This is a genomic window from uncultured Shewanella sp. (genome assembly GCF_947501225.1).
Taxonomy (GTDB): Bacteria; Pseudomonadota; Gammaproteobacteria; order Enterobacterales; family Shewanellaceae; genus Shewanella.
Genome location: NZ_CANMUW010000005.1, coordinates 1 through 342939, shown reverse-complemented (window position 1 = coordinate 342939; position 342939 = coordinate 1). Strand labels below are relative to the sequence as shown.

The window sequence follows — 342939 nt, the reverse complement described above, 5'->3', positions numbered from 1 at the left end:
CCGGCCTCGGGTACCATCATTTAAGCCCTGACATATAGTTAGGGCTTTTTTGTATCTGAGATTCAACGATTCAGTTCGGAAAGCATAATCCCTCGCACTGTTGAAATACACGTGCCGGCGCAAGTCCGGCCTCGGGTACCATCATTTAAGCCCTGGCATATAGTTAGGGCTTTTTTGTATCTGAGATTCAACGATTCAGTTCAGAAAGCATAATCCCTCGCACTGTTGAAATACACGTGCCGACTGTTACAGGGATTGGAGTCCGGCCTCGGGTACCATCATTCTTTTCGAGAGTGCGCGATAGGCCCTGACATATTGTTGGTTTTTTTGTATCTGAGGTTTAACGATACAGTTCAAAAAGAAAAAAACCTCGCACGTCGATATACACGTGCCGACTGTTACAGGGATTGGAGTCCGGCCTCGGGTACCATCATTCTCTTCGAGAGTGAGCAATAGGCCCTGATATAGTTGGGGCTTTTTTGTATCCCAAAAATAGTAAAGACACAGATTTAAAATCCCTCGCACTGTTGAAACACACTCCCAATGACAGCCTCTGCTCACGATGTGAGATGACCTCTTTGAGTAATACCTTCAAGTTCCAATTCCTTATCATGATGTAACTTTTGTCTTTTTGTTGTTACTTACATGTGTATTTTATGCTTGTATATTCATCCTCTGTAGCGTTTAACTTGTATTACCCCGCTTGCTGATAGACCATTACCCTGTTTCTGGTGACGCTGGGAAAATGTTCAGGATATAATGTATATCTTGTTGGTTGTAAACGTGATTTAAAGGTATTAGTGCTAATGAAGTCCTTCGTTTCTAAAGGTTTTACTCTGATAGAGCTTGTTGTCGTTATCATTGTTTTGGGGATCTTATCTGTCGTTGCCCTGCCTAAGTTCATGAACTTAGGGCAAGATGCCCATGACTCGGCGGCAAAGGGGGCATTTGGTGCATTTAGTTCGGGCGTGACGCTGTATCACAGCTGCTGGGCTGCATCGGGAGCCAGTGCTCGTGTTGAAGACCTTGCATGTTACGGCGATGGGACCTTAGATTCCAGCAATACGGGTTACCCGTTGAGTACAACCAATGGCGGTGATGGATCAACTTTAACGGGTGAGAGTTGTAAGGAAGTGTGGAGTGGTTTGCTGGAGGGGGATGATTACGTGCTTGCTCCTCATAACAACGCAGCTTTTGGCGGAGACACTGATATTGTCTACTGGTATGGTAATGGGTCATCTGTCGCAGATGGTTCATATTGTTACTTTAACTATATCTCAGATAATCGCAGCATTGGCTCAGAGAACTGGCAACTTCGTTACTACCCAGGCTCTGGTGAAACGACTATTACACGCGCAACCTTAAGTTCCTCCTAATGAGTAAACTCTTTGTTATGCCTACTTAATCTAAGAGGGGTGTAAACTCCCTCTATAGTACTCCACTCAATAGCTTCAATTGTTTGCCATACTTGTATGGACTGCATGAGGAAGTTGAAGAGAGACCCTTACTTGTGTCTGAGAGTTTGGAGGGGAAGTATGTCGTATCGAAGTCCGGCCTGGTTGAGATGCATTGCACTTTTTTGGGCACTGTATGTCGCGTCGGCTCCTGCAATGGACAGGAGTGATGCAGGGTTTAACTCGCTTCTCTACCAACTACAGCTGGTTAATCTGGTCAGGCCAACTGAGCAGTCAGTTGATTCTTATCGGGTGCTGCGTAGTGGCACAAGGCAGGAGAAGTTAGATAGTGCCGAGAGAGCCGAACAGGAGTTGAAGCGTTTTTGGCAAACCGAAAACATCCCTAATGGTGCTGGTAAGGGAGGTGATAACGACGATCTCTATCAACGTGCCACTGCTTTAGAACCAAAGTCAAAAGATTATCTTCCCGTTAGTAACAGGCTACGTTATCTGCTCTGGCTTAGTGAGCACCATTCCTGGAAACCACTTGTTATTGAAGCCTGGCTTAAGGAGGGGGATTATCATGATGCGATACCTGAGATCAGTTTCCGGTTGAATATGCTCGGTGATTTAGATAGTTACGACAAAAATAATAGGCAATTCAATCAAGCGATTAAGAACAGTTTACTTCGTTTTCAAAGGCGCCATGGATTAAAGCAAGATGCAGTTATCGGCCCGGAAACGCTCAGGTGGTTGAATGCATCTCCTGATCGCCGGGCACGTTTGCTGGCAAATAACTTCTTAAAAAAATCCAGTTACCAGGCCTCATTAGATAAGCGGTTTCTGCTGATTAACATTCCGGCATTTGAGATGGTTCTGGTTGACCATGATGAGGTACAGCTTAAGTCAAGAGTCATCGTGGGGAAGCCGTACCGCCAAACCCCTATGTTACGCAGTCAAATATCTAATCTTGTACTCAACCCCAGTTGGCGTGTGCCCAGGCGCCTGATGTGGAGGGATCTGCTGCCGAAAGTGAGAGAGGATGGCCAATATATCAGTCAAAGAAATTTTGATGTATTCGATGCCAAAGGTGAATTGATTCAGAAGAGTCCACAGGAGTGGCAGAAGCTGGCTAATGGGCGTTTCCCATATCGATTGGTACAAAGACCCGGTGCGGAAAATACATTAGGCAGGTACAAGTTTTACTTCGAAAACAAATACAATGTTTATCTACATGATACGGTGGATAAAGCACTGTTTGAAGAGGCCAACAGGGCGCTGTCATCGGGGTGTATTCGGGTCGAGAATGTGGAAAGCCTGGCTAATTGGATGGCATCAAATTTAGTGCGGGATAAACAGACCTGGGTGGATATGCAGGTTGAGAGAGAGAAAACGCAATGGTTTTCCCTCGATGACTCTCTGGCCGTTCATTTAGTGTACTGGACAGCATGGATAGATAGTGCTGGTGACCCTCAGTTCAGGAATGATATTTATAACCAAAATTCAACAGGTAACCTGGCAACAATCAAAAATTGACTACCTATCTTGGCCTTGTAGGTACTCTACAGGTATTGTGCTGACTTGATTTCGTGACGAATAACGTTTAATTTATTGGGATTCGTGATTAAAAAATATACAGCGGTGGTAGAGTGTCAATAGTTTGTCCGGCCCGTAGGCAGTTGTTGTTAGGCCTAAGCGGCGTTGCAATGTTTTCGATGTTACCCACAAAAGTACAGGCAAGTCGATCTACCACAGGAGTGCGTAGTTTAGGGTTTCGTAACTTACACACAGGGGAACGAGGGCAGGGAAGCTATTGGATAGATGGAAATTATCAGAGTGGGATCTTATCAGATTTTAGCCATATTTTAAGGGATCATAGGCGGAATGAGTCTGCGCCTATGGATAAACGTCTTTATGATCTCCTGTTTAAGTTGAAGCAATCCTTAAATGTTGAACAAGACTTCAATGTCATCTCTGGTTATCGCTCACCAAAAACCAATGCCATGTTAGCCTCTAAAAGCAACGGGGTAGCGAAAAAGAGCTATCATATGAAAGGGATGGCGATGGATATCGCGCTCCCCGATGTAAAGTTGAGCCATCTGCGCGATGCGGCGATTGAATTAAAACTTGGCGGGGTAGGCTACTATCCTCAATCCGGCTTTATACATGTGGACACAGGCCCGGTTCGTACCTGGTAAGCCTGACTCACCAGTCGTATGAATTTCAGCTCTAAACAGTTTGTTAGCTTGTGATACTTGTGCTAGAATATGCCCGCTTTAAATGAGTCTTCATTGGTCGAAAATGGAGACAACCTGAAATTTTTTATTTAAGTGAGAAAACTATGTCTTACACTATCGCTGCTGAAATCCGCACTGAAATCGGGAAAGGTTCGAGCCGCCGCCTACGTCATGCGAATAAAGTACCTGCTGTTATCTATGGTGCTGGTAAAGAGCCTATCTCTATCAAGTTTGACCATAAAGATATCATCAACATTCAAGAGAATGCTGACTTCTACTCTAGCGACCTTACTATCACTGTTGATGGTAAAGACGTAAAAGTACGCGTACAAGCAATGCAGCGTCATGCATTCAAGCCTCTTATTGAGCATGTTGATTTCAAATTCGCATAAGTTGCGATATTGAAATTAAAAAGCGCCTGATGGCGCTTTTTTCATATCTGGACCCTGCAATCGTATCGGTGCTGAAGTCCTGTTAAGGGCTACTCATCTGTTTGAACTTCAGGACATGAGGCGATAATGCTTAGGTTTCCCTCCTCGCTGATCTCTTCAAGCCTGACATCAAAGCCCCAGAGTCTATGCAGGTGTTTTACCACTTCGTGGCAACTCTCTGCAAGGGGGACTCTATTGGTGGGTACATGCCTTAAAGTCAATGAGCGATCGCCGGTAATCGCAACCTGCTGAACCTGGATGTTGGGTTCAATATTAGAGAGGTTATACTGTTGCGATAACATTTGACGGATATCTTTGTATCCCTGCTCATCATGGATGGCGGATACAGACATATAATTTTTCTTATCGTCGTCTAAAACTCCAAAAAGCTTAAATTGCCGCATAATATTAGGTGACAGATATTGGCTGATAAAGCTCTCATCCTTAAAGTTTTGCATTGCGAAATGCAGTGTCTCTAACCAGTCGCTGCCGGCAATTTCCGGGAACCACTCCCTGTCTTCGTCGGTTGGGTTTTCACAAATTCGCCTGATATCTACAAACATATTGAACCCTAACGCATAGGGGTTAATGCCACTGTAATAGGGACTGTTATAACTGGGTTGCGCAACCACATTGGTATGGTTTTGTAGGAACTCCATCATGAACCTATCGGTGACAACACCATCATCGTAAAGGTGGTTGAGAATAGTATAGTGCCAAAATGTGGCCCAGCCTTCGTTCATTACCTGAGTCTGTTTTTGAGGGTAAAAGTATTGCCCCATCTTTCTGACTATGCGAACGATCTCTCTCTGCCATGGCTCGAGTAAAGGTGCGTTCTTCTCTATAAAGTAGAGAATATTTTCCTGAGGCTCTTCCGGAAAGTTCAAGGTTTCCGTTTTGGGGTCAACGTGTTGGGTTAAGGGGATTGTTCGCCATAGATCATTGACCTGACTCTGCAGGTACTCCTCTCGTTCCTTCTGTCTGAGCTGCTCCTCTTTGAACGATATTTCACTCGGTCGTTTATACCGATCGACGCCGTAGTTCATTAATGCATGGCATGAGTCGATGATCAGCTCTACCTGTTCGGTGCCATGGGTCTCTTCACACTGGCTGATATAGTTTTTTGCAAAGACCAGGTAGTCGATTATTGAGCTGGCATCGGTCCAGGTTTTGAAGAGGTAATTGTTTTTAAAGAAGCTATTGTGGCCAAAACTGGCATGGGCCATCACCAGTGCTTGCATTGTGATGGTATTTTCTTCCATTAAATAGGCAATACAGGGATCTGAGTTGATCACTATCTCATATGCCAGGCCCATTTGACCTCTTTTGTAGCTCTGCTCAGTTTCGATAAACTTTTTACCGAATGACCAGTGTGTATAACCAATTGGCATGCCGATACCCGCGTAGGCATCCATCATCTGTTCGGCTGTTATCACCTCAATCTGGTTTGGGTAGGAGTCAAGCTTATAGTGAGCCGCCACCCGCTCAATTTCAGTAAGATACGACTGTAGTAGATCGAAGGTCCAATCCGGACCATCATCGAGTGGAGATCTTTTCTTTTTAGCATCCATAGCGCCTCCTTAAACAGCCTGTTTCTTGAATAGTTCTCTGAACACCGGGTAGATATCTTCAGCTTGTTTAATATGCTGTACGGCGATGTTATCGAAGGTTTTCTGGAGGTTTTCATACTCACGCCAGAGAGTTTGGTGCGCCCGGTTAGTGATCTCGATATAACTAAAGTACCTCACAACGGGAAGCAGCTGTTTCTCGAGGATCTGTTTGCAACCCGGAGAGTCATCGGCCCAATTATCGCCATCTGATGCCTGAGCCGCATAGATATTCCATTCGCTCTCGGGATAACGGTCTTTTTGGATTTTGTGCATCAGTTTTAATGCGCTGGAGACTATGGTGCCACCGGTTTCCTGAGAGTAGAAGAACTCATGTTCATCGACCTCTTTAGCCTGGGTGTGGTGCCTAATATAGACGACTTCCAGGTTTTTATAGGTCCGGGTTAGGAAAAGGTAGAGTAAAATGTAAAAGCGCTTAGCCATGTCTTTGGTCGCCTGATCCATAGAACCAGATACATCCATCAGACAGAACATAACGGCTTGGCTGGATGGGATCTCACGTTTAGCGAAGTTGTTGTATCTGAGATCGAAAGTATCGATAAACGGCACCTTGTCTATCTTCTGTTTTAACTCCTCTATCTCCTCCTTAATAAGAAGAATTCTTTCGGCTTCGGCTCCTGGCGTATTTTCCAGCTCTTCAAGTTCATCTTGCAACTCCTTTAACTTCGCCTTCTTCGACGATGTCATAGCGATTCGGCGTGCCAGTGATGAGCGTAGTGAGCGAACAATGTTGATATTTGCCGGAACCCCATCATTGGTAAAGCCCGCACGGTATGTTTGGTACTCAACCAGTTTATTGAGGCGATTATTCTGCAGATTAGGAAGCTCCAGGTCTTCAAAGAGGAGTTCGAGATACTCATCCTTCGAGATTTGGAATACAAAATCATCTTGCCCCTCACCTGAGTCTGAGGCGTCTCCCTGACCTGAGCCCTGGCCTCCACCCGAAGGGGGGCGCTCTATTTTATCACCGCGGGTGAATTGGTCATTACCGGGATGTACCCGCTCTTTCACTCCACCCTGTCCCTGATGAAACGATGGCTCGCTGATATCCTTAGTGGGGATCCCTATCTTCTCACCTTTATCAACATCGGTAACACTCCGCCGAGTGACGGCATCACTGACAGCTTTTTTTATTTGCTGCTTATATCTGTTGATAAATCGTTGACGATTAACCGTGCTCTTTCCCTTAGCATTGAGTCGTCTGTCTATGAAATTCGCCATGCGCACCTCCCAGGTCATAGTAGGGAGCAATTTATGCTCCCTGTATGCCTATTTTAAGAAGACTTTCTCACTCTCAGATACCACTCTGAAAGCAGTCTGACTTGCTTCTTGGTGTAGCCTTTTTCCATCATTCGATTGACAAAGTCATCATGCTTTCGCTGATCGTCGGTCGATGTCTTGGCATTGAATGAGATGACAGGCAGAAGATCCTCTGTGTTTGAGAACATCTTCTTCTCGATCACAGTACGGAGCTTTTCATAACTCGTCCATAATGGATTGTTACCTTCGTTATTGGCTCGCGCCCTTAGGACGAAATTCACTATCTCATTTCTGAAGTCCTTAGGGTTACTGATCCCTGCGGGTTTCTCAATCTTCTCAAGTTCAGAATTCAGGGCCGAGCGATCAAATAACTGACCCGTTTCGGGATCCCGGTATTCCTGATCTTGAATCCAGAAGTCTGCATAGGTGACATAACGGTCGAAGATATTCTGGCCATACTCTGAATAGGACTCCAGGTATGCCGTCTGAATCTCTTTACCGATAAACTCGACGTATTTAGGGATTAGATAACCCTTCAGAAATTCGAGATAGCGCTCGGCGAGTTCAGTGGGGAACTGTTCCTGTTCTATTTGGCGCTCTAACACATAGAAAAGGTGCACCGGGTTAGCGGCAATTTCACTATGATCGAAGTTAAAGACCTTAGAGAGTATCTTGAAGGCAAAACGGGTCGAAAGTCCCTGCATTCCCTCATCAACGCCGGCGTAATCACGATATTCCTGATAGGATTTCGCCTTCGGATCGGTATCTTTTAAGCTTTCACCATCATAGACACGCATCTTCGAATAGACCGAGGAGTTTTCCGGTGCGATGATCCTTGACAGAACACTGAACTGAGCGAGCGTTTCCAGTGTGCCTGGTGCACAAGGTGCTTGCGACAGTTCAGAATTTGCCAACAGTTTATTGTAGATCAGTATCTCTTCTGAAACCCTCAAACAGTAAGGCACTTTTACTATGTATACCCTGTCCAGAAATGCTTCGTTGGTCTTATTATTCCTGAACGTAGTCCACTCCGACTCGTTGGAGTGGGCGAGAATAATACCGTTATAGGGGAGGGCTGACAGGCCTTCCGTGCCGTTATAATTGCCCTCTTGAGTCGCGGTTAATAGTGGATGGAGTACCTTGATCGGTGCCTTAAACATCTCCACAAATTCCATCAACCCTTGGTTTGCGCGGCACAGGGCGCCCGAGTATGAGTATGCATCGGCATCATTCTGCGCGAAATGTTCCAGCTGCCTGATATCGACTTTACCCACTAGGGAGGAGATATCCTGGTTATTTTCATCGCCGGGTTCGGTTTTTGCGATTGCCATCTGATCTAAGATGGATGGAAATACCTTTACGACTTTAAACCTGGATATATCACCACCAAATTCGTGTAATCGCTTCACGGCCCACGGAGACATGATAGATTTAAGGTAGCGAGGCGGAATGTTATATTCACTCTCCAACAGGCCACTGTCCTCTTCGGGGTTAAACAGGCAGAAGGGGTGATCATTAACCGGGCTTCTTACTCCATCGGCACTTAACACATAGATGGGAACTTTCTGCATCAAGGCTTTAAGCTTCTCGGCGAGGGAGGACTTACCACCACCTACAGGCCCTAACAGATAGAGGATCTGTTTCGACTCCTCCAGACTTTGAGCCGAATGTTTCAGGTAGGCGACTATCTGCTCAATAGACTCCTCCATGCCATAAAAGTCCTTAAATTCCGGGAATCGAGAAATCAGCCGATTTGAGAAAATTCGGCTCAGTACAGGATCCTTCGATGTATCAATGACTTCAGGCTCACCAATTGCAATGAGTAGCCTTTCTGCTGCAGATGCATATGCGGAACGATCTTTTTTGCAGATCTCGAGAAACTCCTGGAGTGAATACTCCTCATCAAGCTTTTGTTCGTAGCGCTGTTGGTAATGCTCAAATATGCCCATTTTCCACCCCCTGAAACGCCTAAATTAGATGACAGCGATAACTGAAAACCAGTCTCCTAGTATTAATCTTAGACCTAATAACTGAATTTAGTATTAAAAAAGTTGTATAAAAACAATGGGAAACAATTGCAAATGCAACAGTTGCAAATGTGGGGGGAGTTAAATTATACCGTTGTAATACCAAATAGGTACAAAAAAGGAGCCGTCCAGGCTCCTTAGATTATGGGGGAAATATGTAGCTAATCGGGACTAGCTGAAGTTCTGATTAACGAAGTCCCAGTTGACTAACTCCCAGTAGTGAGCAAGGTAGTCGGGGCGAACATTACGGTAATCGATATAGTAGGCATGCTCCCATACATCGACAGTCATAATTGGGGTTACGTCTTTGTCTGTCAGTGGTGTTTCGGCGTTACTGGTGTTGACAATTGCCACCGAACCATCGGCTTTTTTAACAAGCCAGGTCCAGGCACTACCAAAGTTATTGACTGCAGCGTCGGTGAACTTTGCCTTGAAGTCGTCAAATGAACCAAAGGCATCATCAATCGCTTTGGCCACGGCTCCAGTTGCTGCCCCGCCACCGTTAGGAGATAAGCAGTTCCAATAGAAGGTGTGATTCCAGATCTGAGCCGCATTGTTGAAAATGCCCCCGGTAGAGGATTGAATGATCTCTTCAAGGCTCTTCTGGGCAAGCTCTGTGCCTTCAACCAAACCATTAAGCTTTACAACGTAGGTGTTATGGTGTTTACCATAGTGGTATTCGATGGTTTCCTGAGAAATATGAGGTTCAAGTGCGTTTTTAGGATACGGTAATGCAGGTAATTCAAAAGCCATTGCGATTCTCCACTCATCAATAATTGTAATATATTGCTTCTAAAACTAATTCTATTTGAAAATGCCCTTAAGAGTATGATTAATTTTACGATTATAGCAATCTATAAAAGCGGTTAACTGTATAAATGCACCATTTTTATAGAAATTCAACTGCTTACCTTGCACTATTCTTCGATAAACCGCATCAGATATGGTGAGGGGCGACTGTTCATACTGCATCCGGTTTGTTACAAATTTGATTGGAAAAACCAGTAGCTAAAACCCTACTAAAAGTAGGTTTTTGTTATTGCTGCACCTGAAGTACAATAGGGTAAGTTTTTTAATCATTGTATGCGTAAGTTAGGAATTAAAAATGGAAACAAACGAAACCGTAGAGAAAATTAAGCAGCAGATCGCAGAGAATCCAATCATTGTTTACATGAAAGGTTCTCCTAAATTACCTAGCTGTGGCTTCTCCTCTCAGGTTGCTCAAATCATGATCAACTGTAATGCTCAATTTGCGTTTGTTGATATTTTACAGCATCCGGATATCCGCTCTGAGTTACCAAAATATGCTAACTGGCCAACATTTCCCCAGCTTTGGGTTGAAGGTGAGTTGATTGGTGGCTGCGATATTCTTACTGAGATGTATCAAAAAGGTGAGCTTCAAACCTTGATCAGCGAAACTGCTGCAAAATACCCGTCTGAAGAGCAAGCATAGTAGTTTAAACCAAGGGTTATGAATCCGGACGATACTGCCGGGTAGCAATTGATTTAAGCCGTAATGTAAAAAGCCTTTCTTACGAAAGGCTTTTTTGTTGGTGCATGAAGGAGGAGCTGCAGACTATGCCGTGACTTCCTCTTCAGGCTGAGGAAGCAGCAGATTCATCGTAATTGCGACAATACCGCAGAGGCTAATACCAGTCAGACTGAATGACCCGATGCCGAAAGCCATACCACCGATACCAAATACTAAGGTGACACCCACTATACACAGGTTTCTGGGTTCATTTAGGTCGACACCATTTTTAATCAGAGCATTCAATCCCACTGCCGCGATAGAGCCGAACAGGAGGCACATGATGCCGCCCATAACCGGGACCGGAATGGTCTGCATCATAGCGCCTAATTTGCCAACAAAGGCGAGTAAAATGGCTGTTACGGCCGTCCATGTCATAACAACAGGGTTGAAGTTTTTGGTGAGCGTAACGGCTCCTGTGACTTCAGAGTAAGTGGTATTTGGCGGTCCACCAAGTGCTGAGGCCGCTATGGTTGCCACCCCGTCACCGGCTATGGTGCGGTGCAGTCCGGGTTTCTTCAAAAAGTCTTTACCCGTCACATTTGAGATAGCCAGAATATCACCGATATGCTCTACCGCAGGCGCAATTGCAACCGGGATCATAAACGCGATGGCATGCCAGTTAAATTCCGGTGCAACAAAGTTAGGGATTGCGATCCAACTTGCATCTGCAACCGGACTAAAATCTATGATGCCGAAGCTTAAGCTGAGGCCGTAACCAACAAATATACCTGCGAGAATAGGCATTAATTTCACTAAACCTTTAGCAAAAATGGCAACAGCTACAGTTGTCAGCAGAGCCGACAGAGAGATAATCAGTGCTGTGCTCTGTTCAACCAGTACCAGGCTGCCATCGCCACTCTTACCTAGTGCCATGTTCACTGCAACAGGTGCCAGTCCTAATCCGATAACGATAATCACAGGCCCAACCACGACAGGGGGCAGCAGCCTCTTGATAAAGTTATCCCCTCTGAACTTGATTAAACTGGCAAGGACGACATAGACACATCCTGCAGCCATAAGGCCGCCCATGGTGGATGGGATCCCCCAGGTTTGCACGCCGTACATGATGGGCGCGATAAAGGCGAACGATGAGGCAAGGAAGATGGGAATTTGCCGTTTAGTGATTAACTGGAATAGCAGGGTACCAATACCAGCGGTGAATAATGCCACATTAGTGTCAAGGCCTGTCAGCAGAGGCATGAGTACTAATGCACCAAAAGCAACAAACAACATTTGAGCCCCCTGAAGGGCAAGTGCAATATTTTTCATTATTATTCTCTTGTAGGTAAACCTGTCAATAATAACAGGTTTATGACTGTCAGGTTGAGGTCGCTGTCACTGTTTGTCGATCATCTTTTCGGTTTTTACTATTTTATTGTCTCGAACAAGCGAATTCAGATGCCAGATTACTTGTGGTACAATTTATTTAATTCGTTTTCTTTAGAACAGTCGAACATGCTGAAAACCTTATTAAACTTTTCTCTTTTTTTAGTCAGCTGCTTGTTAATACAGACAAACATCGCCGATGCCGCTGAAGTGTCTAAACTCGATGAGAGTTTAGTTCCTGTGAACTCCCGCTCGGTCGCCGAGCGAAATAAAGCCATCTCTGCTGGACTCAAGAGTGTTATTTTAAAGAATTCCGGTTCTCAATCTGCACTGGCTCATCCGAGTATTCAGGCGGTGGTAAAGCAACCAACCACCCTGATTAGTCAGTATGGTTATCAGGAGCTGGACGGCGAACTTTTTCTCCAGGTGAGTTTCGATCATAAGCGGATTATTCGACTGTTAAGAGAGGCGCAGTTGCCGGTTTGGGGTAAGCAAAGACCCCTGACTTTAGCCTGGATAGTAGAAGACAGTGCGGGTGAGAGAAGAATTATCAATGATGAGTCTCTACTCGATAGCAGAGCGTTATTTGATGTTGAATCCGAAGCTAAAGGTGTGCCGCTTCTATTTCCCTTGATGGATCTTGATGACAATATGAAAGTGTCAGCAAATGATGTAAGGGGAATGTTCGCAGATCAGGTCGCTGCCGCTTCTCAACGTTATCGAGCAGATTATTTTGTTATGGCTTCCATCGATACCAGAGTAAGCCCTTTGAAGTATAGCCTGGCTTTGTACCCGGTTGGCAGTGGTGAACCCATGCACACTTCTCTGGTGAGTAAGCAGGAGCTTTCTGCTGACATCAATACGGCAGTGAATGATATCATCACTACTATCAGTGAGTATTATGTGGGGCGATATGCCATCGCCGATACAGGCGAAGATATCGATAGCTATGTCACTTTTGTCGATATTACCGAGATGAAACAGCTGGTCGATATCGAGAAATACCTATCTCAGTTAAGCGCCGTAAAGGCGGTACAGCTGAGGCAACTCAAGGGAACGAATGCTCAGTATAAGCTGGAGTTGTTTGGTACAGAGGAAGATCTTCATCGCTTGATGGATCTGGAGCCCAGAGTTCATGCTCAGGAGCCACAGATAACAGATCCGTTTGTCAACGGTAACGGAGTTGCCACCATGATGCCGTCACAAGGCTCAGGGCGCGAGTACCGCTGGCAAGGATAGTTAATTTAAATTCATGGATACTCATGTTAAAATGATTATCTAAGTGACATCGAGTGAAATAGAGAAGTATCTGATTGAAATCTAACTCACCTTTACAACTTTCATTACCGGTTCACCTGCCCGATGATGAAACATTTAACAGTTATTATCCGGCGGCTGGCAATGATGAGCTGATTCAGAGTCTGCAAGCCTGCGCCGAAGGCCGTGCCAAGCGAAGTGTATTTCTGTGGGGACCTGAAAAATCCGGAAGAACGCACCTGATGCACGCAGCCTGTGCTCATGCAAACGATCTTGAGCGCAGCAGCTTCTATCTCCCTTTAGGCATCCATGCCAGTATATCCCCCGTTCTTCTCGAAGGGCTGGAGCAACTCGATCTGATCTGCATCGACGATGTCGATGCTATTGCCGGCCACCCTCTGTGGGAAGAGGCCATCTTCGATCTCTACAATCGTGTCTTGGAACATAAGAGTTGCTCTTTGATAGTGAGTGCCAGTGTGTCCCCTACGGATTCCGGTTTTGCGCTACCCGATCTTGTATCACGGATGCAATGGGGGCTTAATTATCAGTTGCAGCCGATGGCAGATGATGAAAAGTTAGCCGCACTTCAACGCAGGGCTGCGATGCGTGGACTACAGCTGCCTGAAGATGTGGGCCGCTTCCTGCTGAACCGTCTGGCAAGAGACTTAAGAACTCTGTTTGATGTGTTGGACAGGCTGGATAAAGATTCACTCGTACATCAGCGCAAGTTAACTATCCCTTTCGTTAAAGAGATGCTGAGACTGTAACTCGCAGCCTGTTTACCGGCAATGTTCGTCTTATGAGTCGGACAAAGAGAAGGGCGCGATACTGCCATTTCCAGAATCGCGCTTCCATCCTTTTGATATGTTATGTGTTACGTACCTGTCATTCCAGAGCTTAAGGTGTCATATCCATTGGAGCCTGAAGGCCTTGGCCCCTCTTATGTCTGTCACCACTGAATCTGAGTTCAGGCACCTTTGTCTCTAATCGGCCACGCTTGACTGAAGCTGCTGAACTCGGGGAGATCGTCAAATTTTCCAGCCAGCTGGATCCTTGTACCATAGGTATCGGTTCAGGGAGCTCCGATATCAGAGTTTTGGCATCAAGTTCGGGCAACATCTCGTTTAATACCAGTACGGCCCTATCTTGAATAGAGTCTTCTGCGATGCGCCCCCTTTGTCCCCAGTTTACAATGATATTCGCTGCAGTGGGGTTATCGGGCTTATCTGTGATGCCTACATCCCGTAGGATTCCATATCTGTGACTCATCATTGCCTCCTCGAGTAACATCGCCGTATCTTCGCGAATTGTGGAGTAGGCATAGTAGTCTGTGGCGCTATCGCCGGTGAAAAAGTGAGATATGTCTGCCGGTGAATAGGCTTTCTGCATGGCGGTAGCCGCTTTGCCGCGAAAACTCACATCTGCCAGCGACTTCAGCTCATCACTATATAGGGGGAATTGAAGCGATACCTTATCCGAGACCAGCTCTCCCGCCATCGTGCGTCTGTTATAGTGGTCGAGTAGGGTGCCGCCTTGAATGCTATCGTGTACCGAGCGTGGAAAGAAATCATTGGCGTGAGCAAGCTCATGGAAAAGTAGTGATGACAGCTCAGGAGACATCTCAGCCAGGCTACGGGCTGTGCGAACTTCTCTGGGGGTACTGTAGGAGACATATTGGTTATCTTTGACATAGCGCCATGGCATTATAAAGTTCAACTCATTCCCGAACATAGCTCGGTGATCGGGAGCCTCATTGATGACATCACGCTCTTCAGCCAGCAACCAAAGATCATTGGGATCCAGGTAGATGGCACCGGTCACGACCCAATAGAAGGAGGGACGGATATCATAACTGATGACAATTGCAGTTACCGATTGTAGCAGGAGCGAAAAATCACTCATGGGATCCATCTCGTTAAGGAAAGTTTCGAAATTTTCCCCCATCCATTGATGTGAGACCAGCAGCCTGTCTATGATCTTCTCTTTCTCTGAGTGATGATCGGTTTGTCCGATTAAAGGTAACTGTGCGATGCTGCATGGTGTTGTCAGCTGGTTTGAATAGATACAGGGCTGTAGCTGGTGGGCATATGGTGAGTCAGTACGGTATGCATGTGTTCTGGCTACAGGCTTGTCGAAGTACTGAGACTCGATTTCCTGTTCATGGGTGATAAGTGCGATGACTTCAGAGCTGCTGTTTGACCCTGCGATGTTAGCGGTTGCTCTGAGGATACTGATGGTATCCGAGCCGACGTCGGGTGCGATGAACCTTGGGCTTTCTATATTACTGATATCGAGGTTTATATCAGGGCCTGAAGCGATACACCAGTTAAGCTCCGGCGGGATCTGTTCATCGACTCTATCTACCCTGTAACTGACATCTCCGCCTTGAACAACCTGGTGATCCGATCGAACATTTAACCTGTTGTCTAGCCCGCCCGTTACCGTCACTTCGATGTTCTGCTCTGCAGCGAGTCCCTTGCCGTTAACCGTTACGGAGAAAGTGTAACTCCCCGTTTCTAGGGGGTCTATAGCAAGCACCGGGCTCGATACCGATTTTAATATCAGCTCCGGGCCCGATGTCTGCTGCCAGTTAAAGTGGAAACCGGCGCTATCCTGGTTGGCAATTCGGGCGATGATAGCTCCGGATTGCGCTATCTGATAACTCGATTCGACCAGGAACTCGATATCTGATTCAGTTGTGATGTTTGTGAGAGTCGACAACTGCTCACATCGGGGTATCGAAGGTAAAGATTCGTCACCTTTCTCCGAGCTTCCTCCACAGGCCACTAAAGATAGCGTACCGGCTAAGAGCAGGTATTTAAAAGAACTCATTGCAGGCTTTTCCATTTGATTATTATTGTATTACCTTCATCTGTAATAAGAAGGCATCAGGTGAGCTATTGGAAAATATAGCATGTGAAATTCACTACAGAAAGGAGAGGGGCAGTTGAGCCGAGTGGGAGAGTCTTGTCGTGTATGGATGAAAACAAGTGCAGCAGGGCACTTGTTTTCACAGATGAACCTTAGGTTACTTACTTCTTTTTTTAAGGCCAAGTCCCAATTCACGTCCCCTGATGCGGGCATAGAAGGGGAAGCCGACCAGTAATGCTCCCAGCAGGGCAACCTCAAACAGTGCAAACCACAGGTATTCGTAGGTTACATAGAGCAGCGTTAGTCCATGTAACATATAAAGACAGATGATGAAGCTGGCCCAGGCATAGGTATAGGGGTTGCCGGTTAAGATCCCCTTAAGCGGAAACAGCAGCGGGATGATCCACAATGACGTAAACGCCACAGAGTACTCTCCGTTGAGCCCTTTATTTATGAACCAAGCACTTAATAAGATGACCAGAGTCAGGTAACCCGTCCGGCATAGTTTAAACAGCGTGGTAGAGTTCATGAGTTGGCCTCAACTTATAGTATAGCGAGCACATTTTCAGGTGGTCTGCCTATGGCCGCCTTATCGTTGGCGAGGACAATAGGACGCTCGAGTAGTTTAGGTGTCTCGACTATCGCCTGGATAAGTTGCGCTTGAGTGAGGTCCTCATTGGCTAAGCCTTGTTCTTTATATTCAGTCTCTTTAGTACGCATCAATTCACGGACACTTATATTCAGTTTGACCAATAAGCCCTCAATTTCACTTCTGACTAAAGGCGACTTAAGATACTCAACGACTTGAATTTCACAGTCTTGTTCCTGTAACAGTGCAAGTGTCTGTCGGCTTTTTGAACAACGAGGGTTATGTATGATAGTTACTTGAGTCATGATATTTTTTCTTCATGTGAAATTTGTCGCTATCATACTTTAAAAGGTGAGCAATGTCACAAAAAAAGTCGTCGATTAGAGTCATGAAATTTTCAGTTTTATTGTTTCTTTCTAAGAAGTTATAGGCTCACTCTTTAAACTGGTGAGCCTGAAGAGTTAAAAACGGGGGGGTAGGCGGAAATAGATAAAATAGTCTGCAGCATGAGCCAACCTGGCAGGGATGTTCCCGAGCCTATGAGGGCATAGGCTCGCGATACACAGAGGGGGATTATTTTAACTCCTCTATGGCCCTGTTCGACAGTTTAAATTGACGTATACGAGCTTCAATTCTTGCCAGTTGCAGCGGGTTATCGGCAGAGAGTTTATAAGCAAAGTTTAACTGGTCTATTGCTCCCTTGTAATCGGCTGCAAGAGCCATAGACTCGGCATTGACAAAGTGCTCCATCGCCTTGTTTCCGGTTTTCTTGTATGCATCACGGAGTAAAAACAGCGGAAGCTGATTCTGCTTGTCCAGAAAGATCATCTCTTCCAGTAACGGAATCGCTTTATCAGGCTGCTCCGATTCGATATAAACGTTCGCCAGATTTGTGTTGATCACCTGTGACGTTGGCTTGAGATTTCGTTGCGTTTCAAGCATGGCGATGGCTTCATCGTTGGCTTTTCTCTGTACCAGGAGATCCGTTTTAGTATCGATATAAAACAAGTTGTTTTTATCGCCCTTCAACAGACCATCGATAATGGTTTCTGCTTCATCGAAACGCTCTACCCGAAAGAGGGCCAGTGCCTTACCATACAGCGCAGCCTCTTTAAATGTGTAGCTGCGTTTCTTAAGTTTCTTCTCAAAAAGCGATAAAGCCGCCTCTTCACTATAACTGGAGAAACGTACCTGAATACGTGCCTTAGCCAACTGGAAGTCGATATTATCAGGTACATATCTATGCGGGTATTGAGCGGCTCTGTTTCGGGCGTCGGTGATACGCGATTCCGGCAGAGGGTGGGTCAGCAACATCTGAGGGGGTTTAGAGGTAAATCGGTATCGGGTGGCCAACTTGGCAAAAAAATCCGCTGCGCCATTTGGATCGAAACCGGCGTCGACCAAGATCTGCATTCCGATCCTGTCAGCCTCTTTCTCATGCAGGCGTGTATAGTTAATCTTTGCCTGGGTTGCTAATGCCTGTGTCGTAGCCAAGGCTGCCATACCGGCCTGCGGGGCGGCGATAGTTAACAAGATTGCCCCTAACATACCAGCCATGGTCGCCGTTGAGCTTTTCTCCTGTGCTTCGAGTGAGCGAGCCAGATGGCGCTGCGTCACGTGGGTAATTTCATGACCCAGGACAGAAGCTATCTGACTTTCGTTATCGGCGTTAAGAAATAAGCCGGTATGCACACCAACATGGCCACCGAAGAAGGCAAAGGCGTTAATCTCATCGTTTCTCAGCAGGAAGAAATAGAAGGGGGTTTTTACACCCGTTGCATGCGCGACGAGTTTGTTGCCCAACTCTGTCAAATATTGACTCAACACAGGGTCGTTGAGTATGGGAGCCGAAGAACGGATCACGCGCATATAAGCGTCACCGTAAACGGTCTCTTTCTCGAGACTGAAGGTGTTCACTGCGGCGGTGCCAAGATCGGGCAGGTCATTGTTAGCAAGACTCAAAGGCGCAGTTGCACAAAAAATTAGTGACATTGCGCCGGCTAGGAGAGATTTTGGCGATGTAATTTTACTCAAACTGATCCTTAAATTAGGGCTATGTTGTCTTTAGTAGACAATCTGATAAATTACCTGCGGCAAATTGATTTTACCCGCACAGCTGGTCTTAATCCATATCTGTTTTAGAATGAGATATGGCCGGAAACAAATTAAAAACTCTGTTGACTTATCAAACATATCAACAACTAAACTATCATTGAAAGTCTGACCCAATTAACATTTGTTTATGAAACCGTTAAAAATACCGATCCTACTCATTCGTTACCTCATACAATCTTATGGCATTGCTTGTGGTTTATCGTTCAACTTAGGATAATGACTTAAGTTTATCCATAACATGATTATTATGGTTTCTATTGATTTAACGGCATTACGTTGCCCATTAGCTCTGGTAAAAGTAAAACTCGCATTAAAACAACTCGAAGATGGAGAGACGCTCTGTGTCTCCTTATCTGACATTGGCTCCAGACAGGATGTTCCCCGTTTTTTAAAAAAAGTTGGATATCGGTACTTCGAGTTATGTAATGATGAAAATGTGTTGAAAATAAAAATCGAAAATCTTCGTTAGAGTGACAGTGTTTTAATTTCAGGAATCTTGAATGTTAAATTTATTGACTACTTGGTATAAAGAGCGGTTCAGCGATCCTCAGGCAGTAACCTTAGTCTTGATCCTGCTGGGAATAGCCCTGGCAATCTACTTTGCCGGTGGGCTATTAGCTCCGCTATTGGTGGCACTCGTTTTAGCCTTCCTGCTGGAATGGCCCGTTGCACAGATGCTCAAATTGGGGATCAATCGTACGACGGCGGCTTCGGCCGTGTTGGTTCTGTTCATCGGAACTATGCTGTTGATCACCTTCGGTTTGGTTCCCAGCATCTGGAAGCAGGGCGTGGCATTGATAACTGACTTGCCAACTATGTTGGATAAAGGACTTCACACCGCACAGACTTACGTCAATAAGTACCCTCAATTTGTAAATCCTGATCAACTCGACAGCATGGTTAGCGAGTTGAAAAAGATGTTAGATACCCAACATCTGCTTGATATCGGTAAACAGATACTTGGCTACTCAGCTTCGTTACTCGTGTTGATGGTTTACGCCATCCTTGTTCCCTTGCTAGTTTTTTTCTTCTTAAAAGATAAAGATGAGCTGATTAAGGGCAGCAAAAGGTTCATTCCGACCAACAGAGAGCTGGCCCGTAAAGTATGGTATGAGATGCACCAGCAGATATTTAACTATATTCGTGGTAAGGTCATCGAGATCATCATCATAGGTGCTGTCAGCTATGTTTTCTTTGCCATCATGGATCTCAGATATGCAGCCCTGCTCGGTGTTCTGACCGGCTTTTCCGTTCTCATTCCCTATGTGGGGGCCACGTTGGTCACCCTTCCCATTGCATTAGTCGCTTTTTTCCAGTGGGGGATCAGTCCCGAGTTCGGTTATGTGATGTTAGGTTATGGCATTATCCAAGCGTTGGATGGAAACGTATTGGTACCTATTCTTTTCTCCGATGCGGTAGATCTGCATCCGGTATTTATTATTGCAGCCGTACTCATCTTCGGTGGTTTATGGGGGGTGTGGGGCGTGTTCTTTGCGATTCCTCTGGCTTCACTGGTAAAGGCGGTACTCAATGCCTGGCCGACGCCGAACTCCAATGGTAACGCCGATGAAGTGAAAACCGAATAGCAGCTGTGGCGATTTCAATAAATAAAGGGGCTATGCCCCTTTTTTATTGCCTGCCATGATGGGCGGAACTCAGCCGGTAGGCTAGCAAAGGGATTGCTTGGCCGTGACAGCCAGAGAGCGGTATACGATGGTGGTTTGTTTCGCCTTTATATTCCAATGTTGCCAATAGAGGGGAACCCGCTTCCTTTTTCCTGGGGTGACCTCCTTGAGTATCCCTTTTTCCAGCAGGGGCTCTGCTTGAAGGTGCCCGACCAGACCATAGCCCAGCCCCTGAATGATGGCATCGAGAAAACTCTCCGACGAGGGGATCTTATGTTCACGCCAGCTCCCCGGTGTCATGTTGAAATATCTTCCTAAGTATTTTTCATGCAGTTTATCTTTGGTTGAGAAAACGACGGCAGGCGCTTTTTCCAATGATGTTTGAGAGATAGTGACTGGGAAATATTCATCGATAAATTCAGGTGTCGCAACGCACAGATACTCCATCTCCCCTAAGTATTCGCTGCTACATCCGGCCAGGGGCTCCTTGGTTGTGGTCACACAGCCGACAGCCTCACCATTTTTCAGTAAGTTATGGGTATATGACTCATCATCGACAATCAACTCCAGTAGCCACTGATGGCGCTTGAACACCTCACACAGTGCCGGAAGAAACCAGGTGGCCAGGCTATCGGCATTCACCGCTATCTTTACAATGGTGGGAAGCTTAGGATCGTCAGCATCCATCTCGACACTCAGTTCACTCTCCAGTAGTTGAACCTGTGAATAGTGTCTGAGTAGTCTCTTGCCCATAGGCGTCGCTTCTACGGGCGTAGAGCGGATGACTAATGCCTGTCCCACACGCTCCTCAAGCTGCTTGATCCTCTGGGAAACGGCAGATTGACTGATACAGAGTACCTTGGCGGCTCGATCGAATCCCCCTTCAGATATGACAATCGAAAGGGCCCTCAAGTGCGCATAATCAAGCAAGATCTCTTCTCCGTAAAATGAATTTAGGTTATAAGAATTACTTATACACTATAAAAAATATTAGTTATATTTATTTTTTCTGTTTAGGTAAGCTTGCAATCAATTCACAGTCTTAAGTTGGAACAACACAGATGCAGGCATTTATTCAAGGTGTAGGAGTTGGCGGAAGCCTTATCATGGCGGTAGGCGCACAAAATGCGTTCGTACTTAAACAGGGACTAAAACGTTCGCACTCTTTGCCCATTGCCGGATTATGTTCGTTGATCGATGCGCTGATGATAACTGCTGGTGTTACAGGGCTTGGTCATCTGATACTGGCTTTTCCGCTGATTAAAGATATTGCCAGCATCGGTGGAGCGATCTTCCTGCTCGTCTATGGAGCAAGAGCATTAAAGTCATCCTTCAATGAACAGGCTATGACAGAGGGGGCGACCAAGGGAACCGAAACACTAAAGGCTGCAGTATTGACAACCCTGGGGATCAGTTTGCTCAATCCTCATCTGTACCTGGATACGGTAGTCCTGCTAGGTAGCATCAGTGCTCAGTTTGAAGGCAGCGATCGCCCGCTGTTTGGTGCGGGTGCCGTGCTGGCCTCTTTTATCTGGTTCTTTAGCTTAAGTTTTGGTGCGAGATACTTAAGCCCTTTATTTCAAAAGCCTAAGGCCTGGTGTTATCTGGATCGATTTATCTGCATGACGATGTGGACGATTGCAGCTGTTCTGCTCTGGCCATACCTGGGCTGATACCGCGACCGATATTAGTCAATCATATAAAAATGCCCGCAATCGCGGGCATTTTTATTGGCTTATGAACTATTCACCTTTCAGGTGGTTAAGCACCACATCATGGTGCTCTTTAGTCTTAAATTTGTTGAAGACATGGCTGACCTTACCGTCCTGGCCAATCAGGAAGCTGAGTCTGTGAATACCGTCATAGACCTTACCCATAAACTTCTTCTCTCCCCAGACCCCGAACGCATCGGCAATAGCATGGTCCTCATCGCTGAGCAGTGAGAAATTGAGTTCCTGTTTTTGAGAGAATCGACTCAGCTTAGCTACGGGATCCGGGCTAATACCTAAAACAGTAACATTCAGCTCGGTAAGTTCATCTTTACTGTCACGCAGACCGCAGGCTTGAACCGTACAACCTGGTGTAGAAGCCTTAGGGTAAAAATAGACCAGTACCGGTCCTTGTTTGAGGCTCTTCTCTAATGAGATCAGTTGGTCATCTTGATCCTTAAGTTCAAAGAGAGGGGCTTTGTCGCCTGTAGTTAACGTTTTCATCTGGAGTCCTGTCGGGTGCAGTTTATTGGGTAGTGATGCCTTGCATACGTTTGATGTGGCAGTTTAACGAGATCTCTTCGGCCAGTTCATTGATGCTGTTTTCCAGTTTTTCTAGATCAACCTTTTCCGGCACATTGATGGTGAGAAAAACATTTTGTGAAGGATCGCCCTGATCATCTTCATCGGCATGGGATCTAACCGCGGCCAGATCCAGAGAGCGGTCGGCGAGGAATTGAGTGATCTTTTTCATGGTGCCGCGTTGATTACTTCCGCTGAAGGTGACTTCGAGTCTGGAGATATAGTTTTGAGGTGTATGTTTAGATGTACGTTTCATTACCGTCATTAACTCGAGTTCGACACTGAGGCTTGGAAGGCTGGTTTCCACCTTAGTGATTGAAGCCCATGAACCGGATAGCATCATGATCAATGTGAATTCGTTGCCAAATAAGGCCATTCGACTATCGACAATATCGCAGTCACATTCACTTGCAAGTCTTGCAAATTTACTGACAATTCCAGGGCGATCGGCGCCCAGCGCAGTAATAACAAGATGGTTGGACATGAATTCTCCTTATCAATTCGAACGATTAAAAAAAACGCAATAAATAGCACCACGTTCAATAACTGCGCCTAATGCTATCATAAGTTACGCAAGATGAGATCCCCATCTTATACCTTGGCGTTGTCAAAGTGTTACGCTTTGAGGTCTGCATATTGAATCGGTTCGCGTATTAACATTCACTTAGCGTGTTGAGCTCTTTTGATGATGAAAAAGTCTTAACGCTAACGAAACGCTGAAATGCTTGTTTTTAGCGGTTAGCATCAGTACCATAGCGAATCCTGAATTCTTGGGGAAGTCACATGATAAACGGAAGCATCGTAGCCTTAATCACACCAATGAATAGTGATGGCTCAGTAGATTATAAAAGTCTTGAAAGTTTAGTTGAGTACCATATTGCTGAAGGTACAGATGCCATCGTTGCCGTAGGCACCACAGGTGAGTCTGCTACTCTACCCATTCCTGAACATATTGAAGTCGTCTCTCAAACCGTCAAGTTTGCCGCCGGTAGAATCCCGGTCATTGGCGGCAATGGCGGTAATGCAACAGCTGAGGCCATAGAGCTAACCAAGGCCCAGTCTGAACTAGGTGTCGCGGCTATGCTGGGCGTAACGCCCTACTATAATAAACCCAGCCCCAAAGGGATCATCGCACACTATAAAGCCGTTGCGGCGAGTACAGATATTCCTCAGATTCTCTATAACGTTCCGGGTCGTACAGCCGTAGATATGTTGCCTGAAACTGTGGCTGAACTGGCTCAGGTCCCGAATATCATAGGTGTAAAGGAAGCGACAGGGGATCTTTCCCGTGTTAAGCGTTTACGAGAGCTGTGCGGGGATGAATTTCTTCTATACAGCGGTGATGACGCCACCGCACGGGAGTTTCTGACTCTTGGCGGTAACGGTGTGATCTCTGTTGCCAATAATATCGTACCGAAACAGTTTAAAATGATGTGTGATGCGGCGTTGGCGGGTGATAACCAAGCGGCCATGGCTGCTGAAGATTCGATGAAAGGGCTTTTTAGTGCGCTCTTTTGCGAAGCTAATCCAATACCCGTTAAATGGGCCGCTCATCGAATGGGTCTGATAAGCCAGGGTGATATCCGTTTGCCTTTAACGGAACTTTCTACTGAGTTTCATGGTCTGTTGTTAGATGCAATGAAAAATGCCCGAATAGAGGTTAAATAATAGATGTTAAAGCAAGTGACTCCTTTAGTTCTCGTCGCAGCCGTTACGGCCTGTAGTTCCCCGGTGGAGCGCAGACAAGCGAACGGTGGGGATGAATATACCAATGTGAATGTTCAACCCGCTTTGATTATTCCCGAAGGGCTGAAAACTCCAAATTACAGTAAAGAGTTTGATATTCCTGAGTTAAACAGCAATGCCGATGCTGGTGTTGTGGGTTTACAGCTGGATATCAGACCACCACTGCAAGTGTTACCTATGGCCGAAGGCACTCATGTAGAGGAGAGTGGTGACAAGATCAAGATTGTGGTTGAATCTATCGATAATGATATTGATCTTAAACAGGAGCTTTATAGTGTTCTGAAGAACTACCTGAGCAGTCAATCGATTGCGGTCCTGAGTGAAGATTATGAGAAAGGTTTAATTGAAACTGACTGGATAGAGAACCAGGAAGTTATTGAATCAAGTTTTTGGGGGAGTGATGAGGTCTATGAGCTTCGTCAACGCTATCAGTTTGAAGTGAATGTCCGTCCCCACGGACGCAGCGGTAACATAGTGATCAACCTGCTTGACCATGAAGAGAGTTTTGACGGTCAGCAACAGGACATCAGCTTAAGTGGTGAAGACAAGCGCCGTTATACGATCGACATGCTAAACAACGCGGTCGCTTATATGAGTGTAAAACGAGCTCAGGCCATTAAGGCGAAGCGCCTGAGAGAGAGTCTTGGTATCGATGTTGATGTGGTTAAAGGTTCTGAGTCTGGTATCGAAGGAGAGCAGTATGAGCAGTCCTATTGGTTAGCCGAAGCACCGTTCCAGCGTACTTGGGATCGTCTCAGAATCGTATTGCCGGAGATGGGCTTCGAAATTGTTGATATGGATAGTAATAAAGGGCTTTATTACATCAATGTAAACGATGACTCTGGTTTCTGGAGCTCGCTATGGAGCGAGAAGAAACTGCCTGTTGAAGAGGGGTCATACCGTATCTTGTTAAAGAGCGATGAGAGTGACAAAACGACTCGCATCGATCTTCATGACTCTGAGGATAAGCCTCTCGATAACAAGATAGTAGAAGCGGTTTATGAAGGCTTCTCTGAACTGATGCAAGAGGATCGAAAGATCCGCTAGTCTGACAGTAAAGGATCACAATAGAAGGAGGCTTATGCCTCCTTTCTTCATACCTGCCGTGTTTACCCGGTTACTTTTTAATATTCCAATTGTAATGTTCAGGTTTTAAATTATCCCCTTGATACTCTAGAGCCTCATATGCGAGCTGCGGTACTTTACCTGCGGCGTAAAAATGTTGCCTTTATTAAAAGGCGTGGCTTCGATTTTTCACAGAGCATGTTACTGACTTACTCCCTTCCCATAGCAGTTACTCTTGCAGCTCCTTCACGATGAGGAGTATTTACGTAGCTTAATTTAAAGTGAAAGCTGTGCTTAATTGTAAGCAAAGGTAAAACAACTTGATGCTGTGTTATGCATCGGTAAACTGTTACGCATCAAAAAAGTAGTGCCTTGGAAAGTAAATGAAAAAAATAATAATAATGATAATTTTGGCGTCTGTGGCATGGTTCGCCTATCAGGAGTTTTCAGCTCCCCCTTCCGCAGGAAAGAGTAAGTCCAGACCTATTGCTAACGTTGTCGTCGCAAAAGCTGCAATGGAACCTGTCCGGGATGAAGTTGAGGCTCTGGGTACCAGCAAAGCCTATGAGTCGATAACGGTTACACCAAAAGTCACTGAGGTGGCGACGCAGATTAACTTCAACGACGGCGATAGCGTAGAGAAGGGACGTTTGCTGGTGCAGTTGCAAGATAGGGAGCAACTTGCCAGAGTCACTGTCGCTAAGGTGCGCGTGAGTGATCATCAGCGGGAACTGGAACGTATCCGCTCTCTGGTGACCAGTCAAACCATCGCCGAGCTGGAGAGGGACAGGCTTCTAACCCTTATCGATACCGCCAAGGCGGAGTTAGTTCAGGCGCAGTCGGCACTAAATGATCGTAAGATCATCGCACCTTTTAATGGTCGATTAGGCCTGCGCCAGATCAGTGTGGGCAGCCTGGTATCCCCGGGAACCATAATCACGACTTTAGATGATATCTCTATAATAAAATTGGATTTTTCAGTTCCTGAGCGTTTCTTACAGTCTCTGGCTATAGGCAAAAATGTTGAAGCGACGGCTGTCGCTTTTCCCGATGAACTCTTCAGTGGCCGGGTCGTCTCTATCGATAGCCGGGTAAACCCGACAACTCGTGCGGTGACAGTGCGCGCAGAGATCCCAAATACGGAACATCGGCTTCTCCCAGGTATGTTAATGAAGGTCAAGTTGATCAAGCAGAGCCGGGAGGCCTTGATATTACCTGAGTCGGCTATCATTCCGATACAGGGCAGGCACTATGTCTATCTTGTTAATGAAGAAGATGTGGTGATTAAAAGAGAGGTGGCACTCGGATTGAGAAAGCGTGGCTGGGTTGAGGTGCTTAAAGGCGTTGAGCTGGGTGAGCAGGTGGTGATCCGTGGGATCCTCAAGGTAAGACCCGGTGATAAGGTCAAAGTCCAATTCAGTGAAAGGTTTAGTTTTCTTGAGGAAGCTAAAGAAGGGCCGACCGCATGATATTAACAGATCTGTCGGTAAAGCGGCCTGTTTTTGCCTCCGTCATCAGTATTCTTCTTATCGCCTTTGGACTCGTTTCATTCGATAAACTGCCTTTAAGAGAGTATCCCAATATCGATCCGCCCGTAGTATCGATTCAGACTAACTACCGCGGGGCAAGTGCATCTGTGGTCGAGAGTCGTATTACTCAACTGGTCGAGGACAGGATCAGTGGCGTGGAAGGCATACGCCATATTAATTCATCGAGTCGGGACGGCCGCTCTACTGTTACATTAGAGTTTGATGTCGGCAGAGATATTGAGGCTGCGGCTAATGATGTTCGCGATCGAGTCTCGGGACTACTGAATAATTTGCCGGAGGAAGCCGAGCCTCCCGAGGTGCGTAAAGCCAATGGCGGTGATGAGGTCATCATGTGGCTGAATCTGGTGTCGGATCAGATGACGACACTACAGTTGACCGACTATGCCCGACGTTATCTGACCGACCGCTTCTCCGTTCTCGATGGTGTGGCAAATATTCGCATCGGTGGGGGCAAGGTCTATGCGATGCGGGTCTGGATCGACAGGCAGGCGTTGGCGGCCCGCGGTCTGACCGTTGCCGATATCGAAAAGGTGCTACGCTCGGAAAACGTCGAACTTCCGGCGGGTTCTGTCGAGTCTAAAGAGCGGCATTTTACCGTTCGGGTTGAGCGAAGCTTTCGAACTGCCGAAGACTTTGCAAGTCTGGTACTTAAAGAGGGAGAGGATGGTTACCTTGTCAAGCTGGGTGATGTGGCAAACGTCGAGATAGGCTCGGAAGAGGAACGTATCACATTCCGCGGGAACCGCGAGGCGATGATCGGCCTTGGTATCTCAAAACAGTCGACCGCCAATACTCTGGATGTAGCCAGAGCGGCTAACGCACTGGTAGATAAGATCAACCCGACCCTGCCAGCGGGGATGGAGATTAAGCGATCCTACGACAGTTCGGTATTTATCGAGGCATCGGTGAAGGAGGTGTACCAAACCCTCTTTATCGCCATGTTGCTGGTTATCGTGGTTATCTACCTTTTCTTAGGCAGTGTCCGTGCCATGCTAATTCCGGCGTTAACTGTACCCGTCTCATTGATGGCAACCTTTATCGTGTTATTTGCATTGGGCTATACGATCAACCTGCTGACTCTTTTGGCTATGATCCTGGCGATCGGTATGGTGGTCGATGATGCGATTGTTGTACTGGAGAATATTCACAGGCGCATCGAGGAGGGCGATTCACCACTGAAAGCCGCCTATTTGGGGGCGAGGGAGGTGGCATTTGCCGTTGTTGCCACGACACTTGTACTAGTCGCGGTATTTATGCCGATCACCTTCCTTGAGGGCGATCTGGGTAAGCTCTTTAAAGAGTTTGCCGTTGCGATGAGTGCGGCAGTTATCTTCTCGAGTATCGTCGCGTTAACTCTGAGTCCTATGATGTGCTCTAAGCTGCTCAAGCCGGCTGGAGACGACCCCTGGCTCGTCAGGAAAGTTGATGCAGGGATGAACTACGTCTCGGCCCGGTACCAGGCATTTGTCATCAGGCTCATGCGTTACCCCTTGGTTGTGAGCTCCTTGGTGTTAATCGCTCTTGGTTTCAGTGCTTTTCTGGTCAAAGAGGTACCACAGGAGTTTGCGCCGCGGGAAGACAGAGGCTCAATGTTCCTAATCGTTAACGGGCCTCAGGGCGCGAGTTACGAATATATCGAGTCCTATATGGATGAGATAGAAAACAGGTTGATGCCGCTGGTGGAAGCCGGTGAAGTTAAGCGATTATTGATCCGCGCCCCCAGAAGTTTCGGCCGCAGTGCTGATTTTTCAAACGGTATGGCGATCATAGTACTTGAAGATTGGGCGCAGAGAAGGAGCGCGTTTGAGATAACCGGCGATATTCGTCGCCGCTTATCCGATCTTGCCGGTGTCAGAGCCTTTCCCGTGATGAGACAGGCGTTTGGTCGCGGAGTCGGTAAGCCGGTGCAGTTTGTATTGGGTGGACCAAGTTATGAAGAGATAGCGCGCTGGCGGGACATCATTTTAGAGAAGGCGAAAGGTAACCCTAAACTGGTGGGGCTGGATCATGATTATAAAGAGACTAAGCCACAGCTGAGGGTCATAATCGACAAAGACAGGGCTGCCGATCTGGGCGTCTCAATATCCCATATCGGTCGCACGCTGGAGTCAATGTTGGGCTCACGCCTGGTAACAACCTTCATGCGGGATGGTGAAGAGTATGATGTCATCATCGAGGGAAATCGTGATAACCAAAATACCGCTTCGGATCTGGAAAATATCTATGTACGTTCTGATCGGAATCAGGCCTTGATCCCGCTGTCGAACCTGATCAGTGTCGAAGAGTTTGCCGATGCGAGTCAGTTAAACCGTTATAACCGTATGCGCTCCATCACACTAGAGGCAAACCTTGCCGATGGTTATAGCTTAGGAGAGGCTTTGGATTACCTGAACGATTTATCGAGTACCTATCTGCCTGCCGAGGCTGTGATCAGCTATAAGGGGCAATCTCTCGATTACCAGGAGTCCGGCAGTTCTATGTACTTTGTCTTTATTCTTGCTCTGGGCATCGTATTTTTGGTATTAGCGGCTCAATTTGAGAGCTTTATCCATCCACTAGTGATCATGCTGACGGTACCATTGGCTACGCTTGGTGCCTTGGTTGGTCTATGGTTAACCGGACAGAGCCTGAACATCTATAGCCAGATCGGAATCATCATGTTGGTGGGGTTGGCCGCTAAGAATGGTATTCTGATCGTCGAGTTTGCCAACCAGCTCAGGGATAAAGGGATAGCGTTTGAAAAGGCTATTGTGCAGGCATCAGCCCAAAGGCTGCGTCCAATATTAATGACTGGTATAACAACGGCTGCCGGTTCACTGCCACTGGTTTTAGCTCAGGGAGCCGGCGCCGAAACCCGGTTTGTCATCGGTGTCGTTGTGTTATCAGGCATTGTGCTGGCGACAGCGTTTACCCTGCTCGTCATTCCCGTGGCTTATTCACTGTTTGCCCGTCATTCAAGCTCACCAGAGGCCGTTGCCCGTAAACTGGAGAGGGAGCTGGAGCAGCAGGGATAATCGGTTAAGCTATCTATTATATTGAGAAATATCGGTCTGTCGGGCGTTACCGGCAGGCCGTTTAATTTTATAGACTCTGATGTTGAAGAGGTTACCTGCCCGGGCTATAGACTGTCTTGGCGCGCCTGATTTTTTGCATCTTATATTTTCTATGCTCTACCATGATCGATATCACCTCCTCAATATCATCGGTCACGGTCAACAGCTCCAGATCTTTTGCTGAGATCAGTCCAAGGTTAAGCGGTTGTGCTTCCATCCATTCCAGTAAGCCCTGCCAAAATTCAGTGCCGTAAAGTACGATAGGGATAGGGTAGATTTTATTTGTTTGAAGCAGGGTCAGTGCTTCAAAAAACTCATCGAAAGTACCGAAGCCGCCCGGCATACAGATATAGCCCATGGAGTGCTTTACAAACATCACTTTTCTGGCGAAGAAATAGCGATAATTCAATGAGATATTTTGAAACGGATTTGGTGACTGCTCCATAGGGAGTTCAATGTTCAGGCCTACAGACTTTGCCTGATACTCATTGGCTCCCTTGTTACCGGCTTCCATGATCCCGGGGCCGCCGCCGGTTATAGTGGCAAAGCCCTCCTGGGCCAGACGCCGGGCCAGTAGTTCGGCTTTCTCATAATAGATGTTTTCTGGAGTTACCCGTGCCGAACCGAATATCGATATGGCGAAACCAAGATCCGATAGGGCATCTATGCCTTCGGTAAACTCTGCAATAATTCGAAACAGACGCCAGGATTCATCACCTTTGAAATCATCAATCATACTTATATTCTCGTCAGTTTATTGAAACGCGCTAAAGAGAGAGCCGATTACTATAAGTCTAGGACAATGAAGTCAAAGCCGCAGGTTTACTAAAGGATAATTGATTCGATGAGCCTGTAGAGAAGTTTGGTGTTATATGAAGGCCATAAAAATTAAGTGATTGGTATTTGTATAAAAAAGCCCATAGTGCCTGCTATGAGCCTTTTACGAATATTCGATTTAAGCTTTTCTGTCCTCATCCTGCTTGTCAGCGGAACCTGTGTCAGCTTGAGTATCGCGCTTAGATGTGTCATCTGTTTTAGGTTTCACTTTGTGATCTTTACCGAACTGGGGCATCTTAAACTTAGCGCTGTATTTAAGTACAGCCAGGTTACTGGCGATGACTCCAACCACTAAGATAATGATGAGCCAGGCTTCCAAGTTTGACATGACACTCCTAATAGATCTTTAGTCAATCGTTTAACAGAAAAAACGATACAAATTATGGTTCGAGTACTAATTCACATTTAACGGCAATTATGGCAACTAGTAATATATTGATGCTTGAGTGAGAAGGTGTTGCTCGATATTCCCCCCCCTGCAGAGCATATAACGCGTTATAAGTAATTTTAGCAAATTTATATGACAAAAAGAGCTGTAACCAACAAAAACAGGGTGAATTTCAAGCAGATGAAATGTTTTGAAACTCTATTTGTATCAAAGCACTGGCCAGCTTGTGATCTTCGTTACATAACTGTATACCACCTTTGAGGTATGCCCCTATTGTTATTACAATGTTTTTTTGTTAGGGGCTAGGGTGTAAAATGAAAAAAATCAAATTGCCTCAGCAATATTATTATTGCTTTCAACTAATGTACTCGCAGATAACAGCAATGACATCAACCGCTCGATAAATGACTCTGTCGTAGAAGCTGGTGATATGCTGCAAATTTTAATTCCTGCGACAGGATTTTTTGCTGCCTGGATGTATGATGATTTTGAAGGGGCCAAACAGTTAACTTATTCAACTCTTAGCACGCAATTGATCGTTCATGGTGCAAAACAGGCCGTTGGACGAAGCAGGCCAAACGAGAGTAGCTGGAATTCATTTCCATCAGGGCATACTGCTGCCGCTTTTTCCGGAGCAACATTTCTACAAAGCCGATATGGGGCTAAATGGGGGATCCCTGCTTATTTAGGGGCAACATTTGTCGGAGCTAGTCGTATTCACGGTAACAGACATTATGCCGGGGATGTAGTCGCCGGTGCCAGTACGGCGTTTATGATGAATCAATTCTTCACCTCTCCATATCGTAAAGATGGGATTTATATAAATGCACAACCGACTGCAGATGGCTTTGCGTTAGGCGTAACCGTAACCGATGAAGTGCTTAAACACAGCAATAAGCACAGTTCGCAACCCTTAAATAAATTGAAACACAGATTAGAGTTAGGCGTCGGGGTGAACTTAGCCGATAGCTCTGCACAGGCGGGTGCTAGTGAATACTTATCTAAAGATGAGTTAATTGATGAGTACCAACCGTTTTCATATATCAACTATCAATATCAATTGGGTGGAGGAGATTCCTACGAGCTGGAGTTTCTCCCTACAGAGACCCGTCGCCGCGGTACCGTTGCAAATGACTTTACTATAGATGGTGTACCCTATAAAGCGGGTGAAGAAGTATTGACCGCATTCCGCCATTGGATGTTGGGAAGTAATATCTACAAGGGGTTACAACTTAGTAACTCTGTTAAGTTAGATGTCGGCTTAGGCCTTTACTTACATATGATTGAATTAGACGTCGATCTTGATAATGGAGGAGGTAAGTACGCTAACGAAGATCACTGGCGTGCTATGCCTGCAGCTACGGCAAAACTCAGCTGGAGTTTAAGTGAGGATGTTTCTGCTGTCTCAAATGTCCAATACCAAAATTGGGAAGGTGATAGCTATATACTGGCTGAAGCCGGGCTCAGGTATCATTTCAATGAGGCGTGGGATGTGGGCATGAAGTACAGCTATACAGAGACAGAGCTGGATAATTCGAAATTTCTCGCATCCTACGATAGTCAAAACATAGTGCTAACCTTTGCTAATCGTTTTTAGCATAGGGGTTTTAAAAACCACCTTCCAAGGAAGGTGGTTTCTTTATTAAGACTAATCTACAGCAAGCCTGGATTCACAAACACGGATATCTTCAGGAGTATCGACCTCCGGAGAGTCGAAAGCGCTGATGGCGACTTTGATTCTGTGGCCATGTTCGAGCGCTCTGAGCTGTTCAAGCTTTTCTAAATCTTCTAAACGACCGAGTGGCAACTTAGCGAATGTCGAGATAAAGCTTCTGGTGTAAGCATAGACTCCCAGGTGTTTGTAGACAGGGTAGTCATTGGTGTCTCTGCCGAAAGGAATACGTGCACGAGAAAAGTAGAGCGCATTGAATTCGTTGTCGAAAACCATCTTCACGTGTTTAGGATCGTCAAGTTCACATTTTTCAGTGATTTCAAAGCCTAAGGTCGCCATGCTAAATTCACCAGGATGACGTTCAAACAGGGTGATGATCTGTTCGATGGAGATAGGATCGATTAACGGTTGATCGCCTTGTAGATTCACCACAAGATCGTCATCCTTCAAGCCTAACTGGGTAATGGCATCTTCGATACGATCGGTACCCGAAGCGGCATCAGGGCTCGTCATGACAACTTTTCCGCCGAAACCTTCGACGGCATCTTTAATGCGAGCATCATCGGTCGCAACATAGATAGCGGTTAAGCCTCTTGCCAGTGAAGCACGTTCGTAAACATGTTGGATCATTGGCTTACCGTTAATCGGCGCCAAAGGCTTGCCAGGGAAACGGCTTGAGCCATAGCGAGCGGGGATTAACAGAGTTACGTTCATTGGTTATACCTATGGTTTCTCTTCAACAAGGGTTTTCTCTTCAACAAGGGGTACTCATCGAAAAGAGTATTCTAATCGAAAGGGTTACTGGTAGAGAAGGGCTCGATATGAGCCCTTCTATAGCAAGTGATTAGATGCGACGGAACAGCTTAGTCAGCATCTCATCGGTCACTTTCTCTTCCCATCCTTCGCCATAGACGTTATCCCATAGCGGGCCCATGCTCTTAGTCACGGCGACCATCTTAGCGATAGTTTCGTCGGGAAGATCTTTACAGATGTTTTTGGGTAGCTTGATGTTATGTTTGTCCATCATTCGACGGAACTCGGCAACACCTTCCGGATAGAACTCTTCCAGTACGTCAAAGGCCAGGCAGTTACCGATACCGTGATGATAGCCTAAGACATAGCCAAGACCGTAGGATACGGCGTGACACGCACCCACCTGACTATAGGCGATACTCATGCCGCCCATATATGAGGCCATCATTAATTTATCATCTTTCTCCGGATGATCGTCTAAGTAGACCTCACGGCAAAGGTCCATAGACTTCTCGGCGAAGGCCTTGGCAAATTCATTGAGATAGGTACCTTCGAGAGATTCAACGCAGTGGATGTAGCAATCCATACCCGTGTAGAACCATTGATCGGTCGGCACACCATCGATGAGCTCTGAGTCCATGATGATCTGATCGAATACTGTGTAATCGGAGTTGAGCCCAAGCTTACGGACCGGTCCACAAAGTACTGCAGTGCGTGAAGCCTCTGCACCTGTACCGGAAACAGTCGGGATGCCGATGTGGTGAATAGCCGGGTTTTTGATCAGATCCCAGCCCTGATACATAGCAGAGCCACCTGGGTTGGTCAGCATCAAGGATACCGCTTTAGCTAAGTCAAGTGTCGAACCGCCCCCAAGGCCGATAACGCTGACCGGTAGTTTGCTGTTGAAGGCCTGTACCTGTTCAGTTAAGGCATCGACCTGCTTCGTCGTAGGCTCGTCATCCACGTTGACATAGATGAGCAGATCATGAGGCTTAGCCGGGACACGGCCACCAAGAGGCTTGTCTTGATGAACGTCGTCGACAAGAAATACGACAAAATCGTCATCAGATTTACGCTCTTCGCTCAAGACTTCGTCGAGTTGAACGAATGACCCGCGCCCGAAGATCATCTTAGGTACACATTTAAAATTCTTGAAACTCATTACAAAACTCTCCATTGAGATAATACCCAAGCTACCTCAAAGTGCGAGGCTCAGAGCTCAGGTAGTACGTCAGAACAAGACACCTTTGATGGCAATGGTTTCCCCTTGTCGATAAAGGTAACGCAGTGCCGACTTGCTACCTGAAGTCCCGAAGGGCAAGCCGACAAGCGGCATTGTTCTGTGTTATGAAATATCGAATTAGAATAACTAGTCCATCAATTTCATGCCTTGACCCCTACCACTTTTCGACTTGCTGAATTCGCATAATGAAGTAGTTTGGGTATTTCACTGTAAAAAGTGAGTCCGTACCTTGACGAATTCAAGGCACGGTAATTGCGATCGGGTTATTTAAGCAAAGGCTTTCTTAATGTTTTCGATGCGCTGTGCAATCTCTTCTTCAGTCCAGGATAGCTTGATCAACATGGAGATCGTACGGCTCATGATTGCATCAGATTTCGGCACCGATACGTTAGTATAGTCAGGGCGCTCTTCTATTAATGTGATCGGTAGGGCAGAGCAAGACTTAAGCTCTTGAATATGTTTCCAATTACTTAGGTAGTGCCAGTTGTTTACATACCAGTAGAAGCAGCCGTCTACACCATTTTCAGCCAGTTTCTTGTTGATCTCTATCGTACGCTCTTCGGTTGGCATCATGAAGGTCAGGAAGCCGGCAGAGTCGCCATCGGCATCAGGAAGTTCGCGAAAAGAGATATCTTTAATATCGGCGATCGCACTCTTGATTGTGTTTTTGTTCTTACGTTGAATATCGATAATGGTATCGAGTTTACGCAGTTGAGCCAGTCCCATTGCCGAGTTCATCTCTGAGATTCGGAAATTAAGCCCCATGATTGGATGGCCTTCGGCACCACGGTCGTTACCGACATGATCATGGCCATGGTCAGAGAACATGTGAGAGTTATCGTAGATGGTTTTGCTATTGGTGATGACAGCACCGCCTTCACCACAGGTGATGGTTTTAACCGAATCGAATGAGTAACAACCTACATCACCGATAGTACCAAGTGCCTGACCTTTATAGGTTCCACCGATCGCCTGGCAAGCGTCCTCTAAAAGCACAAGGTCATGCTTTTCACAGATCGCTTTGATCTCATCAAGCTTACCCATGGAGCCACACATATGAACCAGGTTGACGGCTTTAGTACGCGGCGTGATTGCTGCTTCGATACCTTCCGGCGATAGGCAGAGTGTCTCGTCTATCTCGGCAAAAACTGGCACGGCCCCAGCCATAAATACGGCTTCTACTGAAGCGACGAAGGTGAATGGAGGAACGATAACCTCATCTCCGGCACCTATGCCGGCAGCGGCGAGTGCCGTTTGAAGGGCGGCAGTGCCGCTGGAGAGAAGGTGCGCATGTTTAACGTCCATCTTTTCACATAGCAACTGCTCCATCTCACGCGTTTTCCAGCGGTCATTACGCATATGATCAAAGTTATAACGGAAGGTAAAACCGTTCTCCATTACATCTGCAACTTCTTGCTTCTCTTCAGGACCAAATAATTCAAAACCGGGCATGGAAATTTCCTTAGAATTCGCTGCGCTCTTGGCGCGAGAAATAAAACATAACTAGAGGATTATAACTGGGATAGGTGGAAAACTGCGATGTTTATTAAGCATTATTTAGCTTATTTCGGATTTTTTTTCGATGATAGTATAAAGCGTGTACTAAAGGCCCTTAAATCCGTAGAGTTTAGGGCCTTAATTTCTGACAATTTAGAAGTCACCGGAGGTGAAGCCAGAGGCGGCAGTGACGAGCGAGCTCACTCGCCCCACTTATGCTCTAGGCTTAAACTTATCGTTATCGACTGTGACATCGAGATCTGAAAGAAGTCCGTTTTCGATACTGTAGATCCAGCCATGAACAGACACATTCTCCCCTCTGGCCCAAGCTTCCTGTACTATGTTGGTACTGCTGACATTACCTACCTGCTCGATAACATTGAGTTCGCATAGTCGATCAAACTTCTCTTCACCTTCCAGCTTATCAAGTTCATCACTGTGAAGGCGATGAATATCTCTGATATGACCAAGCCAGTTGTCGATGAGCCCGAGTCTATCGCTGCCCATAGACGCCTTAACGCCACCACAGCCATAGTGGCCGACAACCATGATATGTTTAACTTTAAGTACCTCAACGGCGTATTGCAGCACCGACAGGCAGTTCAGATCTGTGTGGATCACCATATTGGCGATATTTCGGTGTACAAAAACTTCACCGGGCATCAGATCGATGATCTGGTTTGAGGGAACGCGGCTGTCAGAACAACCTATCCATAGATATTCAGGGTTTTGTTGAGTCGCTAGTTGTTCAAAAAAGCCTGGTTTCTCTTTAACGATACGTTCGGCCCAGCGGCGATTATTCTCAAAAAGGGGAGTTAGTATTTTCATTTTTCTCAACAATTCAGTTATTAAGGGTATTCCTTGCTGCAGATTGATAATAGCATTGAAATCCCCCTCGGGTGGTCTATTCAGTAAAATACCTAATAATTATTAATTAAGTATTAATCTTTTTACCCGAATGTTATATGACCCGACACCAAGTTAAGTTCTGCTTAAGCGTCGATAGGATATATGTAATGGCGTTAACCGGGAAACATATGAAAAGAATCTATCTGAAATTGGCTCTTTGAGCCAAAGAGTGAGTCATAGATCCATGACTCACCCATATTCAGAGCTTAGTAGTGTTTAGGGCTTGAGGTGTTTATTGAGGAAGTTTGACAGCTGTTCATTGATAAACTCAGGCTGCTCCAGGCTGGAGATGTGTCCGGCATTGGGAATATGGATATATTCACTGCCATCGATAGCATCATGCATCAGATATCCCTCCAGTACAGGACGTACGCTATCTTCGACACCTGTCATTATCAGGCAGGGGAGTGTCAGCTGCTCTATCTCCTCCATAGTATCGCGTCTTCCGAAGATGATCTTACCTAGCCGGAAAAGCGTTTCTACCTGTTCAGGTTTTAACTCGGCTAGTGAGTGCTTGAAGTGAGCGAAGAGCTCCGGCGTATTTTCTGAGGCATCCTTAGCAAAGAAGAGTGGGGCTATCTGTTCGATTAACGGTGCCGGTACCCCATTACTGGCCTTGATGATATCCAGCATATTGTAATACTTAGTCCTGGATACCTCAGGCTCATAGCCGATAAAGCAGCCCATCATGACCAGAGTACTCACCCGGCTCGGGGCTTTCAACGCCAACTCGGCGCCCCACATGCCACCTACGGAGAGACCTATTACCGAAAAACTCTCTATCTGAAGCGCATCCATGAGGGTCAACATCTGATCGGCAATATGTTGCAATGAGTGGGTACTGTCAGGTATCGGATCTGAGCTCCCATGCCCCCATAGATCGGGGACAATACAGCGGTAGCTTTTTGAGAGGTGGGCAATTTGTGGAGCCCACATCTGTGAGTCCCAAAGGTAACTATGACCGAACAGGAGTACCGGTCCCTCGCCGATATCGAGATAGCTAAGGAGTCTGTTGTCTACCGTTATCTGGTTTCTAAAAGAAGAAAAATTCATATTTCCTGCTGTGATAAAATTCTGATTAATAAATATTATATTTAATTATAGTTGATCGGGAGGAGGTGCAATAGTGTAGACGTACTCATCAACAAGTGCGTCAATTCTCTTCATGATCTCGGCTTTAAGTTCGATCTCTGATTCGTTGATAATGTGCTTTAGTGTCTTGATATCAAAAGATTCAAGGATTTGAGTCGACACCGGGTGATAACTCAGATGCCAAGGTTCGGCACTGACCCCACTTAAGCCAGACTGAAACGGAAAAAAGAAACCAAACTCGGCGGCGTGCTCGACAAGCCAGGTATGCAATTTTGCACAGGGGCCGCCGGCGGCGTATTCGGACGGAATGAGTTGTAACCGGTTCGGTTCAATTGTGTTTTCATCAAAAACATCGATATCCGTCCCCCAGTGATGCCGGGAAGTTCCCGGCAGTGCCGACCACAGTAGGATGAGCTCCAGTAGCTGCGCATCACTTTTATTATTTCGGTCGACAGGAACTGAGTTACTGTCGAGCAGCGGCCTCTCTCCCAGGGCTTTACCGTTCCATATCTTTAATTGTCTGGAGAAATCTCTGTATGCAGAGCATACTCTGAGTTTAATGCCGGCTTGCTCGGCAGCAAGCACCATTCTCTTTAGCGCCTTAGCTGTCTCTTTTTCCAGAAGCTGGCCCTTGTAATCCACAAGGTGTGAACTACTCAGGCCATAAGCCGATGTCGTGTGCGTTAACAAAGTAGCTTTTCCAAAATGAGTTCATAACAGAGTGCAAGTTGCTCCAGATCCGACACACTGACACACTCATTAACCTTATGAATGGTTGCGTTGACCGGGCCGAGTTCGATGACATGGGCACCGGTGGGGGCGATGAATCGGCCATCAGACGTGCCGCCTGTCGTTTGCGGATCCGTATCTGTGCCGGTCACCTGTTTTACAGCTTCCCGTGTGGCATCGAGCAGCGGTCCCTCTCCGGTAAGGAAGGGAAGACCATTGAAGACCCAGTTAATGTCGTAATCCAGGCCATGGGCATCTAAGATGTTGAGAACTCGCTTGATTAACTCTTCGGCTGTCAGTTCGGTAGAGTAGCGAAAGTTGAACATCACCTCTAACGATCCAGGAATGACGTTCGATGCTCCGGTACCCGCATTGATATTTGCTATCTGAAAACTGGTCGGCGGGAAAAATTCATTGCCATTGTCCCATTTCATTCTGGCCAGTTCATCGAGAGCCGAAGCAGCCTTATGAATAGGGTTGTCTGCAAGGTGTGGATACGCGACATGCCCCTGAGTGCCGTGAACCGTTAAGTTACCGGTCAGGCTGCCTCTGCGGCCATTTTTTACGATATCCCCTAACTTATGGGTGGATGAAGGTTCACCGACTAATGCCCAGGTGATCTTCTCGTTACGGGCCTCAAGTGTGTCGATGACCCGGGTCGTTCCGTTGATGAAAGGGCCCTCTTCATCACTGGTGATAAGGAAAGCGATTGAGCCGTTATGATCCGGGTGTTTATCTACGAAGCGCTCGGTGGCAACCAACATGGCTGCCAGTGAGCCTTTCATATCGGCCGCGCCGCGTCCGTGCAGATACCCATCGATAACGACGGGATCGAACGGGGGAGTATGCCAGCGGTTGAGGTCGCCAACAGGAACGACGTCAGTGTGACCGGCAAAGCAGAACACGGGTCCATCCTTGCCACGTCTTGCCCACATGTTGGTGGTATCTTCAAACACCATAGATTCGATGTCGAACCCTTTAGCGCTAAGTCTCTCTCCCATCAGCTCCTGACAGCCCTCATCCAATGGCGTCACCGAGGGGCGAGAGATGAGTTCCTGTGCCAGGGTTAATACGTCTTGATTCATATCTTGAACCACGCTTTATAATCGGCTTCTTTAAAGCCAACCATCACCATATCGTCAGAGACCAATACCGGCCTTTTAATCAAGGTGGGATTTGCCAACATCAGTTCGATAGCCTTGGTTTCATCGATATCGCTCTTATCCTCATCGCTGAGATTTCTGTAACTGGTGCTACGCTTGTTAAACAGTGGCTCCCAACCCAGGCTGGCCACCCAGCTTGTCAGCTGATCTTGAGTCAGGCCGTCAACGCGAAAATCATGGAAAGGAATATTAAGGTCGTTGGCTTCGATCCATTTACGGGCCTTTTTGACCGTATCACAATTTTTAATACCGAAAAGCGTCAAGGTGTTTTCTCCGATGAGGGCGTGTTGATTACGCCAGGTAGGTGAATGTCGTTATTGTCCATGCATTGTGTCACCGCATCCCGGATCTCTCAAGTTTTGAAAGAGTGAATGGTTGAACTTTTTTCATGAACAGATGAAGAGTTTAAGTGTTCGTTAACATGGCTGCGATGCATTGAGGCGGGGACGATGGGAGGGCGATTTATCGGGTTAACCTGTATAAACCGCCTTATGAGTCAGAGTTCTACCGAGAAGATCACATCTTTGCCGGCTTCTATGGAGCCTTGTCGTTTGTCCAGGGTACGAATATCTTCCATATTCGCCAGTACAACAGGAGTAAGCAGGCTCTCCACCTGCTCCTTGAGGTATGCCAGATCGAACTCAAGGATAGGCTCACCTACCTTGACTACCTGTCCCTCCTCGGCGAGTCGCTTAAAGCCATTTCCACGAAGCTCGACGGTACCTACACCAAAATGAACAAACAACTCCAGCCCCTGTGGGGATTCGATACTGAACGCATGATTGGTTTCGAATATTTTTCCTATGGTGCCGTCAACTGGGGCAAGGATCTGACTTCCCTTGGGTTTTATGGCCAGACCGTCTCCCACAATTTTTTCAGCAAATACGACATCGGGCACTTTCTCTATCGGCACGATTTCACCTGATACGGGAGCATAAACATCAATTCCGCCAACCAGGTTAGTTTGGCCCGACATCAGACGTCTTATACGGCTTAAAAATCCCATATTAATCCCCCAGTACAAATACTGTTTTCATTGTAATTCTTATTACCATTAGCATACTGAATAATTTTACCTAGTAACAGTGTGATATGTAATGATTTAGCTCCTCTATTCGCTCTAAAGATAAAGCATGTTCACTACATCGGATGTAAGTGGTGAGGTTTTGGCCACAGATGGTAGACTTCAGCTCCAACAGTGAGTTTACATTGACGCTCAGCTCATCGATTCCCATGCCGATTAAAATTGGTGCCACGAGCGGGTTACTCGCCAGCTCCCCGCAAAGAGAGACAGGGATATCGGCATCCTTGGCAGTATCAACGGTCATCTTTATCAATTTTAAAATTGATGGTGACAGGGAGGGGTAGCTCTTTGTTAAATCCGGATTCGTTCGATCTGCTGCCATAGCATACTGGGTCAGATCATTGGTGCCAATACTGATGAAATCCAGCATAGGTAGCATAGATGCCAGGTTCATCACCGCCGATGGTGTTTCGACTACTATGCCATAGTTTAGTTCGCCGTAGCCTCGCTCCTCATCGACAAGTTCCGCCTTACACTCTTCGATTAAAGCGAAAAGCTCATCCAGCTCTTCAACCTGATTAATCATAGGAAACATGAGTCTGATAGGTCCATGGTTAGCGGCGCGCAGTACGGCCTTTAACTGGGCTTTAAACAGGTCAACATGAGCCAGCGAATACCTTGCTCCACGAAACCCCAGCGCCGGGTTAGTCTCATCGGGGAGGGAGAGGCAGGGGAGTTCTTTGTCAGCACCGATATCGAACGTTCTGATGGTAAAAGTCTTGCCATTTAACAGTTGCACTGCATCGCAGTACAGGGCGTACTGTACATCTTCATCTGGCATCTGCTCCGCATTCATTAACATGAATTCGGTTCTGAATAATCCGATACCATCGGCGCCTACCTCTGAAAGGTGGCTGATTTCACTGAGGCAGCCGACATTGGCGAGCAGAGGCACCCGGTGCTTATCGCGGGTTTCGGTAGGGAGATCTTTAAACTTTTGCAGCCTGCTCTTTCTCAACTTGTCTTCAGCGCAGAGCCGTTCCAGCCGGTTGATAACCTCCTGGTCAGGATTGACATGCAGACAACCCGATAGGGCGTCGAGCGCGATCTGTTGATCATTAGCCATATTCTCATCGAAATCACAGCTCAGTAGCGCCGGGATCCCGGCGCTTCTTGCCAGGATAGCGGTATGACTCGTCAAGCCGCCGGTTTTGAGTACGATGCCGGTGATCTTATCAAGAGGAAGTGTCGCAAACTCGGCGGGAGTCAGATCCGTGGCGAGTAAGATGGTGGGATGAGTCAGATTTTCCAGATCGTGCTCTATGCTGCCATGTATTGCTGCAATCAAACGGCTGCCGAGACAGAGCACATCTTCGGCTCTGTTAGCCAGGTAGGGATCTTCCATTGCCAGCATCTGATTTGCCTGTTGGGCAAACACCCTCTCTACCGCGACACCTGCGGTAAACTGTTGTTCGCTGATACTGCTCAGTAGTTGCTGCGATAACTCTTCATCTTCGAGTAGCAGCATATCGGCTTCGATTAGCTGGTAATTGTCACTGTCTGCTTCGAGACGGTGGAGTCCGGATTGTAATAGCCGCAGCAGCTGTCCAACGGCTTTTGTTAACTTAAGCTGTTCCGCTTTAACTTTGGATAAGGGGAGGAGTTGGTAGTCTAATTCAGAGCTGTGTTGATGCAATATTCTCGATTGGCCAAAAGCGACTCCGGATGAAACTACAATTCCCGACGTGGACATACTCTCTTCCCGTATAAAACAAGTTATAGAGTAATATACGCAAACTCTTTCAAAGTGCAAGATTCAAGCAGTTAGCTCATCGAAGTGGAGAGTCATAAATCTTGCAATAGTTCATGAGTCGTGACGAAGCTTGTTTGGAAAAGTTGAGGTCGAACTGTTGAGCCAGGTTTTATGGTTCTGAAACAGAGATTAGCCCTGTACAATCGGCTCGCTCTCGGAGGAGGTGGGTGATAGGTCTTAGCTGAGCGTGACCAACAACTCAGATACTTTCTCAACAGCCTGTTCTGCCTGAGGTCCCTCAGCAAGAACCCTTACTGTCATGCCATGATACAGGCCTAATGTCTGCAGTTTGAACAGGCTTTTAGCACTGGCTTGCTTACCGTTACACTCTACCAGAACATCACAGTCGTAGGTACGGGCCTCTTTGACCAGCAGCGCGGCCGGACGGGTATGAATACCGTGCTTTGCGGTAATAGTAACCAATTTTTCGTACATAGATTGATACTCGTAATTAGGTTGGATAGAGAGTTTAATACTCGGTTATCTGGTAGTTTTTCTTCTTCAGGGCCGATATCGCGTCTGAAAGTTTATCTTTCTTAACAAGGATATAATCGGTATCGAAGGTCGATATAGCAAAAATACTGATATCTGCGTCGGCCAGAGTGCCCGATACGTTCGCAAGAATACCCGTCATAGAGAACCCCAGCGGGCCGATCACTTCAAGGCAGCGCCAGTTGCTCTCCTCTTCGAGGCTATCGAGAGGGAGATCGGCCGGGACGACCACGGATAACTCATCCTTGGTTTTTCCCATAAAAAACATATCTTGTTGAAATATCTCTGGAGCAATCGCAGCGTCAGGGCTGAAGCTATGAATGCTATAGAGTTGAGAATGAACGGCTAGAGTCATTCGCGCCATGGCTAACAGTCACCTAAATTGAGGGTGGATATCATTTAGCACTAGCTTATCACACTTTATCTGAAAGGATGGGGACGAAACGTCCCCAATTAACTCATTTGAAATTCAGACCTTGAATTGGCTAAGGGTCTGCGCTGTGCCCTGGCTGATATCCTGCAGTGAGATGGCGGCTGCGCGGTTGCTCTCATTTGCCTGAACTGAGACCTCTGTGAGCTCGGTAATGCTGCATATGTTACGGTTGATCTCTTCGGTAACCAGAGACTGCTCCTCCGTAGCACTGGCGAGTTGAGTATTCATGTCGCTGATGTGGGCGATTAGATCCAGTATTTCACCCAGTGCATCTCCGGCTTCTCTGGCTTGAGATTGAAGTTGAACCGAGGTCTGCTGCGTATCGGCGTTACTATCCATAACCGAAGTCACTCCGGTTTGGATCTCTGTGATGATCTTTTGGATCTCATTGGTGGACTCTTGGGTTCGTGTAGCCAGGGCCCTTACTTCATCTGCTACAACGGCAAAGCCTCGACCATGGGCGCCGGCACGCGCGGCTTCGATAGCGGCATTGAGTGCCAGTAAGTTGGTCTGTTCAGCAATGCCTCTGATCACATCCAAAATGCTGCCGATCTGTTGTGAGGATACCCCCAGATTTTGGGTGATTGACTCGGCGGTTTGCAGTGCCTCGACGAGTTGCTCTGAATTTGAAACCGTCAGATCCATCATAGCCTTACTCTGTTGAGCCTGAGTCTTGACGCTATAAGCCGAGTCAGCAGCCTGTTGAGTATTATTGGCCATCTCTTGTGTCGTACTCAACATCTGGTTGATTGCAGTAGCAACGCTACTGGTCTCCTGATGCAGGTTGTCTACGCTGGCATTGGTCTCTTCGACAGCAAATAATAACCTGTCAGCATCCTGATTTAACGTTGAACCAAGGGGCTTAAGGTGCCCGACCGTGTTGCCAATTTTTTCAACAAATCGATTGAAGGCGATAGCGAGCTCAACGACTTCATCTCCCCCCTTAGTCGGCAGGCGTTTGGTGAGGTCACCTTCGCCCATGGCGATATCCTCCATAGCCGCAATAGCCTCCTTAAGAGGTGTGCTGATGGAGTGATTGAGAATTAGGAAAAAAGCAAAAATGGGGGCTGCAATCAGGGTCATAATGACGAGGTAACCAGGAAGTAGATCGTAGGTTGCTGCGTCAATATCACTCATATAGGCACCGGTGAGTAGCGTCCAGTTCCACTGAGGGTAATATCTTGCTTCCATCATCTTCTCTTCGACAATACCCGATACCGGGTTTGAGAAGGCAAATGTTGCTTTGGAAAGGCCATCATCCCTTGCTTCTCTGGCCATATCAGAGAGGCTGATGTGGCCATCCTCTGCACGTATTACATCAGAACTTTGGCCAATAAATTTGGATGAGGCACCATGGGATAAGATACGGTTATCCTGGTTAAGGAGAATAAAGAATCCATCTTTACCAAAATTGATTTTGTTGACTAAATTAGCGGCTTCTGACTGGGCATCTTCCAGGGATATCTCACCATTGGTTACCTGCTGTCGATGCGCTTCAATGACACTGAGAACCGTACTTAACTGAGCATCATTTTGAACCCACTTTTGTTCGATGAGGTTATTTCGCTGCTCAATAATGGAGAAGCTTGCAAAAACAAATGTGCCAATGGCTGCAAGCGCTAACATGAAGATCAAACGGTGAAGAATAGTGAAACGTCTGAGTATGGCTATCATAGATATCCCTTCTAAATTTGGCGTATCGACGGGTAAAATAATACCTTGATAGGGGGCTCGATTGAATGATTTGTTGGCGGTTTTAATCTCTTTTATCAAATTTTAGACCTTGTTCACCTTATGGAAAAATTTATATAAAATTCGTTAAAGATATATAAATTTACCTGTACAAACGGTTTAAGTTGTACGTAAGTTCCATGTTCCGGTGTAGGGCAATTATTTGCTTATATTACAGATGGTTAGCTTTTTATTGTTAACACCTTATTTAGCTAGTGGTTAATATGTTGTTTTATCTTTGATTTTTTGATCGTTTGGGCGCAAAATTAAACATTGTCTTCTTTTGGTTCTGCACATGAATAAATCACCTCAAGTTGTTACCTCCGATGATATTTTATTGAAGTTATGTCATTCGGTGACGCACGTACTCTCAAGCACAACGGCGAGTCAGGTATCCCACGCCGCGATGGTTCAAAATATTACCCGTACCTGCTTAAAGCCCGATCTTGGCTGTTTCTCAATTTTTGATGGTGGCTTCTCCGGTCTCGTTGTTATTAACTTTTCGGCCCCTGCAGCTATCGAGATCTACCGTTCATATATGCAGCAGATGGGAATGCCCGAGGCTGAACTGGCCTTCTCTCATACCTCCGATGAAGTCGGTGATGTTATGGGGGAGCTGATGAATCAGATTTTGGGAGATTTTATCAGTAAGGTGAATAAACAGCTTCAAACCTCTATCAATCAGAGTCAGCCTAAAATGCTGACGATCAATAAAGAGCTTACCATCTCTATCGATACGAACTTAGATGAAGCCGTGGCGAGACGAGTGTCGTTTAAAACCCAAAGTAATCATATCTTTTACCTTGAATTTGCTATGGATAAAACTGAGTTCATTAAATTGGATGAGTTTGATGCCGAGGATGAGTTTGATCCCGATGACCTCCTGGCTGAGCATGGGAAAAAACATGAGAGTAAGGCGGAGCCGTCTCCCTGGACGCAGGCTGCCAATAAAGAGGTTGATGATGCCGATGACCTGCTAAATGAACTGGGCATTTAACGTCAGTGTCAGGTCGTTTGAATTTATGTAATGGCTGTGACGATAGGGCACAGCCATCGTAATGGTTACCAGGTTAACTAGCGTCGATTGGTCGTAGTTAAGAAGGCGTGGACGGCAGACTTTGGTTTTTTCGATATTTGTTGCATCAGGCTAAAGCTTGGGGCTGGGATCCGGTAATCTCTCTCTATCTCTTCAAGCATTTTCAGCCACAGCCTGGCTGTGACTTCCGAGTCGGCGAGGGCTCGGTGAAATACGCCATCATTGTCGATCTGTTTATATTCGACTAACCCACCTAACTTATGATTTGGTGCCTCCTGATAGAGGCGTCTTGCTATGAGCATAGAGCAGGCAAACTGGCCGCCATAATCTCGGTCAATCATGGCGAGCTCAGCATCGAGGAAGCGTTTATCGAATGATGCGTTGTGAGCGACAAGATTGTCATCAGCAATAAAATCTGCAAATTGTTGCATCACCTCCCGGGCTGGGGCCGCCGAGCTCAACATGGTATTGGTGATGCCTGTGTAACCTTCTATAAAGCTACTGATCCTGAAGCCGGGATTCATCAGTTGCTGAAATCTGTCAACCACCTGACCGTCGGTTATCTTTACCGCACCTATCTCTATGGCTCGATCACCTTGATTGGGTGATAAGCCGGTGGTCTCAAAATCGAGGACGATAACTGAATTTGCAGGGCGATTTCTCATCTGTCTGATAGGCCTTTTGTGAAAGTTTGAAAGCAGGAGGTGGTGTTTACCTATCCCCATATCTGCATAACGGCTTAATACACAAAAGCCCGCGAGGTGAGTCGCGGGCTTTTTATGTTAAGAAAGTAGTTAAAAAGTAATATTACTTCTTAGCGTTTCTTTCTTTAACTTCAGCGATAACTTTTTCAGCAACGCTGTTTGGACATGGGCTGTAGTGTGAGAACTCCATAGAGAACTGACCACGACCAGATGTCATTGTACGTAGTGAACCGATGTAACCAAACATTTCTGAAAGAGGTACATCACCCTTGATACGTACGCCGGTAACACCAGCTTGTTGATCTTTGATCATACCACGACGACGGTTAAGGTCACCGATCACGTCACCAACGTTATCTTCTGGGCTGAATACATCAACCTTCATCACAGGCTCAAGAAGCTGTGCGCCGGCTTTTGGCATAGATTGACGGAAAGCACCTTTAGCAGCGATTTCGAACGCGATAGCTGATGAATCCACTGCGTGGAACGCACCATCTGTCAGTTCAAACTCAACGTCTAACACAGGGAAGCCAGCAACAGTACCGGTTTCCATCATGCTTGCGAAACCTTTCTCAACTGCAGGCCAGAATTCCTTAGGTACGTTACCACCAACAACAGAAGAGCTGAAGGTGAAGCCTGAGTTTTGCTCACCAGGACGGATAACGTAGTCGATCTTACCGAACTGACCAGAACCACCAGACTGCTTCTTGTGAGTGTAGCTATCTTCAGTGATCTGAGTGATAGTTTCACGGTAAGCAACTTGAGGCTCACCAACAATCAGGTCAACACCGTAAGTACGCTTAAGGATGTCTACCTTGATGTCCAGGTGAAGTTCACCCATACCTTTAAGGATGGTTTCGCCTGAATCTTCATCAGTCTCTACGCGGAATGATGGATCTTCTGCAATCATCTTACCGATAGCGATACCCATCTTCTCACTGCCGCCCTTATCTTTAGGTGCAACAGCGATAGAGATAACTGGCTCTGGGAATACCATAGCTTCAAGGGTACAAGGGTGCTTAACATCACACAGAGTGTGACCAGTTTGAACATTCTTCATACCAACGATAGCGATAATGTCACCAGCCTGTGCTGAGTCCAGTTCGTTACGCTCGTCTGCCTGCATCTCAACCATACGGCCAACACGCTCAGTCTTACCGGTTGCACTGTTAAGGATGGTGTCACCCTTCTTGATGCGACCAGAGTAGATACGTACGAAGGTCAGGGCACCGAAACGGTCATCCATAATCTTGAATGCAAGCGCTTTTAGTGGAGCTTCTGCATCAACGATAGCGTGCTCGCCTGTTTCGTTACCTTCTTCATCTGTAAGAGGCTGAGGGTCAACTTCTGTTGGTGCTGGTAGGTAATCAACAACAGCGTCAAGAAGAAGCTGCATACCTTTGTTCTTGAAAGCAGAACCACAGTAAGTTGGGAAGAATGCCATTGTGCGGGTACCCTGACGGATACAACGCTTGATGTCTTCCATAGATGGCTCTTCGCCTTCCATGTAAGCTTCCATCAGGTCATCGTCCTGCTCAACAGCAGTTTCGATTAGCATTTCACGGTACTCTTCTACCTGGTCAACCATATCCGCTGGGATATCTTCGATCTTGTAGTTTTCTGCTTGTCCAGACTCGTCCCATACCCAAGCCTTACGGGTAAGCAGGTCAACAACACCTCTGAACTCGTCTTCGATACCGATTGGTAAAACCATAACAAGTGGGTTAGCAGCCAGTACGTCTTTAGTTTGCTTAACAACGCGTAGGAAGTCAGCACCCATACGGTCTAACTTGTTTACGAAGATGATACGAGCAACTTCTGATTCGTTAGCATAACGCCAGTTAGTCTCTGACTGAGGCTCAACACCACCAGAACCACAGAATACACCAACACCACCATCAAGCACTTTTAGAGAACGGTAAACTTCAACTGTGAAGTCAACGTGGCCAGGGGTGTCGATAACGTTAAAACGGTGATCGTTCCAAAAACAACTTACAGCAGCAGACTGAATGGTAATACCACGCTCAGCTTCCTGTTCCATGAAGTCAGTTGTAGATTCACCATCATGAACTTCACCGATCTTATGGATCTTACCGGTTAGCTTAAGGATACGCTCTGTTGTGGTGGTCTTACCCGCGTCAACGTGAGCGAAGATACCAATGTTTCTGTACTTTGATAAATCAGTCATTTTTCTACTCTATTGGAGTTACGTTCTAAAATTCGGGGGGAAGTATATCAATACTTTTAGAATTGTTTTATAGATTTTTATTAAAATCGTTCAATTTTGGCTAAATAACACGATTTAACAGCAGTAGAGAGGTTTTTTTATCTCCCTGAAATGCTTGCTGTATAAGGGCTGCAGATGAAGTCGCTACAATTTTATAAGCCCTGTTTATGCTTATATCATTTTTCCCAAATGTGAGCTTTGTTCAGTACTAAATCGTCTGTCATTGCTTTTTTATCGACTCTGACCTGCGATTGACTGATTTTATCGAGTGGTTTCACGGTCATTAAATTGGTAGCATCACGCAAAATATTTATTGGCTGATTAACTATGCAACTTGAGCTTGGTGAACTAACACCGGAAACCTTTATCAGAGATTACTGGCAGAAGAAGCCGCTGGTTATTAGGCAAGGATTCAATAACTTCCAGGATCTACTTACACCAGAAGAGATGGCAGGTCTTGCATGTGATGAACTTGTCGAATCAAGGCGTATATTTAAGAGTGAAGGGGAGTGGCAGGCCGAGTTTGGGCCATTCGATGACTATGAGCATCTCGGCGAGACGGATTGGACCTTAGTGGTTCAGGCTCTGAACAATTGGTTACCACAAGCCGAGGAGCTGATTCAATGTTTTGATTTTATCCCTCGTTGGCGCTTCGATGATGTGATGGCGAGTTATGCCACACCGGGGGGAGGTGTTGGGCCCCACATCGATCTCTATGATGTCTTTATCTGTCAGGGCTCAGGTCGTCGACGTTGGAAAGTTGGTGACAGGGGACCCCATAAAGAGTTTTCGGCCCACCCGGCGTTACTGCACACAGAAGCGTTTGAGCCAATTATTGATGTCGAACTGCTTCCCGGTGATATCCTATATCTGCCACCTGGTTATCCCCACGAGGGGGTTACTCTGGAAGCATCGATGAGTTTTTCGGTGGGTTATCGCACTGCATCGGCCAAAGATATGGTTAGTGCTTTGGCCGATCACCTTATCGACAATGAAATTGGTTGTGAGCAGATTGCAGATCCCGATCGCCAAGTTAGCACTCACAGTGGTCGTGTGACTGAATCTGATCAAGCCAGAATAAAGGCGCAGATACTCGCGACGCTCGATGACAAGTTGATCAGTGAGTTTTCAGGTCGTTACCTGACTAACTCTAAATGTGAGCTCGACCTGCCCGAAGAGCCGCTCGGTTTTGAGAGTCAAGATATTATCGAGTTGCTTAACGGGCAGGCTTTAACGCGCCTGGGGGGGCTGAGGGTGCTCTATTTCGACTCCACGGTTTCTCAGGGCGTGTTCTATATCAATGGTGAACAGATTAATCTGGCTCCTGAAATTTCGGCCGTTATTCCTCTGTTATCTGATAGTCAGACGCTCAGTTTATCAAGTTTAACCCCATGGTTAGCAACTCCAGAGTTTATTGAGCTGTTAACAAGCTGGGTCAACAGTGGATACTGGTATTTCGAAGAGGAATAAATAGTCAGTAAAATGGAGCCCAATGGCTCCATTTTTGTTACTGTCTCATTAAAGACTCACTCAACAAGAGTCCCCAATATATGGAGTGCCCTTTGATGAGCGAATACAGCGAAATGTGTGCGTACTCAATTTCTCTCAACTGCATGCTAATCCTTTTTAATCAGCTGTCTACAAGCGCAAGATGAATAAAAGAGTAATACTCGAAGCAATACTTAAACGACTCGACGCCATCAAGCTTTCTGCCGTTAAGGCCGCCAATCAAGCTCATGAAACGGCGACTCATAGCGAAACAGTGGCAAAGAGTAAGTATGAAACTTTTGGTCTGGAAGCATCTTACCTGGCACACGGACAAACACAAAGAGTAGCCCAATGTGCGAAAGATATTAGTGATTTTGCGGCGCTGACGATACGCTGTTTTGACAGAAATACACCGATAGGGCTGACAGCTTTGGTCGTCATCATGGATGAGTGCGGTACTGAACAGGTTCTGTTTCTCGGCCCAGGTGCAGGTGGTGTAAAACTCTCCATATCTTCAGAAACCACGGCCTCACTCGATGGGAAGGAGATAATGATTGTCACGCCATATTCCCCATTGGGGCGAGCCCTGTTGGGACGTATGCCGGATGATATAGTGGTCATAAATATCGCAGGTAATCGCAAGGAGTTTGAGATCATTGCCGTATACTGATTACTTTTATTTTCTCTTCTGCTCATGTCTTGTGGCCGATACAAAGCAATTGCTACCGCTAAGGGGTTAAGCATGCATCACGTTAGCGCTATTTTTGTCATGTTTTTCTTAATGGCTGTTAGTTCAACTGTTCATGGTGGCCAGGGGACAAAGTCACCCCTTGAGCGCAAGAATGTCGTGTTATGCGGATCGGCTCTAGATGCCTATTCAGGGCTTAACGAGCTGAAAGGCCTGTGGCGAGGTGTCGGTGAGGGAAAGTGGGGAACCTCAGAGGCTGAAAAACGCTTTGCCTCTATCTTAGATGGGAAAGCTATCTGCAGAGACGGTCGTTCTGTCTATCCTAAGCAGGAAAGTAACCCGGCCGGGGAGACGCATCTGTCTCACTCTCTGTTCTCACTCACCGAAGAGGGGACTGTGCTCTCACTGAGTGAGTATGATAACGAAGGCTTTATTGCTCACTATGCTCTCGACTTGGCGACATCTGTGGCTAACCGCTCCTGGGTTTTTGAGTTGGTAGAGGGGGACAATCTTCCTCCCAACTTTTCGGCTCGTTTGACTTTATCATCCACGGAAAAAGATCAGTACACAGAAACCTTTGAGCTGGATTTTAGCGGCAAAGGGTATGTGACCTACCTGATAAACCGATTTTCGAGGGCCTCAGATCAACTCGCTCCCGGCTGTGGCGTTTATCTGGCAGACTAGAGATTTAATTCGACTTCTATAATAAAGGCAAAATATGAAACAGTTAGAAAGTTATCCAATAGGTATTTCGGGTCAAAGATGGGGAGAAGCAGAGAAACAGCAGTGGCTCGCTCGACAAGAGATCAAGCGGTCATATAAAACAGAGGTGCAGGCAAAGCTTGAGCCACTGAAGGAGCGTTTCGATGTTGTCCAATACGGTGAACTCTCCTATGATGTGGCCAGATATCCACTGTATGTTGTCAGAACCCGTCAATGGGATAGTAACAAGTCGACGGTATTGATCACAGGTGGGGTGCATGGTTATGAAACCAGTGGTGTTCAGGGGGCTATTCGATTCCTTGAAACGAAAGCCGAAGCCTATAGCGCCCTGTTTAATGTCATCGTAGCACCATGTCTCAGCCCCTGGGGGTACGAAACTATTAATCGCTGGAATCCCAACGCTGTGGATCCGAACCGCTCCTTTTATGAAGGAAGCACCTGTGAAGAATCAGCAGCTCTGATGCGGTATATTGCAGCACTCGATCTTAAGATCTTGGCGCATATCGACCTGCATGAAACCACAGATACTGACAACAGTGAATTCAGGCCTGCGTTGGCCGCCCGCGATGGTGGTGTGCACAGTAACTGGAATATTCCTGATGGCTTCTACCTTGTCGGCGATACCGAGAATCCGGTCGTTGAGTTTCAAAGCGCTATTATTGAGGGGGTCGAGGCTGTGACCCATATTGCGCCGCCGGATGACGAGGGCAAACTCATTGGTGTAAAACTTGCCCAGCATGGCGTTGTAAATTATGCGACCAAATCACTGGGCTTATGTATTGGTTTCAGTGACGCAGCTTATGCAACAACTACCGAAGTTTACCCTGATAGCCCTAAGGTGGATGATGAAAACTGTATCTGTGCCCAAGTTGCAGCAATAACAGGTGGCTTGGATTATATCTTAAAGAGACAATAAGAATTTTTCGTCAGGCTTATTCGCCATACTCTGAAGAGGGATGTTTTTGTTGCCTTTTAACTTAGCTTCGACAAGACTGAACATCGAGTCAGTATATTGCAGTACGGTCACTGTTCTATTAATTTTCAGGCAAAATATGCCGGAGGCTACGCTTTGAATCTACGTCATTTAGCACTAAGCTCATTATTGCCGTTTTCGCTGCTGTTGTTAAGCGGTTGCAACTTAGCCAACCATGGGTCGTTCGTGACGCAAACATTTGTAGCAAACGATGGATTAGAGGAGCGTGGCCTGACAAATCTCGGGCCGGTGGAGGGAAGGAGTTGCCAAACGGCTGCGCTTTACTTCATCCCCCAAGGTGAGTCTACATCGACAAAGGCCGCAATAGAAGATGCGAAAAAGCAAAGGGCGGGAACGCTGTTTTTGTCCGATGTCTCCATTGATGACAAGTTATGGCTGGAGGTCGGTTATTCGGTGCAATGTATCTTAGTCAGTGCCACGGCTTACGGCGTCGCGCCTTAATAGGCCTGCCATTGCGGGAGGCCGCTCCCATCAAAGGTTGGAATAGCCAGGTGCCTCATGACATCTGGCTAAATCCAGCCGAGTAAAATTGAGTGCTATACACTCAAGCCCCACATGTCGAAGGTCTCTCTACACAGCTGTTCTCTGAAATCCGGATGGGCTATGTCTATAAGTGCTCTGGCTCTTTCACGCAGCGAACGACCGCGTAGATTGGCAATACCATATTCAGTGACAATATAGTGGACATGGGCGCGGGTTGTTACAACACCTGCACCGGGTGAGAGCACTGTGGCAATCCGTGAAACCTTACCGCCGGCGGCAGTACTTGGCAGTGCTATAACCGAACGTCCTCCCTCAGATAAACCGGCACCTCGGATGAAATCCATCTGCCCGCCTACACCTGAATAGATACGGGTGCCCAGGGAGTCGGCACAGATCTGACCTGAAATATCGACCTGAAGTGCAGAGTTGATGGCCATTACATTGGGGTTTTTTCTGATGATCGAGGTGTCATTAACCTGTTCGATATCCATAAATATGACCGAAGGGTTATCGTCCACATAGTCATAGAGGCGCTGACTTCCGAGTGCAAACCCGGTAACCAGTTTCCCCCTGTGAACCAGCTTTTTACTGTTGTTGATCACGCCGCTTTCAACCAGATTAAGTACACCGTCGGAAAACAGCTCGGTGTGGATCCCCAGATCTTTATGGCCCTTAAGGCAGCTGAGTACCGCATCCGGGATTGCGCCAATGCCCATCTGAAGACAATCACCGTCTCTGACAAGCTGTGCGACGTTATTACCGATTGCCAGGCTGGTCTCGTCGCTTGCAGCGAGTGGGTGTTGAGGCAGAGGGGCACTGGCCTCATAGACTGCGGCAAACTTATTGTAATGGATGAAGCCGTCGCCGTGAGTACGGGGCATCTGTGGGTTTATATGCGCGATGATCTTGCCTGCCATCTGACAGGCTGCAAGTGTTGCTTCCACCGAGATCCCTAAGGAGCAGATCCCGTGTTTATCCGGGGGCGATACCTGAACGATAGCCGTGTCTATCTTCTGTTCGCCCGATCGAAACAGCTTAGGGACTTCGGAGAGAAAGATGGGGACATAGTCGGCGTCCCCCTGTTGCAGTAGCAGACGTGTTGGTAGCCCGCCGAAGAAACAGCGGTGGCGCAAGTGACCCTTGAGTTTCTCGTCGCTAAGGGATTCGGCGCATTCGGTATGGAGTTGAAGCAGAGTGAGATCTTTTTTCGTCAGTGCGTGCTGGGCCAGGGCGTTAAGCAGTAATCTGGGAGTCGCTCCCATGGAATGGGTCCAGAGAATTTCCCCATCCTGGATCAGGGAAACTGCTTCTAGCGCACTCTTACAAATGATTGGTGCCATTAAATATATCCGTTGTTTAAGTTATTGTTTAAGTTCTTATTTAAATTTTTTCAACTTGTTGTTTAGATATTGAAGCTGCCGCAAAATTAGTGAGTAGAGCATTGGGTGTTAAATCACCTGGCAACATGTTCGATTTGAGATACACCATACGGAGAACTCATTTGAGAGTCATTGATTAAGATCAGGCTTGCCGGTTAATGATGGTGGCGTTAACCCTTGTTGCAGCATCTGGTTTCGTACCATGACTAACTCGGCCTGAGAAAGTGGGGCATAACTGCGTGGAAAGCTCCAGCCGTATCCCCAACGAAATGTAGAGGGGAGGTAGGGAGAGCCTCCAAGACGTACTCCCGCCAGCATCAGTTTGCCTAATACGGGTTCTCCCAGGCGGGTGACGCACAGCTTTAACTCAATATCTGCCGCTAGGCGCTGTTCATAGCTACCTCCCTGCCAATAGGCCAGATCGTGGGCCATACAGCAACTTAGCCATAGGGTATTGTCATATAAGCTCCCATCCGGGAACATGCTGCAGCCGTCACTGGTAAAAGGCTTGAGTTCATCACCATGGAGACAGGGGGTGATAATCATACACAAGAGTAGAGTGAAGCCGGATAAGAGTTTGTGAGCGGGGCGTTTTATTATAAGTCCTGAAAATCTCATCGTTAATTCAAAAAATAGCGACTGATATTTGAGTTGTACACTAATAACCGTTAACGGTACAAGTTAAGCTGTCATTTTCTGTCAGGCATCCTGTTAGCTCTAACCATTTCGGTAGATTAACTAACCTCAAGCTGGCGACTGTGTGATGCGCCTCCCGTTTTGGGTTTCGGTTTAAATTGAGTGTCGGCTCATATTTTTGGCAGGTATAGGATTCTTATAGCAGTTTTAAGATTAAAGGTGGTTACATATGTACCTTCAGCTTAGAGTCTAGTAACTTGTATTTATTAGGGAAGGTTTGTTGTCTGTAGATTGTTTGCCCCATGGATATAGCACTGAATGTGTCTATAATGGGTGTTGTAAATGGACTTAATACCAAGGATGAACATACTTTGAGCTTTAATCTTGTTCGGTATGCATTACTTATTTTGCTTTGTCTCTTTACTCAGCTCTCCTATGGTGCTGAGAGGACACTGACAATTCTTAATTGGAGCGAGTACCTGGATCCGGAACTCGTACAACTATTCGAGCAAAAATATCAGGTTAAAGTCTCTGAAGTCTATTACGGCTCCGATGAGCAGCGCTCGGATATTTTGCTGCAAAATAACGCCTATGGTTATGATCTTATTCTCTCATCCGGTGTCGATCTGCAAAGTTATATCAATCGTGGTTGGGTCGCCGAACTGGAAAAAGAGAAGCTCTCCTTTCTTGAGCAGCTAAATCCTAAATGGAGAGATGCATTTCCCGGTGCATCTCAATTTGCGATCCCCTATTTTTGGGGTACCGTCGGCATAGTCTACCGCCATGACTTACTCAAAGAACCTATAACTCACTGGAAGCAGCTATATCAGCCATCGGCTGAGTTACAGGGGAAGCTCGGCATGATTGATGAGCCCAGAGATCTGATAGGTATGGGCCTTAAATCATTAGGTTATTCGGTTAACAGCGAAGTGAACAGTGAGCTCAGTGAAGTTGAGCAAGTGCTGCAATCTCAAAAATCTAAGGTCAACTCCTATATCTATATGACACTCGATGAACACTCCCCCATTATCAGCGGTGAGATCTTAGCCTCGATGATCTATAGTGGTGATGCGTTAATGGTGAAGGAACACAGTGAAGATCTGACCTTTGTCTTACCCGAGGAGGGGGGAGCGATTTGGGTCGATTACCTTACCATAGGAGCTAAGGCGAAAGAGCCGGAGCTTGCCTACGCTTTTCTTAACTTTATCAATCAAGCTGAACATGCGGCTCAACTCGCTCAATATGTATATTACGCGACACCTAATCTGGCGGCGGAGAAATTATTGCCGGAGGAGTTTCTGAATGACAAGGTTATCTACCCCGATGCTGAAAGTTTGCAAAACTCCGAGTTTTATAAGCCATTACCGGCAAAAGTTCAGCGTAAACGTAACATCATCAGCATCAACATATTGCCGTAGGCGCCTATGAAACTAAAGACTAAGCTGCCCTTACTTTTGACATCCCTGGTCTGTACTCCGCTGATTCTGTTGGGGGCTATGGCTTTTGTAGAGTTAAAAAGTGCTGCCGAGGAGAGCAGTGTGACTCAGGTGACAAAGTATCTGGAGCAGGTAGTGGCTCAAACAGACCGCCTGGTGAAGACGGCCCAAGCCAATGTGGAGCTGATCGCAGCGGACTCTCTTCTGCATAACTACATGCTAACCGAAGATGAAGATGAACGATATACGCTGATGCAGCGTCCCCTGCTCCGGAAGTTGAAGAGCATCATGAAGGTATTTCCTCAATACTATGAAATGCGTGTGATACTCCCCGATGGCTTTGAAGATCTCAGATTAACCTCCTATTTTATCGCGAACCTTAAAGATGAAGAGGAGGCTAGTGAACTGTTTATTGCTATGGGTCATGATGATAAAGATGACAAAATACAGTTTCTTACAAACCCGGATAACGATCAGTTCAGCCTGTATGTGTCAAAGCGCGTCAGTATCATCAATAAGGCGGTTGAATCATTCAACGCCACTCCGAAGGTGAGAGGATATTTTGTTATCACCGTGAGTCTGGATGCATTAAATACGGCACTTATGGACTCTCCCTGGAGTGGAGCCCGCTTCATAGTAACAGACCAGTCCGGAGAGGCCGTTTTACCCTATGCAGCCAAATCAGCTTCAGATATAAGTGCGGTGTATCAGGCATTGAAAGAAGATTCTGAACGCCCCTCAAGTTTTACCGTCCATGAACTCGACGGTGAGAGCTATTATCACACCAGTGCGCCGCTTAAGTCAGGGCTCAGGCTTCACGCGTTACTTCCGGAAGATATTTTGTTGCAATACAGCAAAGATATGAGCTGGCTGGTAACAATTATCACCCTTTTTTCGGTCTCATTTTCTATCCCTCTGTTGCTCTTCCTCAGCCATTTTCAAATTATTCGGCCATTAAATAAATTGCATCATGCCTTTTTACGTTTAGGAAAAAATGTTGAATTAATTCAGGTGAAAACGTCTGGTGATGATGAGCTTGATGAGTTGGGGAAAGAGTTTAACCGAATGAGTCTTAAGCTGTTTAAGTCTAATGAGAAGATTCGGGAGCTAGCCTTCAATGACCCGCTGACCGGGTTGCCCAATCGTTTTATGTTTACCAAACACCTGAATCTGTCACTGGAGTCAGCTAAATGTGAAAGTGGAAAGCTTGCGGTGATGTTTATCGATCTGGATAATTTTAAGCATATTAATGACAGCTTAGGCCATCAATGTGGCGATCAACTGCTGCACGAGATCGGTGATCGTTTGCAACGTAACCTGCGAAGTAAAGATATTTGCGAGCACTTCAGCGATAGCGATATGGTTGCCAGGCTCGGGGGGGATGAATTTACGGTTTTTCTGGGGGATCTCCCCTCGATCAAGGTTGCCGAGGACGTTGCTAAGCGGATTTTAGATATTATCTCTCTACCCGTTTCACTAGGGGGAAAAAACTACTATGTCAGTGCCAGCATAGGTATCGCCTGTTATCCGTTTAATGGCCTTACTACGCAAGAGTTAATAAAAAATGCCGATATTGCCATGTACCATGCCAAGAAGAAGGGCAAGGGGGGCTATGAAAATTTCTCCGATAATCTGAGCCGCCAAAATGATGAGATGTCTCTCATTGAGCAGAAGATGCATGAAGCGATAGAGAATGAGTTATTTGAGCTTTATTTCCAACCCATTGTGGACAGCAAGAGTCACCGTATTGTCTCTCTGGAAGCCCTCATTCGCTGGTATGATGACGAATTCGGTTTTATACCGCCTGATAAGTTTATCCCTTTAGCCGAGAAAAACGGACTGATCATGGCTATCGGAGACTGGGTGATTCATCAGGCATGTCGTCAGTTAAGAAAATGGCAGGATCGTGGAGTCGTCGATATTCAGTTGGCCATCAATGTATCGGCGATACAGCTGAATAAACCCGAGTTTGCTCAGGAGCTGTATCAGGCAGTGAGAGAGAGCGGTATCATTCCAGGTACCCTCTATATCGAGCTCACAGAGAGCACGATTATTAACGGAGAGCAGGATATCTTCGTCACTCTGGAGTGGCTGCGTAATAAAGGGATAAGGGTGGCTCTGGATGATTTTGGTACCGGTTACTCCTCCCTGAGTTATTTGAGAAACCTGCCTATCGATATTTTAAAAATAGATCAGAGCTTCATTCGAGATATTAATAACAGAAACAATAATGTGATCTTATCGGCGGTTATTGTTATGGCACATGCCCTCGGATTTAAGGTCGTAGCCGAAGGGGTAGAGGAGCGGGGGCATCTTGCCTTTCTGGTCAAGGAGGGCTGCGACCTGCTTCAGGGCTACATGTTCTGTCGGCCACAACCTGTTAATGAGACAACTCAACTACTACTTACTGAAATCGAAGAGGTTGCACTGAATAAAGAGCTGGGCTAGTCCGACCGAGTCGGCCTGATGCCATAAGCATATGTCAGTTAATCAGACCTCTGTTATCAGGAAAAGTTTGTTTGAACTTTCGTCAAAATCCCGTTAGCCGTTTCAATACTTGAATCCTTTTATTCACCACCTTAAAATTTTGGTCTCTGTTTATAGTCGATTAAGGTTGCTGCTTGATTAAACATACTCTGCTTTGTTTGTTTGTGATTTTTTTACTGAGTGCTTGTGTTGCTTACCCAACGTCTAGAACCTATTTCAAGCCTAATCCAAACGACGGCCAACTCACTCCATCCATGGGCTGCGGTTATCATACAACTAAAAATGATGCTGTTATCAAACAGCTGGGGGATGAAACCATTACGGTGATGCCTGAATATGTATCAGGCGAGAAGTTTAAGATAACCCTGCTGCTGGCAACAAAACCGAAGACCGATATTGTGTTGCTAACCGATCGAATAGCTGTAGAGGTTCTGAATAGTGCGATCAAAATCTATCCGGTCGAGTTAACAGTGACCCAAGTGCCGAGCGTGGATGGTAAAAAAATTAATCAATGGATTACATTGATTTTCCCGCTAACAGCCGATGAGATAGAGGCATTTGATTTGACAATCCCCCTGAGTGGCTCAAGTGAATCTTTGCCGGAGGACGGATTGTTAAACTTTAATTTTGAAAAAGTCGAAGCTGCAGATTTTTACTATAACTCGATAAACTGTTAACCATGATTAACTGGCTGATTTTAAGTATTCGTTGGCTGCAGCAGTAGATATATCAATTTTCGCCGAGCAATATAAGCCGTTCTGCTTGTACCTGGACTTGCGCGAGTAGCCGGTGATAACTTGCAAGCGGAACTTCTGTTATAATCAGCATTAATTTTTCTATACAGGCCTTCGATTATTATCAAAGGCCTACGTCCTTAATTATCGATTATCACTCTGAGATTTTACATGTCATTTTCTACACTCGGACTAAGCGCTCCCATCTTAACAGCCATAAGTGAACTGGGTTATCAGACACCCACGCCTATTCAGGCTGAGGCCATTCCGCTGGCGCTTAAAGGAAAGAACCTTATTGCTGCCGCGCAAACAGGTAGTGGTAAGACAGCCACTTTTGTCCTGCCAATATTAGAGCTATTGGCGAAAGGCGAGACACAACGTAAGAAGCGTGCCAGGGCATTAATCTTAACTCCAACCCGCGAGTTGGCGGTGCAGGTCACCCGAAGTATTGAGCAGTATGGTAAACATCTGGAGTTGAAGGCGATGGCCATCTACGGAGGTGTCGATATGGCACCGCAAAAGCAGATGCTGATCCAAGGTGTCGATATCGTCGTGGCCACACCTGGTCGCTTACGGGATCTCTATACTCAACGAGCGATACATTTCGATGAGATCGAGATGTTAGTACTCGATGAGGCTGACAGAATGCTCGATATGGGATTCATAGAAGATATCACTAAGATTATCGATACCTTACCTGAACAGAGGCAAAGCCTGTTGTTTTCGGCGACACTTTCCAGACAGGTGAGAGAGCTGGCTAAAGAGACGGCCGATAAAGCTATTCAGCTGTCCGTCACAAAAAAGAGTGAAGGTAAACCTAATATTGAGCAGTGGCTCGTGACTGTGGATAAAGACAAGAAGTCGGCGCTGCTGAGTCATCTTATCCAGGAAAACAGCTGGCCACAGGCACTGATCTTTATCGAGACTAAACACGGCGCCGCTAAGCTCGTGACTCAGCTGGAGAAGCGCGGCATCGAAGCGGAGGCGATACACAGTGGTCGTACTCAAGCCATTCGCGAACAGATCTTAGCTGACTTTAAAGCCGGTAAGGTTAAATATCTCATCTCTACCGGGATCTCTGCCCGCGGTATCGATATTGATGAACTTCCCCTGGTGATTAATTACGATCTACCATTTCCCGCCGACGAATATGTACATAGGATCGGTCGAACCGGACGTGCCGGTGCTGCGGGCGAAGCGATCTCATTAGTCTCCAAAGATGATTTCAAGAACTTGTGTATGATCGAAAGCCGGCTGGATCATCTTATTGAGCGTCGCGAAGTCGAAGGGTTTGAACCACGAAAAGCCGTGCCGGTGTCGATATTGAATTATGTGCCTAAGAGCAAGCGCGATGCTAAGGGCGAAGGAAGTAACGAGCGGGTGAAAGCGGGGAATAAACCATCGACAAAGAACAACAAGCGAAAAGTTACCAAACCAAAGGATGCTAAGTATGGCTCTGAATCTGGTGATGCAAAGCTACCGTTAAACCCGTGGAAAAGGTAGCCCTTGCTGGCACCTTTGTACAGATAATGATGGGTTGGCTCGTTAATGAAACGAGCCATTTTGTTTAAGCGTGACACATACAGGACCTTTTATTCCGATTGGTGCAAGAGTTACTTGCGTATTGACTCCTTAACTCCTATGATCCACACGTTTTTATTTCATACATCTACAACAGGCAATTTCATGCTTAACTCTCCGCTTTCTCCCAGCTCGACAGAATTGGTTATCAGTGTCTTAGATATGGTCTTATCTGAAGGTAAACCTTTAGACAGGGCATATTCGGTACACTTTTCAGGTCTGCAACTGGCGCCATCAGAACAGGCCCGTATTACCAAGGTTACCGGAGATATCTTACGTCGATTGAATTTGTACTGTTATCTATCCGATGTAAAGCCTGAGGAGATGTCGCGTCTAGGGACGCGTTTGATGAATGCCTGGCATCTGTTTCATGAGCTTGAATTACCAAAGCTGCAATACTCCCTGCCTCTCGAGGAGGCCGAATATTTTGCTCGTTTGGAAGAGGCCAGGAAGCAACCGGCACTTTGGGATGGTTGTCCCGAGTGGCTGGATAAGATGGGTCAAGCCCAACTTGGTGATGACTGGGCCAAGGAGCGCGCGGCATTAAACACACTGCCTAAGCGCTATATTCGCGCTAACTTACTAAAGTGTACCCGTGAAGAGTTGGCTAAGAAACTACGAAATGAACAGGTTCAAACACAAGAAGTAGAAGGCGTGGATACCGCGCTAGAGGTGACCTCTGATTCGGCGCTGTTTCGCAGTGAAAGCTTTAAAAAAGGGTGGTTTGAGCAGCAAGATGCGGGATCTCAGTTGGTTGCTGCCGCAGTGGATGCAAAGCCGGGCATGCGCGTCATCGATGCCTGCGCCGGAGCGGGCGGAAAGACACTATCCATTGCATCACAGATGAAAGGTAAAGGCCGATTATTAGCGATGGATGTTGAACAGTGGAAGCTCGATAGCCTGAAACAGCGTGCGCGACGTGCCGGTGCCGATAATGTCGAGACTCGAATCATCGCCAGCAGCAAGACCATTAAGCGTCTTAAACTCAGTGCCGACAGGGTCTTACTCGATGTACCCTGTTCCGGACTCGGTGTACTCAAACGTAACCCGGATGCAAAATGGCGTGATACGCCGGAGCGTCTGCCGGTATTGGTTGATTTACAGAAGCACATTTTGCAGAGCTATAGTCGTATGGTGAAAGTCGGTGGTATTTTGGTTTACGCCACATGCTCAATCATGCCGGAAGAAAACCGCGATCAGGTTGATGCTTTTCTTGCCGAAAATGATCACTTTAAGTTTCTTGATGATGAGACCATCAGCGTTGCTGATTCAGGTTTCGATGGTTTCTATTTGGCCAGATTGGAACGTATCGCCGAGTAAACGAAGGTAAGGAATTTTCATTTCTTGTGGTTTTGATCGGCCGAGCCCTGCTTAGCCGATCTAGTTCCCTTATTTTTTACCCTCAATATCTATAGTCTCGTTTATAACACCGTCAACCTTTTGCCTGCAATTTACTGCGAGTGTCACTGTTTCTGGTTAAGATTATTTTCCTTTCAAGATTTTGTTTTTGATTTCTGTAGCTAAAAATAACCAAGTTTCAACTTGACAAACTGACATGTTATTAACACGAGAGTTTTATCGTAAATATCTTATTTACTTAGAGTTTATGATTAGTATATCCTTATTGACATAGGATTTTTAAGGATAGAAATCTGTTATTCAGGGGGCCGCATGAGCCTAAGTTACGAATCCATAATACCCATTTTTCCCAGCCTGACCGATTCAGATATCAGTATAAAACGCTATGGTGCGATACTGACCATGTTGTTAGATGGCTCACCTCTGGAAGATATTCTTATGGCTCTGGTTCTCCTCATTGAGGAGGAGAAACTAGGCACCAAAGGCTCTGTACTGTTACTGAGCGATGATGGTAAGCGCCTGCTTAATGGTGCGGCTCCCAATCTGCCCGATGATTATAATAGCGCTATTCATGGTATTGAGATCGGCGATGGTGTCGGCTCATGTGGCACTGCAGCATATACAGGTCAAAGGGTTATTGTCGAAGATATCGAGACTCATCCGTTTTGGGAGCCCTTTAAAGCACTGCCTTTGGCAGCGGGTCTTCATGCATGTTGGTCCGAACCTATCAAGGGAGGTCAGGGCAAAGTACTGGGTACGTTTGCCATGTACTATGACACGATAAAATCTCCAACCAGGAAAGACCTGTTACTCATCTCAGAAGCTGCCAGATTGGCCAGTTTGGCAATCGAACGGAGCAGGGCGCTTCAGTTTGAACGGTTGACGGGAACTATCTTCAATCACCTACCGCTTGGGCTGGTGATCACCGATATGCACTGGACCGCACTGAATGCCAATCCGGCATTTTATGAGATCACAGCATTTACGCCGGGAGCCGAGGTTAAGTTCGATCCGCAACAATTTTTTAAGCGCTCCGGAGAGGAAACACTCAATAGTATGTTTACCGGCCTGGCTACCAAAGAAGCCTGGCAGGGTGAACTTGTTGGCACCCGAGCGTCAGGTGAGAGTTTTTACCTCGAACTGACGGTGACAATGTTTAAAGAGCGTGGTTCACAAGAGCTTTGCTATTCATGGTTATTCAGCGATATTACCGAACGTAAGCGCGCCTCGGCCCTGATCGATTATCAGGCAAACTATGATTCATTGACGCAGTTGGCCAACCGAAACTACCTGTTTAAAATTGTTCAGGCAGAGATCGATTCTGACAGCTTAACCCCCGGCTTCGGTTTCATGTTGATGGATCTCGATAATTTTAAGCAGATCAACGATACCTTAGGTCACGATAAGGGCGATCAGTTGCTGGTCGAGGTGGCAAAGCGGATCGAGTCCTGCACCAGAGACAGGGCAATGGTAGCCAGGTTAGGCGGCGATGAGTTTGCTCTTTTTCTGCCGGGTATGGTTAAGCACAGTGAGCTTGAGCAACAGGCCAGGGCAATAAACGAGTCTATTGCCGCCCCCTATCTGTTAAGCCGGAGTAAGCGTGTTTCAAGTAGTATCAGTATCGGGATCGCCAGATTTCCAGAAGATGCAATGAGTCTTGAGCAGGTGCTGAACTGCGCCGATCAGGCGATGTATATTTCAAAGAGTGAGGGGCGAAACTGTTTTAACTTCTTTACTCAGCAGATGCAACAGGATGCAGAGCGCACGGCAAAGCTGCATAATGATCTCAAATTTGCCATAGAGTCAGATGCATTCGAACTCTATTACCAGCCGATCGTTTGTCTTGAAGAGAATAAAATTGTTCGTGCCGAGGTGCTATTAAGGTGGGAACATGATGGGGTGTTTATCTCGCCTGAAGAGTTTATACCTGTAGCCGAGAGTAGTGGGTTGATTGTCGAGCTGGGGCACTGGGTGCGTAAAGAGGCAATGGCATCACTGCTTGAATTTAAGCGCAAAGGGATAGAGATCGGTCTGTCTATCAATGTGTCTATGTATGAGTTCTGGTCCCACTCGCTACAAGACTGTCTCGTTAGCTCGATCAATGATATCGCCACGGATTTAACTCCGGAGCCATTTCCTTTCGAAGGCATGACACTGGAGATCACCGAGTCTCTATTGATGAAGCAGCACCAGCATCTTATCAATTCACTTCAGAAGTTAAGAGGGATGGGAATAGAGATTGCGGTCGATGATTTCGGTACCGGCTACTCCTCTCTATCTTATTTGAGTCATTTTCCCGTTGACCATATAAAGATAGATAAATGTTTTATCAAGGATTCCGGTTCTTCGGTTAAACAGCAGGCGTTGGTCAAAGCCATCACAACCTTGAGCCATGCGCTGGAGTTGCATGTGATTGCCGAGGGGGTAGAAACTGAAAATGAACTTGAGTTTGTGCGCTCTGCAGATATCGAAGCGGTTCAGGGTTTTTATTTCTATAAACCTATGACTAAGGCCAGTCTGCTGACTCTGGTGCAATAGACGTGAGTGATGCGATAAAGTCTGTTGGATACATTATTTTAAGTGATTATTTCATTAATGAAGATTCACTGAAAATAGTGTGAATCGGCGCTGCAATTACCTTCAGCTTAGCCGGTGTTATCCAGGCCGAACTATGTTATCAGCCCCTGCAGTCGCGGCTTCAGCACATTGATGGTGCCGAAAATAAGTCACCATTGATGTTAGCTTTAATGCCACCTTGGCTGGAGTTAAAGCGCTAAGGATTTGAATCCTGAACAGCAATTTCCTCTTTGATCATAAGTTGACCCGTTCTCTGACTAAAGGCGACATATTTAAATAAAATTACCTGTGGCCTTTCAAAATCAATGTTATAGTTCTCCCTTTCGGTTTAATTTTAATGGGCCACGATTTTTTCAGCCCTGGTAATCAAGGTTAGAGCAAGGCGATCTCATTGGTACAGCTAGAAGAGTATTTTAGTCAGTCTGCAATTTATATGGGTATGCAGCTGTTATTGGCAGGGCAAATCATCAAGTACGAACACTCAGGCGCTATCATTAATGCCGAGTTTAAGCCCGATGAGGCGATGTGTGGAGCTGGTAGTCAATCATCATCGCCTAGTGCCTTAGTTTCAAGTAAACGCTCTGTCTATACCACTCTCGATTGGTCTGCCGGCCCCGTTGTTGCTTCTGCGCACTCTCACTGTAGCTGTGACAATGCAGAGGAGAAAGCTTGTAAACATCTGGCGGCTGTGGCTATTGCGTGCCTGGCTAAGAAAGACCCAATTTATCCCTATTCCAGTGATCACAAGAGAGCCGATACCGCCAAAAGATTACTTCTAACTGAATTAAACCAACGTTTCGATCCCTATCCGAATATGGCTCGCCATCGGGTCCTCTACATTTTATCTGTTAAGGAAGGGGAGCTACACCTCACACTACATAAGGGTTACCTGAGCAAGAGCGGCGGTTACTCAATTAAGAGTGATTTAGGCCTGGATGTTTTCGCAAAAAGTGTTTTGCCTAAGTTTGTTACCCAGGCAGACAGGTATCTGCTACATAGACTCGGCACTTGTATTGAACAGTTAGATGAACAGCATAGAGAGGAACAACGTGAGTCGGTATCGGTCAAGCTGGGTGCGCTCAAAAAACTCGATTTTATGGGGCACTTAATCTCGACTCAACGATGTTTTTGGGAGAGTTGTAGTAACCCGGCGTTAAAAATTGAACAGCACTATCATCAGGACTTTATTGACCCGGAACCATTTATTGAGATCGAATCCGGTAGCTATCTCGATCTGGCGAGTATGAGTCTGATACGACTCTCCGATGATTTTGTTATGCCTCAAAGCCCACTAGAATCCGACATGGATTGGCAACCTCAATTAAAGATAACTCGGCACCATATTGATTTTCCATGGGAAAACTCGCCGTCACGGTCCATTGAGGTCGCTGACTTCTCCCTGGTGCATGGCGAGTTGGTTTACTCCCTGAATGATGTTTTCGATTACGCACAAGAGGTGCCGCAATGTCTAAAGTCTGCAGCCGAATGGAATATTCAGCTTTCTGAACTGCCACTACTGACCTCTCTGTTCGAATCGCCGGTTTGGCAACGTTTTCCACTCGGTTGTCGCTTACTTCCTGGAGTATTGAGTGAACAGATGGTCACTCTATATCGTCTTTCGCTGGCGGGTTGGCAGATAGAGTTTGAGATGAAGAATCGCTTCACCATAGTGCAAGCCCAGCGATGGTACGGTGAAGTTGCTCAAGAGCCGGATAGTAAAAATTGGTTCGAGCTGGAGATCGGAGTCGAAGTTAATGGGCAGAAAGTTAACCTCTTGCCCTATCTGATTAAAGCGATCCGTTCAGGTTTGACCGAAGATTTTAAAAAACAAGATACCTTCCTGATGGAGCTGGACAGTGGAGAGCACCTTGCGTTACCGACATCGAGGGTCAGACAGATCCTGGCGGTTTTGGTTGAACTCTATGAATCCAGACCCTTGTCAGAGGGGGATACGCTTACACTTCCTATGCATCAGCTTACCCGGCTTGCCGAATTGTCTCCGCAGGAGAATGGCAGGCAGAAGTTGTGGCACTGGCAAGGTACTACGTGGCTAAATAACAAGGCACAGCAGTTATTTACCTATCTTGAACATTCGGGGGATAATAAGTTTTTTGTCTCTCAACCTGATGGTCTCAATGCGAAGTTGAGAGAGTATCAACAGCAGGGCCTCAATTGGTTACAGTTTTTACAAAAACATGCTTTCTGCGGGATCCTGGCCGATGACATGGGGCTTGGGAAGACCATTCAGACACTGGCAAACATCTTGTCCGATAAAGAGTCAGGCCGCGCTAGCCAGCCCAGTTTGGTGGTGGCGCCTACCAGCTTACTGGCCAATTGGTTACATGAGGCGCGGGTGTTCACGCCAGGCCTTAATGCGCTGTTATGGTCAGGCCCCAGACGTCATAAGCTCAAGTCGCAACTTGCAACCAGCGACCTTATAGTTACCAGTTATGGCACCCTACAGCAGGATGCGCAATTTTGGCAGGATAGGCATTTACATTTAATCGTTTTGGATGAAGCACAAACGATCAAAAATGCCCGAAGTCGAATCGCCAGGGTAGTTACTCGTTTGTCATCGACTCATAAGCTCTGTTTAACGGGCACGCCGCTTGAAAATCATCTGGGTGAGCTATGGTCACTGTTTAATTTCCTGATGCCGGGATTTTTGGGAAGCTACACTCAATTTCAGCGTTTATATCAAAACCCGATTGAGAAAGAGCTGGATGAAGAGAGGCGTAAGGCATTGGTACAACGGATCAGCCCTTTTATGCTGCGCAGAATTAAGTCGGATGTAGCCACCGAACTACCAGAAAAAACGATAATAAATGAGTACATTAACTTAACGCAGCAACAGGGCGATCTGTATGAAACTGTACGGCTGACCATGTCTGAAGAGGTGCAAAAAGCGGTGAGGTTGTCAGGCATTAAGAGTAACCGCCTTGCGATAAGCAATGCTCTACTGAAGCTCAGGCAGATCTGTTGCCACCCTCAACTACTAAAGCTGGCTCACAAATCTGCTAGTCCGGCTGATGACAACACATTGCAAGGGGAGGCGGATGCTACAAACGTGCTATATCGGACAAGTAAGACGAGAGAAGCGGCAGTAACGGAATTTGCAACCAGCTCAGGTAAGCTCAATTGGTTAGCCGATAAATTACCCTCTATGCTTGCCGAAGGACGCAGGATCCTCATCTTTTCCTCTTTCACCAGCATGCTCGACTTGATAGCCGTGCAATTGGATGAGCTAGCTGTCGGTTATGTGAAATTAACCGGTAAGAGTCGGGATAGAGCCAGTTTAGTCGAACGTTTTCAAAAGCATGAAGTTCCTGTTTTCTTGATCAGTTTAAAGGCTGGTGGTGCCGGTTTAAACCTGACAGCAGCAGATGTTGTCATTCATATGGATCCCTGGTGGAATCCTGCAGCAGAGCAGCAAGCCAGTGACAGGGCTCATCGTATCGGGCAGGATAAATCGGTGTTTGTCTATAAACTGATCAGTAAAGATACAGTAGAGGAGCGCATACAGTTGTTACAGGAGTCTAAGCAGAATCTGGCACAGAGTATCTACCGACACAAGAGTGCAAGTGTCACAGAGATGAGTGGAGACGACTGGCTTGACCTGCTTAAACCAATCGCCTTTGAAGAGTGATTACATCAAATAAACTGGTTAAAGAGCAATCCTTTTCTCTCCTCCTCATCTTTTTTGGTGAGAACTGCAATTTTTAGTTGGATATCAGCCTTAACCTGTTCCGATGATGATTCAGAAAAATCGGTATCTTGAATTCGGGAACGCGCGGCAGATGTATTAATACTGCTTATCTGATAATTATTGATGCGGCTATCTAAGCCGTTGCTACTGGCCCCAATATCAGCGGCCGATTGTTCGATAACTGCACTGGCATCTGAGATGATTGTTTGAGAGGCTGATGGGTCAGAGGCATCGAGGCCGGAGATAAAATTTGTCTGGCCCAGTGCACTCTCTGCGATGATATTTATCTCATCTGTTAACTGGTCCAGTTCTGCTTGAATCGCGGAGTTATCATTCAGGGGATTACCAGCTTGTATGGCCAGCTCATTAGCGCGCTGCAGGCTATCTGTGATCGATGAAAGCTGTCCAGCTTGAGTATTATAGATACTCTGTTGGTCCCTGGCATTACTTGCACGCCTATCTACCTCGTTGATGGCAGAAGTTAATCTATTTGCTATCTGCAGGCCCGCCGGATCATCGGCGGCCTTGTTGATCTTCAGCCCCGAGGCGAGCTTTTCCGCCTGCTCCTGCCGCCTCTTCTCGAAACGCTCGATAAAATTCAGGGATGATTCAGAACCGGGTAGCTTCATATCAGTCTCTTCGAAATTAATGCATACTTAATTATCTAACTTCGGTGGTTGAAAAACAAACAGCTTAAGGTGGGTATTTAGAGTAATTTGACTTAAACGGGGCGTTAAGTAGAACAATGTGCACTATGTTTATGTACAAGGCTTACCGCCCGGGTCAATGTATGTAACAAAATAAAGATGTGAACTGTATGAGCCTACATATAATTATTTATGTATTGGCACTCAATTTTGCAAACTATGTCGGGTGCAACTAAGGTGTAGAGTCATACTTTTGGAGGGGGGATCGATGTCAAGAATGTCGCTCGTTATTGCCACTCTTATCTTTATCACCCCTTTCATATCACCGCTAAGGGCCGATACTCGTGTCATCACGCTATGGAACTATTACCTTACCCCTCCATTTTTGGTCGGAGATAGTGAAGGTCTTGCCATAGATTTTGTAAATTTGTTGAATGATGAACTTGCCGGAAAGTTTGAATTCAGGCTTATCTCTCTTCCAAGAGCCCGATTGAATAAATATCTGGCAGAGCAGCGACAGGGTGTGGTTCTTTTTGTAAATTGGCGCTGGATGGGAGACGATGCCGAGAATCACTATTTATGGACACCAGCGATATGGCAAGACAGAAATGAAGTGATCTCTTCCTCCCAAACTAGGTTGGTATTCCACGGCCCCGAATCATTGAAGGGATTAACCCTGGTTGCCGTCAGGGGAAGACAATATCAGTCACTGAAGCCTATGCTCGCCAGAAATGAAATTAAGCGTTTCGATGTCAACAGAGAGAAACAGGCGTTGGCTTTGCTATTAAAAGGGCGCGGAGATTTAACGATCCAACCCAGAAGTGTGGCGATGTTTCTACTTGACGATATGAAATTAAAGCAGCAAGTTTACTTGTCGCCAAAGCCCTTTCTCTCTTTCACCAGACATATGATGCTGACGTCGGATCTGCATGAGCTTCACCCGACACTATCTGACTTTGTTTCCAGGCTTGATAAAAATCTCAGGTGGAAAAAGATTTTAAAAAAATATGATTTAGTGGAGGGGAGTGAATAAGCCACTTCCTCTCCACTTAACCAGAGTGTTATTCGCCGTGAATGGTCACTACCAGGTTACGGTTGCCTGCTCTGTCTCTGGGTTCACAGAGGTAGATGCCTTGCCATGTGCCAAGGTTTAATCTGCCATCGGTGACAGGAATCGTCAGCTCACAGCCCAGCATCGATGATTTCAGGTGGGCTGGCATATCGTCGGGCCCTTCATAGGTATGGGTGTAATAGTGCTCATTTTCAGGGGCTAGGCGGTTAAAAAATCGTTCAAAATCTTCCCTTACACTTGGATCGGCATTTTCGTTCAGGGTCAGTGCCGCTGAGGTGTGTTGCAATAAAATGTGCACTAAACCAACTTTGTATTGACTAATTTCAGTCACTGCTTGTTCAATTTCAGAGGTGATAAGGTGAAAACCTCTCCGACGTGCCTTAAGCCTGATTTCCTTTTGGAACCACATAAGAGCCTTCTTCTGTTAGTGAAACAACCTGAATCATAATTTGCCGTATTAGCAGTGAGATTGCAAAGGCTTTATTCTTAGTGAACTTGCCATTAAACCTTTTTGCTTTTCGGTTTATGAAGTAAGCTCAATATCAATTTAACTAAGCCTCAATTAACTTAGGTTTGCAAAGTAATTAGTAAGGGAGAAAATAAAGATTTTAATAAATCCTGGCTACTATGGCGATAATTAAGCCTTAGAATCGTACTTGAGGCATCTTCTCATTGACAGTCCTATTAAGAATCCAAGACCATCTCCTAAAGTAGTAATAATGCGTAATGCGATCGTTAATGAAAGTGCAACAGCTGAGCCATAGATTGGGTCAAGAGCCATGACGAGTATGGCTTCACGTACGCCTAAACCAGCTGGAGCGCCAGGGGTGATAAAACCGACTATCCAAGCGATTGAAAATAGCCCTGTTAGCAACCAGTAATCAGGTTTAACCTGGCTAAATGCTGCATCCGTGAGTAAATACAAAATTGCACCTAGCAACAGGAAGTTCGTTATGTAAAATAAGTAGCACACTAGCAAGTGATATATAGGCTTAATATAAAAAACGTTAGCTTTTGAGCTCTTTATAATCGTATTTTTTATGCTGGGGATGGAAAGACAAAATAATAAAAAGATTAATACAATAACGACAGATAACGCTGATACCAGCTCTGGAGAGGGGAGGTTTAAAAAGTCTGAAACGAGTATTGATTTAGTAAAAGCAACAGCGATTAGTCCTGACGTTCCGGCAGCTAATATAACAAGTATCAGCTCAAATATTAAGGTGGTAGCAATGGATCTCTTGGAAAAGCCTTCATTGCTGGCTAACAAAATACGACCAATATGATGCGCAAAATTTCCAGGTAAGTACTTGGCGAACTGCGAGAGCAAAGTTATCGTTAAGATTGGTAGAAATCTTGGTGTTTCGCCGAAATAAAGCAGTAGCCTATACCAGGCCTTAGATGTTAATAGGAAACAGCTAAGGTAGCAAAGAGTAGTGACTATAAAGGTTGGAGCCATTTGTAATTCAAAGGTGTCTGTAGACAGCAGTGCCCAGTTTTTTACTAAGTACAAGAGGAAATAGATAGTTGCTGCTACAACTAAAATTATGCCCGTTAATCGATATAGCCGATTCAAGTTGCAACTCCTAACTTGCGTTTTCTCAGAGGTTTTTTTGCGGTGATAAATAGTCGAGCTTGAAAAAACTTACCTACGAAAGGTAAGCATGATAGCGGATGTACCAATCGTAGGACATTGTAGTGGGGGATGAATTTCACATTAATATTTTCGAATCCGGCAACTGAAAAAAAATGATGATTTGATTGGGCATTTCGAACTGCGACATGTTCAGGAAATTGTTTGATCAAAAAATTATGTTCTTTCATTCTTTCTAGAAAGAAGCCGGCATTAGGGGTATGCAAGTAAATAATTCCACCAGGGCGCAAGCATTGGTACATAGCGTCTACTATCTCCTGCCACTCCTTGTCGTAAACATGCTCACTCAGATCAAGAGCAAATCCAATGTCGTATGATTCTTTATGAGACTTACAAAAGTTTGCGATAGAATCACATTCAAAATTAACATTATTGGCATTAATCGCCTTTTTCCTACGGTTAGCAACTTCAATAAATGTTGAGGAAAAATCTACTCCCTGATATGAGTTAACAAAATCTTTAATGTATTGGATTATTAATGCATCACCACAGCCAAAATCAATAACATCTGAACCAGGGGCGATATGCATTCTGTCTACTAACTCCCTCAATCGTTTTGGTGATTTCGTTAGGTACTGGTTTACGTAGTCTGCGCCATGAAGTTTCTTACGTTGTTCCAGGTTTAAATGCTTCTTCACAGGCATATATTCCCCAATTTAAATACCCTAAAAATGGTTAGCTGGTAAATTATTAACTGGATTGGCTCTTTTTTAAAATTTGTTCTACAAATACTTTGTCCAGGAGTTTTGCTGCAGTGTCGCCGGTTAAGTTTTTAGCTATATCTCTTCCGTTGTTAACGAGTGAGTTCGCTAGCTCTTTATCTTCTGTAAGGCGTAATACGCTATCGGCGATCTGCTCGGGAGAGCACTCCTCAACAAGTAATCCCGTTTTTTCGTGTTTAATGACATCAACGATTCCGCCGATAGAGGTCGCTATAACAGGTGTTTCTGCTTGCATAGCTTCGATAAAAGTTAATCCTTGCCCCTCTGTACTGCCATCCGGGGTATGTTTTGAAGGTCCAATAAATATATCGGCAGCCGAGATATAGTTAATAACATCTTCAGGCTCAACCCAGCCAGTGAAAAAGACCTGTTTATCGATTTCGAGCTGTGCCGCAAGGGACTCCAACTCTGTTCGCAAAGGACCGTCTCCTAATACTAGCAATCGCAGATCCGAAAAATTTTCTTTCAAGATACTTATTGCATGCAATAGATCTTCAACTCCCTTCAATTGAATTAAACGACCAACAAAAATAAGTAGTGGACCATCATCGCCTTTATGTTGTAAACGCAGGTCGGCACAACGTTTGGTGTCCCGCTGTGATGTCGACACTCCCATAGGTATCAAGCTAAGGTTAGATAGATGAGGAGCAATTGAAAGTATTTTCTGCTTTGTAGCTGAGCTATTTACAGTGACTGCATCTGCGTGATCTAATGTAAACTTTTTGAAACGAGTTAGACATTTTCCATTTAATGAGAAAGCATCACTGCCGTGTACGGTTACCACATGAGGAATGTTCAGAGGGATAGCTGCAAGTACTCCGGTAAAACCCTGAGGGAGGATCCAGTGACTGTGTAAGAGGTCATATTTTCCACTCATCAACTGTTTAATAATTGCAAACCATTGAAATATAATCAGAGCGGGTAATTTAAGGTAGTTCATTCGGTTTTTCTGTAAGTTCATCAAAGCACCACCTTGATAACATATGGTTTGAGCCCGCTCGGGTAGCAGGTACCTGAAGCGTTCAACATAGATCCCATCCAAAATCTCATGCTCTGCAGCCCCTAAAGCATGGGGGGCTAATACATCGACATCCCACCCCAACTTCCTCAAGTCTTGTGCCAGGTTATGTACGAAGGGGGTTGTGCTGTCTCCTTGCCACCTTGGATAATTCGATGTCACACACAGCACTCTCTTTGAAGGGCGTGCATTAGCTTCATTATTGTCTGGTTTTTTATTCAAATTGCCCTCCTGATCTTAGTTATACCCGCTGTTTATTAATCATTTATAACTTTTGTCTTTATCTGTTCTTTTGATTGATGTTGGAACTGGCTTTCAATACAGGAAGAGCGAGTTTCGAAATCGGTAAGCTTCTCGTCCAGCTTCTCCATTTTATGCAGCACCTTCTCTGTTAGTTTACGATTGAAGTTAATGAGATCGGCTATCAGGCCTACCAGTAGTGTCAGCAACCCCAACGTCATCAAAGTTCCACCTAAGATTAGTGATTGCATATGCCCGTCACCATCGCCTTGGAAATAAAAGTTAAGAAAACGGATGATAGGTATTAGCCCGATCAATATAGCCAGCAAGCCTAATGAGAAAAATACACGTAAAGGGCGGTACATGGTGTACATACGTAGTAGTGTAGTTCCTGAAAGATAGAGGAACTGCGGTATCGATTTGAACAATCGTGACTCCCGCTTCTTAGGATTTGTTTGAGTCGGAACTGACTTGATGCTGAGACGTTTCGCACTGGCTTGAACCAACATCTCTATGGTGTAACTAAACTCAGAGACGATATTAATCTGCTGAGCAGCATTTCTCGAAATAGCCCTGAAGCCACTAACGGCATCTTTTATATCCAGTCCGAGTATAGTTTTGATAATGAAGCTGCCAAATACTTGCAGACTACGCTTGAAAAATGAGAAATGGGGGTTACTGTAGCCTCCGCGGTCGCCGACGATGATATCTCCCTCTCCATTTAATAAAGGGGTAACCAACTGTGGAATATCTTCTCCCCGGTATTGATTATCACCATCGATATTCACGATGATATCGGCTCCTTGCTTGAGGCAGTGTTCTATACCCATATGAAATGACCGGGCCAGTCCTTTATTTGATGTGTTGCTTATTATGTGCTCAGCGCCTGCATCAGTCGCAATTTTAATCGTTTCATCAGTTGAACCATCGTCGATTACTAAAATCTCAATAGTGTCGATACCTGCAATACTTTTTGGAATAGCCTTTATGACATCGGCTAAATTTTCAGCTTCGTTGTAACATGGAATTTGAACGATTAGTTTCATCTCTTATGACCTTCCATTGGCGAAAATGGCTGATTTAGTTAAAAGCCGCTAAAGATTGCTCTATCTTCCGGTTGGTAAGTCGGGCGATAAAGTCTATCTCCCCAGCGCAGCGTATAATTCTCATTTTTAAACTCTGATTCAATTACATGATTACCAGAGTCTAAAAAGATTGAGTCGCCCGGAGTAAGAGCAGTACCATCGATAGCCGCTTTTGAACTGCTTTCAAGAGTGTAGAACCCCGGAATAGTAATTGAAAATTCGAGTGTTTCCTGAGTTAAGTATAATCGCTTCCCGGCAACATATAGCTCACCCCAGTGGTGAATGTAGTTGTTTTTTAGGGTTTCACGGTCTTCGGTTAATATGGCGTACTGCTTTATGTAGGGTGTTGCTGTTTGTTGCTCGATGTCCAAAGATCCTATATTGGCGATAAAAAAGGGTGGGGTCTGCTCAATTACTGCACTCTTTAAAATTGGCTGGTTATTGTCGGTATAGTCATCGACTCCCCAGGTACTCATAAAAAAGCCAACTTGTGGAAAGGAGGCTATCATTGAGCATCGATCGAAATAGGGCATTGGCTTCGGAAATGCCCGATGAACCACCTCTATCAACTCTCTTTGCCTATCTAAGTTTTTCTTGTGAGGGACGATGAAGCCATTGTAAATAATACTTAGCCCAAACAAGAACATAACGAATGAAGTAATGGCAACAGACTCCTTAAATCTATGTTTATTCCATTGAATAGAGTGCCAGGCAACGCCACAGATAATGCTCGCAGGGGCGAGCATGAACGGATAGAAGTAGGGAAATGCATTACGATAAAACAGAACTGAACAGAGTGGTAAGATGAGACTAAGCAATATCATAGATGCTTGTCGGCTTAATATTGTTGGAACATAGAGGTTTAAACAGACTGTTTTCAAGCCATAAAGGAGTACCAGCCAATAGACAATATCTAACTTGAATGAGTTAAAAAGATAACGTTCTCTTGGTAATAACTGGTAATGGCTAATGGTTTTATCAAAGCTGTCCGAAATGGTATTCATCGCTTTGGTTGTGTCTATGACTGAAATGCTGCTCTTGTGATACAGGTAAAGCAATGAGAAAGTGCAGATTGATGCGGCAATAATCATCATAATTTTTTGCCAATCTATTTTATTTTTGTCGGAGACAAGCAGAAGTGCCACTGTGATAAAAAAAAATGTTGGCAGGTAGAGTGATGACTTTATCGTTATCATCATGGATATAGCTATTAAGGACCCGGCTAATAACGCCCGTTTATGATTGATACATTTTGTAAGTATGAGGTCCAGGCTTGCCATCAAACAGAATGTTGCCAGAGGATCGGCTCTAAAGCTGGCTCCCATTCGAATGTTGTAAGAAACCGCAAAGTAGGAAAGGGCTGCAAACAGTGCCGCTGGTTTATTGAGGTATCTGCAGCTGATGCGATAGATAATAAAAACTGTTCCCACCTGAAGCAGCAGCATGATCAACCTGGCTGAGATGATCTGGTTTACTTCATTTGAAGTTATCCATGTAAGCCAGGTAAAAAAATGAACATGAAATGTTTGTAGACTAGCGTAAAGGTCGTTGTTGGTAAATTTGTAGATCAAGGAGAGATAGAAAAACTCATCCCAGTTAATCTCATAACGAAACGCGACAAATATTCGGGCAATAGTTGCAAGAACCAGAAGAGCTGAAAGCAAGCTGATTTGATTTAGTTGTATACGGTTGTTTGTTTGCTCTATGCCTAACACTCCCTGTTTTACATATTCATTCGCCATGTGTTTCCTTGCCAAAAAGTTTTTGTGAACTAATTATTGTTTTAATAGTTATAACATTAGTACAAATTATGACAGGCAACTTTATTTATTGATAATATTCATAAAATAGAGAGGTGATTGATACAATAACCAATCATTTATAATCTGGATACAAGTTAGAGTAGCGCGAAAACAACTCTCTACCTCTAGGCGAACCTTAAGTTTGTTACTCTGTTACGGCCTCCATTTTTAGCTCGGTATAAGGCTTTATCTGCAGCTTTCATTACATTTTCAGGTATGGATTCTGAGATGCTGTCTGCAACACCTATGCTGACAGTGATATTTACAGATTCAGCACTCACTGTTTCAGTTTGACCTTTGAGCTGTATGCCTTTTACCTTACGCAAAGAGTAGTCGCGGAGTTTCAGGTCATACTCAGCGACTCTTGTTCTGAGGTTATTTAGATATGGCATACATTGATTAGCGTTCCTGCCCTTAAATAGAATAGTGAACTCCTCACCGCCATACCTGAAAATTTTACCCCGGCCCTTATTCTTACTCATTAATTGAGCAACTAATCGTAGTACTTCATCACCGGTTCTATGACCATAGGTATCATTAAAATGTTTGAAGTGATCGATATCGACCATGGCTATAGTGTATAAGCCGGACAGATGCTTTATTTCAACCTCGAGAGAGCGGCGTCCGGGGAGTTCGGTTAATTGATCGATGAAAGCGAGCTCATGGCTCGAGTTAATAATTGAGATTAGTAGTAGTATTGCCGTAATTGAACTGGTTAGGGCCGGCATCAAGGGCTTATTGAATGAGAAGAGCATAACACTGGTAAACAGCAGAGTGATAAAGATAATCTGGTCAGAGTTCTGCTCCCTACACAAGAGTATTAGTGCGCTAAATGCCGTAATGAAAAAAGATAAGATTATCAGCATTAAGGGGGAGGGAGAGAGAGTCGGTAAAGGTTTCAGGAAAGATTGCCATAACCAACTGATGTCTATTGCCGATAGGTGTTGAAGTAAAATTGAGACCCATACCAATTGCAACAGAATAAAAAGAGAAAAAGTTACCCCAAATCTGGAGAGTATTCGTTTATCGGGTAGAGCATGGATTAGGAGCAAGTTTAAGGGGAGTAGAGTTGCTAATAAAACAAATATAATTTTGTTAATATCATCCAGTGGAACCTTTAACCAGTTGTGGATCATATAGTAACTGACCAGCATCAACAATGAGACTAAACCGGTAGTACCTTGATTAAAAGGCTGGCTCAATAGGATAACCAGTGCAAACAGAATATAGGGAATGACATTAACTAACTCTTGATATGAGGCTAACAGAGAAAATACCTGCTCCTGAGACAGGCACAACTGTATGGCTAAGAGTAATGGAAACCCAATCTGAAAACTTGAGCTTCTTAATAAATTATAGAGTGACATACGTAAGTCCCTTGAATATACGCACAAAAATCCTTTAATGTGGTTTGCAAATGCCCAGCGTTGCAACTCTATATGTATGGCATTCGAAGTTATCATTTAATTGACTACAAAGAAGGATAGTCAATAAATTAAAAACCTGTATTTTTATATGGTGCAAAGTTTACTAATTTACTTGTGCATTTATCGGTTGGGTCGAACCCCGGATCATCGCGGTAATGTTGACATAAACTGCTCAGCATCTTCTTCCAGGGAGCTGGCCCATGGTAGTTTGATATTGAGCTCCATGTTTTATTTTTCGTATCTACCAGAATTAACTCTTCAAAATCAGGCAAAATAGCGAGTTGCCACTGCTTATAATAGATAGCGCGTTGCTTCTTTCCTATTAACTCCTTATAAAAATGTGGCTGCATGACAACGCGACCATTATCTCTAACCTCATACTGTGATGCTGTTTCTGAGAAAACTTTTTTCTCATCGATGAAACTGGCATTGATCGATTTTACCGGCAGGGAGGACTCTACAAAAACTTCACGCTGAGTAGTTTCAGTGCTCAATGAGTGCTTTCCCACCGGAAGAATAATTCCATCGAAAGCTTTATCAGAATTTTCTAAACGCATATTAAGCTCACTGAATATTGTTGGCACAATATCGATCAGAGAAAATATCCCGGATATCTTTTGTGGTTCGGCTTTAGCGCCAAGGCTGAATTTTTTGTATGCCATAAGAACGTTGGATTGTTCCTGACTCAGAATATTAGTGCCATGGCCCCATGCATTGACATTTAACTCTTCATCATTGTTGCCCCCGCTTGCAGCCTGTAGCCTGTCTATTTCCAACATAAATCCTTCGCCATGATCCGATATCAGGTATACCAGCGCATTATCCAGAAAACCCCGACGTTCGAGTTCATCCATCAAGTGGCGGAACTGAGCGTCAACTTTAGATAACATAGCTTGGTACATGAAGTGGTTATAGTTACCTCTCCATTGAGCGCTTTCGATATCGATAAAGTTTCTTGAGGTATATGGCCAGTGAAGTTGACAAAAGTGAACCGCAAGAAAGTTAGGTTGAGTTGTCGACAAACTTTCACTGACCTTTTGGTTAAAAAGTTCAGGACTGTAAGCTTTACCATAGGCGCGGTTGATATACAGATAGGGGAACAAGCTGTCGGAAAAAGGTAAATTGACGAAGAGATTAATCAATGGGATATCAGCCACATTGGAGATGATGGCATCTGCTGCGCCAATTTTGGGCCCTATGACTCGATCGAACCCGTACTCTTCGTCTATTTGATTGAACCGCCTTTCATCCATCGCATAAGTGGTTTTGTACCCTTTTTTCTTTAACTCTCTGATCAATGGCAGCTTAGTTTGAACCAGCTCAGGTGGAGCGAGGTTAAACCTGGCGCCGTTATTTTTCGGGTATTGACCTGAGAGTATACTCATCCATGCCACATATGTTCTTCCTAATGGCGTGTAAGTGTTATCGAATACGCTCGCCTCGGCAATAAACTTGTTGATATGAGGAGTAAAGCGATTATTCGGATCTCTATAACCGAGATGGTCTGGCCTCAGTGCATCAATGCCAATAATAAATACATTTGGATTCTCTTTATCCGCTGGCTTATATGCTTCAGAAAAATTGAGAGTCATGATAAAGCTAAACGTAAGAGCGCATATGATTAGTGAGAAGGTGACGAATTTGCCGAAAAGGTCGTAAACTCCCCATAAAAACAAATACGCAATCAAGCCTGTAAGTATTAATAAACCAATGGGTGACGCCAGTGGAGTATCTCTTAAAAAGCCAAGCAGGGAAGTTGGAAACAGATATGCATTTGCGGCCAGCACCAGAGTAAAGTGCATGAGCGCAATAATGAGCCAGATCTGTGTTTTTATCCCCTCATGCCTGGTAAAGCTGAACCAGGGGCGGCAGGATAGAGTAATAATTACAGACCAGATAAGGTGGAGTGCAATAACGAGTAGAGAAAACTGTATTAAATCAGTCAACATGCCGTGGCTAAACAGGTCATCCTGATTGATATGTGTCATCGCGGTTGCGATGGAAAATGAGGAGTAATATTGCAACAGCTGCCTGAAGTTATAGAGTAAAACCAATAAAAGCAACATTAAGGCGTTCGTTCGCCAAAATGTCCTCATCATAGATACCTCTCCTGTTTTTTCAGGATGCATTGCGTACATAAATTCCCTTAAATTTAATAGCCAAACTCATTGAGCATTAAAGTTATAGAGGTCGTTACTCTTGTTTATCTGTATTTTTATTGGTGGCAGTTAACACTTTGTATTTATTATTGTCCTCAAGGGCGCTGTAGACATCTGAGGCCGGCCAATCACCCAATATCAGGTATCTTTCGGCTAAACTGGAACCGGATGGGCTGTCTGTCGTGATCGCTAGCCTGGACTGGTAAGCCTGCCATGCAGGGATGATGTTTACCCCCAGTAAACATATGATGACGACAGTTAAACTCATCTGTAGTGTGAAGTTCATTCCTGGCTTCATGGAACCTAATTATCCTTTTATGTATCTGCTCATAAATTACGATCATGTTTCCTATCTATGAAAGTATAGTTGGCTTTGTGTTCATTTGGATGAGTTAGGGGGCTTTGAAAACATATCATGATGAAAGTTTGTCCATAGATGTTTTTTGTACTAAATGTTATAGAGGTGATTTGGCAAAAAAATAAAGTTAACACCAGAAAAAGATCTGCAGGATATACCCGCTTTCTAGATTTTTTATGCCTTACTTTCATGTGATTACCTATGTTCGTTTGTATGAAACTTTAATTTTTTCTTATATCTGCTAACCACTGTCTTTTTATGTTGAGTCGTAAGAGATTTTCAGATAGGCATCATGAGTATGAGACTTGTTTCATTGTTATTCGTATCTATCGCCGTGACTATGTTGTTATTTTGTGGTGTGTCAGTGGCAAAGCCATTGAATGATGATGAGATCCTTGTACAAATTTATGCGGGTTCTACCGATAAACCTCTCTGGTTCGATAGAAGAGGCGTGAGTTTAAATGGAATGATGCTAAAAAGCTTACTGGATGATCTTGGAGTTGAGATAGAGCCTCTGGCCACAACAACAGTTAAACAGCGTAAACAGGCAGATATTAACTACACAAAAGCGTTACTGTCTGTTATTAAACGTAAGGTTGCGTTTGGCCATGAAACACTCTATTTGGAACAGGTAAAACTGTTGCAATCAATTGATAGTGAACGTTTAGGTGAGTACCTATATTCGATTTTACCCGAGCTTGACGAGGTTTACCGACTCAGAAGCATGATTGGTGAATATAAGCGAAAGATAAATATACCATGGCCAAGGATTAGTGAGTATCAATTCAGGTTGGGGCAGAGTTCAAACGAGGTTAAGCGGTTAAGGTGGATGCTTACACAGCTTGGCGACCTTGAGCAAAGCGAGCTAACCCGATATCGCGAGTCGATATATGATCCTATGGTTATAGAGGGGATCAAGTCTTTCCAACTTCGTCATGGGTTAGATGTGAATGGTAACCTTGATAGATACACCGTTGAAGCCATAAATGTTACCCCATTGCAACGAGTGGAGCAGATGCAACGGAACCTGTGGCGCTGGATGTCACTATCGAGTCTGAACGGAGAGAGGTCAGTCTGGATAAACCTTCCCGCTTATCAATTGAGCCTCTTCGAAAAGGGGAGTGTGACCCTGCAAATGAAAGTCATTATTGGTAAACCGAGCTCACAAACCCCAATATTATCAACACACCTCACTAACCTAACAATTAACCCCTCATGGAGGCCACCGGCCAGTATCATACAGAGTGAGTTACTGCCGCTGAACAGTAAAGAGCCGGGATATCTCAACCATAAAAAGTTTGAGTTGCATGGTGTAGGTTTAAACAACACGCAAGTCATTAAATTGGCTGACGTTGACTCAAATCAACTCCCCAATCTGTTACACCAATATAGATTGGTGCAAGCTCCCGGAGCCGACAATGCATTAGGTCAAATGCGTTTCACCATTGTTAACAGTCAATCTATATTTCTTCACGATACACCAGCCAAACAGTTATTTAAGAACAGAAATAGAGCATTAAGCCATGGTTGTATTAGGCTGGAAAATCCTGAAGCCTTATCCAAGTACTTTGTGGAAACGGACAAGACTGCAAGGGAGTTAGATAAGGCAATAGGAGGAAAAGAGACCCGGAATTTTCTGCTTACAAGCCCAATCCCTGTGCTTATCACTTATCACACCTCCTGGGTCGATAGAGAAGGCAAACTTCAAATCAGACCCGACATCTACAATCTTGATATGGAGATATAGAGTTATGGCTGAACCCGGTTATGATACTCCCGATTTTATGAAGCTGATTCAACAGGAAAAGAATGCCAGAATGAAGTTAAAACTGCTGGCGCTGCTTCATTTTCAAGAGGGAAAGTCCAGATATCAAATCGCAGACTATCTTAAAGTTAGTCGAACCAGCGTGAACAAGTGGGTCTCAAATTATCTAACCTATGGTTTAGATGGGCTGAAAGAGAAAAAGCATACAGGCAGACCAGCCTCTTTGACAGATGAACAGATACAGCAATTAACACGATATTTAAAACATCGAGCTACAACGCGAAGCACAGATAAACTACAAGGAAGCGATATTCAGGCTTATATTGCAGAGAATTTTGGTGTTAATTATGAAATTTCAAATATTTATCGAATCTTAGATAGACTAGGCTATTCGTGGGTCACACACTCTCCAAGACGAGTCATGATTGATGGCATCTAAGCTTTAGCGTTTATTGTGGTAATCCTAATCGACAAACAAGCCCAGACCTTGTAATGTTAACTTATAGGTTGAGATTTAAATATGCTCATATGAATACAGAGAGCATGTGGCAACTGAAATAATCATTAGATTTTGCTACTGAGGTGTTCAACTGTTTTAACTAACCTTTTTAACTTAATAGGTTAGGGACACTATTCTTAGCCATTTCCTCTATACAAATATCAAAACTGATTAATTAACTGATCTGATTCTACTATTTATCAAAAATATTGACTCGTTATAACTGTTCTGATTATAAGCTTTTGTTTGTTAACTCTTTATTGTCGTATTCTTAATGTTTCCTCTGATGTTATATTCATACTTTCGACTGTGTTCCATTTTAAAAAAGTATTATGTGTACTCTATTTAATGATATGTAGCTTCATCGTTAATAGATCACTAATTTAATCAGCGTGGAGCATCTATGAGACCTTTGCTACTTTTAAGTTAGCTTTAGGGTTCATCTGCTGTGGGCACTAAAAGCAGCTTGGTAGGTAGTAAATACCTGCTACTGACTAAGGGGACAGACAAGCCTTAGTAATGTGTCAATGGACCAGGAGAGAGACATTATGAACATTAAACAGATGCTGACCGAATTTATTGAAGATGAAAGTGGACTTACTGCAGTTGAATATGCTATAGCCGGTGGTTTAGTGGTTGGGGGAATGATCGCGGCCTTTAATCAGTTAGGCGATAATGCAACGTCTAAGATCGATTGCTTGGCGTCGGCAGTGAACGGTGCGAGTACTGATTGTACGCAATAACTAGACACTAATCAGCGATTATGCCCACAGTATCGTGGGCTAGTTGATTGAAATTGATGTTGGGGACAGGATATGTCAGATACTCAACTAACACTGCAATTGATACTTGCCGGACTATTCTTTATTGCTGCTATCAGCATAGATCTCTATAAAGAGAAGATCCCTAATACTCTTAGCCTGTTGGCAATCTTTTGTGGTTTTGCCATCAACGCCTATTATGCCCAATTAGCGGGTGTCTTAATGGCTACTTTTGGCTTTGGATTGGCCTTTATACTCCTTTTTCCAACCTTTCTGTTTCGTATCTTAGGCGCAGGTGATATCAAGCTAATGATGGGAATAGGTGCTTTGATGGGGCCTGAGCTGCTATTCTCCAGTTTGATCTACGGAATTGTAGCCGGAGCCGGAACCAGTTTGCTTCTTATCATATGGAAGACAGGTTTGACCGGCATCTGGAAAACGATGAAAAGGTATTGGGACTGTTTCTACCTGCGAAGTTATTTCAAGCCTGAAGCGGATGAGGCGGCGGGACAGACCGTTCCCTATGCTCCGGCACTGGCTATCGGATGGCTTTGGGCTTGCTCTCTCGATAAAGATGTCGTTGCACTTTATCAAAACTGGACTCTATACCTGGGATTAGGGGCAACCTAGAATGCTCAGATTCAAAAATGGAGACTCTGCGCGTGAGCACAGGGTACAGGATCACTATGCCAATGAAGAGTTGGCACCAAGACCTAAGTCGATTGGGGAGACGGGTATCCAAGAGCCGCTCCTGATTGATCTTATGCTAAAGCACCTGCTCGGTGGCGGCGTATTAACTAAATCTGAGTTAGTCACTAAGATGGGGATCTCCGGTGGCATCATCCAATACCTGCTCGATAGTGCCAAACAGTTGGCCTGGGTTGAAAACAGGCAATCGACTCCCGATGGACAGATGCGCTATGCATTGAGCCATGGCGGAGATGAATATGCGAAACAAGCCTCAGCTAAGAGTGGTTATCGAGGATTAGTACCGGTTCCTCTTTCTCAATACTCAGAAGTTTGCCAAAAGCAGTCCAGTCGCCGAAATCCGGTAACACTTGATATGTTACAAACCGGCTTACAGGCCCTCGTTCTACCCAATGATCTTCTACGTAAGATCGGCCCTGCGCTTAATTCGAGCCGACCAGTATTGATATATGGTCCTCCGGGTACCGGGAAAAGTTATCTATGCCGTAATCTCAATCTTACCTTAGGAGATAATGTCTTAATTCCATATGCAATTGCTATCGGGAACGAAGTGATACAAGTATATGACCCCCAACTTCACCATAAAGTCGAGAGTGATAGACCTGTAAATGCCTTAGATCTTGCTCAAGGCCATGATCCCAGGTGGATAGAGTGTAAAAGACCATTGCGGATCACCGGAGGTGAATTAACGGCTGATATGCTCGAGGTTCAATTTGATAGCCATAGCCGAACCTATATGGCTCCTATTCAGTTAAAAGCCAATAATGGCATTCTATTGCTTGATGATTTAGGGCGTCAAAAAATCAGTGCGAAACAGCTTTTTAATCGGTGGATCATTCCAATGGAGGAGCGAAGAGATTTCCTGTCGCTTCAATCCGGTGAACATTTTGAGATACCTTTCGAGCTAATACTGCTTTTTTCTACTAATCTAAACCCTAATGACTTAGTTGATGATGCTTTTTTAAGACGTCTTGGTTATAAGATTCACTTTGACGCGCTGGATGAACCACTATACAGACGGATCTGGTTTCAGGTGTGTGAAGAGAAAAAACTTAGCTGTAGTGAAGAGATGTTTCAGTATCTGCTTGTTGAATTTCATAAAAAATATGAGAAGCCACTGATCCCCTGTTACCCGAGGGATCTGTTGGGGATCATGTCTGATCAGATGAGTTTTATGGAATTGAAGCCGGAAGTCACCAAGACATTAATTGCTGAAGCATGGTCAATATATTTCGTGTAGGCCACACCGTTTGTCTCAATAAGCGAGAAAGGAGCTCTTGATGAACAATAAAACCATATTATTCGTCCTCTTATCGTTAATATTTGGCGTTGCAGCCGTTTTTCTTGCTCAGAGTTGGCTCAAAACCAATACCGAGGCGACTAACCCGCAAGCTTCTACCAGTGTGATCACTATGGCGACCCTTGTGCCGTTAGGGACTATTCTGGAACGCAAGCACCTCAAGCAGACACCTATGCCTAATGCCGTTATTCCGGAAACTGCCATCAAGACGTTTGAAGAGGCTGAGGGGATGGTGGTTAAACAGAACCTTTACGCCGGAGAGGTGCTGCGTAGCGAACGTCTCACCAAGAAGGGAGAGGGAAGTACGCTGGCAAGCCTGATCTCTCCTCAGATGCGCGCAGTGACCATCAGGGTTAATGATGTTGTAGGCGTGGCAGGTTTTCTCCTGCCTGGTAACCGGGTTGATGTGTTGAACCTTTATAAGAAACAGGGGCGATTACAAACCGATGTCGTGCTAGCCAATGTAAAAATTCTGGCTATCGATCAGCGCTCGTCCAATGATGAAAATAAGCCAAAGTTGGTAAGGGCAGTAACCTTGGAGCTTGATCTCGAGCAGGCGGAGATCCTGATGATTGCAAAAGGGCGGGGTTCATTACAACTAGCCCTTAGAAACCCCAATGATTCAACAAAAGTTGAGCTGGCATTGATTAGTGATGCTGATGATGACTTGAATGTTGAACAGACGGAGACAAAGCCTGTTCAACCCTCTCCGGTAGCGGAGCCTTCTAAACCTGTTGTTAGGGTTACCGCACAAAGTAAGTCCAAAGTTTATCTGCTTAAGGGAATGCAAGAGCAGGTCATAAAGGTGAACAATTAGGTGTTTTTCGGGGTTACCCACACACTGATAAAGGAGTGCATCATGCCACTTTATATAACTAGAATGGTTAAGCTAGCATGTTGTTTTATTGCTTTTTCTCTTTTTTTTATAAATTTTTCTGTCAATGCTGGTGGACCCACCGGTGACGGTCGGGATACTAAGTTAATTCCGATCTTTAAGTCTCGGGTATTAAAGCTTGGGCAACCTATTCATCGGGTATCTGTGGGTAACCCAAACATCGGCGATATCAAGTTGCTTCCTAATAATGAGCTCTATGTGCTTGGAAAGAAGTTGGGCAGTACCAATATCATGGTATGGGATAAAAATGAGCAGCTAGTCGATGTCATTGATATCGAAATAACTCATGACCTCAATGGGTTAAAAACCCGCTTGCATGAGTTTCTGCCAGGTGAAAAGTTAGGCGTACAAACCTCTCAAGGACAACTTCTGATAAGTGGCCAGGCGAGTAACCTGCAAAAAATGAATACCGCAGTCGAACTGGCTCAGGCATATGCCGATGCCGCAACGGTTTCTAAGATTAAAAGTACCGTTTTGAATATGATGACAGTCGGTGGTGATCATCAGGTGATGCTTGAGGTGGTGATTGCCGAAGTTCAAAAAGAGGTTGCCCGTCAATTTGACTCTAAGTTTTTTATCTTTAATAAAGGCGACAAAGGCTTTATAGGCACCGCCGGAGCCGGTGGGACCTTCGATCTGGATCCAGCTGCCGCTATCGATAGTCGTGGCTTCTTTGCCCGCTATCTTGATGGCAACTTGATGATGAATTTCGCACTCGATGTAGCAAAACAAAATGGTCTCGCGAAAGTACTGGCCGAGCCCAATGTGACTGCAATGAGCGGTCAGTCGGCTGAGTTTCTCTCCGGTGGTGAGTTTCCTATTCCTGTACCTGGAACCAATGGGTCTACGACTATTCAATATCGAGACTTTGGTGTCGGCGTTAAATTTGTACCTTCAGTGTTAGATTCGGGGCAAATTAACCTTAACTTGAATGTCATGGTGAGTGAGGTCAGCAATGCTAACTCGGTGACGCTTACGGGGGGCTCAAATACCGCGCTAGTAGTGCCTTCAATTGTGAAGAGAACGACGGCGACAACTGTTGAGCTTGCTGACGGGCAAACCATTGCAATCAGTGGGCTGATCAGTGACACCCTACGTGAAAATATCGATAAATTACCGGGTCTGGGTGATATCCCGATTTTAGGACAACTATTTACCAGTAAAAGCTTTAAGAGTGGTCAGAGTGAGTTGGTTATTTTAGTAACCCCCAGGTTAGTCAGACCGTTTAATAAGAAGCAGATATCACTGCCTACAGACGATTTTGTTCTGCCTTCCGATATGGAGTTTTACCTGTTAGGAAAAATGTCACAAAAACAAACGGAAAAAGATCGGCATGAGACACCTTATGAGGCGATAGAGTCGGATGCGAAATTTGATGACAGTGGTACTCAGCAAAAATATGGACATTCACTATAGTTAATGGAGAGGTGGTGTATGAAAAAGTTAACCGTAAACCTTAGTAGCTATATTAAACTTTTAAGTTTAATTGGCGCTCTCCTGTTGTCGGCGTGCGCTCAAATCAATGACTTTCCTATGGGGGAAAGTTATCAGCAGGTTAAGCAGCTTCAAATTCTTGATCCCGGTGCACCGGATAGAAATGAAGGCATTGTAGGGGTATTAGAAGGGAATTACGGTGAACGAGTCATGCAGGCATATCGTGAAAGTAATGTTCCTCCTAAGGCTGGAAGAGACAATATCTCTATTAAGGCGATAGATTGATTTCTCACTTGTTATGAGGGGATAACAGTTAATTCAGGAGAAACAGAGCGTTTCTGTTTCTATTTCCTAAATGGTGACCAGGATGAATATGAGTCCATATCGTAAACAAGGTGGAGCTATTTTGGTCATGTTTACCATTGGCTTGTTTTCACTTATCGCCGTTGCGGCTTTGGCGCTTGATGGCGGGCACCTGCTTCTTAATAAGGGGCGTTTGCAAAATGCAGTAGATGCCGCGGCTCTTAATGCCGCAAAAGAGCTGCAGGATGGTGCCAGCTTATATGAAGCTCGTGAGGCGGCTACCACTCTACTATTGCAAAACCTTCAGTATCAGGAGAACGGCGAGCTCAATAGCAGCATAGATCTTTCGGCTCCCGATTTTAACTCTACCCAGGTGGCCCCCAATTTGTTTATCGAATTTTCCGAATGGCCCGATCCCTTCTCCCCAATCTTAGTGGAGGGGAGTGAATATGTTCGGGTCAGAGTCGAAAATGTGGGGCTTACAAACTTTCTGGCTCAGATCATGAACTTCGATAAGGCGGTGAGAGCTTCGGCTGTTGCCGGAAGAAGTACAGATATCGAGTGTCTCAACAAAGCCGTCCCTATGATGGTGTGTGCAATCAATGAAGATAAAGAGGATAACTTCGGTTTCAGCCCTGGCGCCATACACGTCATGAAGATCGGTTCAAATACAGATAGCCCAATCGGCCCCGGGAATTTTCAGTTACTCAGAATGGACGGTAGTTCAGGTGGTGCAGACATTCGAAGGGCCTTGGCGGGTGACTTTACCTTAGGTATGTGTGTAGAGGAGGGGGATGATATACCCACAGAACCCGGCAACACTGTAGGTCCGGTGGTTCAGGGGTTGAATACACGCTTTGGAACCGATACCGGTGGCGGTAACTTAGATGAATATTTGAGGGATTTTGATACCTGTCAGGGAGAAAGAATTCAAGTAGACGGTGATGGTAATATTCTTGTGCAACTCGATGAATTCGGGAACCCGGTACTCGACGTTAATGGTCACACCATTCCTGTTGATAATTCAGGAAACGTACTGAGTTATTATACCCATGCCGAATATAGCCCGGCTTCACCGGCGCTTCCCCCTTCAAGTTGTCCCGCCGGGTTCAGCGGGGATATCCTACCTGATACTTCGACAGTGGCGACATCGGGTCGAAGGGAGTTTCCGATAGTTATCGGTGTCTGTGATGGTAATACTAATGGCGCAAATACGATTCAGGCACTGGGAACCGGATGTTTCTTTATGACACAAGATGTATCGCAACAGGGAAGTGAAGCCCATGTGATAGGTGAGTTTGTCAGTGTATGTTCCGGCTCCGGTAGTGCATCGCTCGATCCAACATTCACGAGCAAGGTTTCGACGGTTGTTCTATATCGAGACCCCGATAGTCCGGACTCATAGGGAGATTGAGTATGGTTAAGCAGAAGGGGGTTGCGGCAATCGAGTTTACCATCATGTTGCCTGTGCTTCTTTTAATGGTGTTTGCCACGGCTGAGATCGGAAGAGCAATCTACCAATATAGCTATCTTACCCGCATGGTACGCGATGCAAGTCGCTACCTGTCAGTAACTGCCATTCCCGATACTAGTGGAGAACTTGCCGCCAGTTTTGATGACAATTGTGACCTGGGAGATGATTGTAACTTAGATTGTAAGAACTGTATCTCAGAGACGAAAGATCTGCTTGTTTATGGCAAGGTTGGCGGCACAGTGCCCTTGCTCTCCGGCTTATCAACCAGTGATGTGATCATCTCTGGTTCGCCAGATACAAACATAGTGGCGGTCTCAGTTAACTATAATTGGCAACCATTGTTCAGTGAACGAATTTCGGGGTTCGGAATTGGTGATGGTATAGATTTGAGTTTTAATTTCAGTGTCAGCCATGCGATGAGAGCCGGGTTATGAGGTATCAACGGGGCGTGTATGCCGTAGAGTTTGCCATCGTAGCAGGTGTATTCATGATACTGCTTTTTGCCATCATTGAAGTGGGTAGGTTGATGTATACCTACAATGTGCTCCATGAGGCCTCCAGAAGGGCGGCGAGGATTGCTGTGGTGTGCCAGATAGCCGATACCGATATCAAAAGCATGGGGTTATTTAATGGAGCTGAGTTAATACCAAATTTAACTCCGGCAAACCTGACTATCAGTTATCTCGACAGTGAGGGGAATGATGCCACTGGTATAGGCATTAAGTTGGTTCGCGCCGAGATCGCTAACTATCAACATGAGTTTTTAGTCCCGGGCCTTTATCGGGTGATAAATTCACCAACATTTACGACGTATCTCCCACGGGAGAGTCTTGGTGTATACCATGTAGAGGATGAAGATCCTGGTTCAGGGTATATTGATTGCAATTAAATCATCGCCTTTAGAAAATCCTTACTATAGTAAATATAAGGACTTTTTATCTCAGAAGGATGATTGAATGGATAAGCCACTGGAGTTGCTAGTGTCTAATGATGAAGAGAAGGAGACTAGTTCGTCTGCCAGTACAGCGTCGAATCATATATTACCTTATCCAGTACACGTGCTGCTGATCAATACTCAGCGGGAAGATGTGGCGCAGATAGAGACGAGTCTTGACACCTGTTTGAACCTATCATGGGATAAGGTTCACTCACTCAATCCATTCGCTGCCAGCTCAACGACGGCCAGGCCTTTTAATCTTATTCTGCTGGTATTACCTAACGATGAAGCCAGTGCTGTTCATGCTTTGAAGGCTGCGGCCGCCTACGAAGTCGATATCATCCTATTAGGGCATGATACGCCACAAAGTGTTTTACGTTTGGCTTTTCAGCAGGGAGTCAGTGACTTTATTCCACTCGAAGATCCAGAGTTAGATTTGCTGCAGGCGTTAGAGAAGATTGCACTGAAATTGGCTGAAAAGGCCGACCTTGCTCCGGTAGTCGCCGTTGTTAATGGTAAAGGGGGCTCGGGCGCAAGCTTTATCGCGACGAGTATGGCGGTTGTCGCATCTGATAGGGCCGAGGGGGAGGTCGCACTGCTCGATACCGATCTGCTCCAGGGCACCTTGGCACACATGTTGGGCTTAGAGCCTACCTACTATATAACCGAAGCGATACAGGAGCTAGACTCACTGGATGAAATTGCGCTAAAAGGCGCCATGACGAAGAAAGGTCACCTGCACCTTCTGGCCGCGAAACCGTTTGCTGTGCTCAACTCAACCGAGGAGATTGAACTGCGTAATACCAATGAGCTCCTGCTTAAGTGTCGTCAATACTACGATCAGGTCATTGTCGACCTTTCCCGGGGGCCCGAGGTGTGGAATGCTGATATGTTGACTAATGCGGATATATTATTGGTGATGCAACAGAATGTAATGAGCATTCGGGAAACCAAGGCGGTGGTAAATCAATTGATCAATTTCATGGGGATAGATACTAAGCGAATACACCTGTTAGTGAATCGATATCAGAAGACAAACTCCGGTATTAATCTAAAAGATATACAGGAGACGACGGGTATCGACTCGATTTTTGTGGTTGCAAATGACTTCAGGCTCGCGAGTCAGTGTATCGATCTTGGAACTCCTATTACCGAAGTTGCCAAGAGGGAGCAGATGCTAATGGATCTAAAGTTGGTCACCGAGCACTTTTTCCCCAGACCGGATGATGGTGAGAAGCGTACAAAAGGATTTTGGAATCGACTATTAGGTAAATAATTATGACAGTCCTGAAACAACAAGGGATGACAAGTTTTAAAGCGCTATCCGTTGAGGAGCTGCAGATTAAAGAGCAGCTCTATAATAAGCTGTTGAGCGTGATGGATCTCTCCTTGATTGAGACCATCTCCAAAGAGCAGGCGAAGAGTCAGATTAATGAGATATGCGAAAAGCTGATTAGCGATCTGCACCTACCGATAAACCTATCATCCAGGCAACACCTAATAAAACTCATCATCGATGAGGTGTTGGGCTTAGGTCCACTGGAGACCCTGCTTGCCGATCCCTCTATTTCCGACATATTGGTTAACTCTTTTGACAGGATATATGTGGAGCGACGGGGGAAGCTAGAGCCGGTCTCGATAAAATTTCATAGCAATGCCCATCTTCTTAATATTATTGACCGAATAGTGTCGAGTGTCGGACGACGAATAGATGAGTCATCCCCCATGGTCGACGCACGTCTTGAGGATGGCTCACGTGTTAACGCCATCATTCCGCCCTTAGCGCTCGATGGGCCGGCACTTTCAATAAGGCGTTTTTCGGTAGATAAGCTAAATGCCGAGCAGCTTATCAATATCGGTTCGATAACGCCTGCGATGATAGAGCTGCTGAAGGCTTCGGTGATGGGCAAGTTGAATATTCTGGTATCAGGAGGTACCGGTAGTGGTAAGACGACACTGCTTAATATGCTATCCGGGTATATCCCCAGTGATGAACGTATTGTCACTATCGAAGATTCTGCAGAGCTTCAGCTGCAACAACCCCACACCGTGCGATTAGAAACCCGACCTGCAAACATAGAAGGAAGAGGTGAGATCAGTCAGAGGGATCTGGTAAAAAACTGTCTGCGTATGAGACCGGATAGGATTGTTATCGGCGAGGTACGAGGCGGGGAAGCACTTGATATGTTAACCGCAATGAATACCGGCCATGAAGGTTCCTTGACTACCTTACACGCAAACAGCCCCAGGGATGCATTAGGGCGACTCGAGTATATGGTCTGCATGGCGGGTTTCGATATGCCGGTTAGCAATATCAGGACACAGATCGCCTCGGCAATCGATCTGGTTGTTCAACTTGAGCGGCTAGAAGATGGTGGGCGCAGGGTGACCAGTATTCAGGAGATCAATGGCATGGAGGGAGAGGTGATAACCATGTCAGAAATTTTCCGCTTCGTCCGCGAGGGGCGAGACCAAAATGGCGACATCATAGGTAAGTTCAGCGCTACCGGGGTGATCCCGGGCTTTCATAGCAAGCTTAAACAAAATGGTATCGAGCTTCCGTTCGAGTTATTTAATTCTGGTGATCCTTTCGCAAACTTTTAGAGGTGATAGGGATGTTATCAAATGAAATGATTTTCCTTGGCTTGATTTTTCTCGCCGTTATATTACTTTCCCAGGCGCTCTTTCTGCCTGTCTATAGTCCCCAACGGGCGAACACAGCGTTAGTCAGAAAACGTCTCAAGCAGTTAACTACCGATGGTGAGGAGTCGGAATTTGAAACCTCACTGTTGAGAAAAAGCAAATTACAGAAGTTGAATCGATTTGGACGTGCTCTGGAGAGAATAGAGTTTATCGAAAACCTGAGTTATCGCCTGGAGTTAGCCGACTACAAGATGATGGGACACCAGTTCTTTCTGCTTGGACTTACCGCCTCGCTGGTGGCCGGGATAGTAACCTGGACTCTGGTAAATGATCTATTTGTGGTCGCATTTGTCATGGCCATGACAGTTATACTGTTTTCAATCAAGCTCTCCCGTGACACCAACAAACGTATGGATCAGATTGAAGCGAGTTTTCCCGATGCACTGGATGTTGTTAGAAGAGCACTACAGGCCGGTTACTCCTTCTCCGATGCGATCAAGCTTGCCACCGAGGAGTTGGAAGGGCCCATAGCAAAGGAGTTTAGTTTGATGTTTGCCAACATCAACTACACCAAAGATATCAAGCGTGCCCTGTTGGGCTTTATTGAACGGGTTCCCAGCGTTTCAGCGATGGCTTTTGCCAGCGCCGTCATGGTGCAAAAGGAGACCGGAGGCAACCTGGCTGAAAATATAGAGAGTTTATCTATGGTGATCAGGGAGCGGTTTACCTTCAGGCGCAGAGTAAAGACACTATCTGCCGAGGGGAGGCTATCTGCCTGGATTCTCATCTTGTTGCCATTTGTGTTATTTGCTGTGATCTACCTGCAAACGCCATCTTATGTTGGTGAACTAACAGGAACGGAGGCGGGTAAGAAGTTATTGATGTTGGGGGCTGTCGGTATGACTATCGGTGGCTGGTGGATTAGCAGATTAATTCGAATTGATATGTAATTATGGATTATTTAATTGGACTTTTCGGCTCTCTGTTTGATGACCCTGAACATATAAAGTGGGCAATATTTGGTGTTGCCGGTATTGCCGGTGTCATGTTTGCTATGTCGATTGCTTTTTTGATCAGCGGCATCTATTCGCCAATCAGGCAGAAGCTAAAGATAATCAATAAAGAGGAGACTCAACTGCAGCAGCAAACAGATATAAACTCTACCATCGAACACGGTATCGGGAACATAGCTAAACAGTCTCCTCTTAACTTATCGAATGATGAAACCAGAAGGTTACTCATTCATGCCGGCCTTCACTCTGAAAACGCAATGGCAATCTTCAGCTCTATAAGACTGATCTTGTTTCTGATCTCCGCCATAGCGTCAATAGCCGTTCTCAGTATGTTTCCCGATCTATCGACGGTGATGAGCGTATATATTGTTGCTCTGCTGATCGGTGGTGCCTACCTGTTGCCCTCGTTGGTGCTACAAAACATTGCCGGTCGTCGTATGAGACGGCTACGAACCGGCTTTCCCGATGCGCTGGATCTCTTGGTTGTCTGTTGTGAAGCCGGGCTGGGTTTGATGGCGGCTATGCAGCGTGTGGCAAGAGAGCTTGCGTTGAGTCATCCGAGTTTGGCGAGTGAACTGGAACTCGTCTGCAGTAAGGTGAGGGCCGGCCTTACGGTCAAAGTTGCGCTACAGGAGTTTACCGACCGAACCGGGCTTGAGGATATCAAAGGGTTGAACTCGGCAATATCACAGAGTATTCGTCTGGGGACAGGTATTGCGGAAACCTTACGTGTCTTCTCCGATGAGTATCGTAACAAGCGGTTGCAGGAGGCAGAGGAGCAAGCGGCTAAGATGGCGGTAAAGATGATCTTTCCGATGATGCTCTGTATCTGGCCTTCATTTTTTATTGTTGCGGTAGGACCCGCGGTGCTTAAGGTGATGAAGGTGTGGGGACAGGCATTTTAGGTGAAACGATGTCGATGGAGATAATAATTTTAGGGAGCGCTGATGAAAAGTTTACATCGATTAACGTATAAGAACAGTTACATTTTTTCGATTCTGATAGCTGGAGCTTTTCAACTGCTCGTGGCTTGTAGTGTGACTAACACTGAGGAGGAGTCACTCAGTCTGGAGATGACACCACCGACTCGACAAGATCTCTATGATGGCAGCTCTATGGGGGCTGTTAGTGTTGTAAACCCACCCAGAGACGAAGCTGATGCCTTAGCGCGTGCCAAGAAGGAGGAGGATAAGGGGAACCTTGATCAGGCACTATACCTCTATGTTCAGGCACTGGATTTTAAGCCTGATAATGCATTGACCTTATACAATATCGCCAGGATTCACAGCATTAAAGGTAATATCCAACTCGCTTATCTTACCTATAATGAATCGCTGCTAATAGACCCTGAAATGATGATGTCCCATGCCGGACTCGGCTTGATCAACATGGATAAACGCCAGCACGAACAGGCAAAAATACATCTGGAAAAAGCGGTCAGTTTAGATCAAGCAAGGTTGATTACCGCCAGGACAGACTCCGCACAGGATGGATTACAGCCACTGGACCCTCAATCACCGGTACGTATCTATAACGCGCTGGCGATTCTTTACGATCTGGACAACAGGCATGATGATGCCCGGGAATACTATTCTTTGGCACTGCGCAGAGAGCCGCATTCGGCCTTGATTATCACGAATCTGGGTTATTCATACTATCTTGGTGGGAACATTGCCCTTGCCGAAAAATACCTTAAGCAGGCCATCAAGGAGGATCCTAATTTTGAGCGAGGATGGACAAATCTGGGACTTGTTTATGTAAGAAAGGGCCTGTATGCCAGAGCCTTATCAACATTTGAGCATACGATGGAGCCTGCAGATGCGTTAAATGACTTAGGGTATTTTCTGATGTTAGAGGGGGAGTATGAGCAAGCGATTGAGTTGTTTCAGCGTGCAATAGATAGCTCGCCCAGCTATTTTGAGCAGGCGCAAAAGAACCTGAAAAGAGCATCGATGGAGCTGGAGAGTCAAAGAAGAAACTAGTTTTGCGATTATCGTCAACCAGATTTTGCTGTTTAAATTGATGACATAAAAAAACGCCCGCAAGGGCGTTTTTTAGAGGTAGCTATTAGCTGACAGCCTAGAAGTTTGCCGACTTTGGTGCACGAGGGAATGGGATCACATCACGGATGTTCGAAACGCCGGTGACATATGAAACTAAACGCTCGAAGCCCAGGCCGAATCCGGAATGGGGGACGGTACCATAGCGGCGCATATCACGATACCACCAGTAGTCTTCCTTACTCAGACCCATCTCTTCAAGACGAGCATCAAGCACATCCAGACGCTCTTCACGCTGAGCTCCACCTATGATCTCACCGATACCAGGTGCAAGGACATCCATCGCAGCAACAGTTTTACCATCTTCATTGAGGCGCATATAGAACGCCTTGATATCTTTCGGGTAGTTCTTAACGACAACCGGAGCCTTGAAGTGCTCTTCAGCCAGGTATCTCTCGTGCTCAGACTGAAGATCGATACCCCACTCGACGGGATATTCAAACTTCTTACCACAGCTCTTAAGGATCTCTACTGCATCGGTATAGTCGACTTGAGCAAAGTCACTGCTGACAAATGACTCGAGACGCTCAATAACTGTCTTATCGACACGTTGGGCAAAAAACTCAAGATCATCACGACGCTCTTTTAACACGGCTTCGAAACAGAACTTGAGCATCTGTTCAGCAAGACCTGCAACATCATCAAGATCGGCAAACGCAACTTCCGGTTCAACCATCCAGAATTCGGCCAGATGACGGCTGGTGTTGGAGTTTTCTGCACGGAAAGTCGGACCGAAAGTATAGACCTTAGACAGTGCACTGGCGTAGGTTTCGGCGTTCAACTGACCGGAAACGGTTAAGAAAGACTCTTTACCGAAGAAATCTTCGCTGTAATCAACCTTACCTTGGTCGTTACGTGGCAAGTTTTCCATATCCAGCGTCGATACACGGAACATCTCGCCGGCACCTTCACAGTCAGAAGCTGTGATAAGCGGCGTAGAAACCCAGATAAAGCCCTGTTCGTGGTAGAAGCGATGGATAGCCTGAGATAGGCTGTTACGTACACGGGCTACAGCTCCGATGATGTTGGTACGCGGACGCAGGTGTGCCAGCTCTCTTAAGTGCTCGATAGAGTGACGTTTTGCTGCCATCGGGTAGGTATCCGGATCGTCAACCCAACCTGCAACTTCGACTTCAGAGACTTGTAGCTCATACGCTTGGCCTTTACCCGGAGATTCAACAACTTCACCAGTCATAATCACAGAGCAGCCGGCTGTCAGTTTCAGGATTTCGTTATTGTAATTTTCTAAGCTATTAGGCACTACACCCTGAATAGGGTCGAAACAGGAACCATCATATAAGGCAAGAAAAGAGATACCGGCCTTGGAATCTCGGCGAGTTCTTACCCAACCGCGAACGGTAACTTGCGAACCGATCGCAAATTCACCTTTAAATACAGAAGCGACAGATGTAATGCTCATTGTTGCTTAGTTCTCCAACGAAACGTTTTATAAAAAAATTTGGACGTTCATATTACCCTGCTGACGGCTTTTCTCAAGTGGAAAAGGGGATAATCACGATATAGAAGATAAATAAACTGTAATTCTTAAGCTTATGTTCGATTTTTACCCCTCAAACGCCACCGGTTATAAGATAGCGGAGGTGGTGCCATGGGAACAGAGAGTTATAAATAGGTGTTTCAGCTAGTCATCGATGATTAGATATGGCTTTCATATTAAGCATAAGTTTTTACCGGCGTAATGAAATTTATGAGAGTAAAATTGTAATAAGTAACTGAAACTCTCGGTCATAATACAATATGATTTCGCTCAAAAAATGTTATATTTAAAGTATTAGATGTCAGTAAGGAGAGACTCATTGAAGAAAGTGAAAGTGTTCCAGTTTTTACTTGGGTCTCTATCCATCACAGGCTGGGCATTAGCGGTTTACGCTTTACTGCTTTTCGATAAGGCCAGACCCGATCGCGCCGTCGGTTATTTTCTAAGCCGGGGGGCGTCGGTGCGTTTCGATTGGGATCCAATACAGACCCTTCAGCTCGAATATGTTATCTGGGTATGTGCTGCAATTAGTTTTATCAGTATGATTTTTAATTACTATACGGCTCACCATAGCCGCATGGGCTACTGGTTTAATATTCCCCTGCTTCTGCTCAGTTCTGTTGCGGCGGGTCTGTATCTGCGGTTTTTTGTTTAATTGTGAAACCCACTTAGCTCATTTGGCCGGTAGAAGCCACCATCAGTTCTGTTATTAGCTTAATTGTTTACACAAGTGTTCGATGATTGCGGCCGTCGCTCCCCATATTACATGCTGTTTATAGGGTATAAAGTAGACAGGGTATTCGACACCGTGACGACGGTATAGGTACTGTTTTCTGTTACCTGTGTTTAACAGAAATGAAAGAGGGACAGTGAAGTAGTCTGCGACTTCACCGGGGTCGAGAACCGGTTTGAAACTCTGCTTTACAATGCCGAAAACAGGTGTAATTTCGAAGCCTGTAAAGGTTTTATATCTTGGATGTTGCCCCAGCACCTCAACATTGTTTCTCGTGAGGGCTATCTCCTCCTCGGCTTCCCTCAGTGCGGTGGCGATAGGGGTAATATCATCAGCCTCCACTTTACCACCCGGAAAGCTGATTTGTCCCGGATGGTGTCTGAGATGCCCCGGCCTGCGGGTTAATATCAGGTGAGTGTCACCCTCTATCTGTGTAAAAGCGATCAGCACTGCGGCTTGCTGCAGCACCGAAGATACAGTGGGGCTGGTATGAACAGATAAAGGCTGGAGGTTAAACCTTATCCTTAACTCGACTAAATTCATATCTGCCCCGGTAATGCTGTTTGTGTGTCAATTTGCTCTTTATCAACCAGTGTTGGAGAGAACGGGAAGAATTTTGCTGACCTTGTCGTAAGTTTCCTGATACTCATCATCAACGTTTGAGTCGGCGACAATCCCCCCCCCGGCCCAGCAATGAATATTGTTACCATCTGCAACCAATGTGCGTATGGTGATACTCGTATCCATGCGTCCGTCCTGACTGATATAGCCTATAGACCCACAATATAGACTACGTCTGGAGGGTTCAAGTTCTTCGATGATCTCCATTGCCCGAATCTTTGGTGCGCCGGTTATAGAGCCACCTGGAAATGATGCTCTCAGTAGATCGCTGGCCTGAAACCTGGGATCTAACTCGGCTGTAACTGTGCTGACCAGGTGGTGAACGGCCGGAAAACTCTCGATGTTAAAAAGGTGGGGAACATTTACCGAACCAGCCCTTGCAACTTTCCCTACGTCATTTCTTAGCAGATCGACAATCATCAAGTTTTCGGCCCGATCCTTTTCTGAAGCGATAAGCTGTTGAGCTGAGGCTAAATCTGCTTCGTCATCATCGAATCGGGGTCGTGTCCCTTTAATCGGCTTTGATTGTATATGACCATCACTCAGTTGAATGAATCGCTCAGGGGAGATCGAGAGCATCGCCGAATGTTCCAGACGGATAAATGCCGAGAAGGGGGCTCTATTGGTTTCACGCAATTTAAGGTAGGCGTTCCATTCGTCTCCCTTATAACTGGCTGAAAACCTTTGAGTTAAGTTTATCTGATAACAATCGCCGCTACTGAGATAGGATTGGATCTTATTAAATTTGGTGATGTAGTCGGCCTTTGTTATTTGAGGCTGCCAGCGAGCGGTCAGTGAGAAGGTTTGCTTCTCCGGCCCTTCGTTACTGTCGAGCAGGCTATGGAGTTTGTCCAGTGTCGTTTCGAGCGCGGCATCCCCGTGATAGTGTGTCAATATCCAGCTCCTTTGAAATCGGTCAAAGATCAATGCCCAGGGATAAAGACCTACGTTCATCTCTGGCAGGTCAATGTCTTTGGCGGCTGTATCGGGTAAGGGCTCAATTTGGCGTCCCAAATCATAACTGAAACACCCCACGGCGCCGCCGCTGAAGGGCAGCTTTTCGGGGTATTGAACAGGGAAATAGTGTTTCAACGTGTCATTGAGGAGTGTGAACGGATCACTTGTGTGAATTTCGCTGCTCACGGTCTCACCATTTTGTAGATGACTCACTATGCTCGATTGGCCAGTGGTTACTATCGTCGCGATAGGATCACACACTATAATATCGAACTTAGCATCCGGATGTTCTGCATCAGCCGAGTCGAGAAGCATAGCCCAGGGCTTGTCCGAGAGCCGGGAGAATAGTTCCGCGCTCGTGTATTTCCAATTCAGATGCCTGGTAGCAAGTTGCTGCTGCGTCGAAAAACTCATCGATTAACCTTATCTAAAATGTGATGTTCCCCTAAAAGTCGCGAAAGAGTATCATATACCTATGCCGGGATTAATAAAAAGAACACGCAAGCCTGTTAAGGCTGTCGACGTGGCACATTTTCCCTGGTCCGGGGAGAGTGTATGAAAATTTTCGGCAGGAATTTATAAAAAAAATACGCAAGCCAAAATGGCTAATGGAGCGCACCCTAATGTCTGTTGAGAAGGAAGTGTCTGTGAGTAAAGAAGTCATCATAAAGCAAGCCGATCTAATCGAGAGCGTTGCCGATTCCCTACAATATATCTCATATTATCACCCTAAAGATTTTGTCGATGCTATGGCTGAAGCCTATGACAGAGAGGAGAGTGCCGCCGCGAAGGATGCGATTGCACAGATCTTAATAAACTCTCGTATGTCGGCGGAGGGAAAGCGCCCTCTGTGTCAGGACACCGGCATCGTAACCTGCTTTGTGAAAGTAGGTATGGGGGTGAAGTGGGATAAGACAGATATGACGGTTCAGCAGATGGTTGATGAAGGCGTCAGGCGTGCGTACCAGAACCCCGATAACCCATTGAGAGCTTCAATTGTCTCAGATCCTGCCGGTAGCCGTAAGAATACCAGGGATAATACTCCTTCCGTCGTTCATATCGATATGGTGCCCGGGGATCATATTGAGGTTGCAATAGCGGCTAAGGGCGGCGGCTCTGAAAATAAATCTAAGATGGTAATGCTTAACCCGTCTGACGATGTTGCGGCCTGGGTTGAGAAAACCCTTCCGACGATGGGGGCAGGCTGGTGCCCACCGGGAATGCTGGGTATAGGTATCGGTGGTACGGCAGAGAAGGCTGCGGTACTGGCTAAAGAGTCCTTGATGGATCCCGTCGACATTCATGAACTACAGGCAAAGGGAGCCGAAACGGCTGAAGAGAAGTTACGTCTGGATATCTTCGAGCGCTCTAATAAACTCGGTATCGGTGCCCAGGGACTCGGCGGCCTGACTACGGTTCTGGATGTAAAGATAAAGTCGGCACCGACCCACGCAGCTTCTAAACCTGTTGTGATGATCCCTAACTGTGCGGCAACCCGCCATGTACACTTTCACCTGGATGGCACCGGCCCTGCGGTGTTGACACCGCCGTCTCTGGAAGATTGGCCTGTGATCACACGTGAAGCCGGAGAAAATACACATCGAGTCGACCTCAATACAGTGACACAGGCCGACATAGAGAAGTGGAAGAGTGGCGATACCTTACTGCTTAACGGCAAGATGCTGACCGGTCGTGATGCCGCCCATAAGCGAATTCAAACATTAATTGAAAGTGGTGAAGGTCTGCCGGAAGGGGTAGATTTTACGGGTAAGTTTATCTATTACGTTGGACCGGTCGATCCTGTCGGTGATGAGGTTGTTGGCCCGGCGGGTCCGACCACTGCGACTCGCATGGACAAGTTTACCGATCTCATGCTGGAGAAAACCGGCTTAATGGGAATGATAGGTAAGGCCGAGCGTGGACCCGCTACTGTTGCATCCATCAAGAAGAACAAAGCCGTTTATCTGATGGCTGTGGGTGGCGCGGCCTACTTGGTATCGAAAGCGATTAAAACCTCACGCGTTGTCGCATTCGCCGATCTGGGCATGGAGGCTATCTATGAGTTCGATGTTAAAGATATGCCGGTGACCGTAGCGGTCGACTCAGAGGGGGTTAATGCTCATGAGACGGGTCCGGCTATCTGGAAACTGAAATTGAGTTAATACTCTCTTTTGTAAATAGATAATTAGCCCGTTAATACTTGGCTTAGGCATCTTGCCTAAGCCAAGTTATTTGGGTAGTGTTCAACACCAAGAAAAAATTCAGGCTTGCATGGATGCGGCTGATAATCAGTTTTTATCAGGCCTATTATTCAATTTAAATCGACAAAGATGACAATAACAATGAAAAAAACTGCAATCATACTTGCAATCGCGAGTGCCGGGTTTTCAATATCGGCTCAGGCCACTAACCCAGAGCCTTTCACGGTACAACACCTCGTTAAAATCAATAAGCTTCACTCCCCAGCACTCTCTAATGATGGCAGTAAAATTGTTTATGCTGTTAAAAAATTTGATGCAGAGGGTGAGTCAAGTTCAGACCTCTATATTAAAGATCTGACTCAAGCAGATGCTGAGGCTAAGCAACTGACCTCGGTTAAAGGCACTGAGCATAGTGTTAGCTTTGCAGCAGACGACCAATCTATCTATTTTCTTGCCGGTCGAAACGGTTCAAGCCAACTGTATAAGTTATCGTTAGCGGGCGGAGAGGCGATGCAGGTATCTGATCTCCCCCTCGATGTTGAAGGATTCAAGCTGTCACAAGATGGCACCCAAGTCGCGTTAAATATGCGCGTTTTCCCGGACTGCAAAGACCTGAACTGCTCAAAAGAGAAGTTTAACGCAGAAGAGGAGCGTAAATCGACGGGACGCGAATACAAACAACTTATGGTCAGGCATTGGGATACCTGGAGTGACCACTCAAGAAGCCATCTTTTCGTGGCTCAGCTAAATGGTGAGAAGATCACAACTGCTGTCGATGTGACAGCGGGTTTAGATACAGAAACACCACCTAAGCCATTCTCCGGAATGGAAGAGGTGACTTTTACGCCGGATGGAAAACACCTTGTTTATACAGCTAAGGCGCCGGGTAAAGATCAGGCATGGATCACGAACTACGATCTGTGGCAGGTTCCGGTAACCGGCGGTGATGCAGTGAACCTTACCAAGGATAATAAAGCCTGGGATGCTAACCCGACGTTCTCAGCCGATGGCCGCTATCTGGCATATCTTGCCATGAGCAAGCCTGGTTTCGAAGCCGACAGATATCGCATCATGCTACGTGACACTGTCACAGGACAGGAGAAGGAGGTCGCGCCACTTTGGGATAGAAGTGCAAGTTCACTCACCTTCGGCAAAGACAATCGTACTCTCTATGTCACGGCGCAGGATGTAGGACAGGTGAGTGTGTTCCAGGTTAATACTCAGTTTGGTGATGTGAAAACCGTATACAACGATGGCAGTAACAGCATAGTCGGTGTAACCGGTGATAAGATCGTATTTAAAAATAAAACGTTAGTTCAACCTGGCGATCTCTATTCAATGAACTTAGATGGTCAGGGCCTTAAGCAACTGACCGAGGTAAACCGTGAAAAATTAGCCGAAATCAAGTTTGGCGAGTTTGAGCAGTTCAGCTTCAAGGGCTGGAACAACGAAGAGGTTCATGGTTACTGGATCAAGCCAGTCGATTACAAAGCCGGGCAGAAATATCCTATCGCCTTCCTGGTTCATGGTGGTCCACAGGGCTCATTCGGAAACTCATTCAGCAGCCGCTGGAATGCTCAGCTATGGGCGGGTGCCGGATATGGTGTTGTGATGATCGATTTCCACGGTTCAACAGGCTACGGGCAGGAATTTACCGATTCGATCTCGCAAGACTGGGGCGGAAAGCCATTGGAAGATCTTCAAAAAGGTCTGGCTGCCGTCACTAAACAGCAAAAATGGCTGGATGAGACACGTACCTGTGCCCTGGGAGGCTCATACGGTGGTTATATGATGAACTGGATCCAGGGTAACTGGAGCGATGGCTTCAACTGTCTGGTAAATCATGCCGGCCTTTTTGATATGCGCTCTATGTACTATGTAACAGAGGAGCTATGGTTCCCTGAATACGAGTTCGGTGGTACCTACGAGGACAACAAAGAGTTGTACGAGAAGTTTAATCCGGTCAACTATGTGGAGAACTGGAAAACGCCTATGTTGGTGATCCATGGAGAGAAAGACTTCCGTGTCCCCTATGGTCAGGGCTTAGCAGCATTCAGCTTTATGCAGCGTAAAGGGATCCCCTCTGAGCTGCTCATCTATCCTGAAGAGAACCATTGGATCCTGAACCCGGATAATCTGGAGCAGTGGTATGCCAAAGTGCTCGGATGGATGGATCGCTGGACCGAAAAGAGATAAAGCTTCGTTGATTTAATTACATTGTTTCAGCCGCAGGGGCCAGAATATTTATTCTGGCCTTTTTCGTGTTTAAGGATTAAGTTTAACTTTGAGTATCAGCGGTTTAAACCGCCAGATAACCTTCTGTTCTCATCATACACTTACTTGTTGTCTATGCCTTTAACGGTCTAAAGGGATTGGAAATGCGTTTGATCCAGCTATTTAAGAAGGAGTTGTCTCATGAATCCCGCAGCTGGGTGCGTGACGAATTAGTATCGGAGGAGCAGGCTAATTCAATTCTGGCTCGCTACGGCACGAGTCTGACAGATGACACTGAAACTAACTCCTTCGGTTATTACCTCTTGATGTCACTGGGCGCCTTGTTTATCGGTTTAGCCCTGATATTGATCGTCTCTCACAATTGGGATGAGATCCCAAGAGCCGTCCGTACGTCAAGTCTGCTGCTATTGACACTGGTGACCAACGCGATTGGGATTAAACGCTTTCTGTCCGAACGCACCCGAGCGGGTATCATCTGGCTATTCTTCGGTGGCATCAGTTATGGTGCCAGTATCATGCTTATCGCACAGATCTATCACCTGGGGGAGCATTTCCCGGACGGAATATTCTGGTGGGCTATGGGGATCCTGCCTCTGGTTATTTTTACTCAAAGCCGTTTACTTGCGGCTCTGTCACTGGGCCTGGCAAGCATCTGGTTAGGGGTAGAGAGTGGTGAAGATTTTTTCCCTGCCCTTTATCCCTTATTTGTCTCAGTGACGCTTTGGTTAATCTTGTTTCAGGCACGTTCTCGCCTGTTGTTTATCGCCTGCGTTGTCGGAACTATGGTGTGGATGAACCTGGGACTTGCCTGGATGATGGGCAATGGCCACCACTTCGACCCGGTTGCAGAGCAGCTCCCTCTCTCTCTGGCTATCGGCCTGTTTATCAATGGTGTTGCATGGCGATTGATGCGAAGCGATAACAGTGACTGGCGAGAGTATGGGCTAGTTACTCATATCTGGTTACTCAGGGCGGCGATAGTGACACTGTTGGGGCTAAGCTTCGAAGGTGTTTGGCAAGGTTACACGCCAGGTTCTGATTGGTTATCAGTCGTAAGTGTCATATCTATCCTGGTGGCAGGTGTGCTGGCAATCGTACTTTGTCGTGAGAGCGGCAGATATGCGTCATGGCCGGTCATGATAGTTACAGGCTACCTGACATTTTCATTTATGCTTGTCACCTGGTTTGGCCATATGGAAATTATCGCTGCCATCGCCACTAACCTGATGTTGCTGCTGATGGGGATCCTCCTGATACGCAGAGGGATAGACCAATCAGAAACTCATTACTTCTATACCGGCATTGTCGTCCTGCTGCTAACCGCTTTTCTTCGTTACTTCGATCTCATCGGTGATTATATCGGTGGCGCGCTACTGTTTCTTGTCGCGGCGGGTATCCTGATGGTCGCCGCAAAGTATTGGAAACGTCGTGTTTCACTCATCTCTTTAAAACAGGGAGAGAATAGCGAATGAATACCATGACACTTCACGGTTGGCTGTATAAGAAACCCGGTAAGCGAACGGTACAACTGGGTCTTTATCTAACTCTCTTTTTTCAGTTGTCGGTGTTGAGTGTTGAATACCTGGGCTCAGTGTTACCCATATGGACGGGGGAAGCGATTGTTTTAAAAACTGAGCCGGTGGATCCACGAAGCTTGTTTCGGGGGAATTTTGTACGTTTGAACTATGAGATTAATCGTGTCACCGTCGAGGGTGGCGGCAAAGATTATAAAGAGGGTGAGGTTATCTTTGTTACCTTGATTGAAAAGCAAGGTATATGGCAGGCTGAAACGATAGATATCAAACGGCCTGAACATGGTAGCTATATTCGAGGACGTATTCGCAGTATAGATTCCGGGTCAGTAAGGGTTGAGTATGGTATCGAGGCTTTTTTTATGCCTAAAGAGAAGGCTTTGAAAGTACAAGATGAGATGAGGGGTCATGCACTGGTTCGTGTCTATGTCGCACCCGACGGTAAAGCCAGGGCTGTCGGGTTTAAATGTCTGGGTGAGGCCTGCGGATAAGTCGCTCAGGGAATGGTATTTACAACACAGCCAGACTATTTTCAGGACTCGATGAAAGGGGTGTAGTAATTACCTGATGATTATCATAAAATCTTGTCACTTAACGAGAGTATCCCTCTTCCAATGGCATATGTAACATGCCGTTGCACCTGTAGAAATCTCTGTTCCTACCAAGCAAAAAATAGTAGAAGTTAATCAATGAAATATGACTGGATCCTCTTCGACGCCGATGAAACCTTGTTTCATTTCGATGCGTTTGCAGGCCTGAAATTAATGTTTAGCCGATTTGGTGTTAATTTCAGCCTTGATGATTTTAACGAATACCAACTCATCAATCAGCCACTGTGGGTTGATTACCAAAACGGCATCATATCTGCGGCGCAGCTTCAGCAGCAAAGGTTTACCCAATGGGCCGAAAAACTCAGTGTAACCGCAAGCCAACTGAATAGCGCTTTTCTATCGGCAATGGCGGAAATATGTGCGCTGCTGCCCGGTGCAAAGGAGTTGATTGATGGGCTGAGAGGGAAGGCTAACCTTGGCATCATCACCAATGGTTTTACCGAGCTGCAGACCGTCAGGTTAGAGAAAACCGGTTTAGCGGGGGCATTCGAGCATGTGGTGATATCTGAGCAGGTAGGCATAGCTAAGCCCGATGTTGGTATCTTCGAACATGCCCTGAGCCGCATGGAAAACCCGGATAGAGAAAGAGTCTTAATGGTCGGCGATAATCCCCATTCCGATATTCAAGGCGGGTTAAACGCCGGACTGCATACCTGTTGGTTAAACATCAATAAACAGAGTAGGCCCGAGGGAATTGAACCTCATTACGAAGTCTCCTCACTGCAAGAGTTACAGCAGATCTTAGCGGCTTAAGCTCTGTGGAGAATGAAAAAAAGCCAGAGTATTGCTACTCTGGCTTGGCTCTAGTGGGAAGCTAGAAGGAAATTGAGTTAATCCACTCTGATTAACTGAATTGGTTCATCGTGTTGTCTTTACCCGATGCTTTCAGTGCTTGATCACCGGAGAAGTACTCCTTGTGATCGTCACCCATATCGGAGCCCGCCATGTTCTGGTGTTTAACACAGGCGATACCCTGACGGATCTCCTTGCGCTGTACATTGGCGACATAACCGAGCATACCTTGATCTCCGAAGTACTCTTTAGCCAGGTTATCGGTTGACAGAGCCGCCGTATGGTAGGTTGGAAGGGTGATCAAGTGATGGAAAATACCCGCCTCACGTGCCGCATCGGCCTGGAAGGTACGGATCTTCTCATCGGCCTCTAAGGCAAGCTCAGTTCCGTCATAATCGATGCTCATCAAGTTATCGCGATCGTAAGCCGATACATCTTTACCCGCTTCAGTCATTGCATCGAAGACCTGCTGACGGAAGTTAAGTGTCCAGTTAAATGAAGGTGAGTTGTTATAAACCAGCTTAGCGTTCGGTATGGTTTCGCGGATAGCGTTTACCATGCCTCCAATTTGGGCAACATGAGGCTTCTCTGTCTCAATCCAAAGAAGATCGGCACCGTTCTGTAAGCTGGTGATGCAGTCAAGGACACAACGCTCTTCACCCGTTCCGGCTCTGAACTTAAACAAGCCGTTTGGCAGACGAGCAGGCTTAACCAGCTTATCACCACGCTTAAATACCACATCACCATTTGACAGGTTATCTGTAGATACCTCTTCAACTTCAAGGAAAGAGTTGTATTTATCGCCGAGATCGCCAGGTTCATTTGTTACTGCTATCTTCTGTGTCAGGCCCGCACCTAATGAATCAGTACGCGCTACAATGACACCATCGTCTATGCCCAGCTCAAGGAATGCGTAGCGTACCGCATTAATTTTAGCGAGAAACTCTACATGTGGAACCGTTACTTTACCGTCCTGGTGACCACACTGTTTAACATCGGAGACCTGATTCTCAAGCTGAATACAACAGGCTCCGGCTTCGATCATCTGCTTAGCCATCAGGTATGTCGCTTCCTCATTACCAAAACCGGCATCGATATCGGCGATGATAGGCACTACATGGGTTTCAAAGTTGTCAATCTTGTCTTGTATAGCCGCTTTCTCTGCACCTTCAGCCTTGTCAAGCTCACGAAACAGTCCACCCAATTCACGGGCATCAGCCTGACGTAGAAATGTATAAAGCTCGGCAATAAGACTGGCGACAGAGGTCTTTTCGTGCATTGATTGATCAGGCAAGGGACCAAATTCACTACGCAGTGCTGCGACCATCCAGCCTGAAAGGTATAGGTAACGGCGTTTAGTGGTCAGCAGATGCTTTTTGATAGAGATCATCTTCTGTTGGCCGATAAACCCATGCCAGCAGCCCAGTGATTGAGTGTACTGAGAGCTGTCTGCATCATAGTTAGCCATGTCTTCACGCATTATTTTAGCGGTATACTTGGCAATGTCTAAACCTGTCTTAAATCGGTTCTGAGCTCGCATACGGGCTACTGACTCAGGGTTGATTGCATTCCAGGCACTACCTTCTTTCTCTACTAAGGTTGTTGCTGTATCGATATCTGCTCTGTAATTTGACATGGTAAGTCCCTTCCTACAAAAAATGATTAACAACGATTGCTTCCGTTAAAAATAATAGTAAGATTGTGTTAAATTAGTCTAATTTATAGTTCTTATCTTCGGTATTTACTTTATGAATATATCTCGTATTGACTTGAATCTATTGGTTTATTTTGATGTGTTACTTCGTGAATTAAATGTTACAAAGGCTGCGGATCAGCTCGGGATCAGTCAACCGGCGATGAGTAACGGACTGAAAAGGTTACGTGTTCTGTTTGACGATCCACTTTTAATCAGAACCAGTAAAGGAATGACGCCGACGGAGCGGGCGTTAGAGTTAAAACCCGAGATCCGTCAGCTTCTCACCGGGCTGGAAAAAGCCGTTCAGCCCAAGGCTAAGTTTAATCCCTATGAGAGTGAACAGGTTTTTCGAGTGATGGCGTCTGATTATGCCGAAGCGACCCTCATTCCCTTGCTGATCGCCAGGTTACGTAATGAAGCCCCTAAGGTTATTCTGGATATCATGACACCCAGTGATGTGAGTTTTCCCGATGTAGAGCAGGGAAGGGTCGATATGGTTATCAACCGTTTTGACAGTATTCCGCAATCATTCCATCAGAAAGTATTATGGAAAGATACCTTCAGCTGTTTAATCAACAAGACACACCCGGTTCTTAAGCACTTTAACCTGCAAAGCTACCTTGACGCTCATCATGTGTGGGTGAGTAAAACAGGTATGGGCGTCGGTGTAGGCATGGATCCTGACGATGTTCAACGCCTGGGTTGGGTGGATGAAGCACTGGCCAGGCTCAACGCTAAGCGCAGGATCACAGTATTTACTCGTCATTACCAGGCAGCGAGCTCGTTAGCCGAGCGTCAAGACCTTATAGCGACGGTGCCCAGTAAAATGGCGAGATTGCAACAAGATAACAGTAGGGTCAGTATCGTTCCGCCACCTTTCGATATTCCACCGATTGAACTCACTATGGCATGGAGCCCGCTGCTGCAACATAATCCCGCCCATAGATGGATGCGGGAGCTGATCACGGAAACGGCGCGGATCATAGACAGGTTCTGATGAAACTCCAATAGCAATATAACCTGTGTGAATGCCAATAATAAATACGATAAATTTTATATATGCCGAAGGAGTGAGATAGACTCATTATTGACCCATTATCCTGCTGTGCCGGGTTAGTGGTTCAGCTAATCGGCATCAAAATAGAGGCCGTTGGGCTGCGGGTGCGACTATAAAATGAGACGCAATCAAGTTTACATCAGTTAATAAACAGAAGGGATGCGTTATGACATCACGAATTCAAGTTGGCAATCTGCAAGTGGCGCCTGAGCTGCTTGAATTAATCAATGAGCAGATCATACCGGGAACCGGGATAGATACTGAGAGGTTCTGGAGTAAATTAGAGGATTTGGTCGATAATTTAGCTCCTAAAAACCGGGCTCTTCTGGAAAAGCGTGATGAATTACAGCGCCAGATCGATCAGTGGCATTTGACACACAAAACACATCAACCTGAAGCCTATAAGGATTTTCTTTCAAAGATAGGTTACCTGGTACCTGAAGGTGAACCTTTCTCTGTCACGACTGCCAATGTAGATAGCGAGATTGCCCAGCAGGCTGGCCCACAGCTTGTTGTACCGGTTAAAAATGCCCGCTTTGCCCTTAATGCTGCTAATGCTCGTTGGGGGAGCCTTTATGATGCCCTGTATGGAACCGATGCAATAAGCTTCGATGGTGGTGCGGAGATAGGCTCACAATATAATCCGGTTCGCGGTGATAAAGTCATAGCGAGAGCTAAACAGCATCTGGACACACTGGCACCACTGGCGGTGGGGAGTCATTGTGAAGTTGCTCATTACCAGATTGATGGAAATAGCCTGCTGGTAACGCTGACTGACGGTTGCGATACCCGGTTACGTGAGCCAAACAAGTTTATCGGCTACCGGGGAGATGAGAAGTCACCGACAGCTGTGCTGTTAAAAAATAATGGCCTCCATGTAGAGATACAGATTGATGCAGAACACCCGATAGGAAAAACTGATAGCGCCAATGTAAAAGATCTGCTTGTCGAAGCAGCCGTCACAACTATCATGGATTGCGAGGATTCAGTTGCTGCCGTAGATGCTGAAGACAAGTGTGAGGTTTACCGGAACTGGCTTGGGCTGATGCAGGGAACCTTGTCTGCAGAGCTAACTAAAGGCGGGAAGACCTTTACCAGAGAGTTAAGTGCCGACCGCCATTATACAGATGCTGAGGGAAGGAGCCTTGTTCTGCCCGGAAGAAGTTTGTTGTTTATCCGTAATGTTGGTCACCTGATGACAAATAACGCGATTCTGGATAAGGAGGGCAATGAGATCCCCGAAGGGATTTTAGACGGCATGGTGACGGTACTGGCTGCAATGCATGATCTTCAGGGAAATAACAACAGCAGGTCAAACAGTCGTTCAGGATCGGTGAATATCGTAAAGCCTAAGATGCATGGGCCAGAGGAGGTGGAGTTTACCTGCGAGCTGTTTACTATGATCGAAGATGCACTCAAGTTGTCACGTAATACCATTAAGTTGGGGATAATGGACGAGGAGCGGAGAACAACAGTCAACTTGAAAGAGTGTATTCGGGTCGCTCAAGAGAGAGTCGTGTTTATCAATACCGGTTTTCTGGACAGAACCGGAGATGAAATTCACACATCTATGCTCGCCGGTCCTTTTGTTCCCAAGACTAAGATGAAACAGCAAGCCTGGATCAACGCCTATGAAGATTGGAATGTCGACATAGGCTTAGCCTGCGGTCTTCCCGGAAAGGCTCAGATAGGTAAAGGGATGTGGGCAATGCCCGATGAGATGGCGGCCATGTTGGAACAGAAAAGTGCCCATCCTGATGCCGGCGCTAATACGGCCTGGGTGCCATCGCCTAACGGTGCGACGCTTCACTCTATGCACTATCATCAAATCGATGTGCAAGCCCGTCAAAAGATACTGGCTACACGGGAACGAGCCAGTCTGGATGATATATTAGCTATTCCACTGCTCGAAAACCCGGCCGAGTTGACCCATGAGGAGATCCAGCGTGAGCTCGATAACAATGCCCAGGGGATCTTAGGTTATGTGGTACGTTGGATAGATCAGGGGGTGGGTTGCTCTAAGGTTCCTGACATTAACGATGTCGGGCTGATGGAGGACAGGGCGACGCTTAGGATCTCGTCACAACATATAGCAAATTGGCTCGAGCATGGAATCTGTACCCGGGCACAGGTGATGGAGTCGATGCAGAAGATGGCGGAGGTTGTCGACAAGCAGAATGAAAATGATGTCGGGTATAAAAACATGGCTCCTGAGTTTGACGGTGTTGCATTTAAGGCGGCGTGTGATCTTATCTTCAAGGGTAAAGAGCAACCTTCGGGTTATACAGAGCCACTGTTACATGCCTATCGTATTGAGGCCAAGTGTCTATAAGCTATGTATGGATAATTGGTGATAAAGCAAAGCCCTGACCTCTGGTTGGGGCTTTTTGTTACCCGTGGCGGGAAGTATTCCCGGCTTGCCTTTGATCGTCATCATACTTTTTAACAAAGGTGTGTTTTTTTTCTTCATAATATTGCTTTGTTGTTGCATTCCCTCTACTGTAAAAACTATTAGAGTAAAAGCTCTAAAATATTTAAAGGTAACGATAGTGGAGCGGGTATGACTGAAAAATTACAGGTTGAAGATGTCGATGTCTATGTTGAAGGGATGGGTGACGAAACTATTGTGATGGTCCATGGTTGGCCTGATACCTATCGGGTTTGGGATAAACAGGTTGAGGTGCTTAAAGATAAATATCGTTGCGTTAGGTTTACCTTACCCGGTTACGACAAAAACAAACCCAGGCGGGCATATGATCTGAAAGAGATAGTGCAATTGATCAATACAATTGTCGACACCGTTGGTAATGGGAAGCCGGTGATACTGATGCTACACGACTGGGGATGTTTCTTCGGTTATCAGTTCTATATGAATTTTCCTGACAAGGTCATTAAAATAATTGGCGTCGATATCGGAGATGCGGGTTCAAAAGAGCATGTGTTAACGGCAAAGGTTAAGGCCTTTATGTTTGGTTATCAGATGTGGCTGGCGGCAGCGTGGAAGATAGGCGGAAAACTTGGTGATGCCATGACCCGTAAGATGGCCAAACTGCTTCATGCTCCCGGTGATCCCGATACGATCACCTCTTCTATGACCTACTCATACTATTGGAAATGGAGTCATCTGTTGACCGGTCGTTCACTGGAGCACCTGCCATTGGAGATAAACTGCCCCTTACTCTTTATTTACGGTGAAAACAAGCCTGGGATGTTCCACTCAAAACCTTGGGTAGAGAAGATTGTCGCTGACAAACGAAATAGGGTAGAGCCGTTCAAGACAAGGCATTGGGTTATGATTGAAGCGCCCGAGCGGTTCAATGATGTCATGCTTGATTGGTTGGAAAACAAAGTTTAGATGCCGGGAATAGAAAAGCCAGTTACCGAGGTAACTGGCTTTTACTAAAGGCTTTCACGTGGTGAGGCTGAGCTTATTTATCGCTGTATGCCGTACCATAGAAGCTGGCAAGCAGAACCTGCTTAAGCTCTTCGATCAACGGGTACCTTGGGTTTGCACCTGTACATTGATCATCGAAGGCATCTTCGGCTAGTTCGTCTAGTTTTGCGAGGAAGTCAACTTCGTTGACTCCTGCTTCCTGGATCGAAGCCGGTATGCCAATCGTCTTCTTGAGTTGATCGATCTCTTCAAGGAGAGCTTCAACTTTCTCTTCATCAGTGGTTCCACCAAGGTTTAAATGATCTGCAATTTTTGCGTAACGGCAAAGTGCCTTAGGACGGTCGTACTGACTGAAGGCCGCCTGCTTAGTCGGCATATCAGTCGCGTTGAAACGTATTACGTTATTAATCAGTAACGCATTTGCCAGGCCATGGGCGAGATGGAACTCAGCACCCAGCTTATGGGCCATCGAGTGACAAATACCCAGGAAAGCATTCGCAAAGGCGATACCCGCAATGGTTGCACCATTGTGAACCTTCTCGCGAGCGATAGGCGCTGCGGCGCCGTGGGTGTAAGCATCAGGCAAGTGTTTGAAAAGCAGATCCAATGCTTGCAGTGCTTGTCCGTCGCTATATTCGTTAGCCATTACACTCACATAGGCTTCCAGAGCGTGAGTTACCGCGTCGATACCACCGAACGCTGTTAATGACTTAGGCATATCCATAACCAGGTTAGGATCGACAATTGCCATATTGGGCGTTAGCTGGTAATCGGCAATCGGGTACTTCATACCGGTTTTTTCGTCGGTAACAACGGCGAACGGAGTCACTTCGGAACCTGTACCTGAAGTGGTTGGTATAGCTACCATCTGCGCCTTAACACCCAGTTTAGGGAACTTATAGATACGCTTACGGATATCCATGAAACGCAGTGCCAGGTCGGCAAAGTCTACTTCAGGATGTTCGTACATTACCCAGATGATTTTCGCAGCATCCATAGGTGAACCACCGCCAAGAGCGATAATCACATCAGGTTTGAAACTCTGTGCCATCTTAGCGCCTTGAGTCACGATGCCTAATGTCGGGTCGGCTTCTACTTCATAGAATATCTCAGTTTCAAGTCCCTGAGATTTCAAGATCTTAATAGTTTCATCACAGTAACCGTTATTAAACAGATATTTATCTGTAACAATAAGAGCTCGTTTCTTGTCACTCAACTCTTCGAGTGCAATAGGAAGGCTACCGCGACGGAAGTAAATTGAAGAAGGTAGCTTGTGCCACAACATGTTTTCAGCCCTCTTTGCGACCATTTTCTTATTGATTAAGTGACTTGGACCCACGTTTTCCGAGATAGAGTTACCACCCCATGAACCGCAACCCAGTGTCAGTGACGGGGCCAGCTTAAAGTTATAAAGATCGCCGATCCCCCCTTGAGATGCCGGGGTGTTTATCAAGATACGCGCGGTCTTCATGCGAAAACCAAAAGCCATAACGCGTTCTGTCTGAGTATCCTGATCGGTATAGAGACCGGATGTATGACCGATACCACCTAAGGTGACCAGGGCTTCGGCTTTATCCAGAGCTTCTTCAAAGTTAGCGGCTCTGTACATGGCCAGCAAAGGAGACAGTTTTTCATGGGCGAAGGCTTCAGCCTCAGAAATATCTTCCGCTTCACCTATCAGTACTTTTGTCCAATGAGGTACTTCGATATCGGCCATGGCGGCTATGGTTGCCGCGCTTTGTCCAACGATATCTGCATTCAGAGCACCGTTCTTTAAGATGACATTTTGCATAGCAGCGGTTTCATCTTTAGATAAGATATAACCACCGTGTGTAGCAAAACGCTCTTTTACCGTATCGTAAATCTCGTCGACAACCACGACGGCCTGTTCAGACGCGCAGACTACACCGTTGTCGAATGTTTTAGACATAAGGATTGAGCTAACCGCACGTTTAATATCTGCAGTTTCATCGATTACGATCGGCGTATTACCTGCACCAACACCGATCGCGGGCTTTCCTGAGGAGTAGGCCGCTTTCACCATACCCGGACCGCCGGTGGCCAGGATTAGGTTAATCTTATCATGGGTCATCAACTGGTTAGACAGGGCGACACTTGGCTCACCGATCCAGCCGATTATATCCTTGGGTGCACCAGCTTCTATAGCTGCATTTAATACCAGTCTTGCGGCCGTGGTGGTAGACTCTTTAGCACGTGGGTGGGGAGAAAATATGATCCCGTTACGTGTCTTAAGGCTGATAAGGGCTTTAAAAATGGCAGTCGATGTGGGGTTGGTGGTTGGTACAATGCCACAAATAAGACCGACAGGCTCGGCGATTGTGACGGTACCAAATGTTGGATCTTCATCTAAGATCCCACAGGTTTTCTCATCTTTGTATTTATTGTAGATATATTCAGATGCAAAGTGATTCTTTATCACCTTATCTTCGATGACACCCATACTGGTCTCACTCGCAGCCATCTTAGCTAATGAGATTCTGGCGTCTGCAGCAGCCAGTGCCGCGGCGCGAAAAATCTTGTCTACCTGCTCCTGGCTGAAGTTTGCATATTCAGCCTGAGCATCTGCTACACGTTGTACAAGAAGGTCGAGTTCTTGTTCATTTGTCACAGTCATAATAACGTCCTCGAAAAAAATTTAGCAAAACATGGTGGCTTGGCTAAATCATCTCCATGAAGAAAAATTACACCCAAACACCAATATTATCCGTGATCTTAACCACAAAACCGGTTGTAACTGTAATAAAATAACGATGTTAATAACTTGTTTGCACGTTTAAGCGACAAAAAGACCGTTTGTTGATTAATTATTTTTATCTGAAAATGTGAATTAAATTATAAAATCTCATTTTTACCACAATCAATCATAGGGTAGAGTAGCGGCCTTCGTAGTGATTCAAATATTTAAACAGCACTGCTGTATATTGTAGAGGGTAAGTCGTTGGATTTAACACTTTATGTTAAATTTTTTCTTGGGTTAGTGGCTATCATCAATCCTGTTGGTCTATTACCGGTATTTGTCAGCCTGACCAGTCATCAGACTGAAGCTGAGCGCAATCATACCGGTAAGGTCGCTAACTTCGCCGTGGTTGTGATCTTGCTGGTAACCATAGTGGCGGGGCAACATATCTTAAATATGTTCAGTATTTCGTTGTCGGCTTTCCGTATTGCCGGTGGTACTCTGATTGCCATCATAGCTATGTCTATGCTTCAGGGAAAACTGGGTGAAGTAAAGCGAAACAAAGAGGAAGATCGAGAGGCATCGGCGATGGAATCGGTTGCTGTTGTTCCATTGGCTCTGCCTTTGATGGCCGGTCCCGGAGCTATTAGCTCTGTGATTGTATCGGCCGCAGAACATGACTCTTTTATTAACCTCATCGGCATGTCGCTGACCGTCATCTTGTTTGGCTTAACAAGCTTTACTCTGTTTCGAATGGCACCGATTATCTATAAGATTTTGGGGAAAACCGGGATCAACGTGATCACACGTTTAATGGGCCTATTGATGCTGTCCATCGGAATCGAAGTCATTGCCGCCGGTTTTAAAGGTCTGTTTCCAAGCCTGCTTGGCTAAAGTTCTCACCCGAATTGAAATATTAAAACGCACTTCATGTGCGTTTTTTTATGTATGAAATTTGGTTATCTATCTAAAAAGTGAGGTAATTGTCACAAACTAATCCATAGCTTAACTTAAAAAGCGACTATATTTATTGATGCCAGGTGAAATGCCGGATTCATTGCGTGTACAACTATTACAGGGAAGGTATTTATGGATAGGTTGATCTCCTCTTTAATGCAGGAGTGTGTGATCACGGCTGATGTTGATTCGAGTATTGAGACTCTCGAGAAGATACTACATTTTCATCGTCTTTCATGTGTTCCGGTTGTCGATACCACCGGCAGGTGTTTTGGGGTTGTGAGCTCAACTGATATCGTTCATTTCCATGCGGCGAATAAGGATGCAAGAGCCGAGCGAGCGTGGGAAGTATGCACCCATAAAGTCATCGAAGTCGATACCAAAACTACGATTCGTGAAGCTGCGGAAATTATGGTCAAGCATAATATTCATCACCTTCTTGTCGTGGAGAAAGAGGTCATCAAGGGCATAGTGTCTTCCATCGATTTTATCAGTGAAATCTTGCTGAATAATGCGGACATACGCTGAAGCAAAAACAAGTTGTTATTACATTGACCAAGTTCGGGTTGCAATAACTTGCTACCTGCATGTCTGGTATTGATAAATCCACCGGTTCATTAACTTTGAGAGGTTTAATCATGTTTCGTCACAGGACAACTCAAGGGTTGGATGCTTATGTTTCTCAACATGAGATAATTAAGGTATATGATAATCTTGCGCCTTTATACGACCTCTGGGGAAGCTTGACTGAAACCAAGGCAAGAAGAAGGGCCATGGAGCTGGCGAGTGTGATTGACGGGTCTGTAGTTCTTGAGGTTGCGGTTGGAACTGGACTCACTTTTCGGGAGTTGGTTAAACAAAACCCGCACGGGAAAAATTTTGGAATTGACATCTCGGCCGGGATGCTTGAAAAGGCCAAAGACAGGCTCAATAAGGTAGAAAGCGGGGCGTATCGATTGGAGTTAGGCAGTGCATTTAAACTTGATGCTGCTGACAATAGCGTGGATATTCTGATGAATAATTACATGTTCGATCTTATTGCATTTAAAGATATGCCTGCAATACTCGCTGAATTTCGACGGGTATTAAAGCATGACGGGCACCTTATATTAGTGAATATGACCCGTGGAGAATCCCGACTCAGTGCAGTATATGAGTGGATATATCGTTTATCACCTAAGCTGATGGGGGGCTGTAGAGGTGTAAATCTATCCGGGCAACTTACAGATTCCGGTTTTATCGTCGATAAACGCGAATATATTCAACAGATGCTATTTCCATCTGAAGTCATACTTGCCCGGCCTGGCTGAGTCGGTTTGTCTTTTATCCATTTTATTGGCAGGGTGGCTATAGCTCTCTGTTGAGCTCTATCATAGATCCAGCTTTGGGGCTGAACAGATGTTGATGTAACCTGGCTGCAAACTCATCGGTCATTCCCGATATATAATCGGCGATAACGCGATGACTGTTCAGGCCGGCCTCATGGCTCGCTTGCCAGCGCTCCTGTGTATGGGTAGGCAGCAATCGTTGTGGATCGGATTCAAATGCTTCGAATAGCTCCATCACTATCTGTTGCCCTTTATATTCAAGCATTTGGATCTCTGGTTTTCTTATTACATATTTATAAACAAACTGTTTTAATACATCCAATGCTTCCGAGAAACAGTCATCAAGTCCGGCATTAAAACGTAAAAGCGGTTCGGTAAATAACGCATCTTCTTTGATATCTATAGCTGTCACAAAGCCATTGACTAAGGTACCGATAGCATCTTTTCTCAGGTGATGTTGATGGGAAAAAAGATTGCGCCCTATGCGGGTAAACTCCTCTTTAATCCAGGGATCATCGCTATTGCATAGTCTTGACTCGACATCCTGGTTCCACTGAGATGCAGACACAATGCCCATCACTATCGCATCTTCAAGATCGTGTACGGCGTAGGCGATATCATCCGCCAGCTCCATTACGGAGCAATCCAGTGATTTAAATTGAGTGCGAAGGTGTTTATCGGCGCCGAGATCACGATGAGACAAAAAACGAGCCCGGTCAGCGTCACTTAACGGCTGCAGAACCCATTTTAATATTGCACTATCATCGTCAAATATCCCTTTTACCGGCGTCCACTGAGATGGTTTGAGTTGTCTGATGTTGTTAACCGGTTTGTTACCCGATGCACGAAACAAGCTGGAGTATGGTGCAGGGTATTTTAGGATCCCAAGCAGTGTCCGGCGACACAGATTCATGCCATAACACTCAGTGTACGGCTCAAGGCCGGTAAGGATCCTGAATGTTTGTCCGTTACCTTCGAAGCCGCCATGCTCTCGCATCATATAGTTGAGAGCGACCTCTCCTCCGTGTCCAAATGGAGGGTGGCCAATATCATGGGCGAGACACAGTGATTCAATTAAACTCACTGAATCGAACAGATGATCAAATTCGGGGCGTTTTTGTTTCAGTTGCGCCCTAATTCCGGTTCCGATCTGCGAAACCTCAAGGGAGTGGGTGAGTCGGGTTCGGTAGAAATCGTTCATGCCGACACCCAATACCTGGGTCTTTGCCTGTAAGCGCCTGAAGGCCGCAGAGTGAAGGATCCGCGCCCGATCTCTCTGATAGGGGCTACGATGATCGTTGCGTCTTTTCTTCTCTTCACTAAGACGCCTTTCATGCCATGGGGACTGTGTCATCGGTGACCTTATAAATGTGAGTTAGAGTAGTCGGTTTATGTCGTCTAAGTTTAATTTAAAGCTGGGAATATAACAGTCGATGAAATACTTAACCGCGGGATCCGGGTTGTCGTCCAACATCTGTTCCAGCCTTTTTCTTGCAGTATTGAATTCGTCATTGCCGGCTCTTTGCTCCTCTAAACATTTCAAAAAAGCGCACAGCGTATCGGCCGATTTGACCAGATGTTTGTATTCGCTGTCGGCATATTCACTCGATAACAACGGCTGATATTCACGTTTAAACTCATCCGGCACCATCTCCAAAAGTCGGTGTTCGGCGATAGCTTCAATCTTCTTGTATTCTGCCTCTATCTCTTTATTGAAATACTTTACCGGGGTAGGGAGATCTCCTGTCAAAATTTCACTGGCATCGTGAAAGATGGCGACGGTTGCTGCTCTATCCGGATTAAGTTGCGTTCCAAATTTTTGATTGCTAATTATAGCAAGCGCATGCGCAACCATGGCGACTTGAAGAGAGTGCTCCTGAACATTTTCACTGCGGACATTGTACATAAGAGGCCAGCGTTGAATTAATTTCATTCTTGAGAGGTGAGCGAATAGATGACTCATAGCGTTTTAACAACTTAATTCAATGACTACATGAAGTTACATTAGCACAAGCCCTCACCAAAGAGGCAATTAAATGTCACTTTGCAATGAATTGCCTACCAATAAGGGCCGATGCGAGAATCACAACTTTATCGAATGTTAAATATATTGATATTCGTTCGGGGTTAAGGCAAGCCCGCTCTGTTGCACCCAGCATAGCAGCTGTATGGATCTCCTCATAGGTGGGCTGTGTTCTTACCTGGTTTCTGCATATCGAACAGATAAGCTAACTTTAAGCTTAAACGTAACACCGGACGTACACCTGCTTATTGGATTGGGTTCAAAAAATCGATTTTATAGATACAAGTCCTCTCGAAACTCAGGGAATGGAACATAAGTTAGGCTTCAGAAGGCTGGAACCTCAGGTGATGCCCCATAGTCACTGGCACGGACATACTGAGATCAACTACCTGTTTAACGCTAAGAAAGTAAGTGTTCCCGAAGGGCGTATGTTAATGTTTTGGGACTCATCTCCAAATCTGATGACAGCGACATAAGGAAAAGGAGAGCTGGTTAATCTCTATATACCCCTACAGGCATTCTGAAGCTTCCAGGTCAGAATGAGTGTGTAAGCCAGCTCTTAAATGGTGAATTATTGGTTTCCGATAGTCTATATACATACGATGAGCAGCTTACCGAAATTTGGGGAAAGACCGGAATAAAAACAATCAGATGATGACTATTCAGGTAATTGATGAAATACGTGGGCGAGTACGGCGCATGTCTCTTAGAACTATAGTACCTATCACCAGGCTGATATGGTGTCTGATGTAAGCCACTGATCGACCCTACCGGTTTGACGCATATCCAGACTATGCTGCGTTATATCGCAGACAATTATGAGCAGAAGATCACGATTGCCGATGTTTCGAACTCTACCTGATCACATAAAAATTATGCGATAAAGTTGTTCAGTCATGCGATGAGAGTATCGATTAAACTATATATTAATCGGTTACGCTTACAGCATGCTCAGGCTCTGTTGCTGGAAACGGATGACCCTGTATTTGATAGTGGTCTCGAGGCTGGCTTCGGTTCTGTCAGCCGCTTCTCAGACATTTTTCATCGTGAGTTTAACATGTCACCGGTGGAATTCAGGCGCAGCACGCGTTACCAGTGCATGACGGCACAATTATACCATTACCCCACCCCCCTCTTTTGGAGACCCCGTAACCTTGGCTGCAAGGTGCTGGTGAAAAGTAGTAAAGATCCTTTTCCGGTGGAGCAGCCTCATACTTGTGTTCACGCCGAACTGGTGATTGAACCGATAAATTTGAACCGTTTTATCTTAGCCTCGTGTCTGTCAGGGCTTTGAAACAGGAGATGAATGGAGGTCAATTAATTATTCCCTAATTCATTAGTTATGCATCAACACTGCATAACATTGTACAGCTCTCATATTTCTTCTTTTCCCCTTGATTTTTTATTAAGTTAGACGCTTGTACCGATAATGTTGTTTGAATTGGTTTATCTGTCGGTAATAAGGTGATCAATAGGCGTTTTCAACTGCTTAATAATTGACTTGACAAGGCCAAATATGTAACATGCCGGCCGCTTTTTTAGCTGTCAACGCAAGCTGTGTTACTGGCTTGTTGCGGGTGTTGCTGGCCTGTTTTTTGTCTTTGTGGAGAATTGAATTGAAAAAAGTAGTAATTACGCAGTCTGGAGAAGTTTTACTTGCTAATGGTGAGATCAAGGTTGAAGTTAATAACGTGGTGGAAGATGTCACCCAGGGCAAGCATATACAGGCTGGAGCAATTCTCTTTTTAGATGACAGGGCAGAGATCAATATTGCCTATGAAGACGGCTCCTTTTATAGTCAGACTGAACTTGAACAAAGTGATAGTTATGATGGGGGGAATGGCTCCCTGCCTGATGCTGCAGAGATAGAGTATCTGCAGGAGTTAATTCTGGCCAATGAAGATCCTACCACACAGCTCCCTGAGACCGCAGCGGGCACAGTAGCAGGTAATGAGGGCGATAGTGGATTTATATCGGTAGGGCGAATCGGTGATGAAACCATAGCAGCGGCTGGCTACTCTACCACAGGCGGCGCTCAGGTAAGTTTCGATACAACAGATGGAATCAATGGTAGTGATGTGGATGAGCCATCAGAGCTGGAGAATGACACTAATACCATTGCAGAAGACAGTGTTGCGACCGGCAATGTACTGGACAATGACACCGATGTTGATAGTGAACTTAGTGTTGTTGGCTTTGAAGTCGATGGTAGCACGTATAGTGCCGGCACCACAGTGGCGCTTGAAGATGGCAGCCTGGTGCTTAACGCCGATGGCAGCTATCTCTTTACGCCAAATGAAGACTGGAACGGCAGTGTGCCGGTTATTACCTATACGGTCAATACAGGTTCGAGTGCGACCCTGACCATAGTCGTGACGCCTGTTGATGATGCCAGTGTTCTGGCCGATGACAGCAACGCCATCCCTGAGGACACGGTTGCGACCGGCAATGTGCTGGATAATGACTCTGACATCGACAATGATCTGAGTGTAGTGAGCTTCGAAGTCGATGGCAGCATATATAGCGCCGGAACCACAGTGGCGCTCGAAGATGGCAGCCTGATACTTAACGTAGATGGTAGCTATCTCTTTACGCCAAATGAAGACTGGAACGGCACCGTGCCGGTTATCACCTATACGGTCAATACAGGTTCGAGTGCAACCCTGACCATAGTCGTAACTCCGGTTGATGATGCCAGTGTCCTGGCCGATGACAGCAACACCATCCCTGAAGACACGGTTGCGACCGGCAATGTGCTGGATAACGATTCAGATATCGACAATGAGCTAAGCGTCGTGAGCTTCGAAGTCGATGGCAGCACATATAGCGCCGGAACCACAGTGGCGCTCGAAGATGGCAGCTTAGAGCTCAACGTAGATGGTAGCTATCTCTTTACGCCAAATGAAGACTGGAACGGCACCGTGCCGGTTATCACCTATACGGTCAATACAGGTTCGAGTGCAACCCTGACCATAGTCGTGACGCCAGTTGATGATGCCAGTATGCTGGCCGATGACAGCAACAGCATCCCTGAGGACACGGTCGCGACCGGCAATGTGCTGGATAATGACTCTGACATCGACAATGATCTGAGTGTAGTGAGCTTCGAGGTCGACGGCAGCAGCTACAGCGCGGGCACCACGGTTATCCTTGAAGATGGCACATTGCTACTCAACGCCGATGGCAGCTACGTCTTTACGCCAAATGATGACTGGAACGGCACGGTACCGGTTATCACCTATACGGTAAATACCGGCTCAAGTGCTGACTTGAACATCATAGTGACTCCGGTAAATGATGACTTTACCGATAATAATGAGTTTATCACCATAGCCGAAGATAGCCCGGAGGTAGGCGGTAATGTGATCGACGGTGCCAGTGTCGATGGCGATATCACAGTAACCAGCTTCACCATAGATGGCGATAACACGACCTATCAGGCCGATGGTAGTGATATCAGCATCGCTAATGTTGGCACATTCAGCCTGGACAGTCAGGGAAACTACACCTTCACCCCAACAGCTAACTACAATGGCTCGGTGCCGGTAATTACCTATAATCTGACAGATGGCTCAAGTGGTGACAGTTCGACATTGAGTATATCTGTTACGCCAGTCAATGATGATTTTACCGACAACAATGAAATTCGAACCTTGGCCGAAGACAGCCCACAAGTGGGCGGTAATGTGATCGACGGCAGCAGCGTCGATGGTGATATCACAGTAACCAGCTTCACCATTGCAGGCGATAACACGACCTATCAGGCCGATGGCAGTGATATCAGTATCAACAATGTCGGCACATTTAGCCTGGACAGTCAGGGTTACTACACCTTCACTCCGGTGGCTGATTATAATGGTTCGGTGCCGGTTATTACCTATTACTTGACCGATGGTTCCAGTGGTGACAGTTCGACACTGAGCCTCATAGTGACGCCGGTTAGCGATGGCTTTTCCGATAACAATGAAATTCGCACCTTGGCCGAAGACAGCCCTGAGGTGGACGGAAATGTGATAGACGGCAGCAGCGTCGATGGTAATATCACAGTAACCAGCTTCACCATTGCAGGCGATAGCACGACCTATCAGGCCGATGGCAATGATATCAGTATCGCTAATGTCGGCACATTCAGCCTGGACAGTCAGGGTTACTACACCTTCACTCCGGTGGCTGATTATAATGGTTCGGTGCCGGTTATTACCTATAACCTGACCGATGGCTCCAGCTCGGATACATCAACGCTTAGCATTATTGTCTCCCCCGAGGCCGATCCCTTCGTCGATGGCGATGAGGCGATCACCATCGGCGAAGACAGCGGCGTCACCAGCGGAACCCTGCTTGAGGGTAGCAGTAGTGTCGAAGGCCCGCTCAGCATCCAGACCTTCTCGGTTGCAGGTCATGATTATGATTTCAGCGGTGGCAACAGTGTCACCGTGAACCTGAGTGAAGGTGAGCTGATCATAAACAGCGACGGCGGTTACAGCTTCACCCCGGCCACAAACTACAACGGCAGCGTGCCTGTGGTGAACTACACCGTCAACGACGGTTTCACCACTAACGATTCGAGCCTATCGATCACCGTCACCCCCGAGGCCGATCCCTTTGTGGATGGCGATGAGGCGATCACCATCGGTGAGGACAGCGGTGTCACCACCGGAACCCTGCTCGAGGGTAGCAGCAGTGTCGAAGGCCCGCTCAGTATCCAGACCTTCTCGGTTGCAGGTCATGATTATGATTTCAGCGGTGGCAACAGTGTCACCGTGAAGCTGAGTGAAGGTGAGCTGATCATAAACAGCGACGGCGGTTACAGCTTCACCCCGGCCACAAACTACAACGGCAGCGTGCCTGTGGTGAACTACACCGTCAGCGACGGTTTCACCACTAACGATTCGAGCCTATCGATCACCGTTACCCCCGAGGCCGATCCCTTTGTGGATGGCGATGAGGCGATCACCATCGGCGAAGACAGCGGCGTCACCACCGGAACCCTGCTTGAGGGTAGCAGCAGTATTGAAGGCCCGCTCAGTATCCAGACCTTCTCGGTTGCAGGTCATGATTATGATTTCAGCGGTGGCAACAGTGTCACCGTGAAGCTGACTGAGGGCGAGCTGACTATCGACAACGACGGCAGTTACAGCTTCACCCCGGCCACAAACTACAACGGCAGCGTGCCTGTGGTGAACTACACCGTCAGCGACGGTTTCACCACTAACGATTCGAGCCTATCGATCACCGTTACCCCCGAGGCCGATCCCTTTGTGGATGGCGATGAGGCGATCACCATCGGTGAGGACAGCGGTGTCACCAGCGGAACCCTGCTCGAGGGTAGCAGCAGTATTGAAGGCCCGCTCAGTATCCAGACCTTCTCGGTTGCAGGTCATGATTATGATTTCAGCGGTGGCAACAGTGTCACCGTGAAGCTGACTGAGGGCGAGTTGACTATCGACAGCGACGGCGGTTACAGCTTCACCCCGGCCACAAACTACAACGGCAGCGTGCCTGTGGTGAACTACACCGTCAGTGACGGTTTCACCACTAACGATTCGAGCCTATCGATCACCGTCACCCCCGAGGCCGATCCCTTTGTGGATGGCGATGAGGCGATCACCATCGGCGAAGACAGCGGCGTCACCAGCGGAACCCTGCTCGAGGGGAGCAGCAGTATTGAAGGCCCGCTGAGCATCCAGTCTTTCTCGGTTGACGGCCAGGACTATGATTTCAGCGGTGGCAACAGCGTCACCGTGAGCCTGAGTGAAGGTGAGCTGACGATTGACAGCGACGGCGGTTACAGCTTCACCCCGGTCACAAACTACAACGGCAGCGTGCCTGTGGTTGACTACACCGTCAGCGACGGTTTCACCACTAACGATTCGAGCCTATCGATCACCGTCACCCCCGAGGCCGATCCCTTCGTCGATGGCGACGAGACGATCACCATCGGCGAGGACAGCGGCGTAACCAGCGGGACCCTGCTCGAGGGCAGCAGCAGTGTCGAAGGACCGCTGAGCATCCAGTCTTTCTCGGTTGACGGCCAGGACTATGATTTCAGCGCCGGCAACAGCGTCACCGTGAGCCTGAGTGAAGGTGAGCTGACGATTGACAGCGATGGCGGCTACAGCTTCACCCCGGCGACCAACTACAACGGCAGCGTGCCTGTGGTTGACTACACCGTCAGCGACGGTTTCACCACTAACGACTCGACTCTGAAGATCACCGTTTCACCGGGTAATGATAAGCCGGCTATGAGCGTTATCACAGATGCCGTGGTCTCCGAAGAGGGGCTACCAACGGGTCTTACGGATAACCAGGGCAGCTCTGATACTACGGACTCGGTAACTGCGAGTGGGGTATTTACCCTGCAGGATATCGATGGCGATACCCTGTCTGTCACGCTTTCAGGCCCACAAGGGGTAACCTCCGCTGGACAAGCCGTTCAGTGGACATGGGATGCGGACTCACAGAGCCTAAGTGGTTTTATCGGCACGATCGGTGAGAGTGATTATCAGGAGGTTATGACCATCAGTCTGAGAGCACCTGCCGGAAACTCATCCGGGGATTGGGCGTATGATTTAACACTGAAAGGGGCTGTCGATCATCCAGATGGCAGTACAGAAGATACACTTTCATTGGCAATCGGCGTTGATGTTTCTGATGGAAATGGCGGGACTACCAGCGGTAGCTTCTCTGTCACCGTCGAAGATGATGCCCCCGAGTTTAGTGCTGTTCCGGCTGCTGAGGTCACCTTTAACGATATTCCGGATGCATTAATAGGAGAGACCGATCTCACTCACTCTTCAGGTGTACGTGGTTCGCTGGATTTCGATGGATTTACTATTACCGGAAGAGGCTTTACCTCAGCTACAGATTCAACTCTTATCGACAGGCCTCTGAAAGGAAGCAGTCAGGGAATCGGAGTCGTCAGTGGAGGTTCGCCATACCTACCTTTAGACAACGAAGTTGAGTTTCGTCAATTTGCCGATGGTAGCTCGGCATCCGAAGAGGTCATTATTACTCTGGATCCGGGGACTCTCGCGTTCGGAATGAATATAGAGTTCAGCAAGATGTTCGGCGGTGAACTCGAGGTCGGCGTTGTCGAGTTTTACCGCGATGGTGAGCTGGTTACGAGTCAGAACTTTACCTCAGATGCAAACCATGGTGACTATGCTGCAAACTTTGAGGTACTCGAGGGAGGGTTTGACAGTGTCGTTATCAGGGCGACAGATAACGGTCGTCCGGCTGAGTACGGTGATAACAGCGATCTGACGATTAAATCGATAGAGTTTGTCGGAGTTGAGACCGGCGAGCCCATCGCTTATGCATCGGGAACCGTCACTCCTGAGTGGGGCGCCGATGGTGCAGGTTCTATCGAGCTGACCGGGAGTGATGAGACGGGGCTTGTGACAAGCAGCGGCGAAGCGATCCTTATCACTCAATCTGGTAACACCTTGCTGGGGCAAACTGCATCCGGCACAGTTATCTTCAAGCTGGAGTTTACACCGGGTACCGGACAATGGGACTTCCATCAATATCAGGATATGAAGCCCACCGCCGATGGCGATATCGATTTTAATGTTCTCATCACCGACGGCGATGGTGATAGTGTACAGGGTGAATTTGCCGTAAAACCAAAGACGAGTACGCCACCTGAAACACAGGAGGATAGGTTCGATCTAACCGAGGGCGAGTCTATCAACTTCAATGAGGCGACCCTGTTAGGCAATGACGCCGATTATGACTCAGGTAGCTTGTCTGTTATTTCGTTGGCCGTTGATGGTTCAGGTAATGGTGCAATAGCGACAACAGAACAGGGCGCGAGTTTTACTACGGCGCTCGGTGGCACCGTCACTATCAATTCCGATGGCAGTTATAGTTATCAGGCTCCTGCGAGCCTGGATCACACTGGCAGTGATAACCTGACTGACAGCTTCTATTATCAGTCAACGGATGGTATTGAAAACTCAACCTGGACCAAGGTAACTGTCAATGTTGCCGATACGGCGCCGGTTGCAAATGATGATACCGACAGCATCGGCTTCGGTGGTACGGCTCATGGCAATGTGATTACCGCTGCGGGCAGTGATGGTACTGGCGTCGACAGCCTGGGCGCAGATTCGGCAAGTATCTCTTCTGTATCCTATAAGGGCAGCAGTTACAGTAATTTTGACGCCGAAGGTAATCTCACTATCACGACCGATGACGGTATCTTAACGATAAATCAGGATGGTAATTACAGCTACCAATCGACGCTGAACGAGTTCGTCAATCTGGATTCGGGTGACCTGTATGTTGGCAATGGTGTTCAGCTGTATGGGTTTAACTCATCAACCGATTTTGTTAATGGTAATAATCTGGATAGGTCTATGCTGACCGGTTCCGGTGATGGTACTTACGAATATAACAATCAGGTAGGTGCAGGTAATAACGAATGGATAGAGTACGGTGAGTCCGTAGTTATCGATCTCGAGGCTGATTTCAATGAGGTGTTGTTAGGGTTAAATGGTTGGGCTGGCAGTGCAAGTAATGCACATGGCCAGTGGGCGACATATGACAGTGATGGTCACTTAGTGGATAGCGGAAACTTTGCCGACAGTGATTCATTGAATATCAATTCTGCTCAAGCTTATCAATATGTTGTGATAACGGCAGATTCAGGTGGTTATCTGTCACTGACCTCGTTGCAAACGGCGGTGGTTCACCCACTGACCAGTGATGAGTTTGAATATGTACTGACCGATGCCGATGGCGATAATAGTGCGGCGACACTGACTATCAATCAAGACTCAAACCCGCAAGGGATAAATGATTCTGCAACCGTGTCAGAATCAGGCCTGAGCACGGGTACCAATGCCGGTGATGGCAGTAATATCGCGACCGGTAACCTGCTCGATAACGATTCAGGTATCAGTAGCTCGACACAAATCAGTGAAGTGGAGGGGGTGACAGCGGTAAATGGTGTGATAACTGTCACTACAGCCTTAGGTGAGTTAACTGTCTATAGTCAGGACTCTGGTGATCACAGAGCCGGAGACTATGAATATAAGCTAACGGCAAATAGTACTGATGGTGATAACGCCAGTGAGTCTTTCGATTACACCATAACTAACAGCCTTGGCAGCAACGACAGTGCCAGCCTCACCGTGAAGATCGATGATGATGCGCCAGTTGCCCATGATATCAGCCAGAACCTGCAGGCAAACGCCGATGTAGTGACAACCAACCTGACATTGGTATTGGATGTATCCGGTAGTATGGGCGATCCGGTCGGTAACGGACAGACCTATCTGGAAGTGGCAATCGACGCCTTAACCGCCTTGATAAACGAGGTGGATAGTACGGGCAATGTAAACATTCAGATTGTCAATTTCCACGGCAATACCGGTTCATCAGGTTGGATGATCGATGATGTTGCCGGTGCCATTAACTATCTCGAATCTTTAGTCGCCTACGGGCCTACGCACTATGATGCTGCGCTCAATGCCGTCATGAATAGCGGCCCATTACCTGATGGCGCGGATCAGAGCCTGCTCTACTTTATCTCCGACGGCTCGCCGTCACAGGGACAGGAAGTGGATAGTACATTACAGTCTACCTGGGAGAGCTATCTTGAAACCAGTGGCTATAAGACCGCTTTTGGTATCGGTATCGGCGATGCGGGTCTGAGCGATCTTCTGCCCGTGGCTTACCCTGAGGTCGATGGTGATGAGGCCTATGCGGTTAAACTCGATGACCCGGAAGACTTGGCCAGCACCATACTCAACTATTTCGATGGCGACACGATCAAGGGCAGCTATAGCACAGGTGTCGTATTCGGCGCCGATGGTGGACACATAGAGAGTATCAATGTCGATGGTGTGATCCATAGCTATGATGCCGGCAACCCGGTTCAGGTATTTATGACGGCGCTGGGGGGCAAGTTCACCGTTAATTTCGATACCGGAGAGTATAGTTACTCTATCGATGTGGACCGTGATGTGCTCAATGAGCATGAGTCTTTAGTTGCCGTCGTGAAAGATGCTGACGGTGATACTGCCTCTGTCACCTTAAATCTGGGGGTTGATTATCATGCAAACCTAGATGCTAACTCGAATAATATCATTACCAATCTGGCTGAAGGCACGACCATAGATATTCCGGTCGAATACCTGCTACACGGCGACAAGACTGCCGGTAATGCCGGTATTACTCAAGTTACTGGAGATAATGTAACGCTTAGTGATGGCGTCGTGACACTTTCTTCGACGACAGAAGATTCGAGTTTCAACTATACCCTCAAGGGCAGCACTGGGCAGGGAGAAGATTCGACTCATGTGGATCTCGATTACGCTGAGCAGTTAATCGGCACGGCCGAAAACGATATTATCATCAACTCATCGGCGAGCAGGTTAACACCTGACGATGGACTCATTACGGCGATCGTTACACCGGGAGAGAACAGCAGGGTAGATAACCCCTTTGGCTTCAAATTTGACAGTAACAGCGATGATCTGTCGGTCACCAGTATCAGCGTTAACCTTCGAGGCGGCAGTGATAGTGATGCCTTCATCGAAAATTATGCGCTGGGTGATTCTATCGGTCTGAATCCAAGCAACAGCATTTTCACCCTCTCAGAGGGGAACTCGGTGATTACCGCAAACTTTGCCGAGGGGGAATTTACATCGGGTGATGAGTTCTGGTTCACCCTGGATACCAGTCAACTGAACAGCAACGACAGTAATGTATTTGCGCATCAAGGTGTGACATTTACCGTTACCCTGAGTGATGGTTCAGAAAAAACCGGTGTTTACCTCGCTTATGAGGGCGGCGCGCAGACTAAGCTGGTGTTTGGTGATGTCTTAGACGGCGAAGCCGGAGATGATGTGCTCGTCGGCGGCTCAGGCAGCGATATTCTGCTTGGTGGTGATGGTGATGACATGATGATCGGCGGACTGGGTGATGACATGTTGCGCGGCGGCAGCGGCGCCGATACCTTTATCTGGTCAGAGGGAGAGGAGGGAACCGATCACATTGCCGATTTCAACCTTAACGAAGATAAGCTGGACTTGAGCGATCTGCTTCAGGGGGAAAACAGCGGAAACCTCGATGAGTACCTTAACTTTAGCGTCGACAGCGCCACTCACTCGACCATAATAGATATTGATGGTGACGGTGATGGAGTATTCGAGCAGCACATCGTCCTCGATGGTGTCGATCTTAAGGCTGAGTTTGGCAGTAGCGATGGGCAGATAATCAATGGGCTCTTGGGTGAAAATGGTGATGGCGCTCTGATTATCGACACTCAGGGGGACACCGCGGCTTCACTTTCCAGCGCAGATGGTGCCGTACATTCGATGGATGATGAACCTGTGATTCATTCAATCCCATAAGCCCACCGCTTTTACTGCATATATCCGGCAAACCGATTGCTAATATGAGTTATTTGCAATCGGTGCGCCTGGATTAATTTCGCTACTCAGTGCCGGGAAATATAAGTACAGGCTACCAAACAGGAATTTAATGCATCTTTTCAGGAATGGCAGCCTGCCTATAGAAAGTTAGATTAGACACACAATTTTTTACTCCCGTTGGCGAGTGGGTGTGTCTGGTTTTGAGCAGTTTGATCCCACTGAACATCCTCATCGACGATTTAATCTGTTAACTTCTGAGTGGACTCTGTATGCTCACTTTTAGCCACATCTGTTACGCTCGGCTTCTATAAGAAAATTTATGCTTGGCTATGAGATGATGGCAGAGGTTCAGCGGGATATCACTTCGCAGCAGGCCGCCAAGCGCTTACGTGACATATCATCAATTCACTATAAGAGTTTGACATGAAGCGCGCCGGAGGCGCTCCATATTTGCTTCCGAGAGGGGGATTGTTACTGGCTGTAACCGTCCATAAATTCACCGAACTCGATTAATGCTTTTTCGAGATCCTCTTTGTGGGGTAAAAATACTACCCTGAGGTGATCGGGCTCAGGCCAGTTAAAGGCGGAACCTTGGACCAGAAGAATTTTTTTCTCTTTCAGAAGGTCGAGAACCAGGCGTTCGTCATCACGAATATTGAATTTTTTACTGTCGAGTTTAGGGAAGGCGTACATGGCTCCCTTGGGACATTTAACACTTACCCCCGGGATCTGATTGAGCAGTTCAACGCAGGTATCGCGCTGAACCTTCAGGCGGCCATCATCGACAACCAACTCATTGATGCTTTGGTATCCGCCAAGCGCGGTCTGAATGGCATGTTGATTGGGTACATTGGAGCACAGTCGCATAGAAGCGAGCATATCTAAGCCTTCGATATAGCTCTTGGCATCTTTGAGATTACCCGACAGCATCATCCAACCAACGCGAAAACCCGCCGCCCGGTAGGACTTGGAAAGACCATTGAATGTAACCGTTAAGATATCGTCAGAGAGACTCGCTGCCGGGATATGCTGCGCCTCATCATAGAGTATCTTGTCGTAGATCTCATCGGCAAACAGGATAAGATCGTGTTGTCGGCATATCTCTACAGCTTGTAACAGCAACTCTTTGGAGTAAACCGCTCCGGTTGGGTTATTCGGGTTAATCAGTACTAAAGCCCGGGTGCGGGGTGAAATTTTACTTTTTATATCATTGAGATCGGGAAACCAATCGGAATCTTCATCACAGCGGTAGTGCTGCGCTATACCACCTGACAGATGTACGGCGGCCGTCCACAAGGGGTAATCCGGTGAGGGGATAAGGACTTCGTCGTCGGTGTTTAACAGCCCCTGCATAGCCATGACAATAAGCTCGGAAACACCATTGCCGATATAGACATCTTCAATATCCACACCGAAGATCCCCTGGGATTGATAATGCTGCACAATGGCCTTACGGGCAGAGAATAATCCTTTTGACTCAGAGTAGCCCTGGGCACTGGGCAGATTTAAGATAACATCACGTACAATCTCTTCCGGCGCCTCGAAACCAAAGGGAGCCGGGTTCCCGATATTCAGTTTTAAAATTCTATGGCCTTCATCTTCCAGCCGACGAGCTTCCTTATGTACGGGCCCTCGGATGTCATAACAGACGGTATCTAGCTTGTTTGATTTGATAATTGGGCGCATCTACAACCTCTGAAATGCTTTGTCGATATAAGGGCTATCATATGTATAGCTTAAGTCTAAGAACAATAACGAATTATTTTCACGTTGAGAAGAGGGTAACTGAGCTTTTAACTGATAAATTGGGTATCTGAGCCAGATTAATACACTGAATTGAGCAGCGATTGGATTTTTATTTGGAATATCGTGCTTTGTATGGGTGTTTTATTGGTGCTATATGTTGCTGCGTTATGTGCTGCCATAAAAAAAGCCAGTGGCAGGCACTGGCTTTTGAAGTATTAAGCGTTATGACTTAAGCACGCTTCTTGAACTCACCGGTGCGAGTATCAATTTCAATCATCTCACCGGTCTTGATGAAATCAGCAACGCTAAGTGTCGCACCACCTGCGATAGTTGCAGGCTTCATGACCTTACCAGAAGTATCACCACGTGCAGAAGGCTCGGTGTAAGTCACTTCACGTACAATAGTGGTCGGCAGTTCAACTGAGATAGCCTTACCTTCGTAGAAAGTAACCTGGCAAACCTCTTCCATGCCGTCTGTGATGTAAGCCGCAGCATCACCTAAGTTTCCTGCTTCTACATCGTATTGGTTGTACTCTTCGTCCATAAATACATACATAGGATCGGCAAAGTAAGAGTAAGTACAGTCAAGACGTTCTAAGATGATATCTTCCATCTTATCTTCACCCTTGAAGGTGGTTTCAGTCGTTGAATCAAGCAGTACGTTCTTCAGCTTCATCTTAACGATGGCGGCATTACGGCCGGAACGAGTCGTTTCAGTCTTCTGAACAACCCACGGGCTGCCATTTAACATGATCACGTTACCTGGACGGAGTTCATGAGCAGTTTTCATTACACTATTTCCTATTTTTGGACTTTCTGTTTCAGTGCAGCATCTTAGCTACTTTTGACGAATTGGACCAGTCGAGTAGCAAGATCTGCATCATTTAATGCGAAAATTGGCCATTTTTGTGCGTGTTGCAACAAAGGCAAATTTAAAGAATCAAGTTGTTGCCAGTGAAAAATCACTTCAGACTGCAGTTCCCGGTTGAATGCAAGATTCAATTCGCTCCACTGCTTGGCAATATCCGGAGCGAGATTATCGCAATAAAGCCGGATAAAAGCTTCTAATTTTATCAGGTGATAGTCATCTTCTTGAGGATATATATGCCAGATAAAGGGTTTTGCCGCCCATTGAGCGCGAAGGAATGAATCTTCACCGCGAACAATATTATAGTCACAGCTCCACAGTAGCTTATCGTAGCCGGGTTGATCTGTCATCGGGAGGATATGAATCGTTAAATTCCCAAGGACAACTTGCTGACCCGGATTCAGCTCCTCTATGGGACAAGGAAGCAGCTGAGTCAGGCTATTTAAGCTTCGCCCCTTTGGAATTAATGCATGTATTTTCCGAGATGAGGCTTGCCAATGTCGGCAAAGGGCCGGTAACGCGGCTGTTTCATAGCTGAATACACTGATCACCAGATCTTTTTCATCTATGCCCCTAAGGCCCAGTTGGGAAAAGAGTGCCAGCTTATTAGCGGGATCTGACTGCCATTCTGCTCGCTGTTTGAGAAGATCTCTTTCGCAGATGAGGCCACCGGTGTTTGCAGTAAATCCAGGGAAGAAAAAGTATTTTTTTATTCCACTTGGTTGCATAGATGGAAGGCCATGGCATCCCTCGACCCAACCCTCGGCACTCAGATACTCAAGATTTAACCAAAGTGGAGGAGTGTCATTTGGGGTTTGCTGCTGCGCCAGCAACTGATCTTTAACCTTATCCGGAAGTTCACAGGCGAAAGCTTCGATAACCACTGCGCCGGGCTGATAGCTGATATCTAAGGGAGTATTCCACTGGTGTATGGTGACGCGATTAAACGTTTGCGATGCCAGCTCGGGTTTTAGCGTCGGTAAAATATGCGAAAAACTGGCTAAATCATCGACCCAAAGCCTGATATCAATCTGGTATTCATTGGCGAGTTGTTGGGCTAAACGCCAGGTAACACCGATATCCCCATAGTTATCGACGACGGCGCAGAAGATATCCCAGTGTGTATTAGCGGTTTCAGTACTTGTCATGAGTTTTAAATCGGGGATAGAGAAAAAAAGCGGCTATCAGCCGCTTTTTCAAATTTGATGTAGGCTGGAAATTAGTCTTCCAGTTCTGCCAGGCACATCTCTTCATAGATCTGCTTAACCCATCTGTCGACACGCTCTTCGGTCAACTCGGGCTGTCTGTCTTCGTCGATGCCCAGACCAACAAAGTGTTTCTCATCTGCAGTTAAACCCTTAGATGCCTCGAAGTCATAACCTTCGATTGGCCAGTGACCAATCACTATGCCGCCGCGACCCTCTACGATTTCGTTAACCATGCCCATGGCATCGAGGAAGTATTCAGCATAATCTTCCTGATCGCCACATCCGAAGATGGCTACCAGCTTATCTTCGAAGTTGATCTGCTCAAGATCGGGGAAAAAATCATCCCAATCACATTGAGCTTCACCATAGTACCAAGTTGGTATACCGAAAAGTAATAGATCGTACTCTTGAATTTGCTCTTTGGTACTCTTGGCGATGTCTTTTACATCGACCATCTTCTTACCCAGTTTTTTCTGGATCATCTTGGCGACGGCTTCAGTGTTGCCTGTGTCGCTACCGAAAAAAAGACCTACAGTTGCCATTGTCTTTCCTTTAATTCAATGTGTTTGAGATTCGTTAACAAGAGTTATTGAGCTGTCATCTGCTCTTGCAATATTAATTCTATTAGTTGACTGCGGCTGATGTTACTGGCCAAAGCTTTATCATTCAAGGCATCATATAGATCTTGTGACACCTTTAACTCTATTCGCTTCAAACCGTTTGCCCTATCACGTTGGATCTGATTGCGCTTATTGACTCTTAGCTGCTGGTCTCTGGGTAGTGGATTACTACGGGGACGTCCGCGGCGTTTTTCTGTTGCGAACAGATCTATTGTGGTTCTGTCAGATGTTTCTTTTGCCATTTAATCAGTGTTTAACCTATGCCTGAGCCTTCCCAGGACATCTGTATTAATCCTTTTGCTATAAACCCGGCACAGCCGAGAAATAAAACTAACCACACGATATAGCGGCCAAACTTTGGGACATTCCCCTGTTTAAGCACATCATGAATGGCCATACCGATAAAGAAAAAAATCGATGCAAAGAATAGATTTAAACCTAAAGCTTCAATTTGTTCCATATACTGAGATAACATTTAAAGGTTCCTCAGGCCAAAAGAGGCGCGAATATACCATAGATGTCGAATGTATGAAATGGAGTTACTCGATTAATTCCTATCATGCTTGTCGATAAAGTCATTGACGATCCGGTTAAATATGGCTGGTTTTTGTGCGTGTAACCAATGACCTGTACCTTCAATCGTCTTAGCTTGAACATGAGGGAATTGCGCCAGTATCGCCTGTTTATGGTCGGCCGTGACATAGTCTGAATCACCGCCTCTGATAAATAAACTAGCGCCGGTGAATTGTAAAGGTGACTGCACTTTATCATTGTACCAACCAATAAGGTTTGGGTAACAAGCTTTAAGGCCTTCCAGGTTCATTTTCCACTTAAAGCCCTCATCACCCTTGGATAAGTTTTTTAGTAAAAACTGAGCCGTACCCTCATCTATACCTTTCTCGACTAACTGGTTTAATGCTTCACCTCTGCTCTGAAGCAGGTCTAACTTGATAGACTCTAACCCTGCAAAAACGAGATCGTGTCTGGCTGGATAGCCCACAGGCGCAATATCAGCTGCAATCAGAGATTTAACGCGATGGGGATTAGCTAGCGCCGTTGCCATGGCAATTTTGCCACCCATTGAGTGACCAACCAGATGGGCCTTATCGATAGCCAACTCATCCATCAACGATATAACTGATTGGGCTAAGCCTGGGTAATCCATGGAGTCACTATGCTGACTCAGACCATGGTTAGGTACATCGACACGTATGACTCTATGGTTAGATTCCAAAGCTCTTCCCAGAGTCTTTAAATTATCCAGGTTACCGAAAAGACCATGGATCAATATGACAGTGGATCCTTCGCCCGTAGATATAAAATTCATCTGTGTCCCGTAAGCTGAAAATTAAGCCGTGGATTGTGCCCCTAAAGTAACCGTCTTGACAAGAATCAATGTTTATTGCACACAATGTGTGCTGACTTTTTAATCAAATAGGCTGAGTTTGTACAAACAGCAGCAGAACAATCACAATTTAGAACTAATGCCTCTTTATTATAAGGCCATAGATGACATACACTTGGATATCGATCGAATGAATACGATAAAGATCAAACGAATCATTGATTGGTTTTGAACCAAACCAGTTTAAATCTCACTTAAGGAAGATTAAGGTCATGAAATATATCGAGGTTGATGAAGAATTATATCGCCATATTGCCGGAAAAACTGAGCGTATAGGTGAGAGTGCTTCAGATATCCTACGTCGTTTGTTGGGCCTGAATGTAGAGGCCGTGAACCATGATACCCCTCAGACAATCAGTCATCCTGGAATGGAGCAAACTGAAAAGCCAATCGTCTCTGCAGAAATAAAGAAGCCACTACTAAATAAAGATTTGGCAGAGTGCATCGATAAAGAGGAACTTGCTTCACAAAAAGGCGCTGTCGGGCGTTTCCTGTTCATTCTTGAAGCCGTATATCGTGCAGCCCCGGATCAGTTCTCTCAGGTATTGCAGATCCAGGGCAGGGACAGGCTCTATTTTGCCACGTCCAAGGAGTCGCTGCTTAAAGCCAGCAAGTCGGCTAACCCCAAAGAGATCGGTCAAAGTGGCTTTTGGGTTACCACAAACAACAATACAGCCAAGAAACGTACCATCTTGACTGAAGTGTTACAGCAATATGGGACTGTCGAGGCGCAAATTGACGCCATCACAAGTAATATTTAAAAAGCAGGCCTCACTATAGTCTGTTGACTATAATAAAGCCGTTTATTCATTCCATAGCCAAGTTACAACAGGAGATATCTTTGACGATTCATCAGCGAGCAGGACAGGTAGCGATACAACAGGATTTGATCAATATCCCCAAGCTAATGAGTTGTTATTATCGAATATCTCCGGATATGCAGCGTGAAGAGCAACGAGTCAGCTTCGGTACCTCAGGTCACCGTGGTTGCGCTTTTAACGCCAACTTTAATGAGCAACATATTCTGGCGATCACTCAAGCCGTGGTAGATTACCGGCAGGGAGCCGGAATTACCGGTCCCCTATATCTGGGGATCGACACCCATGCGCTCTCACAAGCCGCCTACGTCACTGCCTTAGAGGTACTGGTTGGAAATCAGGTAAAGGTTATCGTGCATCAGGGAGATGGTTTTACGCCAACTCCCGTGGTGTCACATGCCATTCTGACTGCCAATCGTCAGCTTGCGGAGAAATCCGATGGATTAATTATCACTCCTTCACACAATCCACCCCAGGATGGTGGAATTAAATACAACCCACCCCATGGTGGGCCGGCCGAGGGAGAGATCACTAAGTGGATTGAGCAGCGGGCAAACGACTATCTGGAAGATCGGCTGAACAAGGTTGTCACGGAGCAATATAGTGCTGCGATCAATTCTGCCTATGTCCAGCAGGCAGATCTTATCTCCCCCTATGTGAACGATCTCGAGAGTGTCGTGGATATGAAAGCCATCGCCGAGGCGGGAGTACGATTAGGCGTCGATCCCCTGGGTGGCTCCGGGATCTATTACTGGGATAAGATTGCCGCTCGCTATGGTCTTAACATAGAGTTGGTTAACGAGAGTGTCGATCCCCGATTTGGCTTCATGCCTCTGGATAAAGATGGCAAGATCAGGATGGATTGTTCATCTCCCTACGCCATGGCTGGCCTCTTAAAGCATCAGGATAAATTTGATCTTTGTATCGGCAATGATCCCGACTACGATCGACATGGTATCGTCTGCCCGGGCTCTGGATTGATGAACCCTAACCACTTTCTCGCGGTGGCTATCGATTATCTTCTCACTCACAGGCCTCAGTGGTCTGAAAAACTGGTTATTGGCAAGACCTTGGTGTCGAGCTCGATGATCGACAAGGTCTGTTCGCAACATCAGCGAGCAATGTGTGAAGTGCCTGTCGGCTTTAAATGGTTTGTCGATGGCCTTTTCAACGCGAGTTTTGCGTTCGGGGGAGAGGAGAGTGCCGGTGCCGCTTTTTTAAGGCGTGATGGTAAGACCTGGTGTACAGATAAAGATGGATTTATCCTTGCTTTATTAGCCGCAGAGATACTGGCTGTTACCGGTCAAACTCCTGCCCAAAGGTATTCTGAGTTAGAAGCGGTTCACGGAACGTGCTTCTACAAACGTGTAGACAGCCCTGTCAGCCCCGAGAAGAAAGCAAAATTTGCTGAAATTATAGCCGCTGAAGTCGATGCTGAGCGCTTAGGTACAGATAAGTTAGCCGGGGAAATTATAGAAACCATGATGACTAAGGCTCCGGGCAACGGTGCTGCTATCGGTGGCATTAAGGTGGTAACCGAACATGGCTGGTTTGCGGCACGACCGTCAGGTACAGAAGCACTGTTTAAGATCTACGGTGAGAGCTTCATCAGTGAGAGTCACCTTGAACAACTGATAACTGAAGCTCAATCCATCATAGCGCATATGTTGAAAGCTTAGCCAAACTGTGCAGGCTCCGGTGCTTCACCGGAGCCTGATGCAATCCAGCTTCTTAATATGATATATGACAGCTGGGTAACTCATTTTTTTCCAGGTAGTTCTGGTGATATTCCTCTGCACGGTTGAACTTTAATGCCGGAACGATTTCGGTCACTATCTGCCTCTCTCCCCACTTACCACTTCTGGCCAGTGATAATTTTGATCTCTCGGCGATCTCTTTTTGTACCTTGGTATGGAAGAAGATGGCGCTACGGTATTGTGAACCGATATCGCCTCCCTGCTGGTTTAAGGTGGTCGGGTTGTGATTTTGCCAAAATATCGCTAAAACCTGCTCAAATGAGATACGCTCTTCATCATACTCTACCTGTACAACCTCCGCATGCCCCGTGTTACCGGATTTGACCTGTTCGTAACTGGATGCGGAATCATCTCCCCCCATGTAGCCACAACAGGTATTTATTACCCCATCCAGCTGTTTAAAGAAATACTCGACTCCCCAGAAACAGCCTGCGCCAAATGTTGCTATTGCCATTGTTTACCCCGCTATAAATATAATGAACCGCTATATCATCGTTATGTTGCAAACGTCTGGACGGCTAGATGTCTGCATTCTGTTTCAGTTTCCCGATAAATGCAAACAGAATTTTAAAAAGTTAATGACCCCTTGTTGTACCAGAAGGATTTGCCATCTCTATAAATGGCTGATCGGGGAGTAAAATGTTACTATCCTTTTTCGAGCATTTATAAGAATAAAAAGGATCTTACGTTTATATGTTTGTATTTATGTACATTTCATAACGTGAGAACAATTAAGGAGTATCTCGTGTTTCAAGCGCTAAAAGAGTCAAAGAACTTTTTGAACCTGACCCTGGCCAATCCACAACATCTTGAAGAAACCTGTTCATTTTCGTTAGGTGACCATACCCGTGTCGAGGTATGGGATACCGGTGTGATCCTGTTTGAACCTAATGTGCCGCAGGGAAAAGATATTGTTCTCTCCTGCGCCGTACATGGAAATGAAACGGCACCGATCGAACTATGTAATGAGCTGGTCACGTCGCTGCTTCAACAGAAGCTGATTGCAAAGCAACGAGTTCTGTTTCTGTTTGGTAATCCGGCGGCTATCATAAATGGCACCCGTTTTATCGATGAAAACTTAAATCGACTTTTCAACGGTGCCCATTCGGCAGGAGATGGGCTGGTAAATCCGGAGCGGATAAGGGCTAAGAAGCTTGAACTTTACGTCGATAGGTTTTTTAGCGGTCAAACCGGTGACCGTCATCGTATTCATTACGATCTTCATACGGCAATACGTGGCTCTAAGCATGAAAAGTTTGCCATCTATCCCTATCGTCCCGGTCGTAAATACAGTGGCGAGCAGATCATGTTTCTTGAAGCCTGTGGCATAGATACAGTACTTTTTCATCATGAGCCTACGACGACATTCAGCTACTTTTCATCACTGAACTATCAGGCCGATGCATTTACCATAGAGCTGGGGAAAGTATTACCTATGGGGCAAAATGATATGACGCGCTTTATTGCCCTCAAAGAGATGTTGAATCGACTGATCGCCGATCAGCCGCTTGAGCTGTCGCAGTTAGATACGCAAAAAGTGAACCTCTATCAGGTGTGCCGTGCAATCAATAAAAGATTCGATGATTTCGAGTTTACGTTTGCAAATGATGTTGAAAACTTTACCGCGTTTCCTGAAGGCTATATTTTGGCGAAAGAGGGTGGGGAGGAGATAAAAGTCGAACATAAACTCGAGGCGATTGTGTTTCCTAATGCTAATGTGCCTGTCGGTCAGAGAACGGTACTATGCCTGAAACCTGCAAGTACTGAAAATATCGATTCGCTCAATTGAAAAGCGTTTAACCGCCGAACGTCGGCTCTGTAGTGTTTCGGTTTATCTGTGCTATGTTCAATGCGGGCGCTTTCATGTGATTAGCGGGGCGAAATTCAGGGGCGTATGCAGGTAAGCGAGTATTTCATCTGGAGAGTAATAGAGCCTTCAGTGATTGTGCTATAGCGAGGTGGAAGAGGATATATGGTCTCGGGTAGAGGCTTAATGTAAAGCTAAAGATACGCCGCCATAACCAGTTAGTTTTATTTAGCGGATGAGAATAGTTGATAGGTAGTTTACGTTAACGTAATGTTTCATCCGCGTATTACAAAAATTGACGCTTTCGATACCGAAAGCGTACTAAATAACAAAAGCACTCAGCTGATAAGAGAATAGTATGAGCAACGCAACAAGCCACACTGAAACTGTCCATCGCGTCAGTTTTCTCGATAAGGACTCAGTGACAGTCCCTATTTTAAAGATTTTGCAAGCAGACGGAACTGTGTATGAAGATGCCGTTCTGCCTACTATCGATCAAGAACTTGCCACTAAGATCCATGATACCTGCGTCTTTACCCGAGTATTAGATGAGCGCATGTTAGGTGCTCAGCGCCAGGGGCGTATCAGTTTCTATATGACCTGCACGGGTGAGGAAGCCTCCATCATAGGAAGTGCTGCATCTCTAGATGATGAGGATGTTATCTTAGCCCAGTACCGGGAGCATGCGGCGATTCGTTATCGGGGATTTACCACTGAACAATTTATGAATCAACTGTTCAGTAATGAGAAAGATCTCGGTAAAGGCCGGCAGATGCCGATCCATTATGGTTGCGCAGAACTCAATTATCAGACGATCTCCTCTCCGTTAGCCACCCAGATACCTCAGGCTACCGGTGTAGGTTACAGCTTAAAGATGCAGGATAAACGTAATGTTGCCGTCTGTTATTTCGGGGAAGGTGCTGCATCAGAAGGTGATTTTCATGCGGGGTTGAATATGGCTGCCGTGCTGAAGTCGCCAACGATATTTTTCTGTCGCAATAATGGTTACGCCATCTCTACCCCTACCAGTGAGCAGTTTATGGGGAATGGCATTGCCAGCCGTGGTCCCGGTTACGGCATTCATACGATCCGTGTTGATGGTAACGATATGCTAGCCGTATTAGCTGCGACTCAGCAAGCCAGGGCACATGCTGTACATAACAAGGAGCCTGTATTGATCGAGGCGATGACCTATCGTCTCGGTGCGCATTCATCTTCCGACGATCCGTCGGGTTATCGCTCCAAGGAGGAGGAGGCTAAATGGCAGCAACATGATCCTGTTAAGCGGTTCAAGTTATGGATGATCAACAAGGGTTGGTTGACTGAAAAGCAGGACGCCGAACTGTACGACAAGTACCGTAAAGAGGTGCTTGCCGAGTTGAAGTTAGCTGAAAAGCGGCCAATGTCAGGAATAGACAGCTTAATTGAAGATGTTTATGACACGCCCACACCAAGATTACAACAGCAGTTGAAATCACTTAAGAAACACCTGAACAAGTATCCTGATTCATATCCAAACAGCGGGAGAGCATAAGACGTGGCAAAAATTAATATGTTGCAGGCCATCAATGATGCACTTTCACTGGCATTTGAGACTGATGATAAGACAATCTTATTTGGTGAAGATGTTGGCCACTTTGGCGGGGTGTTCCGTGCTACTTCCGGTCTGCAGGAGAAGTTTGGTAAAGATCGTTGTTTCAACACGCCATTGACAGAGCAGGGGATCGCGGGTTTTGCCAACGGGTTAGCCTCAAACGGCATGACGGCGATAGCCGAAATTCAGTTTGCCGATTATATCTTTCCGGCAATCGATCAGATAGTGAATGAGTCGGCCAAGTTCCGTTATCGCAGCGGTAATGAGTTTAATGTCGGTGGGATCACTTACCGTACACCCTATGGTGGCGGCATCGCCGGCGGTCATTATCATTCACAGTCTCCGGAAGCCTACTTTACTCAGACTGCGGGGCTAAAAGTGGTGGTTCCCCGTAATGCATATCAGGCTAAAGGTCTTCTACTCGCCTCGATTCGCGATAAAAACCCAGTTGTTTTCTTTGAGCCAAAGCGTCTCTACCGAGCGAACACCGGCGAAGTACCAGATGGTGACTATGAAATTGAATTGGGTAAGGCAGAAGTGGTTCGCGAGGGGAGTGATATAACTCTGCTTGCCTGGGGAGCGCAGATGGAGATCATCGAAGATGCCGCCGATATGGCTGCTAAGAAAGGGATCTCATGTGAAGTCATAGATTTACGAACTTTGGCACCATGGGACATCGAAACCGTAGCGGCTTCGGTGAAGAAGACTGGCCGTCTGTTGATTAATCACGAGGCACCGCTTACCGGCGGGTTTGCCGGAGAGATAGCTGCGACGATTCAGGAGGAGTGTTTTCTATACCTGGAATCTCCAATCAATCGTGTGTGTGGGTTGGATACGCCCTATCCATTAACTCATGAGAAAGAGTATATGCCTGATGCGCTTAAAACATTTGAAGCGATTAAAGCAACGGTAAAATTTTAGGAGCTTGGCAATGATTAAAGAGTTTATTCTTCCCGATATCGGCGAGGGTGTTGTCGAGTGTGAACTGGTCGAGTGGCTTGTCAATGAAGGCGATACTGTCAGCGAAGACCAGCCCATAGCCGATGTGATGACCGATAAGGCTTTGGTACAGATACCCGCACCTCACGCAGGTGTTATCAAAAAACTTCATTATGCGAAAGGTGAGATTGCTAAGGTGCATGCGCCGCTCTATTCAGTTGATCTTAATGGTCATTCTTCGAATGATGAAACGACCTTAGAAAGTGAGGAACTGGGCTTTGAAGTAAAGTCTTCAGAAGACGATGAAAATAATTCAATGCCAGCTGAGGCCGGTATAGCTAAATCTGCGGTTAAGGTCGAAGAGTTCCTGTTACCCGATATCGGTGAAGGGATTGTCGAGTGTGAGTTGGTTGAATGGCTGGTAAGCGAAGGTGATCAAGTCGTTGAGGACCAGCCCATTGCGGATGTGATGACCGATAAGGCTTTGGTGCAGATCCCTGCAATAAAATCGGGGAAAATCGTTAAGCTTCACTATCGTAAAGGGCAACTGGCTAAGGTGCATGAGCCTCTGTTTGCAGTTGAGGTCGAGCTCGATGAGCCGGAGATGGCGGCCATTCAAGCTGGAGACAGCTCAGCCACAGCTCAAAAGGAAACAGTGAGTGAGCACCATGAGCCCGTTGTGCAAGGTAAGGCGTTAGCGAGTCCCGCTGTCAGACGCATGGCACGTAGCATGGATGTCGATATCGCTAAGGTTCCAGGGACAGGTAAAAACGGACGCGTATTTAAGGAAGATATTGAGCGCTACTGCGCTGGTAATACTGAAAGCGGAGCACCTGATGCGCAGGCTCCCGTTACCGAAGGTGCTCAGAGCCATGAACGCACAGATGAGGCTGTATCAGTTGGCAGTGAGGCGACAGTTGACAGGGTTGAACCTATTCGCGGCGTAAAAGCGGTTATGGCCAAGATGATGACCGAGTCGGTATCCAGCATCCCTCACTTTACCTATTGTGAAGAGATCGATCTGACGGATCTGGTTACCCTGCGTGAGAGTATGAAGAAAAAGTACTCGAGCGATGAGCTAAAGCTCACCATGATGCCTTTTTTCATGAAGTCTATGTCTCTTGCGCTTAAACAGTTCCCGGTAATAAACAGTCGGGTCAATGATGACTGCACCGAACTGACCTATCTGGCTAGTCATAATATCGGCATGGCGGTGGACTCAAAAGTGGGTCTGCTAGTACCCAATGTTAAAGATGTTCAGGATAAGTCAATATTAGAGATCGCTGCCGAAATCACCCGGCTTACAACTGCGGCGCGCAGTGGCAGAGTGAGTCCGGCCGATCTTAAGGCGGGTACCGTCTCTATTTCAAATATCGGTGCACTGGGCGGAACTGTAGCAACGCCTATTATCAACAAGCCAGAGGTTGCCATTGTTGCCTTGGGTAAGCTACAGGTGCTGCCACGCTTTAATGAACAAGGTGAGGTTGAAGCGAGAAAGATCATGCAGATCAGTTGGTCTGGTGATCACAGAGTCATCGATGGCGGCACTATCGCTCGCTTCTGTAATTTGTGGAAGCAATACCTTGAGCAACCACAAGAGATGCTACTCGCCATGCAGTAGTCTATTGAAATAACAGATAAAAAGAACGCAATTGGCGTTCTTTTTATCTGTAATAGTCTTAAATTAGTTAATTTTTTATCTTCAATTACGTATAATCTCTCTAATATACATAGCTTCCTGGTTTTAAGATGAGTCTGTCAGCTCCACAAATTGAAAATATTCAATATCCATTTCCCCCAAAGCCGCAACCGCTAACCGATCTTGAAAAGGCTGATTACAAGGCTCGAATCAAGCAGTTGTTGGTTGAACGTGATGCAGTCTTGGTTGCCCATTACTATACGGATCCAGAAATTCAGGCCTTGGCTGAGGAAACGGGGGGCTGCGTTTCAGATTCACTGGAGATGGCCAGATTTGGTCGTGATCATCCGGCTAAAACACTTATCGTCGCCGGTGTGAAATTTATGGGTGAAACCTCGAAGATCTTAAGCCCGGAGAAAACGGTCCTTATGCCTACACTGGAGGCAACCTGCTCCCTTGATCTGGGGTGTCCGATCGATACCTTCAGTGAGTTCTGTGATGCTCACCCGGATCATACCGTCGTGGTGTATGCCAATACCTCAGCAGCCGTTAAGGCTCGTGCCGATTGGGTAGTGACATCCAGTATCGCACTTGAGATTGTTGAACACCTGGATAGTCAGGGGAAGAAGATTATTTGGGGACCCGACCGTCATCTTGGTAGCTATATTGCGAAGCAGACCGGTGCCGAGATGCTGATGTGGCAGGGTGACTGTATCGTTCACGATGAGTTCAAAGCAAAAGCTCTGCGGGAGTTAAAGACCCGCCACCCGGAGGCTGCGGTGCTGGTTCACCCAGAGTCCCCGGCCAGTGTTGTTGAGATGGCTGATGCCGTGGGATCAACCAGCCAGCTGATCAAGGCTGCCCAAACGATGGATAACGATACCTTTATCGTTGCCACCGATAGGGGGATCTTCTATAAAATGCAGCAGGCTGCGCCCGATAAGATACTCATCGAGGCACCAACCGGAGGAAATGGTGCTACGTGCAGAAGTTGTGCTCACTGTCCCTGGATGGCGATGAATGGACTTCAGGCTATCGAGGCGGCGCTAACGGCCAAAGACACCGCTCCCCATGAGATATTTGTCGACGATGAGCTGCGTGAAGCTGCATTGATACCACTGGATCGTATGCTTAACTTTGCGCAGACATTGAATATGAAAGTAAAAGGCAACGCGTAATCTAATTGCATCCTTCCATGTGATATAGACCCGCAGGTTTGATCTTAAATAAAAAGTCTTCATTATGGAGGCTTTTTTTCTATAACATCCAAAATTTAAATCATATGTGCGCTAAACTTTAAATCGAAAGTGTACTTTAGTGACGTCAGAAAGGAACTTTTCATGAAGCTTCGATGGATCGGAAATTTGAGCATAAAAAATAAGCTCATGCTCGTAATATTGCCACCGATAATAGGTTGTATATTTTTCGGAACCTCTGTGGTTTATAACCAATACCTATTGGGCCAGGGGTTGGAGCAGGTCAAAGTGCTGAGTCAACTGGCTACCGTGAACAGCGATCTTGTTCATGAGCTACAGAAAGAGCGTGGCATGAGTGCCGGTTTTATCGGTTCTAAAGGCAAATCGTTTGCCGGTAAGTTACCGGGTCAGAGACAGCTCACAGATAAGCAGCTGACAGGCTTTGAGTCATTTGTACGGGATAACATATTGCCCTCTGTGTTCTCCAGTCAGTTAAGCCGGGTCAATTCTGAGATCTCCAGACTCAGCTCAATTCGCTCAGGTGTCGACTCCCTGTCGATTTCGGTCGCCGAGGAGGTCGCTTACTATACCGGCCTCAACAAGATGCTGCTAAGCATTGTCGATCAAACTGCTAAAGAGGGAGACAGTCAGGAGATCGCCATTCAGGCCGCGTCATTCAGCGCCTATCTTCAGATGAAGGAGAGAGCAGGAATAGAGCGTGCAGTGCTTAGCTCAACATTTGGAAACTCAGAATTTAAACCTGGCATGTTTATCAAGTTTGTGACTCTGGTTTCAGAACAAGCCAGCTATGAAGAGCGCTTTCTGGCTCTGGCCTCCGAGGAGGTGAAGCTGAGCTATAGCAAGTTAACAAGCTCACAGGCGGTTGCGGATGTTAACGCATTGAGAAAAATAGCACTTAGCCGGGATGGGGATGCCATCAGTGCTCAAAGTGCAGAAAACTGGTTTGCCAAATCAACGGCCCGTATCGAGCTGGTAAGAGCGTTCGAAAAATCCCTTTCTGAATCATTGATCACAGTAACAGATAAGCAGTTGAAGGCTTCTCAGTCTGTGATGCTGACTATCATAGTGCTTCTTCTTGTTTCAGGTGCTTTGGTTATCTTTATCTCTGTGACGGTAGCAAAATATATGCATAACCGTCTCCACTATCTGCATTCAACGATCAGTAGCGCTCAACAAAATTACGATCTTAGTGTGCGCGTTAAGAGTGAAACTACGGATGAGCTCGGAGAGTTAGGTAGAGCGTTTAATCATATGATGAATGACTTTGAGCAGGTTATCCACAAGGTAAGAGACAACACCGACAGGCTGTTAAATGCCTCAGAGCAGATGGATACATGTGCAACGGCTATGCAGGAGGATGTGGCTATTGGTCATAGCGAAGCTGAGCAGGTCGCTTCGGCAATGACAGAGATGAGTGCAACGGTTCAGGAGATAGCCGTTAATGCAGTGAAGGCATCAGAAGCTTCGACAGCGGCGAATGTAGAGGCGAAAGAGGGTAACCTTGAGGTTAGCCGCACCTGTGACAGTATCAACCTTCTGGCAGAGGAGATAGGCGATGCTTCTAAGGCCATCCATGAGCTGGATAATGATATTCAGGGGATCGTCAGTGTATTAGGTGTGATCAGTGGTATCGCTGAGCAGACTAACCTGCTGGCACTCAATGCCGCCATTGAAGCCGCCCGCGCCGGAGAGATGGGAAGAGGGTTTGCAGTGGTGGCCGATGAGGTTCGAAGCCTGGCTCAACGCGCTCAAACTTCAACGGAAGATATCCGTAACATGACCGAACGTCTAGAAAAAGCTGCCGTGGTAGCTGTTCGGGCCATGGATAAAGGTAAAACACAGGCCGAGCTCAGTGTCACAGAATCCGAGAAAGCCGGCCAGGATCTGGATAAGATAGTTACCGAGGTAGGCGTTATCGACAGCATGAACGAACAGATCGCTGCGGCAACACACGAGCAATCTGCCGTATCTGAAGAGGTTAACCGCAATGCCCTTAAGATCAGTGAGATCTATCAAAATACTCAGGCCGTTGCCGATGAGCTTAGTCAGTTGAACGAAGACCTGTTGGCTGATGCCAACACCATGGCCAAAGAGGTGAGTAAGTTTAAGCTGTCCTGAGCATCATAATTAAATTCATCACTCTATATTCAAGCCCTGTCGAAAGATGGGGCTTTTTATTATCTAATGCTATCATAAAACAGCCGGTCATATTGAAGAAAAACTGCAGCCTGGCAATTGTTTAATTATAGTTTTATAGCCGCCTGCAAAAACTATTGTCCTCACATCGGCTCGCATAAGGTGGGAAGCCCGTTATCAAGCGCATCTTCACCGCTTATTGAGAGTACAGGTATGATGATAAAGCTAATATGGATGTTATGATGAACGAAAACCTTTCTATCGATACCCCGTTAACCGTGCAACTTCTTGCCTCCTATCTACAATCTTTGGTTGAGGTACAACAAAGCAATGGGTTACTACTCGGCCTCAGTGGGGGAATAGACTCTTCTGTATTGCTTGCCATTGCTGTAAAGGCCGTATGAAAGGAGAGGGTGCACACTTCATATCTGTATGATCGGGATAGCGAAAAGCAATCGCATGACAAAGCCAGTATCATGGCAAATTGGCTGGGTGTAACCCTTGAGGTAGAAGATATATCACCTGAAATGAGGAGGAAGAATGTTTATGCCCCATTGATCATGAAGCTGATACCCTATTCCTCTCTCTTTAACCGTATGATCCAGCACTCTTACCGTCTTATAAATGGAGAGGTACCATTTAAAACATCACTAAAAGTCGGCAGTCATGTCGATGATGGTTCATGGATTAAACGACTCATGTATAACTTGATCATCAGACATATCGACCGAGGTTTTTCTGAACGACATATCTATCGAAGAGAGATATTGAGTAGAAAAGCCGCCCGGGAAAACTTGACCCTCATAGGCGCAGCGAATCGCTCTGAATTTGAAGTGGGTTGGTTTGTTAAGGATGGTGTCGATGATCTGCCAATTCAGCCAATGACGGGGCTGTACAAGACCCAGGTATGGCAGCTGGCGTCATATCTGGACTTACCTGATGCGATTCAGAATCAACTTGCTTCACCCGATATGATGTTCGGGATCACCGATGAGTTTGGTATCGGCCATAACTATAGCCAGTTGGATGCTATTCTGGACATGATAGAGCAGGGAGCGGCAGATGAAGAGATGATTAATCACGGTATCAGTAAAACCGATATTGAAGATGTTCGGGAATTGATGCTGTATTCTCAATGGAAGCGAAGCTCATTACATGAAAGCCCACCCGTATATGGTGGAATAGATGGGAATGTACGCTCAACTAATAAAGCGGGTAACTGATACAGTTAGATTAAACCTTCTATCGATCTTTTATTGCGATAAATAAAGCCATATATATTTCTGTTATTGTTACATAAAGCTTATGCGATGAAAGTAACAAGTTATATAATCCTTCGGGAGAACAATTGAAGGGTTAAAGTCATGAAGTTACAGGCTATTTTGTGGGATTACGATGGAACCTTGGTAAACTCTGTCCCTAAAAATATCGCGATTACAAAATCAATTTTATCTATAGTTGCTCCTCATCTCACAGGGGATAAGCTTCCTAAATATCTTTTAAACGAGGCGGCCTACCATGAAGCCAACCACAGTGCGAATAATTGGCAAGAGCTGTATCGTGATTACTATGGGTTGACAGAACATGAAATGCTGAAGGCTGGATCGCTTTGGGCCGAGCATCAAGAAAGCAACCAAACTGAGGTTCAGTTATTCGACGGAATAGATAAGGTCATCGAGCAGTTTTCTCACCTTCCTCACGGCATATGCTCTCAAAACTCCCAACTGAATATCTGGAATGTGCTCAAACAAAATGGAGTAGATAAGTCATTTCGAGCCGTTGTGGGCTACGATGATCTTGATAGTGACTGCCAGAAACCGCACCCATTTGGCGGCGTTAAGTGTTTGACTGATATTTTCGATGAGGCCATAAATAAACTGGTGATGTATGTCGGAGACCATGAAGCCGACGTTAAGTTCGCAAAAAATGTTGAACAAACTCTGGGGACAGGCTCAAGAGTTATTTCAGTTGCAGCGGCATATAGTGGCGCAACTCCGGATAGTTGGTCGGTTAAACCTGACTATGTTGCATCCTGTGTACCAGAGCTTGCGAGCATCATAGAAAAATACACATAATAATTATAAGAACCAAGGAGTGGAGACTGGCATGAGAGTTATGGAGAAACTTATCAAAGGAAATTATATATCTCTTGTCTCTGCCTCTCTATGGGGAGCAGCCTTTGTCAGTTTTGCCTGCACGGCGAACGAAGGTATCAGTGAACGAGAGGATTGGAAGCAGTTTTTCAATAAGTTCGATGCCAAGGGAACGATCGTTGTCGTGGATGAACGTCACAAGCTTAATAAAACTCAGGTCTTCAATGGCTTACGTGCAGGCGTGCGTTACTCACCGGCTTCCACCTTTAAGATCCCGCATTCCCTCTTTGCTTTGGATGCCGGAATTGTCCGGGACGAGTTTCAGCTCTTCAAGTGGGACGGTATAAAGAGAGGTTTTGCACCACACAATCAAGATCAAAATCTGCGTTCTGCAATGCGTAACTCTGCAGTTTGGGTTTTCGATATTTTTGCTAAGGAGATTGGCGAAGTAAAAGCCGGTAAATATCTGAGAAAAATTCAGTACGGTAATATGGATCCTGTTACGCAGAAGGGTAGTTATTGGATTGATGGAAACTTATCTATATCTGCCTATGAGCAAGTGACCTTCCTTGAGGCCCTTTATAAGAACTCACTGCCATTTCGTCTTGAGCATCAGTTATTAGTTAAAGATATTATGATTGTCGAAGCAGGTAAGAACTGGATATTGAGGGCAAAAACCGGTTGGGAAGGAAATTATGGTTGGTGGGTCGGTTGGGTGGAGTGGCCAAGTGGTCCAGTTTTCTTCGCGTTGAATATTGATACTCCCAATAGAGTGAAAGATCTATACAAGAGAGAAGCAATCGTGCGTGAGATCCTCCGCTCAATTGAGGCTCTGCCCCAGCTTAAGGCTAAATAGATAACTGGAAAACTGTCTCGCTGTCTGAAGATTCAAAACGAAAAAAGGCTGTCCAATCGGACAGCCTTTTCTCCGAATATGGCGGTGAGGGAGGGATTCGAACCCTTATTAAGACCCTGATATGCCCTGAAATGGCCGATTTTGTGTCTTTAAGAGGGTATATCGAGGTATACCAGGACCACTTTTGATCCCAAATTGATCCCAAATGATTTACGACGAAAAGAGACTTTAGCATGATTTTTTGAATTCAAAAAATGGCCGATATCAGGAAAAAGACCCACTGGATGATGAGCCTTTTTGTTAGGTTGGAGCGCCTATTCAGATATGTATTCTGAAAACTAACTATAGATGTTGGTACTGGTATGTCAAAGCCGTTTCTAGTGGAGTGTGTTTTTGGCCGGGCAAAGTTACCAAGGCGGAATCTGCGTTCTAACTCATTTATGCCCCGAAATGAGCTAGAGCGACTATCGTCAGATAAGCTTCAATCTTAGATTGTCAATATCTAAGCTAATACGAAGTCACAGGCTTTCTTCCCCTTGATAATACTTCCTTCTAAGCAAAAATAAGCTAATGCAGACCTCATAAACACCCACGCATCTTTCTATCGGACAGTTTTAAGTGTTCTTCTTCACGAAATGAAAAATAATCCTTTTGCAGCAATGAGTTGTAGATGATAGCTTTACCTAACTGAGCAAGTTCCCACGAGGGTTATCGTGCTTCTATTGAAGTAAGTTGTTATGTGCTTAAATGGCACGTCGTACCGCATTGTTCAATGGAGATACTAGAATGGAATTAAATGAGATTTTCGCACTAATTACAACAATGGTTTCGATTGTCATTGCCTTCATGGTCTATAGGCTCACCATCCGCACGCACCTTTCCACTAAAGGAAACCAAGATTTAACGGTTTACAAGACCTATATTTATGAAGGATATATTGAAGGTGGCTTTAGCCCAGAGTTTAAGCTGAAAGCGGGAAAAGACGAAGATTGTGGCTACAGGGAAGCTCGCTCCAAAGCCCTTAAAAGTTACATAGCTGATCCTTACACTTGGAACCAAAACGCCTCGATTGAGAACTCAAATTTGGGTGATGGTTGGTCATGGGAAAACCAAATATCATATCATACCGCGGACTCATTGCAGAACTTGGGGCTATCTGTAATCTCTGGAAGTGTACCTGCAGCTTTAGTCCTTGTTAGCGTCGGAGATGCAATTATTGACGATTGGCTGATATGTTACGGTTGGATAGAGTCCTATAAGAACAAAGAGTCTGTCCATCCGCTTAAAGCTGCTAAGTCTATTGGTTTTACTACATTCCATAGACGGCATGCAGAATGGATCGTTTTGTATGCCGTACTCTGGCTGAAAAAAAACTGGAAGTATCAAAATACAGATATGGTTATTGATCTTTATTCTCAGTCTTCAAACGGTTTAGAAGCTATAAAGCAACGATTTGTTGATATATGTTTACAGGATCAGTTTTTAATAAATCCTTTAATGAGGAAGGATGTGAAAACCCTCACTGGTATCGATATACCTGTTAGGGGAAAGAGCACGTAACAAAACCACCCAACCGACTCAGCAACGTAGCCCTTTTATTGCTAAAAATACAGCAAAATCGGGCCACATTGCTCCGCGGCTGATGGCTACGTTGATATGACTAGAGGTCTGTAGAAGGCAAGATTTATGGCATTGACAAGAATAGAAAAAGAGTTGCTCAGCCCAACTATTCGCGGCTTAGTCAAGCACAATGAATATTTGTGGTGGGAACTAAAAAGACAAGCGTTTGATTTTGGGTATCAAACCAGCTATCCGAGGCAATTTGAGTATGAGTTACCTGCTAGAAATGCTCTCAGTCAATTGTCTAGTGAGATCAAGGAGAAGCTGTATTTTGAATGTTCAAAGAAATATAGACCAACTAATGATAGTGTAGATAGCGTTATCGAGCAGATGTATGTTTCCGAAATCATAGAAGAAATCGGGCGTAGGGCGATTATTGCAGCAAACAGGACAATTCATTGGTAATTTGCTCTAACAAATGCTTTAAGGTGGTTTCTGTAGTTGAGCCGGGCGTTAGAAGGAGAGTCATAATAATGGAAATAGAAATATTGGGGCCGTTTGATTACCTGCCATTTAAAAAAGAAGGGGCATCACTTTATTGTGAAAAGCTGACTTGGAAACCAGGAATATACTTTTGGGCCTACCAAATAGAAAATTCTTATTGGGTAAATTATATCGGCATTAGTTCAGTTTCAATTGCTAAGAGACAGTCCAATCACTTGTCGTCTTTCTTATCTGGCGGGTATGATATTTATAATATTAATTCACTTTTTAATGGCGTGCTCGAAAGAGCATATAGTCCAGGTGACGGGAATGAAAGCTTCAACAAAAATTTTGGTTACCTCGAACAACAACTAGATAACCTATGTTTTTTCTTTGCACCAATAGAAACAGAAACCTCACTGCTACAACGTATTGAAACTTCGTTCATAACTCACATAAGAAGTTCCGCTGAGAATTCAAAGATTTTAGATAACGGCATTGTAAGCAGATATAAACGAGATGATGAAGAAGTGATACCCTTAACTATTAATTCGCCTGCGATCATTAAAGGGATCCCAGACTCACTTTTGGCATAAGCCATCTCCCTTCTAACGTATAAGGATAAGTCGCGCGTAGGCGCGTCTTTCTCCCGGTCTTTGAACAAGTTCAAGTAATTCCTTTCCTAATGGAAAAAGTCTTTTTTAGAGTCTTAGAACCAAGATGGTTCTGTCCAAAAGTGGCTTAGAGTTCTTTGTTACCTGATAGGTCTAACTTAACTAACCGAGGCTGTTAGAGGGAAATGTGAAAATGGATATTAATACTTTCGCTCAATATCCATTTGGCAGGTCAAGGGTGTACATTATTGTGAAGCATTTTTCTTGATTCTTCTAATCAGCAACAGCGATCCGATTATCAGTACCGCTAGCGGCAATAAAAAACTCATATTTGATCCTTAATATTACGTCATATCGTTTTAACTCATATGATACGGAAAAGTATGTAATACGTGGCTAACCATGGGGACTTTAACTCTCCATTTTCTCGGCAATGATTCTCATAGGCCGCAGAGCCAGTGTAGCATTTCATTAAAACTAGAATATAGATGATCAGGTAACGCAAATTTTCTGTTTCAATGTACTTTTCGAAGCACGATATCAAAATCGCTATGCCAATCATCCAGGGTAGATATCTGATAAATTTCTTGGTAAATGGATTCATTGTTATTAGAATCCATCATCGAAGCTAGAGCCGAACCCGCTATCAGATCCTGAGTCAAAGCTGCTAAATGAGTCATCTATACTGCTGCTTGAATTGGTAAAGGTATCTGCAACACACGAGCTCATTGCGTCATTGGTTAGGCTTTCAGTTACTCCGTATGGCTTAGATTCTACGTCAACAAAGCTGTTTGGAATCATAATTTTGCCGTCTACGTTTACTGCAGGTGTTGGGAAGTCGTCGGATTTCATTTTATTCTCCTGAGTGTTGTTAAAAACAAACTTCCCATTTCAGATTAATGAAAAAAAGTCTGATTGCAAACACTATTTCAACTCTATTTTTATCATAGAAATTAGCCGATATTTTCAAGCGAACTGCTAGATTCGATAACAGAATGTGTTATTACACAGCAAAAATCGGTACGATTTTTTGTGACAAAAGTGCATGTGAACACATGCTTTCAGCGCGCGTATTTGAATGATTACGAAGTAATGATGAAAATGAGCATTGCGCATGTACAGCTGGTCTGTACTGACTTCATTTACATTTTGCTCACGCAAAATTTAGACTCATATTTCGAAGAAATTGATGGCTAAACCCTTAGTCTTTCGTTAGAAAGGCTGAGCGTCGAAAGTTGGGACAGGTGTGGCACACATCCCCACGTCGTAAGCGGTGAAAATGCAGTCAGTACAGAGCGGAGCGAAATACATGCGCAATTGATGCTTTGAATGGCTAGAGCGTAGCTCGTAAGCCAGCGTCGATGACGAGTCATCAGAGCTGGCGGGCGATTCAGAGCATATGAATGTTTCACGCAGTGACTCATTCATCAGACAACGTCTGGCCTGGTAGCGATATTTATCGCTATTTTCATCCCGAGAGGGAGACAGCAACTTCTCGGAATGAAAGACGGTACATATTTCTATAAACAGCCGCTGTTTGTATGTGCAGAATCTAACTATTGATATCGATTTGTCATTACACAAAGGTATCAATATGACCCACCCAGGTTTTCAACAGCAACAACTGATAAACCAAGCCGTTTTTTCATCAGGGGAAAAGGCTGAAAAGTATCTGCCTTACCTGTTCATGCCGATGAAATATTTCCCCGGTACCAACAACAATCAAATAGGTAAAGCCAGGCGAGCACTCACCATTAAGCTTGTTGCCCGTTTCGGCCTAACATCTCCAACTATCATCGCTAGGCTTTACGGTGTGCCGCATAGGTTGGCGCTAGAGCATCTGAATAATTTAGTCACAGAGAAGTTGCTGAGTTTAGTTATCACACACCGTTCTTTAGATGGTCGTGTTTATGTTCTGGATTATGCAGGGGCTAAATTTGCAGAAGAGCTTCTGTCTGTTGCTGTGTATTTTCGCTCGGGAGAGCCCAGCCTTCGTGTTAACCAAAACGCCATCATGCATGATCTGATGATGCAGTATATTTTGTTGAAAGGGATACATAATCAAACTAAGGATGGAACTGATAAGCCTCTGTGGTTTTCCTTTGTTACAGAGCCAGAGTTTAAGCGGCAGTTCAAATCGGATGAGATACGCAATGTTGATGGAATCGCGCTAGAACCTGACGGGGCCATAGCGGCAATAGAGATTGAACATTCATTCAAGACGAAAGCAGCCCGTCAAACAATCCTTTTAAAATGGCTTTATGGGTTAAAGAATGGTTATTACAACAAGATTATGTTGTTCTCGCAATCTCAGAAAATTTTCACGGACATCAAACGACTTCATGATCAGTTATTCGAAGAATTACCTACACGGTTTGATAAAAAAACACGGCAGCCGATGTTAAGTCTTAGCGATGTAGAAACGTTAAAGCAAGCGATCGTATACCGAACCATTTTTTGTGATGAAATAACAGAAGTGTTTTATCGATGATTCTTGTTTTAAAACGGAAAAAGACGCTAAAAGCGTCTATTTCCGTGATTGCGTGAGCATGCCTACCAACATAAACACCGTCCTCGCTTTCGAGTTAGATATTCAGCAAAAACCTACCCGGAGTTGTCGCTCTCTCAATTGTATTGCTCAAGCTGGGTAATGCAATCACTAGGCTACAAGAGTTGTCAGCTAGAGCAAGTGAGTATTTCAAATGCTCTATCTATAGCTAGGATCACAATGAGCGAATAACTTGTATTTAGCGTTAGCAATCAACTTAAATAAGTAAACTCATGATAAATACTTTGCTGTTCTTATCTCTCACCATTTTTCACAAGCTTACAATCCTCAATATCGTTTCCCAGCCCGTATGATTCATTTTAACCAAGAAACTGAGTTAAGAGGCAACACCATGTGCAAACAAGTCAGCTATAGCAAATACCAGAAGCGCATCATCAAGTTTTTAAATGATTTGCTGGGCTCCCAAACGCCTTTTTCCTACGAGAGAACCCAAAACAATCATCTAAAGGTGTTAATTGAGGGGGTTAGTAAGCCGCTCTATACAGGTTCTACACCATCAGACACGCGCTCGATAAACAACTTTATGGCTGAAGTGAAAAAGGAGCTTCGCCTCGCTGATACAGAGGTGATAGATGACGATAGCTTATTACCAAATACAGGTAGTCAGAATGAAAAAATGCCTATATCTATTAAAGAAGTATTCAAACCAAGTTATGACAAGTTGATACAAACCTGTATTAAAAGTCTACGAACTAGGGTTGAAACGATAAAAGCCCAAGAGAAACAAAAAGTCGAGGAGAGCAATGACGTTGATTTTATCAAATCTTCGCGGCTAGCAGTGGTAAAGCATGCGATCTCTCATGTGCTGCAATCAAATAAACAGGCGGGATATATAAAGCCTAAAACGATGAGGGAGATTGAAAGCAACATTTTAAGACACCTTAACTTCATGCTACCCAGTATCGCTTTCTACTCAGACCTTTTGGCGCCAAGCAAGCAAACCGAGAGAGAGAAGTTTGAAGAGCCGAAAAGTCAGTTAGGTAGCGGTAATGTTGTCAATCTCGAGAAATCTAAAAAAGCGCAGCTTTGCCAGAAAAAATCGACCAAGAACACAGTAGAAACCATGCTGACGGCACAAAGTGAAAAACCTAAGAGCTCGGGCTTGTCACAACAAGTGATGTCGTTGTCGACTAACAAGCGTATTCGAGAGCTACGCAGCTTAACTAACGGCCAAGCGCTTGCTTTGATAAAAGACATTGAGCAAGCCATGACGTTAAATCGTGAACAGGATATCGAATCAGTAGTATCACTTATACGCGAAAAAGATCTTCCTTTAGAAGCGATCATCAAACGAATAGAAGCGGCTTAAAACTATCGATAGTAATGCTAAAACGGTAGACGAGATGAGTATTCACTCTTAATTATCAAATATTTTCATTATTAAAGTGAGGCGGTGATGAGTCAATCATTAACCATTCCAACTAGCCTATTGGGCTTTGATTACAACATAGAACTTGAAAGCTGGAGTAACAGTCTTCATGCTTTCAAAATATTTGATGGTAAACCTAAAGAGGTATTAGATGGAGGAATAGGCCTAGGGTTTAATTTGATAACTCAATTTAGTGAAGGCCAAAACTGGTTAAAGGGGATACCTCAACCACTGTTAGCCGCTACCACTGCATTTCCTGAACATCAATATCAAATGCTATGGCTGGCAGCCAATACTGATCAAGCTGCACAGTTACTTCTGACACGTCCGCTGTTGTTGGTCTTGATATGTGAGAAGTACCCAGTTGATAACAACGCCGCACTTAAAATGAGTCAATTAGGTCAGCGTGATATCTTGAAGAGCCTAGGTTATGACGGCAGTAAATCAGCACTTAAATTCATCGATAAATTAACGCTTACCTTTGAGAGAGACTTAGAACTTCAACATGTTAAAAAGCAACTCGACAGCAGATTTTGTGGCTATAAAGTATTTAATCACTATTCATCCGTTAACTATGTCGCGTTGAGCTTAGATCATAGATACTCTTTCTTAACAGGAACAAAATTAGGAAGGGCTATTGCCTGCGAGAAAGGGTTAACAAGGGTATCTTTACTTTCTTGTCTGGCCGATACCCTGATGCTCGGCGTTGAACTTGGGGTTAATGATCCTGCGTCAAGAGTTGGGCAATTATCATCGTTAAATGAATTGAATCTGCTGCATCAAGAGTGGATCGATCGTCGTAATGACATCAGACGACAAGAGTTAAGGCCTATGGATGCTGATACGCCTTATCCATGTATGCTATTGGGCAATGAGCAGATAGTTGCGATTAAAAATTATGACGAGTTATTTAATGAAGGCGTTAACCAGAGACATTGTATTGCCATCTATCATAGCCGTATTGTGGCGGGTGAATACTGCGTTTTTATGATGGAACAGCCCCAAAGGGTGACCATAGGGCTCAAAATTCACAATAGGCAAACAATCTCAATAGAGTTAGATCAAATAGCTGGCTTACGTAACGCATTGCCAACAGACGAAACGAGAAAAGTCGTCTATCGCTGGTTCGAGAGCGCAAAGAGAAACCTCATATCTGATTAATTGGAAAAGTTTATAAATTATCATAGGGGTATCATCGTTTTCGACTGCAAGTTCTGGTATAAAAGATGGCAATCTACATCGGGATATCAATAATTTATGGCAAAGTCACTCAATTTTGAACTCATCCGCGGCCACAATGAAAAACTCGCAAACCTAGGTCAACTTGCTGAAAGCATACTGCACCTAGATCCAGGCAGTGCGATCACTCGCCTTCGTGGCTTTGCAGAGGAGGTGACTAAAGAGATCTACGAGATTGACGCCCTGCCCAAAATGCCCCAGGCAAACTTTATTGAACTACTGAAAGGCGATGGCTTTATCCATTGCACAGAGTCTCGACTGCGCGATCAACTTCATTTTTTACGTATCAAAGGCAACGAGACCGCCCATGGCGCAGAGGGCTCTCAAAGCATCGCCTATGCCGCGCTCGGTACAGCCCATCAACTTGGCCAATATTTAGCCGTTAACTATTACGGTTTTCATGTTTCTGATCTCACTCCCTTAGTGTTACCAGAGCCTCCAACAGGCTCAGCACTGAATCAGAAACAGCTCGATAAGGTACTTGAGCAAAGTCAGCAAGCCCAAGACAAGTTACTTGAGGAGTTGGCGCTTGAGCGTCAAAAGCGTCACGATGCCGAAGATAAGGCTCAAGCGACAGTGGAGCAGCTGAAGCAGGCTAGAGCCCGTAGCCAGCATACCGCCAACAGTCTGGAGTGGGACGAAAACACCACTCGTCAACTGCTTATCGATACCCAGCTGGCTCATGCTGGTTGGGATGTCACAGATAGCGAAAAAGTCGGTATCGAAGTCGAGGTACTGCACCAGCCAACCGATAGCGGTATTGGCTATATCGATTATGTACTGTGGGATGACGACGGCACGCCGCTTGCGGTAGTTGAAGCTAAACGCTCCCGTGAGCATATGCAAAAGGGGCGCGAGCAGGCTCGTTACTATGCCGAGGGACTCGCCAAGCAACATAACTGCGCAACGCCAATTGTGTTCTATACCAACGGATATGAGATCTGTATCTGGGATACCAAGCAGTACAACACCTATCGCCAGGTATTTGGTTTCTACTCCAAAGACAGCCTGAAGTTTTTGAACTTCCAGCATCAACATAAAGAACGAAACCTCGAGCTACTTAACCCCAGTAACGACATTGCAGGTCGCCCATACCAGATAGAAGCGATTAAATCGGTGACTACCAAGCTTCAAAACCAGCGCCGTAAAGCGTTAATCGTGCAGGCAACGGGTACAGGTAAGACCCGTGTATCTATTGCCCTGGTCGAGCTACTACTGCGCTCTCGCTGGATCAAGCGTGTGCTGTTTCTGTGTGACCGTAAAGAGCTTCGACGTCAGGCCGATGGCGCCTTTAAAGAGTTCCTGCCCAGCGAGCCACGCTGCGTGATAGGTGAAAAGAACCAAGTGGACCAATCGGCACGGGTATTTGTTTCAACTTACCCAGGCATGATGAACCGTTTCTCTCAGCTCGATGTGGGTTTTTTCGACCTTATCATTGCCGATGAATCACACCGCAGTATCTATAATCGCTACCGTGATATCTTCGACTACTTCGATGCCATGCAGGTTGGCTTAACTGCCACACCCGTTAAGTTTATCGCCCGTAACACCTACGATCTGTTTGGCTGTGAAAATGGCGACCCAACCTACAACTTCGATCTCGCCGAGGCAATCTCCCACGAACCACGCTTTCTAAACCCATTCAGGGTTAAAGAGTTCACTACCGAGTTTCTACGTGATGGGATCCATTACAAACAGCTAAACCCCGAGCAACAGGCTCAGCTTGAGGAGGATTTAGGCGAAGAGGAGGCCAAAAATACCACCATTAAGGGTAAAGATATTGGCCGCAAGATCTTCAGCGTCGACACCGACAGCGCCATTTTAGAGAACTTGATGGAAAATGGTATCAAGGATTCTACCAACTCCTTGGTGGGTAAAACCATTGTATTTGCGCAAAACCAAGCCCACGCCGAACAGCTAGAAAAACTCTTCTGTGAAGAGCTATACCAACAATATGGTAGCAAGGTCTGTAAGGTGATCCATAACAAGGTTGACCGTCCCGAAGCACGCATCGATGAGTTTAAAAACCCAGATAGCGGTTTTCGTATAGCCATCTCAGTCGACATGATGGATACGGGCATCGATGTGCCTGAAGTCGTTAATCTGGTGTTTGCCCGCCCGGTTAAGTCTTGGGTCAAGTTCTGGCAGATGATTGGCCGTGGCACACGCCTATGCCAGGATCTTTTTGGTCCGGGTAAGGATAAACAGGAGTTTTTGATCTTCGATCACTACGGCAACTTCGAATACTTTGAAGAGGAGTATGTCGAGGCCGATACGGGCCAGAGTCGCTCGCTACTACAAACCGTGTTCGAAGCCCGGCTTTTGCTTGCGGATGAAGCGCAGAAAAAAGCCGATGTAAAAGGATTCGAGCTGGCCTGCAGTCAGCTTAAGGCAGATATCTGCGATCTTCCCGAGGGAGCGATTGCCGTGCGCCGTGAACTACGAAACGTTAAGCAGCTACAAGAGACCGACATGCTACTAGAGATGAGCGGCCCGACGCATCACTTGCTAGAGAGTAAAATAGCGCCTTTGATGGGTTCTCGTACCCTGAAAGATAAAGATGCATCCATGCTTGATAGATTAGTCTCTGAGCTCACAATTACCTATATTTCAGGTAGCAGTGAGCTTGAGGGCTACAAAGCCGAACTGATAGCCAGGTTGCAGAATCTGGCGGTAACCATCAATGATGTCCGCCAAAAAGGTGATGAGATAGCCAAAGTGCAAACTCAAGCTTATTGGGATGAGTTGTCTATCGAGCAGTTAGAAGCGACGCGCACAGAGCTTCGTAGCATCATGAAATATAAAAAACGTATCACAACGCCTTATGGCAGTGTGCAAACCACCAGTGCAGAAGATGGCGGTGTCGAAGAGAATGACCGTACCGTGGTCATTGGTGATGATGAAGCCATGGTATATCGTAAACGCTTAAAGGATATTCTCGATACCATGCTGGCCAAAAATCCAGTGCTACAAAAAATCAATCAAAACCAGTCAGTAACAGAGGCTGAGCTACAATCGCTCACCTCTACCATATTAACCCAACATCCAGGGGTCGATGCTAATGCGCTCAACGCCTTCTATGGTCGTACACCTGCAGAGTTAAGTGAAACCCTTATTCAGCTGGTGGGGTTAGATGCTGAAAGGGTCAACGAGCAGTTCACCGCATTTTTGCAAAACAACCTGCTCACCTACCAACAGACCCAGTTTTTAAACCAACTTAAGGGTTTTATCTGTCGTAATGGCCGCATCAAAATTACCGACCTTTACGAAGGCCCATTTGAAAAGCTCACCAACGGCGAGGGGCTGGATATCTTTGGCGATGAGAGAGCCGATCAGCTTGCAGAGCTGATCACGCCATTCTTGCAGCCCCATTAAGCGCTAACCCCATTAGCAGTGTTAAAATCGACTTGAATTCATGGCTGAAGTAGGGCTTTGAAGTACCGACGTGAAGCGAAAGCATGAAACCTTTGCCAGCACAGCGCAATCAACAAGGTGCGGTTGCTACCGGGTCAGTCAAAAACTGACCATATAGGGGAGATTGTAAGGTTACGATCTCCCTTTTTAGTGTCAAAGTGCGCTAGAATCCACTCTCATAAAAATCACCAATGTATTAAGTCATCAACACTTAATCGTTAGTTAAAGGAACACTATGTTAACTGGTCAACTTCGTAACGACATCGACAGCCTATGGGAAAAGTTTTGGACCGGAGGGGTCACCAACCCATTGGTGGTGATCGAGCAGATCAGTTATCTCATGTTCTCCCGCATGCTCGATATGCAGGAGACCACAGCAGAGCGCAAGGCTAAGCGTTTAGGCAAGGCTTTTACCCGTCAGTTCCCTGAAACCACAGAGGGACAGCTGCTGCGCTGGCAGAACTTTAAAAACATGTCCGGCAAAGAGCTGATGCCTCACCTGCGTAATCAGGTTTTCCCGCATTTTTCAGACATTGAACTTAACGGCTCAGATATTGCCCAGTTTATGGCCGATGCCGATGTGGAAATTCGCAGCGAGTCGGTACTGCTATCAGCAGTTGAGATGGTCGATAAACTGCCCTTAGAGCAGAGCGATGTTAAAGGCGATATCTACGAATACCTGTTGAGTAAACTCTCATCGGCAGGCATTAACGGTCAGTTCCGTACCCCGCGCCATATTATCGACATGATGGTAGAGATGATAGATGTGCAGCCCACCGACACTATCTGCGATCCTGCCTGTGGTACTGCAGGCTTCCTATCGCGTGCCATGGAATATTTAACCCGCACCCATACAAGTGAAGACAGCATCTACCAAGACGAAGACGGTAACCCGGTTTACACTGGTGACCTGCTGCACGAATACAAAGACCATATAAACAATCAGATGTTCTGGGGTTTCGATTTCGATAGCACCATGTTACGTGTTTCAGCCATGAACATGCTGCTCCACGGTGTCAGCAGTGCCAATATCACCTATCAAGACAGTTTAAACAAAAGCTTTGCCGATGCGCCTCAAGAGGAGAACTACTTCGACAAGGTGTTAGCTAATCCTCCCTTCAAAGGCAGTTTAGATGAGCAGTCGGTCAACCCGAAAGTCTTGTCGACAGTAAAAACCAAGAAGACCGAGCTCCTGTTTGTCGTTCTGATTTTGCGTATGTTAAAACTCGGCGGTCGCAGCGCCACTATCGTGCCCGATGGCGTATTGTTTGGCTCATCAAAAGCCCATAAACAACTGCGACAAGAGCTTATCGACAACAACCAGTTAGAAGCGATGATCTCCCTGCCAAGTGGTGTGTTTAAGCCCTACGCAGGGGTATCAACCGGAATTCTTATCTTCACCAAGGGTGGTAATACTGACAACGTCATGTTTTATGATATGGCGGCCGATGGCTACTCGCTAGATGATAAGCGTAACCCAATTAAAGATAATGATATCCCCGATGCGATCACCAAGTGGAAGCGTTACAGCGAGCTCTATCAGGCAGGTGATACACAGGCTCTAGCGGCTGAGTTTTCTGATAAGACCCAAAAAGCCTTTATGGTGTCGGCAGCAGATATCAAAGCGCAAAAGTACGATCTCTCCATCAACCGCTACAAAGAGGTAGTGTATGAGGAGGAGACCTTTGAAGATCCGAAAGTGATTTTAGGTAAGCTGAAATCCCTTGAGAGCGAGATCATGGCCGATCTTGAAGCGCTGGAGAAGATGCTATGAGCTGGCCGACTAAACAGCTAGGGGAACTAGTAGCTATTAAAGGTGGTGGTACACCTAGTAAAAAAGTTGATGAATACTGGGGAGGAGATATCCCGTGGGCATCAGTAAAAGACTTTAAGTCCAGAGTGCTGTCAGTTACTGAAGATTACATTACAGAGTTAGGTGTTGAGAAGTCAGCAACAAACGTAATCCCTAAAGGAACTATAATAGTTCCAAGTCGTATGGCACTAGGAAAAGTAGCGGTTTCAGGATGTGATTTAGCTATTAACCAAGACTTAAAAGCTCTATTTATTCTAGACTCTAAATGCTTAGATCAAGAATTTCTTGCTAGATTCTTAGAGTCAAAAGCAGCTTTTATTGAAAGTGAAGGTAAGGGGGCAACGGTAAAAGGAATTACACTAGATTTTTTAAAGTCTCTTGAAATCCCACTGCCACCGCTTGCCGAGCAAAAGCGTATAGCCGCGATCTTGGATAAAGCCGATGCAATCCGCCAAAAGCGCAAACAAGCCATCGACATGGCCGACGACTTCCTCCGCAGCGTCTTCCTCGATATGTTCGGCGATCCGGTGACTAATCCGAAAGGATTTCCTCTTGGTACTATTCGTGACTTGGTTGAGACGGCAAACTATGGCACGTCAGGAAAGGCGTCTGAAAATGAGGGTGAATATCCAGTCCTCCGTATGGGTAATATCACTTATCAAGGCTCATGGGATTTCTCAGACCTTAAGTACATCGACCTTACTGAAAAAGAACTACCTAAATATCTCGTTCACAAGGGTGACCTGTTGTTCAATAGAACGAATAGCCGTGAGCTCGTAGGCAAAACAGCTGTCTACGAACAAGAGTCATCTATGGCATTCGCTGGGTACTTGGTTCGGGTGCGTGCCAATGAGGCAGGCAATAATTATTATATTGCAGGGTATTTGAATTCGGGTCACGGTAAAAAAGTATTGATGGGGATGTGTAAGAGTATTGTTGGAATGGCGAATATCAATGCTCAAGAGCTACAGAATATTAAGATTCTACAGCCGCCAATCGAGCTTCAAAATACGTATGAAAGTCTTGTAAAGTCAGTAAATGAAAGAGTAATCAAACATACTGAAAGTCAAAGTTCGCTTGAGGAACTGTTCAACTCCCTTTCCCAAAAAGCTTTCGCTGGTGAACTGTAGCGAACTGTTCAGCGCCCGAACCTTCTAAACCCCTAAGCCGTCAGCTAATTGCTTGACGGCAGCAATTTCAGCTGTGTAGCGGCAGAGCAAATCGTCCTGCTCTATCCTGAGCGGTTAGAAAAGCCATTCCACAGCAATCTTTTTAGTCAAGGCTAAAGCAATTAATCACTTACCCTGCATGGTTCGGGGTAAGCTATTATCTGAGATTATCTACTTCGCTAGATAAATATTTCTAAAGTACCCCTGGCTTGACCACTTTCCTGGCTGGCGAATAGGATCCCAAGAAGTAACCACGACCTCTTGGCCAATGAGCTGCTTAGCTTTGGCCGTTATCTGGCCTGCTTTATCGAAGGTCGATGTTTTCATGTACCACTTGGTGCCACTTCCAAGAGTGAGAACGGTACATGAAGAGCCCCTATGGTTCACTTGCTCTTCCACATTGATGAGTGTGGTGGGGGAGGTTTGTTGAACTTGATTTCCTTGTTGCAGAGCTTGCTGCTGTTCAAGCTTTAATTGCCTATTTTCATCTTCAAGATATAAGCGCATCTGCTGCTCGGTATCTGCTCTGTGCTTTTCTGATTGTGCAAGCTGTTGAGAGTATTGCAGCTCATTTGAAAGTAACTCGATGCTTTGCCGGGCAGTGCGCTCAATTTGGGAGATCTCATTACTGCTTCTGTGCTTAGTCAGCTCACGAACTAAGTCTGAATGCGTTCTCAAGCTGCCTTTGATGTAGGTCTCATGAAAGCCTAATAAGATGGTTGGAGTTAAGTCACCAGATTTTCTGAGATCTTTCATAACGCTAGATAGGTAGTATTCAGTATCACTATCATGACGCCAAGCCGTCACTAGTGAATTTGTTCTACCATTGTCGTGGATAACAAACTTACCTGAAAGCTGCTGCTTGCTTTGTGGGTGTTCAATACTCGCATTATAGAGAAAGCGGTCATGATGTCTTGGATCGGCTTTGGGGCCTGAGATGATCTTAAGCTCGATACTTGTATCGTGTTCGAACGTAAAGCCAAAGCGTAGCGGAAAAGAGTCAAGGTTACAGTGCTGGTTGGCCTTTACCTTTACTGAAATAGTGGGATGAACTTGGGGCGAAGAGTTAATCATATCTGCTCTAACAATCTGTCTATAACAATCAAATTCTGGCGTATTTATATCACCTTTAATTATATGAAAACACCATAGTTTGATGTATATCGGTGACAACACTGGCCAAGTCACATATAGTCATTAAGATACTGCTACCTGTACAGTAAAAGTTCAGGTTTTATAAGTATATGGAATAAATGCAGAACGGAATCTGGTCTTTGAATTTTCCTCATTTGCACCCTTAAATCCCCATACTGGTATAGCCATGAAATATGTTCTGAGGCTAGTGCCTGGAGCAATAGTATTCAGGCCGACTGGTGAAAACGATGGCTTATCTTATACGAAACACAATATGAAAAATATCTTAGTTGCCGTAACAGGCGCGAGTCCTCAGGTATTGACTGAAACCTTGTATGCATTGCACATACAAGGCAAACCGACGCCTGATGAAGTCTTTGTGATCACCACTAAAAGTTCCAAACAGATGTTGGTTGAGGGATTGTTTGAGCAAGGACATTGGCAGCAGTTAATTGAAGAGTATTCACTCCCTCCTATCAGTTTTGACGAGTCAAATATCTGGGTCATCAGTGACGAGCAAGGCAACGAACTTGAAGATGCCAAGAGGGAAGAAGATCAGCCTACGATGGCTGATTTCATTACCCGGAAGGTAGCCAAGTTAACGGCGGACTCAAGCTGCGCCATTCATGCGTCTATCGCTGGTGGCCGTAAAACCATGGCGTTCTATATGGGCTACGCAATGTCGCTCTATGGTCGTGAACAAGATGCCTTGAGTCATGTGTTCGTCGACGATGAATATGAGTTTGTTAAAAATTTTTATTATCCAACGCTTCAAGATAACTGGATTGAAGGAAAAACGGCTGGCAGCCGAGTCAATACCAAAGATGCCCAAGTTACCCTTGCTGAGATCCCGTTTGTACGCATGCGCAAGCAGTTTGAATCGGACCTGTTAAATCAACTTGAAGACAGTTCTTTCTCTAAAACGGTGGCGCTAATGAATGCTGCTAGCCAGCCATTGGCAGTCTCTATCAATTTGAAAACAAAAAAACTGAGTGTTTTAGGGGTTGATATAAAGCTCTCAGCCAAGCTGTTAGCCCTCTACCTGTTTATGCTCTCACAACCTCAGCGGCAAATTAAAGTTGGTTCTGGGTTCATCAAAAATACCGAGTTTACTAAACAGTACCTAAATCACTTCAATCAAATGAATGGCGATATACGTGTTTACAACACCTTTGGCTTAGAAGACGAGGGCGATTGGGTTCGCGGTCAGTTTGATAACTTACAGCCTATGACTGCAAAGTTCATTCAAGAGGTACTTAGTCAGCTCCATAAGAAGCTGATGCACCACTTACCAAGTGACGTGGTAGATAAAATAAAAGTGCACTCAGATGGAGTAAAGGGCGGAGCTACTTACTCAGTATGCAATGAGCTTACTGTCGAGGTAAGCCATCCTTAACGATTGTAAGCTTATGAACACCACTCTAGCTCCGGTTTGGCTATGATGGTTTCATCAATGAATAAGAGCTTGTGTAAACCATTAGGTTCGCTTTTTTTAGCATTAAGCTCCGCAGCTTGGAATAGATATGGATAACTTTGTTTGGAATGATTTTGGCACTCTTTCGGCGGTTGATAAGACCGACAAGATAGTCACAGTGACTAACTCCGAAGGGGAGGTGAGAAAAATGAGTATTGCTAAGTACAAAGAGAATGCATTGGCCGTACACCAAAAGGCACAGTCGTTAATCGGCAAGCAAGTGACAATTAGAACCAGTCAAAATACAGCCGAGTGGAGCACACAGGTGTGGTTTAGCGAGATCGCAAGCTTATGATATCGAGTAAATCTGTTCTTACGTTACTAGTTAAACAATTAAACTGACAGGTTGTAATACCCAAAATTTATAATCCAGGGAGAGGGAATAATGGCGAAAATTGACGTTAGCAAAAGTGTACTGTTTGAAATGATCATGGCGACCTACGAAGCCTATGCAGTTAAGCATGATGGCAAGCATATCGTCGCAATCGAGACTTATGGAACACTATGGGGTTCTTTGAAAGGGCGTAGAGGCTTTAACTGTAGTTTGGAGCACTTCTCGGTTGAGTCTTCTGCCCGCCGACAAAGGGGCTGTGTGGAAGCTTTAACTATGTCTCGTCAAATTAAAGATGAAATAGCAGATGTTTTTGGTGAGGGGTACCAATATTTAGGCTCGTTTCATTCTCACCCTTACATTAAGTCAGAGGTCGCTACTGCTAGCGAATTACGTAAAAATCGTTTATTCGATTTCAGTGATGGCGACCATATGAGTGAATTTGGTGAGAGTTTTGAGGTTAATGGTAAACAGTATTCCTTAGCTCTGGTGATGACTATCTTTTCGATGGATAGAGCTGACACTACTAAAGACTTTAAAGTAGAGCCAGATCTCTATGAGTTCTCATTGGGTAATGTCAAACTCTGGCTGAAAGCTCAAGTCTTTGAACATAAAGCTGAATCAGAACTAACAGATAGTGATAAAGACGAGATGGAGATGTACAAGCTTAAGTTAGATGAACTTGAGTATGATTACTCACAAGAGTTAATCCCTGTTCCAATAGCAACTGAGCTTTGCTGTGATTTTCTTGATAATTTTGGTACCAGCTTCGAGAAATTTGGCCGCTTGGACATTAGCTCTAGAAAAGCTCGATATTTGAGCCGCAAGTAATTATCTATAATGGGGAGTTCCAGTGATTATACAGAAAAAGAACCATCTAAATCTGAAAGGTGACTCCCTAGAAGAGGAGGTAAACAGTGATGTCGGTGCGTATACGGATCACCAGAGTTTATATATTGAAGGGATAAAGGCTGTTAGTTCAGGCTTGGATTCATTGTTCGAATACTTTGAGAAATGCGAAGTACATATTATTAGTCGACTCCCGGCAGTTAAGTTGTTGCAAACATTTGAAGAGTTTGAAGACCTTTTCTTAGATGGGCTTGAAGAGATAGCTGAACCTCTAAAGAAAGGTTCAGTTGAGCAGACTGAGCTGCTTGATTCTGGTGGTTTCATCGATGCGATTCACTGTGGCGAATTTGAAGCTGTATTTACTGTTGACTATCAAAGTGGTGTCGATAGTGAGAGCGATAAGGCTGGTCTAAATACTTCGCTGCAATCGATAGACAGAGGATTTATGCAGTTGCTTATGGCTCAAGGCTACGGTGAAAATTAATAAGAATAGCAGCCATAGCTCATAAGATTCGTTTTAAAACATTAACGTTTTATGTTGTTTTGCATCACTATTTCTGGAGAAGGGAAGCCCATGTTCGAAGAAGAGTTATCCGAAGTAATATATTACCTGTCAGATCTAAATTTTGAAGTTCATTGTAGTTTAGATGTGGATGCATTCATTGATAAATGTATTGAAATCATTGAATTGAGCCTAAATGAAGAAACTTCCATTCAATTATCCTTGGGATCTGTAGGTCCAATGGCGCTAACCCCTATGAACAAAGTTAATAGAGGTGCAGTTTTTTATGACTCAGAGACCTACTGTGGTGATCAAGCTGATAAGTTAGCTAAGTTAAAGAATATTAGGTCGTTGCAACCATGCGTGTCATACGCTGAAAAGTGGATTGAGGTTAGCAAGTTATTTAATCAATCAATAGTCTTTGGATTAGATAAAGTGGTCGACAGTTACCCTGCTGCACATCATTACCATTATCGAATGACCGGGCAACTTGCTGGAATTTTAGATAGTGGCTCCTTACGCAATGGTGGGCTTGTTGAGCATCTAAGTCATGAGGAGAATAGCCACTGGCTAACGTACCGTTCAACAAGCGATTATTTGTCATCTTATTTCGAAGACGTTTCGATAGAAATCGAACCTGTTCTAATTAAGATCATAGAGTCTTCCGAAGAGTTGCAGCAGGCTTGGTCGAAACTTCAAGATATGGTGAAAATGTCCGGTAAGTTGGATATTAAAACCAGAATGTTACTCGGCAACGTAAATGCGTATCAGATTCTCCGTTTAATGAATCGTTCTGAAATTGATTTTCTCGAAGTTCAAGACTAGTTGAAGTTTGCGATTCAGTATTTAACGTGTTGTTTGAGTGAACTTTTTAATTTGAGGGAAACAGGTTTGATTAACATTAGTAATGAAGTTATCTCTACAGAAAACGGCATCATTAAGGCTGTTTGTACCGGGCAATACTCAAAAGAAGTTTGTCTTGGTATAACTAATAGCGTGTTTGGTGTTGATTGGTGGAGTATGGATGGCGAGACTTCATCTGTATCTGGTTTAACTGAAAACCTTAAAGAGGCGGATTTACTTGTAATCATCTGTGATTTTTCGGATGAGTCTGAATTAAACAACTGCTTTAAGCTAAACCAAATTGCTAGTGAGTTTGGAGTCTGGGTGATGGTTTTCGCCTTGAACAGCAAAACATTGCTCCAAAATAGTAAAGATATTCATCAATCACATCTGTTTGCGACAGCCAATATCCTCCCTATAGAGACTAGCCTTGCTGTTCCTTATCTTATTGAAGACAATTTACTTGCCCCTCAAACAGCGAATTTATTATGGGCTATGAGAGCCGTAATTGAGGTTTTTGGGGCTGGTGGGCTTATAGGTATTGACTTTACTGATGTGCATTACATGTTTGGTGTTAAAGGATTATACCGACTTTTCCGGGGTCATGGTTCCGGTAATAACGCTGCTGAAATTGCACGTATTGAGTTGGTCGATAAAATTAGAGAGTCTTCTCCGAAAAACGAGCGGATACTTTTGAGCATTTTTTGTGGAATGAAAACATCAATTGAAGAGATTCATGACATCGTGGTTGGAGCTCGCTCTCTTTTAAGCGATGACAATGGTTTACTTGTTGTTGGAGATATATTCCTATCAGCTGATGACTCTTATGATCAAATACTAGTAAGTGCGTGTACCTATGGCTAGTGCATTTAACAGCAAGTTTATGCCGCTAAATCAACTCTCCACCTTAGTGATTGAATCTCTGATAGGGGGTGTTTTTGTATGGCTGATTTCGAGTTCTGGCCTGTAAATGAAATTCAAATAACTATCACTTCGAGTCATTCATCATGTCGGTATATGAAAGTAATTTATCAAACTCAACGTTCTTCTTATCACTGTTTGACCCTCGTCAACGACCAAAAGGTTCCCGGGATCCATTGGGAACAGAGGCTGTATGGGGGAAGCTAGGGCGCCGTTTGGTTGGCAACCTAACCACGGTAACCTCTAACTTAGAGAGCTTCTTTGTGGCCCTGTTATGTTGTGACTATAGCCACCAAGTTATATCAGGAAATGACTCAAAAGTGAGTGCCGTGGATATAGCGGAGCGACAAGAGCGTTTTGCGCGCATGGAGCAGGTACTCGCATACATTAGACTGTCATTTCCTAAACATGCAGCCGTTCAGGGTATTCTAGGTATAACCAAAGCTAAGGCGCGTTTAGAACAGAAATCGATTAAATTAGGGCTGGCGCATCCCTTATTGACTAATCAGCTGTCGATGGGGTTGTGGGGCTACTACACTCCCGCCATGGCAAGAGCTGGCCTAGTGAATATTGAAAGTCGAAAGCTTACTGAGCAAGGGGGAATGGCTGCTGACAGTGTTAAGTCTGAGTTGGGGACTGCTTACAAGGCACTGTGTGAGTATGCCGATGCTGGTCAGCTAGACACTGATGATTTAATTCCGCTAGCCGAAGTAGTTGAGCAAGTATTTTACCAATTAAAGGTAAGAAAGGCTTTTGTAGAGGCGTTGATTGAAAAAAATGCCGATTGCTCAGCACAGGCAGCCCTTTACCAGCAAGCACTGCTATATATTCAGCAGCGATATAAAGAAAAGAAGCCTTTAGGAGCAAAACATTTCCTGGATTACTTGGCGGATTGCGAAAGCACTGAGTTAAATATACCTGCGCAGGATATAAAGCTTGTAGAGCCTGTGCTGGTGATCAATAGCCATGTGTTTAACTGGCTACAGGGGCAGCATGATAGAACTAAGGATGAGGTTGTTAAAGATCTGCAAGAGAGGATGTCGGTGACTGAACTGTCTGTACCACCGCTGTCTTTACCGCGGCAAAGTTTTTGGCAACGTAGTGCAGAGCTCATTAACCAATGTGATATTCAGAGTAATGAGCAAGAGTCTAGTCTTGCCTATGTTGAAACCTATCTGGAACACCTGCTTGAGCATCATAAAGAAGTGACGAAAGCGCGCCATGGTGCGCCTTGGGTTGAGCTGCGCAATGATAAAGTCTTTGTGCGTGTGGTCTCTTCATCGGGGAAGCTACCTGCTGTGGAAAGCGGCTTTAGTGAATTAACCGATAAGTTAGAAAATAGCTATTTTTTGTATAGCTTTTTGGCAATAGCAAAAGAGGCTATAGATAAAGAGTCTGGCATTATTGAATCGGATGCTTCCTACGAAAAAACTGATAAGGATGCAGCCCGATGAATTATGTCACCATATCTGATTTAGTGGCTGGTCATATAGAGGGCTGTATTGTTCAGTCAGCTTTTTTTTCAACATACAGTTTTGAACCCGACTTCTTCGAACTAGAAATTATGCCCTTGTTGATGGCGCAACAAGATAGCAAGAATGGCTCTACTTACCATCCAGCGCTTTCTACTAACGATGCTATTCGTTGGCAGCAGTTAGAGCGTTTGATGGTCGAGCGCACGATTGAAACTTCAGTTATTTATGATCCCAATGTGTACCGCTGCGAGCGCTCGCCACGATTAGAGATCGCCTATCATGCTTATGCGCCTGACAATGCTTGCCAACATGCTAAGTTGATTGCTCTTGTACTTGAAGAGTCTCACATGGATGAGATTGATAAAGCTGGTGAGCAAGCTTCAGCCCGTTCAAAAGTGGTGTTTGGTGCAGGCTCGTTTAACCTGACTAGAGCAGGCTGGTGGGACAATATTGAGTGTGGTCACTTCGTGACGCTTACTGATGAGTGGGCGCCTGAGAATTTATGCAACGATATAACCGCGGCGCTGACATTTTACTTGGCACAAGTTGGTGGGAAAGATATCGCGCTACAAAATGTGATTGATACGATTGAGTCATTTACGAAGACTGAAGCAGAAGATAATTTGCAATTCTATTTCAGTGGAAAGCAGAACCAAGCTAATCACTCTTTTTCAAATTTTATAAGCCAGCATACCAAGTACAGGCAACAACTTGAGGTTGTCAGCCCCTATTTTGCACAATCGGGTGAAAACCGTGTGATTGGCGACTTTGTTGATAGTTATAAAGAAAAACGAATTTTACTGCCTATAGATCCCCGAGATAGCGCTAAGGCCAAAATTGAGTTTTCAGTCTATCAGCAACTGAAAGAGTCTGGCGTTGACTGGTGCCAATGGCAGGTCGATGTTGATAAAAGCGTACAGGAGAAAGATGTCGCCAGAGAGTTGCATGCCAAGGTTTATCGTATGTCTTCTGATAATGGCTGTGATCTATTCATGGGGTCGGTGAACTTCAGTTTTAAGGCATTTGAACACAATATTGAAGCTGGATTTTTGATAAGAAACGCTGCTGTCTCACCATTACTTGGAGATAGTGTTGAGGTCGTACCCGCATTCTTCGAGCCTGTAAAAGATGATATTCACGCTGGGCAAGTTGATGGTTATAGCCGCTTGCCTGCGCTAAATTTAGTCTATTGCTGGAAAGCCCAAACACTGACTGTGATTAACGGTTCAGTTAAATGGCCGGACGAAATACAACTCTTTAACGCTACCGAAGAGAAACTTGCCACCTTGCATGTTACACAAGGGATTCTCAGTAATGAAGCTTATATTGAGAGCCTGGTTCTATTAGAAAATCACTTCAAGAATAGTGCCTTGTTAACGGCAATTTCCTACAGAGGTGATGAAGTCTATACAGCAGAAATATTGGTAAGCCAACTGAGTATCTGCATGCGACCGAGTGTTCTGCCACCTTTACAGTTAGCCGACCTGCTGGGCATATTTAGAGGCATGAGCAAGTCGCAATTACTCATGCTCACAGAGCGATATGCGAGGCTGAGTGAACTGCAATTAGCTTATCAGTCTGGCGATGATTTAGCCGTAGAGCTTAAAGCCGAATCTAGAAGTTTTTTCTCAGAATTCTCTGAGGTCAATAGTGCTTTTTATCATCTAAATGACAAATTAAAACAAGCGCAGGTAGCCGGGGACCAGCGAACCTTGGATTATTACCTGTTAGGTAAGCAGCCTGATTCACTTTATGGCGTTTTTATGGTGATAACTGGGCAAAAGGGTGTTGAGACACAACAGAGTAATGACCTGGTGGAACCCGTTGTTCGTTATCTTGTCATGTTGTCTATTCAGGATGTGTTGCAACGTCAGGCCCATTGTCATTCAGGTCTGTTTGTTAAGGTGAAAGCGGCTATTCATGCCCTTGAGAACAGTGGTGATTTGGTACTGGGTGATGAAAGTGGACCTGAATATAATCAGCAGTTTTATCGCTGGTTTAAAGATGAGTTTTTCACCTCGGTTGCGTCTAGTATGTCAACGATTGAAACTGTTCAGCAAGGAGCCAAGCATTGATCTCAATAGATAGTGCAAAGATGTTGATCGATTTTTCTGCAGGCGTAAAAGAACGAGAGCCTCTTGCTGAGCAGCAAATAGAAGGCAGTGTGGCCCTGTATAATATTTTGCAAAACCAAGATTTAGCCTACTTGGCAGATGAAGTTGGCATGGGCAAAACCTATGTGGCTCTGGGCACCATTGCTCTGATGCGTAAACAAAAACCAGATCTGCGTGTTCTGTACTTATTACCAAAAAATAATGTGCGCGATAAATGGGTGAAAGATTATAAGAGTTTTGTTGAATACAACTATCGACAAGATGATTTGACAGTTCGATCGCTAGACCGCTCTCCTGCAGCACCTTACGTGATATGTAAGGGCCTTGAAGCCCTTATCCGTGAAGCTGCTATGGGCAATAATCAAGATCTGTTTATTTGCGCATCAGCGCTTAGCTTTACCTTAGGTAATGATGTGGCTAGCTTGCAAACAAGTTTGAAAAAGCTGCTTAAACTCTATTCAGGTAATGCTGAGGACATTCATGCCTTGTTGGCTCGGTTGGAGCAAAGTGAGGAAGCTGAACAGCGTATATCTTCCTATAAAAAACAGTGCAAACAATTGTGGGCGACAGCGATTAATCGAATTTTGCCTCAGTTTGATCTTATCGTCGTGGATGAAGCGCACAACTTTAAGCGTGGTCTTAATACCAGTGATCGTAATCGTAATCTTGCTGTTGTACTTGGTACCGAACAATCTAAATCAGATACTCAGTACGTTGAAAAGCCAGCGTTAGTTCCACTTGTTAATAAAGTCATGCTGTTGTCTGCTACCCCCTACGAGTATGACCTTAGTGAAATGGAAAGGCAGCTTGTGCTATTTGGTTCTGACTTACTGAGTGATAAGAAGGAGAGAGAAGACCTGCTAAGCAGTTTTATGGTTCGCCGCCTCAATGAAATGAATATCGAGGGCAAAAAGCATACTCGAAATATGTATCGTGATGAGCACAGAAGTGGCGAAAAAGCTGAGGTGCAGATGAATGATGCACAAAAGCTATTTGCGGCCTTAATGCAAAAGCGGGTAAGCGAGCATCTTAGACAAAATCATGCGGGTAAATATCAGACGGGTTTACTGGCATCATTCGAAAGTTATCTGCCAAGCAAACTGGTAAACCAAGAGCATGCCACCTTCGATGGGGATGAGGAAGATCGAAAAGAGGAAGCCAGAGATGACAATGTAGTTGAGCAGCTTATCTCAAGTTTTAAAAAACGTTTCGACCAAATACCGCCTCATCCCAAAATGGACTGGGTGGCAAAACAACTACACCAACAGGTCTATTTACACGGTAGAAAACAGCTTATTTTTGTCAGGCGAGTTGCGAGTGTCGGTGAGCTGAAAAATAAGTTTGAGGAGCTATACGACAAACTATTTATTGGACAGTACATTCAACGCGATCCGTTTGTCAGTAAGATGTATGACTATTATTTGAGTCATAAATATCAGGGAAGCTTAGATACTGCGGAAGTTACGTCGGAGGAGGGTAAAGAGGCCAATAAGGAGGGGGACGATAAAGCAACAAGCGACGATTTTTTCAGTTGGTTTTATCGTGGTCGTAATGACTATGTAGAAAAGAACATCAAAGATGGAGATGTTACCCCACACAATTTCAGACAGAAGGTTGCGCAGCGTTCAACCATGTTTGAGCTAAATTGGGCAAAATGGCTTAAAGGTATTTCTGACAAGCAATATGATAATCAATCGCTGATTAAATTTGCAGACGGCTTAAAGGAATCGGCTAGTGATACGGATGAGCAAAAGCGTTTTCAAGTGGCTCAATATTGTTATCTAAGCTGTTTACTAGAGGATGATACTGTCGAAACAAATATTAGGCAGGTCGCTGGAAGGTTGTTTAATTACCTTTATCACTCTTTGCCCCCTAAAATAAGTAAGAAAGATAAAGAAAAGTTGGCAGATGCGCTTAATTTCACTTCACTTTTCGAACAGGTTAGCCAAGATGATGAACTCTTTTCAATTTTCCCTCTCTGGACTGGAAAGTCATTAAGCAAAGATATTTTATTACAAGCTGATGTATTAGCACAGGATAGAGCTATTCACCTGCGCGAGATACTTAGGATGGTACTGGCTTATATTTGTCGAGTGGATCACCCTTGGATAGATCTCTATTCGATTCGTGGGCAGGATAGTGAGAAAGATTCTTTTATTAATTTGTTAAAGCAACAATATAAGGCGAACCTTGCCTTCTCTAGCTACAAGATTTTGAAAGAGCTATCTCAAAACATTGAACTGCTGATTAAACTGAATTTCAGTGAAGCTTATCGTAAGCCTCACAGCGATTTAATGCGCTATATCTCTAATCAAATTCGTAATTTACAAAGTTGTGCCGGGGCGAGTGGAATTAATAGTGGTGATAGATCTCCATTGGCCCGTAGATTTAGAATGCCTGGTTACCCAATGGTGTTAATCAGCACCGATGTATTTCAAGAAGGAGAAGATCTTCATACCTTCTGTGATTCAGTCAGCCACTATGGGATTTCCGCCAGTCCAATCGCGTTAGAGCAAAAGGTTGGAAGAGTCGACAGAATCGGCTCTATGGCTCAGCGTGGGATTATGCTTAGCCCGGAAGATGCTAATCAGCACTTCATTCAAGTTCGTTTCCCACATGTTAAAGAAAGTATTGAATATATGCAGGTGCAACATAGTGCCTTTAATCTGAATCGGTTTATCAAAAATTTACATAAAGTCAGTGGTAAAGATAACTCTACTGCCGTAGAAGTCGATATTGATGAACGTCTTTCTGCAATTGAGCCACAGATCCGTGATCACCTGAAGAGTCCTTTTGTTGCAGCTAAACACACCATTGCTAAATGTGAGTTTGATAGGTCTCTGATGGAGTGTCAGAAAGACAAACTTGAAAGTTTGATTGCCGATATACAAAATCGTTATTTGGGTGGGAAGAAGTTTGAAAAAACTGCGAAGGGGATGACATGCACTCTAGGTAAGGGGACCGGGGAGTATGATTTTGAAATTCGTGCAGCGCGGAAATCAAACGAACTGGTGTTATCGATAACAAAAAAATGGCATGAGGAACAATACCTGGCGGATGCCCTTCAGTTTCTAAAGAAGTTTGCATCACAACATATTTGTCGTTTACAGGTTGAAGATAATAGTGGAATCAAGGTTTTCAGTCTAAATGTCGAGAGGTTGTATAGCCTACAAGATGAAGGCCTGAATGAGTATGAAGCAACTTATGAGAAAGAGTTGCTTGAGAATGACGCTGTCTTTGCACCATTAAACATATACCCCCAGATTTCTGAGGCTATTAACGGGTTCAAACTTCATCACCAAAAAGTGTCTGTTAGTGAAAATGGCAACGCTGTTCAGTTTGATTTTGAATGCAGTAAACGTAAGCAGATCATAACAACGACAGAGAATGATGAGTATTACTGCATCTGCTCGACAGCAATATCGCCGGAAAAACTGGCCGGTAAACTAGTAAGCAAGGAAAGGCTAGATACAGAAAAATTGTTGAAGTACACCGCAGGTCGAAACCTTATTTATGATCTGGTCGATTTTTATGTGGATAACCAAGATGGGATCTCTGTTCGAGCCTTTTGTCGTAAGACACATTGCTCTGATATCGATGTACTCAGGATTATGTTTAGGGTTGCCAGGGAAGCGGATCGTTTAGAGTATTTGTTTAGTGATGTGGACCAGTATTAACGCCATAAATTACATGGTCAGTGCTTATTGCGAAGGTTTTTAGGGACGTATCAGATGTTAGCTGCTTTTCGCTATGGCTATCACAGTAAAGCTCTCTCTAGGCAAATAGTATTAGTTAACAGCCAATTGCTTTGAGTTTCAGAAAATTTATGGTTGAATGTAACTCTCTAAAACAAGGAAGTTTTTATGCCATTAGATCTATCCAACACTCTAGTTGTTGGCATCTCTGCCACTGCCTTATTCGATATGGCCGAATCAGACCAGATTTTCAGGGATACCTATGAGTCTGATCCAGATACAGCTATCGAAAAATATCGTGACCACATGCTCGAGCATGAAGATGAACCACTACAACCTGGAACGGGTTTCCATCTGATAAAGGCTCTTTTGGGGCTCAATGAATTTCAGAAAGATGATGGACCCTTAGTTGAAGTTGTCGTGATGTCACGGAACAGTCCCGATTCAGGGCTTAGAGTGCTCAATACAATTCGGCACGATAAACTTAATATTACCCGCTCGGCTTTTACAGCCGGAGAAACCGTTGCCGACTACCTTGAAGCCTTCGATGTCGACCTTTTCTTAACCACCAATGTTAAAGACGCACAACAAGTGATCGACTCTAGACGTTGTGCTGCCGCAATTTTAAAAGAACCTCCAGCCGATGCACCTTTAATCCCTGAGGGACAGGTTCGTATCGCCTTTGATGGTGATGCCGTACTGTTTTCAGATAAGAGTGAATTAGTATACAAAACTAAAGGTATGGCCGAATTTCATGCCCAGGAAGATGCTAATCAGGATATTCCTATGGAAGAGGGGCCGTATGCCGCCTTGCTGCATAAGCTATCCAAACTTCAAGATAGATTACCTATTCGTGTCGAATTCTCTCCTGTTCGTATTGCATTAGTGACAGCCCGTAACAGTCCATCAGAGATGAGAGTCATTAAAACTCTCAGGCATTGGGGCGTCTATGTTGATGAGGCTTTTTTCTTAGGTGGCGTTGAAAAAACCAAAGTATTAAAAGCATTTAGGCCTCACATCTTTTTCGATGATCAAGATGTACATTTAGATGCAGCCGCCAATATCGTGCCATCAGGTAAAGTCCCATATTTGAGCGATTCGGCCCTGTCTGAGGATACGAGAAGTTAACTTTGTAAGCTTATGAACATCATTTTTATCTTGGTGTGTTGATAATGTAATCAAGTTAAGTGTTGAGGGAGGTTGCAAATGGTGATGCCTGTTGGAAATATAACGCTTGTGTGCCAAGAGTGTGGTTGGAAAAAATCGTATTTCTTAAGCTCTGATGTGGTAGTGGGGATCCCTAAAACTTGTCCTAAGTGCGGTAAATCTGAATTAAAGATGGAGCGCGACAGCTCATGGAGTTCAAAGGTGTGCTCAAGCATTCATGAACTATTAAAAAAATAGCTGTGAAGCAGCGATGAGTGGAGAGCTGAGCTTTCATCTCCAGCATTTGTGAAGAATGATTAACTAAAACTAAAACTAAAACTAAAACTAAAAGGAAATTAGATTGATTGATCATATGGGATTAACAAACAAAGAATCAAAACTGGGCTGGAACCCTCTTTCTCTTTCAGAAAGTCAGCTTATTCCTCTATTCAGTGAACAAAAAAATTATAAGTTTTTTAAAGTAAATGAAATAAGTGAAGGAAAATCAGCTGCATATCGTTTGGCTATGGCAAATGTGATAGGTACGTTACGTAATCAAAGTTGTTCATTGGTCTATTTAATGTCGTCAGAATATGGCGAGATATCTTTATATCTTGGTGTTGTAAGCGCTTCAGATAAAACAGATATTTATGAGTGTGGCGAGACAATTAAAAGTGCTTTTGAAGGGAATTTTTTAGGTGCAAAGATCACGGCTTTAACAGCTGAGGATCAACGTATCAGTACACTATTAAATACCCCTAATCATGTCGGATATATATCAGGCATCCCCTCATTCAATGAAAACGAAAGCGCCATTGCCGATCTTGATTTTCAAGGTATTGAACGTATTGCAAATTCATTAGTGGATGAGAAATGGCAATTAATGATTGTTGCCGAAGCAATGGAGGATGACGACATACTTGAATGGGTAGATAGTATCTACCAAATGTCGACAGATCTCTCTTCTGAAATAAAGCACTCCATTCAAAATGGAACTAATAAAGGACGTTCAAAAACAAAAACAACAGGAACGTCAGATTCAAAAACCGATGGAAGCTCAAATACTAAGAGCACTGGCTGGGACGAGAGCGGATCTGAAACTAAAAATCAAGGCAAAGAAACAAAGTCTAATGGTAAGAATGGCTCAAAAGCCGACGGTACGAGTAACTCAACCACAAAAGGAACCAATGAGTCTGATAGCGATGGCGAATCTAACGGTTCAAGTGAGTCTATAACTCAAGAGCGCGTTAATAAGAAAGCGGAAGAGATTCAAACTCATTTAATTGATAATTTATTACCTCGCTTTCGTTTAGGCTTAAGTAAAGGCATGTTTAAGACTGCTATTTATGTCAGCGCACAAAATAAAGCCCCATACGAGCGATTAACCAGCTCGGTGTTATCAATCTTTCAAGGCAATCAATCAACGATGACGCCACTGCAGTTACATCGACTGTCATGTAAAGATAGAGTGTGCTTACAAGATTATTTATTGTTGCGAACGTATCAATTAAGCGCGAAACAACAAGGGTTACTTGATCAGTCACAAGCCTCAGTTTATAGCATGTCGTTATCTCATTCTCATCTGTTAGGAGCAACGATTCTTAATAGCGAAGAGATCAGCCTAGTTGCCGGATTACCAAGTAAAGAGCTACCAGGGTTTAAGATTCGAAAAAGTGTTGATTTTGGTTTAAACATGCCTCAGAGCAACAGTAAACACCTTGTACTTGGAAATGTGATTCAAAATGGTCGATTACTGACCAACAAACCATTAACATTGCCGATAGCTGATTTGAGCAAGCACATTTTCATATCAGGGGTAACAGGATCTGGAAAAACCACAACATGTATGAAGATTTTGTTGGAATCTCAACTGCCATTTTTAGTGATTGAACCCGCTAAAACAGAGTACAGAGCCCTACATCAGCAGTGCAAAGATATTGAGTTTTATTGTATTGGTAATGAAAAGCTAACGCCATTTCGTTTAAACCCGTTCCAGCTCTCTAGCAGTGAATCGAGCTTGATGGGGCATATATCCGTTTTAAAAGCGACGCTAATTGCCTCTTTCCCTATGGAAGCAGCTATGCCATCGATTGTAGAAGAAGCAATCATTAAGGCATATCAAAATAAAGGCTGGGATATCTACTCTAATGAAAACTACTTATTCGATGCCCCTTTTTCAGAAGGAAGCATGGCATGGCCAACATTCAGTGACATGATTGAGGAGTTGGATGGGATCATTAAATCAAAAGGGATGGGCAGAGAGTTTGAAGAGAAGTATCAAGGCTCATTAGTTGCACGATTGACTAGTTTAACCCTTGGGATTAAAGGGCGGATGCTAAATACTCGTTTTTCAATGGATTTTGATCGTTTACTGGATAAACAAGTAGTCATTGAATTAGAAGAGTTGAAAGATGAGCAAGATAAATCATTCTTTATGGGGTTATTTATTTCTCGTTTGGCTGAATGTATGAAAGCTAGACATAAGAAAAATCCTGACTTTCAACACATCACCCTAATTGAGGAGGCCCACCGATTATTGAGCCGCCCAGAAGCAGGGGATCCTGAATCGAAAAAGCTTGGCGTGACAATGTTTACTGATCTGTTATCGGAAGTTCGCAAATACGGTGAAGGCTTAATCATTGCCGATCAATCTCCAACCAAGTTGGTTGCTGATGTGATCAAAAATACTAATACTAAAGTTGTTCATCGTCTATTAGACACCTCTGATCGTAATGTGATTGGTGATGCTATGAGCTTAGAAGATAATCAAAAAGATTTTTTACAGCATCTACAGCCTGGTGAAACCATTATTTACAGTGGTGGATGGCATGCTCCTATTCGTACTCAAGTGAAATCTTTAACTAATACCAACGGGGCTGATATACCTAAATCAGTGATCACTTCACGTGGGTATCATCAATTATGGGCACAGAAACAGGCTGTAATGCCGCATACCACATCTCAACTGTCGCTTTTAGATACGCCTGCGAAACTAGGGGGGTGGTTGCAATCAGGAGTGGGGCTGTTAAATCTTTATCTTCGTATCAATCAAGAGGTTACCAATGAAGATGCGGTTGAACAAGTCAACAATATGCAAATACGTTTTCAAAATCAATATCAACAAGTTATGTCAGATGTTGAGTTATCAGCAGATGAAGTTTCAATAATTTTAGCAAATCTGTTTATGGATAATGCGGTTTTTAAATGGAGTGAACAGGAGTGTCATTCAAATAAAAAACCATTGGCTCGTGTGTTTCAGGCGCTTTCTATCTCTATTGATGCATTTAGAGAAATTAACCAAGAAAGAGTAGTAAAAGCAATTTATGACGATAAAGAGTTCTCAGTTTTAACAGCAATATAAATTATTAAAGGGAAAATAGTATGGGTATTTGGGGTTCAATTAGTTCTGGTATTTCGTCTATCTGTAGTGGTGTAGCATCTATCTGCAGTGGCATTGGTCGAGGTGTTGGTAGTTTTATGACCAATGTCGCTCCTAAGTTAATGACGGTAATTGGTACAACAGTAAGTAAATTAAACACGGTATTAGCGGTTGTACAAGCTGTCGTTCAACTGTATGGCATTTTAAAACCAGAAGAGAAAGTGGAAGATATCGGTGATAAAGCGATACAGGCAAGTGAAGAAGGAATAAGCATGGATAAATTTGATGATTTTGATGCTTATATGGAATCACTGCGCAATTTTGATGTTAATCCAGAGCGTTCAAGTGAAATTGATGATGTGACAAAAAAATTATCAGGTATCGCTGTAGTGACACAAGGCTTATCTGAAAAGCTTAAGGTAAACGATAACTCTTTAGGTAATTTATGGACGCTACCTGCCTTAAATGCCCAAGTATTCACTGCCGATAGGATCAAAGCAATTTTAGACGGCACGATGAATCTTAACCATGTTGTGAGATATTTTGAAAAAGATCTCACACCACAAACAGCGCTTAGTGTTGAAAAAGGGCTGTTCGATGCTGAAAAAAAGCTATCGCCTGAAAAAACAGATTCCGAAATTTACCAAATGCTAGACAGCACCAAAACTGATATAACAAAGAAAAGTGAGCAGTTTTCAAGCTAAAACATTTAATTTTTTGCCGACATAACCTTGCTGTTACGGGTCTCCTGTGCCAGCAAGTGTGTCGGCTTTTATTGTATAAAGGTCACAATGGAAAAGTCAGTATATAGCTTATTACTTATCGATAAGCACGCAGCATTTTTTAAGAGATCTGGGCAAGAATGGGGCAATGAAACCATCTCAGGAGAGTCCTGGCACTTAGCCTCATCATCTAATGAACTACTGCAATTAATTACTAAACTCAATAAAAAGATAAACAGTGAATATCAATTAGAAAAAGTGTCTTTAACCCTTGTTTATGATAATAGCTTTGCGTCTAAAATTGGCGAGTTGGCATCTATTTTACATGAGTATAAGTGCCAGCAATGGCAACTGCTCAGCTATCCACTGCTTGCCAAACATGCTCATGCAGAAGAGGGCTATCAATCTCACTCTTCATTAGACCAATCATGGGTGTTAACTGCTTTACTTCCTGTACTTTATCATCGCTATTATCAGTTTACCGATACGTCGCTATCAGTAGAGGAGAACGGTAGGCAGGAGCGTGTGGTGGAACATCACAGATCAGAAGAGCAACGATTATCTGTAGAATTGAATGATTTAAAGATGCAGGTAGAAACGCTTAAACAGCAAGTTAATATTCAACATAAATTGGATTTAGAGCAATTGCTTTGCTTTTTACCGCTGTTTTATAAAGAGGTATGGACAGTCGTTAACCCAGAGCAGATAGCATTGCTGAGTGGGAATCTCATAACCAAAATTAACATTAAGTCCCCCTATAGAGACCCTGATAAAAGTACATTATTAGCGTTGAAAAAGCAGTTTTTAAGGTTATCAATCCAACAGCAGAGTAACATTGTAGATTTTTGTTTACGTATCGAGCACCCACTTGAAGTTCGAAGCGAAATGGAGTCTTTTTTGGAGGACGCATAATGCCAAATGAAAAAGAACGAACAAGAATAGATAAAATCAAATCTCATGGGTTTATGTCTAATGAAAAGCTAGATTATCAGGATCTATTGTTGCTATTACAGCACGATAATGAGTTTCGTGAACTCATTACTCAGGTGGTGCATTCTTCAGCTAATGCGCTCGTTGAAAACGCAGTAGTGCCAAAAGCCGAAAATGTGGTTGAGAAGGTCGTTGAAGTCGAAAAAATTGTTGAAGTAGAAAAAGTCGTAGAAATTGAAGTCGAGAAAATCGTCAACAAAACCATTGAACTGCAAGACCCAATTCGGAGTGAGCTGAAGGTACAGTTAGATGCGTTAAGCTGGTTAACTCAGCAACCAGAGCTCATGCAATGCTTAAACCTCAAACCTAACCTTACTCAAGGTCAGATGTTACTTGCTTGGTGCGCTTTTGCTAGTAATGCACAAAATATTATCATGCTGTGGGAATGGTTCAGTGAGCAGTGCAGCGCAGATAAGCGAGCAGTAACGACGGAAGAGCTACATTTTTTAGAGCTGACCTTGCAACAGCATAATGCCAATTATCAGCAACATAAAGTGACACTACTTGCTGTTACAGAAGGCACGTCGTTTGATTTTGAAATTCATAAACGCATCATTACTGCCCAAGGTAGCGCTGTAGAGCAATGTTGTTTGGCTGGTTTGCTCGATACAGGTGGCAAAATACTGTGCAAGCCATTGGTGAAAACATATTAATGGTCTACGAAAAATTAATAACTCTTTTGAAGAATATAGTGATCATGAAAACAGAAAACAATAACCAAGAGCAACAAAACTTATTTCCACTGACTCCACGCCAGTTTTTTCAGTTTGCAACTCATTTGACGAAGAAAATTAAAGCTGAGCGTTTTTGGAAAATAGAAAATACATCAGGTAAACAGCTTTTGTTGTTAGATTCTAAAACGCAGTTACTATGGCCGTTAACGTTAAAAAATACTACTAATTATTACCCTGACGATGCAAAGAATATAGCCGATAAATATCAGGACTCAGAGCTCACAGGTTGGAAGTTACCAACTAAAAAAGAAATGTGTAGTTTTTCGCATGACTCCAGCAACCCATTGAGGGCCGGAGGAAATAATTATCTATTTTCAACAAATTACTTTGCAGTTGTAAATGGCCGTTGTCAACTTTATTATCATGAGCATTTTGATCAAGGGGGTGACGGGGCTGTATTTCCTATACATAGTTTTTTAGTTAATAATGACTCTCAAGCCTTAATCACCATGCTGACTAAAAAAGAGTGGCAACTAACCTCCTATCAAACAGGAAAAAAACTGGTAATCAAAGATCAGGCACAAGAGTACCTTCAAGATCTCGATTATAGCCGAGCGCGCTTACCAAAAATTGAAAACACCCAATTTACCGATCCAAATAAAGGTATGTGGGAGTTTTATAATAATGACTTAACCGCTGTAGCAGCGAAGCAAGGCATTAAATCTCGCAATCCTGCATTGGATGTCATAAAACACTCTTATGTAGGAATCGATTTTGGCACTAGCAGCACCGTTGTCTCTTTTATGGAGAAGGGGGAAGGGAAATTATTGCGAGTGGGGGTGCAAGACTTCTACAAACCTATAGAGCAGAAGCACTTTGAGAACCCAACGGTATTAGAGTTTATCGATATACCTGAATTGTTATCCGCATGGCAAAGTGAGGCGTATAAGCCAGAGGTAAATTGGGATCATGTTCACTGTTCCCATGAAGCGCAAACTCGTTTTCGAGATAATGATGGTGACACACAAGTATTAGCCAGTGTTTTAACTAAGATGAAGCAGTGGGCATTTCGTACAGAAGAAGAAAATCAACAAGTCACAGTAGTGGGTTTCAATAACCAAGTAGAATTGCCTTTAGATGCATTAACTTTACGAAAACCAGTAAAAGGGCAGGCTCTTGAAGTTTCAGGTAGTGATCCTTTTGATCCTATTGAACTATATGCATGGTTCTTGGGGTTAAACATTAACTGGCGTCAGCGCGGATTGTTCCTGAAATATTTAATGACGTTTCCTGTCGATTATTCGAAGCAGGTAAAAGAGAAAATCCTAGCATCATTTAGCCGTGGCTTGCAGCGAAGCCTACCAAAAGAGCTTATCGAACAAGATATATTTGATACTTTTTCTGTGGAAGAGCGGGCTTCTGAACCTGCGGCTTATGCGGCGAGTGCATTACCTGCATTAGGCATTGAGCCGACAGAAGAAGGTGTTGCTTATGCGGTATTCGATTTTGGTGGTGGTACTGCTGATTTTGATTTTGGAATATACCGACTTGCTACGGAAGAGGAAGAAGATGATCACGGTTATGAGCAAGTGTTTGAACATTATGCTGTCGCGGGGGATCGTTTCCTAGGGGGGGAGAATTTATTAGAAAATATGGCATATCAAACTTTCCAGCATAATTTGGAAGTGTGCCGTTCAAATCGCATTGCCTTCACTTGCCCGCTTGATGCTAAATCATTCTCAGGCTCTGAAATGTTTATTGACCGCACACAAGCAGCGCAAACTAATACCCAGATGATGATTGCAAAGTTACGTCCACTGTGGGAACAAGGTGATTTAGCAGAGAATAGCTTGTTGAAAGTAAGCTTATTAGATCGAAATGGAAAAAAAGTTGCTTGTGAATTTCAAGTCGATCAAAAATCTTTACAAGAATATATGGAGTCGCGAATTACTCAAGGTATTCATAACTTTTATCGTTCTATAAAGTCAGCCTTCGATGGTAAAAGTATTGACCATGTAGATATATTACTAGCAGGTAACTCAAGTCAGTCTGAGTGGGTTTCGTTGGTTTTTTCCGATGTAGATCCGAGTGTTCTTCCTGAAAATGAAGATGAAGATGAAGATGAAGGCGATGAATACTTTAATTCTCTTTTTGATGGAAACGCCCCATCTATTAAAGTGCATCTACCTTTAAAATCCGATGACAATAATCCTCATGCCCCGACCTGTAAAACAGGGGTTGCACTAGGCCTGTTATCATTACGACCGGGTAGCTCAACAAAAGTGATTAATCATGTGTCTGCAGCAACAAAGGGCGAAGCGCCTTTTGCTTTTCACGTTGGTCAAATAAAGCGTGGTAAATTTTCGGTGGGATTGAAACAATCTGCAACTTATCAATGTTGGCACCAGATAGGTGTAGTACGTGAGCGTATGTTTGAGTTATATGCCACCCAAAGTGCCAATGCGATTGATAATAACTTGCCATCAAATGATCCCAGCTTGGTTGCCATGATGTTTGAGTTTGTTGGTAATACTGAAAAGCATAAAGTGTTTGCAAGAGCTACAGGGCCCAAAGAGGTCGAAATCTGTACAGCTCCAAGTGTTGATTTGCTAAATAGTAATGCAGAAAACGTCCAAATTGTATCATTAGTATAAGATTAAAGATTGCATAGGAAGTGCCAATGAGAGAGAGACTCGTTGGCACTTCCTAGCTTATCAAAGCTGATAACTTCTAATCATTGCAAAAGAACAGTTGGGTCAAAAGGAAGAGGGGAAAACTAGCTGCTTATTAGTAGGCTGCGTAAATTAAAATCAATATTTTAAGTTCGTAAGCTTATAAACTCCATATTCAGTAAAAGTGAAATATATTATTTACAAGTCGCACTAGACTGTATGTTATACAACTATAAGGATATTAGATTGACAAAGTCATTAGATTCTTTTCGCCAGGCACTTGGCGAAGCACGTGAGCTTTCTGAGTGTTATGACCAGTTAAACGTTCACCCTGAACTAACACCCCCCTCATCATTAAAGAAAGCCTGTTTGATTTTAACTTTGACTGCGTGGGAAACATACGTTGAAGATGTTGTCTCTGAGCTATTTGAGGAGAAGTTCTCGTTGCTCAAAGGTTCTAAGCTTGGAAAGTTTGCAGAAAAGCAACTGAGTGAGCGTTTGAAGTTCTTTCACAACCCTAACTCAAAAAAAACGAAACATCTCTTTGAAGAGTTTTTCGATATCGATGTGACCGAGCATTGGCAGTGGAATAATGTGATGCCTAAAGATGCGAGAGAGCAGCTGAATAAGTGGATAGCCAAAAGAGGTGAGGCAGTCCATAGAGCAGGGAATGAAGTTAATCAACCTCAGGTTATTAACAAGAATGACCTAGGTAAGTGTCTTAGATTTTTTGAAGAATTGGCAAACTCTACAGATAAAGCACTGGAACAAATTTAATAGGAAATTATAAATGGATTTACAAAAAAGAGTTACCCAAATAATTAGCCATATAACAGAAGGGATGTTTGAACGTGAAGATGTTATTGCCGTCGCCTTGCTTGGTGCACTATCAAACCAAAATACATTTTTATTCGGCCCTCCAGGTACAGCTAAAAGTTTGATATCTCGTCGTATTGCATGTGCTTTCGATGGCCCAACATATTTTGAGTGTCTTATGAACCGCTTCAGTACCCCTGAAGAGGTGTTCGGTCCGGTATCCATTAAGGCGTTGAAGGAAGACCAATATACTCGTAAAACTGAGCGATACTTGCCTAGAGCAGAATTTGCCTTCTTAGATGAGATATGGAAGTCGAGCCCTGCAATTTTAAACTCTCTGTTGACCTTGATTAATGAAAAAATCTTTAAAAACGGTGAAGAGATAGAGAAGGTCCCTTTAAAGGCACTAATTGCTGCTTCTAACGAAACTCCAGTAGAGAATCAGGGGTTAGAAGCACTCTATGACCGCTTTATAGTTCGTTTGATGGTTGAGCCTATTCATTATAAACGCAATTTTGAAAGCCTTGTGAATGCGCAACCAACAGAAGCTTATATAAACCTGCCAGATAACCTCATTATCAAACAAAGCGAATGGCAAAATTGGTCTACTAGTATTTGTTCCGTTTCTCTTTCAAATGAAACAATGCTGATTATTCACAGCATTAGACGTGCATTTGCAGGCAAAGCTGAGGAGTTGAATATCTATGTGTCTGATAGGCGCTGGCAGAAAGCGGCTCAGTTATTAAAGGCTTCTGCTTTTTTTAATGGTAGAGCAGAAACTAATCACAGTGATGCTTTATTACTGAGTCACTGCTTGTGGACAACTGAGGAGAACCGTGAGGCGGTAGTCGACATTGTTCATGCAAGCGTCAATAACGCAGGCTTTAGTTCGGATATCAGCTTGGCAGAACTCGATAGAGAGAAAGAAGATCTAGATAAGGAAATTCATAAAGAGCTTTTTTATCGAAGTGATGTGTATGATGCTGAAAAGATAGGCAATAAAAAGTATTTTAAGGCATTAGTCAATTTTTCTTATGGAGAGAGCTGGAATAAAAAAACGGTAAAGCGCACTTTGTTTATTCCATATTCAGAAATGAAGAGTAAGAATGAATTTAAGCCTGTTAATGCGAATGGGAATGAATTGGATGGTTATAGATGTTCATTTGATGGGCAGGGAACATGCGCAATAAAAGGAAAAAAATTCGATAATCGTTATTCGGCTGAAACAACGTTTACACCAAAAGTGCTGTTTTATAAGGGTGATAAAAAGGATGAAGTGAATCATCGACTGGTTAGTGCTTTAAAAGTTGACGTCGTTGGTATAAGAGAAAAGCTGATGGGCGTGTTGGAGTGTTGTGAAGCCAAGATGAAGGACTATCGTTCAGAGTTAGAATCCCCCTTTGTTAATGATGAGCTGATTTCAATTCCACTTAATGGCATCCAAAAGCAAATATCTGATTTAAAAACCAGAATCAAGGATTGCGAGCGCCTAGAGGCCCTGTGTTGTGAATAATATTGACAAGGAGGGCGGCAAGCTACTTTATGAAATACATTCTCAGCATGGCGAACTGTTGAGCAGTAGTGAATCCGTGAGTAATGAAGTAGAAAGACAACTGGCTAGCTGGAAGCGCCATAGCCGTCGTAGCATTGAGCTTGAGTTTCCGTTTTACTATGAAGCCAGCATGTTCTCCCAGTTTGATTTTTCACTTCACTCTGTGACTAACTTCAAGCGGGGAGTGGACGCATACAAGTCCCTCTGCCTGAATGCCAATATGAATTACAACGCATTTTGGGATAACGAGCTTGCCCAATATCAAGCCAGTCAAAATAAGCAAACAGTTGCGACGCATAGAAGCGATACACTTGCTTCGTTCAACCTGTTGTCGCAAGAGTGGAGTAAGTTACTCGAACAACTCAAATCAACCTGGGAGCTTGAGCAGATACAGTTCTTACGAAGTGAATTTATCAAGAAAACGTTGCAGAAGCTTGCGCTGCTGGATGAGCTCTATAGTTGCGTTAAAAGCTTAGGGCTGGAACCTGGCATTTTCTTCGACCTGTCCAAAGGTGGGTTGGGTCTTAGTGATATAGCAAAGATAAAAAGCTGGCTCGAGTATCTTAAAAATGATGAGGGAGTACAGGCACTGCTGGAACTAATGGGCCGTGTGATGCAGGTTAAACAATCAGAAAAGCAGGAAGAAATCACTCAAGTTGTTTATCAGGAAGTTTGGATTCCTGATACTAACTCAAGAGAGGAGATTGTTGGCATCAAGCTTGGTAGAGACCTTGAGCATACTTTACCAAATGAGCTTTCTTTAATGAGTGACCCTGTAACTTCAATATTATTCGATCTCAAATATGTTGAATCGAGCCTGATGTGTTTTGATATGGTGGGATTGCAGCAGGAAACAATAAGTGAAGAGGAACGAATTTTCCAAACAGTATCTGAAGATGAGAATAAGGGCCCTATTGTTATTTGTGTCGATACTAGCGGCTCTATGCAAGGTGCTCCAGAAACTATCGCAAAAGCTTTAACTCTGTTGATGGTATTAAAAGCCAAGAACGAGAGCCGAGCTTGCTACCTGATAAATTTTTCCACTCAGATCGAAACACTTAATTTGTCAGGACCTTTTACTATGGAACGTTTGATGACATTTTTACAGAAGTCGTTTTATGGGGGGACCGATGTGGCACCTGCCATTCAACAAGGTATAAATGTAATGAGTTCTGATGATTATAAAAATGCAGATATGTTGATTATTTCTGATTTCATTATGTCTGGTTTACCAAGCTCGTTACGCAGTTCGATAGAGGAACTAAGGAAGAGTGGTAATAAATTCTATTCGTTGGTTGTCGACTCATGTTGTATGGAGCACAGGCTGAAAACATTGTTTGATCACGAGTGGGTTTATGATCCCTGCGATTCCAGTGTTAAAGAGTTACTAAGTTTTACGAATGTAATAGATTGATTATATTGGTATTTTATCAAATCTTCCGATAGCAACTGAGATAACGATGTATTTTAAAAAAGCGAGCCATTGTTGGCTCGCTAGTAGGTTTTGCTTGTTCTTTAGTCTAATAGCCTTTCACTAGTGTGTCATCTCCTACTAGTATCTTCTCTGCCCAAAGTTGCTCAGCAGCTTCTAGGTAGAGTTCTGGCGGAAGGCCGAAGACGCTTTCAAACTCCTCTTTAAATAACTCACAGAATGTTGCAATGTCCTCTTTTAGCAATAGTAGAACTATGTACATGTCTGTTCCTGTTAAATACTGGCTTTCTAGCTCTGTATGTTCCTCTAGTATTGATTTACTGATGCTTATCCCAAGTATTCGTCCTGCTGAATCTCGATGTTGATAGATATAGCGGGTGAAAATCAGCTCCAACTCGCTATCGTCCTCAATGTGATAGTCTGCAAGCAGCAAAATCGTGCTGTGGTCGTTCCACGGTGATTTAGATTTTCTTTGATACTCTCGAATGAACTTTGATTTGATGTCACTCATAACTGCTCCTAGTTTGTCTTCATAGATAACTAGGAGCAGGTAAGGGGAAATTACTTAACTTGGGTTGTTAAGTTCGCAGCACTGGGTAATCGGGGGTAATACCATCATCATTGTTGGTAATGAGAAGAGCCAAGCCTCAAATGAAACTTGGCTGGTAAAACGTACTTATTCTATTTGTGGTGAAGAAGCTATTCCCAGCAATTCTTACATATAGTCAATATAGCTACTGATAAAATGAGTGAGAATATGTGTCTCCAGAGGATCAGATATTTCGTGCCAGAGCCCTTTTTGTACTTGGTAATAAAAATAATCGTACTCTTGAAAGAAGTCATGTTTTTCAGAATCTGCTTCAGTTTGTTGTTGCTCCACAATCTCTTTAAGAATGGTCAGTGCGTTAAGCAGTTTTCGTTTCTTTTCAGTCATGATATTACAACGGTCATCTAAATCGATTGGCTCTTGCTCTAACACATCAGTGAGTGAATTTATTGTTTTCATTTTAAACTCCAACTTTTAAATAACAGGAAATTTGCTTTCATACTAGTTAAGGTTTGGCGTGGGATATTATGATGATTGATGTTGGCTGTTTTGTGGGGCATTAGGTAAATATATCCTCTATGATCCCCACTTCTTTTTTGTAACGAGTTGGTTTTATTGACCCTGCACTCGGTGGCATGGCTCTTTCAAAGGTATCTAAAAGATTAAAAAGGTGTGATATTTTGATAGTGAGTCTAGTGTTAAAAATGATAGCTGAGCTTTGGTCGACATCATTGATAAAAATACAGTGATGTTGACCAAGTGGGCTTATGGCAGGGCCGCTGTTGCAGATTCTAAGAGTTAGCTATCTTATAGCAGGGACACTTCTAAGCTTCTTTTTGAAAATATCTCTCTAATTCCGAACGTTTACTTTTCTTTATCTTTCTTGCTTATGTGTCTTATATACATAGAGCCAAACACCATAACAGCGAGCGGTAGTAAAAATACAATTGGCGAGTTGAGTATGTCCATATAGCCTCCTTTAAGTGCTTTTTAAGTATACACTTTTAGTTAGCGGTCGTAAGTATTCGGTACAATACATCTGGCCTGGTTGGTTGGTTGGGTGGTGCGCCGCTAACTATCTGATATTGTTTTTGTTGTTATCAGTATTTGTATGTGCGGGATGCTCATGCAATTGACTTATGATGTTTGGCATTTAAACGAGTTGTTTGCGATACTAATGATATTGTCCATGTAGGTTGGTAACCATTTTGCGTAATGCTTTTCGAGCATTTTGATACTCGAATGTCCCATCTGGAGGGCAACCCAGCTCAAAGGTGTTCCTGCTGATATAATATGCGATGCATATGTATGACGTGTTTGGTTTGCACCTCTATAGCGAACACCAGCTTTTAATAGAAGCTGCCGGAAAAAACGGTCGCTAAAATAATTATCATGGATATATGGGGCCTGGGTGTAGGTGTTATAGAACACGAAACTCACTTCTACATTCTCCACTGTTTTATTGTCTGCTTTTAACACTTGAATCGAACGGGTCAATTCCTTTCGGTGTTGTTGGATGTATTCATTGAGAACTTTCTCAGCAGGTTCTAAGAGAGCTACAGTGCGAACGCTGCTCTGCGTTTTGGGAACCTTGTATTTGCCATTTACAACAGCTCTTTTAATCGAAATTGTTTTCTTATCTAGATCTATGTCTCCCCAACTTAGCGCCATCAATTCACTGAGCCTCAATCCCAGATAACAATTGAGCCTGATCATAAATTTTTCACTGACTCTATCGGTTTCAGTTGCTGAAATTTTTTGCATCTCTTCCAGAGTGAAGGGATCTGGACCTCTGCTCACGACAGTGAGTTTTAACTGTTTTGTCGATCTAAGCCGTTCGAAAGGGTTTTCTGTAATGGCATTATCGATCAGTGCCAGAGTCAGAATTTGGTTTAGAAGGGTTAATAGTTCCTTGATGGTCTTGTTGTTTAGGTATGAGAGTTCGTGGCTCATCCATTGCTCAATCAGCTTTGGTGTGATTGCCTTTACGTCTAAATGACCGTACTTAGGCACGATATGCTTAATAATTTTATTTCTGTAGTTGGAGAATGTTGAAGGTGCTAAGTTGAGCTTTTTAGTGTGTAAAAACCTATCAATGTAGGCAGTTACTAAGTTCGGTGTGATTGTTCTAGCAGGTTGAGCTATCTCCAGGAAGGCTTCCAAGTTGTATTTAGCGAGATTTAGCAGTTCACTGGCTTTTGAAGATGCCATTATCAGGCCCTGTTTAGTGCAAGATGCATTCTCAATTTTTATTCTGTGCAGTTTGTTGTTGACCCGAACACTGGCCCGTATGGAGTTTGGTCCTCTGATATCTAAATTTTTTAGGTTGTTGATCTTGCAGAACCTTTTTGCTTCATCAGTCGTCATCATAATTTTTTTAAATAGTTAATGAAAAAAATTTTATTTTTTTGCAGTTTTTATATTACCTATTGATTTTACAGTATAAAAAAGCTATAAAAAGGAACTTTCGCTGCGAAGCTCAGCCTAAATTCCTTATCTAGTAATTTTCTATTTTCTCTTCACTTTTTCTTGATTGTCGCTATATATCAGTTGGTTACAGATTTTTTGGTGGCTTTTTTACATTCTTAAATAGAGGCGGATTTTGCTTAACCCTAATTTAATAGATGAATAGGCTCGCAAATATAATCGTGCTCAGTTACTTACACGTGGGCAGGAAAAATGGAAGCAATGGTATCTGGGTATTTAGGCTGGGTTAAACCAAAGAAGATCGAAGAGCTCAAAGGGATCACTGAGGGGTCGCTTAAAAGCAAAATTAAACGCAAGGTATTGACCAAGGGGCTGCACTACAAACTCGTGGATGGTTCTGTAATGATTCATTTTGAGCGCTTAGATGCTTTTTTTGAAGAGGCCGCCGTTTAGCAATGAATCAATATGTCATGAAACCTGTTACTTCAATGCTAATGGCTGAAAGTAAGCTTGATATGCTGCTATCTCCTAAGCAAGCGAAGGCCGTTATTAAAGAAAATTCAGTTAAGTCAATTGAGGTTCATGGAAGGCGTGCGAGAGCTATCATCAGGTGTAAAAGTGTTGGCAGCAAGGTAGTAAAGGTTCCATTGTCTAACCCTTTAACTTTTCTTGGGATCATGGCGTCAAAAAAAATAATCGAAGACTTAAAAACTAAAACAATAAAGGAACTAGAGACTCTGAAATCGTATAAGAAATCCAGAGTGTCTGACGTAAATATCGAAACGCTTGTGGAACAGAAACGGAATAGGTCTGAAAAGACACTTGCTGAATCGACCAAGAAGGGTTACACCACTTGTTATAATCATATCATTAAGGATTTTGGGAGCCAAAAAGCAAATCAGATCACGAGGGATGATATTTTTGATTGGTGTGATTCTTGTGACCATCTATCCCAGAAAAGTCTCAAGGAACGCTTAAGGTTACTGGATGGCGTATTTAAAGAAGCTGTCCTATCTAAGGCAATAGGTGAAAAGCCATTTGATTACGAGGAGTTAATTAGGTCGTATTGCTGTGATGTGGTACTTGATAAGCGTGTCCCGCATTTCATAAAGCCTGAATTGCAGAAAGTCAAAGAAGCCACAGGTGATAATGATCTAATGGCCCTTTATATGTTGTTGCATTGCTATACAGGACTTAGATACTCAGAACTTCTTGCTCTTGCCTGGGAGGATATTGATTTCGAAAATAATCAGATTATTGTGCAGCGCGCTTTGGTTACTAAACAGTACAAATCTATAAAAAACAGAGGTGAAACCAAACGTATAGTAACGCTTGCCGAGCCAGCTAAAGTGGTGCTGTTGAAACTCAAATCTTTAACCTGTCACTTACCAGCAATGGAAGTTGAGGTGAGGGGAGCAGATCGAATAAAACGTATTCAGTCATTGCATTTTGTTGTTACAAACCCATTAACACGATCTAGAGAAAACATTTATCACCATTATAGAAAGTTATTTTATAAAAAGTTGACTGAGCTAGGTATTAAAATACAAGGACCAAATCAGTGCAGGCACACATTTGCGATTATGCTGATCAATAACGGAGTATCTTTGGAAGATGTTTCGGCCGAGTTAGGTCACTGTAACACTCGTACGACAAAGAATTATTATATAGGGGCAATGGCGCGCAACAAGCCAACGCCTAAGAAGGTGGCTGAGATGTCGAAAGCGCTTTCCATTACACCGTCAAAAGATGCAGTAGAACCCAATTTTTCATACAGCCTTCCCCAAGTTGCATTGGATAGCTGTGATATTGAATGTTCAGGTCATTGGATGGTAACGAATAGGCTGAGTAGTTCGAACCATGCTTATCAATAAGTACATAGCGAATAGAGCCAACTTTCGTTCTCATAGGTGTGGCGTGTGGAGCACTATAAAATTCACAAAGCATACATGATGTTATCAAAGCCCAATGGATTGGGTTGGTAATAATCATTTAAAAACTGATAAGTTAGCAGGTGGCTTCTGACTGTTATTGATTCCCCTTTGTACTATACCTTGCTGTTACGGTATACAAATCCAGTATTTGCACCTGGTTCTATGTAACTAAGGCTACAGTTATTATATGAACCATTAACTAAGTCCCGGCAGGTTTGGGGCTGATAGAGTTGTCTGTTTCCCTTCGAAAGACCACATCTTAAAAACCTTTGTCAGAATCATAAATGACACTCTGATGTCTGGAGCCTTCAGAGAATGGACCTATACTGAATACTTACAGTTCATAGGGTGAAACCTTAGCGTGACGATCCGATCAAGCGTATCAATACAGACGGAGTGGGAGCTTTTGCTCCTACTGCAGCGGCTTAAGCGCAGAACGATATACATAAACTGATCATGGACGAGAGATGGAAATCTTAAAAGGGTTATATGCGTTATTAAAAATCATGTTGTTCAGCAGCCAAACAGTGATTAATCCTACCCCTATTACTGTTACTGATGAAGTGACCAGACTAAAGTTTCCAAAGCCTGTTACTGCAATCAATTACAGAGCAAGAATTGAGATAGACGTTACTCATATTCTTGGTCCTTATGAAAACATAGTTGAAGGGTTAGATACGATTTCAGCAATGTATCCTGAAGGGTGCCTAACAGCTAGATTGATAGCCTTAGATGGATCTGAGTTTGTTCTGGATGAAACTGGTTCCGCCGTCGGAGGAGGTAGTTATGTTGTTTTTCACTCCTTTAAACCTATACCGCTAAATATCGAGTTTGAATTTGTTGAAGTTACATCTTGTTTCCCCATTAAAGATGCAACTCTGGTTTGGCGAAATAGTGGTATGTGACTGACGGCTAATAGCAACCTATCTATGTTGGGGAATGTGTAATGTTGGGGTTAGCTTGTTTGTGCTTCAGATGTAGGAAGGAGGGCGGTACTTTTGTAGTTTGAACAATACAAATTGATCCCAAAAAGATCCCAAAACAAAAACAGCAACCCGTAGGTTGCTGTTTTTGTTATGGAATATGGCGGTGAGGGAGGGATTCGAACCCTCGGATGGTTTAACCCATCACACACTTTCCAGGCGTGCTCCTTCAGCCACTCAGACACCTCACCATATTGTTGTTAACTCAGATTATGACTTCTGTGAAGACATCGCCTGTTAACGGAGTCGTACTTTACGCAAAACCCATAACCCGGTCAAGCGATAAAACAAAGGATTTGGGTGTTTGCATAATAGATAAACAAATCATTAGATAGCAAGCGTTTTTCCTGCCTTAAATCTAAACTCTTCTTATCATTTGCAAGTTTAAATTTCAGATGAATATACAAGCCTGTCTTTACTGTTACAGCAGTGGGCTGAATAGGTAGAAAAACTGCTCAAATACACGCTTATAAACGGGACGCCTTTGCCATGCATTGAGGTCGACCAGATGGGCGTTATCCATGTACGACTGCTGTAGACGGTTGAGTTTCTCAGTAAAGCTCAGGTCGTCCACCGCTAGTGTGACTTCGAAGTTGAGCCATAGGCTACGCATATCCAGGTTAACTGTGCCGATCAGACAGTGGCTCTCATCAACAACCACTGATTTAGTGTGCAGTAACCCGCCGTTGAACCTGTGAATTTTTACCCCGGCGGTTAACAGCTCACAAAAAAACGATCGACTAGCCCATTCAACCATCAGGGAGTCATTCTTGTGGGGAATAATAATATTGACGCAGACACCGCGATGGGCTGCGGCGATGAGGGCGACCAATAAGTTTTCGCTGGGTACAAAGTAGGGGGTGGTTATTACTATTTTATGTTTGGCCTGGTATATGCTCTGAAGTAAAACTTCGTGAATAATATCTTCCGGCATCCCCGGGCCTGAGGGAATAACCTGTACCATATCGACCTTTTCCGGTTCAGTATGTGGTTTACAGCTGGGCTGCTCAGGAAGTTGACGTTGGTTGGTCTCTACCTCCCAGTCCCAGGATTGAATGACATTGAGCAGAGGCACAGTTGTACCGGTTATTCTGATCATGACATCTATCCACTGACCGACGCCTGAGTCAGCTTTGAAGCAACTTGGATCGACCAGGTTCATTGAGCCGGTATAGGCGATACTATTATCGATAACGACAATTTTCCGGTGCATTCTAAGATCAAGCCTTCGAAAAAGCACCCTCAAAGGACTTACCTTTAAAGCTCTGGCAATAATAATACCCTCGGCTTCTAATATTGCCGGCCATTGGCTTCTAAAAAATTGATGGCTGCCGGCAGAATCTAATAATAATTTTACAGATACATTTCGCTTAGCGGCATTGATAAGTGCCAGTGCCACCTCATCGGCCATTCCACCAGGGTGCCAGATGTAGAACTCCAGTTGGATGCTATATTTTGCCCTATCAATATCTTTGATAAGAGATGACAGGATCTGCTCGGGTGTGGATTGCAGCTCAAGATCGTTATCGGCCAGTGAGGGAATACCTAAGCGATTTTCGCATAGGGTACTGATAGATTGGGCATGTTCACTTAAGATGTTCGGGCGGTACTGGCGGATCTGGTAAAGTTGGGCGAACCAATCGGCGTATGGCTGATACATATCTTTAGCACGTTGGGCACGCCGCTTACCGATATTTTGCTCACCGAAAAGGAGATATGCGACGATGCCCACGACGGGAATCACATAGATCACCATCATCCAGGCAAAAGAGACGCCAATTGATCGGCGTTTGATAATTACCCGGACGGTGATACCTGCAATGATGATCCAGTAGAGCAAGATGCCGGCAAGTGTTACTAGTTGATAAAAATGAGCCATGGTTTATACGTCGCTATATAAAATTGCCTGAAATCAGTAATGTTTAGTGTGCAATTAATTGCCGTGAAATAACAGTAATTTAGTTTATGGCGTAGACGTTACTTGATGTATTAACAAGAATTAATCGAAAATTTACCTTATTGTAACGCTTATGGGGAGTGGTGATTGGTCTTTTCCTCTGTCAGCATTTATTATGATAGATGAATGCTAAAATTTATGATGTTATAGAATGAAACCAGCTAAAAAAAATCGCTATCTGCAGGGCTTGCTCTTTTTCCTCGTTACCTGTTTGATTACGACTTTCTCGGCCATTAACTATGCTAACGACACGCCGAAGGTGATGATTGATTTGGTAGAGCCAATTTTTGAATCTCAGTGCAGTGACGAGTCCTCCACCGGCTATCTGGATCTTGACGGCCGGCTGAATGTGTCTGTGTGGAATATCTATAAACAGAAAAAGCGCAACTGGAGACGTGTACTCAACAACCTCTCCCATTCGAGCCAGCTGGTATTACTCCAAGAGGCGGGATTGTCAGAGGAGATGGTTCATTTTATTGCGTCCCGTTCCCTGAATGTCGCAATGGCAAGAGCCTTTAAACTCTTCGGAACCTCGCTTGGTGTGATGAACCTCTCCGATGCAGGGGCTATCAATGCCTGTGCGTTCCATGCAACCGAGCCCCTGATAAGGTTTGCCAAGTCTGCTCTTGTTACTCACTATCCACTCTCCAATGGTGAGAGTTTATTGGTTGTCAATCTTCATGGAATTAACTTTGACTGGAAATTGACCCGCTATACCGAGCAGTTCGAAGCACTGAGCCTGGAGCTTAGCGGGCACTCGGGTCCGATAATACTTGCCGGGGACTTTAATACCTGGAGAAAGGACAGGTTTGAACTGATCGCCGAGTTTGCAAGACGTTTCGATTTAAGTGAGGCCGAGTATCACCTCGATGAACGGCAGCGATTTTTTGGTTTGGCTTTAGATCATCTCTTCTACAGAGGGCTCGACTTTCACCATGCAGAATCGAGAGTGACAGATGCATCGGATCATAATCCAATCATAGCTCACTTTACCCTCCGGACCGCTCAGCAACATAGCGAGTGGGCAAAGTGAGTGGTTGTGCCGGTTGACATCTCCTAAGCACTGCTCTTTTCCATGATTTCGGTGTTATGATAACCACCTAAAACATCGCTCTCTCAACAGGCCATATCTATGTCTCTTTCTCCCGTCTCTCTGCTGCAAAATCACTTCGGTTTTTCCGACTTCAGAGATGGCCAGTTCGATGTTATCAACAATGTTCTCAATGGTCACAGCGCTGCGGCCATATTTCCGACCGGCTCAGGCAAGTCGCTTTGTTATCAACTGCCCGCCATCGCGTTGCCACACCTTACCTTAGTGGTTTCTCCGCTGTTGGCTCTGATACAGGATCAACTCTCTTTTCTCGAATCCAAGGGGATCCATGCTGCCAGCATAGACTCGACCCAGAGCCGGGAGCAGACACACAATGTCATGACCGGAGTGAGAGAGGGGAAGGTAAAAATATTGATGATCTCGGTAGAGAGGCTCAATAACGAACGTTTCAGGCAGTTTATCGCTGAAGTACCCATCTCCCTTTTGGTGGTCGATGAGGCGCACTGTATCTCCGAATGGGGTCATAATTTCAGGCCTGATTACCTTAAGTTACCCCGCTACCGAAAAGAGCTGAATATTCCTCAAACGCTGCTGCTCACCGCAACGGCGACGCCTAAAGTTATTGAGGACATGGGCAGTAAATTTGGTATCGCGCCCGAGGCTGTCACCCTGACCGGTTTCTACCGCCCAAATCTTCATTTGGAAGTTAAAGCTATAACGAGCAGGTACAAAATTGATTATCTCGCCACGTGGCTAAAGCCCAGAAGAGAGCAGTCGGGTATCATCTACGTCACCCTCCAACAGACTGCTGAGCAGGTTGCTGAGCGACTCAGGGAGCATAGTATTGCCGCAAGAGCCTACCATGCCGGCATGCCCCCCGATATCAGGCAGCAAATTCAGCATCAGTTTATGTCCGGTGCTCAGGAGATCATCGTTGCAACGATTGCTTTCGGTATGGGAATCGACAAGAGTGATATCCGTTTTGTGGTGCATTACGATCTTCCCAAGTCCATAGAAAACTATGCACAAGAGATAGGTCGTGCGGGCCGTGATGGTATGGATTCCGATTGTTTGGTACTGGCAAATGGTGACAACCTGAGTACGCTGGAAAACTTTGTCTATGGCGATACGCCCGAAGCGAGTTCCATAGGGATCGTGCTCGATGAACTGAGCAGGGCAGCGGAGCCGGCTAATGGTAGCGGTCAGTGGGAGGTCGTACTTAATAGTCTGTCTAATCAGTCGAATATCCGCCCCCTATCACTAAAAACCTTACTCGTTTACCTCGAGCTCTTTAACATTATAAAACCCACCTACAGTTATTTCGCAGAGTATAAGTTCAAATATCTCAAGCCCGAAGGGGAGATCATCGAATTTTTTAAAGAGGAGAGGCGGGATTTTATAAGGGCGATCTTCAATAGTGCCGACAGGGCTAAAATCTGGTCCAGTGTCAATTTCGACAAGTTGGAGAATATCTATACCTGCGACAGACAACGCGTGTTAAAAGCTGTCAACTACCTCGATGAAAAGGGGATGATTGAGTTACAGAGCAAACAGATGACTCAGGTGTACCAGATACTGGAGACAAACTTCGATCGGGAAAAGTTACAACAATCCCTGTATGCACGTTTCATCGACAAAGAGTCGAGTGAAGTGCAACGGATAAACAGATTGGTAGCGCTTTTTACCTCAGACCTCTGTTTGAGCCGACAGCTTGCGCACTACTTTGCTGATGAACAGATGATTGAAGACTGCGGTTCATGTTCTGTCTGCCGAGGTGAGCAGGCCCTATTGCCCCCCTTACCGTATCTGAAACCTTTAGATGAGCTAGATTTCGAAACACTTACCTGTGATGCGGTTACCAGGTTGGGGAAAACAGCCAGTTCAGTTTTAATATCTCGGTTCCTATGCGGATTAACGACGCCCGTTTTCACCAGGCTCAAGCTACGCTCCCTTAAGGGGTTTGCATCGTTAGAGAGATACCGTTTCGCCGAAGTGAAGCACTGGGTTGAATCTCACTTTGGGTAAGTGTTCATCAAATTGAATTAATATTACCTTCGGGTTCAATGGTTTTCATTGAGGGGGGAGTGGCAACAAGTTGTAACTTAATATTTCAACACCTTAGTCTAAGCTGAAATTTTTTTTAATACATGTTTTACTTTGGCCAGAAAAAAAATCAAATAATAAGAAAATTAGCTTCTGAATCGGGATAAAACATGAAAAAAGCATCATTGTCATTAGCGGTAGCCTTGTCATTAGCAGCACTCGCCGGTTGTCAATCTCAAGAGGTTTCACAGCAGGTGCAACCCAGTGTCAAAGCATCTGAAAAACAGCTCAGTTTCGCGCAGTTCTCAACTCAGTTTATCGACGAGTTATGGAAACAATCTCCAACATGGGCACTGTACAGTGGTTATCATAAGTATGACGGTGTGCTAAAAGTTCCCAACGATGCCAGTCGTGCTGAGGCGCTGAAATTTAACCAACAGCAGTTGTTGATGTTACAAAGCTTCGATATTGACAGACTATCGGCGAATGAACTCATCGATTACCGTTTGATAGAGAACTTAATCAAGCGAGATACATGGGAGATCACTAAGTTCAAGTCCTGGCAGTGGGATCCCTCATCATATAATGTCGCCGGTGGATTTGCGCAACTGGTGAACGAAGATTTTGCTCCTCTCGATGAAAGGCTGCGTTCTGTATTGGCCAGAATGGAGAACGTACCTGCCTACTATAGTGCCGCCAGAAAAAACATCAGTGACCCGACCCTTGAACATACACAGTTGGCTCAGATGCAGAACCAGGGAGCATTTTCTGTTTTCTCCGATGAGTTGTTAATGCAGGTGGAAGGCTCGGGGTTGACCAAAGATGAGAAGGCCCTGTTTAAAACCCGCTTCGATGCTGCGACTCAGGCAATTAATGAGCATATCGAATGGCTTACGGCTTTGGCCACCAAACTTGAGAAGGAGGGGGCACGCAGCTTTAGAATCGGTGAAGAGCTCTATGAGCAGAAGTTCTCTTTCGACATTCAGGCGGGTATGAGTGCAAAAGGACTATATGAAAAAGCCTTGGCCGATAAGAAGCGCGTTCAGGGAGAGATGGCTAAGATCACCACACAACTTTGGGATAAGTATTTCGATACGCCTAAGCCATCGGATGATAATAAAGCAACCCGTCAGTTGATCGATAAACTCTCCTCTAAACATGTCAAGCGTGAGGCATTTGTCGATGAGGTACGTGCGCAGATCCCCGCACTGGTTGATTTTGTCAACGAAAAGCAGCTGGTTACATTAGATCCTGAAAAGCCACTGGTCGTCCGGGAAACTCCGGAGTATATGCGTGGCTTTGCCGGAGCATCGATAAGCGCTCCCGGTCCTTATGAGAAATCGAGTAACACCTACTACAACGTAACGCCGCTCGATGCCATGGATGATGATTCCGCCGAAAGTTACCTGCGTGAATATAACCATTGGATCCTGCAGGTACTCAATATTCATGAGGCGATACCGGGTCACTACACTCAGCTGGTCTACTCAAATGAGTCTCCCAGTATGGTGAAGAGCCTGTTCGGAAATGGGGCCATGGTAGAAGGTTGGGCTGTGTATACCGAACGTATGATGCTCGAAGAGGGTTATGGTGATTTCGAGCCTGAGATGTGGCTGATGTACTACAAGTGGAACTTGCGTGTCATCGCAAACACGATTCTCGATTACAGCATACAGGTTAAGGGGATGACAGAAGATGAGGCGATGAACTTGATGACCCAAGAGGCGTTCCAGCAGCAAGCTGAGGCGGCTGGGAAGTGGCGCAGGGCGACGCTAAGTCAGGTTCAACTGACCAGTTACTATTCAGGTTACCGTGAGATCTATGACTTCCGTGAGGAGTTAAAAGGGTTACAGGGAGAGCAGTTTGATCTTAAAACCTTCCATGAGCAGTTCTTAAGTTATGGTAGCGCGCCTGTAAAGTATATTCGTGAGCTTATGCTTGAGCACTAGTTTTCAACTCCTCTGTTCTCTACCAGGGTCGGACCATTCCGGCCCTGGTGGTATCAGTCTCCATACCTCTTCATTATCAGGCTGTCTCTAAACATACTTATTCCGTGTGAATAGGTTTGTTCGCTTATATATCACAGATTAGAAAAAACAACTGGAAATTTACCAATGCATATAGTAGTGTGAATGATAACAGTTCGCATTTGCAGTAAGGGATGATGAGTAAAGTATTAGTAGTCGATGATGATCTGGTTTTCAGGGAGTTATTAAAAGAGGCGTTAGAGAGTGAGGGGCATGACGTTCTAAGTGCTGAAAACGGTTTGGAGGCCTTATCAATTCTCGAACAGGACCGTCCGGATATTATCCTGCTTGATATCATGATGCCAAAGTTAGATGGATTTGGGTTATTGGCTGCGAGAAAAGATCAGATCCCTGTGATAGTCATCTCTGCCATCGACAGTGAAGATGGAAGAATCAAAGGCTATGAGCTGGGGGCGGATGACTTTTTAACTAAGCCGTTTAGCATAAAGGAGCTTTTAGTTCGCATGACAGCATTACAACGACGAGTCGAGTTAACCCGCGCAGAGAGCAGCAGTGAGTTAGGCTCTACAGGCTGTGATATTAAATTTGATGATATGCAGTACTGTGTGTCAATTGCCTCCAGACAGGTAGTATTAACGCAAACAGAGTTTAAGTTATTTAAGTATCTGTTTGAACGTAAGGGTGAAGTGATCACTAAGCAGGAGCTACAGCGAAGTGTGCTTCAAAAAGACTTAGGTCGATTCGACCGAAATCTGGATATGCATATCAGTAATACCCGCAGAAAATTGGCCGATACCCAGTTACCCAAAACGCTGATCAATACCGTGAGAGGGCAAGGTTATAGTTTTGCCTCCTAGATACACACATTCTCACGTGAAAAGCCGCCATTAGTGCGGCTTTTTGCTTTTCGGGTTACTCAATTTTGCTTTTTCGTTTATCCTATCTGCAATCTGACAGGTACCCTATGACTTGTCTCAATAGTATAAACAAAGGAATCGTTATGCGGATCAGTGCCAATTTTGATGGTGGTAATATTGAAGTCATCAATCAAGATAATATTAATGATGTACAGCTGGCTATTCGTCCAGATGTAGGCAATGAGTTTTTCCAATGGTTTAACTTCCGTTTAGATGGTGAGGTTGGCAACCAATATACACTTAATATCATAAATGCTGACTCAGCCTCATATCCGAAAGGTTGGGAGAATTATCAAGCCGTTGCTACCTACGACAGACAGCAGTGGTTCCGACTGCCTACTCAATACCTCGATGGTAAGTTGACCATATCGGTTGATCTGGATTGTGATTCCATTCAGATAGCTTATTTTGCACCATACAGCTACGAGCGCCATCAGGATCTGCTGGCTGCGATTCAGGTACATCCCCAGGTTAGTCTGGAACACCTGGGTCTGACCCTTGATGGACGAGATATGACCCTGGTTAAGGTCGGTGATGGTGATGAGTCTAAAGCGAATATCTGGATCACCGCTCGTCAGCATCCAGGTGAGACGATGGCAGAGTGGCTGGTCGAAGGTTTCATTAATAATCTGCTCGACAGTGATTGTGCAAACGCTAAGGCTATTCTGGATAAGGCAAACTTTTATATCGTACCGAACATGAACCCGGATGGCGGCGTGCGCGGCCATCTTCGTACTAACGCGGCCGGCATTAATCTCAACCGTGAATGGCTGAATCCCTCTTTGGAGAAAAGCCCGGAGGTTTTCCATGTTACGAACAAGATGAAAGAGACCGGTGTCGATCTCTTTTATGATGTGCACGGTGATGAAGGGCTTCCCTATGTCTTCCTGGCAGGTTGCGAAGGGGTACCGGCCTTCGATGCAAGAATGGCTGCACTACAGACAAAATTCGTCGATGCATTGAAGCTTACCAGCGCCGATTTCCAGTCTGAGTTTGGTTACGATGAAGATGAGCCGGGTAAGGCAAACCTAACCGTGGCGTCTAACTGGGTTGCAGAGACATTCACCTGTCTTTCCAATACCCTCGAGATGCCATTTAAAGATAATGATAATATGCCGGACCCAATGTCAGGCTGGTCACCCGAGCGCTCTATCTACTTAGGTGAAGCTTCTCTGACGGCTATGCTTGCCGTTGTCGATGAGCTGAGATGAGGGAAGCTGCCTTCGGTATAAGTTGGTGCCGAAGGTAACTGTAAAATAGTTTATCTGAATTTTGAGGAAATGATGGCGCTAATCGAATGCCCAAGCTGTAAGAAGCGTATCTCCAATAAAGCCAAACAGTGTAGCTCATGTGGTGCAGATCTCAGTGGAAATACCGAGTCACTGGCGGTGATCAGCAATATTAAACGCGCTAATCAGCTGATGAACCAAAGTCTGTTATGCATGTCGGTGTTCATTGCCGGTGTTGTGGTCTGGTTCTGGGGGGGAGAACCCGCTCAAGGTTTAAGAGCATATATCGCTGGTGGCCTGTTTGCAGTGGGCTTTGTTGGTTATTTAATCACCAGGGTAAGAATCGTCTTACATAAACGGAAGAAAGCATGACCGATATTAATAAAATGATCGATGAGATGCCACATGAGGTTTATGAGCGTCTCGTAAGTGGCGTCGAACTGGGTAAGTGGGAAGATGGTACCGTGCTGACGCAGGAGCAGCGCGATTCAACCCTGCAGTTGGTGATGCTTTATCAGGCAAGAAGACTCGATCAGAGCGATCATTTCACGATCAACCGTGAGGGGAAGTTAAATGAGTTGTCAAAGTCTGAACTGAAGAAGCAGTTTAAAGGTGAAGCAATTGCCGGGTTTAAAGAGAAAGAGTTTTAAACAGTAGAAACCAGACTAGTTTAACGCTCAAAAAGAAACAGTTAAAAACTCTATAGGTATTAATCCGCCTATAGAGTTTTTTAAACTTTATTCAGGCATTGTTTTGGAATTTACGCCATAATGTGAGCGGATTCAGATGTGTAACAAAATGTTTCACCCCTATGTTGTAATGTCGTTGTATAAAGAGGGTGAATAGATACAATCACTCGTATTTTTTTATACTTATGTATAGGGATTTACTTATGAGTAGTATGTCTATCCGCCGTAAATTTTCACTCACCTCCTTCCTCTGTTTATTTAGCTCTTTAACTATTCTCATGGTCTCGTTTATCTACTATTCCAACCAGACCCAGGCATTAATAAAGCAAGAAACATCATCGAACCTACGCGAGTCCAGCGAATCCTTCATTAAAGCGTTAGCAAGTGAGCAGTCGCAAATAATAAAAGCAGTTATCGAACGTAAGTTGGTTACGGCTGACACTATGGCACACTCAATGATGAGTATGCGTAGTGAGGGGCTCAGCCGTGGTAGCGAAGCTAAACGGCTACGCATGGAGCTCAATGAGTACACTAGAAAGATCCTCGAACACAACGCAGATATTTTTGGCATCTATCTGGTCATGAATCCGGACACAATCGGTACCGATTCATCGTTTATCGGTGATGGGGTAACCGCGTCTAACAGTGTCGGGCGGTTCGCACCCTATTGGGTGAGAAGCGGTGGACAAATAGAGCAGGAGATCCTGCTGGAGGAGGATATCATCAACACATTGCCTGATAAGCTTGGGCTGCCAGATAATGAGTGGGTGACCTGTGCAATCAAGCGAGCACGCCCCTGTTTATTGGACCCCTACCTGGATAATGTAGCGGGTAAGCAGGTGTTAATGACCTCAATTACAGCACCACTCATCGTCGATGGTAAGGTGCTGGGTATGTTAGGTCTGGATGTGTCACTGGCCTCTTTGCAGCCGATCATAGAAGCAGCAGATAAGCGCCTGGTAAATGGTGAGGGTGAGCTTGTGTTGGTCAGTCATATGGGAGTTATTGCGGCTCACGACAAAGACAAATCACACTTAGGTAACCATATCGATTCACAAGCGATCGACAGCCAGATACATATCAGCGAATGGCTTGGTGAGAAAAAGAGTCGGGTACAGTGGAGTGATGATGGTCGGGATCTGTTGGCACTATTGCCGATAGCATTTAAAGGAGTAAGTGAGCAGTGGGGCTTAGTGTTGACTGCACCAGGCGCCGCAGTATTAGCAGACTCATTGGCCTTAGAGCAAAAGGTCGTCGAATATAACCGTTACTCCCTCTACAAAATTTTATTGTCAGCCATTGCCATATCAGCAATCTCGCTCTTTATCGTCTGGCGCTTCTCATTCTATCTGGTTAAGCCCCTCAACAACATCACCGTGAGGCTGCAGACTATTGCATCCGGCGAGTGGGATCTTACCCAACGAATCAAGGTGAACAGTCATGATGAGATTGGCACTTTGACTCACTGGTTCAATCAATTTCTGGAGAAATTGCAAACCACAGTTAAGTCCATAGATGACTCAATAAAGCATGGGCAGTCAACCTCATGTCAAGCATCCGATATTGCCGGTCGAACGAGTCTCAGCAGCCAGCAGCAGTTCTCAGAGGTGGATCAAGTTGCCGCAGCAATAGAGCAGATGTCGACTACAGCAAGCATAGTATCAGAGAAAACATCACTCTCCTCACATGCGGCAAACGATGCAAGTCAGTCGGCAGAGAAGGGACGGCTGGTGGCTAACCAGACCTCTGTAGCCGTTGGCTCACTGGTTCAGGAGGTCTCTGCCGCCTTGCCATTAATTGAAAAACTGAACACAGATAGCGAAGATATTGAGAAAATCCTCTCAGTCATTCAAGGAATTGCCGAGCAGACAAACCTGTTGGCACTCAATGCCGCGATTGAAGCGGCCAGAGCCGGTGAGCAGGGAAGAGGGTTCGCCGTTGTTGCTAACGAAGTTCGCGATCTTGCCGAACGGACAAAGAACTCGATAGGAGAGATAAGCCAGGTCATCGAGCAGTTCCAAAGCAGCAGCCTGGATATATTAAAGACAATCACCTCTGGTAATGATAAGGCGATCAATGCGGTCAGTCAGGTAGAGGAGATGGCGAAGCAGCTAGCAGATATCGAGGCGCATATTGTTAATATTACTGAAAATGAAGCTGAAATTGCCAAGGCAACTGCCGAGCAGAGCAGTGTCGCAGCCGAGATAAGCGGTAACATTGCAAATATTAAAGAGGCCAGTCAACATATCAGCAGTGAGGCGGAGTCTTCGGCAACACTGAGTGACGAGTTAAAACAGCTCGCTTCGGGTCAGCAGCAGATTGTGAGCCAATTTAAGGTGTAATTAAAGGTAAGTGTTGCGCGGCCCGATGGCTGCGCAACAGTAAAATTAGTGGCCTGCAGTACTTGTTACTGGGACTACATGGCTATGACGGTGGCTTAATCTTCAGTCAGCTCGCCGACCAGGCTTTTCTGCATCGCCGCTCTAATCTCCTCTGTCGACAGAGACTGGGAAAGCAGATAGTGCAGTTTTGTTAATGCCGCTTCGGTTGTCATATCAAACCCACTGATTACGCCAGCCGCTTCCAGGGCATTGCCTGTGGCATAACCGGACATATTGACCTTGCCTTGCAGACACTGTGTCAGATTAACCAGTATGATCCCACGTTTGTGCGCCTCGGATAACGCCTTCAATAAAGCCGGGTTTTGTGGTGCATTACCTACCCCATAGGTAAGTAATATCAGGGCCTTAACCGGTTGTTGAAGGATGTTTTCAATAATATCTGTGGTGATCCCCGGGTATAGGGTGACGACCCCTATTGGCTGAGGACTGATGGTGGCCACCTCCAGCTGCTTACTTTCATCAGCGCCAACTTTTCCCGCCTTGAGGCGGATCTTTATACCGGCTTCAAGCAGAAGAGGGAAGTTAGGCGATGCAAAGGCACCGAAACCATCCGCATGGGCCTTTGTCGTGCGGTTACCGCGAAACAGTTTGTTATTGAAAAACAGACAGACCTCGGCAACGGGATAGTTCGCCGCAATGTAAAGGGAGTTTAACAGATTAGTTTGACCGTCAGATCTTAACTGGGCCAGTGGGATCTGAGAGCCGGTGACTATGACCGGCTTCGACAGGCCTTGTAACATAAACGAGAGTGCCGATGCCGTGAAGGCCATTGTGTCAGTTCCATGCAGGATGACAAAACCGTCATACTCATCGTAATTGGCCTTGATATCATTTGCGATCATCTGCCAATCCGTCGGAGCCATATCCGAAGAGTCTATCAAAGGACTGTATTCATGAATGACAAAGTCCGGCATCTCATCATGATAAAATTCCGGCATGGATTTTACGCAATTTGTCAGAAACCCGGCTACAGGGGCGAAGCCTTGCGCCGTTTTTTGCATGCCGATTGTACCACCGGTATAGGCAACATATATGGAACGTTTGGTCATTTTCTACTTCAGATGAACGCTAATTGGCTGAAGTATACTTGCTAGTGCTGCTCATCCCAATAAGAAATCAGAGATATAGGTAAAAAATTGTATCTAAGAAGATTTATAATAAAAAAAACCGGTAGGAGACACACTCCTACCGGTTTTTTATATTGTTTGATAATTTAGAAGTTACAGGTGTCGCAGTAGAGATAGATGCCGTTAGGGTCATCAAATGAACTGAACTCTTCAATCACTCCTGACCACTGTGTCAGCAGCTGTTCAAGTACCGAGTTACTGCTGGTTTGCGGCAGGTAAGCCGCTACCGATGCTAACATCTCCTGGATGAAGATCTCCTGTGGACTGAGCTCCTGCTCTATCACCTTGCTGTCGAAGTTTTCGATACCGGCCATCTTGGCGGCTTTCGCCACGGCGCTGTCCAGATCGCCAATCTCATCGACCAAACCTAGATCGACGGCTTTCTTACCGGACCACACTCGACCCTGTGCTATGTTGTCCACATCATCCAGACTCATATTACGTTCAGCTGCGACCAGTGAGATAAAGTCATGATAACCACGTTCAATATGGCGTTGAATAACAGATTTTACCTCTGGTGTTAATCCTTTGGTCACCGAAATACCAGCCCACTCGGAGGTGGCGACACCATCGGTGTGAATGCCTAAGCTGGACAAAGAATCCTCAAAGGTCGTTAACATACCGAAAATGCCGATAGAGCCGGTGAGTGTGGTCGGTGTTGCATAGATATAATCGGCACTGGCAGATATCCAGTATCCTCCTGAAGCGGCGTAGCTGCCCATACTGACGACAACAGGTTTACCGGCGGTTTTAAGTGCCAGTACCTCTTGTCTTATCTGTTCAGAGGCAAAGGCGCTTCCCCCCGGGCTATCGACTCTTAACACCACGGCTTTGACATCATCATCGAACCTTGCCTTACGAAGCAGCGAAGAGGTACTTTCACCGCCAATCTGGCCAGCAGGCTGATTCCCGTTGAGTATGGTACCTTTGGCAACGATGATCCCTACTGTGTCTTCGATGGAGAGCGCGGGGTGAGTCGCAATAAGGGTTTTATAGTCAAAAAAGTCAATATGCTTGAAGCTGTGCCCCTCTTTGGCTTTGCCGAAGGTGTCGATCATCTTGAGTCTGAACGTCTCAGCAGAGGCGAGTTCATCGACCCACTTCAGGTTCAATGCCATCTCGGCCGATTTTCCATCCGCTTTCTCCAGCTCGGTGATATATTCGTCCGCGTTGAGTACCAACTTATCGGCCGGGATGTTACGGTTACTGGCAACGGTCGCTTCATAGTTGGCCCAGATATCTTTCAGAAGCTCACTATTTGCCTCTTTGGCAGCGGGCGACATATCGTCACGAATATAGGGTTCTACCGCAGATTTAAATGTACCGACCCGGAAGATATGTGCCTTAATCTTGAGTTTATCCAGTGCTGACTTATAGTACTGACGGTAACGGCTCAAGCCCTCTAACTCAACGCCACCCTGAGGATTGAGATAGATAGTGTCGGCAAAGCTGGCAAGAAAGTATTGATTCTGTCCGTACCAATTAGCAGTGGCGATGATAGGCTTTCCGGATGCTTTGAAACGGGTCAGCGCATCACCGATTGTCTGCAGTTTACTGATCCCGGTCCATCTCAGGTGACCGATATCGAGCACGATTGAGGAGATGCGGGTATCATGGGCTGCATTATCGATAACTTTAAGGATGTCAGCCAGTAAGAGTTCACCGCTGGCATCTTTACTCTTACTGCTTTTCATGGCTGCTTCGATGGGATCGACCTGTCTCTTTTGTTCTACGACCGACCCCGACAGGTTAAGGACTAATGCAGAGCCAGCGTCGAGTTTGACATCATCGTCGACGGTCATTGCAACTATGATGACAGCCAGGATGCCAAAAAAGAAAACATTAAGTATAAGCTTACGCAGGCCATTGATGGTATTCCAGATAAGCAGAGATATTCTTTTTATAAATGAGGGTTTAGCGGACATTATCCACTCCTATATTACTCCAATACACATATGCTAACTGAAAAATTGTCGTTAGTGAAAAATCAATTGTAAAGGAATCTGTAGATGGTGCGATATTTCACTTTTAAACCTTTATCAGTATCTTTTTTGAGACAGCTTATTGTTTTTTCAATTGGAAATAGGGTGCAGCTTACGGTTTGTACCTCTGGCTGGCGCTACACTCAACCAGGGAATTCAATTTCAGTTTGCCGTTATAGTTGAGCTAATATCACACAACAGGTATGCTGGTTTAAATCACTTGTTTAAAAAGGATGTTTGAATGTCGTTTCCGCATTTATTAGAACCCTTAGATCTGGGCTTCACTCAGTTAAAAAACCGTGTACTCATGGGCTCGATGCATACCGGACTCGAAGAGGAGAAGGGCGGGTTTGAGAAACTGGCAGCTTTTTATAGGGAGCGCGCGCTGGGGGGAGTCGGTTTAATCGTTACCGGTGGCATTTCCCCCAATCTGCGGGGGCGTTTAGCACCCAATGCCTGCCAATTGAGTTTTCCCTGGCAGGTTGGCAAACATCAACTTGTGACAAAAGCCGTTCATGAAGCAGGTGGCAAGATATGCATGCAGTTGTTGCATGCGGGCCGATATGGTTACCATCCATTCTCTCAGGCACCCAGCAAAATTAAATCGCCTATTACCCCATTCACGCCATCGGCGATGTCTTCCAGACAGGTAAAATGTACCGTTAAGGACTATGCAACGAGTGCATCCTTGGCTAAAAAAGCCGGTTATGATGGTGTCGAGGTGATGGGCAGCGAAGGTTATCTGATTAACCAATTTATCAGTAGCCGTACCAACATCAGAAGCGATGAGTGGGGAGGAAGTTTCGAAAATCGAGTGCGTTTTCCCCTTGAGATCGTACGGGCTATCCGTAAAAAAGTCGGTAACGATTTTATCATCATCTTCAGGCTCTCTATGTTGGATCTGGTCGACAATGGTTCCAGTTGGGAAGAGGTTGTTTCACTGGCAAAATGGCTCGAACAAGCCGGTGTTACCATCATTAATACCGGAATTGGCTGGCATGAGGCAAGGGTACCCACCATAGCGACCAGCGTTCCCCGCGGTGGTTTTGCATGGGTGACTGAGCGATTGCAAAAAGAGGTTTCTGTGCCACTGGTGGCCACAAACCGAATCAACACGCCTGAGATCGCCGAGCATATCCTCTCATCGGGTCAGGCAGATATGGTGTCCATGGCGCGCCCTTTCCTGGCTGATGCCGATTTTGTGAACAAGGCTGCGGCAGACACTCCCGAGCTAATCAATACCTGTATCGGGTGTAATCAGGCATGCCTGGATCATACCTTCTCCTTGAAGCGTGCCACTTGTCTGGTTAATCCGAGGGCTTGCTATGAAACAGAGCTTAACTTTTTACCGACCACAAACAGGAAACGAATTGCGGTGATGGGAGCCGGCCCTGCCGGGATGGCTTTCTCTATCTATGCAGCGTCTCGTGGTCATGAGGTCGTTTTGTTTGAAGCAAAATCTGAAGTCGGTGGTCAGTTTAATCTTGCCCGTAAAATTCCGGGTAAAGAGGAGTTCAACGAAACCATCAGATACTTCAATGAACAGATGAAGTTGCACAAGGTCGAGTTAAGGCTCAACACCAGGCTGGACGCTTCGGTGGTCAGGGATGAACACTTCGATGAGGTCGTCATCGCTTCAGGTGTGGTCCCGAGGAAGATAGACCTGCCTGGCTTCGACGACCCCAGAGTCGTCGATTATCAACAGGTACTCAATGGTGAAGTCGAATTAGGCAAAAATGTTGCGCTTATCGGCGCCGGTGGGATCGGGTTCGATATGGCCCATTATCTGTGTGAACCCGAATCAACCACTCTTCAACCTGAAAAATGGTTGAAGCAGTGGGGCATAGACAAGGGCTATGCACACAGGGGAGGATTAACCGAGCCTCAGACCGAGCATATGGATCGCAACATTTACCTGTTACAACGTAAAACAAGCAAGATTGGTAAAGGGCTGGGTAAGACTACGGGTTGGATCCACCGATTGGTGTTGAAGATGCACCAGGTAAAGACACGTACCGGGGTAAGTTATCAAAGCTTTGACGACAGTGGCTTACATATTACAGTGGGTGATAAGCAAGAGACCCTCGCCGTGGATAATGTCGTACTCTGTGCGGGGCAGGAGTCAAACAGAGTGCTGCTGGATGAGATGAAGTCTACCGGGTTACCGCTACACCTTATCGGTGGGGTCGATGTTGCCGCTGAGCTGGATGCCAAACGGGCCATCAGACAGGGTGCTGAACTGGCGATCCGTCTTTAACTCCGGAGAAATAAAGCCGTTGTCAGCAAGCCTGAATAGTCTCTCCTGTGTGCGCTATTCAGGCTTACCGTTTTATAGGCTTGTCAAAGCTTGAACTGACGGATCATCCCCTCCAGATCTCCTGCCAGCTGGCTTAGCTCATGACTCGAACGGGAGACAAGCTGAGAACCGTCCGATACCCGCTGACTCGCGTCGCTGATATTGGTGATATTGCAGTTGAGCTCCTCCGTGACGGCACTTTGCTGCTCTGTAGCACTGGCAACCTGAATTGCGATGTCATTGATGTTGGCGATGGCTTCACTGATGAGCTCCATAGCAAGATGAGCTTGATCAGCGGTGGTTAAACTTGTACCCATCTTCCCCTGGCTCGTTTGCATCGACTCGACCGCCTGTTTTGCTCTTTGTTGTAGTATTTCTATGGTGTCTTTAATTTCCCGGGCGGAGCTCTGTGTGCGCTGGGCAAGAACTCGTACCTCATCAGCCACGACGGCAAAACCACGCCCCTGCTCACCGGCTCGCGCCGCCTCGATAGCCGCATTGAGCGCCAGCAGGTTGGTCTGTTCGGTAATGTTAGCGATGACATCAAGGATCACGGCAATGGCGTCGGTATCTTTCTGTAGCTGCCGGATTACACCGTTGACCCTTGAAATCTCCTGTGATGACTCATCGATAGCCTGCAGCGTAGAGGCGACCACGCTCTGTCCCTTTGAAGTTGCCTGTACCGCATTATTGGCATACTCGGCGGTCTGACTCGTATTGCGGGAGATCTCGGCGATAGAGGATTGCAGTTCGTTCATGGCCGTTGCAACCTGAGTCACCTCATTGCGTTGCTGCTCCATCCCGGTGGCAGAATCCCCTGCAACCTTGCCAAGATCTTCTACGGCGGTTCCCAGTTGTACCGACGAGCTACCTATCTGGGTGATCATCTGTTGCAGCTTATCTCGTGTAGAGCCCAGTACATCGGCTAATGCACTGTACTCACTGCTGTTAAATTGCTTTCGTTCAATTACTACGGCCAAATTTCCATCAGAGATCTCAGTTAATACGTCTGTGGTCGCCCTTAGCGGCCCTAAAATCCTGCGTATGAGAATAATTCCTGCAAATATGATGACTGAGAGGAAGAAGAGGGCGATGATGATAAGGCTGACTTTCAAGTTATCGATAGCGGCAGCGCTGGACCGTTTCGACTGTACGACGCGTTCAGATTGTTGCTGTACCAGTGTCTGAATACCTCTTTCTATCCGATCATAAATTTTCCATGATTCGGTTGAGGTAAGCATTCTAGCTGTTTGTTGAGGGGCGCTATTTCTGTCCATTACGAGGAACTTCTCATGCAGCCGCTTGAACTCGGTAACGGGTTGCCGTAATCGTTCTAGTTGTTGCTGTGTGCGATGGTCGGCAACTTTCTGCAGCTTTATGAAGGTCTCATTGAGCGTGAGCGATTCCCGCTCAATATATTTTATCGAATCCGGGCTCATCTTGGTGCCCAATACCCGACGTAAACTATACCCTATCTGTTCTCTTCTAAGGCCGGAGCTGGATTGAAGCAGTTGAGCCGCCAGATTGCTGGAAACATATTCATGTTCCAGTGAGTCTATCTGTGAGGATACATTTGCTATGTTGTAACCTATCAGTATCAATCCGAGACAAAAAATGAAGACCAATGCAGCGAAAGTGGTGATCAAGAGGCGTTTAATGGAGCCATTTTTTCTGTATTCAGTTTTCAACTTGTGTCAGACCTTATAGTAGTACTTATGTGTGAGAAAACAGCCTTAAGGACAAGGCGTTGTGAATGCAACGCCGTGAAAGACCGGTACTGGAGTTGATCTGAAACATCAAAAAACATGCCAGATAGCGATAGAAGCGCTAAAGCAGATTAAAGCGAGAGCTGGATCCACTAATTGTTATATATCGTTGTTTATAGTGCTAAATAGCGTTATAGACACGATATTTCGAGGAAGAGCTACCCACGAGGTGGATAGCTCAAAGCATGGCTGGAGGGGGAAAAGCTTGAGTCTATAGATTAGCCGTTTTAGTACTCTCAGCATTAGGCACAGAGATAACGACCTGTGCACCATCGGAAGATAGATCCAGGTCGAGATCTCCGTCGGGAGTGCAGCAGCAGGGCAGACACTCATCGGCATCCAGGGAGACCAGCGGCTCGGTGTGATAGGACACACTGCCGCTGTTTATCCTGGTTTTACAGGCACCACAGTAGCCGTTTCGGCACTCGGAAAATACCTTGATTCGCTTCTGCTCGAGGGCCAACAATAAGCTGGTGTGCTGCTGATTGAACAGCAGCACCGGCTGGCCTTGGAGGCTGACGATGGGCGCCTTCTTGAAGATAGGGTTAAAGGTCAAAATCTTCGAACTCACTCTCATCGATAGAAGCATCGATCTGGCCTACCAGGTAAGAGGATACCTCGACCTCTTGAGGGGCAACCTGAACCGCATCACTCTCTAACCAGTTCTTCATCCATGGAAGTGGGTTAGTGATATCTGAATATGGCGTCTTAAGGTTGACAGACTTCATACGTTCATTAGTAATGTATTCAACATACTGACATAAGATCTGTTCATTGAGACCAATCATTGACCCATCCTTGAACAGGTATTGGGCCCACTCCTTCTCCTGTTCGGCAGCCTTAACGAACAGATCGTAAGCCTCCTGTTCACACTCTTTGGCAATCTCTCCCATCTCAGGGTCATCGACACCGGCTTGCATCAACTTGATGATGTGCTGAGTACTGTTAAGGTGTAATGCCTCATCACGTGCAATTAATCGAATGATCTTAGCGTTACCTTCCATCACCTTACGTTCTGCAAAGGCAAATGAACAGGCGAAGCTGACATAGAAGCGGATCGCTTCGAGCACGTTTACTGACATCATACACAGATAGAGTGACTTCTTAATCTCACGCTGTGTAACCAGTAGCTCCTTGCCATCGACCATATGAGTACCTTCACCGAGCAGGTGAAAAGCCTGAGTCAACTTGATGAGGTCATCATAATACTCTGCAATATCGCTGGCACGCTTAAGGATCTCCTTATTTTCTACAATATCATCGAATACGACCGAGGGATCGTTAACGATATTACGGATAATATGGGTATATGAGCGTGAGTGTATCGTCTCAGAGAATGACCAGGTTTCTATCCAGGTTTCCAGTTCAGGCAGAGACACCAATGGCAGAAACGCAACGTTGGGTGAACGTCCCTGTATCGAATCAAGTAGCGTTTGATACTTGAGGTTTGAGATAAAGATATGCTTTTCATGCTCTGGAAGGGCGGCATAATCAATCTTATCCTTGCTGACATCCACCTCTTCAGGGCGCCAGAAAAATGAAAGCTGCTTTTCAATAAGCTTTTCAAACACTTCATATTTTTGTACGTCGTAACGTGCCACATTGACGCATTGTCCTAAGAACATAGGTTCCATACGGGCATTGTTAGGTGTTTGACAAAAAGTAGAGTAGGCCATGTTTTCTTCCAGAATATAGGGGCTGCTTGCCCCTATTTAATTAGTAACAGACCCTCTGTCTCTAAAAACAGAGAGTCGCAATGAGTGATGTTAAATTTTACAAGCGCCGCCTTCACAGCCCTCATCCTCTTTTTCAACACTCACGATATCGTCATGCTGATCCGACGCACCATCACGGGTGTTATGGTAATAGAGCGTCTTAACCCCCATCTTGTAGGCGATCAAGAGATCTTTGAGTAAGATCTGCATCGGTACCTTTTTGCCTTCGAAACGGCTTGGATCATAGTTTGTGTTAGCAGAGATTGCCTGATCGACAAATTTTTGCATCAAACCGACAAGCTGGAGATAACCTTCATTCCCCGGCATCTGCCAGAGCAACTCGTAACTGTATTGGTACTTCTCGAAGTCGGGTACGACCTGTTTCAGTTGACCGTCTTTACTCGATTTCACACTGATCAAACCACGTGGCGGCTCGATGCCGTTGGTAGCATTAGAGATCTGAGAAGAGGTTTCAGATGGCATGAGCGCCGAGAGCGTCGAATTACGTAGCCCGTGTTGCACGATATCCTGACGTAGTGTTTCCCAGTCCATATGCAGGGGTTCATCACAGATCTGATCCAGTGAACGTTTATAGGTATCGATAGGCAAGATACCCTTAGCGTAGTTCGTCTCGTGGAACGATGGACACGCTCCTCTCTCTTTGGCCAGATTCATCGATGCCTTCAACAGATAAAACTGTATCGCCTCGAACGTCTTATGGGTGATGTTGTTTGCCGAACCATCTGAGTAACGTACGCCCTCTTTGGCCAGGTAGTTAGCGAAGTTGATAACACCTATACCTAAGGTTCTTCGGTTCATCGAAGATTTCTGTGCAGCTGTGATCGGGTAATCCTGATAGTCGAGCAGGTTATCCAGTGCACGAACGGCCAGATCGGCCAGAGGCTCAAGCTCAGATAGGTTTTTTATCGCGCCTAAGTTCAGTGCCGACAGGGTACACAGGGCAATTTCACCGTCAGGGTCATTGATGTTATTCAATGGCTTAGTCGGTAATGCAATCTCGAGGCAAAGGTTTGACTGTCTGATAGGAGCCACTTTGCTGTCAAATGGGCTGTGGGTGTTACAGTGATCTACGTTCTGGATGTAGATTCGCCCTGTTGAAGCACGCTCCTGCATCATGAGTGAAAACAGTTCAGATGCTTTTACTTGCGTCTTTCGTATAGTTTCATCGGCCTCATACTTAAGGTACAGACGCTCGAACTCCTCCTGATCTTCGAAGAAGGCATCATATAAGCCGGGTACATCCGATGGACTGAACAGGCTGATCACTCCGCCTTTAATCAGACGCTGATACATAAGCTTATTAAGCTGAACACCATAGTCGAGGTGACGGATACGGTTATCTTCGACGCCTCGGTTGTTTTTCAATACCAGCAGAGATTCAACTTCCAGGTGCCAAAGCGGGTAGAAGAGGGTAGCAGCCCCTCCGCGTACGCCACCTTGAGAGCATGACTTTACCGCAGTCTGGAAGTACTTGAAGAAAGGTAAGCAACCGGTGTGGAATGCTTCACCGCCACGAATTGGGCTACCCAGTGCGCGGATACGCCCGGCGTTGACACCTATACCGGCACGTTGGCTGACATATTTTACAATCGATGATGCGGTGGCGTTGATAGAGTCCAGACTATCGCCACACTCGATCAGTACACATGAGCTGAACTGACGCGTAGGTGTGCGAACCCCGGCCATGATTGGCGTTGGCAGAGAGATCTTGAATGTTGAAACCGCATCGTAAAAGTTCTTGATGTAGCTTAAACGCGTCTCTTTCGGGTATTTAGCAAACAGACAGGCGGCAACAAGAATATAGAGGAACTGTGCACTCTCATAGATCTCATGGGTTACACGGTTTTGAACCAGATATTTTCCTTCCAACTGCTTAACCGCAGCGTAGGAGAAATCCATATCACGCCAATGATCGATGTAACCATCTAAAGTATCGAGTTCTTCCCGGGTATAGTCATTGAGGATATGGGTATCGTACTTGCCCATCTCGACAAGTTTTACAACATGATCGTAAAGCTTAGGGGGCTCAAATTGACCGAAAGCCTTCTTACGCAGGTGGAAAATAGCCAGACGAGCAGAAAGGAACTGATAATCCGGAGACTCAGGAGAGATCAGATCGGCAGCGGCTTTAATGATCGTTTCATGAATAGCTTCTGTGGGGATTCCATCGAAGAACTGCAGGTGAGAGCGAAGCTCCACTTCAGACACTGATACATTATTGAGGTCTTTGGCAGCCCATGTGATAACACGATGGATTTTATCGAGATCGATGGTTTCACGCTCGCCACTACGTTTAGTGACTTTCAGATTGCTATTCATTAAAGATAGGCCTTGGTTTTAATATGTATGAAGGCGCTCAGTGCTGAACGCCCTACGATTCCTTGTAAACAATCAAATTGAACACCGAAAAACGGTAATTTCCATGACTACACACAAGCACTCACTTGTGTCTCTGATTGCTACTGACACACTATATATGGTGTTTTTAAATTTCTTAGGTACAAGATAGTGAGGTTGAGAAGATTTTGCAAGTATGAATTATGGGGGAATCTTGTGGATAACCTGAGGGTAAACAAGAGTGTTAGTAAAAGCTAACCTTTGATGACTGCGTTATATTGGGCCCGGAGGTATGAGCACGTTTTTTAACCGAACTGATCCAGATCAATAATCCAAGAGATCGACTGGCGATCTTTTGGATCGGATTCAATAAATTTATTGATCTGAATCTGTAGGTTTAGCTACTGCTTATATGAAGCGGCAATTGATTATCAGGTTTTAGCTGAGGCAACATCAATCAATAGTTGTTTGATTGCAATGGGAGACTCGAAAGAAAAATCCCCCGGCCAGTTCTGTGTGTGTGCAGGATCGTTTATATAACCCCACAACGCGACACCACCCAGCATGGCACTGTCAGCGGCAGCGACAAGATCACGCTCGGCGTCACCCAGATATAGTATCTCTTGGACCTGGCAATCTAACTGCTGCGCTGCAAGTAGCATAGGCGCGGTATGGGGTTTGGAAAACAGGGTGCTATCGCCACTGATCACCGTTTTCATTCTATCTGTCAACGACAGGGCCTCAATCAGTGGACGGGTATATTTAGCCGCTTTATTGGTGACAATTCCGTATGGAATACCGCAGTGATCGAGATAATCGAGAAGGGCCGCCATACCGTCGAACAGTCGACAATGAGAGCCGTTTACCTGTTCATAGCTCTGAAGTAAACCTTGCTGCACCTCGTGGTGAAGTGACGCATCTCCATGGGGGAGGGCTGCTCTGGCTAAAGCCAGGCTGCCGTCGGATGCGACATGGCGCATCTCCTCCAGCGAAACTAGCGGGTGGTTGAGCGATGCGAGACTCATATTAAGGGCGGCGATGAGATCGGGAGCTGTGTCGACCAAAGTACCATCGAGATCGAACAGCACCCCCTTTATCTGTGCCTTTAGATTGAAACGAATTTCTGTTGTCATCTAATCGAGGCTTTTTCTGGTGGCGATCATGTAGTTCACATCGACATTTTTTGTATATGAAAACGCTTCGGTGAGCGGATTATAGGTGATCCCCGTCGCATCTTCGCAAAACAATTCTGCATTTTCTGCCAATGCGATCAACTCAGATGGCTTGATAAACTTATTGTGATCGTGAGTGCCTACCGGAAGCATCTTCAACAGGTATTCAGCCCCCAGAATCGTTTCTACATAGGCCCTGATGTTGCGGTTAATAGTGGAAAAGAAGACATAACCACCGGGTTTTACCATATCGGCACAGGCCTGAATGACAGAGCGGGGACTGGGCACATGTTCAAGCATCTCCATGCAGGTCACGATATCGTAGGTCTCTCTGTGAGTTTCACGGTGAGACTCGGCTGTATCCTGTATATAGTTAATATCGACATTCATCTCAAGTGCATGCAGTCTGGCCACATCGAGCGGCTCGGTCCCCATATCCAGCCCATCTACCTTAGCACCGATACGCGCCATACTCTCAGACAGGATACCGCCACCACAGCCAACATCTAATACGCGTTTACCGAAAACACCACCACTGGTTTGATCTATATAGTTGAGGCGAAGTGGATTTAATCTATGTAGCGGCTTAAATTCGCCATTGGGGTCCCACCAGGTTTCGGCCATCTTCTCAAATTTGGCGATCTCTTGCGGGTCGACATTTATCTCTTGCTTCACTTCCTGTTGCACTATATCACCTCAATAGCGATTATTTATTAATGACATTATACCCATAGGCTCTAATAAACAAAGGAGATTCAAAAGAGATTTAAGTGATAATTTAACCAATTGATTGTTTAGCGAACATAGTTTGATATGAGTCAATTGGTTAAATTCATATCTAAAGTTGAATAGGGTCTACCGCCATTAAATAACTGTGTTAGAATGCCAAATCACGTTTTCAGGCTCAACAATTTCACCGGCCCATTTCGGGCAGTGATTTGTCGGCTAAATTTCAAGGGATCGAGCAGTTTATGACTGATCTGGCTTCATCTATAACACCAATTAATATTGAAGACGAATTAAAGAATTCATATCTTGATTACGCCATGAGTGTAATCGTAGGCCGGGCATTACCGGATGTCCGAGATGGCCTTAAGCCCGTTCATCGCCGCGTACTTTTCGCGATGAGTGAGCTTAAAAATGATTGGAACAAACCATATAAAAAGTCGGCACGTGTTGTCGGTGACGTCATCGGTAAATATCACCCTCATGGTGATACTGCTGTTTATGACACAATCGTTCGTCTGGCTCAGCCATTCTCGATGCGCTATACCTTGGTCGATGGTCAGGGTAACTTCGGTTCTGTCGATGGTGATGCCGCGGCTGCGATGCGTTATACCGAAATTCGTATGGACAAGGTGGCGCACCAACTATTAGCCGACCTCGAAAAAGAGACGGTAGACTTTGTACCTAACTATGATGGTACCGAGTTTATTCCTTCTGTTCTGCCGACACGCATTCCAACCTTACTGGTTAACGGTTCATCAGGGATCGCTGTTGGTATGGCGACGAATATTCCGCCACACAACCTCAATGAAGTTGTCAGTGGTTGTCTTGCCCTAATCGAAAATCCGGATCTGACCATACCTGAGCTGATGGAGTATATTCCGGGTCCCGACTTTCCTACGGCGGCATTGATTAACGGCCGCAAAGGGATCGTCGATGCATACACCACAGGTCGTGGCCGTGCAGTTATGCGAGCTCGGGCTACGGTAGAAACAGAAGACAACGGTCGTGAACGTATTGTTGTCAATGAGATACCCTATCAGGTTAACAAGGCACGTTTGATCGAGAAGATCGCCGAGCTTGTTAAGGACAAGAAGATAGAAGGGATCAGTGGTCTTCGTGACGAGTCAGATAAAGACGGTATGCGTATCGTCGTTGAGATCAAGCGTGGTGAAGTGGGTGAAGTTGTCCTTAACAACCTCTACGCACAAACCCAGATGCAGTGCTCATTCGGTATCAACATGGTTGCACTGACCAATGGTCAGCCAAAGTTGTTCAACCTTAAAGAGATGCTAGAGTGCTTTATCCTTCACCGTCGTGAAGTGGTTACACGCCGTACCGTATTTGAGCTTCGTAAGGCGCGTGACAGAGCACATATCCTGGAGTCTCTGGCGATTGCATTGGCCAACATCGACCCTATCATTGCATTGATTAAGGCCTCACCGACCCCTGCGGAGGCTAAGGCTAAATTAGTTTCTGAAGGGTGGGAGTTAGGTAATGTTCAGGGCATGCTCGAAAAAGCCGGCGATGATGCGGCTCGTCCAGAGTGGTTAGAGCCTCAGTACGGTATCCGTGACGGACGTTACTACCTGACAGAGCAGCAAGCGCAAGCGATTCTGGACCTTCGTCTGCATAAGTTGACCGGTCTTGAACATGAAAAGATCTTAAAAGAGTATGAAGAGTTATTGGAGCTAATCGCTGCTCTTCTCTATATTCTTCGCAGTCCGGAACGCTTAATGGAAGTGATTACCGAAGAGCTTCAGGAAGTATTGGAAAACTTCGGCGATGAACGTCGTACCGTTATCAATGCTAACGAAGTCGATATGAGCCTGGAAGATCTGATCAACGAAGAAGATGTCGTTGTGACACTATCTCATCTTGGTTACGCCAAGTATCAGGCACTTACGGATTACCAGGCTCAACGCCGTGGTGGTAAGGGTAAGGCTGCGACTAAAGTGAAAGATGAAGATTTTGTCGAGAAGCTATTAGTTGCCAACACCCACGATACCATCCTCTGCTTCTCTGACTTCGGTAAGATGTACTGGCTGAAGGTTTACCAGTTACCACTGGCGAGCCGTACTGCCCGAGGTCGTCCGATAGTCAATATACTGCCGCTCTCTGAAGGCGAACGAATTACCGCTATCCTGCCGGTTCGTGAATATGCAGAAGATAAGTATATCATCATGGCGACGGCCCACGGTACCGTGAAGAAGACGGCTTTGACAGCTTACAGTAACCCTCGTGCTAACGGTATCATCGCAGTTAACCTTAAAGATGGTGACCAACTCATCGGTGTCGATATCACAGATGGTAATGACGATATCATGCTCTTCTCTAACGAAGGTAAGGTCGTTAGATTCAATGAGAAGGTACGTGATTCCGAAACCGGTCAGGTTAAGTTGGATCCGGAAACAGGTGAAGAGGTCTTAGCCTTACGTCCTATGGGCCGTACAGCGACCGGCGTTCGTGGCATCCGTCTCGAAGACGATCAAAAAGTGGTTTCACTCATCGTTCCTAAAGATGATGGGGCTATCTTAACTGTGACCGAGAATGGTTATGGTAAGCGTACAGCACTCTCAGAGTACCCTGCCAAGAGTCGTGCGACTAAGGGCGTGGTTTCAATTAAGGTCAGCGAACGTAATGGTGCCGTTGTCGGTGCCGTTCAGGTCGGTGAAAATGATGAGATCATGCTTATCAGTGACAAGGGAACCTTAGTGCGTACTCCTGCCACCGGTGTATCGACCATAGGCCGTAATACCCAGGGTGTTACCATCATTCGTACCGCCGAAGAGGAGAAGGTTGTCGGTCTGCAGAGAATCGATGAGATCCAGGAGGAAGAGGTTGAAGTTGACGGAGAGGGTAACCCAATCGTCAGTGATGCCGAAGTGACGCAAGTCCCTGCCGCCGATGATGCTTCGGAAGCTGAAAATGCTGAGTAGTCACTAATCTTCTATCAGATTATGAACAACGGGCGTCCAACTGGACGCCCGTTTTGTTTTATTCGTTGAAAAAGATTGAGTTTTTAAAAATAAAACAGGTATCTTGTCTCTATCCTGTGACAAGATGGGTACCTATATAAAAAATGAACCAACAGCACTTAGTAAGGGAAAGGAGAGAAGAGTGAGTACGACATACAATTTCTGTGCAGGTCCGGCAATGTTACCCAAAGCTGTTATGACAAAAGCCCAGAGTGAACTACTCGACTGGAATGGCTTGGGCACCTCAGTAATGGAGGTGAGCCATCGCAGTAAAGAGTTTATCGCGTTGACCGACCGTGCCGAGGCTGATCTCAGAGAATTGATGTCGATTCCGGCTAATTACCATGTACTCTTCATGCATGGTGGGGGCCGTGGCCAGTTTTCTGCAGTTGTGAATAATTTTCTCGGTAAAAACGGCAGGGCGCTCTATTTAGAGTCCGGCAGTTGGTCCAGCTCGGCGGTAGCCGAAGCCAGAAAGTTAACCAGTGACGGTCAGATCGACACCATAGATCTTCTGGTCGAAGACAATGGTGTCAAGAGGGTTCAGCTTCCTGATTTTTCCGCTGCAAATGATGACTATCGTTATCTGCACTACTGCCCCAATGAGACGGTCGATGGTATCGAAATTTTTGATGATATAAACTGTCCCTGGCCAATCGTGGCCGATATGTCATCCAATATCATGTCACGTGAGATAGATGTCAGTAAGTTTGGTCTGATCTATGCCGGGGCACAGAAGAATATTGGCCCATCGGGATTAAGCATAGTGATCGTACGTGACGATATGCTCAAGTTACCGAGTCTTCCTCAATCCTCTATCATGGACTATCGCTTAGCCGTGAAACATGGCTCTATGTATAATACGCCTCCGACATTTGCCTGGTACTTAGCCGCCGAAGTATTTGATTGGCTCAAGCAGAAAGGTGGTGTTAGCGCCATGGCTGAGGTTAATGATAAGAAGGCGCAATGCCTATATCAATTTATTGATAGCTGTGACTTTTATGAAAATAGAGTAGGACAAGCCAACCGTTCTCAGATGAATGTTGTCTTTTATCTCAAAGATGAAACTCTCAACGACACTTTTCTGAACCAGGCAAAGGCTGCCGGCCTTGTGGCACTGAAAGGGCATCGAAGTGTAGGTGGCATGCGCGCAAGTATATACAACGCCATGCCTCTGGAAGGTGTTGAAAAGCTGGTTGAGTTTATGAAGGATTTTGCTGAAAAGAACAGCTAAAGCAAAGACGACGGTAAACTGGCTAGGAGACGCTGACTTCGTCGGCTAGATGAAGAATATTTTCATTTAGCCAACGAAGTTGGCGTCGATTAGCTTGCCATGCAAGGGTCTATTAGAGTACTTTTGCTATCGATTCTGCCAGGTGATCAACATTGCCTAAGCCGATACCCGCAATACTGATACGGCTGGAGTCAACCATATAGATACTATGCTCTGATTGCAGTGTGGCGACCTGCTCAGGAGTGATACCTAAGAATGAGAACATACCTTTCTGCTCGGCGATAAAGTCAAAGTTACGTGTTACACCTTTCTCTTTTAGCTTGGCTACCAACATGGCACGGTTGCCGTTGATTCGGTCCCGCATCACCTTAAGTTCGGATAACCACTCCTGTTTCAACTCTTGCGAGCCTAAAATGGTCTCGACAATGGCCGCGCCGTGAGCGGGTGGCATAGAGTAGATGCAACGAACCACATATAACAGCACCGAGAATGCTATATTAGCAGATGCCACATCTTTACCAACAATAGAGCAGGCTCCGATACGTTCACGATATAAACCGAAATTCTTCGAACAGGAACTACATAAGATCATGTTATCGACCGTGGCCGCCATCTTACGCACACCATAGGCATCGGCATCCACACTCTCGCCGAAACCTTGGTAGGCCATATCGATTAAGGGGGTAAAACCTTGCTCTTTGGTCAGCGCAATAATCTCATCCCATTGAGTTTGGGTGAGATCCATTCCGCTCGGGTTGTGACAGCAAGCGTGCAGCAGCACGACATCGTCGGGACCAACCGTCGCCAGAGCGGCTTTCATCTCATCGAACTTCAGCGACTTAGCGTCGTAGTCGTAGTATGGGTATGTTTTAACCGTTATACCTGCCGCTTCGAACAGCCCTGTATGATTTGCCCAGGTAGGATCGCTGACCCAGATGACGGCCTCGCCGCTCTTATTAAGCGAACCGGCCCGTTTTATGAAGTCGGCAGCAACGCGAAGCGCTCCTGTGCCCCCCGGAGTAGATACGGTGCGTACACGATCTGCTAAAATTGCAGGATTATCGCTGCCAAAGGCTAACTCACCAAGTAACCGGTTGAAATCGGCTGAACCGGTAGGGCCTATGTAAACTTTAGTTTCCTCTGTGTCTATTCGATGCTGCTCCGCTTTTTTCACACAGGTCAAAATGGGGGTATGTCCCGCTTCATCCTTGTAGACTCCGACGCCCAGATCAACCTTTTTAGTGCGTTTATCTTCTCGGTATTTTGTCATTAATCCCAGAATAGGGTCTGAAGGCATAGCGGTTAATTTATCGAACATAGCTCAATTACCTTTTTATTCGCAGGCAGCTCTCTGCCTTTTTCTATTTGAGTTTAGGGTAACGTAATTCAATGAGATTGGAACAGCCTAACACGATATTTAAATTCAACTGACAAATGGCATTAATTCCTTCCAGTTGTAAACTCTTTGCATTAAAAATTCAACTTAACCCAGCCGAACAACGCTTCATCTGGCAGGTTAATTGTAGATTTATACCAATTTAGACCCAAAATAGTTTAAAAGCTTAGAAATCATAAAAAAGTGTTGCAGTTATTGCTTGAATATAACGCGCCCAGTCGGTAACTTTATAACTACGAAGTTCAAACGCCGGTTAAACAGAACGCCATTTTGTCGTGATGGCGCCAGTCGTATCCTTTACAGTCTGTTTAACATGAACATCTATCGTTAACCAGTGGGTTGTTTGTCCCGCGATAATAAAGAAGTATTTTAATGAAACAGCTACGTCTCGAGCCAATCGACAAAGTTCAGGGAACCATCAATATCCCTGGGTCTAAAAGTATCTCTAACCGCGCACTTTTACTTGCTACGCTTGCAAAAGGCACCACGACACTCACTAATTTACTGGACTCCGACGATATCCGTTATATGTTAACGTCCCTGAAACAGCTTGGGGTGAACTATCGTTTATCTGAAAACAACACCGTCTGTGAGCTGGAGGGGATTGGAGCCCCTCTTAATACCCGGCAGGCGCAAACCCTGTTTCTCGGTAATGCCGGTACCGCGATGCGTCCATTATGTGCGGCATTAACTTTGGGGCAGGGCGAATTTACCCTAACCGGTGAGCCTAGAATGGAGGAGCGCCCCATCGGTGATCTTGTCGATGCGCTCAGACAACTTGGTGCGAATGTCGCCTACCTCAAAAATGAGGGGTTTCCGCCTTTGACTATCAATGCAACCGGTCTTCAAGCCGGAGACGTTGAGATTGCAGGCGATCTTTCCAGTCAGTTCTTGACGGCTCTGCTGATGGTTGCACCATTGGCAACGGGAGATGTAAATATCAAGATTAAGGGGGAGCTTGTCTCTAAGCCTTATATCGATATCACCATCGCTTTGATGGAGCAGTTTGGGGTCAGGGTGATAAATCACAGCTATGAAAGATTTGAGATCAAAGGTCGTCAGTCCTATGTTTCTCCCGGTAAGGTATTGGTTGAGGGCGACGCCTCCTCGGCTTCCTACTTTCTTGCAGCCGGAGCGATTAAAGGCGGTGAGGTTAAGGTGACCGGAGTAGGGCGGCTGAGTATCCAGGGCGACGTCAAGTTTGCCGATGTCTTAGAGAAGATGGGGGCCGATATAGAGTGGGGAGACGATTACATCATTTCGCGTGGGTCGACACTCAAGGCTGTCGATCTGGATATGAACCATATTCCCGACGCGGCTATGACCATAGCGACCGCGGCGCTGTTTGCGACAGGTACGACCCATATCCGCAATATCTATAACTGGCGCATCAAAGAGACCGACCGACTCGCAGCTATGGCAACCGAACTTCGCAAGGTCGGTGCTATCGTCGATGAGGGACATGATTACATCAGTGTCACTCCACCCGCTCGGCCTCATACCGCCGAGATTGATACCTATAACGATCACAGGATGGCCATGTGTTTCTCTATGCTGGCGTTCGCCGATTGTGGTATTACTATCAATGATCCCGATTGCACCTCAAAAACTTTCCCCGATTATTTCAATCAGTTTACTGCATTGGCGCAATAAAACGGTGTTAATCAGACAAGGGTCGCTTGCGGCCCTTTTTTGTGACTGAAACTTTGTTACAAAATTTAACTAACAAGTTTTTACCGCTTTCTCTGCGTACTTGGTTTATAATACGCGCGCTCATTTTTCGGTTAAATCAATTTGAACAGTCCAGTATTTCAAGAGGTTCAATTGGTTAACCAATTTAAAATCTTAGGGAAATGGATTTTACTGTGGAGAAATTTATGTCTGAAAGGGCTCCTGTTGTCACTATCGACGGTCCTAGCGGTGCGGGAAAAGGTACGATTAGCCAGTTACTAGCCGAGCGCTTGGGTTGGAAACTGTTAGATAGCGGTGCGATCTACCGGGTTTTGGCCTTAGCTGCAATTCATCACAATGTTGAGCTCGATAACGAAGACTCGCTAACCTTATTAGCCGCACACCTGGATGTTCAATTTGTAGCCGGTAATGAACAACCGGGTATCAAAGTCATTCTTGAGGGGGAAGATGTCTCGACAGATATTCGCAGTCAAGAGTGTTCTAATGCAGCCTCTAAAGTCGCAGCTTATCCCAGAGTAAGAGAGGCGCTATTACGCCGTCAACGTGCATTTAATGAAGCACCGGGTTTGATTGCCGATGGTCGTGATATGGGAACAGTCGTTTTCCCGACTACACCAGCTAAAATTTATTTGACCGCATCTGCGGAAGAAAGAGCCCAAAGGCGCTATAATCAGTTGCAAGACAAGGGCTTCGATGTTAATATCGACCGTCTTTTGTCCGAGATTAAAGAACGTGACGAACGCGATTCCAATCGCAGCGTTGCTCCTCTGGTTCCAGCCGAGGATGCATTGATCATTGACACGTCCGGAATCGGGATAGATGAAGTGCTCGATATTGCATTGACGCACATACAAACAAAATTACCTGGTGTGAGCTGATTTTCGGCTGACACAATACCATTCGCAACAAGGATGATGCGGATTATTATACTGACTCCACGTCCAGGATGAGCCGTGGTTTATTAAATAAAGTAACTTAAACATGACTGAATCTTTTGCTGATCTATTTGAACAATCCCTTAATGAACTTGAGTTCCGTCCTGGTTCTATCGTAACTGGTGTAGTTGTACGCATCGAGAACGGTACTGTACTGGTTGACGCTGGTCTTAAGTCAGAAAGCCCAATCCCAGCTGAGCAGTTCAAAAATGCTCAAGGCGAACTAGAAATCGCTGTTGGTGATTCTGTTGACGTAGCGCTTGACTCTGTTGAAGATGGCTTCGGTGAGACTCAACTGTCTCGCGAAAAAGCTAAGCGTCACGAAGCTTGGATCGTTCTAGAAAAAGCTTACGAAGATGCTGAAACTGTAATCGGTGTCATCAATGGTAAGGTTAAGGGCGGTTTCACTGTTGAATTAAACGGTATCCGTGCATTCCTACCTGGTTCTCTGGTTGACGTTCGCCCAGTTCGCGATACAGCTCACCTGGAAAACAAAGATCTAGAATTCAAAGTTATCAAGTTAGACCAGAAGCGCAACAACGTTGTTGTTTCTCGTCGTGCTGTTATCGAGTCTGAAAGCAGTGCAGAGCGTGATGCTCTTCTTGAGAACCTACAAGAAGGTCAATCAGTTAAGGGTATCGTTAAGAACCTTACTGACTACGGTGCATTCGTAGACCTAGGTGGTGTTGACGGCCTGCTACATATCACTGATATGGCGTGGAAGCGTGTTAAGCACCCATCTGAAATCGTAAACGTTGGTGACGAAATCAATGTTAAAGTTCTTAAGTACGATCGTGAGCGCACTCGTGTATCACTAGGTCTTAAGCAACTTGGCGAAGATCCATGGTTAGAAATCAGCAAGCGCTACCCAGAAAACACTCGTCTGACTGGTCGCGTTACTAACCTTACTGACTACGGTTGTTTCGTTGAAATCGAAGAAGGCGTTGAAGGTCTTGTTCACGTTTCTGAAATGGATTGGACTAACAAGAACATTCACCCATCTAAGGTTGTTAACCTTGGTGATGAAGTTGAAGTTCTGGTTCTTGACATTGATGAAGAGCGTCGTCGTATCTCTCTTGGTCTTAAGCAGTGTAAGACTAACCCATGGGATGATTTCGCAGAGCGTTTCCAGAAGGGTGACAAGGTTTCTGGTAAGATCAAGTCTATCACTGACTTCGGTATCTTCATCGGTCTTGATGGTGGCATCGACGGTCTGGTTCACCTTTCTGACATCTCTTGGAACGGTACTGGCGAAGAAGCTGTTGCTGAATACAAGAAAGGCGACGAGATCAACGCAGTTGTTCTTTCAGTTGACCCAGAGCGCGAGCGTATCAGCTTAGGTGTTAAGCAAACTGAAGACGATCCATTCAATGCATACCTTGCTGATAAGAAGAAAGGTGTTGTAGTAAGTGGTGTTGTTACAGCAGTTGACGCAAAAGGTGTTACAATTGAACTAGCTGAGACTGTTGAAGGTTACCTTCGCGTTTCAGATATCTCTCGTGAGCGCATCGAAGATGCATCAACAGTTTACTCTGTAGGTGACACTGTTGAATCTAAGTTCATGGGTGTAGATCGTAAGAACCGCACCATCAGCCTTTCTATCCGTGCTAAGGATGAAGCTGAAGAGAAAGAAGCAATGGCTAGCTTGAACAAGCAGGAAGACGCTGTAATGAGCAGTGCAATGGCTGAAGCGTTCAAAGCGGCTCGCAAGTAATCGCCTGAAGTTCTGGGGTGCTTGCACCCCTGTTAGGTGACTGTGTTTGGCTTGATAATAGAGGGTATAGGATGACAAAATCCGAACTGATCGAAAAACTCGCCACGAGGCAGTCGCAGCTGTCGGCTAAAGAGGTGGAAAGTGCAATCAAAGAGATGTTAGAGCAGATGGCTCAGACATTGGAAGGCGGTGACCGTATCGAGATCCGTGGTTTTGGTAGCTTTTCTCTACACTTCCGTGCTCCGCGTACAGGCCGTAATCCAAAGACTGGAACATCAGTTGAATTGGATGGCAAGTACGTACCGCACTTTAAGCCAGGCAAAGAACTGCGCGAACGTGTCGATGCAATTAATGCATAAATGACATTGTTTTAAAAGCCTCCGAATGGAGGCTTTTTTATGCCTATAATTCAGTAATCCCTAGCTAGTTGAGTGAAATTCTTAGATAATCAGTAGATATTTATACCCTTTGCTTTATTCTTCAGCCTCACTATGGGGACTCATATCGATTTTGTCTTTGTGACTCGATTTGAGGTGTTCGAATGAGCCGGATTGACCGGGTATCTTATGAAGTTGGCACTACTGCGTACATGGAGAATAACGTGAAGTCATTTATCGTCACAGTGTTAGTTGCGCTGTTTTTCTTTTTGGCTCTGATATTTGGTGCTCGTAACGAACAGGTCGTTACGATAAGTTATTTCGTTGCTCAGGGTGAATTCAGATTACCTGTCGTACTCGCGGTGGTCTTTCTGTCTGGATTTATCATCAGTTGGTTTTTCGCCGTCTATCATATTGCAAAGCTGAAACTTGCACTAAGGACTGTGAATAAAAAAAATGCTCACCTTGAAGCTAAGCTCGTCGGTGATTCGACGCCTAAGGAAGTAGACGCATAATATGCTTGAGATCCTGTTCCTGTTATTGCCTATAGCCGCCGGATATGGTTGGTATATGGGCCGCCGTAGTGTCAGGCATAAACAGAGTAGTGATCGTAAAAAGTTGAGTCGTGATTATTTCACCGGACTTAACTTTCTCCTTTCCAATGAATCAGATAAAGCCGTTGATCTCTTTATCTCTATGCTCGACGTCGACGATGAAACAATAGATACGCACCTCTCTCTGGGCTCACTTTTTCGTAAACGAGGTGAGGTCGATCGCTCGATTCGTATACATCAAAACTTAATTGCCCGTCCCAGCCTCACTACAGAGCAGCGCGACATTGCTATGATGGAACTTGGAAAAGATTATCTTGCCGCTGGCTTCTATGATCGCGCCGAAGAGATCTTTCTCAATCTGGTAAAACAGGATGATCACAGTGAAGCCGCTGAGACACACCTGATCGATATCTATCAGGTAACTAAAGAGTGGCAGAAAGCCATCAACATCATTAAATCGCTGAAACGTAAACGACAGCAGTGTTTGAAGCATAACTGTGCACATTTTTATTGCGAACTTGCCAATGAAGAGCCTGACGAATCTGCGCAAATAAAGCTGCTTCAGGCCGCGATAAAGCAAGATCCATTCTGCGGCAGGGCTATATTAACCTTAGCGCAAAAGTTTCTTGATCTGGGGGAACCCAGCAGATGTAAAGATATGCTCTATAAACTGATCGAGGCGGATATTGAACTTGTTCCCGACGCATTGGCTACCTGCCGGCAGGTATTTCAAGATAGTCATGATGCTACCGGCTATTGTGATTATCTCAGACAAGCCCTTCAACATGGAGCCGGGGCCAGTGTAGCGATCACATTAGCGCAGCACCTAATTGATCAGGGGGAAACCAAAGCGGCTGAGAAATTAGTTCTGGATGGCCTATATCGCCACCCTACGATGAAGAGTTTTCAGCATCTTATGCAGATGCAGGTTCAGCAAGCGGAAGATGGACAGGCTAAAGAGAGCCTGACTATGCTTGAGAAACTTGTTGAGCAACAGATCAAGTTCCGTCCCGGATACCGCTGTGGTGAGTGTGGTTTCCCGTCCCACAGTCTCTACTGGCATTGCCCCTCCTGTAAAAGTTGGGGCAGCATTAAACGAATACGGGGATTAGATGGCGAGTAAGGTTGCGCCATGTAGCTAAGAGAAGAGGGATGCCTCGACTCTTCAACCAGGATTAACATTTAAGCAAAGCAATTGGAGAAATAATGAATAATAAACCTATCGTGGTCGCCCTTGATTTTGATGACAAAAAGGCTGCTTTGCAATTAATCGATCAGTTAGATCCGCAGATGTGTCGCCTTAAAGTAGGCAAAGAGATGTTCACTCTCTTCGGTCCAGAACTTGTTAAAGATATTCATAACCGGAATTTCGATCTATTTTTAGACCTTAAGTTTCATGATATTCCAAATACCGTTGCTAAAGCGGTAACCGCAGCGGCCGAGTTAGGCGTTTGGATGACCAATGTTCATGCAACGGGTGGCTTGGCGATGATGCAAGCTGCTAAGCAAGCACTGGAGCCTTATGGAAAAGATGCTCCTTTACTGATAGCCGTAACTGTATTGACCTCTATGAGTGACGAGGATCTAAAGTTGATCGGCATAGATGTACCCGCCTTTGAACATGTTAAGCGTCTGGCCAATCTGACCCAGAAAGCTGGCCTGGATGGGGTTGTCTGCTCTGCTCATGAATCTGAGTTGCTCAAGTCAACTTTGGGTGACAGCTTTAAGTTGGTTACACCAGGTATTCGCCCTGTTGGCTCAGACAAAGGTGATCAGCATAGAATCATGACACCACCTCAGGCTATTGAAGCGGGATCTGACTATCTGGTTATTGGTCGGCCTATCACTCAGGCAAACGATCCACTGGCGGCATTGACCGCGATTCACCAATCGTTAAAATAACAGTTAACAAGTAAGATTTATTAAAAACAGTGTAAGTGAGATAGAGATGGCAAATCCTTTTCAGGAGCAGTTACTCAAAGCTGGACTTGTGAGTAAACAGAAAGTTCAGAAAGCCAAAACGCAAAAAAGGCGCGATCGTAAGGCCAAGATCGATGATGGCAGTGCGGCTCTGAAGCAAGAGATTGCTCAGCAGAAGCAGGCTCAAGCGGCTAAGGATAAAGCACTCAATGAGAAGCGGTTTGCCGAAGCGTCAGAGAAAGGCCTGGTTCGTGGTTTAGTCACTGAATTTAAGCGTTTGGCAATTAAGGCTCCACAGCAGGCAGAACTTAAGTTCAACTACACGTTAGAAAATAAGATCTATTCTATCTATGTCGACGATAAGCTACAGGCTCAGCTGCTAAACGGACAACTCGGCATAGTCAGGCACGAGGAGACCAGTTATCTGGTTCCTCATAAGCTTGCCGAACGTGTCAATATGCTGGTTCCAGAGTGGTGCGGTTATCTCTGGGTTCAGGATGACAACTCAGAAGTTGTTGAAGAGGATGATCCCTATGCTGATTATGTCATTCCGGATGATTTGATGTGGTAGGCATAGAGAGGGGCTAGGCTTTAGTACCCAGTACCTAAACACTAAGAGGTTTCTGGCTCAGCAGAAGCCTCTTTTTTTACTTATTATTTTCTATTTTGGTTCCAGCGTCTAAAGCCTGGCCGTTTAATTTACCTCTTAAACTTCCTCTTTTCCTCTCACTCATTCAAATATCGCTTTCTTTTCCTACGGTATCTGGTATAAATTAAAACAACCGTTTTAATCTATTGTTTGAGAGTCTCTGATGAATCCCTACCAAGCTCCGTTAGCCGAAATGAAATTTTTGTTAGACAAGGTATTTGATGCACCGAACACCTGGGCGTCGTTGCCTGCAATTGCCGAAAATGTCGACATGGACACCGCGGTTGCGATCATGGATGAAGCAGACAAGATAAGTCGTGAGTTGATCCATCCTATTAATCGCAGCGGTGATGAGCAAGGTGTAAGGCATCAAGATGATACGGTGATCACGCCCGACGGCTTCAAAGCCGTCTATAACCAATACGCCGAAGGCGGTTGGGTGGGACTCTGTGGCGATCCTGAGTTAGGCGGCATGGGGATGCCTAAGATGCTGGGGGTGTTGGTTGATGAGATGGCATATAGCGCATGTAACTCTTTTACCTTATATGGCTCTCTTACGGCTGGTGCAGCGCTGTGCATTAATGCCCACGGAAGTGAGGAGATAAAAGAGAAATACCTTCCTATGTTGTATAGCGGTGAGTGGGCCGGAGCCATGGATATGACGGAGCCCCAGGCCGGCTCAGATTTGCGTAATATTCGCACTAAAGCCGTACCTAATGACGATGGCAGCTATAACATCACCGGCAGTAAGATCTTCATCACAGGTGGCGATCATGATCTCACCGAAAATGTCATTCATCTAGTACTGGCTAAGTTGCCAGGTTCCAATGGGATCTCGCTCTTTCTGGTTCCTAAGATAAAAGTCGACGATGCGGGTAACTTAGGTGAGTCAAATGGTGTAACTGTCGGCTCTATCGAACACAAGATGGGGCTGAAAGCCTCAGCGACCTGCGTGATGAACTATGACGAAGCCCAGGGATACCTGATAGGCAAGCCAAATCGTGGCCTGGTCTGTATGTTTACCATGATGAATTATGAACGTCTGGCTATCGGTATTCAGGGGTTAGGTACCTCCCAGGCGGCTTATCAGATGGCTTCTGAGTATGCAAAAGAGCGTATTCAAGGTGTTGCCGCCGGTGGTTCGCCTACCGGCGCAAACAGCGATCCAATTTTAGTTCATGGTGATGTGCGACGTATGTTACTTAACATTCGTACCTTGACCGAAGCCGGCCGTGCACTATCTGTACTCACAGGTAAACAACTGGATATCGCAAAGCATGGTGAAGGGGAGGCGAAGGCCAAGGCGGCCCGGTATGTCGGATTATTAACACCGGTTGCCAAGGCGTTTTTAAGTGATCGAGGGCTGGATGCAGCCATAACAGCTCAACAAGTGTTTGGTGGCCACGGCTATATACGTGAAACCGGAGTCGAGCAACTGGTTCGTGACACTCGCATAGCCCAGATCTATGAAGGCACCAACGGTATTCAGGCTATCGACTTCTTAGGACGTAAGGTGACCGGTGATAACCTGGCGGCATTAACTGAGTTTGTAGGTGAGTGTCAGCAGAAGTTGTCTGAATTGACGCACGCCAAGCCGGAGGAGGTCACAAGGGTGGGCGGCCTGTTTGACTCGCTTCTCAGCGTCGCCGACACCATTAATGAGAACAAGACTAAAAAACCCGCTTTAATCAATAGCTGTGCTGTCGATTTTCTCGATGCATTCGGTCATATTCTGTATGGCTACTTCTGGCTGGTGATGTCTGACGCCGCACTAGATCATGAAGACAAGGAGTTTGCCCGCCAGAAGCAGTTACTCTCAGATTTCTACGTCAGCAAGTTGTTGCCTAAGGCGGAATTTCATTTAGCCCAGGTCACAGCCGGTGATGCTTGCGTGATGAATATCGAAGAGGAGTTGTTCTAAACGCTAAAAAAGCAATCTTCAAAGTGGCTATGGAGAAAAAGGGAATACTGTCTGTCCGGTATTCCCTTTTACTTTATCTGTACTAAGCGCTATTACGGCGTTAATAGCGGCAAATGTTTAAGGATTATCACTCAAGGTTGATGTTTCCGGGCCGGAGGCAGCCGTTTCATTGGCCGCAAATTTGTGGTCGATAAGGGTTTGAAGAAACAGAGCACTGAATGGGGCCAGCTGCTGCTCTTTCTCAACCGGGCTCTGTCCATTTTCTAAAATGACAAACAGGGTATCGTCAGCGTTAGGCCTCTTGATAAAGCCTGCAAGATTATCTACGCCCTGCATCGACCCCGTCTTGGCTAAGACATGTTTGTGTAGCGGGGGCCTGTTAAAGGAAGATTTATATTTAAGCGTGCCACTAACTCCGGCAACAGGCAGTGAAGCTATGATACTTTCATATCTGGGTACGGTATATATCAGCTTAAGCACCTGACTCAATTGTCTGGCGCTGAGGAGGTTATAGCGTGATAATCCGGAGCCATCTACGATGCGTGCATGGGTAAGATCGATCCCTTGCTCAGTCAACACCTGTACCATAGCCTTGCTGCCATTACTGAAATTACCCGGCCGGTTAAACCTTTTCTCACCAATCTGTTTCAGTAAGCTGTCGGCAATCAAGTTATCTGACTTTACCAGCATGGTGTCCAGCAGCTGAGGAAGAGGCTTTGAATGGTGGCTGGCAAGAAGAGTGTAATGTGCGGGAAGGCTGTCTGCCAACAAAACCGCTCCCTTTACCCTAATTTTACTGCTCTTAGCGATCTGTCTGACCGAGTTAAGTGCAAAGAGGGCGGGATCGGTGATCGCGATAGCGAGTTTCAAGGGGGTACTACCCGGGTAACAGCCGCTTAAATTAAATTTATTATCCGGCAAACGTTTGAGCTCTAAGTTACAAAAGTCCCGGGTGCGGCTTTTGTCGAATATGGCGCTGTTATTGACGGTCACCGGCAGGTAGCTGGCTAACTTGAGCTGACTCTTATTGCTGGCAAGCTTGGGCCTAAGCTCCCCATGTATACAGTTTTTATTGATGATATAACTCGAAACCGGCGCAGAGTAGCAGATCCCCAGGTCATCCCAGACCCAACCGGGAGCCTGTAGCTGTTCATGGCTTTGACCTACGAGATAGAGATTGCCTTCAACTTCGTAAAGTCCTTGGTCGGTCAGCTGCTTTAACAGACTACGGATCTCTAAGGTTGTTAGTGTGGGATCTCCGCTGAATTTCAGAAAAAGATCACCGGCCACTTTGCCATTGCGAATTGGGAAGTGTGAAAAAACTTCGGTCTTATAATAAAACTCCTCTCCCAATTCAGCTGTTGCGGCAACAGCTGTCAGTAGCTTTTGGGTACTGGCAGGTAGAAGTAAAATATCGGCATCTTCCTCATAAATGATGGTGTCGTTAACCAGATCTGTAGCGATAACCGAGGTGTGAGAGTGGGGAGGCTTGATCAATGGCATAATATTATTGAAGTACCCGTCACTCAGTGCCGTTGACGAATATACCCAGCAAAAGAGCAGAGTAGCGGTTAACTTTTTCATAAATCGTTTAAACTCAGGTTTAATAAGCCAGATAAAAGTGAGGCAGCCTGTAAGGGTCAGCGCCTGATATAAGCATAACCTAACCCATAGATTATGCTCATTGACAGGCTAGCAGGTTAAAAAAGAGTAGCGGTTATTAATCGGCTGTCAGTGCCGCGTTCATCTGTCTTCTGTATCATCTTTCTCCATCAAACGATAGAGCCTGAGAGTGACAAATGATACCAATGCAATGAACAGAGGTAGGATAAACAGCCCAAGCGCCGCTTTAAAGTGAAAAATTGCCCATGCGAGTAGCAAAGCTATGGCTAATGTGAGTAAAATTTTCAGATTCATCTATCGGTATCATGGTGATAATGGGTAGCGGCTATATTATCAAAAAAGATTCGCTTTTTATCCAGTTATCGCAGCAAATTTCAAAGAATCACTTTTCATAACATAGGGTTAAACTTATTAGCAGGAAAGGTGTGTTTTTAGCAACAAATTTGGCCAAAAGTGAAAACAGTTTGTACTCATATTTGAACAGTTTATGTCTCTTTTTATGAGGGGCTGAGATTTTGATTCAAATTAGTACAAAAGTTAATGTGTTAACACTCAATTCTGCAGAAAAACCTTGCTCAAAAGCCCTTAAATCGGTAATTTCTATCACCTTATGAATTTGTAAGGGATCGCTATGCCCCATATTCGTATGCGGGAGCACCGCAAGCGGTTCTGGCGGCGTTAAGCATAACGTTATACGGACAGCTGGCTAAGATCTGTAAAGTCAATTCACAAGGCATTTACTTAGATTGAACCCTCTGTGCCGGCTTGCGTAATGGCAAGGTGGATCGAAGCCTGACTCAGGTCGAATCGCTTTGGTTTACTGAAGATCCCGAAACACACCGCTTGGTAGTAAAGGCTATCCGTGAAGCGATTCTAAACACTCACCCGGAATCGCAACAGATTGTAGTGAAGTTCAGGCTGTTACAGCCGAATAGCAACTACCGAGTCGGCAAGCATTTTTTAAGGAGATATCCTTGCTGGATAAGCTTGGTGGAATACCTGTCCAACCTGACGCGATCCGTTGGTTGTTGACACCTAAGGCCCTAAAGGCCGAGTTATTAGCGCGCATTAGCTCAGCAGAGCATTCGATTTTTATCTCAGCCCTCTATCTGGAAGACGATGAGGCCGGTCGTGAGATCTTAGCCGCCTTGATGGGCGCTAAGGCGCAAAACCCATCACTGGATATTAAGGTTCTTGTCGATTTCCATCGCGCAAGGCGCGGTCTTATCGGCCATAAAGGCGACAGCGGTAACTATCAGATGTATCGCAAGGTGATGGCCGAGGCCGAGCACCCCATCGAAATTCTGGGGGTGCCGGTAAAGTCGCGTGAATTCATGGGCGTGTTACATCTCAAAGGCTTTATTGTCGATGATAGTGTTATCTACAGTGGTGCCAGCATCAACAATATCTATCTTCATCAACAGGAGAAGTATCGTTTCGACAGATATCATGTCATTGAGTCAGCTGAGCTTGCACGCTCGATGCGGCAGATGATTCAGACCTACCTTGTTGAAGATATTGCCGTTTGCTCACTCACTCAAGACAAAGAGTGTGAACAACTGCCTGAGAAAAACGATGTTCGGAGTCTCAAGACCCGACTGAGTAAGGCTCATTATGAGTTTTCAAAGGTATATGAGGGCAACAGGATCACACCTCTGGTAGGTCTGGGACGTAAGAAAAACAAGCTTAACAAGCTGGTTGTAGAGATGGTCGCGCAGTCGAAAGAGTCTCTGTTTATCTGTACGCCATATTTTAACCCTCCATATATCCTTGCCCGAGCCATGGCCAAGCACCTACGCGACGGTAAGCGGATTGATATTGTTGTTGGTGATAAAACCGCGAATGACTTCTATATCCCGCCTGAGGAGGAGTTTTCTACTATCGGTGCTCTGCCTTATCTTTATGAGCAATCTTTGCGTAAGTTTGCCAAGAGGCAGCAGTGGGCCATAGAATCCGGGCAGTTGAACATCCATCTTTGGAAGGATGGCATCAACAGCTATCATCTGAAAGGGATCAGCGCCGACGGTTATCGTCATCTGATCACCGGCAGCAACTTAAATCCACGGGCATGGGCCTTAGATCTTGAAAATGGCCTGCTGCTGCAGGATGAGAGTGGGGTGTGGAAGGATGAGTTTGAAGTCGAGCAAAGCCACATCCTTCAGCATACAGAGCGTTTGTACCATTACAGCCAGATAGAGACGTTAAATAACTATCCTGCGCCGGTGCGTAAGATAATGACCCGTATAAGACGCCTCAAGGCTGACTTCCTGTTAAGAAGGATCCTCTAAGTCTCGGGGCTTATGTGCCAGTTGGGATTTCCAACTGGCCTATTTCCTGATTTTCAGCCAGCTCCTCTAACCTCAAATCCTCGAATCTTATTACAGCACTGCCACATCACTATTATCGAGATCAGTTCCCGACCGGGCGTAATTGAGTGCCAGTATCACCAAAATAACCATCAGGGCGCACAAAGCGCCTAAGCTGAGCTGACCATGCATAGGCATCAGAGACATAAGCAGTGCCGCCACACCAGCCCCGAAGTTTTGTAGTCCACCCAGTAGTGCCCCTGCAACCCCTGCATGGCGAGGGAAAGGCTCTAAGGCGGCCGAGGTTAAAACGGGAAACAAGATACCGGCACCGGTAAAAAATAGCACGGAGCCCACCAGCAGACTCCAGCCTATAACCAGATTTGAGAGGCCCGGGATCAGCAGAAACAAGGCGCCTGCTCCAAGTAGTGCGACACTTTTGTAGGTACTCTTATTGTTATCTTTCAGTCTCGCAGCGTAATAAGCACCGGCCAGATAGCCGGGGATCGGAGCGACAAAATATACACTCACCCAGAAGGGGGACAGTGCTAAAACCTGACCGTATAGCACTCCTGCAACAGCCTCGAATGCGGCAATCCCTGAAAAGGTTGCAACAAGGCAAAGAAGATAACTCTTAAACTTTCTATGGGATAGTACAAATCGATAGGAGTGCATGACAGAGCCAGGTTTACGTTTCTCTGCTGGCAGTGACTCCTTAAATCTGAAGATAACGAGAAGCAACACAAGTGCGCCAAAGGCTGCAAGCAGCGTGTATACAGACTGCCAGCCAAAATATTGAGTCATTAAGCTCCCGGCAAATGGTGCGATGAGGGGAGAAAATACCACTGCCATCGAGATATAGCTGTTGAGGGAAACCAAAGGTTCACCGAAATAGTGGTCTCTGGGTATGCTTCTGCTTAGTGCCCCGGCACTGGCTGTACCTATACCCTGTAACAGGGTGGCTATAATAAGTTCACTATAGCTGGAGGCAAGACTTGCCAGTATTGCACCTATCACGAACAGTGAAAGCCCAAGGACCAGCATGGGCTTACGGCCTAACCTGTCAGATGCCGGACCATAAGCAAATTGTAGCAAGCCATAAGATAGAAGATAACAGGCCATGATCGCCTGTAGCTGCCCGGCTGATACGGAGAAACTATCTGCGATGGCCGGAAGGGCGGGCACGAAGATAGTCTGTGCCATCTGGCCGCAGGCGACCATCATCACAATCAAAAAGATAAGAGAGGAGAAACCCGGGTTGTTATGATGTGGGTTTGACTCAATCGCAGGGCCGTTCATTTTTGCTCCAAAACTACATAAATACAACTTTAATGAGGATGGCGCATCATACTGAGTATTAGGACAATTACAATCCATTACCGTCCTAAATTTCAGGCATTTATTTTACCATTTTTGATAAGTTTTTCTAAGGTGTAAACGCCGTAAACTGTTGCTTACACTTTGTATGGCTGGTGTTACAGTAATATCGAGTCTATAACACCTATTTATGGTGAATATTTAAAATTTAGCGATTTATCACTGTAGGGTGGATTGGCCGGGCACTCTAGGTCGAATTGGTGCTGCAATGAAGACCAAAGCTTGCAAACTTCAGGGAATCTAAGTGGCAGCAACATTTAGCTCTTGTGGCAACTATCTGTTGCGAGTAGTATGCCCAGCCGCTTGACGGTAACTGTTATACTTAACGTTACTCTGATATTGGGCTGATTGGGGCGCTATTGGCACTATGTGGTGTTAACCATAAGTTGAGGCTTAGCGCAGATCAAGCCATGTTTCGGTTAGGGGTTGTGCTATCAAATTTATTCAACGGTAACTATTTGAACTATGAGTTTTCAACTACATGCAGTACATAAGCTTTACCAGTATCGGAAAGCAATATCGACTAAGCCCTTTGCTGCAAGGGGAAAAAATCTTGTTCGTTGTGAGTGTTGTTTACTTGCCCAAGCCTATTGCACCTGTGAATACCGTAAACAGCTGACATCCAATAATGCATTTTTACTCATCATGTATGATGATGAGGTATTAAAACCGAGCAATAGTGGTCGTCTGATTGCCGACCTAATCCCGGACACCCACGCTTTCATCTGGTCAAGAACACATGCAAACCGCAAAATGCTGGACTTGATTCAAAGCCCGGACTATCAGCCCTTTGTTATTTTCCCCGGTGAATACGGCTATGAAAATCAAACTGTTGTCTCAGAAATAACACCTTCTTCCATAGGTGCGGGTAAGAAACCCCTGTTTATCATGCTCGATGGAAGCTGGCGGGAAGCGATCAAGATGTTTCGCAAGAGCCCCTACCTGCACTCATTGCCTCTGCTTTCATTTACGCCTGATAGCGCCGCCAAGTATGGACTGAGAAAGGGGAGCCGAGATTTTCAACTGGGCACTGCGGAGGTTGCAGCTCTGGCACTTGGCGCATCGGGTGAGAAGGGGAATGCCGATTCTCTCAATGCCTGGTTTGAACTTTTCATCGAATCATCGATATTTAGCCGAAGTCGTAAAAATACCTCCGATATTACTCCTCTTAAGGATTTAACCGAGGCGTTCAAACGAACACTCCTTTGAGCTAAAACTTCACTGTCCTCAATACTGTCATGGCCTGATTTCGGCTTTGAGTAAGGGGGCGGACTGAGTTATTCAGGCCGTAAAACTATAACTTTACGGCCTCTGTCACATTCTGTACTGGCAGACATTCTAATTTGTTAACCTTATCCTCGCTTTTTCTTGCTGTATGAGTCACTAACTCATTACAATGTGAACACTTTCTGTCGCATCGACTCAAGAAGGTCAGTTTTCATCGAGTGTTTCCTTTACAATGCGATAGATAAATTTATTCGTCCTTAATATGGCCGATCTTCAAAATCTGAACATGGATGGAACTATGTCTCACTCCTCTTTGAGTAATCGCATCAAACCTGTCGTTGAGATGGCTGCCCCACCTTTAAAATGTCGTGCTATCGGAGCCATCTTGCTGAGTTCACTGTTTACACTGACAGCTTGTGAAGAGGTCGCACCAACAATCATTCCTAAGTCTGTGGTGGTAGAACAGGTCACAACTGCCACCGTGCCTCTGTACGGTAACTATATAGGTATCACTAAGGCCTCACTTGACGTAGAGGTAAGAGCCAGGGTGAATGGCTTCGTAGAACAGAAGAGCTTCGTTGAAGGAAGTGGCGTTAAAGAGGGATCGGTGCTGTATCAGATAGATAACAAACCCTACGTCGCCGTCGTTAATCGTCTCAAGGCCAATGTCGAGTCGCAGAGGTCTGTATTGGAGAAGGCCCAGCGCGATGTGGAGCGCCTGAAGCCACTCTACGAGCAAGATGCCGCCAGTCAACTCGATTTTGATAATGCGTTATCTGTTCTGTCTCAGGCCAAATCCAGTTTAGCGGCGAGTAAAGCTGAGCTTGAGGAGGCACAACTCGAGCTTAGCTACACCTCGATTCGCTCTCCTATCAGTGGCCTGGTCAGTCGTTCAGAGGTCGATATCGGCGCGCTGGTTGGCAGTAATGGCCAATCACTGCTGACGCGTGTTAAGCAGGTCGATCCAATATATGTGACGTTTAATATGTCGGCGCTGGATTACCTCAATGCACGTCGCCGCATGACGAGTTACTCCGAGAAGAAGGAGGCAGAGTCTGAGGGCAAGGCGGTTGAGGGCTTTGTTACCATCACGCTGCCCGATAACAGCGAGTATCGTTATTTAGGTGATGTACGCTTTACAGACCCGTCGGTGAATCCCGAGACAGGTACCTTTCAGGTACGGGCCGAACTGCCTAACCCGGACAAAGAGTTGCTGCCGGGCCAATATACCAATGTGCGCATCAAGCTCAACGAAGTCAACAATGCCATCGTGATCCCGCAAAAGGCAACGCAGGTGGAGCAGGGCGGCGTCTATGTGATGGTTGTTTTGCCCGACAACATGGTAGAGAGACGTTTCATCGTTATCGATCATCAGGGGCCAATGGGTGTTGTGGTCAAGAGTGGTTTGAAGCCGGGTGAGCTAGTCATAGTTGAAGGCATGCATAGGGTCAGACACGGCCAGTTGGCGGAGCCACTGACGGCAGCTCAGTATCTGAAACAGGAGGACTCGAAGGAGAAAGAGCAGGCACTTAAGCAACAAGAGTTAGAGCAGCTACAGGAGCAGCAGTAATGGCTCAGTACTTTGTAAACCGACCGGTTTTTGCCAGCGTGATCTCCATCGTCATCGTGCTGCTTGGCGTGATCGCCATGTTCCAGTTGCCTATAGATCAATACCCTTACATAACGCCACCTCAAGTTAAGGTTTCGGCATCTTATCCGGGCGCGACCTCCACCACGGCGGCCGAGTCTGTGGCAACACCTCTTGAGCAGGAGCTCAACGGTGTGCCTAACATGATCTATATGAGCTCAAAGAGTACCAACTCCGGCAGTGCTAATGTGACAATAACCTTCGATGTCGGTACCAACCCCGATCTGGCTGCTGTCGATGTACAGAACTCGACCCAGCAGGCAACAGGGAGCTTACCTATCGATGTGCAAACTGAGGGGGTCTCCGTATCTAAGGAGGCTTCGGTTGAGCTACTCAAACTGGCTCTGACATCCGGTGATGAACGTTATGATGAGATCTATCTCAGTAACTACGCTACCATCAATATCCAATCGGCGCTCAAACGAATTCCTGGTGTCGGACGGGTACGTAACACAGGTTCGCGCAGCTACTCCATGCGTGTTTGGCTCAAGCCGGACATGATGGCAGGATACGGCCTGACCACCAGTGATGTTATCGGCGCTATCAAGGCCCAAAATAAAGAGTCTCCGGCCGGTTCTATCGGTTCTCAGCCCAACACCGACTCGCTGAGCATGACGTTGCCAATTACGGCTGCCGGTCGTATGAGCAGTGTGCCACAATTTAAAGAGATCATTGTACGTGCCAACACAGATGGCTCGCTTATCCGGCTTCGTGATATCGCCAGGATCGAGTTGGGTTCCTCTGCCTACACGCTACAATCTCAGCTCAACGGTGCTAACGCCACCATTTTGCAGGTATACCTGCTTCCCGGAGCCAATGCTCTTGAGGTTACCAGGAAAGTAAAACAGGAGATGGCGGCACTGGCGAAAAAGTTTCCACAAGGAATGCAGTGGCAGGTCTTCTTCGATGCTTCGATCTTTATTGAAAATTCCATCGATGAGGTCGTCAAGACCCTCGTAGAGGCTTTGGTTTTGGTTATCCTGGTGGTTTACCTCTTCCTGCAGAATATGCGAGCCACGCTAATCCCAGCCATCGCTGTTCCTGTTTCTCTCGTTGGGACATTAGCCGCCATGCTCGCCTTTGGCTTTACTATCAACACGGTTAGTCTGCTTGCCCTTGTACTGGCTATCGGAATCGTAGTAGACGATGCCATCGTGGTGGTGGAAAATGTCGAGCGTTTGATGCATGAAAAAGGCCTGTCTCCGTCACAGGCAACCAAGGTGGCGATGAAGGAGTTATCGGGGGCTCTGGTGGCCACCAGCCTGGTGCTGGCAGCCGTATTTGTTCCAGTCTCTTTTCTTTCCGGCATTACCGGTATCATGTATCGTGAATTTGCGGTGGCGATCACCGTCGCCGTTCTCATCTCAACCGTGGTGGCCCTGACATTGTCACCGGCGCTCTGTGCTCTCTTGTTAAGACCCGGCGATCAGCCGACAAAGGGATTTTTCAAGTGGATGAACGATAAGCTCGATAGCGGTACTCGCAGATATGTGGCGCTGGTTACTCTGACCAACAAGCATGCAAGACGGAGTTACCTGCTATTTGCTGTAATGGTTGGTGGAGTTTATGTGATCATGTCTGGCTTACCATCGAGCTTTATGCCAGATGAAGATCAGGGGCGCTTCTTTATCGATATGTCTCTTCCTGACGGCGCAACGGTAAACCGTTCTCAGGAGGTGTTAAAGAAAGCCGAGGCTAAAGTACTGAGTCACCCAGCGGTCGAATACTCCTTCACACTCGCGGGAGAGAACCGACGTTCAGGGTCTAATCAGGCCAATGGTATGTTTGAGATCATACTGAAACCCTGGGCTGAGCGTGCCGATGATAACGCGACCGTGCAGCAGGTGATGAAGGAGATTAAAGCCTCACTGCACGACATCTTAGAGGCGGAGTTCAGTGTCTATCTGCCGTCTGCCGTACCCGGGTTAGGTAATGGCTCCGGGGTGGAGATGGAGCTGCAGGACACATCAGGGACTAACTTCAAAGGGCTGATGGAAACGGCAGATGAGCTGGTTGAAGCTTTGAAGCTTCAGCCGGAGATAGCGACAGCAGGTTTATCATTACAGAGCGCCATTCCTCAGCTTCATCTCAGTGTCGATGAGGCTAAGGCGATGGCTATCGGTGTTAACGTTTCCGATATCTACAGCACCATAAAAACCTTCACCGACTCATCGACGGTTAACGACTTTAATCTGTTCGGGCGTGTTTACCGTGTTAAGGTTCAGGCCGAAGATAAATACCGGCAGTTCCCGGATCAGATAAAAGATTACTATGTGCGTTCGGCCAGTGGGGCCATGGTGCCAATCGGTGTGTTAGCCGAATACGACTACTCTGTGGGGCCGGCAGCTGTAACACACTATAACCTGTTTACCAGTGCATCTATCAATGCCTCACCGGCTCCGGGTTACGCTTCGGGGGATGTGATCCGAGCCATCAACCGGGTTGCGACACCTATGTTACCCAATGAGTTTCGCTATGAGTGGACCGGCATCACCTATCAGGAGGTTCAATCGGCTAACCAGACAGGCATTGCCGTAACACTGGCCATGGTGTTTGTCTTCCTGTTCCTGTGTGCTCTGTATGAGAGTTGGACTATACCCATCGCCGTGCTGCTCATCGCGCCTATCGCCATGTTAGGTGCGGCTCTGGGTACATTAGTCAGTGGTATGCAGAGTAATCTATTCTTCCAGGTCGCCTTTATCTCACTCATCGGCATGGCGGCAAAGAACTCAATCTTGATCGTTGAGTTTGCCAATCAGCTGCACAAACAGGGCAAGAGTCGTGTAGAGGCAGCGATCGAAGCAGCTAATTTGCGCTTCAGGCCAATCCTTATGACCTCTATGGCCTTCATCTTAGGTGTGTTACCTCTGGTACTATCTGTCGGTCCAGGCGCAGTAAGTCGTCAATCGATCTCTATTCCTATTTTATGTGGCATGATCTTCGCCACAACCATCGGGATAATCATGGTACCTCTCTTTTTCGTCACAACGGCAGGGTGGTTTTCATCCAGGGCGAAGAAAGCCTCGCCGCGCACCCCATCTAAGGAGACGCTGCAAAAAGAGGCTAGCGCTTCGGGCTGTGAACAGGGAGGGGCAGTCTGATGGAGTACAGTATGATAAAAATGAGTCTTAAGCGTACCGGCATGATAACTACGCTTGCAGCTTCGATGTTCTTAGCCGGTTGTGCCATGGGCCCCGATTATGAGCAACCTGAACTGTCGCTGCCTCAGCAGTATCATGATGAACTGCTACAGGAGAAGGGGAGCAATATTGGTCAGACACAATGGCGTGAGTTCTATCTTGACCCTAATCTTCAATCTCTTATCAGCCATGCCCTGGCGCAGAACCTGGATCTTGAGGCAGTACGTTCTCGCCTTATAGCAGCAAGGCAGAGGGTCACGGTCACCGATGCGGCTCTCTACCCTAAAGTCGGCCTGGACGCCAACGGGGAGCGCTCTCTCGATAGCGGCCTGACAAGCACCGACCCAGAGAGTGAAGATGAATTTAGTCTCTCTGGTGTCGTATCCTGGGAGCTGGATATTTGGGGGGCAAATCGCAGGCGCAGTGAAGCCGAGTATGCCAAGTTTATGTCTGCTCAGGAGTCACTGAATCTGGCCACCGTCAGCCTGATCAGTGATGTCGCCAGCCGTTACTATGAATGGCTGGATATCGAACAGAGATATAAGATCTCCACCAACACAGTGGCGCTGCGTAAGAAAGAGCTTGATATTGCCCGTCTGCGTAAACAGAACGGGGTGATCTCCGGTCTGGAGGTCAGGCAGGCAGAAGTCGAGTATCAGAATGCCAAAGTGACACTCCCCGCTCTGGATTTCCAGCGCAGTGAGAAGCAGAACCAACTCAAAATTTTGCTGGGAGAGTACGATTACCCGTTGCGCTTGCACAATGAAGACGAGTTGAGGGCGGGGGCGCCACTTTTTCCTGAACAGTTCAATGTCGGGGTACCCTCACAAATGTTGTCTCAGCGCCCGGACGTGAAAGCCGCCGAGCTGGCACTTATTGCAGCTAACGCTGAAGTGGGCGTTGCCAAGACGGCGTTTTTTCCCAAATTTACCATCAGTGGCAGCTGGGGACGTGAATCTGATGAGCTCGGCAACTTACTTGACAGTGAAGGGGTAACCTGGTCTCTGCTCGGTGGGATAACCGCGCCTATCTTCAATGCCGGCAGTATCTCTGCTCAATATGAGATTGCGAAGGAGGAGTCTAAACAGGCGCTGCTTGCCTACAGAAATACGGTGTTGAACGCCTATTTTGAAGTCAATGATGCAATGAACAGTTTCAGACGCTCTGAGCTTGCGATTCATGCTCAGCAGGAGCTTGTATCGGCCTCCAGTGAATACACCCGTTTAGCCACATTAAGATACAGAAACGGTGTAGCGAGTTCACTTGATCTGATGGATGCACAAAGAAATCAGTTCAGCGCAGAACTCGCTATGAGCCAGATTAAGCGGGACAGGCTTCTATCTATGATCACCCTCTATCGTGCATTGGGCGGCGGTGTTTTCCCTCAAGAACCGACGGGTGGAATCTCTAAGGGGGAGTAAGGCTCGCGCTTTTATCCTAAGGGCTGTTAACGTTAAAGCTTTACGTCAACAGCCCCTTTCTCTAAGGCTGTTTAACCTTAGTCAGCTATATTTTGTTTTGCTAAACTGCGCCGGGTTCCCTATAGTGATATTAGGCCTGAATTATTTTGGCTAAAGCCTCCACCTGAGTATTATCGCATCTCCTCCTTTTTTGCGTCTTACTGCTTCGAGGACTCAAGCCATTTCTCAGCTCATTACCCAACTATAGGAGTGGTAGATGCCGCGAAAAAGAAGACCTGCTTTACATCTGTTCCCTCTTTGCGCCGCATTGATACTCGCGACACCGACCTCGTATATCGATTCAAATTTGCTCGATTCGATCCACACTCACTCCAATCAAACTCATTCCAGTCAAGATTGGTATTCATTTGCAGAGCAGAAGATAAGTTACAGCCGCTATCAGGTAGGCTTTGTATGCCGGGAGAGGGGATGGGAGTTCTGCGAGTCATGGTCAAGATACTCACGAACTCGCATTGCTTAGTTCACTCCTGTTGCCTGCGCTTCGCCTCAAAGAACATTTCACGGCTAAGGCCACTCCAGCAACAAGCAATACGAAGAGATAGTCTATTCGTTACTCTTCGTTCTTTGCCATCAGGTAAGCCAATTCGGCGGCATTACTGACCTGCATCTTCTGCATCACTTTCTGTCGGTGCAACTCTATGGTGCGCTGTGCGATATTAAGTTCCGCAGCGATAACCTTATTCAGTTTACCCTCTAGAACCTTGAGCATCACCTCATGTTCTCTGGGCGTTAAGTTTGCCAACCGCTGCTCTATCTCATTCTGTCTTTGATGTTCATTGTATGCCGTCAGGCTTGCCTCTTTGGCCCTGACAAGCAATAGACTCAGCTTGTCGCCATCTACCGGTTTCTCCAGAAAGTCGATGGCCCCTTGCTGTATCGCGTGCACAGCCATGGTGATGGTCCCGTGGCCGGTAAGCATGATGACACTCAAAGGACTTCCGGCATTTTTTATATGGTTAAGCAGGGCGATGCCGTCCATGCCCGGCATCTGTATATCCAGGATAGCGATACCGGGGGTATCTAACTCCACTTTGCTCAAAAAATCGCTGGCATTTAAAAAGCTGCGGGTTTTTAACCCCAGTCCGTCGAGCATCCAGCTCAATGAATCTAAGACATCCTGGTCGTCATCGACAAGGTAGATATCACACATCTGTTTGCTCCTTTATGGGTAAAGTTACTGAGATCCTCAATCCCTTTTCCAGATTGACCGCATTGATCTGGCCGCCATGCTCTTCGATGATACGCTTACAGATCACCATACCCAGCCCCAGACCATGCTCTTTGGATGTTTCAAAGGGAAAGAACAACCGGCTCAGGGCCTCTTCTGACAGACCTGTGCCGCTGTCTTCGATGATGATACACGCCTGTCGATCCTCCCGGTGCAAACTGATCCCGAGCTTTGGCATAGTTTCGGACTCCATTGCATCGAGGGCGTTTCGTATCAGGTTTACCAAAACCTGCTGGATCAGGCTCACGTCCGCAACCGTGATGACAGGCTCCAATGATAAGCTTGGTACAAGGTTGATCCTCTTGAACTCCGGTGACATCAGGTTAAGGGTCTCTTCAACCAGAGCCTTGAGATCGCACATCTCATAGATGCTGGGTTGCTGGCAAAATTGCCTGAATCGCTTAATCGTACTCTGGGCTCGGTCCACCTGCTCTATGGCCTTATTCAAGGCGGTATTTAACTCCTTTTGTTCCGGTGTCAGTCGATAGAGGCAACCTTGAGTCAGGTAACGTATACCCGCCAGAGGTTGATTCAACTCATGGGCGATCCCCGATGCCATCTCTCCGGTAAGGAGTACCCGTTGTGCCTTATAAAACTGTTTCTGCTGTTCAAATAGCTTCTTTTGGGTGTGCTTATGTTGCTCCATCTCTGCAGACAGAGCCTTAGTTCTAAGCACGACCAGACGTTTTACCCTCAGGTGGTGCAGATATCCGAGTATTAAGAAGATCAACGCTCCTATGACCCAAGGTACGGCGCCTTTGAGCAGGAACTCCCAGTTAGTCACAAACGGCCACCGGTTCAAGATACGTAACAACCTAAACACCTGCCGATCATTAACAGGTGCAGACCAGTATTGATAACGCCCCTTAACGGCTTCAATGTCATCGCTCTCTATCGAGAGCAGGGATTTGACTACCTCTGTTGCCAGAATATGATCGGTATGCCCGAGTTTTGAGAAGGCGTAAGAGGGGTAGAGGGTACTCGATACCGCACATTCATAGTCAGGGACCTCCCGTTGAAGGACCACTTTCAAGGCATTTTCGGCAATACGGCCACTCTCTATGGCCGACTCCAGTACACAGCTGGGCAAAATGGCGACATCGGCTTGTTTATCCAGTACAAAATTGAGCAACTTATCCTGGGGGAAACCGACAAAGCTGAGCCTTTTAAAGTCTTTAAAAGGGTTTATGTTGTGTGATGCAAGCTCGCCGGCAAGAATTTGAAAACCTCCGAAGGCGTTGGGATCGGATGAGATAACGGAGAGTTTACTAAGTTGTTTAACCTCAGTGATATTAACATCTGTTCGGGTGATCAATGCTGAGCCGATAGCATGATCTGGATTGGAATGATTAATTGGAACCAGAGAGAGCAGGTTACTGACACCATAATCTTTCTTGAACGTAACGGTGGTCAACGCGTTTCCAATGATGAAATCGAGCTTATCGTTGGCGACATATTCCTGTAGTTCGCTGGGAGTCAAGGTCAACACAGTGAACGTTTCACCTGTGTCTTCAGAGACACGCTCGAATGTCGGAGCCCATCTGTTGTAAACGGTTTCCGGCGATGCAAAAGAGAGCACCCCGACTCTGATAGTCTCATTCGCATTTGCAAAAGAGAGAGGGAGAAGCAGTAGAGCAAGCAGAAGCTGTGTGTGTTTCATTCTAATAATGGGTATTGGGCCTGTTATCTTTATGTGGTAATTATTATCTATTATCTGTAAATATGATAGATAGGAGTAGAGGGGGAGGGAGCAATATCACAACCATGCCCCCATTGCGGAAAACCACTATATCTTTAATATAAAAATGAATGGTAAAATATTATTTTGATAAATTTATATATTTTGTGTTCTTGTTTTTGTTTAATGAGTCCGGATGATATAAATAAAAATTATATTTTTAAAATGAAATTAAGAGTTGCTTCCCAAAAAATATAGTCCTGTTGCTATAATTTATCCCTGACATTGTGTTCATCTGTTCTATTTTTAATTTGTCAGTTTTCCATTTCGAGTCTGAACTTATCAAAATGGTTTGAATTTATCTTTTTCCCTGTTTCATCTAAATACCAGACAGCTTCAACATAGTTATTTTTATTGGCGAAATCAAGCGCCTGTTGAAGGGGCATCAGAAATAGGGTTGTCGAAATAACATCGGCGAAGATCTGCTCCCCGTCGAGGACTACAGAGGTTGAAATACCCTCGGGTTTAGGTTGTAGTGTCTTTGGATCGATAAGGTGGTGATACTCACGATCTTTGACCTTGTAGTAGCGAAGGTAGTTACCGCTGGAAACGATAGTTAGATCTCTGCCTCGTACAATCTCATGATACTGGCCTTCGAGACTTTTACACTTTGCAAGCTGGTAATCATGTTTCTTGCAGATGGGGTCTTCGATGGCGGTGGTAAACTCCCGCCCCTGTGGATGTATGCCGTAGTGACGAATGTTACCACCAGCGTTGATCAGAAAAGAGCTGAGCCCGTCAGACTTTAGCTGCTGGTAGACCTTTTCTGTCATCCATCCTTTCGCAATACCTCCCAGGTCAATGCTCATGCCTGCTTTCAGCTGTAAGGTGTTTTCCTTTTGGTTCAGCTGGATATCGTTAACATCTGTATATTGAGCGGCATTGATTAGTGCTTGTTCCTCTGGTTTCGTACAAAGATTCTTCTCTTTTAATTCGCCTTTACAATTACTTCTATGCTTACGCCATAAGTCTATTACAGGTGACAGGGCGATATTAAAATAGCCATCGCTCTTGCTATACCACTCAAGTCCGGCAGCGATAAGCGCTGTAAGCTTAGGATCGATCTTATGGGTCTGTGTCGGATTGTTATTGATGCTCTTGATGTTTACTACATGAGGGTAGGTACTGTAATTTGAGGCCAGATAATGGTACTCCTGTACCACATTCAGGGCATGGCAGAGGGCCTGCTCTGCAGCAATTGGCTCGCTGTTATAGAGATCTATGGTGATAGATGTGCCAAAGTACTTTAGGGTATTGAGTGTCGATACGCCATCTTTATGAGTGATTATTCCGTTGCCCTCACACAGATATGGCTTAAATGTTTCCTGTTGAGCTGATGTACTGTTTGCCATGGCCATATTAGAAACAGAGGTAGCTAAAACAGTGAACAGGGAATACAGTGATAATTTAAATAATCGGTTCATAGTGAATATCCAAATGTTTAATAATTAATAAGGCCCTTAACATTAAATTTAAATAGCGTGGCTTTATTAATAAGTATCATGGCGCAAATGGAAATATAAAATTACTGTCACAGATGTGTTAACTGGATCAAATATTTCTTACAAACAACTATACCCTGCGGTTTTCCGCAATAGTTAATATTTTTACGCTCGTTATTCTGTAGGAAAACGTAATCGAGTTATAAATATAAAAGGCAGAGTCGAGATGACAAATACATATCTATTTAAAAAAAGCCTGATCTGTTCAGCAATTACCATTGCAGGTTTAACGATGGCTGGCTGTGCAACATCACCAACTCAAGGAAAATATGTCGATGGCATTCATGAGGTTAGTGCTAAAGGTAAAAAGAGCCAAATAACGTTAAGTGTCAATGTCAAAGAGGGCAAGATCACCGATGTGACTACAAAGTCACATAAAGAGACCGAGTCTCTGTTTCTCAATGCCGAGCGCCTTCTGGCGAAAATCGTTGCTAATAACGGCCATGAAGGGATAGATGCGGTATCCGGTGCGACTTTTTCATCCAACGGGATTTTGAAAGCGATCAACAAGCTACCTAGAGTGGATGGTTCGACACCGGAATATGTGCCGGTTGGTTCTAAAGATGATTCAGCCAGCGATGACTTTAAACTGAAATGGTCGATTCAACCTCAGCTTGGCATGATCGTAGGTGATTACTATTACGAAGAAGCAAGATTCCGCCAGGGCCATATGGGAAGTATGGCAATCGTCGTCGATAGTAACAACGCCAAAGACGTTATCTTTGCAGAGTTTAATGAGAGCGGTCGTCCGAACTATTACACCCGCCTCTTCCAGGATGTGCCAAAGCGTACCTCAGAGTATAACTTCTCTATGGGTAAGAAAAAGGGCACAGCATGGGTCCAGTCTGCCTTGACCATGGAGAAGTTAATGGTTGAACAGGACAAGCTTACCTTCGACCTGAATCCGGATTACGACCCTAAGTTACGCAACAAGTTAAAGCAGCCAAATCGACTGAAGTATTCAGGTATTGACGTTGTAGCAGGCGCATCAAACAGTATTCAGCAGTCAATGGTCCCGCTGACAGCAAAAATTCACAATCAAATCAATGGTGAAGGAACAAAGCTGAAGTTTTATCAAAATGCCGAAAAGCAGCTTGATAAGCAGGGCAACTGGACCGGCATCACAACCGTATTGCGACTGATAGTCGACACAGAGACTAAACAGATCACTAAATCCTATTTTGATGAGGTGTTTGCAGACGAAAAGAGTCAGATCAAAGACGCATCACTTAAGAAGCATTATCGCCAATCTAAATACGCCTCAATCAACTATGTTGAGCCGGCGCGAATCGGTTTTAACGTCATGTTTGACGCGTTGAACGAACATCTACAGCAGGGCGGTTCGCTATTTCAAATTGACGACCTTCCAGCCACCGGTGACACAGGAAGCTATGCCGCTACAGGATTTACCAAACGCTCATCTTCATGGGATCTCTATCTAAAACAGGCAGATATTCTCTATAAGCAGATGCGAGCCGACGGTGTAATAAAGGCTCATAGCAGACCTCAGTAATCAAGACTTCGCCTGCTTTACAGGGGTAAACGGGCGTTTTACCTTTACTAAAAAATTAATAAATATAGTGAGATTATGATGAAAATATTTAACCTGACACTTGTCGCTGCATCGATAGCGCTATCTCCCCAAGTATTTGCCGATGACTTTAAGTTCTACGGCAGATTGGATTATTCAATTACCAACTCAGACACAGGCACAGCAACTCATAAGGGTAAACAAGGAACGATAATCGAGAACAACTTCAGTCGTGTAGGGATAAAAGGGAAAACAGCCTTAAGTGAAGATTGGTCACTGTTTTATAAGGTTGAAGTCGGTGTGAATGGTGCCTCCCAGGCGAATGGATCTAATCCTTTCTCATCTAGACCAACGTTTCTTGGCCTTAAACATGAATCCATTGGTGCGATTGCAGCCGGACGGATCGATCCTGTGTTTAAGATGAGTAAGGGGTTTGCAGATGCATTTGATAACTACAGCCTAAAGCATGACAGGCTGATGCCCGGCGATAAGCGTTGGGGTGACTCTATCGAATATAAGAGCCCTAAATGGAACAAGTTACAGATGGGCGTTAGCTATCTTATCGAAGACAACCATTACAGCGCCACAGACCCACGCAGAGATAATGGCAACTATCAGTTAGCCGTAACCTATGGCGATAAGTTTTTCAAATCCGGTAACACTTACCTCGCTGCCGCCTATTCTGATGGTATCGAAGATATTAAAGCCTACCGCTTAGTCGGGCATGTTAAGTTCGGGCAACTGAAATTCGGTACTATTATTCAACATTCAGAGCTGCAGAACCCGAATAAACCGGCATTTGAGTCTCGTGAAGGTGAAGGTTATATCGTCAATGCTACCTACAAGTTGGATAACCTATTACTGAAGGCACAGTACGGCAGTGACAATTCAGGTACAGGTAAGATTGCTCATCGAGTCTATGATGCACTAGGAGATTCAGCCATGTATGTCCCCGAGGTCTCTCAGTGGGCAGTCGGCGCTGAATACTTCATGTCAAAATCATTCCGTTTCCATACTGAAATCGGTCAATTTGATGTTAAACAGTATTCAGATTTCGATGATTCAATCATCAGCGTCGGTGTGCGTTACGACTTCTAAGTGCTGAAAAGCTGATAAAGTTCAACCCTAAATCTGCGCTCCCTGCAGAACCGGCACAAGGATGTGCCAGTCCTCTCTTGTCATCATATTCTTATCTCAATATCTGTTCGCGGCTAAAACCGCTCCTACAGATACTGAGTCAAGGGTTACTCGAACTTATCGAAAGCGATGGCACTATCAGCCACGCAATGAGACTTTAATAGTTCAATAGTTGACTCCATCATAGGGGCTGGCCCGCAGAGATAAAACTCAACTGTTTTTATTTCCGGCTTACGTTCTACGACAGAATGTCGTGCATTCACTACAGTATTCTTCATATCAATACCTTCTGGCCTCCCACCCACTAACAGCTGTTCCAGGTTCTGTGCTAACTCATCCTGGACATAACCCTTTGCGCCTTGCCAACCCTGATTGGGTCTGGATAGTACCGGCAGGTAGTGAAAGTTAGAAAATCTATCTGACAGTTGTTGAAAGTGAGTACCGTAGATAAGGTCTATCTGACTGCGCGCACCAAAATAGAGATAGATCTCCCTTCCACTATTGTTTTTAACCAGTTGCTCCTCGATCAAGGCCTTTAATGGTGCCATTCCAGAACCGGCCCCAATCAGTATCATAGGCTTATTGCTCGATGGTTGGGCAAAAAACTCCTCGAATGGACCTACGGCTTCGATTGTTTCTCCCGGAGCCAGATTACAGATATAGGTCGATCCTATACCGGGTTTAACCTTTTCGTCCGGTGAAGTCTGAATTTTTACAATGAATACCAGTTCGTCGCTCTGGCCGTCACCATTGGCCAGCGAGTAGTTGCGACTGCAGGCTAAGTGTTCGTACTCCATATACACAACATCCTGCCAATGATGCAGTAACTCTAAAGGTAGATAAGCTGGAATTGTGTTACCTCTCGCGGCAGGGATAAAGAAACGCATAAAGGCGCCAGCCCTGAATGCCAGTCGCTCACCGCTGACAGATTTAAATCTCAACTCTTTGATATATGGGCTTATAAATTCACTGCTAATCAGTTGTAATTCGTAGCTTGCTGCCTCAGTCACATCGGCTAAGGTTAATTGTTCAACCTCGTTGCTGTTATGCTGACAGGCTAAACGATAACCTGATTGCAACTCTTGTTCGGATAATTGACTTCTGTCCGCCGAAGTCACCTTGATATTAAGATCAACTTTGATTTTACAGCGGCCACATGTACCTCCACCGCCACAAGTCGAGGGTAGGGCTATATCGTGATGAAGCAAACTGTCGAGCAGGTTTTCATGGCTTGACATGACAAGCGGCCCTAAGTTTTTTGAATGCTTATCGAATACCTTTACTTTTTTACGCTTTTTACCAGCAAAGAGTTGAACCGGGTTATATTGGCCATTTAAGCCGAGTTCAACCATCCAGATGATGCCGGTAAGGGTGAAAAATAGAGTGAAAATAGCAAAAACGATGACCTGAACATTGTTAAAACTTCCTTCGCCAGCGTAATCCATAAAGTGCAGCATGAAGATAAAGTCAACGAAACGTTTATCATCGTTACTGTGGCCTATCAGCCTGCCGGAGACTGCATCGACATAGATACTGGTGTTGAGCCTATCGTCAATGTTAATTCTCCATAATCTGTTTTGCTCTTTGGGAAAATCATCACTGGGTTCAGAGAGCTTTGTCGTTGAGATTATTCTTGCCGGTCCCTTATAGGATTCCATTGCAATTGCTGCAGCGATCGTTTCAGTAATAACAAATGGGTTGCCGGTGATGGCATCGACCATTGAATGTTGACTCTTGAAATGGGCATACAAACCTTTCTCATGGGTCAGCAGGTAATAGGGGTGAGAGAGCAGGGTGACTTGACTCAGGGAGACTACGTTGTCGTAGCCTTGTAGTACTGTTTTGGGCTCTACCAACAAGCTTAAATTGACCGCAGGACTTTCTGCTCTCTGTCTATTCTGGTTGCCGGAGGCTTTATCATGGTCCATCAAATTAAAATACAAGCCAGTGCCAAGCCAAATGAGTAGCTGCAGACCTACTACAAGAGATAGCCATTTATGTAATGTTTTGAACAGTGGCATCAGCAGGCCTCCTTAGTTGCAGAGACATTACCATCATGAGCTTTTGTTTTAAAAAACCTGAAATAGGTTAAGACCAGACCGATTGTCGCGGCAAAGAGAGAAAAAAGGGTAAACCAGAAAAACACGCGGTTACCGCCATCTTCACTTGCATAATCGATCACATGCAGAGTGAACATAAGATCGAAGGTGCGCCAGAACTCGTGCCGCTTGGTTACTAACTTACCGGTTCGTGCAGAGATATAGATAGAGGGGCTACCAAAATCGTCGAAGTTAACCCGCCAGGCCGGTAGCAGCCGTGGGCTCAACTCGAAAGGCGGGTTTTCGGTGATAAGCACAACATCGATAATTTCTCCTTCGCCAGCGTAATAATGTTTAGCGGCTGAAATCGCGGCAGTTTGATTTAGTGGCGATAATAGTTGCCCGGAGCCAGCATCGAGAAGGTATTGGGTGCCATCCTGGCTGAATCTATACACCTCCTTGTCGATAAGCATACCAAGCTCGATTCGTTCTGCGCCGGGGTAATCTTGAACCAGAGTTGATAGCGGGTAATTGATCTTTTCGGGGTTAACAGGGACCTGATGATTAACAACCAGAGTGTCGCCATGAATATAGTCGATATTGAATATCACCATATAAGCGCCTGATACTGACCAGATCACAAACTGCACGCCTAAAAAGAGCATCAACCATCTGTGATATTTTCGACTTATTTTTAATAAGTTCATTATTATTTTCCTTTGAATTTTTTTGGGTTTTAGCTCGATCACATTGCGTCTGTTTATCTCTGTAGCAGCGTTACGGACCTTAGTTTACAAAGTTACCTATCTTCGAAAATATTGATGGCTGGTTTGGATTGGGTCTGATTGCTGCAAGATAAACCCCACAAATGCTGTTACAGATTATGTAACCACTTTGGTTGCATAAGCTCAGGATAATGTACAGAGCGACTGCGAACAGTATCGCATATGATCTACTTTAACAATCTGGATTATGCCGATTGGTATTAGCTTAACTTCCAACACTACAACTTAAATAGAACTGACGAAAGCAAGCGCCGGACAGTGAAGGAGAGGAAATTGTATTTGTAACATCAGTATTTTAATAGACACGTCTATAATGATAAATGCGTACAGTCGGTGGAACCACGTTTACATCTGGTCAATCAAAGGATGCCGAATAATTCCGCTCTAATTGGGAGTGTCAAGTTGAGTGAAATTTCCGATAGCGATTTCTGTACCTGGAGCATCAATCATCGCGGGAGGCTCATTCTCTTCAGCCTGCTACTCCTGATTTTTGCTATCAGCGGGATCCCGTTTCTGACAATGAACAATGACACCCGTGTTTTCTTCAGTGAGGAGAATCCGCAGTTTAAGGCATTGGAAGCACTGGAAAACACCTATACCAAAGATCAGAGTATCTTCTTTGTTATCGCCCCGAAAAATGATGATGTCTTTACCCGTGAGACACTGTCAGCTATCGAAGAACTGACCGAAAGAGCATGGACAATTCCCTATTCGAGTCGAGTCGATTCTATTACAAACTTCCAGCATGCGTACTCAATGGAAGACGATCTTATCGTTGAAAATTTGGTTGAAAATGCACAGCAGTTATCGGATGAAGACTTAGTACGAATCAGAAATATCGCCCTTATTGAACCTATGCTCCTGAACCGGCTAATCTCGCCCTCCGGACATGTCTCGGGTGTCTTCGTTAATAGCCTCTATCCCGGAGAGTCTCTCGAAGAGGTCCCGAAGATCTCCGCTTATTCATATAAGCTTGCCGACGAGCTGCGCGTCAAATATCCCCATCTCGACTTCTATCTGTTTGGCAGCATCATCATGGATAATGCCTTTGGAGAGATTGGGCTCGACGATATGATGAATTTAATCCCATTCATGTACCTGATGCTGATTTTGATTATCGGCCTCTGCTTGCGCTCGCTTACGGCGACTATCTCAACCTTTTTGATCATCCTGATGTCGATGCTTACCGGCATGGGATTGGCGGGCTGGCTTGGAATCAGCCTCACCCCCGCATCAATTGCGGCGCCAACGATTATTATGACACTTGCCGTGGCCGATAGTGTGCATATTCAGGCTGGGGTCTTTCGGTATATGAAGGAGGGGAGAGCAAAGCATGATGCCATTGTCGAATCGCTAAGGGTTAATTTGCAGCCTGTGCTCCTGACCAGTATCACCACGGCTATCGGTTTCCTGTCGATGAACTTTTCAGATGCTCCTCCTTTTCGGGATTTAGGCAACATAGTTGCGATGGGGGTTATGGCGGCATTCATCTACTCAATTTTTTTTCTCCCTTGGCTGCTAAGTGTTATCCCTATAAGGACGAAAGCTCATCAGGAGGGGAAATTACCTTCATGTTGTAACTGGCTGGCGTGTTTCGTCATCAGGAGACGTAACCCGGTATTTTGGATCTCGCTGATTGCCATCACACTGTTAAGTGCCGGAACCACACGCATCGAACTCAATGACAGTTTCCTCTATTACCTGGGGGAGAGATATGAGGTACGCCAGGCCGGTGACTTCTATCAACAAAACCTGGGAGGTGCAGATGTTATCGAGTACTCCCTGCAAGCAGGGGAGTCTGGGGGCATAAATAGTCCGGAATATCTTGCAACGGTCGAAGCATTTGCCAACTGGTTTCGACAGCAGCCCAAGGTGGTTCAGGTCGGTACCATTACCGATACCATGAAACGTCTGAACAAGAATATGCATGCCGATGATGAAAGCTTTTATCGTGTTCCCGAATCGCGTCAACTTGCAGCCCAGTATCTGCTGCTTTATGAACTGTCACTTCCTTTTGGCTTGGATCTTAACAATCAGATTAATGTGGATAAATCGGCGACCCGCCTGTCGGTTATTATCAGGGACACCTCAACCCGGGAGATCCGTGAACTTGACGAGCAGGCGCGGCAGTGGCTGAAGCTGCATGCGCCGCCGACTATGCTGAACTATGGTACCGGGCTTTCGGTGATCTGGGCGCACCTCTCGGAGCGTAACATCAATAATATGTTGGGTGCCTCATTAGGGGCGCTGATACTGATCTCGCTCATTCTGGTCTTTGCCCTGAAGAGCTTGCGGCTTGGGTTGATCAGCCTGATACCGAACCTGGCACCGGCATTTATGGCTTTTGGGCTATGGGGGATGATGTTTGGGCAGGTAGGGCTGGGATTATCGGTTGTTGTGGCAATGACCTTGGGTATTGTTGTTGATGATACGGTGCATTTCATCAGCAAGTATTTACGTGCCCGCCGTGAACACTCCATGATGCCTGAGGAGGCTGTTCATTATGCATTTCACACCGTAGGTACTGCCATGTGGGTGACTACTGTGGCACTCGTAGTTGGCTTTCTGGTACTCACTCTCTCTGGTTTCAGAATGAATTCAGATATGGGGCTTCTCTCAGCCGTGACCATTATTCTTGCACTGGCACTGGACTTTTTGTTCCTGCCGACTTTGCTTATGAAGAGCGAAAAGAACGGTCATAAGGAGTAAAATCATGCAAAACATACTGATGGTGTTATTACTTTTAATCGTAACGATTCAAGCTGTGCCAGTATCAGCCGAAACGGCGGAATCGAAAGGTCAGGCTATCGCACTCGAAGCGGACAGGCGTGATAATGGCTGGAATGATGCAGAGTCGAAACTGACTATGATTTTGCGCAATCGTCATGGTGATGAGAGCAGAAGGGAAATTCGAGGTAAGTCGCTGGAAGTCTCAGGGGACGGGGATAAAACGCTTACTATTTTTGATACTCCTAAAGACATAAAGGGCACAGCGTTTCTTAATTTTACACACAAAGTTGGTGACGATGAGCAGTGGCTGTATTTACCGGCCCTAAAACGGGTAAAACGTATAGCCTCACGTAACAAGTCTGGCTCGTTTTTGGGCAGTGAGTTTGCCTATGAAGACATTGCAAGTCAGGAGGTTGAAAAATACAGTTATAAGTGGCTCCGTGATGAAGTATATCTTGGGATGGAGTGTTTTGTTGTTGAGTCCTATCCGGTGGACAAAAAACACTCAGGTTATACACGACTTGTCAGCTGGGTTGATAAGGAGCACTACCGCAGATGGAAAACGGAGTTTTTTGATCGAAAAAAATCACACCTCAAGACTCTGACCTTTGCGGATTATAAGCTTTACTTGGGGCAGTACTGGCGAGCCGAAGAGATGAACATGGTTAATCACCAAAATGGTAAAAGTACACAACTTATCTGGAACTCCTATCAGTTTCGCACGGGCCTCACGGATAGTGATTTCACTAAAAACAGCTTAAAAAGAGTCAAATGAATAGACTGATAACTCGATTACTGGCGATCATATTACTGCTGTGCTCCTCACCGGCGGCCGCTCAAGATTTTTCCGGTTACCTTGCCGCCGAAGCCAATATCTTTGTTCACCAGCCTACATATGATGGGCAAAGCAGTCATAGCATCTCAATTGCTTCACAGCCTGAGCTTTATCATGAGTGGGCCGGCGGGACGAGTTTTACATTTGTGCCATTTGGGCGATTGGACAGTGCCGATCCCAACAGAACTCATGGTGATATTCGTGAGCTGAATATGTTTTGGATTGATGACAGCTGGGAGTTCAGAGTCGGCATTGGCAAGGTATTCTGGGGCGCAACGGAGTTCGTCCATCTCGTGGATATTATAAATCAGACCGATATTGTAGAGAGTATCGATGCTGAAGAGAAGCTGGGTCAGCCAATGGGGCACCTGTCACTGCTGAATGACTGGGGCGTTGTCGAACTGTTTATCCTTCCCTATTTTCGAGAACGCACTTTTCCCGGCGTCGAGGGGCGGCTTCGAACGGAGCCGATAGTTGATACTGAGCTTGCAAGTTACGAGAGTGGTAAGCAACAGAGCAATACAGACTTTGCTGTTCGTTATAGCCATACGCTTGGGGACTGGGATCTGGGGATTTATCATTTTTCCGGAACCAGCCGTGATCCCACGTTGATCCCGGGGGCCGATGAGCATGGGCAAGTCGTACTCATCCCCTATTATGAACAGATAAATCAGACTGCTGTCGATCTGCAGATGGTGTCCGGCGAATGGCTATGGAAATTAGAGGCGCTACATAGAGTTGGTCAGGGGGACCACTTTACTGCCGCTACCGGTGGGTTTGAATATAGTTTCATCGGTATCAATGATAGCGCCGTGGATCTTGGTGTGATTGTGGAGTATGTATACGATAGCCGTGATTCCAGCGCGACGACACCTTTTCAGGATGATGTGATATTGGGACTCAGATTGGCGTTTAATGATCTTCGTGATACAACACTTCTTGCGGGTTGGTTTCAGGACAGGCACACTGCAGCAAAAATTATTCAGCTTGAGGCAGGCAGACGTATAGGAGAGCTGTTTAAGCTGAGCCTGGAGTTACGCGTTTTCTGTGGTCAGCCTGAAAATGATCCTCTACATAGCCTGCGCAATGACGATCACCTTCAATTAGAGCTTGCCTACTATTTTTGAAGAATTTAAAAGATAAGATAAGCAGCAAAACAGTGCATGCCATGGAGATTGGTTGTGCAATGCTGATACTAAGATAAATATACAAGTTACGCGAAACGTGAATTTGCCTCTTTGTTCAACGTTGTTTATTACCGATTGCAATCAATTATCTATCAAGGGATTGAGTGAATGAAAAAAGCGACCAGATGCCTCAGTGTGGCCTCGATATTCTTGGTCACATTTTCTGTCAATGGACTAGCCGCAGATAAAAAATCAGCTAATCAGTCAATTGAGCAACATTCGATGAGTCTGTCACAACTCGAGGGGTGTAAACCCGCTATGGAACAGGTTCGACAATCTAAGAAGCAGGGAAGTTCTCAGATCTACACCTGGACAGATGAAGATGGTCGGGTACATTTTAGCGATAATCCGCTTCAGGTTGAGCAAAACAACGCTGAGCTGACACACTACCGGGATTCTGAGTATGCTTTTGTACTTAAAATTAAATCAACCGATGGCTACTATCCCCCATCCTATAAAGATAATGTCACGGCTGCGATTAAGAAGGTCAGTGAGGTTTATGAGTTTTATCTGCCAAGTTCAGGGGTTCCGCCTGTAACGGTTAACCTGACCTTAGCCAATGACCACGCCAGTTATCTAAAGCTACAGCGAAAATATGCCCCCTCACTGGGTCAGAGTCAGGGTTTTTATGTAACAGATCTTAACCTGGCGGCGGTTTGGTATCGTAACGATAAACAGGCATATGAGACATCTATTCATGAGTCGGTTCACGTGCTCAATGCCGGTTTATTCGGGTTTAGTCCGAGGTGGCTTAATGAAGGTCTGGCCGAATACTTCTCCGCAATGCAGATACAGGGTTATGCTGCAAAGATTCCCACACCGCCCTGGAAACAAATACTATCAGGAACCGAGCTTAATCTATCAAGCTTGCTAAAGGCAGGCGGTGAACAGTGGCGGGCGAGAGAGTTGCAACGTTTGCTGTACGCTCAGTCATACTCGTTTGTCCAATATCTGATGAGCACAGGTAAAGGCAAGCAAGTTATGAAGCAGTTGCTGGCACACCTGATTGAGACACGTTGCCAGCAGGAGAGCGATATTGCCTCAGTCATGGCCAGATATCCGGGAGGGATAGCACAGTTGCAATCAGAGTGGTCTGCATGGATAGAGCATGAGCGTTATCGAACTCAATCGTTTTAACCTGTATTAAAACCGTGGATTCCGGCCAACAAGCATACCGAAATGGTGGAGGCGGATGTCATGTCGTGCTAAACGTTTCGACATCTTGAGTCAAACAATTTGTCATCATGAGTTATCCTTCCGTCATTCTGAACTTGTTTCAGAATCCAGCTTGTACTTTATTCCTGCTGATCATTGATTCTGTCAATAAAGCGACTGGATCACATGAGGGAAAGTTATGCTGAGTACATTATTTTTTCGACTGTAACTAATCTGTTCCGGCCATCAAGCATACCTATCAACAGCACTGAACAAGCCTGCCGCTTTAAATTTACGCATTGTGATTGAAATTTATACGCTTTTGTGAGCATATAGGCCTTATACTTTGTATGGTTTAATAGTTCGCCAGAGTTATAAGGAGTAGGGCGGAAGAGCTTCACCCCATTGTTTAAGACACAGATAATCGCTATTTGGCAACGGATCCCCATGGACAGCTTGCCTTCTTTGATCACCTGTCATGGTTACAAATCATGATAACAAAGGAGATGGTATGAAATCACAGTCCCATGATATGACCAATCCACCGGATCTGCTGCTAAGTGACGGCACGGGCCCCTCAACACAACGCCAACCAATCTTTCAGGACTATCTCCCTCCCTGTAATCAAGGCTGTCCGGCCGGTGAAAACATTCAGGGTTGGCTGTCGCTCGCCCATGAACAAAAATTTGAACAGGCCTGGCAACTTCTCATCGCAGAAAACCCAATGCCGGCGGTTCATGGCCGGGTCTGTTACCACCCCTGTGAATCCGTTTGTAACCGGGCCAATGTTGACAGCGCGGTCAGTATTCATCAGGTAGAGCGTTTTCTTGGAGACATGGCGATTGAGCAGGGATGGCAACCTAAGTTTGAGGCAAGACAAAGTGGTAAGAGGGTGCTCATCGTCGGCGCGGGTCCAAGTGGTCTGTCGGCGGCATACCATCTGGCCCGGCTGGGGCATATCGTGGAAGTGCGTGACGCCGGACCTATCGCAGGTGGCATGATGCATTTCGGTATTCCGGCTTATCGTCTGCCACGGGATATCTTGGCGGCCGAGATAAAGCGGATAGAAGATATGGGGGTGAAGTTTACCCTAAATCATAAGGTCGAAGATCTGAAGCAGGAAAAGTCTGACGGCCAGTTCGATGCCGTGTTTGTGGCCGTTGGTGCCCATATTAGTCGTAAAGTCGAGATCCCTGCCCGGGAAGCGGGTCATATCCTCGATGCCGTGAGTTTCCTGCGTGATGTGGGTAAAGGCGAAACGACTAACCTGGGGCGACGGGTTGCCATCTACGGTGGCGGAAACACGGCAATGGACGCCGCGCGGACAGCTAAGCGTCTGGGCGCCGAAGAGACACTGATCATCTATCGCCGTAACATGGAGCAGATGCCGGCTCATCAGTTTGAAGCGGAGGAGGCACTGGAGGAGGGGGTGAAGATCAATTGGTTGAGAACCATCAAGGAGATCAATCTGGATCAGATAACTGTCGAGAAGATGACGCTGGATGAGCGTGGCAAACCCGTACCCACCGGTGAGTTTGAGACTCTGGAGGCGGATGCGCTTATCTTAGCTTTAGGGCAAAACATAGATTCCGAGCTGTTGGCCTGCTACCCGGAGATCACCTTTAAACCCGATGGTACGGTTATCGTCGATGAGCAGATGATGACCGCACGAAACGGCATCTTTGCCGGCGGCGATATGGTGCCCTGTGACCGAACCGTAACCATAGCTACGGGCCATGGTAAGAAGGCGGCTCGCCATATCCATGCATTCCTCTCCGGCACCGTTCACCGTGGCAAAAGCAAGCCGCCCGTGGCAGATTTCGAGTCCCTTAACCTCTGGTATCTCACCGAAGCGGAGCAGACCAGTCAGCCGACGCTGCCGGTTGAGCAGCGGGACCATTCGTTTGCCGAGATCCTCGGCAGCCTGAATACAGAGCAGGCCACGTTCGAGGCCAGCCGCTGTTACAGCTGCGGTAACTGTTTCGAGTGTGACGGCTGTTATGGTGCCTGTCCGGAAAAGGCGATTATTAAGCTTGGCCAGGGGCGTTTCTATCAGATCGATTACTCCCGTTGCACAGGCTGTACCGCTTGCACCTTGCAGTGTCCCACCGGAGCCATACATATGGTGACGACGCGCTAACGCTAACGAAATTGTACAGGAGTCATGTTATGGCTAAGCAGGTAACCATCGATGGCGGGGAAGCGACAGCCTATGTTGCTTATCGTACTAATGAAGTTTGTGCTATCTATCCCATCACCCCCTCATCTACCATGGCGGAACTCGCCGATCAGTGGGCCAGTCAAAACATCGAAAACATCTGGCGTCAGGTACCTCTGGTTGCGGAGATGCAGAGTGAGGGAGGGGCGGCGGGCACGGTTCACGGTGCGCTGCAGACAGGTGCATTGACCACCACCTTCACCGCCTCCCAGGGCTTGATGTTGATGATCCCTAACATGTTTAAGATAGCCGGAGAGCTGACACCGACCGTGTTTCATGTGGCTGCCCGTGCTTTGTCGACGCAGGGGCTGTCGATCTTCGGCGATCATCAGGACGTGATGGCGGTGCGAATGACAGGCTTTGCTCAACTGGCCTCTTCATCGGTTCAGGAGTGTCATGATATGGCGCTGGTGGCACAGGCGGTGACACTCAACTGTCGCGTGCCCTTTATCCATTTCTTCGATGGGTTTCGTACCTCTCATGAGGTCAGCAAGATTGAGCTGCTCGATGATGAACAGATCAAGGCGATGATAGACAACGACCGGGTCTATGCCCATCGTTCTCGGGCGCTTAACCCGGATAACCCTTTCATGCGCGGAACTGCGCAAAACCCGGATACCTACTTTCAGTCCCGTGAGTCTGCCAGTCGTTACTACCAGGACGCTATAGGTGCTGTTGAGCAAGCGCTCGATAAGTTTTATGAAGTTACCGGGCGTCGCTACCAAAGCTTCGAATACTATGGCGCGCAAGATGCCGAGCGGGTCATCGTTATCATGGGCTCGGGTAGTGAGACGGCCATCACCACCGTTGAGCACTTAAACCTGAGTGGCGATAAAGTTGGTGTGCTGCGGGTCCGCCTTTACCGGCCTTTCAGTTCTGAACATCTGCTAAAAGCGCTGCCACAATCGGTAAACAGCATCGCGGTGCTAGACAGAACTAAAGAGCCGGGCAGCGATGGCGAGCCACTGTACAAAGATGTCAGCAACGCGCTCTATCAGGCGGTCAGCCAGGGTAAACGCAAAGCCATGCCTATGGTCATAGGTGGCCGTTACGGATTGGCCAGCAAGGAGTTTACTCCCGCCATGGTGGCCAGAGTCTACAAGGAGCTTTCAGATAAAGCCCCCAGGAATGATTTTACCATAGGCATCACAGATGACGTCTGCCATAGTAGCCTGGAGGTGACCGAGCCGCTGGATATCGAGTCTGACAAGCTGGTGCAGGCGATGTTCTATGGCCTAGGCTCAGACGGTACCGTCAGCGCCAACAAAAACAGTATCAAGATTATCGGTGGCGTCGAAGGTTATTATGCCCAGGGCTATTTCGTTTACGACTCAAAGAAAGCTGGTTCTCAGACAGTCTCTCATCTGCGTTTCGGCCCCGAGCCGATCCGTGCGCCATATTTAATTCAATCAGCTAACTTTATTGCCTGCCATCAGTTTGGTTTCATCAAACATGTGGATATGCTGGAGCGGGCTAAACAGGGGGCCACATTCCTGCTCAATAGCTGCTATAGCGCCGATGAGGTATGGCAGCAGCTGCCGTCTGATGTTCAGCAAGAATTGATCGATAAACAGATTAAGTTCTACGTCATCGACGGTGCCAAGGTGGCGCGCTCTGTCGGCATGGGGAAAAGGATCAATACCGTAATGCAAACCTGCTTCTTCGCGCTCTCGGGCGTGATGCCCAAAGAGGAGGCGATCGAACGGATAAAGCAGGCGGCAGAAAAAACCTATGCCAAAAAGGGCGAAGAGGTGGTTAAACGTAACTTTGCCGCCATCGAGCAGGCATTGACGCATCTTCAGCGGGTTCAGGTGCCAGCCAAGGTCACTACTCAGGTCGGCAGAGAGGCTGACGGGCTTTTCGAGCGGGCTGAAGGTTTTGTCAAAGAGGTGACCGCAGAGATGTTTCATGGTCGAGGCGATCGCATCCCCGTCAGCATGATCCCCGACGACGGTACCTATCCCACAGGTACCAGTCAGTATGAGAAGCGCAGCATCGCCAGTGAGATCCCGATATGGGATCGCGAGATCTGCATTCAGTGCGGTAACTGTGCCATCGTCTGTCCCCACGCCGCTATTCGGGCAAAGTTTTATAACAAGCGCCGCTTACAGGGGGCGCCTGACTCCTTCCCGTCGAGCAATGTCACCTCCCGCGGCTTCCCCGATGCACGCTACACTCTGCAGGTGTATGCCGACGACTGTACCGGTTGCGGACTTTGCGTGAAGGCGTGCCCGGTTAACCATACTGCCGATGAACATCACCATGCGATCAACATGCAGAGCAAGGAGAAGCATCTGGATGATGAACGCCGCAACCTGGCGTTTTTCGAGACCATCGCCTACAACCGCCGAACAAGAGTTGATTTTTCCAACGTGCGCGGCGTACAGTTTCTGCAACCCCTGTTCGAATTTTCCGGTGCCTGTAGCGGCTGCGGTGAAACCCCGTATCTGAAGCTACTCAGTCAGCTGTTCGGCGACCGTATGCTGGTCGCTAACGCAACCGGGTGCTCCTCTATCTATGGCGGCAACCTGCCGACCACGCCTTGGGCCAAGAACAGTGAAAACAAGGGGCCGGCCTGGGCAAATTCGTTGTTTGAAGACAATGCCGAGTTTGGTTATGGCTACCGCCTCACCGCCGATAAACATATGGAGCTGGCACAATCGAGACTACTTGAGTTAAAAGAGAGGCTCGATGCCCGGTTAGTAGAGCTGACGGTCGACGCGCCTCAATCCCACGAGTCTGAAATACATGAACAGCAGGAGCGGGTTCAGGAGCTGGCGAAACAACTCAAACAACTGGACGATCCCAGAGCCAAAGAGCTGCTCTCAATCATAGATCACCTTGTGCGTCGAAGCATCTGGATAGTCGGCGGTGATGGCTGGGCTTACGACATAGGTTATGGCGGGGTTGACCACGTACTTGCCAGTGGCCGTGACGTCAACATCTTAGTGATGGACACCGAAGTTTACTCAAACACCGGCGGGCAATCATCCAAGGCGACCCCTATCGGTGCGGTGGCTAAATTTGCCGCCGGAGGTAAGGCGGTGCCTAAGAAAGACCTGGCGTTGCAGGCTATCGCTTACGGTAATGTCTACGTAGCGCGTATTGCTCTGGGCGCCAGCCCGCAGCAAACTCTGCAGGCGTTTCGTGAAGCCGAAGCCTATAATGGCCCGTCACTCATCATCGCCTACAGCCACTGTATCGAACACGGCATAGATATGATCGACGGTATGCAGCAGCAAGATCTGGCGGTGAAGGCGGGATATTGGCCACTGTATCGTTACAATCCGACACTGCGCAGTGCCGGACGCAACCCGTTTATGCTCGATTCACTGCGTCCCACGTTAAAACTGGAGGAGTATGCCTATAATGAAAACAGATACCGCAGCCTGTTAAAGTCGGATCCGGAGGAGGCCGAGCGCCTTATCAATCTGGCGCGGCAGGTAGTTAACCAAAAATGGGCCCTGTATGAGGAGATGGCGACACGAAACGCCCATAAGTTTACCCCTCACACCCGAAGCCGCACTTGATGGCTAATTAATTATATCCAGGTAAACAGGGATGAAAGAGTCGATGCTAAGTTTTCTGTCTACACTGCTCATTATCTATCTGGGCGTGTGTCTGCTGCTGTTTGTGTTGCAGCGTAAATTTATGTACTTCCCGACGCCGCCACTGCTGCACTTTACGCCGCCTCCGGAGGCGACGCTGAAAAGCTTTGACAATGACGGCATTAGCCTCGCTGGTTGGGTGGTCAATGCCGGCCGCCCAAGGGCACTGCTTTACTACGGCGGCAACGCCGAGAATATCGAGTACAACATTCCATTCTTCAAGGAACATCTGCCTGAGTATACCGTCTACCTGATAGCCTATCGGGGTTATGGCGAAAGCAGCGGAGCGCCAACAGAAGAAGGTCTTTACAGCGATGCGCTGCACATATTTGACCGGGTAAAGCCGGAACATCAAAAGATCTCTTTACTGGGACGAAGTCTGGGCTCAGGTGTCGCCACCTATGTGGCCAGCCATCGACAGGTCGACAAGCTTGTATTGGTCACGCCGTATGACAGTACCGCAAATGTGGCGAAGTCTGTCTATTGGATGTTTCCGGTATCCTGGCTTATCAAAGACAAGTATGACTCGGCAAAACGCGCTATGGATATTGCGGCGACAACAACCATCATCTACGCCGAAAATGATAATGTTATTCCCAGAGCTAGCACCGAGGGCCTGATCCAGGCCTTCTCACACAGGCTTGAAGATAGCATCTTAATCAGAGGCGCCGATCATAATGACATATCGGAGTATAACGAATATGTTGCCGCCCTTAAGCGGGCACTGGATTGAACTCTTTGTCATTGAACACCGCATCGCTGCCATAAACCAATGCTCAAATATACGTCATGATATAAACAGTACTCACATATACGGCTTACACAGATTCTTTTCTTACTACAGCTATGTTAATTTATTGATTAAAAATAACATCTATCCAGGTAAAGCAAAGGATCAGCGTCTGTGACAACTGAGTATTATAACGATAATGCCGAGCTGTTGGCTCGCCAATACCTATCGACCACCTTTGAAGAGGTGCATAGTTCCTGGTTGCCTCATCTGGATCGGCTATTCGACGAGGCTTCTGCTCTGTCGATATTGGATGTTGGTGCCGGTATCGGTCGCGATGCTGCGTATCTCGCCCGGCAGCTCTCTGAGCAACCAATAACAGTTGAGCAGAGGGTAGAGGTGGTTGCCGTTGAGCCCGCTCATCTGTTGGCCGACCTTGGCAAGAAGCACACCAAAGGGCTGAATGTCACCTGGATAGTTGACAGCTTACCCAGGCTGAACCGGCTAGCCATCTATCAAAACGGCTTCAATCTTATTCTGCTCAGCGCCGTCTGGATGCATATACCAGAGGCTGAACGCACCACGGCACTACAGACACTCGCACACCTGCTTGCACCGAACGGTAGGCTTGTTATCACGCTGCGGCATGGACCTAACAGCGATACCAGAATAATGCATCCGGTGAGCGTCGATGAGATGCACATACTCGCAAAAAAAGTCCATCTGGAAGTTATTGATTCGACAGATAAAGAGACCGACAAACTCGGCCGTACTCAGGTCTTTTGGCAAACCGTAGTGCTAGAGCGTATAAAAAATTCTCCAGCGAATAAAAAATTGCTGCCAATCAAAGGCTAAAGCGCGTGACAGATCCACAACTGATAGGGAAAGCTAAATGAATTCAGGTGGGGTAACACAGGTCTCAGCCGCCAAGCAGGTCGAATTTATCGCCTATCTGCAACGACTGCTGATCGAAGGGGACTTCGTCGCCACCTATAAGTTTGCGCTGCTCCATGTCTTAGCCGATATCTGTATCGAAAGACCCCAATTTATAGGCGATGAGACTCAAAGCGGTATCATTGCAATTGATGAACTGGTCGAAAAGTTTATCGAACTCTATTGGCAACATTCATTACCATACTGTGGCGCTACGGCCAAAGGTGTGAGTACAGATGGTGTTGATAGTGCGGATACGTCGTTTATCCTGTTTCAAAATGCCGGCAGGCAATCGGCACTGCTTAAGAATCTCGCCGGGTATCGCAGCAAGGGGATTCGATCCTTAACCCAATTAAAGCTGCATCCTGATTGGCACAAGCTAGTGAGTAAAACCCGCAGTACCTTCAAAGAGGGACCTCTTTGGCGTCTGCAGTTATTAGCGGGCAGTGAAGAGTGTTTTTACTACCCACACGATAAAACAAAGAAGTATATCCAGCTTAACCCGGGCATTGCATTCTGTTTCAGGCGTTTTCACGACCTGGTTGTGTCACTTGCCCGAAGCCACTGGACGCAGAAGGTGTGTAACTTTCCTGCCAACCAAAAAGTCATCGGCGGGCAGGGCAACCTGTCTGACTTCCTGTTCGGCAGTGATCGCAAGGCTATCAATCAGGCGAGACCCTTGCTGCTGCAGATACAACATGGCAAATGTTTCTATTGTCAGAAGCCACTGAAACAGAGTGGGCAAGAGAATGGCGAGGTAGACCACTTCATTCCCTGGGCCCGTTACCCTAGCGATCTGGGCCATAACTTTGTGCTGGCACACAGCAGATGCAATAGAAATAAAAGTGATCATTTAGCCGCTCAGAAACATAAGGAACGCTGGTTCGAGCAGAACATCATCAAACATAAACAGATAATCAGCTCAGAGTTAGACAGTTTTTTTGTCTGTGACAGTAAACGATCCGAAGCCATCGCCACCTGGGCCTATCAGTTAGCTGCCCAGAACTTTGCTCCGCTTTGGTTGAATGGCAAGGAATTTGAGTCGTTTAGGCATACTGATTGTAATACCACTCAACACCATACGGCTGAAAGAGGTAGATAGTCCCGCCATCAGACCTATACTGTCTTGCGGTAAATTTTATTGGCTGTTAAACCATTCACTAAACTCTTCGAAGTCTATGCTTCCGTTTCCGTCCAAATCTATGGCGTTAAAACCTATCTCGGCGCTCTCACCCGGCTCCAATGCTTCCAGAGCAAGCAATAAGCGTTCAAACTCAGAAAGTTGGATGCTTCCGTCTCCGTCTGTATCAAAATGGTCGAAATTATCTTTAAGCTCTTCCTGGCATATATCAGTCATTACAGACTCCAAGTTAGTATGGTTGTCAAATTAATGTGATCATAAGCAAATGAATTTTATGGTTATTGTTTTGCAATTCAGATTGCCAACTTTATATTCAAATTTATCATGAGCTTTCCTTACCATAACGTCAACAAATACTGCTTAGGCAACTTATACTTGTGAATCCAACCAAGATGGCTACCTATATACCACAGGGCTTCATACGGTAGACAGAGCCGCTGTCTGTCGATATAAGCAGGTTGCCTTGTTCATCTTCTATGACCTGACGAATCCGTTCGTTGAGTTCGGTCAGCAAGCGCTCTTCCGATCGGGCTTGCACGCCGTCGAGTGTTACACGGTTCAGGTGAGTCAGTTTAAGTGCGCCGCTGAGCAGATCTCCTTGCCATTTAGTGAAGGCTCGGCCTGAGTAGACTAATAAACTCGAGGGGGCGATGGATGGGGTATAGACCTTTGTGGGTGGCTCCATGCCGGGTTTAGATGTACCTTCACCAACGTCAAACGGTCCCCAATACTCCTTACCAAATGAGACCACGGGCCAGCCATAATTATGTCCGGCTTTAATCAGGTTGATCTCATCGCCGCCTCTGGGCCCGTGTTCTATCGACCATAAGCGTTGGGTCTTAGCATCAAATGTCAGTCCCTGAGGGTTACGGTGCCCATAGCTGTAGATCTCGGGGAGGGCATGACTCTTGTTATCACTGCCGGATACGAAGGGGTTATCATGAGGCACGCTGCCATCGAGGTTTAAGCGTAAGATACTGCCCGCATGGGTAGAAAGGTCCTGGCCGTTGGGTCTGTGGCCTCGGTCGCCTATTGAGAAAAACAGATGGCCTTTGTCATCGAAGGTGATGCGCGAGCCGAAATGACGGCCGCTGTCGGTTCCCGATTCGGTTACCAATAGATCTTGCCATTCAAGTAACTGATTACCTCGAAGCTTGGCTCTTGCCAGCGTAGTACGCCCCTGACCGGTAACTGGTTTTGAATAGGTAAAGTAGATCCAACGCTGCTTATTGTTGCCAGAAGCCGAGCTCTGCTCTGTATCAGTACCTGTAATCGTAATTTTCGGTCCAAGTTGGATGTCGAGCAGGCCACCTTGGCCCTTGGCATGTATTGCCGGCAATCCCTTAATATTTGTCTGTTTACCGCTGGTGAGGTCAAGTTTCAACAGTTTACCATTTCGCTCTGTCACCAGGAGGTTATTGGTATCTAACAAGGCCATCCCCCATGGGATCCCGAGTCCTTCAGCAACCCGTACAAGCTGATAGGTTTCACAGGTTTCTGCCTGACTATCTATAGAGGCCAGTGTAGCTAATAGGGTCAGCATCAGCGGTAACCGTTTCATCATGAGTCCTCGGGCTGTTTTGAGTGGCTGTGATTATGGTTTATCGTGTAGAGCCAAGAGCTTACTATTTAGCATTTAGCATTTAGCATTTAGCGTTCTCAGTGTCCAAAACCATTTATTTATAAGCGAATAATATCTATAACCCAGGTTTGGGTGAAAGACAAATCGTCTGTCGCCAACATCTTAGATTGAATCATGGATTCGAGATTTACTGGAATAGAGTATTAAGAAGGGTATAAGGATCATAGAGTGTAGTACCGAGACTGCGCGGCGATATTAACCTTGCTAATCATTCTCTAAACAGACTGAATGGGCCCGATGATTTAGCACCGGACCGGTTAAGTTCAGCTTTTACTGGATGTGCTCATTACCAGCAGAACGGCAAAGAAAACGATTGCGCCTACTATGATGATTGTATTCATTGTTTGTTCCTCTTATGTAGATGTTGGTAGATAAAGTAGGCCCCAATGGAGACGATGATGAAGGGGATGATGGTTACCGCGACGTTGAACATAAACTTGGTCACCGGAATGATGATAATGGTTGCCACTATGAGGACGACTAAGGTAACCAGGGCGATGGTAGTTATCTGATTCATGCTTATTCCTGAATGCTGTTTTATCTGCTGCTGTAAGAGTTAAACAGTCGGTGCGTCAACAAACAGCGGCTAACGATTGGTAGCAGTATCTCAGCCTTAGCTTATTCCTCCCTTAATTGAAATTTAAAGTGAGAAAAAAGGGCGCTTTAACATCAAAGATGACACTTCGTTTGTTGAGCTGAGCCGGTAATTGCTCCAGCATAACCGGCATTTCCGCCGTCCTTGGAGGTCAGACGACGCTATGCTGTAGGGGCTAAGATGATGCTTAGCTAGTAGAACTAAGGTGACGCATCTTGGTAAATCCCGAATGTCGTCAGCCTTGTCATTCTGAATGAATTTCAGAATCCAGCTTTTGTTTGTGTTAACAACTAATGGATTCCGCTTTCGCCGGAATGACGTTCGTTGCCAGATGCAGGAACATAGTCGATAAGTCAGCCTGGGAACATTCGCGGCTAAAGCCATCTCCTACAGAAAATCATTACTTTGTAAATCCCGGTTAACGTATTGAAATAGGTTTTGTTAATGATAACCTTTCTCAACTACGGGAATAACTGAAATTTTAGAAATGACAAAACTCTTAAAGACACTCCATAACTGGGTCGGCTTTGTTATCAGTTTAATCATGCTGATAGTGTTAACCAGTGGTATCTATCTGGGCTGTGTGGATCTGTTCAAACGCATGGACAATAAGGGGCAGCAGTTTTCAGCGTTGACCCATGAACAAAAGGCTGAGATAGCCGCGAATGTTTTGGCGAGCTATCCGGATGCATCGGGGGTGAAATTGCCTACTAAAATGGCTCCCTATGTCGAGGCCTATTCGAGACAAGCATCAAGCTTTCTTACCACAGATCTGCAAGAGCTGGGGTCTCAGTTAAAGGCTGACAATGAAGTCTGGCGCTTCATCTTCTTTTTTCACCGTAATTTTCAGCTCGGCGAACCAGGCAAACATGCCAATGCCATCAGCGCCATCTTGGCAACAGTTATCATCTTTATCGGTCTCTATCTTTGGTGGTTGATAAGACGTGGTTTTAAGTGGAAACATACGCTTCCTAAAAACGGTAAAAACGGTGCATTGATTAAGAGCCATATCCAGTTGGGGCTGATCTTCTCCATTCCCTTGCTTATCATGTCCGTAAGCGGCGCCTATATTACCTATGGTGCCTGGGGCGAGTCGACCCTGGATGAGAATCGTCATATGCCAGTTGTCGCACAGGCCGGAGATTGGCGGGGGCAGATATTAGCGGCGCAAAAGATCTGGCCCGACTCCGAGCTGGTTTCGGTATCGAAGCCCCGTAAGGGGCAGGGCGATAGTTATGTTTATTCACTGAGTTTCAATGGCGATAATGCCTTAGGATTAATGCAGGCCGATACGATTAAAATTGATCTTAATACGGGTAAGTTAGACTCGGCGCAGACATTCAGTGATAAGGGGCTAGCCTACCAAGCCAAGTACAGTGCCCGTTTCTTACATGATGGGGCTAGAATGCCTACCTGGTACCTGCTTATGCTTATCATAAGCTCAGTTGTCGGGACTCTGATGGTGAGTTTTGTGTTGCTGACTTTCGTGCGCAAGGAGATCTTAGCGCCGATGAAGGCACGGGCTGCAGTGCGCTTGCAAAACTAGTTTGTGATCCTGGCTAATGAGAAGGCTGAAGCGAAACCGTTTCAGCCTTTTTTGTTGACGACTTAAAAGCTGGGTTCCGCTCTTAGCGCATAACGGCAGCTCAGCTTATAGCTTAGTAATGGATGAGCCGATAAAGTCCCTGTTGCATCGTGATTATCAACTTATTTTTGGTAATGATTCAACTATTGGCATGTTTTTAGTTAATTGCATTTGGATTAGACTCTATCCACTCTCAATATAAGGCTGTGGATGAACTCATCTCTGAGTCGTTTCCGACCGGTTTTCAGAATTGTAATATGAACAGAAGGCTACCGAACTTATAAGACGATCGGCTGCCTGAGCCCATAATTGTAACACTGCCGTTTTCATTGGCGGTTCGTTAGAGGAAAGAAAAATACTATGGCTACTACCATGTCTCATCCAATCATTACAGATTTAAACAAGCGTCACACAGTTAAAAAGTACGATGCATCTAAGCGAATTCCACAAAGTGAACTCGATATCATTTATGAAGCGATGCGTTTATCTGCATCTTCCATAAACTCACAGCCATGGAAGTTTATTGTGATTGAGAGTGATGAAGCAAAGCAACGCATGCATGCGACATTTGCTAACAAGCATCAGTTTAATCAACCACATATCAATGCGGCTTCTCATATTATTTTGTTTGCCCATAACCCCGCTTATACCCGTGATGATTATGCAAAAGTAGTCGATAAGGGAATTGAAGATGGCAGAACTAAACCGGAAAACAGAGAGCAGGCATTTGCCGGTTTTGCTTTTGCCGAACTAAATACCGACAGCTCCGGTCAAAACGCCGCATGGACTAAGTCACAGACATATCTTGCGCTGGGTAACACGCTGCATGTGTTGGCTCGATTAGGCATCGACTCGACTCCGATGGAAGGTATCGACAGTGAACTTGTCGGTGATATTTTTAAAGATGAGCTGGATGGGTTCGTTTGTGATGTGGCGTTAGCGATCGGTTACCATGACCGGGAAGAGGACTATAATGCGAGTCTGCCTAAGTCTCGCTTAGCGATGCGTGAGGTTATTAAAGTACTTTAAAAAACAGGTGCGCGGTAACGGAGTTTCCATTTCTGCATTATCTCTGAACACCGGTTATTCACCGGAAAGCTGGGTGTCGGATAAGGGGTAAAATCTCCATTTAGACGCTGAAAGTAAACAAACGGCAAAAAAAATGGAACCCGATATGGGTTCCATTTTTAGTCGAAAAATGCACTGACTTTCCGACATTTCTTACTATTAACAGCATCAGTTATTCTGATTTTTTTTGTGTAGGTTGCAGAGTCTATCTTTAGTAAGTCTGTAAACAAGGGACCCGGTTTGGGTACCATTCTCAGTATTATTCACACAGTGATTAGCGCAGGATCATCTGGTCACGTTCTGGGCCCACAGAGACCATGCTGACCGGAACGCCCATCAGCGCTTCGATGCGGAGCACATAGTGCTGCGCCGCTTCTGGCAGGCTTTCGAAGGTACGACAGCCTGTGATGTCTTCGTTCCATCCCTGCATCTCCTCATAAACCGGCGATAGGGCTGCGGTTTGAGGCCAGATTGGGTTTTGTGTGTGATCACCTTCGTAAGCTACGCAGATCTTAAGATCTTTCATGCCGGTTAGGCAGTCGATCTTGGTCAGTGCGATCTCGGTAGCGGCTTGCAGCTCTACGCCATTTCGGGTGGCGACGGCGTCGAAGTAACCCATGTCACGAGGACGGCCGGTGGTTGCTCCATATTCGTTAGACGCTTCACGGAAGTTATCCTGCTCTTCCATGGCCGTCACTAATGTACCGGTACCCACAGATGAACTGAATGATTTAGCTACGGCAATGATGCGCTCAGGGCGCAGGGCCGGTAAGCCACTACCGATACCGGCATAGGCCGCAGTTACGTTAGATGAGGTTGTCCATGGATATTCACCATAAACCAGATCACGGCCAGCACCGAGTTGTGCTTCAAACAGTAAGCTTGCATTCCTGCTTTGCATCGCTTTCAGCGGCTCGGTCACGTTACAGATAAATTCACGCCAGGGCGCCGTTACCTCTAATAACCATTCGGTCATCTCTTCAGCGCTCTGGCTGAAGTCACAGCTTGGGTATAAGGCTTTTAACTGTGGCATCTTCCAATCGAGCATGAAGCGAATACGCTCAAGCAGAACTTCCGGTTGCATTAGCCAACCGACGAGAATGCCTTTTTTCATGACACGGTCGCCATAAGCCGGGGCGATACCCTGTCTTGTTGAGCCGTAGGCACCATCACCCAGACGCTGCTCTTCAAGGGTATCTTCCAGTGCGTGCAGTGGCAGACAGAGGGTTGCACGGTCTGAGATGTGTAATTTCACATCCACTCCAGCCGCTTTAACTTCTGCTATCTCTTCACTTAGTGCCGCCGGGCTGATGACCATGCCCGGGCCGAGGACTGCCGTGCAATCCGGGTTGAATATGCCGCTTGGAAGCTGATGTAATTTAAAGGTGCCAAAGTCATTGACGACAGTATGGCCCGCATTATTTCCACCTTGAAAACGAATACTTGCAGATGCATCGGCAGCAAGATAATCAACGATACGGCCTTTACCTTCATCGCCCCAATTCGCACCCACAACAACAATAGACGGCATAACTCACACTCCTGAATAATTAAGCGGCTATGCTAAAACAACTGTTGAGATATGAGAAATTAATAATTATTATCAGTTTGATAAGAATTTCATATATCATAGGGCGCGAAATCTCTAATATAAGCGGGAAAAGGTATGCTTGATCTCAATTGGCTGAATACGTTTGTCACCTTAGCTCAGCATCAACATTTTGGTAAGGCCGCGGCGGCCCTGCATATGACTCAACCTAATGTCAGTCTTCATATTAAACAGTTGGAAGGTGCTACCCGGGTAAAACTGATTGAGCGAAACCCATTTCACCTGACCGAGGCGGGCGAACGGTTACTGCGGAGTAGCCAAAAAACCTTGATGGAGCTGCAGGTGTGTCAGGCCGATCTTAATGCGATTAACGATCTCAGTCAGGGGACGCTCACCATTGCGGCGAGCGACATCATCTCCCGCTTACTCTTGATCTCACCATTTCAGCTGTTTAAAGCTGAATTTCCAGGGATAGATTTTTCGCTGTTAAACACCACCTCATCACAAGCCTCCGAGTTGGTTAAGAGTGCACAAGCCGATCTGGGCTTTGTCATTGCTCAAAAAGAGAGTCAACCGCTGCATTTTACCGAGTTACAACAGATACGTTGGTGTGCATTGGGGGAAAATCTGGCGCTATGGCAGCAGAAAAGCTTGCAGCCTGAATTGGTACTGGAGAGCGAGCCAACGCTTATTCTGCTGGGACACGATACCCGTACCCGAGACCTGCTGGATTCAGCTTTGCCATCTCTTAATCTTCCTAAGTATCGAATCATGGAGGTCGGCAGTGTCGATGCACAGATAGATTGGGCCGAAGCGGGCTTTGGAGTTGCGATAGTGCCGGAGTTCGCTATCTATACCAAACGAAACCTTAAGTCTCACCTCAAAACAAAGGTAACGCCATTACCTGAGTTTCCCACCACGAGCCTGGGTTACATTGTGCGGCAGAATCAAATTCTCTCTAAAGCTATCAAGCAGCTGCTGAAATGGGTAGATGAGGAGATCATTCGCTCGCAGAAGTAAGTCTTAAAAGCAACGACGCTTCGCTGAAGAAGCTGAGACGACGCTCATTGCATGAGCTGGATAAGCACAAAGAGGGAATGAACAGAGCTATAGCCAAATGTAGGACCGGCTTTAGCCGGGAATGAGCCTCCTTAGAAGATCCGCGGCTGAAGCACGCTCCTACAAAGGATCTTACACCTTCGCGACTAAAACCAGCTGCTACGGATCGTCATTCTGAATTCATTTCAGAATCTATTTTATATTCGTTGCGAGGCAATGGATTCCGGCCTTCGCCGGAATGACTAATGTTTAATTCATCTATTATTGGCCTGGATCATGCCAGCCACTGCAATTGGATATATCCTGACTATACTAGTAGCACAAAGTGATTTGTTGTTAAAAAAGTAGTGATTTTGGGGTGTTAGCTATGATGAGTGAACCACTGAACTCTCAACAGGAGAGCGGCGAAAACATGATCGATATGGACGCCATGGACGACTTCTATGACGATTTCAAAACGGCCCATGAAACATGTGACTCTGTGTTAATCGATTTGGAGTTGGATCCCACTAATGCCACACTGCTTAACTCTCTGTTCAGATCTGTTCATACCATTAAAGGTAACTTGATCTATGTAGGACTTAAGGATATCACGCCACTTATTCAGAGTGTGGAAGACCTGCTGGACGCCATAAGAAAGAACCGCATAGAGTACGACAGCCTGCTATGTGATGTTGTGTTACTCACGCTCGATAAAACCGAGAGTATGGTTCAATCAAGGATCAATAATACAGCTTCAATTCTGTCCGACAGTGAAATTGATAGTTTGTGCTTCAATATCAGCTGTATTGCCGATGTAAAACCGGAAGACAGAATCGATTTCATTAAAAATAGCTTGTTTATATTAGATCCGGAAACTCACCTCAATGACGCTCAACTTAAGCCGATCGCTTCAGACACACCAATAACTCCATCCGGTAATAAAGGCAGAGAGGGCGACGAGCGTGAGCCGATAGTCAATACCGATTATCTGGTCGATAATCAGGTGATTGCAGATAAGAGTATCAAGGATGTACTGCAAAGTTACGATATCGAACTCGATGAGGATATCTGTTTCTTTGAAAGTCTCAGCAGCCCTTTAGAGAACCGCTCTTTTTACTGGAAGGGACGTACGGTGCGTCAGCTCATACTTGCACTTGCGATGAATGACAGAGCGGGAAACTTAGTTAACCCAACCCAGCTTGCGGTTGCCGTATTAATACACGATATCGGTATGTCTTTTCTCCCACGCTCTCTGCTTACCAAGAAGGGGGTGTTCACCGAGCAGGAGAGGGAGGCATTATATCGCCATCCTGACAAAGGTTTCCAATTACTGATGGAGTCAGCACGTTGGATTGAAGCCGGTCAAATTGTCTTGCAGCATCATGAGCAGGTCGACGGTTCCGGTTACCCTAATCACCTGAAGGGGGATGAGATCTGTCATGGGGCTAAAATTTTAGCCATCGCGGATACCTTCGATGCCAGATCTCATGAAAGAGCACACAGAACACTGCTTAAACGCCCGCTGGTACGAACCATGAATGAGATAAATAATTTTTCCGGTACTCAGTTCGATCCCTATTGGGTCGATATCTTTAATCAGGTTGTGCGTACACTCGATGGCTGAGTGGCTTTTATGGATAAAATTTCAGGTAGGCGCTTTAATTGCTATCCCTTTGTTTTGAGCTAACATATTACCTATAAAGATAATTTGCTTACAGGTTTATTCAAGGAATGAATATGACTAATACGGCTGGCTCATCTATTGAAACAGGATCCTCAACGACGGGCAATGGCAATCCTGCGACCTTTCATTTCACACTACCACCTGCTGGCAGGCCCGGGTTCTCGTCACTAAAGGAGGAGCTACACCCGGCCTTCGGCTGGTTGACGAAGAACAGGGCTCGCTCCCGTAAACGTGACGTATTTGAATCTATCGACACTATCGTTATCCATGCTACAGCTGGCTATGCCACCGAACACGCTGTTGATACCTGGAAAGCGCGAAAGGCGAGTGCCCACTGGATAATCCCGGACGAAAATGAAGTCGGCCACGGGCACTTTATATGGGCTACGGTGGCAGAAGCGAAAGCGGCATATCATGTTGGTAATGTTGATTATGCATCGATCTTAGGTGACGGACCCAATGTAAACGACCGCAGTCTGGGTGTTGAGCTGGTTAATACTCAGAATGTTCAATACTATCGAGACCCGTACTCCCGGTGGCAGATAGATATGCTGGCCCGTATCGTCCTCTATGCCTGGGCCAAGTATCCTAATTTGAAGCATGTGATCTCACATGCCAAGTTAGATCCAACCCGTCGTACAGATCCCGGTGAAAACTTTCCATGGGAGGAGTTTAAACACAAGGTTCTGACTCATTCAATGCCGGCGCAGCACCATGCCCTGGCGTTGGCCACCGATACTCCACCAATATCGTCAGATAGTGAGAGGGTAAACCTAGCTGTAACTAAACGGGCGGGCCATTGCTGCGAGCCCTGATAGAGAGGGCGCCTCGCTTTGTTTGTGCTACCCATCTTGCTGTATCAGTAGATATTATGCATGACGACTGCTTTCGGCCTACGGAGTTAAGAACAAGTTGACTCTCAGAGCCTGATTCAGCAGCCTGCTCGTTACTTAATGGCTAAGTGTGTTACCACAAAATGACAGACCTGCAGTTTGTTGCTGAATTAATCTTCTGTCAGTTTTGCAATCCATGACTCATGTTTGAGGATCTTGTAAACTTAACTCATCTATTTTCATCCACTTGTTAGCCGGTCTCTAGTTTTGCTGCGGCTGTGCTATATGGACTCATATTGTCTCGACTCCCCCCTGAAAAAGCGGCTAACTCACAATTATATTCCTCTGCATCGTTGCCCGGCGCTTGTGTACCGACAGATGTGAGTACAACTTCCGGCTCTCTATCCCCTGTAGAACCGGGCCCTGAGCGATCCGCTTTAACTGCGCTTCCCTATAGTCAGTTCGGTCGTTTTTTCAAACGCTCAAAGTTTGCAGCAAGGTTCGATGCCGATGGTTTGACATTGACATCACTGCATCAAAATCGTCTGTATCGAACATCGACACAGAGCGAAGCCGATACTATGCGCCTTTCAGGTAGTGAGTCTGAGCTTAGCTTTAGCTGGAAACAGCTGGATAAACCTGTGCTGTTTAACTGGAGTTTTTTCGGCTACCTGATGAGTTTCACGGTTGATGAACGCAGCTACTGTACCCCTTTTTTAACCTACGCTTCGAAAAGGTGCTTCAATAATCCCATGGCCGAACACTGGGCCAGGGCGAATCAATCTACTCTTTGCGGACTGATCGGAAAAATTGAAGAGGCTATATCTACAAGGTATCTCAGAACGAGCCGGGTGAAGTTGATCAAAGCGCGTGTAGCGAGGGAGTATCGACGCTGGTTTCCCTGGAGCAGAAACGACTCGTTGGCTTTGGGAGAGGAAGTTAAGACTGCACTTAAAAGTTTACACAGGTTCAATCGTTGGACGAGCGAAGATATCGAGCTGATCCGTGAGCAATATATTTCGCAGCAGTTAATCGAACATAAAGGTTTCTTCGACAGCGTAGAGTCAAATCCGCTAACGGATAAACAGCGCAGGGCCTGTATTATCGATGACAATAACAATCTGTTGTTGGCCGGAGCCGGTACGGGAAAGACGAGTGTAATGGTTGGCCGCGCCGGATACCTTATTAAGAGTGGGCAAGCTAACGCGACAGACATCTTGTTATTGGCCTTTGGAAAGATAGCCGCTCAGGAGCTTGATGAGCGCATTCGTTTAAAGCTAGGTTCACTTTTAACCGCTCAGCAGGGTGAGACGCCTGACTTTGCTGTGAAGGCGAGCACCTTCCATAGTTTGGCTATGCGCATCATTTATGATGTTGAAGGTGTTAAACCCAGATTATCTCCATGGATCGATGATAAAGATGCAAAGGTGTGCTGGATTAATAGAGCACTGGAGTCACAGCTTAAAGACAAACGTTACCGAAAAAGACTCATTAACTATTTTGACAAGCATTATTACCCTGCACATAGTGCCTTCTATTTTAAGAATGAATCTGACCATAATGATTACATCAGGGCCCATGAGTTCCGCCCGCTCCATGGTGAAAGAGTAAACAACTATTTTCACCTTAAGATTGCCGACTGGTTATTCAGGCAGGGGATTGAATATCGATATGGATCTGCTTATCCCCATACAGGGGGTGAAAAGGAAAGCGGCAGGTATAGAAGCGATTTTTATCTGCCGCAGTATGATATCTATATCGATTACTTCGACATAGACGAAAGCGGCTCCACACCGGTTTTCATCGATGATGACACCTACCGGGCATCCGTAGCGTACAGGAAACAGCTCCATCAGCAAAATGACACTCACTATATTGAACTCTATTATCATCAGCACCAACATGGACAGTTGCTGAAATCGCTTTCAAAGGCCCTGGTAAAAAAACGGGTTAAACGTACTCCTGTTGATGACGAGGCGCTGTTAGCTAAGTTATGTGAACAAGGATATCTCGCAAACTTGGTTTCATTATTTAATCAAGCTATATCCCTCTATAAGGGGGCCTGTCTCGATAGTAAAACTCTGACTGAACGTTTGTCCGATTCGGCTCATCAGGAAGAGACAGACGCGGTATTTAAGTTACTGAAACCGATTATTAAAGCCTATCAAGAGCATTTATCGACAAGTGGTGAGATAGATTTCGAAGATATGATTGCTAAAGCGATAGATTATATTCAAACAGGCAAGTTTATCTCTCCATGGCGTTACATCATGGTCGATGAATTTCAGGATATCTCCGAACCGAGAGCCCGTTTGGTCAAGGCGTTGCGGGATTCGGCTTCAGGGGCTTTAAAAGGTGCTAGCGCAGCCGTCAAGCCTGCCGATAACTCGAATGTTCAAACTGTTAAAAGGGGAACGCATGCCTCACTGTTTTGTGTCGGCGACGACTGGCAGGCAATTTATCGATTCAATGGCGCAGATGTGAAATTGACAACTGAATTTGAGCGCTACTTTGGCACGGTGACCAAGACCCATCTGGATCTCACATTTCGATTCAACTCCCGTATCGGTGATGTCGCCAGTCAGTTTGTTATGCAAAACCCTACGCAGCTCGATAAGTCTATCCGCTCAATCAATAAAGGAAGTAAGTCATCGGTATCTATTGTAAAAGTTCCTAAGCCTGGCAGGCTGGAGCAGAGCCTGTTTTCCCCATTGCTTGATTCAATAGAGGGACTGCTGGCTAAGCGTAAAGATAATGCTGACAAGAAATCCAGTGTTTATATTCTGGCAAGGTACTGGTATCTGTTACCGGATATGCAAGAGCTTGCGGATCTCAGGCTGCGCTATCCTGCGCTTAATATTGAGTGTCACTCCTTTCACGGGGCAAAAGGGAAGGAGGCTGATTATGTATTTGTGATGGGGCTGACCGCTGGTGCTCATGGCTTTCCATCGTCCAGGACCACAGCTCCGATATTGGAAGCCTTGCTGCCGGAAGAGGATGATTTTAAATTTGCCGAAGAGCGTCGTCTGTTTTATGTTGCGTTAACCAGGGCTAAGCACAAGGTTTACCTGTTAACCGATGCTAAAGCGATGAGCCCTTTTGTGAGAGAAATTACACAATACTAGAGGTTACGCCGGTTGCAGAAGATGTTGGACCTGACTTTAGCCACGTGTAATAACCGACTTAAATCGTTAAAGATAGGTTTAATCTGAGAAACAATTTCTGCCGTTCATCTTCGCCCTGTATAGGGCCTCATCGGCACGTTTCATTATTGTTGTGACATCATCTCGTTGCTCATATTCCACCACACCGATACTGATGGTAAAAGGTATGAGTACATCATTATGCCCCATGAACCGTAATTCACTGATATGATGACAAAGCCGTTTGGCCGTTAACTTTGCGGCGTTTAGCTCCGTTGCAGGAAGTATGACGGCAAACTCTTCGCCGCCGTATCTTGCTACCTTATCTCCTTCCCGGAGCAACTCAGTCGTTGATCCGGCAAAAAATTTCAAAATTTGATCACCAATCATATGTCCGTAGGTGTCGTTGATCTGTTTGAAATGATCCAGATCTATCATCAATAATGAAAATCTGAAACCATAACGCTTGAATCGATTCGACATGCTGATTAACTTGTGATCAAGATAGTTGCGGTTCCTCAACCCGGTAAGGTAATCAGTATTGAGCTTAAACTTCAGCTCGTCGAGTAGCTGTGTACGCTTGGAAACATCCCTGACTATCGCAGTATATTCAGTTTCTCCTTCAACTTTTATCTTAGAGATACTTATTTCTGCGGCAAACTCGACACCACTCTTCTTCAGGCCATATATCTGAATTCTCTCTCCCATATCACGGGAACTTAAATCTTCACTCGCAAACTCTTCGACATACTCAGCATGGTGCTCCCTGTGTCTGACAGGCATCAGGCAGGTTATAGGTTTACCAATGACCTCGTCTGCCCGGTATTCGAAAACATTTTCGGCAGCTCGGTTAAAATAATTAATTGTCTGAAACCTGTCCATGGTAATGATGGCATCAAACGCACCTTTAACCACAGAACTATAGCGGGCACCGCTCTTATTTATCTCTGTTTCAAGAGCAATTTTATCGTCCATGTTTATGCCGGTTATCATTACTCTTTTCAGGTGACCATGAGGTTGTTCCATAGGTTTTAAAAATAATCGCCACCAGTTTGACTTTTCTCCTTGCTCAAACGCTTGTTCCAGTTCGAGTGGCTCTCCGGAGATGAATACCTGAGGCAGAAAAGTCAGGAGTGTATTGGTAACAGATCTACAGAGGATAGAGTTTAGTGAACTGTATGGCTTGAACGAAGGAGTTTCTCCCAGCATCTCCTTGAAGCGCTCATTGCAGGCAAGGATGATAAATTCATCTTTATGTTGCTCTACAACGGCGACACAGGCGTGAATTGCATCGACCATGTGTTGTAAATTTTGTGGTGTTTTCAACATCTGCTCTGTCACACCTTGCCGGGTTTGTCATTTAAGTCTAGCTGGAACATGCTGATTTTTCATGAGCAAACATGCTTGTTCGGTTACTGGTTTTGTAAGATACAACGCCCATCGTGAGCAGTTATCACAATAGAGTGGTGAATACCTATTCTGGTTTATGCAATTTGATTAAAAAAATCTCGGGGATACATTTTTCATATTGCATAAACAGTGAATAGGAGGTGCATAGGGGCCAAAACAGAAAGTTAAAGACAAGGAGCTAAGACTTTGCTGGTGGACATAGTTATGAACATAGTGTGTTTTGATTTGACCTGTTTTATGATTGATGCCTCCTAACCGTTGTTGTCAAACAGAACTCATTCTGACTCGGTTAAACTTAAATTTCCTATAGGCGCACAGATAATGAAGATACCCGATACTACACGCCTCAGTTTTACATTTATGACACACAATGATGCAGGGCAGTTGTTTGAGCTCGATCAGGATGTGGAGGTGATGAGGTATATCAATGGGGGGAAAAAAACCAGCATGGAGGAGATACACAGTAGGTTTATTCCCAGATTGGAAAGCTATGCCAATGAATCTGAAGGCTGGGGGCTCTGGAAGGTCTGCACTCGATTAGATGAATTGGAAAATGGCAGCAGTTTTATCGGTTGGGTTTTAGTCAGACCCATGAATTTTTTCAGCGATGCTCCCCAATATCATAACTTAGAGTTAGGGTGGCGGTTTAAACGGCTTGCATGGGGCAAAGGTTACGCAACTGAGGCTGCCAAGGCCGTGATGGAAACCGTTTGTGCGCCAGAAAAGATAAATACCGTTTCCGCAATAGCCATAGAAGATAACACCAGCTCAATCAACGTCATGAAGAAACTCGGTATGACCTTTGTTAAGAAGGCGATCCACCATGATCCCCTGGGAGAGATGGAATTAGTGTTCTATCAAAAGTCTTTGAATAACTAACCCCTTTACCTTGAATCGTCAGCTTTAAGCACGAACGAGTTACTATGAGCACAATCCTCATACGCACACTTCACGCTGCCAATCCAGGCACGGCTCCATTAGATGTAATGTTTGAAACACCGAATAACCTAATTACCCCTTGAAGTTAAAAGTAAAAATTTATTCACGTAAAACGTTACAATTTTACTTTGAAATTCAGCTGAAATTGATTCGCATTTCAGTCCATAAAGAGATGCTATTTACTATGCTTATAGCTGTTAATTGGCTTAAGGTAGGAGTTTTAGTATGAGTGATGCAAGTCTGTATGAGCGTCTGGGAGGAGAGGGAAAGATTGCCCTGATAGCAGCCGATATATTTGATACACACGCCGCTAATCCAACGATAGCAAGCCGGTATAAAGATTCAGATAGAGAAAGAGTCATTAAGGTTGTAACCGAATTTCTCTGTTCCGGTACAGGAGGGCCACAGGATTACACGGGTAAGAATATGCTCGATGCTCATAGGGCGATGAACATTAATGAACGCGAATATATGGCGGTACTGGATGACATCATTGTAGCTTTAGATAAAAATGATGTGGGAGAGCGGGAGAAGCAGGAGATGCTGATGATTGCTTATTCGCTTAAAGATGAGATCCTTGGGGTCTGAATTTTAGCCGTATGCTCAGCCTTTAAAACCGCATAAAAAAACGCAGCCCTCTCGGGCTGCGTTTTCCATCATAATGTTTGTGATACTTACTTAGTGTTCATGCTTCGTCACAGATACCGTCCATTTGTATAGAGGAGCATTGTTATCGATTTGAAATTCCAGTGAAGCTTGCTCACCATCGGGCAGTAGAGTGAAACTTGGAAGTGTTTCAATATTGAGAAAATCACCTTTTCGATAGATAAGTTGCGCAATCAGATCGATTTGACCGAGATTATCCGAGAGGCTAAGACGTAAAATATTGGCATTATCCAGCTCTACCGGAAACTCTACCGGGTGATCAGCCCCGATTGTTACCTGTGAGGGACCTATCGCTATCCCATCTCTGGTTAACTCCGTACTTACATCATAGTTGTCTGAGTGGCATGCACTTAATAAAACGGCTAAGACAAATGCAAAAAAACTACGTAAAAACATCGTACTCTAATCAGGGAATCGACAATGGCGCAATAGTAACACCATTTGTTATCACTGCGGTTACTTTTTGCTAACTATTTGTGCGTAATTTTGTCTTATCACCTGTTTATTCAGCTTACATTCAGTTAAATATTAAGCCGGTTGATAATTTGGGATGTTCAACTATACCAGTTCTTCTGGAAGACGCTGTTTTTCTGTATCATCTGCAGCCTGAGTTTATATAAAGGTGAGCCATGCAGCCTCAAGCCGACCCGTTTATCGTTCCTGAATGCCATGATGAGATTGAGATCTTATATCGGGACGAGGCGTTGATTTTACTCAATAAACCGAGCGGCTTGTTAAGCCTTTCAGGTAAGCACCCGGAGAATAAAGATTCGGTGCATTTTCGATTAGTTCAGAGATTTCCTACCTGTACCATGATCCACAGATTGGACTTTGGCACCTCAGGCATCATGCTTGTCGCCATGAATAAGCAGATAAATGCGCAACTCTGTTGCCAGTTTAGTGAGCGAACCGTGTCCAAACGCTATACGGCGCTGCTACATGGCCATCTGGAGCAGGATAACGGCGTGATCGATCAAGCAATAGCAAAGGACAAAGATAACTTTCCACTTATGAAGATCTGTCAGCAAACGGGAAAACCAGCTATATCTAAGTTCAGGGTGCTGGAACGTTTTACTCAGACTCCCGAGGCTAGCTTCTATCGTGAGGATAAAAGGGCAGGTGAGAGATCTGTTACCCGAGTCGAGTTCGAGCCCGTCAGCGGCCGCACCCATCAGCTCAGAGTTCACAGCCAACAGATTAAACACCCGATCCTTGGCTGTGATCTCTACGCCTCCGATCAGGCATATTTCATGGCTACACGGCTGATGTTACATGCCAGTGAGTTGAGCTTTGATCACCCACTATCAGGTGAGCGGATGAATATCGTGTCACCGAGTCCATTTTAGTGTAGTAGCGGCTTCAGCCGGAAATGGCTTTGCTTTGCAAATGATTAGTTGCTAAAGCTGGCTCCTACAAAATAGCGTTAATCTTTCGGTTTCAGATAGTGTCTGAGGGATCTTGGATCTGTGTGCCCGGTTCTTGCCATGATATAGAGATGATCTTTATCATTCTCATGGAGCTGGGTAACACAACCACTACGTAAGCTATGTGCGCCATAAAATTCAGGACTTAAGCCGGATCTCTGACAATATCGCTTTATCATCTGGTAGATATCATCTCCCCGAAGAAAGCCACTATTTCTTTTTAAAGTACCGGTTGAGCTTTCATCATCGGAGCTCAGGTTAATTTTCCTGTTTGTTGTTTCACTCACACTGTAGGGTCTGAGTTGACTGCCATCTCGAGAGATGGACCGAAACAGGTGTCCCTGTTGAACTTTAGAAATCTCAATCCAATTTTTAACGGCGTCGTATGCGGCAAAGGGCTCGGACTGAGGTAGATCTTTCCACTCTCTCTGACCCTGTTGGTTACTCTTGGAGTAGGGCAGACGAACTTTGAGTTTATTTCGTAAAAACGTCAGATGATTCACCTGAATATCCGCAAGCTCCGATCGGCGAAACCCTCCCTGAAACCCAAGTTGAATAATGGCTTTATCCCTGGCACGGATCAGTGGCTGCGGGTGCTGTTCGATAACGTTAAGCAACATCTCGAGCTCATCGTACATAATAGGTTGCTGATCATAATCTGAGACTTTGCGATATTTGTTTCTGCTCAGACCTCGCATGACCCTTATCACCAGAGGGTGTTCAGTCGGAGAGTGGTAACCGGCTTGAATGTGTTGATATCGAATGGCAGCAAGACGGGTCGTGAGTGTTTGACGTGAAAGCTGAGCTCCGGTTTTCTGTTGAATGCTCTCTTTTTGATGACCGATAAAAGATATCAGAGTACGAGGATCGGCCGGAAGAGGGCTTAATCCATGTTCATGGCAGTAGCGGTCAAATATGGCATAACTCGAGAGATAAACTCGCCGGGTGTTTTCTGATATCTCGTATTCAGTTTCACTGGCCGCACTCTTGTAATCATCTAAAATCGAAAGTGGGAGGCTGCTTTCCTCGTAAAACTGTTTTTCGGATGAGTGGCCAAGACTCAGAGATTTGCCAGTGATCACACTATCTGGTGTCGAACTTAAATGTACTGTTTGGCGACCTGATTTAGACATGCCTGGCAACTCATATTGGTTAATTGAAATTACATGCACTGTGCAGATATTAATCAGGCCCTCATAATATATCTAATCTATATATCTAAGAAAGCCGGATAATATCGGTGCAGAATTATAAAGAGGTAGCTCTATCCCTACCAGTGATAATCGTCATTATCACTGGTAGGGATGCTAAGTGAACAAAAACCATTCTAAGTGGATGTTTATTATTCACGGAGTGGGTTATTAACTGAATATTTTGAAATAACATAACTGTATAAATATTAAACTTAAAAATAAGCAGCATAATTAACAAATTATGTTGTTTATAAAATAGCCGCTAGTGCCTATATGTTGAGCGCGTTAGTTTTTATTTTACAGGGTAGTTAGACTAGAAGTTTTACAACGAGATATTATGGTTGCACCATTTTATGCGAGCGAGTTGGTACATAAGACAACGGCTATAAGCTATTTATAACTGAGCACCGCCATAGAACATTTATTAACACGGCTCTTTATTAGAGGAGTATAAATTGACTCTGATATATAGGGGGAAAATGAGGCATTGAATCGTTGCATACCTGGTAGTTACACTCATATTTATCAGGATGATTTTTGTACAGTGATCATGTTATCTCCTTTCTATAATAATGGTTGCACCATACTATTGAGATTTGTTGATTTGCTGGTTAGTATTGCTTTCATTCAATTAAACTTTTTGCTCTTAGAGCGGCCTTAAAATAGATCAGGATTATTGTCATGAATCATAAACAAGCATGGGTGTACCATGGGGAGAAGCCGAAAGCGGGAAGAAGGTTATTACTGCTGGAGTCAGATGAATTGAAACTAGCTTTACCATTAATCTATCGTCTCATCCATCCGGATGAAATTCAGATGAGAGAAGATTGGTTTTTATCTGACACCGGATCTCAAAGTGTCAGCTGGAACGAAAAATACCTTTCTCTCGTGCCTAAGCTTCAGCGTGTAACAAGTTTAAGAAATGAGCCTTCATCTCTGAGTGAACCCTTACGATCATTAAACTTGAGTTTGAATGAGTATTTCAGTGACTTTGGTTGGCGGATGGTGCGCAAGGAGTTATCTCAGATTAAGAAGAGGCAGAAAAAAGCACATATTGAGTTGAGCAAAGATATTATCGTCAAATTAAAATCATATATGGAGCAGGGGAAGTTTGAAAGTTTCGATCAGGCTATCGATAACCTATTGAGTGAGGTTTCCGATAAAGAGGAAGCTTAACCCTAAATTATATTGACTTAATCCAGAATCCGGCTTTTATTGAGAATGTTTGGAGGAAGTACTATATTCCAGCGTTGAAGTTCGTGTTGGCTAAATATCAGTGTTCCGCGTTTGGGGGTCGATATCGAAAGTAAGTCTCCCTTCAGAAAGAAGTGATTTACTTTTTTTGCAGCTTCGATTCCCTGTTCTTTACCACTTATAGTCAGGCCGCCGATCGCCTTACCATCGCCAATTGAGTAGGACCAGAATGCAAATACGGGAAGCGGACTTTGACTACTGGTCCAATGGCTAACTTTATCCAGGCTTACGTTTTCACAAAACCTATTTCTCAATGCCGCATAGTTAGCGATGATCAGTGCATCGTACCCCTTAGCCTTTGTTTGACTGACCGTTTCTTTCCAATCGTGAAAACTCTCCTCGAGAGTAATATCAACCTTAATGCCCGCGACTGTTTGTTTAAACTTATCATCGAAAGATGTTTCAAGAATTGCATAAGAGGTGGGCTTTCTATCCATCAGAACTTTGACATTTTTTAATCCCGGCAAAAGCTCTTTTAACAACAACACCGAACGTTTAAGTAATGGGCGCTCTAACGCTCCGGTAACATTTTGATTGAGAGAGATATAGTGCCTTGGATTAGCATTTATACCAAGAAAAACCAGTGGAATGTTAGCCGCAACGACCTTGGGCCCCAGGAATTTTAACGCATTGTCATCGGCTAGCACGACTATCTTAGGTTGATTTTCTTCGATGAAGGACCAGGCATCGTCTGCAATTTTTTGATACTCAGTTGCGTTTTTTCGCTTGGTATCCATTTCAAATTCAACGATATTGTTGGTATTAACCTCTCTAAGAAAGCTGTCACGATATTGCTGAACCCAAGGATATTTGATGTGATAACTATGGATCAAAGCTATTTCGGCAGCAAAAGTTTTCCCAGTTATTAACAAAACGAACAGGATGATTAGCTGAAATTTAGGTAACGATCTCATCTGGTTAGATTCCCATAGGCCATTACCTATTTATATCACTTGTTATGAACTTGTGCTAAATTTCTTTCGTTTAACGAGATATATGAGACATAAAATTCTCTTTGATGGTTGAATATTCGAATAAGGTCGAATCTTAGACATCAGCAGATATGGCGAGTGTTTAAAACGCAAGTTGAAAAAACAGATATACAAAAGAGAGTCCTGATTCCGTAATTGATGCGCCAAATGGGCGCGAAGGCGTAAGCCCGGTTTACGTTTATCCGTTAACTCCCTTCTATTAAGAGTTTAGTATAAATTTGGTTACAAGGCACTGTAAAAAACGATTATTGAAAGGGAATAAGGTACCCTGTAGCCCTTTATATATCAGGGCTCTGGTGTATTGACAGGCTCTCTATAGCTAGGTTTGTGATCTGTCGGCTAAACTGGTTATTTTTCTTATGTTCCGGAGACCAGCCTAATATAAAACGCTGAAAATCAGCCCATGCAACTTGAAAGAGGGGCCGCCATTCAAACTCAATATTTTCAAATTTTATAGCTGAATTAAGCTCATGTAATGCAGACTCTAAAGTTAAGAAATAATGATCCAGCAGTTCCTCAAAATGTTGGCAACATTGCTCTTCAGTCAGGCAACTGCCAATAAAATAGACCAGATCTTTCATTCCGCAGCCACCGCCAACATACTGAAAATCCACAGCCGCAACACGATCGCCATCCGGACTGAAACAGAAGTTAGCCACCTTAGCATCGCCATGCACCAGCGTCTTGAAACGACAAGAATTCAATACTCTATCTATCTGTTCGGCTGCGCGCTTTAACCGGGAATCTGCCATGGCATCAAACTCATCGCCACGAGTAGCCAGGTGCCAATAGGTTCCAACCGACCAAAGGCCCTGCGGCCACTCGCTGGAAGGCGCATCTTGCATAAATTTCGCGTGAAAATGGGCTAACCAGGAGATACAGACCTTACTCTGAGCTATGGTCAAGGAGTTCTTTCTCACCATGAAGCCGGCAGCATCCAAGTCACAGAGCAAGAGTATCATGGTGTTATCCGTTTCCCGTCGGGAGCTGAGGTCAGCGGGTTTAGAATCTAAGATCCCAAAACATTCGGGAACTGGGGCACCGTGGGGACACTGAGACGCCCAATCTCGATACCAATTGGCCTCAACCTCATAGGAGCGTAGCTTTCGATTATGAGATTGTAGTGTATTCCAACCTCTGGGGTGAGATGATACAGATGGCGGTGAAATTGACTTGGCGATCACTGTTGCTGGGCATGATGTTCCGGTTAGCTTATAGCGGACGATATCCCCATAGTCGCTCCAGAGTGTCTGAACCGTCTCCAGTCTCTGTACCGTTTCACAACTGAGTCGATCGATAATAAAATCTTCTGTGTTCAAATGAAATCAAGTCGGTCAAAATAGATAATTAACAGATCTTATATCAAAACACGCTCAATTTAACAGGCTTTTCCAAAAGAGCACAATGGCTGACATGATTTATGATAAGTTAGAAAATAACGAGAGATATAAACACTTTTTTAGATTAGGTTTTTGCAAATAGAGTTATAATTATCTGTAAATCTGCCTTTAAACTCATCTTATGACGACATCACGTGCCTTACCTCAAGAAAAAAAGCTAACCGTCTTATGCCGGATAGAACCAGGTTGCCTCGGCCCGGATGGAGTTGACCATATAGAATCGTTTTGTCGGTTTGCCAATCAGGAGCTTAAAAAAGTCGATCCCGATTATATTAAGTGGATCCCTTTACCCAGATACGACAAGTCACTGTCTGAGATGCAATATTCGGTCAATAATAAACAGTTAAACCGAGAAAAAGCGGCTAAATACCTGTCTCATTTTCAGAGTGACCTCGATGATTTTGAGGAACATTTTCACGACAAAGTTTCTTTATTGATTAACGACTTTCTTTCTAACAACAGGGAGTAGCCTTTGCATTAAAGGCACACCAATTAACGGCCTCATTAAGGAATTAAAAAATGGCAAAACATCTTTTGATCACAGGTGCTAACCGCGGCATTGGCTTAACCATGGTAAAACATTACCTGGCAGATGGCTGGTTGGTGACAGCCTGCTGCAGGGCTCCGGAGCAAGCGGAAGAGTTGCAGTCACTGTTAGATGACAACGAAGGGCTCTCAATTTTTCAGCTCGACGTAACAGATTATGAGGCCATAGATGAGCTGGCAGAAAACCTTAACGGTGAGCCTATCGATCTGCTTATCAACAATGCAGGTTACTATGGTCCTAAAGGTGTCGGTTTTGGAGGCACAGATGTAGAAGAGTGGCGTCAGGTATTTGAGATCAACACAATTGCGCCTTTGAAGATTGCTGAAGCATTTAAAGCCCATTTATCTCAGGCTGACCACGGCATCTATGCTGCTATCTCCTCCAAGATGGGTAGTATGAGTGATAACGGCAGTGGTGGGTCATACATCTATCGTTCATCAAAGGCTGCACTGAACTCTGTCGTTAAGAGTCTCTCAATCGATCTTCAGCCGGACAACATAAGCGCCATTGCTATACATCCTGGATGGGTACAAACGGATATGGGGGGGCCAAATGCATTGATCACTACCGAACAATCGGTATCCGGAATTAAGCAGCTGTTAGATAACCTCTCTACAGATCAAAATGGCGGCTTCTATGATTACAACGGCTCAGAGATAGCCTGGTAATCACGTTCTTAAGTCTACCGCTACCAGATAAGGCTACAACCTGGAACCTATTCATTCCTGACTAACGCTGTCAAACAGCCCTGTTATAGAAACAGGGCTTAACTCACGGCCGGAAAGGCGGGAGAGATACACTTTTTCACTTCGAACTTAAAGCCGTAAGGCTCACTCTTATCCGGTGAAATCTGAAGTATTTCATAATCATTCAACTCAACGACATTAGTACCAGAAGTGAGCAGACAGCGAGAGCGGGTATCGGCTTCAAGGTGATAAGCAAAGTGAGCGATTAGGGAGCGTACCTTACTCTCATAGTCTTTCCTGACATGGGAATAGGTATCTTCTTGTGCTGACCCCTTAACCAATGGCAGAGCAACTCTTACCTCATCTTCTTTTGTGTTTGCTATCGACGGACTCTCAGCATCAGCTAATTTGTTTACCGGTTGTTCAGCTGTGTCGATAATGACCATATCTGCAGGTATGGAAAGATCATCATCCAGCTCAGAGTCAAAGCCTGCTATCAGCATCAGATGGTAGAGTACGATTGAAGCTAAGAACAAACGAACTAACATAGTAGTAAACTTGAAGTGGTTATGATTAATTAACCTCAGGCCCTTGATTCCAAATGGTCTTAGAAACAGTAAACAAACCAGGTAAAATGGAACTGCTACCTGCAGAAGAAGGATGGCAATGGCTGTCATCGCTATGACCCAGGCAGGCAGATAGAGCAAAATGGCAAAATTGTGTGTGTAGGAGAAATGTTGAGTCGACACTCCAACCACTTCATTGACGACAGAGGCGGCGCCGGCAATAGCAAAGTTTGCGATGATGGCATAGAAGAGTAATAAGATGGCCTTCCCCGACAAGGTATGCCATACCCGATCGAATATGGGCCAAAATTCCAGTGTTAACGCTATGACGGTCACCAGGGCGACGATACCTAAATTATCGGATACCAGCAGGATTACGATTGCCGCTAAATAAAGTTTTTGTGCTGCTGTTAATCGTTCTGATAAGGCTGACACGCCAGTGCTCAGTTTATTTATTGTCTGAGCCAATATGACTACAAATTTATTGGTTTTTTTGATTGGCCTGTTAAGCTCTTCATTGAGTATTTGCTGCTGAATCTCATCCATCCCGTAACCATTCCATTGTTTTTATTATCATCATACCTCAGTCAGAACTTTAACATCTTTGCAACTTGATACCAATCTGTATAAGAACAGCGCTAGCCGGAACCTATTTACAACCGGTTAATTTGCCCATTGTTCTTAAGGACGGTCTGACAGAGGCGAAACCAGCATGTCTGGACTTTTTAACTAAGTCTTGTATTACTTTTGAATTGGAGAGATATCTTTACGTGTCTGCGCCAGCAATACCTCATCGAGGATATCGACAACTTGTATTAGCTTAATTTGCCCGTCATCACTATGTACAAGCGATAGAATTTTGTTTAGTTTGAAATCAAAAATGAGAGTTTCCGATGATACAGAACCTTAAACCCGAACACTTCGTTGATGTCATTAGGCTTGGCAATGACGTACATGGAGAAGGCTACCTCGATAGACAATCTATCGAGTCGCTTTATAAAAAGGGGATAAAATCCGGTATTAATGCAAACTTTGTTGCCTATCAGGATGGAGAACTCGTAGGCTTTCGATTGACCTATGCGCCGGGTAACTGGCGACCCGATAAATGGTGTACTCCAAAAGAGTGGGGGGTGAAGATTGAGCAGGTATGCTACTTCAAGTGCAACACTGTCGCTAAATCTTGCCAGGGGAAGGGGATCGGTGGGCTGCTGCTTCAGGCTTCTATAGACGCAAGCAAGTTACAGGGTGCCAAGGCTGGTGTCAGTCACCTGTGGAAACAGAGTCCAAATAACTCAGCCATACGGTACTTTTCGAAGGCGGGGGGCGTGTTAATCAATGAACACCGTGATAGATGGAACGATAGTAAAGAACATCCTGATTATGTTTGTGTGATCTGTGGTCCCGATTGTCATTGCACAGCCAGTGAGATGCTGCTCAGATTCAAATAGTCTCTCTAACACGCTAACTCTTGTATATACAGTTGCAGCCAAGGTATCTATGAATCCTAACCATTATGACCCATTAGTTGCAGACTCACCGGCCAATCAGAACTGGCCGGACTCCTACTGGTCTACTACGATAAACCAGCCGGGGGCTAATAAGCATCTTGCCGGGCCAATTCAAACTGATGTTGCCGTTATCGGAGCCGGGTTTACCGGGCTGCTTACGGCTTATTATCTGGCAAGCCACTTCAACATAGATTGCTGTGTCATCGAGGCTAACAGCGTAGGTTTTGGTGCCAGCGGGAGAAATGCAGGCTTCGTGCTCAAGGGATCAGGTCGTTTAGGTTATTCGCAGATGGCGAAGCGGTGGGATCTTGATACGGCTAAGGGGATCTACGATGAGTTCACACAAGCGGTTGATAGGGTCTCCGGACTCATCAGCACCCATGAGATAGATTGCGAACCACAGGAGAAGGGATATCTTAAGGTTGCACATAACCACAAGGCCCTAAATTTATTACGCGGCGCCGCACAGTATATTAGTACCCACCTCGGTGGTGAAGCCGAGTTTATATCTAAGGTCAGGTTGGCCGATGAGTTTATGGATCATCATCAAGCTTTTGGTGCATTAAGGCTGAAGGATGGTTTTGGACTCAATCCGCTTAAGTTGGTTCTTGGCTATAAACGTATGGTTGAGAACCAAGGGGTAACTATATATGAGAACAGCTGTGTAAAACAGTGGATAGAGGAGAGTGGTCGGCACAGACTTATCACCGAACAAGGCGAACTGTTGGCAAATAAGGTGATAACAGCGGGTAATGCATATACACCCAAGGAGTTTAATCCCCGTATCGATAGCAAATTTCTTCCAATATTGAGCAACATCATAGTCACAGAACCACTGAGTCAAGAGGAGTTACTGAATGCGGGACTCAGGACACGGCAAGTGACAATGGATACACGGATACTTAAATATTATTACCGTCTGCTGCCGGATAACAGGCTGCTGTTCGGCGGACGCGGCGCCATATATGGTAAAGATGCTGCAGATCCTATTTATACGCAACGGCTGAGGTATGCTTTAGGCCAGTGTTTTCCTTCGATTGCCGACAAACCCCTGTCCCATTCCTGGACAGGCTGGATAGCCGCAGCCATAGACGATATGCCCCATGTCTATACGCGGGGAGGGAGTGGCTACAGTTTGGGTTATTGTGGTGCAGGCGTCTCTTTCAGTGCACAAGCCGGCTTTCGGCTGGCTCAGTCGATTGCCGGGGTGGAGCTTCCCTCACTTCCACTCTACACAAACCCCTTACCACATTTCCCTCTACCAAGATTGCGAAGAGTCGGGCAATGGGGATACTACCACTACGGCTGGATGAGAGATCGCTACTGTTAATCGTATGACTCTGGAATATAGCTGGCAGCTCTATGGCACCTTTGCCATGTAAGACTTGTTTAATGATCTCTTAACTTGCTCAAAGTTTTCTTAATATTTAACAGCTCTGGCATTAGCCATATTTGATGATATTCATAGTCATGGAGCGACATCATTCAACACAAGCATTCGTAATAGCATCCTGGTAAACACAAAACAGCCATAATATTGGAGGTGTTTGAGTCAAATAGTGATAAATGGCCATTCCCTTGCTATTATTTATGATTGCTTAAAGGGAGGTAGTGATGAAGTCTAAATTAGATAAGATGCTTTCTACTCACGATAATCTGGTCCACTCAGAGGGCGTGAAGATCGTTTCTCATACACAACGAGATGTTGAGGAGTGGGTACAACACACGGTTATGATTGAGGGGTGCGATGCACCGTTTAAATTCAGACGTCCCAAAAAATTTAAATGTCTTAAGGGCAATAGAGTCAACATGACTTATTACCCAGAAACAGAGAAAGTTGCCGGGTTTGACATTGAAGTGATGAAGGTCGTTCGTATTAAACGTTTCTGATTCGAAAAACTTTGGTCTGCAGCCCAGAAACAGACAACACCTCGATTGTGTATGAGTTAAGCCACTCCAGTCACCTGAGCGATAGCAGGGAAGGCTGAGAGTGTCCGGCCTTTTCTGCGCAGCAGGGCGATAAACTTATCATTCAGTCTAAATTCAGCCAACAAGGGGTAAACTGATTGTCTACACTCTAGTAGTAACAAGTGTTCATTCAGTGCATCATTGTATTGGTAAGGATATTATGAAAAAGTTTATACTGTTTATTGGCTTAATTTCATTTCAGGCTTCCGTTTCCGCAAACATAATCGTGGATAAGAAGGGTGTAGACGAGAAAGATTACATCTTTGATCTTCATGAGTGTACCGAACTTTCCGAACAAGCTCAAAAACAGAGTGCTCAAGGTGGTGCTGTTTCAGGTGCAGCTAAAGGGGCCGCCTTAGGCGCTGCAGCAGGTGCGATATCCGGTGGTTCCGGCACAGATGGTGCCAAAACCGGCGCTGCTGTTGGTCTTGTCGGTGGAGTGCTCGGGAAGAGTCGCGCTAACAGGCAAAATACTGCAAACTATGAGCAGGAAAAACAAACTGTTATCAAAAACTGTATGATTAATCGTGGTTATGTTGTGCTTAACTAGATTCGGTAAAAAGATGAGAGTGGTACTAGCCTCTCTCATCTTTTAGTTACCGTTTATCCATCCTGACTTCCCATCTGTGATTGGATATAGTTTTGAATACCTACCTTATCGATCAGGCCAAGTTGCTGTTCAAGCCAGTAGATATGATCCATCTCAGTGTCCTCAAGCAAGTCTTCTAAAATTTCGCGACTGACATAATCTTTCTCTTCTTCACAGATAGCGATAATTTTTGTCAGGCTTGCGGCAACGACTCGTTCGGCTTCCAGGTCATTTTCGTGCATCTCTTTTACATTACTGCCAACCTTAATTGGAAGGCGCGATGCGGTATCGGGAGTTCCTTCGAGGAAGAGAATCCGTTCAGCTAATCGTTTAGCGTGGTCCAGTTCCTCTTCATGTTCATGGGAGAGGCGTTCATGTAACTTTTTTATCCCCCAGTCTTCGTACATTTTTGAGTGAGCAAGATATTGGTCCATCGAGGTTAACTCAAGAGTTAACTGCTGATTGAGGTGGTCTATAACCTTTTGATTGCCTTGCATGTTAATCCTCCATCATAGATTGCTGATAATTTGCGATACCGGTTGTACCGATAAGGAACTCTTGTGATTCTATCCAATCGAGGTGGTCTTCTTCTGATTCTAAAATGCCATCCAATAGTTCCCTGCTGACATAATCCTGTTCCGTTTCACAAAGCGAAATCGCGCTACGAAGCTCTGCAATTTGCTCCTCCTGGAGGATCTTGTCACACTCAAGCATCTCTTGAGTATGTTCACCAATACGCAATTTATTAAGTTGCTGCAGGTTGGGTAATGCTTCCAGAAACAGGATGCGTTCAATCAAATCATCGGCTTGCTTCATATCGAGGATAGACTTTTTGTACTCTTTTTCATCGAGTTCCTCAAGTCCCCAATTTTTAAACATTCGAGCATGTAAGAAATATTGATTAATCGATGTGAGTTCAAGCACTAAAATTTGGTTTAGTGCCGTTGTAACTTTTACCTTTCCTTTCATCGGTGATGCCTCGTTTTATTGTTTTATTGTTTTATTGATCTATATCAATTAATGCTAGACAAAACTGGGCCGTGTGTTAGAACTAAATATTATGCTTATTACTATCCTTGCACTAATTCTAATAAGCAAATCATAAGGATAATCGTTATCATTTGTGGGGTAAGATATTCTTTTAAGCTAACTGTCATTTTCATTTCATATAGCAAGGCATCCTGATGATTAAGGGATAAAGATAACACTCGGTTTCCAATACAGGCTCACCAAAAATTTAGAGTGAGATGCTAAACAGATGATTAAAAAAACATGGCTGTTTGCCATTCTAATTGCATTAACTTCATCACATTCGCAAGCCGGGCAGCCGGTGAGTGGAGATGGCAATGTGTCTGAGGCTAATACGCTCATCGTTGCTAATTCAAAGGCCTGGAAACCATTTTCATATATTGATGATTCCGGTGAGGCGCAGGGCTTACTCATCGATATATGGAAGGAGTATGCCAGGGTAAACCGGGTTAAGGTCAAGTTTATTCTTACTGACTGGAATGATTCACTCGAACTTGTTCGCTCAGGCGAGGCTGACGTCCACGCCGGCTTGCTGTGGTCTGAATCCAGAGAGATCCATTTTGATTATCTGGAGGAGATTATCGAGATAGATACGCAGCTTTTTTTCTCAGCCGATCACCTTGGGATGGATGTAGAGCAATTTCTACAGTACGGTGAAGTAGGGGTAGTGTCTGGCGGTTATGAAGAGAGCTTTATAAAGCAATACTACCCCAGAGTTAAAGTTACAGCCTACTCGAACAATGAGATCATGTTAAAAAGTGCTTTCTCCGGTGAGTTAGACGCATTTGTAGCAGATTTTCAGGTCGCTAACTTTTATCTCTACACATCAGAGCAGCCGTCCGCTTTCTCCCCTGTCAAGCATCTGTATAGCGCAAAAGTGAGACCAGCTGTTAAGGAGGGCAACCACAAGCTAAGAATAGTTCTAGAAACCGGCATGAACAAGATACCCGAAGTTGATATAGAGCGTATACAACGTAAATGGCTTCATGTTGAAACGGTATACCCTAAATACCTATTTCAATTTGTTTTCTCACTACTATTAGGGTTATCTCTGCTCTATATTCTTCAACTACGTAAAACCGTAGCGTCACGCACCGCCGAGCTGAGACAACTAAATCACGAATTACAACATCAGGCCTCAATTGACTCACTTACAGGTATCTATAACAGGCGCCATTTTATGGCCAGTCTGAAAGAGTCCTGTCAAATGAATGCGGAGCAGACCAGTCTTACTTTGCTTCTCTTCGATATCGATAAGTTTAAATCGATTAATGATAACTTCGGCCACTCAGTAGGCGACCACATAATTAAACAAATTGCAGAACTTGTGGCTAGTAGTATTCCTGATGATTCGACATTTGCGAGAATCGGCGGTGAAGAGTTTTGCATATATTTGTGTAACCGAACCGCTAAGGAAGCTAATGCTTTAGCCAAGCGTGTACAGACGTGTGTATCTGCCGGAGAGTTTACAATAGATGGTGTGAATCACCATGTAAGTATCAGCCTTGGGGCCATCTACAGCAATTCCGGACCGCTGGATCATCAATACCTGATTAATCAGGCCGATCATCTGATGTATATAGCTAAATCTTTAGGCAGGGATGCATATCAATTCAAGGTGCTATAGTTGAGCTCTGTTTGCCCTAATGGCGTCTATACTGTTTGCCGGTTTGAATATGTTATGACATAAAAAAACCAGCCCTAAGGCTGGCTTTATAAATCTGACGATATCGAAATTATTTCGCAGTCATCAAGGCTACAGCATTATCTAACATGCGGTTACTGAAACCCCATTCGTTATCATACCAAGCCATAACTTTAACAAGACGGCCGTTTACACGAGTCTGAGTTGCGTCAAAGTTTGAAGAGAATGGGTTATGGTTAAAGTCAATTGAAACCAGAGGTTCATTATTAACCGCTAACACTTCATTCATCGGAGATTGCTTAGCAGCAGCTTCGATGATGGCATTAACTTCTTCAACAGTCGTATCACGAGCAGCAACGAATGAAAGGTCAACAAGTGAAACGTTTACTGTAGGTACACGTACTGCAAGACCATCGAACTTACCAGAAAGTTCTGGTACAACTAAACCAACAGCAGCTGCTGCACCAGTTTTAGTTGGGATCATTGACATAGCGGCGGCGCGGGCGCGACGCAGGTCAGTGTGGTAAACATCTGACAGACGCTGATCATTCGTGTAAGCGTGAATCGTTGTCATCAAACCAGATTCGATACCGATCTCATCGTTTAATGGCTTAGCGAATGGTGCAAGACAGTTCGTCGTACAAGAAGCATTTGAAATAACAGTCATATCGCCAGTTATTTCATCGTTGTTTACGCCGTAGACAACAGTAGCATCGACGTTTTTACCAGGAGCAGAGATGATAACTTTCTTAGCACCTGCATTGATGTGTGGTTGTACCGCTTCTTTTGAAGTGAATATACCAGTACATTCAAAAACAACGTCTACATTTAGGTCTGCCCAAGGAAGTTTACCTGGATCTCTTTCAGAGAAGGTCAGGATCTTGTCTTGGTTGACGTAGATAGCTTCATCGTCGTTTTCAACTTTTGCGTTGAAACGACCATGAACAGAATCATATTTGGTCAGGTGAGCGTTAATAGACGCATCTCCCAGATCGTTGATAGCAACAATCTGGATTGGATAGTCTTTTTCACTTTCATAAAGTGCACGTAAAACGTTTCGTCCGATACGGCCATAGCCGTTAATTGCAACGCGGATAGTCATCTCATATCCCTCTGGTGAATGTAAAAATAATTTCTGGTTGTAAAATTACCAAACTGACAGCTTTCGTCAAGCAATATCCCTGATTTAGGCCATCAATCGTTAACATTTTCGGTATTTCTTTTACAACGGTCATGCTTTTTGCATTTAACAACAGTTTTGCTGTAAAAAATATTCGTTATGGCAGACATCTTGCCAAGATAAAAAACAACGTATTTCAAATAATTTCATGAAATCATAACCACAGTGGCAGCTTAAAATATGGACACCGTCGCTTTATAGAGTTCTAATCTCCTGGATGTATAACAACTATAGATCAAAGTGCAGATTTATCTCGCTCCAACATGGTCCTGATGGTGCTGGTTTTAAAATCTCCTGACTCAATTTCATCAACAAGATCATCGGCCAGATCATCCAGCACCTCTTTTACTGACTCATCATTGCTAATTAGTCCCATCATCTTCTTTTCCGATACCTTGTTGTCGGTCATCAGTACATTTGCACGAGAGAGGAGGTAGGTGAGCTCAGGATCATTTAATTTTTGATATGCGTTGGCTAAACCCAGCAGCCAGTCAGGATTAAAGTTATCTTCATCACTCAAGTCGAAAACCGCAAGATAAACCTCTTTGGCCTTCTTAGAATCGAATTTCTGGTAATAGGACGCAATCCTGGCGAGCAGTTCGATATCATCGATTCTTTGCTCTTTTTCAGCCTTGAGCACGATAGCCTGAGCCTTTTCATCATTGAATCGGGTCCAGTGATAAAAGGCGAGATAGAGATCTTTGCTACCTTTGGTTGTTTCCTGCAACTGTGCGAGGCTTTGGGCACTTAGGCCAAATGCACGGACTCGGTCATTGGTACGCTCAGGGTGGAGAATATGCTGGACGCCAGCGGCAAGTTCGATACAACTACTGTACTTTTCTAAAACGAGCAAATGGTGATACAACTCTTTACCCGTTGGAGTAGCCGTGTGCTTGAGCTTATACCTTTTCTCGATAAGGTCTGCTTTCTCATACCTACACCAGCTATCTTTGTGTAAATCACTACAAAGTTCAGGATTATTTTTACAGATCGTGCCTGTATTCACACCATTATCACAGCCCGAAAGGGCCGAAATTGCGGTAAAGCTAATAAATGATGTAAAGATTACGAGATTTCTTCTCAAAACAGGCTCCAAAGCAAACTTTTTGCTAATAAAATTACAACCTTACAAAGAATATCTTACTGGCCTGACAGGCAACTTTTCATTACAATAGCGCCGACCAAAAGGGATTTATCCCTACCAATAATTAGAGTATTGGTCTTTTCTTTTTGTTACTCAATCATTTCTGCAAAAAAAAAGCAGAATAGTGAGATAAAGGATCTGTAAATGAGCGCTGATAAACACCTACAAAGCTGGCAAGAACGTTTCGAAATGGCAGAGGCTATGCAGCCTTTGCTTGGTAAGTTATATCGTAATCAAGGTGTCGAAGTCGTTCTATACGGTAAGCCACTGCTCAACGCATCTACGATAGAGATCATCAAGTCTCACCGTCTTGTGCGTCGTCATATCGGACACAAACTAAGATTACGTGAAAGTTTTCCATTTGTAGAAGCACTGAGCAAGTTAGCAGTAAAACAGTGTAAAGTTGATATAGGTAAACTGGCCGTTAAGTATTGGCGCGAAAACGATACAATAGATGGTATCGAAGCCTATATGAGTCGTGAACTTGCTGCCGGCATCGATCATGAAGATACGGAAAAAGCAAGAGACGTTGTACTCTATGGTTTTGGTCGTATTGGCCGTCTGCTAGCAAGATTATTGATTGAAAGAACAGGCGTCAGCAACAAGCTTAGGCTACGTGCTATCGTCCTACGTGGTGGCCGTAAGGGTGACCTTGAGAAGCGTGCCAGCTTATTAAGAAGAGACTCTGTACATGGACCCTTCAACGGTTCGGTAGAGGTGGATGAAGAAAACAACGCAATTATCGCCAACGGTACTTACATTCAGGTGATATATGCAAACTCTCCTGATGAAGTCGATTACACCAAGTATGGAATTGATGACGCGTTAGTTGTCGATAACACAGGGATCTGGAAAGATGAAGATGGTTTAGGCCTTCACCTGAGATCTAATGGTGCTTCGAAAGTGCTATTAACTGCACCGGCTAAAGGTGAGATCAAGAACATCGTTTATGGTGTTAACGAGTCTGATATCTTACCCGAAGACAGAATTGTTTCGGCTGCGAGCTGTACAACCAACGCTATCACACCGGTATTGAAAGCGATGAATGACAAATATGGCATTACCAATGGCCATGTTGAAACCATTCACTCCTATACCAACGACCAAAACCTGATTGATAACTATCATAAAGCCGACCGCCGTGGCCGTAGTGCTCCGTTGAACATGGTTATTACTGAAACAGGTGCTGCAAAGGCCGTTTCTAAAGCACTTCCGGTACTGGCAGGTAAGCTGACAGGCAACGCAATCCGCGTACCTACTCCAAACGTGTCTATGGCCATTATCACGTTAAACCTGGATAGCTCTACAAACGGTAAAGAGGACGTCAATCAATACCTACGTGAAATGTCTCTTCACTCTGAACTGCAAAATCAAATTGATTTTACCGAGTCTACAGAGATTGTTTCTTGTGACTTAGTTGGTTCGCGCTATGCGGGTGTCGTAGATTCCCATGCAACGATTGCCGAAGATAACCGCGCCATTCTTTATGTCTGGTACGACAATGAATTTGGATATAGCTGTCAGGTTGTTGGTGTAATGCAGAAGATGTTGGGACTAAACTACCAATCTCTGCCACTTAGCTAACCATGATCTAAATCAGCACTAAGTATGTCTGTAACAAAAGCCTCAATGATTTGAGGCTTTTTTGTTTTCAACTGACAAGCATCGGCAGTGGAATCAAACCTGGACAGGGAGCCGATACGAGCCTATTTTTGCAACACTCAGTTCAAAAACAGCTTTTTATCTGCTTTTCTTGATTGACTATGATGACCAAATCGGTAGAATGCCATTCCGCAGTCAGGGGAAAGCAGAGATGCAAACTTGATTGAATGTTTAAAAGATTAAGCGACATTAGCTCAGTTGGTAGAGCGATACCTTGCCAAGGTATAGGTCATCGGTTCGAACCCGATATGTCGCTCCAAATCTTTAGAAGGTGTGACATTAGCTCAGTTGATTCTTTATTTAAGTCAAGTGCGCGATACCTAGGTATAGGATATCGGTAATTTGTTTCAAACCCGATATGTCGCTCCAACTTCTCTTGAAAGAGCGGGCATCCTTTTAGGTATACCGCACGCTTAAGCAAGAACAGGCTCGAACCCACTCTCTATTAGAGGAAGTTCGCTCCAAATCTTCTACGAAGATTAAAAATATGGCGCGATGGCAGAATGGCTATGCTGCGGATTGCAAATCCGTCGATCTCGGTTCGACTCCGGGTCGCGCCTCCATATTCGATTATGATGAGCTTGTCTCTTTAACGGGAGCAAGCAGTATCAACTACCAATGATATGTATCATCAGAATCACAGAGTTTGCCCGAGTGGTGGAATTGGTAGACACAAGGGATTTAAAATCCCTCGCTGAATAAGCGTGCCGGTTCAAGTCCGGCCTCGGGTACCATCATTCTTTAATGAATGAGCAAAAAGCCTCAACAAATGTTGGGGCTTTTTTGTATTCAAAATTCAACGATATAGTTAGAAAGCAAAATCCATCTCGCCGTTGAAATACTCGATTCGGGTGTACAGGCATTGGAGTCCGGCCTCGGTTGCCACTTTTAGTCATTGCTTTTAACAACATCAGTTACTTTTTTATAATCTCTTTGCTTTCCTGTTTCTAAATATCGGTATGGTCCACCCCCCATTGCACCTGTTTTGCTAGTTAATTCTTCGGAAGTTTTTATTATGAATAACTAAAGACGTTAATAATCTTGCCAAAAATATTTTTTGTATGCTCTCTCCTAACGAAAGGAGAAAAACATGATCTTTGATAAAACCAGTCCCGAGCGCAGTAGCGAAGGTAACTATAGGATTAATGACGAGTCCTGGCAGACGCTGTGGATTTACAAACGATTTCGGCAGATGAGGTGTAACACTACAAGTACTAATCGGCGTGAGGGGTTAGAGTTAAGCGCTACATATGATTACTATGAGTGCAAGGGTGAAACTGTAGATACCGTGTTTCATATGTATCGAGTAACAGACTTGAACAGGTACTACGGGATTAGCTTATAAAAAGTTATTATCTGTTGTAGTAATCGCAACCCCTTTAACTGGATGCACTGGCAGTGTCGCAACTAAAGATGCAGTTCCATCATCATGTGACTATGTTAATGCTAGCTCCGCAACCATAATTCAGTAAAGAATCAACATAGGAGCCTCAACAAATGTTGGGGCTTTTTTGTGTATGACGTTGCCACTTTATCACTTTATAGCACCTACAGTTCTTAATTCGATTCTGTGGACTTATTTATTACCAGAAAACCAGTCAGGTGAGGGCGCGCCACAAAAACAATCCCGCCTACAATATCAACACCTTGTAGAGAAAACGAACCAGCGCGAATGGTTTTCAATCAACTGAATCAAAAAGACAAAACTTGCTGTTGACTCACCTGAGAAATCCGTTAAAGTAGCCACACTTTCTTAGAGCGGCAGTGTTTAGCAGGCTTTAAGTCAGTATGAAAAGTTGATAAGCGACATTAGCTCAGTTGCTAAAGGTTAAAGTGCGATACCTTTGGTAGTGATTACAGATAATGTTGATACGAAAGATTTAAGCGACATTAGCTCAGTTGGTAGAGCGATACCTTGCCAAGGTATAGGTCATCGGTTCGAACCCGATATGTCGCTCCAACTTCTCTTGAAATAGCAGGCATCCTTTTAGGTATACCGCACGCCTAAAGCAAGAACCGGTTCGAACCCACTCTCTATTAGAGGAAGTTCGCTCCAAATCTTCTACGAAGATTAAAAATATGGCGCGATGGCAGAATGGCTATGCTGCGGATTGCAAATCCGTCGATCTCGGTTCGACTCCGGGTCGCGCCTCCATATTCGATTATGATGAGTTTGTCTCTTTAACAGGAGCAAGCAGTATCAACTACCAATGATATGTATCATCAGAGTCACAGAGTTTGCCCGAGTGGTGGAATTGGTAGACACAAGGGATTTAAAATCCCTCGCTGAATAAGCGTGCCGGTTCAAGTCCGGCCTCGGGTACCATCACTCTCTTAGAGAGTGAGCATCTAAGCCTCGACAATTGTTGAGGTTTTTTTGTATCTGAAAAAAGTGAATGTAACGATATGGATTTAAAATCCCTCGCGCCGTTGAATTACACGAGCCCATTCAAGGCCTCGGGTACCATCATTCTCTTAGAGAGTGAGCATCTAAGCCTCGACAATTGTTGGGGCTTTTTTGTATCTGAAATTCAGAGATCATGTAGACCAGTAGATAACCTACATCGCAAGTTAAACATTTATCAGTAATCACCACTTAATATTATCAAATTCACAAATAAACCTGTGAAAATTGTCAGTTATGTCAGTAGAAAACTATTTTTCATTGTATTACAAAAACTCACTATCGAATGTTTACTGACAATGGTATAAATAGAGCCGAAACATCCCTACATTCAAATATTTTAGGAAAGCCGTCATGATATTTACCCAGGTTGAACTTGCTCCTGCAGATCCAATTTTAGGCCTAACAGATGCATTTAAAGCCGATACCAGAACAGAAAAAGTGAACCTTGGGGTAGGAATTTATAAAGATGAGTCAGGCTCAACACCCATCTTGAAATCGGTCAAATTGGCAGAAGAGAAGTTACTGGCCACAGAAAGCAGTAAAAGCTATCTGGGCATCGAAGGTGTTCAAGCCTACAACCGTGTGGTTCAGGAGTTACTGTTCGGTGCTGACCATAGTGTCGTTAAAAATAAGCGCGCCCTGACAGCTCAGGCACCCGGCGGAACCGGCTCTTTAAGAGTTGCAGCAGAGTTTCTTGTCCGTAATACCGAATCAAAAACCATTTGGGTAAGCAATCCTACCTGGGCTAACCACCAAAACATCTTCAAATCAGCGTCTCTTAACATAGAGCAATACCGCTATTATAATGCCGAGAGCCATGATAAAGACTTTGAGGCCATGCTTGAAGATCTGTCTAATGCGAAAGCGGGTGACCTTGTGCTACTACACGGCTGCTGTCACAACCCGACAGGTATCGATCTGAACCAAAGTGAATGGCAAACCATTGCCGATCTGTGTCTAAAACTTGAATTAGTGCCACTATTCGACTTTGCTTATCAGGGATTCGGCGTCGGTGTTAATGAAGACGCTCAAGGCCTAAGGATTGTGGCTGATACTGTCCCTGAATTATTGATCGCTAACTCATTCTCTAAAAACTTCGGTCTCTATAATGAGCGTATTGGCGCGGTGACCTTAGTCGCAGATTCAGAAACAACGGTGGCCAAGGCATTCAGTCAGGTAAAAAGTACCATACGCGGTAATTATTCAAACCCGCCTGCCCACGGTGCCTTGATAGTCAGCACCATTCTTGCTGATGCCGAGTTAAGGAAGATATGGGAGACAGAACTTAAAGAGATGCGTGAACGCATCGCTAAGATGCGTTCACTCTTTGTCGAAACACTAAAAGATGAAGGCGTCACTCAAGATTTCAGCTTCATCTCGAGACAAAATGGCATGTTCAGTTTCTCCGGTCTCTCCAAGGAGCAGGTTGCAGAGTTAAAAGAGCAGCACGCGGTATATATCGTAGGCTCTGGTAGGATAAGTGTTGCCGGTATGACCAAAGCCAACATGCCTGTGATCTGTAAGGCTATCGCTAAGGTACTCAACTAGAAATACAGATTTTTTTATCATCAACCATAAAGGACAGCGGCAGCTGTCCTTTTTATTACATAAACAGCTGGTTAACTAGACTGCAGATTTAGCAAGCATGCTTGAGATGCCATCAATTAAGGCCACTCTGTCATGAAGACCCGGATGATGTTTACTGACAAGCGGGCGATAAAATATCTTTCCTTCTTGATAGCTCCTGTCAGAATGACAAAGCACCTTGTCAATCACCTTTACACCCAATACCTGATGACACCAATCGATTCGCTGCTCTAATGAAAAGTCTGCCGATGGCGAGGGTTCACGGGTTAAGTTATCGATCAAAATGACATCGGCATTGGAATTGGACAGTGCAGCCGCAAATTTGGGTAACAATAATGGAGGCATTATACTGGTTAAGAAACTTCCCGGTCCCAAAATGACAAGGTCCGCCTTCGATACGGCTTCGCAAGCCTCACAGGTAGCAGTCACCATAGGTTCTAAAGAGAGCGCCATCGGGTGCTTATCCATGCTATCTACGTTGGTTTCACCAAAGATTCTGTTACCACAAGCCTCTATAGCAACAAGATGAGTAGGCTCCTCTGACATAGGGATCACACGGGTTTCGATCTTAAGCAGCTGTCTGATGAGGTTCACGGCCTCTAAAGGTCGCACACATAATTGATCTAAGGCGAGCAGTATGAGGTTACCTAAGTTGTGTCCCGCAAGATCGCTCTCTCCATCGAAGCGATATTCGAATAAGAGGGTGCCTATAGATGGATGGTTAGCGAGTTGTGAGAGACAGTTGCGCATGTCCCCCCAGGCAATGCAGTCCTGCTCCTGCCTGAGTCGCCCGGTTGAACCGCCATTGTCTGTTGTCGCAACCACCCCGGTTAATTTTGGCCCGAGAAAAGACAGTGAAGACAAGACTCGTCCTAAGCCATGACCACCGCCTACGGCAACAACATTTTCGTATTGATTTAACACACTATTTTGCATTCGGGTCTTTCCTTCCTGAATACCCTTGAGATATTTCATGTAAAACGAGTTGGATTATAACGCAAAACCCTGTTTTGATGTGTAGTTTAGTTAAATATGACATATAATCCTTGTCAGTTTTCTACAACAGAGGTAGCGATGAAAACCGGTAGAGTAGGAAGATTAACCGTTGCGGTCAGTGTCGTCATTGTTTTAATTATCGTGTTAAAACTGACTTTCATAGAAATTGAAAAGGCCAGTAAAGATGAAGTTGGTGATTTAATAGAAAATAAACAGTCGCTTAGCCTTATCCCTGACTTTTCGGCCATAACTAATATTGGTGAAAAGAAACAAGCATTTTTTGATTTCCTTAGGCCATCGATTCGGCTACAAAATGGGATCATCAGCGATGAGCGGCGTTTTTTACAGCGCTCAAAGCAGCACCTGGAAGATGGTTTAGCACTGACACAGGCTGAGCAGTTTCGTATCGAAGCCATTGCAAACAAGTATCAGTATTCACCCAGAAGCATCAATACAACGACCCTTGATACCCTGCTGGTAAGAACCGATATCATTCCTGAATCTATGGTGCTTATTCAAGCAGCTAATGAAACAGGTTGGGGCAGCTCGCGCTTTGCTAAAGAGGGCCTTAACTTTTTTGGGCAGTGGTGTTTTAAAAAAGGCTGCGGTCTTGTACCACAATCCCGGACAGCAGGGCTGTCTCATGAGGTAGCTGTATTTGATTCTGTCGGTGACTCGGTAGCTTCTTACATGAGAAACCTTAACTCCAATGCGGCTTATTCGTTACTGCGGTCCATCAGGGCCGATATGAGGGCACAAAATAAACAACCTCAGGCCAGTGAATTGGTGTGGGGCTTGGTGAACTATTCTGAACGTCAGGAAGCTTATATAGATGAGCTCCTGGAGATGTTACGTCAAAACAAACAGTACTTGGTGGAGAATCATGAAGAAAGGCCTTCTGTTTAGCTGTCTATTAATCGCTTGCACATCTGTGCAAGCAACGCCTATCTCACTGGAGTATCAAGGTTTTTATCAAAGACTAAAACAGGTAAATAAGGGACACTACCCCTTAGTTGAAATTGCATTTTCCGTCCCGATGTCAGGACCATGCATCGTAAAGAGTGGAACCTTGACGACGGAAAAGGAGTCCTTTCCGCTGACGATAACCGACAGGCAAAGGATCTTCTTACCCTATGATGAGAAGTTGAAGTCAGATCGTGCACTCGTTAATCTCGATATCGATGGTGACAGCAGTAAATGTAGCATCGCCATGCAGGTGAGGGCGAAACAGACTAAGGTTCAATACTTACAAGCTGAGGTAGTACAGATCCAGACTGAGATGGATGAGCTACTCAATGATATGCAGGGTTTTCCCATGCGTTACTTCAGCTCAGATATTGCCGGCTTAAACTTTGAATTTACTCCGGACAGAAAGGTCCGCGTAACCATTGACGGTCTGGAGCAGGTTGTTACCGGAGTACTTAGTTTACCCCGCGACAAAATTACCTCGTTAAACAAGATAGAGTTCGATACAAAACCTTTAGTAATCAGTCCCTGGACCAATGGTTAATAGTATCTGTAAACATAAAAGCCCGGCATCTGCCGGGCTTTTCAATTGTACGATTTGTGATGCCGAAGTTAGCAGCGCTTGAACTAAGGAGTATAAGTACTGACTACGTCGATTTTATTTTCACTTCTGCGCTTAGCCGCTGCATCGAGGTCGATATGCCCCTTGTTGGCGACATCGAGAAAATCGAATGCCGGAAGTTCTGATTCGGCGACTTCCCCCTTAAGCGGAGCATCGGCATCTCGCTCAAGCGAAACAAAATCAAACTGCTCGCGATCTACACCTTGAGATGGTGAGGTATTCTGCATCGCGGTGAATATGGACTCAATCCGCCCTGGATGGTGTTCATCCCACCCTTTAAGCATCTCCTTGACTTCAACACGTTTAAGGTTTTCCTGTGAACCGCAAAGGTTACATGGAATGATTGGGAAAGCCTTGAGCTCTGCGTATTCTGCAATATCTTTTTCACGCGCGTATGCCAAAGGACGAATGATCACATTGGCCCCATCATCGGATAACAATTTTGGCGGCATCGCTTTCTGCTTACCCGCAAAAAACATATTCAGGAACAGAGTTTCGATGATGTCGTCTCTATGGTGTCCTAATGCAATCTTGGTTGCGCCAATCTTTTGAGCGAAGCCATACAGAGTGCCTCGACGTAAGCGGGAGCACAGAGAGCAGGTTTTTTGCCCTTCAGGGATCTTTTCACGTACTACAGAGTAGGTATCTTTTTCCAAGATATGGTAGGGGATATTCAGGGTATCCAGATAGGCCGGCAATACCTCTTCCGGAAAGCCGGGTTGCTTCTGATCCAGGTTGACCGCAACTATTTCAAACTTAATTGGTGCTCTCTGTTGAAGGTTCAGCAAAATATCTAGCATTGCATAGCTGTCTTTGCCACCAGAAAGGCAACACATCACCCGATCACCATCTTCAATCATATTATAATCGGCAATAGCCTTACCGACTTCACCGCGTAACTTACGCTGAAGCTTATTGATTCGAGAGGTTTGCTGCTTGGAAAGATCTTCAGACATAAAAAACGCGCCTAGTAACACTTGAATTCTGGGCGCGTAGTATATATTAAAAGTTAACCGTAAAAAAGATTAAGCGTGCCCTCAGCTCTCTTCCAGTGGTGAACGGTAACCATCTGGTTTGATGGCTAACAGGTCGCAGTTGATGCTGTCGATAACGTGCTCTGCGGTGTTACCGATAAGAGCAGCAGAGAAGCCGGTACGTCCAACAGTCCCCAGTATGACTAACTCGGCATCAAGCTGGAGGGCAAGATCAGGAATAACATCTTCCGGAAGCCCCTCTTTGACGTGGCAAAAATCGTTCGAGATCCCAAAGCTATTCGCCAATGAACTTACCCGCTGTTCATGTTGCATGCGAATTGTCTCGCTGTAGGTGTGTGCATCGAAATCGGGAAGCTCGATAGCTAAGTTAACCGGAGTACCAGGATAACCATTCACAAGGTGCACCTGAGCATCAAACTTCTCGGCTAACCCTTTAGCATGTGTGATGATTTTTCCATTCAGTGATTGGTGATCGTCATCTTCAGAGCCCACATTCACCGCACAAAGAATCTTGCCTGCAACGGGCCAATCATGGTCTTTAACAAGGAGTACGGGGACCGGAGCTTTACGCATCAGATGCCAGTCGGTTGGGGTAAAGATCACTGATTTGAGCTTATCATGCTCATGAGTTCCTTTGACAATGAGATCGTAATTACCGGCAATGGCATGTTCGATGATGCTTTCAAACGGGCGATTATGCCAAACAACTTCAGTCTCAATGACACTGTCACTCTTAGCATAAGTTTCAACTAAATCTTCAATCCACGCTTTGCGCTGAGCAATAACGCCCTGTCTCATCGCTTCACGCTCGTGACCGGAGAGTATAGAGGTCATCTCATAGGAGAAATCAAAGATTGAAAGAAATACAGTGATAGTGGCTTGATTTTTTGAAGCAAGTTCGACGGCTCGAGCAAATGCAGGTTGTTTGTCACTGGTTGGGTCGACGACAACTAAGAGCTTTTTATAGTCCTTCATGATCATTCCTCTTTCTCATGCGTTAACTTAATATTGAGCTACAGAGGGCAAAATACATTGTTTCAGATCAATATTGCCCGAATTTCCTCACCAGGTTGGAGCTGGTTTCTATATATTGAATATTAATAAAAATAAGCTTTGTGAGTCATGTATTTAACTATACATTAATTTACGGGAAGTAGAACAAATTAGAGAGAGATTGAATCAAATAGTTACGCTTAAACAGAGCAACAGAAACGGGAAATGAGTCCGGGTTGTCAATGAGAATAGAATGAGCGAAAAGTAAAAGAGACATAACGATATGTAACGTTATGTCTCTTAAATCATTACCTTGCTATGGCAGTATTACCGGCGAGGGCATTGAGAGAATCGAAGTTAACTATGGTGATATATTTTCCTTTAACTTCAATGAGTCCGGCTTTCTGAAACCGGCCCAGCAGGCGGCTGATTGTTTCAACCGTGAGGCCAAGATAGTTACCAATATCACCGCGAGTCATGGTTAATCTGAACTCCTTGGGAGAGAAGCCCCGGTTACCAAAACGTGTGGCAAGGTTACTGATAAAGGCAGCCAGGCGCTCTTCAGCATTCTTCTTACTAAGCAACAAGATCATCTCTTGGTCGCTTTGGATCTCATTACTCATCAGTCGCATTATCTGTTGTCTGAGTTTGGGCATAGTGCCACTGAGATCGTCGAGCGTGGTATAAGGGATTTCGCAAACCATTGATGTTTCAAGGGCTTGAGCAAAACTTTGGTGTTCTTGAGAGTGAATACCGTCGAAACCTATGACGTCGCCGGCCAGGTGGAAGCCAGTTATCTGCTCATCACCTTGTTCTGTGATGGTAAAGCTTTTGATGGTACCTGAGCGTATGGCGTAAAGAGACTTTAAAGGGTCGCCAGATTTGAATATCTGTTCACCTTTCTGGATTGGCTTTTTTCTTTCGATGATATCATCGAGACGATCGAGTTCAGTAGTATTAAGTGTAAAAGGAATACACAAGGTTCCCATACTGCAATCATGACAATGAATGGCGCATCCGGGAACGGTCGAACGACGACTTTTATTGTTGTCTGTCATAGTGTCTCTCAAATTTCTCTATTACGCGTATGGTAAACTAATTTAATAAGCTGAGCTAGTTCAGCTGAGCAATTGCAATGTACAAAGTTTGTAAACCAAATATGACCAAAACAGAGCCGCTGACTAATCTGACAGCTCTATTTTGAACCCAGCGGCCAAATACGTTGGCGGCAACTCCAGCACTGAGTAGGGCTGGAAGTGTCCCCAGTCCAAATGACGCCATGATTAAGGCACCATCTATCGCGGAGTTTGCTGCAACAGCCCAAGTTAATGTAGTGTAAACTAAACCACACGGAAGCCAACCCCATAACATACCGCCGATAAACGCCTGGGGTAGATTTTTTACGGGAACCATCTTGCCGGCGATGGGCGACAGGAAACGCCATAACAGCATACCCAAGCGCTCTACCTGAACCACACCAGACCAGATCTGTGCGATGTAGAGTCCGGTAGCAATCATCATGACGCCGGCAATAATCCTTAGGGTGATAAGGTAAAGGTCGAGGTCGAACAACATGCCTAATGCACTGGCAGAGCCACCAACAAGGGCACCAGCAAAGGCATAACTCATGATTCTTCCGAGATTATAGGAAAGCAGAAAGCGTAACTGGGTAGCAAATTGATTCTGCTTTGGTGAGCGGGGGAGCTGGGATGAAAAAGCGCCAACGAGTCCGCCACACATGCCTATGCAGTGGCCGGCCCCCATCAACCCCACAAGAAAGGCGCCGGTTATGCTGTAGTCAATCAAGAGGGCTTGGACTCATTATTGTTTGATTTGGGAGCCGGTTGTTCATCTTCATCAAACAGGATGGATACGCTTTGCCTGTCGAGATCGTCGAACTGTTCGGATTTAACTGCCCAGAAAAAAATCCCTATCGCAATAAGCACAAATAACATGGCTATCGGAATCAACACATAGATGATACTCATAAACGAACCCTTAACAATCTCAGACTATTGCCGACCACTATCAGAGAACTCGCTGACATTCCTAAGGCGGCAATATAAGGCGCTACATGGCCTGTTACGGCCAACGGGATTATAAACAGGTTATATCCCAGTGCCCAGTATAAATTCTGTTTTATGATCTTCTCTGTCATCTTGGCTACGGTTACCGCATCGTTGAAGCGTGATAGATGATCCCCAAGTAAGATAAGATCCGCACTGTTTTTTGTAATGGCCGAACCACTCCCCATAGCCACCGATAGATTGGCACCGGCTAATACCGGCGCATCGTTGATACCGTCACCAAACATGGCGGTCCCCTCAATCTGTTGAAACTTTTGCACAAGACTCAACTTATCGTTCGGCTTTAACCCTTTGTAAATGTTTTTTATACCAATTCGTTCAGCGACCTCATCCACATGGTTGGAAGCGTCGCCACTGGCAACAGAGACCGTACAGCGTTGAGCTGTGAGTGTAGCTACAGCCTCTTTGGCATCGGGTCGGATAGCATCAATAAGAGTGAAGCGTGCCAATAACTCATCGCCTTGTGCCAGAAATACGGCTTGGGTTCCACAATCTTTGGCTTTCACAAATTCAGCACTGCCTATTTTGTACTGAGTCCCATCAATCAAGCCTGTTAAGCCCGCACCTACAACACTCTGTGGCTCAATGACGTCGAACAGCCCCCGGTTATATGGCTCAAACGCCTTAGCTATAGGGTGGAGAGAACCCGTTTCCAGTGCAGCCGCAACGGCTAGTGCCTCATCTTTTTTCAGGTGACCATATACTTCCACCTCAGAGACTGTGAGCGTGCCACAGGTGAGTGTCCCGGTTTTATCGAATACGACATGTTTTATTTGTGTCAGCTTTTCAAATACACCAGGCTTACGGGCTATGACACCAATGCGGGTAAAGATTCCGGTTGCACAAGTTACAGCTGTCGGGGTTGCTAAAGCCAGTGCACAGGGGCAAGTGGCAACCAAAACGGCCAGAGTGACCCAAAAGGCATCTTCCGGCCAGTATAAATTCCATACGATGTAAGTTAGCAGGGCGATGGTCAGAATGGCCCAGGTAAAGTAATTGGATATGGTATCGACATACAGAGCCACTTTAGGCTTGTTGTTGGACGCGGACTCCTGCAGGCGGATAATCTCAGCGACAAGTTGATCTTGACCAACGGCAGAGATCCGGACTCTTACCGGCTGTTCGATATTAATCGTACCGGCATAGACTTCACTGCTGTCAAGTTTGATAACCGGAACCTGTTCGCCCGTAAGCATAGATTCGTTAAAACTTGAGCTGCCATCGATAATGATGCCGTCAGCTGCTACCACCTCACCGGGTTTAACCAGAATGATGTCACCGACTTTAAGTCCTTTAGCAGGAACCTCCTCACAGTCATTGCCCGTGATCAGGTGTGCGGTTAAAGGAACCAGTTTGTGCAGGTTACTTGAGCTGACAGAGGCTTTTTGTCGTGCATTTTGTTCGAAGTAGCGGCCAAGTAAGAGGAAGAAGGTGAACATGCTGACAGATTCAAAATACACCTCTCCGGTGGCATTGACCGTGGCGATACAGCTGGCTATGTAAGCGCCCAATATGGCGATGGACACCGAAACATCCATGTTGAGTCGCCCACTGAACATGGAGCGAATAGCACTAAAGTAAAAGGGTTGCGCCGAATAGAAAACCACCGGTGCTGCGAAGATCATACTCACCCATCTAAAGTAGTCACGATATTGAACTTCCAGCTCGGTAAAGTAACCGGCATAGAGGGCGAGGGCAAACATCATAACCTGCATGGTGGCAAAGCCTGCCAACCCCAACCTCAACAGAAACTTGCGGCTATTTTGCTTGCTCTGTATCTCCTGTTCATCGACCTGATAGGGTGCAGCTTGATAACCTATCTGACTAATTTGACCGAGTATATCACTTAGTTTTATCTGCTCGGGTAGCCAGGAGACTAAGGCACGCTGTGTCGTGGTATTAACCTGGATAGCACAGATACCGGGAACATGCTTGAGCTTATGCTCAATCAGCCAGGCACAGGCTGCACAGGTAATGCCATCAATTGAGAGGGATACCCGTGATATTTCACTCTCGTTATGCACAAAGTCTTGTTGAACTTCAGGCAGATCAAATGCAGAAAACGCCGATAACTCCTCGGGGACCAACGCTGTTTGTTTACTACCCGGTTCGGTACGATATTTATAATAGTTACTGAGCCCGGCCTCGATGATGGCCGCAGAAACAGCCTGGCATCCGGGACAGCACATCAAACGATCACAATTATCGATATGAGTTGTAAATTGAGAGCCCGTCAGGACCGGCTCTCCGCAATGAAAGCACTCTGCTTGTGTCATCATTTACCCTGAGGAATCGGCAGAAGTTTATGAGAAGGTAAGACAGACATACCCGACACAAGCGTATTCTTGCATGAGAGTAGGGCGCCTGTAATGCCCGGCAAGTACCTGGTTGTCAAATTAGTTCAACCAGTATTGAGCGTCATCCTTAATCTCCAGCCGCTTTTGAATGCGCCAGCTTTGGTCGAAACCTTCTAATCTGACCTCCCAGGCTCCGGCGAGTGGAGTGGCAAGTTTAATCCGGTATGATTTATCACCGTCGGCGGTGACAACCTGGCCGAAATCACGTTTTTCTATGGTGGGATGGAAAAACTCGACATTCAAGGCCGCAAGGTATGAATCACCACCATGTTGGGTAATGGTAATCTCATTATCATCAACCAGAAGCTCAAATTGCATACCAAGCTGTTTAGCATGCTTAATTTTCTTAAGGTCCATATTAATGGCTTTACCATCTTTATAGTAATCTTCAGAAACGAGAGAGTCTTTGTTATCGATCGAGAGAAAGAGCAAGTTAATACTCGCCAGAACAGCACATAGAGGCAAAATAATTAGAAACCAAGGCCAGAACTGCTTATACCAGGCTTGTTGTTTATTCATCTGTCATACCTATTATAATAATTGCGATTATTTTACCGCTAAAAGTGTGATTTAGCACCTTAAAAAAAAGGCCTCGATAAGATCGAGGCCTTCCTGTTACTTAGTTGTAACTATTTGTTTGACAAGCTATAAACGTAAGCTGTGATCACGTGAACTTTCTCTTCACCCAATACATCTTTCCAAGCAGGCATCACACCACTGCGACCATTTTTGATTGTCTGTTCGATAGAACCACGGCTTCCACCGTATAACCAGATATTGTTCGTCAGATTAGGTGCACCCATTAGCTTGTTGCCAGAGCCGTCCATACCATGACAAGCGAAGCAGCCCTTCATGAATGAACCCTGCCCCTGAGCGGCCAGTGCAGCATCGTGATCCCGGCCTGCAAGCTTAGTGATATACTCAGCCAGGCCTTTGATTTCACTGTCTTCAATTGGAAGGCCACCTTTAGGCGGCATCATGCCATGACGACCGTTCATGATAGATGTCTTGATCTCGGCAAGCTCACCGCCCCATAACCAATCACCATCGGCCAGGTTAGGGAAGCCTTTACTGCCTCGAGCATCACTACCATGACACTGTGAACAGTTTTGTAAGAATAGACGTCCACCAACTTTCAGTGCTTCTTCATTCTTAACTAACTCGTCCAGTGGCGTTTCAGCATAAGCCGTGAAGATAGGGCCAAACTTCTCATCGGCACGCTTAACTTCTTGGTCATACTGAACCCAGCGACCCTCTTTAGCCGCCAGTTCAACCGCAGCCTTAGAGTCGGCAACAATACCATTCTCGGTTCCGATGCTTTGGTTAGCACTTGACCAACCTAAGAAACCTTTAAAGTTTCCAAGACCCGGATAAAGAGCCAGATATACAACACCAAAAACGATGGTGATATAGAACAGATAACTCCACCACTTAGGTAGTGGGTTGTTCAGTTCCTCGATGCCGTCAAAACTGTGACCCATCGATTTGCCTTCTTCAACACCTGTGTTGTTTTTAGAGGCAATTCTTAATAGGACAAAACATCCAACGATTACCACGATTGTGAGTACGGTAATCCATATACTCCAGAAGCTACTCATCACTTATGTTCTCCTGAACCCTTGTTTAGTTCATCGTCTGAAAAAACAAGGTTAGCCGCTTCGTCAAATTGATCTTTACGACGAGAGCTGTAAGCCCATGCAAATATACCTACGAACGTTAACATTACGACAATAGTTATAATGCCTTGTATAGTTCCGTAATCCATAATTGCCTCCTAGTTATTTCAGTGCATGTCCAAGGGACTGCAGATATGCGATCAGTGCTTCCATCTCAGTTTTACCTTCGACAGCTTTTTGAGCACCCGCAATCTCTTCATCGGTGTAAAGGTCCTGACCTTTGTTACCACCTTTATGAAGGTTACGAAGGATCTCCATTTTTTGACCGGTTAACTTGCCATCAAGCTTGTTCTCGGCCAACCATGGAAAAGCAGGCATATTTGATTGTGGAACCACAGCACGTGGATCGATCAAATGAACTTCATGCCACTTGTCGCTGTATCTACCACCTACACGGGCCAGATCCGGACCGGTACGCTTAGAACCCCACTGGAATGGGTGGTCCCATACAGATTCCCCGGCTACTGAGTAGTGGCCGTAACGCTCGGTCTCTGCACGTAGTGGACGGATCATCTGGCTGTGACAGTTATAACAACCTTCACGGATATAGATGTCGCGGCCTTCAGTTTGGAGAGCTGTATATGGAATTAATCCATCAACAGGCTCGGTAGTGTCTTTTTGAAACAGCAGGGGAGTGATCTGCACTAAACCACCAATACTGATAGCGATTACAGTGAGAATACCCATTAAACCGATGTTTTTCTCGACTAACTCATGATTAAATTTCATCGTTTCTACCCCTTATGCTTCTGCTAATGCAGGCAAAGATTCTTTAGGCGCTTTTACTGTCTTAAACACGTTATATGCCATTAGAAGCATACCGGTTACGAAGAAACAGCCACCCAGGAATCGAACAAAGTAGAATGGGTATGAAGCTTCAATACTTTCAACGAAGCTATAAGTCAGAGTACCGTCAGAATTAACTGCACGCCACATAAGACCTTGCATAACACCAGAGATCCACATAGATACGATATACAGAACAGTACCGATAGTTGCTAACCAGAAATGAACATTAACCAGATTAGAGCTATACATACGACCGTGTCCGTAAAGTACCGGTATGAGGTGATACAGAGAACCGATGGAAACCATCGCAACCCAACCAAGTGCACCCGAGTGAACGTGACCCACAGTCCAATCAGTGTAATGTGACAAGGCGTTAACGGTCTTGATTGCCATCATAGGACCTTCGAAGGTAGACATACCGTAGAAAGACAATGAAACAACAAGGAAACGAAGTACAGGGTCGGTTCTCAGCTTATGCCAGGCTCCGGACAGGGTCATGATACCGTTAATCATACCGCCCCAAGAAGGTGCGAATAGAATCAGTGACATCACCATACCCAGAGACTGAGTCCAATCCGGTAACGCAGTGTAATGCAGGTGGTGAGGACCAGCCCAGATATACAGAGCAATCAGCGCCCAGAAGTGAACAATAGACAGACGGTAAGAGTAAACGGGACGTCCTGCTTGCTTAGGTACGAAATAGTACATCATGCCTAAGAAGCCGGCTGTAAGCAGGAAGCCTACGGCGTTGTGACCATACCACCACTGAACCATTGCATCGACCGCGCCGGCATATAGAGAGTAAGACTTCCATAAGCTGACAGGTACAGCCATAGAGTTAACTATGTGCAGTACGGCAACAGTGATAATAAAGGCACCGAAGAACCAGTTCGCCACATAGATATGGGAAGTTGTTCGTTTAATAATGGTACCGAAGAAGACGATCGCATATGTAACCCACACTATAGTGATGGCGATGTCGATTGGCCATTCTAGTTCAGCGTATTCCTTACCACTGGTGATACCCAGAGGCAGAGTGACCACTGCCGAAAGAATGATGGCTTGCCAGCCCCAGAATGTAAATGCAGCCAATTTGGGTGCAAAAAGTCGGGTTTGACATGTGCGTTGAACGATATAGTAGGATGTTGCGAAAAGTGCTGAAGTACCAAACGCGAAAATCACGGCATTAGTATGCAGAGGTCTGAGACGACTGTATGTAAGCCAAGGAGTATCGAAGTTTAGTTGTGGCCAGATTAACTGGGCCGCGATCAATACACCCACTGCCATACCAATAATTCCCCACAAAACGGTTGTGAGTGCAAACTGGCGGACAACGGTGTAATTGTAATCAGCGCCTTGAGGCTGGGAATGGTTCATCATATTGCTTCCACTGCTTATTACTTATACTTATTGTTTGAGTAAAAATGACTCTTTACCCGTTAATTAGACACAAAACCACGTTCCCTACGGAACATTAGGGGAGGTGTCAACGTGTAGCCCTGCAATATTTGTGATATTAACAAGGTAAAGCAATGATACTTGAGCTATGTCAAAAAAGATAGGAATTGTAGTGGGGTAAAAGTTGATCTAGATCAACCTACTCAATAGAATGTAAAGACTTTTCATATAAAGGTTAAAAATTGTGCTACGTGTAAAATTTAGTAAGCAGTTTTCGCTTTATCTTATTCTAATGCTGGCATTATTTTGTTCTGCTTGCACTCAGGACGCCCCCGAAGATGTATCAATTTCAACCAAAGATCCCACACTTTGTGACTTTAAAACCGGCAGATGTAGCCAGTCTGTTGCCGGAGTTCAATTAGAACTATTAATTACTCCCTATAATACTCCCAGTGAAAAGCCCTTAACCGTAGAGCTCATAGGCTCTGAAGCCCTAAATGATCTAGTTTTGAGAGTCGAGGGAAGAGATATGTTTATGGGGGTTATCCCGGTAAATTTAACTAAAGTTAGCAAAACAGAATATAACGGTCAGCTGATATACGGTTCCTGCAGCAGTAATTATATGGTTTGGCGCGCCTTCGCCTCATTCACAAAAAATGGTGAACAGCACGTTGCCATGTTTGACTTTCTTGCGGATAGTCCTGGTTAACAGCATAAAGTAAAGGAGGAAGTTGTTGCTAAGAGTTTCTCTATCCCATAGGCATATCGTCACTGAGTTCATCTTTTACCTTAGTGAACACGTCAATATTGTCGATAAAATGCTTAAGCAAATCCGGATCAAAATGTGAACCTGAAGCTTCTTCCATGGTCTTAAGCACTTCATCGAGTGGCCATTCAGGTTTATAACACCGGGCATGGGATAGAGCATCAAAGACATCTGCTATGGCAACGATTCTGGCGAAAATGTGGATCTCTTCCCCCCTCAATCCAGACGGATAACCAGAGCCGTCATATTTTTCATGATGCTGAAGTGCAATAATACTGGCAGCTTTCAAAATCGGCCTTTCAGAGTTAGCCAGAATTTGATGTCCGACAGCAGGGTGCTGCTTCATCACATTCCACTCCTCTTCGTTAAGCTTACCCGGCTTCAATAACACTGCATCGGGTGTAGCGATCTTGCCTATGTCATGCATAGGGGAGGCGTGCTTTATCAGATCTGCTTCGTGCTCCTCCATACCTGAAATTAACGCCAATCTATAGCAATATTCTGCCATGCGCTTAACATGGTTAGCAGCCTCTTTAGAGCGACTCTCAACCACATCACCTAAGCGTAGAATAAGTTCTGACTGGGTATCTTCCAGTTCTTTATTAAGCAGCAGATTTTCAAATGCAACACCGACATTGATAGCAAAGATATCTATTAATTTTTTGTCCAGATCGTCAATCTTGCTGATCCCATCCATGTAGAGCAGATTGATCCAGCCACTCTTTGCCGGAAAATATCCGATAAAGCAATCCTCTTCGTACAGGCAACGTTTCTGCTTCAGTGCTTCCTGCAACATCTTCTTTATGTGGTCGGGGAGAGGCTTTTCATGATGGCTGGAGAATTGACCAGTACCTGCGAGTATGTGTAACTCTTCGCTATTGACCTTGTCACTCATGGCATCTATAGCGTTACAGGTAAGCAGTAATGTTTCGCTGTCTAGGTTTAACAGATTTGCTACCTGTGTCAGCAGACCATCTGCAAAATTGAACAAGGTCCGTAGTTCAAACAAGCCAGACGTGGCCTGAACGACTCTCTCTAAACCTTTTCTGTGTTTTATCTGTGCCTCTTTGGCATCCTCAATAACCATGATATCCCGGTAGGAACGCAATGCTGAATAGACGCTGGTGACTAATTTACGGGAGTCGAGTTCTGCCTTCGCCTTATAATCGTTAATATCATAATTGACGATGACATCTTCTTCGGGTGCCTGACCCGGCTGTCCGGTTCTGAGGATCAACCTTATCGAACTGTTTTTAAGCTCCTCTCTAATCCACTTTACAAGCTCAAGTCCTGCATGATCGCTCTCCATGACCACATCGACAAAGGCCATGGCCACATTACTCTCTTTACTTAAAATCTGTTTTGCTTCTTCACCACTATAAGCATTGATAAATTCAAGGGAACGCTTATCCAGTTTAAATCTTGATAATGCAAGTTTGGTTACTGTATGGACATCGGGCTCATCATCTACGATCAGGATCTTCCAAGCAGGACCGGAACTCTCTTCAGGCGTCTTTTTTTTGCCTGAAAAAAGGGGGCTTTTCTTTGCTATATCGATCAGCATTAGTAAACCTCGAAGAATAAAAAAAGTGTATCCCTATCCATTGAGTGTAGAACAATGTTCAGGGTGCTGGAAAATAGTCGGGCAAAAAACAGCTATTTCCTATTACTCATTAATAATTGTATGGTTTTACCCATAACGCTATTGATAACCATTCTCATTTGGTTGTAGTATTCAGCTATTACTGCAATACATAATGGACAAACAATGAAAAACTCGAACGTTAATATCTCTATCTCTTCGAAGAAGTTAGCCCAACTGATTCAGTCGGGATCCTTATGTGCCGCTGACTTTCGTTGTCTCGATCAGGAATCCAAGCAGACGGTTTGGCAGATGTGTCTCTGGTGTTGCAGTAAGCGCATCCATTGCTCTCAAGACTGTATTAAAAAATGCTCAAAGCCGTGTGCCACTTCTGTTGACTCGTATACAGACAAGTATTGAACAAGTTAGCGAAATAACAAGTAAACAATTCAACTTTATGGACGCAATTTGAATGACTTAGTCTACTAAACTTATGTGTAGACATTTTCGTCATATAGCGGTATTCATTAATGCTGTCTGTTCAATACAAAGCCAAACTTCGATTTCAATATTATTTAATACTGTTAAAATCATATGGTTACCCTAGTACACCGAAGGGCTGCCAACTTCGGTTAATCCAGCATAAACATATGAGCAGTTTAAATGAAAATGCCCCCGGTTTACCCACTGTTCGAGTCTGCAAGCCATATCGAAATCGGAAACTGCATTGTCAATCAGCATATAACCCGAGTAAGTATCGATATTGTTCCCGATGCCGGACTCGTTTACGAACATGCTTCTGAACTACTCTATGAGCAGAAGAATAATGAAAATAGCTATAAAGCCTATCGCAGCGAACTTACCACCTTCTTTCACTGGTGCTTCGATGTTGTCGGACAAACACCCGCATCACTAACCCGAAGAGAAATTGCGCGTTATATAGACTATTGTCAGCACCCACCGGAAGAGCTGATCGGTTACTTCAACGTCGCCCAGTTCAAACTCGATAAAGCGTCAGGGGAGAGGGTCCCTAATCATGCCTGGAGACCGTTTGTTGGTAAGAAGCGACTTGGAAAAGAGCAACCCTATGTTTTAAGCGATAATGCATTAAAGACTAAAATAGCAATTTTATCTTCCTTCTATAGCTATTTAATGAGTGAAGACTACTGCGAGCGAAACCCCGCTCAAGCCTGGATGAATCACAGTCGATTTTCCTCGAAAAAGAAGTACCAGGTTAATATAGAGGAGGGGAATATGCTCGCCTTCACTGAACTTCAATGGTCTTATGTTATCTCATCCGTCGAACAATTAGCTGTCGAAGAGCCTGAACTGCACCAGCGTAGCCTGTTTTTGATTAAGTTGATCTACTTCTGTTACCTGCGTATCTCTGAAGTCGGTGCAAGAGCAGGGTACTCACCGGTCATGGGCCAATTTAAGCAGGATAAACAAACCGGAATATGGAGCTTTTTTATCCCCTTAAGTAAAGGGGGGAAACGTCGTAGTGTCGCTATTCCAAAGGCTTTACTTGAAGGATTGGTGGAGTACAGAAGACACCTTAAGCTGCCTGACTACCCGGCCCAAGGGGATAATCATCCACTATTTATTCGTCATAGAGCTGCGGGGCGAGGCAGGGAGGTAGGGGCACTTAATGCTAACCTTGGGATCAGGCAAATAAGAGAAGAAGTCGAGAAGATCATCGGATATGCGGCAGAAAGAGCCGAAAGAGATGGATTTAGCGAGGATGCTGAGCAGATGAGAGGGCTAACGGCCCATAATATTCGTCATACGGGGATCACCCATGACATCAATATCAATGGGAGGCCGTTATCTCATGTACAAGCCGATGCCGGACATGAGAGTATCGATACCACTTCTCAATACCTGCACACCTCGCAGATAGAGCGCCATCAAAGTGCACAAAATAAGGTACTGGATCATCTTCAAGGGATCGATTAAAACCGTATAAATCATTTTATTACAGTATCTTGATAAACCAATTGAGCCTATAGCTTAATGCCGATAAGTGTCATTATCGGCAATTGAGATGAAATCACTGACAGGTCTCACACCGTGTCAGATCTCTTAATTAACAGCCTTTATCGGCTGTAATTGAACTCTGCCTTACACGTATGTGGAACAAAATATCATATCAATGTAGAGGTTGTTTATATCCATCAGTTAACCTTGAGCTAAGATTAAAAACAGCCTTAGTAGCTCAAAAAGTCCGACTTCTTTGGCTGTCGAGAACACGAGTTAATCCTCTGTCTACCATATCTGAACTGCACTTTGCACACCTGTTTACGCAGACAGTCTTTAGCACAAATCCTCAACAAGACCGAGCCTGATTAAATCAAGTCCAACACATTATGTATGCACAACAAATTTATGCCTGGCCGAGCCATACGGTAATCCGCCATTATTCTGTCTATAAGCAAAGCCCTGCAGATTCAAAGGTACAATGTGATCCAATATATAGATGGATCAGGAAATGGTCTTCGCTATATATAACTCTGGCAGAGTTTCACTTAGTGACACAAATTCAAGGCGTTGCTACGTGCATGCTTTTAAGTTTTGTGGGTGGTTGCCAGTCAGATTTCACGTAGCGCACGCCCATAGTTTAAATTACTGCTAGCTCAGAACGAGTTGTAACAGAACCTGGTTAAAGGGTTAGGATTGAGATTCAGATAACGTTTTATGCCATGCCAAATTCTCAAAGACCATATTCCCGGATTAGTAACATATGTATATGGCTACAGATTGGGTACAGCCCGAATCACTTCACCAGGTAATCTCTTGATCATAGCTCCAAAGACTAAGAACTAAGAACTAAGAACTAATTGGCAAACAAGTGAATCATGTAAAGAGTCAGAAATCCAACGTGCTTAGAAACCCGAAGGAGAAGTAGAATGGGCATTAACAAAGCCGCGCAGAAACTAATAATCATGTTGGCAGATACTCAACATGATAAGTTGCATTAAGAGGTATTTTTCAGAGCACCGGAAAGCAGTGATGTTCAAGGTCGTTCAAGAACAGCACTTACATAATATTAATGTGCCTAGATATGGAATAGGTTATAGCTACATCCGCACACTTACATATTGCCACAAACACAATTTAACATAATATACATTGTGCGCATTTTTATATAAGAGAGGAACTAGTAAGGTTTTCGTCTCATATACAACACCAACAGCGTTAACAAAAACAAATTTATCAACGTCAACATAAATACCTCCACGCCCCTGAGAACCTAAGGAACCCTCCCGCTAACGCGGGCCCCTCCCTAGGTCTCTGGGTCTGTTACCGGATTATTGGCCGCCATTTCAACACGCGGGCTGTCACACGTAAGCCAATCCTCATAATCACCATAAGTCACCAATACCGCGCAATCCCCGTAGACAGCAACATCATAACCAGCAAGACGTAAATCCCGAGTTGAAATGGTAAACATAGACTGGCCATTCTGGGCCGCAACAAAATAGACCTCTTTAATTAGATACTTATCCAGCGTAAATTCCGCCACACTATCAATATGCAAACTAACCTTATAGAACGGATGAAAATTCTGACTCTCTTTTTTACGTGTATCTGTGCGTTTAATTTGGCTAGTTTGCATAGGCATTGTTTCAGCCGGCACCACTTCAGGCGAAGGAACGCCACTGACCGGAACCGTTGCACTAACAGTTTGAGCTACTTCAGGTATAGACTCAGGCGCTGAGCTTGTACCTATCATTTGCTTACCTGTATAGATCGCCATTAACACACCAAAAACCAGCATCCCTATAACCAACTTCTTTCGAGGGAAAATACTGGCCGCTATATCTTTGCTTTCAGCCTCATCCACTGGCTTAGCTGACTGCGTATGACTCTGATAGAAACCAAAATACTGCTTTTGATATTCCCGCTCTTCCTCGTGGATATAGTCCTCATTTCGACCTGCAACACCGTGATAAGTCTTTTTAATGTAATGCTCATTATCACCAAAGGCCGACTTTTTCACACAACGCCAGCAAACCTCAATCATATCCTTTAAATCCCGATGAAGCTTCTTAGGTGATTGAGTCACAATGATAATGTCATGACCGTAATGACCATGTAGTGACAGGTACTCAAGTACAGGCGTCTTAGCGTCACGGCCTAACGACAAATGAGCCTCATCTATGACAAATAACACCCCTTGCCCTTGCTCATTTTTCCACTCGTACTTAGTAAAATCCTCAGGCGTACTAAATGGCCTAACCATGCCGTATTCATTGAAATTAGTCTTTACGATTAAGATATTATCCGCTACGTCTTGACCGTAATATTGCGCCACACGCTCAAGATTTACAGGGATATTTGTCACCACCTTTCGCCCTTCTTTTGCACTAGGCAAAATGTGATAAATCACCGATTCATAGGACTTTCCAGCGCGAGGCCGACCAACAATAGCGTTTATCATGAGCCTAACCTCACAAATGGAATGAGCTGCAACATCATGCGAATAATCAACGCCGTGACAATCATCGACATCGAGTCATTAAACCCACAAACCACCATGTAATACTGTGTTTCAGCAGGTATTACTGAGATATATTGCAATGGATTAAGTCCTTGAAACAGACTCCCTAAACCATCGAGCACAAACACCACCGCGCCAAACAAGTGATCGAGTACCCACCACAAAAAATCCTTTAAAAACGCAACTGCACTGGTAAATATCTGATAAAGGTAATCAACAAATTGATTCCATTTTTCTGCAAACCAATTAAGCATTGCCCTAACCTCCCAACACTAATCGGCGACACAAAAACGCCGTCGAAATTAAAATAATGATTCTCAAGAAAGGAAATACACGAGGATCTAATTCAAATGCCTTACAACCAAAATTACCAACCGCCCCCAAGTCAAAACACATATTCCAATCTGGAGCTGTACCAGTTACTGATACCTCCCATTGTTTGATATATGCCACTGGCGCAGAGGCATCAAATAACGCTTTGTTCTTATTCCATACATCTTGGAAGCCGTTGGGATATTCAGCTTCATAAAACGATTCTATTCCGGCACTTGGCTCTGAATCTGTTTCAATATCGGTCTCACCTAACGACTCTCCCAAACCATCAATAGCCGATATCACACCATCACTAGAGCCACCACCTCCGGCACCATTCCCGCCACTAACAATGGCCTGTCGAATATCATCAAGGCCATTTATCATTTGACGCGCATCATCAGCCCTACGCAACTCACGCGATTGATTATTTTGTTCAACATAATTAGCTATCTTTTCTTGCTGCTCAACTAACTTGTTATGCTGCTCCGCTGCATCAGCTTTTTGCTTCTTAGTTTGGTCATTAATGGCATCAGTAATATTTTTGTTGAAACACACTTCTTTATCGTTAACAGTGCCACAATCCATACCTTCAAAATCAGGGTCGGTCGCAGTCTCATCGACTTTATTTTCCTCGCTATCAAACCCCTCATCAGTACCACCACCATTGTTATTGTTGTCACCCTCATCAGGCTCAGACACATTAGAACAATCCTGATATGTCAAACCATTAGAAAGAGCGTGAGTGGTACAATCCCCCTCTTTATCCTTATCAGTAAAATTAGCCCCCTCCTTAGTTTTTCCATCACCACAAACCGCACCATTAGACACACCAGACGCCCATTGAGCACCCTCATAACTCGTTGAACCCTCATTAACTGAATATGAACACGTTCCATCACAAAATGTACCAGAGCGACCAAAAGGAACCTTGCCATGAGTTGTTATATTGTTTACAGCCTGACCCTTAGCTGGACAATCAATAGGTACACACCCGTAAGGCTCAACTGCAAATTTAAAATAACCCTTTGGACACATCTCAAACTTTGGATAACACTTGTCAATCTTTCCATCACCATCTTCATCAACACCGCGTACATAATCAGGATAACCATCAGGAGGGCATGAGCGAGTATCAGTACCCACTTTTTTTAAATCGAAGTGACGTAATTTAAAAGTACCAGGGTGATAGCCTAATTCATCAGTATAATTACATTCCAGCATACAATTTTGACGAAATGTGATACCTCCGTAATCAGTGGTCGTTCCCGGAAACATCCGCTTTGTATCAGTACAATAGCCAAACGGCTCAAGCATCTCATCCTCATAAATACCACATATATCAACCGGATTTTTAACTACATGCTGAGCAAACTCATAACCATCATCACGATCAACTTTAGGCGCTCTCCACTCGGAAGGATTCTCATCAAACGCATGACTAAAAAAAGAAAAGGCCGATAACGCAAGCATTAACGACCCTGTTAAAAGCTTAAACATTATCAGCCTCCAAACAAATTTTGACTCACTACATAACCACAGATTGCCCCTATCAACGCGATAATCGTGAAGATAAGGGCTAGTATTAAACTAGCCACATATCCACCTTTACTTATGCACCACGCACATTGCGTTTAGCAATCTTGATACCCTTTTCAGCCATTGCAATACCGATAATCAAAACACCGGTTGCAGTGATGAACGCAGCGACAGCAGTTAAATCTACAGCAGCAAAAATATCAGCCATTTTAAAATTCCTTCTTAACAATTATTAAAGCTAGCTCGATTAAGCTAACTTGATTAAACCCTTGGACAGCTTGACTTTGTAAGACAAGAAACCAAGGAACACGACCCAACCAAACACAATCCCAAACACTTCGAGAACGTCCAACGGGTCAATTTCAATCGACCGAACAGCTAAACTGTACTCAGTCGGTGAAACCAGAATGTAACCAGTGCAAGTATCAACAGATTGCACCGATTGCATTAAATAACCTTCAGGTGTGAATTCAGCACATTGAGCCATTACGCAACCTCTTTATCTGAAAACAAATCACCGTAATAACACACACAACACAGAGGCAAATTACATGGCTGAGCAAAGGCCATAGGCTGCTCTGTTTCGCCATCAAAAATGGTTCCGCAACATGAGCAAGTCCACACCTCTAAATCAGCCATATCAGCCCCCTACGCCGCTTTAGACTTAAGGCTGTCTTTAACTTCACCCGAGAACGGGTCGACATCATCAAGTGCGATAATTTGCGAATCTGGAACGTAGTTAAACTGTGCAACGCCCTTCCCTTTGGATACGTACGCGCCGACATTGACCTGGACTAACGCCTGTTTACCACGCAGTTTATCTACAGCGTTTTTAACGGCTGGTTGCTGATCTTCATTCAGACGAACAATCATCAGTTCCTCAGCAAAACCGCCGAACCCATCAGCAACCTGTGCGCTCATGCCAAGCTCATAGCCAACAACTTTCCCATCCCATTTACGTTCGCGAAGTCCTTTAACCAGACCGCCAATTACTATCCCTTGAATATTCATTAAGCTACCCTCAATCCTGTTCTATGTGATGTCCGGTCATATACCAGACCCTGTTCATAAGCCCAATCTGGAACCCCTACAGGCTGGGCTTCAAGCACCTGTAAAAGTGGTACAACATTAGTCATATTTGGAGTGTCGCAAGACATATTGATATCTATGTCATACGCTAAAAGGTCTTTTCTATGACGATAAAAAGTGGGTTTTGGCAAAAGGCTTTTTAGATCTAAACCTTGAGTCCAAAGCATGTAAGTGGATTGTAATTTTCTTGGAAGCTCCAATACCTTAGAGCTTGTTAACGTCACATTCTTAGCCATTTCAAGCCTCCCCAAATAGGAGTTGTAGAGTTCATTAATACGGGTTTCAGTTAAATCCTTGGCTTCAGTTATGCCTTCAGATACCAATTGCATACCACGCAAAACTAACTCTATTCTGAGCTTTGACTCTGCCCACTTCGGTATGTCTGTCCAAGTTAAAGACTCAGGAAGTTGATGTTTTTTACCTGAGTTGATTTCGTCATATTTGCAGTAGGCTTTAAGTGCCCAACGTCTTGAATGTTGACCCCAGTACACAGTTCCGCCCTTGCTAGTAGGACGGCCATGACGGGTTTTAGATTTGAGTTCCGCAGCTTTCAGCCAACTACGTACAGATAACAGATTGTTGAGTTCGAAAGACTCATTGATATCAACACGAGTCACACGGTATTCACCTCGCATCACTTGCCAATATTCATCAGAAGAAAATTTTAAGCCGAGTGTCCCGAGCACATAATGAGACATCGTTAAGACAAGATTTAAGAAGTCATTTGAGCCAAATACGTTATGGCCTTGAAGAAACTTTGACGGATTACCATCAAGCAATATATGAGTTGCATTGCCCTCGCCGTCCGACCCTAACGACTTAACCCCAATGGTCGATTCATAAGAACCTGTAACACGCATTCTGCAGACCGTTTCAAACTGGACCTCACCATCCGCCGACACCTTCACATACCTATCAGTCGCTATAGGTTTGTGCTTGAAGGGTATCTCAACAGTAGCCCAATCTATCATGCTGCATTCCATTACATGTAAACACGGTATAAATAATTGCGGCAATTATACTCACAAAATTTATTACATGTAAACACGACAGAAATATATTTGCTAAATGTTATATAGTGACATGACTATTTACAGCAAACTCTACGGATATGACTAAGAGAAACGACACAACGGTCGCTATAAACGGAAATCGCAAAGATGCCCTACAAGACGCAGCGGTAGAAATAACTATCGCGACAAGGCTCCCTATGAAGCCCTCCGCAATAGTCCACTATCTAATTGATGAGTATTTAGATGATGCCGTTCGAGATCTAAAGGCCAAAGGTAAAATGAAATCGAAAGGGTAAGTCTCAAAAATGAGACAAAAGTGCAGTATTACTATACTGCACTTTCAATCGATGCCCGACCAAGAAAAACATGACCTGGCATTGCCATTCGGCCGTCAAAACGCATCAGTAAGCAAGGCAGGTACAAAAGCAAAAGATGTCTGCAGGGCGAAGGAATTACAGTCACAAAAAAGCGTGACTGCTTACAGGCGGTCACGCTTCGCTACATCAAACCTACGGTTTAATAATCCCTATGCTTGGAACAAACGATTAATATGAGTTCTCAATGCCTCTATTTCATCATTAGCTTTACGTAGTTCTTTAAACAAATAAAAAGTAACATCCTCCTTATCTTTTATTTGCTCAAACTCTTCTTTCCATAAAGCTTCGGCCTCAGATGCTGCTTTATCTTCAGCTTTACGAATATCATCCATAAACTCTTTGTCTAAAAACATATATTTCCTTGTAAATTAATGAAAATTCACCCAAAGGTTACCCTAAAGACTTTATAAATTAAATAGTTAAAAAACATAAAACTTCGCACAATGTGCGTTATGTATAAACTCAGCCTAAAGGCTGTTTTTAGGTCTGCGACTTTACCTAAAAAAGCAGTTCAACATAACGACTATCCTATTGTGCGCATTTTTATATAAGAGAGGAACTAGTAAGGTTTTCGTCTCATATACAACACCAACAGCGTTAACAAAAA

The 342939-nt window shown here is 45.4% G+C and carries 276 protein-coding genes, 7 tRNA genes and 1 pseudogene; 170 read left to right on the top strand and 114 right to left on the bottom strand.

What is annotated here, in order from left to right:
- Nucleotides 1–806: 806 nt before the first annotated feature.
- The 4 genes from Q1B47_RS10340 to rplY all read left to right on the top strand — a co-directional run bounded on the left by Q1B47_RS10340 (nucleotide 807) and on the right by rplY (nucleotide 4023).
- Nucleotides 807–1376 carry a prepilin-type N-terminal cleavage/methylation domain-containing protein gene (locus Q1B47_RS10340; RefSeq protein WP_299792757.1) on the top strand — a complete coding sequence of 190 codons (570 nt, stop codon included), beginning with the start codon at nucleotides 807–809 and terminating at the stop codon, nucleotides 1374–1376.
- Between the two features lie 159 nt (nucleotides 1377–1535).
- Complete coding sequence (locus Q1B47_RS10335; RefSeq protein ID WP_299792754.1) at nucleotides 1536–2930, top strand: L,D-transpeptidase family protein; 1395 nt, start codon at nucleotides 1536–1538, stop codon at nucleotides 2928–2930.
- 113 nt (nucleotides 2931–3043) lie between these two features.
- Nucleotides 3044–3592 carry a DUF882 domain-containing protein gene (locus Q1B47_RS10330; RefSeq protein ID WP_299792751.1) on the top strand — a complete coding sequence of 183 codons (549 nt, stop codon included), beginning with the start codon at nucleotides 3044–3046 and terminating at the stop codon, nucleotides 3590–3592.
- A gap of 143 nt (nucleotides 3593–3735) precedes the next feature.
- Entirely contained in the window at nucleotides 3736–4023 is a 288-nt protein-coding gene (gene rplY, locus Q1B47_RS10325; protein ID WP_299792748.1) for a 50S ribosomal protein L25, read from the top strand.
- 89 nt (nucleotides 4024–4112) lie between these two features.
- Here rplY and Q1B47_RS10320 read toward each other — a convergent pair whose 3' ends face one another.
- From Q1B47_RS10320 to sodB, 4 genes are all read right to left on the bottom strand, one after another.
- The gene (locus tag Q1B47_RS10320; protein WP_299792745.1) at nucleotides 4113–5633 is read right to left on the bottom strand and encodes a SpoVR family protein; all 1521 of its coding nucleotides are present in this window, start codon (nucleotides 5631–5633) and stop codon (nucleotides 4113–4115) included.
- A gap of 9 nt (nucleotides 5634–5642) precedes the next feature.
- Nucleotides 5643–6911 (bottom strand): YeaH/YhbH family protein, encoded by a 1269-nt coding sequence (locus Q1B47_RS10315; RefSeq protein WP_299792742.1) that lies wholly within the window; start codon nucleotides 6909–6911, stop codon nucleotides 5643–5645.
- Between the two features lie 53 nt (nucleotides 6912–6964).
- Nucleotides 6965–8899 (bottom strand): PrkA family serine protein kinase, encoded by a 1935-nt coding sequence (locus Q1B47_RS10310; protein ID WP_299792739.1) that lies wholly within the window; start codon nucleotides 8897–8899, stop codon nucleotides 6965–6967.
- Nucleotides 8900–9148: 249 nt separating this feature from the next.
- Entirely contained in the window at nucleotides 9149–9730 is a 582-nt protein-coding gene (sodB, locus tag Q1B47_RS10305; protein WP_299792736.1) for a superoxide dismutase [Fe], read from the bottom strand.
- Between the two features lie 352 nt (nucleotides 9731–10082).
- On the opposite strand from sodB, the gene grxD reads away from it, so the two are divergent.
- Nucleotides 10083–10430, top strand: a complete 348-nt coding sequence (grxD, locus tag Q1B47_RS10300) for a Grx4 family monothiol glutaredoxin (RefSeq protein WP_299792733.1) — start codon at nucleotides 10083–10085, stop codon at nucleotides 10428–10430.
- Between the two features lie 123 nt (nucleotides 10431–10553).
- On the opposite strand, the gene Q1B47_RS10295 is transcribed toward grxD, so the two are convergent.
- Entirely contained in the window at nucleotides 10554–11780 is a 1227-nt protein-coding gene (locus Q1B47_RS10295) for a uracil-xanthine permease family protein (protein ID WP_299792730.1), read from the bottom strand.
- A 231-nt stretch (nucleotides 11781–12011) separates the two neighbouring features.
- Between Q1B47_RS10295 and Q1B47_RS10290 the strand changes: the two genes are divergently transcribed.
- Together Q1B47_RS10290 and hda are read left to right on the top strand one after the other, a co-directional pair.
- Nucleotides 12012–13076, top strand: coding sequence for a DUF2066 domain-containing protein (locus tag Q1B47_RS10290; protein ID WP_299792727.1), 1065 nt, complete (start codon nucleotides 12012–12014; stop codon nucleotides 13074–13076).
- Nucleotides 13077–13150: 74 nt separating this feature from the next.
- On the top strand, nucleotides 13151–13861 hold the full coding sequence (gene hda, locus Q1B47_RS10285) for a DnaA inactivator Hda (RefSeq protein WP_299792724.1): 711 nt from the start codon (nucleotides 13151–13153) through the stop codon (nucleotides 13859–13861).
- A gap of 130 nt (nucleotides 13862–13991) precedes the next feature.
- Here hda and Q1B47_RS10280 read toward each other — a convergent pair whose 3' ends face one another.
- From Q1B47_RS10280 to Q1B47_RS10265, 4 genes are all read right to left on the bottom strand, one after another.
- Nucleotides 13992–15926 carry a hypothetical protein gene (locus tag Q1B47_RS10280; protein ID WP_299792721.1) on the bottom strand — a complete coding sequence of 645 codons (1935 nt, stop codon included), beginning with the start codon at nucleotides 15924–15926 and terminating at the stop codon, nucleotides 13992–13994.
- 196 nt (nucleotides 15927–16122) lie between these two features.
- Nucleotides 16123–16494 carry a DUF2069 domain-containing protein gene (locus Q1B47_RS10275; protein ID WP_299792718.1) on the bottom strand — a complete coding sequence of 124 codons (372 nt, stop codon included), beginning with the start codon at nucleotides 16492–16494 and terminating at the stop codon, nucleotides 16123–16125.
- Between the two features lie 14 nt (nucleotides 16495–16508).
- Nucleotides 16509–16859, bottom strand: coding sequence for an arsenate reductase (glutaredoxin) (arsC, locus tag Q1B47_RS10270; RefSeq protein WP_299792715.1), 351 nt, complete (start codon nucleotides 16857–16859; stop codon nucleotides 16509–16511).
- A 268-nt stretch (nucleotides 16860–17127) separates the two neighbouring features.
- Nucleotides 17128–18546 (bottom strand): M48 family metalloprotease, encoded by a 1419-nt coding sequence (locus Q1B47_RS10265; RefSeq protein WP_299792712.1) that lies wholly within the window; start codon nucleotides 18544–18546, stop codon nucleotides 17128–17130.
- Between the two features lie 370 nt (nucleotides 18547–18916).
- Between Q1B47_RS10265 and Q1B47_RS10260 the strand changes: the two genes are divergently transcribed.
- Nucleotides 18917–19138 carry a sulfurtransferase TusA family protein gene (locus tag Q1B47_RS10260; protein WP_299792709.1) on the top strand — a complete coding sequence of 74 codons (222 nt, stop codon included), beginning with the start codon at nucleotides 18917–18919 and terminating at the stop codon, nucleotides 19136–19138.
- Nucleotides 19139–19169: 31 nt separating this feature from the next.
- Nucleotides 19170–20255, top strand: a complete 1086-nt coding sequence (locus Q1B47_RS10255; RefSeq protein ID WP_299792706.1) for an AI-2E family transporter — start codon at nucleotides 19170–19172, stop codon at nucleotides 20253–20255.
- An 81-nt stretch (nucleotides 20256–20336) separates the two neighbouring features.
- On the opposite strand, the gene Q1B47_RS10250 is transcribed toward Q1B47_RS10255, so the two are convergent.
- Nucleotides 20337–21224, bottom strand: a complete 888-nt coding sequence (locus Q1B47_RS10250; RefSeq protein WP_299792703.1) for a LysR family transcriptional regulator ArgP — start codon at nucleotides 21222–21224, stop codon at nucleotides 20337–20339.
- A gap of 131 nt (nucleotides 21225–21355) precedes the next feature.
- On the opposite strand from Q1B47_RS10250, the gene Q1B47_RS10245 reads away from it, so the two are divergent.
- Nucleotides 21356–21967: a LysE/ArgO family amino acid transporter gene (locus tag Q1B47_RS10245; RefSeq protein WP_299792700.1), complete on the top strand. Its 612-nt coding sequence runs from the start codon at nucleotides 21356–21358 to the stop codon at nucleotides 21965–21967.
- 69 nt (nucleotides 21968–22036) lie between these two features.
- Here the strand turns inward: Q1B47_RS10245 and bcp are convergent, their stop codons facing one another.
- Both bcp and Q1B47_RS10235 read right to left on the bottom strand, forming a co-directional pair.
- Entirely contained in the window at nucleotides 22037–22507 is a 471-nt protein-coding gene (bcp, locus tag Q1B47_RS10240) for a thioredoxin-dependent thiol peroxidase (RefSeq protein ID WP_299792697.1), read from the bottom strand.
- A gap of 22 nt (nucleotides 22508–22529) precedes the next feature.
- Nucleotides 22530–23069, bottom strand: coding sequence for an ACT domain-containing protein (locus Q1B47_RS10235; RefSeq protein ID WP_299792695.1), 540 nt, complete (start codon nucleotides 23067–23069; stop codon nucleotides 22530–22532).
- A gap of 299 nt (nucleotides 23070–23368) precedes the next feature.
- Between Q1B47_RS10235 and dapA the strand changes: the two genes are divergently transcribed.
- The 4 genes from dapA (at nucleotide 23369) to Q1B47_RS10215 (ending at nucleotide 29960) form a co-directional block, all read left to right on the top strand.
- Nucleotides 23369–24253, top strand: coding sequence for a 4-hydroxy-tetrahydrodipicolinate synthase (dapA, locus tag Q1B47_RS10230; protein ID WP_299792692.1), 885 nt, complete (start codon nucleotides 23369–23371; stop codon nucleotides 24251–24253).
- A 3-nt stretch (nucleotides 24254–24256) separates the two neighbouring features.
- Nucleotides 24257–25378 carry an outer membrane protein assembly factor BamC gene (gene bamC / locus Q1B47_RS10225; RefSeq protein WP_299792689.1) on the top strand — a complete coding sequence of 374 codons (1122 nt, stop codon included), beginning with the start codon at nucleotides 24257–24259 and terminating at the stop codon, nucleotides 25376–25378.
- Nucleotides 25379–25779: 401 nt separating this feature from the next.
- Nucleotides 25780–26865 (top strand): efflux RND transporter periplasmic adaptor subunit, encoded by a 1086-nt coding sequence (locus Q1B47_RS10220; protein ID WP_299792686.1) that lies wholly within the window; start codon nucleotides 25780–25782, stop codon nucleotides 26863–26865.
- Nucleotides 26862–29960 (top strand): efflux RND transporter permease subunit, encoded by a 3099-nt coding sequence (locus Q1B47_RS10215; protein WP_299792683.1) that lies wholly within the window; start codon nucleotides 26862–26864, stop codon nucleotides 29958–29960. Before Q1B47_RS10220 ends, Q1B47_RS10215 begins: the two co-directional genes overlap by 4 nt.
- Before the next feature lie 91 nt (nucleotides 29961–30051).
- Here the strand turns inward: Q1B47_RS10215 and Q1B47_RS10210 are convergent, their stop codons facing one another.
- Nucleotides 30052–30735 carry a TIGR00730 family Rossman fold protein gene (locus tag Q1B47_RS10210; RefSeq protein WP_299792680.1) on the bottom strand — a complete coding sequence of 228 codons (684 nt, stop codon included), beginning with the start codon at nucleotides 30733–30735 and terminating at the stop codon, nucleotides 30052–30054.
- A 219-nt stretch (nucleotides 30736–30954) separates the two neighbouring features.
- Entirely contained in the window at nucleotides 30955–31164 is a 210-nt protein-coding gene (locus Q1B47_RS10205) for a DUF2897 family protein (protein ID WP_299792677.1), read from the bottom strand.
- A gap of 409 nt (nucleotides 31165–31573) precedes the next feature.
- On the opposite strand from Q1B47_RS10205, the gene Q1B47_RS10200 reads away from it, so the two are divergent.
- Complete coding sequence (locus Q1B47_RS10200; protein WP_299792675.1) at nucleotides 31574–32821, top strand: phosphatase PAP2 family protein; 1248 nt, start codon at nucleotides 31574–31576, stop codon at nucleotides 32819–32821.
- Nucleotides 32822–32872: 51 nt separating this feature from the next.
- On the opposite strand, the gene kdsB is transcribed toward Q1B47_RS10200, so the two are convergent.
- The 13 genes from kdsB to Q1B47_RS10135 all read right to left on the bottom strand — a co-directional run bounded on the left by kdsB (nucleotide 32873) and on the right by Q1B47_RS10135 (nucleotide 45718).
- Entirely contained in the window at nucleotides 32873–33610 is a 738-nt protein-coding gene (gene kdsB / locus Q1B47_RS10195) for an 8-amino-3,8-dideoxy-manno-octulosonate cytidylyltransferase KdsB (RefSeq protein ID WP_299792672.1), read from the bottom strand.
- Between the two features lie 130 nt (nucleotides 33611–33740).
- Nucleotides 33741–34811 (bottom strand): 3-deoxy-alpha-D-manno-octulosonate 8-oxidase KdnB, encoded by a 1071-nt coding sequence (gene kdnB / locus Q1B47_RS10190; RefSeq protein ID WP_299792669.1) that lies wholly within the window; start codon nucleotides 34809–34811, stop codon nucleotides 33741–33743.
- A gap of 348 nt (nucleotides 34812–35159) precedes the next feature.
- On the bottom strand, nucleotides 35160–36344 hold the full coding sequence (kdnA, locus tag Q1B47_RS10185; RefSeq protein WP_299792667.1) for an 8-amino-3,8-dideoxy-alpha-D-manno-octulosonate transaminase KdnA: 1185 nt from the start codon (nucleotides 36342–36344) through the stop codon (nucleotides 35160–35162).
- Nucleotides 36345–36602: 258 nt separating this feature from the next.
- On the bottom strand, nucleotides 36603–37217 hold the full coding sequence (gene can / locus Q1B47_RS10180; protein ID WP_299792664.1) for a carbonate dehydratase: 615 nt from the start codon (nucleotides 37215–37217) through the stop codon (nucleotides 36603–36605).
- A gap of 297 nt (nucleotides 37218–37514) precedes the next feature.
- On the bottom strand, nucleotides 37515–38351 hold the full coding sequence (locus Q1B47_RS10175; protein ID WP_299792660.1) for an alpha/beta fold hydrolase: 837 nt from the start codon (nucleotides 38349–38351) through the stop codon (nucleotides 37515–37517).
- A gap of 45 nt (nucleotides 38352–38396) precedes the next feature.
- A complete protein-coding gene (locus tag Q1B47_RS10170) occupies nucleotides 38397–39080 on the bottom strand; it encodes a M15 family metallopeptidase (RefSeq protein ID WP_299792657.1) in 684 nt (227 codons plus the stop codon).
- Nucleotides 39074–40216 (bottom strand): succinyl-diaminopimelate desuccinylase, encoded by a 1143-nt coding sequence (gene dapE / locus Q1B47_RS10165; RefSeq protein ID WP_299792654.1) that lies wholly within the window; start codon nucleotides 40214–40216, stop codon nucleotides 39074–39076. The genes Q1B47_RS10170 and dapE overlap by 7 nt, the downstream gene beginning before the upstream one ends.
- Nucleotides 40201–40545 (bottom strand): ArsC family reductase, encoded by a 345-nt coding sequence (locus Q1B47_RS10160; RefSeq protein ID WP_299792651.1) that lies wholly within the window; start codon nucleotides 40543–40545, stop codon nucleotides 40201–40203. The genes dapE and Q1B47_RS10160 overlap by 16 nt, the downstream gene beginning before the upstream one ends.
- Nucleotides 40546–40778: 233 nt before the next feature.
- Nucleotides 40779–41288: a PTS glucose transporter subunit IIA gene (crr, locus tag Q1B47_RS10155; protein ID WP_299792648.1), complete on the bottom strand. Its 510-nt coding sequence runs from the start codon at nucleotides 41286–41288 to the stop codon at nucleotides 40779–40781.
- 70 nt (nucleotides 41289–41358) lie between these two features.
- Nucleotides 41359–43059, bottom strand: coding sequence for a phosphoenolpyruvate--protein phosphotransferase (ptsP, locus tag Q1B47_RS10150; RefSeq protein ID WP_299792645.1), 1701 nt, complete (start codon nucleotides 43057–43059; stop codon nucleotides 41359–41361).
- A 237-nt stretch (nucleotides 43060–43296) separates the two neighbouring features.
- Complete coding sequence (locus Q1B47_RS10145; RefSeq protein WP_299792643.1) at nucleotides 43297–43554, bottom strand: HPr family phosphocarrier protein; 258 nt, start codon at nucleotides 43552–43554, stop codon at nucleotides 43297–43299.
- Nucleotides 43555–43588: 34 nt separating this feature from the next.
- A complete protein-coding gene (locus tag Q1B47_RS10140; RefSeq protein ID WP_299792640.1) occupies nucleotides 43589–43975 on the bottom strand; it encodes an ACT domain-containing protein in 387 nt (128 codons plus the stop codon).
- Nucleotides 43976–44080: 105 nt separating this feature from the next.
- Entirely contained in the window at nucleotides 44081–45718 is a 1638-nt protein-coding gene (locus tag Q1B47_RS10135; protein WP_299792785.1) for a methyl-accepting chemotaxis protein, read from the bottom strand.
- Between the two features lie 352 nt (nucleotides 45719–46070).
- Here Q1B47_RS10135 and Q1B47_RS10130 point away from each other — a divergent pair, with 352 nt between their 5' ends.
- Nucleotides 46071–46772: a DUF3334 family protein gene (locus Q1B47_RS10130; protein ID WP_299792637.1), complete on the top strand. Its 702-nt coding sequence runs from the start codon at nucleotides 46071–46073 to the stop codon at nucleotides 46770–46772.
- Between the two features lie 77 nt (nucleotides 46773–46849).
- On the opposite strand, the gene Q1B47_RS10125 is transcribed toward Q1B47_RS10130, so the two are convergent.
- The gene (locus Q1B47_RS10125; protein WP_299792634.1) at nucleotides 46850–47476 is read right to left on the bottom strand and encodes a 3'-5' exonuclease; all 627 of its coding nucleotides are present in this window, start codon (nucleotides 47474–47476) and stop codon (nucleotides 46850–46852) included.
- Nucleotides 47477–47618: 142 nt separating this feature from the next.
- Complete coding sequence (fusA, locus tag Q1B47_RS10120) at nucleotides 47619–49703, bottom strand: elongation factor G (protein ID WP_299792631.1); 2085 nt, start codon at nucleotides 49701–49703, stop codon at nucleotides 47619–47621.
- Nucleotides 49704–50069: 366 nt separating this feature from the next.
- Here fusA and Q1B47_RS10115 point away from each other — a divergent pair, with 366 nt between their 5' ends.
- The 5 genes from Q1B47_RS10115 (at nucleotide 50070) to Q1B47_RS10095 (ending at nucleotide 54076) form a co-directional block, all read left to right on the top strand.
- On the top strand, nucleotides 50070–51212 hold the full coding sequence (locus tag Q1B47_RS10115) for a cupin domain-containing protein (protein WP_299792628.1): 1143 nt from the start codon (nucleotides 50070–50072) through the stop codon (nucleotides 51210–51212).
- Nucleotides 51213–51393: 181 nt separating this feature from the next.
- A complete protein-coding gene (locus Q1B47_RS10110; RefSeq protein ID WP_299792625.1) occupies nucleotides 51394–51900 on the top strand; it encodes a transcription elongation factor in 507 nt (168 codons plus the stop codon).
- A 111-nt stretch (nucleotides 51901–52011) separates the two neighbouring features.
- A complete protein-coding gene (locus Q1B47_RS10105; RefSeq protein ID WP_299792622.1) occupies nucleotides 52012–52602 on the top strand; it encodes a hypothetical protein in 591 nt (196 codons plus the stop codon).
- Between the two features lie 34 nt (nucleotides 52603–52636).
- Complete coding sequence (locus Q1B47_RS10100; protein ID WP_299792619.1) at nucleotides 52637–53557, top strand: M14 family metallocarboxypeptidase; 921 nt, start codon at nucleotides 52637–52639, stop codon at nucleotides 53555–53557.
- A 243-nt stretch (nucleotides 53558–53800) separates the two neighbouring features.
- Entirely contained in the window at nucleotides 53801–54076 is a 276-nt protein-coding gene (locus tag Q1B47_RS10095) for a hypothetical protein (RefSeq protein WP_299792616.1), read from the top strand.
- 95 nt (nucleotides 54077–54171) lie between these two features.
- Here the strand turns inward: Q1B47_RS10095 and Q1B47_RS10090 are convergent, their stop codons facing one another.
- Both Q1B47_RS10090 and Q1B47_RS10085 read right to left on the bottom strand, forming a co-directional pair.
- A complete protein-coding gene (locus tag Q1B47_RS10090; protein ID WP_299792613.1) occupies nucleotides 54172–55458 on the bottom strand; it encodes an acetyl-CoA hydrolase/transferase C-terminal domain-containing protein in 1287 nt (428 codons plus the stop codon).
- A gap of 168 nt (nucleotides 55459–55626) precedes the next feature.
- Nucleotides 55627–56115, bottom strand: coding sequence for a hypothetical protein (locus Q1B47_RS10085; RefSeq protein ID WP_299792610.1), 489 nt, complete (start codon nucleotides 56113–56115; stop codon nucleotides 55627–55629).
- A 347-nt stretch (nucleotides 56116–56462) separates the two neighbouring features.
- On the opposite strand from Q1B47_RS10085, the gene Q1B47_RS10080 reads away from it, so the two are divergent.
- The 7 genes from Q1B47_RS10080 (at nucleotide 56463) to Q1B47_RS10050 (ending at nucleotide 69953) form a co-directional block, all read left to right on the top strand.
- Nucleotides 56463–57551 carry a spermidine/putrescine ABC transporter substrate-binding protein gene (locus tag Q1B47_RS10080; RefSeq protein ID WP_299792607.1) on the top strand — a complete coding sequence of 363 codons (1089 nt, stop codon included), beginning with the start codon at nucleotides 56463–56465 and terminating at the stop codon, nucleotides 57549–57551.
- A 6-nt stretch (nucleotides 57552–57557) separates the two neighbouring features.
- Nucleotides 57558–60017 carry an EAL domain-containing protein gene (locus tag Q1B47_RS10075; protein WP_299792604.1) on the top strand — a complete coding sequence of 820 codons (2460 nt, stop codon included), beginning with the start codon at nucleotides 57558–57560 and terminating at the stop codon, nucleotides 60015–60017.
- A gap of 173 nt (nucleotides 60018–60190) precedes the next feature.
- Nucleotides 60191–60733, top strand: a complete 543-nt coding sequence (locus Q1B47_RS10070; RefSeq protein ID WP_299792601.1) for a hypothetical protein — start codon at nucleotides 60191–60193, stop codon at nucleotides 60731–60733.
- Nucleotides 60734–60961: 228 nt separating this feature from the next.
- A complete protein-coding gene (locus tag Q1B47_RS10065; protein WP_299792598.1) occupies nucleotides 60962–62293 on the top strand; it encodes a DEAD/DEAH box helicase in 1332 nt (443 codons plus the stop codon).
- 183 nt (nucleotides 62294–62476) lie between these two features.
- Nucleotides 62477–63691, top strand: a complete 1215-nt coding sequence (locus Q1B47_RS10060) for a methyltransferase domain-containing protein (RefSeq protein ID WP_299792595.1) — start codon at nucleotides 62477–62479, stop codon at nucleotides 63689–63691.
- 351 nt (nucleotides 63692–64042) lie between these two features.
- Nucleotides 64043–66268, top strand: a complete 2226-nt coding sequence (locus Q1B47_RS10055) for an EAL domain-containing protein (RefSeq protein ID WP_299792592.1) — start codon at nucleotides 64043–64045, stop codon at nucleotides 66266–66268.
- 430 nt (nucleotides 66269–66698) lie between these two features.
- Entirely contained in the window at nucleotides 66699–69953 is a 3255-nt protein-coding gene (locus tag Q1B47_RS10050) for a DEAD/DEAH box helicase (RefSeq protein ID WP_299792589.1), read from the top strand.
- A gap of 5 nt (nucleotides 69954–69958) precedes the next feature.
- On the opposite strand, the gene Q1B47_RS10045 is transcribed toward Q1B47_RS10050, so the two are convergent.
- A complete protein-coding gene (locus Q1B47_RS10045) occupies nucleotides 69959–70642 on the bottom strand; it encodes a flagellin (RefSeq protein ID WP_299792586.1) in 684 nt (227 codons plus the stop codon).
- Between the two features lie 286 nt (nucleotides 70643–70928).
- Between Q1B47_RS10045 and Q1B47_RS10040 the strand changes: the two genes are divergently transcribed.
- Complete coding sequence (locus Q1B47_RS10040) at nucleotides 70929–71693, top strand: transporter substrate-binding domain-containing protein (protein WP_299792583.1); 765 nt, start codon at nucleotides 70929–70931, stop codon at nucleotides 71691–71693.
- Nucleotides 71694–71721: 28 nt separating this feature from the next.
- On the opposite strand, the gene Q1B47_RS10035 is transcribed toward Q1B47_RS10040, so the two are convergent.
- From Q1B47_RS10035 to Q1B47_RS09995, 9 genes are all read right to left on the bottom strand, one after another.
- A complete protein-coding gene (locus Q1B47_RS10035; RefSeq protein ID WP_299792580.1) occupies nucleotides 71722–72141 on the bottom strand; it encodes a secondary thiamine-phosphate synthase enzyme YjbQ in 420 nt (139 codons plus the stop codon).
- A gap of 228 nt (nucleotides 72142–72369) precedes the next feature.
- Complete coding sequence (locus Q1B47_RS10030; RefSeq protein ID WP_299792577.1) at nucleotides 72370–73308, bottom strand: lysylphosphatidylglycerol synthase domain-containing protein; 939 nt, start codon at nucleotides 73306–73308, stop codon at nucleotides 72370–72372.
- Nucleotides 73305–74024 (bottom strand): class I SAM-dependent methyltransferase, encoded by a 720-nt coding sequence (locus Q1B47_RS10025; RefSeq protein ID WP_299792574.1) that lies wholly within the window; start codon nucleotides 74022–74024, stop codon nucleotides 73305–73307. The genes Q1B47_RS10030 and Q1B47_RS10025 overlap by 4 nt, the downstream gene beginning before the upstream one ends.
- 52 nt (nucleotides 74025–74076) lie before the next feature.
- Nucleotides 74077–75288, bottom strand: coding sequence for a glycosyltransferase family 4 protein (locus Q1B47_RS10020; protein ID WP_299792782.1), 1212 nt, complete (start codon nucleotides 75286–75288; stop codon nucleotides 74077–74079).
- Between the two features lie 95 nt (nucleotides 75289–75383).
- Nucleotides 75384–76412 (bottom strand): glycosyltransferase family 2 protein, encoded by a 1029-nt coding sequence (locus tag Q1B47_RS10015; protein WP_299792571.1) that lies wholly within the window; start codon nucleotides 76410–76412, stop codon nucleotides 75384–75386.
- Between the two features lie 38 nt (nucleotides 76413–76450).
- Nucleotides 76451–78193: a glycosyltransferase family 39 protein gene (locus tag Q1B47_RS10010; protein ID WP_299792568.1), complete on the bottom strand. Its 1743-nt coding sequence runs from the start codon at nucleotides 78191–78193 to the stop codon at nucleotides 76451–76453.
- Nucleotides 78194–78378: 185 nt separating this feature from the next.
- Nucleotides 78379–79620, bottom strand: a complete 1242-nt coding sequence (locus Q1B47_RS10005) for a GGDEF domain-containing protein (protein WP_299792565.1) — start codon at nucleotides 79618–79620, stop codon at nucleotides 78379–78381.
- Between the two features lie 128 nt (nucleotides 79621–79748).
- On the bottom strand, nucleotides 79749–81482 hold the full coding sequence (locus Q1B47_RS10000) for a sulfatase-like hydrolase/transferase (RefSeq protein WP_299792562.1): 1734 nt from the start codon (nucleotides 81480–81482) through the stop codon (nucleotides 79749–79751).
- 391 nt (nucleotides 81483–81873) lie between these two features.
- Entirely contained in the window at nucleotides 81874–82137 is a 264-nt protein-coding gene (locus Q1B47_RS09995) for a hypothetical protein (RefSeq protein WP_299792559.1), read from the bottom strand.
- Nucleotides 82138–82495: 358 nt separating this feature from the next.
- Here Q1B47_RS09995 and Q1B47_RS09990 point away from each other — a divergent pair, with 358 nt between their 5' ends.
- The 16 genes from Q1B47_RS09990 (at nucleotide 82496) to Q1B47_RS09915 (ending at nucleotide 97911) form a co-directional block, all read left to right on the top strand.
- Nucleotides 82496–83944, top strand: coding sequence for a L,D-transpeptidase family protein (locus tag Q1B47_RS09990; RefSeq protein ID WP_299792556.1), 1449 nt, complete (start codon nucleotides 82496–82498; stop codon nucleotides 83942–83944).
- A gap of 4 nt (nucleotides 83945–83948) precedes the next feature.
- Nucleotides 83949–84401 (top strand): helix-turn-helix domain-containing protein, encoded by a 453-nt coding sequence (locus Q1B47_RS09985; protein ID WP_299792553.1) that lies wholly within the window; start codon nucleotides 83949–83951, stop codon nucleotides 84399–84401.
- Nucleotides 84402–85009: 608 nt separating this feature from the next.
- A complete protein-coding gene (locus Q1B47_RS09980; protein WP_299792550.1) occupies nucleotides 85010–85204 on the top strand; it encodes a Flp family type IVb pilin in 195 nt (64 codons plus the stop codon).
- A gap of 72 nt (nucleotides 85205–85276) precedes the next feature.
- Nucleotides 85277–85852 carry an A24 family peptidase gene (locus tag Q1B47_RS09975; RefSeq protein ID WP_299792547.1) on the top strand — a complete coding sequence of 192 codons (576 nt, stop codon included), beginning with the start codon at nucleotides 85277–85279 and terminating at the stop codon, nucleotides 85850–85852.
- A gap of 1 nt (nucleotide 85853) precedes the next feature.
- On the top strand, nucleotides 85854–87170 hold the full coding sequence (locus Q1B47_RS09970) for an AAA family ATPase (protein WP_299792544.1): 1317 nt from the start codon (nucleotides 85854–85856) through the stop codon (nucleotides 87168–87170).
- Between the two features lie 40 nt (nucleotides 87171–87210).
- A complete protein-coding gene (cpaB, locus tag Q1B47_RS09965; RefSeq protein WP_299792541.1) occupies nucleotides 87211–88047 on the top strand; it encodes a Flp pilus assembly protein CpaB in 837 nt (278 codons plus the stop codon).
- A gap of 42 nt (nucleotides 88048–88089) precedes the next feature.
- Nucleotides 88090–89541, top strand: a complete 1452-nt coding sequence (locus Q1B47_RS09960; protein ID WP_299792538.1) for a type II and III secretion system protein family protein — start codon at nucleotides 88090–88092, stop codon at nucleotides 89539–89541.
- Between the two features lie 18 nt (nucleotides 89542–89559).
- Nucleotides 89560–89844 (top strand): hypothetical protein, encoded by a 285-nt coding sequence (locus tag Q1B47_RS09955; protein ID WP_299792535.1) that lies wholly within the window; start codon nucleotides 89560–89562, stop codon nucleotides 89842–89844.
- A gap of 82 nt (nucleotides 89845–89926) precedes the next feature.
- Complete coding sequence (locus Q1B47_RS09950; protein ID WP_299792532.1) at nucleotides 89927–91267, top strand: Tad domain-containing protein; 1341 nt, start codon at nucleotides 89927–89929, stop codon at nucleotides 91265–91267.
- An 11-nt stretch (nucleotides 91268–91278) separates the two neighbouring features.
- Nucleotides 91279–91770, top strand: a complete 492-nt coding sequence (locus tag Q1B47_RS09945) for a TadE family protein (protein ID WP_299792529.1) — start codon at nucleotides 91279–91281, stop codon at nucleotides 91768–91770.
- The gene (locus Q1B47_RS09940) at nucleotides 91767–92225 is read left to right on the top strand and encodes a TadE family protein (RefSeq protein ID WP_299792526.1); all 459 of its coding nucleotides are present in this window, start codon (nucleotides 91767–91769) and stop codon (nucleotides 92223–92225) included. The genes Q1B47_RS09945 and Q1B47_RS09940 overlap by 4 nt, the downstream gene beginning before the upstream one ends.
- 67 nt (nucleotides 92226–92292) lie before the next feature.
- Entirely contained in the window at nucleotides 92293–93549 is a 1257-nt protein-coding gene (locus tag Q1B47_RS09935; RefSeq protein WP_299792523.1) for a P-loop NTPase, read from the top strand.
- A 2-nt stretch (nucleotides 93550–93551) separates the two neighbouring features.
- Complete coding sequence (locus tag Q1B47_RS09930) at nucleotides 93552–94877, top strand: CpaF family protein (RefSeq protein WP_299792520.1); 1326 nt, start codon at nucleotides 93552–93554, stop codon at nucleotides 94875–94877.
- A gap of 11 nt (nucleotides 94878–94888) precedes the next feature.
- Nucleotides 94889–95866 carry a type II secretion system F family protein gene (locus Q1B47_RS09925; RefSeq protein WP_299792517.1) on the top strand — a complete coding sequence of 326 codons (978 nt, stop codon included), beginning with the start codon at nucleotides 94889–94891 and terminating at the stop codon, nucleotides 95864–95866.
- Nucleotides 95867–95868: 2 nt separating this feature from the next.
- On the top strand, nucleotides 95869–96834 hold the full coding sequence (locus Q1B47_RS09920; RefSeq protein ID WP_299792514.1) for a type II secretion system F family protein: 966 nt from the start codon (nucleotides 95869–95871) through the stop codon (nucleotides 96832–96834).
- Nucleotides 96835–96876: 42 nt separating this feature from the next.
- Nucleotides 96877–97911 carry a tetratricopeptide repeat protein gene (locus tag Q1B47_RS09915; protein ID WP_299792511.1) on the top strand — a complete coding sequence of 345 codons (1035 nt, stop codon included), beginning with the start codon at nucleotides 96877–96879 and terminating at the stop codon, nucleotides 97909–97911.
- A 97-nt stretch (nucleotides 97912–98008) separates the two neighbouring features.
- On the opposite strand, the gene asnS is transcribed toward Q1B47_RS09915, so the two are convergent.
- The gene (gene asnS / locus Q1B47_RS09910) at nucleotides 98009–99409 is read right to left on the bottom strand and encodes an asparagine--tRNA ligase (protein ID WP_299792508.1); all 1401 of its coding nucleotides are present in this window, start codon (nucleotides 99407–99409) and stop codon (nucleotides 98009–98011) included.
- Between the two features lie 397 nt (nucleotides 99410–99806).
- Between asnS and Q1B47_RS09905 the strand changes: the two genes are divergently transcribed.
- Nucleotides 99807–100142: a hypothetical protein gene (locus Q1B47_RS09905; protein WP_299792505.1), complete on the top strand. Its 336-nt coding sequence runs from the start codon at nucleotides 99807–99809 to the stop codon at nucleotides 100140–100142.
- 54 nt (nucleotides 100143–100196) lie between these two features.
- Here the strand turns inward: Q1B47_RS09905 and Q1B47_RS09900 are convergent, their stop codons facing one another.
- Complete coding sequence (locus Q1B47_RS09900) at nucleotides 100197–100763, bottom strand: CoA pyrophosphatase (RefSeq protein WP_299792502.1); 567 nt, start codon at nucleotides 100761–100763, stop codon at nucleotides 100197–100199.
- A gap of 42 nt (nucleotides 100764–100805) precedes the next feature.
- A complete protein-coding gene (gene pabB, locus Q1B47_RS09895; protein ID WP_299792499.1) occupies nucleotides 100806–102212 on the bottom strand; it encodes an aminodeoxychorismate synthase component I in 1407 nt (468 codons plus the stop codon).
- A gap of 209 nt (nucleotides 102213–102421) precedes the next feature.
- On the opposite strand from pabB, the gene Q1B47_RS09890 reads away from it, so the two are divergent.
- The 5 genes from Q1B47_RS09890 (at nucleotide 102422) to yjjG (ending at nucleotide 109130) form a co-directional block, all read left to right on the top strand.
- Nucleotides 102422–103960: a fumarate hydratase gene (locus Q1B47_RS09890; protein ID WP_299792496.1), complete on the top strand. Its 1539-nt coding sequence runs from the start codon at nucleotides 102422–102424 to the stop codon at nucleotides 103958–103960.
- Nucleotides 103961–104140: 180 nt separating this feature from the next.
- Nucleotides 104141–106195 carry a S9 family peptidase gene (locus tag Q1B47_RS09885; protein ID WP_299792493.1) on the top strand — a complete coding sequence of 685 codons (2055 nt, stop codon included), beginning with the start codon at nucleotides 104141–104143 and terminating at the stop codon, nucleotides 106193–106195.
- A gap of 182 nt (nucleotides 106196–106377) precedes the next feature.
- Nucleotides 106378–107706: a DUF2157 domain-containing protein gene (locus tag Q1B47_RS09880; RefSeq protein ID WP_299792490.1), complete on the top strand. Its 1329-nt coding sequence runs from the start codon at nucleotides 106378–106380 to the stop codon at nucleotides 107704–107706.
- Entirely contained in the window at nucleotides 107703–108257 is a 555-nt protein-coding gene (locus Q1B47_RS09875; protein WP_299792487.1) for a GDYXXLXY domain-containing protein, read from the top strand. Before Q1B47_RS09880 ends, Q1B47_RS09875 begins: the two co-directional genes overlap by 4 nt.
- A 198-nt stretch (nucleotides 108258–108455) precedes the next feature.
- Nucleotides 108456–109130: a pyrimidine 5'-nucleotidase gene (yjjG, locus tag Q1B47_RS09870; protein WP_299792484.1), complete on the top strand. Its 675-nt coding sequence runs from the start codon at nucleotides 108456–108458 to the stop codon at nucleotides 109128–109130.
- Between the two features lie 91 nt (nucleotides 109131–109221).
- Here yjjG and Q1B47_RS09865 read toward each other — a convergent pair whose 3' ends face one another.
- The gene (locus Q1B47_RS09865) at nucleotides 109222–110805 is read right to left on the bottom strand and encodes an isocitrate lyase (RefSeq protein ID WP_299792481.1); all 1584 of its coding nucleotides are present in this window, start codon (nucleotides 110803–110805) and stop codon (nucleotides 109222–109224) included.
- Between the two features lie 112 nt (nucleotides 110806–110917).
- Between Q1B47_RS09865 and Q1B47_RS09860 the strand changes: the two genes are divergently transcribed.
- From Q1B47_RS09860 to Q1B47_RS09850, 3 genes are all read left to right on the top strand, one after another.
- Nucleotides 110918–111862, top strand: a complete 945-nt coding sequence (locus Q1B47_RS09860) for a LysR family transcriptional regulator (RefSeq protein WP_299792478.1) — start codon at nucleotides 110918–110920, stop codon at nucleotides 111860–111862.
- Between the two features lie 226 nt (nucleotides 111863–112088).
- Nucleotides 112089–114254 carry a malate synthase G gene (locus Q1B47_RS09855; RefSeq protein WP_299792476.1) on the top strand — a complete coding sequence of 722 codons (2166 nt, stop codon included), beginning with the start codon at nucleotides 112089–112091 and terminating at the stop codon, nucleotides 114252–114254.
- Between the two features lie 228 nt (nucleotides 114255–114482).
- Nucleotides 114483–115277: an alpha/beta hydrolase gene (locus Q1B47_RS09850; protein WP_299792473.1), complete on the top strand. Its 795-nt coding sequence runs from the start codon at nucleotides 114483–114485 to the stop codon at nucleotides 115275–115277.
- A 73-nt stretch (nucleotides 115278–115350) separates the two neighbouring features.
- Here the strand turns inward: Q1B47_RS09850 and adhE are convergent, their stop codons facing one another.
- The gene (gene adhE / locus Q1B47_RS09845) at nucleotides 115351–117951 is read right to left on the bottom strand and encodes a bifunctional acetaldehyde-CoA/alcohol dehydrogenase (RefSeq protein WP_299792470.1); all 2601 of its coding nucleotides are present in this window, start codon (nucleotides 117949–117951) and stop codon (nucleotides 115351–115353) included.
- Between the two features lie 324 nt (nucleotides 117952–118275).
- On the opposite strand from adhE, the gene Q1B47_RS09840 reads away from it, so the two are divergent.
- The 3 genes from Q1B47_RS09840 (at nucleotide 118276) to Q1B47_RS09830 (ending at nucleotide 120281) form a co-directional block, all read left to right on the top strand.
- The gene (locus Q1B47_RS09840) at nucleotides 118276–118908 is read left to right on the top strand and encodes a YchE family NAAT transporter (protein WP_299792466.1); all 633 of its coding nucleotides are present in this window, start codon (nucleotides 118276–118278) and stop codon (nucleotides 118906–118908) included.
- A gap of 195 nt (nucleotides 118909–119103) precedes the next feature.
- Nucleotides 119104–119499 (top strand): CBS domain-containing protein, encoded by a 396-nt coding sequence (locus Q1B47_RS09835; RefSeq protein ID WP_299792463.1) that lies wholly within the window; start codon nucleotides 119104–119106, stop codon nucleotides 119497–119499.
- A gap of 110 nt (nucleotides 119500–119609) precedes the next feature.
- Complete coding sequence (locus tag Q1B47_RS09830; protein WP_299792460.1) at nucleotides 119610–120281, top strand: methyltransferase domain-containing protein; 672 nt, start codon at nucleotides 119610–119612, stop codon at nucleotides 120279–120281.
- A 37-nt stretch (nucleotides 120282–120318) separates the two neighbouring features.
- On the opposite strand, the gene Q1B47_RS09825 is transcribed toward Q1B47_RS09830, so the two are convergent.
- Together Q1B47_RS09825 and yfbR are read right to left on the bottom strand one after the other, a co-directional pair.
- A complete protein-coding gene (locus tag Q1B47_RS09825; RefSeq protein ID WP_299792457.1) occupies nucleotides 120319–121653 on the bottom strand; it encodes an anti-phage deoxyguanosine triphosphatase in 1335 nt (444 codons plus the stop codon).
- Nucleotides 121654–121674: 21 nt separating this feature from the next.
- A complete protein-coding gene (yfbR, locus tag Q1B47_RS09820) occupies nucleotides 121675–122262 on the bottom strand; it encodes a 5'-deoxynucleotidase (RefSeq protein ID WP_299792454.1) in 588 nt (195 codons plus the stop codon).
- Nucleotides 122263–122627: 365 nt separating this feature from the next.
- Between yfbR and Q1B47_RS09815 the strand changes: the two genes are divergently transcribed.
- The 4 genes and pseudogenes from Q1B47_RS09815 to Q1B47_RS09800 all read left to right on the top strand — a co-directional run.
- Entirely contained in the window at nucleotides 122628–122798 is a 171-nt protein-coding gene (locus tag Q1B47_RS09815) for a hypothetical protein (RefSeq protein ID WP_299792451.1), read from the top strand.
- A 425-nt stretch (nucleotides 122799–123223) separates the two neighbouring features.
- Nucleotides 123224–123616 (top strand): helix-turn-helix transcriptional regulator, encoded by a 393-nt coding sequence (locus tag Q1B47_RS09810; protein ID WP_299792448.1) that lies wholly within the window; start codon nucleotides 123224–123226, stop codon nucleotides 123614–123616.
- A 322-nt stretch (nucleotides 123617–123938) separates the two neighbouring features.
- A complete protein-coding gene (locus Q1B47_RS09805) occupies nucleotides 123939–133685 on the top strand; it encodes a retention module-containing protein (RefSeq protein WP_299792445.1) in 9747 nt (3248 codons plus the stop codon).
- Nucleotides 133686–133962: 277 nt separating this feature from the next.
- A pseudogene (locus Q1B47_RS09800) lies at nucleotides 133963–134133 on the top strand (galactose-1-phosphate uridylyltransferase); the annotation flags it as partial.
- Nucleotides 134134–134177: 44 nt separating this feature from the next.
- Here Q1B47_RS09800 and Q1B47_RS09795 read toward each other — a convergent pair.
- From Q1B47_RS09795 to Q1B47_RS09765, 7 genes are all read right to left on the bottom strand, one after another.
- Complete coding sequence (locus tag Q1B47_RS09795) at nucleotides 134178–135392, bottom strand: pyridoxal phosphate-dependent aminotransferase (RefSeq protein WP_299792442.1); 1215 nt, start codon at nucleotides 135390–135392, stop codon at nucleotides 134178–134180.
- Nucleotides 135393–135681: 289 nt separating this feature from the next.
- Entirely contained in the window at nucleotides 135682–136242 is a 561-nt protein-coding gene (gene efp / locus Q1B47_RS09790; protein WP_299792439.1) for an elongation factor P, read from the bottom strand.
- A 44-nt stretch (nucleotides 136243–136286) separates the two neighbouring features.
- On the bottom strand, nucleotides 136287–137468 hold the full coding sequence (gene earP, locus Q1B47_RS09785; RefSeq protein WP_299792435.1) for an elongation factor P maturation arginine rhamnosyltransferase EarP: 1182 nt from the start codon (nucleotides 137466–137468) through the stop codon (nucleotides 136287–136289).
- 71 nt (nucleotides 137469–137539) lie between these two features.
- Entirely contained in the window at nucleotides 137540–138070 is a 531-nt protein-coding gene (gene fldA / locus Q1B47_RS09780; protein ID WP_299792432.1) for a flavodoxin FldA, read from the bottom strand.
- Nucleotides 138071–138114: 44 nt separating this feature from the next.
- On the bottom strand, nucleotides 138115–138390 hold the full coding sequence (ybfE, locus tag Q1B47_RS09775; RefSeq protein WP_299792429.1) for a LexA regulated protein: 276 nt from the start codon (nucleotides 138388–138390) through the stop codon (nucleotides 138115–138117).
- Nucleotides 138391–138401: 11 nt separating this feature from the next.
- A complete protein-coding gene (locus Q1B47_RS09770; RefSeq protein ID WP_299792426.1) occupies nucleotides 138402–138623 on the bottom strand; it encodes a DUF2788 domain-containing protein in 222 nt (73 codons plus the stop codon).
- Nucleotides 138624–138695: 72 nt separating this feature from the next.
- On the bottom strand, nucleotides 138696–139475 hold the full coding sequence (locus Q1B47_RS09765) for an alpha/beta fold hydrolase (protein ID WP_299792423.1): 780 nt from the start codon (nucleotides 139473–139475) through the stop codon (nucleotides 138696–138698).
- A gap of 290 nt (nucleotides 139476–139765) precedes the next feature.
- On the opposite strand from Q1B47_RS09765, the gene seqA reads away from it, so the two are divergent.
- Complete coding sequence (gene seqA, locus Q1B47_RS09760) at nucleotides 139766–140314, top strand: replication initiation negative regulator SeqA (RefSeq protein ID WP_299792420.1); 549 nt, start codon at nucleotides 139766–139768, stop codon at nucleotides 140312–140314.
- Nucleotides 140315–140394: 80 nt separating this feature from the next.
- Complete coding sequence (gene pgm, locus Q1B47_RS09755) at nucleotides 140395–142050, top strand: phosphoglucomutase (alpha-D-glucose-1,6-bisphosphate-dependent) (RefSeq protein WP_299792417.1); 1656 nt, start codon at nucleotides 140395–140397, stop codon at nucleotides 142048–142050.
- A 52-nt stretch (nucleotides 142051–142102) separates the two neighbouring features.
- On the opposite strand, the gene msrA is transcribed toward pgm, so the two are convergent.
- The gene (msrA, locus tag Q1B47_RS09750) at nucleotides 142103–142582 is read right to left on the bottom strand and encodes a peptide-methionine (S)-S-oxide reductase MsrA (protein ID WP_299792414.1); all 480 of its coding nucleotides are present in this window, start codon (nucleotides 142580–142582) and stop codon (nucleotides 142103–142105) included.
- Between the two features lie 291 nt (nucleotides 142583–142873).
- Here msrA and astE point away from each other — a divergent pair, with 291 nt between their 5' ends.
- From astE to Q1B47_RS09685, 13 genes are all read left to right on the top strand, one after another.
- Nucleotides 142874–143917 carry a succinylglutamate desuccinylase gene (astE, locus tag Q1B47_RS09745; protein ID WP_299792411.1) on the top strand — a complete coding sequence of 348 codons (1044 nt, stop codon included), beginning with the start codon at nucleotides 142874–142876 and terminating at the stop codon, nucleotides 143915–143917.
- Between the two features lie 376 nt (nucleotides 143918–144293).
- On the top strand, nucleotides 144294–145469 hold the full coding sequence (locus Q1B47_RS09740; protein ID WP_299792408.1) for a thiamine pyrophosphate-dependent dehydrogenase E1 component subunit alpha: 1176 nt from the start codon (nucleotides 144294–144296) through the stop codon (nucleotides 145467–145469).
- A gap of 3 nt (nucleotides 145470–145472) precedes the next feature.
- Nucleotides 145473–146450, top strand: coding sequence for a transketolase C-terminal domain-containing protein (locus Q1B47_RS09735; RefSeq protein ID WP_299792405.1), 978 nt, complete (start codon nucleotides 145473–145475; stop codon nucleotides 146448–146450).
- Nucleotides 146451–146460: 10 nt separating this feature from the next.
- Nucleotides 146461–148089, top strand: coding sequence for a dihydrolipoyllysine-residue acetyltransferase (locus tag Q1B47_RS09730; RefSeq protein WP_299792402.1), 1629 nt, complete (start codon nucleotides 146461–146463; stop codon nucleotides 148087–148089).
- Nucleotides 148090–148217: 128 nt separating this feature from the next.
- Nucleotides 148218–149285: a quinolinate synthase NadA gene (gene nadA / locus Q1B47_RS09725; protein WP_299792400.1), complete on the top strand. Its 1068-nt coding sequence runs from the start codon at nucleotides 148218–148220 to the stop codon at nucleotides 149283–149285.
- Nucleotides 149286–149447: 162 nt separating this feature from the next.
- Entirely contained in the window at nucleotides 149448–151442 is a 1995-nt protein-coding gene (locus Q1B47_RS09720) for a methyl-accepting chemotaxis protein (protein WP_299792397.1), read from the top strand.
- Between the two features lie 260 nt (nucleotides 151443–151702).
- Nucleotides 151703–151864 carry a hypothetical protein gene (locus Q1B47_RS09715; protein ID WP_299792394.1) on the top strand — a complete coding sequence of 54 codons (162 nt, stop codon included), beginning with the start codon at nucleotides 151703–151705 and terminating at the stop codon, nucleotides 151862–151864.
- A 72-nt stretch (nucleotides 151865–151936) separates the two neighbouring features.
- Entirely contained in the window at nucleotides 151937–152683 is a 747-nt protein-coding gene (gene nadE, locus Q1B47_RS09710; protein ID WP_299792391.1) for an NAD(+) synthase, read from the top strand.
- A 141-nt stretch (nucleotides 152684–152824) separates the two neighbouring features.
- Nucleotides 152825–153535 carry an HAD hydrolase-like protein gene (locus Q1B47_RS09705; RefSeq protein ID WP_299792388.1) on the top strand — a complete coding sequence of 237 codons (711 nt, stop codon included), beginning with the start codon at nucleotides 152825–152827 and terminating at the stop codon, nucleotides 153533–153535.
- Nucleotides 153536–153575: 40 nt separating this feature from the next.
- Nucleotides 153576–154409, top strand: coding sequence for a class D beta-lactamase (gene blaOXA / locus Q1B47_RS09700; RefSeq protein WP_299792385.1), 834 nt, complete (start codon nucleotides 153576–153578; stop codon nucleotides 154407–154409).
- A gap of 747 nt (nucleotides 154410–155156) precedes the next feature.
- Nucleotides 155157–155969, top strand: a complete 813-nt coding sequence (locus tag Q1B47_RS09695) for a hypothetical protein (protein WP_299792382.1) — start codon at nucleotides 155157–155159, stop codon at nucleotides 155967–155969.
- Between the two features lie 126 nt (nucleotides 155970–156095).
- The gene (locus tag Q1B47_RS09690; protein ID WP_299792379.1) at nucleotides 156096–156434 is read left to right on the top strand and encodes a hypothetical protein; all 339 of its coding nucleotides are present in this window, start codon (nucleotides 156096–156098) and stop codon (nucleotides 156432–156434) included.
- A 68-nt stretch (nucleotides 156435–156502) separates the two neighbouring features.
- Nucleotides 156503–157048 carry a hypothetical protein gene (locus Q1B47_RS09685; protein WP_299792376.1) on the top strand — a complete coding sequence of 182 codons (546 nt, stop codon included), beginning with the start codon at nucleotides 156503–156505 and terminating at the stop codon, nucleotides 157046–157048.
- Between the two features lie 627 nt (nucleotides 157049–157675).
- Here Q1B47_RS09685 and Q1B47_RS09680 read toward each other — a convergent pair.
- On the bottom strand, nucleotides 157676–157918 hold the full coding sequence (locus Q1B47_RS09680) for a hypothetical protein (protein ID WP_299792373.1): 243 nt from the start codon (nucleotides 157916–157918) through the stop codon (nucleotides 157676–157678).
- A gap of 742 nt (nucleotides 157919–158660) precedes the next feature.
- Here Q1B47_RS09680 and Q1B47_RS09675 point away from each other — a divergent pair.
- The 6 genes from Q1B47_RS09675 (at nucleotide 158661) to Q1B47_RS09650 (ending at nucleotide 168600) form a co-directional block, all read left to right on the top strand.
- Nucleotides 158661–159557: a hypothetical protein gene (locus Q1B47_RS09675; RefSeq protein WP_299792370.1), complete on the top strand. Its 897-nt coding sequence runs from the start codon at nucleotides 158661–158663 to the stop codon at nucleotides 159555–159557.
- Between the two features lie 409 nt (nucleotides 159558–159966).
- Nucleotides 159967–160944 carry a hypothetical protein gene (locus Q1B47_RS09670; protein WP_299792367.1) on the top strand — a complete coding sequence of 326 codons (978 nt, stop codon included), beginning with the start codon at nucleotides 159967–159969 and terminating at the stop codon, nucleotides 160942–160944.
- 87 nt (nucleotides 160945–161031) lie between these two features.
- Complete coding sequence (locus Q1B47_RS09665; protein ID WP_299792364.1) at nucleotides 161032–162165, top strand: PcfJ domain-containing protein; 1134 nt, start codon at nucleotides 161032–161034, stop codon at nucleotides 162163–162165.
- 96 nt (nucleotides 162166–162261) lie between these two features.
- Nucleotides 162262–165618 carry a DEAD/DEAH box helicase family protein gene (locus Q1B47_RS09660; protein WP_299792361.1) on the top strand — a complete coding sequence of 1119 codons (3357 nt, stop codon included), beginning with the start codon at nucleotides 162262–162264 and terminating at the stop codon, nucleotides 165616–165618.
- 274 nt (nucleotides 165619–165892) lie between these two features.
- A complete protein-coding gene (locus tag Q1B47_RS09655) occupies nucleotides 165893–167431 on the top strand; it encodes a class I SAM-dependent DNA methyltransferase (RefSeq protein ID WP_299792359.1) in 1539 nt (512 codons plus the stop codon).
- Nucleotides 167428–168600, top strand: a complete 1173-nt coding sequence (locus Q1B47_RS09650; RefSeq protein WP_299792357.1) for a restriction endonuclease subunit S — start codon at nucleotides 167428–167430, stop codon at nucleotides 168598–168600. Before Q1B47_RS09655 ends, Q1B47_RS09650 begins: the two co-directional genes overlap by 4 nt.
- Before the next feature lie 210 nt (nucleotides 168601–168810).
- Here Q1B47_RS09650 and Q1B47_RS09645 read toward each other — a convergent pair whose 3' ends face one another.
- Nucleotides 168811–169713: a hypothetical protein gene (locus Q1B47_RS09645; RefSeq protein ID WP_299792355.1), complete on the bottom strand. Its 903-nt coding sequence runs from the start codon at nucleotides 169711–169713 to the stop codon at nucleotides 168811–168813.
- A 334-nt stretch (nucleotides 169714–170047) separates the two neighbouring features.
- Between Q1B47_RS09645 and csm6 the strand changes: the two genes are divergently transcribed.
- The 18 genes from csm6 (at nucleotide 170048) to Q1B47_RS09555 (ending at nucleotide 195342) form a co-directional block, all read left to right on the top strand.
- Nucleotides 170048–171169, top strand: a complete 1122-nt coding sequence (gene csm6 / locus Q1B47_RS09640) for a CRISPR-associated ring nuclease Csm6 (protein WP_299792353.1) — start codon at nucleotides 170048–170050, stop codon at nucleotides 171167–171169.
- 127 nt (nucleotides 171170–171296) lie between these two features.
- The gene (locus Q1B47_RS09635; RefSeq protein ID WP_299792350.1) at nucleotides 171297–171542 is read left to right on the top strand and encodes a hypothetical protein; all 246 of its coding nucleotides are present in this window, start codon (nucleotides 171297–171299) and stop codon (nucleotides 171540–171542) included.
- Between the two features lie 90 nt (nucleotides 171543–171632).
- Nucleotides 171633–172409 (top strand): hypothetical protein, encoded by a 777-nt coding sequence (locus Q1B47_RS09630; protein WP_299792347.1) that lies wholly within the window; start codon nucleotides 171633–171635, stop codon nucleotides 172407–172409.
- A 22-nt stretch (nucleotides 172410–172431) separates the two neighbouring features.
- Nucleotides 172432–172911: a hypothetical protein gene (locus Q1B47_RS09625; RefSeq protein ID WP_299792344.1), complete on the top strand. Its 480-nt coding sequence runs from the start codon at nucleotides 172432–172434 to the stop codon at nucleotides 172909–172911.
- 90 nt (nucleotides 172912–173001) lie between these two features.
- On the top strand, nucleotides 173002–173754 hold the full coding sequence (locus tag Q1B47_RS09620) for a hypothetical protein (protein WP_299792341.1): 753 nt from the start codon (nucleotides 173002–173004) through the stop codon (nucleotides 173752–173754).
- 66 nt (nucleotides 173755–173820) lie between these two features.
- The gene (locus Q1B47_RS09615; protein WP_299792338.1) at nucleotides 173821–174636 is read left to right on the top strand and encodes a hypothetical protein; all 816 of its coding nucleotides are present in this window, start codon (nucleotides 173821–173823) and stop codon (nucleotides 174634–174636) included.
- Between the two features lie 143 nt (nucleotides 174637–174779).
- Nucleotides 174780–176147, top strand: coding sequence for a hypothetical protein (locus Q1B47_RS09610; RefSeq protein ID WP_299792335.1), 1368 nt, complete (start codon nucleotides 174780–174782; stop codon nucleotides 176145–176147).
- Nucleotides 176144–178243, top strand: a complete 2100-nt coding sequence (locus Q1B47_RS09605; protein WP_299792331.1) for a phospholipase D-like domain-containing protein — start codon at nucleotides 176144–176146, stop codon at nucleotides 178241–178243. Before Q1B47_RS09610 ends, Q1B47_RS09605 begins: the two co-directional genes overlap by 4 nt.
- Entirely contained in the window at nucleotides 178240–181959 is a 3720-nt protein-coding gene (locus tag Q1B47_RS09600; RefSeq protein ID WP_299792327.1) for a DEAD/DEAH box helicase family protein, read from the top strand. The genes Q1B47_RS09605 and Q1B47_RS09600 overlap by 4 nt, the downstream gene beginning before the upstream one ends.
- Before the next feature lie 186 nt (nucleotides 181960–182145).
- Nucleotides 182146–183105 carry a 5'-nucleotidase gene (locus Q1B47_RS09595; RefSeq protein ID WP_299792324.1) on the top strand — a complete coding sequence of 320 codons (960 nt, stop codon included), beginning with the start codon at nucleotides 182146–182148 and terminating at the stop codon, nucleotides 183103–183105.
- A 379-nt stretch (nucleotides 183106–183484) separates the two neighbouring features.
- Nucleotides 183485–186484, top strand: coding sequence for a hypothetical protein (locus Q1B47_RS09590; protein ID WP_299792320.1), 3000 nt, complete (start codon nucleotides 183485–183487; stop codon nucleotides 186482–186484).
- Nucleotides 186485–186504: 20 nt separating this feature from the next.
- A complete protein-coding gene (locus tag Q1B47_RS09585; protein ID WP_299792317.1) occupies nucleotides 186505–187206 on the top strand; it encodes a hypothetical protein in 702 nt (233 codons plus the stop codon).
- Between the two features lie 87 nt (nucleotides 187207–187293).
- Entirely contained in the window at nucleotides 187294–188136 is an 843-nt protein-coding gene (locus Q1B47_RS09580) for a hypothetical protein (RefSeq protein WP_299792314.1), read from the top strand.
- A complete protein-coding gene (locus Q1B47_RS09575; protein WP_299792311.1) occupies nucleotides 188136–188867 on the top strand; it encodes a hypothetical protein in 732 nt (243 codons plus the stop codon). Before Q1B47_RS09580 ends, Q1B47_RS09575 begins: the two co-directional genes overlap by 1 nt.
- The gene (locus tag Q1B47_RS09570; RefSeq protein WP_299792308.1) at nucleotides 188840–191542 is read left to right on the top strand and encodes a hypothetical protein; all 2703 of its coding nucleotides are present in this window, start codon (nucleotides 188840–188842) and stop codon (nucleotides 191540–191542) included. Before Q1B47_RS09575 ends, Q1B47_RS09570 begins: the two co-directional genes overlap by 28 nt.
- 264 nt (nucleotides 191543–191806) lie before the next feature.
- Nucleotides 191807–192337 carry a HEPN domain-containing protein gene (locus Q1B47_RS09565; protein ID WP_299792305.1) on the top strand — a complete coding sequence of 177 codons (531 nt, stop codon included), beginning with the start codon at nucleotides 191807–191809 and terminating at the stop codon, nucleotides 192335–192337.
- Nucleotides 192338–192350: 13 nt separating this feature from the next.
- Entirely contained in the window at nucleotides 192351–193889 is a 1539-nt protein-coding gene (locus Q1B47_RS09560; RefSeq protein ID WP_299792302.1) for an AAA family ATPase, read from the top strand.
- Nucleotides 193882–195342, top strand: a complete 1461-nt coding sequence (locus Q1B47_RS09555; RefSeq protein WP_299792299.1) for a VWA domain-containing protein — start codon at nucleotides 193882–193884, stop codon at nucleotides 195340–195342. The genes Q1B47_RS09560 and Q1B47_RS09555 overlap by 8 nt, the downstream gene beginning before the upstream one ends.
- Before the next feature lie 106 nt (nucleotides 195343–195448).
- Here Q1B47_RS09555 and Q1B47_RS09550 read toward each other — a convergent pair whose 3' ends face one another.
- The 3 genes from Q1B47_RS09550 to Q1B47_RS09540 form a co-directional block, all read right to left on the bottom strand.
- Complete coding sequence (locus tag Q1B47_RS09550) at nucleotides 195449–195871, bottom strand: hypothetical protein (RefSeq protein ID WP_299792296.1); 423 nt, start codon at nucleotides 195869–195871, stop codon at nucleotides 195449–195451.
- A 204-nt stretch (nucleotides 195872–196075) separates the two neighbouring features.
- Nucleotides 196076–196366, bottom strand: coding sequence for a hypothetical protein (locus tag Q1B47_RS09545; RefSeq protein ID WP_299792293.1), 291 nt, complete (start codon nucleotides 196364–196366; stop codon nucleotides 196076–196078).
- A gap of 678 nt (nucleotides 196367–197044) precedes the next feature.
- A complete protein-coding gene (locus tag Q1B47_RS09540; protein ID WP_299792290.1) occupies nucleotides 197045–198277 on the bottom strand; it encodes a tyrosine-type recombinase/integrase in 1233 nt (410 codons plus the stop codon).
- Nucleotides 198278–198586: 309 nt separating this feature from the next.
- Here Q1B47_RS09540 and Q1B47_RS09535 point away from each other — a divergent pair, with 309 nt between their 5' ends.
- The 3 genes from Q1B47_RS09535 to Q1B47_RS09525 all read left to right on the top strand — a co-directional run bounded on the left by Q1B47_RS09535 (nucleotide 198587) and on the right by Q1B47_RS09525 (nucleotide 201173).
- Nucleotides 198587–198787 (top strand): hypothetical protein, encoded by a 201-nt coding sequence (locus Q1B47_RS09535; RefSeq protein ID WP_299792287.1) that lies wholly within the window; start codon nucleotides 198587–198589, stop codon nucleotides 198785–198787.
- Between the two features lie 17 nt (nucleotides 198788–198804).
- Nucleotides 198805–200208: a site-specific integrase gene (locus tag Q1B47_RS09530; RefSeq protein ID WP_299792284.1), complete on the top strand. Its 1404-nt coding sequence runs from the start codon at nucleotides 198805–198807 to the stop codon at nucleotides 200206–200208.
- 527 nt (nucleotides 200209–200735) lie between these two features.
- On the top strand, nucleotides 200736–201173 hold the full coding sequence (locus tag Q1B47_RS09525) for a hypothetical protein (RefSeq protein ID WP_299792281.1): 438 nt from the start codon (nucleotides 200736–200738) through the stop codon (nucleotides 201171–201173).
- Between the two features lie 179 nt (nucleotides 201174–201352).
- On the opposite strand, the gene Q1B47_RS09520 is transcribed toward Q1B47_RS09525, so the two are convergent.
- Together Q1B47_RS09520 and cls are read right to left on the bottom strand one after the other, a co-directional pair.
- Nucleotides 201353–201442: transfer RNA gene (locus tag Q1B47_RS09520), tRNA-Ser, on the bottom strand.
- A gap of 230 nt (nucleotides 201443–201672) precedes the next feature.
- Nucleotides 201673–203130, bottom strand: a complete 1458-nt coding sequence (gene cls / locus Q1B47_RS09515; RefSeq protein WP_299792278.1) for a cardiolipin synthase — start codon at nucleotides 203128–203130, stop codon at nucleotides 201673–201675.
- Nucleotides 203131–203359: 229 nt separating this feature from the next.
- Between cls and Q1B47_RS09510 the strand changes: the two genes are divergently transcribed.
- From Q1B47_RS09510 to Q1B47_RS09475, 8 genes are all read left to right on the top strand, one after another.
- Nucleotides 203360–204241, top strand: a complete 882-nt coding sequence (locus tag Q1B47_RS09510) for an endonuclease/exonuclease/phosphatase family protein (protein WP_299792275.1) — start codon at nucleotides 203360–203362, stop codon at nucleotides 204239–204241.
- A gap of 99 nt (nucleotides 204242–204340) precedes the next feature.
- On the top strand, nucleotides 204341–206284 hold the full coding sequence (locus Q1B47_RS09505; RefSeq protein ID WP_299792272.1) for an ATP-dependent DNA helicase RecQ: 1944 nt from the start codon (nucleotides 204341–204343) through the stop codon (nucleotides 206282–206284).
- A 188-nt stretch (nucleotides 206285–206472) separates the two neighbouring features.
- Nucleotides 206473–208251 carry a DUF885 domain-containing protein gene (locus Q1B47_RS09500; RefSeq protein ID WP_299792269.1) on the top strand — a complete coding sequence of 593 codons (1779 nt, stop codon included), beginning with the start codon at nucleotides 206473–206475 and terminating at the stop codon, nucleotides 208249–208251.
- Nucleotides 208252–208466: 215 nt separating this feature from the next.
- On the top strand, nucleotides 208467–209147 hold the full coding sequence (locus tag Q1B47_RS09495; protein WP_299792779.1) for a response regulator transcription factor: 681 nt from the start codon (nucleotides 208467–208469) through the stop codon (nucleotides 209145–209147).
- Nucleotides 209148–209290: 143 nt separating this feature from the next.
- Nucleotides 209291–210418 carry a M14-type cytosolic carboxypeptidase gene (locus Q1B47_RS09490; RefSeq protein ID WP_299792266.1) on the top strand — a complete coding sequence of 376 codons (1128 nt, stop codon included), beginning with the start codon at nucleotides 209291–209293 and terminating at the stop codon, nucleotides 210416–210418.
- Nucleotides 210419–210490: 72 nt separating this feature from the next.
- Nucleotides 210491–210808 (top strand): zinc ribbon domain-containing protein, encoded by a 318-nt coding sequence (locus Q1B47_RS09485; RefSeq protein WP_299792263.1) that lies wholly within the window; start codon nucleotides 210491–210493, stop codon nucleotides 210806–210808.
- Complete coding sequence (locus Q1B47_RS09480; RefSeq protein WP_299792260.1) at nucleotides 210805–211086, top strand: DUF1315 family protein; 282 nt, start codon at nucleotides 210805–210807, stop codon at nucleotides 211084–211086. Before Q1B47_RS09485 ends, Q1B47_RS09480 begins: the two co-directional genes overlap by 4 nt.
- A 242-nt stretch (nucleotides 211087–211328) precedes the next feature.
- Complete coding sequence (locus Q1B47_RS09475) at nucleotides 211329–213467, top strand: methyl-accepting chemotaxis protein (protein ID WP_299792256.1); 2139 nt, start codon at nucleotides 211329–211331, stop codon at nucleotides 213465–213467.
- Between the two features lie 95 nt (nucleotides 213468–213562).
- On the opposite strand, the gene ansA is transcribed toward Q1B47_RS09475, so the two are convergent.
- Together ansA and sppA are read right to left on the bottom strand one after the other, a co-directional pair.
- Complete coding sequence (gene ansA / locus Q1B47_RS09470; RefSeq protein WP_299792252.1) at nucleotides 213563–214576, bottom strand: asparaginase; 1014 nt, start codon at nucleotides 214574–214576, stop codon at nucleotides 213563–213565.
- 164 nt (nucleotides 214577–214740) lie between these two features.
- Entirely contained in the window at nucleotides 214741–216579 is a 1839-nt protein-coding gene (gene sppA, locus Q1B47_RS09465) for a signal peptide peptidase SppA (RefSeq protein WP_299792249.1), read from the bottom strand.
- A 298-nt stretch (nucleotides 216580–216877) separates the two neighbouring features.
- Between sppA and Q1B47_RS09460 the strand changes: the two genes are divergently transcribed.
- The gene (locus tag Q1B47_RS09460; protein WP_299792246.1) at nucleotides 216878–218893 is read left to right on the top strand and encodes an NADPH-dependent 2,4-dienoyl-CoA reductase; all 2016 of its coding nucleotides are present in this window, start codon (nucleotides 216878–216880) and stop codon (nucleotides 218891–218893) included.
- Nucleotides 218894–218976: 83 nt separating this feature from the next.
- On the opposite strand, the gene Q1B47_RS09455 is transcribed toward Q1B47_RS09460, so the two are convergent.
- From Q1B47_RS09455 to ubiG, 6 genes are all read right to left on the bottom strand, one after another.
- The gene (locus Q1B47_RS09455) at nucleotides 218977–220620 is read right to left on the bottom strand and encodes a methyl-accepting chemotaxis protein (protein ID WP_299792243.1); all 1644 of its coding nucleotides are present in this window, start codon (nucleotides 220618–220620) and stop codon (nucleotides 218977–218979) included.
- Nucleotides 220621–220909: 289 nt separating this feature from the next.
- Nucleotides 220910–221275, bottom strand: coding sequence for a class I ribonucleotide reductase maintenance protein YfaE (gene yfaE, locus Q1B47_RS09450; RefSeq protein WP_299792776.1), 366 nt, complete (start codon nucleotides 221273–221275; stop codon nucleotides 220910–220912).
- Entirely contained in the window at nucleotides 221244–222374 is a 1131-nt protein-coding gene (nrdB, locus tag Q1B47_RS09445) for a class Ia ribonucleoside-diphosphate reductase subunit beta (RefSeq protein WP_299792240.1), read from the bottom strand. The genes yfaE and nrdB overlap by 32 nt, the downstream gene beginning before the upstream one ends.
- A 90-nt stretch (nucleotides 222375–222464) precedes the next feature.
- On the bottom strand, nucleotides 222465–224753 hold the full coding sequence (gene nrdA / locus Q1B47_RS09440) for a class 1a ribonucleoside-diphosphate reductase subunit alpha (RefSeq protein ID WP_299792237.1): 2289 nt from the start codon (nucleotides 224751–224753) through the stop codon (nucleotides 222465–222467).
- Between the two features lie 449 nt (nucleotides 224754–225202).
- Nucleotides 225203–225904 carry an HAD-IA family hydrolase gene (locus Q1B47_RS09435; protein ID WP_299792234.1) on the bottom strand — a complete coding sequence of 234 codons (702 nt, stop codon included), beginning with the start codon at nucleotides 225902–225904 and terminating at the stop codon, nucleotides 225203–225205.
- The gene (gene ubiG / locus Q1B47_RS09430; protein WP_299792773.1) at nucleotides 225905–226618 is read right to left on the bottom strand and encodes a bifunctional 2-polyprenyl-6-hydroxyphenol methylase/3-demethylubiquinol 3-O-methyltransferase UbiG; all 714 of its coding nucleotides are present in this window, start codon (nucleotides 226616–226618) and stop codon (nucleotides 225905–225907) included. It lies immediately after the preceding gene.
- A gap of 296 nt (nucleotides 226619–226914) precedes the next feature.
- Here ubiG and gyrA point away from each other — a divergent pair, with 296 nt between their 5' ends.
- Both gyrA and serC read left to right on the top strand, forming a co-directional pair.
- Complete coding sequence (gyrA, locus tag Q1B47_RS09425; protein ID WP_299792770.1) at nucleotides 226915–229608, top strand: DNA gyrase subunit A; 2694 nt, start codon at nucleotides 226915–226917, stop codon at nucleotides 229606–229608.
- Nucleotides 229609–229789: 181 nt separating this feature from the next.
- Nucleotides 229790–230881 carry a 3-phosphoserine/phosphohydroxythreonine transaminase gene (gene serC / locus Q1B47_RS09420; protein WP_299792231.1) on the top strand — a complete coding sequence of 364 codons (1092 nt, stop codon included), beginning with the start codon at nucleotides 229790–229792 and terminating at the stop codon, nucleotides 230879–230881.
- Between the two features lie 112 nt (nucleotides 230882–230993).
- On the opposite strand, the gene Q1B47_RS09415 is transcribed toward serC, so the two are convergent.
- The gene (locus Q1B47_RS09415; protein ID WP_299792228.1) at nucleotides 230994–232199 is read right to left on the bottom strand and encodes an amino acid aminotransferase; all 1206 of its coding nucleotides are present in this window, start codon (nucleotides 232197–232199) and stop codon (nucleotides 230994–230996) included.
- 450 nt (nucleotides 232200–232649) lie between these two features.
- Here Q1B47_RS09415 and aroA point away from each other — a divergent pair, with 450 nt between their 5' ends.
- From aroA to Q1B47_RS09370, 9 genes are all read left to right on the top strand, one after another.
- Nucleotides 232650–233930, top strand: coding sequence for a 3-phosphoshikimate 1-carboxyvinyltransferase (gene aroA / locus Q1B47_RS09410; protein WP_299792226.1), 1281 nt, complete (start codon nucleotides 232650–232652; stop codon nucleotides 233928–233930).
- A gap of 224 nt (nucleotides 233931–234154) precedes the next feature.
- Complete coding sequence (cmk, locus tag Q1B47_RS09405) at nucleotides 234155–234847, top strand: (d)CMP kinase (protein WP_299792223.1); 693 nt, start codon at nucleotides 234155–234157, stop codon at nucleotides 234845–234847.
- 103 nt (nucleotides 234848–234950) lie between these two features.
- Entirely contained in the window at nucleotides 234951–236618 is a 1668-nt protein-coding gene (rpsA, locus tag Q1B47_RS09400) for a 30S ribosomal protein S1 (protein WP_299792220.1), read from the top strand.
- A gap of 71 nt (nucleotides 236619–236689) precedes the next feature.
- Nucleotides 236690–236977, top strand: a complete 288-nt coding sequence (gene ihfB, locus Q1B47_RS09395) for an integration host factor subunit beta (RefSeq protein ID WP_193631234.1) — start codon at nucleotides 236690–236692, stop codon at nucleotides 236975–236977.
- Nucleotides 236978–237219: 242 nt separating this feature from the next.
- Entirely contained in the window at nucleotides 237220–237510 is a 291-nt protein-coding gene (locus Q1B47_RS09390) for a LapA family protein (RefSeq protein ID WP_299792767.1), read from the top strand.
- 1 nt (nucleotide 237511) lies between these two features.
- A complete protein-coding gene (gene lapB, locus Q1B47_RS09385) occupies nucleotides 237512–238672 on the top strand; it encodes a lipopolysaccharide assembly protein LapB (protein WP_299792215.1) in 1161 nt (386 codons plus the stop codon).
- An 83-nt stretch (nucleotides 238673–238755) separates the two neighbouring features.
- Complete coding sequence (gene pyrF, locus Q1B47_RS09380; RefSeq protein WP_299792211.1) at nucleotides 238756–239451, top strand: orotidine-5'-phosphate decarboxylase; 696 nt, start codon at nucleotides 238756–238758, stop codon at nucleotides 239449–239451.
- A 46-nt stretch (nucleotides 239452–239497) separates the two neighbouring features.
- Complete coding sequence (locus tag Q1B47_RS09375; RefSeq protein WP_299792207.1) at nucleotides 239498–240040, top strand: DUF2058 domain-containing protein; 543 nt, start codon at nucleotides 239498–239500, stop codon at nucleotides 240038–240040.
- 241 nt (nucleotides 240041–240281) lie between these two features.
- Nucleotides 240282–242039, top strand: coding sequence for an acyl-CoA dehydrogenase (locus tag Q1B47_RS09370; RefSeq protein ID WP_299792204.1), 1758 nt, complete (start codon nucleotides 240282–240284; stop codon nucleotides 242037–242039).
- A 117-nt stretch (nucleotides 242040–242156) separates the two neighbouring features.
- Here Q1B47_RS09370 and dacB read toward each other — a convergent pair whose 3' ends face one another.
- Nucleotides 242157–243623 carry a D-alanyl-D-alanine carboxypeptidase/D-alanyl-D-alanine-endopeptidase gene (dacB, locus tag Q1B47_RS09365; protein WP_299792201.1) on the bottom strand — a complete coding sequence of 489 codons (1467 nt, stop codon included), beginning with the start codon at nucleotides 243621–243623 and terminating at the stop codon, nucleotides 242157–242159.
- Nucleotides 243624–243782: 159 nt separating this feature from the next.
- Complete coding sequence (locus Q1B47_RS09360) at nucleotides 243783–243956, bottom strand: hypothetical protein (RefSeq protein ID WP_299792198.1); 174 nt, start codon at nucleotides 243954–243956, stop codon at nucleotides 243783–243785.
- A gap of 486 nt (nucleotides 243957–244442) precedes the next feature.
- On the opposite strand from Q1B47_RS09360, the gene Q1B47_RS09355 reads away from it, so the two are divergent.
- A complete protein-coding gene (locus tag Q1B47_RS09355) occupies nucleotides 244443–244694 on the top strand; it encodes a DUF1904 family protein (RefSeq protein WP_299792764.1) in 252 nt (83 codons plus the stop codon).
- Nucleotides 244637–245950 carry a CDP-diacylglycerol--serine O-phosphatidyltransferase gene (gene pssA / locus Q1B47_RS09350; RefSeq protein ID WP_299792195.1) on the top strand — a complete coding sequence of 438 codons (1314 nt, stop codon included), beginning with the start codon at nucleotides 244637–244639 and terminating at the stop codon, nucleotides 245948–245950. Before Q1B47_RS09355 ends, pssA begins: the two co-directional genes overlap by 58 nt.
- 90 nt (nucleotides 245951–246040) lie before the next feature.
- Here the strand turns inward: pssA and emrD are convergent, their stop codons facing one another.
- On the bottom strand, nucleotides 246041–247267 hold the full coding sequence (gene emrD, locus Q1B47_RS09345) for a multidrug efflux MFS transporter EmrD (protein ID WP_299792192.1): 1227 nt from the start codon (nucleotides 247265–247267) through the stop codon (nucleotides 246041–246043).
- A 543-nt stretch (nucleotides 247268–247810) separates the two neighbouring features.
- Here emrD and Q1B47_RS09340 point away from each other — a divergent pair.
- The 4 genes from Q1B47_RS09340 to Q1B47_RS09325 all read left to right on the top strand — a co-directional run bounded on the left by Q1B47_RS09340 (nucleotide 247811) and on the right by Q1B47_RS09325 (nucleotide 254781).
- The gene (locus Q1B47_RS09340) at nucleotides 247811–248554 is read left to right on the top strand and encodes a tRNA-uridine aminocarboxypropyltransferase (protein ID WP_299792189.1); all 744 of its coding nucleotides are present in this window, start codon (nucleotides 247811–247813) and stop codon (nucleotides 248552–248554) included.
- Nucleotides 248555–248870: 316 nt separating this feature from the next.
- The gene (locus Q1B47_RS09335) at nucleotides 248871–250142 is read left to right on the top strand and encodes an efflux RND transporter periplasmic adaptor subunit (RefSeq protein WP_299792186.1); all 1272 of its coding nucleotides are present in this window, start codon (nucleotides 248871–248873) and stop codon (nucleotides 250140–250142) included.
- Nucleotides 250142–253321 carry a multidrug efflux RND transporter permease subunit gene (locus Q1B47_RS09330; protein ID WP_299792183.1) on the top strand — a complete coding sequence of 1060 codons (3180 nt, stop codon included), beginning with the start codon at nucleotides 250142–250144 and terminating at the stop codon, nucleotides 253319–253321. Before Q1B47_RS09335 ends, Q1B47_RS09330 begins: the two co-directional genes overlap by 1 nt.
- 11 nt (nucleotides 253322–253332) lie before the next feature.
- Nucleotides 253333–254781: an efflux transporter outer membrane subunit gene (locus tag Q1B47_RS09325; protein ID WP_299792180.1), complete on the top strand. Its 1449-nt coding sequence runs from the start codon at nucleotides 253333–253335 to the stop codon at nucleotides 254779–254781.
- Nucleotides 254782–255391: 610 nt separating this feature from the next.
- Here the strand turns inward: Q1B47_RS09325 and Q1B47_RS09320 are convergent.
- The 3 genes from Q1B47_RS09320 to Q1B47_RS09310 form a co-directional block, all read right to left on the bottom strand.
- Nucleotides 255392–255991, bottom strand: coding sequence for a response regulator (locus tag Q1B47_RS09320; RefSeq protein WP_299792177.1), 600 nt, complete (start codon nucleotides 255989–255991; stop codon nucleotides 255392–255394).
- Nucleotides 255984–257729, bottom strand: coding sequence for a PhnD/SsuA/transferrin family substrate-binding protein (locus Q1B47_RS09315; RefSeq protein ID WP_299792174.1), 1746 nt, complete (start codon nucleotides 257727–257729; stop codon nucleotides 255984–255986). Before Q1B47_RS09315 ends, Q1B47_RS09320 begins: the two co-directional genes overlap by 8 nt.
- A 332-nt stretch (nucleotides 257730–258061) precedes the next feature.
- Nucleotides 258062–259231: an FAD:protein FMN transferase gene (locus Q1B47_RS09310; RefSeq protein ID WP_299792171.1), complete on the bottom strand. Its 1170-nt coding sequence runs from the start codon at nucleotides 259229–259231 to the stop codon at nucleotides 258062–258064.
- A 244-nt stretch (nucleotides 259232–259475) separates the two neighbouring features.
- On the opposite strand from Q1B47_RS09310, the gene Q1B47_RS09305 reads away from it, so the two are divergent.
- Both Q1B47_RS09305 and Q1B47_RS09300 read left to right on the top strand, forming a co-directional pair.
- Nucleotides 259476–260822 (top strand): FMN-binding protein, encoded by a 1347-nt coding sequence (locus Q1B47_RS09305; protein WP_299792168.1) that lies wholly within the window; start codon nucleotides 259476–259478, stop codon nucleotides 260820–260822.
- 75 nt (nucleotides 260823–260897) lie between these two features.
- Nucleotides 260898–261938: a porin gene (locus Q1B47_RS09300; protein ID WP_299792165.1), complete on the top strand. Its 1041-nt coding sequence runs from the start codon at nucleotides 260898–260900 to the stop codon at nucleotides 261936–261938.
- Nucleotides 261939–262084: 146 nt separating this feature from the next.
- Here Q1B47_RS09300 and Q1B47_RS09295 read toward each other — a convergent pair whose 3' ends face one another.
- Together Q1B47_RS09295 and Q1B47_RS09290 are read right to left on the bottom strand one after the other, a co-directional pair.
- Nucleotides 262085–263998 (bottom strand): 2Fe-2S iron-sulfur cluster-binding protein, encoded by a 1914-nt coding sequence (locus tag Q1B47_RS09295; protein ID WP_299792162.1) that lies wholly within the window; start codon nucleotides 263996–263998, stop codon nucleotides 262085–262087.
- Complete coding sequence (locus Q1B47_RS09290) at nucleotides 263998–264723, bottom strand: PepSY domain-containing protein (RefSeq protein ID WP_299792159.1); 726 nt, start codon at nucleotides 264721–264723, stop codon at nucleotides 263998–264000. The genes Q1B47_RS09295 and Q1B47_RS09290 overlap by 1 nt, the downstream gene beginning before the upstream one ends.
- A 480-nt stretch (nucleotides 264724–265203) precedes the next feature.
- Here Q1B47_RS09290 and Q1B47_RS09285 point away from each other — a divergent pair, with 480 nt between their 5' ends.
- The 9 genes from Q1B47_RS09285 to Q1B47_RS09245 all read left to right on the top strand — a co-directional run bounded on the left by Q1B47_RS09285 (nucleotide 265204) and on the right by Q1B47_RS09245 (nucleotide 279299).
- Nucleotides 265204–267510: an MMPL family transporter gene (locus tag Q1B47_RS09285; protein WP_299792156.1), complete on the top strand. Its 2307-nt coding sequence runs from the start codon at nucleotides 265204–265206 to the stop codon at nucleotides 267508–267510.
- Between the two features lie 4 nt (nucleotides 267511–267514).
- On the top strand, nucleotides 267515–268306 hold the full coding sequence (locus Q1B47_RS09280) for an outer membrane lipoprotein-sorting protein (RefSeq protein WP_299792154.1): 792 nt from the start codon (nucleotides 267515–267517) through the stop codon (nucleotides 268304–268306).
- Nucleotides 268303–269493 (top strand): hypothetical protein, encoded by a 1191-nt coding sequence (locus Q1B47_RS09275; protein ID WP_299792151.1) that lies wholly within the window; start codon nucleotides 268303–268305, stop codon nucleotides 269491–269493. Before Q1B47_RS09280 ends, Q1B47_RS09275 begins: the two co-directional genes overlap by 4 nt.
- Before the next feature lie 168 nt (nucleotides 269494–269661).
- Nucleotides 269662–270690 carry a DUF4124 domain-containing protein gene (locus tag Q1B47_RS09270; RefSeq protein WP_299792148.1) on the top strand — a complete coding sequence of 343 codons (1029 nt, stop codon included), beginning with the start codon at nucleotides 269662–269664 and terminating at the stop codon, nucleotides 270688–270690.
- Nucleotides 270691–271186: 496 nt separating this feature from the next.
- Entirely contained in the window at nucleotides 271187–272848 is a 1662-nt protein-coding gene (locus Q1B47_RS09265; RefSeq protein WP_299792145.1) for an NAD(P)-binding protein, read from the top strand.
- A 29-nt stretch (nucleotides 272849–272877) separates the two neighbouring features.
- Nucleotides 272878–276456, top strand: a complete 3579-nt coding sequence (gene nifJ / locus Q1B47_RS09260; protein ID WP_299792142.1) for a pyruvate:ferredoxin (flavodoxin) oxidoreductase — start codon at nucleotides 272878–272880, stop codon at nucleotides 276454–276456.
- Between the two features lie 31 nt (nucleotides 276457–276487).
- Nucleotides 276488–277267, top strand: a complete 780-nt coding sequence (locus tag Q1B47_RS09255) for an alpha/beta hydrolase (protein ID WP_299792139.1) — start codon at nucleotides 276488–276490, stop codon at nucleotides 277265–277267.
- 171 nt (nucleotides 277268–277438) lie between these two features.
- Nucleotides 277439–278119 carry a class I SAM-dependent methyltransferase gene (locus tag Q1B47_RS09250; protein WP_299792136.1) on the top strand — a complete coding sequence of 227 codons (681 nt, stop codon included), beginning with the start codon at nucleotides 277439–277441 and terminating at the stop codon, nucleotides 278117–278119.
- A gap of 37 nt (nucleotides 278120–278156) precedes the next feature.
- Nucleotides 278157–279299 carry an HNH endonuclease domain-containing protein gene (locus Q1B47_RS09245; protein ID WP_299792133.1) on the top strand — a complete coding sequence of 381 codons (1143 nt, stop codon included), beginning with the start codon at nucleotides 278157–278159 and terminating at the stop codon, nucleotides 279297–279299.
- Between the two features lie 36 nt (nucleotides 279300–279335).
- On the opposite strand, the gene Q1B47_RS09240 is transcribed toward Q1B47_RS09245, so the two are convergent.
- The 3 genes from Q1B47_RS09240 to Q1B47_RS09230 form a co-directional block, all read right to left on the bottom strand.
- A complete protein-coding gene (locus Q1B47_RS09240) occupies nucleotides 279336–279554 on the bottom strand; it encodes an EF-hand domain-containing protein (protein ID WP_299792129.1) in 219 nt (72 codons plus the stop codon).
- A 184-nt stretch (nucleotides 279555–279738) separates the two neighbouring features.
- Nucleotides 279739–280899, bottom strand: a complete 1161-nt coding sequence (locus tag Q1B47_RS09235) for a PQQ-dependent sugar dehydrogenase (protein WP_299792126.1) — start codon at nucleotides 280897–280899, stop codon at nucleotides 279739–279741.
- A gap of 418 nt (nucleotides 280900–281317) precedes the next feature.
- On the bottom strand, nucleotides 281318–281497 hold the full coding sequence (locus Q1B47_RS09230; protein ID WP_299792123.1) for a hypothetical protein: 180 nt from the start codon (nucleotides 281495–281497) through the stop codon (nucleotides 281318–281320).
- Nucleotides 281498–282062: 565 nt separating this feature from the next.
- On the opposite strand from Q1B47_RS09230, the gene Q1B47_RS09225 reads away from it, so the two are divergent.
- Both Q1B47_RS09225 and Q1B47_RS09220 read left to right on the top strand, forming a co-directional pair.
- Nucleotides 282063–283121: a PepSY-associated TM helix domain-containing protein gene (locus tag Q1B47_RS09225; protein WP_299792120.1), complete on the top strand. Its 1059-nt coding sequence runs from the start codon at nucleotides 282063–282065 to the stop codon at nucleotides 283119–283121.
- A gap of 411 nt (nucleotides 283122–283532) precedes the next feature.
- The gene (locus tag Q1B47_RS09220) at nucleotides 283533–284189 is read left to right on the top strand and encodes a nitroreductase family protein (RefSeq protein ID WP_299792761.1); all 657 of its coding nucleotides are present in this window, start codon (nucleotides 283533–283535) and stop codon (nucleotides 284187–284189) included.
- Between the two features lie 313 nt (nucleotides 284190–284502).
- Here Q1B47_RS09220 and Q1B47_RS09215 read toward each other — a convergent pair whose 3' ends face one another.
- The gene (locus Q1B47_RS09215) at nucleotides 284503–285759 is read right to left on the bottom strand and encodes an adenylosuccinate synthase (protein WP_299792117.1); all 1257 of its coding nucleotides are present in this window, start codon (nucleotides 285757–285759) and stop codon (nucleotides 284503–284505) included.
- A gap of 135 nt (nucleotides 285760–285894) precedes the next feature.
- Here Q1B47_RS09215 and Q1B47_RS09210 point away from each other — a divergent pair, with 135 nt between their 5' ends.
- From Q1B47_RS09210 to Q1B47_RS09195, 4 genes are all read left to right on the top strand, one after another.
- Complete coding sequence (locus Q1B47_RS09210; protein ID WP_299792114.1) at nucleotides 285895–286797, top strand: LysR family transcriptional regulator; 903 nt, start codon at nucleotides 285895–285897, stop codon at nucleotides 286795–286797.
- A 406-nt stretch (nucleotides 286798–287203) separates the two neighbouring features.
- Nucleotides 287204–288442, top strand: coding sequence for an HD domain-containing phosphohydrolase (locus Q1B47_RS09205; protein WP_299792111.1), 1239 nt, complete (start codon nucleotides 287204–287206; stop codon nucleotides 288440–288442).
- 113 nt (nucleotides 288443–288555) lie between these two features.
- A complete protein-coding gene (locus Q1B47_RS09200; protein WP_299792108.1) occupies nucleotides 288556–289317 on the top strand; it encodes an N-acetylmuramoyl-L-alanine amidase in 762 nt (253 codons plus the stop codon).
- A 314-nt stretch (nucleotides 289318–289631) separates the two neighbouring features.
- Nucleotides 289632–292460, top strand: coding sequence for a UvrD-helicase domain-containing protein (locus tag Q1B47_RS09195; protein WP_299792105.1), 2829 nt, complete (start codon nucleotides 289632–289634; stop codon nucleotides 292458–292460).
- 78 nt (nucleotides 292461–292538) lie between these two features.
- Here Q1B47_RS09195 and Q1B47_RS09190 read toward each other — a convergent pair whose 3' ends face one another.
- Nucleotides 292539–293807, bottom strand: coding sequence for a sensor domain-containing diguanylate cyclase (locus tag Q1B47_RS09190; RefSeq protein WP_299792102.1), 1269 nt, complete (start codon nucleotides 293805–293807; stop codon nucleotides 292539–292541).
- A gap of 402 nt (nucleotides 293808–294209) precedes the next feature.
- On the opposite strand from Q1B47_RS09190, the gene Q1B47_RS09185 reads away from it, so the two are divergent.
- Both Q1B47_RS09185 and Q1B47_RS09180 read left to right on the top strand, forming a co-directional pair.
- Complete coding sequence (locus tag Q1B47_RS09185; RefSeq protein WP_299792099.1) at nucleotides 294210–294767, top strand: GNAT family N-acetyltransferase; 558 nt, start codon at nucleotides 294210–294212, stop codon at nucleotides 294765–294767.
- A gap of 285 nt (nucleotides 294768–295052) precedes the next feature.
- Complete coding sequence (locus Q1B47_RS09180; RefSeq protein WP_299792096.1) at nucleotides 295053–295415, top strand: group 1 truncated hemoglobin; 363 nt, start codon at nucleotides 295053–295055, stop codon at nucleotides 295413–295415.
- Between the two features lie 90 nt (nucleotides 295416–295505).
- On the opposite strand, the gene Q1B47_RS09175 is transcribed toward Q1B47_RS09180, so the two are convergent.
- Nucleotides 295506–295889, bottom strand: a complete 384-nt coding sequence (locus Q1B47_RS09175; RefSeq protein WP_299792093.1) for a hypothetical protein — start codon at nucleotides 295887–295889, stop codon at nucleotides 295506–295508.
- A 233-nt stretch (nucleotides 295890–296122) separates the two neighbouring features.
- On the opposite strand from Q1B47_RS09175, the gene Q1B47_RS09170 reads away from it, so the two are divergent.
- Nucleotides 296123–296839, top strand: coding sequence for an RluA family pseudouridine synthase (locus Q1B47_RS09170; RefSeq protein WP_299792090.1), 717 nt, complete (start codon nucleotides 296123–296125; stop codon nucleotides 296837–296839).
- A gap of 77 nt (nucleotides 296840–296916) precedes the next feature.
- On the opposite strand, the gene Q1B47_RS09165 is transcribed toward Q1B47_RS09170, so the two are convergent.
- A complete protein-coding gene (locus tag Q1B47_RS09165; protein WP_299792088.1) occupies nucleotides 296917–298050 on the bottom strand; it encodes a tyrosine-type recombinase/integrase in 1134 nt (377 codons plus the stop codon).
- Nucleotides 298051–298791: 741 nt separating this feature from the next.
- Between Q1B47_RS09165 and Q1B47_RS09160 the strand changes: the two genes are divergently transcribed.
- Complete coding sequence (locus Q1B47_RS09160; protein WP_299792086.1) at nucleotides 298792–299286, top strand: hypothetical protein; 495 nt, start codon at nucleotides 298792–298794, stop codon at nucleotides 299284–299286.
- A 17-nt stretch (nucleotides 299287–299303) separates the two neighbouring features.
- Here Q1B47_RS09160 and Q1B47_RS09155 read toward each other — a convergent pair whose 3' ends face one another.
- Together Q1B47_RS09155 and Q1B47_RS09150 are read right to left on the bottom strand one after the other, a co-directional pair.
- On the bottom strand, nucleotides 299304–300278 hold the full coding sequence (locus tag Q1B47_RS09155; protein WP_299792083.1) for an ABC transporter substrate binding protein: 975 nt from the start codon (nucleotides 300276–300278) through the stop codon (nucleotides 299304–299306).
- A gap of 356 nt (nucleotides 300279–300634) precedes the next feature.
- The gene (locus tag Q1B47_RS09150) at nucleotides 300635–301675 is read right to left on the bottom strand and encodes an oxidoreductase family protein (RefSeq protein WP_299792080.1); all 1041 of its coding nucleotides are present in this window, start codon (nucleotides 301673–301675) and stop codon (nucleotides 300635–300637) included.
- A 202-nt stretch (nucleotides 301676–301877) separates the two neighbouring features.
- On the opposite strand from Q1B47_RS09150, the gene Q1B47_RS09145 reads away from it, so the two are divergent.
- Both Q1B47_RS09145 and Q1B47_RS09140 read left to right on the top strand, forming a co-directional pair.
- Nucleotides 301878–302225: a hypothetical protein gene (locus Q1B47_RS09145; protein WP_299792077.1), complete on the top strand. Its 348-nt coding sequence runs from the start codon at nucleotides 301878–301880 to the stop codon at nucleotides 302223–302225.
- A gap of 50 nt (nucleotides 302226–302275) precedes the next feature.
- Nucleotides 302276–302971 carry an SDR family oxidoreductase gene (locus Q1B47_RS09140; RefSeq protein ID WP_299792073.1) on the top strand — a complete coding sequence of 232 codons (696 nt, stop codon included), beginning with the start codon at nucleotides 302276–302278 and terminating at the stop codon, nucleotides 302969–302971.
- Between the two features lie 98 nt (nucleotides 302972–303069).
- On the opposite strand, the gene Q1B47_RS09135 is transcribed toward Q1B47_RS09140, so the two are convergent.
- On the bottom strand, nucleotides 303070–303990 hold the full coding sequence (locus Q1B47_RS09135) for a hypothetical protein (protein ID WP_299792070.1): 921 nt from the start codon (nucleotides 303988–303990) through the stop codon (nucleotides 303070–303072).
- 458 nt (nucleotides 303991–304448) lie between these two features.
- On the opposite strand from Q1B47_RS09135, the gene Q1B47_RS09130 reads away from it, so the two are divergent.
- From Q1B47_RS09130 to Q1B47_RS09115, 4 genes are all read left to right on the top strand, one after another.
- Entirely contained in the window at nucleotides 304449–305003 is a 555-nt protein-coding gene (locus Q1B47_RS09130; RefSeq protein WP_299792067.1) for a GNAT family N-acetyltransferase, read from the top strand.
- Nucleotides 305004–305052: 49 nt separating this feature from the next.
- Nucleotides 305053–306393: an FAD-binding oxidoreductase gene (locus Q1B47_RS09125; protein WP_299792064.1), complete on the top strand. Its 1341-nt coding sequence runs from the start codon at nucleotides 305053–305055 to the stop codon at nucleotides 306391–306393.
- Between the two features lie 284 nt (nucleotides 306394–306677).
- Nucleotides 306678–306953, top strand: coding sequence for a hypothetical protein (locus Q1B47_RS09120; RefSeq protein WP_299792060.1), 276 nt, complete (start codon nucleotides 306678–306680; stop codon nucleotides 306951–306953).
- A gap of 238 nt (nucleotides 306954–307191) precedes the next feature.
- Nucleotides 307192–307581, top strand: coding sequence for a glycine zipper family protein (locus Q1B47_RS09115; protein ID WP_299792057.1), 390 nt, complete (start codon nucleotides 307192–307194; stop codon nucleotides 307579–307581).
- A 53-nt stretch (nucleotides 307582–307634) separates the two neighbouring features.
- Here the strand turns inward: Q1B47_RS09115 and bfr (Q1B47_RS09110) are convergent, their stop codons facing one another.
- Both bfr (Q1B47_RS09110) and bfr (Q1B47_RS09105) read right to left on the bottom strand, forming a co-directional pair.
- Nucleotides 307635–308117 carry a bacterioferritin gene (gene bfr, locus Q1B47_RS09110; RefSeq protein WP_299792054.1) on the bottom strand — a complete coding sequence of 161 codons (483 nt, stop codon included), beginning with the start codon at nucleotides 308115–308117 and terminating at the stop codon, nucleotides 307635–307637.
- Nucleotide 308118: 1 nt separating this feature from the next.
- Complete coding sequence (gene bfr / locus Q1B47_RS09105) at nucleotides 308119–308589, bottom strand: bacterioferritin (protein ID WP_299792051.1); 471 nt, start codon at nucleotides 308587–308589, stop codon at nucleotides 308119–308121.
- A 289-nt stretch (nucleotides 308590–308878) separates the two neighbouring features.
- On the opposite strand from bfr (Q1B47_RS09105), the gene Q1B47_RS09100 reads away from it, so the two are divergent.
- On the top strand, nucleotides 308879–310276 hold the full coding sequence (locus Q1B47_RS09100) for a diguanylate cyclase (RefSeq protein WP_299792048.1): 1398 nt from the start codon (nucleotides 308879–308881) through the stop codon (nucleotides 310274–310276).
- Between the two features lie 109 nt (nucleotides 310277–310385).
- On the opposite strand, the gene gap is transcribed toward Q1B47_RS09100, so the two are convergent.
- Together gap and Q1B47_RS09090 are read right to left on the bottom strand one after the other, a co-directional pair.
- The gene (gap, locus tag Q1B47_RS09095; protein ID WP_299792045.1) at nucleotides 310386–311396 is read right to left on the bottom strand and encodes a type I glyceraldehyde-3-phosphate dehydrogenase; all 1011 of its coding nucleotides are present in this window, start codon (nucleotides 311394–311396) and stop codon (nucleotides 310386–310388) included.
- A 313-nt stretch (nucleotides 311397–311709) separates the two neighbouring features.
- Complete coding sequence (locus tag Q1B47_RS09090) at nucleotides 311710–312558, bottom strand: DUF2989 domain-containing protein (protein ID WP_299792042.1); 849 nt, start codon at nucleotides 312556–312558, stop codon at nucleotides 311710–311712.
- 204 nt (nucleotides 312559–312762) lie between these two features.
- Between Q1B47_RS09090 and Q1B47_RS09085 the strand changes: the two genes are divergently transcribed.
- From Q1B47_RS09085 to Q1B47_RS09050, 8 genes are all read left to right on the top strand, one after another.
- Nucleotides 312763–314202 (top strand): glyceraldehyde-3-phosphate dehydrogenase, encoded by a 1440-nt coding sequence (locus Q1B47_RS09085; RefSeq protein ID WP_299792039.1) that lies wholly within the window; start codon nucleotides 312763–312765, stop codon nucleotides 314200–314202.
- Between the two features lie 261 nt (nucleotides 314203–314463).
- Nucleotides 314464–314539, top strand: a tRNA-Gly gene (locus tag Q1B47_RS09080).
- 230 nt (nucleotides 314540–314769) lie between these two features.
- Nucleotides 314770–314843: transfer RNA gene (locus Q1B47_RS09075), tRNA-Cys, on the top strand.
- A gap of 85 nt (nucleotides 314844–314928) precedes the next feature.
- Nucleotides 314929–315014, top strand: a tRNA-Leu gene (locus Q1B47_RS09070).
- Between the two features lie 1150 nt (nucleotides 315015–316164).
- Nucleotides 316165–316240, top strand: a tRNA-Gly gene (locus Q1B47_RS09065).
- A gap of 121 nt (nucleotides 316241–316361) precedes the next feature.
- Nucleotides 316362–316435 (top strand) — tRNA-Cys (locus Q1B47_RS09060).
- Between the two features lie 85 nt (nucleotides 316436–316520).
- Nucleotides 316521–316606, top strand: a tRNA-Leu gene (locus Q1B47_RS09055).
- A gap of 432 nt (nucleotides 316607–317038) precedes the next feature.
- A complete protein-coding gene (locus tag Q1B47_RS09050; RefSeq protein ID WP_299792035.1) occupies nucleotides 317039–318235 on the top strand; it encodes an amino acid aminotransferase in 1197 nt (398 codons plus the stop codon).
- Between the two features lie 75 nt (nucleotides 318236–318310).
- On the opposite strand, the gene yvcK is transcribed toward Q1B47_RS09050, so the two are convergent.
- Nucleotides 318311–319210 (bottom strand): uridine diphosphate-N-acetylglucosamine-binding protein YvcK, encoded by a 900-nt coding sequence (yvcK, locus tag Q1B47_RS09045; RefSeq protein ID WP_299792032.1) that lies wholly within the window; start codon nucleotides 319208–319210, stop codon nucleotides 318311–318313.
- A gap of 138 nt (nucleotides 319211–319348) precedes the next feature.
- Here yvcK and Q1B47_RS09040 point away from each other — a divergent pair, with 138 nt between their 5' ends.
- Nucleotides 319349–320176 carry a glucosaminidase domain-containing protein gene (locus Q1B47_RS09040; protein ID WP_299792029.1) on the top strand — a complete coding sequence of 276 codons (828 nt, stop codon included), beginning with the start codon at nucleotides 319349–319351 and terminating at the stop codon, nucleotides 320174–320176.
- A complete protein-coding gene (locus Q1B47_RS09035) occupies nucleotides 320154–320780 on the top strand; it encodes a DUF2987 domain-containing protein (protein ID WP_299792026.1) in 627 nt (208 codons plus the stop codon). The genes Q1B47_RS09040 and Q1B47_RS09035 overlap by 23 nt, the downstream gene beginning before the upstream one ends.
- Before the next feature lie 83 nt (nucleotides 320781–320863).
- On the opposite strand, the gene ttcA is transcribed toward Q1B47_RS09035, so the two are convergent.
- From ttcA to ccoN, 11 genes are all read right to left on the bottom strand, one after another.
- The gene (gene ttcA, locus Q1B47_RS09030) at nucleotides 320864–321814 is read right to left on the bottom strand and encodes a tRNA 2-thiocytidine(32) synthetase TtcA (RefSeq protein WP_299792023.1); all 951 of its coding nucleotides are present in this window, start codon (nucleotides 321812–321814) and stop codon (nucleotides 320864–320866) included.
- An 81-nt stretch (nucleotides 321815–321895) separates the two neighbouring features.
- Nucleotides 321896–322828: a universal stress protein UspE gene (uspE, locus tag Q1B47_RS09025; protein ID WP_299792020.1), complete on the bottom strand. Its 933-nt coding sequence runs from the start codon at nucleotides 322826–322828 to the stop codon at nucleotides 321896–321898.
- A gap of 326 nt (nucleotides 322829–323154) precedes the next feature.
- Nucleotides 323155–323904 (bottom strand): electron transport transcriptional regulator EtrA, encoded by a 750-nt coding sequence (gene etrA / locus Q1B47_RS09020; protein ID WP_299792017.1) that lies wholly within the window; start codon nucleotides 323902–323904, stop codon nucleotides 323155–323157.
- A gap of 55 nt (nucleotides 323905–323959) precedes the next feature.
- Nucleotides 323960–324652 carry a sulfite exporter TauE/SafE family protein gene (locus Q1B47_RS09015; protein WP_299792014.1) on the bottom strand — a complete coding sequence of 231 codons (693 nt, stop codon included), beginning with the start codon at nucleotides 324650–324652 and terminating at the stop codon, nucleotides 323960–323962.
- Nucleotides 324649–324834, bottom strand: coding sequence for a cbb3-type cytochrome oxidase assembly protein CcoS (gene ccoS, locus Q1B47_RS09010; protein WP_299792011.1), 186 nt, complete (start codon nucleotides 324832–324834; stop codon nucleotides 324649–324651). Before ccoS ends, Q1B47_RS09015 begins: the two co-directional genes overlap by 4 nt.
- A complete protein-coding gene (locus Q1B47_RS09005) occupies nucleotides 324831–327209 on the bottom strand; it encodes a heavy metal translocating P-type ATPase metal-binding domain-containing protein (protein ID WP_299792008.1) in 2379 nt (792 codons plus the stop codon). Before Q1B47_RS09005 ends, ccoS begins: the two co-directional genes overlap by 4 nt.
- 120 nt (nucleotides 327210–327329) lie before the next feature.
- Nucleotides 327330–327809 carry a FixH family protein gene (locus tag Q1B47_RS09000; protein ID WP_299792005.1) on the bottom strand — a complete coding sequence of 160 codons (480 nt, stop codon included), beginning with the start codon at nucleotides 327807–327809 and terminating at the stop codon, nucleotides 327330–327332.
- Between the two features lie 110 nt (nucleotides 327810–327919).
- Nucleotides 327920–328888, bottom strand: a complete 969-nt coding sequence (gene ccoP, locus Q1B47_RS08995; protein WP_299792002.1) for a cytochrome-c oxidase, cbb3-type subunit III — start codon at nucleotides 328886–328888, stop codon at nucleotides 327920–327922.
- Complete coding sequence (locus Q1B47_RS08990; protein WP_012142557.1) at nucleotides 328888–329055, bottom strand: cbb3-type cytochrome c oxidase subunit 3; 168 nt, start codon at nucleotides 329053–329055, stop codon at nucleotides 328888–328890. Before Q1B47_RS08990 ends, ccoP begins: the two co-directional genes overlap by 1 nt.
- 13 nt (nucleotides 329056–329068) lie before the next feature.
- The gene (gene ccoO / locus Q1B47_RS08985; protein ID WP_299791989.1) at nucleotides 329069–329695 is read right to left on the bottom strand and encodes a cytochrome-c oxidase, cbb3-type subunit II; all 627 of its coding nucleotides are present in this window, start codon (nucleotides 329693–329695) and stop codon (nucleotides 329069–329071) included.
- A 12-nt stretch (nucleotides 329696–329707) separates the two neighbouring features.
- Nucleotides 329708–331135 carry a cytochrome-c oxidase, cbb3-type subunit I gene (ccoN, locus tag Q1B47_RS08980; RefSeq protein ID WP_299791986.1) on the bottom strand — a complete coding sequence of 476 codons (1428 nt, stop codon included), beginning with the start codon at nucleotides 331133–331135 and terminating at the stop codon, nucleotides 329708–329710.
- A 262-nt stretch (nucleotides 331136–331397) separates the two neighbouring features.
- Between ccoN and Q1B47_RS08975 the strand changes: the two genes are divergently transcribed.
- Nucleotides 331398–331862 carry a hypothetical protein gene (locus tag Q1B47_RS08975; protein WP_366873344.1) on the top strand — a complete coding sequence of 155 codons (465 nt, stop codon included), beginning with the start codon at nucleotides 331398–331400 and terminating at the stop codon, nucleotides 331860–331862.
- A 40-nt stretch (nucleotides 331863–331902) separates the two neighbouring features.
- Here the strand turns inward: Q1B47_RS08975 and Q1B47_RS08970 are convergent, their stop codons facing one another.
- Nucleotides 331903–333483 (bottom strand): DUF3369 domain-containing protein, encoded by a 1581-nt coding sequence (locus Q1B47_RS08970; protein WP_299791983.1) that lies wholly within the window; start codon nucleotides 333481–333483, stop codon nucleotides 331903–331905.
- Between the two features lie 204 nt (nucleotides 333484–333687).
- Between Q1B47_RS08970 and Q1B47_RS08965 the strand changes: the two genes are divergently transcribed.
- A complete protein-coding gene (locus Q1B47_RS08965) occupies nucleotides 333688–333921 on the top strand; it encodes a hypothetical protein (protein ID WP_299791980.1) in 234 nt (77 codons plus the stop codon).
- 243 nt (nucleotides 333922–334164) lie between these two features.
- Nucleotides 334165–335457 carry a site-specific integrase gene (locus tag Q1B47_RS08960; protein ID WP_299791977.1) on the top strand — a complete coding sequence of 431 codons (1293 nt, stop codon included), beginning with the start codon at nucleotides 334165–334167 and terminating at the stop codon, nucleotides 335455–335457.
- A 1327-nt stretch (nucleotides 335458–336784) separates the two neighbouring features.
- Here the strand turns inward: Q1B47_RS08960 and Q1B47_RS08955 are convergent.
- From Q1B47_RS08955 to Q1B47_RS08925, 7 genes are all read right to left on the bottom strand, one after another.
- Complete coding sequence (locus Q1B47_RS08955; protein ID WP_299791974.1) at nucleotides 336785–337942, bottom strand: zonular occludens toxin domain-containing protein; 1158 nt, start codon at nucleotides 337940–337942, stop codon at nucleotides 336785–336787.
- Complete coding sequence (locus Q1B47_RS08950) at nucleotides 337939–338256, bottom strand: DUF2523 family protein (protein WP_299791971.1); 318 nt, start codon at nucleotides 338254–338256, stop codon at nucleotides 337939–337941. Before Q1B47_RS08950 ends, Q1B47_RS08955 begins: the two co-directional genes overlap by 4 nt.
- Nucleotides 338257–338260: 4 nt before the next feature.
- Nucleotides 338261–339814: a hypothetical protein gene (locus Q1B47_RS08945; protein WP_299791968.1), complete on the bottom strand. Its 1554-nt coding sequence runs from the start codon at nucleotides 339812–339814 to the stop codon at nucleotides 338261–338263.
- A gap of 112 nt (nucleotides 339815–339926) precedes the next feature.
- Entirely contained in the window at nucleotides 339927–340061 is a 135-nt protein-coding gene (locus tag Q1B47_RS08940; RefSeq protein ID WP_299791965.1) for a hypothetical protein, read from the bottom strand.
- Between the two features lie 440 nt (nucleotides 340062–340501).
- Complete coding sequence (locus Q1B47_RS08935; RefSeq protein WP_299791962.1) at nucleotides 340502–340864, bottom strand: DNA-binding protein; 363 nt, start codon at nucleotides 340862–340864, stop codon at nucleotides 340502–340504.
- Nucleotides 340864–341913, bottom strand: a complete 1050-nt coding sequence (locus Q1B47_RS08930) for a phage/plasmid replication protein, II/X family (protein ID WP_299791959.1) — start codon at nucleotides 341911–341913, stop codon at nucleotides 340864–340866. The genes Q1B47_RS08935 and Q1B47_RS08930 overlap by 1 nt, the downstream gene beginning before the upstream one ends.
- A gap of 568 nt (nucleotides 341914–342481) precedes the next feature.
- Nucleotides 342482–342685: a hypothetical protein gene (locus Q1B47_RS08925; protein WP_299791956.1), complete on the bottom strand. Its 204-nt coding sequence runs from the start codon at nucleotides 342683–342685 to the stop codon at nucleotides 342482–342484.
- Nucleotides 342686–342939 lie beyond the last annotated feature (254 nt).

Excerpts from the sequence above, each read along its gene's own strand:
- Q1B47_RS10340 (WP_299792757.1), top strand. The coding sequence starts at position 807 with ATGAAGTCCTTCGTTTCTAAAGGTTTTACTCTGATAGAGCTTGTTGTC.
- Q1B47_RS10335 (WP_299792754.1), top strand. The coding sequence starts at position 1,536 with ATGTCGTATCGAAGTCCGGCCTGGTTGAGATGCATTGCACTTTTTTGG.
- rplY (WP_299792748.1), top strand. The coding sequence starts at position 3,736 with ATGTCTTACACTATCGCTGCTGAAATCCGCACTGAAATCGGGAAAGGT.
- Q1B47_RS10320 (WP_299792745.1), bottom strand. The coding sequence starts at position 5,633 with ATGGATGCTAAAAAGAAAAGATCTCCACTCGATGATGGTCCGGATTGG.
- Q1B47_RS10315 (WP_299792742.1), bottom strand. The coding sequence starts at position 6,911 with ATGGCGAATTTCATAGACAGACGACTCAATGCTAAGGGAAAGAGCACG.
- Q1B47_RS10310 (WP_299792739.1), bottom strand. The coding sequence starts at position 8,899 with ATGGGCATATTTGAGCATTACCAACAGCGCTACGAACAAAAGCTTGAT.
- sodB (WP_299792736.1), bottom strand. The coding sequence starts at position 9,730 with ATGGCTTTTGAATTACCTGCATTACCGTATCCTAAAAACGCACTTGAA.
- grxD (WP_299792733.1), top strand. The coding sequence starts at position 10,083 with ATGGAAACAAACGAAACCGTAGAGAAAATTAAGCAGCAGATCGCAGAG.
- Q1B47_RS10295 (WP_299792730.1), bottom strand. The coding sequence starts at position 11,780 with ATGAAAAATATTGCACTTGCCCTTCAGGGGGCTCAAATGTTGTTTGTT.
- Q1B47_RS10280 (WP_299792721.1), bottom strand. The coding sequence starts at position 15,926 with ATGAGTTCTTTTAAATACCTGCTCTTAGCCGGTACGCTATCTTTAGTG.
- Q1B47_RS10275 (WP_299792718.1), bottom strand. The coding sequence starts at position 16,494 with ATGAACTCTACCACGCTGTTTAAACTATGCCGGACGGGTTACCTGACT.
- arsC (WP_299792715.1), bottom strand. The coding sequence starts at position 16,859 with ATGACTCAAGTAACTATCATACATAACCCTCGTTGTTCAAAAAGCCGA.
- Q1B47_RS10265 (WP_299792712.1), bottom strand. The coding sequence starts at position 18,546 with ATGTCACTAATTTTTTGTGCAACTGCGCCTTTGAGTCTTGCTAACAAT.
- Q1B47_RS10260 (WP_299792709.1), top strand. The coding sequence starts at position 18,917 with ATGGTTTCTATTGATTTAACGGCATTACGTTGCCCATTAGCTCTGGTA.
- Q1B47_RS10255 (WP_299792706.1), top strand. The coding sequence starts at position 19,170 with ATGTTAAATTTATTGACTACTTGGTATAAAGAGCGGTTCAGCGATCCT.
- Q1B47_RS10245 (WP_299792700.1), top strand. The coding sequence starts at position 21,356 with ATGCAGGCATTTATTCAAGGTGTAGGAGTTGGCGGAAGCCTTATCATG.
- bcp (WP_299792697.1), bottom strand. The coding sequence starts at position 22,507 with ATGAAAACGTTAACTACAGGCGACAAAGCCCCTCTCTTTGAACTTAAG.
- Q1B47_RS10235 (WP_299792695.1), bottom strand. The coding sequence starts at position 23,069 with ATGTCCAACCATCTTGTTATTACTGCGCTGGGCGCCGATCGCCCTGGA.
- dapA (WP_299792692.1), top strand. The coding sequence starts at position 23,369 with ATGATAAACGGAAGCATCGTAGCCTTAATCACACCAATGAATAGTGAT.
- bamC (WP_299792689.1), top strand. The coding sequence starts at position 24,257 with ATGTTAAAGCAAGTGACTCCTTTAGTTCTCGTCGCAGCCGTTACGGCC.
- Q1B47_RS10220 (WP_299792686.1), top strand. The coding sequence starts at position 25,780 with ATGAAAAAAATAATAATAATGATAATTTTGGCGTCTGTGGCATGGTTC.
- Q1B47_RS10215 (WP_299792683.1), top strand. The coding sequence starts at position 26,862 with ATGATATTAACAGATCTGTCGGTAAAGCGGCCTGTTTTTGCCTCCGTC.
- Q1B47_RS10210 (WP_299792680.1), bottom strand. The coding sequence starts at position 30,735 with ATGATTGATGATTTCAAAGGTGATGAATCCTGGCGTCTGTTTCGAATT.
- Q1B47_RS10205 (WP_299792677.1), bottom strand. The coding sequence starts at position 31,164 with ATGTCAAACTTGGAAGCCTGGCTCATCATTATCTTAGTGGTTGGAGTC.
- kdsB (WP_299792672.1), bottom strand. The coding sequence starts at position 33,610 with ATGAACGTAACTCTGTTAATCCCCGCTCGCTATGGCTCAAGCCGTTTC.
- kdnB (WP_299792669.1), bottom strand. The coding sequence starts at position 34,811 with ATGAGTTTCAAGAATTTTAAATGTGTACCTAAGATGATCTTCGGGCGC.
- kdnA (WP_299792667.1), bottom strand. The coding sequence starts at position 36,344 with ATGCCCGGTTTTGAATTATTTGGTCCTGAAGAGAAGCAAGAAGTTGCA.
- can (WP_299792664.1), bottom strand. The coding sequence starts at position 37,217 with ATGAAAATACTAACTCCCCTTTTTGAGAATAATCGCCGCTGGGCCGAA.
- Q1B47_RS10175 (WP_299792660.1), bottom strand. The coding sequence starts at position 38,351 with ATGAATTTTTCTTCTTTTAGAAACCAGATAACGGTAGACAACAGACTC.
- crr (WP_299792648.1), bottom strand. The coding sequence starts at position 41,288 with ATGGGATTTTTAAGCCGTATAAGACGTCTGATGTCGGGCCAAACTAAC.
- ptsP (WP_299792645.1), bottom strand. The coding sequence starts at position 43,059 with ATGTCCACGTCGGGAATTGTAGTTTCATCCGGAGTCGCTTTTGGCCAA.
- Q1B47_RS10145 (WP_299792643.1), bottom strand. The coding sequence starts at position 43,554 with ATGTACGAAAAATTGGTTACTATTACCGCAAAGCACGGTATTCATACC.
- Q1B47_RS10140 (WP_299792640.1), bottom strand. The coding sequence starts at position 43,975 with ATGGCGCGAATGACTCTAGCCGTTCATTCTCAACTCTATAGCATTCAT.
- Q1B47_RS10135 (WP_299792785.1), bottom strand. The coding sequence starts at position 45,718 with ATGATAGCCATACTCAGACGTTTCACTATTCTTCACCGTTTGATCTTC.
- Q1B47_RS10130 (WP_299792637.1), top strand. The coding sequence starts at position 46,071 with ATGAATAAATCACCTCAAGTTGTTACCTCCGATGATATTTTATTGAAG.
- Q1B47_RS10125 (WP_299792634.1), bottom strand. The coding sequence starts at position 47,476 with ATGAGAAATCGCCCTGCAAATTCAGTTATCGTCCTCGATTTTGAGACC.
- fusA (WP_299792631.1), bottom strand. The coding sequence starts at position 49,703 with ATGACTGATTTATCAAAGTACAGAAACATTGGTATCTTCGCTCACGTT.
- Q1B47_RS10115 (WP_299792628.1), top strand. The coding sequence starts at position 50,070 with ATGCAACTTGAGCTTGGTGAACTAACACCGGAAACCTTTATCAGAGAT.
- Q1B47_RS10110 (WP_299792625.1), top strand. The coding sequence starts at position 51,394 with ATGAATAAAAGAGTAATACTCGAAGCAATACTTAAACGACTCGACGCC.
- Q1B47_RS10105 (WP_299792622.1), top strand. The coding sequence starts at position 52,012 with ATGGCTGTTAGTTCAACTGTTCATGGTGGCCAGGGGACAAAGTCACCC.
- Q1B47_RS10100 (WP_299792619.1), top strand. The coding sequence starts at position 52,637 with ATGAAACAGTTAGAAAGTTATCCAATAGGTATTTCGGGTCAAAGATGG.
- Q1B47_RS10090 (WP_299792613.1), bottom strand. The coding sequence starts at position 55,458 with ATGGCACCAATCATTTGTAAGAGTGCGCTAGAAGCAGTTTCCCTGATC.
- Q1B47_RS10085 (WP_299792610.1), bottom strand. The coding sequence starts at position 56,115 with ATGAGATTTTCAGGACTTATAATAAAACGCCCCGCTCACAAACTCTTA.
- Q1B47_RS10080 (WP_299792607.1), top strand. The coding sequence starts at position 56,463 with ATGGGTGTTGTAAATGGACTTAATACCAAGGATGAACATACTTTGAGC.
- Q1B47_RS10075 (WP_299792604.1), top strand. The coding sequence starts at position 57,558 with ATGAAACTAAAGACTAAGCTGCCCTTACTTTTGACATCCCTGGTCTGT.
- Q1B47_RS10065 (WP_299792598.1), top strand. The coding sequence starts at position 60,962 with ATGTCATTTTCTACACTCGGACTAAGCGCTCCCATCTTAACAGCCATA.
- Q1B47_RS10060 (WP_299792595.1), top strand. The coding sequence starts at position 62,477 with ATGCTTAACTCTCCGCTTTCTCCCAGCTCGACAGAATTGGTTATCAGT.
- Q1B47_RS10055 (WP_299792592.1), top strand. The coding sequence starts at position 64,043 with ATGAGCCTAAGTTACGAATCCATAATACCCATTTTTCCCAGCCTGACC.
- Q1B47_RS10045 (WP_299792586.1), bottom strand. The coding sequence starts at position 70,642 with ATGAAGCTACCCGGTTCTGAATCATCCCTGAATTTTATCGAGCGTTTC.
- Q1B47_RS10040 (WP_299792583.1), top strand. The coding sequence starts at position 70,929 with ATGTCAAGAATGTCGCTCGTTATTGCCACTCTTATCTTTATCACCCCT.
- Q1B47_RS10035 (WP_299792580.1), bottom strand. The coding sequence starts at position 72,141 with ATGTGGTTCCAAAAGGAAATCAGGCTTAAGGCACGTCGGAGAGGTTTT.
- Q1B47_RS10015 (WP_299792571.1), bottom strand. The coding sequence starts at position 76,412 with ATGAAACTAATCGTTCAAATTCCATGTTACAACGAAGCTGAAAATTTA.
- Q1B47_RS10010 (WP_299792568.1), bottom strand. The coding sequence starts at position 78,193 with ATGGCGAATGAATATGTAAAACAGGGAGTGTTAGGCATAGAGCAAACA.
- Q1B47_RS10005 (WP_299792565.1), bottom strand. The coding sequence starts at position 79,620 with ATGTCACTCTATAATTTATTAAGAAGCTCAAGTTTTCAGATTGGGTTT.
- Q1B47_RS10000 (WP_299792562.1), bottom strand. The coding sequence starts at position 81,482 with ATGCACTTTACTCTGGTGCTGGCCGCAAATGCATATCTGTTTCCAACT.
- Q1B47_RS09995 (WP_299792559.1), bottom strand. The coding sequence starts at position 82,137 with ATGAAGCCAGGAATGAACTTCACACTACAGATGAGTTTAACTGTCGTC.
- Q1B47_RS09990 (WP_299792556.1), top strand. The coding sequence starts at position 82,496 with ATGAGACTTGTTTCATTGTTATTCGTATCTATCGCCGTGACTATGTTG.
- Q1B47_RS09985 (WP_299792553.1), top strand. The coding sequence starts at position 83,949 with ATGGCTGAACCCGGTTATGATACTCCCGATTTTATGAAGCTGATTCAA.
- Q1B47_RS09980 (WP_299792550.1), top strand. The coding sequence starts at position 85,010 with ATGAACATTAAACAGATGCTGACCGAATTTATTGAAGATGAAAGTGGA.
- Q1B47_RS09975 (WP_299792547.1), top strand. The coding sequence starts at position 85,277 with ATGTCAGATACTCAACTAACACTGCAATTGATACTTGCCGGACTATTC.
- Q1B47_RS09970 (WP_299792544.1), top strand. The coding sequence starts at position 85,854 with ATGCTCAGATTCAAAAATGGAGACTCTGCGCGTGAGCACAGGGTACAG.
- cpaB (WP_299792541.1), top strand. The coding sequence starts at position 87,211 with ATGAACAATAAAACCATATTATTCGTCCTCTTATCGTTAATATTTGGC.
- Q1B47_RS09960 (WP_299792538.1), top strand. The coding sequence starts at position 88,090 with ATGCCACTTTATATAACTAGAATGGTTAAGCTAGCATGTTGTTTTATT.
- Q1B47_RS09955 (WP_299792535.1), top strand. The coding sequence starts at position 89,560 with ATGAAAAAGTTAACCGTAAACCTTAGTAGCTATATTAAACTTTTAAGT.
- Q1B47_RS09950 (WP_299792532.1), top strand. The coding sequence starts at position 89,927 with ATGAATATGAGTCCATATCGTAAACAAGGTGGAGCTATTTTGGTCATG.
- Q1B47_RS09945 (WP_299792529.1), top strand. The coding sequence starts at position 91,279 with ATGGTTAAGCAGAAGGGGGTTGCGGCAATCGAGTTTACCATCATGTTG.
- Q1B47_RS09940 (WP_299792526.1), top strand. The coding sequence starts at position 91,767 with ATGAGGTATCAACGGGGCGTGTATGCCGTAGAGTTTGCCATCGTAGCA.
- Q1B47_RS09935 (WP_299792523.1), top strand. The coding sequence starts at position 92,293 with ATGGATAAGCCACTGGAGTTGCTAGTGTCTAATGATGAAGAGAAGGAG.
- Q1B47_RS09930 (WP_299792520.1), top strand. The coding sequence starts at position 93,552 with ATGACAGTCCTGAAACAACAAGGGATGACAAGTTTTAAAGCGCTATCC.
- Q1B47_RS09925 (WP_299792517.1), top strand. The coding sequence starts at position 94,889 with ATGTTATCAAATGAAATGATTTTCCTTGGCTTGATTTTTCTCGCCGTT.
- Q1B47_RS09920 (WP_299792514.1), top strand. The coding sequence starts at position 95,869 with ATGGATTATTTAATTGGACTTTTCGGCTCTCTGTTTGATGACCCTGAA.
- Q1B47_RS09915 (WP_299792511.1), top strand. The coding sequence starts at position 96,877 with ATGAAAAGTTTACATCGATTAACGTATAAGAACAGTTACATTTTTTCG.
- asnS (WP_299792508.1), bottom strand. The coding sequence starts at position 99,409 with ATGAGCATTACATCTGTCGCTTCTGTATTTAAAGGTGAATTTGCGATC.
- Q1B47_RS09900 (WP_299792502.1), bottom strand. The coding sequence starts at position 100,763 with ATGAATTTAGTCGAGTTAAGGATAAGGTTTAACCTCCAGCCTTTATCT.
- pabB (WP_299792499.1), bottom strand. The coding sequence starts at position 102,212 with ATGAGTTTTTCGACGCAGCAGCAACTTGCTACCAGGCATCTGAATTGG.
- Q1B47_RS09890 (WP_299792496.1), top strand. The coding sequence starts at position 102,422 with ATGTCTGTTGAGAAGGAAGTGTCTGTGAGTAAAGAAGTCATCATAAAG.
- Q1B47_RS09885 (WP_299792493.1), top strand. The coding sequence starts at position 104,141 with ATGAAAAAAACTGCAATCATACTTGCAATCGCGAGTGCCGGGTTTTCA.
- Q1B47_RS09880 (WP_299792490.1), top strand. The coding sequence starts at position 106,378 with ATGCGTTTGATCCAGCTATTTAAGAAGGAGTTGTCTCATGAATCCCGC.
- Q1B47_RS09875 (WP_299792487.1), top strand. The coding sequence starts at position 107,703 with ATGAATACCATGACACTTCACGGTTGGCTGTATAAGAAACCCGGTAAG.
- yjjG (WP_299792484.1), top strand. The coding sequence starts at position 108,456 with ATGAAATATGACTGGATCCTCTTCGACGCCGATGAAACCTTGTTTCAT.
- Q1B47_RS09865 (WP_299792481.1), bottom strand. The coding sequence starts at position 110,805 with ATGTCAAATTACAGAGCAGATATCGATACAGCAACAACCTTAGTAGAG.
- Q1B47_RS09860 (WP_299792478.1), top strand. The coding sequence starts at position 110,918 with ATGAATATATCTCGTATTGACTTGAATCTATTGGTTTATTTTGATGTG.
- Q1B47_RS09855 (WP_299792476.1), top strand. The coding sequence starts at position 112,089 with ATGACATCACGAATTCAAGTTGGCAATCTGCAAGTGGCGCCTGAGCTG.
- Q1B47_RS09850 (WP_299792473.1), top strand. The coding sequence starts at position 114,483 with ATGACTGAAAAATTACAGGTTGAAGATGTCGATGTCTATGTTGAAGGG.
- adhE (WP_299792470.1), bottom strand. The coding sequence starts at position 117,951 with ATGACTGTGACAAATGAACAAGAACTCGACCTTCTTGTACAACGTGTA.
- Q1B47_RS09835 (WP_299792463.1), top strand. The coding sequence starts at position 119,104 with ATGGATAGGTTGATCTCCTCTTTAATGCAGGAGTGTGTGATCACGGCT.
- Q1B47_RS09830 (WP_299792460.1), top strand. The coding sequence starts at position 119,610 with ATGTTTCGTCACAGGACAACTCAAGGGTTGGATGCTTATGTTTCTCAA.
- Q1B47_RS09825 (WP_299792457.1), bottom strand. The coding sequence starts at position 121,653 with ATGACACAGTCCCCATGGCATGAAAGGCGTCTTAGTGAAGAGAAGAAA.
- yfbR (WP_299792454.1), bottom strand. The coding sequence starts at position 122,262 with ATGAGTCATCTATTCGCTCACCTCTCAAGAATGAAATTAATTCAACGC.
- Q1B47_RS09815 (WP_299792451.1), top strand. The coding sequence starts at position 122,628 with ATGGAACATAAGTTAGGCTTCAGAAGGCTGGAACCTCAGGTGATGCCC.
- Q1B47_RS09810 (WP_299792448.1), top strand. The coding sequence starts at position 123,224 with ATGAGAGTATCGATTAAACTATATATTAATCGGTTACGCTTACAGCAT.
- Q1B47_RS09795 (WP_299792442.1), bottom strand. The coding sequence starts at position 135,392 with ATGCGCCCAATTATCAAATCAAACAAGCTAGATACCGTCTGTTATGAC.
- efp (WP_299792439.1), bottom strand. The coding sequence starts at position 136,242 with ATGAAAACTGCTCATGAACTCCGTCCAGGTAACGTGATCATGTTAAAT.
- earP (WP_299792435.1), bottom strand. The coding sequence starts at position 137,468 with ATGACAAGTACTGAAACCGCTAATACACACTGGGATATCTTCTGCGCC.
- fldA (WP_299792432.1), bottom strand. The coding sequence starts at position 138,070 with ATGGCAACTGTAGGTCTTTTTTTCGGTAGCGACACAGGCAACACTGAA.
- ybfE (WP_299792429.1), bottom strand. The coding sequence starts at position 138,390 with ATGGCAAAAGAAACATCTGACAGAACCACAATAGATCTGTTCGCAACA.
- Q1B47_RS09770 (WP_299792426.1), bottom strand. The coding sequence starts at position 138,623 with ATGTTATCTCAGTATATGGAACAAATTGAAGCTTTAGGTTTAAATCTA.
- Q1B47_RS09765 (WP_299792423.1), bottom strand. The coding sequence starts at position 139,475 with ATGAATTTTATATCTACGGGCGAAGGATCCACTGTCATATTGATCCAT.
- seqA (WP_299792420.1), top strand. The coding sequence starts at position 139,766 with ATGAAATATATCGAGGTTGATGAAGAATTATATCGCCATATTGCCGGA.
- msrA (WP_299792414.1), bottom strand. The coding sequence starts at position 142,582 with ATGGCAATAGCAACATTTGGCGCAGGCTGTTTCTGGGGAGTCGAGTAT.
- Q1B47_RS09740 (WP_299792408.1), top strand. The coding sequence starts at position 144,294 with ATGAGCAACGCAACAAGCCACACTGAAACTGTCCATCGCGTCAGTTTT.
- Q1B47_RS09730 (WP_299792402.1), top strand. The coding sequence starts at position 146,461 with ATGATTAAAGAGTTTATTCTTCCCGATATCGGCGAGGGTGTTGTCGAG.
- nadA (WP_299792400.1), top strand. The coding sequence starts at position 148,218 with ATGAGTCTGTCAGCTCCACAAATTGAAAATATTCAATATCCATTTCCC.
- Q1B47_RS09720 (WP_299792397.1), top strand. The coding sequence starts at position 149,448 with ATGAAGCTTCGATGGATCGGAAATTTGAGCATAAAAAATAAGCTCATG.
- Q1B47_RS09715 (WP_299792394.1), top strand. The coding sequence starts at position 151,703 with ATGAACGAAAACCTTTCTATCGATACCCCGTTAACCGTGCAACTTCTT.
- nadE (WP_299792391.1), top strand. The coding sequence starts at position 151,937 with ATGGCAAATTGGCTGGGTGTAACCCTTGAGGTAGAAGATATATCACCT.
- Q1B47_RS09705 (WP_299792388.1), top strand. The coding sequence starts at position 152,825 with ATGAAGTTACAGGCTATTTTGTGGGATTACGATGGAACCTTGGTAAAC.
- blaOXA (WP_299792385.1), top strand. The coding sequence starts at position 153,576 with ATGGAGAAACTTATCAAAGGAAATTATATATCTCTTGTCTCTGCCTCT.
- Q1B47_RS09695 (WP_299792382.1), top strand. The coding sequence starts at position 155,157 with ATGGCACGTCGTACCGCATTGTTCAATGGAGATACTAGAATGGAATTA.
- Q1B47_RS09690 (WP_299792379.1), top strand. The coding sequence starts at position 156,096 with ATGGCATTGACAAGAATAGAAAAAGAGTTGCTCAGCCCAACTATTCGC.
- Q1B47_RS09685 (WP_299792376.1), top strand. The coding sequence starts at position 156,503 with ATGGAAATAGAAATATTGGGGCCGTTTGATTACCTGCCATTTAAAAAA.
- Q1B47_RS09680 (WP_299792373.1), bottom strand. The coding sequence starts at position 157,918 with ATGAAATCCGACGACTTCCCAACACCTGCAGTAAACGTAGACGGCAAA.
- Q1B47_RS09675 (WP_299792370.1), top strand. The coding sequence starts at position 158,661 with ATGACCCACCCAGGTTTTCAACAGCAACAACTGATAAACCAAGCCGTT.
- Q1B47_RS09670 (WP_299792367.1), top strand. The coding sequence starts at position 159,967 with ATGTGCAAACAAGTCAGCTATAGCAAATACCAGAAGCGCATCATCAAG.
- Q1B47_RS09665 (WP_299792364.1), top strand. The coding sequence starts at position 161,032 with ATGAGTCAATCATTAACCATTCCAACTAGCCTATTGGGCTTTGATTAC.
- Q1B47_RS09660 (WP_299792361.1), top strand. The coding sequence starts at position 162,262 with ATGGCAAAGTCACTCAATTTTGAACTCATCCGCGGCCACAATGAAAAA.
- Q1B47_RS09655 (WP_299792359.1), top strand. The coding sequence starts at position 165,893 with ATGTTAACTGGTCAACTTCGTAACGACATCGACAGCCTATGGGAAAAG.
- Q1B47_RS09650 (WP_299792357.1), top strand. The coding sequence starts at position 167,428 with ATGAGCTGGCCGACTAAACAGCTAGGGGAACTAGTAGCTATTAAAGGT.
- Q1B47_RS09645 (WP_299792355.1), bottom strand. The coding sequence starts at position 169,713 with ATGATTAACTCTTCGCCCCAAGTTCATCCCACTATTTCAGTAAAGGTA.
- csm6 (WP_299792353.1), top strand. The coding sequence starts at position 170,048 with ATGAAAAATATCTTAGTTGCCGTAACAGGCGCGAGTCCTCAGGTATTG.
- Q1B47_RS09635 (WP_299792350.1), top strand. The coding sequence starts at position 171,297 with ATGGATAACTTTGTTTGGAATGATTTTGGCACTCTTTCGGCGGTTGAT.
- Q1B47_RS09630 (WP_299792347.1), top strand. The coding sequence starts at position 171,633 with ATGGCGAAAATTGACGTTAGCAAAAGTGTACTGTTTGAAATGATCATG.
- Q1B47_RS09620 (WP_299792341.1), top strand. The coding sequence starts at position 173,002 with ATGTTCGAAGAAGAGTTATCCGAAGTAATATATTACCTGTCAGATCTA.
- Q1B47_RS09610 (WP_299792335.1), top strand. The coding sequence starts at position 174,780 with ATGTCGGTATATGAAAGTAATTTATCAAACTCAACGTTCTTCTTATCA.
- Q1B47_RS09605 (WP_299792331.1), top strand. The coding sequence starts at position 176,144 with ATGAATTATGTCACCATATCTGATTTAGTGGCTGGTCATATAGAGGGC.
- Q1B47_RS09595 (WP_299792324.1), top strand. The coding sequence starts at position 182,146 with ATGCCATTAGATCTATCCAACACTCTAGTTGTTGGCATCTCTGCCACT.
- Q1B47_RS09585 (WP_299792317.1), top strand. The coding sequence starts at position 186,505 with ATGGGTATTTGGGGTTCAATTAGTTCTGGTATTTCGTCTATCTGTAGT.
- Q1B47_RS09580 (WP_299792314.1), top strand. The coding sequence starts at position 187,294 with ATGGAAAAGTCAGTATATAGCTTATTACTTATCGATAAGCACGCAGCA.
- Q1B47_RS09575 (WP_299792311.1), top strand. The coding sequence starts at position 188,136 with ATGCCAAATGAAAAAGAACGAACAAGAATAGATAAAATCAAATCTCAT.
- Q1B47_RS09560 (WP_299792302.1), top strand. The coding sequence starts at position 192,351 with ATGGATTTACAAAAAAGAGTTACCCAAATAATTAGCCATATAACAGAA.
- Q1B47_RS09550 (WP_299792296.1), bottom strand. The coding sequence starts at position 195,871 with ATGAGTGACATCAAATCAAAGTTCATTCGAGAGTATCAAAGAAAATCT.
- Q1B47_RS09545 (WP_299792293.1), bottom strand. The coding sequence starts at position 196,366 with ATGAAAACAATAAATTCACTCACTGATGTGTTAGAGCAAGAGCCAATC.
- Q1B47_RS09540 (WP_299792290.1), bottom strand. The coding sequence starts at position 198,277 with ATGATGACGACTGATGAAGCAAAAAGGTTCTGCAAGATCAACAACCTA.
- Q1B47_RS09535 (WP_299792287.1), top strand. The coding sequence starts at position 198,587 with ATGGAAGCAATGGTATCTGGGTATTTAGGCTGGGTTAAACCAAAGAAG.
- Q1B47_RS09530 (WP_299792284.1), top strand. The coding sequence starts at position 198,805 with ATGAAACCTGTTACTTCAATGCTAATGGCTGAAAGTAAGCTTGATATG.
- Q1B47_RS09525 (WP_299792281.1), top strand. The coding sequence starts at position 200,736 with ATGGAAATCTTAAAAGGGTTATATGCGTTATTAAAAATCATGTTGTTC.
- cls (WP_299792278.1), bottom strand. The coding sequence starts at position 203,130 with ATGGCTCATTTTTATCAACTAGTAACACTTGCCGGCATCTTGCTCTAC.
- Q1B47_RS09510 (WP_299792275.1), top strand. The coding sequence starts at position 203,360 with ATGAAACCAGCTAAAAAAAATCGCTATCTGCAGGGCTTGCTCTTTTTC.
- Q1B47_RS09505 (WP_299792272.1), top strand. The coding sequence starts at position 204,341 with ATGTCTCTTTCTCCCGTCTCTCTGCTGCAAAATCACTTCGGTTTTTCC.
- Q1B47_RS09500 (WP_299792269.1), top strand. The coding sequence starts at position 206,473 with ATGAAAAAAGCATCATTGTCATTAGCGGTAGCCTTGTCATTAGCAGCA.
- Q1B47_RS09495 (WP_299792779.1), top strand. The coding sequence starts at position 208,467 with ATGAGTAAAGTATTAGTAGTCGATGATGATCTGGTTTTCAGGGAGTTA.
- Q1B47_RS09490 (WP_299792266.1), top strand. The coding sequence starts at position 209,291 with ATGCGGATCAGTGCCAATTTTGATGGTGGTAATATTGAAGTCATCAAT.
- Q1B47_RS09485 (WP_299792263.1), top strand. The coding sequence starts at position 210,491 with ATGGCGCTAATCGAATGCCCAAGCTGTAAGAAGCGTATCTCCAATAAA.
- Q1B47_RS09480 (WP_299792260.1), top strand. The coding sequence starts at position 210,805 with ATGACCGATATTAATAAAATGATCGATGAGATGCCACATGAGGTTTAT.
- Q1B47_RS09475 (WP_299792256.1), top strand. The coding sequence starts at position 211,329 with ATGAGTAGTATGTCTATCCGCCGTAAATTTTCACTCACCTCCTTCCTC.
- ansA (WP_299792252.1), bottom strand. The coding sequence starts at position 214,576 with ATGACCAAACGTTCCATATATGTTGCCTATACCGGTGGTACAATCGGC.
- sppA (WP_299792249.1), bottom strand. The coding sequence starts at position 216,579 with ATGTCCGCTAAACCCTCATTTATAAAAAGAATATCTCTGCTTATCTGG.
- Q1B47_RS09460 (WP_299792246.1), top strand. The coding sequence starts at position 216,878 with ATGTCGTTTCCGCATTTATTAGAACCCTTAGATCTGGGCTTCACTCAG.
- yfaE (WP_299792776.1), bottom strand. The coding sequence starts at position 221,275 with ATGAGAGTGAGTTCGAAGATTTTGACCTTTAACCCTATCTTCAAGAAG.
- nrdB (WP_299792240.1), bottom strand. The coding sequence starts at position 222,374 with ATGGCCTACTCTACTTTTTGTCAAACACCTAACAATGCCCGTATGGAA.
- nrdA (WP_299792237.1), bottom strand. The coding sequence starts at position 224,753 with ATGAATAGCAATCTGAAAGTCACTAAACGTAGTGGCGAGCGTGAAACC.
- Q1B47_RS09435 (WP_299792234.1), bottom strand. The coding sequence starts at position 225,904 with ATGACAACAGAAATTCGTTTCAATCTAAAGGCACAGATAAAGGGGGTG.
- gyrA (WP_299792770.1), top strand. The coding sequence starts at position 226,915 with ATGACTGATCTGGCTTCATCTATAACACCAATTAATATTGAAGACGAA.
- Q1B47_RS09415 (WP_299792228.1), bottom strand. The coding sequence starts at position 232,199 with ATGTTCGATAAATTAACCGCTATGCCTTCAGACCCTATTCTGGGATTA.
- aroA (WP_299792226.1), top strand. The coding sequence starts at position 232,650 with ATGAAACAGCTACGTCTCGAGCCAATCGACAAAGTTCAGGGAACCATC.
- cmk (WP_299792223.1), top strand. The coding sequence starts at position 234,155 with ATGTCTGAAAGGGCTCCTGTTGTCACTATCGACGGTCCTAGCGGTGCG.
- rpsA (WP_299792220.1), top strand. The coding sequence starts at position 234,951 with ATGACTGAATCTTTTGCTGATCTATTTGAACAATCCCTTAATGAACTT.
- ihfB (WP_193631234.1), top strand. The coding sequence starts at position 236,690 with ATGACAAAATCCGAACTGATCGAAAAACTCGCCACGAGGCAGTCGCAG.
- lapB (WP_299792215.1), top strand. The coding sequence starts at position 237,512 with ATGCTTGAGATCCTGTTCCTGTTATTGCCTATAGCCGCCGGATATGGT.
- pyrF (WP_299792211.1), top strand. The coding sequence starts at position 238,756 with ATGAATAATAAACCTATCGTGGTCGCCCTTGATTTTGATGACAAAAAG.
- Q1B47_RS09375 (WP_299792207.1), top strand. The coding sequence starts at position 239,498 with ATGGCAAATCCTTTTCAGGAGCAGTTACTCAAAGCTGGACTTGTGAGT.
- Q1B47_RS09370 (WP_299792204.1), top strand. The coding sequence starts at position 240,282 with ATGAATCCCTACCAAGCTCCGTTAGCCGAAATGAAATTTTTGTTAGAC.
- dacB (WP_299792201.1), bottom strand. The coding sequence starts at position 243,623 with ATGAAAAAGTTAACCGCTACTCTGCTCTTTTGCTGGGTATATTCGTCA.
- Q1B47_RS09360 (WP_299792198.1), bottom strand. The coding sequence starts at position 243,956 with ATGAATCTGAAAATTTTACTCACATTAGCCATAGCTTTGCTACTCGCA.
- emrD (WP_299792192.1), bottom strand. The coding sequence starts at position 247,267 with ATGAACGGCCCTGCGATTGAGTCAAACCCACATCATAACAACCCGGGT.
- Q1B47_RS09340 (WP_299792189.1), top strand. The coding sequence starts at position 247,811 with ATGAGTTTTCAACTACATGCAGTACATAAGCTTTACCAGTATCGGAAA.
- Q1B47_RS09335 (WP_299792186.1), top strand. The coding sequence starts at position 248,871 with ATGTCTCACTCCTCTTTGAGTAATCGCATCAAACCTGTCGTTGAGATG.
- Q1B47_RS09330 (WP_299792183.1), top strand. The coding sequence starts at position 250,142 with ATGGCTCAGTACTTTGTAAACCGACCGGTTTTTGCCAGCGTGATCTCC.
- Q1B47_RS09325 (WP_299792180.1), top strand. The coding sequence starts at position 253,333 with ATGATAAAAATGAGTCTTAAGCGTACCGGCATGATAACTACGCTTGCA.
- Q1B47_RS09320 (WP_299792177.1), bottom strand. The coding sequence starts at position 255,991 with ATGTGTGATATCTACCTTGTCGATGACGACCAGGATGTCTTAGATTCA.
- Q1B47_RS09315 (WP_299792174.1), bottom strand. The coding sequence starts at position 257,729 with ATGAAACACACACAGCTTCTGCTTGCTCTACTGCTTCTCCCTCTCTCT.
- Q1B47_RS09310 (WP_299792171.1), bottom strand. The coding sequence starts at position 259,231 with ATGAACCGATTATTTAAATTATCACTGTATTCCCTGTTCACTGTTTTA.
- Q1B47_RS09305 (WP_299792168.1), top strand. The coding sequence starts at position 259,476 with ATGACAAATACATATCTATTTAAAAAAAGCCTGATCTGTTCAGCAATT.
- Q1B47_RS09300 (WP_299792165.1), top strand. The coding sequence starts at position 260,898 with ATGATGAAAATATTTAACCTGACACTTGTCGCTGCATCGATAGCGCTA.
- Q1B47_RS09295 (WP_299792162.1), bottom strand. The coding sequence starts at position 263,998 with ATGCCACTGTTCAAAACATTACATAAATGGCTATCTCTTGTAGTAGGT.
- Q1B47_RS09290 (WP_299792159.1), bottom strand. The coding sequence starts at position 264,723 with ATGAACTTATTAAAAATAAGTCGAAAATATCACAGATGGTTGATGCTC.
- Q1B47_RS09280 (WP_299792154.1), top strand. The coding sequence starts at position 267,515 with ATGCAAAACATACTGATGGTGTTATTACTTTTAATCGTAACGATTCAA.
- Q1B47_RS09275 (WP_299792151.1), top strand. The coding sequence starts at position 268,303 with ATGAATAGACTGATAACTCGATTACTGGCGATCATATTACTGCTGTGC.
- Q1B47_RS09270 (WP_299792148.1), top strand. The coding sequence starts at position 269,662 with ATGAAAAAAGCGACCAGATGCCTCAGTGTGGCCTCGATATTCTTGGTC.
- Q1B47_RS09265 (WP_299792145.1), top strand. The coding sequence starts at position 271,187 with ATGGTTACAAATCATGATAACAAAGGAGATGGTATGAAATCACAGTCC.
- nifJ (WP_299792142.1), top strand. The coding sequence starts at position 272,878 with ATGGCTAAGCAGGTAACCATCGATGGCGGGGAAGCGACAGCCTATGTT.
- Q1B47_RS09255 (WP_299792139.1), top strand. The coding sequence starts at position 276,488 with ATGAAAGAGTCGATGCTAAGTTTTCTGTCTACACTGCTCATTATCTAT.
- Q1B47_RS09245 (WP_299792133.1), top strand. The coding sequence starts at position 278,157 with ATGAATTCAGGTGGGGTAACACAGGTCTCAGCCGCCAAGCAGGTCGAA.
- Q1B47_RS09240 (WP_299792129.1), bottom strand. The coding sequence starts at position 279,554 with ATGACTGATATATGCCAGGAAGAGCTTAAAGATAATTTCGACCATTTT.
- Q1B47_RS09235 (WP_299792126.1), bottom strand. The coding sequence starts at position 280,899 with ATGAAACGGTTACCGCTGATGCTGACCCTATTAGCTACACTGGCCTCT.
- Q1B47_RS09230 (WP_299792123.1), bottom strand. The coding sequence starts at position 281,497 with ATGAATCAGATAACTACCATCGCCCTGGTTACCTTAGTCGTCCTCATA.
- Q1B47_RS09225 (WP_299792120.1), top strand. The coding sequence starts at position 282,063 with ATGACAAAACTCTTAAAGACACTCCATAACTGGGTCGGCTTTGTTATC.
- Q1B47_RS09220 (WP_299792761.1), top strand. The coding sequence starts at position 283,533 with ATGTCTCATCCAATCATTACAGATTTAAACAAGCGTCACACAGTTAAA.
- Q1B47_RS09215 (WP_299792117.1), bottom strand. The coding sequence starts at position 285,759 with ATGCCGTCTATTGTTGTTGTGGGTGCGAATTGGGGCGATGAAGGTAAA.
- Q1B47_RS09210 (WP_299792114.1), top strand. The coding sequence starts at position 285,895 with ATGCTTGATCTCAATTGGCTGAATACGTTTGTCACCTTAGCTCAGCAT.
- Q1B47_RS09205 (WP_299792111.1), top strand. The coding sequence starts at position 287,204 with ATGATGAGTGAACCACTGAACTCTCAACAGGAGAGCGGCGAAAACATG.
- Q1B47_RS09200 (WP_299792108.1), top strand. The coding sequence starts at position 288,556 with ATGACTAATACGGCTGGCTCATCTATTGAAACAGGATCCTCAACGACG.
- Q1B47_RS09190 (WP_299792102.1), bottom strand. The coding sequence starts at position 293,807 with ATGTTGAAAACACCACAAAATTTACAACACATGGTCGATGCAATTCAC.
- Q1B47_RS09185 (WP_299792099.1), top strand. The coding sequence starts at position 294,210 with ATGAAGATACCCGATACTACACGCCTCAGTTTTACATTTATGACACAC.
- Q1B47_RS09180 (WP_299792096.1), top strand. The coding sequence starts at position 295,053 with ATGAGTGATGCAAGTCTGTATGAGCGTCTGGGAGGAGAGGGAAAGATT.
- Q1B47_RS09175 (WP_299792093.1), bottom strand. The coding sequence starts at position 295,889 with ATGTTTTTACGTAGTTTTTTTGCATTTGTCTTAGCCGTTTTATTAAGT.
- Q1B47_RS09170 (WP_299792090.1), top strand. The coding sequence starts at position 296,123 with ATGCAGCCTCAAGCCGACCCGTTTATCGTTCCTGAATGCCATGATGAG.
- Q1B47_RS09165 (WP_299792088.1), bottom strand. The coding sequence starts at position 298,050 with ATGTCTAAATCAGGTCGCCAAACAGTACATTTAAGTTCGACACCAGAT.
- Q1B47_RS09160 (WP_299792086.1), top strand. The coding sequence starts at position 298,792 with ATGAATCATAAACAAGCATGGGTGTACCATGGGGAGAAGCCGAAAGCG.
- Q1B47_RS09155 (WP_299792083.1), bottom strand. The coding sequence starts at position 300,278 with ATGAGATCGTTACCTAAATTTCAGCTAATCATCCTGTTCGTTTTGTTA.
- Q1B47_RS09145 (WP_299792077.1), top strand. The coding sequence starts at position 301,878 with ATGACGACATCACGTGCCTTACCTCAAGAAAAAAAGCTAACCGTCTTA.
- Q1B47_RS09140 (WP_299792073.1), top strand. The coding sequence starts at position 302,276 with ATGGCAAAACATCTTTTGATCACAGGTGCTAACCGCGGCATTGGCTTA.
- Q1B47_RS09130 (WP_299792067.1), top strand. The coding sequence starts at position 304,449 with ATGATACAGAACCTTAAACCCGAACACTTCGTTGATGTCATTAGGCTT.
- Q1B47_RS09125 (WP_299792064.1), top strand. The coding sequence starts at position 305,053 with ATGAATCCTAACCATTATGACCCATTAGTTGCAGACTCACCGGCCAAT.
- Q1B47_RS09120 (WP_299792060.1), top strand. The coding sequence starts at position 306,678 with ATGAAGTCTAAATTAGATAAGATGCTTTCTACTCACGATAATCTGGTC.
- Q1B47_RS09115 (WP_299792057.1), top strand. The coding sequence starts at position 307,192 with ATGAAAAAGTTTATACTGTTTATTGGCTTAATTTCATTTCAGGCTTCC.
- bfr (WP_299792054.1), bottom strand. The coding sequence starts at position 308,117 with ATGCAAGGCAATCAAAAGGTTATAGACCACCTCAATCAGCAGTTAACT.
- bfr (WP_299792051.1), bottom strand. The coding sequence starts at position 308,589 with ATGAAAGGAAAGGTAAAAGTTACAACGGCACTAAACCAAATTTTAGTG.
- Q1B47_RS09100 (WP_299792048.1), top strand. The coding sequence starts at position 308,879 with ATGATTAAAAAAACATGGCTGTTTGCCATTCTAATTGCATTAACTTCA.
- gap (WP_299792045.1), bottom strand. The coding sequence starts at position 311,396 with ATGACTATCCGCGTTGCAATTAACGGCTATGGCCGTATCGGACGAAAC.
- Q1B47_RS09085 (WP_299792039.1), top strand. The coding sequence starts at position 312,763 with ATGAGCGCTGATAAACACCTACAAAGCTGGCAAGAACGTTTCGAAATG.
- Q1B47_RS09050 (WP_299792035.1), top strand. The coding sequence starts at position 317,039 with ATGATATTTACCCAGGTTGAACTTGCTCCTGCAGATCCAATTTTAGGC.
- yvcK (WP_299792032.1), bottom strand. The coding sequence starts at position 319,210 with ATGCAAAATAGTGTGTTAAATCAATACGAAAATGTTGTTGCCGTAGGC.
- Q1B47_RS09040 (WP_299792029.1), top strand. The coding sequence starts at position 319,349 with ATGAAAACCGGTAGAGTAGGAAGATTAACCGTTGCGGTCAGTGTCGTC.
- Q1B47_RS09035 (WP_299792026.1), top strand. The coding sequence starts at position 320,154 with ATGAAGAAAGGCCTTCTGTTTAGCTGTCTATTAATCGCTTGCACATCT.
- ttcA (WP_299792023.1), bottom strand. The coding sequence starts at position 321,814 with ATGTCTGAAGATCTTTCCAAGCAGCAAACCTCTCGAATCAATAAGCTT.
- uspE (WP_299792020.1), bottom strand. The coding sequence starts at position 322,828 with ATGAAGGACTATAAAAAGCTCTTAGTTGTCGTCGACCCAACCAGTGAC.
- etrA (WP_299792017.1), bottom strand. The coding sequence starts at position 323,904 with ATGACAGACAACAATAAAAGTCGTCGTTCGACCGTTCCCGGATGCGCC.
- ccoS (WP_299792011.1), bottom strand. The coding sequence starts at position 324,834 with ATGAGTATCATCTATGTGTTGATTCCGATAGCCATGTTATTTGTGCTT.
- Q1B47_RS09005 (WP_299792008.1), bottom strand. The coding sequence starts at position 327,209 with ATGACACAAGCAGAGTGCTTTCATTGCGGAGAGCCGGTCCTGACGGGC.
- Q1B47_RS09000 (WP_299792005.1), bottom strand. The coding sequence starts at position 327,809 with ATGAATAAACAACAAGCCTGGTATAAGCAGTTCTGGCCTTGGTTTCTA.
- ccoP (WP_299792002.1), bottom strand. The coding sequence starts at position 328,888 with ATGAGTAGCTTCTGGAGTATATGGATTACCGTACTCACAATCGTGGTA.
- Q1B47_RS08990 (WP_012142557.1), bottom strand. The coding sequence starts at position 329,055 with ATGGATTACGGAACTATACAAGGCATTATAACTATTGTCGTAATGTTA.
- ccoO (WP_299791989.1), bottom strand. The coding sequence starts at position 329,695 with ATGAAATTTAATCATGAGTTAGTCGAGAAAAACATCGGTTTAATGGGT.
- ccoN (WP_299791986.1), bottom strand. The coding sequence starts at position 331,135 with ATGATGAACCATTCCCAGCCTCAAGGCGCTGATTACAATTACACCGTT.
- Q1B47_RS08970 (WP_299791983.1), bottom strand. The coding sequence starts at position 333,483 with ATGCTGATCGATATAGCAAAGAAAAGCCCCCTTTTTTCAGGCAAAAAA.
- Q1B47_RS08965 (WP_299791980.1), top strand. The coding sequence starts at position 333,688 with ATGAAAAACTCGAACGTTAATATCTCTATCTCTTCGAAGAAGTTAGCC.
- Q1B47_RS08960 (WP_299791977.1), top strand. The coding sequence starts at position 334,165 with ATGAAAATGCCCCCGGTTTACCCACTGTTCGAGTCTGCAAGCCATATC.
- Q1B47_RS08955 (WP_299791974.1), bottom strand. The coding sequence starts at position 337,942 with ATGATAAACGCTATTGTTGGTCGGCCTCGCGCTGGAAAGTCCTATGAA.
- Q1B47_RS08950 (WP_299791971.1), bottom strand. The coding sequence starts at position 338,256 with ATGCTTAATTGGTTTGCAGAAAAATGGAATCAATTTGTTGATTACCTT.
- Q1B47_RS08945 (WP_299791968.1), bottom strand. The coding sequence starts at position 339,814 with ATGTTTAAGCTTTTAACAGGGTCGTTAATGCTTGCGTTATCGGCCTTT.
- Q1B47_RS08940 (WP_299791965.1), bottom strand. The coding sequence starts at position 340,061 with ATGGCTGATATTTTTGCTGCTGTAGATTTAACTGCTGTCGCTGCGTTC.
- Q1B47_RS08935 (WP_299791962.1), bottom strand. The coding sequence starts at position 340,864 with ATGAATATTCAAGGGATAGTAATTGGCGGTCTGGTTAAAGGACTTCGC.
- Q1B47_RS08930 (WP_299791959.1), bottom strand. The coding sequence starts at position 341,913 with ATGATAGATTGGGCTACTGTTGAGATACCCTTCAAGCACAAACCTATA.
- Q1B47_RS08925 (WP_299791956.1), bottom strand. The coding sequence starts at position 342,685 with ATGTTTTTAGACAAAGAGTTTATGGATGATATTCGTAAAGCTGAAGAT.